This window comes from Alkalihalobacillus bogoriensis ATCC BAA-922, assembly GCF_000621445.1.
GTDB classification, from domain to species: Bacteria; Bacillota; Bacilli; order Bacillales; family Bacillaceae_F; genus Bacillus_AO; species Bacillus_AO bogoriense.
In genome coordinates, this window is the sequence record NZ_JHYI01000006.1 from 1 (window position 1) to 455,713 (window position 455,713).

Sequence of the window (455,713 nt, forward strand, 5' to 3'; positions counted from 1 at the left end):
TGTAGATCGGTAAAAATCTTTGTCCACTCCCCAATCCCTCTCAATCCCTTCTCCCCCAAGCCTTCCCCCCACTTTTACCACACTCTTACAGGTAAAAATGTTTGTCCAGAATAGAAAAGATAAGGGGACAGGAATTAGGGTTTTGAGCGATGAAAAAAGGTAAAAATGTTTGTCCGTAGTAGAGGTAAGGATTAAGGAATTAGGGTAAATGGCTGAATGAAAAAAAGAGCCAATGTCAGTGTTATCAACACTTTCAAAGACTCCTTCATGCTTTTTCTCTACCCCTTATCCCTTTCACCTTAAAAATACTTTGGACAGAGTTTTTTACCCTTGGACAAGGTTTTTTACCTGCGGACAGAGTTTTTTTGGGGGGTTCAATTTAAATCAAAATGCTTCCCGTTTACTTCATACACTACCCATTCTGCGACATTTGTTGCATAATCAGCTATCCGTTCAATATATCTACCTAAAAATGCAAGTTGTGTTGTTTGTTCGGCTCGTAATTCTTCTGTTCCTAAGTTCATAATGTCACGTATATATTGACCGTACATTTGATCAACTTTGTCGTCTAACATCGCAATTCGCTGTGCCACTAATATATCACTAGTCATATAAGCGTTTAAAGACGTTTCTAACATATTGCAAGCAATATCAGCCATCTCTAATAAAATGTCTCTTTGGCCTGGTAAATAATTTGTATCAATTCGTTTTGAAACTTTAGCCATATCAACGGCTAAGTCACCAATCCGTTCTAAATCACTTGATATTTTTAAGGCAACGATTAATTTCCTTAAGTCTCCAGCCACAGGTTGCTGCTTGGCTATCATTAACACAACCTCATCATTGATCGCTAACTCCATTTGATTAATCTCTATATCACCCTGTATGACTTTTTCTATTTTCATAGCGTTTCCTTGTTGGAACGCTTCTATAGCAAGAGATAGAGACTGTTTAACTTGCTGACCCATCTTTTGTATTTCTTGCTTAACCTCAACTAGTTGGTGAGTGAAATTTCCTCTAATTTCCATTCGCATAATCCTTCTCTCTACCCAAAACGGCCTGTTACATAATCTTCAGTTCTTTTGTCTGCTGGATTAGAAAAGATGACATCCGTTTTATCATATTCTACCGTTTCTCCATTTAAGAAGAAGGCCGTCTTATCAGAGATTCGAGCGGCTTGTTGCATATTATGAGTGACAATAATGATTGAATAATCATTTCTTAATTGCTGGATTAATTCCTCAACTTTTAACGTTGATTTAGGATCTAACGCAGAAGTAGGTTCATCCATTAAAATGACGTCTGGTTCAATGGCAAGACAACGAGCAATACATAATCTTTGTTGTTGACCACCTGAAAGTCCATAAGCATTTTCGTTTAAACGGTCTTTTACTTCATCCCAAATATAAGCACCACGTAAGCTTTTTTCTACAATTTGATTGAGGATTTTTTTGTTTCGAATTCCATGAATTCTTGGTCCGTATGCAATATTATCATAAATAGATTTAGGGAATGGGTTTGGCTTTTGAAACACCATACCGACTTTCGTTCTTAAATCTTCGACTTGATATGATTTTCCTAAAATGTTTTCACCACGATAAGAAATATTACCGGAAATTTTAACATTTGGAATAAGCTCAACCATGCGGTTTAACGTTTTTATATAAGTAGATTTTCCACAACCTGAAGGACCAATAATTGCAGTTACTTCATTTTCATAGACCGATAGATTAATATTTTTTAAGGCCTGATCTTTGCCATACCATAAGTTTAACCCTTTTGTATCATATACAACCTTGCCTTCTGTTTGAACAGATTCCACCGTGTCTACCTTTTCATTCTTATTTTCATTCACTGAAACTAATGCCATTGTTGTTTCCTCCCCTTTAAAAATAAATTAATATCTTCGTTGAAACTTGTTTCTGATAATAATTGCAACTGAGTTCATTAAAAATAAAACAATTAATAAAACAACAATCGTTGCAGCTGCTAAATTCGCATATTCCGCTACTAACACTGAATCTATTGTCCAGTAGTAAATTTGCATTGGTAATATTGTAAATCTGTCCATAATCCCCCCAGGAAAAGGAACAAGTAAAGCTGGTATTCCAATAACAACAAGCGGAGCTGTTTCACCTATTGCACGAGATAAAGATAAAATGAGCCCTGTTAAAATACCTGGTAAAGCTGCAGGTAATACAACATTTTTTATCGTTTGCCATTTTGTTGCTCCCATAGCGTAAGACGCTTCACTTAAGTGTTGTGGAACCGAACGAAGAGCTTCTTGGCTGGCAACAACCACGATAGGAAGAACTAATAAAGACATTGTAAGTCCACCAGCAAGAACAATGTTACCTAAATCCATTGCTCGAACAAAGATAGTAAGACCTAAAATTCCAAAAACGATGGAAGGTACTCCCGCTAAATTTCGAATATTCGTTTGAATAAAAGAATGAATTTTTCCCCTTTTTGCATAAGCTTCTAAATAAATCGCTGTACCAACACCGATTAGCATCGTTACAGGAGCAACAACGGCCATTAACCAAAGAGTTCCAAGAATAGCTCCCATAATACCCGCTCTATCAGCATTGGTTGAAAGTCTACCAGTCAGAAAATCATAGTCAATCCATCCTATACTTTGAGAAAAAACTCTTGCTATTAATACTGCCAATACAATTACGCCAAATGTAGTCGATAGGAAAAATATTGTTTTTGCAATATTATTTCGTAGTAATCGTGTATTCATTTTTTTCTGGACTTGCACACTGTCTACATATTTCATTTTAATATTCCTCCCTAAATCTACGAGAAATATATTGAGCTAGTAAATTCATGACGAGAGTAAAAACAAATAATGTCATAGCAACAGCATATAAGCTGTAATATATAGTCGAACCAGCAGGAGCATCTCCCCCGGTGACTTCAACAATATATGCAGTCATCGTTTGCATAGATTGTGTAATATCAAAAGTAAAGTTTTTCGTACTACCACTAGCAATTGTTACGATCATTGTTTCACCAATTGCCCGTGATATTCCAAGTACAAAAGAAGCAATAATTCCAGACATAGCAGCAGGTATAATAACCTTTCCTGTTACCTCTAGTTTTGTTGAGCCTAAAGCTAACGCTCCTTCTCGCATTGAATTCGGTACCGAACTCATTGCATCTTCAGATAAAGACGCTACCATAGGAATAATCATAATACCCATTACAATTCCCGGGCTTAATATATTTGTAGCCTCTAACCCTGGGATAAACTGTCGTAATAATGGTGTTACAAATGTGAATGCAAAAAAACCATAAACAATCGTTGGGATTCCTGCTAGCACTTCTAAAATCGGCTTTAATAAACGTCGAACTTTGTCTGATGCGTATTCACTAAGAAATATCGCAGTCATTAATCCTATCGGAATCGCAACTACCATTGCAATTAATGATGATAGTATCGTTCCCATTAGTAACGGTAACACTCCAAACTGCGGCTCTTGACTTAAAGGTTTTAATACTGTACCCGTATAGAAGTCTAAAATCGGCACTCTTTGAAAAAATTCAATTGTTTCAGTAAATAATGTATATAAAATTCCGACTGTAGTTAAAACAGATATTGTTGCGATAAACAATAATACTTTTGGGATAATTTTTTCGATAATTGCGTTAATGCTTCTGGAACTTTTATTTTTCGAAACCATTTCGCGAACGTTTAACGTATTCCCCTTATTTTCAATGCCCTTTTCCATAAAATGGACCCCTTTCAGACCTTGTAACATTTTTCAATTAAATAAGTGAAAATGAACAGAAGATGAGAACTTAACGGAACAGCTCTCATCTTCACATTTATTTGTTTTACTTTAATCCTTCTAAAAATTGAACATTTTCTTGAATTTCTGCATCTGGTAATGGAGCAAATCCAGTTTCACCAGCAAAAGTATTTACATTGTTAACCGCATATAATGCAAAATCTAAAACTTGAGGCTTTTCTTTTGCCATACCAACATTTAAATATGTGAATACTGGACGAGTAAATGGAGCGTAATCAGCATCTTCACCAATTGTTTCTAATGTTGGCTCAACTGCACCTTCACCGAAATCTACATGAACAGCTTGTAATTTATCTGTGTTGTTAACATAGTAACCAAATCCGAAAAATGCGATTCCATTTTTATCTTCTGAAACTAAGTTTACTAGAGTGGAATATTCTTGTTGAAGATTTACTGTATCAACTAAATCTTCTTTTTCTAGAATCTTTTCATAGAAAAATTCGTATGTTCCATGGTTTTCATTTGGTCCCATTGGTTTGATTTCCTCGTCTGGAAACTCCGGACGAATATCAGACCATTTTGTAACTCCACCATCATGTTTGAAAATACTAATTAATTCTTCTTTTGTTAATTCAGTAGCCCAATCATTTTCTTTGTTAATAACAAAAGTTAAACCATCTAAAGCTACTTTAATTTCTTTAACGTCTAAACCAAGCGCATCTACTTCCGCTTGTTCTTCTTCCTTTATAGTACGAGAAGCATTGTTAAAATCTGTTCCGTTTTCAACTAGGAATTTACCGAAACCAGCACTTGTACCTGCACGACTTACTTCTACTGATACATTTTGTTGTTCTGTAGCCATGTACTCGTCAGCAATTGCTGCCATTAATGGGAATACAGTTCCCGAACCATCGATTACAACACTACCTTCTAAATCCCCTGTTGCTTCTTCAGCAGGCTCTTCTTCTGTTGCATCATCCGTTTTTTCTGTTTGTTCAGTGTCAGTGTCACCAGTTGTGTCACTATTTACTGGCTCATCTCCAGAACCACACGCTGCTAAAAATGCCATCAATGCTGCCATTACTAATAACAATAAAAGCTTCTTCACTTAATTGTCCTCCCTTTTCTACGAGAAAAATGATATTGTGTAGAGTGGTTTTTTGTCAGTTATTGTCCCTCTCACAATTGCTAGTATAGTAGGCGAATATTAAGGTGGTGTGTTGCGTTTGTAAATATTTTGTAAACAAGTCTTTAATAACATTAAGAGTGTAACAGTTCAACGTAATAATTGAACCCTTTTTGTAATCGCTTTCTACAAATAAAACCTTTATACTACGAGATTTGAACATTTATTATTTCTTTTTCCGATTGTAAATATATTGAATTTATACATTTATTTCTCACTAAAAAAAATAAAGTATATCTATCAATTAACGGACGTATTAAAAGTAATCATATGGGGGTTAACTCTTTAGAGGGGAGGGCTCCAACTTTGGACAACTGTCCATTACTCGTTGCTAGAAGTGATGATAAAAGTAGAAACAGCTGTCCAAACGAAAGAGTGATTTTCGATTTGTTATATTAAGTAAAGGACCAACCTTTAGATGCTAACTCAACTTGTCCATCATAACTTTCTTTCACTTCAGTAAGTAACGAAGCTCGCTCACCAAAATGTGGTAAATGGGTAAGCAATACATGTTTTGCTCTTGCTGTTTTTGCAAGTATGCCAACATCTTGACTATTCATGTGTCCACCAACTGTTTCTTGATTTTTATAAAAACTACACTCAGTAATTAACAAATCACACTCTTGTGCAAATGAAGCGAGCCCGGAGAAATAACTTGTATCTGCTGTATACACGAATTCTTTTTTCCCGTTCGTAATCCTCATCGCATAACAAGGAGCCGGATGGTTTGTCTTCAAAAAGGAGATGGAAAACGGACCTATTTGTAAAGGTGTGTTTGATTCGTAAGCGATTGCTTTGACATATGGTTCATACGCTAATGTATCAAAACGTTTATCGTCCTTATGACCATAAATGAACAGCGGTATAGAAGCTCGACCAAGCTTTGTTTCAATTAACCTTGCATAATGCAGAACACCGATGTCGGCAATATGGTCTTGGTGGTAATGAGAAACAACGACAGCATTTAACTTTTGAAGAGGACAATATCGTTGAAGATGACTTAATACACCACTGCCACAATCAAGCAAAAGAGAAAAGTCATCTTGTTGAATTAAATAACCTGATGTTGCTCCCTCTCGTTCCGGATAACCATGCCAGCAACCAATCACGGTAAGTTTCATATATGTACCTTCTTTCTTCTTGAAATCATGCTGCACAAGTTACATGACAAGCGAGAGTAGATGCCGTAACGGACATCTGTTCCGCTATTCTATCATTTTTCATATAAAATCCAATTCGTTCGGACATCTGTTCCATTATATCAGCGAAAAGAAAGGATATTTTTGAAAAGATGGCAAAATAGAGGAACATATGTCCGAACACCTTTGAAAAAAGCTCGTTTTCACGTAAATAACGGAACAGGTATCCGCTAAGCTCGAGACAAACTCCACTTTCCGCATTTCGCGCCTTTTAAACATAAAAAATACCCTTGCCCAATGGACAAGAGTATTATTTCTTATTGTGCAGCAGGATATACACTTACTTGTTTGCGGTCGCGACCAACGCGTTCAAACTTAACAACGCCGTCTACTTTCGCAAATAAAGTGTCATCTCCACCTTTACCTACGTTCACTCCAGGATAAATACGAGTACCACGTTGACGAACAAGGATTGAACCACCTGTTACCGTTTGGCCATCCGCACGTTTTGTACCAAGACGTTTCGAAATCGAATCACGTCCGTTTTTCGTACTACCTACCCCTTTTTTCGAAGCGAAAAATTGAAGGTTCATTTTTAGCATGAGATTCACCTCCTATAATTCTGTAATTGTAATATGTTCACCATATTCTTCTTCCATCGATCGAAGAGCAACAACCATACCTTCTAGTAAAAGTTGTACTTTCTCATACGTCTTCTCATGTAACTGAGTGGGGACGATACAGCGGAGAAAGCCACCATCATCTTTCATCTCGACTTCAAGCTCTGTGTTCAATAAGGTAGCAATCGCATTGACTGCTCCAAATGTAACCGCAGAAGCTCCAGCACAAACGATGTCAGATCCATAAGGTCCAGCATTTGCATGCCCTTCCATTGAAAAAGAAGCAATTTCTTTTGTATCAAGTCGTTTTACTTGAACAATAATCATCGTGATTAGCCGTTAATCTTCTCGATAACAACTTTAGTATAAGGTTGACGATGACCTTGCTTACGACGGTAGTTTTTCTTTGCTTTCATTTTGTAAACGATGATTTTTTTCGCACGACCTTGTTTTTCAACTTTCGCCGTTACTGTTGCTCCTTCAACATATGGAGCTCCAACTTTCACATCGTTTCCACCAACTAGAAGAACTTTATCGAAGTTCACTTGGTCGCCTTCATTTGCATCCAATTTTTCGATGTAGATTTCTTGTCCTTCTTCAACTTTAACTTGTTTCCCACCAGTTTCAATAATTGCGTACATTCTCTGCACCTCCTCAGTATACTCAGACTCGCCAAATGCTAGGTAAGACAAACGTCTTTTTAAACCCGCTTTGTGCGGTTGTAGTTCTTTGGGAGATATCCAAACAACTAACAAAAGACATCATACCATATTTTTAAAATCCCTGTCAATGCTTATTGTACATGAGGTTGAGCGCTTTTTCTTTTACTTCTTCATTCGTCCCCATATGCCGAATCGCAAAATCATGTTCTCCCATTTTATCATTTGGCACTAAATGAATCTGATACCCTAATGACTGCTCTAGCCAAAGAAGATGCTCATTTTTTTCTCCACGAATGACGCGATCCACTTGTGGTGGTAATTCCACTAACATCGCTTCCTCATCCATGTTCCGATATTCAAACAATGTCCGCTCAATACGATAAGCCTGGGCTTCATTGGATAAAACCGTCCCCTTCCCTGCACAAGTAGGACATGGCTTTGATAAGCTATCATGCAAGTTTTGTCTGATTTTTTTCCTTGTCATTTCTACTAACCCAAGACCTGTTAGCCCCATCACATTTGTTTTCGTTCGATCTTGCTGTAACGCTTTTGTAAACGCATGTAACACCTGTCTCTTATCATCCTCATCACGCATATCGATAAAATCAATGATGATAATACCAGAAATATCTCGAAGTCGCAGTTGCCGCGCAATTTCTTTTGCTGCTTCGATATTTGTCCGTCTTACCGTATCTTGCAAATTGCTTTTGCCCGTAAACTTACCTGTATTCACATCAATGACCGTTAATGCTTCTGTTTGGTCAATCATAATATAAGCTCCATTTTTTAACCATACTTGACGACGCAATGCTTTTTCTAGCTCTTTTTCAATCCCATATTTTGAGAAAATATTTTCTTTTTCCCGGTAATAAACCAATTCTGTTTCGAGATGACGGTAAGGTTCTAGCAATTCTTTTAATCGTTCATAATCTTTTTTACTATCAATGATAATTTCTGAAACATCGTCAAAGGAAAAGTCTCTTACAATACGCTCGAGTAATCCAGTATCTTGATGAATTAATGCTGGTGGTGGAAGCGTCTTTCCTTCTTTCCAAATGTCTAGCCAAAACTTCCGTAAAAATTGAAGGTCTTCATTAATCGTTTCTTCATTAAGACCTTCACAAACGGTGCGAATAATCATTCCTTCTTGGCCTTCTAAGAGAGAGTCACCTATTTTCCGGAGACGCTCCCGTTCTTCTTCTGATTTCATCCTTCTTGACACGCCTACATATCCACCTTGTGGCATATACACAATATATCGACCTGGAAAAGAAACCACTCCAGTTAATCTCGGGCCTTTCGTACCAAAACCTTCCTTTGTGACTTGAACAAGTAATTCTTCCCCTTTAGAAACAAACTCAGAAATACTTTTCTTTTTTTTCACTTCTTCTTCCTCTTCTGATAAATGGAAAGAAAGAAGGTCATCCCGGTAAAGAAACCCATTTTTATCACGCCCTATATTAACAAATGCAGCCTGCATACCAGGCAATACATTGACAACTCTTCCTTTATACACATTCGCTACTACACGATCTTCAACTGACCGTTCAATTAATAGTTCCACGACCCGATCATGTTCCAAAATCGCTGCTCTTCGTTCAGTAGTCGCCATATTAAAAACTATTCTTTTCAAAATCTTATCTCACCGCTTTCAACACTCTATTCCTCCATCATACCATGAACTTGTCTTTATTTTACGCAAAACATGGTGATACCAAACGATTTTCTTTTGACTTTATCCGACTTTTTTCCTTTTTTTAACCAAATTCCGACAAAATAAATTGATAATTTCTCAACAAAACGTTAATATTATCTTAACGAAACTTAATACTTTGGGGGTATTTATGAGCACAGAGCCATGTGTTTACGTTATTGAAGAAGAACCTGCCCATTCAATGCTATTATCCTATCATATAGAAAAACTAGGATTTACAGTGAAGCAGTTTGAATCGGCTACTGCGTTTTTTAGTTCTTCGCCATCAGCTGTTCATTATGTGATTGCTAGTGATAATCTTTCTGATATGGACAATCTTACTTTTTGTACAAAAATAAAAGATACATACCAGAAAGCGCAATTATTAATTACGACCACAAGCACAAAAGGGAAAACCTGTACAAGCTGCCAAGATATTAATCATATTTATAAGCCTTTTTCTATCCAAACATTATATGAAGTTATTAGTAACACATTTAAAATCCCCGTTACGAAATAAAAACGTTGCCTACACAAGTAAGCAACGTTTCTTTTATCCAAATTTAATAATGTCTTTTAATGAATGGTGAAGCTTATTTTCATGAAAATAAGCTTGTAATACTTCGGATTCTTTAATGACTTTCCGCTCATCATTTTCCCCTTTTATGACTATAAAATGGTCGTGGCCTCTTCGAAACATCTTTACGACATCTCGAACCGATACAGAGTATGGGACGGAAAGATGTTGCTGTCTCGCACCTGTTATTTTTCCATTTAATCGGTCAAGCAAAAACCTCATAAAAACAAAATGCCGTTGTTTCCACTCTAAATAATTCGAAATACATAAGAAAGATAAGACAACCCATAAATTTAAATGAAACGGGACATTGACATAGCTAATAATCGCAACGACACAAAGAATAAATACAGAGCTATATATAGCTAGTTTTTGCGCTTGTTCAAAAGGAAAATAATAGGAAATAACTAAATTTAATAATCGACCACCATCTAGTGGCCAAATCGGCAATAAATTAAAACAAGCAATCATCACATTATGCGTGACGAACATCTCGTGATCCCCGACTGTCCAAAAATCAAATTGAACAAGAAAAAAAGAAACTGCGATTAACCATACATGCTGAAGCGGACCCGCAATTATAACAAAAAACTCTTCTTTAAAAGGACGATTACTACTCTCATTCATTTCTGCTACTCCACCAAATGGTAACAGTTCAATTTTTTGAATTTTCCATTTAAAATAGTGAGCCGTGCCGGCATGTCCTAACTCATGAATAAGGACAATAAGAAATACCATGAGAACTTCACGAAAATACCCCGTTATAATTCCGATTCCTAGAACAAACCAGAAAAATGGACTTATCTTTATTTTTTTTACTAGCCCAATCACATCAGTCAAACGATATCACGTCAATGGGGTCAATATACTTATCTCCTTGCTTTAAGGCAAAATAATAAATTCCTTTTTCTGCTTGTTCATTGCTCGATACCTTCCCAATTTCACTTCCTGATGTCACCGTATCATATAATTGGACATCGACATCACTTAACATTCCGTACCATGATTCTCCTTCATCATCGTAATGCCTAATCCCAATTGTTTTTCCTAAGTTGTCTTCTTCACCAACAAAAATGACGACACCTGACTTAACAGCTTCTACCTTTTTATCTTTCCCTGTTTCGACTAAAATGCCTCGTCCATTTTGTTGAAAGCTTTCGGTCACAACACCCGAAGCAGGGACTGCATAGGCTAATTGGGGTGTTTCTTCAACATCATGTAAGGCCATATCGTTTTCATACGGCAGTAGTGCAAGCGGTCTGCCAAACTGATTTTCATACCAATTGGCAATTGCTGAAAATTGAAGTTCTTGTTCATACGAATTTTGTATAAAGGTTCTTGCTCCATCTAATGCTTGAGACTGGTTGCTAAATAAAATAGCAGTTCCTAAAAATAATAGAACAGCAATCATCGAGCGCAGCATAAACCATTCTTTATTAAATAATCTTTCTTGTTTATCCTCTTGCTTTTCCTGATACACATAAAAATCCGGTTCATCCCGTGCTTCATCATGCCTGTCATAGATTAATGGTGCTGAACGTTCTTTTCGTTTAACATTACCATGAGCATCTCTTCTCCTATTTTCTATTTTCCTTCTTACTTTTTCCAATCGTTTATCCATCTCTTCCCCCATCCTTTTACAAAAAGTCACGTTTGTTGATTAATAGATCATATGACTTGTCCTCTTATGTTATGCCATATTAAGATAGAGAAAAGTAAAGGAGGAGAAAAAATGAATGAAAGCGTAACAGGAATTGTATTAGCTGGAGGGCGTTCTACAAGATTCGGACAGCCCAAAGCGCTTGAATTATATAAAGGGAAACCTTTTTATCAATATTCTATCGACGCCATCTCTCCTTTTTGTTCAAACATTGTCATTATCGCGCACCCTGAAATTAAAGAAAAAATAGAAACTTCTGCTTCTAATTTTGTCATATGTGATGATAAACAGTATCAAGGAAACGGTCCCTTAGCAGGAATATGGACAGGCATGCAAAAAAAGAGCGCCTGGTACATGGTCGCTCCTTGTGACACCCCTTTGCTTGATTCTACGATTTATAAAACACTTTGTTCTATCGTTGCCAGTAACGAAGAACTTGATGCGATCATACCGGTAATTAAAGAAATAAGACAACCACTCATCGGCATGTATAATCGACGTTGCCTCCCTTTTATCGAACAATTATTACAACAACAAATATATAAAGTCGGAGCTTTATTACAACGAGTGTCTGTCCTTACAGTTTCTGAGGAGGCATTTTTAGAAGATGATGCATTTATGAACATCAATACGAAAGCTCAATTTGAACGATTATTGAACAAAAGAAACGAGTGAATGAATTGGGCTCCATTATTTCCAATGTGGCGGGCGAGATAAGGAACTTGGGAGCTTTGTTTCGCGATCACCTATCGCTGCATTCACTTGGACTTGTGTTAAAAACAAACTTCCCCTTAAATCAGCTCCACAAATATTAGTATCGCGAAAATCAGCTCCAATTAAATCAGCTTCGCGTAAATTCGCTTTTTGTAAATTGGCTGCTATAAAAAGTGCACCACGTAAATTGAGACCTTGTAAATTCGCTTTTTGTAAGTTGGCCCCTATGAAATCTCGCCGTTTTTCAATACGAGACATGTTTTTTGGGGAAACTTGTTTTCTTGCTTTTTCACGAATTAGAACACTCGCTTCAAGTAGCAATGGATTTACCTTTTTTCTATGGGCACTAATATCAAAATCTAGTAACTGCAATCCTGGTAGATTGCTAATTTGTTCTGTCTTTTCAAGCATAGTTTTTAGCTGTGAAAAAAGTAAATAGGCTTCTTTATGAGCTAGCGCTTCTTGTAAGTAGGCGAGCATTTCATGAAGTTGATGCATAATCGGAAAGACTTGAAACATTTCTTTTGCAATAGCCGGGTTATCTTGCCATGTTATATTTGCATATGTTTGTTGTGATACTTTTTGCCCTGCACCAAAACATTCAAACACCGTACAGCCTTTAAATTGTTTCTCTCTTAAAGTAGAATGAATGTCACAGCGATAATCAGTTTGTAAATGAGAACAAGGAACTCCACTGTCTTTATCAATGGGAAAATCGGCTGATTTCGCATATGGTAAAGCAACACAGCATAGGCCAAAGCATTGTTCACAATCAGCTTGTAACGGATTTGCGAAGCGTGTTGACATTTGATCAATCCTTTGTACATTTTTTTATGTAATCCATACTCTTACGGACATCTGTTCCGTTATTCATGTTAAAAATAGCTGTTTTCAAAAGCTTTCGGACATTCGTTCCGTTATTTGCAAATATAAGGTGAAATTTTTAAGATGGAGGTAGAAATAACGGAACAGATGTCCGTTCAGGTGAAAAAACAACGGAAATTACTATGCATAGCGGAACCTATGTCCGTTGCAGTTTTCCCAAGCTTTTTTAAGTGATGCATTAACCGATTACACTCAGATTCATTTACTGATTTATTCGTTTCTTAAATTGTTTTTTCCAGCTTTCAGACAATTCGTTGACTTCAATAATTTCCTTTATCGCCTCTTTATTCGGATGAGCACCATACATAAGTTCATTAGCTTGTTCAAGTGTTGGATATGTTAGGTTTGTTTCCACCCGCTCAAAAGAATGATTTATTGTGAATGTTCCTTCTTGTAACACGCGAAAATAAAATCCTGTATATCCTGTTTCACGAACCCATACAGGCATTTTTGGTTGTTCATGTTTTAACCCTAATTTAAAACATGGCTGTCGTGGTTGACTAACTTGGAGGAGAACATCATTTACTTTAAAAATGTCTCCGATGCGAATTTCTTTTTCAGTTGTCCCTTGTAATGTGATATTTTCACCAAAGGCAGAAAATGATAATGACTTGTCCAACTTTTCTTCCCAAAAGGAGTAATGCTCAAAAAAATAAGCACATATCGCCTTATCTGGTCCCCCATGGTTCTTCAAATCGGCTTGGGCATCCCCTTCAATTCCTAACAACGAGACATTCGCACTCGAAATCGTTGATTTTTCGATGGCAGAAGAGGCTACTTTATCGTTTTGTTTTAACGACTTAACATCCCCGATTGCAATCGCTTTTATCGCTACATTCATTTCGTTCACCTCTTCTTCTCTTTTTTCATTTTTCAAACAGAAAAAAGAGTACACTTTTGTAAAGTATACCCTTTTTTCTGTGTAAATTCTATCCAGTTAGCACTTTATACTTTTTCTCTTCTTCCTTTTGTTGCTGATGAACAGGACGTATGGCAACTGCACTTACTTTAAATTCAGGCATACGACAGACAGGATCTAAAGCAGGGCTTGTGACACGGTTAATCGATTGAATGTCTCCCCAATGAAATGGCACGAAAATCGTATCTTCTCGTATCCCTTCAGAATAACGACTTTTCACAATCGCTGTTCCACGTACTGACTCGATTCGGATTAGCTTTCCTTCTTCAATTCCATATTTCTTCGCTGTATTCGGATGGATTTCTACAAACGCATCAAGACTCCGCTGGAGGAGATCTTGACTTCTTCTCGTTTGAACACCTGTCAAATAATGCTCCATAACCCGTCCAGTTGTTAATACTAACGGATATTTTTTTGAAGGGGCTTCTTTTGGATATTGGAACTCTAGATTTGTGAATGAGGCTAAGGAATCTGTTGTCATAAACGAAGATTCAAATAAACGTTTTGTTCCATTGTCCTCTTCTTTTGGACATGGCCAAAACACACCTTTTTCTTCTTTAATTCGCTCATAGGTGATGCCGTAATAATCGGCGACACCGCCTTTACTTGCTAGACGAAGTTCATTAAAAATATCTTCTGCAGACTTATAAGAAAACCATTTTTCTTTTCCTAATGCCCTCCCGAGTTCACATAAAATAGTCCAATCATGTTTAACGTCTTGTGGTGCTTTTCGTTCGGCTTCACGGAAAACAACACGTCCTTCTAAATTTGTCATCGTACCTTCATCTTCTAAATAAGATGTGCACGGTAAAATAATATCAGCCATTTTTGCTGTTTCAGAAATAAACATATCTACGACAACTAAAAAGTCTAACTTCTCCAGTGCCTTTTGGACAAATAAGCTGTTTGGAGTAGAAACGATCGGATTGGATGCCATAACAAATAACGCTTTAATTTCTTCTTCATCAATCTTCTCCATCATTTCATACGCAGAAACGCCTTTACGTGGTAATTCAGATTCATCAACTTCCCATACTGAAGCAATATATTTACGATGTTCATCGTTTTCAATCGAACGATATCCTGGAAGCTGGTCTGCTTTTTGTCCGTGCTCTCTTCCACCTTGCCCGTTTCCTTGCCCTGTAATCGCACCATAACCACAGGCATGCTTTCCAATTTTCCCTGTCACTAACACAAGGTTTAAAAATTGTCGCACATTTTGGTGGCCGCTTGCATGTTGCTCCACACCTCGTGCGGTAAAGACCATCCCAGTTTCTGCTTTTCCATACTCTCTTGCAGCTTTTTCGATATCAGCTTGGGATATGCCAGTTTCTTTTTCAATCATAGCTAACGATACGGTTTTGATTTGCTCTTTCACTTCAGCAAATCCTTTTGTTCGTTCCTGAACAAATGAATGATCAACAAAATCTTCCTCAATAATCACTTTTAACATTCCAATGACGACATTGGCATCCATCCCTGGTTTCACTTTCAAATGCAAATCAGCTAGTTTCGTCGTCGCTGTTTCGCGAGGATCAATGGCGATAATGAAAGCACCATTCTTTTTCGCCTTTCGGAAATACGGCATCATCGTCGGCTGACATTCAGCTATATTCGTTCCTGCTAAAATAATACATTTAGCGTCAGCAATTTCCGATAACCCATTTGTTATCCCACGATCTATTCCAAACACAGCCACTTGTGCAGAAGCCGCAGCACTCATGCAAAACCGACCATTATAATCAATATATTTTGTCCCTAGTCCAACTCTAGCAAATTTTCCTAATAAGTAGGCTTCTTCATTTGTTAAAGAGCCACCACCATAAACCCCAATCGAATCCTTTCCATATTCCTCTTGCAAGTCTCGCCACTTTTCCGCTATGACTTCTAACGCAAGCTCCCACGAAACACTAACAAACTCTCCATCAATATTCACAACAGGTGTTTTTAATCGTTCCCCATTAATAACATGCTGATGAGCAAAGAGACCTTTCATACATAATCTTCCTTCTGAAGTGGGGTCTTGTTTATTCGGCTTTGCCTTAAAACGATTACGTTTCACGATTCGTTCTTCAATGAGTTCCATTGAGCATTGCATACTACAATAAGGACAGCGTGCCTGTAAAATCGCTTCTGAGCTTTCTTTCATTTGCTTTTCTCTGAAATATTTAATGAGATCGCTCATCAAGAAACCTCCTTTCCTATTCTGTGTTTCTTGCTCGTTCGTAGGAAGAGACAAGGTAAGCTGTTCTTACCTTGTCTTATCTTCTTATATTGTAATAAATACATCCTCGGCTTCGACAGTTACTTGATATGTCTTCACACAGCCGTCATCAGGTTTTTGGACTTCACCACTATCTAAATCGATTTTCCAATCATGAAGTGGACAAAACACATGCTCTCCACTGACAATCCCTTGAGATAACGGGCCATTTTTGTGTGGACAACGATTTTCTACTGCACGCATTTTCCCATTAGATAAACGGAAAATCGCAATATGATGTTCGCCAATTATAACTTCTTTCCCAACCTTTACTGGATAATCTGTCACTTTCCCAATGTTCACTTTTTTAGCTTCTTTCGTTGTGTTCATACACATAACCCCCTTAAATTAAGATTGAACGACTTTCACTTTGTTGTTTGAGAACAATGTTTGTTTTAAATCTTCACTGCCGATAATCTCTTCCCATGGGTCATGAAGAACAGATAAAGCTGTATCCATACGATCACTTAATGCTTTTCGATTCTCTTCATCTTCAATAATTTCTTTTCTAATTAGCTCAAGTCCATATCGCTCAACCCAAGGAGCTGTACGTTCTAAATATCTTGCCGTTTCACGATATAGTTGTAAATAAGCAGCTGTAATTTCTAATACTTCTTCAGACGTTTTTACTTTACAAAGCAAGTCGGCTTTTCTAAGCTCTGTACCACCGTTTCCACCAACGTAAATTTCCCATGCCCCTTCAACACCTACAATCCCTAAATCTTTAATTCCTGACTCAGCGCAGTTTCGTGGGCATGCAGACACTGCCATTTTTACTTTATGAGGCGTTGGTAGTCGTTCAAACTTCTTCTCGAGGGCAATTCCCATTCCAATTGAATCTTGTGTTCCAAATCGACAGAAATTTTCTCCTACACATGTTTTCACTGTTCGAAGTGATTTTCCATAAGCATAACCAGAAGGCATATCAAGTTCTTTCCACACTTGCGGTAAATCTTCTTTTTTCACACCGAACAAGTCAATTCGTTGACCACCCGTAATTTTCATAAGAGGGACATCATATTTATCGGCAACATCGGCAATTCTTCGTAGTTCAGAAGAGTTCGTTACCCCTCCATACATCCTTGGTACAACCGAATACGTTCCATCCTTTTGGATATTGGCATGCATTCTTTCGTTAACAAAACGAGATTCTCTTTCATCTTCATGAATCGTCGGGTGTACCATTCCTAAATAGTAGTTGATCGCTGGACGACATTTCGAACATCCTTCATCTGTTTTCCAACCTAATACATTCATCACTTCTTTTGAATGTGTTAATCCTTTTGCTCGAATTTCATCTACGACTTCTTCATGCGTTAACGTTGTACAACTACAAAGAGTTTGTTTTTGGTTTGCTCCGTCAAACTCATCACCTAATGTTAGTTCAAGTAATTCGGCAATCATCGGTTTACATGTTCCACAAGAACGACCGGCATTTGTACATCCACTGACTTCTTCAACCGAGCACATGCCATCGACTTTAATTGAATTGACAATTTCTCCTTTTGATACCCCATTACAGCCACAGACCGTATCACTATCCGCCATTGAAGCAACGATGCTTTCACCTGATGTGGAACCATCTTGTAAAATCGAAATTGGAGCCATATCGGATACATCTGCTCCATCTTGGATCATATTAAATAATTTAGGACCTTCTTTTGTGTCTCCAAATAACACGGCACCCACTACTTTATTATCGCGGATCATTACTTTTTTATAGATTCCTTCAAATTCATCATACACTCGAACACTTCTTGTTGAGCCATCATCCATAAATTCACCAGCAGAAAAGACATTAACGCCAGAAACCTTTAATTTTGTTGATAATACAGATCCTTCATAACCAACACCAGCATCTTCACCACATATTCGTTTTGCTAGTACTTTCCCTTGTTCCCAAAGAGGAGCAACTAGTCCATAGACGATTTCACGGTGTTCTGCACATTCTCCTACAGCAAATACGCCGTCAGCACTCGTTTCCATAAAATCATTAACAACAATCCCTCGGTTCACTTCGATGTCACTTGCCTTAGCGACATCTACATTAGGTTTAATACCGACTGCCATGACAACTAAGTCTGCTGTCGTTTCGGTTCCATCTTTAAAGCGAATTTTTTTCACTCGTTTACGCCCGACAATCTCAGACGTTAGCTTTGGCATTAAAAAGTTCATCCCTTGTTTTTCAAGCTCAATTCGAAGTAGGCGACCTGCATCTTGATCAAGCTGACGTTCCATTAAATAGTCTTGAATGTGGACAACATCTACTTTCATTCCTAAATTAATCAATCCACGTGCCGCTTCCAATCCTAGTAATCCACCACCAATGACAACTGCTTTTTTATAGTTTTCTGCGGCTTCAATCATCATTTCACAGTCTTTAATATTACGGAAAGCGATAACTCCTTCTAAATCAGCACCTGGTAAAGGAAGCATAAATGGATGAGAACCCGTAGCAATAATCGCATAATCATAACTTACTTCTCTTCCTTTATCTGTAACTATTGTTTTCTTTTCTTTGTCTAGTTTCATGACTGTTTCGCTTGTATAAAGCGTAATATTGTTTTCCTCATACCATTCAAGACTATTTAATTCAATATCTTTAATCGTTGTATCCCCTTGTAAAACCGTTGATAGCGCAATACGATTATAGTTTACATGGGGTTCACTCCCAAAAATTGTAATTTCAAATTTATCTTTCCCACCAACTTTTATTATTTCCTCTATCGCTCGGACACCTGCCATACCATTCCCAATTAAAACTAGTTTTTGTTTCGCCATTATCGTTTCCCCCCATTTCAAATCGTACAGCCATTTTTTGCAACGTCATATTTTGTTACATTGCTTCACTATGACTCATTTTCTGAAATTCCTTTTGAACTCCTAATTCCCTTTGCGTTTCTAGTTCTTATTTTTGCATAGATAAATTCAGAATTGTTAAACAATGAAAGAAGATCTAACACTGTTTTTTAAGGAGAAGGCTTTGTTTTTTAATAATGAGGCTTGTTGACCTACTTTTGAAGAGAGTGCAGCAAAGGGTTATCGTTTCGGACATTTTTTCCGCTATACCATAAAAAACACCACTATTTAAAATGCTAGCGGACCTCAGTTCCGCTATTGGAGCATTTGAGCCAAACAAAGTCTCTGTTTTTGTCATGTAACGGAACAGATGTCCGAAAGCCTATGAAAAACGTTACTTTTTCATACAATAGGGGATCATCTGTCCTTATTGAACAGCTCATCTCACCTACTAACGAAAAAAAGCCATCGATTTTTTCTCGACAGCCTTTTCGTATGCACAGATTAGTTTCGGTCTTTTCGAATTTCTCTAATAACATGAGCAAGTTCAGGGATAATAATTTTTGTCATTGCTAAGCGGACTGCTCCACTAGATCCTGGCATTGAAAATACAGCTGTATTTCCCCTTACACCTGCCACCGCTCGGCTCAAAATCGACGCTGTTCCGATATCTTCAGTGTAACTTAAATAACGAAATAGCTCACCAAAACCTGGGATGACTTTATCAAGACTAGCAAAAACCGCCTCATACGTTGTGTCTCGCAACGCTAAACCTGTTCCCCCATTAATTAGAACAGCATCAATGTCCTCACGTTCACTTGCGCTCATGATCCATCGCTGCACTTCACTATACTCGTCTTTCACAATCGCATACTCTACAACTTCATAATTTGTTTTTTCAAGCAATTCATGTATAAGTTGGCCACTTTTATCCGTTTCTGTTGTCCTCGTATCTGATACTGTTACTACGAGACAGCGAACAACAGTCGGTGCTTCCTTCCGGTGTTCCTCAACTGACATACACTCCACCCCCCACGATAAGTTTGTCCCTATTTTAACATAGGAGTAGACATGTTAAAATAATAGCATGACAGATTGAGGAGGCTTTTTAATGGCAGATTTCACCCATTTTAATGAAGAAGGTCGAGCCAAAATGGTCGACATTTCTCCAAAACAAATTACCGTTCGAACAGCTATAGCGCATTCAAGTGTGCAAGTGAATGATGAAATATACGAGAAAATCAAAACCGGGCAAATGGGAAAAGGAGATGTATTAGCTGTTGCACAAGTTGCAGGAATTATGGCAGCAAAAAATACAGCCAACTGGATTCCAATGTGCCATCCCTTATCGTTACAAGGCGTAAATGTTTCTTTTTCTTGGGGGGAAACTGAACAAAAAATATTACATATTACTGTAGAAGTGAAAACAGAAGGGAAAACAGGAGTTGAAATGGAAGCTTTAACAGCAGCTTCTGCCACAGCGTTAACTGTATATGATATGTGTAAAGCGGTTGATAAAGGTATGATAATAGGGCCGACCTATTTACAAGAAAAAACAGGTGGCAAAAATGGTGATTTTTCACGTCGGATTAAAGAATAAGCTTTCAACCAAAGTTTTCATGCTTTCTTATACGTAAGAAAAACGCGGAGAGTCTTTTCTTTCAAGCGAAGTGAGGAGCCCTGCCCGCTTTTTGAAAGTGAACCCCAAGTGCTCTTCCTGGGGTGAAACGCGCAGGTGCGGAGCTTCGCTCTTCTTGAAATAGCTTTCAAAACTTCAATGCTACACCAAAATTTTTATACCTTCTTATCTTTTAAACAAAAACAAGCACCCATCACATAGGCAGAGTGACGGATGCTTGTTTTTTTATGAACGTATTCCAAAAAACTTTTTTACTTTCGAGAACATACCTTTTTGCCCATCAATGGCCATTAATGGCACAGTTTCGCCAAGAATTCTTCTAGCGATGTTACGATAGGCGATTGCAGCTTTACTCGTTGGAAATAACGCCACTGGTTCACCATTGTTAGAATGCTTAATGACATCATCATCATCAACAACAATTCCAAGTAGCTCAATCGCAAGGATGGAAACAATTTCATCAACGTCTAACATATCACCATTTTTCATCATGTGATTGCGAATTCGATTAACAACTAGTTTCGGAGATTCAATATCTTCTTTTTCTAGCAATCCTATAATCCGGTCTGCATCCCTTACAGCAGAGATTTCTGGTGTTGTTACAACGATAGCACGATCGGCCCCGGCAACTGCATTTTTGAAGCCTTGTTCAATTCCAGCAGGGCAATCAATAATAATGTAGTCATAGTCTTGCTTTAGTTCTTCAACGATTTTTTTCATTTGGTGTGGTTGAACAGATGATTTATCTTTTGTTTGTGCCGCTGGTAATAAAGTTAAACATTCAAAACGCTTGTCCTTAATTAATGCTTGCTGTAGACGACACCGTTCTTCCACCACATCGACTAAATCATAAATAATGCGGTTTTCCAATCCCATCACAACATCTAAATTGCGCAAACCAATATCTGTATCAATTAAGCAAACTTTTTTACCTGAAAGGGCAAGAGATGTCCCTATGTTTGCTGAGGTTGTTGTTTTTCCAACTCCCCCTTTACCTGAAGTTATGACGATAGCCTCTCCCACGCTCATTTCCCCTTTCCTTTCATACATAAAATGAACTAATTCAATTCAATAAAATTGGTTAACTTAGGACGAAGATGGTAAAGCAATTGAATTTTATCTACTAGGACTTTGTTTTCTGTTTCATGTATGTACGCACATTCCATTTCACTCGCCACTTGCTCTGTCCGATTCGGCTGTTCGGCAAGTTCATCTGCAATAATCAAATGGGATGGTTCCATTCGCGAAGCACATATAATCGCTTCTCGATTTCCCTCGCAACCAGCATGAGCGGCTCCCCTTAATGCTCCCATTATAAATACATTGCCTGTTGCCATCACTTTCCCACCAGGATTGACATCACCAATGAGTAATAAATCTCCTTTAATTTCGAGAACTTGTCCTGAGCGGATGACTTTTGCAACAGTAACAATTTGCTTCTCACGACGAATTTTTTCAGCCTCTTCTTTTGTAATAATATTTGAATCAATTTTCTCAATTCGCAATTGATTGTCTCTGACAATGACGTCACGTAATTGAGTTTCCTGTTCTTTTGTAAGAAAACGATTGCCGACAATAACATTAACAAATGCTTGGCGTCCCTCATCGTTTTGCTGATAATGTTTTGAAGATAGCTTTTCTTTTAACTCTACTATCAAGTCTGAGAAAGAACAACCATCATCAAGTAAAAAATTTAATCCTTCTTTTGTACCTTTTATTGTAACATGATGTTTTTTTTGCGACATTGATTCCGTTCACCTCAAGAGTGGTTGTACAATGATCCATTGTAATACATTCAACAAAACTATTGCCAATCCTTTTTTTCAGTCACTAGAACAAAGAATTTTTTCTTCTTTTTGTATTCGTTATTTTTCTAGCTGCTTCTCGAACTCTTCAACATACCGGTTTAATTTTTGTAATGGGACAATGATAATTATACTGATCACAATATTAAAAATAAAAGTAGGGAGAAAGCGCTCATAAAAAAATTGGTCAGGGCTAATGTACGCCACACCAAGCATCGTATACATCCCATATAAATAATATTCTTGGATCGATACCGCCACCATGATAATACAAGCTAAAAGAAAAAAGCTTTGTTGCACTAGTTTATAAGGTAATGAGCATATGTAGCCAATAAGTCCCATTGAAAACATATAAACCCCTAGAATTTCAGTATAAACGATATCATATAATAAGCCAAAAATTAGGCCGTAACATACTCCAGAAACTCTTCCACGAAATGCCCCGATAATGACAGTACTTATTAACACTAGCCTTGGAATCAGAACAAAAGAAGCTCCGTACCTTTCAGGTGAAAACACTTGAAACACAGTACCCTCTAATATAAAAAACAAAAAAACAAGAGCTGGGAGAATAAAACGAATCACATCTCATCCTCCTCTTCAAGCTCTTCATCGAGTAATGAACTCAATCTTTCAATAACAAACACATAATCTAAATTGTAAAAATCGGCGGCAGGTTCAATTAACGCATTTAATGTTAGTCCATACTCATCAGGTTCGACAGACACGACATGTCCGATCGGTAATCCACTAGGAAAAATTCCACCTTTTCCTGATGTTGTTACAAGCTGGTCCACTTCGACCTCTTTATCCATGGCGAGCTTTCTCATCAAAAGTAACCCAGTTTCTTGGTCATACCCTTCTATAAATCCTAACACTTGTTCATCTGCATGGATCATAGCTGATACTCGATTTGTCCGGTCATAATCAGTAATTAATTGAACTCTAGATGTAAACGGCCCAACTCGTATCACTTTTCCAATAAAGCCTTCTGATGTCATAACGGCCATATTTAACTCGATTCCATCATTTGAGCCTTTATTAATGGATATATACTCATTCCATCGATCTGGTGTTCGTTGAATAACTAAGGCTGTTCGTCTTTGATAATCGGACAAACTTTCATCAATGTCCAACATTTTTCGCAACGTTTCATTTTCTGCTTTGAGAATATTTCGTTCTCCCGCGACTTGGGCGTATTCTTCTAATCTTGCTTTTAATACTTGATTTTCTTCATAGATTACTTTCATTTCGTTGACATTTTCAAAGAAACCCGCTACGTAATGAGCGGGTTTAGAAAATAGGCTTTGCACCCAACCGACTGAATCCCTGAGAAATTGCTCTGGCCTTGTTAGGCTATCACGATCACTCATGGAATATCCAATTAATGCCACCAAAACGATTATACTAACTAACAATACAATTAGCCTCTTGTTAAAATATTGGGGCATACTCTACACCTACTTACGACTTCCGATTTGATCGAACAGTAATCCCTGCTTTAGAACGGAATAAGTGAAGATTCTCAAGCGCACGCCCTGTACCTAATGCAACACAATCTAGAGGATTTTCTGCAACAAGCACAGGCATGTTCGTTTCATCACTTAAAACCATATCTAAATTTCGCAGCAATGCGCCACCACCAGTTAATACGATCCCTCGATCCATAATGTCTGCAGCAAGCTCTGGTGGCGATTTTTCTAATGTATTTTTCACGGCTTCAATAATCGTGTACACCGTGTCAGCTAAAGCTTTTGAAATTTCTTCTGCCGTAACAGAAATCGTTTTAGGCAAGCCAGTAACAAGGTCACGTCCACGGATTTCCATGTCATCCACACCTTCAGGCGCACCGGCTGATCCAATTTCTAATTTTAATGCTTCTGCCGTTCTTTCCCCGATCATTAAGTTGTATGTTTTTTTAATATAGGAAATGATGGCATCGTCCATTTCATCACCGGCGACACGAATCGACTGACTTGTTACTATTCCACCTAATGAAATAATGGCTACTTCTGTTGTTCCTCCACCGATATCAACAACCATACTTCCCGTAGGCTCCCACACTGGTAAATCCGCACCTATTGCAGCCGCAAATGGCTCTTCAATTGTATAGGCTTCACGGGCTCCCGCTTGTTTTGTTGCATCTTCTACTGCCCGTTTTTCAACTGCAGTAATACCTGACGGAACACAAACCATCACATTCGGTTTTCTCGTAAAAACCGAACGATTTCGAAGTGATTGCTTAATAAAATATTTTAACATCGTTGCAGTTGTGTCGAAATCTGCGATAACACCATCTTTCATCGGACGAACTGCGACAATATTCCCCGGTGTTCGACCAATCATATTTTTCGCATCATTTCCTACTGCTTCAATTGATCCTGTATCTGTACGTAGCGCCACAACGGACGGCTCCCGAACTATAACCCCTTTTCCTTTAACATAAACAAGGGTATTTGCTGTACCTAAGTCAATTCCTAAATCTTTTGAAAAACCACCAAACATCTATATGTATCTCCCTTCGTGTATACGAAAACTCATAAATGTAATTATACTGAATTTCGTATAAAAAAAATAGCCTCAATATTCCCCTACGATAATTTTACATTTTTCTTCATTTGCAGTCTCTCTTTAGCATACACCAAAATTAGGAATTCATAAGTCTTTTTTCATAAAATATAACCTTTTTCTTTTAAGCTCACAAATTTCCTGTCACCGATGATAATGTGATCCATTAACTCAATGCCGAGTAATTTCCCACACTCGTTTAATCGTTTCGTCACTTCTATATCTTCTCTACTAGGTCCTGGGTCCCCAGAGGGATGGTTATGAAGGCAAATAATCGAGGCGGCCGAACGGCGAAATGCTTCTTTATATACTTCCCTTGGATGAACAAGAGATGCATTTAAACTCCCTATAAACACCGTTTGACGATGGATGACATGGTTCTTCGTGTTTAAATATAAACAAACGAAATGTTCTTGCGTTAAGCTACGCATATCTTCCATGACGTACCGGGCAACATCTTCAGGAGAACGGATGATTACTCGTTCTTCGGTTTGCAAATTGCTTATCCGTCTGCCGAGCTCTAATGCAGCACATATTTCAACCGCTTTGGCCATTCCAATTCCACGAATTTGAACGAGTTCTTGAATTGTGGCTTCCTTTAATAAAGCTAACCCATCAAATGCTTGGAGCACTCGCTGAGCTAACTGCAATACGGATTCTTGTTTTGTTCCACTTCGTAACATAATCGCCAATAACTCTTGATTGGATAAAAACCTGGCACCATCGTGTATGAGTCGTTCACGAGGGCGTTCACTAACAGGGACATCACGAATCATAAGCGACTCCTCTTTCACTTTTTTATTTTCCTCCTTACCACAAATATTAGTGAGGGGCTTGACTGATACCAAAATTTTGTAATGTGCGAACAACTTTTGCAATGGGTAATCCAACAACGGAAAAATAGTCGCCTTTGATTTTTTTCACTAGCGTTGCACCACTACCTTGAATGCCATACGCCCCAGCTTTATCAAAAGGTTCACTCGTTGCAATATATGCTTCAATTTCCTCATCTGTTAGTTCCCAAAACTGAACGAGAGTCTCTTCAAAAAACATCTCTTCTTTTGACCCACTAATAATAGTAACGCCAGTAAGCACAGCATGTTCTTTTCCAGATAAAGCAGATAGCATCATTCTCGCGTCTTCTTTAGATTGTGGTTTGCCAAGAATTTGTTGATTTGCAACTACAATTGTATCCGCTCCTAATACAACCGCTTCTTGGTTTCTCGAGAACACATCAGCCGCTTTTTGATAGGCTAACTCAACAACCACCTCACTTGGGGTTAACGAATCTTTCACAATTTCTTCAATTTGACTAGGTTTTGTTTCAAACGGGATGTTGACTTGTTGAAGTAATTCTTTTCGACGTGGAGAATTTGAGGCTAAAATTAATGAACACATAAGGGAGACCTCCTACAATAAAATGCGTTTTGCTTTTATTGTACAAGGTTACTTTCAGAATACCAAGTTGGTTTCTATATGACAATCTAAATTCCAATGTTTTACAAATTATTAATAATAAGAAAAACGCGGGAGCGTCTTTTCGTTTCAAGCGACGTGCGGAGCCCTGCCCTCTTCTAGAATAAGCTTTCAAAGCTTTACTGCTACACCAAAATTTTCATCTAAAAAAAAACGGAAAAGGGACCGTCCTTTTCCGTTCTAATTTATTTCAACGTGTCTATAAAACTATCATAAGCTAATGTAGCATCTAATAATGATTGTTGAATATGCCAAAACTTGTTTTCCTCAAAGTCCTCATCAATGGATTGAAGTGTTTCAACTCCTTCTGTTATTGCAGAAACATACCGTTCTGCTTCTGCTTTGGACTCCTCACTTAAACCGTCTAATGCTTGTCCTTTAGAGTCTGTCCACTTTTGATGCTCAGAGACTACAATTTCTAAACTTTTATCCGTAATAATTTCCTTATCTCCTGCCAAACTACGGATCGATACAAGCATCAACTCATTATAAATCGCCATACCGTCTTGAAAAAACACTCCTGTGTCTTCATTGCCAGCGTCCACTTTTCCACCTAATACCGCAAACGGCTTGACATACGTATCTTGTCCTTCTTGTTGATACAGCTGACTTAGGCCATTGGCATATTCTTTATCTTGAGCTACACCGATAAACATATAATGCGGATCTGATGATTCAATTAAGACTGCTGCATGGCCTCTGTCTTTTAATCGGTCAACGATTTCTTCACCTTTTTCTATCGTTGAAAACGCACCACCTTGAACAATTTCAACGGTCAAATCAGGAAGGTTTTTCCCTTCTGCTACTACTTCGGCGACGGTTGGTACAGCCTGTCCATTCGGATCACCAGTTGCTTCAGATTCTCCGGTGAAAATAGTAAGTATAACTAATCCAAAACTAACACCAACAACAACCGCCGAAATGCCGGCTAACACGATTGATAATGGAAATGACTTTAGTGAAAATTGAAATGGCTTTTTCGGTTTTTTCTTTTTACGTTTAAACGGAAGTTTCGGACTGTACTCATTGTTTCCATCATCCCAAAATGGCTGATCCCGCTTTTTCCTTTCGGTTTGCCGCTCACGAAAATCAATAATATCAGGGGATGCACTTTCTTCTTTTTTCGAGTTATCTGCCGCCGCTACTGGTTTGGGTTCGGGTTCTTGTTGAATAGGTGGAATAGGTGTTGTTTTTTTCTCTTCATAATGTTGTTTCTTCCCATTTAATTTCACTGATATTTGTCGTTTTTCCCCATCCACGTCACTTACCCCTTTCTTCATTTTCATCTTGTTACTCTATTCTATTAACAGTTTGTATTTACTAGAACTAGTTTTTCTATTTTTATTTTCTCTCTTTTCTAGCATATTCATATCTAGTAAAAAAAGAAATGATCCATATGTACCATAAAAAAACCTTATGGATGAATCGATCCATAAGGAGAGGCTTCTTTTGGCAACGGATGAATTTGGTCATTCTCAATTTTATATGGACTCCAATCAACAGACACTTGCTCTTCTTCTAATTGAATGTGTAATAACCCTGTTTCTGCTGTTGGTCCACTTACATAGCTCGGGAAGAGAAAGTTTCCTATAGAATAAGCAATTGGTTTGTCATTATAAATTTCAATAGGCTGTAACACATGCGGGTGAGCACCGATAATTGCATCTGCTCCTGCATCAATCATCGATTTTCCATAATGAACTTGATATGATTCTGGAGTTTGCTTTCGTTCAACTCCCCAATGAATATAAACAAGGACATAATCAGCTTTTTTCTTTTCTTCTTCAATAATCGAAATCATTCGTTCGATTTGATACCCACTTGCAATTCCTGGTTTGTCTTCTTGCGCATACCATGTTTCTGATGGAAGCACTCTTGAAAAACCTAAGAACGATACTGTTTTTCCTTTTAAATCAACCGTATGTGCACTATACGCTTCTTCTTTATTTCGCCCTGCACCAACATAGGGAAGTTCATATTTCTCTAATGTGTTTATCGTATCAAGTATCCCTTCTTCTTTATAATCCATTGTATGGTTGTTCGCTAAAGACACTAGCGAGAAACCCGCTTCTTTTATTCCTTCCACATAATGAGGCGGCATTTTAAAATGAAAAGACTTTGGGTATGACTCTGTTCGTTCTGTTATCGCAGTCTCTAGATTAACAACTGCAAAATCAGATTGTTGAATCTCTTCTTTCACATACACAAAAGGATGATGTACACCATATGTTGCCACCGTATCCGCAATCGAGCCACTCATCATCAAATCCCCAGCAAACGTAATGGTAATTGGTCCCGGCTCATATACATACGCTTTGCTTAGAGTAGTGATTGTTTTTTCCTCATGAAAGCTTTTTTCATATGCTAGTGAAGAATAAGAATGCTGTTGTATATATGTGGTGACATAAAAAAAGAAAAAACAAAGACAACTACACATCATAATACCAACTGCCCACTGATATACTTTCATATTTGTCATATATCAACCTTCTATTCATCAATTTATTCTATCTTATGAAAGAGGGTGCTTGTCCTATTCTAAGTATTGGACAAGAATATCGAAAATGATGTTCGAAACGGGGGGTGAGCTTTTCTATTTTATCGGCCTGTTACGTTGTAATAGATACTACCGATCGGTTCTATGATGTTTTGGGCGTATGAAGTTTGTTAAGGGACATTTTTCTTTTGGGGTGCTCTTTTTTGTTCAATAGAGCTCTTCTATTGGACACTTCTCTTCGGTTTTCCTCTCGTTTTGTCCTTCATCGACCTTATGAAGGACACTTCCTCTCTGTTTTCACCTCGTTTTGTCCTTCATCAACCTTATGAAGGACACTTCCTCTCTATTTTCACCTCGTTTTGTCCTTCATCAACCTTATGAAGGACACTTCCTCTCTATTTTCACCTCGTTTTGTCCTTCATCAACCTTATGAAGGACACTTCCTCTCTGTTTTCTCCTCGTTTTGTCCTTCATCAACCTTATGAAGGACACTTCCTCTCTATTTTCTCCTCGTTTTGTCCTTCATCCACCTTATGAAGGACACTTCCGCTCTATTTTCACCTTGTTTTGTCCTTCATCACCTCAACAACTTTGCCAAACTGTCTTTCTCAAAAGCAAAAAAGCATACCCGTTAAACTAGGTATGCTCGTTGTTTTATTTATCTTGATAATAAAAAGTTGTCACCTGCATTGTAAAAGAAATCGTTTCATCTGGGTCATCAGTAAACAATAGATCTGCTTCAGTTGGTGTTGTAAATTGCAAGGAATCGACTCTTGTAATTCGTTCGCGCTTTTCAATTTCTTTTAAAAACATCCGATAGCTTTCATAATTAGGTGAGACGACTTGCATTGATATCGTTAATAGTTGTAACCCATTTGGTAACTGCTCTTGTTCAAGTTGAGCTTCTTCAACAACAACTTCCGCTTCGCCTGCTTCAGCTACTTCTTCTACAGCTACTGGTTCCACTACTTGCTCGCTAGTCTCCACCCCTGACTCAGCCGCTCCAGAAATAAATTCTTCATCTGTTAATTCACCATCATAACTAGTAAACGAAATATCCTGAATTTTACTTTCACTTACTAGCTCAACTTCTTGCAACGTTAATAAATATTGATCAATCAACCGTTCCTTTGGTACTTTACGCTCAAGCATCACCGTGTTTTCCTCTTCTTGGTTTGCGAGTTCTGCCAGTTGAACAGTAATTCCATCGATTAACATTTGTTCTGTCGTAACCATTGTTTCTTCTGCTTTTAACTGCTCTTGCACAGGCTTTTGAAAAAGAAAAAACGCCAGAACAAGCAGCAAAAATAAACTAGCAATGATTACAATAAACACGGTTCGTTTTTCTTGAATATACTCATTCATTGTTCTTTTCCTCCTTTACTAACGCCTCACGGTCGACTGTTAATGTGTACGTGACAGTATAGCGAGGAACGCTTTCAAAAGGCTTTTCTTCTTGATTAATCGTATGGTCAAACGTTGTTACTGTGTTTACACGAACATCTTCTAGAAACGGAGACCGATTTAATTTCACAATATAAGCTGCAATCTCTTCCATCGTTTCTACTTGTGTTTGGATTGTCGTCGTTCCATTTGAGTAGCTATATTGATTTAAATAGCCTGTTTCCGGTAAATCATCAACAAGTTGGTCAATTAATAATGATGTTGGTACAGGTAAGCGTTCGGCAAAAGCAACAATCGATTCTAGCGATTCTGTTTGCTCAGCTTGAACGACTTGTAGCTCTTGTTCTAATAATTGCCGGTTTTGCACGAGTACTTCTTTTTGTTCAATCGTTTTTTCTAAAGTGGACGTCGACTTCATATAATTTACAGCAAATACAATCGCAACAATAAGCCAAATAAGAAAAAAGCCATAAATTAAAATGAGGAAAAGCTGTGTTTTTCGTTCTCGTTTCGGCAGTAGATTCACATCGACTAACACTTACTCCACCTCTTTCAGTGACAGTCCAAACACTGGAATGTATTTTCGGTCAATGCGATGACTCCACTCTATTGGTATTTTCGCATCTAACACTTTCAATGGGATATCGAGATTATTACTAAATCTCAAAGCGATTTCATCTAAATACGGATGGTCTCCTAATACAACAAGTTGAGAAATCGATTTTTCCCCTTTATGCATCGAATAGCGATAAAAATTCATAATTCTTTCAATATCCGCAACTAAATCTTGAATATCTGTCCATAATTGTTCTTCATTACCGACAAATGTCCATTTCATTTCATCAACATTATCAAGTGCAAAAGACCAGTCTTTTTCACTTACATTTAACGATTGATGCCGAATAAATTCCGGTAAATGATTAGAAAAAATAGCAATGTTCATTTTCGTTAAATTAAATTCTAAAAACATGACTGATTTTTCAACCATGGCAGGGTAAAGCTGATGGTAAAAGCGATACACTCCAAGTGGTGAAACATCAGCGGCTATCGGTTGTAGACCCACACCTTCAAAAATTTCAGCAAACTTCACAAGCTCATCCTCAGGAGCGGCAAACAGCAACCCTTTTCTTTTGTTTTCTTCCCCATCATACAGATGAATATCAAAAACTGGGTTTTGGAACGGAAAGTGAAGACTTTGTCCAATTTCCATTAAAAAATGACCGAGAATTTCATCTTCAGGTACATTTGGAGGAATGTCGACCTTTTTTAAAATAACGGTGGAATCAGGTACGTAAAATTTCACGGTTTTCCCTTTTATATTCCACTCTGTCACGAGATGCTGCATAAATTCAAAAAAGCCGATTTCATCAACCATTTTTCCATCTTGAATAATACCCGCTGGAATGTATTTTTCACTAATCCGTTTCACAGAGGAAAAGTCCGTTCCTTGCATTTCGACCATGCGCACAACATAATCATGTAGCACGATGCTTATTGATTTTTTATTTCCTTGAAATAGGGAAAGAACCACAGTTTTTCCTCCTCAATCTAGTCATAATTACAGTTAAAACATACCAATATACATATTCCAAATGACATCACCATAAAAATACGTGATAAGCGCCCCTGCACTTATTGCAGGTCCAAATGGAATAGGTTGCTTTCGTTTGACTTTTTTTAATACGACTAAGACGATACCAACAAAAGCCCCAATAAAGGTTGCAAAGAAAAAGGTTAACAAGACACCTTTTAATCCAAGAAATAAGCCTAACACCGCAAACAGTTTAATGTCACCGCCACCCATGCCACCTTTACTAATGATGGCGATAAAGAGAAGTAACACAAACCCGACGATACTTCCTGCAATCGGATCCCACCACGGATCCATTGGTATAAAAAAGCGAACCGGGATAATGACACAAGCAAAAAACAACAATACTTTATTCGGAATAAGCATCGCATGCACATCGGAAATGACGATAATGACAAGCAATGAAAGTAAGAGAAATGCAATAAGCAATTCTTTTGACCATCCCACCATCAATGGTGAAATCGTGAAAAGACATGCCGTCACCAATTCAAACAATGGGTATCTCATCGAAACTTTTGTTCCACAGCCTTTACAACGCCCTTTTTGCATGACATACGACAACACTGGAATTAATTCAAATGCAGACAATGTTCGTTTACAATTTCCACAATGAGATCGCGGTGTCACAATCGAACGTCCTTCCGCCGTACGAATCCCAACGACATTATAAAAAGACCCTAAGACTAACCCAACAACAAATAAATAAATATGCAAAAATAATTCCATCAAAAACCCATCCTTTTTCTCTTAAGAGATATTAGTCAGAATGGAGCGTTCCATCCAAATATTGAAGAATTCTCGGTTCCGTTGCTTCTTTTTCTGAACTCGAATGTAAAAAATCTGCTAGACTACCAATGTTGTGAACATTCCGATTCAAACGTAAATTTGAAACAACACCTTCTTCAAAATCAAAAAATACAAGACTATCCTCTGTCGTCACGGTTGCTTTATCACGAAAATCAACGTGACTCACATGTCGTTGCAATTGATTGATAGATATTTGGCCAAGCTCATTCTCTTCATCATAATATAAGTGTGACTCCTCTTCTGCAAGAAGGATTTTAGCCCCAGAAAGCACACGGGACGCATCCGCCACAATCGCCCGGTCATTTGTTTTTTGAATGACACTTAGAATAGAAGGAATGGCTATTGCTAGAATGATGGCGAGAACAACGATGACTGCGAGTAATTCAATTAAGGTGAAGCCAGATTGTTTTTTTGGATAGGATAAATTGGGATTGATGGGAGTTCGCCTCCATGTAAATATTTCCTAGCACCTACTAGCATCAAGGGATACTAATAGGTACTAGATTTTTTAAAGATTAGTTTCCGTTATTATTATTTGTAGTGTTACCTGTATCTTTTTTATCCAATTCATTTTGGATATCTTCTTCCGTTACTTCTGTTGCCAAGTTATTTTTTAATAATTTATTAACACTATGACCAATAATTGAGTAAACACCCGTAGAAGAAACCTTTACCTTACCAGTATCTCCATCCCATTCAGCATTATCAAGGTAATTTTTTAGATGCCCTTTTGGTATTTCACCACTAGTTGGAACACCATTAGCAGCTACATACAACTTCGCCGCTGCAATAACTTGGGCAGCATCTGAAACAGTTGCTCTATCATCCGTCTTACTAATCAAACTCCCAATCGCCGGAACCGCGATTGCTAAAATAATAGCTAAAATAACGATAACTGCTAATAATTCGATTAATGTTAAACCACGTTGGTCTTTGACCATTTTGATTGCTTTTACCATGAGTAAAAACCTCCTAAGTAATTTTAAATTTTGTTTTGACTTTATTGACATCTACTACTTACACGACAGCTTCCTTCTACTCCAGGCCACCGCCTCCTTTAAAGAAATAGAATATGGTTTTATAAAAATTGGTCAAACAAGCTGAACATTGGGATAAAGACCGCTAAGACGATAAACCCGACGACACCTGCAAGCACAACTACCATTATTGGTTCAATTAATGACTTCAGTGTATCCACACTTCTGTCGACTTCTTCTTCATAAAAGTCCGCTACTTTTGATAGCATTAAATCGAGTGAGCCGGTTTCTTCCCCGATCGCAATCATTTGTGTGACTAGCGGTGGGAAAATCCAGCTTTCTTTTAATGGGGCGGTTAATGAATTTCCTTGTTCTAAACTATCACGAGCTTGTAACACGACTTTTCCCATAACAGGATTGTTCACGACGCGTTCTACAATCGTCAACGATTGTAAAATCGGGACTGAGCTTGAAAATAAAGACGCCAGTGTCCGTGTCATTCTTGCAATCACTGCTTTTTGTAATAGTTTTCCGAAGATTGGTAAACGGAAAGTTATCGTGCTTACCGTGTATTGGAACGCTTTGCTTCTTTTCTTCGCAACGATAAAAGCTGTTACGACAATCAGTAAAATAAGTAATACGAGCCACCAATAGCTAGAAATGATTTCACTTGTGGCGATTACAGCGACCGTAATCCACGGCAACTCGGCTCCTAAATCAGCAAACATATCAATAAATCTTGGGATGACAAACGTCATTAAAAACACAACGACCGCTACGGTTATAACTGATAGCACAATCGGATAACTTAACGCCGATTGAATTTTGCTTTTAATCGTATGTTGCTTTTCAAAATAGGTCGCTAGCCGTTCTAGTGTTTCATCTAAATTACCCGTTGCTTCTCCAGCTCGAATCATGTTTACAAAAATCGGCGGGAAAATTTTCGGGTGTTTATCAACGGCATCAGAGAAAGCTGTTCCTTCTCTTAATTCTGAATCTACCGTAAACAACACTTTTTTTAGCCCTTTGCTTTCGGTTTGCTCTGCTAATATTTTCGTGGCATCGACAATAGTAATGCCTGAACGAATTAATGTTGCGAACTGGCGACAATACACAACGAAATCATAGTGTTTTACTTGTTTTCCGATTTGGATGTCTTTTTGAAGGACGCTTTGTTTTACTTCGTGAAGCTCAAACGCCATAATGCCTTGTTCGCGTAAGACAGCAATCGCTTGGTTTTTCGATTTTGCTTCGACTCGGCCTTGTTTTCGTTCGCCTTTTCTTGATTTTCCACTGTATTTAAATGTTGGCATTACCACTCACCTGCTTCTAGATACGGTTTGACGATGTCCATATCGATTTCGCCTTGTTGATATAATTGCTTCATCGACATTTCAAGCGTATGCATGCCTTGTGCTTTGCTCGTTTGCATAATGCTTTTGATTTGATGATTTTTTTCACTTCGGATTAAATTCGCAACAGAAGGCTGATTAATTAAAATTTCTGTCGCAGCTACTCGTCCTTTTCCTGACCGCGTTGGAAATAATCGCTGTGAAATGATACCGACTAACACAGATGCTAATTGAATCCGAATTTGCGGTTGTTGATGCGGAGGAAACACATCAATAATCCGGTCAATTGTTTGTGGTGCACTGCTCGTATGAAGGGTTGCTAACACGAGATGACCTGTTTCCGCTGCAGTGATTGCCGTAGAAATCGTTTCTAGGTCGCGCATTTCTCCAACTAATATAATGTCAGGGTCTTGTCGTAACGCTGCACGCAATCCGGTTGAAAAGCTTTGTGTATCAAATCCAATTTCTCGTTGATTAATAATCGAGCGGCTATGCTTATGCAAATACTCAATCGGGTCTTCTAATGTCACAATATGTTTTGAATCTCGTTGATTCACATAATCTATCATCGCTGCTAGAGTCGTAGATTTCCCTGAGCCTGTTGGTCCAGTTACTAAAATTAACCCTTGTGGTTTCTCTACTAAATCTTTTAATAAAGACGGCATTTGCAATTGTTCTAAGCTTGGAATTGTCGATGGAATGACACGAGCGACAATGCCAATATGACTGCGCTGATGATAGACATTTAAACGAAACCTAGACACATTTGGAATGCCATATGAAAAGTCTAACTCGCCTTTTTCTATAAAAAGATTCCACTGACTTTCAGGGATTAATGTTTTCGCCATCGCATGAACATGTTCAGGACGGAGCGCTTCACTCCCATATTGCTTTAATGATCCATGAAGACGAACAATCGGTGGTGCCCCTATCGTTACATGTAAGTCAGACGCATTTGCTTCACACGCCATCGTAAGAAGTTCATTGATATCGTAGCTCACCTGTTCGTCCTCCTTTTCACTATTCTGATAAGGCGACACGCAACACTTCTTCTGTTGTCGTTAAGCCTTCTTTTACTTTTTGTAATCCATCATCCAATAAAAACATCGTTCCGGCTTGCTTTGCATATTCACGCATTTGCGCTGTACTGCTCCTGGCCATAATCATCGCTCTCATTTCATCATCAATGAGCAATACTTCATGAATGGCCAATCGTCCACGATATCCTGACATATTACAACTTGAACAGCCTTTGCCTCGTTTTATCGTTTCAATATCGATAATGCGGTTTGCAAATATTTCTTTTTCTCGTTCTGTTGCTTCCATCGTTTCCGCACAATCACGGCAAACTTTACGAACAAGACGTTGGGCTACTACACCAGCTAAAGAAGAGGAAATTAAAAACGGTTCAACTCCCATATCATCTAATCGGGTAATACTTGCAATAGAGCTATTCGTATGAAGTGTACTAAGCACAAGATGTCCAGTTAACGAGGCACGAATGGCAATTTGGGCCGTTTCTAAATCACGAATTTCCCCGACCATGACGATGTCTGGGTCTTGTCGCAAAATCGAACGTAATCCTTTTGCAAATGTCATTCCAACATTTTCATTCACTTGCACTTGGTTGATGCCTTCAAGTTGATACTCAACCGGGTCTTCTACTGTAATGATGTTTACATCTTCTGAGTTTAGTTTTTGAAGAGCCGCATATAATGTCGATGATTTCCCTGAACCTGTTGGACCAGTAATCAATACGATCCCGTTTGGTTTTTCAATCATTTGTGCAAACTTTTCTTTGTTTTCTTGACTAAAACCAATTTTTTCAATATCACTAATCGCATTGGATAAATCAAGAATTCGCATAACAATTTTCTCACCATAAATCGATGGAAGTGTTGAAAGTCGAATATCAATCGGTTTAAAATGAACATTTATTTTCATACGACCATCTTGAGGAATACGATTTTCTGTAATATTTAAATTCCCCATAATTTTAATGCGTGCTGTGATGACGTTTTGTAAATGCTTTGGAATCGTTCGTTCTGTTTTTAACATGCCATCGACACGATAGCGAACGCGAAAATCTCGTTCTTGTGGGTCGATATGAATATCACTTACACGCTGTGCAACCGCATTGGCAATAATTTGATTCACTAGTTTTACAATCGGAGCATCTTCATCCGTCATTTTCGCTTCATTAATATCTTCATCTTTTGGCAGGTCACTCATAACTTCTTCCATCGAATCTTGTAAATCATAAAATTTACTAATTGTTCGGAATAAATCATCTTTTGTTGCGATCCCTGCTTCGATTTGAAAGCCTGTCGCCATCCGTAATTCTTCAATCGCAAAATAGTCCATAGGGTCAGCCATCGCCACAAATAATTTCCCGTGTTCCTTTTTTAAAGGCATGACATTAAAGCGTTTTGCTAACTCTTTCGGAATCAATGAAAGAATGGATGAGTCGATTGGATACGAATATAACTTAATATGAGGAATACCAAGCTGATACTCTAGAACTTCAATAAGTTGAAGTTCTGTAATATAACCTTCTCGTAATAAGGCATCCCCTAGCTTTTCTTCTCTCGACTTTTCTTGCAATGTTTTTACTAGTTGCTCTTCAGTAATTAAGTTCGACTCTACTAATAAATCACCAAGTCGTTTTCGTATCATGCGTTCCCCTCCTTTCACCATTAATAATCCGTAATCACTTCTTCTCCTTTAATTGGAAAATCAGCATCTTCTTCTTTTTCACTATCATCACGATCTGTTTGGTCTTCGGAATCTGAATCAGTGTCGGTCTCATTTTCTTGCTCGAGCTCTTGACTTGTTGGTACTGTCACTTCAAGAACTTTTGGAGAAATCGCGACAATTTTTGGAGTAGGTCTGTAAAAGTTTTGTGCGAGTCTCACTTTATCGACTTGCCCACCACTTTGGTTTTTCATCACACGGTACACATCCACTCGCAATCCATCTTTGCCATTTTTCTCAAGTCTTTCTTCGTTTGGACGTAGGCCGGAATCATAGCGATAAATCGTTCTTGGTTCGATTTCTGTTTCATTTTCCATATCAAATGAGTAGTAAAATGTCGGACTATAACCGAGTAAAGAAAAATGTAGCTTATCATCTTCACGCTCAATATGAATCGTAAACGATACCTCTTCACTGTTATGGATCACTAAGTCTTTTTCTCGTTTCTTTACTTCCGCTTCAAGTCCTGGTTGAATGAAATCAGGAATTTCTTCCATTTGATGTCGTTCATTAATTTCTAAATTTGATTGGATAGCTAAGGCGTACACACCTGATGCAACAATCGATATCGCTTCACTTGAAATGATTGTATCTGCATTTGCATCAGAAGCTTTAAGAAATGAGAAAGTCGACTGTCCTTCGATTACATATCCGTCTAAGTTGGCAATGACATTTGCTGCGGATGAAAGTGTTCCTTGAGCAATGTCTTCAATTGAGAATGTCGCAATCGTCACTTGTTCTTCTGCCATTCCTTCATGGTAGACCGCTTGTACCGCGTTTTCCTCTAACTGTATCGCTTGTGATAGTATCTGTTGAATCGTTTCTTCTTTCTTTATCGTAGACGACCAATGAATTGTTGCTTCATCCACATTTTTCATTTGCACTTCTAACGGAATATGAACGGGTTCCACTTGTTTTGAAAAATGAAACCACGATGTTTTCGTTTGTTCGTTTAGCATTTTGATAGATGTCTTTGGCTGAAAGTGAAAATTCTCACGTTGAAACTCATAAAATCCACCTGTACTCGTTTCAATAATAAGGGCTTCTCCTTCACTCCACTCCTTTATTTCGGCTTCAAGTTTTTCAAGCGCCTCTTCTTCGCTTAATCCACCAACTTGAATACCACCAATCGTCGAACCTTCAGGAATAGAGGCTTGTGCACTTCCAAATAGCGGAGCAACACTTACAGATAAACCGACTAAAATAATCGCTTGAATTAAAAATAAAAGATACACTTTTTTTAATGTGTTGTTCCGTTTTGTTTGATTCACTACAAGGTCCCCTCACTTCCAGCAATTTTCACATTTTAATATCTTGTAATTCTATTTTCGGCTTTGCTTCTACTTGATTGTCATCTTCTATATTTACGATTTCGAATGATGAAATCATCTTCTCGTTTTCTTCAAATTCTTCTTTTACGAACCATTTCAAAACAAAATATGTAGCAAGTATCATAAGTAAAAAGACTAGCAAGGCAAATTTCCCTCCGATTAACTGATAGGTAATTAGCGCTATACTAGCAATCATAATCGCAAAAACACAACTCGTATACTGTTGTTTTTTTGTTACATTCTCAATTTTTGTAAATATATTTATTGCGACTAAGGCGAGAACGAGTACTACTACTATCAACGTCATTAGTCTCACCTCCGACTTCACATTTATTAGTTCTAAATATCCATTATCCGACGTAAATAAACAATTTTTTTAGGGTTTTTTACTTAATTATATAAAAAAGTATAAAACATATGATAAAATATTACTAGATATTTTTTACAGATTATACTTATTTTTTTATTTCATTTCACTATATTTTTCAGAATCGCAAATTGTTTTTTTCGAAAATACCGATACAATAATAAGTAGATTAGTAATGTTCCATATTTCCTAATAAAAAGTAAACCGTTGTAAAAAGGGAGCCGATCGCTCATGATAAAAAAACTTCTGACAAAACAAGAAACCGGGTTTACATTACTAGAAGTCGTAGCTGCGTTAACGATTGTTACGATTATTTTAATTCCTTTGATTGGGTATTTTGCCCAGGCCAGTTTTGCGACAAAGGAAAATCAAAGTCGGACCGTTGCTTCCTATGCAGCAAGAAATGCTCTTGTTTATGTTGAAAAATTACCATTTTCTGATTCGAATCCTGAATCAATTACTCAATTTCTTGCAGATAAGACAACGCTCAGCGCGAATGATTGCTCAGAATTAAGCTTGTTTTTTTCAGACATTACAGAAGGCGAATGTGAAAATATATTTCAGCCGACATTAAACAATGTTCCTTATTATGTAAACATTACCTTTACCGAAGAAGAGTCTAGTCTTGACCCTTACCTCATCCCGCTTAAGATTGAAGTTTATCGACATGCAGATTTAGGAGGAAAAGCCATTGCGACGATTAATGGACATATTATCCATGAAGACTTACGTTATAAATAACGAACGTGGATTGACTCTTATAGAGCTATTAGCTGGACTAGTCGTTTCAACGGTCATCTTAGGGCTCATCTACGGTGTAACTTTGATGGGAATGAATCAATTTAATTTAACTAGTAAAGAGCTTCAATACCGAAGCGAGGCTGATTATTTAATTAAAATGGTCTTAAATGAAATGTACGAATTTTCTCCAGACCGTGTCACAGATGATGATAATACACTCATTCTCGCAAAGGAAAAAGCCATCTCCATCGCCGATGATGGCATCATTGAAGAAAAAGAAGCAGAGCTTGAAGAAAAGTCAATCCGACTAGAAGCTGGTCAGTTATATGTTGGTGATACCCCACTATTAACTGGAAATGTCCGGCTGGAAGAAGGGTCTAGCTTAACCGTGACATGTAATGAAGAAAGCTGTGAATCAGGAATCATTGATATTGTTTTTATCCTTTCCGACCCAAACGCTCAATATGAAATAACCCCATTAAAAGTGGAAAGCTCATTTGGGTTTTAGGAGGCCAATTTATGAAAAACGAACGAGGTTCTGCCTTACTTACCGTCCTATTGATGTCCGTTATTCTACTCACCTTAGGACTTGCAATCATTGCTTATAGTATAGGCGATGCTAAAATGACAACAATTAGTCAACAAGATTTATCGAATATCCATGAAGCGAAGATGGCGATTGAAGAAGCAACCGCTATTATTCAAACGGAAATTGTTGATGAAGTTGGAACCCGCTATTATACACCGAGTGAATTTGAAACGACTGTTGTCGGTGATTTCAAAAAGGAATATACGTTTGATGAGGAAGGTTTGGAATTTAGCATTGACCATTTTCCAACAACTCGGAATTTCTTTATCGTTGACACAACAGCCGATTCTATTGACCGAATGAAAGATTTAAGTCGAAGGTTTGATATTATCGCAAGAGGGATGGATGAAAACGGTCTGTATCGGTATTTTAAACAAACAGTCTATGTATCTGCTATCCCAAGCTTTTTATATTTTGGTGTCGGTTCGAATGAAACAGTAACCTTAAATGGAAGTCCATTTATTCAAGGTGATATGTATGTAGGCAATGAACTGACAATGACTGCTACAGCTGAATATAAGCTTGCGACAGAAACTGGCGTGATTTCAAAAACGTTTAATACAAACTATCCATATTTTTCAAATAATGACACACTATCCAATGTGTATAAACAGTCATCATCTACGGTAATTCCTGAGTATGTGAATGTAGCTGATGGTCAGCCAAATCTAGTGTTAACATATCCAAGACCTTTTATTGACGTTGATTTACGAAAAACATTCGTCGATAAAGTCAATGCCCTGATTGATACGACAATTGAGCCTGAAACGGACATTCCGCTCGTCATCCAGCAGCTTAAGATGGATTTTACTGTAAGTGAAATCCAAGACGCATCTGCGATGACAAATGAAAATCAATCGTATTTATTCACATCAGACGGAAGTGGAGATCAAACGTTTTTTATCGACCAAAATGTAATACTTGGTGATGACCAATGGTTAATCGTTGATGGAAATTTATTTATTTATACGTATCGAGATATAGAATTTAAAGGAAATGTTTTAGTGACAGGGGATATTTATATTGTTGGTGCTCGATTTGAGGATGAACTGGAATTACATGAGCAACCTTCTTTTTTCTTTGACTCAACGATGATCGGTCTTGGAAAAGCACTCATATTGGATGCACAAATCAACCCAAGTACTGAAAGCAACACTTTTATCATGATGACCGAAGGCGAAGATACTCATTTTACTAGACCTGAAAATGTAGAAACGATTTCATCTGGAATTGAACTCGCACGAATTAATGAATTCAAGGAAGATCCACTTGAAATTAATGCCTTTCTTTATACGAGTCAAGACGCGACACTATATGGAGTAGGGTCAAATATTAAAATAACAGGTGGCATCTTTTCCAAGAAAGATTTAACGATTAATGCGGTTAGAGGTTCTGTTGTTGACGATGCAACGTCAGTAAATGGGATTCGTTTTTCTTCTCCGCAAGAAACAAGTGTGTACCCAAACGAATCAAGGTTCCAAGTGTATCACAACCGAGAAGTACTTACATTGCTACAAAAGCAAGAAGGTTCTTATTTAGGGTTACCACGAACTGATCGACTAACACTCTTAATCGACAGGTTAGAAGTGATACGATAATAGGATTAAAGAAAAATCACAGACAATCTCACATGCTAAAGTACACAACTTCCATTCCTAAAACGATTATTAATCCCAGTGAAAGAGGCACGAAGAATATTCTTCGTGCCTTTAATAAACATATTTGTATAAACGAAAAAAAGTCAACTTCCTATCTTCAATAACCATTCACGCAATTTAGCTTTTGGATAATATACCTTATTGTTTATTATAATGTGTGGAATATTTGGGTGTTCACGAATCAAATCTTTTGCATCTTCCATAGAAATTCCTATGAAATGATGAACTTCATTTTCTTTAATTAATTCGTGGTCATCACTTTCATCTAACGACTCTAAAATATTTTTTGAATTTGGATTTTTGAAATTTTTTAATCCATCCCCAATTAAATATCCTGCAATAGCAATTCCCAATGCTAACCATATATAGTCCACCAAAATTCCCCCCAATCCTTTTTAACTTACTACTCGACTTCCATAAGAGATGATTAGTTTGAGCTTCTTCAACAATCGTAACTGTTTGTTGAAGTGAACCTATTACAAACTTTCACCGTTGATATTGTAAATCATAAATATACATTCTAAAAAATAGTTTCCGTAATCAAACTTCATCCAGAGGAATTAAAGAGCCATTCTCATTTTTGATTTGAGAATGGATTTTGTAATAATTCATTGAAGTGAAGCACCGCTTAGTTAAATTTCAACTTTCTTTTATAGTAGAAGACAAAACTAATCGCTATAACAATAATTGCAGTTCCCCCTATAGTATAAACCCCATCCCAATCATGAGACTTTCCAAATAACACCCATACTTGATAAGGTATAAAAATTAATGCAACAATGGTTGGAATTCCACATAGAAGTAAAGTAATATTTTGTTTAATTTCTAATGTAGTTGTTTTACTTTTTCTTTTTTCAATCATTGTCATCTGTCTTAATGAAAATAATAAAACAAATATAGCTGTGATTAGCAAAATATAATTCATTATAAAGACCTCCTCATATCATTTAATTTACCACAAAAATCCATCGGCTTGTTAAAACAATTCAACCGCTTACGATGTGCTCTGACATTGTTAAATACTAGAGCACCTGTTACTTGAATAAAGATTGTACATTCTAATCGTCAAAAGTACTATTATAAGGCTCTGCATACAAATCAATATCAAAATTCGCTTTTATCTTTTTGATCTTTTCACATAAATCCCATAAGTTATCAACAATCCTGATTTCAACACTTCTTTTTTATTAGTTCCCTAAATAAATCTTCTATCACTACCCTCAAACAATTCATTTATGCCAATTCTTTACCAGAAATTCTTCAACAAATTTCTCTATATCTCTGTGATCCATTGAGCGAAGAATTAGACTATCAATATATAATAATTCATTTACAAACTTCTCCGTTTAGCGACACAAGGGCTTATTCTTTATATTGCTCCCATATATAATTACCTGTTTTCGTTTCAATGTCAGAAAGTTCTTTATACCACAGCACTTCATCTTCACCTTCTAAATCTAATACAACCTGTTCTAAAACTGTTCGAATAAACGTAATGTTTTTATTAATTTCTTCCTTAAAAACCTCGTAATCTTTTCCTTCAACTAGATTTTTTTCTAACTCCCGATACTGTCTTATTATATTTTTTATCTGCTCATCGATAATTTGAACATTTGCACTCATACCCCTATAGCCATTTGCGATTTCATTTAAATTACCAATATATCTTTCTAAAAGAACATCGCCATTTTCTTCCTTTTGTAACGTTTCAATCCAAACATCAACATCACCTTCATTTAAATAAAAAAGTGTCAATGAGACAGTATCTTGGTAGGCTGCACCTTTGCTTACTTTGAAATTATTATTTTCTTTATAGAGGTTAAAATTAAAGTACATTGATAAAGCCAAGACAATAACAATCCCATAAACAGTTATCTTTTGTTTTTTCACCTTATTTCTCTCCATTCGTCCTCCTAGGAAAATACTACATTAAAATTGAAAATAGCTTGTTCCACATTACTGCCTATAACGAAAGAAGCGACTGTTCTTTCTCAGCATTCGCACTCCGTTTATACAATAGTTGTAGCATCGTTAATCACATTTTCTTTCTTCGTTTGGTTATAAGAGTTATCATCAAGCCAGTTAATCCCGCAACAAAGAAAGGTGGGGTACTTCAAGCTAGATAACCCAATTGTCCTGTAAACAATGATATGATTGGCTTAATTTAATTATAGTTGTTTAAGCATTCTTCTCTGTTTCTTAAATAACCGTTGTTATAATTTCAACATTAATTTCCTTTTTTTGTAGTACCAAAAATGCGTTCCTACTTTATTGCAGAAACGCACGCATTACTTGAAAAACAAAACATCAATTTTCTTTTTTCACGAAATGCAGAAACCACCTTATAATTCCAATCACTAAAATGAGAATCCCATTAGCCAATGTTATAAATCCTAAAAATGCTCCAGCAAAGCCTGCGCCTTCTCCTGTTCCTCCAGCACTGAAATGAAGAAATGCAGCGCCACTTGCAAAACCAATAATTGGAGCCAATACCATCATAATAACGCCTGATACCATAAGATTTAATTTTTCTTTTAAAAACAACACGATGAAAACAATATTAAGCGATATTAAAATTAAGCTAAATAATGCCACTATCAAATCTTCCATAATGTCCCCCTTTATCAGTTAAATTTTACCATAAAGAACAAAAAATATATATTTAATAAACATGCTCATTAGCAGAAAAAGCAATGGCAGTTATACGCTCACATCCCATAGTTAAGTAATTTGGCTTTAATATTTTATTGTAATTGCTAATGTCCCCCATTCTTTTTCTTGTTCTGGTGTGTATATCTCGTATGTTTCATCCAATATTTGTTGCATTGTCCAACCGTCACAATCAAAATACTGGAAAGGAATATCCTCATACATCGCTTGAAACGTATTGTATATTTTTAAGTCTGTAACTTTTACTTGTAATGTTTCATCTTGTTCAGGCACCTTAATGAATTCAATCGTATCGCCAACTTTGATCATTCTTCTTTTTTCATCATTTAACCGTACTTCAACCTTTTTCTGACCTTCTTTAATTGATTTGAAATATTCTCCATACAATCCCATTTGATGTATCACTGTGATTCACCTCTGCTTCACATTCTTCTATACCTTATTGTGTTAAACTCCTTTTATAAGAAGTAAATAGCCCTGTTCAGTATTTGCTTCCAATTACTTGAAATGCATTTCTTCACATAATTATTATATTCGCTTGAATTATAATAGGAATACTACACTATACTCATTCTTGTTTATTGTCTTACCCTCACTCTGTTATTATTTTTCTTACTTCTCTAGTTAATGCCGCACCTCCACCATCATCATTAGAAAGTGCTATAAAGATATTAGATATAGTCATCGTTAGGATAAATATCTAATCTATTACTAACACCAGGGAAGCCTCCATCGTGGCCAAATATCGGGTGCCCATTTATACTTTCAACAAAAAATCCGTATCCATAACCCAGAGTGAAGTTCTCATTAGTATCGATATTTTCCTTTTCCGTTGTTATTGTTGCTGTCAGATCTGCACTAATTAATTTACTATTTAATACCCCTACAGAAAACTTCCACAAATCATTGATGGTTGAATATCCACCACCTGCCGCTGAACCTTTTGTACATATAGAAAGATTATTAGTTTTTTCCTCTTGAAATGCCCCATCAAAATTAAAATTTGTATATCCTATTCCTAATTCTTCGGTATCCCAACTTGTTTCAAAAAAAACAGTATCATTCATATCTAGCGGTTTAAAAATGTATCTAGTAACAAATTCAAAGTAATCTTTTTAGAAACACTTTCGATTACTAACCCTAATAAAATAAAACCACCATTACTGTATTGAAATCGTGTTCCTGGTTCAAAATGGAGCTTATCTTCAATAAATAGTGCTAGATAGTCAACAAGATTCTTTATTTCAGTCCTATTTTCTAGAAATTTATCATTAAAGAAATCTCCCACACCTGAAGAATGCGTTAATAAATGGTGAAGCGTAATTTTATCATGGGGAAATTCAGGAATAAATTTTTTCACTGTATCTGAAAGTGATAATTGACCTTGTTCTTCAAGTATTGCGATAGCAAGACTTGTAAACATTTTATTCATCGATGCTAAATTGAATTTTGGTATCGATAGAATTTAATATATTTTTATCAGTATTTGCTAATCCGTACGCTTGAGAATATAGTACCTTCTCTTTGGTACCTATTAACACCGCTCCTGAAAACCTACCCCGTTTTGCTAGATTTACCACTTGCTGGTTCACCTGACTAATTAGTTCATGGTTATTTTTTCTTAATACATTCAATAAATCTCCTCATTTCTTCTTTTCTTTCCTTTCCTTATTATTAATTCTATAATACCAATGAAAAACCCCTGAGTTATCTGCATTAGGAGGATTTTCACACACTATAATCTCTTAAATCTATTACCTTGCTCATTGAACAAAAGAAAGATGGTAAACTTTGTTTAGCTATAGCATTCATCTATTTAAAGGGTAACCTTTCACAAACCTTCGTTTTTTAAGACAGGTCTCATTAATTGCCCAGACTAGACCAATACTATGATTTACATCTATTCTTTTAGGTAGCCTTGACTCAATACAGAAATATCACTTTCTTCACTCACATGAAATAACCTCATAATATCTCCTTATATTTCGAATTACTCATTTGAGTTCTAGCTAGGGATTCAAAATTCCTTTTTGAGCAAATCTGCGCAATAATTGAAAAGCGACAGCTCTTTTTCCGCTGTCGCTCGCTGTTAGTTCATTATGTAAAATAACTTAATAACTGTCTTACTAGTAGAAAAGCTCCCGTTAACCATCCATATAGATTTACACATTAATTGCACATAATATAAATGATGCAACAATAAGTAATTATTTTTTGTTTTTTAGCTCTAAAAGCATAGGAGATATATTTAATAAAATCGATATAATCGTCAAAACCCATAACGCTGTTTCCATCGTAGGCACTACATCTACTAAAGCAGACCAGTCTTCCACCTTTACCCAATTGGACACCATACTGTATTCTGCAACAAGTGTTAGTGCTGTAAATGATAATCCCATTGCCATTGCTAATTTATAATCTTTGCCTGTTCCATACATATAAAGATTTATAAAAGTTGCTACTATAGCAATTAGTCCTAATATTAACCACATAACTATACCTCCACTATTTTTTTATTTAAGATAAACATAAACATTTATCTACAAATATATATTAAAATTTCCTGTTATCTTATTTTTAAATCTGGACCGTTTGTTGAATAATGTTATTGTAGCAATGTAGACAAGATTTTCTTATGATTGTTTCAAAGTCTTATCAAATCAAAACTGTTTGTACTAATTAAACTCTTTATGTTCTTCATTTTACTCCATGCCAAGTCATATTGACATTTATCAATAATCTCTTTTGTTAAAGCCTCACCAATTTCATCTGCCTTTTAAATTACTTATCTCACACCCTGTAAAATCGTGTTTTCTATATTTATTCTATTTTCATAAACCCATAGAAACATTTCTTTATTAACTTCATAAATTTCTTTATTGTTGGAAAAATAAGACATAAAAACAGTTTGGATACACAGCATTATATACCATAGAGATTTAATTTCACTAAATGATAAAGGATTGTATAGATTATATCCAGTTACTAAATCACCAACGAAATTAATCCATTTTCCCCTTAAATTCTCCTTTGAGAAAACTTCACTTAACACACTCGTTGAACAATAACAGATATCAAATGTATTAACATTTATCTCAGCAATATCGAAATCAATTACACCACTTAATAAGCCACCTTTAAAAACTATATTATGAATGTGGCTATCCCTATGTATTAGCTGTTTTGGTAAAGATTCAACTACTTTTTTAATGTCATCTTCTAACTGTTGATATACCTTTAACAGTTTTTTAGAATTATCGACTTTTTTAATTTCGTTTACTGCATACCCGTAAACCATATGGTATACGTCTTTTTGTGGAAACTCAATAGCAAAGTTTATTGAGTTCATTGCTTTGTTTAAAGTAGCAATCGTTTCACCCAGAAGTTTTGGTATCATAGAATTTTGTAGAGTTTCGGTAGCACTAAAGGTTTCACCATAAATATAATTGTAAATACAGTAGTTGGCATTTTTATAATTAACCATTAAATCACCAAACTTAGTGTACAATGGAATTTGAGTTGGGAATTTATTTTTTCCAAGATGTTTTAGCAATTTTAATTCCTTTTCAAATTGTTCGAGGCTTCCCTTCTTCTTCAAAACATATTTTTCATTAGCAGCTGAAATAATTAAGGTTGCCCGTTCCGAAAGTGCTTTAAAATCCCTAACATTAATTTCTCAATTCAAAGAAATATTTCTAATATCTAAAAACTCCATTATTGTTCCTCCAGCTCTACTATAGGTAATATTATTTTGTTTTCCTATCTAACATCCTCCATATTTAAAAACTCCAGTCAAACTCTATTGCCCATTAGTTGAAAAGCGACAGCTTTGTTTCGCTATCGTCCCCGTTAGTGTTCATAAACTAAATGTTTATTATCTCAATTTAAAATAAATTATTTCAGGGTCTCCTTCATCTAAGTTTTCAACAACTCCACTTTGTTTGAAACCATTTGCTATAAATACTTTTTGCATATCCTTGTTTGATTGATTAGTTGATGAAAATACTTTTTCGGTAGGCGATATATTAACAAAATAATCCATCAAAGATGTTGCATATCCTTTACGTCTTGCTTTTGGTGATACTATTATCAATGATATAAAACTGTTATTAAAGAAATTGGTATCGAATATTAAAAATCCAACAATCTTACTTTCACAAATAACAACTATGCATCTGTCATCTTCAACCGCTTTTTTTATGTGCTCCCGTCTGCTATCGTTTCCTGTAACTTCTCTATCAACTGCAATAATATTTTCGACATCTTCTAATTTTGCTTTTATCACATTTTTTAATTCCAAATTCAAATTCCTCCCGATACAACCTATAAATTAAGTATTTGCTTCTTTAGTTTAACGTTCTTTTCCAGTTAGCAGCCATAAAAAAGAGCTATAGCAATGCAATCCTATTTTTCTAATGCCTCTTTTAGTTGAAGAACAACTATGGGTTATTACTTTTCTAAAAAGGTAACGTCATCTTTTGGCTAACGCTTTTCATTCCTTGACTCTCATAAAAAGAAATGGCATTTTGATTAAACTCCCATACGTTTAAATCCAATGATGATGCCCCTTTGTTCTTAGACCATTTAACACATTCATCGAATAACACTCTACCTATTCCTTTTCTTTGATTACTATATTTAACTCCAAAATCATTCATATAAGCATATTTTCTTGGTGTCATAGATTCGAAAGGAGGAGCCTCTTTTATTTCCATTACAGCGAATCCAACTACTTCTCCATTTTCTCTTGCCACTAATATTTCATAATCGGAGTCTTCCAATAACTCTTGAAAATAGGATTCTGGCATTACATGGTCTATTTTTTTAAATATATATGGTAATGCTTCAGCATGTTCATCTTGTCCTTCCTTAACAATGGAATTAACGGCATAAAAATCACTCGTGTTAGCAGTTTCAATTATTAAATTCATTTTTATTCCCCCTCCATATTTACAATATATTATAACATTTTATGGAAGTAATCTGCTCGTTAGCGGAAAAAAACATTCTTGTTGCTGTTGCAGAAACGCTCCCATTAGTAAAACAACAAATTTGCCTTTCTTTATTAAAATAAAATCATTAAATCCATTAGAAAAAATAAAACAAACTATTTTTTTCTACCATATAACTTTTCCCATTCTAATCAAGTCATAATATTGTCTTCAGGTTTTGGTGAATCATTTAACATGGCAATAAACTCAATTGAATGACCATCAGGGTCTTTGAAGTAAATTGAAACAGCAGGCATAAAAGGGAATACTAATAAATTTTCAGAACTTTCTCCCAAAAAGTTGGTTGTTTCAATTCCTAAACCAAATAAATACTCTCTTGCTGAAGCTATTCTTCTAAATCAACTCTAAAGGCAAAATGTTGCCTTTGGATTAGAGAACTTGGTAGTTTTCTCTGATACCGAGCATAGACTCTCCAGGCTTACCAACCCAATAGAATGTTGACTTTCTATTTTCGTCCTCATATAAAGGGATAATATTTAGAAGTTTTTCATAAAAACCTGCCGATTGTTGGTAGTTGCTAACATTAATTTGCGTTTCAAATATACCTTTGATCATAGAAGAATAATCCACCTTTTTTAACTATTATAATTATTAAACCATTATTAAATGGTACGAAACTGCCCCATTACTTCAATAAGAAAAGTGAAACCCTTGTTTAAGTATCGTCCCCTTTAATTTAAGTGTAGACATTCACAATATTTATATTTTAGCACTATCTATTACCCAAAAAAGGACTGCTTATCGCAGCCCATTTATAGAAATTTTAAGTTATTAAGTGCTCTATTTTAGTTCGAACATTGTTTAATACTTCTGTGTTCACTTTGCCAAATCTTTTTCGGATAATTCCTTTTGAAAGTGTATAAACTTTTGTCTGCTCTCACTGCCGATGTAACTTTAAGAGCACCCTCGTCTAAATCTTTTTGTTTTATCACGACGGAATAATCAAGTTTTTTTAATTGTGATGTAATAGCAACAACAAGAATATCCTCAGTCATCTGATTATAATCATCATTTGAAATAATGAGAACAGGGCGTTGTTTTCTATTTGACAAGTCACTAAACGGTACTGGAATTAAAACAATGTCACCTTGTTTATGAATCATTCCAAACCTCATCAACCTCATCATCTATATCATTAACCCAAAAATCAATGCTACTTTCGCTCGCTTTTGTTAAATCTTCTGATAAACTTTTCTCTTTTTTTGTCTTTAAATATTCAGCAAAGTCTAATATTTTATCGACTTCTTTCTCTGGAATTTCATCAATAATTTTTAGTAATCGTTCTTTAGCATTATTCATGATGTTCATCACCTCTTCCATGAATATTTTATCTATTTATACCATTATCAAACACTTCAAACCATTGGTGTAAGTAAAGCCACCCATTAGCTCAATAACTGGTTGCTAACATTTTTAATCCATTTACCTTTATCGTCTGCCAGTAAAGTGTTCCAACCTAAGTTCCGTGCTTCAATCAAATTTTTCTTTTGGTCGTCAACGAATAATACATTTTCATTTCCGTTTAAATGGGAATTTACTTTTAAGTATATATCAACTTGTGGTTTACAAAATCCTACTTCACCAGAAATAGTTATACTTTTTATGTATTCTTCAACGGGTGTGATTAAATGTTTCACCCATTCAATACGATGATTACTTAACAAGTGAATATTAGCATACTTACTCCATAAAGGGATTTCCTCAAGAGCAGGCAAAGGTTTAATCACTGTTAGTAATTTAGTTACAGCATACTCTTTATCTATGGTTGGGAACCTCTCTATCAACTTATCCAAAAATTCTTCATCTGTAATTTTTCCTGTCCATAATTGTTCTCGGACTTCCTTTCTAAACTTGATAAGGTCATCATATGTAACTTCAAATCTTAAAGATAAGTTAGTTGCAATCACTCCTGCAATATCTAAAACTAAGTCAGTTTTTTTGCTCATCTATTTCAACCTCCAGAATAAACTAACCTTCTTGTTCAAGTATCCTGCTTCGTTAGCGCAATAAGACAAGCGATACCTTCTTAAAGTATAGCCATCCTTTAGCTGAACATCCAAGGGACATTCATTTGTATTTCAAACTGTATTGTTGGCATTGAAAACTCTTCTGGAACTAACGTTAAATCTTCAGTGAAACTTACATCAACACCATAATGTTCAACAAAGTTAGGGGTTGAAACCTCACTACCTTTCTTCGTAGGTATCCATTTAGGTCCATCAATTATTCTGCCGACAATATGATAAAATGCACCGTATAAATGTGTCCCATCTTTATTCAACATATATTCAGAAACCTCACCTTCTTTGCGAGGGTCAATACCAAGTGAATTAAAAAGGTCTTTAATCTTTGAAGGGAACCTTTCACAAGCTAAAACGTAATTAGCACAATAATCACAATCACAGTCTTCGGTGATTAAATGATATTTGTCGTAAAATTCTTTGGTTTTATCAACATCAACTTCGATAGTCCAAGGACCTATTTTTGTTTGTTTCATATAATTCACCCTTAATCAATGCTTTTCTAACCAATCTTTCTTGTTAGTCATAACTGCCCAATAGTGAAAAAAGAGTTTTTACTCGTTCCAGAAACGCCTCCCGTTACTTTAATTAAATGCTTTCTAAATAGAAATTTCACCTGTTATCCAATCTTTAATAAAAACTTCTAATGAAGGAGCAACCCACATTCTGCTATCATCTTCATGGTTCCAAACATAAATATCATCCGTTTGAATACTGCCATTTAATATTCTATAACCGAATAAGTCGCCATTTCCTGCATCTGAAAAAAATAATAAATGTTCAAATGGCATATAGATGTCTTTGTAATCATCAAAATTTCTAAAAAATAAATTGTCCGTTACGATTTGGGAAGTTGACCATATTAAAGGACAGTCAAAACTATCAAAAACTCCATTTGTTTCACCGAATAGTTCAAATAACTTTTTAGGTAATTCCACATTTAATTCCTTTTTAATTTGATTTACTTCAATATTAGTCGCTGGTGGTTTGAAAGAATATTCTTTTGATACTGAACTTATATAATCTTTCCACATCAATGTAACACCATCCTTAAAAAGCATATATGAGAAATAATTCACCGGTTCTCACAAACAATCCTTCTTCCTAATAACTGCCCTGTTACTTTAAGTACATCACTTCACAAAGTCTCCTCACACCATCCACTGATTTTATCATAACTATCCAATTGTTTTCTTACCAACAGTCGAATTCACATGCCAAATCACAGAAGAAAATATCTATTTCCACCTTAATGATTCGATGCGTGAATGTCTATGTAGTAATAAAACACTCAAGTAACAACAAAAAAACACATATGATTCTGATGTAAAATCACATGTGTTTTTACTTATGAATGGTTTATTTTCATCAGCATAAAGTATTTACTTCTTTTTGTTATTAGCCAATTTTTCAACAATATCTTCATGTCCATCTAATTTTGCTAGCTCTTCAGCTGTATATCCGTCATCTGTTTCAATTGAAGCATCAGCCCCTGCTTTTAATAATATGTTTACTATTTTTGTATAGCCGTTCTCACTCGCAATCATTAAAGCCGTTTTTCCATATTCATCGGTTGCATTGACGGATGCATTATCATCGTACCCAAGGAGCAATGAAACGATTTCTGGATAATTATAAAGTGATGCGACCATGAGTGGAGTAAGACCGTTTTCATCTGGGTGAAGCTCTGCTCCTCGATCAAGAAAAAGTTCTATTAAATCCATTTGCCCGTCTACAATCACTTGATGAAGGGGACTCCAGCCCGAATCATTTTTCACATCCACAGATGCACCGTAATCTAAGAGCAAGATTGCCATGTCTTTAAATCCTTGTGAAAGGGCCAATATTATTGGTGTTGAACCTGTTGCATTCGGTTGGTCGATATCATACTGCTCATGCTCCATAAGATAAGTTACGATGTCTTGACTATCCCAAAAAGCAGCAAGATGAAGAAGTTCCCCATTTTCATAAAACTCTTGTGATGTGTTGGCTCCTAATTCAATTAACAGCATCGCTGTATCATGATGTTCTGCCTCAATCGTAAATAACAACGGTGTTAAGCCTAAATCATTCCTTTGATTTAGGTCCGCTCCTTTTTCAACCCAGTCGACTACCTCGTCATTATGACCGGCTAACAAGGCAGCGAAAAATGCGGTATTTTCTTCTTCTGTAAGTGTAGGAGTTTGATTTACATTCGATGAAAAACACCCGCTCATGAAAATGGCAGTGAAAACTAATAGTAAATACCGCTTCATAGAAACCTCCATTCGTTTATAAAAGCGTTTTCTAGAGCACTTTTGTTATGTTACGTGTTATCTGTAATAGATGCTGAGATTTCTAACGGACATACGTTCCGCTATTTTAATAAAAAGCTCCATTTATCAAATGCTTATGGTCATTCGTTCCGTTATACTTGAAAAACTGCTTCGTTTTAAAGCTATTTTTGCCTAGTTAACGGAACAGATGTCCGTAAACAATGCGAAAAAGCATATTTTTCACAAAATAGCGGAATAGATGTCCGTTACACGTAAACATACGACATCTATTCCGCCCCTCTATTACCAGCGCCCACCTGGTCGGTTACCACCGACTGGTGGTGTGACAGATGAGCCTCCTACTTCGATTACAAATGTTGCTTCTTTATATATACCATTGACAATCGCGGTTACTTTTATTTCAGCGATTCCATTTTCCTTAGCCACCACACGAGCATCTGTATCTGTCCAAGGTTGGACACTGACAATGTCAGGGTGACTTGAAGTCCATGTCACATTTTGAACAGAATCATTATATTGTGATGGACTAATCAAAAGCGAAATCGTTTCAGACTGCCCAATTCTCATGCCTGATGGTCCTTCTACTGCAAAACCAATTTCCTTAACCGCAACTTGATGTGTTGTTGATTCAAACGGGATTCCATTAATCGTACCTGTCACAGTAATGACGACCGAACCTGGTGCTTTCGCTTGAATTGAGCCTGTTTGACTATCTGTTTTTCCAACGGTCAGACTTGCAGGTGAGCTACTTGTCCATGTCACATCATAAGTACCTGAATAAGGAGACTGAATCGAAATTGGATGTGAATCTCCTTCATACATCTCAGTTGGTCCAGATAATGACACTTGAAGTGGTTGGACATGAATTGCGCATGGCTCTGAATATAAATAGTCACTTGTTGGGTCAACATTGTCTACATCGTTTACCCTCACTTGAATTGTTGCATGACCAGGATATTTCGCCTTTACTTTCCCTGTCGCATCGACATCTAGAATGTCACGGTTACTTGAAATCCACTGTGCCGATTGAACGGCTTGTGGATGTTTTAATGCTTGCTCTGGATACACAGCGAACTGTAACAATGCTTCTTCACCATATTGTAATGGGTTCGGGCAACTTGTCACTTCTACTCGTTGCACCGCATAACGACTATCTAAAACAACTTCATTAAATGTAAATGATTTTTGCTCAAGACTCGGTGTAATGACATTTAATTTTCCATCACTTAAAAGATAACGACCTTGGTCTATCGGTTTTATTTCTACATCAAAGCCTATATTCACCATATCTTTTTGTTGTGGGAAAGGGATATCTTCAAAATAAATCGTTAATTTATTGTTTTTCACGTCCCAGCTGCGAATTGGTGCCTCACTTATTACGTTCATAACTTCAATACCTGGTGATAATGTTTCTGTATACGTGACTTGGCGAAGCGGTGGATACGATACAGATGAAGGTACACCACCATATTCAGCATACACTGTCCCATCTCGATAAGTGAGTTTCACAGTCGCAAATCCTATTATCGTATGGTCAGTGCTTGAGCCACCAAATTCGAATGTATCAACGACAGGAACATTCACATACTGCGGGCCTTTATCTCGGAGCCAATCGGAAATCATTCGATCAACGTTTGAATTATTACCCGTTTCTGGACCAACTTGATCCCCCACGGCGTAACTTAAATCTCCTTGACCATCTATAGCTTGTTGCACAGCTTGCCTCAATGCACTGTTTCCACTTCCATCTAAACGAAGATATCCCCATTTCCCTGCATTTTCACGACTTAAAATATCGATGGGTTGTTGGGATGTTGGAATATCTCGTGTAACACCAATCGGAAATACATGATTTAATACTCCATGCTGCTCATCGAAATGATCCCAAATTAAAAATTTATGCAAATCAACTTGATGATGTAATGTTGTTGTTTCATTTACAAGCACATTTTCTTTCGATAAGTAACGGTTCACAACCGCTTCTGTTTCATCAACAAAGATAGAAAACTGCTCGACCACTTTTGCCCCAGATTCATCTGTTGCTTCAATTCGAATACGATTTTCCCCGATTCGAAGGTCATCCGTTGAAAGTGTTGTTCTAACAAGGGCTGGGTTGGATAACTTATCGTTAGCAAATACTCTTTGGTTATTAACAAACACTTCTGTTTTTAACGAATGGTCAGTTAAGTCATAGTCATACACTTCATATACAAGGTTCACGAGTTGACCTTTGTAATAGGTTGCATTTGGTTTTGGTGCCAACACATTTAACATCGGTGCATGGTTTGAACCGATAAAAGCTCGGTACATCGTGTTTACAAATAATTTTTGTTCTTGATCTGGGAATCCCGTATTTGTATGCCCTGTTCCAGAGTACGTTACGTTTCCTTTTGAATACGTGTAATAATGATTCCAGCTATCATAAATATCACGATTACTACCTATAATGTTATACCAAGGAATCACGTTCCTATCTTCTAAATCGAGTGTGTAGTATTGGTTATGTGTCGTCGCAATTTCAATTGAATCCCCTAGCTCAAAAGGATACGTTGTTAATAGTCCAGTATTGATTCTTTTTGTACTTCTTGATGGATTGACAGCATTTAACCCCATATTGGTTCGTGGGAACACTTGACCTGTGTCTTCCATAAAACGACCCCAATTGCTTTCTGTCGGTAATCTGTAAATCGTATCATGGGTAAACATAACACTTTGACCGGTAGCTATAAATGTCTTTACTGAATTAGCAGGTGCGTCATTTAAATTCGCTCGGACGTTATACTCATCCACAAATCCGAAAATTAACATATCATAGACACCATTTAATTGGCGATGGTATTGATTATTAAACTGTGTCATTGTAATAATATCGATATCGATTTGATAGTCTTCACTCGATAAATATTGTTGGTTCATGTTATTTGACTTATTTAGTGCACTCTCTAAATTTACTGTAGTCGGAAGAACTTGTAGTACTCTCACCTTCATTTTTTCATCCCGAAACTTAAATGCCCCCGTATCATAGGATTTCAAGTTTGTTGAAGCATCGATTACCTCAAACTTCCAATAACGCAAACCAGAAAACCCTTTTGGTAGTTTATAATGAATAGTAGCTTTTCCATCGACAATTTTTGCTGTGCCCACTAATTCTTTTTCCTCATAGTAATGATTAAAATCGGCATCAATATAAAGGTTCGCTATTCCATTTTGAACCGTATTCACTTCAAAAGAAACTACATCCCCTGCCCGATAAACAGAAGACGAATTCCCGCTATATACAGTTGGTTTTGTTATGATATTCATAGCTGGTTTCTTTGGGTTGTTTTGAAAAAAGTTGCTAATGACTGTACTTGCTTGAGAATTTTGAGTAATAACTCGTAAATTTGAACTATACTTTTTTTCATTATTCCACCTTGTTAAAGTTGTCCCTAATTTTCCTCTTTGAGATAGTACTGTATTATGAACAACGACGAGTTGACCTTGTTTCAAAAAATCATTCTCAATTTCAGTAAGCTTTAAATTCGTTATATCATTCATCACATTAGTTGTGTCATGTGCTGCAATTCTTTGCTCATTTGTTGTTAATGTTCCAATTGTCGTAGGGCTATAAGTGCCATTTGCAATAAAAACCATGTCATATTTACCATCTAATTCATATCTGAGAGAAACAAATTCCTTCATTCTAACAGTATGAATATTATAGAAATTACTATTTAGCCGGCTTTGTAACACCGAACTACCAGTATCGGTAATTTCCAACACTTCAATCTTCGATGTAGGCGAATTAGCATCTGCTTTGTCGATGAATGGTTGTGGTATCACGAGCGAAAAAATAAGAATAAATACAATAAGTCCATGTAATCCTTTTAACGTCTTCATCCTTTTTATCCTCCTTCATCAATTAATCTATCACTTGCCCTCGTTGTGACTATTGAATCAATTTCGTATGTAAACTCTTGATTTATCTGCAAAACAAGAACTTTATAACTACTTCAAATGTAGCACTAATGGATGATAAATGTAAACAAAAAATGACAAAAAAAAGAAGCAAATAGAGGAAATTCCCCATTGCTTCTATTCGGGTTGATGAAGAAGGTATTTTCTGACTTCACCGATAAAATATAATGAACCTGTAATTAATAAAATATCATCACTTGTAATAGACTCTCTCATTTGTTGGATCGCTAGCTTCCAGTTCGGTTCAAACTGTTTATTGTCAAAAGTAGAGTTGGTATACAATTGCTCTGCGGATTGTGCTCTTGGAAAATCAAATGTTGTAAAGATAATGGAGTACACGATGTCATATAACGGATGGAGCAATTGATTCACATCTTTTTCTACTGTTGCCGCAAACAGCAAACAGATTTTTTTTCCTCCATAAAACCGTTGTAATGTATCTTTTAGTACTTCGATTCCTTCTGGGTTGTGTGCACCATCGAGAATAACAGTTGGCTCAGCTTCGATTTGCTCAAAACGACCTGGCCAACTTGTTTTTTCAATTCCCATTCGAATTTGTTCATCTGTTAACTCAAATCCGTATTTTGTTTTTAACAACGCTAAAGCCATCATCGCTAATGCTACATTTTTTACTTGATGTTTCCCTTTAAGCGATAATGTAATGTGATCCACTGACCATAATGAGGAACGAAAATTAATTTGCTCTTTTCCATCAATCACACCGTTATCATATGTGAAATCTTCTTCTAGTTGATAAAAGTCAGCTTCCATTTCCACAGCTTGTTGTTGAAACACCGTGACAACTTCCTCATCTTCTGCTGTTGTAATTACAGGAACTTCTTTTTTTATAATTCCAGCTTTTTCTTTAGCAATTTCTTGTTTTGTTTCTCCTAATATATGAACATGGTCAAACCCCACATTCGTTAATAATGACATCATTGGTGTAAGAACATTTGTTGAATCTAATCGGCCACCTAACCCAACTTCCATTACAACAATATCAGGTTTGACCATAGAAAAATAAACAAATGCCATCACTGTAATGACTTCAAACTCTGTCGGGGACCCATAATGTGTATTTGCCAATTCATCGACAAGTGGCTTTATGTCATTTGCGATAGCGACGACATCAGCATCTGGAATCGGTACACCATTAATCATAATCCGTTCATTAAATTGTTCAATATAAGGAGAAGTAAATGTCCCCACATTATAATTTGCTTCGACAAGAGTATGTCGCAAAAAGGATACCGTAGATCCTTTCCCATTTGTTCCTCCGACATGAATAAACTGGCTCTTCTTATGGGGGTAACCGAGTTTTGCTAGCATCCATTCCATTCTTTCTAAACCCGGTTTAATACCAAACGCGAGTAAACTTTCCACCCATTGAACTGCCTCTTCCATCGTTTTCACTTTACTACTCCTTTTTCATCAAATATGGAAAGGATGCCCACATGATCTTTCCTATGGGCATCCTCCTTATTTTACTGTTTTAATTCTGCAATACGAGCTTTTACTGTCTCTCTTTTTTCAATATAGTCTTTTTCCTTCGCACGTTCTTCCACAATCACTTGTTCAGGAGCTTTAGCAATAAACCCTTGATTACTTAATTTTTTCTGAACTCTTTCAACTTCTTTATCAAGTTTTGCCACTTCTTTTTCAAGTCGGGCTATTTCCGCATCTAAATCTAGTAGTCCTGCTAGCGGAAGGAATAACTCGACTCCAGTTAACACATTCGACATCGATTTTTCTGGAGTTGATAAATCTGTTGCCATTTTTAATTCACTAGGGTTACAAAATCTTTCAATATATTGCTGCCCACGTTTTAATTGTGTGTAAACTTCTTCATCTTTTGGTTTGATATGAAGTTCAATCTGCTTACTCATCGGAACATTTAATTCTGAACGAGTATTTCTAACAGAACGAATAATATCTTTTAACAGTGTAAAATCTTTTACAGCATCTTCAAATACTAATTCAACCTTTTTCGTTGGCCATGCAGCTACAGTAATTGAATCGCCTTCATGCGGCAAATGTTGCCATATTTCCTCGGTAATAAACGGCATAATTGGATGTAATAGTCGAAGAGTGTGGTCTAATACATAAGCAAGAACTGATCTTGTCGTCTTTTTCGCTTCTTCATCATCACCGGTTAACGGCAGTTTCGCCATTTCAATATACCAATCACAGAAATCATCCCATATAAAGTTATATAAGATCCGTCCTACTTCACCAAACTCATACGCGTCAATTAATCTCGTTACATCGTCAATTGTTTCTTGAAGACGCGTCAATATCCATTTGTCGGCAATTGTCTTTTCTCCTGATATATCAATTTCATCATATGTTAATCCATCCATATTCATCAGGGCAAACCTGGACGCATTCCAAATTTTATTTGCAAAGTTCCACGTTGATTCGACTTTTTCCCAATAAAAACGAAGATCATTTCCTGGGGAACTCCCTGTTGATAAGAAGAATCGCAGTGCATCTGCTCCATATTTGTCGATAACATCCATCGGGTCAACACCATTTCCAAGCGACTTACTCATTTTTCTTCCTTGGGAATCTCTAACTAACCCATGAATGAGCACATCTTTAAATGGACGTTCATCTGTGAATTCTAATCCTTGGAATATCATTCGGGCTACCCAAAAATAAATAATGTCATATCCTGTTACTAACACATCTGTGGAATAATATCGTTTGAAATCTGGTGCTTCTTTATCGGGCCAACCCATTGTTGAAAACGGCCACAATGCTGAGCTGAACCACGTATCTAATACATCTTCATCTTGTTCCCAATTTTCAATATCACTAGGAGCTTCATGCCCTACATAAACTTCTCCTGTTTCTTTATGATACCAAGCAGGAATTCGGTGTCCCCACCATAATTGTCTTGAAATACACCAGTCTCTGATGTTTTCAATCCAGTGCAGATATGTTTTTTCAAATCGGTCTGGTACAAAGTTTACTTTGTCATTTGACTTTTGCAATTCAATCGCTTGTTTTGCTAAAGGTTCCATTTTTACAAACCATTGCGTCGACAAGTATGGTTCTACCACTGCGCCACTACGCTCTGAATGCCCAACGGAATGCATATGGTCTTCAATATGAAAAAGAATATCTGCTTCTTGCAAATCTTTCACAATTTGTTTTCGGCATTCAAAACGATCAAGACCTTTGTATTTTCCAGCATTTTCATTCATTTTCCCATCTTCTGACATGACGAGAATTCTTTCTAAATTATGACGGTTTCCAATTTCAAAGTCATTTGGATCATGAGCTGGTGTTATTTTAACCGCACCTGAACCAAATTCCATATCGACATAATCATCTGCGACAATCGGAATTTCTCGATTAACAATCGGTAGTTTTACCATTTTGCCTATTAAATGTTTGTATCTTTCATCTTCTGGGTGTACGGCAACCGCTGTATCCCCTAGCATTGTTTCTGGTCGAGTTGTGGCAACTTCAATATGACCTGAACCGTCTGCTAGTGGGTATTTCATATGATAAAAATGACCTTGTACGTCTTTATATATCACTTCGATATCAGACAACGCTGTTTTCGTTTGTGGGTCCCAGTTAATAATATATTCTCCACGATAGATTAAGCCTTTTTCATATAAACGAACAAACACTTCTCGTACAGCCTTCGATAAACCTTCATCTAATGTAAATCGTTCTCGTGAGTAATCAAGGGCAAGACCGAGCTTTGACCATTGAGAGCGTATAAAGGAAGCATACTCTTCTTTCCATTCCCAAGATTTTTCGAGGAATTTTTCCCGTCCTAAATCATAACGAGATAATCCTTCTTCTTTTAGTTTCCCTTCCACTTTTGCTTGAGTCGCAATTCCAGCGTGGTCCATCCCAGGAAGCCAAAGTGCATCATAGCCTTGCATTCGTTTTGTTCGAATTAATATATCTTGTAATGTTGTATCCCATGCATGACCTAAATGCAATTTCCCTGTCACATTTGGTGGGGGGATAACAATGGTATACGGCTTTTTACTCTCGTCACCTGTTGCCTCAAAAAACTTCCCTTCGACCCAATACGGATACCATTTCGCTTCTGTTTCTTGCGGATTATATTTTGTTGGCATTGAAAGATCTTGATTTGCCATGTGTGTTCCTCCTTTGTTTTCTAAAAAAATATAAAAAACTCCCTTCGCCTCAAAGGACGAAGAGAGTATCTCTCGCGGTACCACCTTTGTTTGCAAGCAAAATACACTTGCACACCTCAGTAAATGTAACGGTTCTCACCGGCTTACTTTACTCATTCGCTTGAACGTTCAAGTAAGCTGCTCATTGGGCGACCTTCAATTCGTACATCCTGAAAAATCTTTCAGCTCTGATTTTTCTCTCTAAAAGGCATCCGAATTTACTCTTCCCTGTCATTGCAGTTTAGAATTTTATTATCTTGCTATATTCTACCTTTTTTTGATTTCATTCGTCAATATAAGCATAGCCATTTTTTTCTTTTCTATTCAACTTGCCTCTCTCTACTCACATTCAAGCTTAAAAAGCATATCGTAATAGTAACATACTATGGAGAGGAGCTATGAAAATGCCAAGACGTAAATTTCGTCCACCATTATGGCTCGTCCGTTTTCGGCAAGTGATTTACCAATGTATTTTTTATATCGTTTGTTTTCAATTTATTCGAACGCTTTTACTTCCTACAACGTTTGATGTTATTTTATTAACAATACTTGTGATTGTTTACGGATTGTTTCTTTTAGGGGTTATTTAAGAAAAACGCGGGAGCGTCTTTTCGTTTCAAGTGAAGTGTATGATGAACAACCAACACATGCCATGTTTCATTTTCGCGGCCACAGGAGCGCTTATTCACGCAAAAGCAACTCTATTCCTAGCGATATATTATGATTAACTGCTCCTGTGTCCGCCAACGTTCCAAAACGCTAGTAATGTTCACAGATAACGGTTTTCATGGCCGCTTACTTATCATAAACAACAAAATTGCTATCGCGATAAATCCGACCCAAGTGTTGAATAATTCACTTAGGTCTTTTCTTGCTTGTCTCATAGTACTCCAAGTCCCTCATTCATTCTAAGAATTTATTAAAACAATGCTATACACAAGTCGACTATTTTATAGTTTCCTAAACAATAAGAAAAACGCGGGAGCGTCTTTTCGTTTCAAGCGAAGTGCGGAGCCCTGCCCGCTTTTGATAGTGAACCCCAAGTGTTTTTCTTGGGGTGAAACGCGCAGGTGCGCAGCCTTCGCTCTTCTTGAATAAGCCTTCAAAACTTTTATACTCTTATCTTGTAAGAAAAACTGAGTGAGGAACCCCACCTCACTCAGTCCTTTTTTGTTTCCTGCAAATTGAAAAAACCTGTACTCTACTCCATGTACCCCATTATAATACTCAGGATACATTTCTCCTCCCAAGTTTCATAGAAAAACATTGGTGGTGTCATCGGACCGCCACCATCCATTAAATCTTTCATCACACACTAAACAAACAAGCTGATAGAAGCCTTCTATTAGACACTTCTTTCCGTTTTTGCACTCGTTTTGTCCAATAGAACCTTCCTATTAGACATTTCTCTCCGTTTTTACTCTTGTTTTGTCCAATAGAGCATTCCTATTAGACACTTCTTTCCGATTTTACTTTTGTTTTGTCCAATAGAGCATTCCTATTAGACACTTCTTTCCGATTTTACTTTTGTTTTGTCCAATAGAACCCTAAAACACAATTCAAACGCCCTCCGTTAAAGAAAAACGCGGGAGCGTCTTTTCGTTTAAAGCTCACCCGATTATGGGCGAGCTACTATATGTTTATGTTTGTTTTACTTCGGGAGGAAATAATATCGTTTTCAGCTGATGTACCTTTCTCATCGTAAACAAGCGTTTTTCTAACCGGCGAACATGATTTAATTCACTTAATGAAGCTCGGTTGTTCATATACGTGTCGATTGAAAATAAAACCGGCTCTGGAAAATGCAAATAACCAAGCAATAATTGCTTTTCTTCTTCAAACAGTGGTAAATGCGCTTCATATGTTGCTAACCAATGCTTCAACTCATTATCATTCCATAAAGCATAGGCAAAAGAATGACGACAAAATAAAGCAAGATCTCGAGCTGGTGTGTCAAGTGATGCGCGTTCAAAATTAAAAAGAAGCGGTTCGCCGTAGGCCGTAAAGTGAACATGTTTCCTTGACAATTTCCCATGACAAAGGACCGTTCTATATTTCTCTTTTTCCTTTACCCCATCAAACCATTTTCCTGCACACCGTTTCGCTTCGTCCATCATGAGTAATAGTTGATGTGCATGTGTCATGAAGGTGAGTTCAAATGGTGACATGTACACTTTTTGCTCAGCTAAATCAATAAACCGTTCAAGTTCTAGTCTTCGCAACTCCCATCTTTTCACTAATGTTTGGTAAGATTCTTCCATCGCATCTTGTTCATATGTTTGTGATTTAGATGTTAAGTGATGGATTATCCCCATTTGATTCATGATCTTCTGCTCTCTTGATTCTCTATCTTCGTATGGTTCGTTTTCAATCCAAGGCATTACATAATACGTATGTTGCTCTGTTGATAATGTTAATTCGCCGTACTTCGTTGGAATGATAGGAATAACAGATTGGTATTGGAGCCTTGCAAGTCTCCGAATATGGTGCGAAAATGTTTGTGCTTCTTCCCATAACATCACTGATTCTTTCAGTGCATAAGTGCCTTGCTGTGAATAGATTTTAAAAACTCTACCCTTTCTTTCGATTTGTTGAGGATAAAGATCATAATGAAATAATATCGGTGCTAACTTATCCCAATCTTCTCTGGTTGTCATCATTTCCCTCCTTTTCTGTTCTTTTGTTCGACCATTCTACTAGTACTTGGACAAGTTGTTGTTTTTCATTCCATGTCTGTTTCATATCGTCTACACGCTTGTACCATTTTTCCGTATCTTCTATATTAGTGACACATTCTATATATTCGGTCGGATATAATAATTCTGCAATGAGAAATGAAAGTTGTCTTGATTTGATAAGTTCAAACCTTTCTGAAATCCCATCTAATAATAAAAACAATGAAGACTCAGCTTCCTTTCTCCACCACTCTAAAACAAACATACTAAAGGAACGATAGCCTATTTCTGGATTTTTTGCAGTTCCTTCAAAAAAAAGGACTGAAGCATCTTCTTTTAATTGTGTAAGAGAATGAATAGGATCGCAAATGGGCAACACGACATGATTGTTTTTCTCAATAATGTCACTCGCTTTATCTGCTCGTCCTCTAGCTTCTTTATAACATGTGGAAATGAGCTTTTTTTCACTTTCTGCTATTAAGTGTAGCTGCTGTTGAATTTGTTCAATCGAGGGAAAGAAATACTCGTGTTCAACAAAGCTAAGCTTTCTTTTGTCTTGCTCGAGTCCATACTGAAACATATGCCCGAAAAGATTTCCCCATTTTTGTTCTGCTTGTCTGATTGGAGAGAGGGTGGCCACCTCATCATGAAGTGTAAGCCACCCTTTTTCATAGGGAACTTCCATATTATTGTTTATTGTACGTATCATGCGATCTGTCATGATAAACGGGGGACGACTACATTCCTCTCGCCAAGAAATATGCCATTGAAGCAATCGTTCATCTTCCCATATCCGTACATTTTTTATACCTTTATTTGTTTGAATTCTATCTTTTCCAACTTGTTTAACTGTCGTATAACCATATTCTTGTTTTATTTTTTCAAGAAGTTCCATCTATCTTCCCTACTCCTACTATTCTTTTTTTGCTCTAACAATTGGAATATATAAAATTTGTCCTTGTTCAATTTGTTCACTTTCTAGTTTATTAATTCGAACAAGTTGACTCGCTTGAACTTCATAACGCTCTGCAATCATATCCAATGATTCATTTTCTTGAATGATACACATTCTTAGCTTAGAAAATTCTTCTTCTCCATTTGTGAGCATTTTTGTTAAATATAATGCATTTTCATTTTTCATAGATGGACGGTCACTTTCTTCTCCATCTTCTTCACGGTCCGGTTCTAACTCTTCTTCGGGCTCACTTGCAGAAAATGCAATCTCAGGCATTTGATTGTTGGCGATTCCTTTTAACGTCGATAAGCCTGAACCTGTATCTTTTTCATCACGACTTACTTCTTCCACTTCTTCTTCAACAAGAGGTTCTTCATAACTTTGTAAAACAGGCTCCTCTTCTTTTGTTCTTTCAGCACGAGGGGCAGCAACAACTTGTGGAACAGGCTCTTCTTCTAATTTAGGTTCTGTCACCATTGGAGCGATCGGTTTATCTACGGTCTTTTCGATCGTTGTTCCACTCTCCTCTCCTTCAAAACGAGGACTTCCGCCTGCCGCAACAGCTTGTAACGTCTTTTCTTCTTGTTTTTGTTCTACTTTTGCTTGAATGTTCGTTTGTACTGTTGGTTCAGGTCTAGCCTCGATTACGGGCTCCGGCTTGGATTCAACTGATTCTTCTATCGGTTCACGGTCAATCTCTTCAGTCACTTCTGTCTTTACTACTGTTTCTTCAATTTGTTCAGCCACTTCTTTTTGTTCAACTGTGGAAGGGGCTTCTATTTCTCCTGGTTCCATCTTCACTGTATTTTCTTCTTTCATAACAGGCTCTGCTTGTTTCTTTGCTTCGAAACGAAACGGTTGAAACACATCAGGTTGTACCGGTGGGATTGGGGGAACTTGAGATTGAGCTAGTTCTTGTTGCTCTTGTTGTTCGTTTGTACGTTCTTGTGTTGTTGTCGACATACCGCTTATCGTGACATCAGCAGTCAACTGAATGCAACTTCTTTCAGGTAAATCATAATCAAATGTCTCCACTTCAACATACACATCTTCTAAGTTATTAATGCGGTTCAATGGAATCGTCACATCAATCGGAAAATAATGTTTAATTTCACCAATTCCTTCATCTGATAATGAAATTTCTTCAATTGAACGAAAATGTAAATCATCACGTGAATCCTCACGCTCTTGATTTGCCATCTCTTGTTCTGTTTTCGGGCGGTACTCGCCTTTTAATTGAAGGCCACCACGGATAAAAACATGGTCAGCACTTTCTTCAATTGTAATTTCTGGGTCTAATGACATTGATAATACTTCTGAAATTTCTTGACCTTTATTGAGCCACACTGACTCCTCAATCGAAAATGATAATTTAGATGGATGATCTTGGGTCACAATGCGTTCCTCCTTCGAAATCTATTATCTACACTTTTTGTTACGGTCATGGTCTGTACAGTAAAACCTATGACAAGGCTTTACGATTTATGTATAAAACTTGTAAATTACAGGAGAGAAGGTGTTCCCCCCACTACTACATCTTTATGGAGGGTGGGAAATGAATATGTCTTTTTTTATATATTTTTTCGTTACTAGAATGTCACTTCCGACCCGCATTACTCGTTAGGACATATTTGCAGAAGTATAGAAATCATTTTTTTAGGTCAGAGCAGCCCTTATTTGTGAACATGATACGGGTTTCTGTTTTTTAGTGGCCACAGGAGCCCTTATTCACGCAAAAGCAACTCTATTCCTAGCGATATATTATGATTAACTGCTCCTGTGTCCGCCAACGTTCCAAAACGCTAGCCATGTTCACAGATAACTGTTTTCATGGCCGCTTATTTACCATAAACAAACTAAAGAAGGCTACCGAGAGATTTCTCGACAGCCTTCCTCCAATACACTTATTATTTTTTCTTAATCTCTGCCACTTCTGTATTAGCTGCAGCAAAACTTAAATCTTTTACTACCAATTGTTCAGTATCATCTAAGTTCGTAAAAACAATTGGAGTAATAATAGATGTTGCATTGTTTTGGATAAACTCTAAGTCAAATCGTAGTAAAGATTGACCTTTTGTAATCGTTGCACCTTGTTCAACTAATGTTTCAAAGCCTTCTCCTTTTAAGTTGACCGTATCAATTCCAACATGAATTAATATTTCTTTTCCAGTATCAGTTTCAATACCAAGTGCATGTTTTGTTGGGAAGATGTTGACAATTTTACCGTCAACAGGTGAAACAACTAAACCATCCTTTGGTTCAATCGCAAATCCATCTCCCATCATTTTGCTTGAAAACACTTGGTCAGGAACTGCTGAAATAGGAAGAAGTTTTCCTTCTAATGGTGCATGAATGGAAACCGTACCTGTACTAGAAGAAACTTCTTTTGTTTTTTCTGCTTTTTTCTCCACAGGCGGAGGTGTGTTTCCTTTTATAATCGCTTGAATTTGTGTTTTTAATTGGTCAGAGCGAGGTCCAAATATTGCTTGGATATTATTCCCCATTTCTAACACACCACTTGCTCCAAGCTTTTTCAGCTTGTCTTTATTTACATCGCCAGGATGACGCACAGACACACGTAATCGAGTGATACAAGCATCTAGATTTGTTAAGTTTTCTTTTCCACCTAACGCTTGTAAAATTTCATATGGTAATTCATTTGTTGTGCCATCGCTTACTTCATCACTTTCATCTTCTGCATCTTCACGACCAGGTGTTTTCAAATTCCACTTTCGAATCGCAAATCGGAATCCAAAATAATAAATAACCGCAAAGACGAGCCCGACCGGTATAATGAGCCAGGAGTTTGTCGATAAATTCCAATAAAGGACATAATCTATAAACCCACCAGAGAATGTAAACCCTGCCTTAACTCCTAATAAATCCATCACAACAAACGATAGTCCAGCAAATACGCAGTGAATTAAAAATAACACAGGAGCAACAAACAAAAAGGCAAATTCAATCGGCTCTGTAATCCCCGTTAAAAAGCTTGTTAGTGCAGCTGATGCCATAATTCCACCAACCATTTTTTTACGCTCAGGTTTTGCCTCATGATAAATCGCTAATGCAGCAGCTGGAAGACCAAATAACATGAACGGGAATAACCCCGCCATAAATGTACCTGCTGTTGGGTCTCCTGCAAAGAAACGTGTCATATCCCCTCTTACACCTTCAAAGTTACCAAATTCAAACCAAAATGGCTGATAGAAAATATGGTGAAGACCAAATGGAATTAATGCACGTTGGGTAAAACCAAAAATAAACGCGGCAACCGTTGTTCCTGTTTCAGTTGCTAAATGGGAAAACCAATCAATCACACCTTGAATCGGTGGCCAAATATAAACAAATGCAATTCCTAGTAATACCGCTGTTGCCGCTGTAATAATCGGAACAAATCGTTTTCCAGCAAAGAAGCCCAAAAATTGGGGCAGCTCAATATTATAAAACCGCTTATATAATGCAGCAGCGACAAGCCCCATAATAATTCCACCAAACACTCCTGTTTGGAGCGTTTCAATTCCTAAAATATTGACAGTTTCTGCTCCTTGATAACCTGCCATAATCCCTAGTGTCGTATTCATGACAAGGAAGCCAATTACAGCCGCTAACCCTGCGACACCGTCTCCATCAGCAAGTCCAATCGCGACACCGATAGCAAATAATAGTGGTAAGTTATCAAAAACAACCCCACCTGCTTGTGCCATAATCGGAATATTTAAGACATTTTCATGTCCTAGTCCTAATAACAAACCAGCTGCAGGTAGTACCGAAACTGGAGTCATTAGCGCCCGACCGACACGTTGTAACACACCAAACGCTTTTTTAAACATATAGATTTCCTCCTTTTTTGTTGTGGAAATAAAAACAATAAAAAAGACATGAGTGGATACGAAAAGTATGCATCAAAAACAAAAGGATTATGCCCTTTCGTTTATGAGACGTACTTTTTTTCCTCTCATGCCTGCTTTACCAGTAACACGTAAAAAAATGTACTTTATTTTATTGTTTTGATAATCGTTGCAAATGCATTGTTAAATAAACCGCTTCTGCTTCTGGAATCGTTTTCTTAATGGCTTTTTGCATGATTTTGATTAGTTTCCACGAAAGATTATAACAAATCGGATATTGTTCTTGCAATACTTTTGCTAAGGCGTTTTGATTTTCGTCATAACTTCCTTTTTCCACCCGATCAATTGCATCATGCAAATGTCGCACAAGTCGTAGATAATGAATGTCTTTACGGTCAATTTGTAACGATAAAGAAAGCTCAATCACTTCAATGAGAGTCGCAATAAGTTGAGTATGACGGTTTACTTCAGATAATGGCCTTCTTGTTAGAGCACTATGAATATGAAGGGCAATAAAACCAATTTCTCCTTCTGGAATGACAATACTCAATTTTTCGTTTAACCACTCTACGATTTCGGTTGCTAGTGCATACTCTTTTGGATACGCTAATTCCGTTTCAATTAAAAACGGATTGCTAATCCCAAGCCCTTGTTTCACCCTTTTTATCGCAAAATATAAATGGTCGGTTAAAGCAACATGGATATGTTCATGAACTTGTACCTGAAACCGCTTTTGAATTAATGTTGTCAGTTCATTCATCAAGCCAACAAAAGATTCATCAACATACGTTAATAGCTCTTTATATTGCTCTTGTTCTTTCTTATCTTTTAATACAAAAAACTTTTCTGCAACGTCGGATTCCACTTGCTCCCCTTGCTTTTTATTAAACCCAATCCCTTTCCCAATTAAAACAACTTCCTCATATTCAGGATGTTGGGCAATGACAACATTATTATTCAATGCTTTTTTGACTTTCATGACATTCCGTTCCTCCTGCTAATCAAACCGCTTTCATCTTTTGCAAGTTTTCTTCCTTGTTCCTTTAGACAATTTTTGAAAATGCTATTTTTGCTGCAGCAATTGTGGCATCAATATCTGCTTCCGTATGTTTTGTTGATAAAAACATACCTTCAAATTGAGATGGTGGAAGTGAAATTCCTTGTGCAAGCATTTCTTTAAAGTAAGCCGCAAATAAATCAAGATTTGATGTTGAAGCTTCAGCAAAATTTGTGACTTTTTTATCAGTAAAGAAAAAGCCTACCATTGAACCCGCTAGATTAGTCGTATGTGGAATCTCAAATTCTTTTGCTGCTTCTGATAACCCACTCGCTAATTTTTCTCCTAACTGACGAAACACTGTATAATCTTGTTCTGTCAGTTGAACCAGTGTTTCATATCCTGCCGTCATCGCTAATGGATTTCCTGACAGCGTACCCGCTTGATAGATTGGTCCACTTGGTGCAATTTGTTCCATGATTTCACGTTTTCCACCATAAGCACCAACAGGTAAGCCTCCGCCAATTACTTTTCCTAAACAAGTTAAATCGGGTGTGACACCAAAATGACCTTGTGCACAATGGTAATCGACACGAAACCCGGTCATAACTTCATCAAATATTAATAAGCTTCCATGTTTAGTTGTGATGTCTCGCAATTGTTGTAAAAAACCAGGTAATGGTGGCACAACGCCCATATTCCCAGCAACTGGCTCAACGATAACTCCTGCAATATCATCCCCGAATTTATCAAATGCAAGTTCAATACTTTCGATATCATTATAAGGGACAGTTAACGTGTTTTGAGCGACTGATTCTGGAACGCCTGGACTATCTGGTAAACCTAATGTAGCTACACCTGATCCCGCTTTAATAAGAAGTGAATCGCCATGACCATGGTAACAACCTTCAAACTTCACAATTTTATTTCTTCCTGTATATCCTCTCGCTAATCGGAGTGCACTCATCGTTGCTTCCGTACCCGAATTGACCATACGAACAACTTCAATGGACGGAACTCTGTCGATGACGAGCTCTGCTAATTTCGTTTCAAGCTCATTCGGCGCACCAAAGCTTGTCCCTAATTCTACGGTTTTCTTTAGTTCTTCAACAACGCGGTCATCGGCATGTCCTAAAATGAGCGGACCCCATGATAAAACATAATCAATATATTCATTGCCATCAATGTCATAAATTCTTGAGCCTTTTCCACGCTCCATAAAGATAGGGTCCATTTTCACTGATTTAAACGCACGAACAGGACTATTTACACCACCTGGCATGACCGGTTTTGCTTTTGCAAATGCTTGCTTTGAACGTTCCATCTTCATTTTACTTCACCTCACTATGATTGTTAGAGCTAAGCCAACGTGCCACATCTTTTGCAAAATACGTTAATATTAAATCAGCACCTGCACGCTTCATACTTGTCAACGTTTCAAGAACAACCTGTTTTTCATCAATCCATCCATTTTGGCTAGCCGCTTTAATCATCGAGTATTCACCACTCACATTATAAGCAACGACCGGATAACCAGAAAAGTCCTTCACTTCACGAATGATATCTAAATAAGAAAGGGCTGGTTTTACAATGAGGAAATCTGCGCCTTCTGCAATGTCAGACTCTGCTTCTCTTATTGCTTCTAACCGGTTGGCAGGATCCATTTGATATGTTTTTCTATCACCGAATTTCGGTGAACTATGCGCAGCATCACGAAAAGGACCATAATAACTAGAAGAATATTTCACCGCATAGGACATAATCGGAACATCGACAAATCCCGCTTCATCCAACCCATGACGAATCGCGGCTACAAACCCATCCATCATATTCGAAGGCGCAATAATATCAGCCCCTGCTTTGGCTTGAGAAACAGCGGTTTTCGCTAATAAATCAAGAGTTGGATCATTTAAAACTTTGCCTTCTTCAATGACACCACAATGCCCATGGTCGGTAAATTGACATAAACAAGTGTCTGCAATAACTGTTAATTCCGGGTAAAATTCTTTAATTAAACGAATGGCTTCTTGCACAATACCGTGGTCATGGTACGCAGATGTCCCTACTTCGTCTTTATGATGCGGCACTCCGAATACAATGACTGCTTTAATTCCTAAATCAACCACTTCTGCCATTTCGGCTTTTACATAATCTAGAGAGAGTTGAAAAACACCTGGCATAGATGGAATTTCATTTTTCGTTTGTTCTCCTTCAATGACAAAAAAAGGGTAAATTAAATCATCTGTATGTAATGTTGTTTCTCTTACCATTGCTCGAATCGATGATGACTGTCGCAATCGACGGTGACGTGTAAAATATACATCTTTCATTTTTTTTCCTCCTCATAATACTGAAGTAGTGATTGCACTACCCCATCAATCGTATATGGTTTTGCGATTAGTGGATTTTCGATGCCATATTTTTGTAATGTTTTTGCTGTAATCGGACCAATACAGCAAAACAAAAGATGGTCTACCTTCACTTGTTTATCGTGAAGGAGGGTAAAGAAATTTGTCACTGTTGATGAGCTTGTGAATGTCATCACATCTACAGTGTTAAGGATACGAAGCAATTCAGGTTTTGCCTCATGATTTATCGTTGTTGAGTACACAACAATATCATCAACAGTACAGCCATACTTACGTAGCGATGTTGGAACAATGTCTCGCGCTAAGTTTCCTTTTGGAAATAAAATACGGTGTTCCTTTTTTAACAACGGTATTAACTGAGTGACAAATGCTTCTGCAACAAACTCATCAGGCATAAAAGAAGGCTCAATAGCAAACTGCTGTACCGCTTCTTTCGTTTTTTCACCGACAACGGCTATTTTACCTTTGAATTTTAAATTTCTGTGACCCGTATGTACGTAAACCGCGTCCATAAAGAAAACAACGGCATTTACACTTGTGAATACGATCCAATCATAGAAGTCAAGATGTTGAACCGCCGTCAGAACGGGGTTCATGTCATCTGCTTCTTTTATTTTTATAAGTGGAACTTCAATAGCGATTCCACCATATTGTTTAATTTTTTCTGAAAAAACAGGAGCTTGGTCTTTTGACCTTGTCACCACTATTCGTTTATTGGAAAGTGGTAAATCTCCCATTATTGGTCAAGCTCCCGTTTCACTTTATCAAGGATTTCTTTTGCACCTGCTTGTAATAAAGCGTCAGCCATCGCTTCTCCTAATGCTACAGGGTTATCTCCTGTCATTGTTTCTTTTAAAATCACTTTCCCATCTGGAGAACCGACTAATGAAGTTAATTGAATTTGATTGTCTTCACTAATTGTACCGTAGCCAGCTATCGGAACTTGGCAGCCGCCTTCCATTCTGTGTAAAAATGTGCGTTCAGCTAAGACCGCTCTTGCTGTTTCTTCGTCATTTAAATGTTGCAGCAAGTCAACTACTTCTTGATCGTCAGCACGACATTCAATTCCAAGAGCTCCTTGACCAACTGCCGGGACACAATCAGTTGGGTCAATATATTCGGTTACCGTTTCATCAGACCAGCCCATTCGTTCTAAACCAGCTGCAGCTAAAATAATCGCATCAAAGCCTTCTTCCTTTAACTTGCGAAGTCTTGTTTCAATATTACCTCGAATCCACTGCACCTTTAAATCAGGACGCATTGCAAGCAACTGAGCTGAGCGTCGCAAACTACTCGTTCCGACAACTGAGCCTTCAGGTAATTCGGCTAGTGGGATATGCCCATTAGAAATAAATGCATCTCTAGGGTCTACACGTTTCGTGACAGCACCTAACGTAAACCCCTCTTGTAGTTTTGAGGGAACATCTTTCATACTATGAACCGCAATATCAATTTCTTTATCTTGCATTGCTTGTTCGATTTCTTTTACAAATAAGCCTTTCCCTCCCACTTTTGATAAGGTAACGTCTAGTATTTTATCTCCCTTCGTTACGATTTTTTTAATTTCAAATTCGTACGGAAGCCCTGTTTGCTTTAACTGATCAATGACCCATTCTGTTTGTGTTAAGGCTAAACTACTTTTTCTTGAACCGATAACTATTTTTCGCATGAGAATCCTCCAATTTTTCCGTTTCCTTCACCAATTATAATGCAAATAAGCGATAGTTCAAAACAGAAGGCTTTTGTTACCATCATGTCCTATCGCTTATCATTAATACCACAAATGAAAATTAGAAAAATTACTTGATAAGAAGTAATTAATAAGCACTAGCAAAAACGCAGCAATATTTAAAAGAGCAATCGAATAGCCGCGATTTAGTTTTACGACACGTTGATATAAATAAACCCCATAAATAAACAAAACGATTAAAGAGCTAATGACTTTTGCATCTGTAAATGGCAATTCTCCTAGTTTTATGGAAGCCCATACAAACCCTAAAATAATGCCAATGACGAGAATCGGAAATCCGATCATCGTTGTGACAAATGCCAATTTATCTAGCTTCGATAAGCTTCCAAACCGAAGAAGTCGTTTTCCCCACCTTTTTTGTTTCAGCATATGATGCTGCATGACGTAAAGAAGGGAGAATGCAAAAGCAACCGTAAACAAAACATAGGATAAAAGAATAAAGATAACGTGGATAATTAACAACTCAGAAATGAGAAGTTGTTCTAATTGTTCAGGCACATCTCCTGTTGGTGTAAACATCGAAAACGACATCATAATAAAACCAACGATATTTGTAAATAAAACGAGAAAATCGACTCGAAAATACCAATTAATAAATAACGAAAGCGTAACCAATACCCAACCATAAAAAAATAACCCCTCGAATGGTGTAATTATCGGGAGACGGTTAAGTTCAATCATTCTAGCCATAAATATAACGGTTTGAAAGACCCAAACAATAGAAAGCAACCAGAAAGCCATACGATTGACCTTCCGGTTGTTTTGTATAAAATCAATGAAATACCCTAACAAACTCATACAATATAGGATAATTGTAATTAAATAAATGGTGTTAAACACATGTAATGACTCCTCTCTTAGGAGCGGACTACTGCATTTTCTTGTTTTGCAAAAGATGCAAAATCCCTCTTACTCTTTTCCCATTCTAATTCAGCTTGCCTTGCTCGTTCTTTCTCACTTTCTTTTTGTTGCTGTAAAATAATTTCATCTTCTAACGCAAACATTTTTGTAAACAATTCTAATGATCGATCAGCATCTTCTTCAGCTGCTAGTTCCTTCACTCGTGTAATCGGGTCACGCAATAATTGATTGACAATGCTTTTTGTATGTTTGCTTAAAACTTTCTTTTCTCGTTCTGTGAGATTTGGCAGTTTACGTTGAATGCTTTCCATTGTTTCAGCTTGAATCGCTAATGCTTTTGTACGTAATGCAGAAATAATCGGAACAACACCAAGTGTATTTAACCAATTTTTAAACTCATCGATTTCTGCTTCTACCATTAGTTCGATTTTTTCGGCTTCTACTTGTCGTTCTGCTAAATTCGCTTGAACGATATTTTCTAAATCATCTATATCATATAAATAAATATCATCAAATTCCGCTAGAGCTGGGTCTAAATCACGCGGAACAGCAATGTCCACCATAAAGAGTGGTCGACCTTTTCTTTTCTTCATTGCTGTTTTTGCCGTCTCTTTAGAAATTACATAATCACGTGAACCTGTTGAACTAATTAAAACATCAGCTTCTACTAATGTTTCAGTTAGCTGTTCCATTGGGCGTGCTTGGCCAAGAAAACGTTCTGCTAATTGAGCTGCTTTTTCTTCCGTACGGTTAATCACTGTTATTTTACTAGCTCCATTTGCATGTAGATGTTTAGCTGTTAATTCACTCATTTTACCAGCACCTAGTACAACAACATGCTTGTTCGAAAAATCACCAAATATATTTTTACCTAACTCCACAGCCGCATAACTTACTGATACTGCATTGTTGCCAATTTCAGTTTCAGAATGCGCACGTTTCGCTAGTGTTACCGCTTGTTTAAACAGTTGATTAAAAATCGTACCTGTTGCTTGATTTTGTTGGGCTAATAAGAAGCTATCTTTAATTTGCCCTAATATTTGTGTTTCACCTAAAATCATCGAATCTAATCCACATGCAACACGGAATAAATGTTCGATCGCATGATGGTCTTCTTGTATCGTTAAGAACGGTGTAAACTCTTGGCGATCGAGTTGAAACCATTCAGATAAGAACAATTTAGTAAAATAGCGTCCAGTATGAAGCTGATCAGCAACCACATAAATTTCGGTGCGATTACAGGTGGACACAATTGTACACTCAAGTATGCTTTTCATACTGCGAAGTTGCTGTAGCGCCTGTGGAAGTTCATTCTCTTGAAACGTAAACTTTTCACGAATTTCTACAGGGGCAGATTTATAGTTTAATCCCACGACTATGATGTGCATTTGAATGTTTCACCCCCACTGTTTTAGGTCAGCTTTACTTTCAGCTTTTTAATTTCTTTACATAATCTTTCACTATTATATCACGGTTTTATTTGAACACAAAAAAAAAGTGTGAACAGTTCTTGAATCCATATGATATTATATTTAATAGTTGATTTTTACCACCATAAAATTTCGTTTATGGATAGAGTTTCCCATCGCTCGGAAAAATATGAAAGGAGAAGGGAATAAAATGAAACGACAAAGTGTTTTTCCAGGAATTTTATTTATTGGAGTCGGATTGTTTTTTCTCCTACACCAATTTAACATCCCATATGTTGACCAATTAGTCAGGTGGCCTTCGATTCTTGTCATACTCGGCTTTGCTTTCTTACTGCAATCGTATATGAATAAAGATTATGGTTCTTTATTCCCCGGCACACTATTACTTTTACTGGGCATACATTTTCATATGCTTTTCTTTTTATCAACATGGCCTTCCCATTGGTCAATGTATACTTGTATCGTTGGTTTATCCTTTTTACATGTATATGCAAAAACAAAAAAGGATGGTTTATTGCCAGGTATCATTTTACTCGTAATTTCTGCTTTAGGTTTTTTCTCTGGCGGTGTCGTTACGTGGTTCCAATCTATTACAGATATGTTGGAAAGATTTTGGCCACTTTTCCTTATCGCACTTGGAATATATTTATTGTTTAAGCGAAAATAAAGTCTTTATGTGTATTCCCTATTTAGAATAATTCTAAACATGACTTTTGTCAATATCTAATAGACATCTCTTCACTGGCGTTGTAAATATATCCACAGGTTAAATCTTACCGATCTTTTAGTTAGCACAAATAACATATCCGTTCCATTGCGCTACAGCCACTCGCGCTCGCTAAGGAGGTGGCGAGCCTCCTTAGCTAACGCCTGTGGGGTCTCGCCAATCCTCTCTTTCCCCCAGGAGTCGAGTGACTTTCGCTCCATTTCACTAGGTTTAATCACCATATTTCTAAGCAATTAATTTCAAATAAAAAAAGTCGAAGTTTGAAGAACACACTAGACAAATAAAAAAATTCTCCTACTGTAAAAGCAAAGCCAAACTTATCCGTGACCTTTACAATAAGGAGAATTTTATGGATAACAATATTTTATCAAATTAATCTACCCTAGTACTTTACGATTCCTTCGGACCTATTCTAAAGGTACTTAGGCTGATTTTTATAAAAACAAAACAAACCTCACAAGGATGTAAAAAAAGCTTAAATACTACCGATTCAACTTTTCGGCTCATTTTTGCGGTCAGAGCAGCCGTTATTTGTGAACATGATACGGGTTTCCGTTTTTTAGTGGCCACAGGAGCACTTATTCACACAAAAGCAACTCTATTCCTAGAATATATTATGATTAACTGCTCCTGTGTCCACCAACGTTCCCAAACGCTAGCATTGTTCACAGATAACGGTTTTCATGACCGCTTACTTCCCATAAACAAAAAAAAGCTAGACCGTTTATAGTCTAGCTTTCTTCATCTATTGGTGACACATCTAATTCTACTTTCCGCTTTGAATAATCAAGGATGGCACCCCATACTTGATCTTTTCCATAACCTGTTTCCGAAGAAAAAACATGAATCGGATCATCTGGATGTTTTCCGAGAACATTACTGATAATTTTTTTGTGTTTATCCCATTTTCCTTTTGGGATTTTATCACATTTTGTAGCAACAAGGATAACTGGAATTTGAAAATGCTTTAACCATGTATACATATCCTGATCATCCCGAGATGGTTCATGGCGGATATCAATGATTTGGACAACTGCCTTTAATTGTTCACGCTGTTGTATGTAGGTTTCAATCATTTTTCCCCATGCGTCTTTTTCTTTTTTTGGTACTTTGGCAAAACCGTAACCGGGTACATCAACAAGAAAAAGCTGTTCATTTACTAAATAAAAATTTAATGTTTGCGTTTTCCCTGGTCGTTGCGATGTCCTCGCTAAACTTTTCCGATTCAACATTTTATTAATAAAGGAAGATTTCCCTACATTCGATCGCCCGGATAAGGCAATCTCAGGTAGGAAAAGCTTCGGATATTGGTCAGGTTTAACACCTACTGTCGCTAATTCTGCTTTTGTTACTTTCATTTTTTCTCTCCCAATGCATGCTTTAATACTTCATCTAAATGAGACACCCAAATAAATGTTAATCCTTCACGAACACTTTCTGGAATATCCTCTAAATCTTTTTCATTATCTTTAGGAGCTATAATGGTCGTTAACCCCGCGCGATGGGCACTCATCGACTTTTCTTTTAAGCCACCAATCGGAAGCACTCGACCTCGCAACGTAATTTCTCCGGTCATACCGACTTCTTTTTTAACTGGTTTTCCTGTTAACGCAGAGATTAAAGCTGTTGCCATCGTTATCCCAGCGGATGGACCGTCTTTAGGCGTTGCTCCTTCAGGGACGTGAATATGGATATCACTTTTTTCATGGAAATCACTATCGATATGGAGTTCATTTGCACGAGAACGAATATAACTAAATGCCGCTTGAGCTGATTCTTTCATGACATCTCCAAGTTTCCCTGTTAAAATCAACTTTCCTTTGCCAGGTACAACAGAAACTTCAATTGCTAACGTATCTCCGCCAGCTGTTGTATATGCTAAGCCTGTTGCCGTTCCAACTTGGTCCTCAATTTCAGCTTGTCCATAGCGGAATTTTGCCTTGCCTAACATGACTTCCACCATTTTCGGAGTCACAACCACTCGTTTCTTTTCGCCAGAAACAATCATTTTCGCTGCTTTTCGGCATATCGTTGCCATTTGTCGCTCTAGGTTCCGAACGCCGGCTTCTCTTGTATAATGGCGAATAACAGTTAAAATCGCTTCATCTTTTACTTGAAGAGTTCCTCTTGTCAACCCATGGTTTTTTGCTTGTTTCGGTAAAAGATAGCCTTTTGCGATATGCTGTTTTTCAATTTCCGTGTAACCAGCAATCGAGATAATCTCCATACGGTCAAGTAATGGACCAGGAATCGTCCCAATATTATTGGCTGTCGTTACGAACATAACCTTTGATAAATCATATGGCTCTTCAATATAATGATCACTGAATGTATTGTTTTGTTCAGGGTCTAATACTTCTAGCAATGCTGCTGCTGGGTCTCCACGAAAATCATTGGCCATTTTATCAATTTCATCTAATAAAAAGACAGGATTGATTGTTTCTGCTTTTTTCATACCTTGCATAATTCGTCCTGGCATCGCTCCAACGTACGTACGACGGTGTCCACGAATTTCTGCTTCATCTCGAACACCACCGAGAGAAATTCGAACAAATTTACGGTTTAAGGAACGCGCAATTGAACGCGCAAGCGATGTTTTCCCTACTCCAGGAGGACCAGCTAAACACAGAATAGGTCCTTTTAGCTCTTTTGTTAATTGTTGCACGGCTAAATATTCTAACACCCGTTCTTTGACTTTTTCTAACCCGTAATGATCTTTATTTAAAATATCTTCCGCATTATGAATATCTAAAAGGTCTTCAGTTTCTTTATTCCATGGCAAGTTCAGTAACCATTCAACATAATTACGAATGACTGAGCTTTCAGCAGAACTTGATGGCATTTTTTCATAGCGTTCTAACTCTTTAAACGCTTTTTCTCGAATGTTTTCAGGCATATTTGCTTCTTCAATTTTTTCTCTTAGTGAAGCAATTTCACCTGATTTCCCTTCTTTATCACCAAGTTCCTTTTGGATGGCTTTCATTTGCTCACGCAAATAATATTCTTTTTGAGTTTTTTCCATTGATTTTTTGACGCGTTGACCGATTTTCTTTTCAAGACCTAATACTTCTTTTTCATTATTTAAAACGTCAATAATGGAAAGAAGGCGGTCTTTAATTGATAGTGTTTCAAGTAGCTTTTGTTTTTCCGCGATTTTCAATGGCAAATGTGTAGAAATCACATCTGCCAAACGACCAGCCTCCGCAATATCTGTCACGGTGGCTAATGTCTCTGCTGAAATCTTCTTTGATAATTTAATGTATTGTTCAAATTGTAAAAGCGTATTACGCATCAATGCTTTTCTTTCTGCGTCTGTATCAATTTCTTCATCAGATAGTGGTGTAATTTCCACCTGAAACATCTCATCATTGTCGAGAAACGATTCGATACGAGCTCTTTGCAAACCTTCTACTAATACGCGAATTGTACCATTCGGTAACTTTAACATTTGCTTTACTTTCGCTAATGTTCCTATTTTATAAATTTCATCTTCTGCTGGTTCATCGATTGAGATTTCCTTTTGTGTAGCTAATAAAATTTCATGGTCATCCACCATTACAGCTTCTAGTGCTTGAACAGACTTTGCTCGTCCAACATCTAGGTGTAATACCATTGTCGGAAAAACTAATAATCCTCGTAATGGTAATAACGGGATAACTCTTTTATCTTTATTGACCATGAGACAGCACCTCCCCAACAACTCCACTTTTCCTAAGTAGAGCCATTTCAATTAGAGTAATCGTTATTGCTTTGTATCTTGTACATTTTATCCTATAGACTTTCCTTTGTCTAATGATTAAATTGGTGTGGCTGAACCCTCAATTTGTTGATTGGCCGGGATAACATCCTCTCGTTCTACATCAACAAACGTTAAATCAAAAACTTCTTCTAGTGTTTCAACAGCAATGATTTCAATTCCTTTCATTTCTTGCAAAATCGCTTGCTCGTTTTCTTTCGGAATAATAACTTTTGTTGCTCCGGCATCACGCGCCGCTTCGATTTTGGCTACGACCCCACCGATTGGCTTAACCATGCCATGAATGCTTAATTCACCAGTCATCGCAACTTTATTATCTACTCTTACATTTTTTAACGCGGAATAAATTCCCGTTGCAATGGCAATCCCAGCAGATGGACCATCAACAGGTGTTCCTCCTGGAAAATTGATATGAATATCAAAATTCGCTGTTGGTAGTCCTAAGTTTCTCAACACCGTGACAACATTTTCAACAGACCCTTTCGCCATACTTTTTCTTCGGATTGAACGTGATTGGTTTCCAGTGCTTTCTTCTTCTGCAATTCCCGTAATATTCACTTTCCCTTTTCCTTCAGCAACTGGAATCACATTCACTTCAATTTCCATTAAAGCTCCCATATTAGGACCATACACCGCTAGGCCATTTACTAAACCTATTTTGGGCACAGGATGAATTTTTCGCTCAGGTCGCGGTGATAATTGACTCGAATGAATAACCCACTCTACATCGGCATTTGTAATTTCAATTCTGTCTTCACTTGTTGCTACACCAGCAGCAATTTGAACAGTGTTTACTGCCTCTCTCCCGTTTGTTGCATATTTTGATATGCGCTCTAGCGCCCCTTCTTCTACTGTGAAAGCCATTTTTTCAACCGCTTTTTTTGCAATGATAATAATTTCTTCTTGTGTAAGCGAACGGAAATAGACTTCTAAACACCGTGAACGAATGGCCGGTGGAATTTCTTCCGGTCTTCTTGTTGTTGCCCCAATTAGGCGAAAATCAGCAGGAAGTCCGTTTCGAAAAATTTCATGTATATGTCTTGGGATTTGCGGATTATCTTCATTATAATAAGCACTTTCAAGAAAAACTTTTCGGTCTTCTAACACTTTCAATAGTTTGTTCAATTGAATTGAATGTAACTCACCAATTTCATCTATAAATAGTACTCCACCGTGAGCTTTTGTTACTGCCCCTTGTTTCGGTTGAGGAATCCCAGCTTGTCCCATCGCTCCTGCACCTTGATAAATTGGGTCGTGTACAGATCCAATAAGCGGGTCAGCGATTCCTCTTTCATCAAATCGTGCGGTTGCCCCGTCTAGTTCAACAAATGCTGCATCATGTCTAAATGGGGTACGATGGTTTTTCTTCGCTTCTTCTAACACGAGTCGAGCAGCAGCTGTTTTCCCAACCCCTGGTGGTCCATAAATAATGACATGCTGAGGATTAGGTCCGCATAATGCAGCACGCAATGTCCGAATTCCTTCCTGTTGACCTATGATTTCTTCAAAACTTGAAGGTCTCACTTTTTCAGATAAAGGTTCACTTAATCGAACAGCTTTCATTTTTCGCAATTGTTCCATTTCTTTTCGTGATTCTTTGTCAACCGATACTTTTTGTGACCGTTGGCTTTTTAATAAGTTCCAAAAATAGATACCGATAATGGTCCCGAAAACTAATTGAATTAATAACGCAATTCCAGTCCAATTCATAGATGCTCCCCCTTAGACGTATGGTTGTCATTTTCTTATAGTATCTCCGAGAACAACTACAGTAAACAAAAAATCCCTAACCAACATCATGTCAGTTAGGGAGAATTTGGTTATGCACTTTCTTTTGGTTCTTTCTTTTCTAATTTTATTTCCGTTCCATCTTCTGTTGTTAATATTGGCGCTTCACCGCTAGTTACACTTTCCGCTGTAATTGTACATTTTACAACGTCTTCTCTTGAAGGAAGGTCAAACATAACATCTAACATAATTCCTTCAATAATAGAGCGTAACCCACGAGCACCAGTTTTTCGTTCGATTGCTTTTTTCGAAATTTCTAAAAGGGCATCATCTGTAAAGTCTAATTCCACTTCATCCAGTTCTAATAAACGTTTATATTGTTTCACTAACGCATTTTTAGGTTTTGTTAAAATTTCGACTAACGCCGCTTCATCAAGAGGTTCTAATGAAGAAATAACCGGAAGACGACCGATGAATTCTGGAATAAGACCAAAGCGTAATAAATCTTCTGGTAAAACTTTTGATAAGTATTCCCCTGGTTTTAAATCTTCCTGTTTCGCATCGGAACCAAATCCAATTACTTTTTTCCCTAATCGGCGTTTAATGATTTGCTCAATTCCATCAAATGCTCCACCACAAATAAATAGAATGTTTGTTGTATCAATTTGAATAAATTCTTGATGTGGGTGTTTTCTTCCCCCTTGAGGAGGTACACTTGCTGTCGTTCCTTCAAGAATTTTTAATAAGGCTTGCTGAACACCTTCACCTGAAACATCTCTTGTGATTGAAGGGTTTTCAGATTTTCTAGCCACTTTATCAATTTCGTCAATATAAATAATACCCTTTTCTGCTTTTTCTACATCATAGTCAGCAGCTTGAATTAATTTTAATAAAATATTTTCTACATCTTCTCCAACGTAACCCGCTTCAGTTAAAGATGTTGCATCAGCAATTGCAAAAGGTACATTTAAAATTCGAGCTAATGTTTGAGCTAATAATGTTTTTCCGCTTCCCGTTGGACCAATGAGCGCAATATTACTTTTCGCAAGCTCAACCTCTTCATTTTTGTTTAATGAATTGATTCGTTTATAGTGGTTATACACAGCAACAGCTAACGATTTCTTCGCTGTTTCTTGGCCGATGACGTAATCATCTAAAATCTCTCGAATTTCATTCGGTTTGGGAATCTCTTGAAACTCTACTTCTTCTTCCGTTCCTAATTCTTCCTCAACGATTTCAGTGCACAGCTCAATACATTCGTCACATATATAAACACCAGGTCCTGCAACCAGTTTTCTTACTTGGTCTTGTGTTTTTCCACAAAAAGAACATTTCAACTGTCCTTTTTCATCGTTAAATTTAAACATCGTATCACCCCTAACAAGATTGTACCATGGTGGTAAGTGCATTAGAAATATTTAACCTTACAAAATGGTTACGATAGAAGCCTAAAGTTATGTATTGCATTGTATCATACATTGGAAATAGTGTGGTAATGGAAAGACTTTTTCTTTATGTTTTTTTATTTGCTAGCCAAAAAATAACGGAAGTATTCATTATGTATTTCAGATTATCTCTAATGGACCATGGATTGCCCTTATTCATACTGTATTCAATAAGTGGCTAAAAAACTCCTCTATCTTTTTCAATCGGCTTCTATATTTTTTACCTAGCAAAACAGGTGCTTTTATTCATATTGTTCATCTACAGTTAAATTCATACCTTATTTCTTAAATTCTTTTATCGAGAGGGTTATAAAACAAGGCACGAACTAAATCGCGCCTTGTTATCATTTCATCTTATGAAACTGTTTTGCTATTCTCTACAAGAAAATCAACAGCTTTTTGGATTTTCAAATCACCTTTAATTCCTTCAAGGCCACCTTGGGCTTGTAACAATTGTTTAATTTCATCGGCAGGACGGTTGTACATTTCTGCCATTTTCTCAATTTCTTTCTCCACGTCTTCATCAGAAATGTCAAAGTTTTCAGCTTCTGCAATCGCTTCTAGTGTTAAGTTCACACGAACACGTTTTTCTGCATCTACTTTAAATTGCTCTTTCATTCCTTCTTCATCTGTGCCAGAGAATTGGTAGTACATATCAAGATTCATTCCTTGATATTGTAGACGTTGCCCAAATTCTTGTAACATGCGGTCTACTTCTGTCGTTACCATTGCTTCTGGAATGTCAATTGTTGCATTTTCAGCTGCTTTTTCAACTAGTGTATCGCGTTTTTTGTGATCTGCTTGGTGCTCTTTATCTTTTGTCAATTTATCTTTTAATTCTTGTTTCAACTGATCAAGAGTTTCTACATTTTCATTCACATCTTTAGCAAATTCATCATTTAATTCAGGAAGCTGTTTACGCTTAATTTCATGAATTTTCACTTTAAATGTTGCTGGTTTTCCAGCTAAATCTTCTGAATGGTACTCTTCAGGGAACGTTACTTCAACATCTTTTTCTTCACCGGCTTTTAAACCAACTAATTGCTCTTCAAAACCAGGGATAAATTGACCTGAACCAATTTCTAATGAATAGTTTTCAGCTGTTCCACCTTCGAACGCTTCACCATCCACATAGCCTGCAAAGTCAAATACGGCTGTATCACCGTTTTCAATCGAACTATCTTCGACAACAACTAACTCTGCTTGTTTTTCTTGAAGTTGCTTCAATTCATTTTCCACATCTTCATCCGTTACTGTAGTATCTTCTTCTTCGACTTCTAACCCTTTATATTCGCCAAGTTGTACTTCTGGTTTCACTACAACTGTCGCTTTATAAATTAAGTTTGAGCCTTTTTCCATTTGTTCAATATCAATGTCTGGACGGTCCACTGGTTCAATTCCTGTTTCTTCAATTGCTTGAGCGTATGAACCTGGTAATAAAATATCCAATGCATCTTGATATAATGATTCTACACCAAAACGTTGCTCAAATAATCCACGAGGAATTTTTCCTTTACGGAATCCTGGTACATTAACTTTTGTGCTTACTTTTTTAAATGCTTGATCTAACGCCGCATTTACTTTATCAGCGTCTACTTCAACTGTAAGTACACCTTGATTTCCTTCTAACTTTTCAAATTTGGCAGTCATTAATTCTTTCCCTCCAACTTTCAATTACATTTTTCCAAAACGAGCCCTATGATTGACAACCCTTTTATTATACCATAATAGCCGATCAGATCAATTAATAAAACTTTTTGTCTAAATATGTACGTTATGTATTAACATTTACTTTGTTATACTTCTATCCCTTGAAATACTGTTTCTTCTACTTCTCGAATTTCATTTGCCTTTTGTAAAATGTCATAAACCGAGTGTTGATATTTAAAGGCAATTTCATTTTCATCGAAATCAAATCCTTGACTTTCCAATCCAACAACATAAATTGCAGCAACCCATAATTCTTTATCTTCTGGAAGTGGAATAAGTGGAAATAAAGCAAATATATATTGCCACCATATATGGAGAACCGTTTCCAACAATGTTGGATTTTCTTGCTCTAACTCTTGCTCAATCATAGCTTGTACTTCTTTTCCAAACGACTGTTCCGTTACTTCTTTTACTTGAGTTGGGACAACCGTGACTGTGTGATCAAACTTTTTCATTTCAATCGGCTCAGATACTTGTAATTGTCCTAAAGTTTGGAGCACAATCGTTTTTAACATAGGGTCTCGATCATCTAACAAATACTTCTTAAATTCTGAAATAACAATTGGGTGCTCGTGTTTACTGAGCAACTGAATGGCTCTTAACTGATTCTCCTTGTTCGGGTGATGAAGTAATGTCATTAATTCCACAGGTGGCTCTTCGTCAACTTTTGTTGGCGTATGATATTCTGGTTCTTCCCCATTCATTTGGCGGCTAAAGTGCAGGAGTTGATAAAAAGACTCAGCTAAGTGTGGCGGCAGGTTAGCTTCAGATAAAACCCCTTCAAGCATCGTAACTACATTTTTATATTGTCCTAATTGTACTAATAACGATACATGAACTTGTAAAATATCATAATAGTTTCCGATATCTTCGTTTAACATTTGTTTGCTTTTATCTGCAGCTTCTTTTAAGTGACCTAGCTCGATTAGAGACAGGACAACACCAAAGCGACCTTGAGCATGATCTTCTTCTAATTCAAGTGCTTGCTCAAAAAACGATAGGGCGTCTTTAAACTTTTTCTCCTTTAATGCAGTCATACCTTTATCAACAAGCTTTGTGACAAGACCTGGAAAAAGAACGACATTATCTTTCTGATGATTGTTTTCTTTACTCATAGAAACGCTCCGCTCTATTCCTTAAGTTTTATCGAAAGGACTACTTGACATTATCTTTTGATAAGTGTATCAGTTACATTTTGAAATTACAATCATTGTATGTATATGAAGAAAAGCTATACATTGTTTTCGTTTTTTTCTTTCCTTAGCTGATTTCAAAACACAAACAAAACAAACAAAGTATAAAGAAATCCCCATTATGATCGGAGTCATAACGGGGAAGCCTGTATTAAGCCTGGGCATTTTCATACTCTTTAATTTTATCTTCATACCGCAACGTTAATCCGATTTCATCCCATCCGTTAATCAACATTTCTTTCCAATATGGATCGATGTCAAAATTAGCTTCAAATGAAATCGTATCTGTAATTTTTTGATTTGGTAAATCAATCGTTAATTCATACCCTGCTGCATTGGCATTTTCAAGTAATTCATTTACTTTGTTTTCATCAAGACGGATTGGTAAAATCCCATTCTTCACACAGTTATTATAAAAAATATCTGCAAAAGATGGTGCAATAATAACTTGAAATCCGTAATCTTTCAATGCCCATGGCGCATGTTCTCTTGATGAACCACAGCCGAAATTATGACCAGCTACAAGTATTGTTACTCCTTCGTTTTGTGGTTGGTTCAATTCAAACTCTGGGTTATCTGAGCCATCATCATTAAACCTCCAGTCAAAAAACAAAAACTGTCCAAATCCTGTTCTTTCAACACGTTTTAAAAACTGTTTTGGAATAATTTGGTCTGTATCGACATTTACGCGATTCATCGCTGCTGCTTTCCCTGTGTGTACAACTATTGGTTCCATCTTTTCCACCTCAACTTTACTTGTTCTTTTTCATTATACTGTTGATTTATCAAACGTTCTTACATCGACAAATTTACCTGCTACCGCAGCTGCTACTGCCATTGCTGGACTGACGAGATGTGTTCTTGACCCTTTGCCTTGGCGTCCCTCGAAATTTCGGTTTGACGTTGAGGCACAACGCTCTCCTTCTGGGATAAAGTCAGGATTCATACTTAAACACATACTACAACCAGATTCACGCCATTCAAAGCCGGCTTCGATAAAAATTTTATCTAATCCTTCTTCTTCTGCCCGTTGTTTTACTTTTTGTGAACCTGGAACAACGATAGCTCTAACTTTTTCTGACACTTTACGACCTTTAGCAACAGCAGCTGCAGCACGAAGATCGCTAATACGAGAGTTCGTACAAGAACCGATAAACACATGCTGAACTTCAACATCTGTCATTTTTGTTCCAGGTGTTAAATCCATATATTCAAGCGCTTGCTCGATTGCGCGACGCTCTGATTGTGTTTTTGCATCCTGTGGATTAGGAACCGTATCGTGAATACGAATCCCTTGGGATGGGTTTGTTCCCCATGTCACCATAGGTTGAATTTCAGAAGTATCAATAACAACAACTTTGTCATATTCAGCGCCTTCATCTGTAACTAGGGCTTTCCACTCTTCTACCTTTTTCTCAAACTCTTCTCCGCTCGGCACATATTCTCTGCCTTCTAAATAATCAAATGTCACTTGGTCTGGACTAATTAATCCCGCTTTCGCCCCTGCTTCAATGGACATATTACAAATCGTCATTCTTTCTTCCATTGTCATGCCACGAATCGCTTCACCTGTAAATTCAATAACAGAACCTGTTCCAAAATCAACACCGAATTTTGAAATAATCGCTAAAATAACATCTTTTGCTGTAATTCCTGTCCCAAGGCGCCCTGTCACACGAACTTCTAATGTTTTCGGTTTGCTTTGCCAAAGTGTTTGAGTCGCTAATACGTGTTCAACCTCACTTGTACCGATACCAAACGCAAGTGCACCAAATGCACCATGTGTAGAAGTATGACTATCTCCACATACGATCGTTTTTCCTGGCTGTGTTAAACCTAATTCTGGTCCAATAACATGGACAATACCATTATCAGGGCTATCTAAGTCAGCTACTTTAATTCCAAACTCATCACAGTTGTTTTTTAATGTTTCCATTTGTTTTTTTGCAATTTCATCAGTAATGCTTAGACGGTTTACAGTTGGTACATTATGGTCCATCGTGGCAAACGTTAAATCTGGACGACGAACTTTACGATTACTCAAACGTAACCCTTCAAACGCTTGTGGTGACGTTACTTCGTGAACCATTTGTAAATCAATATATAAAAGAGTTGGTTTCCCCTCTTCTGCTAGCACAGTATGTTTTTCCCAAATTTTTTCAATGATCGTTTTTGGTGCCATTTCCTTTCCCCACTTTCTCCTCGGATATTCACTTTCCTCTTTAGTTTTTCACAGTCACAATGGCGTCAATGGCGCCAACAACCTTTTCCGTCATCTCTGTTGTCGATAAGATTTGGTCACCTGACTTACTGATGTCACCTGTTCGATGACCTGCATTTAAAACTTGACTAATCGCTTCCTCAATCACTTCTGCTTCTTTTACCATTCCAAATGAATATTTTAACATCATCGCAACAGAAGCAATCGTTGCGAGAGGGTTGGCTTTGTTTTGGCCCGCAATATCAGGAGCTGAACCATGAATTGGTTCATATAAACCTGGTCCCCCACTTCCGATACTAGCCGATGGCAACATTCCAAGTGAGCCTGTGAGCATTGACGCTTCATCACTTAAAATATCCCCAAACATATTTTCAGTCACAACAACATCAAATTGTTTTGGATTGCGAATTAGCTGCATGGCGGCATTATCGACAAGCATATGTTCTAGTTCAATATCTGGATATTGTGTTCCGACTTCTTCTGCAACCTCTCTCCATAAGCGACTAGACTCTAGTACATTCGCTTTATCGACCGATGTTACTTTTTGTCTTCTCACTTTCGCAAGTTCAAATGCTTGCTTAACAATGCGTTCAATTTCACTTCGTTTATATAAGAGCGTATCAACTGCTGCTTCTTCTCCGTCTTTTTGGCAACGTTCACTCGGATCTCCAAAGTACAATCCACCTGTTAGTTCCCGAACAATCATTAAATCTACACCATTAATGACTTCTTGTTTTAGAGTAGAAGAATCTGTTAAACTTTCATGTGCGGTAACAGGGCGTAAATTTGCAAATAAATTCAATTGTTTGCGTATACCAAGCAAGCCTTTTTCTGGTCTCAAATGTCCCGGTAATGTATCCCATTTCGGGCCGCCTACTGCTCCTAATAGAACACCATCACTTTCCTTACATGCTGTCACTGTCGCTTCAGGCAACGGTGTGTTTTCCTCATCAATGGCTACTCCGCCAAGCTTAGCGTACGTATACGTAAACTGGTGATCGAAGTGTTTTGCAATAGTATCTAGCACTTCAACTGCTGATTGAACGACTTCTGGTCCAATGCCATCACCAGGTAATACTGTGATTTTCTTGTTCATTCTGCGACTTCCTTCCTATAAAAATTAAAGATGTGCTTCTTGTTTATATTTGTTTTCTTTTTGAAGGCGATTTAATATGCGGTTAACAGCATTCACATATGCTTTCGCTGATGCTTCAAGCACATCATGTGCAGTCCCTCGCCCAGACGATTCTGTATTTTCAAAACGAATATTCACATAAACTTCTGCTAGTGCATCACGCCCACCATTAATCGATTGAATTCGATAGTTTAATAACTTGACTGGCGCATCGATAATTCTTTCTAATGTGTTATAAATCGCTTCAACACTACCAGAGCCTGTAGCTGCTTCTTGAACGATGAGGCCATCTGGTTTTTTCATCGTAATTGTTGCAGTTGGAATATTGTTTGTTCCGTAATTCACTTGAAGACTATCAACAGCATAATATTGAATCGCTGACCCAATTTTTTCCTCTGTCATTAAGGCAAAGATATCATCTTCTGTAATTTCCTTTTTCTTATCCGCTAATTCTTTGAACGCTTTAAACACTTTGTTTAATTGGTCTTCTGAGGCTGTATAACCTAATTCTTTAATTTTTTCTTTAAACGCATGACGACCTGAATGTTTTCCTAACACCATGCGGTTTGATGAAACACCAACAAGTTCAGGAGTAATAATTTCATAGGTGGATTTTTCTTTAAGCACACCGTCTTGATGAATGCCTGATTCATGGGCAAACGCATTGTTCCCAACGACTGCTTTATTGTTCGGAACAGCCATCCCTGTTAACTTACTAACGAGAGAACTTGTGCGCTTAATTTCCTTAAGCACAATGCCTGTATCAGCTCCAAACACATCTTTTCGAATATGAAGACCGACAGCAATTTCTTCTAAAGAAGCATTTCCAGCTCTCTCCCCTATCCCATTAATCGTACATTCGACTTGTTCTGCACCCGCTTCTATTGCAGCAAGCGAGTTCGCAACCGCTAAGCCTAAATCATCATGACAATGAGCTGATAGTTTGGCTTTATCAATATTCGGAACATTCTGACGTAAATATCTAAAAATATGTCCAATTTCATGTGGTGTAATGTATCCAACAGTATCTGGGATGTTAATGACAGACGCACCAGCATCAATGACCTTTTCAATGATTCGAACGAGAAAATCTAAATCCGAGCGACAGGCATCTTCAGCAGACCACTGCACTTTCGGGAATCGTTTTGCAGCATATCGAACAGATTCAACGGCTCTTTCCACCACTTGATCCGGTGACATTCTTAATTTATGTGTCATATGGATCGGTGATGTTGCAATAAAAACATGAATTCTTGGTTCGGTCCCTTCTTTTAACGCTTCCCATGCTGCATCAATATCACTTTGAACACTTCGTGATAACCCTAACACTGAACTTCCTTTAATTACATTTGAAATCGCCTTTACCGACTTTAAATCACCTGGGGAGGCAGCGGGAAAGCCTGCCTCGATAATATCTACCCCAAGTCGTTCTAATTGCTTTGCAATTTCCATTTTCTCTTCGAAATTCAAGTTCACACCTGCTGATTGCTCACCATCACGCAAGGTTGTGTCGAATACGTCAATTTTTCGCACTACCTACAACTCCTTTTTTGGACTTGACGAAAGGCATCATTTCGCGTAGCTCACGTCCTACCACTTCAATTGGATGTTGTTTTTCTCTCGCATTAATTGCAGTAAATTCAGGACGGTTCGCTTGATTCTCAAGAATCCAGCCTTTCGCAAATTTTCCTGTTTGGATATCATTTAAGATTTTTCTCATCGCATTTTTCGTATCTTCTGTTACAATTTGAGGTCCTGCCACGAAGTCACCCCATTGAGCTGTATCAGAAATCGAATAACGCATTGTTTCAAGTCCACCTTCATACATTAGGTCTACAATTAGTTTTAATTCATGTAAGCATTCAAAGTAAGCTACTTCTGGTTGATAGCCTGCTTCTACTAATGTTTCAAATCCTGCTTTTACTAATGCTGCTGTTCCACCACAAAGTACAGCTTGCTCTCCGAATAAATCTGTTTCTGTTTCTTCTTGGAATGTCGTTTCTAATACACCTGCACGAGCAGAACCATTTTGTTTCGAATAAGCTAATGCAATGTCTTTTGCTTTCCCAGTTGCATCTTGATATACCGCAAATAATCCAGGAACCCCAGCACCATCTTCATACGTACGACGAACTAAATGTCCAGGTCCTTTTGGAGCTGCTAAAAATACATCAACATCACTTGGAGGAACAATTTGGTTAAAATGAACGTTAAAACCATGTGCAAACGCAAGAGCTTTACCCGCTGTTAATTCTGGTTTAATTGATTCATTGTATACTTTCGGTTGATTTTCATCTGGTAATAAAATCATGATGATATCAGCTGCTGCTGCTGCTTGACGAACTTCCATTACTTCAAAACCATCATTTGCTGCTTGGTCCCATGATTTCCCTTGGCGTAAACCAACGATGACTTCCGTTCCACTATCACGTAAATTTTGTGCGTGAGCATGACCCTGTGACCCATATCCGATAATTGCTACTTTCTTTCCTTGTAATACGCCTTCGTTAATGTCTCCGTTATAATATACTTTTGCCATCATAAATCTCTCCCTTATTTTTTTAATAGAATTTTATATTAACTATTAGTTAATTAACGTAATTCGGTTTGCATCAATAATTGACTTTTTTGTCCCGCGCTTAAAGGCGGTAATTCCTGTACGAGCAATTTCTTGAATACCATATGGTCTAACTAAATCAATTAACGCTTCAACTTTATCGTGTTCGCCTGTCACTTGAATCGTCATGTTTTCACGACCTACATCAATGATGGAAGCCCGAAACGGATTAACAAGTGCAGCTAGCTCACTTCGTTGAGCTGGAGTGACACTAATTTTTACTAATGCTAATTCTCTAGCGACAATCGGCTCATCTGTAATATCTTTTACTTTTAATACATCAACTTGTTTATTTAATTGCTTTAATACTTGTTCAATATTTCGCTCGCTATCGACGACAACGACAAATGTCATTCGCGAAATTGATGGATTTTCTGTAATTCCTACTGTAATACTCTCAATATTGAAATTTCTTCTCGCAAATAGCCCCGTAATGCGGTTTAATACGCCAGATTGATTATTCACTAGCGCCGTTATTGTCCGTTTCATGGCTTAATTCCCTCCATTTCATGATGTCCTTTTCCAGGAGATATCATTGGATAGACGTTTTCGACTTGAGTGACACGAAAATCTAATAACACTGGACCATTAAATGCCATTGCTTCTTCAAGTGCAGGAACGACATCTTCAACATTGGAAATTTTCATCGCTTTAATATCATAAGCTTCAGCTAATTTCACAAAATTCGGCTGAGTTTTAAAAACAGAGTTCGAATAGCGTTCTTCATAGAATAATTGCTGCCACTGCCGAACCATGCCTAGTGCTTCATTATTCACAATAATCACTTTTACTGGTATATTTAAATCTTGTAAAATCGAGAGCTCTTGTAATGTCATTTGAAAACCAGCGTCTCCTAAAATCGCAATGACAGGAGAATTCGGTTCAGCAAATTGTGCCCCTATAGCTGCCGGAAAACCAAAACCCATTGTTCCAAGACCGCCTGATGTGACCCACCGGTTCGGCTTGTTAAACTTATAGTATTGTGCCGCCCACATTTGATGTTGACCAACATCTGTTGTTACAATCGCTTCCCCTTTTGTTACCTTGTAAATAGCCTCCATTAGATGCTGTGGCTTTATCGTTTCCCCATCTTGTTTATACCAAAGCGGATATTCACCTTTTAATCGTTGTAAGTCGGCTTTCCAAACCGAACATTCACTTAGCTTTCCGTGTTCTTCTAGCAACATTGATAATGCTTGTTTCGCATCTCCTACAACAGGGATATGGGTATCGACGTTTTTGCCAATTTCAGCAGGGTCAATATCAATATGAGCGACTTTTGCATGTGGAGCAAAGTGAGCTAAATTGCCAGTTAATCGGTCATCGAAACGAGCACCGATATTAATTAATAAATCTGTTTCATGTAACGCCATATTCGCTGTATATGTTCCGTGCATTCCAGCCATGCCTAAGTTCAGTTCATGTTCCCCAGGAAAACCACCTAAACCAAGAAGTGTTGTAGCTACTGGCAATTGTTGCTGTTCCACAAAAGCAAGTAATTCATTAGATGCTTTTGCATGAAGAACTCCTGCTCCGGCTAAAATAACTGGTTTCTTCGCCGCTGTAATCGCTTCTGACAGTTTTCGAATTTGATGTTTGTTTGGAATAATGGTTGGTTGATATCCTGGTAAGTCTACTTCTTTATCGTAGTTAAAAATACCGGTATCGACTGATACATCTTTTGGTAAATCAATTAATACTGGTCCTGGTCTTCCTGTTGTTGCGATATGAAAAGCCTCTTTCACAATTCGAGGTAAGTCTTCTACTTTTCGAACTTGAAAGCTATGTTTTGTAATCGGCATTGTTATTCCAATCATGTCTGCTTCTTGAAATCCATCCGTCCCAATAAGTGTAGTTGCTATTTGTCCTGAAATAACAACAAGAGGAAGAGAATCCATCATTGCATCAGCAATACCTGTTACAACATTCGTAGCACCAGGTCCTGATGTGACAACACAGACGCCTGGCTTTCCTGATACTCTTGCATAGCCTTCAGCTGCATGAACAGCACCTTGTTCATGTCGAGCTAAAATATGACGAATCCCTGTTTTATAAATTTCATCATACGTTGGTAAAATCGCTCCTCCCGGGTATCCGAAAATGACTTCGACACCCTCTTCGGCTAATGCTTTAATTAACATACTAGACCCTGAAACTTTTAGTTCTTCTTGCTTCACTTCAACACTTTGTTTTTGCCTCAACTTGGTACTCATTTTTTCTTCCTCCTTTTTAAACAAATTGGGTACATTCCCATTCAATATTGCTGTATATCCCTTCAGAAGTTTGGGATGTTTTCTGACAAAAAAAGCAATAAAAAAATCTTCCCACCCCTACACGAAGACTTATAGTGTCTTTTTGCAAGGGGTGAAAAGATTTCTTTCCACGGTACCACCCTTTTTCTTGACATTCTTTCAAATGTCAACTCATGAACGACATTGTCGTCCTCTTTTAATAACGAGTGTAGTGAGCACCCGACCAACCTTACTAGAATTCGTTCAGATTGGCACTCAGAGGGGAGTTCATCATAAGAAGCAAGACCGCATTTCAGCAACAGCGGCTCTCTGTACAAGCTTACCAAATGACTACTTTTCCTCTTCACCGTTTTTTATATACAGTTATTAGACTTTCATAATCCCACCCGTATTCGCGGATGTTACTAATTTTGAATATCTTGCTAAATAGCCTTTTTTCACCTTAGGTTCAGGTTGAACGAAATGTTTTCTTCGTTTCTCTAATTCTTCGTCTGAGACATCAAGATTCATTGTACGATTCGGTAAATCAATAATAATTTTATCGCCATTTTCAACAAAGGCAATTGGTCCACCTTCAGCTGCTTCTGGCGAGATATGACCAATTGAAATTCCTCGAGATGCACCTGAGAAACGACCATCTGTAATTAATGCCACTTTTGTTCCTAACCCTCTTCCCATAATGGAAGAAGTAGGGGCTAACATTTCTGGCATCCCTGGTCCACCTTTTGGACCTTCATAGCGGATAACAACGACATGACCTTCTTTTACATCTCCGTTATCAATGCCTTGAATCGCTTCATCTTGAGATTCAAAGACGATAGCTTCACCTTCGAATACTTTGATGGACGGGTCAACCGCTCCCACTTTAATAACAGCTCCGTCTGGGGCTATGTTACCGAATAAGATTGATAATCCCCCCACTGGGCTATACGGATTATCTTTTCTGCGGATAACATCATCATTTAATATTTCAGCATCTTTGACATTTTCATATAATGACTTTCCAGTAATCGTAATGCGTTCTGGATGAATCGCACCTTCTATACTGCAAAGCTCTTTAATAATGGCACTTACTCCACCAGCGTGATGAACATCATCCATTGAATAATCTGAAGCTGGACTGATTTTGCTTAAATATGGAATTCGTTCAGCTACTTCATTAATTCGATTTAAGTCATATTCGATTTCAGCTTCATTTGCAATCGCTAGTGTATGCAATACAGTGTTAGTGGAACCACCCATTGCCATATCAAGTGCAAAGGCATCATCAATTGTATCTCTTGTTACAATGTCACGTGGACGTATATCTTTTTCAATTAAATTCATTAAGTGTTTAGCTGCATCGTAAATTAATTTATGACGGTCTGTTGACGTCGCTACTAATGTACCATTTCCTGGTAGTGCTAATCCTAGCATTTCCATTAAGGAGTTCATAGAATTTGCAGTGAACATCCCTGAACAGGAACCACATGTTGGACAGGCACTTTGCTCAATTTCTAAGAGCTCTTCTCTTGTCATATTTCCTGACGAAAATGCACCTACGCCTTCAAATACTGACACTAGCGAAAGAGGTTTGCCATCTTTTGTTCTTCCTGCTTCCATTGGACCTCCAGATACGAAAACAGAAGGGACGTTTGTTCGAACTGATGCCATTAACATTCCCGGCGTAATCTTATCACAGTTTGGAATAAAAAATACTCCATCAAACCAATGTGCATTAATTACAGTTTCAGCTGCATCACAAATGATTTCTCGGCTTGGTAATGAATATCTCATTCCAATATGACCCATGGCGATTCCATCATCGACACCAATTGTATTAAACTCAAATGGAATCCCGCCTGCTTCACGAATGGCTTGTTTTGCCACTTCCGCAAATTTATTTAAGTGCATATGGCCTGGAATAATATCGATGTACGAATTACAGACGCCAATAAATGGCTTATCCATATCCTCATCTTTCACTCCAGCTGCACGTAGCAAACTGCGGTGAGGAGCTCTGTCTATCCCTTTTTTTATCATGTCACTTCTCATAATCTTCTCCCCCAAAACCATTCATTGTATTTCTAGATATTGCTTAAAAGTAAATGGACCTTCCCCAAGATTCATCTACTTTGCTTATTTCGTAATGTATTAGAATTTTTCGACAATTCAGACTAATGAAGATTAGTTATTTCTTAATTTTGTCTTAGGCTGACATTGTGAAAAGAAATGATGAAAAGTTTTGTTGTTTGAGCATTATAATACGCCCTTTAACGTTGATGGTCAACCACTTTTTCTAAAATTTTTAGACTATTTTGATTAGTGAAATTTATTGTACGCGCTTACATAAAGACGGCATAAGGGATATTCGAAATTCACAAAAACTAAACTTTTCAAAAAAAGTTTTCTATATTCGTAATAGTTTTCTTATCTGTTGTAAAAAATAGGATGGGTGATAAAAGATGATACTAGAATGGAAAAAAATAAAAACAAAGCATATTCGATTTAGAATTCCTTATTTCGCACTAAAAAAACGTGAGAAGCCACTACTCGTTCCGGTTTCTCTTGAACCTCACAAATGTAAAAATGCCGAAGAAAAAACATTGTTTCATGCATTACTAGCAAGCAATTATTATCCTACACCTTATTACAAACTAGGTCGAATTAAAGTAACGATGGCTTTAGTGCCTTTTCGAATTGCTTTACTTGAGCGTTCAAAAGCAAACAAAGTAAAGATGGAAAAGGGACTAGCGAAAAAAGGTTGGACGGTCATTTATTATGACGCGGAAGAACAACAATCAAATTTTGAAAATGTATTAAACCAAATTCAACAGGTCACGACTGCATATTCTCATTCGGTGTGAACTGTGAAGGTGGGAAAGCTTAAGGGTATGAGAACGAGTAACTGACATCTATTCCGCTATTTCACTAAATACAAGCGATTTTCGATCGCGTTCGGACATCTATTCCGTTACTTGCTTAACATTAGGCCAACTCGACCTAATTTTGATTGATGTTACGGAACCAATGTCCGATAGCAAATCAAAAGGCTTAGTAAATACTAAAATAGCGGAACAAATGTCCGTATGAACCAAACATATTAAAAAAAGCTTACTGCTAGAGCAGTAAGCTTTATTATATGTATTCTTAATGGCGTCCCAGGAGAGATTCGAACTCCCGACCGACGGCTTAGAAGGCCGTTGCTCTATCCAGCTGAGCTACTGGGACATAATTGGAGCGGGTGATGGGAATCGAACCCACGACATCAGCTTGGAAGGCTGAGGTTTTACCACTAAACTACACCCGCGCGTTCCTTAAATAACGGACATTTATTACTATATAACATTTAAGGAACAAAGTCAAGAGATTCTCTTAAGAAAGTGAATATTGTTTGCTTAACTCTGGAATAACTGTTCCTGCTCGATTATAAAACATAACTCGAACAATTTTATCATCATTTATTTCACACAGGCAATACGTTTGCTCACGACGATTTCGAGGTAAACGCAAGCTTCCTGGGTTAATGTACACAACTCCGTTTTCACTAAAAGAAGTCGCAATATGTGAATGTCCAAAGCAAGCTATCGACGCACCCACTTCCTCAGCACGATAGCTAATTGGTACATGTGTCATTTTGACATTATATAAATGCCCATGTGTAACATAAAACGTCACTCCATCGATCGTTGTCACGATTTCTTCCTCGAACTGTGAATGACTCACATCACAGTTCCCTTCCACAATAACAACATCTTTTAGGATCGCCTCATCAAAGTGTAGCTCCGAATCCCCACAATGAATGATGAGATCGACTTCCTCTTTGTGTCGATTCAATACTTCAGCAAGCTCTTCTTTCCAACCATGGCTATCACTTACGATTAATGCTTTCATCGCTCTTTAGCCTCCATTTAGTTCATCCAATGTTTCAATCTTTCCTGTAATTGCAGTAATGCTTTTTTGCGGTGACTGATTTCATTTTTTTCTTCCATTGTCAGTTCAGCCATTGTTTTGCCTTTACTAGGAATCAACAAAAGGGGGTCATACCCAAACCCGTTGCTTCCTTTTGGTTCCGTTGTAATTACTCCTTCACAAGTCCCTTCAAACACTTCTTCTTTTCCATCAGGATAAGCTAGAACTAAAGCGCAGTGAAAACGTGCGGTTCTCTCCTCTTCTTTCACATGCTTCAAATCATGGATTAATTTTTCATTATTTTTGGCATCGTTTTTTTCCACTCCGGCATAACGTGCTGAATGGACACCTGGTTGCCCTGAAAGCGCATCAACACATAAACCAGAATCATCGGCGATAACTGGTTTTTGAAAATGCCTCGCCACCGTCATAGCTTTTAAAAATGCATTCTCAGCAAATGTTAGACCCGTTTCCTCAACATCAGGGATATCGGGATAATCTAATAAAGACGTTACAGAAAACCCTAACGGAGTGAGCATCGATTCAAACTCCTTTAGTTTCCCTTTGTTTTTTGTTGCAATAATAAGCTCTTTCATTTTTGTTCGTCCTTTTTTGCTTTACTTTCAATGCGATTAATCACTTTTTCGTTTAAAGCCTGCTTTTGAATATCAATTAATTCATAGATTCCTTGTTCTGCTAAATCTAATAGAGCGTTCAATTGACTTCGTGAAAACGTGGCCTCCTCACCTGTTCCTTGTAGCTCAACGAATTCACCGTTTCCTGTCATCACAATATTCATATCTACTTCTGCCTTTGCATCCTCTATATAACATAAGTCTAGAATCTCTCCTTCATTACTGTCAACCCCAACAGAAACAGCCGCTAAAAAGTCTTGGACTGGCCATTCTTTTATCATCGACTTTTCAACATAAGATTCTAGTGCTAGCACCATCGCTACATATGCCCCTGTAATGGAAGCGGTTCTTGTTCCACCATCTGCTTGAATCACATCACAATCAATCCAGATCGTACGCTCACCTAGTTTACTTAAGTCAATAACAGACCGGAGCGCTCGTCCTATTAATCGTTGAATTTCCATTGTACGACCAGTTACTTTACCTTTTGATGACTCACGGATATTTCTTTGCTCTGTTGCACGTGGTAACATCGAATATTCCGCTGCTATCCAACCCTTTCCTTGACCTCTCATAAAAGGTGGAACTCTGTCTTCAATACTCGCTGTACAGATAACTTTTGTTTTTCCTACTGAAATTAACACAGAGCCTTCTGGATGAATTAAATAATCTTTTATTAGTTCAACAGGTCTTAGTTCATTTTTTGCACGGTTATCTACTCTCATTGATGGCCTCCTAATTACATTCAGTAATGCGTAAGTATCTTTATTTTTTTGTCATGGAAAAAAGGCAGCGATCTTTGCTGCCTTTCATAGTATATCAAACTTTAGATACTTTTCCTAAAAATTGCTTAAAATTTACCAGCCTCTAATAATTGTTGTCGGCTAACAGGTTCAGCTAACATATCACCAGAAGTCGTTAATATTTCACTGTTTCCATTCACTTGAATCGAAACTTTCTCTACTCCATTTTGTTCTGTTAAAGATAAGACAAGCATATTTAACACATCATCAGAGATTGCTGTTCCTTCAAGTTGATTTAATAATGCTTCATTGAAGTTTAGTGTGACGACACCATTTTCATACAAAGGACTGTCTAACAACTCCACCTCTTGGCGAAAATCTGTAAGTAAACTTGAATTCATGGATGGTCCTTCTAGCAATTCAGAAACGACATGTTCAATTGGGTCTGCCTCATTCTTCTCTACTCTTCTTGTCACTGGGACATAGTAGGTGTTGTCCCCATTTTCGGCAAGAAAGTAAAGGGTAACCCCCTTACTGTTAACGACATCAAACACATCATTTGTTTCTAGATTGATGCCATTAGCACGACTAAACCCTTCCATGCCAATTGGTGTTTGATTGACAGGCATCGTTTCTTGGTCATAACCATTAATTCTAATTTTCACACTGTTTACATTTTCAAACTGTGTTACTGTCCATGTTATCGCTTGGAGAATTTTCAACTCTTCTTCTGGTTTGTAGTTTTTAAATTCCTCTGAAAAATCAGCATAAGCAATACCATCTTCTAAATGAACATCAACTTCAGTTCCTGCCGGCAAAACGGCACGGAAGCCATTCGGTAAATGATTTGTTACTGGGCCACCTTCTACTAAGTATTCAAGTGATTGACGAAGAACACCTTCTTGTTTTGGAATTTCAATGGTTTGTGGAACAATGAGACCATTTTGGTCAAAAAGGAATAACTCTCTTTCGATTGTCTCTGTTACTCCTTCATCTTCACTTACCTCTTCCCCTTCTGTTGCCTCCACTTCCACATCTAAAGAATCCCCTTCATCAATGTAATTGATTTGAGGAGTGTCCATCTCCATTGAAGCTTCCTCGTTTCCTGTTGAACAACCTGCCATAACTAGGGTGAAGACGATTAAGGCCGGTACACCTGTTTTCACATATTTGCGCATTCTATTCCCTCCTAAGGTAGTTTGTACTAGTATGTATACGAGCTTTTCTTTCGAAATAGACCAGTCTTTCATTCTTTTTTTGGACAAATAAAGAAAAACGCGGGAGCGTCTTTTCATTCAAGTGAAGTGTATGATGAACAACCAACACATCCCATGTTTCATTTTCGCGGTCAGAGCAGCCGTTATTTGTGAACATGATACGGGTTTCCGTTTTTTTTGCGGCCACAGGAGCGTTTAATCACGCAAAAGCAACTCTATTCCTAGCGATATATTATGATTAACTGCTCCTGTGTCCGCCAACGTTCCAAAACGCTAGTAATGTTCACAGATAACGGTTTTCATGGCCGCTTACTTATCATAAACAACAAAATTGCTAACGCGATAAATCCGACCCAAGTGTTGAATGATTCACTTGGGTCTTTTCTTGCTTGTCTCATAGTACTCCAAGTCCCTCATTCTAAGAATTTATTAAAGCAATGTTATACACAAGTCAACTATTTTATAGTTTCCTAAACAGTAAGAAAAAAGAGGCGTCTTTTCGTTTCAAACTAAGTGAGCCCCGCTCTTCTTGAATAAGCTGTCAAAGCTTCACTGCTATAGCTAAATTTTTATGCTTTTCATAACTTCCAAAACAAAAAAGTGTGAGAAAGGAATATACCCTTTTTCTCACACCTTTATTTTTATGGAAGTATAATCGTTTCCACGTTGTCTATTTCAATTTCATGCCATTTATTCGCAATGTCTTTAAATACTGTACTGTTTCCAGTCGTAAAATATTTGTGTTTGACTTTCCTTTCTTTTGTATACAATAAATCTTTATGATACAAAAGTGCACTCACTTCACGAGCAGTCTCATCCCCAGAACTAATTAATTTAATTTCATTTCCAACGACTTCTTGAATGACATCACGTAATAATGGGTAATGGGTACAACCAAGAATTAATGTATCATAATCTTTATTTAATAATGGTTGTAATGATTGGACAACAACATCAAAAGCTTCTTCTCCATCAAATACGCCTCGTTCTACTAAGGGAACAAACCGTGGACAAGATAAGCTATCTACTTTCACATTGCTATTAATGCTTTTTAATGCTTTCACATAAGCACTACTGTTAATTGTACCTGTTGTTCCTATAACCGCAACATGGTCTTTTTTTGTTAGCTTCAATGCTGCAATCGCTCCTGGATGAACAACCCCTACAACAGGGATCGGCAATTCACGCTTCACTTCATCCAACACAACAGCCGCTGCTGTGTTACACGCGATTACCAACATCTTAATTCCTTCTTCTAACAACTTATTAATCATTTGCCACGTGTATTCTCTTACTTCTTCACTTGGTCTTGGTCCATATGGACATCTTTTCGAATCCCCTATATAAATGATTTCTTCTTTAGGTAATTGCCTCATAATTTCAGAGGCAACTGTCAGACCGCCTAAACCAGAATCTATAACACCGATTGGTCTATCCAATATTTCTCCCTCAATTTCTATCTTTGCTGTTATCTGTTGATCTTTCCATTTCGTTATAGAGCAAATCTAAATTTTTTTCAAGTATTTCTACTTCTTCTACAGAAAAATTAACTAATACACCATGCAAATATTCTTGTCTTTTTTTTATTACTTCTTCAATAATGGTTTTCCCTTTATCTAAAAGGTGAATCCGGACTACTCTACGATCCTGTAAATCTTTCACTCGCTCAACCAATTCGTTTTTTTCCATTCGGTCAATAAGATCTGTTGTTGTACTACATGCTAAATACATCTTATTTGATAATTCCCCAATGGTCATATCACCTTGTTCATTTAACCATTGCAAGGCAACAAATTGCGGTGGCGTTATCGGGAACTGTGTTAAAATTTCACGACCTTGTTGCTTAATCATTTGTGCAATCATCCGTAATGCTCTTTCTATCTGCTCTACGTGTAAGTTTGAATCCAATTCATTTCCCTCCCGCTTTTCCCATATATGAGGTTGTTTCTCGATAATAAGCTTTCATTCTATTTTCTCTATTTTTACGCGTAATTGCAAGCCAAATTAAAAAGAGTTATCAAATGATAACTCTTTTTGTCGATTTAGTGTCATTTTTCAAAAAAACTTTCCACGAACTAGGGATTCAACTTCAGCAGACGTTGCCTTTTGAAGCATTTCTTTCGCAAAGCCCTCTAGTTCTTGTTTAGAAAGTTTTGCCAGTAAACTACGAGCAGGTAAAATGGAGGATGCACTCATACTAAACTCGTCTAATCCTAATCCTAATAGAATTGGAATCGCAACCTCATCACCAGCCATTTCACCACACATACCAACCCATTTGCCTTGGCGATGTGCCGCTTCTATGACCATGTTTACTAAGCGTAAGATGGCAGGGTGATAAGGCTGGTACAAATATGAAACACGTTCATTCATACGATCAGCCGCCATCGTATATTGAATTAAATCATTTGTTCCTATACTAAAGAAATCAACTTCAGGTGCATACAAATCCGCACAAACGGCAGTTGAAGGAATTTCAACCATAATTCCAACTTCAATCTCGTCAGATACTGATACATTTTCAGCCACGAGCTTTTGCTTTTCTTCCGCTAAAATTGCTTTTGCTTGTTGAAGCTCTTCTAGTGTTGCAATCATTGGAAACATTATTTTCAAGTTTCCAAAAGCACTTGCACGCAAAAGTGCCCGAAGTTGAGTACGGAACATGTCTTGCATTTCTAAGCATAATCGAACTGCCCGGAAACCTAAGAAAGGATTCATTTCTTTTGGTAAATCTAAGTAAGGAAGCTCTTTATCTCCACCTATATCAAGTGTTCGAATAACAACTGGCTTTCCTGCCATTTTTTCAACAACTGTTTTATAGGCTTGAAATTGTTCTTCTTCCGTTGGGAGCTCATTTCTGCCCATATATAAAAACTCTGTTCGATATAAGCCAATTCCTTCTGCTCCATTGTTATGAACGCCTGCAATATCATCAGGTGTTCCAATATTGGCCGCTAACTCTACATGATGCCCGTCAACAGTGAGTGTTTTTTTATTCACTAATTTGGCCCATTCTTCTTTTTGTTTATTAAACTGGGCAAGTTTCTGTTCATACGATGATAATTGCTCTGTTGTTGGATTCACAATAACTTGTCCATCTAACCCATCAACAATGACCATCATTCCATTTTCAATTCCATCTGTAATTGATTTTGTTCCAACTACTGCTGGAATTTCCATTGATCGTGCCATAATTGCAGAGTGAGATGTTCGACCGCCGATATCTGTCGCAAACCCTTTAATATACTCGGGATTTAGTTGAGCCGTGTCTGACGGTGTTAAATCTTCTGCTATAATCACTGTTTTTTCTTGAATAAGAGCTAATGATGTCGTTTGAATTCCTAATAGGTGGCCTAATACACGTTTTGTCACATCACGAATATCCGCAGCACGCTCTTTCATATATTCATTATCCATGTTTTCAAACATGGAAATGAACATGTTAGCTATTTCTTGAAGTGCGCTTTCGGCATTCACTTTTGTTGATTTTATTTTATCTTTGACAGCGTCAACTAACTCAGGATCACTAAGAACTAGGAGGTGAGCAGCAAAAATCGCCGCTTTATCCTCCCCTAGATCTTGTTCTGCTTTATCCCGAATGACCGCTAGCTCTTCTTTTGCTTTTTCTAATGCATTTGTAAAACGGTGTACTTCTTCTTCTACATTATCAACCGTTTTCATTTCAATGGTGTAATCAGGTTCTTCAAGGACAAATGCTTTTGCAATGGCAATCCCTGATGAAGCTGGAATGCCTTTAAGTTCTTTTTGCATTATTCTCCTAAACCTTCTTTAATTACAGCTTCTAATGCAGCCATAGCTTCATCTGCATCTGAACCTTCCGTTTTAATTGTTACTTCAGCGCCTTGCCCTACACCTAAAGACATTACACCCATAATTGATTTTAAATTAACTTCTTTTCCTTTGTACTCTAATGTTACCTCTGAAGAAAATTGACTTGCTTTGTTTACTAATTGTGTTGCAGGTCTTGCATGGATCCCAGTATCACTTGTAATTTTGAATGTTTTTTCAGCCATCATTCATTCCCTCACTTTTCTTTTTATTATATTTTGGAACAATTGCATATCCCTAAAATGCAAATCATTTCTCCTTTACTATATACGATCGACAACAGAAATATTTAAAAAGGAGAATGTAGTTATCAAAAAAAGACATGAATAAAGAAGTATATTGATTATAAGACTGTACAGATAGATTACCCAACAGACTAACCAATTAAACGACTTTACTCATGCCTGATCGTATCAGTAACACGTAATGTCTATATTCGATTTGCAAAAGCGTGATGTAAATATAATGTTAAATCACTTAACATCATTGGTGTAACATTTTGATGCAAAGAGATATGTAAATGTTCAGCTACTAAACATGTAGTATTATAGCATACTGGATAATTTTCTTTCAATACTTTTTCAAGAATGACATCATTTGTTTGATCTTTCGTTTGTTGACACCTTTGTATAACCTGTTGTAAATAGAGGACAACTGACCGAAATTGGTCTGTTCGTTTTTCAAGTTTTATCTGCAATCCTTTTTCAATCTTCGTCATTAATTCCTGTATTAATTGCGGAGAGTTCGCAACGGTATTCGTTTCTTTCGTAATGGCTCGATGAATATGATTGGCAACAAAGCCAATTTCATCTTTCGGTAACTGGACTTTGAAAGTATCGTTGATATATAAAATCACCTTTTTAGCCATTTCATATTCGTCTGGATACATTAACTTTGTTTCTGTCATGACCGGATTAAATATAAGAATGCCTTGGTCAACTCGCCAAAGTGCAAATGAAAGATGGTCAAATAGTTGGGACTGAGCTTCCTTTGAGATTGTACTGCCACATTTTACTTCAATTTTTGAAATAATATCACCCATGACCACCGCTAGCTTTCCTTCGACCTTATCATTTTGATAGCCTTTGGCGGTTGTTCTTTCGAATAGTTTATCAACGTGCTTCTCTGAGATAACATCGTTCGGTTGCTTTCCAAAGCCAACTCCACGACCGAGTAAAATGACTTCATCCTCTTCTTTCGTAAACGCTAGTACAACATTATTATTCACTATTTTTTTGACCGTATATTCTTTCATGACCGAATCCCCTCCTTACCATTAGAAAACGTTTTCACCGTATTGTTCTTATTTTCGTTTTTTCTTTTGCATTCGTCAAGGAAAAATCAAAACCGGCTTATTAAAAAGCCGGTTTTTTTCTAAATCTCAATTTCACCCACACGTATGAGCTCTATGACAGCTTGCGATCGCCCCTTAACCCCAAGCTTTTGCATCGTGTTTGAAATGTGATTTCGAACAGTTTTTTCACTGATGAAGAGTTCTTGTGCTATTTCCTTAGTTGTCTTATCTTGAACGAGTAGCTCAAATACTTCACGTTCCCTTTTTGTAAGTAAAGGTTTTGGTCCGTATTCTGCTCCTTTCAATGAATTCACCCCTTCTTCCATGGGCTGGCAGCATGAAGGACTTCCTTGTGAGTAAAATTAAACCCTAGCTACGAAAATCTTCTGCCAGAAGGTATTTAGTCAAGATAGTATATGTACACTGTGTTTCGCTTGTGAATTGATTAAGCAGAATATTCGTTAGCCTATTGTTTATTTTAAAAATTGTGACTTCGTTTCCTCAGTCCAAGGAACTGATTTACCAGTCTGTTTTGATACTTGAACAATTAATCCTCGACCGGTCAAACAAATTTCATCTTTTTCATTTTTCACCATGTAATGCACGTCGATGGAGGTTGTTCCTATATGATGGACTTTAACAAAAACACGTAATTGGCTTCCAAAAAAAATCTGTCTAATATAGTTACATTGTAAATCTGCAGTAACGACAATCGTTTCACTTTCTTTACTCATCCATTCCTGCATTAAGCCTAATTCCTGAAAATAATTAATACGTGCTTCTTCAAAATAAGCAAAGACTTTTGTGTTGTTGACATGACCAAATGCATCTGTTTCTGAGAAACGTACATGAATTGGGCTAGAAAATTCAAACTCCTCTGCCCAGTCTGCGATATTTTCGATATATGGTATTTTCACGATGTATCCTCCTATTAACTTTTTTGATTAAAAGAGAAAAGTGCCTTAAAAGGCACACGACCTTTTAAGGCACCTTATGAACATTTACGCACCAAAGAAGTTTTTAAATGATTGGAACGTAGTAGCACGGTTTAAGGCAGCAATTGATGTTGTTAATGGAATTCCTTTTGGACAAGACTGAACACAGTTTTGTGAATTTCCACAATTTGCAAGACCACCATCACCCATAATTGTTTCTAACCGTTCTTCTTTATTCATTTCACCAGTAGGGTGAGCATTAAATAAACGGACTTGTGATAATGGAGCAGGTCCAATAAAATCTGATTTACTGTTTACATTTGGACACGCTTCTAAACAAACACCGCAAGTCATACATTTTGAAAGTTCATATGCCCATTGACGTTTCGTTTCAGCCATACGTGGTCCAGGACCTAAATCATATGTTCCATCAATTGGAATCCATGCTTTAACTTTCTTTAATGAATCGAACATACGACTACGATCAACCATTAAATCACGCACAACTGGAAATGTTTTCATCGGCTCTAGTTTAATTGGTTGCTCTAATTGGTCAACTAAAGCGGTACACGACTGACGAGGTTTGCCGTTAATGACCATGGAACAAGCACCACATACTTCTTCTAAACAGTTCATATCCCAAGTAATTGGGGTAGACTGTTCTCCTTTTGCATTAACTGGGTTCCGACGAATTTCCATTAAAGCTGAAATTACATTCATATTTGGTCGATATGGAACTTTAAACTCTTCTGTATACGGACTGCTGTTTGTATCATCTTGACGTGTGATATGAAATACGATTTCTTTTTTTTCACTCATGATTTAACAGCTCCTTGCTTTTTTTGTGAGTAGTCACGTTTACGAGGTTTAATTAAGGATACGTCTACTTCCTCATATTCAAATTCTGGAGCTTTTGTCGTTGGATTAAATTTCGCTTTTGTTGTTTTCAAGAACTCTTCATCATTACGTTCTGGAAACTCTGGCTTATAATGTGCCCCACGACTTTCATTACGATGGTATGCACCTAAAGTAATGACTCGAGCAAGGTTTAACATTCCTTTTAATTGACGTGTAAATGATGCACCTTGATTGCTCCATTTTGATGTGTCTACGATATTAATATTTTCATAACGCTCTAATAGCTCTTGAATTTTTTCATCTGTTGCTATTAATTTTTTGTTTTCACGTACTACTGTAACGTTATCTGTCATCCATTCTCCAAGCTCTTTATGGAGAACATAGGCATTTTCCTTCCCGTCCATGCCAAGGATGGAATCATATTTTTCCTGTTCTACTTTTACTTGTCCTTCAAAGACAGAACTAGCAACAGCATCTGTTGACTTCTCTAAACCATTAATATAAGAAACGGCATTAGGGCCAGCGACCATTCCACCAAAGATAGCAGAAAGAAGTGAGTTTGCTCCTAAGCGATTTGCCCCATGCTGTGAATAATCACACTCACCAGCAGCAAATAAACCAGGAATATTCGTCATTTGGTTATAATCAATCCACATACCACCCATTGAATAATGGACAGCTGGGAATATTTTCATTGGAAGCTTACGAGGGTCATCACCCATAAATTTCTCATAAATCTCAATGATTCCACCAAGCTTAATGTCAAGCTCTTTTGGATCTTTATGAGAAAGGTCAAGATAAACCATGTTTTCCCCGTTAATTCCTAATTTTTGTTCTACACAAACATCAAATATTTCACGTGTAGCAATATCACGCGGAACTAAGTTTCCATAAGCTGGGTATTTCTCTTCGAGGAAATACCATGGCTTTCCGTCTTTATATGTCCAAACACGTCCACCTTCACCACGTGCAGATTCACTCATTAGACGAAGCTTGTCATCTCCAGGAATGGCTGTCGGGTGAATTTGGATGAACTCACCGTTTGCATAATAAACACCTTGCTCATAAAGGCTTGCTGCTGCATAACCTGTGTTAATAACAGAGTTCGTTGATTTACCAAAGATAATACCAGGCCCACCTGTTGCCATAATGACAGCATCAGCTGCAAAGTGTTGTATTTCCATTGTACGTAAATCTTGCGCAACAATCCCTCTACAGGTTCCTTCATCATCAACGATCGCAGATAAAAATTCCCAGCCTTCATACTTCGTAACTAAACCAGACACTTCATGACGACGTACTTGCTCATCTAGGGCATAAAGCAATTGTTGACCTGTTGTTGCACCTGAAAACGCAGTACGGTGATGTTGTGTTCCACCGAAACGACGGAAATCTAGTAGTCCTTCTGGTGTACGGTTAAACATAACACCCATACGGTCCATTAAATGAATGATCCCTGGTGCTGCTTCACACATCGCTTTAACTGGAGGTTGGTTTGCTAAGAAGTCTCCTCCATATACTGTATCATCAAAGTGTTCCCATGGGGAATCTCCTTCACCTTTTGTATTAACTGCTCCATTAATACCACCTTGCGCACAGACAGAGTGTGAGCGTTTGACCGGAACTAATGAAAAAAGTTCGACTGGTACGCCAGCTTCTGCTGCTTTAATCGTAGCCATTAAACCCGCTAGACCACCACCGACAACGATGATTTTTCCTTTACTCATTCTGACTCACCCCTTATAAATTTGCTAGTTCTGGACTAATAAATGCTAGAATTGCACGAATACCTACATATGTTAATGCGATAAATATACCAACTGTTACATAAGTGGAAATTAATTGTGAGCGCGGTGTTACTGTAATTCCCCATGAAACAGCAAAAGACCATAATCCATTTGCAAAGTGGAACGTTGTTGAAACAACACCGATAATATAAAACCATAGCATAAATGGACTGCTTAGGATATCAGCCATCATATTGTAATTGACTTCAGCTCCAAGTGCCGCTTGAAAACGAGTTTCATATACATGCCATACAACGAAAATTAACGTAACAACCCCTGTTACACGTTGTAACATGAACATCCAGTTACGGAAAAATCCGTAATGACTAACATTATTTCGCGCTTGGAATGCAATATATAATCCATAAATTGCATGATATAAAAGCGGAATAAAAATAATAAAAATTTCTAGAAAATAACGAAATGGTAGATTTTCCATGAAGTGTGACGCTTGATTAAACGCCGTTGCTCCTCTAGTTGCAAAATGGTTTACAACTAAGTGCTGCACCAAAAAGATACCTACAGGAATTACTCCTAATAGCGAGTGTAGCTTTCGGTTCATAAACTCTCGATTACCAGCCATAACATGTCCCCCCACGTTTTTTTTAATTCACCATCTTTAGCATCTTGTCGATTCTTTCTCTACTACTCCTTATAAGGCTTAACCTCCTTACTAGGTTCAAGTGACTAACGTTTCCTTGAATTGTGAAACTTTTAGTAAGTTTCTGTGAAAAATTCCGACAAATTTATTTTACTCCCATACGTAGGCATCGTCAAGAAAACGTATACAGAGTCTTTAGATCCCTTATGTTAACTCCTATCGGCAAATTTGCCGATAGCACTATTATACCGTACTCTTTCAAAACCCGCTTAATTCAAATATTACCAAAAGGCAAAGGAGCATTAACCGATAATAATTCTTTCTGTTGGATATTTAAAGTGACTTTTTGTTTCCTTTTTTCGAATCGAGAATAAAAAGGCGACAAGCCCTACACGTCCAATAAACATAAGAACCATTAAAATAAACTGACTTGGCAATGATAAATCCGGAGTTATCCCCATTGATAATCCACATGTTCCGAACGCAGACGCTGTTTCAAATATGATTGCCATTAGCGAAATCCCGTTTCCACTTTCAAATGCCGATATTAAGATGACAGCAGAAAACAGTAAAACAATAAAAACCGATAAGACAATAAAAGACTTTTGACTATCTTCTGGATGAATTTCTCGACCAAACACTTTTACATCTGTTTTCCCTAATGCAAAGCTTCGGATTGTTAAGAACATAACTGCTAATGTTGTCGTTCGGATTCCTCCTCCTACTGATGATGGACTTGCGCCAATAATCATAAGTCCTGAAATAAATAATAGCGTAGCACGATTTAATTCAGAAACATCCATTATCGCTAAACCACCACTTCGAGCCGTAGCAGAATTAAAAACAGAATGAGATAATTGTTGATGCCAAACAAGACCTTCATAATAATGACCATATTCTAATACCCAAATTCCGATAATGCCACCAACAAAAACAAAGAAATACGTTGCTGTTGATATTTTCGTAAATAAACTAAATTGAAAATTAGGATTTGCTTTTGAAAAATATTCTTTTACTTCCATAATTACTGGAAAGCCAATCGCACCTGCAATGATTAATAAAATGACGACGAGTTGAACATAGTAATCATTAGCAAAAGGTATTAATGATTGTCCGGTGACATCAAATCCTGCATTTGTGAAGGCACTAAGTGCTGCAAACGCACCTTGATAATAAGCTTCTCCAATAGTATCAAAATACCGTAAATAATATGTACCTAAAATCAATGCCCCAACAAGTTCAATAACAAGGGCAACTTGGAGGATGCCTCGCATTAAATTTACGAGACCTGAAAAGGTATTTTGGTTTTGATCCACCATGATAAGCATACGTTGTGATAATACGATTTTTTTTCCAAACAACATCCATACAAAAGTACCGAGTGTCATAATCCCTATGCCGCCGAGTTGAATCGCCAAAGCTAAAAAGAAAATACCGACATAGCTATACGTTTCAGGAACATTTACAACGGTTAATCCTGTAACACTTACAGCACTAACAGATGTAAATAAGGCTTCTGAATAGGAGAGGGATACATGTTCGTGTGTAGAAATCGGTAAATATAATAAAACACTAAACACGATCATAGCAATAATATAACCGAACAAAATCATTCGAAATGGCGTTAAAAATTGATTCAATGCTAATTTCATCCAAAATACCTCCGCAATTATACGCGCATAAGTATACCACTTTTAAAATAATAAATGAAGTCATAGAAGAATTTAGGAAATCCGAGTATAATGTATAAGAATAGGGGGGAAATTCCATACATGGATAAAAAAGAAGAGCAATTGTTTCATAGTGAAGAACACGTTCCACTTTTCGGCTATCATTTAATTCGAAATGTTCTGCTCCATGAATTATTAGGGAAAGAACACGATAGTATTTTATATTGGACAGGTAAATCAATCGCGCGTAGTTATCCACTTATGACGAAAGAAGAAATTATTGAATTTTTTTATCAAGCAGGATGGGGAGATTTATCAATAAAAAAAGAAGGAAAAGATGAAGTTTTATTTCACCTTACACCTTCCTTTCATAAAAAACAGTTAACCATTTCTTACCAGCTAGAAAGTGGCTTTTTGGCAGAACAAATTCAAAAGCAAACTGGTTTTATTAGTGAAGCCATTCTCACTGAAAAAAAAGACCATATTATATTCTCAGTAAAGTTCGATCGAAAAGACGCGGTCTAGATAAAACTGGACGGACAAATAAACAGGCTAGTAAGATGTCATTCTTACTAGCCTCATTTTTTTATTCATTTTCTTCGTCATCTAATTGAAAAGCACGATGAAGCGCTTCTACTGCCGGTACCATATTTTCTTCATCCACTAAGGCAGATACTTTAATTTCTGACGTGCTAACCATTTTAATCGTTACATCATTCTCTGCTAAAATGGCAAACATCTTCGCGGCCACACCAGGATTTGAAATCATACCAGAGCCAATAATGGACACTTTCGCTAAATCTCCTTCATGACGAATTGCTTCATAACCTAATGTTTCTTTATGAGCTTTTAACACGGCTAGTGCATCTTCTAATGAAGAACGACTTGTTGAAAATGAAATATCTACTGTTTTTGAACCAGTTTCATTTTGTATGATAATATCGACATTAATACTATTTTTCGATAAAAGAGAAAACAGCCCTGAAAGTGTTCCGATTTGATTCGGTAGTTGTGACACGGTAATTTTTGTGACATCATTTTCAAAAGCAATTCCCCTGACAATTAAATTTTGTTCCATCGATACATCCTCCTCTATTAATGTGCCCGTCTCTTCTGTCATACTTGATGCTACTTCTAATGTAACATTATAATTTTTAGCAAATTCAACCGCTCTTGGATGCAATACGCCTGCACCTAAATTCGCCATTTCTAACATTTCATCGTAGGAAATAGAATGCAACTTCCGTGCCCCATTTACATATCGTGGGTCTGTTGTAAAAACACCTGGAACGTCAGTATATATAAAACATTTTTTTGCTGATAAGGCAGCAGCCAAAGCAACAGCCGTTGTGTCTGAACCACCCCGACCTAATGTTGTAATTTCACCCATCTCTGTTATCCCTTGAAATCCAGCAACAATGACAACCTTTCCTTCATTTAAATAGGTGACTATCTTTTCTTTCTGAATATCTTTTATCCTTGCATTGCCATGGTCTGCTTCGGTGATGATTCCTGCTTGCCACCCTGTTAAAGAAACCGCCTCTACTCCAAGTTCACCAATGGCCATTGTAAGTAAAGAGATTGTGATTTGTTCTCCTGTTGTGAGCAACATATCTAATTCTCGTTTTGCTGGTTTATTTGAAATCTCATTCGCCATATTAACGAGTGTATCGGTTGATTTCCCCATTGCCGAAACAACGACAACAACTTTGTTACCATTTTCAACTGCTTGAACAACCCTGTTTGCTGCATTTTTAATTTTTTCAATTGAACCTACAGAGGTTCCACCATACTTTTGGACAATAATTCCCACAATTTCTCCTCCTCGTTGTCACTTACCAAAGGCAAAAAAAAGCAACAGTAAGGATCATTACTCCTCACTGTTGCTGTCATACCGAACGGTACCACACCTTTAATTCCCTTGCGGTTCGTGAGATAGTACTCCACACACGGTTTACATGTGTGACAGCCTTGTATTTCTTCAATACAAGTCCAGCGATAAAACGTTGAGGCTTTTATCACTTCGGCGAATTCCCCTTTTTGCAAATATCGTAGGAATCTCATCTTCCTCCTTTTGCATACTAATGGTTTTCGCTCCTCTACCAATCACTTCATATTGAAGTGCGGTTATATAATTATCGTTATCATATCAAATAAATAAAAAGGATGCAATGGATTATGCGTCTTCTAATGCTTGTTTAATGTTATGTGCTATCTTTTCAGGAATTGATAACGCCGTAATTTCTTCGATTGTCGCTTCTCTTATTTTCTTTACAGAACCAAAATGTTTTAAAAGCTGGCGTTTTCTTTTTTCTCCTACTCCTTCTATTCCATCCAACTTTGATGAAATCATCGACTTTCCACGAGATTGACGATGAAAGCTAATCGCAAATCGATGCACTTCATCTTGAATTCGTTGCAGTAAATAAAACTCATGACTATCCCTTTTTAACGGGATAATTTGAGGTGGGTCTCCCATTAGTAACTGAGAGGTTTTGTGCTTTTCATCTTTCGCAAGTCCACAAACGGGGATCGCTAATCCTAATTCATCTTCTATTACGCTCTGCGCTGCTGAAATTTGACCTTTTCCACCATCGATAACAATTAGGTCTGGGAATGGTCCATTTTCTCTGAGAAGGCGAATATAGCGTCTACGGATGACTTCTCTCATTGAACCGTAGTCATCTGGACCGATGACATCTTTGATTTTATACTTTCGATAATCCTTTTTGCTTGGTTTCCCATCCACAAAACTAATCATCGCTGATACAGGGTCTGTTCCTTGTATGTTCGAGTTATCAAATGCTTCAATTCGATAAGGAGGGTGAATTCCTAATGCTTTTCCTAAGTTGTCGACAGCATGGACAGTGCGCCGTTCGTCGCGTTCAATTAAACTAAATTTTTCTTGTAACGCAATTTCTGCGTTTTTCTTTGCTAAATCGACTAATTCCTTCTTTTGCCCTCTCATCGGCTTCACTACTTTTACATCAAGCAGCTTTTCAACAACTTCTGCATCTATGTCTTCCGGGAGTAAAATTTCCGCCGGTTTAATATGGTCCTTTTTCAAGTAAAACTGGCCTATAAACGTTAGCACATCATCTTGAGCATCTTTATAAAAAGGAAAAATAGATACATCTCGTTCAATTAACTTTCCTTGACGAATAAAAAAGACTTGGATACACATCCATCCTTTATCATAGGCATATGCAAACACATCACGGTCTTTCTTTTCTGCAATCGTCATTTTTTGCTTTTCCATTATCGTTTCCATTTGTATAATGATGTCACGCAATTCTTTCGCTCGCTCAAAGTTTAATTCTTCCGCTGCTTTTGTCATTTTTTCTGTTAAGCTTTGTTTGATTTCTTCATGACCTGACTTTAAAAACTTCGATATTTCACTGACAAGCTCTTTATTCTCTTCTTGTGTTACCTCATACACACAAGGGGCTAAGCATTGACCAATGTGATAATACAAACAAACCCGATCAGGTAATGTCCGACATTTACGAAGCGGGTATAATCGATCTAATAACTTCTTCGTTTCGTTTGCCGCTCCTGCATTTGGATAGGGACCAAAATATTTCCCTCCGTCTTTTTTTACTTTTCTAGTAATAATTAGTCTCGGGTGTTGTTCATTTGTTAGTTTTAAATAAGGATACGATTTATCATCCTTTAACATGACATTGTATTTAGGGTCATGCTTTTTGATTAAATTGATTTCTAATAATAGCGCTTCTATATTTGAAGACGTTACAATATATTCAAAGTCGACAATTTCACTAACTAGCCGTTGTGTTTTCCCATCATGACTTCCAGTGAAATAAGATCGAACTCGATTTTTCAAAACTTTTGCTTTTCCTACATATATAATCGTGCCTTGTTTGTCTTTCATTAAATAACAACCAGGCTGGTCTGGAAGGACAGCCAGTTTCTCTTTTAATTGTTCCATCTCCCTACCTCCCCTCTTCTATTGTTGTAGAAGATTCGCTTTTTTGCAAATGGTAATTTATATGTATAGAAGTTCTTGGTGAATACGTTTGGAAAAAGGATGGCAAACAAAAAACCTGTTTCAATGGAAACAGGCTTTACGTTGCTTCTTATAGGTGTTTGTTGATTAAATCAACAAGAGCTTCTTTTGGTTGGAATCCAACAACTTGGTCTACTTTTTCACCATTTTTGAATACCATTAGTGTTGGGATGCTCATAACGCCAAATTTGCTTGCTGTTTCTTGGTTCTCATCCACATCAAGCTTTACAATTTTCATTTTATCTCCCATTTCACCGTCTAGTTCTTCAAGAACTGGTGCAATCATTTTACAAGGTCCGCACCAAGGTGCCCAAAAGTCTGCTAAAACAACACCTTCTCCTGTTTCTGTTCCGAATGTTTGGTCATTTACGTTTACAATTGCCATAATTTATTTCCTCCTTAATTATACTCTTAGTCATCTTTTTGATTCACTTGGAATTATACCATTTGCTTCCTTTGGATGCCATTATCTTGCTCAAATCATTCTTATCCTACCCAATATTACAAACTTTTTATGTATTTAGAGAAGCTGACATCCGTATCGGACAAACATTCCGCTATTTTACCGTTTTCTCTTATTTTGGCTGTTCGTTTGGACATCTGTTCCGCTATTTGCCTTGTTTGATAAGAGTTCAGCCATGTTTGGAGCGATTAGCGGAACAGATGTCCGTTAACATTTGTATACTCGCTCTTTTGATGAAAATAGCGGAATAAATGTCCTATACAAAACACGAGGGTGTACGTTAGCTCTTACCAGAGTTAACGATTCGCTCCGCTCGCTGCGCGCTCAGTTGAGAAGAACGCTCAACTGAGCTTTAAAACAGGCAGCGGCTCCGCTCACATGCCGAGGGTGTACGTTAACTCTTACCAGAGTTAACGTACACCCTCTATTTTATGATGCTACTACTTTTTTTAATTCTTCTGTTAAGATTGGTAGTACTTCGAATAGGTCGCCTACGATTCCGTAGTCGGCTACTTCGAAAATTGGAGCTTCTGGGTCTTTGTTGATAGCAACGATACATTTTGAGTTAGACATACCAGCTAAATGTTGGATAGCTCCTGATAAACCGATAGCAAAATATAAGTCTGGTGTTACAACCTTTCCTGTTTGCCCGATTTGAAGAGAGTAATCACAATATTCTGCATCACACGCACCACGTGAAGCTCCTACTGCTGCACCTAATACTCCTGCTAATTCTTCTAAAGGTTCAAAACCTTCTTTACTTTTCACACCACGTCCACCTGCTACGATAATTTTCGCTTCTGATAAATCAACACCGCTTGTCGATTTACGAACGATTTCTTTAATCGTTGTGCGCAAGTCTTTAATGTCGACTGATAAGCTGCTCACATCACCAGAGCGTGACTCGTCTTTTGCTAATGGCTCGATGTTATTCGGACGAATCGTCGCAAATACTAAACCTTCTTCAATTGTTTTCTTTTCAAAAGCTTTACCAGAGTAAATCGGACGAGTAAAGACAACATTGTCTCCATCAACTTCAACTGCAATCGCATCCGAAATTAAACCTGCGTTTAGTTTCATAGCGATACGAGGAGCTAAATCTTTCCCTGCCGCTGTATGCCCTAATACTAAACCTTCTGGCTGTTCTGTATCTACCACTTGTAATAATGCTTGTTGGTATGCATCTGTTGTATATTCTTTTAAATCACTGTGCTCAACTTTAATCACACGGTCAGCACCATAGTGAACAAGTGCCTCTGCCACATTGCTTACCTCACTTCCAAAAACAGCAGCTACAACTTCTCCACCTTCAGCAATGATTTTTCCAGCAGCAATTGCTTCAAATGATACGTTTCTTAATTCTCCATCACGGACTTCAGCTAATACTAATACTTTTTTTGACATCGTTTAGTCCCTCCTTATATGACTTTTGCTTCAGATTTTAATAGCGATACAAGTTCTTTTACTTGGTCATTTAATTCACCTTCAAGCACTTTCCCTGCTTGTTTTTGAGGTGGAAGGAAAATTTCAATTGTTTTTGTTTTTGCTTCTACATCATCTTCATCGATATCTAAATCATCTAAATCTAGAGTTTCAAGCGGCTTTTTCTTCGCTTTCATAATCCCTGGTAATGATGGATAACGAGGCTCATTTAAACCTTGTTGTGCTGTAACAAGAATCGGAAGTGAAACCTCAACCGTTTCTTGGTCTCCTTCTACATCACGAACAATTGTTGCTGTCGTTCCGTCAATCTCAAGGTTTGTAATCGTTGTCACTTGAGCAATGTCTAACAACTCAGCTACACGAGGACCAACTTGACCAGACCCGCCATCAACGGCAACGTTTCCACCTAAAATAATGTCAAACTCTTGACCTTTTAAGTATGTTGCTAGTAATGTTGCTGTTGTGAATTGGTCTAACTCATCTACATCTTCACTATCAATTAATACCGCTTTATCTGCGCCCATGGCTAAAGCCGTACGCAATTCTTTTTCAGCTTCTTCTTCTCCAACTGTAACTACAGTGACTTCTCCTCCGTGAGCATCACGTAATGTAATGGCTTCTTCAATCGCGTACTCATCGTACGGGTTAATGATGAATTCTGCACCGCTTTCATCAATTTGACCATTGCTAACTGCAATTTTTTCTTCAGTATCAAAAGTACGCTTCATAATAACAAAAATATTCATTCTAAGTCCCTCCCTATAGTCGTTCCATTATTTATTTTTAAATTCAGGTTTTCTTTTTTCAATGAAAGCTTGAATGCCTTCTTTTCCATCATAGGAATCAAACGCTTTACCAAATAATTCAGCTTCTTTTTCAACCCCAGTTGCAAAGTTTTCATCTGCTACATATGAAAACGATTCCAATAATAGTTTCATAGAAACTGCACTTTTTTGTGCAATTTTATGAGCTAACTGATTAGCAGCGTCCATAAGCGACTGTTCATCATCATAAACAGAGTTTACTAGTCCATAAGATAAAGCTTCTTCTCCCGTAATTGGGTCACTTGTTAACAGCATTTCTAGCGCTTTTGCTTTCCCGACGATACGAGGTAAACGTTGTGTGCCTGCATACCCAGGAATAAGCCCAAGTTGTAGCTCTGGAAGTCCAAGTTTTACATCTTTTGTTGCTAGACGAATATGGCATGCCATAACAAGCTCTAACCCTCCACCTAATGCTGCACCATGAACAGCAACAATAATAGGTTTTGGAAATTCTTCAATTCGATTAAACAATTGTTGTCCTGATTTAGCTAGCTCGGCAAATTCACTGCCCGATGGAACCGACGTAAATTCTTTAATGTCTGCTCCTGCTGCAAAGAAACGTCCTTGTCCATGTAATAGGATAACCTTTGCATCTTTATGTTGTTCGACTTCATCAAGGACATTCGCTAACTCGCTAAGCACTTCTGATGATAGTGCATTTGCAGGTGGGCGATTGAATGTAATGGTTGCAACAGCATTGTTATAACTAACAATAAAATGTCCCACAGATTCTTTTTCACTCCTCTATCGTACTATCATTTATCATTTGCAATCCAGCAAGCAACATATTTTGCACTGGCTTTGCTAAAGATACTAAGTCATATTTACATTCTTTCATAACCCAGTTTGTTACGACCTCATCTAATGTTCCAAATATCATTTGACGAGCGAGACGAGTGTCTAATTCTGCTTGAAATACACCTGCTGATTTTCCTTCTGATAAGACAATGTCCATAAGTTCTAAATACCCTTTTAATACTTCATTAATTCGTAGACGGAGCTGAGGATTTGATTGTCTTAGCTCTAATTGGGTCACAATGGCTAGTGGATGATCCGCCGCTAATTGTTTAAAATGCATTTGAATGAGAATAAACAATTTTTCTTTCGCTGACGTTTCATTTTCAATTTGTTCTCTCGTTTTATCTACAAATCGACCCATCTTTTCTTCGAATAAAGAAACTAATATATCTTCTTTATTTTTAAAGTATAAGTAAATCGTTCCATCTGCGACACCAGCATCTTTTGCAATTTTTGAAACTTGTGCTTGATGATAGCCATGTTTAGCAATGACCCGAACTGCCGCTTCGATAATTTGATCATATTTAGGTCCTCGTTTCTTTCCCATAAGACTCTTCCTTCCGTGTACGAAAATGAATGACCGTTCATTCATAGTTCATATTTTATTGTATGTGTGCGTGTTTGTCAATGACCGTTCTACAATTCTTTTTTTAATTTTATCACTGCTCTTTATCATACTAAAAGAAAGAAATCATGCCTAACTTTTAGTATTCCAAATAAGAAAGAAGATGCTCCAAAAGGCAAATTCGTTCATCTTTTGGAACACCCTAATCAGCAATGTAGAACGTCACGCCATGTTCTTGGAATGCCTCTTACTTCGCGAAACTAAACCTTGCTAACTTGTCTTTTTATTTTCTCGTTGCTTTTTTTCTTCTTCTTCAATCAACACACGTTTTAAAATTTTCCCAACCATCGTTTTTGGCAACTCATCACGGAATTCATACAATCTTGGAACTTTATAGGCGGCTAAATTTTTACGACAGTATTCATTTAAATCTTTTTCCGTTAATGAAGCGCCTTCTTTTTTTACGACAAAAGCCTTTACTGTTTCGCCACGATATGGGTCAGGTATGCCGATAACAACAGCTTCTAATACAGATTCATGCTCATATAAAACCTCTTCAATTTCACGAGGGTAAATATTAAACCCTCCAGCAATAATCATATCTTTTTTGCGGTCAACAATATAGAAATAGCCCTGCTCATCCATATACCCCATATCACCAGTTAACAACCACTCTTCATAAAACGTAGCTGCTGTATCTTCAGGTCGATTCCAATACCCCTTCATCACTTGTGGTCCACGAATTGCTAGTTCACCAACTTCACCTGGTTTTGCTACTTCACCAGGTTCTGTAAAAATAACCGCTTCTGTATCTGGCCATGGTAATCCAATACTTCCTTGCTGACGATGTCCCCAAATTAAGTTACAATGCGTTACCGGTGATGCCTCCGTTAACCCATATCCTTCAACTAGTTTACCTCCTGTTAATTCTTCAAACTTCGATTGAACTTCTACAGGTAAAGCAGCTGACCCACTAATACATGTTTTAATCGAAGATAAATCATACTTTTGAATATCAGGATGATTAATAAGTCCAATATACATCGTTGGTGCACCTGGGAAAATCGTAATTTTATGTTTATCAATGATTTGTAAAATTTCTAGCGGATTAAACTTTGCAACAATAAACATTTTAGATCCATTCATAATGGACAAGTTCATAGATACCGTCATTCCATACACATGGAAAAAAGGTAACGCCGCTAATGTTCGTTCTTCCTCACCCTTCATTTGATACATCCAATGCGCACATTGAGTCGTATTAGAAATCAAGTTAGAATGCGTTAACATAACTCCTTTTGCAGGTCCTGTTGTTCCTCCCGTATATTGCAACAAAGCAATATCTTCTTTCGGGTCAATATCGATGTTTAATTCTTCTTCTTTTCCATTTTTCAAAAAGCTTGTAAAGCGATGCGTATTTTGGTCATAGGTTACATCTGGTGTAATCCCTGTGTTTTTCTTTTGAATAAATGGATAAATTAAATTTTTCGGGAAAGGCAAATAATCTTTGATAGCGGTTACAATGATATGTTGAAGGTTTGTATTTTTCTTTACGTTTAATACTCGTTTATATAGCAAGTCTAAACAGAGAATATACTTTGCCCCTGAATCCGCTAACTGATGTTCTAGTTCTCTTTCCACATAAAGTGGATTTGTTTGAACAACGATACCACCAGCCATTAAAATGCCATAATACGCGATAACACCTTGTGGACAGTTTGGTAACATAATCGAAACAGTGTCACCTTTTTGAAGCCCTAAATCCTTTAATGCGTTGGCAAATTTAGTGACTGAACGATAAAGTTCCGCATAAGTCAATTCTTTCCCATTAAAATGGAGCGCATCATGGTTAGGGTAAGCGCTTACCGTTTTCTTTAAAATACCATGTAACGTTGTATCAGCATATTGAATTGTATGAGGGATTTCCTTTGGATATTGGTTAAACCACTGCTTGTCAGTTGAAATTGTCAATCATAACTCCTCCTCAAAGTCGATCCCTACCATTTCTACAAACTACAAACTACAAACTCTCTCTCTACACTCTATTGTAATGAATGTTCATTCATTTTTAAACTATTTTTTTATTTTTCTAAAAAAAATATCATTATCCATTATAATTTGTGTAAAAAAAATCAAAAAGCGCAACCATTCTCTCCATTAAATCAAAAAGACATTCTTGTGTTTCATCCATAATCTCAACAAGAGTTCCTGCTTTTTTTATTATCGAAAATGCCGTTACAAGTCCTAACTCTTCAAGCTCTAATTGCGATAAATATAATTGCCCACATATCGCAACAACCGGAATGTCCTTTTTTGCTGCTTCTTTACATACTCCTTTTATTACTTTGCCTTGAAATGTTTGTTTATCAATCGCTCCTTCTCCTGTAATAATAAAAGAAGCTCCTTCAATTAACTCAGAATAATTCACTTCTTCCATTACAAGCTCAATGCCGGACACAATCTTTGCCTTTAAAAAGGCATAAAAAGCAGCCGCTACTCCCCCCGCCGCACCTAACCCTGCTGTATTGGTTACGTTAATGGTTGTATGTTGTTCAATAACCGAAGCAAAATGGAGGACACCACGCTCTAATTCCTTTATCATTGATGATGTTGCTCCTTTTTGAGCACCGAATACTCTTGTTGCTCCATTTACTCCACATAAAGGATTCTTCACATCACTAGCGACAAGAAACTGACAGTCTTTTAATCGTTTATCTACTTTTGTTTCATCAATCATTTCTATCTGTTCCAAATGCTTACCACCAAGCGGGACCTGTTCGCCTTTGCTATCGTAAAATTGATAGCCTAGCGCTTGCAAAAAACCAACACCTACGTCATTTGTTCCACTTCCTCCTAACCCGATGATAAAGCGACGAAACCCTTTATCTAATGCTGCTTTTATTAATTCTCCCGTCCCGTGCGTGTTCGTGTAAAACGGATTTCTCTCTTTTTCTGCAAGTAGTGGTAACCCTGAAGCTGCTGCTACTTCAATAACCGCCGTTTTTTTATCTCCTAACACCCCAAATGAAGCTGTTATGTTCCGGTTTAGTGGATCCTGAACATTTACCTTTTCATAATAACCTCCTGTTGCAAAAACTAGAGTTTCCATTGTCCCCTCCCCGCCATCAGCAAGTGGAAGTGAGAGAATATTTGCATGTGGCCATTTCTGTTTAAGGACAGTTTCAATCATAGAACATAACTCACTTGCCTTTAGTGACCCTTTAAAAGAATCAGGAGAAATGACTATTTTCATGTACTCGTAGCTCCATTCTTAAAGTCTGGATTTAGGATATAATCGCAATCTTCACCCAACAAAACCTTCTTTATATTTTCAGCGGCTAATTTGGCCATCCGCATTCTCGTTTGAATACTTGCACTGCCAATATGAGGAAGGGTGACTACATTTGGAAGTTGTAACAATCGGTCGTCTTTTGAAATCGGTTCACTTGCAAAGACATCCAATCCCGCTCCCCAGATTTTTTTTGTTTGAATCGCTTCTACTAACGCCTGTTCATTTACAATTCCACCTCTAGCAGTATTAATAAGAATCGCGTTTTTTTTCATAAGATTAAACTGTTCGGTTGAAATTAAGTTTTCTGTTTCTTTCGTATACGGTGTCATGACACATATGAAATCTGATTGCTGTAACAAGTCTTCTAATCGTTTATATGTAATGTCTAATTGCTCCTCTACTTCCGGCTTTTGTGTCCGACTAGTATACATGACGTTCATTCCAAAACCTTTTGCCCGTTTTACAACAGCCGTTCCAATTCTGCCTAATCCAATTAATCCTAGTGTTGCCCCCCATATATCTTGGCCTGTTAAAAGCATAGGTGACCATGTTTCCCATTTTCCTGAACGTAAGTATTGTTCTGCTTCTGGTATTCTTCTTGCTGTAGCCATAAGTAATGCAAACGTTAAATCTGCTGTTGTTTCCGTTAGAACTCCAGGAGTATTTGTGACAGCAATTCCGTATTTTGTGGCAGTTTCTACATCAATATTGTTAAAACCAACAGCCATATTACTAATGACTTTTAATGATTTTGCATGTTCTATCAACTTTGCATCGATTTCTTCTGTTAATAAACAAAATAAACCGTCACACTGTGTTATTTTTTCTTTTAATATATTTTTAGGTATTGGGATATGTTCTTCGTGCCACATGTCCACAGTAAAATCTTGCTCGAGTAAACTTTTAATTTCACCGGGGATTTTCCTTGTGATATATATCCTTTTTTTCATTACAACCACTCCTTCTTTTCTATTATAATAAAATGCCTTAACGGTTTCATATGAAATCCATTAAGGCATTTTTGATCTATTTTGTTTTACTTCCCCAACTTTACGATGTTTTTTCGTCTTTTTCTGCTTCTTCTAATTTCTTTAGTTCTTCTTCGACTAAGACACGTCGTAATATTTTTCCGACTAATGTTTTCGGCAACTCTTCCCTGAACTCATATAATTTCGGTGTCTTAAATGCTGCTAGATTTTTACGACAATATTGATCAAGCTCTTCTTCCGTTACGGAATGCCCATCTTTTAAAACAACAAATGCTTTCACTGTTTCTCCGCGATAAGGGTCAGGCACTCCTATGACAACTGCTTCTTGAATACTTTCATGTTCATATAATACTTCTTCGATTTCTCTTGGATAAATATTAAAGCCACCAGCGATAATCATGTCTTTTTTCCGATCAACGATATAAAAGTATCCGTCTTCATCCATATAGCCCATATCACCCGTTAAAAACCAATCATCTTTAAACGTTGCTGCTGTTGCTTCAGGACGGTTCCAATAGCCTTTCATGACTTGTGGACCGCGAACCATCACTTCCCCAACTTCTTTCGGTTTAGCGAATTCCCCTGTTTCAGCTGATAAAATCGCGACATCTGTATCAGGCCATGGAATTCCAATGCTGCCTTCTTTACGTTTTCCCCAAATCGGGGTTGATACAGCAACAGGAGATGTCTCCGTTAATCCATACCCTTCCACTAGTTTTCCACCCGTTAATTGTTCAAATTTTTGTTGAACTTCTAGCGGTAACGGAGCAGCTCCACTTAAGCATGTTTCAATGGAGGATAAGTCATATTCCTTAATCGTTGGTTCATTAATGAGAGATACATACATCGTAGGAGCTCCTGGGAACACGGTCACTTTATGTTTTTGGATTGCCTTTAAAACATCTTTCGGGTCAAATTTCGGTAATATAATCATTTTCGAGCGAAACATAATCGCTGAATTCATAATCACAGTCATCCCGTAGACGTGGAAAAAAGGAAGAACGGCTAAAAATACTTCTTCACCTTTTTTGCTTTTGTACATCCAATGTAAACATTGTGTCGTATTCACAACAAGGTTTTGATGAGTGAGCATAACACCTTTAGCTGGCCCTGTCGTTCCACCTGTATATTGAAGTAAAGCTAGGTCTTCAGAGGGTGTCATCTCCACTGATGGTTCCCTCACACTTCCTTGCTTTAAAAAGTCCATCAAGTTTAATGTTTGATTATCGTATTGAACATCGACTTTGATTCCCATTTTTTTCTTTTGGATAAAAGGATAAATTAAGTTCTTAGGAAAAGGTAAATAATCTTTAATTCCAGTTACAATGACATATTCTAGTGGTGTATTTTCTCTTACTTTTGCCACTCTAGAATATACTAAATCCAAACAAACAATAACTTTTGCTCCCGAGTCATTTAGTTGATGTTCAATTTCTCTTTCTACATAAAGAGGGTTTGTTTGTACAACTATTGCACCAATCATTAATGCTCCGTAATAACAAATGACAGATTGCGGTGTATTTGCTAACATAATTGCAACTTTATCACCTTTTTTTACACCGAGTGACGATAATTGATTTGCAAATTGTTTCGATTGTGTGTACACCTCGTGAAATGTTAACTCTTTGCCCAAAAAGTGAAGGAGTTTTTTATCTGGTGTTTCTTCAGCTGCTTCCTTCAAGTAAGAGAATAGTGTTCTGTCTTCATAAGCAATTGTTTCAGGTATCTCCTCTGGATAATGATTTAGCCACGGTTTTTCTTGTACCATTGTCACTGGCAGTACCTCCCTTTTTTTATAATACTCTCCCTTCAATTTCTCCTCTCTTTTATCTATTCTATTGTAAACGCTTACTTTTTTAAATACATTTTTAAAAATTTTATGAATATTCCTGATATTTTATTCCTAAAGGGGGATATTGGTGCACCTTTTATACCATATTCACTCACTACCGATGGAAAAAAATCGTTGAAGTATAATACGAAAAACGCGGAGCGTCTTTTCTTTCAAGCGAAGTGCGGAGCCCTGTCCGTTTTTTAAAGTGAACCCCAAGTGCTCTTCTTGGGGTGAAACGCGCAGGTGCGGAGCCTTCGCTCTTCTTGAAATAGCTTTCAAAGCTTCACTGCTACACCAAAATTTTTATACTCTTATCTTTTAAGAAAAACTGAATGAGGAAACCCACCTCACTCAGTCTTTTTTTGTTTTCTGCAAATCTGAATGCCTGTACACTACTCCATGTACGCCTTTATCATACTCAGGATACATTTCTCCTCCACAAGTTTCACAGGAAAACATTGGTGGTGTCATCGATCGCCACCATCCATTAAATCAATAGGTATCTTTTCCTTTTCATGACACACTAAACAAACATAGCTGATAGATGCATTCTATTGGACACTTCTCTCCAGGGGACCCATCTCATTTGTATGAAGGACACTTTTGCTTCGTTTTTTCCTTGTTTTGTCCTTCATCACCTTTATGAAGGACACTTTTGCTTCGCTTTCTTCTTGTTTTGTCCTTCATCGCCTTTATGAAGGACACTTTTGCTTCGCTTTCTCATCGTTTTGTCCTTCATCGCCTTTATGAAGGACACTTTCGCTTCGTTTTCTCCTTGTTTTGTCCTTCATCACCTTTATGAAGGACACTTTTGCTTCGTTTTCTCCTTGTTTTGTCCTTCATCGCCTTTAATGAAGGACATTTAACGAAGTTTGACGTGTTCGTTTCATAATAATTATAAAAAGCTTAAAGAAAAACGCGAGAGCGTCTTTTCTTTCAAGCGAAGTACGGAGTCCTGCCCGCCTTTGACAGTGAACCCCAAGTGCTCTTCTTGGGATGAAACGCGCAGGTGCGCAGCCTTCACTCTTCTAGAATAAGCTTTCAAAAGCTTTAGATATGTTAAAAAAGCTGAGACAAAAATAAAACCCTTTTTTTGTCCCAGCCAGTATTAAATATAAATGATGATAAAGATTATGCCTGCTAATAAAAACAATCCGCAACAAATATACATTACTTTCCATAGTGTTTCCACCGTATTCTCCCCTTATGTCGCAATAATACTAGCTCCAATGACAAAAGCCAATCCAATCGAAATGACCATTGAAATAAAGCCAACCGCATAATTTCCGTTTTTTATTTCTTCATCCACATTAAAGCTTGGCGTTAAAAATTCAAACATAAAATAACTTAACAGGAGAAGAAAAAATCCAAAGACACCCCACACTAACATCCCAAGAAGAGACGCATGTTGACTTATCGTGTAGTGAAAAATAATCGATATCCCAATAATCTTGCCACCAGTCGCCATAGCAACAGCTAGATTTCCTTTTTTAATTTCCACCCAATTGCTATATTTTGTGACAAGCTCAAAAATCGCCAAAAATACGATTATTCCTAATACAGCCACACTAAAATAACTTGCTGTTTGTACAAACGTATTCTCAAAAAAATGGTCCATAGGCGGCCTCCCTTATTTAAACTCAACAACCGTATTCCCTAATCCACCTTCATTTGCAGCTGCATCTTTTGCATGTTTAACATGTGGGTGCTTTTTCACTAATTCCTTTACTCCTTTTCGCAGAGCACCTGTCCCTTTTCCGTGAATAATTGATACACTATGGTATCCAGCTAATAACGCATCATCTAAATATTTTTCTACCTTTAGCATCGCATCTTCATACCGCTGTCCCCGAAGGTCTAGTTCAGGTTTTACATGAACATCATTTCCTCTTATCGTTGCTAATGGTTTAGGTTCTTTTTTCTTGACTGGCTCTAGTGGCTGGATATCATCCTTGGCCACTTTCATTTTCATAATTCCAATTTGTACTTGGAATTCGCGTTCATTAATTTTATCGACGATAATTCCTTTTTGTCCAAAACTAAGTACTTTTACTTCATCCCCAGGTCGAACTTCTACTTCTACTTTTTTTGGTTTCCGCTGTTTTTTACCTTGCTGTAATGAAGGTGTTGCTTCTTCCAAACGCTTTTTCGCTTCAATTAGTTTATGCTCTTTTATAGCATGGCTTTCTTTTTGTAATGTCCTTAACTCTTTTATAATTTGTTCTGCTTCTTGTTTTGCTTTTTTTACAGCTTCTTCTGCTTGGTTTTCTGCTTCTTCAAGTACTTTCGCTTTTTCCTGTTCTAATCCTTCCAGTTGCCCGATTAAATCTGCTCGTAGTTTTTCAGCTTCAGAACGAATCTGACGTGCTTCTTCTAATTCGGCATCTGATGATTTTTTACTTTCCTCAAGTGAAGCAATCATGTTTTCGACTTGATTCGTTTCTTTTGTAATTTGACTTTTTGCCAATTCAATAATTGATTCTTCTAATCCAAGTCTTCTTGAAATCGCAAAAGCATTGCTTCGTCCAGGAACCCCAATTAACAAACGATACGTTGGACGCAATGTTTCCACATTAAATTCCACGCTCGCATTCATGGCCCCTTCACGATTATAAGCGTACCCTTTTAATTCACTATAGTGTGTTGTGGCCACTACGCGAGCACCACGCCGATACACATCATCAAGAATCGCAATCGCTAACGCTGCTCCTTCTGTCGGGTCTGTTCCAGCACCTAATTCATCAAATAAAACTAAACTTTCATGGTCAACATGTTTTAAAATTTCAACAATATTAACCATATGGGAGGAAAATGTACTTAAGCTTTGTTCAATCGACTGCTCATCTCCAATATCAGCAAATACCGTTTTAAACACGGCCATTTCAGATCCTTCATCGGCTGGAATGTGCAAACCAGACTGAGCCATCAATGTAAGCAAACCGATTGTTTTTAATGTGACGGTTTTCCCCCTGTATTAGGCCCGGTAATTATTAAAGACGAATACGATTGACCAAGGTCAACATCAATCGGTACAACTTCATCGGTTGGAATAAGCGGGTGTCTAGCTTTAAACAAAGAGATTGAAAATCGATCATTTAATTTCGGTTGAACGGCTTTTATTTTTTGACTATATCTCGCTTTTGTAAAAATAAAATCTAGTTCACCTAACGCATCGACATTTACGAGTAACTCAGCAACAAATTCTGCGACCTTGCCTGTTAGCTCATGTAATATTCTTTCTATTTCCTTCGCCTCACTCATTTTTGCTGCACGTAGTTGGTTATTCATTGTCACGACAGCTTGAGGTTCAATAAATAAAGTTGCCCCTGATGCGGATTGGTCATGAACAATCCCTCCGAATGAGCCTCGATATTCTTGTTTAACAGGAACGACAAAACGGTCATTTCGAATCGTGACGATCGCATCTGAGAGCATTTTTTGTGAGCTTTGTGAACGTGTAATACTTTCTAACTTCGAACGAATCCCTGACTCTAAGCTCCGAATTTGTTGGCGAAAACCTCGGAGTTGTGCACTTGCCGAGTCAAGAACTTCACCGTTATCACTAATACATTGTTTAATTTCACGCTCCATATCAGTTAACGGGATGATTACTCGAACAATTCCCCCTAATAACGGCAATTCCACTTCATCTTCAATCATTTCTTCAATAAACTTTTTTAGTCTTCTAGCCCCGTAAGAGGTACTTGCAATTTCAAGTAGTTCAGCTGCATTTAAACTCGCACCAATCTCTGCTCGTTTAACGCTAGCACGAATATCAAAAATGCCACCTAATGGGATTTGCCCTTTTAACCTGAGCACTTTTGTCGCTTCATACGTTTGCTCAAGCCATATCGAAATTTCGTCTTTATCCGTTGAAGGAGTTAATTCTTTAATTTTTACTCGTCCTAGCGAAGAAGAAACATGCTCATAAAGCTGTTCCTTCATTTTTTCATACTCGAGTACTCGTAATACTTTTGCCAGCATAACTTTCACTCCTTTATACCGTTACCGTTTTGTTTTGTTCTGTAAAAAGGTAACGAGTTGCTGCAGTGACCATGTATTCACGATATCATCTTTAGTTAATAACGCTTTTTTTGCGACACCAACACCAATATGCATATCATTTAGCGTGTCAAGATGGTGTGCATCTGTATTTATTGCAATCTTTACATTTTCTTTTTGGGCTTTTATTAGCCATTCTGTTGATAAGTCTAAACGGTATGGACTTGCGTTTAGCTCTAATATCGTATCCGTTTCTTTCGCTAGTTCAATTAGCATCTGTAAATCAACATCGTAGCCTTTTCTCTTTCCAATAATTCGACCTGTTGGATGGGCAATCATATCAACATGGTTATTGTGGACCGCTTCGGTCAAACGTTTCATAATCGTGTCTCTATCTTGTGAAAACGAAGAGTGAATGGAGGCAATTACAAAATCAATGGATTCAAGAAGCTCATCATTAAAGTCCAATGTCGCATCAGGCAAGATATCCATTTCTATTCCCGTAAAGATTTTAAAATCAGGAAACGCTTCATTCAACTTTGAAATTTCTTCCATTTGTTTTTTCAAACGATCTTCCGTTAGCCCATTTGCGACTTTTAGAAACTTTGAATGATCTGTAATTGCTATATAGGAATAGCCTCGTTTCATTGCGGCCATCGCCATTTCCTCAATGGAATAAGCACCGTCACTCCAAGTTGTATGCATATGTAAATCGCCTTTTATATCTTTTAATTCAACTAATGAATGGTCTTTTTGAAATAAGTCAATTTCTCCTTGTGCTTCTCTTGCTTCAGGTGGAATATAGTGTAATCCAAAATGCTGAAAGAAACTTTCTTCTGATTCAAACGTTTTGACATCCCCTGTTTCTAGATGTTCGACACCATATTCACTTATTTTCTCACCACGTTCTTTCGCCAATTGCCTCATTGACACATTATGGTCTTTTGAGCCGGTAAAATGATGTAATGTTGTTGCGAATTGTTCCTTTGTCACTAATCTAAAGTCTACAGATACCGGATACTCATATTCAAGTTCAACCGAAACTTTTGTTTTCCCATTGGCAATAATATTACTGACATTCTTTAACTGAATGAGCTTTTCACGGACTAAATCAATTTGTTCAGTCGCAATAATAAAGTCCAAGTCTTTGACCGTTTCACTCATTCGCCGTAAACTACCTGCTCTTGAGTATGATTTAATTTCTCGAATTTCTTCTAACTGTCGATCAACTTCATCAGCTATTGGCAACACAAACCAAATCGGAAAACGATCTGGACGCTTTTCCACTTCTTCAATAGCAGTCAAAATCTTTTCTTCTGTTTTCTTTCCAAAGCCCGGCAAACCTTGGACTTTTTTATCTTCACAAGCGGCTTTTAAACTAGCTAAATCAACAACTTGTAACTCTTGATATAGCTTCCCGATTTTTTTTCCACCGAGACCTGGCAGCTTCAACAACACAATTAGCCCTTCTGGAATTTCATTTGCTAATTCCTTTAATAAGCTTGATTGTCCTGTTTGCTTTAGTTCTAAGATGACTTCAGCTGTTCCTTTGCCAATTCCTTTTAATGATGCGGGATCATCAAGCTCTTCTAAGGTTCTTTCATCAGTTTCAAGTGCTTGTGCTGCTTTTCGATACGCCGATACTTTAAATGTATTTTCGCCTTTAATTTCCATATATATAGCAATCGTTTCCAATGTTTTAATGACATCTTTTTTGTTCATTATTACCCCACCTTTTTTTGCACTACTTCAATCATACCGATTATTGTGACTGAAAATCAAATACAACCTGTGCATAGCAAAAAACTTCTCAGCAAGAGAAGTTTTCATTATATTTGGTTATTTACCCAAATGTCTTTAATCCATTCTGATAAAAATGGTGTATGATTTACGATGAATTGCGCAAGAGAGGATTGGTGTAGAAAACTTTGTACGATTTCAATTGGCAACAATGCAGCTACATTTAATACGACAAACATTATTAAATAAGCTTCCAAAAAGCCTAAAACTCCACCTAACCAGCCATTAACAGTTCGTAAAATTGGTAGGTGTGAAACAAAGTCTAACATTGATCCGATAATTTGCATAATAATTTTCGTTCCAAAAAACAAAATGGCAAAAGCAATACCTGAATAATATACACTTTCAAAATTAAACATTTCAATAAACATTGAAATTGGACTTTCTGAAGACAATTGTGGATAAGGAATCCAAAGTCGAATATACGTTGCTAACTCACGATGATACATATAGGCAACGATAAGAGAGATGATAAATCCCGTTAAATGAATTAATTGAAGAATAAACCCTCTTCGTAACCCGATAAAAAAACTGCTTAAAAGTATAATAAATAAAATGATACTAACCATCGTTTTCCTCTTTCTCCCGATTCTCTAATTGCTGGAGCTTGTCTACTATTTTAATATACTCATCAACAACATTCACAGCAGTTAGAACGGCTAATCGTGTTGTATCTAAATATGGATTCATTTTTTTTATTTCTCTCATTTTATTATCGACAACGGCAGCGACATCTGCAACATGACTCGACTGCTCATAACTAACGACTGTATATTGTTGACCATATATCGTTACAGTTGTGCGCTTTTTTTCTTTTTCATCTTCCACCAAAAAGCCTCCTAACATCCAAGGAAATCCTAAAGTATATCATACCATGAAGCGTTCTCTATGAAAATATTTCATAACGGATTTATTTTATCTTACTTGTTTTCCAAAATATATAAAAGACAATCTATTTACTATCATACTATATTTTTTCCTAAATACACCATTTTTTTATGTTAGATGACGAGAAGTTCTAATAAAAAATGAATGATTTACCGCTGTGAAAATCGTTATACAATCATCGAGATTGTTAGCCCAGACTCTTCATTTTTGCGGTCAGAGCAGCCGTTATTTGTGAACATGATACGGATTTCCGTTTTTTAACGGCCACAGGAGCACTTATTCACGCAAAAGCATCTCTATTCCTAGCGATATATTATGATTAACTGCTCCTGTGTCCGCCAACGTTCCAAAACGCTAGCAATGTTCACAGATAACGGTTTTCATGGCCGCTTACTTCCCATAACTACCGAAATCGCTAACACGATAAACCCGACCAAAGTGTTGAATGATTCACTTGGGAATTTTCTTGCTTCACATCTAAAGGTATCTTTTCATAACACACTAAACAAACATAGCTGATAGAAGCCTTCTATTGGACACTTCTCTCTAGGTGACCCATCTCATTTGTATGAAGGACACTTTCCATTCGTTTTCTCCTCGTTTTGTCCTTCATTTCTTGAATAAGCTTTCAAAGGTTCACTGCTAGACCAAAACTTTTCTTATTGATTAAAACAAAAAGGATACACCAAAAGTTTCTTCTTTTGGCGTATCCACTATTTTCATTCAATTAGGACCGTAATGTCGCACCAAGCTCTTGCTCAAGCGCGGTTAATACATTTTGGTGGACCGTAGTCACTTCCTCTTCTGTTAACGTCCGTTCTGGGTCTAAGTATGTTAATGAAAAGGCAAGTGATTTTTTCCCTTCTTCTAAATGCTCACCTTGATATAAATCAAATAACCGGACATGGTCGAGTAGAGACGTTCCTGTTTTTTCAATTACTTGTCTTACTTTATCCGCTTCTAAGCTTTCGTCTACTACAAGGGCAATATCTCTTGTCATAGATGGGTATCTAGGAATCGTCGTGTAGCGAAGCTCCTTTGTTTCATATGTTAGCAGAGCTTCTAAATGAAGTTGAAATACATAGGTCGGCGAGAGATCCAAACTTTTTTGCATTTGCGGATGTAGTTGACCAATGACCCCAACTGGCTTTTCATTTAAATAAACAAACGCAGTTCTTCCTGGATGCAACCCAGCTTGCTCTCCTTTTGAAAACGAAATATAAGGGGCAATACCAAGTTCCTTACACAAGCCTTCAACAACCCCTTTTACAACAAAGAAATCAACAGCTTTTTTCTCACCTTGCCACGAATGATTATGCCATAAACCAGTAAAAGCAGCTGCAACCATTTCTTGCTCAACTGGCTGCTTTGTGACGACATTTTCGTCTGACAAGAAAATGGAACCAACTTCATAAAGAAAGACATCTTCTACTTTACGATTTTTGTTATAAGTGATGACATCAAGCAAATGTGGAAGTAGTGTTGTTCTCATTGTACTTCTATCTTCACTCATTGGCATCGCCAATTGAACAGGTGTAACATCACTCATCTCTCCATCAAGACCTTTTGCTTTAGATGGACTTGTTAACGAATACGTAATCGTTTGATTGAGCCCACATGACTCCAAAAACCGTCGGACGATCCGACGTTTCTTTTGATAATCAGAAAGTGTACCCGGTGTAGTTAGCCCCTTAGGTAACGTTGTCGGAATATAATCATAACCATAAATTCTAGCCACTTCTTCCATCAAATCTTCTTGAATGGAAATATCTTGTCTTCTCGTAGGTGCCGTAACAATGAATTGCTTGTCTTTTTGTGTATAAGAAAAGCGTAATCTTTCCAATATCGCGGCAACTTCTTCTGAAGTAATCGCCGTCCCTAACCGTTCATTAATTTGGTCTACCGATATGTCAATTTCTGTTTCTTGAATTTGTAGATGATTGACTTCGACAATTCCATCCAAAACTTCTCCACCAGCAACTTGAACGATTAATTCACATGCTCGCTCTGCTGCCTTCTCTACACGCTGTGGATCGACTCCTTTCTCATAACGAACACTTGCTTCACTTCGGATCCCTAAATCTTTTGATCCTTTACGAACAGTCGTATTTTTAAAATAAGCCGCTTCTAGTAAAATTGTCGTTGTATCTGATTGAACTTCTGAAAACGCGCCTCCCATCACACCTGCTACAGCAACAGGATCTTCTCCATTTGTAATGACAAGATGGTCCGGGGATAGTGTTCTTTGTTCATCATCTAATGTCACAATTTGCTCATTCTTATTGGCGCGTCGCACTAAAATTTCTTTTGAGCCTAGTCGGTCATAATCAAACGCGTGAAGAGGTTGGCCGTACTCAAGCAATACAAAGTTTGTAACATCAACAACATTGCTAATTGGACGTATCCCCGATGCGACTAAGCGATTTTGAAGCCATAACGGGGAAGGTCCAATTTTCACCCCTTTAATTATTTTAGCCCCATAATATGGATTATCTTCTTTTGCCTCGACTTGCACTTTAATATAATCGGCTGCTTTTTCCGTGCTTGGTGTATATTGAGGATCTTTAAATGTCACATCACGATCCAATAATGCCGCTACTTCATAAGCAACACCAATCATACTTAAACAATCCGCACGGTTTGGTGTTAAGTCTAGCTCTAGTACCTCATCATATAAATTCAACTGTGACAGTGCATCTTCCCCTACCGTTACATCATTTGGAAAAACAAAGATCCCTTCTGAATATTCTTTTTGAACAAGCTTTCCCTCAATCCCAAGCTCTTGTAATGAACAAATCATTCCTTGTGATACTTCACCGCGAAGTTTTGCTTTTTTAATTTTAAAATTGTCAGGTAAAACGGCTCCTACTTTAGCAACAGCCACTTTTTGTCCTGAACCGACATTTCGGGCACCACATACAATTTGTACATGCTCTTCTTCTCCAATGTCAACTTGACAAACATTTAATTTATCTGCGTTCGGATGCTGTTTACAGTCCAACACATGCCCAATTACCACACCTGAAATTCCTTTGTTTAATTTATGAATAATATCCACTTCTACTCCGCCACGCGTTAATCGTTCTGCGATTTCTTGCGGTGTAATGTTTGTTAAGTCGATATACTCCTGTAACCATCGATAGGATACTAACATCTTTTCTCCTCCTTTAACCTCTCGTAAATTGCGTCAAAAATCGCAAGTCATTTGTATAGAAATGGCGAATATCATCAATATCATGCTTTAACATCGCTAATCGTTCCACACCCATACCAAATGCAAAACCACTATAACGTTTTGAATCAAAACCACCCATTTCAAGAACATTCGGATGGACCATTCCTGCACCTAGCACTTCAATCCAACCCGTATGTTTACAGACGCGACAGCCTTTTCCGTTACACATTCCACAAGAGACGTCCACTTCAACAGAAGGTTCTGTAAACGGGAAAAAGCTTGGACGCAATCGAATGTTTCTTTCTTCTCCAAAGAATTTTTTCGCAAATGTTTCAAGAACTCCTTTTAAGTCACTCATGCGGACATTTTCATCTATGTACAACCCTTCGATTTGCATAAATTGATGAGAATGCGTAGCATCATCATCATCTCGTCGAAATACTTTTCCTGGACAAATAATTTTGACCGGCCCTTTGCCTTTATATTTTTCCATTGTTCTTGCTTGCACTGGAGATGTATGTGTACGAAGCAATAATTCATTTGTAATATAAAATGAATCTTGCATATCTCTAGCAGGATGATCTTTAGGTAAGTTTAACGCTTCGAAATTATAATAATCCGTTTCTACTTCAGGACCTTCTGCAATTTCAAAACCTAATCCGATAAAGACATCTTCTACATGTTCCACAACGGCTGTTAACGGATGTCGTGTTCCAGCTTGTACAGGCCTTCCTGGTAATGTGACATCAATACTTTCTTCCGCTAATTTCTTTTCAATTTCAGCTTTTTGCAACTGCGCTTCTTTTTCTTCAAGCTTTTCCGTTATAGCAGCTCGAACATCATTAGCCATTTGTCCAATAAGTGGGCGCTCTTCAGCTGATAACTTTCCCATTCCCCGCAATACTTCTGTAATCGGTCCTTTTTTTCCTAAATAGGCTACACGGACTTCTTGTAGAGCTTTACTATCTGTAGCTTGTTCTACTTTTACAAGCGCCTCAACTTGTAATTGTTCTAACCGTTCTTTCATTTGTTCTTCCTCCTTTAACTGTTTTCCACAAAAAAGAGCCATCGTCCAATAGTAAGGGACGATGGCTCGTGGTACCACCCTTATTAACGACAACGAATGTCGTTCACTTCATTGGATAACGGCTGTGCCGGTGTATCTATCGTAAGATGATAACAAGCTCCAGAGTGAATTCGACTATCTCTTTCCATAGAAATGCTTTCAGTCTAAGGCATTTCATCCCTGAATGGCGAACATAGTGTACTACTCTCTTTCCACGCTTTTTAGCGGATATTCATTTCTTTTATTATAATGAATTCATATTTTTGATGCAACACGTCGATTCATAATATTAATTTTTTCGTAAGTGATACAATAAAACGCCCGTTGCAACACTTACATTTAATGATTCAGCTCGTCCAAAAATCGGGATATATAAGTTTTGATCGGTTTGCTCTAACACCTTTTTACTGACGCCTTCTCCTTCATTTCCGACAATTAACGCAAACTCATCAACAGGTGGAATTTCGGAGTAAACAGAAGCATGTTCTAATGCTGTTCCATACACAGGAATCCCTTCTTGTTTACATGTTAAAACTGTTTCATAAAGGTCTTGTTTATAAATCGGAACATGAAAAAGAGACCCTTGCGTTGCACGAATGACTTTACTATTGTACATATCAGCCGTTCCTTCTCCTAAAATGACCGCCGTTACACCGACAGCATCGGCTGTACGGATTAATGTCCCTACGTTACCTGGGTCTTGAACACCATCAATTAGGAGAAACATTCCTCGAGTAAACTTCTTCTTGTTATCTATTTGTTTACAAATAGCAGCAATTCCTTGAGGTGTCTCTGTTTCTGACAACTCTTTCATCACTTGACTTGTCACATACGTCATAGAAAGATTATCAATATCCCATTCACTTGGAAAGGAAAATGTCTCTTCAACGACTAATTCTTCAATTTCTATCGTTGAGCGAAGCGCTTCTTCGACTAAATGAACGCCTTCGATGAAAAATTGTCCACTTTGGGTTCGTCCTTTTTTTGTGTGCAGTTTTTTCCAGTTTTTAATTTTTGTATTTTTAACAGATTCAATTCGATTCATAAGAACTCCTTTTTCTTTGCTTTTCTAAAATTATACCCACAAACTGGTACATAATCCAATTCCAATCCTCACATACTACAATTAGGTTCGCCATGTAAATGACAAGGAGGAAATAATACAATGAGTTTTAATTTACGTAGTGCCATTTTAGCAAATGTAAGTGGAAATAGTGAAAGTGAGATTGAAGCAACTATTACTGAGGCGATTCAAAGTGGAGAAGAAAAAATGCTTCCTGGTTTAGGAGTTTTGTTTGAAGTGTATTGGAGCAATGCATCGACAGACCAAAAAAATGAAGTCATCTCCCAAATTACATCAGGCTTACAGCGGTAATATCGTACTCTCTAATTAAAAAGTGCTCTATCGGCCAACATGTTGTTGACCCGATAGAGCACTTTTTGAAAAGAAAAGGCGCTCCGCGTTTTTCTTAATTAATCAAATGTAATTGTCTTTACCGTATCTGCATCTAATTTTTTTATCACTTCCACAATTAACTTCACAGCATTTTCAAAATCATCTCGATGTAAAATTGCAGCATGAGTATGAATGTATCTCGTCGCAATTGTAATCGATAATGATGGAACGCCATTTGCTGTTAAATGAATCGCACCTGAATCTGTTCCTCCACCAGCAACATAGTCAAATTGGTAAGGAATATTGTTTTCCTCGGCTGTATTCGTTACAAACTCACGTAACCCTTTATGAGATACCATTGAAGCATCATACATTAATACTTGTGGCCCTTTACCCATTTTTGCAAGTGCTTCTTTTTCTGTTACACCTGGTGTATCGCCGGCAATTCCAACATCGACTCCAAATCCGATATCTGGTTGAATGAGGTGTGCGGCTGTACGAGCACCTCGTAGTCCTACTTCTTCTTGCACTGTACCTACACCATAGACGGTGTTTGGATGGTCTTGCCCTTTAAGTTGACGTAATACTTCAATCGCAATCGCACAACCAATACGGTTGTCCCAAGCTTTCGCCATCAAATATTTTTCATTTTTCATGACAGTGAAATCACAAACCGGAACAATCGAATCTCCTGGACGAACCCCAAATTCCATCGCTTCTTCTTTACTTGAAGCACCAATGTCAATAAACATATCTTTTTTATCGACTGATTTTTTGCGAACTTCTGGCGTTAAAATATGTGGCGGTTTTGAACCAATGACACCAGGAATGTTACCGTCTTTCGTCATGACGGTAACACGTTGAGCAAGCATCACTTGCTCCCACCAACCACCAACAGTTTGAAACTTAAGAAAGCCATTATCATCGATGTGAGTCACCATAAATCCAATTTCATCTAAATGACCCGCAACCATAATTTTTGGTCCTTCTGGATTCCCGACCTTTTCTGCAATTAAGCTTCCAAGTCCATCCGTATACACCTTGTCCGCTAACGGCTCAATGTACTTTTTCATAACATCTCGTGGTTCTTTTTCATTTCCTGGAATACCATTAGCATCCGTTAAATCTTTTAGCATTTGCAATGTTTCGTCTAATTTTGTCATATGTATTGACCTCCTTTTATGATGTAAGGATTCATCATTGTGCATATCTACATCTAGTATATACGAAAAGTATTTCGATACTCAAACAAAATGATCCTTAATATCCCTCATCCTGACGTTGGTGATTCACTTCATTTTTTTGTAAATACGCTTTTTCAATATTTTTTTCAGAGAAGCCTAATGCTTGTCCTAACTGTAAATACGTTTGAAACAGTTGTTTATATGTTTCTTGACTTTGGCTTTGATTAAATTTTGTAATATCATCAAATACTTGTTGAAACAAGGTGACAATTTGTGTTTTTGTTGCCTCCATTTGAACATTCACTGATGTATAGCCACAATCTAATCCAATTGATAAGATAAAATGAATACCATCAACATATTCTTCTAATATGACATCTTGTGGGGCGGGGGGTTTTACACTCCAATACTTAAAGCATCTCGTTTCATTCGCCAATTCTCCAAGCTCCACTTGGAGTGCGAGCATCTTTTCTGCAACGACATTTTGACCTGTTAAATGATGCTCTTTCATAATTCGGTCATCTAATTGTTTTTGCAAAGAAAATAATGATTGTAAGTTCAACTGACTCTCTCCTTTATTCTTTTTTATCATTTCATTACTTTCCATTCGCTTTTCCTCGTCATTCATTATATAATTTTTTTGAAACCTATTCATAGAGCTTTTCGTATATATCATATCGCAAGAACTAGAGCTGTCGACTTAAAGGAGGAGCTACTAATGGTTATACTTTTTCGGTTATTCATCGTTGTTGCCGTTATCATTTTAATGTATAGTGTCATTAAATATTTTGTAGACCCTAAACGTAAATTAGAACTAGCTCATGAGAAAAAGCAATTTTACTTTCATGATGATAAAACAAATGTACGCAAAAACTTTTTGCTCACATATAAAGGTGTTTTGTTTGAGGGAGAGAAATATTTAGGTACGACAGAAATGGCGTTTGAAATTGTCTCGATTGTCATTTGGCCGAAACAATCTGAACGTCTTCAAGGATTGGATCGTGAAGATTTTCATGTCATAGAACAAGAAATTTATATTCATTATCCAAATGCTACAATTGAATGGAAAAGTCCCGTTAAAGAATTCCTTCGTAATGAAAAATAAAGAAAAAAACAGAGCCGTGTAGTAGCTTACCGGCTCTGTTTTACTGTGATGATTTTGCCATCACACGTTCACTCCACTTTCCAATCACATCTCTTCGTCCAATTAAATAAAAAATAAGTCCTAACACAACTAATATACTAACGGCTACAATCGGAGGTAGCTCTCGAATCACATGACCAAACGCTGTAAATGTAAAGGCAGCGGGAATACAAGTATAAAATGAAAGTTTCATATATTCTTGTTTTGACTTTGTCGTCTCTATCAAATATAAAGAAGTTAAATGAAAATGAATAAATGGCATTAAACGAATAATCATTAACTGGCTTAGGTGTAGAGAATTTGTATGCTCCCCTAGCCACCTTGTTTTCACTTTCCTTAAGCCTTCTAATAGCTTTGGGAAAGCGTGGACAACAAAATAAAATGTGAAGCTAACAGCTGTCATTCCAATAACCGAATAAATCGTACCGGGAATGATACCGAATAAATAGCCGCCTACTAAACATACTAGCAAAACAGGAATAAATAAAACTTGGCGAAATACATGAAATAAAATAAAAAAGACTGGGGCTAACCAACCACTATTTTCGATTGAAAGTAAGACTTGTTCCAATGTTATATTCATTTCACACCCCCCTTTCTCTCATAGTATGAATGGAATAGAAGAGGTATGTTAGGTTCGTACCTATTTTTATAAATAAAATAACACAACGCCTAACAAAATTTGTCCCATTAAAATAAGTGGAACACCGCCTCGAAATAACATATGTTTCGTTTTATGACGCCATTGCTTCATCCCGAACCAAATTCCAATTGAACCACCAAGTATGGCCGTTACAATCAATGTTTTTTCAGGAATACGGTATTCTTGCCGTTTTGCCTTTTTCTTATCCAATGCCATCAAATAAAATCCAAGTACATTTATAATAACAAGATAGAGGATGACCATCACATACACCCTTTTATAAAATTTCAAAAAAACGAGCATGGTCTATAATAGGCCATGCTCCCGATTTTTATGCATTTAAGCTTGATTTTGCTTTTGCTGCTAAGTCAGCAAATGCTTTTTCGTCATTAACAGCTAAGTCAGCAAGAATTTTACGGTTAACGTTAATTCCAGCTACTTTCAGTCCGTGCATCATACGGCTGTATGAAAGTCCGTTTGTACGTGCCGCTGCATTAATACGTGTAATCCAAAGCTTTCTGAAATCGCGTTTTTTCTGACGACGATCACGGTAAGCATAAAGTAATGATTTCATTACTTGGTTTTGAGCTGTTTTAAATAAACGGTGTTTTGAACCGTGATACCCTTTAGCTAACTTTAATACTTTATTACGACGACGACGAGCAACATATCCGCCCTTAACTCTTGGCATCGTATTTCCCTCCTTCAAACACTTCTGTTTTCAATTATTTTTTGTACGTTAACATTGCTCTGATACGTTTGAAATCACCAGAGTGAACCATACCAGCTTTACGTAATTTACGTTTTTGTTTTTGAGATTTATTAGCAAATAAGTGACTTGTAAAAGCATGAGATCTTTTTAATTTTCCAGAACCAGTCTTTTTAAAGCGCTTTGCCGCACCTCTATGTGTTTTCATTTTAGGCATATTCATTTCCTCCTTAAATCATACTCCTACCCGATTACTTTTCAGTTTTGGGGGCTAGGATTAAAAACATGCTTCGGCCTTCCATTTTTGGCTTCGATTCAACAACCGCAATATCTTCACATTCAGTTGCTAAACGCTCCAACACTACTTTCCCAATTTCAGAGTGAGTAATGGCACGTCCTCGGAAACGGATTGCCGCTTTTACTTTATCGCCTTTTGAAAGAAATTTTCTTGCATTACGAAGTTTCGTATTGAAATCATGGTCTTCAATCGTTGGGCTGAAGCGAACTTCTTTAACGGCTGTAACCTTTTGATTTTTACGAGCTTCTTTATCTTTCTTTTGTTGTTCATATCTGAACTTTCCATAGTCCATGATTCGACAAACTGGCGGTTTAGCTGTCGGTGCAACCATAACCAAATCAAGATTTGCATTTTGAGCCATTTCTAACGCTTCTTGTTTTGTCTTTACTCCAATCTGATCACCATTAGCACCAATGAGACGAACTTCACGAGCGCGAATGCTCTCGTTTACCATCATGTCCTTACTAATATTGAGCCACCTCCAAAGGTTTTTAAAGACGGATTCAAAGCATATAAAGCGCAAACTACCGTTACTACGTTGTTTAACGTCACGAATTTTATTGTTATCTTAAAAATTCCAATAAAAAAAGTGTTGGCATATAAAACGCCCACACTGATCCTACTCATAAGACAAATCGTGAACCTGTTAACAGCCGTTTTGCGTCAACCAGGTGAGAAGCGGGCGCTTCTTCTTGCTTTGTGTCCATATTTAATTACTCATATACTGTATCACAAACAATAGAGTGTGTCAAACTAACAACTTTATTAGTTTAACGAAAAATTATTAAAATGGCAATCCTTTTTTTAAACTTTTCGTTCTGTTTTACTTTAGATGAAAACAGAACGAAAAGAATCTGCATAAATTATTTATTTTCCTTTGTTTTCAATTTGCTCAGTTAGCTGTGAAATAAACTGTGTTAACGGAATTGATTCTGATTTTTGTTCACCGTACTTACGAACATTTACCGCTTCATTTTCGATTTCTTTATCTCCTAATACGAGCATGTAAGGAATTTTTTGCATTTGAGCTTCTCTAATTTTATAGCCGATTTTTTCATCTCGTTCATCAATTTCTAGACGAACACCCGCTTGTTGTAACGCTTCACTTACTTTTTTCGCATATTCTAAATGCACTTCTGGCGAAACAGGGATGACTTGAACTTGAATGGGAGCAAGCCAAGCTGGAAATGCTCCTTTATATTCTTCAATTAAAAAGGCAACAAACCGTTCCATAGTAGAAACCACACCACGATGAATGACAACTGGCCGATGTTGTTTACCATCTTCCCCTACATATGTTAAATCAAAGCGTTCTGGTAATAAAAAGTCAAGTTGAACTGTCGATAATGTTTCATCTTTTCCTAACGCTGTACGAACTTGAACATCGAGTTTCGGACCATAGAAAGCCGCTTCTCCTTCAGCTTCATAATAGTCAACGGCTAAATCGTCCATTGCTTCTTTTAACATCGTTTGTGCTTTTTCCCACATCGCATCATCATTAAAATATTTTTCAGTATCTTCTGGGTCACGATATGATAAGCGGAACGAATAGTTTTCAATTCCAAAGTCACCATACACTTCTTGAATTAACCGAACAACACGGATAAATTCTTCTTTAATTTGGTCAGGACGACAGAAAATATGGGCGTCGTTTAATGTCATACCACGAACACGCTGTAACCCTGTTAAAGCTCCACTCATTTCATAACGGTGCATCGTTCCAAGCTCTGCAATCCGGAGAGGTAATTTACGGTAACTATGAATATCATGCTTGTACACCATCATATGATGTGGACAATTCATTGGTCGAAGAACAAGCTGTTCATTGTCCATTTCCATAACTGGAAACATCCCGTCTTGATAATGCTCCCAATGACCTGATGTTTTATAAAGCTCTGAGCTTCCTAATACAGGTGTATACACATGCTTATAGCCAAGGCGTTCTTCTTTATCAACAATGTAACGCTCAATAATACGACGGATTGACGCTCCTTTTGGTAGCCATAATGGTAGGCCTTGTCCCACTTTTTGTGAGTTTGTAAACAAACTTAGTTCCTTACCTAACTTACGGTGGTCACGCTCTTTTGCTTCTTCTAGTAAACGTAAATGTTCATCTAGTTCTGCTTTTTTAAAGAAAGCTGTACCATAAATGCGTTGTAACATTTGATTATTGCTATCTCCACGCCAGTATGCACCTGCAATACTTAGTAATTTAAATTCTTTTAATTTTCCTGTGGAAGGGACATGGACCCCACGGCATAAATCAAAGAAGTCACCTTGTTCGTATATCGTTACGGTCTCTCCAGCTGGAATCGCTTCAATTAATTCTAATTTTAGCTCATCACCAATTTCTTTGTATCGTGCGATTGCTTCTTCACGACTGACTTCTTTACGAACAATTTCAATGTTTTCACCAATGATTTTTTTCATTTCTTTTTCAATACGCGAAAAATCATCGGCTGTAATGGCCACTTCTGAATCAATATCATAGTAAAATCCATTTTCAATAACAGGACCAACACCTAACTTCACATTGCCATATAAACGTTTTACGGCTTGAGCAAGCAAATGGGCCGTGCTATGTCGAAGAATTTCTAAGCTTTCTTCAGAGTCTTGCGTTACAATTTCTATTTTACCGTTTTCTAAAAGTGGTGTGCGTAAATCAACCAATTGCCCATCGATTTTCCCTGCTAGCGCTTTTTTTCGTAGTCCAGGGGATATTGCCCCGGCAACGTCCTCCGTTGTTACTCCTTGTTCAAATTCTTTTATCGCCCCATCTGGAAACGTTAATTTTATTGTTGCTTCTGCCATCTCATTCAGCTCCTTTTTCATAATAAAAAACACCCATCCCAAAAAAGGGACGAGTGTTGGTCTCGTGGTTCCACCCTTGTTCTATACACCATTACTGTATATAGCACTTTACATCAGAATAACGGTCTGGGTCCGTTAGCGAATAGTAAAACAAACTTGTTCGTTCCTCGCTAAAGTTCAGAGGTGGTCAATCCTTTTTCGTGTTAGGAAGCTCCCAGCTAACCTTCCCTCTCTGAAAACCGTAAAAAAGACCGTTGTCCTCATCTTGACTTTTCGCATTTAATGTTTATGTAAGTTATTATATGAACAAGAAACAAGAAAATCAAGAGAAGAATGAATTTTTTTACTGAAATGCTTTAGGTACAGTAAACCACTGTCTTGAATGGATACTAACTCGTTCTTGAAAAATCGTTTGTATTGTTAGTACGACATCATTATCAATTTCGTCGGTGTAAATATGTACTTGCTCAGGTGACATACTTACGAGCGGGGAAACAACCATGTCATCAATATCAATTTCTCCTTCATAGACAAGGTCATTCTCTAACAAACGTTTCTTTTCTCTTCTGGTGATTTTTTGAAACTGTTCATTATAAAACAAAAACTTCTGATCATGAACTAAATGAATAATTTTTCTCTTAGGCTTAACGGATTGTAAATAATAGCGAAGACCTTCAACAATGTTTTGGTATTCCTGCTCCAATAAATATTCATCAATCGCCACTTCTACACAATCAATGAGCATTTCACCATATTCTTTTAAACGAAATGTTAGAAACGGCTCATAATAAAAAATCGTATCTCGGTCAAACCCTCGTGAGAATGCCTTATATAACAGGGCGTCCCGATTAAAAAACTTAGAAACTGATGGAATATCTTCTCTATCACCTTCTAATATTTCTTTTGCAATCATCGAGATTTGCTTTTGTTCTTCATGATCACTGAAGTAAAAAAGCGTTTCAATGATTTCACATAACCACTCTTCTTCTTTCGTGTCAATAACATGGTTTGTAAAAATCGAAACGAGTAGTGGATGAAAGGAATCATAAAAACTACTACTCGTATCATTGTACTCGATCAAGATTTTCGATAATCCCTCACACGAAATGGTCCCGACCCCTCCTAACTGCTCAAATAATTCCATGTGTCTTTTTAATTTTGAATAGATGATTTGACAATCATCCTGGGATTCAAAGTGGATTGAAATCACAATATCTCCTCCTAACCAATCAAAAATTCTATTTATGAGTAACTTCTCGTTATGTGTGCGCGAAGAATGGCTCTATTTCATTCCTATGACAAGCTTGAAAAAAAATGAATACAAAATCTGTCCACTCGTCTTTTTTCTTCTAACAATAGAAGGGTGCTTCTTAAAAATGAATCGTTATACATGATGATTGTGTAAAAACAAAGAAAAAACGCCTACCGATTCCGATAAGCGCTTGAATGGGACTTACCCACATTATATGAATCTTTTTATCTCCTATGACACTCTTTTACTATCAACAAACAAGAAAATATAATATGCTAAAGATAGAAACAAAAAAAAGTGAGTGATGAGATGGAGTATTATATTCAAACTTTGTTATTAAACGTCTTATTTTTATGTTTCTTTTTACTATTCGTTCCACTGCTTTTAGAAAGCTGCTCCATAAAAAAAATAACAAAATATAAAAAGAGCATCTTTGCCCTTTCGGCTTGTTTTGCAATTATAAGCTGCATTGCTGTTCCAATCTCCATTGATGATGGATTTATTTTTGACTTGAGACTTGTAGCCACCATTGTCGGAAGTTTATACGGTGGGGTTCCTGTCGCTGTTTTTTTATGGGCTATTAATATCCTTTTTCGCATGATAACTGGTGGACATGGTGCATATTCTACTATAATTGTATCTACCATTTTGATGATTATATCGATCGGTTTACATAAACGCTTTCTTTCCGGTTCGAAATTAAAAAAAATGACGATGACCGGATTATTAGCTATCGGAACTAGTATTCTCGTCTTCCTTGTCCTTACTCAACTAAACAATCTTGTCATCCAACCAAATGTTTTTATCACTTATTCATTACTCCAATTCATTTCTGCTATCATCATTGTTTACATATTAGAATTCATCCATGAAGCTACATTATTAAAGAAACAACTGTATAAAGCTGAAAAAATGGAAGTGGTTAGTCATCTTGCTTCTTCGATATCCCATGAAGTCAGAAATCCGTTAACTGTCGTTAAAGGATTTCTCCAAGTGTTACTTCAAACTGATTTACCAAAAGAAAAACAACACCAATTTCTCACATTATCTATAAGTGAAATTGACCGTGCTAATGACATTATTCGTGATTATTTAACTTTTGCCAAACCTGCTCCTGAGAATATTGAGATTTTTGATGTAAAAGAAGAGCTTTTTCGTATAACAGAATTAATTCGACCTTTAGCCAATATGAATTCTGTTTCAATTCGCCAACAACTTCATTCCGGATTAATTAAAGGAGAAACTCAACTATTCCAACAATGTCTCGTCAATATTCTGAAAAATTGTGTTGAAGCGATGCCTGACAATGGGGTTTTAACAATCGAAACGTATAGTACTAGTTCTACCATTACAATAAAAATTGCAGACACTGGTGCTGGTATGACAGAGGAACAACTAACAAGATTAGGAGAGCCATATTTTACGACAAAGGGGAGAAATGGTACAGGGCTTGGAATGATGACAGCCATAAGTATCATTCATACCATGGACGGAAGCATCCAAGTAGATAGTAAAATCAATAAAGGAACAACATTTTATCTTCAATTTCCAATAAGCAAATAACGAGGGTACATACTCAAACTTTAAAAAGCCTGCCGATTGTAAAAGTCGACAGGCTGAAGTTCTCTAAAAAAGCTTTCTAATTAATTTTGCATTACAAAATCTTTATCTGATGTTTCTTCGTCATGATAAACTTTAATAATATCGTATTTCGTCGTACGTTGCGCTGGGATTTTCCCTGCTTCACGAATTAATTGTAAAATTTGATTTGTGTTCACTTTATGTGTTGTTCCTGCAGCAGAAACGACATTTTCTTCCATCATTGTACTTCCAAAATCATTACAACCGTAAGAAAGTGATAGTTTACCTACTTCTGGTCCCATCGTAACCCATGAAGATTGGAAATTAGGAATATTGTCAAGGAAAATCCGGGAAATTGCAACATTTTTTAAGTATTCACGTGGAGGTGTTTTCTCTCCAGGAAGATTCGTATTTTCAGGTTGGAATGTCCATGAAATAAAGGCTAAGAAACACTCGGTTTCATCTTGTGCGTCTCTTACTCTCTCTAGATGAAGGGCTCGCTCTTCAAATGTTTCTCCTAAACCAATAACCATTGTAGCCGTTCCGTGCATACCGACTTTTTTAACCATTTTCATGCAATCGATCCACTCGCGCCAAGACGATTTAATTCGGCTTACACGCTTTCTCGTTTTGTCCGTTAAAATTTCAGCTCCTCCACCAGGAACAGAGTCAAGACCCGCCTCTTTTAATTCAGTTAACACTTCTTCAAGAGAAAGACCTGATACTTCTACCATTTTCCATATTTCTGCTGGAGAAAATGAATGCATTGTAATGTCATAACGCTTTTTTATATTTTTTAGCAAATCAGTATAATAGCTAAGTGGTAAATCGGGATTTGTACCACCTTGCATTAAAATTTCCGTTCCACCGACAGCTAATGTTTCTTCAATTTTATTAAAAATAACATCATCACTTAAAACATACCCTTCTTTATGGCCTGGCGGACGATAAAAGGCACAAAAACGACAATACGTGTCACAAAAATTCGTATAATTGACATTACGTCCAATTACAAAGGTCGTAACTGGATCTGGATGCCACTTTTTCATTATCGTATTTGCGGCTTCTCCCATTTTTTCGACTTCATCACTTTTATAAAGTGCGACTGCATCTTCAATCGATATACGTTCACCGCTTATAGCTCGTTCAAGAATATGATCTATGCTCATGTTATAACCTCCATCTTGTTACTAGTTTAATACTATCATACATGAAATCACTTGGCTAATTTCCAAGTATTATCCGCGGCGATTTACCCCGTCAATAAAGATAGGCACTGTATAGTGACGAATTCGCTCCATAATCCGTTTTGCTTTTAATTCCTCGTACCCACCTTTGTCTGAGTACGTCATATGTTCCTCTAGTTCATCTAGCGAATAATTAGAAGTATATAAGGTTGGTAGTTTCTCAAGCATTCGATGTTGAAGCACAACACCTAATACTTCATCTCGAATCCAGGCAGACATCGTTTCAGCACCTACATCATCTAACATTAATACTTGTGCTCTTTTTACACGATCAAGCTTTTCATTAAACGACCCATCTGATAAGGAGTGTCGCATTTCTCGGAAAAAATCGGGTGTGTATACTAACATCGTTTCAATCCGTCTTTCCTTTAATTCATTAGCAATAGCTCCCATAATATACGTTTTTCCAACACCAAATTTCCCATACAAATAAAGCCCTCTTGAGCTTTCTCCTGGAATCACGGTCGTTGCAAATTCATAAGCTGCTTGACTAGCCTCTAGACGAGAAGGGTTATCTGGATCAAAGGTATCGAATTTTGCATTCATAATTTCTTTTGGAATATATAAGCTTTTAATTAGTGATTGAAGTTTCCTTTCTTCATCCACCCTTAGTTTTAAATCACACGGGGCATATTCAAGATCGATGTAACTTTTCCTTATAATCAACTCCGGCTTAAATCCTTTAATTAAATTCGGACATTTTTCTAGACCGGGACAATGATGACATTGCTCAAGCTCTTTACTATATTGATGGAGGGAAGAAATACTCCTTTCAATCATATCAGTCGTAATATCTGGTTTTGAAGAAAGGAATGTCTGTATATGAGGGTTACGCAAAACTTCAGCTTTCATTTCTTCATATTGTTGTTTCATTTTGTCATTACTTAACATTTGTAATGCTGATTGGATTGACTCCACTTATTATCCCTCCTCATTATTCATTCATTATCTTTCTTTCGATTTTTTATCATCATTTCAAACTGCTTTTTCTTCCGTTCAAATTCTTCGTCCGTTTGCTCAGTCATTACCGTTTTTTCAACTTTCCCTTGTTTTTCTTCTACTAACCATTTTGGAAGTTTATCTTTTCTAATCGATTGTTTTGGTTTCGTTTTAGAAACCGGTGCTTTTTTTGCTTGCTGTTGAAATTCTGCTGCTTTTTTATGTTCATCTTTTGCTAGTTGCATTGCTTCAATCACTGTTTTTATTTTCTTTCGACTCCAATGGCCGGCTATTTTATCGACAAAAGCTTTCGACAACTTCATATCGTTTCGAAATAACGTGTAATCTAGCAATACATTTGCTACACCAGGGGTAAGTTGATAGTCTAATATCAAACTTTCTACAATTTTCGCATCAGCATCAGCAACTTTTGCTCCTTCTCCCCGACTTTCTAACAAGGCAATTGGTGATGTCGTTTCATACAACTTCACCATTCTTTCTTCTTCTGTCGATGGTTCTTTGTCCTTCATCGTTTGTAACGGAATCGGTTGTGTTCTTAATCCTAATGATGGGGGTTCTGAGCCATGTTCAAGTTTATACCAATCTTGCACTTTTTTTCTTAACATTTGCAAGTCAATCTCATCATCATGTATAACTGCTCTTTGAATAACACGACTCATTTCAAGTGGTTGAATACGATATACAAAAGCTAGTTTGACAATTGTCTCTCTTACGTCTTTAGTTAATAACTCTTTTGGTGCAATGATATTAGACAAATCCGCTTCTAGCAATTCAAAATCAAATTTAGACTCCATAAAGACAAGTGGATCATTTTTATCGCGTTGAATGAGGTCTTTTTCTTGCTCTATCTCCATAACATCTGATACTTCTGATTGATAATGTCTCACAATTTCAGAATGATGTAATGATGAAAATACTTCGTCAAAAGCCCTTGTAACTTCATGATAATCATCTTTGTTTATCGAATCAATTATAAATCTTTCCCGAACTTGCCGATATTTAGTTTTCCCAATGCGATTATATAAGAACACGCTTAACACATCATTTTGAAAAAATTGAAAAGGTGACATTGGCGGATGTAACTCATATATATACATTGAACTTTCTTCTTCTTTTTTCTTATAAGTTTTTAACAAGCCAATCCCTTCTAACTTCTTTCGTTGTTCATATATGTGCTGTAGAGGAACATCCATAACTGTCATTAAGTAACGATGGCTGTTTTCACCACTTATATAACGGTCAGTTTCTAAGTCACCCCATAACGTCATATACAAACTGTAGGCCATCGTTCCAATTAAGGGTTGATATAATAAAGTTAATACTTTTTGATCAAGTTCATGTAAATGATCGACTGTTCTAACGGTATACCGATCGATCGGTAGTAACTCAGTCCAATGCCAACTCATAGGAATCACCTTTTTTATCTAAATTTCTCTCTGATTCATAAGAAAAACGCGGGAGCGTCTTTTCTTTCAAACGAAGTGCGGAGCCCTGCCCGCTTTTGACAGTGAACCCCAAGTGCTCTTCTTGGGGTGAAACGCGCAGGTGCGCAGCCTTCGCTCTTCTTGAATAAGCTTTCAGAGCTTCACTGCTAGACCAAAACTTTTATACTCCCTCATATATTTAAAAAAGAGCTTTCAACACGACGTGTCTTAAGCTCATTTTCCAGTTTCTTTTTCTCGGTTCATAAATTGTTGCAACTCATTAATAAATACATTTATATCTTTAAATTGTTTATAAACTGAGGCGAATCGAACATAGGCTACGTCATCAACATCAGCTAATCGTTCCATGACTAATTCACCAACATCTTTACTATATACTTCATTTGTGCCTTTGCTTCGTAATTGACTTTCAACATCATTAACTACGCCTTCTAGCGTGTCTAATGATATCGAACGTTTTTCACAAGCACGGATGAGTCCTCGCACTATTTTTTCCCGACTAAATTCTTGCCGTGTTCCATCTTTTTTCACAACAATAAGAGGAACTTCTTCCACCGTTTCAAACGTAGTAAATCGAAAATTACAAGATTCACATTCTCTTCTTCTACGAATGGAGCGGCTTTCATGGCTAGGCCTTGAATCAAGAACCCTAGTTCCATTGAAATGGCATGCTGGACAACGCATAGTATCAACTCCACTTTCACAAAACGACATGTCTTCTATCTATAATAAAGAAAATTGTCCAAGAAGACAAGATGCGATTACAGCAATTGTTCTCCTAAACCTGAACCAATATATTGTAATTTTTTGTCTAATTCTTTATAAAGCGTTCGGATTACTTTTCGTGAATAGCCAAAATCAGTAAATAATACCGTTTCAGTACCAACCGAAAAATCTACAGCTGTTTTAAACGGCTTCACTTGGATTACTGTGACCGTAACAAAGGCTTTACGAGGTTTTAACATTTGAACATAAATTTCGCCACGTTCACTGTCTGCTTTTTTTATTTTATATCCGTCAAGCTGTTCAAACATTTCCGTTATTTCTTTAACTCCTCTGTCCTTTGTTGTCTTATAATATCTTGTTTTGAACTGTTCATCATAATGCTTTTCTGTCGTTTCTGAGTGGACACTAAATATATTTTTTATTGTTTCTTTAAATCCCATAATTATCCTCACCTATTCTTTTTGTTTCTTTCATCTTAATAGAAAATTGGGTTATGGGCAAATCGTTCTCTTTTTTTCCATAAAAAAAGAGGTGCATCAAATACACCTCTTGCTTTTTTTCTTAATAATTCAACGCTTGAACTTTTCGATTGTCAACTTTAACTGGACCCATACCTCTAGGAACTTCAATTACTTCACTCGTTTTCGCTTCTAGAGCTTTTGAAATGTATCCAGACGCTACATTTGGATCGATACGGTCTCCGCAAGTGTATACATCTATACTTGCATAACCATGTTCTGGAAAACTGTGAATCGTTAAATGTGATTCCGAAATAATAACGACTCCGCTTACTCCTTGTGGAGCAAATTTGTGAAACGCAACTTCCCTTACTTCTGCACCTGCTTCTAATGCAGCATCAACAAACACTCGTTCAATGAAATTCATGTCATTCAACTTGTCTACGTCGCAACCCCATAACTCTGCAATTACGTGACGACCCATAGTATCCATGTTGAATCCCCCTTTGTACTGAATTCATGCCTTCTCAAGCATGTAGGAACGTTATAATACCACGGGGGAAAGTTAGTCCGAAGAGGTCCTAACCCTTTAAGTAGCCAACGTTTCCTGTTTTTGCTTTAATTGAAGTTCACGAAAACTAGTATACTTGTTTTGATTTTGTTTTGCAATATTATTTTTAAACAATACCAAAACGAATACTTTCCCCCAATGTTTCCAATGTTTTCGTGAGATAGGGATTCACAGCCTATAAGTTATTGTGCACGTTTGATTTTGCTTTATGCGGGTCTAAGAAATTTCCTCATACACTCTTAATTGTTGAGCAACCATAGCAACAACATCAACAACACGACATGAATATCCCCATTCATTGTCATACCATGCAATGACCTTCACTTGTCTTTTCCCAATCATCATTGTCGATAAACCATCAATAATAGCTGAATTTTCATTCCCATTATAATCGATAGATACTAACGGTTCATCAGAATAACCTACAATCCCTTTTAGGTTTCCTTCTGCTGCCTTTTTTAGTGCAGTATTCACTTCTTCGACTGTCGCTTCTTTTTGTAATGTAAAGACACAATCGACTAATGAAACATTAGGTGTCGGAACGCGAAGTGCCATTCCATTTATTTTCCCTTCTAAATGCGGCAATACTTTTGCAATTGCCTTTGCAGCTCCCGTTGTTGTTGGAATAATTGATTGTGCACAAGCTCTTGCTCTTCGTAAATCTTTATGAGGATTATCAATATTTTTTTGGTCATTCGTATAAGAATGAACTGTTGTCATTAATCCCGCTTCAATTCCAAACTGATTATCTATGACTTTTGTTACTGGTGCTAAACAATTTGTCGTACATGATGCATTAGAAACAATATGGTGCTCATGAGTGTTATATTCAGATTCATTTACACCGTAAACAATCGTTTTGTCTTCATTTTTACCAGGTGCTGTTATCACTACTTTTTTTGCTCCTGCTTCTAGATGATAGCCAGCTTCTTCTTTTGAATTAAATTTTCCAGTTGCTTCAATGACGATATCTACTTCTAATTGTCGCCAAGGCAATAGCTTAGGATCTCTTGACTGAACTAATGAAATGACTTGACCATTGACAATCAGTTGTTTATTTGTCCAAGAAACGGTTCCTTGAAATGGGCCATGAATCGAATCATATTTAAGCATATGTGCTAATGTTTCTGCTGGATAAGACGCATTGATGGCCACAACAGAAAAAGCATCATTAACAATAGCTTTTCTAAATACCATTCTTCCGATTCGTCCAAACCCATTTATTGCAACTTTTGCCGTCATAAAGATAACCCCTCCTTGATTATGCTATACTATATTATCATTTATATTAAAAAGTATAACACATTGTTCTAGATGTGAGCTATTTTATTTTAAAAAAATAAAAAAACTTGGATATCCTTCGTATCCAAGTTTTTTTATCGCTAACAAACTATTTTGAACCGAAAAGCGATCCGATTCCTATTTGATGTTCCATTTTTTTAAAATTTGCAAAAGCTGTTGCTCGGTTTGCACGATTTCACCATTGTTATTAATCACTTCATCAGCTAATGCCACCTTTTCTTTTAAGGGCATTTGTGATTGAATTCTACTTACTGCTTCTTTTTCTGAACATTGGTCTCGGGCAACAAGTCGTGTAAGTTGTATATCTTCGTCCACATACACAAGAATGACTTTATCAACCATATGTGTTAATTTACTTTCAAACAGAAGGGGAATATCATAAGCAATATGCTCTACCCCTTCATTAAGTAATTTCGTTTTCCGGTCCGCCATTGTTTTTCGAACAGCAGGATGAACGATGGAATTTAATACAGCTCTTTCTTTTTCATCATTAAAAATAATCTCACCTAAACGTTTTCGGTTAATCGTGTTATCGGCAAGAAGAACCTCTTCACCAAAGTGCTCGACAATTTGCTGATATGCTTCTTGACCTGGTATGACAACTTCTCTTGCAATCATATCCGCATCGATAACAGGAATGTTATATTGTTTCAATATTGCGGTTACTGTTGATTTACCACTAGCAATTCCACCGGTTAATCCGATTATCATCTTTTTCTCCTTTATGAAAAGATATTCCATACACCAAGTAAAATGAGCAATAGTCCTGGGACATAAGAAAACTTTTGAACCCAGTATGAATCTGCGAAGCGATAGCCACTTTTCATTCCAAATGTGACGAATAAAGCGCTCATGCACGCTACACTAATCGCCATCACGATAGGTGAATAGCCAATTAACGCTGCACCAATTCCGGCACCAAATGCATCTAGAGATAATGCTATCCCTAATAAAAATGCTTCTCTTCCCGTAATTGTCCCTGATTTATCAAAATCAGCTTCCATAGGTTTTCGTAGAATTCGTATGACTAATCCAAGCATTTTAATTTCAAAAGCAACTATCACTTTTGTTTCTTGGTTCTCTTGTACTTCAACAGGTTCAGGTTCTTGTTCATTAGCAGGTTTTTTTAGTCCTTGGTAAACAGCCCACGTCCCAATTAGAATTAAGATGAGCCCGCCAATCATTTCAGCAATACTCGGGGACATGTACGTTTGTATGAAAGTACCAAACCCCATCGCAATTAAGATAGAGACCGCTGAACAAATCGCGATTAATAAAAGTGATTTAATTGGGAGTCGCATTTTTCGTAGACCGTATGTTAAACCTACACCAAAACTATCTAAACTCACTGCTAAAGCTAATACAAGTAAAGAGAGAAGTTCGACCATTGTAAAAGCTCCTTCCACCTAACTAAAAACTGATAAGATAGTATATGGCCAGAGCTAATCCAATGTACTTCATTTTTGGCAACGATGGCAATAATGCGTTCCTCTTCCTCCAACAACGATTTTTGTAATTGACGTTCCACAAACACGGCAAGGTTCATTTTCCCTTCCATAAACAAGCAAATATTGTTGGAAAAACCCCATATCTCCTTGACCATTTACATAAGACTTAATCGAGCTTCCTCCTTGGTCAACAGCTTCTTGTAACGTATGAATAATTTCTTGATGTAGCTTTTCGGCTTGCTTCTTCGTAATATCCTTTGCAAGTGTTTCTGGATATATATTTGCTCGAAATAAAGCTTCGTCTACGTAAATATTTCCTAAACCGACGACTGTTTTTTGATCCAATAGTACTACTTTCACTTTTCGATTCGTATGTTTAAAGGAAGATAGCAATAATTCCGGTGTGAATTCAGAGGAAAACGGTTCTACCCCTAGTTGAGAAAGAGGCATCACTTTTTCTTCTTCACCTTTCACAAATAAATGCATCGTTCCAAATTTACGAACGTCTTGGTAACGCAATTCAGTTTTGTCTGTAAAGGTAAAAATAACATGAACATGTTTGTTTATATCGTCTGTTTTCTGAAATAAACCATATCTACCTTCCATTCTTAAATGTGAAACAAGAACATAGTCGGTGAAAACAAACTTTAAAAATTTCCCTCGCCGATCAATTTTTTCAATCGTTTGTCCTTGTAATAAAAATTCAAACTGTTTTATATCATCTGGTTTTTTTATTATTTTAGGCCAACGAATGTCCACGGAATCAATTGTCTTGCCTATGACTAATTGTTGTAACGTTCGTTTTACTGTTTCTACTTCAGGTAATTCTGGCATTGGAATTCTCCTTATTTTGCATCATACCAAGTATTTCCATACTCAAGTTCTACTTTCAAAGGAACTTCTAACGGTAATGCTTGTTCCATGACTTCAGGAACGATTTTTTTCATCATTTCTAGTTCATCTTTTGGCACTTCAAAAATTAATTCATCGTGTACTTGTAACAATAATCGACTTTGAAGCTTTTCCTTTTCAAGCCTTGTTGCCATGTCGACCATCGCTTTTTTAATAATGTCAGCCGCTGTTCCTTGAATCGGTGTATTCATCGCTGTACGCTCGGCAAAACTTCGTAAATTAAAATTGCGACTCGTAATATCTGGTACATACCGACGACGATGAAGCAATGTTGTGACAAACCCTTTTTCTCTTGCATGTTCTACAATATTATCCATATATTCTTTTACTTTCGGATATGTTTCAAAATATCGGTTTATAAATTCAGCTGCTTCTTTTCTCGTTATGTTTAAATTTTGCGATAATCCATAATCGCTTATTCCATATACAATACCAAAATTTACTGCTTTTGCTCCACGTCTCATGTCAGAAGTCACATCATCTTCCTTAACATGAAACACATCCATAGCCGTTTTCGTATGAATATCCATATTTTCATTAAAAGCGGAAATTAATTTATCATCTTTTGCAATATGGGCCAGAACTCTTAATTCAATTTGAGAATAGTCGGCTGCTAATATGAGCCAATCATTTTCGGAAGGTACAAACGCTTTTCTTATTTTCCGCCCTTCTTCAAGACGAATCGGAATGTTTTGTAAATTAGGCTCTGTTGAGCTTAATCGTCCTGTTTGAGTAAGTGCTTGGTTAAAAATCGTATGAATTTTGTTCGTATCTTTATGAATGACTTTTGTTAAACCTTCGATATAAGTCGATTGAAGCTTTCCAAGTTGACGATAATGAAGAATTTGTTCCACTATTTCATGTTTATCTTTTAGCTTTTCAAGAACATCAGCTGAAGTAGAATAACCTGTTTTTGTTTTTTTTAAAGCAGGGAGTCCTAGTTTTTCAAATAAAATTTCACCTAACTGTTTTGGTGAATTAATATTAAATGACTGACCAGCTAACTCATGAATCGAATGTTCAAGCTTTGCTAACTTTTCAGCTAATTCCTCACCCATTTTATCGAGGACAGCTGTGTCGACTTTCACTCCTGTTGCTTCCATCTTCCCAAGAATGACAGAAAGCGGCATTTCAAGCTCTTTGCACAATTCATATTGCTCATTTTCCTGTAATTCTTTTTCTAATGTTTCTTTTAACTCATACATCGTTTGCGCTTTTCGTATTAAATGTTTTTCAAGTGTATCTTTTTCAGGTACTTTTCGTTTTGCTCCTTTCCCATACACAGCTTCATCATAATCAACAAGCTGGTTGCCTTGTCGCTTACTAATATCCGCTAGTTCATGAGAAGAAACAGAAGGGTCTAATATATAGGAAGCAATTAAAAAGTCAAAATCAATGCCGTTTAATTCAATGCCTTGCCAGCCTAAGGCAACGGTTGCTTTCTTAGCGTCAAATACCCATTTCTTATTATCACTTTTTGCCCACGCATAAAATGCTTCTGATTGAAGTGCTTTTTCCGTTAAATAAAACTTACCCTTTTCGTTTGCTATCGCTACTCCAACAATGTCAGCTTGATGGTAGTTTTCCTCTAATACTTCAATGACTACTGCTGCTGGGCTGCTTAGTTGGTCTGTTATTTCAGAAATAACGTCATACTCGACTTCTTCTTTCGTCATCGTAGATTGTTGTTCTTCTCCACCAACACGTTCTAATAAAGAGTTAAACTCCAATTCTTTAAAAAGCGTAATAATCTCTTGTTTGTCTGGATTTTCAAACGTCATCTCGGAAAACTCAATATTGACGGGAACATCTCGGAAAATTGTTGCTAATTCTTTACTCATCAATGCTTGTTCTTGATTTTCCTCTAATCGTTCTTTCATTTTTTTGCCTGATATTTTATCAATTGATTGTAATACTTCTTCAACAGTATGATATTCTTTCAATAATTTTAATGCTGTCTTTTCCCCAATCCCTGGTACTCCTGGGATATTATCTGAACTATCCCCCATCAATCCTTTCATATCAATGATTTGTTCAGGTGATATTCCGTATTTCTCATAGAGCACTTTTTCATCGTATGTTTCTACATTTGTTATTCCTTTACGCGTTAAAGAAACTGTGACATGTTTTGAAACAAGTTGTAGTAAATCTTTATCTCCTGAAAATACTTTTACATCCCAATTTTCCTGCTCCGCTCGTTTTGAAATCGTGCCAATAATATCGTCTGCTTCATAGTTTTCCAATTCAAAACGAGAAATGTTAAATGCATCTAATACTTTACGAATATACGGGAATTGCTCTGACAGCTCGTGGGGTGTTTTTTGACGACCGCTTTTATATTCTCCATATGTATTATGACGAAACGTTGTTTTCCCTGCATCAAATGCAACCAGCATATGTGTCGGCTTTTCTTCTTCAATGATTTTTAACAACATTGTTGTAAAGCCATACACAGCATTTGTATACACACCTTTCTCATTGTTTAACAAAGGCAACGCAAAAAATGCTCGGTAAGCAATACTATTTCCATCTACTAATATGAGTTTATTCAACATAAACCCCCCGCTTTCTTCTTCATTCTCGAGTAGCTTCATTTTATCATATCAAGGAGCGAATGAAAAAAAAGAGGACGACTCAATTTTCTCATTGAGTCATCCTACTTTTAATACCTTCGATTCGATTTTTCTCATTCTTACTCGAGTCCACCCATTAACAGCCGTGCATATGGAGAATTCGCTGGTAAAACAATGACAGTTTCATCATCGATTGTTGTTTCATAAGACTGTAATGTTCGATATAAATTATAAAATTCAACATCTTGGCTAAATGCTTCATTATATAGCTTAGCAGCTTCAGCTTCACCTTCTGCTTCGATTTCAGCTGCATCTGCTGTCGCTTTTGCAATCATCTCTTGAACTTCTTTATCTGTATTTGCACGAATCCGATTGGCATCAGCATCCCCTTGTGATAAATATTCTTGTGCTGTTGAATTCCGTTCAGAAATCATTCGTCGATACACCGCTTGTTCGTTTTCCTCAGGTAAATCCGTTCGTTTCATTCGAATATCTGTAACCGAAATCCCGTATTGATCCCGTTCAAGCAAATCATTAACACTATCACGCACACGTTCATTAAAGCTCCCACGCGTTGAACTCTCATCATTAATAATTTCATCGTAATTTAATTGTCCTAACTCTGCACGAATAACAGAGAAAATAAAATTAGCCATTATCGACTCCGCATTTTCAACTGAACGTGCATTCGAGATCATTAATTGTGGATTATCGACTTTCCAAACGGCATAATTATCGACTAGCATTCTCTTTTTATCTTTTGTATTAATTTCAGCAGGAGTGACGTCATAAATCATTTGATACTTTGGTAATGTCGTAACCGTTTGAATAAACGGAATTTTATAACTTAAGCCTGGCTCTGTTTCCACTCTTACCACTTCACCAAACTGTCGAACAATCTTATATTCTCCTTGTTGAACAATAAAAAGATTGCTTACAATTGTCGCGATAATAACAATAATAATCGCGATAGTAATTCCTATTTTCGAATACTTTTTCCACTCGTCACCTGGTCGACGTTCATTAATATCTACAATATTATCACTCATTCGAAGTTCCTCCTTCCTGTACCGGCTGCGTTTGTCGCTCAAGAGGTCGAATAGGTAAATAATTCACCGTATCATTATTGCTATCCAAGATATAAATCTCTGTTCCCGGTAACACCGTTTCTAATGTTTCTAAAATAAGGCGACTTCTTGTCACATCAGGATTGTTTCTATACTCATTGTAAAGAGCATTAAATCTAGCTACATCCCCTCTTGCTCTTTCAATTCGCTCTGACTTTGTTCCTTCCGCGCGAGAAATGAGGGCATCTTTTTCCCCTTCTGCTTCATTAATTAATTGATTTCGGTATTTTTCCGCTTCATTGACTTTTGTTAATCGTTCTTCACGTGCATCTGTTACTTCTGTAAATGCTCGCCTTACTTCTTCATTCGGTAGTTCAACATCTTGCAGTTTTACATCCATAACAGAAATCCCAATCTCATAATGTTCCATCAGTTCAACTAAATAATCTCTTACACTTGCCTCTATTTCAGGTCGTTGGTCTGTTAACACATTATCAATTTGAGAGCTTCCAATCACACCACGCAAAGAGGCTGATGTCGCATTATACAAAATTTCCTCAGGCTTATCAGCATTAAATAAGTATTGTTCTGGGTTTGTAATTCTCCATTGAACAATTAAATCTGCCAATAGTATATTTTCATCGCCAGTAATCATCTTTGCTTCATCCGTATATTCCAGATTACCGTCATCACCTTCACGATAACCTACACGCAAAGCAAATGTTTGTCTTGGTAAAACCTCAACTTTTTGAATTGGCCACGGCATTTTAAAGTGTAATCCTGGTTCTGTCACCGTATCTTCTACTTTACCAAATGTAATCAGTGCTGCTTGCTCTGTTTCATCGACTATGTACCAACCTGTTACTAAAAACAAGGCCAATATCGCAATAACAACTAACGATACAAACCCGATGATTAATTGTTTAATTGTAACCATATCTTCCCCCTTAATTCTTCTTTGTCATCTACTCTTTCATACGAAAAGAGTATGAAAAGGTTTCACTATTATTATAATATACTAGTGTAAAAGATTATAGAATTGTCTACTTCCAATTCATTCTATTTCTATCGAATATAAATCATATTTTTCATAAAAAAAAGGACGAAAGCTAAAGGGGGTGCTTTCGTCCAACAAGGGGATGTAAAACAACTTTCGTAAACACTCTGTAGGGATGAGAATAAACAGGGTGTTTACTGGCATTGATGAAACCGTTCTTTGTCATTATAATCGCTTAGAGTAAAGGAGAGATAAAGCTAGTATTAATTATTTGTAAAGAGTTTTTACTCCATTTCCGTAGAATGTTTATTTAACCGAATGAAAAATGTCGTCCCTTTTCCAACCGTACTTTCCACATGGATCTTTCCATGATGTGCTTCAACAAGATGTTTTACAATCGCTAAGCCTAATCCAGTACCGCCTGAATTCCGGCTTCTCGCTTTATCGACACGGTAAAACCGTTCAAATATACGAGGTAATTCCTTCTCACTTATCCCAATACCTGAGTCTTTAATTTTGATTTCAATACATTCTTGTCCATATGGAACAGCTTCTACATATAAAAAACCTCCCGCTGGAGTGTACGTTAATCCATTCGTAATTAAGTTAATAATGATTTGTCGTATGCGCGTTGGATCTCCATCAATACATAAATCACCGTCAACTCGGTATTCAAGCATAATTTCCTTTTCTTCCGCTTTTCCTTTTAACAGCAATACAACATCTTCAATAATTTCAGCGACATTCACCTTTTGCCAGTTTAATTTGAAATATTGTTGCTCAATTCTAGATAACTCTAATAAATCATGAATCAAACTTTGAAGGCGTTCGCTTTCTTTCCAAATAATTGTTAAAAACTTTTCTCGCAACTCTTTTTCTTCCATTGCACCGTCTAACAATGTTTCAGAAAATCCCTTAATCGAAGTGACCGGTGTTTTTAACTCATGAGATACATTTGCGACAAAGTCTTTTCTTACTTGCTCTAATTTCTTTAACTCTGTAATGTCATGAAAAACGAGAGCGATCCCTTTTAGTTTTCCTTCTTCACTCATAATCGGTGCCCCGTATACATCAAAGTGGCGAACTTCTAAATAAAAGGCTAATTTCACTTGTTTTCGCTGCCGTTTTTCTGTTATGAAAATATCTTGAACAATTTTAATAATTTCTTTATGAACGATCACTTCATGGTACATACGGTTTAACCATTGATCCGTATTTTCTTGAAAAATGTCACGACATGATTTATTAATTAACGTAATGTCACCACGGGTGCTTATAAAGATTAGGCCACTCCCCATGTTTTCAATTAATGTTTCCATTCGTTCTTGCTGTATTTGATGTCGTCTCGTTACTTGGTCTAAATTATACGCTAACACGTTAATCGATCGACTTAATTGACCGACTTCATCTTCCCTACCTTCTACGGTTCTTGCTTTAAAATCACCATCAGTTAAGGCATTAGCCACCCTTGTTGCTTCTTCAATAGGTCCAATCATTTGGTTTGTAATCCGATAAGTAACAGAAACGATAACCAAAAATGCCATGGATATACTCACAACTAAAACAGACCATAAGTTTTTTGTAACATCACTTAGCGCTTTAATCGGAACACCTAGTCGAACAAATCCAATTAATTCTGTATCTACATACAACGGCATCGCATAATACAATAAATCAGCTTCCACCGTGTCACTATACCGAATTTCATGTCCCCCTCCATCTTGGAGAGCTTCTTGAATTTCTGGTCGCAACAAATGATTGTCCATTGTTATTGGATTAGCATGTGATTCGGCAATAACGGTACCGTCTGTTTTTATTAATGTGACTCGTGCTTCTAACTTTTCACTTACATCAAATGCTAATTGCTGAATGTCTTCACCTCGCTCAAACTCCAGATTCGCTACAGTATAGGCAAGCATTTCTGTCTCTTTTTCCATTCGGTCTGTTAAATGATCAAAATAAAAACTATTAAATAATTGTCCAATTACAAAACCTAACCCGATTAACACTAAAAGAGTGACTGACAAAATATAAATCGTTAACCGGGAGCGAAACTTAAACTTGGCCATTTAATTGGGGCTCCTCAAGTTTATACCCTAACCCACGAATAGTTTTAATATAAATAGGTTTTTTTGTATTTGGTTCAATCTTCTCACGCAAATGGCTAATATGAACATCTACAATTCTCGTATCGCCCACAAATTCATAATTCCAGACTGCATTTAACAATTGGTCTCTCGTTAAGACTCTTCCTTTATGGTTAGCTAAATATAATAATAATTCAAATTCTTTTGGTGTAAGGTCCATTGGAATTTTATTATAAAGCACCTCATAATTGTCAGGGAAAATTTCCACTTCTCCGATTTGAATAATCGTATCGTCAGACTGATTTCCTTCTTGAATTGTTTGCACTTGACCGACACGACGCAAAATTGCTCTTACTCTAGCTACTACTTCTCTTGGACTGAATGGTTTTGTCATATAATCATCTGCTCCAAGTTCCAACCCTAACACTTTGTCAAACTCATCATCTTTTGCTGTAAGCATAAGAATAGGGGTCATAATTTTATTTAAGCGCATTTGCTTACATACATCTAACCCATCGATTTCTGGAATCATTAAATCGAGTACAACTAAATCAAATTGCTGATTTTTTGCTAGCTGAAGAGCCGTATTTCCATCCATTGCAGTTACTACATGAAACCCTGCTTGTTCTAAATTAAACTGTAATAAAGTAACGATTGATTCTTCATCATCAACGACTAAAATTCTCTGTGACATGTTTGTCCTCCATACGTAAAGGAATTTATAATATTAATTTAGATTATAGCAAAGTAATGTAAAGGTAATGTAAATTTTACAATATATCCTGCACAAATTACAATTTCTCTTATAGGATCGCTCATCTCGAATCTAAAGAATATTAAAAAAAGCAAGATGAGAATCCCCATCTTACTTTTTCTTCGTTTATTCTTTTGGTAAGGCAGTCATCACATTTCTTACAGACTCGACAGATTTATCGAGGGCCGCCTTCTCCTCTTCTGTTAAATCCAACTCAACGACTTTTTCAATGCCATCTCCACCTAGTATTGTAGGGACACCAAGATAGATGTCATCGTATCCATATTCTCCCTCAAGGTATGCAATCGTTGGGATGACTCGTTTTTTATCTTTTAAAATCGCTTCAACCATTTGCGTTAATGCAGCCGCAGGAGCGTAATAGGCACTTCCGTTTCCTAGTAGCCCAACGATTTCTCCACCGCCTTTACGAGTCCGTTCTACAATCGCATCTATCCGATCTTGTGGTATTAATTTTTCTAAAGGAACTCCACCCGCAAAAGAATAGCGAATTAAAGGTACCATATCATCACCATGACCACCTAATACAAATCCCGTAATATCCTCTACTGACAAATTTAACTCTTGTGCGACAAATGTTCGAAACCGAGCTGTATCTAGAACTCCAGATTGTCCAATGACTCTGTTTTTCGAAAATCCTGATTCTTTAAAAACAGTATATGTCATCGCATCAGCGGGATTCGTGAGAACAATAATGTAACAGTGTGGAGAATGTTTGACGACTTCATTCGTAACTGCTTTCATAATTTTTGCATTTGTACTTACTAAATCATCACGACTCATTCCTGGTTTTCTCGCAATGCCAGCAGTGATAACGACAACATCAGAATTAGCTGTATCTTCATATTGACTTGTCCCAATAATATGTGAATCCACGCCTTGAACTGGTGTCGATTCTAGCATGTCCAACGCTTTCCCTTTTGTTGGACCTTCCATTTGTGGGATATCGACTAATACAACATCACCAAGTTCTTTTTGGGCAACCATCAGGGCCGTAGTAGCTCCTGTAAAACCGCCACCAATCACTGATATTTTTCTTCTTCTTATTGCCATTTCTTCTCACTCCTTGTCTTTTTGATGAGCTAAGTACATGAAAAGAAGAAAAAGAGGCTTAGAACAACAGTATTTTATTTAACGAGAAAGAGCTAATGCATGAAAGGTCATGCATTGTTTCTTTCTCAGTAAAACACTTTAGTATGTTCAAGCCTCATTTTTCTCATGTAAATCGGATTATAGGTTGTTGATTAATTCATTTGCAAATTCAGAACATTTTACTTCTGTTGCTCCATCCATTAGACGTGCAAAGTCATAAGTAACAACTTTACTTGCAATTGTTTTTTCCATAGAAGCCATAATTAAATCAGCTGCTTCTGTCCATCCTAAATGACGAAGCATTAATTCTCCAGATAATAAAACAGAAGATGGGTTTACTTTATCCAATCCTGCATATTTTGGAGCTGTACCATGTGTTGCTTCAAAAATAGCATGGCCAGTATCATAGTTAATGTTTGCTCCAGGAGCAATTCCAATTCCACCCACTTGGGCAGCAAGAGCATCAGAAATATAGTCACCGTTTAAGTTCATTGTTGCAACAACATCAAACTCAGCTGGACGTGTTAAGATTTGTTGTAAGAAAATATCAGCAATCGCATCTTTAACGATAATTTTACCAGCAGCTTCAGCATCAGCTTGTGCTTGGTTTGCTGCATCTTTTCCGTCACGCTCTGCAATCGCATCATATTGAGCCCATGTAAATACTTTTTCACCAAATTCGCGCTCAGCAAGCTCATAACCCCAGTTTTTGAACGCTCCTTCAGTAAATTTCATAATGTTTCCTTTATGAACAAGCGTTACACTTTTACGGCCTTCTGTAATCGCATAATTGATGGCAGCACGAACTAAACGCTCAGTACCTTCTTGAGAAACCGGCTTGATTCCTAATCCAGAAGTTTCAGGGAAACGGATGTTTTTTACGCCCATTTCGTTTTGAAGGAAATCGATAAGTTTTTTCACTTCATCGCTTCCTTTTTGATATTCAATCCCAGCATAAATATCTTCAGTGTTTTCACGAAAAATCACCATGTCTGTATCTTCTGGACGTTTTACTGGTGATGGTACACCTTGGAAATAACGAACAGGACGTAAGCACGTAAACAAATCTAATTCTTGACGAAGCGCAACATTAAGTGAACGAATTCCTCCACCGATTGGCGTTGTAAGTGGTCCTTTAATCGCAATTATGTATTCGCGAACCGCATCTAATGTTTCTTCTGGTAACCAACTACCAGTTTGGTTAAATGCCTTTTCCCCAGCTAAAATTTCTTTCCACTCAATTTTCTTTTCGCCATTATACGCTTTTTCAACAGCTGCATCTAGTACTCTTGAAGCGGCAGCCCAAATATCTGGTCCAATCCCATCTCCTTCAATATAAGGAATAACTGGATTATTCGGTACATCTAGTACTCCGTTGTTAACTTTAATTGCATTTCCCATTTGCATTTCCTCCCTCTACTATTAAACAATTCACTATCTCCAATAGGAAAACTCAATTATCCTATTGACATAACTATATACTTGGAGGTTAATGTCCTCCAAGTAATATGGATTAACGATTTTCAATTGAAATATATGATTGCTTTTCAGGACCAACATATTCTGCACGCGGACGGATAAGTCGGTTATTGCTATATTGCTCTAAAATATGGGCTAACCAACCTGACGTACGACTCACTGCAAAAATTGGTGTGAATAAATCATGTTTGATCCCAAGACTATGGTAAACGCTAGCTGAATAAAAATCAACATTTGGAAGTAAACCTTTTTCGCCCGTTACGATTTCTTCAATTTTTACAGACATTTCATACCATTTAGGTTCACCTGTAATTTGCGTTAATTTTTGTGACATTTCACGTAAATGCTTTGCTCTTGGGTCGCCATCTTTGTACACGCGGTGACCAAATCCCATAATCTTTTCTTTATTATCTAGAGCTTTGCGAATGTATGGTTCAACATTTTCTACTTCCCCAATTTCAGAAAGCATTTTCATTACAGCTTCATTGGCTCCACCATGTAATGGTCCTTTAAGAGCACCAATCGCTGCTGTAAGTCCAGAATACATATCTGAAAGGGTCGCCACACAGACTCGAGCTGTAAATGTAGAAGCATTTAACTCGTGGTCAGCATGTAACACTAGTGCTTTATTAAACGCATTAACCGCAATTTCAGAAGGTTCTTCACCTGTTAACATATATAGGAAGTTAGCAGCAAATCCTAAGTCTTCTCTCGGAGCTACAGGTTCCTTTCCTTCACGAATACGTGAAAACGCTGTTACAATTGTTGGAATTTTTGCTTGTAAACGAATTGCTTTTTTACGGTTTACTTCTTCATCCATCGTATCAGCATCTTCATCATATAAAGCTAAACTTGAAACTGCTGTACGTAATGCTGCCATTGGATGAACGTTTCCATTTGGATAATTTTTCATATAATCTGTGATTTCTTTTGGTAGACTTGCATTTTCAGCAATTTCCTTTGTTAACGTTGCAAGTTCTTCAGCGTTTGGTAAGCGACCATTCCAAAGAAGGTAAATAACCTCTTCAAAACTAGCATTGTCCGCTAAATCGTCAATGTTATATCCTTGGTATGTTAATACACTGTCAATAATTGAGCTAACGCTCGACGTTGTTGCAACAACACCTTCTAATCCACGAGTAGTACTCATCTCAACCTCTCCTTTATCCTGTTTTAGCATAAGCATAATCAATTCGGAAACGTAAATGCTTACATTTCCATCTGGAATAGATACTTAAATCTACTATTATGTAGAAAGGAAGTTTACAATCAACTTCATTATAAACATAATTTAATCTTTTGTGAACGTTTAATGTCTGAGAACAAGTTGGCGTTAAAATGTTTAACTAATCAGACTTTTCTGACTAGTGGCACTTGCTATACTCCCATTAAGCTTGTTGCTAGATTGAAGAGAAAAATTCAACAACCTTAATAGCAAAATAGGCAATGCCTGCTCCTATTAGTGGTCCTACTGCTACACCTTGAAATAAAGCTACAGCAAGAATCGTCCCTATCACAAGGGCTGTGGTGATGTGAGGATCTGTTTTTAATAAATCAATTCCATTAGCTGCAATTAAGGCAACGGCGATTCCAGATATCATCGCAATCCAAGCATATGTAGACCGAAATGCCTCTGTTAGCTGTTTAAACCCAATTTCACCAGTAACAATTGGAATTAACACGGCGATCATAATCATAGTAACCCCCCAATTAATTCCTTTTTGCTGGATATAGGGGAATAACATTGTTCCTAACCCACTGTATTGAATAACAAGCAACACAATGACCGCAACAGTTAATGAATTATTTCTACCAATAATCCCAATAGCTAATAAGAGTAACATAAACAAGGTTGACTGAGACATAAAGTTAACGTGCATCCTTCCACATAGTCTATCTCCAACATTTTACCACATTTATTTTAAACTCGCTATCCTTCATCTTTTCATTAGTCCTCAACTCCTTTTCATGTTTTCCAAAGATCCTCATATATATGTAGTACAAGCGTTATAAGTTTGGGAGGTATGTATGGATAAAAAGTTTTTCGGTATGGGGTTAAGATTATCTATAGTACTTCTTAGTATAAGTATAGTTGTAATTAGCCTTTTTTATATTACAACGATAACCTACCCCTTTTTGTTTGGCTTTATTCTCGCGTTTTTTATGAATCCCATTGTTTCATTTTTTCAATATCGCCTTAAAATGAAACGAACGATCGCTGTTCTGCTCACCTTATTTTTGCTTATCGGTACGGTTTCAGGTTTATTAACTTTGTTTATTACTGAAATCATTTCAGGCTCAAATTATTTAGCTACTGTTGTTCCTTTACATATTAAAACGTTAATCACATACTTCGAAACATTTTTTATTACTACGATTCTGCCTTTTTATGAATCAATAATTCGTATGTTTAATACGTTGGACCACGAACAACAATCAACAATTATGAACTATATTCAATCTTTCACATCACAAATCGGAACAACGATGAGTGTAGCAGTACAAAAGCTTTTTAATGGTTTGTCTGATTTATTACTGTCTTTACCGAACCTCGCTACGGTGTTCATTTTTACGATTATGTCAACTTTTTTCATTAGTAAAGACTGGCTTAGATTAACCGAATTTTTTAAAAAAGTTGTCCCTCAAAAAGTTGTGAATAGTACAACCAAAGTATTACTTGGATTAAAACAAGCTTTTTTTGGTTATTTACTTGCTCAGTTAACACTAATTTCAATGACTTGTGCGATCGTTTTAACCGGATTACTTTTTATTAAAGTAGATTACCCTATTACAGTCGCAATCGTTATTGCGATCGTCGATTTAATCCCTTATTTAGGGACAGGGCTCATTTTTATTCCATGGATTATTTACTCTTTTGTGTCTGGTGATTTATCATTAACGATTGGATTGTCGATTCTTTATGGAATTGTTGTCGTCCAACGCCAGCTTATGGAACCGAAAGTTCTTTCATCAAGTATTGGACTTGATCCACTTGCTACGCTTATTTCTTTATTTGTTGGCTTCCAGCTTTTCGGTTTACTTGGTTTAATGATTGGTCCTGCATTACTTATCTTGCTTAAAACACTGTACCATGCTCATGTTTTTCATGACCTTCGAGATTTTGTTGTTGGAAAAAAATAAATCATCCCCCTTTCAACGAAAAAGGGGGATGATTCTCGAACATTGGTTCACTAGCGTTGTAGCATTTTTAGTGTATGTCCGTTAGTCTTATTTTCTTGAAATAATGACAAAGCTTCCGTTTTGAATGAGTTTTTGAAATGCTTTGACCATCAACGCTTTGACTGTACCACGCGTTTTAGGAATAAGCAAATAAAACCCAATAAAATCTGTTATAAAACCTGGTGTTAATAAAAGAACACCACCAACTAAAATACATAATCCATCTAAAATAATTCCACTTGGTACTTCTCGGTTTTGCATTTGTAATTGAGCCACACGTAACGTATGCAAACCTTCTTTTTTTGCTAACCATGCTCCAATAACACCTGTCAAAATGACTAACCCTACGGTCACCCAAAACCCAAGATAGTTGCCTGAAAGAATGAGCACAGCAATTTCAGCAGCCGGTATGATAATTAATAAGAGAACTAGTATTCGATACATAACACATTCTCCTTAGTAAAAAAAGAAGGGAAGCTCCCTTCTTTTTTTTATTCTGTTATTTATTATAATACACGAGCTTGACCTCTGTAAATATCGCCACGTGTGCTATCAACAGTGATCTCTTCGCCATCTTTAAATAAAGATGTTGCATTTTCAACACCAACAATGACTGGAATTCCAAGGTTCAGACCAACAACTGCAGCATGAGACGTTAAACCACCTTCTTCTGTAATGACAGCAGCTGCTTTTTCAAAGGCTGGAATCATATCTTTATCCGTGCCATTTGTCACAAGGATCGCTCCTTCTACCATGTTGTTAAGAGCATCTTGGTAGTTTGTCGCCACTACCACTTTACCTGTAGCTGCTCTAAGACCCACACCTTGCCCTTTTGCAACAACTTCACCGATAACATGTACTTTTAATAAGTTCGTTGTTCCTGATTCACCAACAGGTACCCCCGCTGTAATAACAACAAGATCTCCATGATTCACTTTACCTGAAGCTAATGATGCTCTCACTGCGATATCTAACATTTCATCCGTCGTTTCAGCCTCATGGCCTAATTGTGGATAAACACCCCAAACAAGCGATAATCTTCTCATAACATCTTCATTACTAGTTACAGCAATGATTGGTGCTTTCGGACGATATTTAGCTGTTGCACGTGCTGTAAATCCACTTTCTGTTGCCGTAAGGATTGCAGAAGCTTCTAAATTAAATGCTGTATGTGCTACAGATTGACTAATTGCACTTGTAATCGTAGGTTTGCTCATTTTCACTTGCTTTGAAAGCAATTCTTGATAATTTAATGCTTCTTCGGTACGACTAGCAATATTATGCATTGTTTGAACAGACTCTACCGGATAGTCTCCTGCCGCTGTTTCACCAGATAACATAATTGCATCTGTTCCATCAAAGATCGCATTAGCAACATCACTCGCTTCAGCGCGAGTTGGTCTAGGATTACGCTGCATCGAGTCAAGCATTTGCGTTGCTGTAATAACTGGCTTTGCTGCAGCATTACATTTTTTAATTAAATCTTTTTGAACGAGTGGTACTTCTTCAGCAGGAATTTCTACTCCTAAGTCACCACGCGCCACCATTAAACCATCAGACACTTCAAGAATTTCATCGATATTATCCACACCTTCTTGATTTTCGATTTTAGGAATAATATCAATGTTTGTTGCATTATGACGCTCTAAAAGTTCGCGAATTTCAAGAACATCTGTTGCACGTCTTACAAATGATGCCGCAATAAAATCAACGCCTTGCTCAATACCGAATCGGATATCAGCAGCATCTTTCTCTGTAATACCTGGGAGGTTTACACTTACGTTAGGAACGTTAACCCCTTTTTTATTTTTAAGCGTTCCGCTGTTTAATACTTTTGTTTTAATTTCTGTTTGGCCAACTTCTGTTACTTCAAGACCAATTAATCCATCATCTAACAAGATTTTAGAACCTGGCTTAACATCTTGAACTAAACCAGGATATGTAATTGAGATTTTATCTTTGTTCCCAACAACTTCAGTCATCGAAACGACTAATTCTTGACCTTGAACGAGCTCAGCAACGCCACCTTCTAACGTTTGCGTACGAATCTCAGGGCCTTTTGTATCAAGTAAAATCGCGACCGTCTTCCCCGTTCTTTTTGAAGCTTCACGAATGTTTTTAATTCTAGCCCCATGTTCCTCAAAATCACCATGGGAAAAGTTTAATCGTGCTACATTCATCCCTGCTTCTATTAACTGTACTAATGTTTCTAATTTTTCACTTGCTGGACCAATCGTACAAACAATTTTTGTCTTTCTCATAACTTGCTTCCATCTCCTTATCGCTCCACTAAGATTTTCTTGATTTTATATTGATAACTCTTGTGATAACTTGTACATTTCTAAATCAATTGAATGTGGTACCTTTAAAATTTCTGTAATGTCATGATAAACTAGTTCGTTTTTTTGAATTCCTACTGTTACACCTGCTTTACCTTCAAGTAATAACTCCACAGCTTTTGCACCTAAACGACTAGCTAGCACACGGTCTGCTCCTGTTGGTGAACCCCCTCGTTGAATATGTCCAAGTACAGTTACTCTTGTCTCAAGGTTTGTTGCTTCTTGAATTTGTTTTCCAAATTCAATCCCACTCCCAACACCTTCAGCAACAACAATAATACTATGTTTTTTGCCACGTTTATGACCTCGTTGCAAACGGTCAATGACTTGTTGAATATCGTGGTCCGCTTCTGGAATGATAATCGTTTCTGCTCCATCAGCAAGACCTGACCATAATGCTAGATCTCCTGCATCTCGCCCCATCACTTCAATGACATATGTACGTTCATGTGATGTTGCCGTATCACGGATTTTATCAATGGCATCAATGACTGTATTTAACGCCGTATCAAAACCAATTGTAAAGTCTGTACCCGGAATATCATTATCAATCGTCCCTGGAACACCAATTGTCGGATAGCCATGCTCCGTTAATTTTTGCGCACCACGGTACGACCCGTCACCACCAATAACAACAAGACCCTCAATGCCAAATTTCTTTAACTGTTCAATGCCTTTTTTCTGACCTTCTAACGTTTTAAACTCTTCACAGCGAGCTGAGTATAAGATTGTTCCACCACGTTGAATAATATCGCCAACAGAACCAATTTCAAGTTTTTTAATATTACCTGCAATTAACCCAGCGTAACCATTGTAAATTCCATATACTTCCACATCATGATAAATGGCTTTTCTCACAACTGCTCGAATGGCAGCATTCATCCCTGGCGCATCTCCACCACTTGTTAATACCCCAATTTTTTTCATAATGCTCCTCCTTATCTCGTGCTTGTATTTTCAAAATACCACTTTCATTAGACGAAAACAATAGTCATTCCGCCAAAATAGAAAGTGCTTTCTTTACAAAAAGAAAGCACTTTCCCTTATTTTATACCAATGGTATCGTTTACAACCGAAAATTGTCCAATTTGTTTATATTTTATGTAACGCTCTTCAACAAGCTCTTCTTGTGACATTTTTTTCAAGCTTTGTAACGACTGTTCAATAACAGCATCAATAGCCTCTGCTTGTTGTTGAATACTACGATGTGCACCGCCTTGAACTTCAGGAATAATTTCATCTATAATCCCCATTTCTTTCAAGTCAGGAGCCGTAATTTTCATTGTTTCTGCTGCACGTTGAGCTTGACCAGCATCTTTCCATAGTAAGGCAGCAGCGCCTTCTGGGGAAATAACAGAAAACCATGTATTTTCTAACATATGAATATGGTTTCCAACACCAATCGCTAGAGCACCGCCACTAGCACCTTCTCCAATAATAATACAAATAATTGGAACTTTGAGTCCTGCCATTACGAGTAAATTTTTAGCAATCGCTTCACTTTGTCCACGTTCTTCAGCAGACATCCCCGGGTAAGCGCCTTTCGTATCAATAAAACAAATAATTGGGCGATTAAACTTTTCAGCCTGTCTCATCAGGCGAAGAGCTTTTCTATATCCTTCAGGGTGGGGCATACCAAAATTACGACGGATATTTTCTTTTGTGTCTCGTCCTCTTTGATGTCCTATAACAGTTACAGGAGTCCCTTTATAATAGGCAACACCACCAACGACCGCCTCATCATCACCATATAAACGGTCACCATGCATCTCGATAAAATCGCTAAATAATATATCAATATATTCTAATGTAGTAGGACGCTCACTATGACGCGCAATTTGAACTCGCTCCCACGGTGTCAGTTTCCCATATATATCTTGCTCTAAATTTTGAAGTCTTGTTTCAAGCTTTGCTATTTCATCACTTAAATCAATGTCTTTTTCTTTTGTAAAAGACTTTAATTCATTTATTTTTTCTTTTAATTCTACTATCGGCTTTTCAAACGATAAATCAGTAGCCACCTTTACACCTCCTCTACTTTTTATGCATATCTAATAGTGTTGTTAATGTTTCTTTTAAATCATGACGATGAACGACTCGGTCAAGTTGTCCATGTTTTAACAAAAATTCTGCCGTTTGAAAGTCATCTGGTAGTTCTTGACGAATCGTTTGTTCAATAATACGTCTTCCAGCAAATCCAATTAACGCTCCAGGTTCAGCAAAATTATAGTCTCCTAACGAGGCAAAACTCGCTGAAACTCCTCCTGTTGTTGGATGTGTCATGACCGAAATAAATAAGCCCCCTTGTTCATCAAGCTTACTTAAAGCAGCACTTGTTTTGGCCATTTGCATTAAACTCAAAACACCTTCTTGCATCCTTGCCCCACCTGAAGCAGAAAAAAGAATAAAAGGAATTTCTTTTTCGATAGAACGTTCAATCGCTCTTGCAATTTTTTCGCCAACAACCGAACCCATACTTCCCATTCGAAACCTTGAATCCATTACTGCAATAACAAGTGGCAAACCTGACATTTTTCCTTCGCCAGTCACTACAGCTTCATTTAACCCTGTTTTTTTTCTATCTTGTTCAAGCTTATCCTGATACGTTGGAAATTGAAGTGGATCCTCAGAAATTAAATTTCCATTTATTTCAACAAATGTTTCTTCATCAAGTAAGCTTTCTATTCTTTCATATGCTGACATTCTGTGGTGATAACCACAAGAATCACAGACTAAACAATTTTTCTTTAATTCTTTTGTATACATTATCGTGCGACATGATGGGCATTTGGTCATTAGTCCTTCAGGAACTTCTTGTTTCGCACGCTCTGATGGTATCGTAGCATACTTTTTCTTTTTCGAAAAAAAGTCTCTTAACACGATTACACCTCTTTTTATAATAGACGTCTTTCTATCAAAATTTACCTAATCATACCATATTCATTGTTTTAGCTGCAATGAATGTAAAGCACTAGAATACATGGGAGTATCGTTAAAATCCACTGTTTTTCAAGTGCTGCGATAGTGCATGAATCGCTTTTTCTTCATCTTTGTCTCTTAACGCTTCATAGATTTGTGTATGTTCTTCTATTGATGCAGAAGGTCTTCCTTCACGTAATAACGAGTCATGAAGAGCGACTTTATTATATTCTACTAGTGGAACCCATATGTTTAATAACAAGCGATTATGACAAGCTTCTACAATCGTCTTGTGAAACTTATAGTCATCTTCTACTGGTATTGTTCCATCATTCCATTGTTCTTTTGAATGTTCGATTAATTGTTGTAATGTTGCTAATTGTTGTTCTGTTATACGTTGGCAAGCTAGACGTAAAGCTTCAATTTCAACGATTTTTCTAGTTTCAGATAAGTCTGCACGAGCGGCCTCATCTCGCAATATAAAAGATAATATAATTTCAACTAACCGATGGCTATTGCGTTGCTTGATAAACGTTCCTTCTCCTCTTTTTGTTTCAATTAAATCTAAGAGCTCTAAGGAACGAAGTGCTTCTCTTACCGAAGAACGCCCCACCTGAAGGCGATCGCTTAGCTCTCGTTCAGATGGGAGTTTGTCTCCTGCTTTTAACTTATCTTCATTCATAATCTGTTGAATTTGTTTTAATATTTCAAGATAAACTTTTGACTCTGGCATTTGTTCACCTTTTCTCATCTAACATAAAGATGGACTACTCTATAACAGCTAATTTTCTCGTTGTTTCTGCTACTTGTTCAGGATCAACTTGACGACGTGCTACGCCTGTTTCCATTGCGGTCTTTGCAACAGCTGCTGCAACAGCAGGAGCTACACGAGGGTCAAATGGAGCGGGTATGACATAATCGGATGTAAGCTCATCTTCAGAGATTAAATCTGCAATCGCATAAACAGCAGCCACTTTCATTTCTTCGTTAATATGAGTCGCTCTCACATCTAATGCACCACGGAAAATTCCTGGGAATGCTAGTACATTATTTACTTGGTTTGGAAAATCAGAGCGCCCTGTTCCAATGACTTTGGCCCCTGCTTCTTTTGCATCCTCTGGCATAATCTCTGGAACAGGATTTGCCATCGCAAATATAATAGGGTCTTCATTCATGCTTTCGACCATTTCTTTTGTTAATGATCCAGCAACTGAAACCCCGATAAAGACATCGGTTCCTTTGATAACATCAGCTAGACTGCCTTCTTTGCGGTCACGATTTGTAAATTTAGCGACTTCATCTTTCACACTGTTCATACCAAATGTTCTACCATCATAAATCGCGCCTTTAGAATCACACATAATAATATCTCTTACACCCATTCGTTCAAGCAACTTAATAATGGCAATCCCAGCTGCACCTGCCCCATTGGCAACAACTTTAATTTCAGATAATGATTTCCCTGAAAGTTTTAATGCATTAATTAAGCCAGCTAACGTAACAATGGCTGTTCCATGTTGGTCATCATGGAAAATAGGAATATTTGTTTCTTTTTTCAATCTTTCTTCAATGACAAAACAATTTGGAGCTGCAATATCTTCTAAATTAATTCCGCCAAATGTTGGTTCTAACAATTTTACAGTTTCAACAATTTTGTCTACATCATTAGTCCGTAAGCAAATTGGAAACGCATCTACCCCTGCAAATGATTTAAATAACACAGCTTTTCCTTCCATAACGGGAAGAGCCGCCTCTGGTCCTATGTTTCCTAATCCTAGAACAGCAGTCCCATCCGATACAACAGCAACCATGTTGCCTTTCATCGTGTATTCAAATACGTTTTCTACATTATCAAAAATTTCCTTACAAGGTTCTGCTACTCCAGGTGAATAAGCAAGACTTAAATCTCTCGCATTACGAACAGGGACTTTTGATTTTGATTCAAGCTTTCCACGATTAACCCTATGCATATGTAATGCTTCTTCTCTAGTTGTTGCCATATTAAAACAACTCCCTTCCCTATAATACCTTTTACTGGTCAGACCACTTAGAAAAACTGTTTCTATTATAACAAAACATTTTAAGTTGTACATCAACTATTCTTTTTTCACAACGACATTTCCTTCTCCAAGTATTCGTTTAAGTGAAGATAAACATTCGTTTTCTAGTTGAACAAAGAAGTGTTTGGACAATTTCTTATATTGTTGTTCACGCTCATAATATAAAATGACTTCAGCCTGTCCTGGAAAAGTGGTTATCACTTCTTTCACAGCTTTAAGAACTTTATTCGATTCATACTGTGCGGGAATTTTTAAAAATAATGTTTCTTTTGCTTTTGGTGGTAATTTTTCTATTAAGCATAGCTTTTCGGCAATAAAGCTTCGTTTTCCGTTTCTCGCTTCTGCTCTTCCTTCAAAAAAGACTAGCTGTCCTTCTAGCAATTGTTGCTTATATTGTTCATAGACTTTTGGGAACACGGTAATATCGATTTCCCCAGTTTCATCACTCACCTTTAAAAAAAGCATGTCCTCGCCTTTTTTTGTTCTCACTTTTCTTACTAGCTCAATTAAGCCAGCAATTCTTTGCTTCTTTGAAATCGGTTCAAGGAAAGCTAGCTCTTGTATATTGTAATCTTGCAAAATAGTATGGAATGCTGTTATAGGATGGCCTGAAAGATAAAAACCAACAACTTCTTTTTCAAACCGTAACTTTTCCTTATCTGTAAATGGTGGTACATCATCATATGGTTTTTTTCCTTCATCTATGCTAAAAAGTTGTCCAACTCCTTCAGACATCTTTTTTAGCTCATCACAATACGTTAGCACATCATCTAATGAAGCTAATAATTGCGCTCGATGATACCCACACTCGTCAAAACAGCCTGAAATAATAAGAACTTCGATCGTTTTTTTCGTGACTATTTTTAAATCGACCCGACTACAAAAATCGTACAAGTCTTTATACGAACTTTTTTGCCTTTTCTGTATGATTTCATACGCCGCTTTTATCCCTACATGCTTAATCGCTTGAAATCCGAATCGAATTGAACCATTCTCCAGTCCAAAATGGACTGAGCTGTTGTTAATGGATGGTGGGAGCACTTTAATGTTTACTCGTTTTGCCTCTCGTATATATTGAAATAATTTCTGGTCATGATAACTGACACTCGTCAATAGTGCCGCATAAAAAGCTTGAGGATAGTGAGCTTTTAGGTACGCTAATTGATAAGCAATGACACTATAAGCAACGGCATGACTACGATTAAAACCATAATTTGAAAAGCGGACAATTTGGTCATACACTTGATTTGCACTTGTTTCACTATATCCATTTTGGATGGCCCCAGCGATAAATTTTGCTCTTTGATGCTCTAAATCTTCTCGTTTCTTTTTGCTAACAGCTCTTCGTAATAGGTCTGCTTCTCCTAAAGAAAAACCTGCCATTCTTGAAGCGATTTTCATAATTTGTTCTTGATAAATCATAACTCCATATGTTTTTTCTAGAATTGGTTGCAAATGTGGATGAATATCATTGGGTTGTTTTTTTCCATGTTTTCTCTCAATATAATCATCAATAAACTGCATCGGGCCTGGTCTGTACAATGCATTTACCGCCACAATATCTTCAAATTCGGTCGGCCCTAACTTCTTTAGAACTTGGCGCATTCCTTCCGATTCAAGTTGAAAAACACCTGTTGTATCTCCACGACTTAAAAGTTGATAGGTCTTTGCGTCCGACATATCGATTTTGTTTACATCAACATCGACTTTTTCAAATGAGGAAATAAGTGAAACAATTTCTTCAATTAGCGTTAAATTCCGTAATCCAAGAAAGTCCATTTTTAACAAGCCGATTTCTTCTAGAATCGCCATCGGATATTGAGTGAGTGCCATATCTTCTTGCCCGGGCTGTAATCCGACCAATTGTAATAGCGGCTTTTCACTTATAACAATTCCAGCTGCATGAGTCGAAGTGTGCCTTGGGAGCCCTTCTACTTTTTTTGCAGTTTCATATAATGACTTTGCTTGTTCCGATTGTTCAATGAAAGCTTTCATTTCTTTACTTTCTTGTAGTGCTTGTTGTAACGTCACACCTGGAGCACTTGGTATTTGCTTTGCTAACTTATCAATTATTGATTGCTCGATCATTAACGCTTTTCCTACATCGCGAATGGCGGCTTTCGCAGCTAACGTTCCAAAGGTAATGATTTGTGCGACATTGTTTTTGCTATATTTCGTTTTCACATAATCAATCACTTCATCACGACGTTGGTCAGAGAAATCAATATCAATATCTGGCATCGAAATCCGTTCTGGATTTAAAAAACGTTCAAATAATAAGTCATAACGGATTGGGTCTACCTTTGTAATATTTAATAAATATGCGACTAATGATCCAGCTGCTGAACCACGACCAGGTCCTGTCATAATCCCTTTTTCGCTAGCAAACTTCATAAAGTCCCAAACAATTAAAAAATAATCACTAAAGTTCATTGACGCAATAACCTCAAGCTCATACTCTAGCCGTTGATACGCTTTGTTGTCTTTTGGATATCGAACTTGTACTTCTTTTCTACATAATTTCTGCAAATACTCATGGGCTGTCATATCCTTGTCTGGCAGGGGATATTTGGGCAATAATCGTTGATGAAACTCCAATTCAACACAGCACGTGTTAGCAATGTCAATCGTTTGTTGTAACGCCTCTGGAACAGCTTTAAAAAGGGTAGTCATTTCACTTGGAGCTTTTAAAAAATATTGAAGTGTTTTTTCTTCTTTCCTTTTGCTATCGACTGGCTCACCTAATCGAATGGCTTGCACCGTATCATAAGCAATTGCATCTTCCTTTTCAAGAAAATGAACGTGATTTGTCGCGACAACACGAATGTGATGCTTTTTCGATTGTGTATACAACTCTTCCACCATTTGAATATCTCGTTTTTCATGAAGTTGTAATTCAATAAATAAATTCTCAGAGCCAACTTGATGAATAAATTGGTGTATGACATTCGTTCCTTCATCATATTGTTTTTGAAAAATAGCTTTCGAAAGTTCTCCCCCTTCAAATGGGAGAATGACGATCAAACCTTCTTTAAACGCCCACAACGTTTCTTTGTTAATAGCAGGAGAACGAAATGGTCCCATTTGTGCTTCGGTTGATAAGGCTAACAAATGTTCATACCCCTGTCTATTTTTCGCTAACACAATAACCTTTGATGTTACAGCCCCATTATCTTTTTTATCGACTACATCAAGTTCAAGGCCTAAAATTGGTTTAACCCCATGTTCAAGACAAAGTTTGTAAAATGGAATAAGTCCATATACAACGTTTTTATCGGTTAATGCTAACGCTGAAATTCCTTTCTCTTTCGCTGATAATACCAAATCTTTTAATCGGCAAACGCCACTTAATAGGCTATATTCACTATGGATATGTAAATGAGCAAAAGCCATAGCTACACCTCTTTCCTTTTTCCGTTCTCAATCCTTTCCTTATAGTATGGATAACGATTCTAAAAAAAACAAGCATATTCCATCTAAGACGAGCTATATATGATAATAGGGGAAACAAGAGAAAGAGAAAAGGAGGAGCCAATGGACCGCACATTATTAGCTACTCTCATTATTGACTTTTTTGTCGCGTTTGGAGTGATTATCGGGGGGGCGATTATCGGAGGAATGGCCGCATTTTTAACGGGAGATCCCCCTTTAAAAACGATACATGATCTCGCTGGCAGTTTAAAGATTTGGGCCCTTGTTGCTGCAATCGGAGGAACGTTTGATGCCTTTACTAGCTTAGAACGAGGACTCTTTCAAGGTACCCATGATGACATCATAAAAACATTATTAATGATTCTTGCCGCCTTAAGTGGGGCACATAGTGGGACAACGATTATTCAATGGATTACACAGGAGCATTTAGGTCCATGAGAATCCCTCCTTATTATAAGCGGCCTGGCTGGCAACGCTTTTTTGCTGGAATCATTATCGGCATGCTGATCGGTTGGGGTTTTTTCGTTTATCATTTTGGAACGATTCACGACCGCTTAATTATTAAGTTAAAAACCCAAGAAATAACGATACAAAATTTAAATGAGGACCTTGAAGAACTGCGAAGTACGGAAAAAAGATTAAATGAAGAAAATCAAAAGAAACTAACCATTCAAGAAATTGAAGTTGACTTTACAAACGATAAGGATTTACGACTAAATGAATTAACGATTTATGAATTAAAAAGCAGTGTCATTAATGAACTAAAAGGATTAAAAGGAAAAGACATTGCCTCTGTAGCTGAAACGAACGATTTAATGCTTAAAACGATCGAAAACAAAACATTTGAAATTGGGGAAACAAAGTATCGGTTAAAACGAGAACAAGTGTATTTATTTACGACTCTTACGTTATATTTAAAAATAGAAATCGTTACAGGTTAATGATTGATTTATTAAAGAAAAACGCAGAAGCGTCTTTTCTTCCAAGCGAAGTGCGGAGCCCTGCCCGCTTTTAACAGTGAACCACAAGTGCTTTTCTTGGGGTGAAACGCGCAGGTGCGCAGCCTTCGCTCTACTTGAATAGCTTTCAAAGCTTCACTGCTACACCAAAATTTTTATGCTTTCTTATATGTCTAGAAAAAAAATTCTTCGAAAGAATAAGATATTTATCACATTACAGCCTCAGAATCCGGGCTAGGTGCACGCTTTTTTAGTAAGAAACCAAACAAAAAAACGCCTTTGAGTCAAGTGCGTTTTTTCTACGGTCTGTGGTGTAACCTACTGGTTACACCTTTTCATTATAAACTTTACATAATGCTTCTAAGTCCGCTAGTATAGTTTTTGTTTCATCCCAAGATTTGGCCTTTGCTCCTGAGGCAAGCGGATGACCTCCTCCGCCATATTGTTGTGCTAACGTATGAATATGTGGTCCTTTTGAACGGAGCCTTACTCTTATTTTTCCATCTTCATCCTCGACAAAAAACACCCAAGCGACTAATCCTTCAACATCAGAAAAGGTATTTACTAATAGTGAAGATTGTTTTGATGTGACTTTAAATTTCATCATTACTTCCTGAGTTAATGTCATTACACCTAACCCTTGTTTCGTTAACTCAAAATGTTGTAGCACATACCCTTCTAACCTCGATAATGCAACATCCTTTTTGTATAGTGCCGAATAAAAGTCATTATGGTCAATCCCTACTTCTAGGAGTAATGCAGTATAATAGTGAGTCATTGGTTTTGTATTTGGATAGCGAAATCTACCTGTATCTCCTACAATACCAGCATATAATAAGCGTGCAGCACTTTGTTGTAACCGATACCCTCGTTTTTTCCCTTCCTCATATAGCGCAATAACCATCTCACTTGTAGAAGACGCTGATGTATCCACCCACATGAGGTCTCCATACGGTTCTTCATTCGGATGGTGGTCAATCTTAATCATGTAATCCCCATCCGTATACCGGGAATCACTAATTCTTTCCGTGTTGCCTGTATCACAAACGATAACGAGTGCCCCTTCATACACACTGTCGGATATGAAGTCCATTTCTGCTAAAAACGTTAATGAGGGGTCTTCATCTCCAACGATAAACACTTTTTTTTGATTATATGTATCTTGAATCAGGGCAGCAAGACCTGCCTGTGACCCGATCGCATCTGGGTCTGGTCGTTCATGACGATGTATGATAATCGTTTCATATTCCTCAATTTTGTCTAAAATGTGCCTAATCATTACTTTTCTCCTTTTGTTTCTTCGTCTTTACTGGATTTTCATAATTGTTCACGTTACAATAACGAAAGACAAATAGGTTGTCCACGTGAGGAGGAATCTTTGTGGTTCAAACATTTTTTATATTAATTATATTTTCTATTGTCTTTTTCCTTTATTTTAAAGTGAAATATTGGCGTACACATCAACCGATAATGAAAAAATGGACTCAAACAAAAGCAAATATGGCCCTTGGATCATTTTTACTTTTCTTTGGCTTAAATTCCTTATTATTTCCAAGAAGTACTCTTGAAATTGTCATTGGTGTCATTTTTTCTTTGTTAGGTTCTGCTAATGTTTATTTTGGTTATAAAGCCTATAAACATTATATGCCCTATGCTTTACAAGAAGCAGAAACGAAACAAAAATAAATCGAACGCATAATTTTACCCGCTATGAGCAAAATATAGCGGGTTCTTATGTGTACTTAACGGTCTAACAGCTGAGCCATCATTAATGCTTTACAAACAATATCACCTTCATGGTAAATTTCAACATCAATTTTTCCATGTTTTCTCCCAATTTCTAATACTTTTGGCTGGATATTAATTTTACTTTCAATTTGTACTGGCTTAATAAAGTAAAGCGTAATATTTTCAACAACTAAGTCGCCCCGCTTATATTTTTTCAGCACACGACTTCCTGATTCTGTAACTAACGTTGTCACAACACCGTAGGAAAGTGTTCCAAGTTGATTTGTCATTTGTGGTGTTACTTCACATTGGAACAAATGCTCAGTAGTAGTAGAGTAATCTTCAAAGCGACTCGCTATGATATCTTCAATCGTTTCTCCAACATGTGGTTGTTTTTGTACCATTTGAAGCGCTTTTAATACATCTTGCCTACTTATAATACCAATTAACTTTCGTTGGTTGTCCACAACAGGCAATAATTCTATTCCTTCCCATACCATAATGTGAGCAACGGAAGCTACTGAGGTTCTTTCATTTACGGTAATCGGGTTTCTAGTCATTACTTTCTCAATCGGTGTTTGTTTATTTGCTCCCAATACATCTTTGGCTGTAACCATCCCTTGTATTTTTAAATTCTCATCAATAACAGGGTAACGATTATGGCCGGTTTTTTGATTTAATTCATGCCATTTTTCAACGGCATTGGCTGTTGTCATATAATAGGTATCTTGAAGTGGAATTAATATATCGTTAACAAGAACGATTTCTTTTTTTATCAACTGGTCATAAATCGCACGGTTAATCATCGTTGCAACAGTAAAAGTATCATAACTAGTCGAAATAATTGGAAGTTCTAGCTCATCCGCTAAATTAATAACTTCTTCACTCGTATCAAATCCCCCTGTAATCAAGACAGCTGCGCCTGCCTCTAAAGCAAGCTTATGTACCTGATAACGATTTCCTACGATTAAAAGATTACCCGACTCGACATATCTCATCATCGCATCTAGTTTCATTGCGCCAATGACAAAACGGTTTAATGTTTTGTATAATCCTTGTCTACCACCTAATACCGTACCATCAACAATATTAATTACTTCTGCAAATGTTAATTTTTCGATATTCTCTTTTTTCTTTTTCTCAATACGAATCGTCCCAACTCGTTCAATCGTACTGACATATCCTTGATTTTCTGCTTCCTTTATGGCACGATATGCCGTACCTTCACTAACATTTAACGCTTTTGCAATTTGTCTCACTGAAATTTTATGTCCAATTTCTAAATCATTAATATATTGTAGTATTTGTTCATGTTTTGTTGCCAATTCTCTCACCACACCTTCTTCAACTGTACCTATGGAAAATATTACATCTGTACTATTTTAATTATACAGTTAGAGAATTGACTCATCAAGACTATCTCCCGTATCTTCTTCGATTTCTTACCGTTTCTACTTTAATGTGTCGTTCTTTTGTTTCTACTTGTCCTTTATTGTTCGTATATAACAGACCAACTAAGTTACCTGCAATGACAATAACAGCAAAAAACAACCAGCTTAAAGCAAAAATTCCTGCTAATCCATCTACTCCAACAGGTAAACGTGGTAACGCAAAGGCTACAAGACCAAAGGCAACTAACAAACTTAGAAAAAATCGTTGTTTCATTTTCACTTTCCATCACTCCTTTTCCCATTGTTACTATGATATGTTGTCCAACTAAAAAAAGAAGCATAATCTCCTTATTTAGAAGAATATGCTTTAACATTTTTACAGTTCGATTTGCTCACCAGCTTTTAAGACAACCCCTTGATTCGCATTTAATAACCGAACAAATTCATTTGGGTCTTGTTCAATAACTGGGAAAGTGTTGTAGTGAATCGGAACCACTTGTTTTGCTTGAAGCCATTTCGCAGCAAGCGCCGCATCTTCTGGCCCCATTGTGAAATTATCACCAATAGGAAGAAAAGCTAAATCAATTGGATGGCGTTCACCTATTAGTTTCATATCTGAAAATAACGCAGTGTCTCCGGCATGGAAAATCGTTTTTCCTTCATTTGAAAATAAAATCCCACTTGGCATTCCCGTATATATAATTTGTTGTTCATCTTCAACCGTATAAGATGAACCGTGAAAAGCTTGAGTTAGTTTCACTGTCCCAAACTCAAATGTGTGTGCCCCACCAATATGCATAGGGTGAACATTTACGCCTTGCCAGCCTAAATAAGTCGCTAGTTCAAATGGAGCAACAACAAGAGCCTGATTTCGTTTTGCAAGGTTAACCGTATCTCCAACATGGTCATTATGACCGTGTGTAAGTAGGATTACATCGACTTGTAACTCATCCACCTTCAAATCGGTAGCACCATTGCCAGAAATAAACGGGTCAATAATAATATTCGTGTTTGCTGTTTTTACTTGGACAACTGAATGACCATGATACGATACTTTCATGATATCTACTCCTTTTTATATTTGAGGATTCATTATTACATTACAATGTTTGTTACTATTTTCCTTCTTCTTTTTCCTCGTTTATTGGAAAAAGGGAAGCCTTTTTAATTCCAGCTGTTTCTGTTACATAAGAAGCTTCTAACACAGCTGTCGGATCAACTGACAACACAACTTCCTTTAGTTTTGGATACATGAAACGATTCGTAATACAATAAATAATTAAGCGCTCATCTCCTGTGTACCCACCTTGTCCATATAAATATGTAATTTGAACGTCAGATTCACGTACAAGCAATTCCCCGATTTCATGTGGCTTATCAGAAATAATCATAACCGATTTCCCTTGATTTAAACCGTCTAATACAAAATCTATCATTTTTGATACGATATAAAAGACTGCAATAGAAAACATCGCTTGCTCTAATGAAAATACAAATGCTGCTCCAGTTAAAATAAGAGCATTAATAGCTAATAAAAATGTACTAATAGGAATATGAAATCTTTTTTGAGCCCATATTGCAATCATTTCTGTACCATCGACGGCTCCACCTGATTTCACGACAAGTCCGACACCCGTTCCTAATAATAACCCCCCGTAAAGGACAATTAATACTTCGGAAGTTGTGATAGCAGCCATTGGTGCTAACCACAATAATCCACCTGTTGTGACGAGATTAGCATAAATCGTACGGTACACAAAACGTTTCCCCATCACATTCCACGAAAACAATAATGTCGGCAAATTAAGCGATAAATAAGCAACCCATATTGGAATTCCCCAGACCGAATGGACCATAATCGATATGGCCGTTACCCCACCATCCACTAATCCATTTGGTGCAAGAATTAATTCTAAGCCTACAGCTACTAAAAGAGACCCTATTGTTAACATAAAGTACTCCATTATTTTTTTCATGCCCATACCCCTCTCTCTCCTATTTTAGCATATGCTTGGCATGACCTAAAAATCATAGCAACGGACTTTTCATCATGAGGCATGAAAAAAAGGGTAGGACATCCATGTTTATTTCATGAGATAAAATATCCCGTGCAAACACTTTCGGTATGTCCTAACCCTCTTCAGTTAGTCCTTATTTATTTAATAATGTTTCGATACTTTTATATTCATGTCCTTGTGCAGTAGCAACAGCTTCGTACGTGATAAACCCTTCTAGTGTATTTACTCCTTTTCGTAGCGCTTCATTATCATGAGTGGCCTTGACATATCCTTTATTCGCAATTTGAACGGCATAAGGAATTGTGACATTAGTTAAAGCGATCGTTGACGTTCTAGGAACAGCTCCAGGCATATTTGCAACAGCATAATGAAGAACACCGTGTTTTTCATACGTTGGATTGTCATGAGTCGTAATTCGATCTGTTGTTGCAAATATCCCACCTTGGTCAACAGCAACATCGACAATGACAGATCCTGCTTCCATTGATTTAATCATCTCTTCACTAACAAGATGAGGTGCTTTGGCTCCTGGAATTAATACTGCCCCAATGACTAAATCCGACTCTCTTACAGCATCAGCAATTGTATATGGATTTGATATAATCGTATGGATATCATGACCAAATATATCATCTAATTGTCGTAACCGCTCTGGGCTTAAATCAACAATCGTAACTTCAGCCCCTAGTCCAATCGCAATTTTCGCTGCATTTAATCCAACAACACCGCCACCAATAATCGTGACTTTCCCCCGTTTTACACCTGGGACCCCTGAAAGTAAAATCCCTTTCCCCCGTTTTGTTTTTTCTAAAAATTGAGCTCCTATTTGCGAAGCCATCCTCCCTGCTACTTCACTCATTGGGGTGAGAAGTGGTAATGACCCGTTCGATAATTGCACGGTTTCATAGGCAATCCCAATCACCTTTTTATCCAAAAGTGCTTTTGTTAATGTTGGTTCTGGAGCTAAATGTAAATAAGTAAACAAAATAAGCCCTTCGCGAAAATGCGAATATTCTTCTTGGATAGGCTCTTTTACTTTCATGACCATTTCGCTATTCCATGCTTCTTCAGCCGATTCAACTATAGTTGCTCCTGCTCCAATATAATCTTCATCTAAAAAACCAGAACCAAGACCTGCTCCTTTTTGAATGAAAACTTCATGCCCTTGGTTAACGAGTGTGACGACACCAGCCGGCGTCATCGCAACTCGGTTTTCATTATTTTTAATTTCGGTCGGTATTCCTATTTTCATTATTTACGTCCTCTCTTCATTCTGTTCCCAAACCCATGTAAATAACTCACCCTTTTCATTCATAAGACGAATATCCATTCTTGTTACTTGTGAAAATCCGTGTTGTTTTAAACGGTTGAGTAGTTCATCCCGATCAGAATCTTCTTTAAGTTTCAATGCAGATATTATCTTTTCAACTTCTACTTTCGCTTTTTCTCCACGAATGACAGTTTCGCCTTCCTCATATTCATATTTATTAGGGTTATCATATTCCCACTCATATACGGTATCCTGTTCCACAACTGTAATTCGGACAGAATTGTTCATCATGATTGCCTGTGCCTGTAATGGAAAAGACAGTAGTAAGCTAAGTAAAGCAATAACAAGTAAACGTTTGCATGATTGATTCATTTTCATCACCTCTTTCTTACGATGTACGGATAATGGAAAATTATACAAACTTTTTTTGCGTAACGTTTGTTTTTTTAAAATTTCTTTTATATGCTAAACAATATAGCAGATTGAAAGGAGTTTACTCGGTGGATATGAAAACAATATTGCTTGATATGGATTCTGTTATTTGTGATTTAATGACAGAATGGCATAAACGATACAATGAGGATTATCATGATAATTTATCAGTGGACAAACTAAAATGCTGGAACTCCGAAAACTATGTAAAAAAAGAATGCGGGACAAAAATATATGATTATTTAGATGAACCTGGTTTGTTTTTAAATCTAAAACCCCTTGATCATGCGATTCCTGTCATAGAAAGACTTCACCAGAAATTTCAAATTTTCATATGTACGTCAAGCCGTACATATGCTTATACAGAAAAAGAAAAATGGGTGGAGAAGCATCTACCTTTTATCGGGAAAGAGCATATCATTTTTGCTCATAAAAAAGAAATGATTCGTGGGGACTTGTTATTTGATGATGCACCTCATCATTTAAAGGCATTTACTAAAACAAATCGCATCGCTGTTGCGATGGATTACCCTTATAACCGTTCAATTGATGTGGAAAGAGTTCATAATTGGATAGAGTTTGAACAATTCGTGTTAAAGAAATGGGGCCATGAACATGAAAGTCGTTGACGTTGTAATTATAGGTGGTGGTCCAGCTGGAATATCAGCCGCTATATGGTGTAAGCGATTAGATGTACCCCATCTACTAGTAGAATCTCATTCGACATTAGGAGGACAATTATTTGCCATTCATAACAAGATCATTGACTATCCTGGATTGGTAATGAATAGTGGGAAAGAACTCCAAGTTTTATTCAACTCTCATATTGAGGAATTAAACTGTTCATTTCAATTAGAAACATCTGTCCAATCCATCGATCCAAAAAAACAAGTTGTTACAGTACAATCAATAAGCGGAACCGAATTCATTCAATATCGATATTTAATTGTCGCTACTGGTTCCAAACAAAGAAAACTTAACGTTCCTGGTGAAAATGAAATGATAAAACGAGGCGAAGTGTTTTCAGCAACAAAAGATAAAGGAAAGTTCAAAAACAAGTCGGTCATTTTTGTCGGTGGTGGTGATCGTGCCTTTGAAGGAGCATTTTTGCTTGCTGAGTGTGGAGCCCGAGTTACCTTACTGCATCGTTCAACAGAGTTCCGTGCAAGAAAACAATATCAAGATCGAGTGCTTTCTCATCCCAATATAACGTTTATAACAAATGCATTGGTCACCGAAATCAAAGGTACAACAAAAGTCGAGCAACTCGTTTATGAAAAAGAAGGTCAAACAAATGCGGTTGACACTGATGCTATTTTCATTCGGATTGGAGTAGAACCAAATAGCTCACTTGTTTCTTCTTTCATTAACACGGACAAAGATGGCTATATCCTTGTTAATAAAGTTGGGGAAACGTCTAACCCTTCTATCTTTGCGGTTGGAGATGTTTGCAACCTCCCGAATTACACGAGCATTGCCGCTTCTGTCGGACAAGGAATGATTTCTGCAAAACAGATTAGTGAACAATTAAAAATCAATCATAATCAACTTTATTTTTAGAAAAAAGAAGTCCTTATTCCATTTTTGTCATAAGGACTTCTTTGTAGGTTCTTACTCTTCTATGTCACTTGCAGTTACCATTTTTGAATCTTCATGTGTTCCTGTTCGATATGAATCCATTAGTTGCTCCCGTACCATCATCTCACCTTCTGTTTCATACACAGTACCCGTTAACTTATGCTCTTTCACCTACACTCACCTCCTCTATGTACATCTCTGTTCTCGGGTTTATTATTTACAATTGTCACGAAAATATCATTTCTCTAATACGAAACACTCTGTTTAATAAAGTTATGAAAAGGTATAGTTAAGAAAAGGAGGATTGATTGATATGAACAAACGATATGAGCGAATATTAGTAGCAGTGGATGGTTCGAAGGCAGCCGAGGCCGCTTTTGAAAAAGCAGTGGAAATCGCCAAGCGGAATGAAAGTGAACTTTATATTTGCCACATCATCGACACCCGTTCTTTATCGACTGTTGAACAATATGACCAAACGATTTTTACTCATGCAAAGCAAAAAGGAGAAGAATTATTATCCTCTTATCAAAACCTGGCACTTGAAAAAGGGGTTGCTTCTTCTACGGTATTAGAACTCGGATCTCCTAAAGTGAAAATTTCTAAGGATGTTGCTCATTCCTATCAAATCGACCTCATTGTGACAGGTGCTACAGGCCTAAACGCCCTTGAACGCTTTTTAATGGGAAGTGTATCGGAAGCCATTACTCGCCACGCGAATTGTGATGTATTAATTGTCCGTAACCAATAATATATAAAGGGTGGGGTGGAACATATGTCCTAAAGAGTTGAATACAATTCTAAGCTAAGAAAAACGCGGAGCGTCTTTTCTTTCAAGCGAAGTGCGGAGCCCTGCCCGTTTTTAAAGTGAACCCCAAGTGCTCTTTTTGGGGTGAAACGCGCAGGTGCGCAGCCTTCGCTCTTCTAGAATAGGCGTTCTAAGCTTCACTGCTACCCCAAAATTTTTATGCTTTCTTATCTTTTAAAGAAAAACTGAGTGAGGAGACCCACCTCACTCAGTCCTTTTTTGTTTCCTGCAAATCTGAAAGCATGTAATCAATTCCATGTACCCGTTTATAATACTCAGGGTACATTTCTCCTCCACAAGTTTCACAGGAAAACATTGGTGGTGTCATCGGATCGCCACCATCCATTAAATCAAAATCTCTTACCACATCAAAAGGTATCTTTTCCTTTTCATGACACACTAAACAAACATAGCTGATAGAAGCCTTCTATTAGACACTTCTTTCCGATTTTGCTCTCGTTTTGTCCAATAGAACCTTTCTATTGGACACTTCTCTACGATTTTGTTCTCGTTTTGTCTAATAGAACCTTCCTATTAGACACTTCTTTCTGATTTTACTCTTGTTTTGTCCAATAGAACCGAACCCTATAACACACAATTCAAACACCCTCCGTAAGAAAAACGCGGAGCGTCTTTTCTTTCAAGCGAAGTGCGGAGCCTGCGCTCTTCTTGAATAAGCTTTCAATGCTTCGTTGCAAGACCAAAATTTTTATACTTTCTTATCTTTAAAAAAAAGATGCCAAAAGGCATCTTTTTTTAAAGTAGTGTTTCCGCTTTTTCTAGCGCCAATCTTACTTGGTCAAACCCCGTTCCACCTGCTGAGTTTCTTCTTGCTACAACAGTTTTAGGATCAAGAACTTCAAATATATCTTCTTCAAACAATTCACTTGCTTCTTTATATTGTGAGAAAGGCAAGCCTAATAAGAAAACGCCTTGTTGTATACATTGTAATACTAATTTTCCAACGACTTCGTGCGCTTCTCGAAACGGCATTCCTTTACTTGCTAAGTAATCCGCCAATTCTGTGGCATTTGAAAAATCAGAATGAACGGCTTGCTTCATCACATCTGTATTGACTGTCATCGATTCAATCATACCAGTAAATATTTTTAACGAGCCTTTTACCGTTGTTACCGCATCAAACATACCTTCTTTGTCTTCTTGCATATCCTTGTTATACGCTAACGGTAATCCTTTTAATATTGTTAATAATGAAAACAAGCTTCCATATACTCGGCCCGTTTTCCCTCGAATCAACTCTGCCATGTCTGGGTTTTTCTTTTGTGGCATAATACTACTGCCCGTCGCAAATGTATCATCTAATTCGATGAAACGGAACTCTTGTGATGACCATAAAATAATCTCTTCACACAATCTAGATAAATGCATCATTAGAGTGGCAGACGTACTTAAAAACTCTAAAATAAAATCTCGATCACTAACCGCATCTAAACTATTTTCATATATTCTGTCAAATCCAAGTAATTCAGCTGAATAATGCCGGTCTATCGGAAAAGTTGTTCCAGCAAGTGCTCCTGCCCCTAAAGGAGAAATATTTACACGTTTCAAGCCATCTTGATAGCGAGAAAAGTCACGTTCTAACATCCAAAAGTAAGCAAGCAAATGATGGGCAAAAGAAACTGGCTGTGCCCGCTGCAAATGCGTATACCCCGGAACAATTGTTTCGACATGAGCTTTTGCTTGAGTGACTAATGCTGTTTGCAACTGTTTAATCTCTTTTGAAATTTCATCAATTTGTTTTCGTAAATATAAATGCATATCTGTTGCTACTTGGTCATTACGACTTCGACCAGTATGGAGCTTTCCTCCAACTGGACCGATTTCATCAATTAAAAATTTTTCAATATTTAAATGAATATCTTCATTTTGAACAGAGTATTCTAGCTCCCCGTTTTTGGCTTTTTTCAATAATGTTTGAAGACCGTTTTGAATTTGCAAAGCTTCCTCTTCTGAGACGATGCCACATTTAGCTAGCATTTTAACATGGGCTATGCTTCCTTCAATATCTTCTTCTACTAAAAGTTGATCAAAACCGATGGAGGCGCCGAATTCATCGACCCACTCCTCCGCTGTTTTCGTGAAGCGACCACCCCAAAGCTTACTCACAGTTTGACCTCCTTTTTATTGATCATGCTGTGAACCTTCGTTGGTAGTCCCCAAAGCTTAATAAATCCAACTGCTGCATTATGATCAAACTCATCTTCTGTTGAGTATGTCGCTAATTTTTCATCATATAACGAGTTTTCTGACTTTCTACCTTCAACGATTGCATGACCTTTAAATAATTTCACACGTACTACACCCGTTACATTTTTCTGTGTTTCTTGTAAAAATGCTTGAAGAGCTGGAGTTAATGGTGAGAACCATAAACCGTTATAAATTAATTCCGTTAATTTTTGACTAACGATTGGCTTAAAATGAGCCACATCTTTTGTTAATGTGATATCTTCTAATTCTTTATGTGCTGTTAATAATGTGATAGCACCAGGACATTCGTATACTTCACGTGACTTAATCCCAACAAGGCGATTTTCGACATGATCAATTCGGCCGATTCCATGTTTGCCTGCTAATTCATTTAATTTCAAAATCAAGTCGTGAAGCTCATAAGCAACACCATCAAGGGCAACAGGTACCCCTTCGACAAATGAGATCTCAATGATATCCGCTTCATCGGGAGCATTTTCTAACGATACTGTCATTTCATATGCCCCTTCTGGAGGAGTTGCCCACGGGTCTTCTAGTATTCCACATTCATTTGCACGGCCCCATAGGTTTGCATCAACAGAATATGGATTATCTAAATCAATAGGAATTGGAACATTGTTTTTTTCCGCATACGCGATTTCTTCATCACGCGACCAACCCCATTCACGAACAGGTGCAAGAACTTCTAAGTTTGGATTTAAAGCTTGAATCGATACTTCAAATCGAACTTGGTCATTTCCTTTCCCTGTACAACCGTGGGCGACTGCATCTGCTCCTGTTTGTTCTGCAATTTCAACTAATTTCTTTGAAATTAGTGGGCGTGATAAGGCAGAAACTAAAGGATATTTTTGTTCATACATTGCATGGCTTTGTAGGGCTGGGAGCACAAAATCATATGCAAATTCTTTTTTTGCATCGATTGTATAAGACTCAATCGCACCGACTTTTAATGCTTTTTCTTTAACAAAATCTAAATCTTTTCCTTCTCCTACATCTAATCCAACTGCAATAACATCCCAACCTTGGTCACCTAACCATTTAATTGCAACAGATGTGTCTAATCCACCAGAATATGCTAATACGACTTTTTTCTTGCTCATCTCTCTATTCCCTCCAGTAAATAAATGAATATAAATACTATGAATATCATTTTTATACAATGTTACTCGTAGAAAAAGGAGGTCTCTTTCTCCCCCTAGTGATAATGTATAAATTTGAATTTACACTAATTAATATACAATACTTTATCAACATTCCTTTCATTTGGCAATAGATATTTCAAAAAAATATTTGATTTTCTTTGTTAGCATATGTACCTATTTTAATGTTGTTACAGTCCATTTATGGGATTTTTTTCTATCCTTCACCACTCAAAAATGTGGAAAATAAAGCGTGAACGGTTTTCATTTCACAAAAACTCTAGTAATATAGAGAGGAAGCAGGAGGTGTTGACATGCATTATGAGTTTTTATTGAATGAAAGACTTGGAATACCTTTACCCCATCTTTATAAAGAATGGGATGAATACAAAGTGGAAACACAATCAGAGATCTTACTTACTTGGGAAAAAATTCGTGGTAGAATTCCTGATCGTATTGAGGAAATCGAAGTTACAATTAATAGGAAGCAAGAACAGTTAAATAATGAAGCTAACTTTCAACGTTCATGTGAATTAAATGCTGAAATATCCGAACTTGCTTCTGTTATTAATGATTTATGGATATGGTATCGAGCAAACCAAAACATTAGTTCTGCAAAAGTCCACCAATAATCGTATATATATAATTTATTTGGGAGACTAACCATAAGTCTCCTTTTTTATTGTTTTTTTCTATCACGCTCAAGCAATTGTCGTTTTTGATAAAACTTTTGAGCTACCTCTGTTATTTTTCGAGAAAATGAGTAATTCACAGTTGCCCCTACCGCCATTCCAAAGAGAGGAATACCTTGAATAAGCTTTTTTCGTAACAACATAATGACACTTGCCTTCACAACTTGGCTTACCGGTTGTTGAATCCATGAAATATCAGTGATCTCTTCATTTCCCTCATAAAACAATTCATCTGTAGATCCATTCCCCATTTCAGCCCATAACTCATCCCATGCTCTTGCTTGCATCTCTTTTGGTAATGTAGCCATGTGAAATAATTTTAAAGCCGCAATCATTTCAAAAGGTTTTTTCACATTATACCCATATGACAAAGCAATAAGTTGGATCGCTCGCATATTAATGATAAGCATAGCTGGTACATCTAGACCTAATAAAATAATGCCGCCAAATCCAGAAACACCACCTTGTCCAAAAGAAACAAGACGTTGTTTGGCCATTTGCTGTTCAGCAATGTAATTCATTTGTTCAAGCGATAATGATTGGATATCTTCAATAGTTTCAATTGATGGATTAAATACTTTTGCTTGAGTTATAAGACGTTGATTTGCCTCTTCTTGATATTGAGAATGCTGAATCATCGCCTGTAAATGGAAAAGAAAGCTGTCAATCGTTGCTAACATTTTTTGTTGTCTTTTCGTTCCTAATTGATCCATTCCTGTTTTCAACCATTTTTGGTATGTATATTTAATATCACTTGTTTCATACTTAAAATACATCTCTTCCCACTCTTGAATTTCTAAAAATAATTTCTCTTCTCTTTCCGTTAACATAAAAGAATAGCCTCCATATTCTTTGGTTTACTTATATCTATTCCTTTCTTCACCGTTGTGTAAACTCCTGCATCAGATTCTTTTTGATATTAAAGATAGATAAGAAAAACAACTCAATGTTATCACCGAGTTGTTTTTTCTTCATTTATGTTAATCGCACCGTATCTCTAGCTATCATAACTTCTTCGTTTGTTGGAATGATTAGTACTTTGACAGGCGAATGTGGATAGTTAATAAAAGCTTCTTTCCCTCTCACTTTATTTAACTGCGGATCCCAATATACTCCCATGAATTCGAGTCCTTTTAACACTCTTTCACGAATAACATCACTATTTTCACCAATACCAGCTGTAAAAATAATCGCATCAATCCCATTCATTCTTGCAGCATATGAACCAACATATTTATGAATTCTTGATGTAAATACTTCTAATGCGAGCTCTGCTCGTTCGTTTCCTTTACTTGCTTCTTGCTCAATGTCTCGTAAATCACTGGAAAATCCTGATACTCCTAACATTCCACTATCTTTATTTAATATATCTAATACTTCTTGAGCTGTCTTCCCTGTTTTCTCCATAATATAAGGAATTAGTGCAGGGTCAATGTTTCCTGAGCGCGTACCCATTGTAACTCCGGCCAGTGGAGTGAATCCCATTGACGTATCTAATGATTTTCCACCATCAATCGCCGCTATACTTGCTCCATTTCCTAAATGGCAAGAGATTAATCGTAAATGTTCAATAGGACGGTCTAACATTTCAGCTGCTCGTAGAGACACGTATTTATGAGATGTCCCATGAAACCCGTATTTTCGAATCCCGAATTTTTTATAATACTCGTACGGCAAACTATAAAGAAAAGACTTTTCAGGCATCGATTGGTGAAATGCCGTGTCAAATACAGCAACAGCAGGAACATGGGGGAGTACTTCCTGAAACGCCTTAATGCCAACGATGTTAGCCGGATTATGCAATGGGGCCAACTCTGATACTTCTTCAATACCAGCTAACACTTCTTTTGTAATGAGGACCGAATCATTGAATTTTTCTCCGCCATGAACAACTCGGTGACCGATACCATCTATTTCATCTAATGAATCAATAATTTGCAGACCTGTTAACTTTTCCAATAATATTTTAACAGCAACAGAGTGATCGGGTATATGTAGTGTTTCCTTTTGTTTATCTCCTTCTACTTCAATTGTAAACACACTATCATCAAGGCCGATTCTTTCTACAATTCCTTTTGTTACTATTGTTTCTTCCGGCATCGTCAATAGCTGAAACTTCAAGGATGAACTCCCTGCATTAATTGCCATTATATTCGCCATACTTACAGCTCCTTTTTCTTTCCATCAATTCGTCCTTCTTATTTAAGCACTCTAAACAATGATTTTCAAGGTCTTTCACCATTTGTTCCTAAAGTTTATAAATTCAGACTTGTATGCGCTTTTCTTCATGTTTAATGTAACCGAATACAATGTATTTTATAAATTTAAATATAGTTAACGCGCAGATGCGCAGCCTTCGCTCTTTTAGAATTAGCTTTCAACGCTTCACTACTACACCAAAATTTCCCTTTCTTATATGCTAAAGAAAAACCATCCTTTATCAGAATGGTTTTGTTGTTTTCTATCTATACTTGAAGCTGTTCCTGAAACCATCGATCAATTTGGCGAATCATATCTGAAATCGCTTCTTTTTTCGAAAAGGAAGGCAGTTCTGCTAACAAAGCCTGCTTTGGTCCTTTTACATTTTCTCCTTTTTTCTGCAATAATAAGATACTCTTTTTAAACTGCGAATTCGTAAACATAGAGGCTGGTAACTGTAATAGCCCAAGAATATGACCGTTCTCCTTTAAATACTGATGTAACTGTTGTGCTTGTTCACTTTCAAATAAAAAATTAGGTACGATAAAAAATAAAAAACCACCTTGCTTCACGACGTTAAAAGAACGTTCAATCATTAAATGATGGATAAGTGATTTTCCTTGTTCCCCTTTTAATTGATAATCGACACTAATTTCATCTCGTGGATAAAAACCAACGGGCAAATCTGACGTGACGATATCAATCGGTGGAAGTGGATAAGGTCTAATACTATCTTCATGAAAAAGCTGGATTTCTGTTTGTTGCAAATTGGCACTTGTAAAGGCAAGCTGTACTAAAGTTTCATCGACTTCAAACCCATAAGTCTTTATTGTTGAAGGGGAATGATTCATGATGGCATTTACAAGATTAGCCGTACCCACTGCCGGATCGTATAAACTAAAAGACTTTTCATTTCCTTGTACTTTATTTACTAAGTAACTCATAAACAAAGCTACAGCATCAGGTGTAAGAGCATGATGAGCTTGTACTCCTTCTTTCATCCCTTTTAGAACAGCAAGCTGGTACGCCTTTCTTACCGTTTCTTTTGAGAGTGAATCTGGTTGTATTTGCGATACAACTTGTTGTAGCTGCTTTTTTATAGAGTCTGGCATGTCTTGCGGGATATCTTGTTCAAATAAAAAATCACCAGCAAGTGCAAGCCCTTCTAAATAAGTGATTTCTTTTTCTTCTTTTATAAGTTGAGCACTCATATCTAATGATTGAAATAATGTTTCTATATCTATCTTTTCTTGTGTCATCCGCTTTCTCCTCCCTATTTACTATAATTATTAAACAGTATAGCCATTTGTTCAATAATTGAATGCTGTTTATCCTATATCTCATTTTTGCGGTCAGAGTAGCCGTTATTTGTGAACATTATACAGGTTTCCGTTTTTTAGCGGCCACAGGAGCGCTTAATAACGTTAAAGCCACTCTATTCCTAGCGATAGATTATGATTAACTGCTCCTGTGGTCACCAACGTTCCAAAACGCTAGCCATGTTCACAGATAACGGTTTTCATGGCCGTTTACTTACGATAAACAACAAAATCGCTTGTCTCATATTACCTCTAATTCATTCTAACAATATACAAGCACAATGTTATCCACAGGTCGACTACTTTAGTTTCCTAAACAATGAAAAAACCTTTGATCAACAATATGACCAAAGGTTCCTCAATCATAAATTAGTTTGCAGCTTTAGCAGCTTCGATAGCAGCTTCATAGTTCGGATGGTCTGTTGCCTCTGCTACATACTCTACATAAGTTACTTTGTTATTTGAATCGATAACAAATACGGAGCGTGTTAATAAACGTAGTTCTTCAATCGCCACACCATAAGCTTTACCAAAAGACAAGTCACGGTGATCAGAAACCGTTTGTACATTTTCAATTCCTGCAGCTGCACACCAACGTTTTTGAGCAAATGGTAAATCAACGCTAACCGTTAACACTTTAACTCCTTCTAGAGATGCTGCTTCTTCGTTAAATTTACGTGTTTGTTGGTCACAAACTCCTGTATCAATTGATGGAACAACACTAATCAAACGAACTTGTCCATTTGAATCCCCAAGAGTCACAGGTGATAAATCATTAGCTAATACTGTGAAATCAGGTGCTGTGTCACCTACTTTTACTTCATTACCTAACAGTGTAATCGGATTTCCTTTAAACGTAACTGATGCCATTTTATTTCCTCCTTTAATTTCTTACATATGTATAGTGTTATCATATTGGTTTTTGCTGTTATTTTCAACCAATATGTTTTAGAACAAGGAAGAATAGTTCAAAGGCAATAAGAAAAACGCGGGAGCGTCTTTTCTTTCAAGCGAAGTGCGGAGCCCTGCCCGCTTTTGACAGTGAACCCCAAGTGCTCTTCTTGGGGTGAAACGTGCAGGTGCGTAGCCTTCGCTCTTCTAAGACTAAGCTTTCAAAGCTTCACTGCTATACGAAAATTTTTATTTCTTTTAAGAAAAAAAAACTCGTACGATGAGCTTACACTCAAAGACGAGCTTTTCTTTGTGACTCTATACCGTCTTCTCTTATAGAGGAGGGTGGATATTATCGTCGGATGTGGAACCTTGGTTATTCATTGACGTAGATGTCATCATTGATTGTCCACTTGAATCGTTGTTACCAACCATCTGTTGAATTTTATCAACAACTTGTGGAGCAAAGTCTAATAATTTTTCATATAAATGCGTATTGCTATCTAAATGTACCATTTTCACTCCAGAAGTACTTACAATGAGGAAAGCAATTGGCGTAATAGAAACACCACCACCACTACCTCCACCAAATGGATGTTCTGGGTCAGTTGTTTGTGTTGTTCCTACTTTATTATCAACAACAAATTCACTTCCCCCAGCTGCGAACCCAAAGCCAACTTTAGAAATAGGCATGATAACACTACCGTCTGGAGTTTCTACAGGATCACCAACAATTGTGTTAACATCCACCATTTCCTTTAAATTTTCCATTGCTGTTTTCATAAGTCCTTGAATTGGATGTTCTGCCATTATAAAATCCTCCTTTTAACCACTAACTTTTTCATCAACTTTTTTGAAAAGGACCGGTCTCCTTTTCCAGTGTCGTACGATCAAAAGTCCTGCGATTATAGCATACCCTACTCGAAATGAAAGCATACATGAAATATCTGTTCGAGTTGTCGTTGTTTGAAAATGCGGGGTTACTGTTACGTTTGGATTAACCATAAGTCGCATGTAATTTGAGATAGCACCAACGACACTTCCTTTTACACTCCAAGCCATACCTGTCAAAAAACCAGTTACTGATGCATCATGCGCGCCAATATGACTATGCCATGTGAATTGACTAATTTTAATATGCCTCAAAAACTTCCTAACAATACGGTGTAATCCAACAATATGTTCAAGGAAGTCTTTAAACTGCTGGAACTTATTCCATATTTCTTCAGCCGTTATTTTAAGTTTTTCTTCCGTATCTACATTTCCTATATGTTGTTCTTCCTCTACAATTAATGATGCAGAATCTTTATCAATTTTAATAAGTGGCATTTTCATTGTATAGGAAAATATTTTCCAAGCTCGCACCCGAACGGTTAGTTCATCATCATGTCCATGGTGAGAATATAGGATATGTATTCGGAGTTTTGTTATGATTAGGATTAAAAAAATGAGCAATAAAATCAAAAGAGTACCATACAGCCAATTCATATAGACCACCTACCGTTCTGTTTTAACATTGATCCAGTATTAGCTAAAACATAGAAAAATAAACCTGTTTGCAAAAAGCAAACAGGTTTATTTTATCTTTTTTCTAAAATGACCACTGTATCAGCGAAATGGTCATGTACTCCTTGTTTTTTAGGGGAGAACGCCACAAACAAATATAAAAATTGTAATATAAAAAACGCTTGGTGAATATATCTTCCAATTATCTCACGAAAAATAACAGTCTGCCAAGTCAATGGCTCATTATGTTCACTCATGACTTTTACACCTAGAATCATTTTTCCAATCGTTTGTTGAAAAAATTTAGTCATCAATGTGAAATAAACAAATGAAACAACTGTTGTCATCATTCCTAATACAGTAAAAATCCAAATTTTTTCATGGATAAGTCCTGTAAGGCGGAGAAGTGGATAAACCAATATTCCATTTAAACTAAAGACAACGATCCCATCGATAAAAAAGGCCCAAAATCGTAGCCAAAATCCCGCATACACTGGCTTTTCTTCATTTGATAGTGCCGCTTCTTCAAGTGTTGGAAATGATTGATCATTTGTCGTTTCCATTACGATCACCTCTAGTTTCTATACAAATACTTCAATGTTGGTGAGTTACTTTGGTTTAACAGTTCTTTAATTCCTAATAAATCATGATCCGTTTGAAACATTTTCTGAGCGCTTAATGCAAAAAACTGATTTAGCCCAAAGGACGGTTCATAACGAACAACATCGATATTCCCTTTGCCAATATGGTCCATTAAAAGTTGTATTGCCTCATCTTTTGATCCTAGCTCATCAACTAAATCTAATTGAACACCTTGATTCCCACTATAAATGCGGCCGTCGGCTAGTTTTCTTACTTCACTCTCAGCCATGTTTCGACCTTCTGCAATGACACGAACAAATTCGTTATACGATTCATCAAGCATCTCTTGTAAAATTTCGTGTTCCGCCTCAGTCATTTCACGGAGAGGAGACATAATATCTTTGAATTCACCACTTTTAATTACATTTGCTTCAATTCCCAATTGCTCAGCCAGACCCGCAATATTGACCGATTCTAAAATAACACCTAAAGATCCTGTTATCGTAGATGGATGAGCAATAATCTTATCAGCAGGGGCCGCTATGTAATACCCTCCTGACGCTGCCATACTTCCCATTGAGACAAATATAGGCTTTTCTGTTTCCTCTTGAATTTTTGTAATTCTGTCGTGAATTTCTGCACTCTCGACAACACCACCACCAGGGGTATCCACTCGTAATAAAATCCCGTCAATAGAAGGATCTTCCCCTGCTTGTTCTAACATTGATAAAAATTGACGGTGATGATACGTTCCTGTTGAAAATAAAGGAACCGCATCTCCGGTATCTTGAATAACACCGTTCACGTCTAACACAACAATTTTCCCTCTACCATTTCCTCTTTCAACCACATGCTCTAACCACTCATTCTCTGCTGCTTCAAACATCTCTGTAAAGTTTGAAGATAAGGCATAAGAAAAGAAGTTAAAAACCGTTGAGATAAAAAAGATTCCTACCGCAATTGATATTGCAATCCAACGTTTCCCACTCATAGTGACATTCCTCCTTACAAAGTTAAATTTTAACATAATCGCAATCACTTGAAAACGTAAAAGGGACAAACTTATGGTAAGCTTAATATAGATTCTGGTAACAGAATGGACTGTTCAAAAAAGAGACATGATAATGATTAAAAGGATTAATAGGAGGTAAGTTGAATTGCCAACACGCAAAAATTTATTTTTCTTCGCCAAAAACACACCAGAGTATAATGAAAAAATAAAGGAATTTCAATCGATTGCTGAAAAAAGTGGTTTTACGATTGTCGAAGATGTTAACGAAGCAAACATCATTGCAAGCCTAGGCGGCGATAATGCATTTTTACAAGCACTTCGCAAAACGAATTTTAAAGAAGATTGTGTCTATATTGGAGTCAGTACGGATAAACCTGGCTTTTACACCGATTTTACAATGAACGACATGACGACGATGATAGAAGCTATAAAAAATGAAGAAGTAGAAGTCCGTCGTTATCCGACAATTGAAGTAACGATTGATGATGATAGTCCATTTTATTGCATTAATGAATGTTCGATTCGGTCTAATGTTATCAAAACATTTGTCATTGACGTATACATAGACGACTTACAATTTGAAACATTCCGTGGAGATGGCATGATTATTTCAACACCTACCGGGAGTACAGCGTACAATAAATCAGTGAATGGTGCTGTTGTCGACCCACTACTACCATCTATGCAAGTGAGTGAAATAGCTTCATTAAACAATAATGACTTTAGAACATTAGGAACGTCATTTCTATTAAGTTCAGAACGGACACTTTTATTAAAAGTTGTCCAAGACGGAAATGACCATCCGATTATCGGATTAGATAACGAAGCATTAAGCATTAGACATTCACAGGAAATCAATATCCGATTATCTGGAAAATATATTAAAGTTCTAAAATTAAAAAATAATTCTTTTTGGCAAAAGGTTCAACGAAAATTTTTATAAAAAGCTTGTCGACTCCCTAACTGAGGGGGCGACAAGCTTTTTTTCTTTACCGTTACATTACAAGATTCCATCGTTTCTTTCTAGAGCATACATGCCTAATCCCTTTGCAGGGACCGACTAACCTTCATACATAATCTCGTTATCAACGACTGTTTTCACTACCTTTGCATCAAGCAATTCATCGTCATGCAGTGTAAACAAGTCTCGGTCAAACATGGTAAAATCAGCCACATATCCCGGAAGAAGTTTCCCCATTGTATTTTCTTTCCCAATTGCGTAGGCGCTGCCACCTGTAAATAAAGATATCGCCTCAAACAAAGTCAGTTTCTCATTTGTATTATATCCATCATGATGATCACCTGGCTTCTTACGGGTTACAGCAGCATGAATTCCTAATAATGGGTCCACAGGTTCAATTGGCGCATCTGACCCTCCGGCACAAGCTAACCCTTCATCTAATAATGTTTTCCATGCAAATGAAAGCGGTAATCGTTCCTCACCAAGACGCTCCTCGACCCATGGGAAATCTGAAGCGACAAACCGTGGCTGAATATCAATAATAACAGGGAGTTTCTTAAGTCTTTCAAGCAAATCTTTTCTTCCAACTTGTAAATGAATGATACGATCACGCAATCCATTTTCTACAAGAGGATATGTTTCAATCGCACAAACCGCCATTTCTAATGATAAATCCCCTATCGTATGAATCGCTACTGCCATTTGGTGTTCCCGAGCTGTTTTCACAAGCTGATTTAATTGCTCTTGTGTATGAATCGCCACTCCCGATGTTTCTGGCGCATCATTATATGGCTTACTTAACAATGCCGTTCTTCCCCCAAGAGCACCATCGGCAAAGATTTTCATCGCTCCTGTTTCAATAAAGGGCGAAAGTTGCGTTCGGCATAATTCTTGCTTACACATGTCTAGAGCTACTTCATGGTGAACAAGTAGATGGGCGCGGAACTTCGTCTTCTTTCCATCGATGACAGATTGAAATGTATTCAAAACACGCTCATAGCTACCATAGTAATTTAAATCTTCCGTATGCCCACCAACTAAGCCCCGTTGTAACATATCATCAACAGAGCTTCGCAAAGCTTGTCGTAAATATTCATCACTTACTTTAGGTACAACCGCCTTTACTAACTCCTGCGCTTCATCTAGCAAGTAACCTGTTGGTTCACCCATATCATCTTTCACGATAATCCCTCCAGGAGGGTCAGGGGTTTCGCTTGTTATATTTGCTAAGGATAACGCTTGACTATTAACTAATACAGCATGCCGACAAACCCTTGTTAACATCATTGGTTTGTTTGGTGAAATTTCATCTAACTCTGTGCGATGAAAAATTTTTCGGTCAGAAAAATTGTTTTCATTCCACCCTTCCCCAATAATCCATTCGTCAGATTGAGAGTGACTCACTTTTTGTTGTAATTGTTCTTTCATTTCAAGTGAACTCATAACAGAAGATAAATCAAGACGAATGATTTTTTCACCATGCCCAATCATATGTAAATGACTATCGACAAAGCCAGGGAATACAGTAGCTCCTTTTACATCGATACTCTCCGTAATTTCATTTTTATATTGCTGCTCTAGTTCACTTTGTTCACCAATCGCTTCAATAATCCCATTTTTCACAAAAACAGCAGTAATTGCTTCTCCTAGTTTTGCCATCGTATAAAAATTCCCATTGTACCATAATGTGCCCACGCTAAATTCCCTCTTTCTCTATCAACTTTCCTTTATCGTGACAAAAGTTTTTTTATTTTGCAACTGTTTTATTCTTTTGTTATTCTTGCGGACATACGTTCCGTTAAACAAGAAAAAATGGACTGGTTTTATTGTTACTTTGCTCAAATAGCGGAACGTAAGTCCGTTAAGATTTAAAATAGCTTAATTTCCTAAATATCAGAATACATGTCCGTTAAGGAGCGAGGCACATAAAAAAGAAAGGATAATGGAATAAACCATTACCCTTTCAGCCATTATATTTAATGTTCATTATTGTTGTTGAAAACCACCCATTTGTTGTTCAGCCATTTGGACTAAACGTTTAGTGATTTCTCCACCTACAGAACCGTTTGCACGAGATGTTGCATCAGCTCCAAGTTGAACACCAAACTCTTGAGCGATTTCATATTTCATTTGGTCTAAAGCTTGTTGTACTCCAGGTACTAATAGTTGGTTTGAGTTGCTGTTGTTGTTTGCCATGTCTCTCACCTCCTTTGTTACCTATAGACTGTGTCGATAGGACAAGTTTCATGCAAAAAAAAGAATGGTAATTGTTTCTTCTTACCTATAACCCTTGTCCTATAAGGGCATAAAGAGGAAAGAATAAGCTTTCCATACTTCACTGCTATACCAAAATTTTTTACTCAAGCAACCCAAAAGGAAATTACGCCTTTTGGGTCTGGGCTCCGCTCGCTGCGCGTTGAACCGAAAAACGCGGTTCAACTTAATACCTTGCAGCGGCTCCCGCCCTGAAAAACAAGCAACCCAAAAGGAAATTACCCCTTTTGGGTCTGGGCTCCGCTCGCTGCGCGTTGAACCGAAAAACGCGGTTCAACTTAATACCTTGCAGCGGCTCCCGCCCTGAAAAACAAGTAACCCAAAAGGAAATTGCCCCTTTTGGGTTACTTGTTTAAAATAATTCTTCGATTTCTTTGTTTTCTTGTTGGGGTTGGGCTGTGACTTTTATCATTTCTGTATTGGCTACAGCTTCTGTTATATAGGATTGGTAATCAAAGTTTGCTTCGAATTTTTGGGCTTGTTCTCGTTTTGGTCTTGTTTTTGATTGTGGAGGGAGAAAAATTGTACAGCAATCTTCAAATGGCAAAATTGATGTTTCGTATGTGCCTATTTTTTGAGCGATGCTAATAACTTCAAGTTTATCCATTGTGACTAACGGACGGATAACTGGTAATGTTGTTACTTCGTTAATCGTGTTCATACTATGCAATGTTTGACTTGCTACTTGTCCTAAACTTTCTCCTGTCGCGATTGCCAAAGCATTTTGCTCATTAGCAATTTGCTCTGTTATTCTTAGCATCATTCTTCTCATAATTGTCATTGCATAATTACTTGGAACTTTTTCATGGATGGCTTTTTGTAAATCCGTAAACGGAACGAGATGTAAATGAATCGTTCCCCCATACTTTGTTAATATTTTTGTTAAATCTTTTACTTTTTGCTTTGCTCGCTCATTCGTAAATGGTGGACTATGAAAATGGACGGCATGAAGTTTTACGCCACGCTTCATTGCTAAATAAGCGGCTACAGGACTGTCAATCCCACCAGACAGCATAAGAGCCACTTTCCCTCCCGTTCCAACCGGAAGGCCGCCTGGTCCTTCAATCGCACCACAAGTAATATAAGTAGCCGTTTCTCTTACTTCCACTTTTACTTCCACTTCCGGATGATGCACATCTACCGTTATGTTTGAAGTGTTTTTTAGTAAATAACCCCCAACTAAATGGTTTAGCTTTTGTGAATCGACAGGGAAATTTTTAAAAGGGCGTCTTGCTGTTACTTTAAATGTTGAAACGGATCCCCTATCGTGTAATGCCCGCAGTGCCCCTTCTTGAATCGCTTCAAGTGTATTTTCCACTTTAACCGCTAAGCTGAAAGATTGAATGCCAAACACATGCTGAAGTCGGTCAACAATGGGCTCTACTTGCTCTCCATGTAATTCGATAATCATTCGACCAAACGTACGTTCAATTTTCAGCATCGGAAATGGTTTTAATACTTGCTTAATATTATCTCGTAAAACTTTTTCAAAATGGGTTCGGTTTTTTCCTTTTAACGATAACTCACCATACCGAATTAATATATGATCATAATTCATAACATCTACCTCATCACTTCTAATAATTCAGGAATTAATTTTTCTAATTCTGTTAAAAAAACATTCACTTCTTCCTCTGTGTTTTCAAAAGAGAAGCTAACGCGTATACCACTTTCTGCAATTTCTTGACTTAACCCCATTTCTAATAGGATACGACTTGGACTCGCCAATTTTGAAGAACATGCTGATTTTGTTGATACATAAATCTGCTTTTCCGATAAGGATTGGATCAATACTTCAGGTTTGATACCTGGTACAGAGAAATTCACAATATGAGGTGCACTCTTTTCTTCACTATTATTAATATGGACACCTTTAATCGCCATTAGTCTTTGCACAACGATATCTTTTAGCTTAATAAGAGATGAGATTCCTTCAACCTTCTTTTCCATTGATAATCGCAATGCTTTTGCTAATGCAGCGGCTCCAGCAATATTTTCTGTTCCAGCCCGAAATTTCCCTTCTTGGACACCTCCAGAAAATAGAGGGGATAAAGCAACGCCTTTGCGAACATATAAAACACCCGTTCCATTTGGGGCATGAAATTTATGACCAGAAACTGTGAGTAAATCAACTCCCGCTTCTTTTATCGAAAGCGGTACTTTCGTTATACCTTGAACATGGTCAACGTGAAAAAACACTTTTGGGTATTGTTTGAGTACTGCTCCAATTGCTTCGATTGGTTGAATTGCCCCTGTTTCATTATTAACATGAATAAGTGAGACAAGAATCGTGTCTTGGCGAATCGCTGCTTTTACTTGTTCAGGAGAAACCATCCCATTTTTATTGACTGGAAGATACGTAATGTCATATCCAATCTTTTCTAACGATTGGAATGTCTCATACACAGACGCATGTTCAATTGTCGAAGTAATAATATGTTTCCCTCGATTTAAATGTTCAAGCGCAATTCCTTTAATGGCCAAATTATTCCCTTCTGTCCCTCCAGAAGTAAAGATAATTTCTTTGGACTCGACTTGAAATAAAGAAGCCACAACTTCTCTTGATTTCGTTAAAATTTGTTCCGCTTCTAATCCTAACCGATGCAGGGAGGAAGGATTGCCAAAATATTTTTCGGAAACTTTGCTATATGTGTCAAGTGCTTCACTATATGGTTTTGTCGTCGCACTATTATCAAAGTAAATCATAACTTTCCCCTTCTCCTTTTACAGTACCACATTTACCTACATCATGTAATGTTAGCATAAATTACGAAAGGCAACAAAGAAATATTCCCACAAAAAAGCTAAAAAATGACATAGAGTCACCTTTTAGCTTTGAATTAATACTTTTTCTTCTTTGTCTAGAAAGTGTTGCACTTTTTCCATTACATTTGGTTCAAAACGCATAATTGCTTCCTTTGCGATTTCAATCGCCTCTTCATAATAATAACTCCGAAATGCATCTTCCGCTTCGATTAACTGTGCCTTGAGGACCTCAGATTTACTTCTATACCGGTTTCCATACTGAATGAGACGTTCAGCAAGATAAGCATTATTGATTGTTTCTTTCACCATTTCATTCAAATGTGAAATTTGCTCGGTAACTTCTGCTACTTTAACATTTACAACATGCATTTCAATCGGGATTTCTTCTACTTTCAATAAAGCAGCATACAAGTTTTTTTCAGAAGTTTGGAGTTCTTCAAGCAATTGAAGGGGTAAGCCTGGGACATTGCTTTTTTGAATCAGTCTTTTTCCTTCTAATATTTTCTGCTTTAGTTCTCTAAGTGCTTGTTTTGCTTTTAATTCATCTTTTCTAAGTGTAGTTAAATGAAGTTGACTTTCATCAATACTTTCATTTAGTTGTATTAGTTTTTGTTCTGTTTCTTTTAGTTGTAGTAAAAGCACAGAAAACGGCTTTAGTAACAAGGACTCCTCAACCGTTTGTATGTTCGTGACTACATTTCCTAAGCGCTCAGACAGTTCTTCATGTGTTTTTGCTTCTGCTGCTTCGATTCGATAACTTTGTTTTACAACAGCTAGTTCTTCATCATGAACGGCTAGTTTTTCTTTTGTTTCCAAAACCAATTGACTAACGCTAGTCAACTTTGTTTCCACTTGTTGTTTCGCTTGTACTTCCGCTTCCATTTTTTCATAAATACTTTCCACTGACTTATTAATTTCTTCTACTTCGTTTGGTATTTCTTCTACTTGTAACTGTTGAATTTTCAATAGTTGTTCCTGACATTTTACTGTCATTTCTTCAATTTGAGCTTCGAATCCAAATTCCTCTAATGGATAACCCGATTGTTCCATCTCTATAATTCCATTTCTTAATTCTTCTAAATCAGTTGGAATCGTTTGAGTTAGTTCCTCTAAATATTTTGGAATGTCAACTAACATCTTGTGAACAAATTCTAATTCTACTTTTGTATCTTGTAAAATTTGTCTTGCATTAATGTAATTGCCTTGTTTAGTAGCTTCATCAAATGCCTCTAATGATTGTTCCAACTTATCTACTCGTTCTTGAAGAATGTCTGTCGCTTGTCCAAACGAGCTACGATGGATCGAAAAATAACGTTTCACATCAATAAATTGTTCTTTCGTCTCTGTGATCTCACTTCGATTTTGCTCTTCACTCGTAATTAACAATTGTATATCTTTCATCATCAATTCTAATTGAGTTTCAATATCTGTTAAATCTTGACGAAGTTGTTGTAAAATGAACTTCGCTTTTTTAAAACGATACTTGTTTGCATGCTCTTCAGCATCGAACAAGCCTTCTTCAATATCAGGAAGGACATTGCCTACAACATGGTCCCAATCATTGCGCCATTGCTCAAACTTTTCCTCTGTTTCCCCTGACATAATTAAACCTTTAACTTTGGAAATTTCCTCTGTAACTGGTTTATTTAATATTTTTATTTTCCACGCTTCAATGCGGTCTACTTCTGCATATATTTTTCTCCTTGAAAGTGCACCATACACAACAAATATAATGATGACAGCAATAACACTATATATAATATACGAATAATTCATTTGAGGTCTCTCCCCTTCTAGCATCCGTGCTCAGGTTTCAATATGTATGTTCATCGGTTTTTCCGATGTAGTTTTTTGTCGAATAAACCCTAGAATACTACTAACCCTTTAAAAATTTGACCTATTTTGTTACTATAATACCACGTAATCATGATTTATGAATCACTTTTTTTACAAAACATGTCGATATTTATGATAGAGGTGTTTTTTTCATGCATATTTATGATGGTCACATTCATTCTCCATTTTGTCCACACGGATCAAAAGACCCCTTTGAAGAGTACATCGAAGCAGCAATCGCTTTAAACTTAAGAGGGATTACATTTACAGAACACGCACCATTACCAGATTCATTTGTCGATCCGACACCATTACAAGATAGCGCGATGGCAAAAGCCGATTTACCGTTGTATATTACACAATTGCAAACATTAAAAGAAAAGTACAAAGGAGAAATCCATATAAACATCGGACTAGAAGTAGATTACATCGAAGGGTTTGAAAAGGAAACTGCCCATCTTCTTAATAAGTATGGACCATTTCTTGATGATTGCATTTTATCTGTCCACTTTTTAAAGACAAATGACAAATACCATTGTGTAGATTATAGCCCTGAGGCGTTTTCTACGATTATTTCAGAAGTAGGAAACGTGGATAAAGTGTATGAACTTTATTTCAATACGGTTTTAGCATCAGTTCATGCTGACCTTGGAATTTACAAACCTAATCGTATTGGACATCTCTCACTTGTTCATAAGTTCCAAAAAAAATTCCAACCGACAACCTCTCATCGAAAACAAATGTTAATCGTTTTAGATGCCATCAAACAAGCAACTATGTCACTTGACATCAATAGCGCAGGATTAGGTAAACCTTTATGCCAAGAACAATACCCACCTCACGATATTGTAGAGGAAGCAATAAAACGCCAAATTCCCCTTGTTTATGGCTCTGATGCACACCAAGCAAAAGCATTGGCACAAGCGCCAATGCTCTGTTATCCTTTCGAATCTTTAGCTTGACGCTGTCGAATCTTTAGCTTGACGCTAAAGATTCTTCTTTTGTTTGTCGTTCGCATAAGTATTGGTCAATCCATGTTGTTAAATATTCAATATAATGTAAAATAAAATATTCCTCATGTGGGATTAAATGATGGACTTCTCGAATATATTGAGGATGTAAAAAAGGCAATGTCACCATTCCTCGTATTTGGATAATAATAAAATCAATTGGCTGTTTTTTAAATTCTAGTCGGTCCATCCCTTTTTTTAAAATTTCATAATAAACATGTTTTTCTTTCATAAGATACGTACTCATCACTTCTCTAACTAACATTGTATCTAATGTAATTTCACGATGAACAAATCGAGCAATATCATGTTTACTTTGTTGATAATACAAGGCTTGTCGTAATGTTTCAATGAGAAGATCACGAGCACTTCCGTTCGTATTTTCATGTTCAATTGCTTTTAAATAATTTTCAAAAAAGGATGTCATTAAATACTCCAGTAACCCTTTTTTTCCACCAAAATAATAGGAGACAAGTGCGGGATTCACATCGGCACGTTCACAAATATTACGAATGGAAGTGCCACTATATCCTTGGACATTAAATAGTGATATCGCCGCTTCAATAACTTTTTGTTTCGTGCCATCTTTATCAGATTTCATGGAAATCCCCCCTTTAATATTAACCGGTATTCGTATTTCTTCTCTCAACTTAAAAACTACTTCTTTGCGAAAGTAGGTTTTCCTTTACAAACTGTTCGACAAACGAATAAAATATTTCTACAGGTTTTGCAGCTATTGTTAAAATAAATAAAGCAAAAAAGGAGAATGTTGATGTTTAACGTCGAATTATATAAAGGTCCAATCGAAGAGCAATACACACTTGTAACAAAACAACTTAAATCGTTAATTGAAGATGAACATGACCAAATTGCAAATTTAGCAAATGCTTCTGCTTTACTACACCATTTCCTAAAAGACATAAATTGGGTTGGGTTTTATTTATACAAAGAAGGAGAGTTAGTCCTCGGTCCATTTAACGGACTTCCCGCTTGTGTACGAATTCCTTTGAATCGTGGGGTTTGTGGTACAGCAGCAGCAAAACGAGAAACACTTCGAGTGGCAGATGTACATGAGTTTCCTGGTCACATTGCTTGCGATGCGGCTTCGAATTCGGAAATTGTCATTCCATTACTGAAAGATAACGAGTTAATTGGCGTATTAGATATTGATAGCCCCATAAAAAATCGTTTTTCAGAGGTAGATGAAAAATACTTAGAAGCTTTTGTTCAAGAGCTTTGCACCCATTTGTAACATATGAAAAAAAGGTGCTCATAGTATGAATACACCTTTTTAACTTGTCATCTACGAAAAGATAAAGTTGGATTCCATCCCACTTTATCTTTTTATTTTCTTATGACAACTTTATTTTTCCCGTTCATTTTCGCTTCATATAACGCTTCATCAGCAAGCTTAACTAATGAATTTAAAGAAGGTTCGCCTTCTTGTTTCCAATAAGATATCCCACATGAGACTGTAACCCTTGGACTTGTTTCACGACTAACAGCTTGTACAATACGTTCTCCCGCCATTTCAGCTGCATCTGGTTGAACATTTGGCAAGTAGACCGCGAGCTCCTCACCACCCCAGCGAGCTGCTATATCATCTTCTCTTATATTCTTTTTCATTACATTGGCTACTTGTATAATAATATCATCGCCAACTTGATGACCAAAGGTGTCATTAATCCGTTTAAAATTATCGATATCTAGTAACACAAAGCAGCCATTTGCATCTCGATTCATAGATTCTTGAACTTTTTCATCTAGATAACTTCTAGAATATAATTTCGTTAAATAATCAGTTACAACTAATTTTTCTAATTCTTCACGTAGCATCGAATTCGTAAAAGCTAAAGTAGAATGATGGATTAAAGATTGAAGCAACTTAAAGTTTTCAAACGTAAAATGGTAAGGTTTACGATGTAGTACAAGCACCATACCTTTTAGTTCACCACTTTGAATCATTGGTACGGCAAGCATTGACCGAAACATACTAAGAGAATATTGGTCATCCGCCTCCATATCACCTATAAATAATGCATCCTTTTCGCGCTTCACTTTTTCACTAATTCGCATCATCTCTGCTTGAGAACTCTCATCGAAATAATAAGAAGTACTTCCTTCTAATACGGCAAGTTCTCCATTTGGATGGAACATAATAAACCCAACTTCTTCTGCTAAAAATGATGACAATATTTGGTTTGTCATAAAATTGATAGTCTCTGTTAAGCGCAAATTTGAATTCAATTGATGAGACGTTTGATTTATTAATTGCAAATCATTAATTAAATTGCGCGACTGTTGATAAAGCTCCGCATTTTCTAGCGCATTTCCGCCAACATCTGCAAGCATTTCAACAAAATCCACTTCATGATACGGAAGAATAAACGACGCATTTGTCGTAATTTCCATAACTCCATATACCCCTTGCTTTCCTCTAAGCGGAGCATAAACGACACCATTGTTATCATCAATTTGAATTTTACCTGTTAAAAATGCATTTTCAACCATACCTGAAGATATTCCTACTCCATACTGGATTTGCTTGACAGGTAAGTTTTGTTTTACTTCCCATTCTCGTGATAACAACAATGTTACATCAAAATTAGGATACATTTCTCCAAGAGCATATATAATTTCTTCTAATATTTCGCTGACATCCATAGAAGAATGAAATTTTTTCGTTACACTCAAAAGCAATTGGCGACGTTTTTGTTCTATTTCTTTTATTTCATTTAGCCATGCATGATGAAGTAATACTGCTACATCATGTATAAAGGCAATAAAATTAGTAATATGCTCTTGCGGTGGTGAATGGTCATGAAAACATAACAAAATAAGTCCATAAAGCTCACCTTGATGATGTAAAGGAATACACACAAAAGAAGCAAATTGATGTTCGGCTTCAAACACATCTTCATGACGATATGTTTTTTCAGTTACGATCTGATATTGTTCTATTTTCTCTTTTTTAATAACATACGTGTGATCTGTTGAACGATATTCTTTTGTTGATGAAAAGATAGGGACAAATAGTTTATCATTTTCTAGTTGATAAAAGAGAAGCTCCCATTTTTGATCACCAAATAAACCTTCTGCCGCTTGTTTTATTGATTGTTGTAGTCTAGAAAACTCCATTGTAAAATTCGCTCGTTGTAATAATGAAACAACATGTTTATATTGTTGAATTTCTTTACTCTCTTCGTGATTATGGCTTATTTCTTTGGCAGCTAGCTGAACAGATTGTTTAATCCCAGTCAATAATAAACGTAATTCTCTTTCCGTTACCTTGCATTTATTTGCTAAAACCCCCACATAGAGGTTTTCCCTAGCTATAGAAACTGATACAACTGTTACAATATCCTCTTTATCATAATAAATCGGATGTTGTTTCTCTATGACTGTCGGTAACATTATTGATAATTGATGATGAGTCGCAGCTTGATGGAAACCTATTTCTTTTTTTGATAGGATTTTCCCCTCTTCATTGCATACAAATATCAAAATCGGAGTATTCAACTCTTCTCTTATACCCGATTCTTCTTGCAGGGCAACATGAAGCAACTTTGAAAAATCTATTTTATTTTCAGTTATTATACGGTCCTTCATGTTATCCACCACCATGTATAACCTCATCTTCGTTTTATATGTATACTCGAATTAATTACTCGAACGTTACTTTACTACATGTACGTACAAATAAGATTGTTTTAACTTTGGGAATACTTGCCTCATAATTATACTTGAATCCCATTCGATTTACTACAATGAACTTTAAACAATCTGACAAGGTATTCTCTTGACATTCTAGACTTAAAATTATATAATTGCCTTTGTGTAAAAAGACAGCCACTGCAAAGCTTGGTTTTGTTCTCTTTTTCATTTTGTTCCTCATTTTTCATCATAAATCTGAGGTGTATCGCGTAACTTCCTGCTGTCGAAGCGAAGGTACAAGAATGCAAAATGACTTTATCAAGAGATTGCATTACGGTTGTTATTTTGCTCAAAACAAAATAACAAAGGAGGAGTCATTCATGGCTCGATATACTGGTCCATCATGGAAATTATCACGTCGCTTAGGAATTTCTTTAAGCGGAACAGGAAAAGAATTAGAAAAGCGTCCATACGCTCCAGGACAACATGGTCCTAACCAACGTAAAAAAATCTCTGAGTACGGTACTCAATTACAAGAAAAGCAAAAGCTTCGTCATATGTTCGGAGTAAACGAGCGTCAATTCCGTCGTATCTTTAATGATGCTGGAAAAATGCCAGGGATTCATGGGGAAAACTTCATGATTCTATTAGAATCTCGTCTTGATAACCTTGTTTACCGTTTAGGTTTAGCTCGCACTCGTCGTGCTGCTCGTCAGTTAGTAAACCATGGACATATTACAGTTGATGGAGGACGTGTAGATATTCCGTCTTACCGCGTAAAACCAGGACAAACAATTTCTGTTCGTGAGAAGTCAAGAAACCTTGATATCGTTAAAGAAGCAGTTGAATCAAACGATTTCGTACCAGGTTATCTTACTTTTAACGCAGATTCTCTTGAAGGAACATACACTCGTTTCCCAGAGCGTTCTGAGTTACCAGCTGAAATTACTGAAGCATTAATCGTCGAGTTCTACTCACGTTAATCTAAAGAAAAACCTCTTTGCTCAATGCAAAGAGGTTTTTTTAAAAGATAAAAAAATTTGGGTGTAGCAGTGAAGCTTTGTAAGCTTATTCTTAAAAGAAAAGACGCTCCCGCGGTTTTCTTACCATTTAATTAAAAAGTACTTTTTCTTTCCGCGTCGGATAATTGTAAATTGGTTGTCGATTTTATCTTCTGCTGACACGACTTTTTCTAAGTCTGTACAACGGTCCCCATTTATATAGACGGCACCATTTTGAATATCTTCACGCCCCTGGCGCTTCGATGGAGAAATTTTCGCTGCGATTAATAAATCTAACAAAGAGATTTCCTCATCACCACATTCGTACGATGGTACATCTTTAAATCCTTGTTGTATCTCCTCAGCAGATAAAGAAGAAATCGCTCCACTAAACAACGCTTCTGAAATCCGAATCGCTTGGTGTAACGCTTCCTCTCCATGAACAATTTTTGTTACCTCCTCTGCTAGCTTTTTATGGGCTACACGTTTTTCAGGTGCAGTTTCCATTTCTTTCTCTAGTTCTTCAATTTCTTCTTTCGATAAGAAAGTAAAGTATTTAATAAATTTAATGACATCACGGTCATCCGTATTAATTAAAAACTGATAAAACTCATAAGGTGTTGTTTTTGCTGCATCTAACCAAATGGCACCACCTTCTGTTTTTCCAAACTTTGTTCCGTCACTTTTAGTGACAAGTGGAATAGTAAAACCGAATGCTTTCGCTTTTTCATCTTCTGTTGCTCTTCTAATCAATTCTAATCCAGCCGTGATGTTTCCCCATTGGTCACTTCCCCCAATTTGAAGGCGACAATTTTCTTTTTCATATAATGTTAAGAAATCATAAGACTGTAAAATCATATAACTAAATTCCGTAAAGGAAATACCTGATTGAATTCTAGATTCAACAGAGTCTTTTGCAAGCATGTAGTTTAGTCCGAAATGTTTTCCAACATCTCGTAAAAATGGAATCACACTTAGAGAGCCGATCCATTCAAAATTATTTACCGTTTTCGCCGCATTTTCTCCTTCAAAGTCAAGAAACTGCTCGAGCTGTCCTTTAATGCGATCGCTCCATTGTTGAACAATATCGGTTGTATTCAATGTTCTTTCTGCTTTTTTTCCACTTGGATCTCCGATTAAACCTGTTGCCCCACCTACTAAAGCAAGTGGTTTATGGCCTGCCATCTGGAACCTGCGCAATGTTAAAATTGTTAGAAGATGACCGATGTGAAGACTATCTCCTGTTGGGTCAAAACCACAATATAATGTAATATTTCCTTTTTCTAATTGCTCAGTTAAGCCTTGTTCATCTGTTACTTGATTTACTAATCCACGATATTGTAAATCTTCCAATAATGTCATAAGTTTCTTTCCTCCTAAATATATTTGTGTACAAATAAAAAAACGCCATTCAAATAGGGACGAGATTTACACTCGCGGTACCACCCTAATTGAAGACGTTTATCTTCCACTCATACTGATAACGGTTATCCCGCCTTTGATCACCAAAGGAAGCTCCAGGTTGTATTTCACACTACATATTTGTACTAGTTCTCACCACCACTAGCTCTCTTAAAAACAAACGATGTAGGCTACTAATTCCCTTCAACACTTTTTCATTTATTATTTGTAATGATATTTTAATCATAAATTTATATTTCTGTCAATCAAAGTAAAGGCCTCCAAAAACCGTATCAGAATCCGTCAGAATATGCTATAATATGTCTGAACTTTCAGGGAGGTATTTTATGAAAGAATTTATTAAAAACGTTAATGAAAAGCTAAAGAACTGGGTTAACGTGTTACGAGAAAAGCACATACTTAGGGGAATTGGCGTCACATATCAGGTAACATGGAATTTATTGTTGATTTTTATCATTTTTGGTGTACTATCGATGTTTTTTGTCGGTGGTGTAGGCGCTGGGTATTTTGCCTCTCTTGTTAAAGATGAACCACTTCGTACGTATGAAGACATGAAAAAAGATATTTATAATTACGAAGAGGTCAGTGAAGTGTACTTTGCAAATGATGTTATCGTTGGCGAATTACCAACAGAATTAGAACGCCGTGAGATTTCGATTGAGGACGTCTCAGAGCATTTAATTCACGCGATTGTTGCGACTGAGGATGAATATTTTTATGAGCATGAAGGAATCGTTCCAAAAGCAATCATGCGTGCAACATTTCAAGAATTTGCAAATTCATCTGTTCAAACAGGGGGAAGTACTCTAACACAGCAGCTCGTCAAAAATCAAATCTTAACGAGTGAAGTATCGTTTGACCGGAAAGCAACAGAAATTTTGCTTGCGATGCGGTTAGAACAATTTTTTGAAAAAGATGAAATATTAGAAGCTTACTTAAATGTCGTTCCTTTTGGACGAAATGCAAATGGAAGAAATATTGCTGGTGTTCAAGCTGCAGCTCAAGGGATATTTGGCATCGATGCAAAAGATTTAAATGTCCCGCAAGCCGCTTATATTGCCGGTCTTCCACAAAGTCCATTTGGCTATACTCCTTTTACAAGTACAGGAGAAGTAAAAGACGATCTTGATGCGGGTATGAACCGCATGAAAACCGTTTTGCGCCGCATGCATGAAGGTGGCTATATTACTGAGAACGAATATGAAACAGCGTTAAATTACGATATTCGTGCTAATCTAGCAAAACGAACTCCAACGATTTTAGACGAATACCCATTTATCCAAGAAGAAGCAGAAAAGCGTGCCCAAGATATTTTAATGGATATGATGATAGAAGAAGCTGGAATTGATTTAGATGAACTTGATCATGAGGAAAGATTAGAAGTTCAAAACAGGTATAGAGAAATTGCCAAACGTGATTTACGACGAAAAGGCTATCGTATTCATACTACGATAAATAAAGAAATATACGATTCGATGCAAGAAGCAATTAAAGATGAGCGTTTCTTCGGTCCAAATAAAGACGGTGAACAAGAAGAAATCGGCTCTATGTTAATTGAAAATAATACGGGAAAGATTTTAGGGTTTGTTGGTGGACGTGACTTCGAAAAAAGTAGTTATAACCATGCCACACAAGCAAAACGGTCAAATGGTTCAACGATGAAACCAATTCTCGCGTATGGACCAGCAATGGATGTTGGTGCCGTTCAACCAGGTCATATTATTCCGGATGTTCCTACAAACTATAAATCTGATGGTAAACCCGTAAACAATGTCAATTTCCGTCATCGTGGGTTAATTACTGTTCGAGAAGCTTTACAAACTTCACAGAATACAACGGCTATACGGAGCTTTTGGAGAACTCCTCACGACAAAGCGCGTGAATCCTTACTTAAAATGGGTTTCACACTAAATCCGGGTGAACCATATGAAGCAGCAAACCTAGGGGCAATGGAAAATAACCCAACTGTTGAAGTGAACACAAATGCTTATGCGACTTTTGCTAACGGTGGACAATACGTGAAATCGTATATGATTGAACGGATTGAAACAAAAGATGGTGAAGTTATTTTTGAACATGAATCAGAAGCTGTTGAAGTGTTTTCACCACAAACCGCCTATTTAATGATTGATATGATGCGTGATGTGTTACGTGGTGGTACGGCAAGTTATTTACCTGGACGATTGAAATTTAATGCAGACTGGGCTGGTAAAACAGGAACATCTAACTGGCATCATGATATTTGGTTTGTAGGCACAAATCCAAATGTAACATTAAGTGTTTGGATTGGGTATGATACACCAAAACCTGTAGAAACTCGTCAAGTTGCAGGTTTATCTTACAGCCAACGAACACAACAAATGTGGGCAAATATTGCAAATGCTGCCTATGATGCAAGTCCAGAAACAATGGCACCTTCTGAGCGATTTGAGTCACCTGGTGGAATTGTCCGTGTTGAAATTTGCGGGATTTCTGGGATGCTACCATCAAAACTATGTCGTGATGCAGGTCTTGTGAAGAGCGATTTATTTAACGCCAAATTCGTTCCGACAAAAGTCGATGACAGTTTACAAGAAGCTAAATACGTGTTGTTAAACAATGAACCATATCTTGCGTTAGACTCCACTCCGTCCGAATTTACGTATGATGGTGTCATGATTAAAGAAGATTATTTTAAAGACATTAATATTAAGGAATACATTCCTGAAAATTGGGATAATATCGTTCCTGATCGAAATGCCGAAGAAAACGGTAAAGTTCCAGGTGAAGTAGGCGGTGTTGCGATTCGCGGTGACACATTAACGTGGAGTGAACATGGCGAGCGTGATATTGTTGGTTATCGTATTTATCGTGCGGCAAACGGAACAGATAATTTCCAGCATGTTGCCAATGTAAAAGGAAGAAATACAACATCACATAAAGTCGGTGGTGGAAAATACGCATATTATGTCATTGCTGTTGATGTCGCCGGACAAGAATCAACGTCAATGAACATCGTGACACAGGATGGTTGGTCTGCAGAACCTGATGAGCCAACCGAAGATGAAAAGCCGAAAAAGGATGACAAGAAAGATAAAGAAAAAGAAGACAAACCAAAACCTGAGCCTAAGCCAAAGCCTGACCCGAAACCTGAGCCAAAACCTGAGCCGAATCCTGGTAACCCAGGCCGTGACGATGATGACGACGATACTGAAGATTCATAATGTAGGGTATTCTGAAGCTCCCCTGTTAGGGGAGCTTTTTTGTTCGGACATCCGTTCCGCCATTCGTTCTAAAAGTGGTTGTTTTTGAATTCTTCCGGACATCAGTTCCATTACATTGCGAAAGAGACACCAAAATCAACGTGTTTTTCAAAAATAACGGAACCAATGTCCATAAACACAGGAAACAGGAGAAAAAGTAATATTAGCGGAACATTTGTCCGTAACAACTTTCACTTCTACACTTGCCACATTCTTTAACTAAAGGCGGAGAAAATAAGCAAACCAAATGCACGTTAATCCGTGCTATTGGTTTGCTTATTTTTTAAGAAATCTTTTAATAAAAAAAGAGTGGTCCATTCCACCGCACTTGGTGAAAGCCACTCTTTTTTATTCAACCTTAATCTTCCATTGTTGATAAATCTCCTGTTGGTAAGTCAAGTTCCCATGCTTTTAAGACACGACGCATGATTTTTCCACTTCTTGTTTTCGGAAGTTTTTCACGGAATTCAATTTCTCTTGGTGCGGAATGAGCAGCTAAGCCTTTTTTCACAAACAATTGAATTTCTTCAATTAATTCTTCACTTGGTTCATGGCCTTCACGAAGCGCAATAAACGCTTTTATAATTTCACCACGAACTGGATCAGGCTTACCGATAACACCAGCTTCAGCGACAGCTGGATGTTCGATTAATTTACTTTCCACTTCAAATGGACCTACTCGTTCACCAGATGTCATAATTACATCATCGATACGACCTTGGAACCAAAAATATCCTTCTTCATCCATATAAGCCGAGTCACCAGACACATACCAACCATCTATTTCAAAATAACTATTGTACTTTTCTTCGTTATTCCAAATTGTTCGCATCATGGAAGGCCAGCCTTTTTTAATGGCCAGATTCCCCATCCGATTAGGTGGAAGCTCGTTTCCTTTATCGTCAATAATTGCTGCTTTCACTCCTGGTAACGGTTTTCCCATTGAGCCCGGTTTAATTTCCATACACGGATAATTACAAATTGTTTGAGCTCCTGTTTCCGTCATCCACCACGTATCATGGATTCGTAATGAGAACACTTTCATTCCCCAACGGACAACCTCTGGATTTAACGGCTCACCAACGCTTAAAATATGACGGAGCGTTGATAAGTCATATTGTTTAATTAATTCATCTCCGGCACTCATTAACATCCGGAACGCAGTAGGTGCACTATACCAAACTGTAATTTTATATTTTTCAATTGTCGAATACCAATCTTGAGGACTGAACCTTCCTCCACGCACAACATTTGTGGCCCCAGCTAACCATGGACCAAAAATACCATATGATGTACCTGTTACCCAACCTGGATCAGCTGTGCACCAATATACATCACTTTCTTGGAGATCTAAAACCCATTTTGCGGTTTGATAATGTTGAATCATCGCATTATGAACATGTAAAACCCCTTTTGGTTTTCCAGTTGATCCTGACGTATAGTGGAGAATTAATCCATCTTCACGGTTCACCCAAGTAATAGTTAATTCAGGACTTGCTTGCTGAACCTGCTTTCCAAAATCAATATAAGTTTCATCTTCCGTTACATCATCACCTAAAATTAATACTTTTTCAAGATTAGGCAAGTCATCCACAGGAACACGCTCTAATAATTGTGGTGTTGTGACAAGAACTTTCGCTTCACTATCTTCTAACCGGTCTCTAACTGCACCTTCCATAAATGCTTCAAACAAAGGTCCGACAATCGCACCTAACTTGATGGCTCCTAAAATGGCAAAATACAACTCCGGTGAGCGTGGCATAAAGATAAATACACGGTCCCCTTTGTTCACACCAACATTTTTGAGTACATTCCCAGCTCGGTTAGACATTTCTTTCATTTGAGTAAACGTATATTGTTCATCACGATTTGCATCACTATAATATAATGCAATTTTACTTTTACTTTCCGACTCAGCATGACGGTCGATCGCTTCATAAGCAAGGTTCACATTTCCTGTTTGCCCCCAAGAAAACTCTTTTTCAACCTCTGACCAATCAAACGATTTACATGCCTCTTCATAGCTTTTTAAATTATAATTCCCATCTAACGGTGGAAGCGCTTGCAATTTCATTACACATCTTCCTCTCTACTATGTATTCGTCTCGAATTATATTATAATATATTTGCAATTTTTCATCAATTCTTAAAGTTTCCCTTTCAAAATGAAATTGATCCATTTAACTTAACGCATTTTAACTATTTTGTGTCATTTCCATTTTTAAACTATCTCTTTTATTGTTACACTGTATAATAAAAGTACGAAAACTTTTCATTCAAACAGCAGTGTTTCGCTCGTTTATTATAGAAGGTGGTTATGTTGGTGAACCATATTAAAACATATTTTAAAAGGGAAATACCTTTTGAGGATCGTTACCTAATCCTTGAAGGTCCAATTTCAAAAGAAGACTTGATTCAACTTGATTTTCATTCAGGTTTAGTTGCTTTTCGGCCGCCTGCCAAACAAAAAGACGCATTAATTGGCATTGCGGATCTCCCAGAAGGAAGAATAAATATTGCTCGGGACGGCAATACGATTATCGGTTATGTTACGTTTGTTTATCCAGATCCAATGGAACGTTGGTCAGAAGGACAAATGAAAAACTTAATTGAATTAGGCGCCATAGAAGTGGCACCTGAATATCGTGGAGTGAAAGTAGGAAAAAACTTACTTGAGCTTTCTGTCCTTGATGATGCAATGGAAGATTATATTATTATTACAACGGAATATTATTGGCATTGGGATTTAAAAGGTAGTGGACTTTCCGTTTGGGAATACCGTAAAGTCATGGAAAAAATGATGAACGCTGGTGGACTCGAATGGTATGCTACAGATGACCCTGAAATTTGCTCGCACCCTGCCAATTGTTTAATGGCGAGAATCGGAAAAAGAGTTGATCAAACCTCTATTCAACAATTCGACCAATTGCGATTTAAAAACCGCTTTATGTATTAAGGAGGCCCATTATGATTATTGAAGATATTATGATAAAAGATGTGCACACTCTACAAGAAACAGCTACGATTGAAGAGGCCATTCAAACGCTAGCTAAATTTAAAATTCGTCATGTTCCAATCATAAATGAGGAAAGAGAAGTTGTAGGAATTATTTCTGATCGTGATATCCGTGATGTAAGTCCTTCGATTTTCCATTCGGATGAACATAAAGAAGATTTTCAGCTTCCTATCCGAGAAATAATGAAACGCAACGTCTTAACGGCGCATCCGCTAGACTTTGTAGAAGAAATATCCTCTGTATTTTTTCAAAATCAAATTGGTTGCCTCCCTATTGTTGAAGAAGATCGTTTAGTAGGGATTATAACAGAGTCGCTTGTCCTCCATACGATTGTTAAATTAATGGGGGCACACCAGCCTAGCTCTCAAATTGAAGTTAAAGTTGAAAATATTACCGGTATGTTAGCTGAAATTGCAGCCATTTTCAAACGAAAGAATGTGAACATTACAAGTGTATTAGTGTACCCTTCAAAAGATAAACGCTATAAAATTTTAGTTTTCCGAGTTCAAACAATGGATCCTCGTCCAATCATTGCTGAAATTGAAAACGAAGGCTATCAAGTGTTATGGCCTAATTTTCCGGGAGCAACCTTATGAAACTGGATTCAGCCTTTATTTACTCTAAAGAACAATTAAAATACCAGTTTCATAAAGACCACCCCTTTAATCATTTACGCTTAACACTCACCTACGATTTGCTCGAAAAAATGAAAGCGATTACCGACTCTGATATCGTTGCTCCGAGGATGGCAACAGATGAAGAAATTGCGCTTATTCATGATGAAGCTTTTATTGATGCCGTGAAATTAGCTGGTGAAGGGAAACTAAGCATTGGGGTTGCTAATAATTATGGGTTAGGCACTGAAGATACACCGATGTTCGCTCATATGCATGAAGCCGCTGCGCTTCTAGTTGGCGGGACTTTAACCGCTGTAGATTTAGTGATGGAAAACAAAGCTAACCACGCTATTAATTTAGGTGGTGGCCTCCACCATGGCTTCCGTGGAAAGGCATCAGGCTTTTGTATTTACAATGATAGTTCTATTGCCATTGAATATATGAGAAAGAATTATAATGCCCGCGTCTTGTATGTTGATACCGATGCACATCATGGCGATGGAGTACAGTGGGCTTTTTATGATGATAATGATATATGTACACTGTCGATTCATGAAACAGGTCGTTACTTATTCCCTGGTACAGGGCATGTTAATGAAAAAGGACATGGACAAGGATATGGTTACTCGATTAATATCCCGCTAGATGCTTTTACTGAAGATGAATCTTTTCTAGAAGCTTATGAAACATCATTACGAGAAGTCGTTGAATTTTTCAAACCTGATGTTATTTTGACGCAAAATGGAGCAGATAGTCATCATTATGACCCACTAACACATTTATCTGCCTCCATAAACATTTATAAAGAAATTCCTCGTCTCGCACATCAACTTGCACATGAATATTGTAATGGTAAATGGATTGCTGTCGGAGGAGGCGGTTACGATATATGGAGAGTCGTGCCAAGAGCATGGTCTTATATTTGGTTAGAAATGACAAATCAAATCGATTTAGCAACTGGTGACTTACCTGAGGAATGGATAAATATGTGGAAAGCTGAGGCGAGTCAACCATTACTATCGACTTGGGCTGACCCTAACCCCCTATACCCTGCTATACCTCGAAAAGCAGAAATAACAGAAAAAAATAAAAAAACAGTGGCAAAGGCACTATCCCATATTCGCTTGGAAATGGAACGAACATCAAAAAACAATAAATGATTTAAGACTTTGATGAATACAAAAATGGTAGGTGTCGAGACCGACTCAGTTCGGCTAACGGACATTCGTTCCGCTATTTTAAGAAATTAACCCATTTACCGGTTGCTTACGGACACTCATTCCGTTACTTTCATAAAATTGAAGGTTTTTGTCACTAGATTCTTTAACTAACGGAACACATGTCCGAACCTAAAGATAAAAGCCACGTTTTATAATAAATAGCGGAACACATGTCCGTAACGCTATCCCATAAGAAAGCCACTAATATAGTGGTTTTCACTTATTCCGCTTTCTTAGACAATATATGTTTTATCATGTTATATGATTGCTCTGATGCTAGTATTGTGAATTCTTCAAAGCTCATTTGTGCTTCTCCGTTTGCTTTATCTGAAATCGAACGAATAATAATAAAGGGAACATCATTTACCGTTGCCACTTGAGCAACTGCCGCCCCTTCCATCTCTACACAAACAGCATTAAATTGCTGATAAATTTCGTTTACTTTTCTTTCGTCTGCTATGAACTGGTCTCCACTCGCAATCCGTCCTTGTACCACTTTACGATTCATAATCTTTGACGCCTCACTTGCCAGAGCAATAAGATGCGAGGCTGCTTCAAAATCACTTGAACGATGAAACATCGGTATTTCGCCTTTTTTAAACCCTAGTGGACTTGCATCTATATCATGTTGAATTGCACTAGTGGAGATAACAATATCACCAATTTGTAAAGATGGATCCAGTGCCCCTGCGACTCCTGTAAATAAAATTTCCTGAACAGAAAATTTATCAATTAAGAGTTGCGTTGTAATACTAGCGTTCACTTTTCCCACACCTGATTTACAAACAACCACATGCTTCCCTAATAAACGACCTTCATAAAAAGTAATAAAGGCAAACACTTCTTCTTTCTCAATCGACATCTCTTCTTTTAAAAGTGCAATTTCTTCATCCATTGCGCCAATAATTCCAATCGTCATCGTTATCTTCCCTCCTAAATGGAAAACCCTAGAAGAGAATCTTCTAGAGTTTCATCCTATTTTCTATTACGAAGTGATTAAGCTCCCGCGTTCATCGTTTCTTCAGCTTCTTCTGCTTTCTTTTTGCTTTGCGGGATAAACGCGCTTAATTTTTCTTCAAGGATTTTCGGGTTTTGTCCTGATTGAACACCGATAACACCCTCAACGACAATTTGCTTAATAAACACTTCTTGGTCAGTTTTATTTTCTAGTTTTGCTGCCATTGGTAAAAATACAAGATTCGCTAATACTGTTCCATATAATGTTGTTAATAACGCTATCGCCATACTAGGTCCTAGAGTAGAAGGGTCATTTAAGTTTTGTAGCATAATGACAAGTCCGATTAATGTTCCAATCATTCCCCAAGCAGGAGCATATTCTCCCATTTTTAAAACGATTGCTCGTCCTTTTCGATGTCTTTCTTCCATAGCAAGAACTTCAGCCATCATAATGTCTTTAATTACATCAGGTTCAATTCCATCAACTGCTAACAATACTCCTTTTTTAATAAACGGGTCATCTACTTCTTCAACACCAGCTTCAAGTGCAAGCAACCCTTCTCGACGAGCTCGTCCTGAAAGCTCGACAAATGTATTTATCAAATCACCAATATCTTGTGGATTTTGATTAAAAGCTTCTTTAAATACACGCGGAAGTGTTTTTACATCGGCCCATGAAAAGTTAATTAATGTCGCAGCAACGGTTCCACCAAATACAATAAGAATCGATGCTACTTGGATAAAATAAATGACCCCTGAAATACCAGAGTTAGATAATACAGCTAACATTAATACAATAAAACCTAATACTATTCCTACTAAAGTCAGACTATCGAACTTTTTCATTTCTCTCTCCCTACCTTGTATTCGCTATACGTTACGCATTAGATGTCGAATTGCGAAGCTCAATACGGTGTGGTAGTACGACAATATGGTCACTAACTTCCTCTTTGTTCATATATTTTGTTAATAAACGCATAGAAACAGCACCAATATCATACATCGGCTGAACGACAGTAGATAATGTCGGCCTCACCATCGTCGCCAAACGCGTATTATCGAATCCAATCACTTCAAAATCATTAGGAACATGGAAACCTTTATCTTGTGCTCCATGAATGATTCCTAATGCCATCTCATCTGTTGCTGCAAAGATAGCGGTTGGTTTATTTTCCATTTCAATAAAGCTTTCCATCGCTTCAATTCCAGAATCATACGTGTAATCACCAATTTTGACAAAATTTTCATCAAATGGTAATCCTGCTGATTCAATGGCTTCACGATAGCCAGCAAATTTCTGGTATCCGTTTACTGGGTCTTCTAACGAACCAGACAACATTCCAATTTTCGTATGTCCTTTATTAATCAAATGTGTCACCGCATCATAAACCGCTCGTTTATAATCGATAACAACAGATGGAACATCCTGATCCTTATCCAATGTTGCAGCTAATACAACAGGGACAGGTGAGCGTTTGAGTTGCTCTGCTAGCTCTTCTCGAATTTGCGCTCCCATAAAGATAATTCCGTCTACTTGCTTTTCCAACAATGTATTTAATAAATGAATTTCTTTTTCTTTGTTTTGGTCAGAGTTACAAAGAATAATATTATATTTATACATTGTGGCAATATCCTCGATACCACGAGCTAGTTCAGCAAAAAAGATGCTTGATATGTCTGGAATGATGACACCAACAGTTGTTGTTTTTTTACTGGCTAGTCCTCTTGCAACTGCATTTGGTCGATAACCTAAACGCTCAATCGCATCAACGACCTTTTTTCTTGTGGCTGGCTTTACATTCGGATTTCCATTCACTACACGTGACACAGTTGCCATGGAAACTCCTGCTTCTCTCGCTACATCATAAATTGTTGTATTCAAGATGATCCTCCTCTATCTTATAAAATACATGACTTTAGTTAGAAAATGATTGTACAGTTATCATACGATACATTTTCAAGGAGGGCAATCTCTTACGTTACTTATATCGACAGTTTTCATAATTATTTTCATACTTTGTTAAAAACTTATTTGGAAATGTTGTTGAAACTTGTTAAAATTTGCCCTTCCTTGACGTAAGAAAAACGCGGAGCGTCTTTTCGTTTCAAGCGAAGTGGGGAGCCCTGCCCGCTTTTAACAGTGAACCCCAAGTGCTTTTCTTGGGGTGAAACGCGCAGGTTCGCAGCCTTCGCTCTTCTAGAATAAGCTTTCAAAGCTTCATTGCTATACCAAAATTTTTATCTTATCTTTTAAAAAAAGCCTAAAGCTGAGTGTTCAACTTTAGGCTTTCCATATTTAGCTTTTATAATTTATACAATCCTGACTCACGTAATTGCGATATAAACTCATTGAATTCATTAATATTCATTTGTTGCGCTGAATCTGATAAAGCAACAGCTGGGTCTGGGTGGACTTCTGCCATAACAACATCAGCACCGATGGCCAACGCAGCTTTTGCAGTAGGAAGTAATAAATCTTTACGTCCTGTTGAGTGTGTTACATCCACCATTACCGGTAAATGTGTTTCTTTCTTTAAAATCGGAACAGCTGAAATATCAAGTGTATTTCTCGTTGCTTTTTCATATGTTCGAATTCCACGCTCACATAGCATAATATTTGAATTGCCTTTTGAAATAATATATTCTGCTGCATTGATGAATTCCTCAATCGTCGCTGATAATCCTCGTTTTAATAAGACAGGCTTATCGACTGAACCAGCCACTTTTAATAATTCGAAATTATGCATGTTTCTTGCCCCAATTTGAATAACATCGACATAATCTAACGCTAATTCAATATCTTCAGGTTTTACAATTTCACTAATGACAGCCATATCATACTCTTTTGCGACTTGCTTTAATATTTTTAAGCCTTCTAGCCCAAGCCCCTGGAAGTCATATGGGGATGTTCTTGGTTTAAATGCGCCTCCACGTAGTAGTCTTACCCCTTGTTCTTTCATCGCTTTTGCAACAGCAGCGACTTGTTCATAGCTTTCAACTGCACATGGCCCCATAACTAGACGTTGGACTCCATCCCCAACAGTTTCTCCTTTTAAGTCAACAACCGTATCCTCAGCTTGATTTTTACGAGAAACGAGTAATACTTTTTTATTATCATCTTCTTGTAATTTCAAGCTAGCTTTGAAAATTTGTTTAAATAAATGTTGAATGGCAGGGGTTTCGAATGGTCCTTTATTGTGTTTTGCAATTAAATCTAACATATCTCTTTCACGGACTGGGTCAAAGCGATTAACACCTTGTTTGCCCTTCACTTTACCAATTTCTTGTACAATACTCGCTCGCTCATTAATTAACTCTAATAACTGTAAATTAACCTCGTCTAATTTCGTTCGTAACGCTTCTAACTCATTACTCATGTTCTCCACTCTCCTCTTTTTTTCTTTATTTGAGTTTTGCAAAAATTTCTCAAAATAAAATTTTTATGATACATTCTAGTGATTAGGGATTATTATAAACGATAAAAGCTTGAATGTCACGACTTTTTTCTTTATTGCCTAAACGCTTTTAAGCGCTAAAGTGTTTTGCTACATAAAGACTATGATTCCGAACATTTTTATATTACAATTTTATTATATTTATTAATTTTTGCAAAGAAGGTGTTATAGATGAAAGACAATGTGACAACACCAATTTTTTCATTAGATATAGGAACTCGTTCGATTGTTGGTTTACTGTTGCAACAATCTGACAATGATATGTATGAAATTTTAGATATTGAAATCCTTGAACACAACGAACGTTCTATGCTTGATGGACAAATTCATAATGTATTATCGGTTGCCGAAACGATCATTAAAATTAAAGATAAATTAGAAGCAAGACATGGTAAATTAAAAAAAGTTTGTGTTGCTGCTGCTGGACGGTCTTTAAAAACAAAAAGAGCAAAAGTAGACTTGTCTCTTTCAGGACAAGTCTTAGTCAACCGGGATGATATTCTTCATCTTGAATTGAGTGCTGTTCAACAAGCTCAATTTGAACTTGCCCAAGAGTTTGATGAGCAAAAAAGTTTTAACTATTTTTGTGTCGGCTATTCAGTATTAGATTACCGGCTAGATGGAGAACGAATTGGAAGTTTAGTTGACCAAACAGGAACAACAGCTACTGTCGAAGTAATTGCTACGTTTCTTCCTAAAGTTGTCGTTGAATCATTAATTGCTGCTCTTAGTCGCGCTAACTTAGAACTTGAAGCTCTTACGCTTGAACCAATCGCTGCGATTAATGTGCTCATTCCCCCGTCAATGCGTAGATTAAATGTTGCATTAGTTGACATTGGAGCGGGAACATCAGACATTGCAATTACAGATGAGGGAACAATTGTTGCCTATGGAATGGTTCCTGTAGCTGGAGATGAAGTAACCGAAGCTTTAAGTGATCATTATTTGCTCGACTTTCCTGATGCTGAAGTCGTAAAACGTCAGTTATCAGAACAAGATGTCGTAACAATCACCGATATTTTAGGATTTGAAACCGAATATAAAAAAGAAGATATGGTCACGGCTATTGAATCTACCATTAATGAATTAGCTACTGCCATTACAACAGAAATTATCGAACTAAATCAAAAACCTCCTAAGGCCGTTATGCTTGTTGGTGGAGGAAGCATGACTCCAAACCTAGGGAAATTACTTGCTGAGAAATTACAATTACCTGAAAATCGAGTTGCGATTCGAGGCATTGATGCGATTAAGACGCTTAAACCAACGGATAAGGTGGAAGCTGGACCAGAGCTTGTCACCCCGATTGGTATTGCTATCGCTTCCAAAGAAAGTCCAATCGAGTATATTAGTATTACTGTTAATGATATGCCTGTTCGTCTTTTTGACATTAAACAGCTTACAGTTGGGGACGGCTTACTCGCTGCAGGAATTGAACTATCCAAATTATATGGCAAACCTGGTCTTGCTCTTATGTTAAAAGTGAACGGTAGACTGATTTCTATTCCTGGAGAACATGGTACTCCACCGTTGTTAACGAAAAACGGTGAACACGTAACATTGCAATCTCCACTTTGTGCCAATGATTCTATTTTCGTGGAAAAAGGACAAAATGGAGCCGATGCAACAGCTACGATTTTAGACTTAATTGATAGTCCAACAATGACGATTTATGTAAACAAAAAACAAATTGATGTACCAGCACTTGTTTATATTAATAACAAACTTGCTTCCCTTGAGACGGTTGTAGCTGAAAGAGATGATATTGTAGTCAAATTTCCAGAGACAATCGAAGATGTTTTTAATTTGGTCATGCCAGAAGAACGTAAAGAAAATTTTTCAGACTTTACTGTAACTGTGAATCATGAAAGTGTTCTTTTACCATCTCAGCAAAACATTTTATTAAAAAATGATAAAAAAGCGGATTTAACAACGTCAATCGAACCTGGGGACTCGATTATAAATGAAAAACAAAATGAATCGATTCCGACAATGCAAGATGTGTTTGAGGCTTTATCGGTTCAACCTAATTCTTCAATATCTGTTTTTTTTAATGATTCTTTAGTTACTATTACAAAACCTAAATACCAATTAAAACGAAATGAAGTCATATTACGTGAGATGGACCCGATATACAATCACGATGAGCTTCATTTGGAAACTTTAGAAGATGAACCGTTTATCTTTCAAGATGTATTCCGCCATGTTGATTTTACAATCGATGTGAATTTAAATAAACGTTTAATTATATTGAAAAACGGAAAAGAATCCACCTTTATTGAACCGATTACAACGGGTGATAAGCTCGAAGTCAAACTAGTTTCAACTATATAAGAAAACGCCAGAGCGTCTTTTCTTTCAAGCGTAGTGCGGCTCCTTCGCTCTTCTAGAAAAAGCTTTCAAAGCTCCACTGCTAGACCAAAATTTTTATATTTTCTTATCTTATAATAAAAAAAGCGAACACTCTATTTGGAGTGTTCGCTTTCTTTTTATGCATTCCATTGTTGTTCAAGTACTGATAATGTAATTTTCCAATGAGATTGGTTCCATACAATCTCATTTCCTTTAAACAATAGCGCCTGTGGTGATTCATGTTTAACACCATATTGCTCTGCCACTGCATTCGATAATGGCCGAGCCTCTTGCACATTTAAATAATACAATGGTAATGTGTCATTAGCCGTTGCAAAAGCATTAAATTCTTCAAATGCAGCTTCACTAATCGGACAAGTTGTACTGTTTTTAAATAATATAAACTTTTCATGTTCTTTTTTCACTTGGTCAAACTCTTCTTGGCTAGATATTTTAACAATACTCATCGAAATCTCCTTTATTTGTCTTGTAGCACTTTATCTCTTTTTTCAGTTTCTTCTTTTATCGTATTTTGAATACTTTCCACTTCATTTTGTACAGTTTGTGCTACTTCCTCTTTACTGTCAGTTACTTCAGAAACGAGATCATCTTTATACCCGACAGCTTGTTTTCTTACTTTTTTAATATCGTCAGTCACTTGACCTTTTACTTCTTTTACCTTGTCATATACTTGATTTGACTGCTCGGAAATTACTTTTGCTACATTATTAGACTTTTCTTTTGCAAGAGACGCATATTCATTTCCTTTTTGATAAGCGGTTGACGTTAGTTCTGATGTTTTTTCTTTTGCATATTGTGCTTGCTCTGTAATATCCTGACGCAATTCTTTCCCTGATTTAGGAGCAAGTAATAAAGCTGCAGATGCTCCAACAATTCCTCCAATTAATGAACCAATTAAAAAGTCTTTCGTATTCATATCTCCCATTATTCTTTCTCCTCCTTCATAGAATATGTAACTTCTGTTTCTACTTTTCCTTTTCTTGCCTTCCATTTACTATATAAATCAATGGCAACATTGCCCCATTGCACAACTTGAGCGATATTATCAGACTGTTTTTCTGTTTGTTGTACAACCGTATTTGAAACCCGACGTAAAGATTGGTTCACTTGTTGTACTGATTCACCTACATCACGTACAGAATCAAAAACGAAATGTAATGCTTCTGATTTTGCTTGAATATCATCAGCTAATTCGTTTGTTCTATGTAAGAGCTGTTCTGTTTCTTTTGTTATACCTTGAAGCTGTTGTTCTAAACTGGCCATCGTTGTTGCTGTATGTTCAAGTGTTTTTGTCGCCGCTTTTAATGTTCTTGCAATATAAATGACTAATACAACAAAAGCAATTGCAATAATTGCGACACTTATTTCAATTAGATACACTGACTGTCCACCTCCTCTATACTGCTATGTACCCATATTCTATCCTTTTTAAACAAGGAAGCTTGTATTTCCATTCTAGATAACATTTCAAACTCCTGCAACAACTTCTATGTATACGACTATTATAATGTCATGAAATAGTATAGAATAAAAAGGAAATGTTGTGAGGAGGTAACAACTATGAGAGATCCAAGAATTGAAACGTTAGCTCGTAATTTAATTCAATACTCAGTAAAACTTCAAAAAGGTGAGAAAGTGTTAATTGAAAATTTCGGACTAGAGCGTGAACTCGTAACAGCTTTAGTGAAAGAAGCTCATCAAGTTGGTGGGATTCCATTCGTGTCCATTAAAGACCACCAAGTAGATCGAGCATTACTGCTAGAGGCATCGGAAGAGCAATTGAAAAAAACAGCCGAGTTTGAAGCTACGGTCATGAAAGAAATGGATGCATATATCGGTCTTCGAGCAGGAAATAATATTTCGGAATTAAGTGATGTTCCAGGCGATAAAATGGCGTTACATAGCAAAACCGTTGGAACGATTGTTCACCGTGAAATTCGTGTACCAAAAACAAAATGGTGTGTGTTACGTTACCCTACATCATCCATGGCTCAATTAGCAGATATGAGTACAGAAGCATTTGAGGACTTTTACTTCAATGTTTGTAATTTAGACTACGGAAAAATGGACAAAGCGATGGATTCTCTTGTTGCGTTAATGAATAAAACCGACAAAGTCCGGATCGTTGCGCCAAACACAGACCTTACTTTTTCCATTAAAGATATCCCTGCAATTAAATGTGCAGGTGAATATAATATTCCTGATGGCGAAGTATACACTGCCCCGATTAAAGATTCAGTAAATGGAACAATAACGTATAATACTCAGTCCCCATACCAGGGATTTGTTTACGAGAATATTTCATTTACGTTTAAAGATGGAAAAATTGTGGATGCCACAGCAAATGATACAGACCGTATTAATCATATTTTAGATACAGACGAAGGTGCTAGATATATCGGAGAGTTTGCTATCGGTGTAAATCCATTTATTCTTCATCCAATGAAAGATACTTTATTTGATGAAAAAATAGATGGTAGTATTCATTTCACACCTGGTCAAACATATGATAATGCTTCAAACGGCAACAATTCTGCCATCCATTGGGACATCGTTTTAATCCAAAGAGAAGAATACGGTGGCGGCGAACTTTATTTTGACGATGTCTTAATTCGAAAAGACGGTCGCTTTGTTATTGATGAACTGCAATGTTTAAACCCTGAAAACTTAAAGTAAAGAAAAACATGAGAGCGTTTTTTCTTTCAAGTATAGAATAAGCTTTTAAAACTTCATTGCTATACCATAATTTTTATGCTTTTTATATGTGAAGAAAGGGGTCGTGCATTTTCGCACAACCCCTTTCTTTTTTTATTGTTTTCTTCTTCAGTTTATTAAACATACTTTTCCATAAACCAATAATAAGTCTTGGAAAATATAATACGAGTTCGGCTCCCCAGCCAAGTATTGTACTAATCGCCATGTCTTTGTCTTTCTTTTTAGTCTGATTCATAACCTACGATGTAATGACTTGTTGATAGGCATTTTGGAATTTCTGAACATCGCCAGCCCCCATAAATAAAATAACACCATTCGTATGAGCCGTTAATGTTGAGACCGTTTCTTCTGTTATTAAATCAGCACCCTCAATTAAAGAACGAAGGTCCTCAATGGAAAGACTATCATTGTTTTCTCTTGCCGAACCAAAGATTTCGCATAAATACACTTTGTCTGCTTGCCCTAACTTTTCTGCAAACTCATGTAAAAATGTTTTTGTTCTCGTAAATGTATGTGGCTGAAAAACAGCGACAACTTCACGGTCAGGGTATTTTTGTTTTGTCGCCTCTATCGTCGCGAAAATTTCAGTAGGATGGTGCGCATAATCATCAATTAAAATTTGTGATCCTATTTTTGTTTCACTAAAACGACGTTTCACACCACCAAAACTCGCTAAGCTTTCTTTTAATATATCAGCAGACACATTTTCATAATGGCATAACGCAATTACAGAAAGGGCATTTAATACATTATGTTTTCCATAGCCTGGAATCGAAAATGTCCCGTAAAAATGATGACGTACAAATACATCAAAGGACAACCCTGTGCTTGTAACGGTTAAATTTCTAGCTTGAAAATCATTATGTTCTCCAAAACCATAAAAAACAACAGGAACATTGGCATGGATCCCTTGTAAATATTGGTCGTCACCACAAGCAATAATTCCCTTTTTCACTTGCTTTGCCATTTCTTGAAATGCCGAAAAAACATCTTCTACATCTTTAAAATAATCAGGATGATCAAAATCGATATTTGTCATAATACAGTAATCAGGATGATAATTTAAAAAATGACGACGATATTCACATGCTTCAAAGACAAAATATTTACTATCCTCTTGTCCTTTTCCTGTTCCATCTCCAATTAAAAAGGAAGTAGGATGAGCGGAACCAAGTACATGAGAGAGTAAGCCAGTTGTCGATGTTTTCCCATGAGAACCTGTGACAGCAATGCTCGTAAAGTTTTTAATGAATTCTCCTAAAAACGTTGGGTAAGGATAAACCTCAATCCCTAATTCTGCCGCTCTTTTTATTTCATCATGGTCACTTTTATATGCAGCGGAAGCAACTATTGTTTGCCCTTGTTCAATATTTTTTTCATGAAAAGGTAGAATGTCTATTCCTTTTTCTTCTAGAGGTTTTTGAGTAAAAAATCTTTTTTCTACATCAGAACCTTGGACCGTTTCATTCATGTCGTGCAGGATTTGAGCAAGTGCACTCATTCCTGAACCTTTAATTCCTATAAAGTGGTAAACAGTCATAGACTGGACCTCCATACTAATCTTGATATAGTCTAACATGATACTCATTTTATGTAATGACTACAGTATTGTTTTCATACATTTTTTTATTATAGCAGAAATTAGAAAAGAGAAAAACAACCGATTTTTGATTCGGTTATCCCATCCACCAGTATATGCACATTTAAACAAGAAAAGACCTATGTTTTTTCAAGGACATTAAAGTTCCCTAATAAACATAGGCCATGATTCCTTTTCAATTATTCCACTAATTCTAAGCGAGGGTTATCATTATAACGACGTCCAGCCTTTGCTTGTGGCTCTCCGTTTAGTAAAACATTATCACCTGTAAACCCAATATTAATTTTTAATAAACTGCTGCCCACACCATAAATATCAACCGGAACATTTTCTTCTTCATATTCTTTAATTCGTTCTGCTGTAAATCCGCCTGTTGCAATAATTTTCACATGTGTAAACCCTTCTTTATTGAGTGCATTACGCAAGGCAAAAATAAGCTGTGGATTGACACCACGCGGATCAAAGGCACCCATAATCTCTGGATTTCGACAAAAGTATTGGTCCACCATCGTTCGTGATGTATCAACACGAACACCCTTTAACTCTTCACCGAAAGCACGTGCGACTTTTAAGGCATCTGTAACAACGTCATTATTATAATCAACAAGAGCCATTAAATCATCTTCAGGAAATGTTTCTTTATATGCTTGTGTTGCAGCAACAACATCCCCTTCAAACAGTTGAATAAGCGCATGGGGCATCGTTCCCATTCCTTTTTTCCCCCACCATTCGTTCATCGCATGTGTTGCTTGCGCTTGCGACCCACCAATAAAGGCAGCATATCCATCTCCAGATTGCTGAGTAAAATGGTCATCACGGTCCCCCATAAAAATAACGGGTTTTTGAAATCCAGACTTTCTTGCCGCTTTGACTACTTTATACACATTCGTAGCGACAGACGTTCGTCTCGCAAAAATTCCATCGATGACTCCTTCTAAAAAACCAAAGTTCTGATAGGGGCCAGTAACAGTTAGGACTGTTTCAAATGGTTTAATTTTATCACCATCTTTAAGTGAACGAATCTCTAACGTTTCAGGATCTTTGGCGAACGTTTTGATTAACGCAATCACTTCGTCAGTCCCACACAATATGGCATTTGTTTTTTGGAAAAACTGCATCGTTACTATATTTTCTTGACGATACTTTTCTACAATTTTCCTTGTTTTTAAAAAGTAAACGGCTGAAAACCAACCTTCTGACACACGTTCATCAAATTTAAACGTTTTGTTTGTCAAACGTTTAATTTTCCCTTGCAATTTCAGTTCGATTTCCTTCATCCCTATGCTCCTTGCCTATCCATTATCGCCTATGCGTATATGAGCTACGACTATGGCTTTTCTATTTTCTACTTCTATCTTATAAAATCAAGCTTAAGAAAACAAGCAGTCCTACTTTACATCAGCTTCATGAAATCTGTCTTCAAAATCTTGTATGGATACGAGTACGTTTCTTGGTTTGCTTCCCATCGCTTCTGAAACAATTCCTTGTGCCTCCATCATATCAATTAATCGAGCCGCGCGATTGTATCCTATACGAAACCGTCTTTGTAAACTAGAGGCTGATGCCCCTTCTTGTTCAATAGCAAAATAACAAGCTTCTTCAAACAATTCATCTTCTTGTTCTACACCTTCTTGTACTTTTACGAGATGTTCATTTTCTAGTATATAGTCTGGTGGCATTTGTTCTTTAACAAAAGAAAGGACTTGTTCAATTTCATCATCAGATACAAATGTCCCTTGCACTCGAATTGGTTTGGACGTTCCATTTTCATGGAATAACATATCCCCTTTTCCTAACAACCGTTCTGCTCCTGACATGTCAATGATCGTTCTAGAGTCAACTTGTGATGAAACAGAAAATGCAATTCGTGTTGGAACATTGGCTTTAATTAATCCTGTGATAACGTCAACTGATGGTCTTTGTGTTGCTAATAACAAATGAATTCCACATGCTCTCGCTTTTTGGGCAATTCGACAAATCGCATCCTCCACATCTTGTGGCGACACCATCATCAAATCCGCCAATTCATCGATCACTACAACGATATACGGCAAAGCCGGTGTATCTCCTTCTGAATATAAATCGTTATACCGACTAATATCACGAGCACCGCGCTGGGAGAAAAGCTCATACCTTCTTTCCATTTCAAGTACGACCCATTTCAATGCTGCTGTTGCTTGTTTTGCATCGGTAATAACCGGTGTAACAAGATGTGGTAATTCATTATAAGGAGCTAACTCTACCATTTTAGGGTCGATTAGTAATAGTTTCACTTCACTTGGTGTCGCTTTATAAAGCAAGCTGATTAAAATCGAATTGATACAAACACTCTTCCCTGAACCTGTTGCCCCCGCAACTAGCCCATGCGGCATTTTGTTCAAATCTGTAATAACAGGCTGACCAGAAATGTCGAGTCCTAGTGCTACTGTTAAAGGAGAACGTTTTTCTTGAAATTCTCTCCTTCTTATTATTTCACGTAAAAACACCGGTTTACTTACCATGTTGGGAACTTCAATTCCTATCGCATTTTTTCCAGGGATCGGTGCTTCCATACGAATATCTTTTGCAGCTAATGATAGTTTAATATCATCAGTTAAACCTGTAATCTTACTCACTTTCACACCCGGTGCCGGTTGAATCTCAAATCTAGTTACAGAAGGCCCTTTTGTCACATGAACGACCTTGGCATTTACATTAAAGTGTTGTAAAGTCACTTCTAATAATTTCGATTGTTCATGTAGCCACTCTTGACCTTCATCTTCAAAACGAGGCGGAATCGCTAATAGCTGAATCGTCGGAAACTCATAGTTGTTTTTTTTCTGATTCACCTTTTGTTTGTCAGAAGGTAACATTAATACATTAAATGGTACCGAGCTTTTTTTCGGTTGTGTCACTGTTGCTAGTTGTGGTTTGTCCTCTGTTTGTGAACGTTTCTTTGGAATATAAGGTTTTTCTTGAACCGTTAATTCTTCCATTTCTTCTTTTTCGATTATTCTTATTTCCTCATCTTCGCTCTCTTCTACTACTAGCTTACTTTCTTCTGCTTCTTTCCAACTTTCTTGCAATAATTCCTCGGAAAAAGCTTGCACTTTTTCTTTTGTTGTTTCCGGAACTTCTACTGTAGAAGAAGAAATGTCTTCATGATAAGCAGAAAAAGGCTTGTCCTCTTCAACCACCGATGTTTCAAGATGGATTTCAGGAAACTGTATTGATTCTTGTTTTAAATAAGGAATACTTTCTTTTTCACGTTGTTTATAACCATAAACAGGCGAAGGAATGTCTCTTGCTTTAAATTGTGTTCCAGTAAACTTTTCTCTTTGTTTGCCTGTTCCGTGTGTTTCTTCATTCACCGTTGATCTTTCTTGTTGTCTACTCGTGCGACTTTTTTTCGGTTTGGCAGTTGAAACTTCTCTTTTTTGTTCTCCATCTTCAATGAGAGGAAATCGGAATTTCCCTTGCTTAGGGTAATGTGTAATCATTTTCGGTGTCGTGTTACGTCCATCAGCTTCTAGTCGACCTTTGAACGTTTTCGGATTACCGTCTTCAAAAGAGCTTTCATCTTTTTGAAACATTAGCTCTTGTATTTTTTTAAACCAATTTTGGATGGCCATATGTAATCACTCTTTCAAATTCCTCTTTTTAAAGACTCGCATACTTTTTACGAGAGCAGCCTTTTTTAAAAAAAGGTTGTTCCAAAAGGTAGCTAACCTTTATGGGACAACCTCGATGCTGAGTCTTAATTGTATTTATTGTACCATATAATTCCTCTTATATCAGTCTTTCTTTGGTTTTCTTTGCGCTAATATAAAGGTAGGTTCTAATTCACCATTTTCATATAAAAATGGTAACGCTGTAATCGGATTATTTCCTTGGTTAAAAAATTGAAACGTCATTTGACCAAGAACATCATAGCCGGTATCGTTGACCAAATCAGCAATGATACATACATCTTGATGTGGAACGGCAACCGCCATCTTTCCTTTCATATCAAGTTGCATTTTTGCAAGAAACGCTTCGTTTAAAATCCGACTTGCATCATATCCATCTTTTGTACTCACAAAATAAAATGAGTTTCCTGCAACAATATCTTCTTTAAGTTCAATAGGTAATGATCTCATATTAAATTGGGCCATTTCCATAATATCGTTTTTTGTTATATTTGCGTTGTTAATCATCTCTTCATCAAGTAAAACATAGGAATGACCAAGATCAACTGAGTAATAAATTCTTGTTTCACTAGTATGCTCTGCAAAAATAAGCTGTTTTCCATCTTTCGTTGTTTCCGGAAAAGAGGTCGAACGGATAACTGGGAAAATCTGCTTTTCTTTCCCTGCAAGTGTTATGTCTTGCCCCATTGCCTCTAATGCATGATTTACATAACGGATCGCTTCCTCTAGCGCTGCCTCTTTTTTCGTCTCATATTTAGCCAATAACGGTCTTAATGCAAGTGAAACACCTTTTTTATTTTTCTGATTCTCAATACGGAGTACTTGTTCTTTTCTATCATATGATACAGACCGGTCTGATCTTTCTAATTTTTCGGTTACCAATTGTTTTAATTTCGCGATTTCCAACTTACACGCCTCCTATCATTATTATTGTAACATCCCAGAGCAGAAAATAGAAAAGCTTGAACTCACCATAAAAAGAAAAGCCGTTACTTTAGTATCAAACGATACTAAAGCAACGACCAAAACTTCGTTTATTCAGAGACCGAAGATAAAAACTGTTCGATTTCCTCTTGTGTTTTTCGGTCTTTACTCACAAAGCGAGCGATTTCCTCACCATCTCGATAAACAAGAAAGCTTGGAATCCCAAACACATCTAATTGAGCGCATAAATCGATAAACTCATCTCGATTCGCATAGAAAAACGTCATGTTTGAAAATTTAGCTTCCACCTCAGGCAAAAATGGTTCAATGACTCGACAATCCGGACACCAATCAGCAGAGAACATAACAACTGAAATTCCCTTTTTAATTTCTTCATGATACATCTCTAACCTTTGTAACTCTTTCATTTTTCCACCTCATTATTGTTCGATTTTCATATCACCTAGCTTAATCCATCCTAACTTACGGAACCATTCCGATAGTACAAAACTAATCATCGCAGGTCCAATAAAGTGAAGGAGAAAAACACCCCAGAAGACATTCCAAGAAAAACCCATATGTGTGAATGTCATGATTTGGCCAACAAATCCACTCGTTCCCATTCCAGCACCAGCAGGATTATTTGTCATCACAAATACCGTCGTTGCTATAGGTGCTAAGATGGCTCCGGCTATCGTAGGCGGAAGTAAAATTCTTGGATTTTTTACGATATTCGGCACTTGCAACATCGATGTCCCAATTCCAATAGCTATTAATCCAGACCATTTATTTTCACGATAACTACTTACTGCAAATCCAATCATTTGAGAGGCACACCCGACTGTGGCAGCTCCTGCCGCAACCCCTTCTAACTCAAGCATAATCGCAATCGCTGCACTTGAAATCGGAGCCGTTAACGCTAATCCCATAAGGACGGCTACAATAATTCCCATAACAAAAGGCTGCTGCTCTGTCGCCCACATAATAATATTACCAAACGATGTCATCCCCGATTGGATCCATGGTCCTATAAACGTTGCCACAAAGAAACCAGAAAAAATCGTAACAAATGGGGTCACAATAATATCAACTTTTGTTTCCTTTGAAACTAATTTCCCTAATTCTGCTGAAATGACTGCACTAATAAAAGCGCCTGCCGGTCCACCTAATTCTGCCCCAGCTGCTCCACTTACGACTGCAGCAAAAACAACAAGTCTTGGTGCTTTTAAACCATAAGCAACCGCAACACCAATTGCTGGACCCATCAATCCCATTGCTAACGTCCCCATATTTTGAAGAAAATCGGCTATACCGGGAAGATGAGTTCCAAGCTGCGGGATTTGTCCTATCGTTCGAATAATTAAACCAATAATTAACGAAGAAAACAGCCCTAAAGCCATATAGCTTAGAGCAGTTATAAAATACGTACGCCAGTGGAATTCAATTCCTTTTTTTGCTAAAAAATCGTTCAATTGCTTTTCCTCCTACGACAGGACTTATTTATACTCGATTGTATGAAGAATTTCCAACATTGCTGTTGTACTTTCTTCAAGGTTTCTGTCTGTAGTTATTGTAGTCAATTTCGCTCCACCGATACCAATAATCGCTTTAAATTGTTTGTCTTCTTCTTGCGTTACTAATAGATAAGCAAATTTCCCCTTGTCTTCAATCGTTTCAAATAAAAGGGCTTCCTCTTCGTGCTGTTGGTCTCTTACAAAATTCAATTGACTATCATCTGCCTCAGCTGGATTAAAAAAAAGTAAATACAATTGTTCCCCATCTTTTAAAAGAACATTATATTCTGTTTCTTCTTGAACTTCCATATTAGCAGGTAGTGAAAACTTAATTTGCTCTAGCTCCACTTGTTCTCCATCATATTGTTGAACAAAGCTTTCTTCAAATATTGTGTTAGAGGAGTCGAGTAACTCTTCTGTTGTCGCCTGACAACCTATTAAAAGAAATATAGATAACATTATCAACCCGATTTTTTTTGGAAACAAAGTAAACGCTCCTCTCATAATAAAAAAATCATTACCTTTTCCCTATTTTTCATCATACATTGAAACACTTTCCCTTGACAAGAAAAATAAGATTCTTTGTCGAGTGTGTTGAGTTTTTATTCATAGGCTATCCATGATACACTTTTTAAAAAGAACGTATTCAAGGAGGATGCAAGATGGAATTATATGTTTATTTAGCAGGACAAATTCATGATAACTGGAGACAACAAATAAAGGAACTCGCCCACAAAAGAAATCTACCCCTTCACTTTACAGGACCAATGGAAAACCATGATCGTTCTGACGATATCGGGGAAGAAATATTAGGACAGCAGCCTACACCTATTTTGAAAGATGAGGCCGCTTCAGCCATTAATAACTTACGAACTCAAGTTTTACTACAAAAAGCCGATGTTGTCATTGCGCTTTTTGGTGATAAGTATAAACAATGGAATAGTGCCATGGATGCCGCTACTGCTATCGCGCTCCAAAAACCACTCATCTTAATTCGACCAGAGCATCTTCATCATCCATTAAAAGAACTTGCCAATAAAGCACAAGTTGTCGTTGAAACACCAGAACAAGCGCTCCAAGCACTTTCTTATATATTTGAAACGGAGTAACGTGACTTTTTATAGTTTTAAGGACATATATTCCGCTATTTTAGCTAAAAAGCACATTTGTTAGTATGTTTCGGACATCTATTCCGTTAACTTTTAATAATCAATGCTTATATCCTAAAAATCGATACATTAACGGAACTGATGTCCGATAGCATTTCAAATATTACTCATTTTAACAAAATAGCGGAACAAATGTCCGTTACTGTTCTCACAGAAAAAGATGACCATCAATGTAAGGATGGTCATCTTTTTTATATGTTTACACGCCTTTATTAATAAACTCTACCGCATTTTTATCTGTTGTTAACACTAGTTTTGTTAATAGTTCTTTTGCTGCGGCGTAATCATCGACATGAATAATAGAAGCATGGGTATGAATATAACGCGAGCAAACCCCAACAACAATCGATGGAACACCATTATTACTAATGTGAACGCGACCAGCGTCTGTTCCACCTTGAGAAATAAAATATTGATACGGGATGTTATTTGACTCTGCTGTATCTAACACAAATTCTTTCATTCCTTGATGTGTAATCATGGAACGGTCATAAATACGAAGCAATGCCCCTTGGCCCAATTTTCCAAATGCGTCTTTTCCACCTGTTGCATCATTTGCAGGGCTTGCATCTAATGCATAAAATATATCAGGTTTAATCATTTGAGCAGCAGTTGCCGCTCCTCGTAACCCCACTTCTTCTTGAACCGTCGCACCAGAATATAATACATTCGGGATTTCTTTTCCTTGTAACTCTTTTAAAAGTTCAATGGAAAGACCAACACCATAGCGATTATCCCATGACTTCGCTAAAATTTTCTTGTCATTTGCCATCGGTGTAAATGGACAAATTGGTACGATTTGTTGACCAGGCTTAACCCCGATTTTTTCAGCATCTGCTTTATCATCTGCCCCGATATCAATGTACATTTCTTTTATGTTCATCGGTTTGGCGCGTTGTGATTCTTGTAATAAATGTGGTGGCGTTGAGCCGATAACTCCAATTACTGGACCATTGTCTGTTATAATTTGCACCCGTTGTGCTAAAAGAACTTGGCTCCACCAACCCCCTAAAGTTTGAAAGCTAATTAAACCTTTTTTATTAATATTCGTAACCATAAATCCAACTTCATCCATATGTCCTGCAACCATAACCGTTGGACCAGCTTCATTTCCTTTTTTTACACCGAAAATACTTCCTAATCGGTCTTGAACGACTTCATCTGCGTATTTTGTTAACTCGCCACGAACAAAACGGCGGACCTCATGTTCAAATCCTGGAGCCCCTGGTAATTCCGTTAATGTTTTAAAAAGGTCTAACGTCTCTTTATTCATCCAATTACTCCTTTCGTGTCTCGAAGAATTTTATGTATACCCCCATTTTACCGAAACGCTGGCTTGATTTCCACAACTTTCTCTTGCTCTTATTCTAGCTATCCTATTTTTATTAAAGAAAAACGCGGAGTGTCTTTTCTTTCAAGCGAAGTGCGGATCCCTGCCCGCTTTTAACAGTGAACCCCAAGTGCTTTTCTTGGGGTGAAACGCGCAGGTGCGCAGCCTTCGCTCTTCCAGAATAAGCTTTCAAAGCTTCATTGCTATACTAATATTTTTATCTTTCTTATCTTTTAAAAAAAGTGCGATAAAATGAAACAAATACAGTCTAATATAGAAAGAGAGAAAGGGGACTAATTACTTGGAGAAAAAAGATGTGATTACAACATGGTTTTATGAATTTAGTGACGATCTCTACCACTATTTCCTTTATCGGGTCGGTATAGCCGAAGCAGAAGATTTAGTACAAGAAGTTTTTATTCGTGCGATGAATGGCTTTGAAGGCTACAAAGAGGAGGCTTCACCAAAAACATGGCTCTATACGATTGGAAGAAATGTCGCCACAGATGCAATAAAGAAAAAACAAAAATTCCCTTTTTCCTTTCTACATAAAGAGGTTGAAACACCGAGCCAATCTCTCGAGGAAGATTTTCTTATATATGAAGAAAAAATAACAATATATCGAGCGATTCAAACTTTAAAACCGAGCTATCGCGATGTTGTCATTTTACGTGGGATAAAAGAAATATCAGTACAAGAAACAGCAACTATTTTAGGATGGACGGAAAATAAAGTTCGCTCTACCTATTATCGGGCTAAATTATCTTTACAAACAAAACTTGGAGGAGAATTCAATGAATAATGATTTAGAGAAGAAATTATCGTCTTTACCGAAACCTCCTCTTGCCGAACATTCAAAGCAATCCATTGTTGAAACAATACAAATAATGGACACGAATACTGAACGAAAACCAACTGGGAGAAGAACCCGAATCACACTCGGCATAACTGGCTTCCTGTCCTTCGCCATTTTCTTATTCATCGTTTTACCATATAGTCATCAAGACAATACAGTTGGGTTCGTGCATGAGGAACAGCTAAGGGAATGGAAAGAACTAGAGAAGTTTGAAAGACCCATTCAATTTCCAACCTATATGCCCTATGAAGTAGAGAGTATACATTATGAAGAAATGGACGTCGGACCGTTACAACGTTCAGAGGATGATACAACAATCATTGTATATTATGTTCTTAAGGATTATCCCGGTGATGTTATTTCAGTAGAACAGCAACCAGCAACGACTGTCCAATTAGAAAACTACAGTCACTATAAAGAAGAAAAATTAATAGAAATGGAAAACGATGTTCATGCGCTTTATTTGTTTAACGGTGCCATGCAAATGTTAAGCTGGGAAGATGACGGAATCTTATTTGACTTATATTATATCGGTGCTAGAGAACCCGGGAAACGTGAACAGGTGGAGGAAGTTCCGATAGAACATCTTATTCAAATCGCCGAATCGTTTCAACCCTATCATTCTCAAGCAAAAAGACGATAATATTATCGTCCTTTTGGTGGTTTATTTAGTAATTTTATAACCGTTTTAGCAAATGAATCGGTATCCTGGTGTCTATTTACATCGTCCAGAAATGGAAAGTCATCTTTCCTGACGCTTATTTTAGCTAAAGGCTTTACAGCTTGCTCACATACCCATTCATCTCGAATTCCACCTTGCTGAAAGGGCTCCTTCGGTAAAATATAAATGGTACCGTCGCTATAGCATTGTTTTTCATCTGTTGTCTGAATGGAAAAATAATAGAATCGTCTCCACCCTTTTTTCGTAGGAACGGACAAACAAATATTCTGAAGTGATGGAACGACCGACCGGTTGACACTCGCAAAAAACAAAGGCCATATTCCATCAGAGCTGGCAAACACAGCTTTAATTGGCTTCATATTAAAGAGCGAGGACGCTCTCGGTTCAAAGCTTTGGATATCCGGTAAATTAGAGCCATGTAAAACAACTTGCTTATATTCGGTAAGATACCGTAAGAAGTAATGGAGCGGATATGGATGTTCGTATAAATATAGCTCACCATTTCCGCTTTTAATATAACAATCGTACAGACGTTCAAATTGAACAACCACCTCTTCAGGAAGGTCCAATTCGTGAACTTTCTCAAACCCCAAAAAAGAATAAAACAATAATTTCAGTTTATTCATCATATGTTTTATCTGCTCCAACTCACAATTTAGTGATTTTGTAAATGAGTAAACACCTCTTCACGGTACACGGGGTCGGTTAATAATTTTAATTCAAACTCGTTTAATTGTCTCATCAAGCTTTCCGTTTCCTTTGGTGTTACGTTATGAAAAAAGATGGCAAGTTCATACCGATTCCCTTCCTTGTCTTCTGCATATAAAGCATCTGTCAGTATATACTGAGTCGATCCGCCTTTTTTTCCTGCCCGCTGTAACCATTTTTGATTTTCAGGATTATCCATAATCATCCCTAGAGCGTATTCTACTTCTTCTTGAACAATGGGTGGAAAATGATGATGGTTGATTTGATTCATCATGTTTGCATACTCATATGTAGTTGATTTCGTAAAAATTTTTGAATAGAGTTGGTCAAACTCTTTGTCCCACCAGCTTAAAATATCTGCGTTTTGTATATATGTATCGTCCTCTGTTATTTTTTGATGAATGACCTTAGAAATTCGGGCAATGTCTTCATCGCTCATCTTGTTTATTTCTTTTACGATGTCTTCTTTTGCTTGTTTGACAGTTTTATCTTTTTTTAGTTCATACGGTATATACATGGCAGAGACATAAAAGAACAACGGTGAATGTGATTGTACACCTAAGTTATCTAACCTTGCTTCGATATTTTCTACTCCTACTTTTGCCATCATATATTCGGTATTTGCATTTGAACTAAAACCAATCATTCCTCTTACAATATCTCTTATCGTAACCATACCATCATTTACAATCTCTTGTTCTTCAATATAAGCTAACCATGCTTCATGTGCTCCCCCATCTAACCGTTCAACATAGTAACGCTCAAGCTCAGTTAATTCCACTTTCTCCTCTTTATTAATCTTGCCCTCTTCGACTTGAAAAGCATATTCTAATGCGACAACTATTTTTACTGTGCTTGCTAATGGCATATACTCATTTGGTCTAACTGCTACTTTAGTTTCGCCATTTTCAATAAATACAAAAGAAGATTTCTCCTCTTCCTCTTGTAAGAAGGTTACTATATCCATTTGATTCTTCATTATTGTGCTTACACTTACAAACACAATAATAATAAGTACAAGACTAATTGCAATTATAACTCCATATTTAACCATAATCTCCCTCCCTATGTAAGTATACGAAAAAAATAAACATCGGTTTCACCGCTATCGTCCATATATTCCACTATTTATAGATAGATGCATATTTTCCTATGTTCTATTGGCACCTGACAAATAGCCTCGTTGACTTCAAAAAAGACTGTCGATGTTTCTTCGACAGTCTGAAGTCTAATTCCACTCAATAGGAATCATATATGGAATCGGATCTTTTGCTCCTGCTTCTTTAAACCCTTTAATTCTCAGCTTACAACTATCACATTCACCACAAGCCTTGGTGCCTCCGTTATAACATGATGTTGTTATTTCGTATGGTACGCCTAATCGAAGTCCTTCTTCAATTGTTTCCTTTTTTGTTAAGTGAATTAACGGCGTTTCAATCGACAAAGGTGTTTCGCTAGTCACCCCTAGCTTCGTCGCTAAATTTACAGTTTCTGTCATACTTTGAATAAATTCTGGTCGACAATCTGGGTAACCACTATAATCAACTGCAGATACACCAATATAGATTGCGGTCGCCCCAATCACTTCTGCGTATGCACTTGCTAACGCTAAAAATATCATATTTCTAGCTGGAACGTATGTTGACGGTATGTCATCTGTTGCTTCTGTCGGGACATCGATTGTATCGTCCGTTAATGCACTTCCACCAATTTGCTGTAAAAAACTAAGGTCTACAATACGATGGTCTTTTACTTCATAGGAAGACGCTACTTTTTTTGCTTGTTCCACTTCAATATTATGACGTTGACCATAATGGAAAGTAATCGGGTACAGCTCATAGCCTTTTTCTTTTGCCATTCCCATACATGTCGTACTATCTAATCCACCACTTAACACGACAACAGCTTTTTTCATCGATTATACCCCCCTTAATTCAGGATCCCAAATAATTTTATGCAACTGAAGGCTTACTTTCACATCAGATAACTTCGCATCTAGCACTTTTTCTACTAATATTTTTGGTGGCATTGTCTCCCAAACAGGGCTAAACAGCACTTGTCCTTTTTTATGATACGAAGAGATAATCTCTTTAGCTCTAGTAAAATCATCATCATTGGCAATAACAAATTTAATTTCATCTTTTTCGGAGAAGTAGTTGAAGTTCTCTAGTTCCATTTTACTCTCTTCACCAGATCCTTGTAATTTATAATCCATCACAAACCGAACTTTACTCCAATGTTCATTCTGTTTCCTATAATTCGCATATGGTTGCAAATGAATGGCACCATTTGTTTCAACATGAATGTCAACAATCGTATCTAGTTGCGCCATCGCTTCAAGAAGAGCAAATGACTTCTTCCCATGTAGTAGCGGCTCTCCCCCTGTAAAACAAATTCGCTTACTATGAAACTGAGAGATTCGATTTATAATGTCACCGATCGTTGCTTGAAACTCAGGTTTGGCAGGAGCATAACTATACGTTGTATCACACCACGTGCAACGTAAATTACAGCCAAACACTCGGACAAACACCGTTGGAAATCCAGCTGCACTTCCTTCTCCTTCCACCGTTTCAAAGATTTCAACCATTGGAAGTTCCCAATCCCAATATTCTTCTTTTGACGGTACTTCTTCAATCATTGTCACTCATCCATTCTCTCGTCACCATTGCATAGCTTGTCGGTGTCTCATATAGCGTTAGTGACTCTAATCGCGTACCCTTTTCCTTTACTCCCTCTAGCTGTAATTTTGTATCGAGCTGTTCCCAAATCCATACAATCATATTTTCTGCGGTTGTATTCATATTTGGTAAAACTTCATTTAAATATCTGTGATCAAGCTTATTTTTAATTTCCTCATTAAAAATTCTTTTAATATCACCGAAGTCTACAACAATCCCAATGTCATTTACAAAGCCACTCATTGTAATCACAAGCTTGTACGTGTGTCCATGTAAACTTTTGCATTTCCCTTCATAACAGTGCAAATGATGGGCAGCATCAAACGTAAATTCTTTTGTTACAGCCACGCGTTTATGGTGGTACTTTAGCTCATGCCGCTGAATATCTACGTCTATCGTTTCTACTTTTTTCGGAATCATATATTCCATTTTTATCACTCTCCCTAGTTTTGTTTTTCGAGGGGAGGGAATTTCGAACCCTCGACAACTTTCCTATCATATCATTTATATGCAAAATGAAAAAGAGCCATGTTTTGAAATCGATATAGATTTGGTTATACTAGTGGTAGACGCAACTTAATCAAATGAAAGGCGGAATGTAAAGTGGGAATGAAACGATTTGTATTAGGCGTAGGTATTGGGGTGGCAGCCGCTATTTACATAACAAGAAAAAGCAATTCGAACCAAATTCAGCCTGAAAAAGCGTTAAAGCTTGTTAAACAAAACTTAGCTGAAAAATATAATATTTCTGGCGCATGGATTCACATGATTCCAGAAGCACTTGAAAAAGATAATCTTGCCTATACAGTCTATCGCGGTGGCATTACAACAATGACGACCAACGATGACTCCATTCAATACGAGTTTACTGTTGATGCCAAAACCGGTGATGTATTAGAGCTCGTAACAAATTAAGACTAGGTGATTTAAACAACTGAATACAAAATAACTCCGAGACAACCCGAGTTATTGGATTGCACTCCACTATCGGACATCTATTCCTCTATTTAAATAAAACTTACTATTTTCCATAGCTTTACGGACACTGGTTCCGCTAAACTAGAAAACAAGCGTATTTTCGTTGCTTTTTTATTCCATTAGCGGAACAGATGTCCGAACGATTACCAAAGCAACGCCCTTTCCACAGTGGAGGGTGTTTTTTTTTGACATATACGAAAGTATAAAAATTTTTGTGTAGCAGTGAAGCTTTGAAAGGTTGTTCTAGAAAAGGGACATATGAATTTTGATTCTATTTAAATTTATATTAATTCCCCGATAAACCAAATTTCACCTCCATACTGATATCCATCTTCATCAGTAATTACTTCTTTAAAACCTAATATTTGCAAATCGGGAGGAACAGATAATCCCCATTCCGTTTGAATGTTTCTATCACCAGATAGATGAAGCCACTTTTGATATTCGTCTTTCCTATTAAAAAAATCTTTAAAATGCGAGTCACCTTTAAATACTATAATTTGTGACCCCCATAAAGCTGGTACATCCACTGCAACTACAACTCTATAATTCTCTTTGTCATTTGGCTTCAAACCAATTAGATGTTCAGCTCTATACAATAGTATTTGAATGCAAAGTCGTTTAATTTGTTTTGGTGTTTTGTCGGAACTTAAAAAGTTTTGAGCAACTGGTAGATGCAGATGCCAATAACCATTGTGAAATTCTGTTGGAAATTCCAACGTATTTTCTTCAATACGCTTAATCATATTATTAAATTTACGTTTAACTCCACGAACTTTTTTCTCCCCCATATTATTTCTCCTCATGTTTATTTACCATAACTAGATGTGTGCTTAGTTTTTCAATCTCTTTAATCATTTCTTTTTAACCGTTCATATCACTCACAATCATACTTTTTCCTGCATTATAGAACGGTCGTTTGCTAAATTCAAATATCAACAGAGCCTATTTGTAAAAAAAACTACACTTTACCCTTTACAACTTGGAAAGTTTAGTTTATATTATAGTCAACGTTGATTATACATTATTGATTATGAAGAGGTGGCACATGAAAACTCGCTTAATGGTACTAGGATTCTTACTATACAAATCAATGTCTGGCTATGAAATGCAACAGCATCTTCAGCAATCACAGACAGATACATGGGCTGGCGTTTTGCCCGGGTCGATTTATCACGCTTTAAAAAAAATGGAAAAGGAACAGCTTGTGGCAATTGAATCTGTCGAACAAACAGGTAATCGTTCAAAAGCGATTTATCAAATTACGGAAAAAGGAAAAGAAGAATTCAAACATTTATTAATTAGTGGTTTAACGGAAAGCTCAGCTTCTTTACCAACCACTTTTTATACAGCCCTATCATTCATCCCCTATGCATCAAATGACTTAATCATTGAAGCGTTAAATAAACAAGAAACATTATTACAACAAGAATATGAACAGATGAAAATAGGGAAAAAAATCAAAGAGGAGGCGATTGAAGTTCCAGAACATACCCTACTTTTATTTGAAAATATGTTTTTGCATTATGAAATTCAATTATCATTTGTAAAAAAACTTAAAGAGAGTTTGACTACTAAAAATAAATGAGGTGAAGGCGTTGTCTCAAACATTAATTGAATGTCAGAACATTACTAAGTCTTATGAAAAAACCGAAGTATTACAACAAATTAATTTGTCCATTGAAGAAGGAGAAATGATTGCTGTAATCGGACCAAATGGTGCAGGGAAAACGACGTTTATTGAAACATTATTAGGAATTCGGCGATATGACTCTGGGTCGATCCATTATTGGACTCCCTCTTATCTAAAACATATCGGAGTCCAGCTTCAAACAACGCCGTTTTTTCCAGGATTAAACGTAATCGAAAATATTAAAATGTTTGCCGCATTTTATTATGTCAAGATGTCAAAGCAAGAAATTCAGGCATTACTTCAATTATGTGGATTACAACAAGTTGAAAAAAAAGAAGCTAGTAAACTATCGGGGGGACAACAGAAACGATTAGCAATCGCGATTGCCCTTGTTCATAATCCGAAGCTTGTCTTTTTAGATGAACCAACGGCTGCACTAGATCCTCGCTCTAGAAAAGACATCCATGACATGATTAAAGCACTAAAAGAACAAAGTAAGACGGTTGTATTTACTTCACATGATATGGACGAAGTAACGAAACTTGCAAATCGGGTTATTTTTATTCAATCTGGTCAAATTGTCGCTCATGGTTCACCAGAGCAATTATGTCAATCATATGAAGCAAACACATTAGATGAAGTGTATTTCTATTTAACAAGGAGTGACCTTCAATGACATTTCAAATTATCAAAACATTAGCTATCAGTTCATTGCGAGACCGAATTACATTGTTTTATACGGTGGCCTTTCCTTTAGTACTACTCTTTAGTCTTTCTATCTTTTTTAATGAGCCTTCATATCGTCCTGTTGTGCTAACAGGTGTTGTAGCGATTAGTACACTTTTTTGGAGTATCCAAGGTGTCGCGTTTCAAGTGTTACAACAACGAACAACAGGTGTTTATAAATTATTGCAAGTAACTCCTTTTAAAACAATCGCATTTGTTGCCCATTTAACTTTAGCACGCACGTTCATTTCTTTACTTGTCACGTTTTTCATTTTCTTTGTTGGGTTATTTTACTTTAACCTTTCTATTACAGTAGGCGCTTTTTTAAATTTAACTGCATTGCTTATTTTTGCGACAATATGCTTTACGGTTCTCGGTTTTTTAATTGCTAATCTTTCTATGAATGAAGCGCAAGTAAGTATGGTGTCATCTCTAGTGTGCTTTCCGATGATTTTTACAAGTGAAGCCTTTTATTCTTTAGAAAATGCACCAGCATGGTTTGCCCTAATCGGGAAGTTATTTCCGTTCCACTATTTTATTCAAGGTCTTCAAGCCCTCGTTCATAACGAAAGCTCCTATTTCTCTCTTTTTATATTAGGTCTATACCTTATCGCTTTTTTACTAATAACGACGGTTTCGTTCCGCTCAGATCAACAAGGGTCTCTATTTTCAATCCGTAATAATGGATAATTTTTTTTTGTACCGTTAGTCAACATTGACTATACACCGTTGATTATAAACTATAAAGAAAAAACGCGGAAGCGTCTTTTCATTTCAAGCGAAGTGCGGAGCCCTGCCCGCTTTTAACAGTGAACCCCAAGTTCTCTTCTTGGGGTAAAACGCGCAGGTGCGCAGCCTTCGCTCTTCTAGAATAAGCTTTCAAAGCTTCACTGCTATACCAAAATTTTTTCTTATCTTTATAAAAAAGGTTCGCTAAAGGATTTCCCTTGGCGAACCTTCTGTTTACTTACGAAACTTTTTTCTTTAATATTCCTAGCATAAGGGCTGACACAAAGGCTCCAATGAGAATAGCTAAGGTATATAATATCCAACTTCCTTCTAGTGTCCAAAAGACAAGTGCTCCTCCATGTGGTGCTGGTAAGCCAATATTAAATAGCATCGATAGTCCCCCTGCAATAGCAGAACCTACAACAATAGAAGGAATAACTCGAGCTGGGTCTGCAGCTGCAAATGGAATCGCACCTTCTGTAATAAACGACGCGCCCATAATAATGTTTGTTTTTCCAGCATCGCGTTCTTGTTTCGTGAATTTGCGTTTAAACATAAATGTAGCTAGGGCAATGCCTAAAGGAGGAACCATACCACCAGCCATAATAGCTGCATGTGGTCCGAAGTTTCCGGCATCAATCATTGCAATTCCAAATGTAAAAGCAGCTTTATTTATCGGTCCACCCATATCAAGCGCCATCATCGCACCTAAAATAATTCCTAAGAAAATCGCATTTGTCGTACCCATTCCTCCTAACCAGCCTTCAAGCATTCTATTAAAGCTGCTTAATGGTCCAACAATTCCTAACATGACAATCCCCGTAAATAATATCGACAATACAGGATAGAGTAAAATCGTTTTTATTCCTTCAATGGAACGTGGTAAGTTTTTTAATAAATATTGTAAGAAAACAACTAAATATCCCGCTAAGAAACCGGCGATTAATCCACCTAAGAAACCACCGCCACCGGTTGCCGCTATTAAACCACCGACCATACCTGGTGCAAACCCTGGACGATCAGCAATACTCATAGCAATAAACGCAGCTAACACAGGTACCATTAAATGAAACGCATTTCCGCCACCAATCGTCATGAGCATTTCTGCAATTGGATGATAACTTGGGTGATTTGGGTCAGCAGAATGAATGCCAAACAAAAATGACATGGCAATTAAAATCCCACCACCAACAACAAATGGCAACATGTTAGAAACACCATTCATTAAATGCTTATAAAAGCTTCCTTTTGAACTCCCACTATTTTCTGTTGACTTTCCACTTCCTTTAAATAACGGGACGTTCCCACTTATCGCTTCCTCTAGTAATTGTTGTGGCTTCCGAATTCCGTCGGTAACCCCTGTTTGAATGACCGGTTTACCAGAAAAACGGTTCATTTCTACTTTCGTATCAGCGGCGACAATAATCGCATCGGCCTCTGCAATTTCTGCTTCGGTTAAGCGATTTTTCACCCCACCTGAACCATTTGTCTCAACCTTAATTTCAATGCCTAACTCTTTTGCTTTTGCTTTCAGCGCATCGGCCGCCATATACGTATGAGCAATTCCAGTCGGACACCCTGTAACCGCTAACACTTTTTTGCTCCCTTTCGCTTGAACAGTATTTGTTTCTTCTGCTATTTTTTCAGCTTCTTTTTCATTAATTGCATTTATAATGTCAGCTTCAGATTTTGCTTCTAACAACGTTTGACGAAAATCTGTATCCATTAACAACGTAGATAGCCTTGATAACGTTTCTAAATGCTCGTTATTTGCGCCTTCGCTAGCTGCAATCATAAAGACAAGATGACTTGGTTTCCCATCAAGAGAATCATAGTCGACTCCTGCTGTTGAACGACCAAAGGCAATCGCTGGCGTTCTCACCGCTGCTGTTTTCGCATGTGGAATCGCGATTCCTTCGCCAATTCCTGTTGTCGTTTGAAGCTCTCTTGCTAAAATTGCTTCTTTAAAAAGATTTTTGTCGGATAGTTTTCTAGCACTATCTAATTTGTTGACAAGCTCCTCAATGACTCCTTGTTTTGTTGTTGCCGATAATTCCAAGACAATCGTATCTCTTTTTAATAAATCTGAAATTTTCATTTTTACTCCCCCTTTATCGACTTACAATTTCGATTTCTTTTTTTAGCTTTTCAATTTCTTCTTTAGTACAAAATCCTTCTGAAAATGCGCTAGCACTTCCAGCTGCTACCCCATTACGAAACGCTTCTTTCACATCTTTTGTTTTTGTATATGTTTCTAAAAAACCTGCTACAACAGAATCACCTGCTCCAACAGAATTTCTTACAATCCCCCGAGGAACATTTGCAATATAACAGCTCGTTTGACTCATAAATAATGCACCTTTACTTGCAAACGAAACAATGATATTTTCAATTCCTTTATCTAATAGTGTTTTTCCAAAAGGAATGGCCTCTTTTACTGAACTAATTGTTACTCCAAATAATTCACCGAGTTCATGATGGTTTGGTTTTATTAAAAATGGCTGTTCCTCTAGCCCATGGATAAAAGCTTCCCCACTAGCATCAAGTACAATTTTTGCTTTTCTTTCTTTCCCTTTTTGACTAATCGTTTGATAAATGTTTAATGGTAGTGAAGCAGGTACACTTCCTCCTAACACGATGATATCCTGTTCACTTACCTTTGAAATTTTCGATACAAGCTCTTCATGTTTGCTTCTTTCGATAAAAGGACTAGAACCGTTAATTTCTGTTTCTTGAATGCCTTTTAATTTTATATTAATTCTTGTATCTTCTTGAATTTCAATGAAGTCCGTTTTGATTTGCTCTTCTTGTAATTTTTGTTTAATAAACTCCCCCGTAAATCCACCAAGAAAACCAGTCGCCGTTGTATTCACCCCTAATTGTTTTAACACCCTTGAAACATTGATCCCTTTTCCACCAGGGTTTTTCATTTCTTTTTTTGACCGGTTGAGCTCTCCTAAATGAATATCAGAGAAAACGATATAATCAATGGATGGATTTAACGTAACCGTGTAGATCATATAGGGACCACCTCCACTTCTGTTTTTCTTCTCATATCTTTGATGACGGATTCAGATGTGTTGGAACTTGTAATCACAACCATACTTTCAATATTGGCAAACTTTGAAAAATACGTTTCTCCAAACTTAGAGTGATCAACAACAACAAACGCTTTATGAGAACATTCAATCGCTTTTTCTTTCACAAATGCTTCTTGTGGGTCAGGTGTCGTTAACCCGAATTTACTATGAATTCCGTTTGTCCCAATAAATACTTTATCGAAACGAAAGTTTTCTAGTCCTTGAATCGCCCCTCGTCCAATGGATGCCTTTGTTCCCGCTTTAACAGCTCCACCGATTATATGAGTTTCAATTCCATGTTCTATTAAACTAAAAATATGATTTAGTCCATTTGTCACAACAACACAGTTTTTCTCCTGCAAAAAAGGAATCATCTCTGCCATTGTTGTGCCGGCATCTAAATAAATACAATCTCGGTCGTCCACCAAACTTGCTGCATATTTTGCAATCGCTTTCTTTTCGTCTTTGTTTTGGGTATCTTTTTCAGCAATTGTCGGTTCATCTAAACGTTTTGATAACGATGATGCCCCCCCGTGAATGCGCTTTAATTTATTCAGCTCTTCAAGTTCTGTTAAATCACGGCGAATCGTCGACTCTGAAGCATTTGTTGCATCAACTAATTCTTGTATTTTTACGATTTGCTTTTCTTTTACTAATTCTAAAATAATTTGTTGTCTCTCAAACGTTAACATGTACTTTCACCTCGTTTACAAATTCATTATAACATGAAATCAATCATAATCAATCAAAAATAATCACTTTAATTCATTTTTCTTCAAAAACAATCAATAACAATCATCTCAGCGAAAAATATCCGTGTTCTTAGACACACTTTTTCGCTTCAGACGTATATTCCGTTTTTTTATGAAAACGACGCTTTTTTTTATTTAAGATGTACTTATTTAATAAAATGGCGATGAAACGAGCTTGCTTTTTATAGTTAACCGAACGTAGGTCCTTTAACCTCTGACACTGCTACTTATTAAAATAAGAATGGTTAACTCCTTTTAAATAGTAAAGCCGTATGAAATCAAGTTGATTTCATACGGCTTTACTATTTAACTTATTTTCGGAAGCTTTCCTATCGTTCTCGCTTTACACAATCCTTCAATTCCCCAGTTTGACTCCACTTAATCGCGCGGTACTTGGCGTCGTGATAAAATAAAAACCAATTTTCTTTTTCAATTCCTGGCATAAGCCATTTTTCTTTTTGAGAGATTGATGTCATCGGATAATCATCATACGCCAACACCCATAATACATGATTATGGGCATGTGTCGGCATTAAATCGGCTAAATGTAATAATGTTTGTCCACCATGCTCAATTTTTATAATCGCATGACCATCACTATGTCCTCCCGTATGATACATTGTAATTCCGGGTACAATTTCTTTTTCTGATGTAAACGTTTTCACTTGGTCGTAAATTGGTTTCCAGTTTTGCTCCCAATATGTATTTTTCGAACGAATATTTGGGTTTCGCATTTCGTTCCATTCAATTTCTGTTGTATATATTATTGCATTTTTAAAAACCGGCTCAAGCTTTCCATCTACCTCTTTTGCTAAACCACTCACATGGTCAAAATGCAAATGTGTCATCAAAATGATATCGATATCATCAACGGTTAAACCTAGCTTTTTTAAATCTTCTTCAAGAAAAGACTCTTCTGTAATCCCATAATTACGTAATTGCTTTTCACTAAAGCGGTTATTGCCAATGCCGGATTCAATGAGAATATTTTTTTCACCTGTTTGAATAAGAATCGGGTCTGTCCTAAGTTCAATTTGGTTTTTGTCATTTACTTCATATTTTTTACTCCATAACGGCCTTGGGACAACCCCAAACATCGCGCCTCCATCTAAATACGTGACACCGCCACGTAACCATGAAATTGCCCAATCAGCTACCTGTAATTGTTCCAACTTTCATCCCTCCTCTACCTTTCATCATACCATAAAATAGAAAAAACTCTTGCAAAAAAAAAGCAAGAGTTACCGAAAAACAGCTTCACACCGATAAATCGGCATTCCTTTTTCACTAAACTTTTGTTCATACTCTGTCATTACATTTCCTTCAAAATTACTTTTATGGAGATGCAAACTAACATTTTGCACTTTCATTCCATATGATGAAAAGCTTTCAATAGAGTATTCAAACAATCCTTGATTGTCCGTTTTTAAATGAACTTCTCCACCTGACTTCATGACCGTTTCATACTGACAAAGAAAGCCTTTATAAGTTAACCTACGTTTTTCATGTCTATTTTTCGGCCACGGATCGGTAAAGTTAATATACACTCTTTCAATCTCACCTTCGTCAAAAAACTCAAGTAATTCGACCACATCTTCATTTAGGAGTTTAACATTGGTACATTCCGATTCCACAACCCGCTCCATTGCGGTTAACAAAACACTTGTATACTTTTCAATCCCGATATAATTTATATCCTGATGTTGTTTGCCCATTCCAGTCACAAAGCGCCCTTTACCAGTTCCCACTTCAATGTGAATAGGGTTTTTATTTCCAAATACTTCGTTCCATTTTCCACGACATTCTTTTGGATTCGGAATGACGATATGAGGATATTTTGCTATGGCTTCTTTTGCCCATGGTTTATTTCTTAATCTCATGAAGACACTTCCTTGTTCATGTTTTCTCTTTTATTTTGCTTGTCCTATCAATATTCGATAAAATATTGCTGTAACGTTAAAAAGAGGATGTGTAATTATGCTTAATCAACCACAATTTGTGTTTAGCTTTACAATACCCTATTATAGCTCTGTCGATGGGGAAAGTATAGAGCTATTTGTTTCTGAAAAAACGTATGAATTCTATTTATTTGCTCAACAACATTACCCACTAACTGTGATTCATGGAGATTTACATCCACATGGCCCATCTTACGGAGAAGCTACTGATGTATTATTCGACAAAGAAAAAGCATTACTAATTATTGGTTCCAAAGATATAAAGGAATATTCAAACGAAATTATTGATATTAGTGTCGCCTATCATCTACAGAGAATCCTTCATTTCGAAAAAGCAACATTTGTTTATTATACATATTCTGAACAAACACCAGGAAATATTCAACAATTCATTGATGATATTCAACACATATTAGAAAGTATCCCTATTTATAAGTTTTTAATAAAAAAAGGCTATCGAATCGCAGAACGTGAGCAACAGATTTTACAGGACGGATTAAAATCTAAGCATTTACTTGCCCACTGGAAGAGTATTCACCCACTCGAAAATGAAAAAACTGAATTTTTATTTAGTAAACTTGTCTTTACTAACTATGTTTGTAATGATGTTTTTATAATGTATAAAAAAGAATTGAACCCCATTTACCCAAGACTTTTTAGTGAATTTGATCAATTCCAAAAGCAAATTCGAAAATACAATTTTTCAACCAAAAGCGGTCAACAAAAAGCATTGCAACGTATATTTCGTTATTTAAAATACGAGTCCTATCTTACTCCAATTACAATCAATGACATACCTAAATGGCAACTGAACAATGCACAAATGAAATAAAAATGTGTAACCTTGTCCAGTATCGGGTATAGACAAATACACGATATCATCGAACAAGGAGGCTGATGAATCATGAAGAAATTTGTGGATACGGAAAAAATAATAACCATTTTACAAGAGCAAATAAAAACAGGTGATGGAACTCCTCTTCAATTTGCGACATTAAAAACAGAAATAAAAAGAATACGATTCACTCATGATATTGACCCTAATTTCAAAGGGACCTTTGATGAACTCGAAACTTATATAACAACGAACTCTGATGCAAATTCCACTCAAGAACATATTAAATTAAACGAGATGAATATTAAAAGGTGGATGGACGAACTACACCTACTTATGCATGGTAAAGCTGTAACCATTGATTATAATCAACGAAAAGGCAGGGAAATTTAAGGATAATTTTTCTTTGCTAAACACATCCTACTATTTGAAAGGGAGTGTTTAGCTATGCCAATAAACGAAAAACATAAACTAAGCTTACTCGTTGATATTTTGAAAAATCAAGTTGAACAACAATATATGACGACAGATGAGTATGACCAGATTTCCCGTTTAACTTCTTCATTGCTACACGAAGGAAATCTTGACCAGACTTTAAAACAAACATTTACAAGCATTCAAGAACAACACTACGGTAATGCCCATCATTTTAACCAAAATGATGTCGAACATTGGGTCGAAACGATTCAACAGTACCAGAGTAACGACAATAATTCATAAAATTCCCTAGGAAATAATGACGAATAGACTCAAATTCACAATGACTTTTTCTGCAAACAATGTAACCTAAGCTATCTCTTAATGAACAAATAAAGCATCAAAAAACGTATTGGTTACCATGCCAATACGTTTTTTACAATTACTCGGGTCCTTGATTCTTTATTAAATTTTGAACAAATGCTTTCCACCGGGTCACTTCTTCAGGTTTTCCTCTTTTACCATGCCAAATCACTTCTAACACAAGCTGTGAGACGACATACCAATGCATTCTCATTTGAAGGTTTGTTGTTAGTTCAATACCATACTGTTTGAGCCAATGCTCCCACTCATCTTCGGGTATATATAAATATAACATTAATCCTAAATCTAAGGCAGGGTCTGCCACTGTAGCTCCGTCCCAATCAATGAGAAACAAGTCACCATCTTCACTCATCATCCAATTATTATGGTTTACATCACAATGACAAACAACATATTCGTCGTGTTTGACTTGTTCTTGTCTACGATATAAGAAAATTAACGCTTCCTCTAAAATATCATCTTCGAAATAATCGTTCGATAAATGGTGTTTTATTTCTTCAATAATAGAATGAGGGGTTAAAGGTTCATTTCCGATCCTTTTAAACATATGTAAAAGCTCGCTAGAACGATGAATTTTCCCTAGTAATTGAGCTACACGGCCTTGATTCATTTCAAATGCTTTTAACTCATTGCCACTCACCCATTTTTGAGCCGTAATGACATCCCCGTTCTCTAATCGTTTTGTCCACAAAAGTTTCGGAACAATCCCTTCAGCAGATAAAACAGCCAAAAATGGCGAAGAATTTCGTTTTAGAAATAATTTTTCTTCTCCTTGCTGGGCAACATACGCTTCTCCTGTTGCACCTCCAGCAGGGGAAACCTGCCATCCTTCTCCTAGGTTTAAATTCACCTAACTCACCCTCAATTTCATTTTTCTATACGAGTCTACAATATATTATTATACCGCAATCATCATTGTCCTGATATGAAAATTTCGAACCCATTAAAGAAGCAGAGTCGTATCAGACTCTGCCATTTATTGAAACATCATCATCGTCGTTAACGGCTTTACATGAATTTTCTCGTCTTCTACAATATACAATGGTAACAAACTAACGGTTTCTTCGTCAATGACAATATGCCACTGTCCAAGATATGGTAGTGAAACTTCGATAGTTGACCAACTACCATTATGGATGACAACAATGTTATTCCAACTATCAATTTCATATAAATCATTCATGAGATAAGCAACGACATGGTCTGGAGCTGGTAATGGTTGAATATGCTTTTTAATTTCAGCTGTTGTTTTTAATCGAAAAGCTGGATGTGCCTTTCGAAGGGCAATTAAATTTTTTACATACGTCACATCTTTTTTAAATTGTTCTTTTCTATCCCAATCTAGCTGATTGATGGAATCTGGTGAGTTATAGCTGTTTTCTACGCCTTGTTTTGTTCGAAAAAACTCTTGACCTGCATGTAGGAAAGGGACACCTTGAGCGAGTAACACAAGTGCCGTACCTAACCGATGCATCTTCCTTCTTACATTTTCTTCTTCTGTTTCATTTGTAAACGATAATTTATCCCAAACGGTGTAATTATCATGACATTCCATATAATTAATTGACTGAGCTGGGTTCGTAAATAATCCTTCATTTTGAAACCCGGTACTTCCACAAAGTCCCTCCAGTATCTCACCGACGGTTTCTTTATTTCCGTTAATAAACCCTCGATCACTTTTGTGAAAAGAACTTCCTCTAATAACATCACGAAAACGGTCATTAAAAAATGAAATCGTTGGTACTTCTTTAGCATTTTTGATTGTCGCTTTTTTCTCAAAAGGCAATGGAGTTGGCAAATCCCAACCTTCACCTAAAAGAAGTAAATCGGGACGAATATCTTTCAGCTCGTTTTCAATTATACGGACTGTCTCCAAATCAAATATACCCATCAAATCAAAGCGAAATCCGTCTATCTTATATTCTCTAACCCAATATTTCAAGCAATCTAAGATAAATTTTCGGACCATTTTTCGTTCTGATGCAATGTCGTTTCCTACACCTGTTCCATTTGCCATTTCACCGTTTTCTTCATAGCGAAAGTAATAGCCTGGTACAATTTTTTCAAAATCTGATGATTCCCAAATATAGACATGGTTAAACACGACATCTAATATGACTTTTATTCCGTGTTCATGTAATGTCACTATCATTTGTTTTAATTCTTTTATTCTAACTCTTCCATCCAATGGATTTGTAGAGTAACTTCCTTCCACTGCAAAATAATGGATTGGGTCATATCCCCAATTATAGTGCTGATTAGGATTCATTTCATCAACACTTCCAAAATCATGTAGAGGTAATAATTCGACATGTGTTACTCCAAGTTCGACTAAATAGTCGAGTCCTGTTTTCGTTCCTTTTTTTCCCTTTGTCTTTGTTTCAGTGAACCCTAAAAACTTACCTTTATGTTTAATTCCACTATGAGAATGAATGGAAAAGTCCCTAATATGGACTTCATAAATAATCGCGTCTTGCTTTTCCACAACAGGTAACAAGTAGTCCGTTACTTGATACTTCTCCATGTCTACTATTACACCTTTTTCTCCATTTACCGTTACAGCCTGAACATATGGGTCGACAGCTTCATTCCATACATGTTGAGTATAAAGTTGATATGTAAAACACCAATTTTCCCAATCACCGGGTATTGTTGTTGTCCAAACCCCTTTTGCTTTCCGTGTAAATGGAAAACGTAAACCTTTATTATCAGTAGCCTTTTCAAATAATGTGACTTGAACCTCTGTTGCTGTTGGTGCCCATACTGTAAACGATGTAGACGTTTTCGTATAGCATACACCTAAGTCATCTCCATCATAATAATATAGGTTGTCAAAATCTCTCGTTCGAACAACTTCACCAATAATGACAGGAAGTTGCTCGTGATTGTAATGCAATATATAATTGTATCCCATCTCGATATTATTCATTGTTTGTATCGATAACTGAACAACTCGATTCTTTAAGCTAAAATGAACGTGTTGGATCGGAACAGTATCACCGTCTTCTCTCTTTAATTCTATACTGATTTCTTGCTGATAGGAATCAATCGGAACACTCGCTTTTATCTCGTTCAGTTTTATCATTTCTGCACAAGGTTTTATCGTCTCCATTACTTCCTCCCGTAACTAGAAATTATCCTTCTTTAAAAATCTTTGCAATACAAACATGAATCGTCTATTATTACTAAATATAGAAATCAAGCGCAATTGATATGATGGAGGATTAATGACATGTTACATACAAACGAGAATCGAGCAACTTTACTGCTCTCTTGCCCTGACCGTCCGGGAATTGTTGCAGCCGTTTCGAATTTTCTATATTCGAACAATGCAAATATTGTTCAATCAGACCAATACTCAACAGACCCAGAAAACGGGATGTTTTACATGAGAGTTGAATTTGATTTACCGAATTTCGACCATTCATTTTTAACGATAAAAAAGGAATTTGAGCCCATTGCACAAACATATGAGATTGACTGGCGCTTAGCGAGTGCCAAACGAATGAAACGCATGGCCATCTTTGTTTCCAAAGAAGATCATTGTCTTCTAGAGTTGTTGTGGAAATGGCGTGCTGGCGAACTTTTTGTGGATATTCCACTTGTGATAAGTAATCACTCCGACTTACAGCAAACCGTTGAATCGTACGGTATCCCTTTCTATTATATTCCTGTTTCAAAAGAAACAAAACAAGAAGCTGAAGCGAAACAAATTGAACTTATCCAAGATCACAACATCGACTTTATTGTACTTGCACGTTATATGCAAATTTTATCATCTGATTTTGTTCAGCAATTTCCAAAACAAATTATTAATATTCATCATTCATTTTTGCCAGCCTTTATCGGTGCAAACCCTTATGCAAAAGCATTTAGTCGCGGCGTTAAGCTAATCGGAGCAACCGCTCATTATGTCACAGATGATTTAGACGAAGGTCCCATTATTGAACAAGATGTATTGCGGGTCAATCACCGCTATACCGTTGAACAGCTAAGAGTGGCAGGGAGAAATGTGGAAAGACTCACATTATCAAGAGCTGTTGCCTGGCATATTGAAGACAGATTAATCGTGTTCGGAAACAAAACGATTGTTTTTTAAAACGTAAAGAAAAACGCGGGATCGTCTTTTCATTTCAAGCGAAGTGCGCAGCCTTCGCTCTTCTAGAATAAGCTTTCAAAGCTTCATTGCTAAACCAAAATTTTTATGCTTTCTTATCATTGTAAAAAGACTAGCCAGGAGCTAGTCTTTTTTAAGATAGAGTCGTGATTTCGTAACGGCCATCTATTCCCACTACTTCAAGAAATTGATACCCTTTTTCATGTTTTACGGTCATCAATTCCGTTATTACACGAAAACAGCAGCAAAAACCTTCTTTTTTATTCATTTACCAGAACTTATGTCCGATAGACCTCACCAAACCGTACTTTTTTGAAAATAGCGGAACCTATGTCCGCAACAACAAAACGAATCGTTAGTTCTATTTCCATTCCCGAATAATTGCATTAATGTCTTCAAATTCTTTTAGAGTCATGGCTGATTGAATGTTAATATTGTCCGAGCCTTCATTAGGAATGCGTAATTGACTAATTTTTCGTTTTTCTTTCCAGAGCGTAACCGCTTCAATTAAACCTTCTTTTGCCTGTTTGTAAGTATCGCCATAACTTACGCAGCCGGGTAACTCTTTTATTTCAATCGAATATTCAATCCCGCCTTGCCAATCCATTTCTTGTCTTACTAGCCATGTATATTGCTTCTGATTCTGCATTGTTGTCTGATTCTCCCGCTGCATGATAGTCACCTTCCATTACAAATCCCTCCAATAATTGGAGGGATTATGATGTTTTATCCTTTTTTATTCGTCCTCTATCACTTCTTGCCGTTTGTAGGCGGTTGTATGGCAATAGTGCAACAGTGCTTTCGTTACTTTTATTTGGGTACTTTTAATCGGTGTTGGTTGCCTCACAATTTTTTCGAACCATTGTGCATATACCCTCCTATCAACAATTTCAAAAGGCATATTTGCACTTGAATAATCAACGATATGATTTGGAGCAAGCACGATTTTTTTTATTGGGAAGTTCACATCTTCCGTAGCTAATATGTCGACTAGGATACCCGCCATCCGATTTAACGCAAGATAAGGACTGAGCACTTTTTTTTCCTTCCCACTTCGATACTCCGTCCAAAACCGTTCTGAACTTCCTTCAAATAAGCTATTATCTTGTCCTTCCAATACAACGATACAATAAATCGTAGTGGGACCAATCAAGACAATATCAAAATCAATCGGCGCCTGTTTGATTAAAAAAATCGGCCGATACATTAAAAAATAATTATCCGGAATATTTAATGTTAATGTTCGCAAAAGTTCATCATACTTATACTTTGGATTCATTCTAGACTGTTCCATCAAAGATGTACTTGCCCACCTTAACTGCGACAAAAACAACTCATTTCTAAACATAGCTTTAAGATCTTCAATCGTTCTCACCCGTTCCCGTAACGGCGGTTCAACTGAAGTTTCTTCTATAATTGAGAACTCTTGTTTTGTTGTACGAAAGCTAGTTAATTTTTGAATGGCCTTTTTCCATTTCGACTGTTCCTGTTCCTCGGCAACGAAAGGCTCTACCTCAGCATTTAAAGGACTCTCGCCTAACTCCCATTCCAATTTCAAATTATGCCATCGCTCTTTTTTTAACCTAGTAAATTGACTAGGGTAACGATGAATGTCAAATTGATACCTGGAAATATAATCTTCCAATTTTATTAAATGAGCCACAAACGTTGTACCTCCATTGTTGTCATTCCTTTACTTATTATACCTTAATATAAGAAAAATACGAACACAGGAATAATAACAGAAACAATAACTGCACTTACAGTCATCGCAATCGTACTAATAGCACCTTCTTGTTCACTAAGCTCCATCGCTTTCGCAGTTCCAATCGCATGTGACGCCGTTCCCATTCCAACCCCTCGTCCTACAACATCGTTTACCTTGCACCACCGTAGGAGTAGCGGACCACCGACAGCCCCACTAATCCCTGCAAACATTACAAAAATAGCTGTAAGCGGACTTGCGCCACCGATCGTTTGCGCTATATCCATCGCAACTGGAGTCGTCACAGACTTTGGTAATAAAGAAAACATAACTTCCTTCTCGATATTGAGCCAGTACGCAAACTGGAAACCGGTGTACACTCCGACAATCGATCCTACTCCAACTCCTACACATACCGGAACAATGTATTTTGTAAATAACGCTCTTTGTTTATACAATGGATATCCTAATGCGACAACTGCTGGGCCAAGTAAATGCTCGATCCATTTGCCACCTTGTTGATATGTTTCATAAGGAATTTCAAAGAATACTAGAATGAATACGATGAACAGCGTCCCTGTTAAAATCGGCAAGGTAAGTGGACTCGGATATTTTTTATATAACACTTTCCCTAGTATATAAACAGCTAGCGTCATCATAATAAACAAGAAACTGACAAATACGTTACCCATCAGACTGCTCCTTTTTTTGGACAAGCCATTTTGTTGTCAGACCTGCAACTACTATGACTATAACCGTACTAAAAATGGCTATGAAAACTAAAAATATGCCCGTGCCAGAAAATAAATGGACAAAACCGATAACTCCTGCTGTGACTGGTAAAAAAAGGAGCGGCATATGCCGCAACAATAATGACGTCCCTTCTTCAATCCAGTTCGGTTGAATGACTTTAAAAAATAAAAGCAGAAAAAAAAGTAACATCCCAACAATACTTCCAGGAATCGGTAAATCAAGTCGTGTTTGGATTTGTACCCCGATAAAAAATAAACTATATAAAATCATAATATGGACCATTATCCGGATGATGGACATTGAGCCATTCCCCCTAGTTCTGAAAAGGAAATTGTAGAATCGCTTCATATTTTGGTGATCGCTGTAAATGAGTTTGGTATAATACCAATTCATTTACTTGCCACGTGTTTACTTTATCTGTTAATGGCGTTAAAGGCAAATCAAAAGGTTGTTGTCCACTCCATTGCCTAGCAATTGTTATATGAGGTTTGTATGCTCGAGTTTCGATTGTAAATCCCACCTCATAACATATTCTCGCCACCATGTGCTGAAGCTCGTGCAATGGGCTCGATTGCTCTACACCGCCCCAGAGAATTCGGGGCCTTTCTGGCTTTCCAAAAACACCTAATGATGAAAGAGTAAGTTCAAATGGTTTGACATGAACTATTTTTTCTTTTAATCGATTATCTAGAGCTTGACGCTGTTCCTTTGTTGCATTACCCAAAAACACTAACGTAATATGATAATCTTCTTTATGGACCCACCTCTTGAATGTCCAATTCGAATGATGTTGTTCTCTCCAACGATGGATAATCTCTTTTATTTCTTTACTTATGGGAATAGCAAGAAAAAAATGTGTGTTTTCCATATTCAATTCCTTTCTAACTAAATTTTTTTATACGTCAAAGTAATCAGTGACTTTATTGTACCTAGTTATAACAAAAAGATTCTCACTCATTCATTGTAAAAGATATCGTCCACAATAGGAATGCTGTTCATAGTTATGGTAAACTAAAAATATGTTTGTTTTAAAAAAAGGAAGTGAAACTGATGAGAGTCGTTCAAAATATGGCGGAATTAATTGGACAAACGCCACTCGTAAAGTTAAATAGAATTGATGATAAAAAGGGAGCAACTGTCTATTTAAAGCTTGAATTTTTTAATCCAAGCAAAAGTGTGAAAGACCGTGCCGCTTACCATATGATAACCGAAGCAGAAAAACAGGGGTTATTAAAACCTGGTGCAACCATTATTGAACCTACAAGTGGAAATACTGGCATTGGGTTAGCGATGAATGCGGCAGCAAAAGGCTATAAAGCGATTCTTGTTATGCCGGATACAATGACACAAGAACGAATTAATATTCTTAAAGCCTATGGAGCAGAAGTTGTGTTAACGGACGGCGATTTAAAAATGCCTGGAGCTATTGATAAAGCGCATCAACTTGTAAAGACAATTCCAAATTCATTTATGCCGATGCAATTTGAAAATAGTGCAAATCCCGATGCTCACCGTCATACAACTGCTGTTGAAATTAAAGAAGCGTTGGACAGTATTGGGAAACCATTATCTGCTTTTGTCGCAGCTTCTGGGACTGGTGGTACGATTACAGGAACGGGAGAAGAGTTAAAAAAGTTTTATCCAAAGGCAACCGTTCATGTTGTCGAGCCTGCTGGTTCTCCTGTTTTATCTGGAGGAAAACCTGGCCCACATAAACTCGTTGGCACAAGCCCTGGATTTATTCCTGATATTTTAAATGAAGATGTGTATGATGAGATTTTTAAAATAAAAGATGAAGAGGCGTATGAGACAACAATCGCATTATCACAACAAGAAGGCATTCTCGTCGGACCCTCTTCTGGTGCAGCGTGTTATGCTGCATTACAAGTCGCAAAGCGGTTAACTCCAGAAGATGTCGTCGTTGCGATTGTTTGTGATACTGGTGAACGCTATTTATCTACGGACTTATTCGATTTTGAAAATAAGTAATAACAGCACTTAAAAAGGAGTTCCTTAGTAACCAGACTAAAGGGACTCCTTTTTTTATCGTAAGAGAATATTATTCTTTTGCTAATTCATAGATCGCTTCTGCGTATAAAGCGGTCGCTTTTAACAAGTCTTCAATGGATATATATTCATCCTTTTGGTGGGCAACATCTTTCCGACCTGGAAATAAAGGTCCAAATGCAACCCCTTCTTTTAAAGACCTTGCATACGTGCCTCCCCCTATTGATAATAACGTCGCTTTTTCGCCCATTTGCTTTTCGTACACTCGTTGTAATGTTTGAATTAGTGGCGAATCTTCTTTCACATAGTGAGGAGTAGAATGACTTAAGATGGTTAAGCGCATATTATATTCGTTCATCTTTTGCTGTAATTGCTTTTCAATAATCTCAAACGTATGTGTAACAGGATAACGAATCGTACAGCTAATTTTTCCCCCTTCATCTGAAGAAAAAGAAAACACACCCGGATTTATCGTTAAGTCTCCACTTACTTTATCAGACCAAGTAATTCCTAATGCTTGACCTCTTGATTCATCAACTAAATAAGAAGTAATAAACTGTAAAAATGGATGAGGTTGTGAAAAGAAAGAATGTAAAAACTCACCAACATATGTTCCTGCATTTATTCCGTTTTTCGGCTCCATGCCATGTGCAGAAACGCCATAAACTCGAATATGTAATGCGTCACCGTCTTTTTCCATGTGTCCTTCTAGATTACGCTTTTTAAGATACAGTTGAAATTGTTGTTCTATTTTTGCTTGAAGCTTTTGGTTTTTACACATTAATGTTGCTTCACAAAAATCAGGTACCATATTTACACGATGACCTGCTCGAAAAGTTAGGAGGGTAAGCTCTTCCTCGATTTTTTCATTTGCAGGAATTCCAAACTCAATATCGGCAATACCTTTCTCTGCATGTATAATTGGAAAATCCGCATCAGGAGCAAACCCTGTTGTCGGCATTTCATCATGCTCAAAATAATGATCCACACAACGCCATTCACTTTCTTCATCTGTTCCAATAATCATGCGTACTCGTTTTGATAAGGGAAGCTCTAATTCTTTCACGATTTTCATGGCAAAATAAGCGGCCATTGTCGGTCCTTTATCATCAATCGCCCCTCTTGCATATACATTTCCATTTCTTATTTCAGCAGCAAACGGTGGACTTGTCCAGCCATCTCCAGGTGGGACAACATCAATATGACAAAGTACGCCGACTAAGTCTTTTCCTTGCCCAAATTCTATTGTTCCAGCATATCCATCAAGATTTTTTATGGTAAATTGATCCTCTTTACCTTTCGTTAACAAATAATTCAAAGCATTCATAATCCCTTTACCAAAAGGTTGTCCCTCTGTCGCTGTTTCTTCATCAAGGACGCTGTTTATCTGCAAAAAGGCTTGAGTTGATCGGATGATTTCGTCTCTTCTTTTTTCCACTTCATTTGTAAAATTTATTGAGCTCACGTCACTTTCCTCCTACTTTTGTTGTTCACTGTTTGTACGAACACTTTGCTAATTGCACATAATTATTGTACAATATCCGTAAAGGTGGGAAACACAATAATTTAAGCCATACACATGGTTGCCCAATTTGCCTACCCATATCTAATTAAATCCATTTTCTCACATTTGTCCTGGCAACAAAAGCAGCTTATGCAGTGAGCAAGAAATAATTCACTGTACATTCGACCAAGCAACCTAAATTAGGATTGGCACGAATGATCGTTACCCCCTTTTAATACAATGGATGTAAAGGACTATCATCTATTAAATAAGGAGTGGTTTTTTGAAAACTTCAACTGATCGTATGATGACACGAATTAAATCGATTTACCTCTATATAAAACAAAGGGGGACCGTCTCAACGAATGAATTAGTTGAAGAGTTTGGGATTACTCAAAGAACAATCCAGCGGGACTTAAACGTCTTAGAGTATAATGATTTAGTCTTTAGTCCGAGCCGTGGGAAATGGACAGTGACAAAGAAGAAAACAAAAGTCTCATAAAACTACATGATAAAGAAGGATTAGCCACAGTATCGGTCACTGTGGCTTTTCCTTTTTTTAAGACGAATGGCTTCTTAACAGTTCCACTTCATCTTCGGTTAATTCCCGATACTCTCCTAACGCTAACTCTTCGTCAAGTTGTAACGGTCCAATCGATATCCTCTTTAGTTCTGTTACCCTTTTACCTACTGCAATAAACATTCTTTTTACTTGATGAAACTTCCCTTCTGAAATCGTTAACGAAATCGTTGAGATCTCACCTTGTTTATCTATTATTAATTCAGCTGGTTTCGTAACGTAACCATCATCTAACTCGACTCCTTGCTTGAATTGAGAAATATCTTCTTCAGACACTCTTCCTCTCACCGTAGCTATGTATGTCTTTGGTACATGTTTTTTAGGAGCCATTAATTCATGCGCTAATTTTCCGTCATTTGTTAAAAGTACAAATCCCTCTGTATCTTTATCTAAACGCCCGACTGGAAACGGGTCAAACATGGCATGCTCGTAAGCAAGAAGATCAACGACAGTTTCATGTTCAGTATCTTCCGTTGCAGAAATAACCCCTTTTGGTTTATTTAACATTAAATAAATAAACTCTTTATACTCCACTATTTCACCATGAACAACAACTTCATTTTTTTCTGGGTCTACTTGTGTTTTTGGATCTTTTGCTGGTTTTCCATCAACAAGAACTGTTCCTGTTTTTAATATTTTTTTTACTTCCTTACGAGTACCATACCCCATATTGGCTAATAGTTTATCAATTCTCATCACGCACCTCTTTTTCCACTTCACTTGCAATTTTATTACCAAAATGACCTAATGTATTGTTTATATAACTTTGAATGACACCACGGCTCGTAATTTCAAGTGAATGTTGAAGTATCTCATCGTTTTCTTTTTCGTTTTGTAATTCTTTTTTTACGGTAACAGCAAAGCGAATCGCCAATTCCGTCACTTTTTTATTTATATAGTATACTTCTTCTTCCGCCGCTTTAATGAGTTTCATATCTCTTAAAAACCATTGTTTGACTTGTTTGAACTCCTCTTTATCATCTTCTTCAAGCGCTAGCATCGCTTTATTGTCTTTGATACTTTGGTCGGCATGACCGACAAACTTACAAGGAACGATTCTGCCATACGTAATAAGTTTCTGTACATCTTCTTTCATCATCGCCGTAGCAAAATAATAAAATACGCAATCCTCTGAAAAGAGATGACCATACGTTTCAAAAAAAGGAGCATACTCCTCAGCAGGTAGTGTCAGCCATACATGTGTCGCCTTTGGAAACTCTTTTGCCGAAACTTCAAAGAGCACTTTAGAATGGCTAACTGCTTTTTTCAGCTTCTCCTTATTTCTAGAATACAATCCAACATGAACATCGGGCTGTTTAAATTGTAACAGACATGTCGCTAATTTTCCGTAGCCAATTAGTATAACCATCCGTATCTCCTCCATAATATTAGGTTAAAAAAAGGCCGCCCCAGTAGGTGATGATTCCCCTTTGGGACAACCTTCATAAAATGAAGCGTCGTCGATTTCTATTTTTTCTCTAAGTGCCTTTTTCCCTAATCTTCCTCGGTCTCAAACATGTAATAGCGCGTTCTCATATTCACATTTAATACAATTCCAATCGCCAGCATATTTGTCATAATCGCACTTCCCCCATAACTAATAAACGGAAGAGCCAAACCAGTAATCGGCATTAAACCAATCGTCATGGCGATATTTTGAAAGATTTGAAATACTAATAATCCAACAACACCTGAAACTAAATACGTCCCAAATAAATTGTTACAACTAAAGGCGATAATGATCATCCGATAAAACATAAAGAAATATATGACGAGCAACACAGTGGCTCCGATAAACCCAAACTCTTCTCCAATGACTGTAAAAATGAAGTCAGTATGAATTTCGGGTACTCTTCCACTTTGAGATTGTAACCCTTCCATAAATCCTGAACCATATAACTGTCCTGAGCCAATTCCTCGTAAAGCTTCTGTTAACTGGTAACCATAGCTTGCTTCATGGCTTCTAGGGTCTAGCCATCCATATATCCGTTCCATTTGGTGAGATTCAATCACTTTTGAGAAAATAGAAAAGTAATTATTGTGTAACCAAACTAAAAATCCTAACCCTGCCACTACTAACGATCCTAATAACCCTAACATTCTCCAAGTTACACCAGACATAAGTACCATTGTCGCCATAATACTTCCGATAACGAGAGCCGTTCCTAAGTCTGGCTGAATAAGAATTAAGAAAAAAGGGGGCAAGCCTACTGCCATTATTTTTCCTACTAACACAACATCAGAAGATAAACTTTTTGCTCGACCTTCTTTTGTAATGCGATAAAGTAAATGCGATAACGCGATTATAACAAAAATTTTCACAAACTCTGACGGCTGAAATTCGAAAAAACCGAGGTCAATCCAACGTCTTGATCCGTTTTTTACAACCCCTCCAAAATGAACCCATAGCAATAAGATAATTCCTAATACATACAATGGGATTGAAAAACTTCGTAACAATTCATAATCAATGGTCATAACCGCTACCATAATAATTAACCCGGCAATAAACCAAATGACTTGGCGCTCCACAAAATAAGTCGGGTCATTTGCATAATACTGACCCGAACCACTATACACAGCAATTAAACTAATACACATTAATAAGAACAGTAAAAACAATAATGTATAATCAATTTGTTGCCAATACGATTTACGTTCTTCCATTATGTCCTGTCCTCCATCTATATCAAACATCGTTACTTCATCTTTATGCTGAAAGCTCGACATCTTCCTTCATTCTTTTAACTTTTCGATTATGTCTAGAAATGTTAGCTAAAATAGCAATTGAAACTAATGACACTAAGAGAGACGATCCACCGTTACTAATAAAAGGTAATGGGATCCCCGTAATTGGTAACAGCCCCGCCACAGCGCCAACATTAAAAACAATTTGAACTGCAATTTGAAACACAATTCCGTATGCTAATAAACTTCCAAACGGACTTTTACATTGTGCCCCAATTAAAACACCTTTTACAAGAATAATAAAATAACAAATAAAGATAAAGACTACTCCAATCAACCCTAATTCTTCCGATATGATAGCAAGAATAAAATCTGTGTGGGCCTCAGGTAAATATCCGAGTTTTTGTACACTTTGGCCTAACCCTACTCCCGATAATCCACCATGTGTAATCGCAACATACGATTGAATCAAGTGATATCCAGAGTCGACCGGGTCTGCAAACGGATCGCGGAATCCAACTAACCGTTTTAATCGATACGGTTCAAAAACCGCAAGCACCGTAAATAAAGACGCTCCAATTGTCGCAAGTCCTATTAAATGAGTAAACTTCGCACCAGAAAAAAAGACAATTAAGCCAGTAACAAATAAAATTGATGTTGCTGTTCCTAAATCTGGCTGCCCCATAATTAACCCTAAAATCACACAAACGACGATAAGTGGAGGCAATAAACCTTTCACAAACTGATTAATATATGCTTGCTTCGAAGAATATACTTGCGCTAAATAAATAATAATACCAATTTTAACAAACTCTGAAGGTTGCATTCGTAGTGGTCCAACTTGCAACCACCGTTGGGCACCATTTACAGAAATACCAGAAGTCAATACTAATATTAGTAAAACAATAGAGAAACCAACAATATAGGGTGAGAGTTTACGGTACGATAAATAAGGAAAATGCATAAAAAACGCAAATGCCACCGTAGCTAAACCAAACCACATCAATTGCCGTTTAAAAAAATAATAATAATCTCCTTGCTCATATAATGCTATAACATAGCTTGAACTAAACACCATAATTAAGCCAAATACAGCTAACAAAAATGTCGTTATAATTAAAAGCCAGTCATTATCCTTTGAAAATGAATAATTCATCCTGTCCCCCGATTTCGCCCCGAAAAAAACGAGTTGGCGCTTTTTACATTGCTTGTACAATTATATCACTCCAACAATAAGAGAGAAAGAGGGATTACCTGTCAACCATTGTCTAAAACTATGTAAAAGAACCAAAGGTCGGGGTTTGACCTTTGGTTCTTTTCCTTTTCCGCGCAGAGCTTGCCCCTTTTTTAGTCCAAACTGCCCTTTGTTTGGACGCAGGGGCTTGCGCTGTGCGGACCAGTCGGGGTTTGACCTTTGGTTCTTTTCCTTTTCCGCGCAGAACTTCCCCCTTTTTTAGTCCAAACTGCCCTTTGTTTGGACGCAGGGGCTTGCGCTGTGCGGACCAGTCGGGGGTTTGACCTTTGGTTCTTTTCCTTTTCCGTTCGGACATTTATTCCGCTATTTCATAAAAAACATGCCTTTTTTTAAAGCTATCGGACATACGTTCCGCTATTTGGCCAAATCAGCTTCAAAAACCTCCCGTTTTCCTGATTTAACGGAACATATCTATGTCCGATAAGATCCGAAAAACGTGAATCATGGTTAAAATAACGGATCGTATGTCCGATATAATTTCAAGTAAAAACCAGTACTATATTCTCGACCGATCCCTAGGTTACCCTTTGATTCTTTATTTCTTTCTCTTCAAAAAGCGGAATCGATTGCCTAATATTTGCCCTGCTAAATGGGAGCGAATGGATAACAACATATAAACAGCACCACCTATTAGAACACAAGCGGCAAGGACGATAACGGTATTACTCCAAACGTCTAATGGGAACCACCTTGTTAATATTCTTTGGCAAAGGAGTACAACGGCACCCATAATTGCTACAAAGATGCTAATTAGTAATAGTCGCTTTAATATAAAACGATAATCATAGTTGGCAAACTTTCCAATCGCCCACACATTGACAGAAATTAATATTCCGTACCCTATATATGTAGCCACGACAGCCCCCGTTGGACCCATTGAATAAATAAGCCAATAGTTTAAAATTAATTTTGCCAAAAGCGCAGCAACCAAACCAATCACAGCAAATTTTTGTCGGTTCATTCCTTGTAAAATAGCTGAGGTGACCGATGCTAACGCAAAAAATAAGGCAATAGGAGCATAAACTTGTAAAATCTCCCCACCCATTTGGATTTCGGAAATACCATAAAGCGCGCCAAACGCAGGGAAAGCTAATAAAGATAATCCAGCTGCTGCAGGCAATGTAAGAAATAATATAATTTGATATGTTTGCGTAATTTGTTGTTGTAATTCTTTTTGATTACCTGAAGTGAAAGACTTTGTAATTGTCGGGACAAGTGTAATTGAAAATGCTGTCGCTAAGGCGACTGGAATTAAAATAACTTTATGAGCTGTTTGAGAAACAATCGCAAAAGCTGTCTCTGCTTCGTTTTGAGATACTCCGGATGCAATTAGCGCATTATTAAATGTAAATAAATCAATCGACTGAAACAACGGAATCGCTAACGCTACAAATGAAAGAGGGAGCGCATAAGAAATAAGCTCCTTGTACATTGTTTTTAGTGGAATATCATGATTAACAGTGCTTTCTTGTAGCTGTTCGTTTAACATTTTACGTCTTTTAAACCAATAATAAAGAAGTACACTTAAACCACCTAACGCCCCAACAAATGCGCCAAATGTCGCAAAGCCAACAGCAATGGCAATATTGCCATCATACACGCCGACAATAAAGTAAGTGACACTTAAAATAAAAGCGATACGAACGATTTGTTCAACAACTTGGGATACAGCAGTTGGTCCCATCGATTGAAACCCCTGAAAATATCCCCGAATAATCGACATATACGGAACGATAATAAGAGCAACACTGACCATCCGAATCGTAAACACCATGTCTTCCATCGAATTACCTTTTAGTGTTTGTGGATCACTTATAATCAAATTGGCAATAACCGGTGCCATAAAAAACAAAGCTAAAAACGCAATACAACCACTCACTGACATCACAATCGATGCAGACTGAAACAGTTTTCTACCAGTATGATAATCACCTAAAGCATTATACTTTGAAACAAACTTTGAAACAGCTAGTGGAACACCCATTGTTGACATCGTAAGAAGCACAGTATAGGGTAAATAACCATATGTATATAAAGCAAGTCCCGTTTGACCTACAATTGCGGTAAACGGAATGATATATAATAACCCTAGAAACTTAGATAAGAACGTAGCCGCCGTTAAAAGTTTGGTGCCACGAATAAGTTTTGAATCGGACATCATTTCCTCCTAGTTATGTAAAAATGAACCTATTTACTTATCAATGAGAAGTTTTAAATAATATTCTCGTGTTCTCGGTCCATCAAATTCACAAAAGTATATCCCTTGCCATCTTCCTAATAATAGCCGTCCATCTTTAATGATAACGGTTTGAGATGAGCCAACCGTACTCGCTTTTAAATGAGAAGCAGAGTTTCCTTCAAAGTGTCGGTATTTCGGATGTTCCCAAGGGTATACCTCATCTAATCTCATTAACATATCCTTTACAACATCTGGATCTGCATTTTCATTTATTGTGATTCCCGCTGTTGTATGAGGACAATAAATCGTTATCATTCCATTTTTGACATTTTTCTCTAAAATATAATCCTGCACTTTAGAAGTAATGTCAATCATTTCGTCTCTTTGATTTGTCGATAATGTTTTTATCACAACCATGATTCTTTCCTCCTCTATCTCACACGATTTTCAAAACAAAAAAATAACTGCCCAACGACTGGGCAAAATAAAATAATCAGGATCGAATGGATTACAAATTCGAATTCACTTCACGATAAGTATAAATATTTTCTATAATGATTACCAATATAATTACCAAATTTCGTATTTTTCTATTTTACATCATTCCACTCGTTTTTTGTAATAAATTAAAATAATTGATAAAGTGAAAGAAGATAGTATCGAATAGTAAAGAGAAGGTGGAACAATGAATTTTGATGTTATTGTAATCGGCGGTGGACCGTCTGGATTAATGGCTTCCATTGCAGCAGCCGAACAAGGGGCTAATGTCTTATTGCTAGACAAAGGAGACAAACTTGGTCGAAAGCTTGCTATTTCTGGGGGCGGACGCTGTAACGTGACAAATCGGATGGAAATTAATGAACTAATTGCCCATATTCCTGGTAACGGTCGTTTTATGCATAGTCCGTTTTCTGTGTTTAATAATGAAGACATCATAAAGTTTTTTGAAGGGTTAGGTATTCGCTTAAAGGAAGAAGACCGTGGTCGAATGTTTCCTGTTTCTGATAAAGCGACAACTGTCGTAGAAACACTATTGCGACGTGTCCATCAATTAGGTGTCACTATTCAAACAAATACCGCAGTAAAAGAGGTCCAATATGACTCAGAAAAAGTCATCGGAGTAACATTACAATCAAATAAACAAATTCAAGCTAAAAATGTCATTATTGCAACAGGTGGAAAAAGTGTTCCGCACACAGGCTCTACCGGAGATGCGTACCCATGGGCGGAAAAAGCCGGCCATGCGATTACAGAACTTTATCCAACAGAGGTCCCTATTACATCAAATGAGCCTTTTATAAAACAAAAAAAACTACAAGGTCTTTCCTTACGTAATATTGAGCTTTCTGTCATTAGTCCAAAAGAAAAAACAATTATTACACACGATGGCGATATGATTTTTACTCATTTCGGTATTTCTGGACCAGCCGTACTTCGTTGTAGTCAGTATGTCGTCAAAGCTTTAAAAAAATGGAACACAAATAAAATCACCATGAAAATCGATCATTTTCCCTCGCAATCAAGTGAAGACGTTTTTCAAGAAGTAAGAAAGGTATTAACAGCCGAACCGAAAAAAACATTTAAAAATGTGATGAAAGGGTTTGTTCCTGAACGACTATTGCTCTTTCTCATCGAAGAGTTAAACATTGATGCCAATAAGCCGGCTTCTGAAATATCAAATGAACTTGTTCGGGGATTTGTAAACAAAGTGAAAGACTTTCGGTTTACTGTCAATGGAACATTATCGCTTGAGAAAGCATTTGTAACAGGTGGTGGTGTCTCTGTGAAGGAAATTCATCCAAAAACAATGGAATCTAAAAAGAAGCACGGGTTGTTTTTTTGCGGAGAAGTGTTAGATATTCATGGGTACACTGGGGGCTATAATATTACAGTCGCTTTTTCCACAGGATATACTGCGGGAAGAGCAGCTGGGGAAAAAAGCAAACATGTGTACGAGTTATAAACAGGTTTATGCACAGCCTGTGGACAACTATGTTCACAGGCTTTCGACTTATTCTTAACATTTAATTAACGTTTCGACAACATTTTCACAACACTGTGAATAACCTAAATAGTTATACACAAACTTATACACAAAATCAGTGGTTTTCCACAGTCATTTTTCACAGCTTTGTTAATATTTTTTAAATTTTTAGACAGATTTTATTTATACTTGTGGATATGTGGATGTTTGGCGTCGTTATCAACGTCGATTTTTCTCACGTAACAAAGAACATCATCGTATAATTTCATGTGATAATACATTCCTAATTCAAACCCTTGATTTATCACTTCCTCGCTTTCTTCTTTATAAAAGCCAGCTACCACTTCATAAATTTCATTTGCGTGTTCAACGTCTAATGTTTCATGCTCTAAAAAATGGGCAAGTTCTGCTTGGTTGTTACGGTATCGTGTTTTTGCCATCATCGCGACAAGAGGAGAAACACGAGCTACGATTTCTTCTATAACACCTAAGGCCGCTACACCTTCTTTCCAATCATAATGCAAACACAAGTCCAAAATGGCACGATTATACGCAATTACACCGACGGTTGGTCTTGACTTCTTTATCTCTTCATCCGTTACTGCCATCCCCTTTAAAAATTGTTTATAGGTTTCAGAATGGACATGATGCTTGTTCATCCGTCCATGTTCTTCAAATAAATTTTCAACAAGAGACATTCGGTCTGAAAAATGAGGGATGTTACTAATGGATGCTGCTAGAAACCGCGGAAAAGCAAGAACAACATGATAAAGCTGCAGGGCGACTTCCTTTACTTGTTGTTCTGAAAGTTCATTTGCTTGAATGACGGTAAACAAAGGATGCTCTTCTACGACAGCCTCTTGAAAAATTTGGGTTGTTTTTTCTTTTACTCGCTCCATTTCTTTCTCTCCTTTTTTATATGTAAATTAATTCATTACTAACTGAAACATTGGGGACATCCCCATAGCCAATCATCTGAGACTGTAAGGAAACATTAAACTTACTAGAGCGAATTTGGTTGGCCTGTTGTTTTTTTATCCCATAAAATAAATAAGTATAATGATGTCTGTAATGCTCTTTCACATATTGTATAAATGCTTCTCTATTCTCTTCCTTATTTGAAACATAATAAGCTAAATAACAATGTTGCAAAGGTTCATCCTTTTTTGGGAGCCTCGGACAACCAGCCATTTCGACAATCGGGTTGATAAGCCGGTAAGAAATCGGTAGTTGCTTTGTTGCGCGCAATTGCCGCTCTCTACTTTGATCCACTAGTTTACAAATCGATATAAGTTTGCCGTTAGTATCGTAATTTCCAAGAAACAAACCGTTTTTTCTCGTAAAGGCTTTATACTCCATTCGGGAAAATAGGGGGGCAGTAACGTGATAAAACGACCAAGCGGTTTGCTCATCAATGACGTTTACACGAATATCTCTTTTTTGTTTCCCAATAAATAAAGGAACACCGACATGCACCATTTCTCCTATCACCATTCCTTTTGGGAAAAAACCTCTCCCATCGACAACTGTTCGTGAACTCGAATGAGTGGAGAGAATAGTAGAAAACATCCAATCTACATCGGAGTAAGTCTTTTTCACTTCATGAATAAGATGGACAAATGCTCGACTATGTCGGTAGTTCGGATGGACTTTTACATCATGTAAATAATATATGGGCTTAATGCCGGCTTGCATTTTTCTAAATTGCTTTGTTACCCCAATACACGCAATTAACTCCCCTTTCCGTTTTACCCCGTAATAGTGATATTCTCCTAACTCGCTTGATAATGAGTGAAAATCAGTGCCACGATCTACATAAAATAATGAGCTTCCTGTATCACATTGACGAGATAACGAAAGCAATTGCTCATTCTCTTCTTCTGTTATTTTCATCGTATCGTACATCATGAAATCATCCCTACCGTTACATGTTCATAGGCGAGAGAGCGCTCCATCGTTTGACATAAGTTTGATAGTTCTTCCTCGATGAAAAATCTCTTTTCAAAAAATCGAGGCAAAGTTGGACATGACAGCATATTTCGAAACAGAACAATCGCCTGATGATGTTTTGCTAGTAACAACCGCTCACAAACGATGTTTCTCTCTTCTTCTCCCATCCAATCAAATACATTCGATAAGTAAAACGCATCGATGTTTTGCTCTTGCTCTAGCACTCTATCAAGAGACCCATGGATAATCGTTAGTTTGTCAAGATTTGCTTTAATCCTCTCATATCCTTGTAAGCTCATATAATATGGCAGCCCTTCGTTCATGTTTATGTAACGGCCGAATAATAATTGGGAAAGAAAGTAATTTTTTTTGATTAAGTCTGTTTGTAAATATGTTTCAAATAGCTGTAAAAAATGGGCCCCATAATCGGTTGTGTTCCGCTCTGAAAACATCGTATCTGGATAAAAAACGAGATGGGACGTACGACTTAGTAAGAGCTCCACTGCCTTTTCGAAAACATCAGACTTTATTTCTCGTTTATAATAAATCCACTGTTCTGCTATTGTTGACGTTTTGAATAACTCTTGCCATTTCTTTTCATGAACAATATGTTCACATATATTTCCACCGATAAAACGGTAAAATCGTTCTGTCACCCCGCAATGATTTATCCCCTTGTTAATGAATGAAAGGTGATTATCCCAATATAATTTTGATTGGTCTGATAAATCTTCTTTTAGCCTGTCATATGTTTTGAGCCGTTCCAAACACTCTCCTTCTCCAATAAAAGCGATGTATTGTGACTGGTCAAGTGTTGCTATCGCTGTTTTTTTCAGCTCAATTAATGCACATTGAGCAGGATTCATATCGACCGCAATCACTGAAGTGACATCTTCGTCTAATATCGAAAAGGCACTACATCCTCCTGACCCAATCATCATGATTTTCTTCGGTTTATACTTTTTTGTTATTCGTCTTTCCACTTCACTATCTTCCCGTATTTGGGCAAAATAAATGTCACTCATGCTAAACCCTCCTTAATCGCACGAAAGAACCTTTGTTTTGATTGGTGCCATTCGGTTAACTGCTCTTTCCCCTTCCTATACTGTTCAATGAGTCTTTGTCTTGCTTCACATTCACTTGGGATATTTAAATAAAGAACGATATTATCTCCGTCTTTAAGCATTATTCCTCTTTGTTCTAACCAGCGATTAATCTCTTGATTTCTTTTTGTAGCTTGATATAGCGTTGTTTTACTTTTGCTAGTCATGTTGTCATAACAGATATTTTCAATATGGTTGATGTTTCTCTTAAATACAGCTAATGCTTCTTGTACTGATTGTGGAGGACGTTCTTCTCCATGCCATTGTGGATATAAATAGTGGTCAAATAAAGTCTTCATCACAATAACTACCTGTGGATTTTGAATTTCCGCTGCTAGATGAATGGTTTTATCTGCTTGAAAAAAAGATGTGAATTGCTCATCCAAAAGTTGCAAATAAGCAGAACTCTTTGAAAATAACGGTCCAAAATAAATATATTCCTCATTTTCATAGGAGACTTGATGCACAAATAAAACGGTTGTTAGTTGGTTTTGTCTTGTCATAAGCCATACGTTATCATAGCCTTGCCATTTTGCCTCCACATACTGTTCATTCACATGCGGGTGTTGCATCATGAGACAAGCAATCTCCGTTTTTTCTTCGTTTGATAACAATGGAATCGGAACATGTTTCGTAAACACCAAATCACCCTTTTTGTATCATATAATTCTTATAGTGTAATTATACACCTTTAAATAAAATTTACCAGCTTTATTTTTTTCGGTTACTTCCCATTCGGACATACGTTCCGTTATATTTAAGAAAAACGTGGGAGCGTCTTTTCGTCTTCTAGAATAAACTTTCAAAGCTTCACTGCTACACCAAAATTTTTATACTCCCTCATTTGTCTCATTTTTGCGGTCAGAGAAGCCGTTATTTGTGAACATGATACGGGTTTCCGTTTTTTAGCGGCCACAGGAGCACTTATTCACGCAAAAGCCACTCTATTCCTAGCGATATATTATGATTAACTGCTCCTGTGGCCACTAACGTTCCAAAAGCTAGCCATGTTCACAGATAACGGTTTTCATGGCCGCTTACCTACCATAAACAACAAAATCGCTAAGGCGATAAACCCGCCCCACGTGTTGAATGATTCACTTGGGTCTTTTCTTCCTTGTCTCATAGTACTCCAAACCCCTAATTCATTCTAAGAATTTATTAGAGCAATGTTATACATAAGTCGAATACTTTACAGTTTCCTAAACAATAAGAAAAACGCGGGAGTTTCTTTTCATTTCATTGAAGTGTGGAGCCCTGCCTGCTTTTGACAGTGAACCCCAAGTGCTCTTCTTGGGGTGAACGCGCAGGTGCGCAGCCTTCGCTCTTCGAGAATAAGCTTTCAAAGCTTCACTACTGCTACACCAAAATTTTTATACTCCCTTATCTAACAAAAAAAAACGCGTTCCCGTCCTCCATGAAGGGTAAATAGCGGAGCCTACGTCCGAATGCTCCCACACCCCTATGAAAAAAAGCCGAAAATCAAAATGATTTTCGGCTCTCCTCACTGTTTATTTAATTGGCAACGATATTCACAAGTTTTCCTGGTACTGCAATAACTTTGCGAATTGTTTTTCCTGCTAACTCTTCTTTCATCTTTTCATCTTGTAACGCAATTTCTTCCATTTGCTCTTTCGTTGCATCTTTAGCGATGACAAGTTTCGCACGCACTTTTCCATTGATTTGGCAAACGATTTCGATTTCATCCTCGACTAAATAAGCTTCTTCATATGTTGGCCATGGCTCATAAGCGATCGTGGTTTCTCCGCCCAGTAATGACCATAATTCCTCACTCATATGTGGAGCGACCGGGGAAAGAAGTTTTACAAATCCTTTAATAAGAGAAAGCGGAAGCACCTCTTGCTTATAGGCTTCATTAATGAACACCATCATTTGTGAAATACCGACGTTAAAGCGATAGCCTTCAAAGTCCTCTGTCACTTTTTTCACGGTTTGGTGATACACTCTTGTTAACTCAGCGCTTCCTTCAACATCTTGAACTTTCTCTTGTACTGTTCCCGTTGATTCGTTTACAATCAAACGCCATACTCTATCTAAAAATCTTCTCGCTCCATCTAAACCATTTTCAGACCAAGCAATGGAAGCATCAAGAGGACCCATAAACATTTCATATAAGCGAAGTGTATCTGCCCCATGTGAGTCAATAATGTCATCCGGATTGACAACATTTCCTTTTGATTTACTCATTTTTTCGTTATTTTCGCCTAATATCATCCCTTGGTTATACAAACGCTGGAACGGTTCTTTCGTAGGAACGACACCTAAATCATAAAGAACTTTGTGCCAGAAACGAGCGTACAATAAGTGAAGAACGGCATGCTCAGCCCCCCCAATATAAATATCAACCGGGAGCCAGCGCTTAATTTTTTCCGGATCCGCTAGTTGCTCGTCATTTGTTGGGTCAATATAACGCAAATAATACCAGCAGCTTCCTGCCCATTGTGGCATCGTATTTGTTTCACGACGGCCTTTTTTCCCTGTTTCTTTATCGACTACTTCTAGCCACTCAGTCGCATTCGCTAATGGTGATTCTCCTGTACCAGACGGTTTAATTTCATCCATTTCAGGAAGCAATAGCGGTAATTCTTCTTCTGGCACCGGCTTCATTGTTCCATCTTCAAAATGAATAATTGGAATCGGTTCTCCCCAATAACGTTGACGGCTAAACACCCAATCTCGTAATCGATACGTCACTTTTTTCGAGCCTTTATTTTCCGCCTCAAGCCATTCAATCATTTTCGAAATCGCTTCTTGTTTTGATAGACCATTTAAAAATTCTGAATTAATAAGGGTCCCATCTTGTGTATAGGCTTCTGTTTCAACATCCCCACCTGAAACAACTTCTTTTATCGGCAAATCAAATGTTTTTGCAAATTCATAATCTCGTTCGTCATGAGCAGGTACGGCCATAATCGCACCTGTTCCATAACTCACTAACACATAATCAGCAATCCAAATCGGTAGTTTTTCACCGTTGACCGGATTAATTGCATACGCTCCTGTAAAGACCCCTGTTTTTTCTTTTGAAAGCTCGGTTCTCTCTAAATCACTTTTTAGCGAGACCGCTTTCTTATACGATGCGACCGCTTCTTTTTGCTCTGCCGTTGTTATGACATCAACAAGCTTATGCTCAGGGGCAAGAACCATGTAGGTTGCACCAAATAATGTATCGGGACGAGTCGTAAAGACCGTTACACTTTCTGAATGACTTTCAAGTGAAAATGTCACTTCAGCTCCTTCAGAGCGTCCAATCCAATTTCGTTGCATATCTTTAATGCTTTCAGGCCAATCTAATTCTTCTAAGTCTTCTAATAGGCGATCAGCATAGTCTGTAATTTTAAGCACCCATTGTTTCATCGGACGTCGTTCAACCGGATGTCCTCCTCGCTCACTTTTCCCATCAATGACTTCTTCATTCGCAAGAACAGCACGAAGCGCAGGGCACCAGTTAACAGACACTTCATCAATATACGCTAACCCCTTTTTATATAATTGGATGAAAATCCACTGTGTCCATTTATAATAATTCGGGTCTGTTGTGTTTACTTCACGATCCCAATCATAAGAAAACCCTAATGATTTAATTTGCCTTCTAAAGTTATCAATATTGGCTTTTGTAAACTCACGTGGATGTTTCCCCGTATCAAGTGCGTATTGTTCTGCGGGTAATCCGAAAGCATCCCATCCCATTGGATGAAGAACATTGTATCCTTGCATCCTTTTCATTCTCGATAAAATATCGGTTGCTGTATAACCTTCCGGGTGACCGACATGCAAACCTGAACCTGATGGATATGGAAACATATCAAGCGCATAAAATTTCGGTTTACTCTCGTCATCTACCGTTTTAAAAGTTTTTTCTGTTTCCCATAAGTTTTGCCACTTTTTTTCAATTTCTGTATGTGAATACGACATTTTGTCATTCCTCCTATATTTCAAATATGTACAACTGACATTTAAAAAAATATATAAAAAACCTCCCACCCCTAGCGTTTTCGTTAGGGACGAGAGGTTGATCAACAATGTTATTCCCGCGGTACCACCCAAATTAGTATAACGACCTTGCCGCTACACTCACTCTTACACCTTAACGCGGCAAACGGCAACGGTTACTTTTTTCACCATCACAACTTTAAGGCGAGTTCATAGTGTTTCCTCATTGACTTTCACCAACCGTCAACTCTCTAAAAAGGGAACAAACTATTACTACTCCTCTTCATCGTTTTTTTCATATTTACGTGTTTTCAAAAGTCTCAATACATGTTATTTTAAGAATTTGTCGATTTGATGTCAAGACTCTTCTAGCATTCTTGCCAAAATCTTTTTCAAACATACAAGGAAATCAGCCCTTCGCTACGGGTTATGAAGGAAAAGAAATCGAATTTGTTTGTTCTGCTTTTTTCAACCGTTTTAGTTGAATATCATAACAAGCTGTCGAAATAAACGCAAACGAAAATAACACAATTAAAACATAAAATAAAATCGTCATACTATACAAATCGGCCAAGACCCCGCCCAAAAATGGACCTATCATCCGTCCACCCGTTGCTACACTATTGACAATCCCTTGATAATACCCCGCTTTTCCTTTTGGTGCAAGCTTATGGGCAATCGTTGGTATCGCGGGCCAAACAAACATTTCTCCAATGGTTAAAACAACCATGGCGACAATAAACATTGTAAATTGCTCGGCTTGCGATAAAATAAAAAAGGAAATCATAAAGATAAATAGTCCCGTATAAATTTGGGCTTTTAGCGTGTGAACCCAACGTTTTATAAAAAAAGAAAGTAGCGGTTGAGCGAGAACAATCATCGACCCATTAATCGTCCATAAAATACTATATTGACTTAAACTAATCCCAAGCTGTTGTGTATGAACCGAAATCGTTGACTGCCATTGTACATAAGCAACCCAACATATTAAATATCCACTCAATAAAATTAAAAGCGCATATAACCCTGTCCGTTGTGTTTTTTTCTTTTTTTGTTCGAAGATGTTCGTTGAAATTGGCTTTTCTGTTTTCACTTGCAAGTGCCTATACCCAAAAATCGCAAGCAATAAAAAAAGGACATACACTAGACCATTAGCAAAAAATACAAAATCAAACCGAACTGAGGCCACAACCCCTGCCAATGCTGTTCCTAGTGCAACACCAACATTTTGGGCCACATACATGGCATTAAATGCTTTTCTTTCTCCTTCAGGCCAGACTGTTCCCGCAAATGCATATAAAGCAGGAAATGTCATACCCGCACCTAAACCTAGAAACATAAGCAATGCAACATAATAATAAAAGCTATGAAAAAACACTAACACAAAGGCGCTTCCCATTGTAATACTAATCCCAAATAAGAGTGTTTTATAGCCTCCTATTCGGTCAAATAAATGGCCTCCTATTAAATTTCCGATTACACCTGCACCCGCGTTCAACATTAAGACAAGACCAGCAACCGATAATGATTGGCCTAACTCTTGGTGCATGTAAATTGTGTTTAACGGCCAAATAAAAGAAGCACCTGTTACATTGACAACCATTCCAATGACTAACAACCACAGTGCTTTTGGCACAAATGACCTCTCCCTTATTTTTTCTCTTCTTTTTCTCTTATTTCGATTCTCTAAGTAAAATAGTATGCAATTCACCTTGAAATAGCAATCTTTTTTTACTAGTGTTTCCATTCGTGATCCTTACGCTTTTATGATATAGTAAACACCGAGCTTTCCTATTCTTCATTCGTTAAGAAAGGTGATGTAAAGTGAATCAAAACCAACCTGTCCCACTCCGTTTCGGGGACAAGCGTTATCATACATGGAATTACCATTTACGTAATGAATTTGGTGAAAAAGTTTTTAAAGTGCCACTAGATGGTGGCTTTGATTGTCCAAATCGAGATGGAGCGGTTGCTAGTGGTGGCTGTACGTTTTGCAGTGAACGAGGGTCTGGTGATTTTGCAGGGGACCGGAAAGACGATGTCATTACTCAATTTCATACAATTAAAGATAAAATGCATCAAAAATGGAAAACAGGAAAGTACATCGGTTACTTTCAAGCGTATAGCAACACTTATGCTCCTGTAGAAGAACTGAAAGAAATGTTTGAAGCCATTTTAGAACAAGAAGGTGTCGTCGGTTTATCGATTGCGACACGACCCGACTGTTTACCTGATGATGTCGTCGAATACTTAGCCGATTTAAATAAACGAACGTATTTATGGGTCGAACTTGGACTTCAAACGGTCCATGAACGAACAGCCCTACTTATTAACCGTGCGCATGACTATCAATGTTATATCGATGGAGTAAATAAATTAAGAAAACACAATATCCGAATTTGCTCCCATATCATTAATGGGCTTCCACTCGAATCAACGGATATGATGTTACAAACTGCAAAGGAAGTCGCAAAACTCGATGTGCAAGGCATTAAAATTCACCTCCTTCATTTAATGAAGCGTACTCCAATGGTCAAGCAATATGAAAAGGGCTTAGTGGAATTTATGGATTTTCAAGAATACGTTAACCTTGTCGTAGACCAAATTGAAATTTTACCGCCTCAAATGATCATTCATCGCTTAACTGGAGATGGACCGGCTGATCTAATGATTGGTCCGATGTGGAGTTTAAAAAAATGGGAAGTATTAAATGCAATCGAGGCTGAATTAGAACGACGGGATTCTTGGCAAGGAAAGTTTTATAAAAAAGAGACGGTGGAGCTTCCATGAATGTGTTAGGCATCTTGCCGTTTGCTCGATTTTTACTTCAATCTTGTTTATCAGAAGGAGACATTGCCGTCGATTGTACAGTTGGCAATGGACATGATACTGTTTTCCTCTCAACTCTTGTAGGACAAACAGGAGAAATATATGGATTTGACATACAACAAGCAGCCATAAGGCAAACAAAAGAGCGGTTGAACAAAGAAAACATAAACACACCTGTTCATCTTTTTTGTCAAGGGCACGAAAAACTTAAAGACTTTATTCCTTCTTCGCTTCACGGGAAAGTAAAAGGGGCGATCTTTAATCTTGGTTATTTGCCAGGCGGCGACAAAACTATTGTCACTACCGGAGTGACGACGATTCAAGCGATTCAAGCATTGCTTGATATTATGGCACCTGGTGGCATTATCGTAACCGTCATTTATCACGGTCATCAACAAGGACAAGAAGAAAAAAATGATGTCGTCTCGTTTGTAAAACGGCTTCCACAAGAACAAGCACATGTTCTCCACTATGAATTTATTAACCAAAAAAACAATCCACCATTTATCGTGGCCATTGAAAAAAGAAAGGGATAGAAACAAGAAGTTTCTATCCCTTTCTTCGATAAATCCAGCCATTTACGTAAAAGAAAAAGGTCGACATTCCGCCTAAACGGATAAATTGTTTCGCCGTTTTTTTCACTGACTTTTGTGTTTGAACTTTTTCATCGGCTAAATAAATAGCAAGTAGTCCTTTATTTATTAAGTGATGAAACTTTGAATCCGGAAGTCTTTTAATGCTTTCATTTGCCTGGTCAACAAAGATACGAAAGCGATCAATTAATTTTTTTTCGGACTCATAATAAAAACAAAAATTCAAGTCCCCTCCTTGTTTATCTTCTTCTTGGTCGACAAAATAATCCAGTAAGATATGTAACCCTTGTACCCAAGGAAAATAGCCTTCTTTAATTTTCTTTATGTCATCGTTCGTCAGGAATTCATTTTGCGCATATGCAACTAAGCAAAAAATTCCTAATGTCGAGCCAGTACATGCAGAAAACTCATACCAACTCATCTGTGGGAATGCTTGACTGTGTTTGGCAAACCAATTTTCTAACAATCGAACTCGCTCTTCCTGTTTTACATGCTTGTAAACTTGTAAGTCACAATAGTAATCACATAACTCGGAAATAACGGGAAAAATTTTAGGAAAAGATGGTAATGTGCTTGCTACTTCTTGACACGTTTCAACCAGCGCTTGCAAATAGCCTCCATCATCTTGATCCTGACGATACCGATAATAATTAACTGTTGGTGTACCAGGACGTAGGGCATGTTGCATTGATTCATGTAACGCACGGAAATCATTGGGGTCAAAGGACGTGCTTCGGTCACAAAGATTATCTAAATAATCACTTATCGTTTGATAAGCAACAATAAATCGTATAACGTCTTCCTTTCGTTCTTGTCCGAGCAACCCATAAATTCCGCCACCTTCACAATGAAACGTTTTTGTTTGAATACTCATTAATGCTTGTGTCCTAAGTTCTTCATTTGGAATGTCGGTTGCTTTCTGCTTCCAACCTTGTAAATAATGATGTACACTTGGTATGACATCTTTATATATACTATACATTAATGTCCATGGTTGTGTTGGCACCGTCACTAAAGCAACCTCCTTTACGATTTATAGATGTAAATTAACAAATTGACTTGCATAAAGAAAGACATCCCCACGTTCTGGCTCGTTAAACACTTCGTGATATAATCCTTCCCACTCTTTGTACGTTTTTTCTTGAATAGATATAGAATCAAACCATTTCTGTACTGCATATTTACTTACAATATAGTCTTCCCCAGCTTGTAAAACTAATAACGGAATATTTGGAAATGACTCTGCTTCCTCCATACTTTTTCGAATGGCTTTTTGTAGTTCCTGATACCATCGTAAAGATACTTTTGTAACGCGTAGTTCATCTTTCACATACGCTTCCCGTATTTCTTCATTTCTCGTTCCATAACGACTATCACCACCGGACTTTGCTAGCATTTGTGGTGTGATTCGATGAAACGTTTTTGCTAATAACTGCTTTGATTTCGAAGGTGGATTGGCCAGTCCTAAGCAAGGCGAAGATAAAATAATACCTTGTACATGAATTCTCGTTGACAAGACAGTTCGAATCGTAACGAGTCCACCCATACTATGTCCCAATAAAAAAATCGGAACATCATATTTCATACTTTCATTGTACCAAGAAACAACAGTGTCTACGTATTGCGAAAAAGATTGGATATGTCCACGCTTTCCTCTTGTTTTTCCTTGACCAGGAAGATCACCCATAATAACATTACAACCTAATTCATTCCACTTCTTTGCCAACCACTTATATCGACCATGATGCTCACCTGCTCCATGAACAATCACAATGACAGCACGTGGTTGTTCAACTTCCCACTTCCACATCGTACTTCCCCCTAACTCCATTCTCTCCTATTCTTTTTCCCTCTCTTTTGCTACACTTAACATAGAATTTGTCAGAAAGGGTGTTGGTCGTTGATCTATCCATATAAAAATCATGTTCCTCTCATTGCAGACTCTGCCTTTATCGCTGATTATGTGACGATAACAGGCGATGTTACAATCGGTAAACATTCAAGTATTTGGTTTAATACAAGTATACGAGGTGATGTGTCTCCAACGAAAATCGGAGACCGTGTTAATATTCAGGATAATTGTGTTCTTCACCAAAGTCCTGCTTATCCTCTTATTATAGAAGATGATGTTACCGTTGGACATCAAGTAATCTTACATAGCTGCACATTAAAAAAGAACGCCCTTATTGGTATGGGTTCCATTATACTAGACGGAGCAGAAATTGGGGAAGGGGCTTTTATCGGTGCGGGGAGTCTTGTTCCACAAGGAAAAACGATTCCTCCACATTCACTTGCTTTTGGTCGCCCTGCTAAAGTTGTCCGTCAACTAAATGAAGAAGATAAAATAGATATGGCCCGGATTCGTCGAGAATATGTGGAAAAAGGTCAGTACTACAAAAGCTTGCAAACAAAATAATGAATGTTAAGCTGTCGTGATTAGCTCGACAGCTTTTTTGCGCATCAAAATGTTATACCCCGATCTCTCACCTCTAGTTTAGACCTAAAAATGTTGTCTAATCACGTAAATTTTTCGAGAATTCTTTTAAGACTTCTTTACTTTTCATTTTCACAATTTTCACAATGCCTTGATATTCTCAAAACATTTGCATGTTACGATTAACATAGAAAAAGGAGATAATTTCACAAAGAAACGGGGGATATTGGTGGAACGTTCAAAAGCATGGTTGTACAAAACAGATTGTCATTTGTTTTATCTATGTAATGAAAAAATTCGCTCTTATTTGCTCTTTAAAATGATGGGGACTATTACTCACCTTGGGGGAGCAACAGCAACAATTCTCTCCGTCGTTATTTTAAGCCTAATTAATAATCCAATCATTCGTCCATTGGCAATTGCTTCTGCAGTATCACTTGTCTTTAGTCATATTATTGTTTCTATTATAAAAAAAGGGATTCCCCGATTACGTCCATATATTGTTCTTCCTAATGCAAATGTTGTTGACAACCCATTTAAAGACCACTCTTTTCCATCTGGACACACAACAGCAATTTTTTCGGTCACAACGCCATTTATGCTCATTCTCCCATTCACAATCGTAATATTATTACCTTTGGCTATCCTTGTTGGACTGTCCCGCATCGTTTTAGGTCTTCATTATCCGTCTGACGTTATAGCAGGAGCTTTGTTAGGAACAAGCAGTGCACTTGGAATCGTTTATTTATGTCAAACAGTATTTAACCTGTTTTAGGAGGGTTGAGCAAATGAAAATAGCGCTTTTTACTGATACGTACGCTCCCCAAGTAAATGGAGTTTCAAAAACATTACAGCGACTCGTGAACCATTTTGAACATAGAAATGTCGCTTACCAACTTTTCGTACCCGAATGTATCGAAAAAACAGATTTGTTTAGCACAAACATCCAAACATTTTTCAGCTTACCATTTTTCTTATATCCAGAGTGCCGTATGGCGGTCCCTAATCCATTTATTATTCGCCAGCAAATGAACGAATTTAAACCCGATTTAATTCACATTACAACTCCATTTAACATTGGGTTAAGCGGATTACACTACGGCAAAAAATTAAACATCCCTATGGTTGGCTCTTACCACACTCACTTTGACCACTACTTAAAATATTACAAACTTTCATTAATGTCCGAATGGCTTTGGAAATATTTACGCTGGTTTTACTCTCACTTTTCCAAAACCTTTGTACCCTCTCACGAAACAAAAACTCACTTATTACAAAAAGGATTTTCTAATCTTGATTTATGGACACGAGGTGTAGACTGTAATCAATTTCAACCTCAGCAAAAAGACAACTCCATTTATGAGCGTTTCAAAATCAAGGACAAATTTATTTTATTATATGTTGGGCGTATGGCACCTGAAAAAGATTTAGATACAATGCGAGAGATCATGGTAAAAATTCCTACACCACTCAAAGATAAAATTCATTGGATTTATGTTGGTGACGGTCCAATGTTACCTGAGATGAAACAAGAATTCAGTGAAAACGTCACATATACTGGCTATCTTAAAGGAAAGGATCTCGCCTCGATTTATGCAGTTGCAGATTTGTTTGTGTTCCCGTCTACTACTGAAACATTTGGCAATGTTGTGTTAGAATCTTTAGCTTCAGGTACTCCAGCCATCGTAGCAAATGCTGGCGGGGTAAGAGAAATTGTTCAACATCATAAAACTGGAATGGTTTGTGAGGCAAAAAATGCATCCTCGTTTATTTCTGCAATCGAGCAACTCCTTGCTAATCAAGGCAAGCGCCTTCAAATGAGTTACGAAGCGAGAGCCTATGCCAAAACACAATCTTGGGAAAGTATCTTTGATAATCTTCTTCAACAATATGAGCTTGTCTATTACAACTCAAAATCACAAGTTCAATTCGCATAACATTAAGAAAAACGCGGGAGCGTCTTTTCTTTTCAAGCGAAGTGCGGAGCCCTGCCCGCTTTTGACAGTGAACCCCAAGTGCTCTTCTTGGGGTGAAACGCGCAGGTGCGCAGCCTTCGCTCTTCTAGAGTAAACTTTCAAAGCTTCATTGCTATACTAAATTTTTGTACTTTCTTATCTTTTAAGAAAAACGCGGGAGCGTCTTTTCTAGAATAGCTTTCAAAGCTCCACTGCTTTCTTATATGTTTTAAAAAAAGGATGTTCCAAAAGGATAACAACCTTCTGGAACATCCTATTAATATTGCATCAATAGTGAACCCCAAACAAGGCCACCTCCAAATGCCGTATGCATGACAAGATCTCCTCGTTTTATCCTTCCTTCTTTTACTGCAAGGTCAAAAGCTAAAGGAATAGTTGCAGATGAATTATTTCCATAATATTTAATATTCGAAATGACTTTTTCTAGTGGAAACTCAAGTTGATTTGCAACCGCCTCTATAATACGCTGGTTAGCTTGATGAGGAATAATCCAGTCTATTTCATCTTGTTCATATCCTGTTACTGTTAATGTATCTTTCACTGTTTTTGACATCGCTTGAACCGCAAGCTTAAAGATTTTTCTCCCATCCATTGCAATGCCTTTTTCATAGCTTTCAGAGTAGGGGTGTTTGCTTCCACCGTGTGGAACATATAATGCTTCTACATGTTCACCATTTGAATGGATGGCAGAATAAATAACTCCTTTATGTTCAGCTTTTTCTTCCGACCTACTAAGGACAAATGCACCTGCTCCATCACTAAACAAAATACAAGTAGAACGGTCTGTATAATTCGTTAGCTTCGATAAAGTATCTGCCCCTACTACGAGAACATGTCGATGTTTTCCCGCTTTGATGTACATCTCAGCAATTTGTAATGCTGTAATAAAACCAACACAAGTCGCATTTACATCAAATGAACCGACTTCACGACACCCTAGTCGCTCTTGCAATTGACAAGCAACCGCAGGAAATGGATAGTCTGGGGTAACCGTTCCAACAATAATTAAATCAATGTCTTCAGCTTGAAGATTAGCATCAGCAATCGCTCGCTTTGCCGCTTCAAACGCTAAATCCGACGTCGTTTCATCTGCTTCTGTTATCCTCCGTTCTGAAATGCCTGTTCTTGTTACAATCCACTCATCATTAGTTTCCACCATTTGTTCTAAATCAAAATTAGTTAACCTCTTGTGTGGAGCAAAGGAACCTGTACCGGACACAACTGCTTTATACAATGTCGTCACCCCTATTTTTATTACCTGGTCTTAGTAACAGATTATAACATAAAATCTTTAAACTCACTATAGTTATAATGACCGAAAATTCCAAAGAAATTGGTTTGTTTTTTATAAATTATTTGTTTAAGGGTTCATCATTTTTTTACCAAACCTTTAGTAACTCTTTTTGCTTTGTTTTAGAAGTCTTCTATTAGACAGTTTTCTTCGGTTTTGCTCTTATTTTGTCCAATCCCTTCTATTGGACACTTCTCTTCGGTTTTGTACGCTTTTTGTCTTTTAGAAACAAAAAGCCCCATTCTTATATATAAGAATGAGACTTTTTTATAACAGTTTATAGCGCTAATTGACTTAATAATTCCGCTTTATCCGTTCTTTCCCAAGGAAGATCAATGTCATTTCTTCCAAAATGTCCATACGCAGCCGTTTGTTTATAAATCGGTCTACGTAAATCTAGCATGTTAATAATACCAGCTGGACGAAGATCAAAATTATCTCTCACAAGAGAAACTAACGTATCTTCACTTACTTTCCCTGTACCAAACGTGTCAATCGCAATCGATACCGGTTGCGCTACTCCAATAGCATATGCTAATTGAACTTCACATCTATCAGCTAAACCAGCGGCTACAATGTTCTTAGCAACATATCGTGCAGCATATGCTGCAGAACGGTCTACTTTAGTCGGATCTTTACCAGAGAATGCTCCCCCACCGTGACGAGCATAGCCACCATAAGTATCAACGATAATTTTTCTGCCTGTTAATCCTGCGTCACCTTGTGGTCCACCAATTACAAAACGCCCTGTTGGATTGATGAAATATTTCGTTTCCTCATCAATTAAATGCTCAGGTACAACATAAGAAATCACGTGTTCTTTTAAATTTCTTTGAATTTGTTCAAGCGTTACTTCAGGGTGATGTTGAGTAGAAATAACGATCGTATCAATCCGAACCGGAGTATTGTTTTCATCGTATTCTACAGTAACTTGCACTTTTCCATCCGGACGTAAATAAGGTAAAATTTCTTCTTTTCGCACTTCAGTTAAACGACGGGCTAACTTATGTGCTAAAGAAATCGGTAACGGCATAAGTTCGTCCGTTTCATTGTCAGCATAACCAAACATTAACCCTTGGTCTCCTGCTCCAATTGCTTCAATTTCTGCATCAGTCATGGACCCTTCTCTTGCTTCTAAAGCTTGGTTCACACCTTGAGCGATATCTGGTGATTGCTCATCAATCGATGTTAATACTGCACAAGTTTCATAATCAAAGCCGTACTTTGCTCTTGTGTACCCAATCGATTTAATTGTTTCTCGAACAATTTTTGGAATGTCGACATATGTACTTGTTGTAATTTCTCCAGCAACAAGTACTAATCCAGTTGTAACAGATGTTTCACAAGCCACACGAGCATTTGGGTCATTTGTTAAAATTGCATCTAAAATTGCATCGGAAATTTGGTCACAAATTTTATCTGGGTGTCCTTCCGTAACTGATTCAGATGTAAACAAACGACGTCTTTTCTTTTCTCCCATAAAACAGTATCCTCCTTTGCACATCGAAAGTCGAAACGTTCCTTCTTAGGATGCACTAAAATTTGATACGGCACTCATTCCCACTTTTGTGAGCTTAAAACGTGTCAGTGTATAACCATAAAACCCTTTTCCTATGAGGAAAAGGGTTGAAATCATCACCTTTCGCCTCTTATCTTTCAAGGCAAATGCCTTGCAGGTTAGCACCTTTACACAACTGAAGCAACAGAAGTGTTGGTTGCTGGGTTTCTTCGGGCCTGTCCCTCCACCAACTCGGGATAAGAGTTCCGTTCGCGACATATCATATCGTAGTTAGTGAAAGATGTCAACCTTTACCGATTGACATCCTCAAAAACATACCATTTCTATTAATACGGTGTGTCGAAATCATTTCTTCTTCTTTGTTCTTCTTCCTGACGAACTTCTTCTCTAATTCTCATTCGTAACAGCTCATCTTGGTTATCTCTTGGTTTTACTTGACTATAAACACCACTTGCTGTTAACCCTATGACGAGTGCGACAAGTAATTCATTTCCCCATTCACGAGGTATAAACCATAGTATTGAAGAAATACCAATGGCAAGTAATGCCCGATATTTCTTATCAATGGAAAATGCGTTACCAATTACAGTAACTAATGCAGCAACAACAGCAGCCACTGTTGCTAAATCCAACATTGTCACACCTTCCATTCAATCCCCTCCTTCAACACTATCTTATGCATGATCTTATCATTTAGGAACTTTAACTTCATTTTTCCTATTGTCATGCACATATAAAAAGAAAAACAATAATATAGTATGGACTATTCATTTTAATGTGTTATACTAATTACAAAATTAAAACCTTTTTGGGGGGTTCTTGTATGATTCAATCTGCAATAAAGACAAATAAACGATTTAATAATGCATTATATGATTTACCAATCTCTGCTTTGGTTGAAAAAGCACTTTTTCGAAATGAAGGTTCATTAACTTCAACAGGCGCCCTCCGTGTAGATACAGGTAAATACACTGGACGTTCGCCAAAAGATAAATTTATTGTGACCGAAAAAGAAACGAAAGACCATATTGAATGGGGTTCTGTGAACCAACCAATGGAAAAAGATACATTTCAAGCTCTATTCGAAAAAGTAATGGATCATCTAAACAAACAAGAAGAAATCTTCATATCAACTGGATATGCTGGAGCCGATTCTAAATATCAACTTCCGATCTCTGTCATTACCGAGTTTGCATGGCACAATTTATTTGCGCGGCAGCTTTTTATTCGTCACTCTTCAAATCCGAAAGCGAATGAACCGTTTACTGTTATCTGTGCACCGACATTTAAAGCATCTCCATCCATTGACGGAACAAATTCTGAAGCCTTCATTATTATATCTTTTGAAGAAAAAATTGTATTAATCGGCGGGACTGAATATGCAGGGGAAATGAAAAAGTCGATTTTTTCTGTAATGAATTATCTACTACCGAAACAGCATGTTTTATCAATGCACTGTTCAGCCAATGTTAGCACAGAAGGAGATGTCGCTTTATTTTTCGGATTATCTGGTACTGGGAAAACGACGTTATCAGCAGATCCTACACGACAATTAATCGGTGATGACGAACATGGCTGGTCTGCGAATGGTGTATTTAACATTGAAGGTGGATGTTATGCAAAGTGCAGCAATCTTTCCTATGAAAAAGAACCACAAATTTGGAATGCAATCCGATTCGGTTCGGTTTTAGAAAATGTTATCGTCCACCCTAGAACAGGAGAACCTGATTATGATGATACTTCGTTAACGGAAAATACAAGAGCTGCCTATCCACTAGAGTCTATTCCAAATGCTCTCGTTCCGAGTATTGCAGGACACCCAACAACCATTATTTTTTTAACGGCTGATGCGTTCGGGGTATTACCGCCTATCAGTAAACTAACGAAAGAACAAGCGATGTACCATTTCTTATCTGGTTATACGAGTAAGCTAGCAGGGACAGAAAGAGGAGTCACTTCACCCGAAGCAACATTTTCAACATGTTTTGGGGCACCTTTTTTACCATTACCAGCAAAGGATTACGCAGAAATGTTAGGGAAAAAAATTGCCGAGCATAATGTTCAAGTTTTTCTTGTCAATACAGGCTGGACTGGCGGACCTTATGGTACAGGTGAACGAATTCGCTTACAATATACTCGAGCAATGATCCAAGCAGCTTTACATGGTGAATTTAACTCGACAGAAACAACAGTCGAACCATATTTCAACCTCCATGTTCCTACTCATTGTCCAGGAGTACCAGATGCTATTTTACAACCAATGTCGACTTGGAGTGATAAAGAAGCATATCATAAAAAAGCTAAGGAACTAACGTATAAATTTAAAGACAACTTTAAGAAATTTAACCAAGTAAGTGAATCAATAAAAAAAGCAGGACCACAATAAGAAAAACGCGGGAGCGTCTTTTCTTTCAAGCGAAGTGCGGAGCCCTGCCCGCTTTTAAAAGTGAACCCAAAGTGCTTTTATTGGGTGAAACGCGCAGGTGCGCAGCCTTCGCTCTCCTTGAATAAGCTTTCAAAGCTTCACTGCTACACCAAAATTTTTATACTCCCTCATTTTAAGAAAAACTGAGTGAGGAAACCCACCTCACTCAGTCCTTTTTTTCCTGCAAATCTGAAAGCCTGTACTCTACTCCATGTACCCCTTTATCATACTCAGGATACATTTCTCCTCTACAAGTTTCACAGGAAAGCATTGGTGGTGTCATCGGATTGCCACCATCCATTAAATCAAAAGGTATCTTTCCCTTTTCATGACACACTAATCAAACATAGCTGATAGAAGCCTTCTATTGGACACTTCTCTCCAGGGGACCCATCCCATTTGTATGAAGGACACTTTCGCTTCGTTTTCTCCTTCTTTTGTCCTTCATCACCTTTATGAAGGACACTTTTGCTTCGCTTGCTCCTCATTTTGTCCTTCATCGCCTTTATGAAGGACACTTTCGCTTCGTTTTCTCCTTCGTTTGTCCTTCATCGCCTTTATGAAGGACACTTTCGCTTCGTTTTCTCCTTGTTTTGTCCTTCATCGCTTTTATGAAGGACACTTTTGCTTCGTTTTCTCCTTGTTTTGTCCTTCACCACTGTATTAATAACAACGGCTATATTTGCATTTAAAGAAGTTTGACGTGTTCGTTTCATAATAATTATAAAAAGCTAAGAAAAACGCGGAGCGTCTTTTCTTTCAAGCGAAGTGCGGAGCCCTGCCCGCTTTTGAAAGTGAATCCTAAGTGCTCTTCTCGGGGTGAAACGCGCAGGTGCGGAGCACTCGCTCTTCTAGACTAAGCTTTCAAAACTTCACTGCTATACCAAAATTTTTATCTTTTAAAAAAGACACTAAAAAGGTGGCTGTTTCCACTTTTAGTGTCTTCTTTCTATAGTCGGTTGTTGTTTCATCCAACTTCCAATATCTCGTATTAACTTTCGATTATCCGGTTCGGGGAAATAATGAGTAAATAAAGGAAAATACCACGTTTCCACTTGTTTCCTTTTCTCTGTTAATGCTTGTTCCAATCGATAAGCATGTTCTATGGACACATGCTCATCAAGCAATCCATGGATAATACATACGGGTGCCTTTATATTTTCTATTGTCCTTAATGGAGTTCGCCAATCATATCTTTCAGGGTATTTTGTTGGTGTTCCAATTACACGCTTCATCATTTTCCGCAAATCTACTCTTTCTTCATACGTTAACCTCATATCGGTTACACCATTCCAACACACAACAGAGGTTGCTTCTTGTAACGCCATGGCAGTGAATAACGCCATGACACCGCCTCTTGAAAATCCGATAATATGAAGACCTTTCGTTCTTTCATGTTGCAATAATAGGCGACCGCCATTAATCGCATCCTCTCGGTCATATCCAGCAAAATCCTCTTGTCCTTCTCCACCAAGATTACCACGATAAAAAGGAGCAAACACAATAAAACCAGAGGCTGCATATTGAATTATCCTCGCTTTACGAACCATACCGACACGTTTAATGCCTCCACGTAAATATAAAAGACCAGGTAGAACCTCATTTGTCTGTGGTTCTGCCAGATATCCTTTCACTTGTAAACCACTACTTATATAAGTAACCATAAATAAATCGATAGCAGCATGTGGAGAGGGAATTCGTTGTTTTTTTATGAGAGTCCCATCATTCACGTTAACTCTTCCTTACCCTTAACTAAAGACGCAATTTTATCTTTCGTTTTTTGCCATACCTTATCTTTCATAATGAAACTAAATTGGTCCTGTTCTTTAATATTATTTGGTATTTCGTCAAGCAAGATTGGGCCGTTTGTTTCATAATACGTATCTTTTTTTTCAATCGATTCGATCATAGCAAAGTATATCGATTTTATAATGGTCCTTTCTTTTTCAGAAACCGTATATTGTCCAATGTATTGGATCGACTTAATTTTGGCACCCGTTTCTTCCCATACTTCTCTAGTCGCTGCTTCTTTCGGTTGCTCCCCTTTTTCTATTTTCCCACCTGGAAACTCTAAGCCTCTAGTTGCATGATTTGTTAAAAGCCATTGATTGTTATAGCGACAAATGACCCAAACATGACCAGGTTGTTTTGCCAACGCTTCCGATTCAAAGGTTAACGTTACATTGTGATTATATTCATCATAAAAATGGTCCATTTCCTACACCCTTATTTCGCTTTTCTTTTATTTTAGCACCCCAACTGTAAATGTCTAATTATTCCCCTTCTTGTGGTTTAATTGCAAACAAAGCAATCATAACCGCAATTAAACATACAATAGTATTTGAAATAAATAATAAAGCATGGGAGGCCTTCATTAATAAAGCAAATACAGGTGGACCTAATGCAACACCTAAAAACCTCATACTACTATAGATTGATGTAATAGTCCCTCTTTGCGCTTTTTTAATTCCCTCTGTTACGAGAGCATCAAGACTTGGTAAAGCAATCCCAATGCCAATACCGCTCGCAAACAAGGCTGTAAGTAAAATATAAATATCCTTTGAAAACGAAATCGAGAAAACCGATATCGTTAATAAGCTCAAGCCAAAAACTGTCATCCATTTCATCTTTGTTTTTTCTTCCCCAATTCCTTTTCCTGTTATATAAGAGGATAAACAAAGTGCCGCAAGAGGGATCGCTAAAATAATCCCTTTCTTAATCCCATCAATCCCATGCTCATCTTCAAGCATAGTGGATAAATAAAAGAGCACCCCAAAAATAACAAACATACAGATGCAGCCAATAATAAAAATAGCGTATAACCAACGGCCTTCATTTTTAAAAATCTTTTTAATCGAATGCAAAAATTCCTTAAATGCAACAGGCTTCTTTTTTGCCTTTGGTGTTTTGACAAGAAAAATCATCATAATTAATGAAATCAAACAAAATACAGGAAAAGCAAAAAAGGGCATATACCATATAATCGTTGCCAACGCTGCACCTAATATCGGACTAAGCACTTTTCCAAATGTATTTGATGTTTCGACAACACCTAACCCTTTACTCACTTCACTTTCGTTTTGAAAAACATCTCCTACTAACGGAAGAACAATTGGAAATGCTCCAGCTGCTCCTACTCCTTGTAAAAAGCGACCGACAATAATTAAGAAATAAGGGGATTCCGCTTGCCAAGAAGCAAAACCCGCAATTAAGCCACCAATACCGGCAATAATAAGACTGGGAAGGATGATAGCTTTTCGTCCAAACCGGTCTGAGAGATATCCAGCAATCGGAATTAAAATAATCGCTACAACGGAATAAACAGTAATAATCATACTAACTTGTAGCGATGAAATGTTTAATTCTTTTTCAATTGCAGGTAACACTGGAATTAACATTGAATTACCGAGCGTCATAACTAATGGAATTGAAGCAATAGAGATTAAATCCCATGTTTTTTTCTCTTCCATCACGATTCCCTCACTTTCATGTAACAATCTTAGTATAGATAATCCTAAGGTTTCTATACGATTGAGATACCATCCAGTAAAGGTTAAAAAAGGATGGTTACTCGGTCTTTCTTGACCGTGTCCACCACCCTTCAATCCATTTATTGTGTTGACCCTGTTATTTTCCCTTGGGATTCAACTTGCTTATAAATATTATCAACGATGCGCTGCATTGCTTCGCCCCGTTCACCTTTTCTCTTTTTGAATTCATTTAATAATGCTGTTCCAGAAATTCCCTCTTCTACAATCCCTTGAAGAATCAACTCAATAATTTCATCGCGGTTTATTGCCATATGACCTTCAAGTAAAAAACTCTTTTTCGTTGATAATGTCGTTATTTTTTTTACATCAACGACCATTGTCGCAGGGTAATTATTTTTACTCGTAATTACCACTTCGATAAGAAGGGTTTGTCCTTCTACTGGAGAAAAGTCATCTGTCTCTTCAAATATAGCATCGACAAGCCACTTTTTGTCACCATCTTCCACATCAATGATAAGACCATTTTCAATTGGAATATTTTTTTGAGTGACCCCGTTTTCGTGACCTTCAAATACACGTAATGAAAAAAGCCTGTACGTTTTCACACACATCGCCTCCTGTCTTTCTCTCCATAGCTTTCCCTTTTTTTATTCACTTTACCATTTATGAACTTTTCATCCGCTTATACATATCTTCTAGGCGGCGTTCATGGATCCAATGAACAAATTCTTTTTCCTTTTCAGTTAGGTCACGATGTAATTTACTTTGGAACTCAACTAATAATTCTTCAATAAAATGACTATTTGTCATGGCAACTTTCAACTCCATCTTTTTCCTTACTTAATACAATTATATACAAGAGCTTAATATCCTTTGTTTTTTAGAACTTTTCGTCGTAAGCTTTTTTCAAGCGCTCTAATCCTTCGACTAATGTTTGTTTTGGGCAAGCAATGTTCACTCTTTCAAAGGCTTCTCCTTCTTTTCCAAATACGATACCATGACTTAATGCAAGTTTTCCGCTATCACGCAGCCACTTTTTTCTCTCCATAGAAGATAACTGCAAGTCTGTACAATCTAACCACATTAAATACGTTCCTTCTGGTTCAACAACTTTTATTTTTGGCATGAATTCTTTTACATATTGCTTAACCGTTGTGACATTATTTTCAAGGTATTGCAGTAACTCTTCTAACCAAGGCTCCCCGTTTCGATACGCCGCTTCCATAGCTACAGAGCTAAAATTATTCGTCATGTTCAAAAATTCGTTTCCTAACTGTTGTTCTAACTTCCGTTTATATGATTGGTTTTTAATCACTACGTAAGATGCTTGGATTCCTGCTAAATTAAAGGTTTTACTAGGAGCCAAACATGTAAATGTTCGATTTGCAATTTCCTCAGATAATGTCGCCATCGATGTATGAGTGTGACCAGAAAAAATTAAATCGGCATGTATTTCATCAGAGACAATGAGCAAATTATATTTTATACAAAGATCAGCAAGCCGAGTTAATTCCTCCTTAGACCAGACTCTACCTACTGGATTATGAGGACTGCATAATATAATCATTTTTGTTTGGTCATCAATGATGGATTCTAAATGGTCCAAGTCCATTTTATAACGCTGTCCATCATAAATTAGCGGGTTTTCAATTAATTGTCGATTACCATTTGTAACAACTTTAAAAAATGGGTAATATACAGGAGGTTGAATAACAACTTTTTCGTTAGTTTTTGTAAAGGCTTGAATAATCTGATAAATAGCCGGAACAACTCCTGATGTGTATACAATTTCATTGGGTTGTACCGGAAATGAATATCGCCTTGAAAGCCAATTTATAATCGCTTCATCCAATGATGCTTGTTTATGAGGATAGCCGAATATGCCATGGTCCACTCTTTTTCTGAGCGCTTCAAGAACCGCTTCTGGAGCTTTAAAATCCATATCCGCAACCCATAGTGGTAATAACCCTTCCCCACCATATAATTTATCAACACCGTCCCATTTCATGGAATCCGTTCCAACTCGGTTTATCATATTATCAAAATCAACCATCATTTCACCGTCCTTTTTATTGCTCCGATGTTTTTATGTAAGAATAACGAACAGATCCACCTTTTTGTGCTTGTCCAACAAATTGTTCTCTATCTTCTTGCTCAACTAACACAGCTCGAAAAGGTAAAAAATGCTCTTTTGTAATTTCGACTTCAGGTAATTCACCGTTTCGAAGTTGGTTTAATAGTGCTTGTGCTTCTTGCTCATTCACTTTTGACCCTGCCTTCCCTTTTTCTTCTACTATACCTTTTTTTTCTACTTATGACAGTAATTTCGCTCATGAAAATAGATTTTCATGAGCGAATGTTTTATTTTTTCCCTAGTCGTCGAGCATCGCGGCTAACTTCATCTTGAATATCCGCTTCTACCATTTTTTTTGCGATATCTTTATTCGATTCCTGATGTGGCCTTGGTAGATTTAAGTTTCTGCTTGCTTGCTCATTCCAATCACCCATGAATACACCTCCTATTCTTTACAAACATAAATCATAACGTATTGTTCACATTCCTCATCATCAATATCCACAAAATAATCACAACCTAAATAACGATAAAAATAAAAATTCGGCTTCACTAACCGGTCCGTACAGTTTCGATATTGTAAACCACCAGCTTTCCGAATTAATTCAATAAACGGAATAGGATCTTCAAGCTCATAAGATTTCAAAACCTTTCCATTGGAATCATTCAAAATCTTCACTTCCATTTCACGTTCCCCCTAATCTACTTATCTTATAACTACTCTATGAAAACAAAAAAAAATCATACCATTTTCAAAAAAATATAGAAAAATAGGTTTACCCACTCTATTTTTTGACCATGCTATTTCTAGATAAGTATTATTCTTGTCTATCCCCCTTTTCTTTTTATAAAAGAGACACAACCAAAAGGTGTAGTTTCCTTTTGGTTGTGTCTCTTCTTTTTTTATGAGTGAAGCCAAGGACGGGTTTTAGCCACAAGTTGTTTTTCTTGTGGCTGGCCTCGCGCGGAACACATTAACCAAAAGGCGTAATTTCCTTTTGGTTGTGTCTCTTCTTTTTTTATGGGTGTAGCCAGATAGAGCTTATAAATTCCCCGATACTCCAACTTTCCGATCGCTTCGGACATATGTTCCGTTATTTTACGTTTTGGAGCGCTTTTTCCAACTCGTTCGGACATACGTTCCGCTATTAAGCAAAACAGCCTCTTTTCTTCTAATTATAGTAAAATAACGGAACTGATGTCCGAACGGATAAGGAAACCGTTAGTTTTTCAAGGAATAACGGAATGTATGTCCGTAATAAAATAAGAAAAACGAGGGAGGGTCTTTTCATTTCAAGCGAAGTGCGGAGCCTTCGCTCTTCTAGAATAACCTTTCAAAGCTTCACTGCTATACCAAAATTTTAATGCTTCTTATATGTTAATAAAGCCACTAAAAAGAGTCCTTTCTTTTTAGTGGCCACTATTATTGTTTTTTAAGCTTTTTTTCTTCGATAGACTAGTATAGCAAAACCAATGAGTAACATGGAAAGTCCTACAACCATCCAATTCATTACATTTGTTGCCGTTTTCGGGAGCTTATTATTATCTTTATCTGACTTAGGTGCTTCTCCTGAACTATCGCCATTGTCAGAGTCATCTCCTACACCTGGACTTCCTCCATTGTCTGTGTCATCCCCAGTACCTGGATTTTCTCCATTATCCGTGTCATCCCCAGTACCTGGACTTCCTCCATTATCCGTGTCATCCCCAGTACCTGGACTTCCTCCATTATCTGTGTCATCCCCTACACCTGGACTTCCTCCATTATCCGTGTCATCCCCAGTACCTGGATTTTCTCCATTATCCGTATCTTCACCGTCTCCAGGATTGGGTTCATTTGTCACTTCAAAAGCAGCAAAAATACTAAAATGATTCGTTGCTCCGGTAATGTAGCCTTCCTCGTAAGAGCCGCCATCAAATATCTCTTCCCATTGTTGATCATCTTCATTGAAGTATAAGATTTGAGCTTCACTTACATCTTCAGTGACTTTAAAAGAAAGTGTAACTTCATTTCCTTCTTCAAACGATGAAATTGGCTCTTCTCCTTGTGTTAATGAGAATTTGAAAATATCGCTAACTGCCAATTCTCCATTGACACCTTCACTTAAGAGCTGTTCCATTGTAAATTCAACTGCTCCACTAGAATGTGTAAAGTTTCCAATTGGAATTGTCACTTCAACAACATGGCTATTATCTTCTTCCTTCATAAAACGAATATTAGTTTGTTTCTCTAGTAAAGCGTTAATAATTTCTTGACTTAGAATAACTTTATTCACATTATTCATTAAAATATCAACCGTCTCGTTTTGAATAATGCTTTCTACTGGGATATCAACATGTCCATCTTCAGACGGGACAAAAGGTCCCTTTGGTTGTTCTCCTGGTGAATCAGTATCTTCAATTACTTGAACGAGCCTTACATTATCAAGAACCATTGAATATGGTGTTGTTAACTCTCGGTCTGAGCCTTTTCTTCCTAGCCCAAACATAATTTGGCGAACACCATCCGAACTCACCTCTACGATAGTCTCAAATGTTTGCATTTCATTTGTAACCGTAAATGTTTGAATGGGTGAACCCGCTAATTCAACCGACACCTCTCGCTCTTTTTCAGAACTCATGTCAAATTGAATTTTATACATACCAGCTGTCACGTTCGGGTTTTGCAAGAGTTGAATATGCCACCATTCCCAACCTACTTGCTTCACATCGACGTTTAATTTCCCCTGTTCAACCGAGAAATCTGCAAGACCAGCCCATTGCTCATGCATCCCCATATTAAAAATATTCCAGCCTGGAACAATTTGATCAGGCGCCACGCCAAAGTTGACTGTTGTATCAAATCCGCCATCGATGATTAAGTTCTCGCCAACTTCTTTCCAACGTTTTTCACTCGGTTCTTCTGGTTCAGAAGGAGTTGATGGAGATTCATCATCTGGTTCTGTCACACCTGTCAGTGCTTCTTTTGCTCCCTTTCTTTCTAGACGCACATTATCAAAGAAGACGTCATGAGCATTTAGACTTCCTTGACCAGCCACATTTCCAAGTAAAAATTGTAAGCTTACGCTATCATCTACAGGCATTTCAAACTCATAACTATAGGTTTGCCATGAAGGTGTAAGATCAACAATCGTCTCATAATAACGATGATAAGAAGGAGCCCCATTATCGATGACAACCTCAAGTTTACGATTCACCGAAGAGGAAGCATCAAAATGTATAACATAGTCCTTTCCTGCTAGTAAAGACAATTCTGGTTGAAATAATTGTACATCCCAAGGATGAATTCCAACATTTGCTACGCTTACTTTCGCTTGTTCATTACTAACCTCTACTGTCGCACTTGAGCTATTCCCTTGGTCATGTTCACCTTGTACGTGTTTTTTCCACGGCTCGATCCCTTCAGAAAAGTCACCATTTTTTAATGGGAATGCTTTTTCTCTTTCACCTTTCACTTCTAAACGAACATTATCAATGATCACTTCATGATCGTGTCCAATCGCTGAACTCCCTGTTAATCGTCCAAGTAAAAACTTAAGACCAGTCGTTTGTTCTTGTGTCATTTCAAATTCAAACTGATACGTTTGAACATCTGTTGTAAGAGCTATTTTTTGATTAAAAAATCTTGTATAGCTTGCATTCTCAACGACTACTTCCATGTCACGAGCAACAGACGAAAGAGCATCAAATTGCACGACATAGGTATTTCCTGGCTTTAGCTTTATATTTTCTTGCATGAGCATGACATGCCATGGTTCATATCCTTCGTTTTGAATCGATACTTTCGCTGCTTCCTCTTCAATAAAAACAGACGCTGTTGACGTTCCACCTTCGTGGTCACCTTGGACATGACCAGTCCAATAGTTTATTCCGGAAGCAAAATCACCATTTTTTAATGGAAATATATCATCTAAAGATAGTTTCGTATTGTTATTCGTTAAACGTACCATTTTAATATTGTCTAAAAACACATCATGGTTGTTACCACCAAGATAAAAAACAAGCTGTCCTTCAACATCAGTGACATGGGGCATTGTAAAAGTAAAACTTTTCTCTTCCATTTCTGTAGAAAGATTGATAGTCTGTGAACTTGAATAGTTTACTTCACCATCTTGACTTAATAACGCTACTTCAATCTCTCTATCACCGCTTGCTCTCGCATCAAATGTAATTTTATACTCATCATTTTCAAGTAAATTCATTCCTTTTTGAACAACTTGAACAGCAGAAGTTGACGAGCCACCGTCTGTAATCGCAACATGTAACTCCCTTTTCTCCTCGCTAACGGAAGCTCTCGCATTTCCATCGTTAGTAATAAAGTTCCAAAATGTCATACGGTCGATATTTCCTTGGTCAAATGTACCATTGTACACGTGATTCCCATTGTTTAAAGGTGATTTGGGACCATTCTCATTATATGGATCAACCGCTTCAACTTCTTCTAGTACAACATTCCCAATCCACACCGGATTCGTATTTAACCCAAGATTAAATTCCAATCTCGCTAAAGCATCTGAGTCATGTTGCATTTGAAATACTAAATCATAAGATTGGACTTCATTTGTTAATGCAAAGTTTGGACTTGGTGAATAGCCCGTATATCCTCGTTCGGGTCCTGCTCCCAACTTAACATTCATCGTTCGGTTTTGATTTGATTTCGCATCAAAGCTTAACTTATACCATCTTCCTTTTCCAAGTGTAATATTTTGAATTAATTGCACCGCATATGATTGACTTCCACCATTTATAACATTAACTTTGGCAAAACGTGTACCAGCCACATCTTCAACAGACGCTTGAGCACTTCCGTTAAAATCACTCATAAAAACTAAATTCCAATGGTCCTGATCCCATTGACTATTCATTTCCGTATTGTTACGAATTGTTGTAAATCCATTTTCAAACGTTGGATCATACACATAGTTTCCATTTCTAGGTTGTTTCGTATCACTTGGTAAGTCTTCTACTTCAAAGGCTGGAGGGACAGGTTCCCGATATTCTCTTCCTGTTAGCTCATAGGCTCTGACATATTCGACCTCCACCTGACCAGGGAATGGTGTTGTTGCATCTGGGTTTCCTCCATACCATCCACCAATGGCTAAATTTAAAATAAGATGAAACTCTTGATCAAACGGTGCAGGGTATGCAAAAGGTGCAGGATTTCCAGCACTTGTCGAACTCCAATTATTTAATGTTTGATATAAATTTCCATTCACATACCACCGAATTTCCCCCGGTTCCCATTCTACTGAGTATACGTTAAAGTCTGTAATATCTTGACCTTCCGGAAAATAATAATCTTTCGCTGTATACGTATTATTTGGCCATTGACCACCGTAATGAATTGCTCCACCGATATGGTCTAATCTACCACCAGCGGCTTCCATAATATCAATTTCTCCAGATGCTGCCCAACCACCATAAACATCATGCTCCGGCATCATCCAAAATGCCGGCCAATATCCTTGACCTGCTGGTAGCTTCATTTTCGCTTCAAACTTTCCATATTTTTGACTAAATTTCCCTTGAGTGTGAATTTTCCCTGAAGTGTACTGATAAGTCCCTCTATTATCAGACACTTGTTCTTTCCGTCCTTCTAATATTAAACGTCCATCTTCCACTTTTACATTGTTCTCATGATAATATTGAAGCTCTTCATTTCCCCATCCTGGTACATATGTTCCATCTGGTTGAACAAAGCCATTTCCTGTGTCAATTGTCCATTTTGAAAGGTCTAACTCCTCTCCTTCGAAATTATCCTCCCATGTTAAGCTCCATTCTCCATCCACGAAGCCTGAATCATCATTTTGTTCATGTTCTTCATCTTCGTCTCTTCCTTCATTTTCACCTTGCTCGTTATCGCGAGGTTCTTCATGAATCGGTTCTTCTACCTCATGATCCTCTCTTGGCTGTTCCTGATCTTCTGAGGGAGATAAAGTCGTAATCGTATAAGGTAACATCACTTTTGAAGACTCATTATCGTTACCCATTTTCAAAAGGGCATCCCCATCACCAAAGCGAATCCAGACATCGACTTGAATTCTTCCATTTTCTAATGGCGAAAGTGCGTCTCCTTCAATTTCTAATAGGTTTCTCGTAAATTGTTCATATTCATCATAGACAGCGTTCGTTGCCATAACATCATTTGGTGCTGTTTGCTCTATGCGGTCCCACTGCCCATCCCCATTAAAATCATAGGACACACTGACATCAAGACCCAACCCCGACGTTAAACCTGTTATAGACAACTCAGAAATTGCGTGTTCTAAGTCGTTTTGGACACCATATACCCCTTCAAGTAAGTAAGAAATTTTCTCTTGCGATTTGGGAATTATCTCTTCTACATCTTCTGTGCCTTTATCTGCAGAAAGCAACTTCCTATCATCATGGCGCACTAAATAAAATAGATTTGTAGTTTCATTTTCATCTATGGTTCGTTCGGCAGCATTTGTTAACATACTACTAAAATTAGAACTGATTAATAAAAAGATAAGGAATAAACTAAACCACTTTTTACACATAATTTCCCCTCCATAATATAATGGTAGTCTCCAAGATTTACTACAACTTCATCATTGTAAACCCTTTCAAATTAAAACTGTATAGTGTCTTTACACCAACACTTCATTTAATTTACAATTCCTCCTTTCATTAAAGTGTAAAGCGCTTTCGATTTTCTTTCTTTTGGGGACGCCTTTTTTCAGGCATCCCCCCATTTTCTAAAGTTATTCAAGATAGACTTTCATCTGTTTCACTTCTCCACTCCGTACCGATGCCGCTAACTGTCCTTTTATCGTTTTCTCTTCAACGACTCCTACCTCACCACTGTGAAAGACTAATTCATATTTATACGGGACGACAGCCTCTTTACCAAAAGTCGCATTTCTTTTTGGATTAATATAGGTTACTTGACATTGTCCTAAAAAAGTAAATGTGACTTCTCCCTTTTCTGTAAACATCCAATCTGGTAATGTCGGTGTAAGGGTTAACGTCAACGTTTCATTTTCATAAATAAAAGGGGTCTTCCCTGCCATCATGACAAACCACATATTCAAGAATTCAATCGTCGACCCACTTAATCGAGAGACAAAACCTCTCCCGTGTAAAGAAGGATCCGGGTTTGCACTACTTGCAATAAATGATGAGTTTTCTAAAATACTTCTTCCATACATTTCTGGGTCCAAAAACGGTATCATAGCCTTTTGCATATCTTCAAAAAACTGTTCCGCTAAACCGGCTTTTAACACTTCTAGTAAATACTTATATTCCATGTGTAAAAAAATCGATTCATTTTCAAGCCAACCCGGAGTAAAAGAGTTAGCTCTTCCTAACTCATCTGGCTCATGTTGTATAGACATTGATGTTTTGTACATCCCTAATTTTTTATCGTAAATGTCAGAAGCTCTTACTTTATCATAAATTTCTTTTGCTTCCTGTTTCGATTTTGTCACTTTTAACCATTTAACAATACCTTCTAAGAACGGGACAACCGGAATAGGCTTCCACTTTATTTCATCCAAAGCGAGCGTAGAAATCGAAGACTGAATTGGTTCAAAATAAAAATAAGTAGCAGGTAAATCCGAACTATAACTATGAACACGTTCAATTCCGGTTTCCACACGGTCTTTAAATAGAACTAACATTACTTTTACCTCTTCAAAGGAAAGCGTAATTTCATCGCCAAGGACACCGTATCTTACTGACTCACGATACCTCTCTCGTAATGATGTCACTTTGTTCCAATACGCATGCTCACTTTCATCAGAAGCTTCATCAACTTTTTTTATTGCACATAGTACTCCTTTTAAAAACTCGTAAGTTTCCATCGGTAAGTGAACTTCATAATTTCCATTTACCTTTAATAAAAGGTCGATTAGACGATTAATTTCCATTAGCTCTGATGTACTAGACCCTAACATCCCTGGTAATCCATTTAAAGAATCATTCCATCCGGGCTTATCGGCTTCCATTTCAACCCCTAAACCATATGGAGCCAAAGTCGCTGTTTTGATTAAGGTGAGCAAAAATAACTTTGAATACAAATTTGTTTGATACTTTTCACCTTGTCCATATTTTGTTTTCACCCATAATGCACCATCATTTGAGGACGCTTGTAAAAGTTTTTGTTTGTCTTTAGCTATCGCCTCATATTGACGAAGCTTTTCATTCGTGATTTGATATTTATTTTCTCGTTTCTTCACAAAAGCTGGACTATCAAAAAACAAATAAGACCGTTCAAAAAATAAATCTTTCACTTTATCCGGATATATCGTTAAATAACTTTCAATTAAATCTAAGTTATACGTCCAATGATCGATCCAATAACCTTCACCAAATTCTGCCTGATACTGTTCTTCCGAATTAAGGAGGACATCGACTAAAAATTGTTCGAAGTTTGTTTTTAATTCAATGCTATGATCGGAAATAAAGTGCTTTAACTCCCCCGGTGTAAAACTCGCTTGAAAGAAAGCTTCTACTTTCTCAACATCAGTATCAGAAAAATAAGTTGAATAAGAGAAGGACTCTTTCAGCTTGTAACGAACTCCTTTTACGCCAAGTGGGTTATACCCATCTAATTGAATGAAACTCATAAATTGTTTAATGTTAGCATCACTCACTTTTGGTTCAAAAAAGATATCACATCGTCGGTTTTGATTGATGTCGCGGTAGTTTCCGTTTCCTTGAGAGTAAAACGTTGGACTAATAGAGAAAAAGTTATAATCTCTTTCTAAGTCGCCATGTTTTCTTGAATACAGATAAAAAACTTTCTTTTTCTCTCCTTTTTCAAATACAACCGGGAACCCGCCTCGCAGTCCATTATCTAAAAAACTTTGTCGACAATACGCATCAAAAACAGGCTGTGCCGTTACTGTTTCAATTGGATTTACAATCTCCTCAGTCATGCTCCTTGCCTTTTCTTGCATTTCTTTTAAATAAGGCTGTGTCATCACTTCTTTAACATAAGATTGAACGATCTGTAATGACGAGGCATGTCCGATAGTCGTATACATTTCGATTTCCTCTTGGGCCTCTAGTTCAAAGGCAAAAGGCGAAAAGCCGCAAGATACTTTATTTGTTGTGACTTGATTTTGTTCAAGTAATTGTGAGATAGAATGGTTAGCAAACTTTTTAGGAAATTGCATGGAAGTATCTGAACCAAAAATAACATCTCTATCAACAATAGGTGTACTATATTTCAACTTTTCTCCTTGAACCATCATACTTATATAAAAGTTTCCTTCATTGATTTGCTTTACTTCTGCTGAATCTTCCATACTCCCACGTAACGTATAAAAAGGAATGCCTTGTTCTAAGTTTTTCACATCAAACCAGCTTTTTAATGTATGACCGAGCTCTTTATAAGCTGCATTAGACACTCCACTAGGTAATATCGTCGGTATTCCATCTAATAGTTCAAATGAACGTCTTGTTCGTCCCCCATTTTTCAATTTCACATGACGGACGAGGGCTGCTACTTTGGAGTGAGGCAAAATGAAATATTCGATTTCTAAAGTGAATCCATACTTGTCATTATCGTAAATGAGTTTTAATGTATTTTCGTTAATGACCATCTTTTCCTTCCCATACTGATCGGAAGCAGAAAAAGGTTCAATTATCGTCATATCGTCGTCATGCTGAATTTTGATAAACGTTCGAAACCCATGAAGAAACACATTTTGATAGGCTTTATCGGCTGGATAAAATTCTGATATAGCCTTATTTTTATCTTGAATACCAAAGCTTGCGATCCCTTGACCGCGGCTAACGTAAAATACCCACATTGGAATCCCGTCAACACCCGCGATACCAGGTAAAAAGCTCGAAAAAGGCGGAAGTTCTTGATATTGATTAATTTCAAACGAACGATCATTATTAAGTGAATACATCATTACCCCTCCATTAATGAATCACATATGTCACAATTGAATGCGCTGTCACTATGACTTCTGCTGATTCCTCGTCGATGGAAAACATTAGCTTTTCGTTTTTATCGGTTTCATTTAATACAACGACGACAATTTCATCTTGTTGTTTAAATGCTATTATCGATATATTGGGAACATTTGAATCAACCTCAATTCTGACTGCTCCTCGTTTAATAAAACGACTAAAGTGCCCAATAGCATAATAAGAACTGTTATAATAAACAACATCTTTTTTTGTGTCGACAATAATCGGTGCATCACAATAATTCCCCACATGATTAGGGCCACCTTTTTCATCTAACACAATATTCCAATCAATGAACCCTTCGAGCCAATGATTCATATCTCCAATAATATTACGGGCATATCTTTCTCCTGTATGCCACTCTCCTATTTTCACACCACCTTCAATGCAACCTTCTGTAAATAAAAGATGTTTATCAGGAAAAGCTTCATGCACTTTTGATAGGTTCTCAAACTCCTCTGATACATACCAATGATTTCCAATACCCCAAACATATTTGGCTGCTTCTGGATCCTCTAATACGGTTGTCGCTCTTTCTACAATGACATCACGATTATGATCCCAAATGACAATCTGTTTATCACTTAAATCGTGCTTGTGTAGGGTAGGCCCTAAAAAGTCTTTTACAAAGTCACGTTCTTCTTCTGCTGTATAAATACACGAATCCCATACTTGTACAGCTTCAGGTTCATTTTGAACAGACACTCCCCAAATCGGCACTCCTGCTTTTTCCATTTCTTTAATATACTTCACATAATAATTCGCCCAAACTTGGCGATATTCAGGGATTAGTTTCCCACCATTGTTCATTTCTCCATTCGTTTTCATCCATGCGGGCGGACTCCAAGGAGAAGCTAAAATGGTTAATGGTTCGTTAGCTATAGCCATAGCCTCTTTAATCAAAGGAATGACATATTTCCATTCTCGTTCAATTGAAAATGACGCCAGTTCTTTATCCCCTTCATCCACATATGTATAATTTTCCAATGCAAAGTCGCAACTATGAATATGAGTTCGACCTAATGTGTAGCCTAAGCCAATGTTTTTATCAAAATATGCGTCAAGCACTTCTTGCCTGTGCCGGGGTGAAATTTGAGCTAAGCTATACGCGGCTGCTTCGGTAAAAGCTCCTCCAAATCCCATCCATTGTTGAAATGTACGGTCAGGATTCAAAGACACAACATGTTTGTCATCTACCGATTGATTTACAAACGTAATCATCGCTTTTTCTTCCCACTTCTTTTTTTGGTTTTTATTCGACTCCACTATTCTCATCTTCCTTGGCATTGGAATCACCTCATATTAGATTCATTTGTAACTAGCATGTTCTTTCTTTATTCCACTATTCTTATTAAAACGTTGTTGTCGCATCGTTTGTTGCTTTAAAGTTGAGTGAACTATATATTTTCCATTAAAAGTAAAAAACTTTGATTTAAATTTAACTTTCCCGAAAGCGCTTTTACCTTATTTATTAATTTATAAAGCGCATACAATTTTTTAATAATCTGAAGCGCTTTCGGAAATATGAGCGAAAAAGCCTCTACTTTTTCGCTTCCCCACAAGAATCTCTTTTCACTAACTCTACGGGAATGGTCATCGCCACTGTTAATTTTGATTTTTCATTGATTTGCTGTAATAACAAATCCGCAGCTTGGGTTCCGATCATGTCTGTATTTTGTTTTATCGTTGTTAATGATGGTGACGTATATTTCGCAACGTCAATATCATCAAATCCAATTATTGAAATATCCTCAGGTATTTTTAATCCCATGTCGTTGGCAACTTTTATTGCCCCTAATGCCATGGAGTCACCCGCTACATAAACTGCTGTAGGCATATCTTCCAATGAAAGTAATGCTTTCATTGCAATTTCTCCACCTTCGAAACCAAAATAACCACCGTTTACAATGTATTCATCTGTGATGTCGAGATGATGCTTTTGACAAGCTTCTAAAAAGCCCTTTAACCGTTCTTCACCAGCAAATGTTTTCTTATGTCCTGCAATATGAGCAATTTTTCGGTGCCCTAACGAGTGTAAGTAATCTACTGCCAATTCACTTCCATGACGATTATCACTAAACACAACACTCGCTTCACGGCTATGCATATCAATAAAAACAGTAGGAATATCAGATTCCAATAAACTTTGCACTTCTGAATCAAAATTTAATGGAGAAACGATCACTACTCCATCAACCCCACGATAGCGAAAATGTTCTAAATAACTTTTTTTCTCATTGCCAATATTTCGTGAGACAAACAATAAATCATAACTACTTTGTTCCACTCGTTTTCGAAAACTTTCAATAACACCACTAAAAAGTGGATGCTTCATTCCAATATTTAACGCTTCTACAAAAACAACACCAATCGTCCAAGATTTCTTTGTTGTTAATGAACGAGCATTCGCATTAGGTAAGTAACCTAATTCATTCACTGTATCTAGAATTTTTTTTCGTGTTTTTTCATTGACATCTGTATAATTATTTAATACTTTTGAAACAGTAGCTATAGAAAAGCCTGTTTTTTGGGCTATGTCATAAATCGTTGGCATCTTTTAACTCCTCACTTGTACCGAAAGCGCTTTCGACTTTATTTTAAGTTGTGCTACTTGTCCTGTCAATATTAAATCCATCGAAAGGAGGAAATTATTTATGAACATAAATCGAATTCGAAGAACATTATATAAGATAAGCCGTCTTCTAGGTGATGTAAACGCTGTTAAAAGAGGAAAAGTCGGGAAAAGAATGGGAAGAAGAGTAGTTGGAAGAGCAACAGGAAAAGCAATCAGAAAAATGTTTAAATGATTCTGATTGCTTTTCTTTAATTCTTCAATTGAATAAACACCACTTTCAAATAATTTCCTTCTTTAAACTGAGGGTGTGTTTTGAAATCTTTTGGAAGCGAGTATTGGTCAACAATGGAATATTTCCTTTTTTGGTTTTGGCATGCTTCGTTGATAAATCCCTTAAATTTCTCCATCCCAAAACCACTATAATTCGTAGAAGCCACAACCATCCCATTCTCGTTTGTAATTGCTAGTACTTCTTCTAACAAAGCTGTATAATCCGTTGCCACACTAAATCTTCTTTGTTTTGAACGTGCAAAACTAGGGGGATCAAGGACAATGAGATCAAACTTCTTTTCTTTGCGTTTAGCATATTTAAAATAAGCAAAAACATCTTCTACAATAATGTCATGCTCCTCATAATCAATATCATTTACGCTAAATTGCTCGATCGTTTTAGGTAAGCTTCTTTTCGCTAGGTCAACACTTGTTGTCTTCCTCGCACCGCCTATTGCAGCTGCTACAGAAAATACACCTGTGTAAGAAAACGTGTTTAATACCTCTTTATCTTTCGCATACGTTTTTCGAATTTGAAAACGGACATCTCGTTGATCTAAAAATACTCCTACCATCGCTCCATCATTTAAATCAACTGCGATATTCACTCCATTTTCTTTCACGATTAATGGAAACTGAGCTGGTGTCCCATCAACAAAATCATCTCCATCGATATAGTGCCCACCAGTATTAAAGCGTTTTTTTTCATAAATCCCTTTACAATTAACTTGCTGGAGTATGGCCTCTACAATTTCTTTTTGAAATGCATAAATGCCTTCACTATACCAATGGATGACATAATATCCATCATAAAAATCAATGATAAGGCCACCAATCCCATCCCCTTCACCATTAAAAATTCGGTAGGCATTCGTCTCCTCATCAATAAACATCGATTTTCTTTTCACAAAAGCCTGTTCCAACTTTCTTTTAAAAAACACATTATTAATAGCTTCTTCTGGATTTTTTGTTATGATCCAACCAAAGCCTTTGTTTTGCTTTCCGACATACCCTTTCCCTATAAACGAATGCTGCGCGTCCACTAAGGTGACAATCATACCTTCTTTCATCTCTTGGCCCTTACTATCAATAGCTTCTTTCATAATAAGCGGAAAGCCACTTTTATACTTTTTTATAAATCTTGGTTTCACTTTAACCGTAATTTCGTTTTTCATCGTTTTCTCCTTTTATCCGATTTGAACTATGATAAAGGTAAGGTCATATTTTACCATTTCTAAGAATAAAAAACTAGGACAAGGATTATTATTAGAAAAAAGGAAAAACACTATATTCACAGTGATAACCTATTTTTCATGTTTTCTTCACTTTTTATTGAGCGTTATCTTGGTATAATAGAAACATGACTATAACAAGGAGGGATACCGATGAGTACTCCTGAAGATCGTTTTCGTGTCGTTGCTTTTTTTGAAGCTATTTCCTATTTACTATTACTAGGTGTCGCCATGCCATTAAAATATGGATTTGATTATCCAATGGCTGTAACTGTTGTCGGTGCCATCCACGGCGGGCTTTTTGTGTTGTATATGCTAGTTGTCGTTTATATGATTTTTGCAGCAGGATGGCGTTTTCAAAAAGTCTTTCTTGCAGGAATAGCTTCGATTATTCCATTTGGTCCGTTTATTTTCGATAAACGCCTAGTTGGTGATACAAAAGCCACTTCTACTATAGCTGAGCAAAAGTAACTCTCTTAAGAAGATGGATAAAGAAAAACGCGGGTGCGGAGATCTCGCTCTTTTAGAATAAGCTTTCAAAACTTCACGCTACACCAAATTTTTCTAACTTTCTTATATGTTTAAAAAAGAACGACAAAGAAACCTAGCTGTTCGCTAGGTTTCTTTTGATTTATCTTTACTAACTTCTTATCCGTGCGAAAACAGAAAAATAACCAAAATAAAATAGCGCCGTTAGTCCTAATAATAATGCACTTATTGTTATTGTAACCTCTGTATTTTTTCCTAAAGCTAAAAGGCTACCTACAAGGGGACCAACCATCACACCTATGCCTTGTAACGAAGATACTAACCCCCAACTCGCTTCTTTAATATAACTGGGAATAAAATCCGCGAGAAATGAATTCCAGGCTGGAAGTAACATTGCATAAAAAATACCAATTACAATAACACAAATCGTCGTAAATAAAAGTGTATCACTTGTTGTTAATAAATATAAAAACAAAGCAAATACACTAAAACCAATGATGATTGGAATTCTAATGTTTACAATATCTACCCATTTTCCCATAGGGATTAAAAAAACAATCGCACACAGCCCACCAACCACCAACATAACCACATATTGCGGCTCAGTTAAATGTAGTTCTTCAATAGCAAAAGAAGGCAATATAGGAATTAGCATTCCCATAGCCATTCCTTGCAATAAAACACCTGGAATAACAATCTTACTTTTTTTCACAAATTGAATGAGCCCTTGCCACTCTGTTTTCATATTCATTTGTTTAATTTCTACCTTTTTTGTGTCACTTCTACTATAAATGAACCAAGCTAGAAGAAGCAAAAAAGGTACAAAAAATCCTAACATGTCGACCTGCAACGTGCTAATGACATTCATCGATATTGTTCCTGTAGCAATACCAAAAAGCCAACCAAAATAAACGAAGCCCATGTTTTTGCCGCGATTTTTCCCACTTGCTTTTGTTAATACAACTAGCCATAGCGGACATATACCTAAACCTAGAACAATGGCTGCAAAAATCATAAGTCCATTTGAAGGTGTTAAGAAAAATAACGATACGGAAACAACCATAAGAAAAAAGCAACTATGCATTACTAATTTAACACCTAGTCTTTTCATAAAAAATCCAATCCCGATATTTGTGACAGCATCGCTCACGAAATGCAATGTAATCGCAAGACCTATAAACGTAAGAGAAATCAATTGACTAGAAGCTAGGCTAGGTAAATAACTAATAATAATTGCTCCACGTACAAATTCTAATAATGTTAACACAAAAACTAGCAATAAAAACGGTTTATCTTTAACTAATGGTTTCAGCATATGTTTGATCTATTACTAATGGTGTCGTTTGAACAGAAGGAGAAGAAAGCATTTCAACAATATCATCACAAATCATGTTGGCCGCACTTCCTTTATATAACTGTTCCATTCTTTGTTTCATTTCTTTTCTTTTTGAATCATTCATCACTATTTCATTTATTTCATTTATTAATTCTGTTTTTGAATCGACAACTTCAGCAATACCTTTCTTTTTAAAATAAAGGGCATTTTCAGTTTCTTGACCAGGTACACATCCAAATAAAATTAATGGCACATGAACAGCTAATGCTTCACTTAATGTTATTCCACCTGGCTTTGTTACTAACACGGTAGCAACACTCATCCAATTATCAATTTCATTCGAATAACCAATTATTTTTACATCATTATCCGAACAAAAGGAGGAATCTAATGATTGTTTTAATCTTTTGTTATTCCCACAAATGACAACAACCTGACAGTCATTGGAGTTTCGAATTTCTTGTACAACTTCGTCTATATCTTGCAATACACCAAAAGCTCCTGCAATAATTAAAATAATCGGTTTGGTTTTAGATAAATGGAATGTCTTCAAAAATGATTCTTGCATGATTTTTTGTTCAAAAGAAGGTTGAATCGGGATACCGGTAACTTTCACTTTTTGTGGTAAAATCCCACTCTTTTTTAACCTCTCGACAATTTCATTTGTGGAAACATAATACGTATCGACTTCTTCATGAATCCAATGTTTATGAACGCAATAATCGGTGACAACTGTGACAATGGGAATAAGAGTACCTTTTCTTTTTCGATATTCGGGGACAACAAGCATCGGAAAGGTGTTCACGATAATATCTGGGTTTTCTCGTTGAACAATTTCATCAAGCTTTTCCATACCTAGACGACGAGTTACTTTCGTAATGTAACTGTTCTTTTTCTTGTCAGTTCCATAATAAATACCACCATAAATTCGTTGACCATAAGTAAAGCTTTTAATATATAAATATCTCGTAACCTTTGTAATTAATGGGTGTGCTTCAAAAAACAAATCAGAAGTTACAATGTTTGTAATCCCTTTTTCTCTGAATGTTTTTTCAAGTGTTTTTGTTACTTGTAAATGCCCATTTCCGTAACTTCCAGTTAATATCAACACTTTTGGACCGGCCATTTGTATTCATCCACCCTCATCACTGTTATGAAGTGTTTTCTTGTTGCACTCCTCTCTTTATAATAATCAATAGAGTTGAACGAAATATGAACAAATTGTTAAGAAGTGGTGAAGAAACAGTGTAAAAAAATGGTGGAATATAGAAAACATTGGATGTTCATGTAGAGACTTATTCGTGTGAACCAATAATTTAAAAGAAAAGCCTGTCTATATCGACAGGCTAGGACTCACTGTTCCTATTAGAAATAAACGAATCAAATTCATCGATCGGTAATGGCGGGCTTAAATAATATCCTTGAAACTCTTCACATCCTATATCTTTTAAAAACTCAATTTGTTGAGGTTTTTCTACCCCTTCAGCAATCACTTTTAAATTTAACCCTTTAGCCATGACAGTTATAAGCTTTACAATCGCAGCATCCTTATCACTAAATTCTGCGGAATGTATAAACGAACGGTCAATTTTTAATTTATCAATTTGAAATTGACTTAAGTAACGAAGTGATGAATATCCCGTTCCAAAATCATCAATGGAAATTTGAATCCCCATCTGTTTTAACTGCGCTAATTTCATCATAATATTTTCTGTATTGTCCATTGCTAAACTTTCTGTTATTTCTAATTCTAAATATTTTGGGCTTACACCCGTTTCCTCAATGACCTTTGCTATGGATTCAACAAAATCAGGCTGTTGAAACTGATTGGATGAAATATTAATGGCAATTTTTGTTGGGGCTATCCCATTTTCTTGCCATGTTTTAATTTGCTTACAAACCGTTTTAAGTACCCAATCGCTTATCACAGAAATCATACCTGTTTCTTCAGCTAAAGGAATAAATGTAAAAGGCGAAATCATCCCTTTTTTCGGGTGTTTCCATCTAATTAATGCTTCCGCACCGATAATTTCACCCGTTTTAATCGATGTTTGTGGTTGGTAATGTAAAACAAATTCATTTTTCATAATCGCCTTTCTTAGCGAAAGTTCTAAATCAAGCCGGGTTTTATTTTTCATATCATCATGGTAAAACTGAAAATGATTTTTTCCTTTTTCTTTCACTTTATACATGGCTGTATCCGCGTGCATTAGTAACGTTTCACAGTCCGAACCATTATCAGGACTTATCGAGATCCCTATACTTGGAGTAATATGTAGTTCGCGGTCGTATATAAAAAATGGTTTTGAAATTTGTTCTAATATCGTTAATGCGGTGTTTTTAACGTCATCTATCTCAACGTTTTCTAATACAATAGCAAATTCATCCCCACCAATTCGATAAATCGCAGTTTCTGTTAATACATTTTTTAACCGGTCACTTACATCTTTTAAAAGTAGATCGCCAACAGAGTGTCCTAATGTATCGTTAATCACTTTAAATCGGTCTAAGTCCAATATCATCACAGCTAGTTTCCCGTCGACAGCTTTAATTGCTTTTGCTACATTATCTTCAAATAGTCTCCGGTTTGGGAGTTTCGTAAGCATGTCATAGTAAGCCATAAATTCTACACTTTTTAACGTTTTTTCTAATTGTTCTGTTCTTTGTTTTACTTTTAATTCTAATTGTTCATTTAATAGATTTAATTTGCTAAATAACTTTTCATTTTCCACCACTGTAATAACTTGCCTTACAATAATGAGAATAATACTAACGAATAAACCAAAAACGATACTATCTATTCCACCTGTATAATAAACAACATAAGCAAATAAACCAATCACACCGACATAGGGAATACTTTGCTTATACATTTGCTTCTTTAAAGAACTATCTGTTAACGGTTTTCTTTCCTCTATCTTTTGTCTAAAGCACACCCCTGCTAGCCCGATGAGTAATATGGATAACACCCATAAAGGTTCTGCCATACTACCATACTGGTAAATACCTGATAGTTTTTCATAAGAATATATTGTATCCGCAATAATTTTCATAAGCATACCTAACGTTAAAACAACCGTTGTCTTTGTTCGAAATACTACTGTTGAAAATGATAAACTTAAAACACCAAACAAGATGCCTAAATCTATAATTGGAAATACGAGCTCAATTGGAAAAGCAAGACTTGTATTATAGTCCATGAGCGGTTGAATAACAAATGTCCAACTAATTGTAGTGGCAATAACCATAACAATTAATGAATCGAATAATACCCTATACATTCGAAATAAATTTCTTTTATAATACACAATAATAATTAGAGCAACTAAATAACAAAGTGTATGGGCGATCCATAGAAACTGAGCTGGGTTATAAGAGAAAATGGTATATGAAGAATTGTCAAATAGCCCCCACGCTACAATCCCTAAAAAATACAAGAGGCTTGAGAGGGCTAAAAGAAGCCAGCAATATTTTAATAGACTAACCGTATGCAAATATGTGGCATATAGCCACCAAAATGAAAGGATAGACGCAATAAGATGAAAACTAAATCCGCCCCACAACAAAAGAGAAGGTGATTGCACTGTCATCAAATTCCACACGATATACAGAAGAATTAAGATAAAAACTACGATAAAAGAGTATCCGGAATTAAGTCGATTCGTCATCTGCATTAGTAACCTTCCCTATAGTCAGCCTGTCATTATTCGTTTTTCATATATTTCTCTTTGATTATTTTACATGATTTTGTCGAAAAATGCCAATATTTTTTGGTTGACTCTACTGTTATCGCAGAATGATTGCACTCAACTACGTTCGTTCAAAACTAGGGAAGCAGCCCCAACAATCCCCGCATCTTGTTGCAATCCGGCCGGAACAATTTTTGTTTTCCGGCCAAATGGACTTAACGCATATTTGGAAACATATTGTTGAACAGCTGAAAATAACGGTTCACCTACTAATGACACTCCTCCACCAATGACAATCTTTTCCGGTTCAAACATATTGATAAGGGTCACAAGACCGATCCCAATATACTCAAATGTTTCCTGAATTAAAGCTGTCATTTCTTCATGTCCTTCATCATATAAAGCGAAAACTTCTTTTGCATCAAGGTCTCGTCCTAATCGTTCTGTTGCCCTCCTTGCAATGGCAGTTCCTGAAGCTAACGATTCAAAGCAACCTTTTTGCCCACACACACAAGTTCCTTTCGACTGATCCAATACAATATGACCGACATCCCCTGCATTTCCAAATGCTCCACTAATCAATTGACCATTTGCATATAACCCTGCACCGATTCCCGTACTAATGGTGACAAAGATATAGTTCGAGTGCCCTTGAGCAGCCCCAAATCGCCCTTCTGCTAATGTAGCTGCTGTCGCATCATTTTCAAAATGAATCGGAACATTCCATGCTTTTTCGAAAAAAGCAGCCACTTCAATATTACGCCATTTCGGTAAATTCGGAGGACAAGCGATAATCCCTTTCTTTTTATTAATAGGTCCTGGTGCACCAATACCCACACCCAATATCGCTTGCCACGAAGTTTGTTCGGACTCCATTAATTTCTCTGTTTGTTGTTTGATTTCTACTAAGACATCATTCGGGTCTTTTGTTTTATCAGTTGCGATTTTTACTTTAGCTTTTATTTCCCCTTGTAAATCAACGATGCCAATAGCAATTTTTGTGCCGCCAATATCAATTCCAATTGCAAACATTCTACATCCCCCCACCTTTACTTACTGAACAAAAGGCTACTCCATTGTTGCAAGGTCATAAATCGAACGTGTTTTTAATTGACTCTTAAACATATTAAGATCCATGACTTGATTCATCTTTTCTTTTAACACAACAATTTCTTTCGTTTCACTAGCAGATAAGTCAAAGTAATTATCACTGAATATACAATCTGCTTCATGTAAATCTAACTCAATATATTTAGCAAATGTCTCTGTTTGCATCGTTATCACAAACGCATATTCTGTTTCAGTTATATTCACCTTAATTTCTGGATTTATAAATTGAAAATGTTTAACTTTTGTAAATAAAATAGTCGAGTGTCCTTGCACTTTTCCGTCATACATTAATTTATATTCTAAATAATGATTCTGCTTCATTTCATCTAAAGAAAGCTGATGAAAAGTCATCGACTCACATGGCTTTGCAAACAAAGGGGGAACTGTTGCTGTAACTGTTCCTTGCTCGACAATCGTTGAATCATTTCTTCTCAAGCACCAATGAATTGTACAATGAACTTCCTCTGTTCTATCGTTTGTCACGTAAAAGCTCATAGTATTTGCTTCATCTAAAACAGATAATAACACTGGCGCATAAAACTTTTTCGCAAAATAATGTAATGCTTTCCAGCGTCCGTTATAATCAATACTGGACCAAGACGCCACTGGCCAACAATCATTTAGTTGCCAATAGATAGATCCCATACATCGACCGCGGTGTCTTCTCCAATGTTCAACCCCATATTTAATGGCTTCTGCTTGTAGAATTTGTGAAGCATACAATAAAGAAGAAAAGTCTTTTGGATACAAAAAGTTTTCCGACAAATAAAACAAAATCTTCCCGTTTGCTGATCCATTTTTTTGATGATTTTCCATAACATAAGAAAAAATATTACGGTCAGAAGGCTCTGTAAACGACTTCACAGTTTTTAAAGAAGGGAAAGATTGAAAACCGAATTCCGAGCAAAACCGGAAATGAAATTTTCGATATTCCGTAAAAGGTTTTAATCCATGCCATACATCCCAATAATGGACATCACCTTCATTTTGACTATTCGGCTTTACAAAACCTCCTCCTGATGATGGCGAAGAAGCCCAATAAAATGTTTGCGGGTCTAATTTTTTCATTAAATCAGGGAAAATCATTTCAAACTGCTTTATATAATCCACCCTCAGCTTTGGTGGTTTAGGGAAATCCCACCCTACCCACGCTTCTTCCATTTCATTGTTCCCACACCATATTCCGAGACAAGCATGATGCCGTATTCTTTTAACATTATCTTCTACTTCTGCAATAATCGTTTCTGTAAATTCATCCGTTAATTCATAAACAGCACAAGCAAACATGAAATCCTGCCAAACAATGAGTCCGTATTGGTCACATAATGTGTAGAATTCATCGTTAGGATAATAACCTCCACCCCATACGCGAATCGTATTGAAGTTGGCATCAACACAATCTTTTATAAGTTGTTCCGTTTTCCCTTTAGAACCTCTTGAAATTAAGTTATCTTCGGGTATATAGTTTGCACCCATTGAAAAAATCGAAATTCCGTTAACTTCGAATTCAAATGTTTCCCCCCACTGGTCAGGTTCTTGTTTTACTTTGATCGTTCGTAATCCAATCGTGTACGTTTTATTATCGATTTTTTTCTCATTTTCGTAAAGCGCGATCACAACTTTATACAACGGTTGTAGACCGTATCCATTTGGCCACCATAGCTTTGGGTCGTTTATTACCGTCTCGAGTTGTTCTACTTGTTCAATCGGAGCTGTCTCGTTGCTAATAACATCGCCGTTCGGACCAATAATTTCGACACTTACTGTAACAGTTGAAGGGCGATACGTTGTAATATTTATTTTCGTCTGTAATGTTACTTGGCCGGAAGAGTGGTGTTGAGTCATATAGACATCGTCAATTTTTCCTGTTTCATAACCTCGTAAAGAAATTGACCGCCAAATCCCGCTATCTGGAATTTTCGGTCCCCAATCCCACCCAAACATATAATGAGCTTTTCGTAGATGAGGGAACCCTTCTATTGCGTCAGGTACACCCCATAAATAGCTTTCTGATTGTTTTTCTTTTATGTATTGCACTGGAGAGGCAAAGTAAATATGGATTTCATTTATTCCCACTTGCAAATACTTCTTAACATCAAACTCATATATGCGATGCATATTATTCGTCGTTGCAACACCTTTTCCATTTATCGATATGGTTGCTAATGTGTCTAATCCCTCACAGCATAATGTAATTTCATCTTGCTGTAAAAAACCTTTATCAATGTCAATTTTTCTAACGTATTCATAATCTTTTTGAGCTATTTCATACACAAACTTCTCGTTATCACGGTAAAAGGGATCTTCCATTTTTCCATGTTTCAACAGTTCAGAAAAAACTGAACCAGGGACAATTGCTTCTAACCACTCATCTGAATCCGCTTGTTTCATCTTCCATTGTCCATTTAAATCGATGGTACGCATGAAAAACACTCCTCTAATACTATTATATTTAGTAGGTTCCCCAAAAGTTTTTGTTATTATTGTTATCATTTTTGTTATTTTAACTAACTAAATAATAACATCGTTACTCTCTATTTGACAATGTAAAACATTCATCTCTTCCGTAATAATTAAGAAAAACGCGAAGCGTCTTTTCTTTCAAGCGAAGTGCGGTCCCTGCCCGCTTTTCTTGAATAAGCTTTCAAAACTTCACTGCTAGATCACTATCTTATCTATTAAAAAAAACGCGGGAGCGTCTTTTCGTTTCTTTCTTATCATTTAAAAAAGCCACCGAAAGCTTCTTTTATCGGTGGCCGTCCTATAAATAATGATGCTTCTATTTCGGAGCGCTAATGGATGATCTTATCATTAACTCTCCTTGAATGACAATTTTTTCAGCGGGATATGGCAAATGATTTTTACGCCAAATCAATTTTGATACGGCCCGCTTCCCTAATAACTCCCTTAACAGATGTACTGTTGCTAATGGCGGATTTGTATATAAGCTGATATCCAAATTATCAAATCCTGTCACCGAGCAATCTTCTGGTACTTGAAATGAGAATTGTTGCAATGTTTTCATCACTTTACTTGCAATATCATCATTTGCACAAACAAATGCCGTTGGAAAAATGCCATCACCAGCTTTTCTTTCTTGTACCCACTTTTCAAAATTGTTAGAAAGGGAATTGTCATAAGGAATCTCAATTTTTACATCTTCACTGTTTTGAGTTAAATTTGCTTTTTCCATTGCTGAACGAAACCCTAGCCAACGGTCATAAAAACTTTTAGAAAATGATGTATCACCGACAAATACCAATTTTTCATGGCCCAGTGTCAGAAGATGCGCTGTCATTTTATAAATCCCATCATAATTATCTGTAAAAACGGCATCCGCCTTAATCAAAGGTTCTTCATGGTCAATAAGGACAATCGGTACATTATATTGCTGAAAATCCACTAGTTTTTCTGAGGAAATTTTACCGACACCTATTATGCCAAGTAAACCTTTCGTTTGAATCATTCCTTCAATTTTCTGGTCTTGATTTATAATAACGAGCCCACATTGCCTCTCGGAAACTTCTTGTGATAACCCTTCAATGATACTTCCCCAATACTGCGATTCATGTTGATAGCCACGCTCAGGAATCACAACAATAACAAAAGCCGAGTGGTCATTTCCATTCTCATCCTGTGTTTGTTGTTCAGCTTGTTTAAAATACCCTAATTGCTGGGCGACAAATAAAATCTTTTGCCTCGTTTTTTCGCTCACTCCCGATTTTCCATTTAATGTCTTTGAGACGACATACTTTGAGACTCCCGCTGTATTTGCAATTTGCTGCATTGTAATTTTTTTACGAGACATTACAAAACACCTCTGTCCTTTATACCTACTTGTTTTTTTTGTTAGTATAGCAGTTACGTTAGAAGGATAACAACAAAAAAAAGTATCCATTTTTCACAGAGCGGATACTTTTTCAGCTTACTTTGTCAATATCGAGATCATACATATATCATCACTTATTGTTTCACTAGCTTGTGCTTGCTCTAAGAAGAAACCTAATGCATTTACATTGACTAACTGTTCATACTTTTCTTTTATTTCTATTACTGTATTTTTATTTTCTTCATACAACATATCTAATAAACCATCAGTATATAAAAATATTTCACCTTTTTTCCCAAATGGAACCGTCCTCGTTTGATTCGGTATCGTTGATTGAATACCTAAGGGTACGGTTCCTCTTTCAAGAAAAATAGCTCCACACTCATCTTTTAAAATACCAGGAGGATGTCCTGCATTTAAAAAATCAACCTGCTGTAACGGCATATTCACAACTAAATAAATCCCTGTAACAAATGAGGAAAATGTAGATTCCTCATCAAACAAGTTAAGAATAAGACGGTTTATTTGATTCATCACGGCATAAGGTTCCCCTACTTCCTTGATAATTGACTCTAATGCGGGACGAATCGCCATCCCAATTAAAGCAGAAGATACCCCATGCCCCATTACATCTAATAAAATCACACCATATTTACCTTTTTCAATTTCATACCAAGCACATAAATCACCAGAAAGATGGGCAGATGCTTTATAGACATAGTCTACTTTTATTTCTTCTGTATCCAAAGGTTTATTCATCACAGATTGTTGAACTCGTTGAGCCAAATCTAATTCTTTTTTTGTTTTTTCTTCATATGTTGCTAATTTGTCAAACGCCTCTTCTAACTCAATCGAATTTGCGATTAAATTAGCATAACGTTGTAGTATTGGAATGTCTTGCTCTGATAAGGCGTTTGGACTAGGGTCTAATGCACAAAGCGTACCAAATGCTGTTCCGTCTTCAATTGTAATAGGAACCCCTAAGTAAGAACCAATCGAAAAATCAGACGTTACTTTCATCGATTTCACTAACAGCGATTTCGACGAGTCTTTAATTAACAAAGGTTTCATACTCGAGACAACCATACTACAATACGACATTTCAATCGAAGAATGAAAAGGATGAGGAATGGTACATCCTCCTTCTTCATTAATTACATCTAATATAACAAATCGCTCATTTTTTGTACTAGCAACAAAAAATGACCTTGCCGAAAGTGTTTCTTTCATTAGTTCGAGAACCATTTTCGCTGTTTCTTTTAATTTTGATTTTGGATGTCTCATTAGGTAAAACCTTTCTTTAAAAAGAATGACATATCAGGCTATCGATAGTAGTATGTTTTATTATACTAAAAATGAGAATGAGCTTAAATGGTTTCTTCAGGTTTCTATGAAAAAAGAAGTGTATTCAGTGGCCTCCTTGAATCACTTCTTTTTTATATTTCAAAAGGATGTTACTCAAGCGATTTAAATAGTTCATGACTTGGCAATGGCTTACTAAACAAGTATCCCTGCATACAAGTACAACCCATTTGTTCAAGCGTCTGTTTTTGAGCCTCTTCTTCAACACCTTCAGCAATTAAGTCTAATTGTAAATTAGTCGCTAATGTAATGATGGAATCGACAATCGCTTTGCTCGCTTTATCTTGTTGTAACTCTCTAACAAATTCTCGGGGAATTTTTAAAGTATGAATTGGGAGCTTCCCTAAATAGGATAAGGATGAATATCCTGTTCCAAAGTCATCTATCGAAACTTTAATCCCCATTTCTTGTATAGCCTGTAATTTTGCTATTGTCTTTTCAACATTCGTCATCGCTACAGCTTCTGTTATTTCTAACTCTAAATACATCGGATTAAATTCTGTTTCATCTAGTATTGTTGAAATCATCTTAACTAATTGACTTGACTTAAACTGCAGCGGCGATAAATTCACCGAAACTTTCAACTGGCAACCTAAGTCATGCCAACGTTTTCCTTGTTCACAAGCTTCACGCATCACTCGTTCACCAATCGGAATGATTAATCCGGTTTCTTCGGCAATTCCGATAAAATGGGCTGGTCCAAGTAAACCTAATGTTGGATGATTCCATCGAATTAACGCTTCTACCCCATACATTTTGTTTCTTTTCGTATCAATTTGTGGTTGATAGTGTAAGAGAAACTCTTTATTTCGTAATGCTTTGTGCAAGTCACTTTCAATGACAAATTTATGGGTCGGTTGGATTTCCATTGTTTTATCATAGATTTTATATTGACTTTTCCCTTCACTTTTCGCTTCATACATTGCGATATCTGCTTTTTTCAATAAGCTAACTGAAGTATTATGCTCACCATGATGGTGAACAACAACTCCAATACTTGGGGTAGCAAAAATTTCATGCTTTCGGATAATATACGGCTTACTTAACACATTAATAATCCTTTTAACCAATTGTTCAATGACAGCTTTATCTTGAAACTGACAAATTAATAGGGCAAATTCATCTCCACCATGCCGAGCAAGAGTATAGTCTTCCTTACAAACTCGTTGAATTCGTTTTGTCATCTCAACAAGAAGTTCATCCCCTGCATCATGACCGAGTGTATCATTAATGATTTTGAACCGGTCAACATCCATATATAACACAGCTAGTTTTTCACCAACTAGGTATTCTTTTTCCAATTCCAAATTTACGCTCTGTTCAAACGAAAAGCGGTTTGGTAGTCCAGTAAGTACATCATGGTAAGCAAGAAAATTTAATTCTTCTTCTGTACGCTTAAAATCTGTTATATTTTTCCCAATTCCAAATACGCCGACTACCTCTTCATCGATAATAATGGGAACAAGTGTAATGTTTACATGATGCACATTTCCAAAATAATCTTTTATCGGTACTTCATAATATTGTGGTTTCCCTTCAAGTACTTTTTTAAAATAATAGGAAGCATTCTCCAGTTCACTTTCAGCAACAATTGTTCCTATCGATTGTCCGGCTAATTTATTTATCGAATAACCCGTCAGTTTTGCGCATGCTTCGTTAGCACTTAAAAATCTCCCTTTTACATCTAACGAAAAAACCGGGTCTGGATGATATTCAAATAACGAACGATAGTGCTGGGCACTAAGGGATAACTCTTTGTTCTGTTCGTTAAACTTCCTTAAAAAATGTTTATTTTCAACTAATATTAGAAATTGCCGAATAATCACTAACATTATTGCTATATAAGAACCTACTGTTAAAGATGTTACTCGTGTATTTTGATTCACGATAACGACCATTAATAACAAAACAATACTTACTAGGGGAGCAATTATTTGAACTTTTGTAAAGGAGTGTGTCACACTCTTCTTTTCTGAAACGCCTTCTACTAATTGCTGATGAAAAAAACTAGCATAACCTACTAATAGCAATGATAATGTAAACAACGGATCAAAAAAACTGCCTGTTTCATAGTTTCCTGTTAGCTGTAAATACATATAACTAGTATCAGCTACAACTTGTATCGCTATCCCGATAAATAGAATAACAAGAACAATTTGAATTTTAGTTTTTTGAGAATACAGAAAAAGAATAAGAATACTAAAAAATAAAAGAAGGTCTCCGATAGGATAACCTATAGACACGAATAAAAACATGCCAGTTAAATCAGGGTCTTGAATTAATTCCCTAATAAACACATGATAACTAAACGTTGCCGCCACAACCATAATAATCAAAACTTCAAATACGTACCGGACATTAAGAAACACTTTGTTATCGAAGCATACAAGATATGAAAATGCCAGTAAATAAAAGAAGATTTGTAGCTTATAAAACAAATCTGGTAAGCCAGGAAACGGAACTTCCACTTGTAAATAGCTTTCATAATACATCCAAAATAGTTCTGCTATAAAATAGTGAAAACAGCCGATAGCCAAAAACAACCAAAATAACCGTTGTTTTGATTTCTCTCTTTTTGATGCCAGCCATAACCATATCGCAGCTATAAGTGGAGCGATTGTCGAAAAAAGATTACGAGAAAATACGGTGCTCCAATTTTCAACATCACCGAAAACAAGGAGCAAATAATATAGTACAATATATGTAAAGATAGCACCTAGTATATATTTATTTTTACTCTTGTTCATTCGTATGACCTGCCCTCTATTCCTTATAGGTATTTAGACCTTGTCTCCATGTGATTTTCATTCACTTTTAGTTTATATATAAAATATTATTCGGTATATTATTACAATAAACGACAAGCACTCCTTTATTTTACCATAATTATTTACCGTGTATATTGAAATTTTTAATTACCAAACAATAACAATAAAAGTTCCCCTTTTTTCTTATAGTAAAAAAGAAATGGTTAGAAAGGATCGATTTCAGAGTCCCATAACTATTTGAAACAAAAGACTATATCTCAATTCTATTTAATGAATGCAGGTTACTGTCTTTTCACATTATAGTAAATCTTTTTACACCATAACCATCTATAAATTCTATAAGAATATAAAAAGCCAAGTCACCCTTTTTCAAAAGGACTTGGCTATATTCTAATACATTTCAGATATTGTTTTTGCTTGCATATGAAGGACTAAGTAATCTGGTCCACCTGCTTTTGAGTCAGTTCCGGACATTTTAAAGCCACCAAATGGATGATAACCAACGATCGCTCCTGTACAATTGCGGTTAAAATATAAGTTACCAACGTGAAAATCTTCTTTCGCTTGTTCAATATGAGCTCGATTTTTTGTAATCACCGCACCTGTTAACCCATACTCCGTATTATTGGCAATTTCTAGTGCATGCTCAAAACTTGTTGCTTTACAAAAAGCAACGACAGGTCCGAATATTTCTTCTTGCATAATTCTTGAGGTTGGATCTGCATCAGCAAATACAGTCGGTTGAATAAAGTAACCTTTGCTACTATCGCCAGTTCCACCTGCCACAAGACGTGCTTCTTCTTTGCCAATATCAATATAGTTCATAATTTTCGTAAATGCCGCTTCATCAACAACAGGACCCATATACATGTCACCTGTAGTCGGTTCCCCTACCGTTAACTCCTTCGTTAACGCAATGACTTTTTCTAATACTTCGTCATACACATCTTCGTGAACAACTGCCCGCGATCCCGCTGAACACTTTTGACCGGAAAAGCCAAACGCCGACGTTACAATAGACTGTGCAGCCAAATCAAGATCTGCTTCATTATCTACGACAACGGTATCCTTTCCTCCCATTTCAACAATGACACGTTTTAAATGTTGTTGGCCTGGGTGAACAACGGCAGCTCTTTCGTACAATCTTACACCGACATCACGCGAACCAGTAAACGTAATTAAACTCGTATTCGGATGATCAACGAGGAAATCGCCCACTTCTGCACCACTACCTGGGATATAGTTCACGACTCCAGCAGGTAACCCTGCTTCTTCAAGAACCTCCACAAACTTCGCACAAACAACTGGAGTCGTACTTGCTGATTTTAACAACACTGTATTTCCTGTTACGATCGGAGCTACAGTTGTACCCGCCATAATAGCTAAAGCAAAATTCCAAGGTGAAATGGTGACACACACTCCAGTAGGGGTGTAATAATAGCGGTTATGTTCACCGATGCGACTATTTACTTGTTTACCCGACTGTAATACAATCATTTGTCTAGCGTAATATTCGAGAAAGTCAATCGCTTCGGCTGTATCCGCATCTGCTTCTTTCCAAGGCTTCCCCGCTTCCTTTACAAGCCATGCTGAAAACTCATGTTTGCGGCGGCGAATAATGGCAGCTGCTCGAACAAGAATATTCGCTCTTTCTTCTGCCGTGACTTTTCTCCACGACTGAAACGCTTTTTCTGCTGTTTTGATCGCTTTTTCTGCAATTTCCTTATTGGCTTTAGAAACCGTGCCAATCATTTCATTTTTATTCGATGGATTAATGGATGTAATCTTCTCTTTTGTCCTAATTCGTTCCCCGCCGACAATCAGAGGATATTCTTTCCCTAATTGTTTTTCCACTTGTTGAAGCGCTTCTTTAAAGGCAAGTATGTTTTCCTCTATTGTAAAATCTGTGAATGGTTCATGTTTATACACTGGCAGCATCGTTTCTCCTCCTTATATTTATTTTTATTAGTCACACCCAACAGGTTGTGCATCTTCTTTTAAAACCGCTAATGTATAATCAGAAATAATCGAATCTCCTTCATGTACATTTACTTTTGAAATGACACCACTCGCTCCTATTTTTACTTCATAGGACGTTCCATTTTTCGTGCGGATGAGAAATAACGGTTCCCACTCATACACAAAAGATCCTTCTTTCACTAATATTTTTTCTACTGTTCCATTTGCAAGACTAGCCACCGTACGAAAACAATCCATTTCTTTCCTCCTCTTTTTACTAGAAAATGAACGATGCTGTTTTCTCTTGTCGGTTTCTTGTTGTAATCCCTCTTATTTTTCAAGAACTTTTGTTATTTTTTCAATTGCCCACTCTAGATCATTTTCTTTAATAACTAAAGGTGGGGCAAATCGGATAACATTTTCATGTGTTTCTTTACATAACAATCCTTCTTCTTTTAATTGTTCACAATATTTTCTAGCAGGTACAGTTAATTCAACACCAATAAATAAACCGCGACCACGAACTTCTTTAATGATTGGATTGTTTATTTGTTTTAACTTCTCTTTTAAATAACTTCCTAAATTAAACGATCGTTTAACAAGGTCTTCCTCTTCAATGACATCAAGTGCAGCAATCGCAACGGCACATGCTAACGGATTTCCACCAAATGTTGATCCGTGTGAACCAGGCTCAAATACACCAAGAATAGAACGGTCCGCACAAACAACGGAAATGGGGAAGACTCCACCACCGAGTGCTTTTCCTAATATATACATATCAGGCTCAACGCCATCCCAATCTGATGCAAACAATTTCCCTGAACGACCTAACCCAGACTGAATTTCATCTGCTATAAATAGTACATTTTCTTGTTTACATACCTCATAAGCTTCTTTTAAAAACCCTTCAGGTGGAATAATAATACCTGCTTCCCCTTGAATAGGCTCAATTAAAAACGCAGCTGTATTTGGAGTTATTGCCTTTTTCAATGATTCAATATCACCGTAAGGAATAACTACTATCCCGGGAAGCATCGGCCCAAATCCTCTTTTATATTCTTCATTTGAAGAAAGGGATACAGCTGTCATCGTTCTCCCGTGGAAATTATCTTCACACACGATGATTTGCGCTTCATTATCAGGGACTCCCTTACAATCGTATGCCCATCTTCTGGCTGCTTTGACTGCAGTTTCCACTGCTTCTGCACCCGTATTCATCGGGAGTATCATGTTTTTCTTCGTTAAAGTAGATACTTTCTCATAAAACGGGGCTAATTTATCATTATGAAAAGCGCGTGATGTTAATGTAATTTTTTCGGCTTGATTTTTTAACGCCTCTATAATTTTTGGGTGACAATGCCCTTGATTCACCGCAGAATAAGCACTTAACATATCTAAATATTTATTTCCTTCTGGATCAGTTACCCATGCTCCTTTTGCTTCTGAAATTACTATTGGGAGTGGATGATAATTATTTGCACCGTATGTTTCCGTTTGTTTAATAATTGATGTTGATGATGTCATTTTAATTCCTCCTCCATACTCGTGGCGATTTCTTGATTTACTTATAGTTAATGCAAAAACTATGCCAACATGCTATTTCCCTGTTTTTTTCACAGCCGATTTATGTTACGCAAGTTTTTTTTTCGAATCCATTGATAATTTTTCCTAAAAACCGAAAAATATTTTTTCGTTTTACAAGTTAGTGCGTTAATAATAGAAAAATATATTTGCTCTCATAACTTGTTCCTATTACACTAGTAACTAAGATAAAGGGGGAGTAAGTTGTGATTGAAGAAAAAATGGCCAATGAGCATCTTCATCATATTTATAATACGATTGTAAACGAAGTTGATGTCGGGATTCACGTCATTAACGCTAAAGGAGAAACCGTCATTTATAATAGCAAAATGATGGATATTGAATCTCTCTCAAAAGAGGATGTTTTACATAAGCACTTCCTAGATGTGTTTACATTTGAAGAAGGAGAAACAAGTACATTATTAGATGTATTACGAGAAAAACGCCCACGAAAAAATGTTAAGCAAACGTATTTCAACCATAGAGGTAAAGAAATTACAACGGTGAACCATACTTTCCCTATTTTCTATGAAGATCAGTTAATTGGGGCGATAGAAATAGCAAAAGATGTTACAAACCTAGAGAGATTAATACGGAAAAACATCAAACAAAAAGGTAATACGACATTCACCTTTGATAGTATTATAGGAAAAAGCCCCTCTATACGAGAAGTAATTGAACATACAAAACGAGCTACAAGAACTCCTTCCTCTGTCTTAATTATTGGTGAAACAGGGACAGGGAAAGAGCTATTTGCCCAAAGCATTCATAATGGAAGTGAACGTTCTTCTGCTCCATTTATTTCTCAAAACTGTGCCGCTATCCCTGATACGCTTATTGAAAGTATTTTATTTGGGACAAAAAAAGGCGCGTTTACTGGTGCGTTAGAACGACCTGGCTTGTTTGAGGAAGCAAGTGGTGGCACGTTATTTCTAGATGAAATTAATTCATTAAGTCCAATGTTACAAGCGAAACTATTACGCGCTATCCAAGAGAAGGTTATCCGTCGTGTCGGAGATACAATAGACCGGAAAGTAGACGTTCGGATTTTATCAACGATTAATGAAGATCCAATTGAAGCTATTGCAAACGGTCGATTGCGAAAAGATTTATATTACCGGTTAAGTGTAGTCTCTATTTTTATTCCGCCTTTACGAGAGCGTAAAGAAGATATCCCTTTGCTCGCCTCTCATTTTATTGAAAAATATAATCATCTTTTCCAAATGAATGTCGACAAACTTCATCCAGAAGTGATGCAGTTGTTTACAGAATACGATTGGCCTGGGAATGTACGAGAACTCGAACATGTCATTGAAGGAGCTATGAATCTCGTCATTGACGATACAACAATAAATTTGGCCCATTTACCCGTTCATTTTCGGAATAAATCCATTCCAAAAGAAGCCACATCTTCAGTACATTCTTCTATTGATGTTAATGAGGAGCTAACAACAAGATATCAGTTAAAAGACTATCTTCATGAAGCAGAAACGTATTTTATTAAAAAAGCACTTGCTCGCCATAAATATCATGTTACAAACACAGCAAAAGAGCTCGGGTTAAGTCGCCAAGCTCTTCAATATCGAATGAAACGCCTTCACATTCGAGCAAAATAATACAAATTTACAACAAGGTATTGCTTAACAAACGTCAGTTCAATGGCGTTGAAAATATATCCACATGATAATCTTATCCAGCTTTTAGTTTGCTCAAATAACATATTTGTTCCATTGCGCTACAGCCACTCTCTTTCCCGCAGGAGTCGAGTGGCTTTCGTCCATTTCACTAGGTGGAATCATTATATTATCTAAGCTATAAATTTTAAATAAAGGATAACGAATAAATGTCCGATACGTTTCTAACTAAGAAACGCGGAGCGTCTTTTCGTTTCAAGCGAAGCGCGGAGCCCTGCCCGCTTTTGACAATGAACCCCAAGTGCTCTTCTTGAATAAGCTTTCAAAGCTTCGCTGCTAGACCAAAAATTTTATCTTTCTTATCTTTCAAAAAAGAGTGTCACAAAAAGAAAGCATTCTCTTTGTGACACTCCTACCTTTACATCAGCCAAAAAATAAGATGAGCCATTCCTACGATAATCGGCAATGTAATAAGTGTTCGTTGCAAAAAGATAATGACTAAATCGAGAAAACGGACTGGGATTTTTGACGCAAGGAGAAGTCCCCCGACTTCTGACATATAAATCAATTGTGTAATCGATACACAAGCAATAACAAATCGAGTGAACTCACTTTCAATGCCACTCCCAATGATGGCAGGTAAAAGCATATCCGCAAATCCGATCACCATTGTTTGTGCAGCTTCTGCTGCATGTGGTACTTGCATCCATTCAAGCAATGGGATAAACGGGAGTCCTAAATAATGGAATAGCGGTGTATTTTCAGCAAATATTAACGCAACTGTACCAACAGCCATGACAATTGGAATAACACCGAGCCACATATCAAGAACGTTTTGGAACCCACCTTTTATCGTTTTGCCTATCCCCTCATTGTTTTGCGCACGATAGGCGGCTTTGTTGAAGCCTACTTTTAAAAGGGATTCCCCGTTTTTTGCATTATCTTCTTGAGGTCGATCTTTGTTTTCAACAATATACTCATTCGGTTTTCGCGATAACGGCGGAATTCTCGGGCAAATAACCGCAGCTACAAACCCAGCTACTACAACTGTAAAGTAAAAAGGTAAAAACATCGACGTCAACTCTAAGTATTCTAAAATGACGATACTAAATGTTATCGACACTACAGAAAACGTTGTTCCGATAACAGCCGCTTCACGTTTTGTGTAAAATCCTTCTTCATATTGCTTATTCGTTAATAATATTCCGACCGTTCCGTCACCCATCCATGATGCCATACAATCAACTGAAGAACGTCCAGGCAACGTAAATAACGGACGCATCACTTTATTTAATAACGTTCCAAACAGTTCAAGTAAACCGAAATTTAACAAAAGAGGTAAAAACAAACCAGCAAATAAGAAAATTGTGAACAGTACAGGAATAAGATCATTCATTACAATTGCACCAGTATATTCAGACCAAACCGCTTCTGGTCCCCACTCAAATACAGTCATCGTTGCAAAAATAAACCCTAATACCCGAGTGACAACCCATGCTGGGTGGACGATAAATAGTCCTTTTAAAAACGGACGATTCATAAGAGACTCTGGTTTTAATGCCGTTCCAATTATACTCATGACGGATACAAAAAATAACATAACCGTAACAATATACGGAGTACTCTCTCCGAGTAACGCTTTCAATTCATTAGCTAAAATAGCAACTGGAATCGTAATACTGTCATCATACTGAATCGGAATCATAAACAAGAAAATCCCAATCAATGATGGAAGAATGAACCACACATATGCTTTTCCACTAATAGCAACTGGTTGTTTCTCTTTTCCTTTCCCCTCTGCCATAAACGTTCCCCCTTTATTCATTTCTTCTACTACTATATGTGGTTATAGTAGTTTTTTTCCTAGTAATGATGTAATTAATGCAACAGCGACATTTGCCGTTTGATTGCGATTATCTAAGATTGGGTTTACTTCAACAAATTCAGCTGATGTGATAATTTCAGACTCTGCTAGCATTTCAAGTGCTAAATGACTTTCACGATATGTAATCCCACCTAATACCGGTGTTCCTACTCCAGGCGCATCCGTTGGGTCAATTCCATCAAGATCAAGACTTAAATGGACCCCATCAGTCCGACTTGATAAATACTCAATTGTTTCTTCCATGACTCTTGTCATACCCATACGATCAATCTCATGCATCGTGTATACTTTAATGCCTTTTTCTTTAATTAACTCTCTTTCACCTTCATCAATGGAACGAGCACCAACAATGACAATATTTTCAGGCTTTATTTTCGGTAAAAATCCACCAATATTCGTTAATTCCGGATGTCCAATTCCGAGGTTAACAGCTAATGGCATCCCATGAATATTACCTGAAGGAGATGTTTCCGCACAGTTTAGATCAACATGGGCATCATACCAAATCACCCCTAAATTCTCATGACGCTTGCATAGGCCAGCAATGGAACCAATGCTAATACTATGGTCGCCACCTAAAATTAGCGGGAAATTTCCATTGTCCTCAATTTTTTCAACTTCTTGTTGAAGCACATTACTTGCATGAATAACCTCTTTTAAATTTCGTAAGTTGCCTTCTTCTGTATCACTTCTCGACCGATTAATGCTAATGTCACCAAAATCTTTCACTTCATATCCTAATGCCTCCACTTCTTCAATGAGGCCCGCATATCTCATTGCACTTGGTCCCATATCCACTCCACGTCGCTTTTGTCCCAAATCCATCGGTACACCAATAATGGACACTTGTTTAAAATTTTTCATGATGAAATCCCTCTCTTTTTTCTTCTTATTTATATCTTTTATCTTATGCAAATTTCATGCCACTTTACTAATGTGCAATGCACTGCTTATATACATCACTCGTATATTATTTCGCTATGAAATTATATACGATCTTGCATATTTTTGCTATGTATATGGATAATTTTATTGCGAAAAGACAAATATTTTTGCATTATACCAACAACAATTCTATTCCTCCTTTTGTAAGAAGTATAGTCGTTCATGAATATTTTGAACCTTTTACATAACATTGATTTTCAATTTTTTTACATAAATTACAGCCAAAAACGTTTATCGACAAAACTTTTTATATAAAAGTATAATATTTTTGTGTTAGGATGAAAGTATCATGTTGAAAAATGTCGAATTTACGGTAGAGGAGGAGTTTATTATGAACCTTGTTTCAAAAATCCAAACAAGTTTACGATTAAAAATGCTATTTGTTTTTGTTCCAATTATTTTAATTTCTACTATAGCATTATCAACTTTAAGTTATATTGATTCAAAAAACGAGATTGCTTCCATTACAGAAATACGTGTTCTTAATGAGTTACATTACATCGAAGAACAGATGAGTCATGAATTCACTGCCCATACACGTTTGATTGAATCTATTGAAGCTATATACAGCACAACATATGATTCCTTGCAAAAAGAAGATGTTAAGAATCTCCTAGAAAATAGCGTTGTTATAAATGAACATACATTTGGTATAGGTATATGGCTAGAACCTAATACGATTGGCAACGAGCAATTTTTCGGTCCTTACGTTTACAAAGAAGGTCAGCAAGTCGTGTACACAGAAGATTACGAAGATCCGTCTTACAATTTTCACAACACCGATTGGTATGAATTAGGGAAGCAGTCTTCTGAGTACGAAATCTCCTGGACAGAGCCTTATTTTGATGAATCTCTTAATATTACATTAATTACAGCTACATTTCCTATCTATGCGGATTCAACATTTTTAGGTGTGATAACAGCAGATTATGACCTCTCCACCATTCAAGAGCTCGTCGCTAGTCAAACATTTGAAACATCCGGATATTTCTTTTTAGTTAACTCGGATGGGGAATTTCTTGCTCATCAAGATCAACAAAAAGTAATGAATGGGAATTTAGCGGACGATGAATTTTACTTTCCATTATCTCAAACAATGGGGAATAATAAAGAAGGAAAAGCTGTTCTTACTATTGATAATGGAACATGGGAAAGTTTTTACTCTACTGTTCCTACAACTAATTGGAAACTTATAGGGCTTGCTCCGGCGAGTGAATTATATGCATCAGTAACTAGATTATTATATAAAGCATTGACAATTACAACCATTGTTAGTGGACTTCTACTTTTAACTATCGTGTTATTTAGTGCACGGATGACAAAACAAATCGGGCAAATCGTTGAAGGCATCCAACGTTTATCTAATGGTGATTTAACTAGTACTGTGGATGTTAAGACAAAGGATGAAATTGGACAAATTGGGAGACATTACAATGAAGCTGTTCTTAATTTACGGCAAACGATTTATACTATTACCCAAACTTCTAATCACGTTGCTTCAAGTGCAAATGAACTTTCTGTTAGCTCAGAAGAGACAAGTAAATCGATTGTAGAAGTTTCAGCTTCCATTGAAGAAGTGGCAAGTAACACGACTGAACAAAGAAAATCAAGTACAGTATTAAACGAAATGACAGTCACCATTACAGAAGGCATTGATATGATTTCAGCTAATGTGAAAGACGTAAAAGATAATGCCGTTCATACATCAAACCTTTCTTCAAAAGGAAATTTGTATGTTACTGACGTCATGAATCAAATGCACACTATCCATGAGCAAGTCGAGCAGTCGTCTACAACAGTCGATAATCTTAACGATAAGTCTAGAAAAATCGAAGACATTATATCACTGATTACATCAATTGCAGAAAAAACTAACCTACTAGCTTTAAATGCAGCGATTGAAGCAGCTCGAGCTGGAGAAAATGGAAAAGGTTTTGTTATCGTTGCTGAGGAAGTTCGTAAATTAGCAGAGCAATCCAGCCATGCGACATTCCAAATTAAATCATTAATCATTGATATACAAGAAGATATTAATCATGTCGTTAATGCTATGAATGAGAGTACGACAACGACAAAACATGGACTAGAACTAGCTCAAAAAACCGGACAGTCATTTAAGGACATTTTTCTCTCCATTGAAGACGTAACAAAAAAAGCTGAAGAAACCGACCAATTTATTAATTCTATACTGACTGATGCAGCTAAGATGGAAACAATTGTTGAAGGTGTCAAAACGATAGCCCTTACAAATGATGACCATGCACAGAGTGTATCTGCCGCTACGGAAGAACAGTCTGCAATCATGCAAGAAGTAACTGCAACGAGTGAAGAATTAGCAAAAGTCGCCCTTGAATTACAAGGTGAAATTGAGAAATTCAAAATATAATTTCCCCATATGCAAAAAACTTGTTTCATTTAGAATGAAGTTGTATGATAATATTAATATATATATTAATATTACAGTGAAGTATGGGGGATACCTATGAAGTTAGATATATCCAACAACTCTCTTCCCGTTTACGAGGCATTGGCAAGTAATGTCCGATTGGCTATTATAAATTGTTTGTCTGAAAAATCGATGAATATTAGAGAGTTGGCAGAAGCAGTCAGTTTAAGTAGTGCGATTATGACCATGCACATAAAAAAGTTAGAAAAAGCAGGAATCATTCGGACTGAGATGATTCCGGGAAAAGCTGGTGTACAAAAACTATGTATCTTAAATGTAGAAAACATCACCATTGTTTTTCCATCCCAACAATCAGCATCACAAGACTACCATGAAACAGAGCTTTCAGTTGGCCATTATACAGATTTTGATGTTGAGCCAACCTGTGGTTTAGCGACAAAAGACCATATTATTGGAGAGTTTGACGAACCTCGCTATTTTCTTGACCCAGAACGTGTCAATGCAAAAATTTTGTGGTTTAGTAAAGGTTTTATTGAATATAAAGTACCTAATTTTTTATTAACAACAGAAAACCCAACAGAATTAGAAATCTCCTTAGAACTTTCGTCTGAGGCTCCTTTTATTCGTGAAAATTGGCCATCTGACATTAGCTTTTCTTTAAATGGTGTTGACCTCGGAAAATGGACCAGTCCAGGAGACTTTGGTGACAGACTTGGAAAATATACACCTGAATGGTGGCCACGTGTTGTTAACCAGTATGGATTATTAAAATATTTGAAAATTAATTCCTCTGGCACATTTATTGACGGTAAACAAATTTCAAAGGTGACGATTGATGACTTAAATATTCGCAGTAAACAGTGGACGTTTAAGCTTGCCGTCGATGAAAATTCAGAAAACGTTGGTGGTGTTACTATTTTCGGAAAAAACTTTGGTAATTACAACCAAGATATCATTTTCCGCCTCTATTATACAAAAACAGTCTAATTCGACAAATGGCCACTGAGAAGGAAATGTTCCTTTTTCAGTGGCCTCTTTTCTTTCTCATTTTTGCGGTCAGAGCAGCCGTTATTTGTGAACATGATACGGGTTTCTGTTTTTTAGCGGCCACAGGAGCACTTATTAACGCAAAAGCAAGTCTATTCCTAGCGATATATTATGATTAACGGCTCCTGTGTCCTACAACGTTCCAAAACACTAGCAATGTACACAGATAACGGTTTTCATGGCCGCTTAACTACCATATACAATAAGAAAAACGCGGAGCGTCTTTTCGTTTCAAGCGAAGTGCGGAGCCCTGCCCGCTTTTGACAGTGAACCACAAGTGCTCTTCTTGGGGTGAAACGCGCAGGTGCGCAGCCTTCGCTCTTCTTGAAAATGCTTTCAAAGCTTCACTGCTACACCAAATTTTTTTTACTTTCTTATCTTTTAAAATAGCTGTCGATTCACTCTCGACAGCTTTAAACTGAGTATTCCTATTGTTGCATTGCTAAGCGAATTACATTCCATGAAGCCTTTCGAATCCGGGCTGTAATCACACCATCCTGCAATAAAGATTGTCCGTTATGTTGCGGCTTTACTTCTTCATGTTCTGCCGTATTGACAGCTTTCATATTATCATGTTCAAGCACGATATGCTCGACGATCCGATAGTTTTCAAAACTTCGAACATCAACAGTTAAATCTAGGTCGTCTTCAAGATGACGATTAACTGCAAAAATAGTGACTTCTTTTGCTTCCTCATTATAAACAACAGCAGAATCCAAATAAGGGACATCTGTATAATCTTTTGTATCATAGCACGGTGATGATACTACAGGCTGAAGTGACACACCACGACCAAATGTAGATACATGTGCATATGGATAAAAAATCGTTTGTTTCCAGGCACGACCATTGTTTTCTGTCATAATTGGAGCTATGACATTGACAAGTTGCGCCATACACGCCATTTTCACACGATCAGCATGGCGTAAGAATGTTAATAACATCGTTCCGACTAGTAAGGCATCTTCAAAATTATACACATCTTCCAGTTGTGGAGGCGCAATGGACCAAGGTTCAATTTTTTGGTCACTTTCATTCGAATGATACCAAACATTCCATTCATCAAAGCTTAAATTGATTTTTTTCTTGCTTCGTTTTTTCGCTTGAATATAATCACATGTCGAAATAATCGTTTTTATAAAATGCTCCATATCAAGAGAATGAGCTAAATAGTTTGCTGTATCATTATCTCGATTTCCATAATATTGATGAAGAGAAATATAATCCACTGCATCATACGTATGCTCTAACGTTGTGGCTTCCCATTGTGGGAAAGTAGGCATTGCTGTATTCGAACTACCACAAGCAACAAGTTCAATCGTTGGGTCGACAAGGCGCATTGCTTTTGCTGTTTCTACAGCTAATCGGCCATATTCCTCAGCTGTTTTATGTCCAATTTGCCAAGGTCCATCCATCTCATTGCCTAGACACCATGTTTTTATTTTATGCGGCTCTTTAAAACCATGTTTTTGTCTTAAGTCGCTCCAATATGTTCCACTAGGATGATTACAATACTCTATAAAATTTCTCGCATCATCAATGCCTCTTGTCCCTAGGTTTACAGCCATCATCACTTCAGCATTGACTGCTTTTGCCCATGAAACAAACTCATTTGTGCCAATTTCATTTGTTTCAATCGTTCTCCATGCTAACTCTAAACGGCGTGGACGGGCCTCTTTTGGCCCTACACCATCCTCCCAATTATACGCCGATACCATATTCCCCCCTGGATAGCGAATAATAGGCACGTTCAACTCTTGTACTAGTTCAATTACATCTTGACGAAACCCTTGTTCATCAGCTAATGGATGATTCGGTTCATATATTCCCCCGTATACTGCACGGCCAAGATGTTCAATAAACGAACCATAAATTCTTTCATCAATTTGTGAAATTGTAAAGTCTTTATCAATGACCATTTTAGCTTTTTTTACATTTGTCATCGTCATCATCCTTCCAACTATAGCAACCTGTTTGTTCTACTAATTTCGAACTGGAAGACTATCCGCTAGTGGCACACCAAAAACTGGTAAACCATCTTCTCCCCATGTGAACACTTGTGCTCTTGTATGTCGGTTTGGATCATACAATGGGTCACCTTCAATTTCTTTATAGTTTCTAGCATGATACACAATAACATCTTCTGTACCATCTTCAGAAACTGTGAAACTATTATGCCCTGGACCATATTGACTTGTTTCTTCATTTGTTTGGAAAACAGGCTTTTCTGTTTTCTTCCATGAAGCTGGATCAAGTAGATTGCTATTTTCATCAGCATATAAAAGTCCCATGCAATAATTAAAGTCTGTCGCACTTGCAGAAAAAGCAATAATGACTTTCCCGTTTCTCACTAACACAGCAGGTCCTTCATTGACAAGGAACCCAATTTTTTCCCAGTCATATTCTGGTGTTGATATCATAACAGGTTCAGTAGAAATAGTCCAAGGATTCTCCATTTCTGCTATATAAAGATTAGAGTTCCCTACAATGTCTGGGTCTTTTTGAGGCCAAACTAAATATCGTACACCATTATGCTCAAACGTTGTTGCATCTAGGGCAAATGATTCCCACTTTGTTTTTATTTGGCCTTTTTCTACCCATTCACCTTCTAACGGATTCTCTGCATCTGTTTCTAGCACAAACATACGATGATCAAAAAGACCTTCATTTGTTTCAGCTGTTCTCGCTGCAGCGAAATAAATATACCATTTCCCATCAATATAATGAATTTCAGGAGCCCAAATATTGGCACTCATCGGACCTACATCGTATTTTCTCCACACAACGACTGGTTCAGCTTCTCTCAGACCTTGAATCGTTTTAGACCTTCTTATTTCAAGACGATCATACTCAGGAACGGAAGCTGTGAAATAATAATATCCATCAGAATGTTTGTATACCCATGGATCAGCTCTTTGCTCTATAACTGGATTCGCATATTGTTGTTTTGTCATGACTCATCTCTCCTATTAACAAAATGTATTTATTATTTAATTTACATAATTATTAATTAATAGTCCAAAAAAAACCCTACTCCATACTAACTTTTTACTTTTCTATTCCATGCTACGGCTTTTACACACTTTTTATGCTAATCGGTAAAAAGAATATAAAAGCCGGTATACTTTATCCCTTAATTCCAGTAACAGCAACTGACTCGATAATTTGTCGTTGGAAAATGAAAAATACGATAATAATTGGTAACATTGCCACTACAGAAGCTGCCATAATAAGCGGGAAATCATTTTGAATCGCATAATAAGCATTAAAGTTTGCAATCATTAATTGAATCGTCATTTTTTCACGAGAGAAAATGTAAATGAGCGGTCCTAAATAATCATTCCACACACCCATAAACCATAAAATAACTTGAGCAGCAATTGCTGGTTGAATAATTGGTAAGATAATTTTCCAATATGTCCCAAACCATGAGCTTCCGTCAATTTTCGCTGCATCAATTAATTCATTTGAAATCCCATTTAAATACTGTCGTAAGAAAAATAACATAAACACGTTTCCTAACATCGCTGGAACAATTAGCGGTAAAAATGTATCAATCCATTCAATTTGTGAAAACACAAGGAATTGTGGAATCATAATAACTGGAAATGGAATCATCATTGTCGCTAATAATGTTAAAAAGATTGTTTGTTTATAAGCAAAATTCATTTTCGCAAACGCAAAAGCCGCTAGACTTGTCGTAAAAGTACCAATAACAATAACCGGAACGGCAATCGTCAAACTATTTAAAAATCCAAGATGTAATGGCGCTTTTTCCCAAATCTCAACGTACTTTGACCAAACAATTGGATCTGGAATCCATTTTGGCGGCATAATTAATGTATCCCGGTTTGTTTTTAATGAAGTTGATATCATCCAAATCAAAGGCAATATCATGAATACTGCGCCCGTACTTAAAAAGATATGAGCAAGTAGATTTTTTAATCGTTTTCCAGCTGTTTGCGAGATTGTCATCGACCGAACTTCTTTATTTTCATTTAACTTTGGATTAGACATGTCTACTCACCCTCCTATTCATGTACCCATCTAGATGATAATTTAAATTGAATAAACGTTACTAAAAACATAATAAATCCTAAGACCCAAGCTAACGCACTCGCATAACCCATTTCATAGTAAACAAATGCTTTTTGCCATAAATAGAATACAATCGAAGCCGCAGCATAGTTCGCTCCACCGTCTGGAACCATAATTTGAATTTCAACAAAAATTTGTAATGAATTAATAATTCCTGTTACGACTAAGAAGAACGTAATCGGTGTAATAAGCGGTACTGTGACATATCGGAATTTATGAATAAAGTTTGCTCCGTCAATTTCAGCAGCTTCGTAAAGAGCTTTCGGAACACTTTGAAGGGCAGCTAAATAAAAGATAATCGTAACCCCGATACCTTTCCAAATTCCCATAATGATAATCGCAGGTTTAATAAACTTTTCATTTCCAATCCAGTTCGGTCCGTCAATACCAAAGAACCCAAGGAAGTAATTCATTAAACCATAATCCGTATTATAAATCCATTGCCATAAAATTGTAATCGCTACAATGGAAGAAATCGCTGGTAAATAATAAATCATTCGGTAAATCGAAGTTCCTCTAATACCTTGATTCATCCAAATTGCAATAATTAATGAAAGAAAGAGACCAATTGGAACACCTAATAAATACACGCCTGTATTCCATAATGATTGATAAAAACGTGAATCATTAAAAATAGAAACATAATTACTTAAGCCGACAAAATTAGCTGATTGTAAAATATTCCAATCCGTTAAACTAATATACATCGAATACAACATTGGTCCTGATGTAAATATGACAAATTGGATAACCATCGGTAAGATGAATAAATAAGCTATTCGGCTCTCTTTTTTCGTTTGTGAATTCATCTTCTCACCACCTCTTTTGATTATCGAACGTATAATCGGTAATAGGGTAGAAAACAGGTAACCCTGCTTTCATACCCTCTACCAGTTAATCGATATTATTGATTTGCTTTTGCTCTTTCAGCTTTTTGAATAGAAGCATCAAGCAATTCTTGAAGTTTCGGTTTCACTTCATGTACATATTCCTCAGCTGTTTTTCTTCCTTCATAAACATCCACAACAGTTTGACTAAAGTAATCGAACCATTCACCGTCATACGTTAACTCATGAGGAAGTGGTTGAGATGAATTTTTAATAACGTCTAGGAATACATGTTTACTTTCTGGAGCAAAATCAAGCTCTAAATATTCATTTTCAGCCATATCAATTAAGTTAGGAACTTGTGCACCACGCTCCATTAAATTACGTTGTGCATCTTCATCGACCGTTAAATAAGCTGCTAAATCAAAAGCTTCTTGAGGATGCTTTGTTGAAGCCGATACAGCAAATCCTAATGAACCTAACCATGTTTTTGATTCACGTGTATGAGGGCTTGCAGGCCAAGGCATTAAATCATATTCAAAATCTAACTCCCAGAATGCCGCTTGGTCCCAAGGTCCCATAGGGAACATCGCAACTTCTCCATTTAACCATCTAGAATAACTGTTTGTTGATTGTTCTGCTTCTTGTGAAGGTACTGCATTGTGAACTAAACGTAAATCAGCAACATATTGAAGTGCTTCGATAAATTTAGGGTCATCAATTGTAATTTCTGTTGCATCTTCATTTAACCAGTGTGCTCCATTTGAATAAACTGCTGGCTCAATCCACCAGAATCCAGCACCATATTGTTTCACTTTTCTTGAATCAAACCCAGCATCATTTGGAGTATTACCATTTTGGTCAACTGTTAATTGTTTTGCTACTTCGATATACTCATCCCAAGTATAAGGGTCTGTACTACTAGGATATTCTAATCCAGCAGCATCAAATAAATCTTTGTTGTATGCATATGCAAACGGACCTACATCTTTTGGAAGTGCATAAATTTTTTCATCAACTGTATATCTAGAAATTCCACTTTCCCACATATTATCTAAATCTAACACATTTGATTCATTGGCTAAGTCTGTGATATCAAGAACTCGTCCTGTATCAACGTAAAAGTTTACATCTCCACCACCAACATAGAAAATATCAGGTGTACGATTCCCAGCCATTAACGTTTGTAATCTTGTTGAATAGTCATCTCCAGGTGTTACAACAAACTCTACATTTACATGAGGATTTTCCTCTTCGAAATCTGCAATAATTGTTTTATAAATTTCTTCTTCATGCGGTTGCGCCCAAATATTAACCGTTAAATCTACTTTATCCTTTTTCGACGAATCTCCTTCGCCATCAGTACTAGAGTTATTTGAGCAACCGATTAAAGCTATACTACTTAATAATAACACTACCAACATTGCAATCATTTTTTTCTTCATAATTTACACCCCTTTTTGTAATTTTCCTTGTAAACGCTTTATTTACTGAGTGACCTTGTTAACGTCCGGGTCATCACCTCCTATAAAAATTAACTATTTAAAATATTCTTTACATTTTAATATTGCAAAAGCATACATCCGTTATAAAATATGATACTACTAATCTACCATGTTCAATACTAAATCGTGATCTTTTTATAGTAAAATGAACTTGAAAGGGATTTCATTTTAGCACAGATATTTCTTTCCGTTTGTTGGGTACGCTTACAATCGTCATTATATAAACTTGTCCATGCACTGTTCAGCCCAATTTATGGTGGGCTTATTAAAAAGCAACATATCGGTCCCATGATAGCAATCGTGAAAATTGAAATGTATTATTGTTTTTCAATAATAAATACTTTTATTAATTATTATTATATTTATTAATATTTCTGTTGTCAATTCATTTTTAATATTTTTATTACTATTATTCATGCTATTTCACAAACTCGTTACATTTTATTGTAAACGGAAACATAGTTGTTGTAACAACATTAAATCCAATTTCATTTATTACTCTATTTTCTTGATTTTCACTATGACTATATGTTTAATTAAATAGTTGGTTTTGAGTCAACTACTAATAAGGGAAATGTTATGTTAATAAAAATATTAATATTAAAAATAGCCATTTTATGACTGAGGAAGTAAAGGGAGAGGGAAGGACAGTACAGATAGTAATATAGTTACACAATTAATAATGTGATTAAATTTGAACTATAACCCTTTTTTATTGTACAGTCACAAATTCCCCTTTATTTAATTGTTATAGTGCGGTGGAACATCCTAAAAGTGCACACCCAAAATTGCGTTTTTGTAAATGGATTTAACCTGGAGATATATTTGCAACGCCACTGACATAGGTCTGTTATTTTACAAATACAACATACTCAAACCTATGGCTATCACTTATCATTTCACCACGAAATACGAACAGGCTGTCGATTGTTTATCGACAGCCTGTTTTTTCTATATAAATTGTCAATTCCAAAATTAGATTACACACCAGAATACGCCAAAAATCCCCCATCAATTGGAACTGTAATACCCGATATAAAGCCTGACATATTTTCATCACATAGCCATAACAACGCTCCGAGCAAGTCTTCTGGCTTGCCAAACCTTTGCATTGGGGTATGTTTTAGAATTTTATATGCTCTTTCAGTTAGTGAGCCATCTTCATTCGTCAACAACCTTTTATTTTGGTCAGTAAGAAAAAAACCAGGAGCAATTGCATTCACTCTAATACCAACATCAGCCATATGAACAGCTAACCATTTTGTAAAATTATCAATCCCCGCTTTAGCTGCACTATATGCAGGTACTTTTGTCATCGGTGAAGGAGCACTCATTGATGATAGATTAATTATCGTTGCTCCATCACGATGTATCATTTGTTTAGTAAACACTTGTGTCGGAATAATCGTGCCAATCATATTTAGATTGAAAACAAATTGAAATCCATCCTTAGTTAAATCAAAAAACGTCTTCACTTCAGCATGTTGAAGGTCATCGACTTTGAATGTCTCATTCGTAGTTGTTCCATCTGGATGATTTCCACCTGCACCATTAATTAAAATATCACAACTACCAAACTTGGCTGTAATTAACTGCTCTGCTTCTTTTACACTATTTACATCTAATACGTCACAAGACACAGCGTATGCGCTTCCCCCATTTTCCTGAATTTCCTTTTCCACTTCTTGACCTTTTTCTAATTGTCGATTTAATATGGCTACTTTCACACCTTGCCTTCCAAGTTCCTTCGCCATAGCACCACATAATACTCCACTTCCTCCCGTAATAACGGCCACTTTTCCTTTAAGGTTTTTGTTTATAGTTAACATGGTATTCCCTCCTCTTTTTGTCTTTCAAGCAGGTCCCATATTCCCCATAAGTACATTATTCCTAACCCACGGTCATATAAACCGTAACCTGGTCGACAACTCTCCCCCCAAATATGACGGCCATGATCTGGTCTAGCATACCCTTTAAAACCTATATCATGGTATGCCTTCATCACTTTAATAAGATCTACTGTTCCGTCTTTTGAGCGATGAGAAGTTTCAACAAAATCTCCGTTCTCGTATGCCTTTATATTTCGGATATGTGCAAAATGGATACGGTCTGCAAACTCCTTTACCATCTCTGCTACATCAAGTTTCGGATTTGCTCCTAATGAACCACTACATAGAGTGAGTCCATTATTCGGATGATCAACAAGTTTTAAAAACCGTTGAATATTTTCTTTGTTGGTTATAATTCTTGGCAACCCAAACACAGAGAACGGGGGATCGTCTGGATGAATCGCCATCTTTATTCCATTCTTTTCAGCTACAGGAATAATACACTTTAAGAAATATTCTAAATTCGCCCATAAGTCTTCTTCTGTTACACATTTGTATTGTTCAAACAAACGTGTTAAAGATTGTAATCGACGAGGTTCCCATCCTGGCATAGTACGAGAAGAGTTTTTTGCAATCGTGTTGACGAGGACCCTTGGGTCAATATGTTTTATTTTTTCACTTTCAAAAAATAACGCTGTCGAACCATCATCTAGCTCTTTATATAAATCTGTCCGTGTCCAATCAAACACCGGCATAAAATTATAGCAGATGACTTTCACACCAACAGTTGCTAGTTTTTTTAAAGTATTTTTGTAGTTTTCAATATAGTTCTCTCTTGTCCGAAGGCCTAATTTAATATCCTCATGTACATTCAAGCTTTCAACAACATCAATATGGAATCCATGTGTATCTGCTTGTTGTTTTACTTGCACGATTCGTTCTATCGGCCATTCTTCACCAGCAGGAATATCATGAAGCGCCCAAACAATTCCTTCTACTCCAGGAATTTGCTTCACATATTCTAGCGGAATAGAATCATTCCCTTCTCCGAACCAGCGAAATACCATTCTCATTAAATCGCTCCCCCTTCCCACTTCCATCTTATTTATTTATGTCTACACCAGCACTTCAACTTTATTATCGTAGTTTAAGAGGATAACAACATCACCATTTATGAATACGAGGGGATTAGGGAATCATCCAAACCAATATATGAATCACTTTCATCATGAATCGGCATACATTCTATCATTGATAATTCATTTTTCGTTAGTGTAATCGTAATCGTTAGTTTATCGTCCTCACTTATTTTCTGAGCCGTTCTAATAAGAGGCACCGAAGCATGCTTGAACGTTTCAACCATCTGTTTACTCGGAAACCGCGGGCGACCAAATTCCTTCCAAACTTTCCATGGGTTTGCATAATTCTCATCGACGGTTTGTCGCTTTATAAACACCTTTCCAGTAACAATTGGGATTTCAATTGTCACTTCTTTTTGAAAGCCATCGCCCTTTTCCATAACTAGATTCCAAATAACAAGTGCAATTGAACCGTCCTTTCTCCTTGTCACTACCGTTTCTTCATCTCGGTACAATTGCTCTTCCCCAAGCAGGCTAAAAAAAGCGAAGAGGTGAAACGTCGGCTTCGGTACTTCATTGAGCCCAATTAAGCCAAACCCTCCGTGGAACTGCGCTTTAGGAACATCACGTTCCTCAAAGATATCGCTAAATGTCCAATATGAAAACGAATCAACATAATCACCGCCTTCACTAAGTATCCGAGCAAGATAAGTTGCATTAAGTGGTGTATCATGTACCGGATTAATGGGACTGTAAGAAGTGTTATATTCTGTAATATGAAAAGGTAAATGAGGAAAAGGTGAAGCATCAATGATTTCTCTGACCTTTTTAAATTCATTTAGCATTTTTTCATTCTCTGCAAGTTCTTGATAGTAATAATCTGGTGTCACTTTGTTTGGTGACTTCGAGGTATAAGCATGACGGGATACAAAATCTACGGGGACATTTTTCTCATGACAGAACTGTAAAAACTCCACGATCCACTCATCTGACCCACCACATATAGCTGGTCCTCCGACTTGAATATTAGGATGAACTTGCTTAATCGCCTTTGTTGTTACTTCATACAGCTTGAAGTATTCCTTTTTGTTGGCATCTTTCCAAAAATTTACGAGATTTGGCTCATTCCATATTTCAAAAGGCCACGTAAGTACTTCCTCAATTCCATATCTAGTAACAAAATGTGTGATAATAGCAGTAATCAACTCACTCCATTTTTTGTAATCATTGGGTGGTGAAATGTTTCCCTGCCACGTAAAAACAGTTTCTTCACTCGATGCTAGCCGTTTAGGCATAAAACCTATTTCCACAAACGGTTTGATTCCAAGCTGTAAATAAGAGTCAAAAATTCGGTTAATGTATGTGAAGTTGTAGAAGGAACGTATTTCACCGTTCACCTCTATCTCTCTATATATGCCGACATCATCATGTAACAGTCCGTGACCTCTAATATATTGAAACCCAATTTTCTCTTGTACTAACTTTAGGTGGTCCAAGTAATCTTTTTGTAACGCTAAACCTAAACGTCCGGTTCCCACACAAAACTTCCAATTTTTCTTAAAGGTTGATTTCCTTGTTCCGACTATAATATTTTTCATAAAGCCTCCATCCCCATTCTTCATTACTCTTTTTCAGCCCCTAAAACAATCCCTTTCACAAAATATTTTTGAATAAATGGATAAACGATTAACATTGGTAATGCCGCTATAAAAATTTGTGCAGATTGGACTGTTCTTTGAGATAAGTTCCGCAATGTTTCCGCATCGGTAATTTGGCTAAAATCCTGTTGAACAATAATCGTTTGTAAGAAAGTTTGTAGCGGGTAATTTCTAGCATCGTTATTGTAAATTAAGCCATCAAACCATGAGTTCCAATGGAACACCATTGTAAATAAGGAAACCGTTGCAATCGCTGGCACCGCAATAGGTAAATAAATTTTAAGGAAAATTTGAAAATGATTAGCTCCATCGATTGTAGCGGATTCTTCCAATGACTTTGGTACAGATGTTCGGAAAAAATTTAATAATAATATTAAATTAAAGGCGTTTATCGCTGTAGGTAAAACTAGGGCCCAAATCGAGTTTGTTAAACCAAGACCTGTAACTACCATATAAGTTGGAACTAAACCGCCATTAAAAATCATCGTAATGATAAAGAACCAAACATAAATTTTCCGACCTTTAAATTCATGGTCATATTTAGCAAGAGCATAAGCTGCACATAACAGTGCTCCCATTGATATTACTGTTCCAATTACAACACGAAGGATAGAAATCAAAAACGAACGAATAAAATTATCATTCCCAATTGTTCGTTGATACGCATCGAGTGTAAAATCGATCGGCCAAAATGTAACGATGTTTGCTGCTGCTGCTCCACTTCCACTTAGTGACACCGCCAAAATATGCACAAGAGGTAAAATACAAAGTATAGCCATTAAGATGAGAAAGCTATAATTAAATAAAGTGAAAACCATATAGCTTTTCGTTTTATAGACACGCATTTCGTCTCCTCCTTCCTAGAAAATTCTCCAGTTTGCGTATTTATAGGCAAAGCGATAGCCGATAATGATAAGAACTAAGCTGATAACAGATTTAAACAATCCAACAGCTGTACCATAACTAAAGTCACCACTTACTAACGAAACCCGATAAACATACGTATCAATAATGTCTCCCGTTTGATAGACGAGTGGATTGTAAAGATTAAAAATTTGGTCAAAGCCTGCATTTAATATATTTCCGAGTGATAATGTACCAACTACAATAATGATCGGTAGCATGGCTGGAATTGTAATATAAAGAGTTTGCTTCCAACGGTTCGCGCCATCAACAACAGCTGCCTCATATAAACTAGGATTTACAGCCGTAATTGCTGCTAGAAATACAATTGTATTAAACCCGGTTTCTTTCCATAAATCACTTATAATCACAGTAGTTCGAAACCAGTCATTGCTTCCTAAGAAAAAAATCGGATCAAAACCGAAGAATCCAATGACTTGATTGACAAGACCTCCATCCGGAGAAAGTAAATCTAGTAAAATACCGCCTAAAATAACCCATGATAAAAAATACGGCAAATATATAATCGTTTGAACCGTTCGTTTAATGACCATCTTGTACATCTCATTTAATAGTAAGGCTACCGTAATGGGAACAATTAACCCAAAAATAATCTTTAAAACCGAAATGACAATCGTATTCCAGATTACTTGTCTTGCATAATCGTATTCAAACATCGTACGAAAGTGTTCAAGTCCGACCCATTGTGAACCTGTAATACCTAACCACGGTTTAAAATCTTGAAATGCCATAATAATCCCAAACATCGGGCCGTATTGAAAAATAAGCCCTAACACTAATGCAGGTATTACTAGTACATGAAGCTGCCATGTTCTTTTCAAATCCCACTTTTGCTTTTGCTTTTTTATTTTTAATTGCTTCGTAACGCTATTAGTCCGATTGTGGACGACTTGCTGACTCTCCATGCCTTCCCCTCCAATCCATAAACAAAATACCTAGTTAAGAAAAACGCGGAGCGTCTTTTCTTTCAAGTGAAGTGCGGAGCCTTCGCTCTTCTTGAAATAGCTTTCAAAGCTTCACTGCTACACCAAAATTTTTATGCTTTCTAAGCTTTTAAAGAAAGCGCGAATGTATAAATCGGAATATTCCGAAAACAATTCGCGCCTTTTTAGTTTACATATCCTTCAATTAGTTTCGAACGGAGTCATACCACTCGTTTACTTCTTGTGTGATCGTTTCTCCACCAGAAGCTAGCCATTCCTCAACAAATTGGTCAAATGTACTTATTGGCTTGTTTCCATAAATAATATCAACAAATGTTTCATCTTCTAATCTTTCCAAATGCTCTGATCTAGAGCTCATTGTATCTGTCGGTGGTCCAGAAAATTCGTTTACAATTCGAATATCATTTTGCTTATTTACGATGGCAGCCGCTTCAATATAATCAGGGTGACGTCCAGCCAAGTTCGCTTCATACCCATTGACAGGGTCTCTACCGGTTTCATGAAACTCTTCTAATAGCCCATACATTTCATATGGAATAGTCGGGATATTAGTTGGCAAGAAATATCGGCCTGGATCAACATGGTCTTCACCTGTTATTTCTTCAAATTCAGCAATATTATAGATGGGCTCACCATCTTTCATTACATAATCGTATCCTTCAAACAATCCATAAGGGAAATGGTCGGATTCTCCTAATGGATAACCTAATATCGTATCCCAATACTCAAAGAATTTATCAAAATATTCAAACTCACTGTTAAACAAGAAAGATCCTACTATTAAACCTTCGCCACGGCGGCCTGCATCACCATTAGGTCCTGTAACATGTGGAAATGGTTTGACAACAGCATCCGGAATTACTTGTTCAATCTCACCAATTGGATAGCCATGTGCCCATGGTGGTGCTGCCATTATTCCAGATCTACCTGAAATAAAGCTTTCTTGTGCATCGCCTGCACTTAAAATGGCAAAATCTGTGGCTAAGTACCCCTTTTCATACCATTCATTAATTTTAGCAAGTCCATCTTTCACATTAGGTTGGATTGAGCCATATACAAGAGAACCATCTTCTCCTTGGCTCCAGTTCCCAGGGACATAATCTCCAAATGCGCCGAATACCCAAGCTGAATCCGCAATATTTCCTCCACGGAATCCTTGATCTCCGGCAGCAAAGGTAATCCCTATCGTATCATCTCTTCCTGTTTCGTTCGGGTCTTCATGAACGAATACTTCCATAATGTGCTCTAGTTCTTCTAGTGTTTCAGGAGCTTCTAAATCAAATTTGTCTAGCCAGTCTTGGCGAATCCAAAGTAGTGTGTCTGATCCATTACCTCCAGAGTATCGTGGAACCCCAAAAATCTCACCATTTTCATTTGTTGACGGATAAAAGGCCTCGGGGAACCTTTCAAACAACTCTTTTATCCTCGGAGTAGCATGCTCCTCAATGACATCATCAATTGACCGTACAAGTCCTGATTCTATTAAATCTGCCTTAATGCTATTATTTGAGACGAGAAAAACATCTGGCAGTTTCTCACGGGACGACATCATTAAACGCAATTGAGTATTGAATTGTTCATCATTCGGTTGCGTCCACTCTGTAACAAATTTTATTCCTAGTTCTTCTTCTGCCCATCTTGTTACAACATTATCATGAACATTTTCCCCATCTTTAAAAACGGTTCCATCATCGAGTACACGTGCAGTTGTAATCGTAACAGGACCGTCTTCCTCTGAAACTTGATCTGAGTCAGCTTCTTCATTTGAACAAGCTGCCAGAATACCAACACTTACTACTAGAGACAAAAGCAAAGATAATGATTTTTTCATTTGTTCTCCCCCTAAATTTAAGTATAATTTCACACTTTTTATAAAAGCTAGTTCAGAGTTTGGCATCCCCCCAATCAAAAATCAAAACTTTTTACTATGTTTTTTCGCAACGTGTGGAACCCTTCTCCTTTTTAGAAAACGGTTACATTATTTAAATCAACTACTCTGTCCTTCTATCTATACATAAATTATACGAATGGACGAAACTAAAGAAAACTAAGTAAAATATAGTTCATACTTAGAGAAGTATAGATGTTTTACATTCATGAAACACTCTTGACAGATACAATCTAGCGAATGAGCAAAAACTAAAAAAAGGCCACTGTAAAAGGCGAATTACCTTCTCAATGACCTTACAATTTCACAAATTTTTATTCATAGCTTATTTCTGACCCTTTTCGTTTCACTTCCAAATGCTTAAACCCATAAAACGCAACTCCCATTAAAATGAACCCTACTGTACTTGCACCAAACAACGGGATTAATCCAGGGATAAACATAAATAAATAATAGGCAGACAATAACATAATCACCATTACCATAACGACCAATGGACTTAATAAACTTATAAGAAAAGCTTGCCTGATGTACTGATAAAACGGTAAATCATAGTGGACATAAACAGGAATTATAAAAAATAACATTAGAATATAAGCACATGTTGCCATCACCAAAAAAAGAAAGAAAATACTATGCAGGACTCCAGTAAACTGCACTAGCAGTTGAAAATTTATAAATAATATATAAGCACTAACAAATAATAACAACGCTAGAGCATTCGCTTTAACAAACTCTTTTTTGTAAGTGGTCCTAAAAAGCTTACCTATTGGAATCTCTTTATCCCCTTTTAACCATTTACGAATGACGGTGAGCATCGCAACCGACGCTGGCATAATCCCCCAAAAAACGAGTCCAACTACAGTAAAGAAAATCCACAACAAATTAAGATAAGCGAATCGTGTCACCCATTCACTTATTTGATAAAAGCTTCCCATTACCCCTTGTCTTTCCATTTTTTATCCTCCATTTTTATTCACCGTCTTAAAAAAGAGCAAATTTAGAACGCTTCTTGAATCATTCCAAATTGCTCTTTATTATCTCAATAAATCTTTCTTTGTTTTTCATCTTTGATTCCTGATTTGCGGAAAAAATACGTGTTAATAATGTCTCGCCACTCTTTCGCATGCTCAATTTGTTCTTCAAGACGCTGTAAAACATTATCGTATCGTTCACTATCAATCTTAGTCATTAGCGAAACCCATTGCTCTTTTAAATGGATTGCTTGTTCAACCCCTTCAAAGTGGGTATCATAAATGTGTTGAATGACTGATTTACCTGATTGTAACTTGTGCGTATAAGGAACATGATGAAAAAATAATAAAAGATCATCTGGACATGTATCAAGAGATTCGTATAAATCTCTATTCTCTTTAAAATATTGTTCAGTGTAACCTGTCCCTGTTTTTACAGTTCGGTCCACACCGATCCCATAACAATCTGCATAATGATAAGTCCCCCATACCGAATATTCGTACCCATCCACATTTGGCCCATAATGATGATCTGGATTGACCATCCAACCGACCCCTAATGGAGATGTATAGCTTTCATATATGGGCCACGATTCAAAAAGGATTGTCGTCACTTTCTGAATAACTTCTGAATCGTTACCAAATGTTACACGTACCCATTCGTTTGTAATTTCCTCTACAGATAGGTCTGGATTCCATACTAATCGTCCATACCCAAATAAATTTGCTTGTGCAAGTTGATGTCCAGTCCAGTTTGAATCATCACCAATATTGGAAACAGCTGTAATTCCACTTAATTCATTATTGAACGTTGACCCAGCAACAATTCGCTTAATTGGCGAACCTTCTCCTTTTGCAAAAGTCTCAAACTCCAGTATTTCTTTCCACTGTGGAAGCAAATAACAAACATGTCTTTGTTGTCCTGTATACTCTTGTGTAATTTGAAGCTCTAGCATTTGGTTTGTATCACTCATTGCACCAAATAAAGGGGAAACTGCTTCACGAACTTGAAAATCCATCGGTCCATTTTTAATTTGAAGCAATACATTTTTATGGAACTGACCATCTAGTGGTTTAAAATGATCATACGCAGCTTTCGCTCGATCTGTTTTACGATCACGCCAGTCTTGCATGCAGTTATAGACGAAGCATCGCCAAATAACAATACCTTGAAAAGGCGCAAACGCTTCAGCTAACATATTTGCCCCATCAGCATGATTGCGCTCATAAGTAAAAGGACCTGGTCGATGTTCCGAATCTGCTTTTACGACAACCCCGCCAAAATCAGGTATATACCGATAGATTTCTACTGCTTTTTCTTTCCACCATGCTCGTACTTCACTATCTAACGGGTCGGCTGTTAAAAGTCCACCTAATTCGATTGGACTCGCATAATTAATACTTAAAAATGTCTTGATTCCATATTGCCTAAATATAGTAGCCATTTCTGCAACTTCCGGTAGCCATTTCTCTGTAATCAACTTTGTTTCCACTTTATGAACATTTACATTGTTAATGGATATTCCGTTAATTCCAATGGACGAAAGCAGTCTTGCATAATCTTTTATTCTTTCTTTCTCTTTCGTAATCGTATTATTCTCATAGAATATAGAACTACCAGCATATCCTCTCTCAATACTACCATCCATATTGTCCCACTGATTCATCATCCGTAAACGATTTTTCGGATTTTCAATTTGGTCTAAATCGTTTAAATTTGTTCTTGTTTGAATAAACCGTAATAAATGAAAACTGCCATACAGTACTCCTTTATCCGTTTTTCCAGCAATAATGATAGAAGACGTCCCGTTGTAATCTTTTGTTTGAATGATATAACCATCGTCATGAAGTGAAAAGGCAAATGTTTTATCTAGTCGATCAATGGTCGTTAATACAACCGTAGGCATTTTTGGATGTTCTGTATACACAGTCGGTTTCTGACCGTTCAAACCTGAAAATGCTCCAACAAGCTCCCTCTTTGCGGATTCAATAATTGGTGATGTTTCTAAGAGCGTAATTGAAGATAGCCATTTTTTATTTTCCGATAGCCATGTTTGGTCCTGTATTCTATCATACCTTAACCAAGCTTTATACCCTTCTGTTCTTTTTAAATGCTGTACAGTCACAATTTCCCCTCCCTTTAGGCTAATTCCTGTCCTTGCTCCATTCGATCCGTTGTGAAATAAACTCGTTCATGACTTTTTCATAGGCTTCAATATTTAACTGTTCATATTCATTCACGTATTCTTCCCACTTTCCTTCAAATTCGCTAGGCTTACATAATACTAATTGCGGATACCACAATCTTTGTAGCCGTTGCGCTTGTTCTTTAAAAATCGCAGCATCAGAACCTGGTTCAATGTGCGCACTCCATGCCGGAAACCATGGTCGTTCTTTCGGTTCAGCAAAAAGATCAGAAAATACGTCAAGATTATAAGCCTCTAGTAGAACTTGTTCTTCTTTTGTGTAATTTACTATGGCTACTTCTGGCTGACGCCTCGCTTCCCAAGCATTTCCATCAGGAAACAGTCCCGCTCCACGAGGCCAATACCATTCAAATATGGAAATCCCGAATTGCTCTTTAAACTCTTCTTGACTTATTTTCATCATTTGCTCCTTCGTTCGATAATAACGACCGTCTTCATTCACTTCATATGTTTCTCCTTCAATTCCCCATGAAATTAGCTTTTGATTTTCCTCTTCCATTAAATAATCCCAAAATTGCATTATGCGCACCGGGTCGTCTGCACTTTTTGTAATTCCTATTCCACGGTTAGAATTAAAGGAAGGCGGGTCCACATACTGATCCTTGATACCTTCGTCAAAAACAATTGGCAAGGCCATATATTCTCTGTCATCATCCCCTTTTGCACTTAAATAGTTAAATGCTTGCCCGACCTGCCAGCGATAATCAAAAAAGCCGAGCACTCTCCCTGAAGAAATTGTATCTAAATACTCTTCATACGTTGTTACAAATGCTTTATCATCAAACAATCCTTTATCATTTATTTCATTAAGCTTTTTTAAATATCGTTTCGTCATCTCTTTATTTCCATATACACTTGCTTTAAAAGTCTCCATATTCACGATGACATCTCCATCATTCGGATATCCTGCAAGATGAGCGGGTGGATTTGTCATCGCAAAAAAACGCCAATCATTCGTTAAAGCAGTAAAACCAATTGTTTTCTCACCGTTTATTTCTGGATATTTCGACACATAGGACTCAATTAAATGAAAATATTCATCAAGCGTTATTACTTCAGGATATCCAAATTCCTTTAATATGCCTCTTTGAATCCAAAAAGCACCTTGGTCAATATCCGGGTTGGCCAAAAAGCCATGACTTGCTCCAAAAGGGATAAAATAAATATTTCCATCTTCATGTGTCATCAAGTCCAAGTATGGTTCATACACTTTTTTTAGATTTGGAGCATGCTCTTCCATTAAGTCATTTAACGGGATAAATGCATCTGCTTCCATTATTTTGTCTATCGCCACATCTGGACTCATCATGTCAGGGTATTGACCACTGGCAATCATAACACCAATTGTTGTATCAAGATCATTTGATGGATATTCGACTTTAATATTGACTCCTGTATCCTCTTCAAACCGTTTTCCTAACGTTGTCATATTTGAATAGATATTTTGGCCATTTGTGACCGCATTAAAGTACGTAAACGTGACAGGTGTCCACTGTGGCTGTTCATCTGTAGCTTCTAGGTCAGATGATTCTTTATTTTGACAACCGACTACAAGCAATAAGCATACATATACAATACTTAATTTTAAACGACCGATTTTCATTTTACTTAACCCCTACCCAATCTTGTAACCTCAACCTGTAAGTGCTTACATTATACCTTCGTTTTTACTGAACTGTGACCCTAAAAACTAAAGTATTTTCTTTCAAAACCTTAGCCTTTATGTTTCATTCCTATTCCGAAAATAAATTTCGACCTTTGTTCCTTTATCTAATGAACTTAACATGTTAAAACCAAATCTTTCCCCATATAATAGTTGTAATCGGTAATATACATTTTTTACTCCGATGTTATCTGTCATCTCTTCTTTCCTTTTCAACGAATCTACTAAATGTTCAAGTTGACCGCTTTCCATCCCAACCCCATCATCTTCAATTGTACATACTATCCCATGTTTCTTCTTTTTAATTACAATCTGAATTGTACCCTTTTCTCTTTTAGGCTCAATTCCATGAATACTAGCATTTTCAACAAACGGAATGATCGACATATATGGAATTTGCCAATCTTTACATTCATCATCAATCGAGATTTGATAGGATAATTTTTCTCCAAAACGATACTGTTGAATTTCCAGAAAACTCTTCACAATTATTAATTCTTCGTTTACTGTCACCCAATCTTTCCCGTTGGAAATAGAGTTACGGAGTAGTTTAGCCATATTCTGAATAATATTCGCTGTCTCTTCTTCCTGTTTTAATAAGCTCCTCATTCTTATTGTTTCTAAAGCATTAAATAGGAAATGCGGATTGATTTGACTTTGTAACGCACTAAGCTGTGCTTGTTTTCTCTTTAGTTCAAGGTCCTTCTTTTGAATATTTGCGATATATACATCGTTAATAAGGTCATTGATTTTTTTTGACATTCTATTAAATTCCGTTGTTAATTGACCTATTTCATCTTGATATTCAACACCTGGAATTAGCTCAAAATTTTGATTTTTCATCCGTTTCATATGACGCAATATCCGTAATATACGAGTATGCAACGAACTTGAGATCCACATAATAATAAAAGAAGGAACAAAAAAGTTAATCGCTACTAAATATAAAATGAACTTACGAGAATGTTGAACTTCTTCTATTATCGCTTTCTCTGAAACAATCCCTACTAGTTTCCAATTAGATAAATAGTTCAAATCAAATTCTCGCTCAAATATGATTGTCTCCTTATTTCGGTCATTGTTGTAAAGCAAATGATGTAACTGCTTATATGTGCTACTTTGGTTCGTACTGTATTCAATTTGTTGTCTATCACTTAGTAAGTAAAGCTCCCCCTGAAACGTTGCATTTTCCATTGCATGTTGAATCATCTCAAAGTTCAAATCAATTTTCACATATTTTTCTCTTTCATTTTGTTGAAAGTAATTTAACTCTCTAACGACACTAAACGTATTTGTAGTACCATCCCTTTTTAACGTAGGATATGGTTCGTTTACTGAGAACAATTCTTTGAAAAAGGGCCTTGTTTCTTCATCCTTTATAATTTCTTCAATGCCACCAGCAAACAACATCGTCTCATTATCCGTGTAAAATGTGATTTGTTGAATTGAAGAATAAACCGGACTGTATTTATTAAAGTTTCTAAAAATCGTTTCGTAATCGTTTATATATTCAATTGGTGATTCATATTCCTTTTCAAGAAACTGGTGGAGGATACTATCCGTATAAATTGTTGTGGAAACACCAATAGCCTCGTCAACTGTATGAATAAAATCAGCTTCGATTTGCTGAAATGCCAATGTTAGATCATGCATTTTTTGTTTTTTTACATGATTGATTGTGACATGATAAAAAACAATATTTGTTAGTAGAATAGGTATGAAAACGCATAGGAAATAAATAAGCAGTAGCTTATGTTTGAGTAGGACATTATGGAAACTATATATTTTCATTAATATAAACCCCACTATTTGTTAAGTGATTTACGATATTCGGTAGGAGTTACTTTCTCTAATTTTTCAAATTGAGTCACAAAATAGTCTGCACTTTTAAATCCTACTTTTTCAGCAATTTCATATACTCGTAAATTAGTTTGTCTTAATAATTTTTTAGATTCCTGAATCCGCAGACTTAAAAGATAGTCTTTAAAATATACACCGTACGTCTTTTTAAAAAGTTGCCCCATATAAACAGGGTTCATATAAAACGTAGTGGCAATGCTTTTCAAACTAATACTTTTGTGAAAGTTTCGATCAATATAGCTTTTTATTTTGTTTATCTCGCTTTTCCCATTTTCCTTTCTTAATTCTCCTATATATGTAGTCACTTCAAATACAAAATGAGAAAAGACCTCTTTTATTTGTAGTAAAGTAAAAGAACAATAATTTACATTTTCAAGGGATTCCATTGTTTGTAAATCTTCACTCGTTCCGCCCATCCCTCTAATCGTTTTTATTGCTTTGTTTTTGCAGCGAATTAGAGCAACTCTCACCGCTTCTGGTGAATAAAGATTTGTTTCAAATTCATGAAAGATGTTATTTATTTTTTCTCGAATTAAAAGATTATTGTTTTCTTCAATACATTCTAAAAGTGCGTTCATGAAATGGTCCTCCATTTCAATACTAGTTACCCGTCTATCTTTTACTTTCTCATAAAATATCGGTTCATTTGTTGGTGACACATATTTGTATTGCAAACTTCTTAAAGCTGATTCATACGAGCTCGAAAATTGGTTTATATGGTCAACTACAACGCCAACATATACTGTAATACATTTCTGAACTTGAAGTTGTATTTTTTCTTGTATTTTTTTTGCCAGCGTCGTTATGCTGTGACCACCATAATCCGTAAGAATGAACCCGATCCGATTTCCTTCATGTTCTTTCATACAAACAGTCCCTTTCGTTATAATCGTTGAAACCGTTAGTCTAAGTAAACTTTTCTTTAATTCATTGCTTGACCGTTCCATTGGGTTATATGCCATGTCATTTATTTCAACAATCATATAAGCAAATTTTGTAGCGCAACGTAAGTATGTTACATTTGCTTGTTCCAAATGGAGTTGACATACAGTTCCTGACAACAAATGTCCCCATAATGTCTCTAACACTACTTCTTGCTCGTATTCTTTCACTTTCCTTTCTTCCTCAAGAGCGAGTGACAATTTCTTCAATGTCGTTTCTAGCTCCGTTTTATCGATTGGCTTTAAAAGAAAATCATGTACGCCATACCGAACTGCTTTTTGTGCATAAGAAAACTCATTGTGACCACTTAATATGATGAATTTTGTTACTGTTTCTTGTTGCTTCACGAGATCAATTAATTCCAAGCCATCTAGTACAGGCATACGAATATCGGTTATAACTAAGTCTGGTTTTACCTTCTTAATGACGTTAAGCGCATCTTCTCCATCAGTTGCTTCTGCACAAATTTGAAAACCGCATTCTTCCCAATTCACAAGTGTTATAATCCCTTTTCTTACAAAGTACTCATCATCTACTATTACAACTTGATTTAACATGTTTTCATTCCCCCTTATCTTTTAAGAAAATGAAAAAAACAAAGCTTGCAATCGCTTACAAAAATCCACTTTGTTCAGACATCCCACAAACTAAGTGTAGCAAATATACCTTTTTATTTCCAGAAAATTTCGATTACAATAATACCGTTAGAATGTTGTTGTCTTAAACCTTATCAATCTAAACTTATACTTAATATAAATGTTAATCTATTGTATTTCATGTTATGATATAGAATGAAAGTCATAGAATAAGATTTCAAAGTTCCACTGCTACACCAAAATTTTTATACTTTCTTATTGTAAAAAAAGGGGGAAACATTGTGGAAACAGGCACAGGATGGTCTAGCAAACTACTCGTCGTTTTTTCTTGGTTTGTAAGATTTACGTATATAAACCTTCTATGGATTTTATTTTCAGTATTAGGAGGAGTAATTTTCGGCTTCATGCCAGCAACAGCTGCAATGTTTGCAGTCATGCGCAAGTGGTTATTAGGAGAACGGGATAAACCATTATTTCCTCAGTTTTTCTCTTATTATAAAAAAGACTTTCTAAAACTAAATGGATTAGGACTCATTTTACTTCTGATAGCACTTATCTTATACGTAAACTTTAGTTTTCTTATCACATTGGATACTACTCTTAGCTTCATTCTTTTAATAGGCATTGTCATACTATCGTTTTTATATATTGTTGTTGTCATTCATTTCTTTCCTATTTTTGTTCATTTTCAATTGCCTCTTTTTCACTATTTAAAGATGGCTCTGACAATAGGATTATTTCAACCTTTCCGCACCATAGCTTACGTGCTTACTACGTTTATTCTTATTTATTTATTGTTATCATTTCCGGGGGCATTGCCGTTTCTATCTGGGAGTATCCTCGCTTTTATTGTCATGTCGTCATCATTAACATCATTCAAAAAAATGGAACAACAGTTTGAAGCCTATAACGAAAACAAAAGCGACTCAGAATAACATGAGTCGCTTTTATTTTATTTGGCGTTTATAGCTATCGGACTTGTATTCCGCTATTTAACAGAAAGCACCACTTTTTCATTTTTTATCGGACATCTGTTCCGTTATTAGCCCTAAAAACGGCAAAGTTTCCTCTCATTTTGCTGATTTAGCGGAACAGTTGACCGTTAACTTTCAAAAAACGTTACTTATTCTTACAATAGCGGATCGTGTGTCCCCTTGCACCGGGAAGCCTATGCCAACACATTGAATCCTCTCCCTTTCTGACATATTATCCGCTATCAGACTAAAATTAAATGTCCAATACATAACAAACAATGAAACGAACACCTTATTATTCTACCTTTTTCCCCCAAATTGCTGTTCCTGTATCATCAAGTCCTGTGAATACAATCGTTTCATTCCAATTTTCCCAATCCCACGCCGGTAACACAATCGCAGATGTTGTCATAAATTCACCATTTCCGATTGATTCGTAAATCGTTATCGTGTTATCTCCAGAAAGCTCCCAATAATCTTCCCCGTCCGTATCATTTACTTTACCATTTTTATGAAGTGTTAATGCTCTTGAACTTCTCATATCATCAAACAGTCGGTCAACTACAATCTTCTCCCATTCCCCCACAACGTCTTTCTCAGATATTGGCTGCTCAACTTCCCCAGCATATCTTTGTGGTGAAACTACTGGCCAGCCATCTTCTGTCCAAACCATTTTTCTTACATGAAGATGAGACCAAAATATATCATGACCTGCTCTTGCATTATGAATAAGGAAATAATCGTCTCCATCTTTTAACAAACCATTATGACCCGTTCCTTGCCATCCCGAATCATTGTCAAACATATACGGACCAACGATTTTCGTACCGACATCAGGTGAACCCGTATTCGTCTGAATATCCACTAAATCATTGCCATTATAATCGGTGTAAGGTCCTGTAATATCAGTTGATCTTCCGACTCTAACATTATACGTATCTTCTAACCAGCCATATGAAACTGTTAAATAAAACATATCGGTATCTTCATTAAAGATAATAGCTGGTCCTTCTAACGCTTGATGATCTTGACTTCCACGGTTGGCAATCAGTGTCCCTTCATCACCAGGTTGTTTTAACTTCCCAGTATTGCGGTCTAGTTCTGTAATAAAAATGCCACCTTGGTACGAACCAAAAACCATCCAAGGATTTTCGTCACGATCAAATATAATTCCTGGGTCAATCGCGTTGACTTTATAATCATCACTTATTGTTGTTTTAAACACTTCTCCTTCATCTTGCCAAGGGCCTTCAATTGATTCACTTGTCGCTAAACCAATATAGGAGTTTTTCGTTCCAAACTCGGAAACAGAATAATATAAATAGAAAGTTCCGTCCATTTCAACTACGTCTGGAGCCCAAAATATTGATGCTCCATTCGTCCATTCTCGTGCCTCTTCTGGAACACTCTCAAATACTCTACCGATAAATTCCCAATGAATTAAATCTGTGGACTTCCGTACCATAATTCCTGGCGTTGGTTCACCAGCGACTTTATAGTCCGTTGAAAACACATAATACGTATCGTCCACTTTAATAATCTCTCCATCATGTGTATTATTTGTCGTCCATTTATTTTCGTTATGAATAATGTTCGCATTCACTTTTTCTTTTAATGCTTCATCTGGAGGTTCTGGGTATTCTATTGAACTTGCTGATTGTCCTCCTAGAACTATTCCCCCAATGACACCTAGCAATAATACGCTAAAACCAATTAGAAGCCACACTTTGCTTTTTTTCATTGCTTCTCCCCCTCGTGTTTTCTACTTTCTTTTTGTACAACTCGATCCCCTATTTCTTTTCTTTACTCTTTCTTTTATAATTAATATATATATAAATATTAATTATTTATATTAACAATGATAGAATTTACTTTTTACCATGTCAACCATTTATCTAGGAAACAATGAATCGGAGGAGGTAAAAAAAATGAAACATAAGCAGTTTGCACCAACACCGCCAATGGGGTGGAACAGTTGGGATTGCTATGGAGCAAGCGTGACAGAGGAAGAAGTGATTGGGAACGCAGAATATTTAAAAACTCACTTATTACCGTTTGGATGGGAATATGTCGTTGTTGATATTCAATGGTATGAACCTACCGCTCGTTCATCTATTTATAATGCCTTTGCACCGCTAGAAATGGACGAATATTCTAGATTACAGCCTGCTGTTAATCGATTCCCTTCCTCACATTCTGGAAAAGGCTTTAAACCATTAGCAGATAAAATTCACGCTCTTGGGTTAAAATTTGGCATTCATATTATGCGTGGAATCCCAAGACAAGCTGTTCATGAAAACAGAGCAATTTTAGGTACTACAATAACAGCACGCGATATCGCCCACCCGAACTCAATTTGCCCTTGGAATACGGATATGTACGGTATAGATGTTACAAAAGAAGGTGCACAAGCGTACTATAATTCTTTATTTAATCTTTATGCGGAGTGGGAAGTTGATTTTGTGAAAGTCGATGATATCGCAGCATCAAAACTTTACGATACACATCTAGAGGAAATCAAACTTATTCGCAATGCGATTGACCAATGTGGCAGAGATATCGTTTTAAGCCTTTCTCCTGGTCCTGCTCCTATACAGTATGCAAAGGAATTAGGAGACAATGCAAATATGTGGCGAATGACGGATGACTTCTGGGACCAATGGCCACTATTACTTAACATGTTTGATCGATGTGAAGAATGGGAAAAATTTGTTTCGCCTGGAAATTGGCCTGATTGTGATATGCTTCCACTTGGCCATATCGGAATTCGATCCGTTGATGGCGGCGGTGCTGACAGATGGACACGGTTTACCAAAGCAGAACAACGAACAATGATGACATTATGGTCGATTTTTCGCTCTCCACTTATGTTTGGTGGCGAACTTCGTGACAATGACGACTGGACCCTTTCATTGTTGACAAATAAAGAAGTGCTCTCCTTACATAAAGCAAGTCACAGCAATCGTTTGCTTTATAAAAACGGAAACAAACGGATTTGGACAGCCAATGACTATGATGGGCATACATATGTGGCATTGTTTAATATCGGGGAACAAACCGAGACTTTATCCTTTTCTTTACAACAAGTAGGCTATACCTCTCCTAAACTTGTGCGAAATGTTTGGGAACAACAAGATTTAGGTGAAATGACTGATTTCTTTTCTTATTCATTACAAGCTCACGAATCTCTATTGATAAAGCTTTACTAATAACAAATCCCGATGATTTAAAATCATCGGGATTTTGTTGATTGACGCACGATGAGTTCTGGTTCATAAAGAATAGACTCAACAGGTGTTCGATTTTTATCTTTTTTACGGTTACCTAATTTTTCATCAAGAATCGTAGTCATCATACTTGCAGCACTTTCACCCATTTCCATTTGCGGGTGTTTAATCGATGTCAATTTCACCTCAGATGCTGTCGCTAAAAAAGAATCATCATAACCAACAATAGACATATCATCAGGGACACGAATCGAATGCTCTCTTAACACATCTAATACTTTCAATGCTAATTCATCATTATAACAAACAAGCGCGGTTGGAAGACTTTCCTTTTCTTTTACTAGTTTTCTCAATTCAGTAAGTGGTTTATCATTTTTTTCTTCACTATAATAATGAATGATGTTTTTCGGATCAATTGGCACGCCGTATTCACGGTGGGCTTTCACATAGCCTTTCATGCGTTTTATTCCTTGAATATCATCTGTTTTAAAGAAACCTACAATTTTTGTATGGCCTAATTTTAGTAAATGCTCAGTTTGAAGATATCCACCTTTTTCGTCATTCATAATGAGGCGTAGCGGTTCAAGCTCATCATAATAGGCATTAATCATGATATATGGGATATGTAAACGTTCTAAATTAAAAAAATAATTAATATTCGGATTTGAAAACGCGCTTTTCGTTGGTTCAATAATAACCCCACTAATGTTTTGCGAAATAATCGTTTCCAACACTTTTCTTTCATTCAAATAATCATTATTTGTGCTATACAAACTAATTTGATATTCTCGGTCACGTAAAAACGATTCTGCTCCTCTAATGATCGATGGAAATATATAATCAGAAATATAAGTCGTGACAATGGCAATTGTCGGATGGCTAGTACTCACTTCCGCTGTTCGCTCTGCACAAAACGTTCCGGCTCCTTGTTCACGATATAACCATCCTTCATTGACTAATTCCCCAATGGCGATACGAATCGTATGTCGGCTTACATTAAACTGCTTCATGAGTTCATTTTCTGAATTTATTTTTTGATTTGGCAAATAGGTTCCGTCTAATATTTTTGATTTTATATCTTGTTTTACTTTATTGTATTTTGTTTCCAACTCGTTCACCTCTATCCATACAGCGCTACTAAAACTAGGCTTTCCCTTTCCTTATTACGAACAAAAAAGGAGAGGGAAAGCCTAGCTACAATGTAACATTCATTTACATTATTAGCTTAGCTATTACGCCTAATGGCTCGTTTTATTTCGTATGAAACGCATACACGGTTTTGCGTTCATAAGTTTTCCCTTTTTCTAATACAATTGACGGGAGTGATGGATGATGGATCGCATCTGGTGCTCCTTGTGTTTCTAAACAAAGACCAAGATATTTTCTTGCCTGCACTCCACGAATTGTAAAGTCGTCACTTATTTGACTTCCTGTATATAACACGACAAATGGTTCATCCGTTGTCATTGTTAATACTCTACCACTCTGCTCTTCAACAAGTTGAATTTCTGCTTTTTTTGTTTTAGATAATTGAAATGGATGATCATAGCCTTTTCCAGCTAGGAGATGCTGTTCACTTTCAGAACGAACACCCGTTTCAATTTTTCTTCCTGAACGGAAATCAAATGTTGTTCCATCGACAGGTGCAATCTTTCCTGTTGGCAACAGTTCATTTGTTAATTCTAAATAATAATCGCTATCCATTGTTAACTCGTGCTGAAGGATATCCTGTTTTGCATTTCCACTTAAATTAAAATAACTATGATTCGTCAAATTGATAATTGTATCTTCGTCCGTTACTGCATGATACGAAATGATGAGTTCATTATCATTCGTTAATGAATAGGTTACCTTTACTGTTACAGTTCCAGGATACCCTTCTTCTCCAGCCGGACTTGTATATGTAAATTGTACGGTTGGGTATTGTTCATTTTCAAGCACACTTCCATCCCAAATGAGCTTATCCCATTTGCCCCCACCATGTAAATGATTGTTCCCATCATTTTTTGGTAAGTGATAGGTGTTTCCATTTAATTCGAATGCTGCTTCTTTGATTCTTCCTGCTACTCGACCAACAATCGATCCGAAATACGGTGAATGCTGTACATATTCATCAATCGAATCAAACCCTAATACAACCTCTTCGACATTTCCGTCTTTATCAGGGGTTTTAACACTTGTAATAATGCAACCATAATCAATACAAGTGACTTCCATATTGTTATTTTTCAATATATACGCTGTTACTTTTTGACCATTAAGCTGACCAAACTCTTTTTTAATAACTTGTACCATAATCTTCATCTCCTACCATAAGCGATATATACATAGTATAGTTTGTTTTTGCTTGATTACAAACATTAGTTTGTTATTATTTCGATTCCTTTGTCTTCTAATTTCATTTTAAACATCGGATCAATTTTCGAAGTTGTCACTACTACGTCTACTTCCTCTAGTTGTATAGACGTCACTAATGATTTCCTTCCATGTTTTGTATGGTCCATTAAGACAATGACTTTATCCGCGTTTTGAACCATCAATTTTTTTAATTCTGCCTCCTGTATGCTAAAGTCCGTCACTCCATGGTCCAGTGAAATGCCATGTGCAGAAATAAAAAGAAGCTCCGCATGGAGTTGTGCTAAAATCGTTTTTCCTAATAAACCTTCCATTTCAACACTATTAGGTCTCACCATCCCACCAATCACAATGACATTAATATTCGGATTACTCGCTAACAATTGAGCGGTAGCTAAACCATTCGTAATGACTGTTAAATGACTTACATGGAGAAGTAATTTAGCTAACTCATATCCTGTCGAGCTTGCGTCGATAATAATGCAATTGGCTCCTTTTAATTGAGAAAAAGCCATTTTCGCTATTTGTTGTTTCTCTTCTAATTGTTCTTCCGTCCGATTTTGAAATGAAAATGCTTCCTCATATTGTGGTGGAAGGACAGCTCCTCCGTGTGTCCGTACAAGAAATCCTTCTTTTTCTAACACTTTCAAATCATTTCTAATTGTTCCTTCAGAACTACGCAGTTCAACGGCGATTTCTTTTACGATAATTTGCTTTCTTTCTCTAAGTAGTTGAACAATCTGTTTTCTTCGATTCGGTCCTAACATCCTTTTATCTCCTACTTTTTCACTTTACTTTTCCACTTTATCACAACAACAAACAATAATAAATAACAATAAATGATAATGTTATTTTCATTTTTATTGTTATTTTCATGATAAGATAAAAGTAGTTTTTTATCCTACTCATTTTAGGAGGTTTTTATATGAGCTCATTTTCAACAAATGAATTATCTGTACAAGATTGTTCTTGTGGGCTTCCTCATTATCCTGTTCAGATGGAAGCCCTCTCGCTCTCTTATGACGCTTTTCATTTGTGTGCAGCCTTTCTTGAGGAAAAATCATTTCATCATATTTTCCTTGTTTGTGACCACAACACATATGACATTGCTGGACAAGAATTACATACATTACTTTCAAGGAATCCGACATTCAACGTGACAATATGTACGATTCAACCAAACGAACTTGGAGATGTCGCTGCTGATGCAACTTCAATGACAGACGTTTTTATTGAAGCAGACAAAAAGACAGACGTATTTCTTGCCGTTGGCTCTGGAACCATTCATGATATTACAAGGGTTATCAGTTATAAAATGGATAAACCGTTTATTTCTATTCCAACTGCCCCTTCTGTTGATGGCTTTAATTCGATGGGGGCTCCTTTAATAAAACGAGGAGAAAAGAAAACTTATCAAACTCACGGACCAATCGCTTTATTTGGACATATGTCTGTTTTGATGAATAGCCCGACTGATCTCATTTGTGCTGGATATGGTGACATGCTCGCAAAATTAACGTCTTTAGTCGATTGGAAATTCGGTCATCTTATTGCAGACGAACCATATTGTCCTACTGTAGCTACAATGACTAAAGAAGCACTTGAAGGTTGTCTTGCTAATACTAAGGAGATTGCAAACCGAACAGAAAAAGGGATTCGAACGTTAATGGAGGCTTTGCTTCAATCAGGAAGTGCAATGTTACTGTTCGGACAATCTCATCCAGCGTCTGGTGCCGAACACCATCTTTCTCATTACTGGGAAATGGAATTTATAAAACAGAATAAACGCCAAGTATTACATGGAGCAAAAGTAGCCGTGTCTACACAAATCATTTTAGACCTTTATCAAACAAGCATGCTCAAGTTTTTGAAAAACGATCTCCATTTATCTTATGGCATAAACTCTAATATTTACGAGAAACTATCAACACATAAAGAAGAAATCATCCAATTGCTAGAATCCTTGCCACCTGTGGAATCGATCCAAGAGAATTTACAACTTATCGGAAATAAAGCTACCCTTCAATCCCTTGGTATTGATGAGGCACTTCTTCAAACAAGCCTAAAAGAAGCCCATCATATTCGAAAGCGCTATACGATCCTGAAGTTTTTAAATGATATGGAAAGTGAGGAACGTTCCCTTGAACAAAGCGATTCTTTTTGATGTTGATGACACAATGTATGATCAGCAACAACCATTTGCTGATGCCCTTTTTTCAGTTGGGATGACATCTGTTCCACTATCTTTAATACAACCCCTTTATATTCGCTCACGCTATTATAGTGACTTGTTATGGGATGACTATGGAAAAGGAAGATTGACACTAGAAGAGTTGAGAATCGAACGAGTGCGACGAGCGTTTGAAGACTTTCAATTAGGAATGACAAAAGAACAAGCTCTGCTTTTTCAACAACATTATGAAAGAAACCAAGCAAATATCGAACCGTTTCCTGAACTCCGACCGCTTCTTTCTGCCCTCCAATCATTAAACTATGAAGTTGGCGTGCTCACAAATGGTCCAGGTCCACATCAATTTGCGAAAATAGAAACATTAGGAATACTTCCTTATGTAAAGCGAGAGTTCATTTTTATCTCTGATGAAGTTGGAGTCGCAAAGCCAAATAAACAAATCTTTTTACATGCAGCGCAAACATTAAAGATAGACCATGAAGACCTCGTATATGTTGGCGATAATTGGACAAATGACATTGTTCCCTCTTCTCAATTAGGCTGGAAAGCCCTTTGGTATAACCACCGTGGGCATCAAAGAGGAACAGACGACAAACCGTATGCTGAAATTAACAAACTAGACTTAGTTCTTGACGTTCTTTCAAACAACTAACAGGTCCCTACTCGTATCGGACATGTGTTCCGCTATTTTACTAGGAAGTCTCATTTTTTAAATGTTAACGGACATCTGTTCCGCTATATGCAAATATTGAGGTGTGTTCGTCGTTGGTTTGGACGAATAACCGAACCTCTGTCCGAACGAAATGTAAAAAGCCTATTCTTTCGATGATTAACGGAACTGATGTCCGTTTGACCTATCCCAAAAACACCACCGGCTAGAAAAAACAAGCTGTCGAATTCAATCTCGACAGCTTGTTTTCCATTTATTATTTAACAAACAGCTCTACAATTTCATCCATTCCGTTTGCTCTTTCAATTGGATCCCAGAATCCCCAGTTGTTTTGCAATGTGTAAACATTGTCATTTTTTACAGCGGTCAAGTTATTCCAAACTTCACTGTCCATGACAGAACTGAAATAATCCGTATCTCTAAAGTAAGAAATATCAAGCATATAATCTGGGTCAAACACCGTAAGTCCTTCTAATGAAATATTTTCACCAAATCCTTCAGGTATTCCATCGTATGGGTTTAACTTTAAGTCATCATATAACAAGTTGTTCATCGCATGGTCTGTACGTCCAAACACACGGATATCCTCTTTATTAATCGATAATGCCATAACTGTCTTTTCTCCAAGCGCTTCTTGAAGCTTTTGGCTTGCTTCCGCTGCTTTCTCATCTAACTCTTCAATTACTTTTTGGCCTTCTTCTAGTTTTCCAACTGCTTCTGTTGTTTTTAAGTGATCTTCTTTCCAGTCTCCACCAACTTCAATCATAATCGTTGGAGCAATCTTAGATAGTTCATCATACACTTGGTCAAATCGGTCACTTACAATTAACAAATCTGGTTCTAACTCAAGAAGTTTCTCTAAGTTTACTTCATTATCAAACGGAATTGGTTCTACTCCTTCAAGCTTGTCCGCTAAATGAGGCGCAAATTCATCATCAAATGTCATAGCGGCAATTGGTTTTACCCCAACTGATAACAACGAACCTTCCCATGATACGTGAGAGATAACAATCACTCGCTCAGGATTAGCTGGTACAGCCGTCTCACCCTTCATATGTTCGACTACACGCTCAGTTTCTTCTACTTCTTCCTCTGGTTGCTCTTCTGGCTCCTCTTGAGGTGTTTCTTCTGCCGCGACTGGTTCTTTTTCTTCTGTTTCACCAGTATTTGCAGAATTTGAGCACGCACTACTTACGAGGACGATACTCAATAATAACAATAGTAATACAAGAACCTTTTTCATTTATGACCCTCCACTTAAAATAATAAGACAATGAATATGATAATCATTATCATTGTCTTATTATAAAAAATAGCCTCTTTAATTACTATAGACTCTATTGTCTGAATTACATGGACACCATTGTCTCTTTGAAATAATCAACAAATTCAGAGATGCATTTATTTCTTCCAATTGGTCCCCAAGGATCCCATTCTTCACTTTTTGGCCAATATACTTGTTGTTCTTTTACAGCTTTTATTTGTTGCCAAAGCGGTTGTTTTTTTACCATGTTTACGTCTTGTTGACTACTCCATATGATTAAAATTCGGTCTGGGTTTATCATCACTAATTGTTCTAATGCGTGACTAATATAGCTCTGATGCGATAATCCATTAGCTGGTAGAAAACCAAGCTTATGATAAAACAATTCGGTTAGGGCATGGCCATCAATACCGTATAAACGGACATCACCTGCAATAATTCGAATCACTGCCCATGTTCCTTTTCTTGTTACATCTTTTAATGAATCTTTTGCTTGTTTTTCTAACGTATCCATTTTTGTCATAATTGCTTCGGCTTCATTTTCCTTGTTCACGAGCTTAGCGATTTTTGTTTGATAATCCGTCCACGAAGAAAACCAATCCAAAAATACATGGTCACTATCGGCTTGATTCCATTGTATCACTCGTTTTTGGTGGTGTTGTAAGTTCATATGGATAATCATATTCGGCTCTGTTTTTATTACATCTTCTAAAATAAGTTCTCGTTCTAGATTTAACGGTGCTGTTCCTTTTAATTGCTGATGCAAATAAGTCGGAAAACCAGAAACCGTTTGATAGTAACTAGGAAAACTCGGTGCGGCAACAGGGATAATCCCTAAAGCTAATAAATGATCCTGAAGAAACAAATGACTGACAACGGCAATACGTTTTTGATTTCTTTTTTTATAGATCGTCGGAGATACGCCTTCAATTTTTTTAAAGACACGACTAAAATAAAGCTCGTCCTGAAATCCAACACTTTGAGCAATATCTTTTAATGATGTTGACTGTTTTTCTAATCGTTCTTTTGCATGCTTTACTCTTATATTCGCTAGCAATAAACTAGGACTATAGCCTGTTCTTTTTTTTATTGAGCGACAATATGAACTCGGTGTTAAGCCTGCCATTGCAGGTAGTTCATTTACTTTAATGTCATTCATATAGTTTGCTTCCATATAATCAATTGTCACTTGAAGCGTTTTCGTCATGATATTCGCTTCTGTTTCCCCTTCACTTACGATTCTGTACATCAATTCAAAAAACAATGATTGTTCTTTAAAATAAGTAGAAGGGTACCGTATCTCCGATTGTATTTTAGTTAATTGTTCACATAAAGAAACAACCGTCGCCAAATAATTCACTTTAACAATCCTTGCTTTGCTTATTCCTTTTTCCACCTGTTCTGCTCGGGAAATCGTATCAAACTCTAGTATGTAAAGATGGAGAGTATCGACACAACTAATCTCTATCGTTTCATTTGGAGATAAAAACAAACCATCCCCTGTTTTTACCTCCAATGTTTTTGTCCCCCGTTGAACGATTCCCTTTCCACTTGAAAATAAAGCAAAACTACAATGTGCAAACTGAATTGTTTCATCTGCTAATGCGAGACAATTAAACTCTTTTATCGTTATAAATCGATAAAATAGATTTTCAAAGTCTCCCATATATCTCCCACCTTATTTAATGTTTTTCAGAATCCATAATCGTTAGTTTTTCCTCAATACTCGTTCTTTGTTTTGGTCTAGGCACTTCGTCAAAATAGCCTATATGCAATGTTCCGATGATTTTTTCACCAGGGAGTACACCAATCGCTTCGTGAAATTTCGGGTCAAAATTGTATTGATTTGTTTTCCAAACAACCCCAATCTCCTGTTCCCATGCTAATAGTTGAAAGTTTTGAATAAAGGCTGATGTTGCCGAAAAGTCTTCTTCCCACTTTTTTTGCCTTGGGTCTTGTTTCATGACAACGACAAGGTGCATAGGGATATTTGTGTAATAGTCATACATTTTACTTCCCTTTTTTTCTCGTTCTTCCGGTGAATATGTTTCTTCAATAATCGCTTTTGCAAAAGTACGAACTCCTTTATCGACGAATAGAATAACCCGCCATGGTTCTCTCATCCCATGGGTTGGTGCAAAAGCAGCTAATTGTAACAGTTGTTTCACGAGCTCAAGAGGGACTCGATCACGTTTAAATTCACGGATCGTTCTTCTTCCTTTCACAACTTCGGCTACTGGTGATAATTGTTCGATTTCCATAAGATCCTCCTTACGCATAAGCAGCGGCTAATGTCTCTTTACTATTTTCATTTGTTTTTTGCTCAATTAAATTGTATGTCAAACAAACTGGTTTTCCTGTTCTTGGGTCCTTTACAATTTCCGCATCAATCGTAAATACTTCTTTTAATACCTCTGCTGTCATTACCTCTTCTGGTGACCCTTCTTTCATTATCTTCCCTTTATTTAATGCGACCATATAGTGTGCAAACCTAGCAGCATGATTTAAATCATGTATAACCATAACAACGGTACGGTTTTGTTGTTGATTTAATCGCTCTAATAATTGAAGAACTTCAAGCTGATGTGCTAAATCTAAATATGTCGTAGGCTCATCTAATAATAATAGTTCTGTTTCTTGGGCTAACGCCATCGCAATCCATACCCGTTGTCGTTGTCCACCAGAAAGGGCTTCTATCGGTCGATCTGAAAACTCAATCATCCCTGTTTCGTGAAGCGCCCATTCAATAATATCCTTGTCTTCTTTATTCAATCGGCCAAATCCTCGCTGGTGAGGGAAACGACCATACGCGACAAGTTCAGAAACCGTTAAGCCACTAGGAGCTTCAGGTGTTTGTGGAAGGATCGCCATCTTTTGTGCAATTTCTTTTGTCGGTGTTTTATGAATGGCTTTCCCATCTAAATAAACAGCGCCTCTTTTCGGTTCTAAAATACGGGACATTGTTTTTAAAATCGTAGACTTTCCACAACCATTCGGACCAATAATCGTTGTCACTTGACCTTTTGGTATAGTTAGATTTAAGTCTTTTACAATCTCGATTTCACCGTAAGAAATTCCTAATTGCTCTGTCATTAACATTCCCATACCTCAATCTCCCTTAGCATTAATTTGTTTTCATCAGTAAATAAATAAAATACGGTGCTCCTATAGCGGAAACAACAAGCCCAACTGGAATTTCAGATGGGGCTAAAAGATTTCGCCCGATTGTATCAGCAACTAATAGTAACAAAGCCCCCATTAAAGCTGAGGCCGGAAGTAATACCTCATGTTTTGGTCCTACTAGTCTCCTTGCTAAATGTGGAGCGACTAAACCAAGAAAAGCAATTCCCCCACCTGCTGCGACACATGACCCGGCTAACGCCACACTAATAAACAATAGCTTTCTTCGTTCTTTTTCTACAGCGGCACCTAATCCAATCGCAACTGAATCTCCTAAATTTAATATATTTAAATAACGTGCTTTAAACATCGCAAATGGAATAAAAATAAGGATCCATGGCAATATCGCAAGGACAAATTTCCAGTTCGTACCCCAAATACTTCCTGATAACCATACTGTCGCTTGCATAAAATCTCTTGGGTTCATTTTTAACTGAAAGACAATTAAAGCAGCCCCAAACGCCGCATTTACTCCAATTCCAACTAAAATTAACCGGATTGGTGTCACGCCTTTTTTCCAAGCTAACACATAAATTAGAAAAGCAGCTAAACATCCACCAACTAATGCTGAAAAAGGCATCACAAAGATAGATGAAAGTCCTAGCGCCGTATGTGTACCTTGAAAGAAAAATATAAATAAAACAACCGCAAGTCCTGCACCGGCGTTAATTCCTAATATCCCTGGATCGGCTAACCCATTTTGAGATACCCCTTGTAAAATCGCACCTGAAACAGCTAACCCTGCTCCTATCAATAACGCAATGACCATACGCGGGAGACGAAACTCCATCAAAACTAGTGCATCTCTTTCTGTTCCATTACCAAACAATGTTTTTATGACATCGAATGGAGCTATTCGAATTACACCAAGATTTAAACTAATAAAAAATGTAACGACTATGAGAAGCGCAATGACAGTCATTATGAATAACGGTTTTTTTTGTTTCATTAAAATCCTCTCCCTTCTCGGCGTGCGAGATAAAGGAAAAAGGGAACACCAATCAGAGCAGTAATTGCCCCGACCGGTGTTTCAAAAGGAGGGTTCACCAACCGCGCTCCGATATCCGCTAAAACGAGTAAGAGCGCTCCTAGTAAAGCAGAGCAAGGAATGATCCACCGATAGTCGACACCGACTAAAAAACGCGTAATATGAGGAATAACTAGACCAATAAATCCTATTGTTCCGGCTATTGATACAGCTGCTCCTGTTAAAAGTAGCACAACAATCGTCCCGACAATTTTTACCACGACTGTCCGTTGTCCTAATCCTTTTGCCACATCTTCTCCTAGACTTAATACGGTAATAGAAGGTGATATAGCAAACGCTAGCAATAACCCGATAACGGCAACAGGAATGATAATATGAATGCTAAACCATTGAGTTCCCACTACCCCACCTGCATACCAAAAACTAATATCTTGCGCGACATGAAAATGGATCGCAATGGCTGTTGAAAAAGATGTAAGCATCGCCGCAACAGCAGTTCCAGCTAACGCCATTTTCACAGGGGTTAAGCCCCCTTTTGAAAACATCCCAATTAGAAAAACAAGGGAGGCACCTATTCCAGCTCCAGCAAAAGACCAAATCATTAAACCAACAGATGAGGTACTTGGGTAAAAAGCAAATGCAATCGCAATCATAAAAGCGGAACCTGCTGTAATTCCCATAATGGATGGTTCTGCTAATGGATTTCTCGTCATCCCTTGCATAATTGCACCAGACACTGCTAAAAATGCACCTACAAAAGCAGCAGCAAGAGCACGGGGAATTCTGAGTTCTTGTATAATTTGATGGGACATTAATTCGGGATTGAAATGAAAAATACCGTCCCACACAGTTTTTAAATCGATATCTGCTGCTCCTAAAGAAATTGAAGTCGCAATTCCAAATAAAAGCGCCACACATCCTACAACTAAGATCAAGGATGCGACTAGAGGACGAGATTTTAATTTTCTTTCACGCAACTGTTCTTTTTGTTTATATTTCGTCATTCAACGTTCAATCCTTTTGTTGTAATAGAAGAAAAGTGCGGAGCGGCTTTTCGTTTCAAGCGAAGTGCGGAGCCCTGCCGCTTTTGACAGTGAACTCCAAGTGCTCTTCTTGGGGTGAAACGCGCAGGTGCGCAGCCTTCGCTCTTCTAGAATAAGCTTTCAAAGCCTCACTGCTATACCAAAATTTATATACTATCTTACCTTCAAAAACTGATAATGATTATCATTTGTAATTATACCGAGTTGATTACTCTCGGTCAATTGATTTTATCCAAAATAAAACAAACAAAAAGTTTCTGCTATGAATGGCGACCATAGCAGAAACCTACTCGTTTTTATTCCTCTGTTTTTGGTAATACAAGCACTTCGACACGACGGTTTTTCTCTCTACCTTCTGGAGTATCATTTGTAGCAATAGGTTGATACTCTCCATATCCAGCTATACTTAATTGCTTCGGTTTAATGTTGTCATTTTCTAGAAAGATATTCATCACATTTAAAGCACGAACAGCACTTAAATCCCAATTTGATTGAAACGAAGCATTATTAATTGGGACGTTATCCGTATGCCCTGATATACGAATATGCAACGGTGGGTCTTGTGCTAAAATATCAGCTAACGAAACCACCACTTTTTTCGCCGTCGGTTTTAAAACGGCTACACCTGGAGCAAACATAATTTCATCATGAATGATAATCATTAATCCATCCGGTGTGATTTCTGTTGAAAGCTGCTCATTTAAATTTTCTTCGTTAATATAGGAATCGAGTCTTTCTTTCAGCAACTCTAAGTCATCCCAAACTGTAGCTGTATTTTGGACTTCTTGTTCTTGTTCTTCTTCAGTCTGTTGCTCTGGAGCTGTCCCCTCACCGCCACCAAGGCCTTCTTCAAAGTCACCTAAACCTTCCATACTCCCTGTTCCACCTAGTGCATCTGACAAAACGACTTTTATTTCCTCATATTTTTGAGCATCTACTTGGCTAATCGCAAACAAAATAACAAAAAGAGCTAATAATAACGTCAACATGTCAGCGTAAGGGATAAGCCATGACTCATCTACATGTTCCTCATCATGTCCTTTCTTATGTTTGGAAGCCATCTATGCTTCACTTCCTTGCAATAATTTTTCTTGTGCACCTTCTTCTAAATACATGCTTAACGTTTCTTCGATTTGTCTTGGTGACACTCCATCAATAATTAAAATTGCTCCTTCAATAATCAAATACTTTTCAAATGCCTCACGTTTTGATTTTTGCTTTAACTTATTTGCAAATGGATGCCAAAGCACGTAACCACAAAAGATCCCAAACAATGTCGCCACGAATGCCGCTGCAATCGCATGTCCTAATGCTTCCGTATCGTCCATATTCCCTAGGGCAGCAATTAACCCTAATACCGCTCCTAGTACCCCCAATGTCGGTGCATATGTCCCTGCTTGTGTAAAAATTTGTGCTCCTGAACTATGACGTTGCCGCATCGACTCAATTTTCTCACTTAACGCATTGCGGATAAAATCAGGGTCCATCCCATCAGAAATCATGCGAATCGCTTGTTTCATAAACGAATTTTCAATTTCTTTCACTTTTGATTCAAGTGCTAGCATTCCTTCTTGACGGGAAACCGTTCCTAACTCAACTAATTGTTGAATTAAGTCTTGTGGTGTTGCTTGCTTTTTTTCAGTAAATAATATTTTAAATAGTTTAGGTACTTTTTTTATTTCAGACATTGGAAAAGCAATTAATAAAGAAGCTACAGTTCCAACACCAATAATCATAATGGCTGCTGGATTCACTAACACCATTAAACTAGTTCCTTTAAAAACCATTCCTAATACGATTGCTAATACCCCTAATATAATTCCGATAATTGACGATTTATCCATGACTGTTCTCCTTCTCTCCTTCTACACTATAAAACTTCATCATTTAGTTTCTATTTAAAACTTTAAACAATGATCAAGAAGATACAAATTAATTTTCATTATGAAATATAATCTTTTTTTACTACTTATTCATTATACATATTACTAGTTTCTAATTCAATTCTAATTATTATAGGTTACTAAAATTACAATAAATACCTAATAATACTATTTTTCTATAAATATTGTAAGTCTTTTAGACTATTCACTTTTATAGTTTTATAGTAAAATGATTAATACTAAATATACATAGGGAGCAGTAATAATGCAATCACATTTTTTTATGAGCTTTATTCCCTTTCTTTTTTTATTTGCGATGGCAGCTGAAGTGTTCCTTCGCTCTCCATACAACTCGTTTCACCGTTTAACCTCTTTGTTATTGTTACTTTTTAGCTTTATTTTCCTAGCAGACTATCATATCGCACTGCTTTCTATAGAGGATGCAGAAGTATTTATCGTCTATTTTAAATATATTCCAGCTTTTTTAGCTATGATATTATCTATTTACTTTTTTAAAAAAGTTAGTAAAATTTCACTACATTGGTTGTTTCACTTTGTCTTTTTAGCGCCTTTACTTGGAATCTTTTTAATGCTACTCTTTCCAACTGAATATACCGTCAATATTCACGAAAATAATAATGGCTTTCGAACAGAGTTATCAAGCCCAGCTTTGTTAATTATCATTCTCATAACAGGTATTAATACACTCGCATGGAATATGGTTTTGTTAGTGTTAGGAGTAAAAAAGTCAAAAGCACAACATTACAGTTTTACTTTTCAAAAAAGGCTTGCCGTCATTTATAAGGGGACACTTCTAACAACTATTTATTTATTGATAACGGGCCTTATTATTTATATCGGAGTACAATTAGGAGTTTCTCTACTTTCCCTTTCTAGCTATAGTTCGATTATTTGGGCCATAACGATTCGCTATGCGATGGTAAAATTTGATTTTCTCACTACAGCTTCACAACGGTTTGAACTGCTTTTTCAAATGAGTTCAGATGGAATCGTATTTATAAATAAAAGGGGAAAGATAGAAGAAGCAAACTCAGCTTTTTTGAACATGGTAGGTAGAGAGAAAGTGGACATCCTTCAACAACCTTTTTCTACTCTTTTAAAACCAGAGGGAAGAAAATTATTGTCTCAATTTCTTAACAACGCTTTTTTTCAAAATTTGCCATTCCAAGTTCCATTTACAATTAACAATAAAGATGGCCTAGATATCATCGTTCAAGCAAGTTCAAGTTATATTGATTTTGATGGTGAAAGCTATATTTATTTAGTATTACGAGATATAACTAGCCAAACACTTTATGAAAACCAATTGAAAAAGCAAGCATACGAGGATCCGCTAACGGGTCTAGGAAACCGTGCTTTGTTCCATAAACAAATAAACACCTATTTACAAGACAAACCTCAACCTAATCAAATAATCGCAATCGTTTTACTTGATTTAGATAAGTTTAAATGGATCAATGACACTTATGGTCATGCAGCTGGGGATGCGGCACTTAAGCATGTTTCTTTCCAATTGAAAAAGAATATTCCAGATGATGCTATACCAATCCGAATGGGAGGAGATGAATTTGCCATAATCCTACGTGAAAAAAATAGGGTAATGATAGAAACAACCATTCAAACTGTCCTATCAAGTATAAAGCAACCATTCTATTACCAGGACACTGCTATATCTATCAATGGGAGTGCAGGTATTAGTCTTGCTTTCCAAGATGGGGACGATGTTGATTCGCTATTAAATCTAGCTGATAAAGCAATGTATCATGCTAAAAAAAACGTCAATGAAATGTATTGTTTTTCAATAGACATTGACATGTCATGACAAACCGCCGTAACCATATGACCGAAAAAACTGTATTCCTTAGCGAATACAGTTTTTCTTGACTCAAATTATGATATAATCCACTGTAACAACGTTGTTTATTTTAATAGTAGGAGGAATCGGTTCTTATGTCCGTTACGATTAAAGATATAGCAAAAGCTGCTGGTGTGAGTTACTCTACTGTGTCAAAAGCGCTTCTTGATAGCCCACTCGTAAAACCAAAAACAAAAGCAAAAATCAAAAAAATCGCGACAGAACTTGGCTATCAACCAAATGTAGCCGCACGAAGTTTAGTATCTAAAAAATCAAACACAATTGGAATTGTTTGGCCAACAGTTGAAAGAGTCGCCCATTCAGCTTTAATTACCGCTATAAATCAAAAACTAGAAGAACATGCCTATACAACGTTAATTTCAATAAACCCACTGAAAGATGCGATTAAAACATTTAGTCGCTTTCAAGTCGATGGAATATTAGTCTTTGATGAGACAAGTTATATTGATTCCATTGAAACAAACGTCCCTGTAATAACATATGGAATTGCAGGATCGACAAAACAATATCCGACCGTTGATGTGAATCGAAAAGCTGCGATAAAAGCTGCCGTGTCTTATTTACGTAATATTGGCCATAAAAAAATAGCTTACATTGGAAATTTAACTTCAGAAGATTTATTTCAAGAAGAAAAAGTAGCAGGGTTTAAAGAAGCAATATCAGAAGCTAATCTTGACAATTATGAATATTCACTTCTACCAATTACAGGTCTGGACCAATACGACGGGTATTTAGCAGCCAAAACAATTATTAATGCTGACCGTCCTACCGCTTTTATTAGTGGAAGCCAAGATTTAGCTAGAGGGGTTTTTCGTGCGGTTCATGAAATGGATTTGCATATTGCAGATGACATTTCTATCATTAGTTATGATAATATTCCTCAAAAAGAAGATTTAGATGTTCCATTATCAATTGTAGGTGTTCCACTCGATACAATCGCATCGACTTTATGCGATTTACTTATTGAGGTTGCTAACGGGAATCCCATTGCTCCATCGACAATTTTAACACCCGAAATACATATTACAACTTCATGTCAACCATTACCATAAGAAAAACGCGGAGCGTCTTTTCTTTCAAGGCTTCACTGCTAAAACAAGATTTGCCTTTCTTATAAGAAGATAAAAAAACAATTGTTAGTTATCCGTTAACAATTGTTTTGCCCTGCCATAGGAATTCTTTTACAGATTTCTGCATTAATGCCCTGACTTTGTAGTTTTTTTATAATTTGTGAAATGGACGTTTGTGGTTTCTCATTTTCATTTGTTTTCGTACGGTTCGAATATAGTGCCTTTAAATTCATTATATTTTTCACCTCTCAACTAACTAATTCTCGTTCCCATAGAAAATTCCTGCCTCTATTTGCTCATCCTTATTTAATCTTCTTGTTATTTTACAAGGAAAATATGAAGGGAATGTGAATTTCAGGATCTTTTTCACTTTCGAAAAGGAATATAACCATTGGAAAGGATTAAAAGTAATGACGACAAGACGATATTTATCTCTTATTCAACAATCTGTACAAAAAGACGGTGTCACCTTCAAAGAAATCGTTCCAGATTACCTTTATGTTGCTCAAAAAGACAATGATTCTTTTTTAATGCATGATGTAGAAATTGGATTAAATAACAGTGCGTCAATGAAAATTGCACAAAGTAAATCAGCAACCTATTCCGTTTTAGCTGCACATAAGGTTCCTGCTATTGAACATGTATTTTTGCGAAACACACTTTCTCGCTTTGCAACGGATGACCCTATTCATCAAGGTCGTCAATGGTATTCTAAGTGGAATCAAAAAGTCGTTGTCAAACCTGATACCGGGGCTCAAGGAAACCATGTTTATAAAATTGACGTGCCTGAAGAACTAGACCAAAAAATAAATACTATTTTCTCTTTGGAATATAATGTAGCGATTAGCCCGTTTTATGAAGCTACATATGAATACCGTATCATTACTCTTTTTCAACAGCCAAAACTCTTTATTGGAAAACAAAGGACAACAACTTGGAAACATAATTTAATCGGCGGCGCCAAACCTGTAGCGATAGCAAAGCCTTTACAAGCTGATTTAGCGGTTCTGGCCAAAAAAGCCTCGACCGCTTTACAATTAGATTTTTGTTCGATTGACATCTTACATACTAATAATGGTTTACGTGTCATTGAAGTAAACGACCAAGTAATGATGGATGAGTATGTGAAAGCGAATCCGTCTGTTGAAAACGAAGTGGCTCATGTTTATCGTGAGGCGATTTTACATCGTTTTCACCATTATCGACCAATATCAAGTAATGACTGACCAAGAAGTCGTTTTGCATTTCCGATAAACGTTTGGGTTCCTACAACAAGAACAATATCGGTTTGCTCCTTTGTTGTAACGAAAGTAAGCGCCTCTTCTAATGAAGAACATTCTATACTATTAGATAAAACAGCCTTCGCATCTTGAATCGCCTCTGTCGGGAATTCAAGATGACTTTTGTCAGGTGTTGTCACAATGAGCATTTTCGAAAAGCGAGAAACGACTTCCATTACTCCTTTATAATCTTTATCTTTTGGAACACTAACGATGGAAATCACGTCGAGGTCTTTTTTTTCCTTCAGTACATCCATTACATCTTGTAAATATATCGCTGCTTCACGATGAATTGCTCCATCCAACAAAATAACAGGATTTTGGCCAACAACTTCACATCGACCTGGCCAAATGATGTTGGAAAAACACTCGTGAACTGTGGAAAGGTCCAATTTCTTTTTTACGATATCTTCACATAACGCCACAGCCAATGCCGCATTTCTAGCATGGTATTCTCCTAATAATGGAACTGTAATATTAGTGTACCGTCTCGCTTTTGTGTTGACATCAAACATGGTTCCTTCTGGTGAAAGGGAAATATTGTCCACACTAAAATGAGTCCCACTGTATGTTACATGTTCTCTTGTCATAACCTCTTTTATTTGCCGAAGCACATCTTTTCGTTGGTTGTTCACATAAACAAACTTTGTCTCTTCTTTAACAATACCGAGCTTATGTCTAACAATATTGGGAAGGGTTGGACCGAGCTGTTTCATATGTTCTTCCATAATCGGGGTAATAACGGCCCATTCGTTTGAAAGGACGTTTGTATCATCAAAAGCACCCCCTCTGCCACATTCGATGACATTATAATCGGTTTGCTTCTCTTTAAAGTGTAAGAGTGCTATCGCCAATGTAATCCCAACTGGTCCTTGATATTCCGAAGGTGGCAATGATTGTTCAATCTTTTCGACACTCGCTTTTATTTTTAGAGCATACTTGATGAAATCCGTCTCGTCTATTGCTTTACCATCAATTCGAATCCGCTCTTTGAAGTCAACTAAATGCGGTGATGTAAACAACCCTACTTTATAGCCATGATAACTTAATAAAGAGGAAATAAATCGAGAAGTTGACCCTTTCCCTTTACTCCCTGTCACCAAAATAATGTTTTGACCTTGATCAGGTGCACCGATTTCATCAAGCAATGTTCGAGTAAACTGTGGTTTCCTTACGAATTCATCTTCTTCATGAATAAGATGCGGACGTGCTCGTAAATATGAATGATAGATGAAATCTTCTACTTCTTGTTGAGTTTTCATACCGTACTGTCTCCCATTCCAATATCAGTACGTCTATTATACGAAACAACGTTAAGAAAGTGTAGAAGTCTGACCCTAACACGAAGGAAATCATTGTGTACCGTGGCTACTACACCATAATGTAAAACTGCTGAACTTACATCGCTGAGCATTTAATTCATTAAATTGAAACTTTCTTCGTATTTAAAACACGGATACCTGCAATAATAGCTCGACAAATTAAAAACTTCAAAGCCATTCCGATAAACGAGTGGTACCACTTCCACCCTTTTTTCCATGTGATTAAATCGGTCCTTTTTTCTGCAATCATTTCAATTACTAGTTGGGGTACAATCACAACTAAAAGCTTTACTAGTATTCCGAATGGCTTGCTATTTAAAGTCCATTGATTAAAGTACAATAAAGCTAACGGATAATGAATAGTATCAAAAGGCAAATGGATTGAAAACTTCGATGATAGAGGTCTTACTTTATATTTTAAATACCCTTTCGACACAAAATAACGATCAATAATCGTATTTCCCGCACAGCCTACTAGAAACACGATCATCCAATCTTTAAACGAACGTTTAAAAATAGCAAAAGGCAATAACAAAATTGAGATTCCTGTTGTAACGATTAAAAAGTTTCGCTCAAACCTTTGTTTCTGTTTCATACGAAAGACACCTCCTCTTTCTATTCTCTTCTTGTTCAAATTTATTATTTATTTTTTTCAACTTGTCCAATTGTTTGTCCATTTTCAATATTAAACAATCGACTTTTCGGTTCAAACATCGTTTGTACCGGCCATAATCCATGGTGTCCGGAAAATAAATAACTTACAATGCATGCAACAAAGAAATATTCTACACCTTGTCCATCAAACATTTCTAAGGCTAACAAAAACGCTGCAATTGGTGTGTTCGTTCCTGCGCAAAAGGCAGCGATCATTCCTAAAGCGGCTAAAAAAGATAATGGTAAATTGAGGAACGGATAAAGTGCATTTCCAAATGTTGCACCCATGAAAAATAGTGGAATCGCTTCTCCACCAACAAATCCAGTACCAAGTGTAATGGCTGTAAAGAGTAGTTTTGCCAGAAAAGCAAACGGTGGAACTTCTTCAGTAAAGGATTGTTCAAGCATATCTAATCCTCGGCCATTATAATCCGTTGTCCCAAGTATCAAAGTTAAAACTACAATGACCACCCCCCCAGCAAATGCTCGTTTCATATGATTTTTTTGAAATATTTTTTCCGTCCATTTCTGTATCCAATGCCGCAATTGACAATATGCAAGGCTTATAAGTGAAAACAAAACTGATAATACAATAACCTTTACTACAGTTGTAACCGACATTTGGGGAATAGTTTGTAATAGAAACTTTTCATGCTCAACATTCCATGCTTTCTCTGTTATATAATGTCCGATAAAACTAGCCGTAACACACGGTACAACGGCTTCAAATTTCAACTTCCCTAGCGCAACCATTTCCATCCCAAAAACGGCTCCTGTAATCGGTGTTCCAAATGCCGCACCAAACCCTGCACTAATACCACTCATTAAAATCAACTTCGTGTCAATCGGTGGAACTTTAAAAAAACGATTGACTGCTTCAGCTACACTTCCGCCCATTTGAACAGCGGCTCCTTCCCGTCCAGTAGAGCCTCCAAATAAAACAGTAATAAATGTCCCAATATAAACAATGAACCCCATTCTTCTCATAATTGTTTTCTTTCCGTGAACAGCTTCTATGACTAAATTATTCAGATCCGCCGCATCATTCATTTTATTGTTTGCATAAACTTTCCCATAGTTCATGTACATATATCCAATGATAAGACCTCCTAGCGGCAGGAAATAAATAACCCATTTACTTCCATCTCGTACTTCCCCTAAAAAATCATTCATCTCTAACAATAATGCTGTTGTCGATCCCACAATAGCACCGATAATTGCTCCAAGAAAAACCCATTTTCCAAAAACTATTGCAAATCTTTGATATTTTCTTCTTCCGTTCATGTTTTCCCTCATTTCAATTGTTTCGGAGGTGAGATAGGATGAGCTTTATTTTTTACTTCTGTAAAAACATTATCTCTTTCTTTTTTCTTCGTAAATGAGTAATCGAGTGGCACAGAGCTTGATGCTTGAATCATAGATTTAAGCATTTCGATATCTTCTTTTGTTGCGTATTGCTTTGCTGGTTTTAACATATATCCTAATTGCCCATTTGATTCGATTGTTGCCCATTGAAGGTCGCTTACATGCTGGACCCCTTGCTGTCGTAATCGCACTTCAAGCATATCTACCGTTAAACGTAGCTGCCGTAAATTTTCTTCGTGAAGGATTCCGTCCTCGACAACAATAACTGATTTACCATAAAGAAAACTTTCAAGCTTATCAAATTTAAGCACTAAATACTCAATCAAAAGGAGAGTGAGAACAAGTAACAAAGTAATGAGTAATGTAATCCAAATATTCCTGTCCCCGACCGGTTGAATAATCAAAGAACCGACAGCGACCATCATCACCGTCTGAGCGACAGTTAATTGTGAAATTGATTTCCGACCGGCAAGCCGTAATATTAATACACCGCCGATAACGATAACAACCGCTTTCCACACGAAATGTAAATCCACCGCGATCTCCCCTTACAAAAACGCTTATTTATAGCATTTAAAAAGCCGTAGCAAAATATTCATATACGTGATAATCAAAAATGTGAGCAGTTCGTCTTGTTGATAGACATGTTTCCTTATATAGTGAATCATGACAACCTATTCATTGTTAATTTGCCTTCTCCATGCTTAACGGACTTCTGTTCCGTAAACAGCACTAAAATGGCGTGTTATCAAGCGAGGATCAGTCCGTTAACATTTCAACATCCACTCTTTTTTACAACATAGCGGAACAAATGTCCGATAGTTTTTCCTCCCCCCTCTCATTTATCAATTTCACCTTAAGAAACTCTCTCCACTTAACAAATTCAATTCGAAAGGAACGTGAATGATGTGGTAAAGTTTGAAGTTTTATTAGAACAGTGGCATCAAGAAAACATTCTTAACGAAAAAAAACAACGTCGTCGAGAGTATTTAGAAAAAGGGCTTGGTCATGGGACAATTGAATTTCTCCGTACCATTTGGTTTCCGACTTTCGGAAATCTCAATCATCTTTATCCAGAGTGGGAGGTGCGTGATTATAATAACAATTATCGCTATTTAGACTTAGCATATTTGCCTGGAAGCGGTGCAAAAGGTTGTATTGAAATCCAAGGCTACGGCCCCCATGCTCGGGATATTAATGTGACCCGCTTTAAAGATTTATGCTGGCGTCATTCTTTACTGGCATTGGAAGGATGGACGATTTTACCGATTGCTTATTTATCCATCAAGGAAGAACCTGAACTATGCCGACAACTTATGTTAGCTTTTGTTGGAAAATTCATATCCATTCAAGTACCCTCGACTTTTTCATCGCAAGAAGCAGAAATTATCCGCTATGCTAGACGAATCCCTAGGCCCTTTAGCCCTATAGAAATAGCCAACCATTTAAATATTAGCGATCGCCATGCTAGAAGAATATTGCAACACCTTCTTAATGAAAACATCATTACTGTTGCCAGTGGCAACAAACGGCTTCGAACGTACCGACTTGCATTGTAGGAAAATAGAAAAGAAGCCGGCATAATCTCTTGCCAGGCTTCTTTCCTTTCATTCGTTTTGGACATTTGTTCCGCTATTTTAAGGTTTTACCCTGTTTTCAGATTCCGTTCGGACTTCTGTTCCGTTATTTGCTTTACCAGAGCAAGTTTACATCTCGAAATCACCCTCTTAACGGAACTGATGTCCGATAACATTCCAAAACCCACTCTTTTTCACGAAATAAAGGATTATATGTCCGATTGTTTCGAGTTACGCCCTACTAATCTTTAAAAGTCTATTTTCATTAACCATTTCGTTAATGTAGCCTCTCTCTCTTTAAGATTTTCGACTCGATCGCCATCTTTTGTAAAACGCGTCTCCCCAACAATGTCTCCATCTAGCATAAACAAAACCCTATTTGCTTTAGCCGCTACTTTCACATCATGAGTGACAAGGAGAACCGCCGTCCCTAACTGACTGGCATTAACTAACAAGTCTATAACTTCATTTGTCGATTTTGAATGTAATGCTCCCGTCGGTTCGTCCGCAAATACAATGGCTGGGTTATTAATTAATGCACGACAAATCGCTACTCTTTGCAACTGACCTCCCGAGGCTTCCGTCATATCATGATTGGCAAGATGAGAAACCCCCATCTTTTCCATGAGCTCCATTGCCCTTTTATTAATGGTTGTTCTACTTTCGTTTTTAGCCAAATATCCTGGCAGCACAATATTATCCATAAGTGATAAGTTTTTCAAAAGATGGATATGTTGAAAAACAAACCCCATTTTATGCAGCCGCAATTGTGAGAGCTTTTTTTCCGAAAGAGTAGAAAGTTCCTGTTCCATCAATGTCACTGAGCCTTCAGTTATGACATCCATTCCGCTTATATTATACAGTAACGTTGATTTACCACAGCCAGATGGCCCCATCACAGCCACACATTCTGCCTCTTTGATTTCAATATTTACTCGATTTAAAATTGTAGTATCCCCGCTGCGTTTCGTAACTTCTTCCGCTCGTAAAATGGTTTTCATCCTTTTACCTCCCCTTCTATTTTTTTGTTGCTCGGATCGTTTGTATACTTATAACGGTAGCTGTGATAACAGTTGCCAGCAGTATAAATGGTCCTAAGACATAGGTTTGGAATGGGTTAATGATAAATTCAATTTTTGCTGCACCCATAAATGACAATATACTACTTACTAAAAATGGACCGAATGTATTCGATGCGACTATACCAACTAAGAGACTTAAAACGAAAATTGTCATAATTCGTGTAACATATTGCACTTGGATTTGATATTTAGAAAAACCGATGCTTCTCATAATATCAATTTGTGAAGCTTCTTTTGCGAGCAGCATTTTCATAAACAACAAAGTAATGACAAAGGTTAGACATGTCGCCACAACAATGAATATCATGGTCATTGTTCTTAGTTGTGCAATAACTTCTCCCAATGTTTCGTGCAAATACTCTTCAATACTCGTGACTTTTATTGGGTAAAACAAGCGACTATACTCGGCACGTTTTTGTGAAATATGAACGCCATCTTTAACATTGATATTGATAACAGACCAAATGACTTCCTCAAGACGAACCGGTAACATCGCTTTAGCTGTCCGGCCTCCATGAGTTATATCTTGGTAAATCCCACTAACAGTCAAATGCAGTTCTCCTCCAGCTGTTTCAATGATAACGTTGTCTCCTACTTTCTTTTCTAGCTCTTTTCCAAGTAAATAAGATAAACCAATTTCGTTCTCTATAGTTGGAGCATCTCCTTCCATATACTGGAGTGGAAACATCGAAAAGTCCCCTGACTCAATATTGATATTTTCAAACACACCATCATTATTTTTCACTTTGAATTGACTTGTCAGCATAGGAGAAAACTGAGAAATATCATTATCCATTTCTAAGTTTTCGATGATATCTTGAAAGCGTTCATTCATATCTTCTGAATACTGGATGTCAATGCGAACATCACTTTTTCCGATTCCCATATAACTTGTAACTGTTGGTGCTTGCATCAAATTTAAGACATGGACCGGAATTAAAATCATCATTGTACTTAAAACAAAAACAAAGGCTAAGAGAACATACAGCGTTGCTCGGCTTACAACCGCTTTAATTCCGATAAAAACATTCACATCAATAAATCTATTATTTCTAAGTGAAAAGATAGATTTACGCTTTCCTTTCACACTTCCACCTAGTGTTCCAACATGAAGTGCATCGATGGCAGATATTTTTTTGAATTTGCCAACCATAAGACGGCAAAATAGGACAACGACAAGAAAGAGGAATAAACAGGAAAGAAAAGCTATACTTTCAATGATGACTCGGTTTGTAGGCTCCCCAACAGAACTTGCTATCATTTGGATGAGAAACGGACGCAAGACGATAGATACACTAAAGCCAATGACAGAAGCAACACCGGCAATTAAAACATATTTATACAAATAAAGTTTGTGAATATCACTCTGCTTGATTCCTATCGCTTTTAAAACTCCTATTTCTTTATAGCTTTCTTCTATCGTTGCGACAATAACAAGTCGTGTACAAAGAAGAGCAATGACAATGACTAGAAAACTAACAACAATAAGAAGCATGGCGACCATACCATCAGATACGGTATAAAGTAACATAATAGAATGAATATCGACAGCTGGCCCTGTTTGCGGTAATGGAGAAGATTGGTACATACTGTGGAAATCAGCGATTCGACTTTTATCATGCAATGAAAATTCAATTAAATATTCAATTTCACCAATTGTATTTCGTAATTCTTCAAAATCATCATCATGTACTAAAAAACGTTTGGAATGGATAATCGCTGGGTTCATAAGTGAATCTTTAATGAAATAGCCGATCGTGAACTGCTTTGTTATTTTTCCGTCTCGAATTATAACTGTATCCCCGATTTGTACTTGGTTTTTTTCTTTGTAAAAAATCGGTACGCCAATCTCACCTTTTTCGATTTCAACCATTTCATTGTCCACATTTACGAGAAAGTCAAAGTCTTGATTTTGCTTCACGATACTAACGTCCATCACACTATTACTTTCTGGGGTATGGCTATTTCCTAAAAATAATGCAGACCCATTAATATTGACCATTTCTACGGTTTGTTGTTCTTGAACAAGTGGATTGGCAATACTCCATTCATCAATCATAGCCTGGTTTACTTCTCCAACATGCATTTGAACAAAATCCGGTGCTTTCGCTTTTGTCACTAATTGTTCGTTCGATTGGCTTACATTCAATACGATACCAACACCACTTGACATAAGAATGGCGGACAACAGGATGAAAGTAAACAAAGAGATATGAATGACTTTATTTTGTGTTATATCTTTTTTTATTAGCTTTTGCAGCATATTCGCACCTCAGCTTATTGGTTTCCGAAACTATTGTTGAAATATATCTTTGTTTCCACCAGTACGGTGAATGTTAGTAAAATCTACTTTTGTAAAGGCTAACGTAGCAAGAATAAAAAATGTAATCCCAAAGATGACAATAAACAGGATGCTCATTTGTGGAGTAATGATAAAATGATTGATTTGAAAAGCAAGTTGTTCTGCTACTAACTCTTCTGTCGTTAGAGAAAATTTCTCCAAACTTAACGTTCGAAAAAAAGCAGCCGCATACGTCATTGGGTTAAATAAAGCAACGACTTGTAATGCATTTGGTAGAAGACTAAGTGGAATATAAACACCACACAAAAAGGTAATGGGCGTAGTAATCGCTACTGTGGCTATTTGGAAGGTCTGTGCATTCTTTACTGAAGTGGCGACGAATAGTCCGAAGGCTGAAAAAACAAGACCAGTGAAAATCATAAACACAACTGTAAAAATGGGAGTAAGGATAGAATGATAGGTTAATCCTATGAAATAACCAAAAACTAAGATGATGATTCCTTGAAATGTGGCAATCGTAGTAGATGACAAGATTTGACCAATTGCAATATATCCTCTCTTGACTGGACTAACTAGCACTTCTTTCATATAACCAGAAACAATGTCATCGATCGTAGTAGTAGAGACGTTTAACGATGTTTGAAAAACAACAATCATGATAATCCCAGTTAAAACATAATACATTGGGTTTTCAATAAACACACTTTGAAAGATTGTACTTAATAAATACATATAGAAAAACGGCATAATGACGATAAGGACAAGTTGTACTCGATTGCGAAAAAACAATTTCACATGACGAAGCCATATGGCATAAATGACCCTCATTTCATGACCCCTTCCCGCATTTCTCTTCCTGTTAATTCCAGAAATACATCTTGTAGTGTTCCTTTTTTAATTTCAATACTTTGGATAAGCTCTCTATGTTTTGCAATAATATCGAGCAAGACTGCCAAAACTGCTATCTCAATGTAGAAAATTTGCTCTTCTTTTTTATAAGGGAGGTCGTTTGATTGTAACAGTGCTTGTAAGCTTTCTGGCTGAGAGGATATAATTTTCGCCCTGTCTTTTGTATATTGTTTCTTTAAGTGTTCTGGTGTATCAAATGCAATAATTTTACCTTTGTCTATTATCGCTACTTTATCGGAAATTTCTGCTTCCTCCATATAATGAGTTGTAAGAAAAATCGTCATGTTTCTTTCTTTTTGAAGTTTACAAATATAGTCCCAAATATGAGCTCTTGTTTGTGGGTCAAGACCTGTGGTCGGCTCATCTAAAAATAACACTTTTGGAAAATGAAGAAGACTCCTCGCCAATTCTACCCTTCGTTTCATCCCACCTGACAAGCTACTTACGATGGCTTTTCTCCAATCTAGTAAATCAACAATGGAAAGGACAAACGTTATCCGTTCGTGAATCAGTTCTTTTTTAATCCCGTAAAAATAACAGTGCATTTTCAAATTTTCTTCGACTGTCATTTTTACATCTAACGTCGCATCCTGAAACACAACACCGATTGTTTTACGCACTGCATCTTTTTTTACACTAATGTCCATGTTATCAATTAGTAAAGTCCCTGATGTTTTATCAACAATGGTACAAAGTGTATTTATTGTTGTGCTTTTTCCTGCTCCATTTGGCCCTAAAAAAGCAAATATACTTCCTCTTTCCACAGTAAAAGAAACATGATTCACAGCGTTAAAGTTTCCGTATGATTTAACAAAATCTTCAACGACTATAATGTTGTCCATTCCAGTTCACCCCTTCGCTGTAAAAAGTCGTAGAATTTGAGAAACTTGCTCTAATGCTACTGTCATATTTTTCGATTTAGATAATTCTTCACTTACCACTTCTTCCATCTCTGTTATCACTTTAATGCAATCTTCAATGTGCACACCCGATCGTTCAGATACTTTTATTGCGATTTCCGTTTTATTCATTCGAATCACCTACTTCAGTATGAGATTGAGCAAGAACGTCTAACACATAGTGAAAGCTCCCTTTTTGAGCCCCTAACGTCGTTTCTAAAATATGAATAAACGCGACCGCCTTTTCTGCTAGTTCATTTGGTTCCCACTGGAAAATACCTTCATCAAATAAAAATTGGGACGACACTAATAAAAATTCTACGGTTTCTTTAGGATACGGAGTTTGAAATGTTCCTTCTTTAATACCTTGTTCTATAACATCCGTCAGTTTTGGCGTCAGACAATGAATCGTTTCAACTAAACTTTTCTGATGCATCTCGGCATTATTGACATTATGCAATTGCTCGATCATCTCTGCCTTCCTTCCTGTATCTGGCTTTTGCGCCATTAAAATGCTCATTATTTTTTCATGCGCTCCCATACTCGGTTCTTCTGCAATGGCTTTTGCCATTTCGACTCCGGCATTTATAAATCTCATGACAATGGCATCCATAATTTCTTCCTTTGATTTGAAGTAATAATATAACGTACCTTTCGCTATCCCTACCGCATCAAGTATGTCTTTAATTGTCGTTTCCGAATATCCCTTTGTTGTAAAAAGAATTTCAGCTTCATCTAATATTTCATTTCTTCTTTCTTCTGGGTTTTTAACAATACGCATTTTCATACCTCCGTTTATAGACCGACTGTCGGTCTATAAAAATAATAACAATATTTCCTTTTTTAGTCAAATGTATTTTTGAGCTGTAACTTTCCTATTGCTGCTCGTCGGGATTCACTTTATACATACAAAAAACCTCAGGAGACAAATTAAATCGTCATGCCGAGGTTTTTTATCATTTATTCTTTTGCTCTTGGTGCACTATGAAATGTGATCGTTTTATGTGTTCCGTCACAAAACGGCATCTTACTCGATTGACCACAGCGACAAAGAGAAAAACTCTTTCCTACTTTAAATGGATTGCCCTCACCATCAACGAGTTCGACATCACCATTCACTCGGATTGAGCCATTATCATTAATTTTGATGACCACTTTTTCTTCTGCCAAGGAATTCACCTACCTTCTATATTTACGTTTAAACAAAATCAATCATCTTTATTCATAAACTATGCGCTAGCCTTGTACAGTGTCCAATCGTATCTGCCTCAAACGCAGGATGAGAGTGTTAATACGCCTTCCATATTGAAAGCAGTTCCAATCTTTTCACACGACTTTTCATTCAAAACGTTTTATAATAATGGTCTAATGTTAATTTTACTGGAGGTTTAAAATACAATGAACAAAAAACTTGTGGCACTAAGAGAAGTCTCAAGAGAAGAGTTTATGGAATTAGCGCAAAGCGGAACTCGGGAGTTATTTGACTTAGGACAATTTAAAGTCCTAGATGCGTGGAAAGGCGAGGAACAACGTCAGTTTGTCTATGATATGGGCCCACACCGTTGTTTTGAAATCGATAAGAATACAGGCTATGATTTAGTCACCGCTTTTTATTGTGGAGGGAATAAACAAGAGCTTAACGAAACTTTACAACATATTGTTTCTTCTGTTTAAAAAAGAACTTCAAGCTGTCGATCATGTATCGGCAGCTTGAAGTTCTTACGGACTTCTGTTCCGCTATTTCTAGAAAAAGTCACGTTTGTCAGTTGCTAACGGACATTGGTTCCGCTAAATCGGTAAAAATGAGGTTTTCCGTCCTTAAATTGGTCAATTAACGGAACAGGTGCCCGATACAAATTGAGAAACGGGGGTTTTTCACGAAATAGCGGAATAAATGTCCGTTACGGAAATGACAAGAAAAGAACCTACTATTTTTTATCGTTTCATAGCCTTTCCCACAATACTCTGTTTATAAATCACCAATTAATAATTCTGCATCATATCTTGACTAAAAAAGCCATCCATATCAACCAATCCGTCGAATGACCAAGTTAGTCCTTGATCATTTGAAATCATTTTAGCAACAACCGTGCCACCTAAATAATCTCCTTCTTGTCCTTGATTTACTAAAAGGACACCGTAATCTCCGTTAAAAATAGGGACATCATAAACAGTGAATACTTCTTTAAATTCTTCCGGGATACTAACGTCGGCCTCGTGCCAACTTTCTCCTCCATTATCTGTTCGATAAAGCACATAACCAAAAGAAAGATAACCTAACTCGTTATTGATAAAATTCCCGTTCGTAACGAGAGATGTTCCACTAGTAGGTGTGACTTTATACCAAGAATATCCGCCGTCATTTGTTTTAAATATAATGTGTCCTTCCACTGTCATTGTACGGTAACCTGTGGCAATTAAATACCCGTCGTCTTCAGAGGTGAACCCAAGCAAACGCAATCGTACCCCTGGTATTTCCCTTGTTATAAAAATATCCTCCCATGTCGCCCCCTGATTTCTTGTTAGTAATAATCGTAGCTCTTGATCTCCACCGATTACAAATGCTGTTCTCTCTGGACTTATGACATAACTACCCTCTATTAAAACATGTTGTGTCCCGTTATAGTCTCCTTCAAACAATCTTGAAATTTCAACAGGTACATCTAACCAATCTCCACCGTCATTATATGTAACTTTTAATGTGTCTTCTACAATTTCATAACGAAACAAATCTTCTTTCTGATTTAACCCTACTTCAGTCTCATATTCTATTTTATCTTGAACAGAAGGAAGACCAATGAATTTATTCGTGTCCCATTCAATTTTTTCTAATGTATATGTGTCATCTTGATTCTTAGAAATGAACAATTTCCAAACTAGATCAAGTACGGTTCGGTTCTCTTCAATATTACCCCAATTTGTCTGTTCGATGTCTTCTCCTAATAACACGTGGAAAATAGCAGCAACGACAAACTCATCCTCTTCATTTCCTTCTAGAAACTGAAATCTTGGATTATAAGCTTTCGTTAGTAACCTGTCCTCTTCTAACTTATTTACAAAACTTGACCATATGTGAGAATAGACTAAATTTGAATTAAATAACCCTTCATCTAATCGCATTGTCATCGGTAAATACTCAAAAACTATATCTTTTTCTAATGTTTCTACTTGTTTATGATTAACACTATCTTCATTTCCTTCAGAAACTTCTACTTCTTTGTGAGACTCGATTACAAAAATAACAAAAAGTAAAATGACGACAACTAACATTTTAAAAAGTATATCTATTTTTTTCGGGAGCTTCTTCATACGTTTCTCCTTTATAATCCGATTCTCACTTTAATCATAAACGTTTCAGTTAAATTTTGGAAGGCAAACTTCACTTATAAAAGAAATTTCAATAGAAAGCTAACCTTCTCCGCTCCATACTCAATTAAAAAGCGCCTGCCCCCAATGTATTCACGAAATAGGGTCAGACGCATCTATTTATACTTGTTTTTTTATTAACTTCTTTAATCCTTGAAATAACTGGCCGTTAGCTGTATCCAAAATAAAATGAACAACAGGAAATGACATTTGATCTGGTGCGAGCAATGGCATTTTTTTCAGAGGAAGATCGGATGATGTATCCATTAGCATTTTAAACTCAGGATTTTTGTAATCGACTTCGCCACCGGTTTGCATCGCAATTCTCTTTTCTATCCCTTTGAAGATTAACCTACATACTAAACTTGTTTCTTTCATCTCATTTATCGAATTTGATAAATCGTATGTTCCTTTTGTTTTCGGTACATATTCTGGATATGGCTCATGTATCGTTAAGAAATCCTCTTTTGTTGGTTCTCCTTGTAACGTATAGTACCAGTCACTGCAGTCACTTCGCACCGGGTTAACTCCGTCTACCTTTATGTTTTCTTCTAATCGAATATCTTCACAATTCGCTCCAAGCTGAAGGAGGTACGATCCACTTTCTACAACCCAGTCTGATTGTCTTTCATCATAAATAGCAAAGCTCCTCGTATCTAATTGTATGGCAATCTCTTTACTTTCCCCAGGTTCAAGATAAAGCTTAGCAAAACCTTTCAATTCTCGTTTCGGCCGATAAACACCCACTGTTTGTGGAGAAACATATAACTGAACAACTTCATGGCCTGCCCGTTGTCCTGTATTTTCTATAGTAGCTGTTACCGTCATTTCTCCCTTGTTACTTCTTTGTATTTTCATTTCGGAATAGTCAAAAGATGTATAGGACAATCCATACCCAAACGGATATCTCACCTTTTTGTTAGCCGATGTGAAATACCGATAGCCACAATACATGCTTTCCAAATAAGGCGTTTGTCTTGGATTTTTTTGATAATAGGTACTATTAACGACGTCATCATATGTTAATGGGTACGTTTCCGTCAATTTACCACTCGGATTGACAGCACCGAATAGCAAATCAGCTGCCGCCTGTCCCCCAGCTTGGCCGGAAAGTTGCATATGAAGAATGGCCTTCCCTTTCTTTTCCCATGGCATTTCAATCGCACTGCCCCCGACAACAACAATAACGATATTCGTGTGCACTTCAGAAAGCGCATGTAATAATTGAATTTGATTTTGTGGAATTTGCATATGTGTTCTGTCAAAGCCTTCACTTTCAAATATATCTGTAAGTCCTATACATAGGATGACAACATCTACTTTTTCCGCAAGGGTCACAGCCTTATCTTGAAGAGCTTCCTCGACATGATCCTCTATCGTGTATCCTTCTGCAAAAGAGACATCCTTTGTATAAGTTTTAACTCCATCAAGTAAGCTGACAAGTTTTGTTGGAGTGACTTGGGATGATCCACTTCCTTGGTATCTCGGGGATTCCGCTAATTTTCCAATGATCGCTACTTTCGCTTCTTTTTCTAACGGGAGAATGTCATTGTTTTTTAGCAACACACCAGAGGCTTGCGCAATTTGTCTTGCCAATTCATGATTGTCCTCAAACACATTTTCTGTTACAGCCCCACTCTTTTGCCTTGTCGTTCGTTCAATCAACGTGAGGAGTCGGTCCACACAGTTATCAATGTCAGACTCATCAAGGCTACCGTTTTCAACAGCTACCTTTACTTTTTTGTCAAAACTGCCTTTGCTACTCGGCATCTCTAAATCAAGACCGGCTTTGAACGCATCAATCCGATCATTCATAGCGCCCCAATCCGTCATCACAGCTCCATCAAAGCCCCATTCTTCTCGTAAAATAGTATGGAGTAATCTTTTGTTATCACTGCAATATGTACCTTCTATTTTGTTATAGGCACACATGAGTGTTGTCGGTTTTGCTTCCTTCACCGCGATTTCAAAAGCTGGCAAATAATATTCTCGCATCGCACGTTCATCAACAATGACATCCGTTGTCATTCGCTTTAGCTCTTGGTTATTTAAGGCAAAATGTTTTAACGATACACCTGTCCCTGTACTTTGGCAGCCATGAATCCAAGCGGCAGATAGTTTTCCAGAAAGAAAAGGGTCTTCACTGAAATATTCAAAATTACGACCACAAAGTGGATTTCTTTTCATATTCGTTCCAGGTCCTAACACAATATTCACACCTAGCTTAACCGCTTCTTTTCCGATCGCTTCCCCCATCTTTGTAATAAGCTCCACGTCCCATGTAGCACTCACTGCACTTGCTGTTGGGAAACATGTTGTTGCTACACTGGAATTCAGTCCGAGGTGATCCCCTTCCCCTTCTTGTTTGCGGAGTCCATGAGGCCCATCACTTAAAAACAATGATGGTATGCTTAATTCTCTGAACTCTTTAGTTTCCCAGAAAGATTGACCAGAGCATAAAGCAATTTTTTGTTCCAACGTCATGTTTGAAATCGTCTCTTGATGCTTCATAATTCCCTCCACTAATCGTTTCCTTTAAAATTCCCACTTATTGCAAAGATGAAACACACATTATGTTCGTAATATTTTCTCCATCGCCTTTCCTTTCGCCAGCTCATCAATTAACTTATCTAGATAGCGAATTTCTCGCATTGTTGGCTCTTCAACGTTTTCTACACGGACACCACAGACGACACCTTTGATTAACGTTCGCGAAGGATTCAGTCGGGGGGCTTCTTCAAAAAAAGTCTCAAAATTTGTTTGTTTTTCCAATTGTGCTTCAAATTGCTCTTGACTATACCCCGTCAACCAACAGATGATTTCATCTACTTCAGTTTTCGTCCGACCTTTTTTCTCTGCCTTTGCTACATAATGGGGATAGACGTTTGCAAAACTCATTGTATAAATTTTATGCTTCGCCATGATTGAGCCCTTCCTTCTCTAGTTTCCTTTATTATAGTTCGAGAAATTGGCGTGTTCAAACAAGTTACTGTCAATACACTTTTTGTTGTACCATTAGAGTGTTAGTTTAGCTATTTTCCTTTATTTATTTTAGGATAAACAAAATATCTTCGTTGTTCATTTGTTGTTCATATTCCTCTGTTATTCTCTTTATGAAATAGATGGAAGGGAGTAATAGACGATGAAACTGTTCGAAATTTGTTTGTTTATTGTGACTGGGTTGATGGTGTATGGATATGTGTTTCGTTTATGGACGAATAACAAAAAGAGTGTAGCTTTAGTTGTACTTGGAGTTGTCTTATTCATTCTCCATGTAATGGTAGAAGGCCTTAGATTTCAGCTTATCCCGCTTTATGTAGTATTTGTATTAATTGGCGGCGGAGTTGTTATTAGTATGATGAAAAACAAGAAATCATTAGATTTCAAGCCGAGTTTATGGAAAAGAATATCCGTTGGGGGTATAGGTACGTTACTTTTAACTGCTACATTATTCGTTACCCTTTATTTTTTCCCAATTATAAAAATTCCTGCACCAACAGGACCTTATGCCGTGGGGGTAACCAATTATCATTGGGTAGATTCAAATCGAGAGGAACCTTACGCAGATCCTCCCGTTGACCACCGAGAGCTGATGGTTCGGGTATGGTATCCAGCTGAGTTGGATAAGGACGCTAGAAAAGCTCCCTATGCTTTAGATTCAGAGGACACAAAAAGAGTAGGTGAAAATCTTTCTATAGATTTACGAATGACCCTCTACTCTTGGCTTCAAGCGGAAAATCATTCGTATTCAGATGCGCCCCTCTCAAAAGAAAAAGAACAATTTCCTGTGTTAGTATTTTCACCAGGATTTGGCTTTTCTCCCTATATGTATACAAGTATAATAGAAGAATTGGCTAGTCAAGGTTATATTGTATTCGGTATCGAACATCCCTACCATTCGGAAATCCCTACAGTCTTTCCAGGAGGACGAGTGGCTAAAGGAGATATGAGCTTGCCAGAAGAGAATGAGCTTATCGACGAGGAAATAATAATATGGGTAGAAGATGCTTTATTTGCGATTGAAAAAATTACAGAAATCAATGAAAACGACCCACACGGACTGCTGACAGGAAGCCTAGATTTATCACGTATGGGCATGTTTGGTCATTCTTTCGGAGGTGCTACAACAGCTCAGGTCATGAATCTTGAGCCAAAAATCATCGCAGGAGCCAACATGGATGGCTTCTTCTTTGGACCACTAATCGAGGAAGGCCTTGCTCATCCTCTTATGCTCCTAGCTGGTTCTGAGGAAATGATCCTTCTTGATAAGGAAGGCGGGGATCCTGTACCAAAAGCTGAATATCCAGAGTGGGCTATTGAATTTGCTGCAGACGAAAGAAAGCGAAGGGAAAGTGCACTAAAAAATAAAGGAGTCACAGTTGTTTTTGAAGAAGCTGATCACCTTAGCTTTTCAGACGCTATGTTGTACTCTCAATTTCTTGATTTAGCTGAATACGACCCAATTTTATTAGCAAAAATTAATCAAGCTTTGCAACACTTCTTTGATGAGCAGTTAAAAGAAAAGAGTCATTAGTTCAAAAAAATGATATAGGGGAATTCTTTATGAGTAGATTGCTTGTTGTTGATGATGACCCACATATTAGAGAGTTAGTAAAGCTAGCGCTTCGTGTAGATGGTTATGACCTCACCGAAGCAGAAAGTGGAACGGAAGCTCTCCTCATTATAAACCGTGAGCGCATCGATGCTGCTATTGTGGATATTATGCTCCCAGGGGTGGATGGATTGCATGTTTGCCGTGAAATAAAGCAATACTATGACATCCCAGTCCTTATGCTGACGGCGAAGGGAACAAATGGAGATAAGATAAAAGGCTTTCAGTCAGGTACAGACGATTATTTAGTAAAGCCATTTGACCCAGTAGAATTAAAATATAGAATCAAGGCATTATTACGGAGGTTTCGAATGGAAAATGGTTATTCTGTACAAATTGGAAATGTATATATGAATAGAGAGCGTGTTGTTCGGGTTGGTGAAAAGTCTATAAGACTACCACCTAAGGAGTTCGATTTACTGTTTAAACTAGCAGCCCATCCTAATCGTGGTTTAACGCGTGAGCAATTAATTGAACATGTGTGGGGAATTGATTTTGAAGGAGATGAGCGGACTGTCGACGTTCATGTAAAGCGGTTGAGAGAACGCTTTTCAAAGCTGACCGACAACTTTGAAATTGTGACTGTTCGAGGGCTAGGTTATCGGTTGGAGACTAAACATGTTTAAAACATTATATGTACGAGCTGTTTGTATCTATTTAGGAGTGTTGATATTTAGTGTAGTTTTTAGTGTAGTTGTGACTTTCTTTATCTTTTATGAAAAAGTAAGTCAGGACCAAGAACAAATTTTCCATGAAAAAGCCGAGTTAATCTTCGAGTTATATGAACAAACTCAGCCAAACGATTTTCAAACTTTTATGGAAAATTTATCAAAGGCTTCTTCTTTGTCAATACAATTGGTAGAACCAGAGACGAATCATATTCAAACCTTTAACCTAACAGAAGAAACAAAATTAAATCAAGGTGATTTGGCTATGACAGCTTATACAGTCCCTTGGAATCTTGAAGGGACTGTCTATCACATGACAATAACCGATGACTATCCAGAAGGCGATCTTCTAGAGTTACTAACTCTTCTGAGCCTTATCTTAATAACTGGAATAATGTTAGTACTCGTAGCCACTCGTTATTTAGTAAGACCTGTGAACGCAGTGACAAGAGTAGCAAAGGAAATATCGATGGGAAACTTCAATGTTCGCTTACCAACAACACGTAAAGATGAATTGGGTAGTTTGTCTGAAAATATTAATCAGATGGCTAATGAATTAGGTCATTTAGAACAAGAAAGACAAGAGTTTGTAGCGAACGTATCACATGAGTTTCAATCGCCATTAACCTCAATAAGAGGATTTTCTTCTATGCTTCTAAAAGGCGACATCATTGAAGAGGATAGACAAAGAGCACTAACGATTATTCAGAGTGAAAGTGATAGACTTTCTAGGTTGAGTGATCATTTATTAAAATTGACTGTGCTTGATTCTGATAGACACAACTATTCGCCTATTGAGTATGATATATCAGAGCAAATCCGCCGGACTGTATTTGCGTTAGAACCTCAGTGGGCAAAAAAAAATCTTCAAGTTGAAATGAATGCAGACAAAACATTGCTACTTGCACAAGAAGATTTGATGAGCCAAGTTTGGATCAACCTCATGTCGAATGCAATTAAATTTACTCCTCAAGGTGGAAAAATTAGTATCCTTGTAAGCTCGTTACAAGAGTATATCGAAGTACGGTTTAAAGATAATGGAATACCGATACCACCGGAAGAAAAAGACCGTATTTTTAGTAGGTTTCATAAAGTAGATCGTATGAGGGATAGGAAAATCGGTGGAAATGGTTTAGGGTTAGCTATTGTAAAAAAGATAATCGAAATTCACCATGGAAGGGTATATGTTGATCAAAAAAATAAAACGGAGAAATCATTTGTTGTTTTGTTACCCAATAATACTAGTACAAGGAGCCGTATCTAAGAGAAGGTATTGGATGTAGCCCTGTTCATTACATTTTTAAAGCAGTTAGAAAATAACTAAAAAAAACAGTAGGTGGGCTAGTCCCTTCTACTGCTTTTTTTTATAAAACTTACATTACCATATTCTTTCCCTACACCAATTTAGTCTTTAATTCAGGGACAATATATGTTCTCTGAATTGTATAGGTTGTTCGTCTACGTTATCTTAGAGTCGCTTATCAAACTTCCTGTTTTATCGGCTTTAGAAAATGATCTAAAACTAAAGAAATGATAATACTGATTAATGAAGCTGTAAATAATAGTTGACCTAAGCCAATAAAAATAAATGACTGTTCTCCCAATATCAATGACATGCCTATCAAACCTATTACAAGACCTAAACCAAGTGAAACAGTAAGAAATTTTAGGTGGAAATGTGATTTGTTACTCTTATATTGAACTAGTTGAATTCCTGTAGATATAATTACAAAAAATAAGATTACATAGAAAAGTGGCATAAATTATCCCTCCTAATACGTCTCTTATATAAGGATTGTAAACTAAACTACAAAAAATTACCAGATAAGAACGAATAATTTAATTGATTCTTTACAATCACTCGGAATATAATTTATTTAACGCCTCTGTAGCTCTAGAAGGGAAGAGCGCCGGAAAACAATTGTAGCACCGGGTCGCAAGGTAAGGGTTTCAGAAGCACCGAAAAGCATACTAGCTGAGACAGGTGGAACTCCTGTCGGTGAAATTCCGTAGGGAAGCGTGTTCCCCCTAACCTATGCTTACGAAAGGAGTACGGGTTCGAATCCCGTCAGAGGCATTGTAGTGTTTTTTCGTATAGATGTTTGAAGGTATACTGAGGAAAGATTCAAAAAAAAAGTCTCTTTAGATGCCGAGAAACTTTGTCGTAACTGATTAAAGGCAGCACGATAAATATTATCTCCTCGGCACTCTGTTCCAACGAGGTCTTTATGGACCTACAAATAAAAGTAGAGATAGCTAATTTTTATTTAAAGGATTAATCTTTGAGTAAATCTTTAATATCACTTAACAGTATCTCAATCCCAATCTCCTTGCCGAACTTTAGCGTGTTTTTAGTAGTAAATTCCCCAAATTGCTTAACTCCAACGGCAATTGCAACCAATAAATCCTCTTTTAAAAACACATCAGATTCACTTAATATATTTTCATAATCATCCGTTAGAACAAACTGATACCCCTTCTTTTCTTTACTAATCGTTAAATTATCCATAATTCCTATTAATTCAATATTATAACTGGTGTCTTTTGCATTTTTATGGAGGATTCTTAGAAAGCTCGACCATGCAGAGACTACATCATCTGTTTCCGTATCAACCGGAGCAAGCTCCAAGGGAGGACCTAATTTTATATCTTTCCGTTCAAATAGTACCTCTCCATTAATTTTTATTTCTAAGTAACCAGGTAAATAATCTTCCTCATACTCTAGCAACTTTACTGCAGCCATTTCAGCTAAAGGGTGGTCGATCGGCAAATAGGATTCCTCTACCTTCGATAAATATCCCCATTCAGGAATGTGGTTTGAAACAAATGTTTTGATTTCTAATGTATTTTTCAATCTTATCGCCTCAATTCAAAAAGTGTCCTTGTGTAACAGTCACTTTATATTTTTATCCGTTCACTTGTACCAGTAACTTTCGACACTTTTTATTATAAAAATTCTATTAACGAGAACGTCCTTCCTCTAACGATACTGCAAAATGAGTTGCATTTTCGCTTTAGATAAAACTACTTTTCTGCTCAATTTTTATTGTAGCCTTTCTAACCACTAATCAAAAACGACACACCTTCTCATCATGGTGAGAAACCGCGTCGTTATAAACAATATGTATGGTGGAGCATAGCGGGATCGAACCGCTGACCTCTATGCTGCCAGTCAACCTAAGAAAATAAAGTATGGGAAAACGGCTTAAAATAGGGATTTTTAAGGTTAACCTTACGAAAAGAGGCCATTTTAGAATCAAATGTGAACTTTTGTGAAGTTTTTGGGTGAATGCACGTGGTCAGTTCACATAAATAAACGTATTAAACTAACAGGCATACATCTCAATAATTCTAATGAATTACTTTATTTCCTCCTTTTTCTCACGGGAAAACGATCGACATTCCTGGTATCCTTAACTTTATCTTTGTCTAAGCATTTTGCTGGGAATTCTGAAACCATGCCAATTTGAGGAATATCATTCTTTATTGAACAGTATCCTAGTACTGAGCAGTAAATGGAAAAAGAGTGGATTAAGGTAACTGGAACTGATACAGAACAACAATAGTGTAACTATTATAGCAAGTAAAGTAACAGGACTTTCCCTACTAATCCATATTAATTCATTCTAAATAGCACTGATAAGATTTTAGCACTTTCATAATGGAATTCCAAATAATTCATTCTAGTCATTACAACATGTCCCTTCAGCCACTATGTGACCAGATTTGCTTATTTTAGTTTGAATATATTTCTCATTAAATTCGGAAACATCCCCCCACAATGGTTTTCTTTCTGATACTGTAAGCCCAGCACTTTTTAAAGCTTCCAACTTTTTAGGGTTATTTGTCATTAACGTAACTGGTTTTGAACGAAGTGCCTTTAGAACTTGAATGGCATCTGAATAGTTTCTAGAATCATCCACAAAGCCAAGAGCTTCATTAGCTTCCACGGTATCAAGCCCGTTCTCTTGTAAAATATAGGCCATAGCTTTACTAAATAGACCAATCCCTCTTCCTTCATGATTTGCTAAGTAAAATAAAGCACCTGTTCCATGTTCAACAATATTCTTCAGTTTTAATTGAAAGCCACAATCGCAGCGTTTACTACCGAATATGTCACCGGTATGACAGATAGAATGCATTCTAATGATTGCTTCATCTGCATTTGCAAGATTTCCATATACTAAAACACTCGATTGCTGTAATTCAGCTAAATTTGCAGACGCTAGCTTAGTAATAATTCCTTCGTAATCTGCGGTTACTTCGTCACAATTTAACCAGCAATACCATTGAAATACGACTGTTTCTCTATCCAAACTAACAGGAAGTCGAATCGGACCTACTAGATAAATTGACCCTTTATCTGTTTCAATTAGCTGAATTTTATCTTCTAGGACAGAAATAACTTTAGAATCATAAGTTGTTTGCATATTAATGCTTCTCCTTTGTGATTAGATTATTTAAGGATGAGTCAGGGTTTTTTAATATTATTTTTACAACCTTCCCTTAAAGTGACCATTTTAAGTGCTTTCCAATCCACTTTTTAAAAACTAGTGTTTTCTCTCACCTATCAATTATATTGCCATTGTTTGCTGCATAACGGTTCATTCTTAAATAAAAAACCTATATCTTAATTACACAGTAATTTTAAATACAGGTTTTTTATTCACTTATCCACGCAAGTGTATTCACCATTTAATAGCTTCGGAAGAAACCATTAATCATTATGTCTTTTCATATAAATAAAATCGAAAACACCCATATCAGTTTTTGATTTTAATTTTAATTGTATTTTCAGAAGGATCTTCAACAGTAATTTCTTGATTGTCCTCACTAAAATTGAATCCTAGCCTGCCTAGATTCTCTTTTGCACGGTCATACTCTTCTTCCGTAAAATGGAGAGTAAAATGAGTTAAACCTAATGCATTTTCCGGAGATGCAGGTAACCCTTTTCCTGACCAAGTGTTCATCCCTATATGATGGTGGTATGCATCTTTGGATACAAAAAGCATATGGGAATCCTTGGCCACAATATCTAGTCCAAGTCCTTCTACATAAAAGGTTTCGGACTCTTCTATATCTGATACCTGTAAATGCATGTGACCAATTCTTGTTCCGCTAGGTAATCCACTCCATGTACTTCCCTTTATTTCAGCGAATAAATCATCAACGTCTAATGGCGCAGTACCTCCGACATAACCACCTTTACCGTCTCTTTCCCACTGTTCAGAATCTCTATCCACATATATTTCTATTCCATTACTATCAGGATCTGCTAGGTAAACTGCTTCGCTATATTGATGGTCTGAAGCACCCTGTATTGGATATCCAGCTTCCAGTAAATGTACTATGGATAAAGCTAAATCTTCTCTAGTAGGCACGACAATTGCAAAGTGATACAAACCGGTTGATTTTAATGGTCGCTCAACAAATGATTCCTCTTCTTTTAATAAAAGGTGCGGTACCATTCCATCTGTTGTAAGTTTTGCTGTTTTTTCATCTCTTTCTAGTACTTGAAACCCGATTAATTCCTGATAGAAAGTTAAAGAACGGTCTAAGTCAGAGACTTGCAGCTCCACATATCCAATTCTAGGTTCCATGATTCCTGAATAAGTTTCCATAGTCATTTCTTCATTGTGTCCTTCCTTATTTAGAAATAAAAAAAGTACCACTATAATAGTAAAAATGATTATTATTGAAATAAATCTCATATTTTTCATCTTTTTCACCCGATAGGCCTGAGCCCTTTTATTATTTGTTTCTTGCCTTTGAAATATAATAATCTAAAGAATAGAGCTTACTTCCGTTTAATAAGAAATACGCAGATACTGCCAGTAACACAAGATCATACGCGTAACCTCCAATAAAACCTGTAGCTAATTGTACTGTCACAATAGCCCCTAAAAGCACTAAGACAAAAAGTCCCCCTATGATACGTGTGGCCAAACCTAGAAGCATCGCAATTCCACCAACTAACTCAATACTTGCTACGATATAAGCCAAGAATCCAGGCAATCCAATGCTATCAAACCACCCAGCAATATTTCCAATACCATCTTGAAATTTACTTGCACCGTGTCCGATAAAAATAACCCCCAAAACCACTCGTAGTAATAGTGCACCAATATCTTGTTTATTTATCATTATAATTCCTCCTAAAGTAATAGAAAATTATTTCAAACCAATATCTTATTCGTATCCGTTAATGCTCCCCCTCTCATTTCAATGTTCTAAACAGTTGGCGCCTTAATCTATGTGAAAGGAAGCATAATAAGAATAAAATATTCATATTCAAAAACCAAAGCACAAAAATAAAAGCAACTCATTTGTTTCACGATAAGAATATTAGTTTTCTATATAGTAACAATAGACTTGTAGACTGTCAATGTTTTTGCTATTATTAACATAAGTTTCCTAAAAGAAAACATATAGAGGTGAATAGGTTGGATATAGGGTCCAAAATTCGTTCAATTAGAAACAGAAAAAAAATTACGATCGCACAAATGTGTGAAGGAACCGGGCTATCGAAGGGCTTTATAAGTAACGTCGAAAACAACAATACGTCACCTTCCATTAACACTTTAAATACAATAGCAGAGTTTCTGAAGGTGCCACTGCCCTACCTATTATTAGAAAAAAAACAGCACATGCGTGTCGTTCGAAAAGATGATAGAAGAAGCTCGTCGTTAAAAAATTTACACATTGAACATATCACGTCAAAAGGTCCTTTACGAATGATGATCGTTGAATCTCCACCTGGATTTGCCATCGGGGAAGATGAACCCCATGCACATGAAGGAGAGGAAGTTCATTTAGTACTAGAGGGGAAAGTACTTGCTGAACAAGGAGAAGACTCAATTATCGCAGAAGAAGGCGACTCTTTTAGTTGGAATGCAAGTGTTCCACATATGGTAAAAAACGTTGGAGACAAAAAATCAGTCATTCTAATAGCCATTTATTCAGATACAAAAGTAGATGATCTCTAATAAGGCGCGGTAGTATGATAAGGACAAAAAGGTCGTTGAGGGTGAGACAAAAGATTTCTAATGGTCAGAATTCTGAATTCACACCCTTGCCTTTCTCCCCTAGAAGTCACTGTACTTCCCAAGCTACCATCCTCATTTCTTTATACTTTAGTTGTCTCCTTACCAAACTTCCGCACCCCATTTAACCCTTATGACACTTTCTAGATTGCTTGGTTATCCACTTGGATACTTTTTTGTTTATTGGGTTTTCCTTTGACAACAACATAAACAACATAAATAACTAGCACCATACCATATACAATTGAAGCAGTAAGATATACAGTTTGATAAGATGTGACTGTGGCTACTAAACCTAGGATAAAGGAGCCACCTCCAATTCCTAAATCAAAGAAGTTGAAGAAGGTAGCCATAGCATCCTCATGTTCATGTTCCTCTACTAAGTTCATGCACCACGTTTGAACAGCTGGAAAAATGGCACCAAAACCAAATCCATAAAAGGTAGCTGCGATTAAAAACATGCTATCACTGACTGCTACATACAGAATAACCAATCCTATAATGGACAAAACAGAGCCTGGAATTAAGATAATCGACGGCCCGTACTTATCAAATAACTTTCCTGATAGTAAACGAATGATAAAACTTGCTGCGGCAATCAATAAGAAAAACAGTCCTACTTGGGTAAAATCCTTCTCTATTGCGTATAAAGAAAAGAAAGACATAATTCCTCCTGCGGCAATTCCAATTAAAAGGATGAGCAACGCAGGAAACAGAACTCGTTTCTCCAATAGTTTAAATTTCCCACTCACTTGTTTATCTAACTCTTTTCCTTTAGGTGCTCTTTTTATAAAAATAGCCATGATAACAGCTAGGAAGAGAACGCCCATTCCTCCAAAGAATAATCGTTGAAAATCATATAATTCTAGTGTCATAATCCCAATCATTGGACCTACAGAGATGGCTACTGTTTCTCCAACACCAAAATAGCCAATTCCCTCGCCTCGACGATCTTTAGGAATGATTTCAGCAGCAAGTGTTGCAAAGTAAGTGGTTGCTAAACCGAATCCAGCCCCATGGATCAAACGAATAAATAATAACGTCGATATGTTACTAGAGAGATAATAGGCACCTGTAGAAAGAGCAATAATGACAATACCTAAAATTAAAAGAATTTTTTTATCAAACTTCGTTGCAAGCATTCCCGCAAATGGGCGAATGAGAATAGCTGATAACATAAAAATACCTGTTACTAAACCAACCTGACTTGCTCCCCCACCTAAAGTTGTGACAAATAAGGGAAGAGTCGGTAATAGCATTTCAAAAATCATAAAAACTAAGGCATTGGATATCACTACGAAAATAAACGAAAGCGACCAAACCTTATTGTCTATAGTTGTCATTCCAATCTCTCCTTTTTGTGTTAGTCATATGTCCTTTACGAGCAACAGAACAAATAATAAACCTTCCTGTAAGGGGAAGGTCAATAGCTAACTTGAATTTGTATTTCTGTCAGGTAATCTTTTTTGCTTTTTGAAATGTAATGGTCAATGATAGTTCTTTCGATGGCATCCCCTATTATTTGAAGATCGTTCTCTTTAATATAATCTAGTAAAACTTTATAATACTGAGATGAGTTATTATGATCTCCCCTGTAAAAAATGCTAGCATACGTCCCTTTTTGAAAGGTGGTTACTAATGGGCTTTGGATATCTTCTTCCTCTGTTAAGATGAAAATAGAGTTATATTTATCAAACTTATTATTTTTAATATCATTTACATCTATTGTAAGGCCGACACCACCAATAAAAATCGAGGAATTCATGTTTGCCAAATTCTCTAATTGCCTCAATGAAACCTCCATCTCGGGTTCTGAATGGATTTTTTCCACCAACCTCACTATTTGCCTCTCGTTTATTTCTACTATTTTCACTTTTTCTAATTCCTTTATTTCTTGAGCAAATTTAATATCGTTAATACGATTTTGAAATCTACGGTTAACTTGTTCTAATTCGTTTATTTTTTGCTCTGTTAATTTTTTTTGCTTCTCCAATAGATCTAAGAAACCTCCAATATCCCTATGGTCTAGATGACCCTTGATTTCCTTCAAAGAAAATCCTAATTTCTTTAAATACTGAATCGTATTTAGTTGTTCAAACTGTTCGGTTGAATAATATCTATATCCATTACTAGTATCAACTTGTCTTGGCTCTAGTAATCCAATCTGATCATAATATCTCAGTGTTTTCATAGTCATATTATGAAGTTTTGCCATTTCTCCTATTGTGAACAGATTTTTCATTAAAGCATCCTTTCCTCTATTTTTTTTATAACACTATCATACCCAGTTTGCACTTTAAAATCAGTTATGAAACCAAAAGAAAAGACATTAACATCGTAATTTCATACTGAAATCACTTTTGCTAATGTCTTTCCTATGATTAATTGTGCTTAGGAATTTCAATTTCATCTAATACAGCAATTGCGTAACTTGATAGGCAGCTTTTGAAACATCTCCTTATCGAAGCTTTTGGTCCAAAAACTAAAGGAACACAAACTGGCTCAGGAAAAAATGAAAAAACGTTTTGGTGAATATTTTCACCAAGAATTGGATCTCGTTTTCTCCAAAAGCGATGGCGCATATCATAATCGATCGAACGTTAGACGACAGTTATACAATCTCATGAAAAAAGTCAAGGTCCGACGCATTACGTTTCTTGATCTGAGCCATACGCAGTCCAGTATGCTATTCGGACGGGCCAATCCTAGCATTGTGCAGAAACGGTTAGGACATAACGACATCCAAACTACCTATCGATACTATGGCCATTTATGGGCAAACGTAGACAAAGAAGCCGTTGATTCGTTAGAAGGGGAAATGGAGAAGACAAGAATGAAAACCGAATAAGTGTGAATTTCTGTGAACGTGGAGCAAAAATAAAAAACGACACACCTTCTCACTATCGTGAGAAACCGCGTCGTTATTACAATATGTATGGTGGAGCATAGCGGGATCGAACCGCTGACCTCTACGCTGCCAGCGTAGCGCTCTCCCAGCTGAGCTAATGCCCCGTGACTTGCGTCAATATTTCAATTATACGGACGAATTAAGATAACGTCAAGGCAAAAACAATATCTAATAAAAACCAAGCAACTCCTGCGACAATCGCTATAAACAAAGCACCATATATATTTTCTTTTTTAAATTGCTTATATTTAGAGTAATCAAAAATGACCCATCCAATAAAAATCGCTAAAGCAAAAAAAATCGCATTCATTTCGCTCGCCCTTCCGCCCGTTAGTTACTATTATTTTAACAAACAAAGAGGAGGCAAACAAGAAGAAGACCGAGTGCACCACTCGGTCTAATACAAAATAGTTGCTTCTAATTCTCGGACAACATTTGAAGCGATATCGACATATTTTTTTTGAAGGGACGCATCTTCATCTTGCGGCTCAGAAAATTGATTTACTAATGGATTAGGGTCTTTTACCATATCATCAAGCCCTCTTTGATATTTATGCGCAAGAACAAATGGTTGACCTAAACGAACCCGGACCCCTTTTTGTTCAAGCTCCCCATCGACTGCTTGAAAAGGAAGTCGAAAAAAGATATAACTGCCATTGTCATCAATTTTATAATCAAAATATCCATGGTCATAATCCCAGTTTCCACCGATAACATATCCTAATGGTTTTAATTTTTTTTCTAAATCATATAAGAGAAATTCTCGATTTACGACTTGTGATTGTAGTTGAATCATCCCGCTCATCCTTTCACCCATTCTCCTATATAGAATTCCCGATAAATGAAAAAACATGCCCAACGATTTACGCTAGGCATGTTTTTCAATTATTTTAAACGAGCTTCTAATTCCGCTTTTTCTTGTTCAAATCCAGGCTTACCAAGTAAAGCAAACATATTTTTCTTATATGCTTCAACTCCTGGTTGGTCAAACGGATTCACTCCAAGTAAATACCCACTCATCCCACATGCTTTTTCAAAGAAATAAACGAGATATCCGAATGTATATTCATTTAGCTCAGGCACGTTTACGATTAAGTTTGGTACGTCACCGTCTGTATGAGCTAACATTGTTCCTTCAAATGCTTTTTTATTGACGAAGTCCATTGTTTTTCCAGCTAAATAATTGAGCCCATCTAAATCAGAAGCGGCTTCTTCAATGACGATTTCTTCTTTTACATTTTCGACATTGATAATCGTTTCAAAAAGGTCACGTCGGCCATCTTGGACATATTGCCCCATCGAATGTAAGTCAGTTGAAAAATCAACAGCTCCAGGGAAAATTCCTTTTTGATCTTTTCCTTCACTTTCTCCGAATAATTGTTTCCACCATTCAGAAAAGAAATGAAGCTGTGGCTCATAGTTCACCATAAGTTCAATTGTTTTCCCTTTATTATATAAAGCATTTCGTACAGCCGCATATTGATATGCTTCGTTATCAGCAAGGCTTGGATTGTTTAAATCTTTGCTTGCATCTTGTGCACCTTTCATCATTTTTTCAATGTCTAAGCCAGCCACCGCAATTGGCAACAGTCCTACGGCAGTAAGCACAGAGAAACGACCACCGACATCATCAGGAATGACAAAAGACTCATAGCCTTCTTCATTAGCAAGCGTTTTTAATGCGCCTCTTTCTTTATCCGTTGTCGCAAAAATTCGTTTTCTCGCTTCTTCTTGTCCATATTTCTTTTCTAAAAATTCGCGGAAAATACGGAATGCAATTGCAGGTTCTGTCGTTGTTCCTGATTTAGAAATAACATTCACAGATACATCTTTTCCTTCAAGTAATGACAGTAAATGTTTTACATATGTAGATGAAATATTGTTCCCAACAAAGAAAATTTGCGGTGTTTTACGCTCTTCTTTTGGAAGTGTGTTATAAAACGAATGTTGTAATGCTTCGATTGCCGCACGAGCCCCTAAATATGAACCTCCGATACCGACAACAAGTAACACATCAGAATCCGCTTTAATTTTCTCAGCTGCTTTTTGAATGCGAGCAAATTCCTCTTTGTCATAATTGTTCGGTAGCTCGATCCATCCTAGAAAATCACTTCCCGCTCCTGTCCCATTGTGCAAAGCCTCATGTGCTGCTGTCACAGCGGGTTGAAGATAGTCAATTTCATGTTGTTCAAAAAATGGTAAAGCTTTTTTGTAATCAAAACGTACTTTGGTCATTTCGACCCCTCCTCTATACTAAGTACCCTATTCAACTTTATAAAATTGCTTCGGACAATTCAAGCAAAGTTTGCAAAATAAACGTGTCAATTTTACGAAAGCATGTTTATTTTGCCAAACTACCTTTGATTTTAAACAGACTTTATATTGTTACGGACATCTATTCCGCTATGTCTGAAAAATCACGGGATTAGATTATGAGGATCGTTCGGACATCTGTTCCGCTATTTACCTTTTTTCAGGGTTTTTCTCCATTATTTTCGGACAATAACGGAACGTATGTCCGAACGACTCGATAAAAAGCTAGTTTTTCACTAAGTAGCGGAACAGATGTCCGTTAGCCGTAATTGCCCGACCGAGCAATGAAAAAAAGAGGAAGACTTACTCTTCCCCTTATAGTGCATGAGTTAAAATTTGTTTCACATCTTCTTTTTCTAACCATTTAAAATTACCAAACGGACCAGATGCTGTTGCTATTTGAGCTAATCGATCCAATTGCGAATCGTCAATGGAATAATCAGCAAGGCGTGCAGGGGCTCCTAAACCAACCCAAAACTGTGATAGTTTTTCGATGCCTTCTAAGGCGATTTGTTCATCTGATTTCCCTTCTTGGTCAACGCCAAATACACGTGTCGCTAATTGAACGTGACGCTCCATATTTCGCTCATGTAAAGAATAACGAAGCCAGTGAGGGAAGATTATCGCCAAGCCACCTGCATGAGGAATATCGTACACTGCAGATACAGCATGTTCAATTCGATGGGAACCCCAATCTCCTCTTGCTCCCATTTGAATAACACCATTTAACGCCATTGTCCCACAATACATAATCGTTTCTCGGTGTTCATAGTTTTGTAAATTCTCTAACAGCTTCGGCGCTGTTTCCACTACGGTTATTAATATCGATTCACACATTTTATCTTGTAGTGGTGTATTTGTATCATGATGAAAATAAGATTCAAGTACATGACTCATCATGTCGACAACACCGTAGACGGTTTGATCTTCTGGAACCGTCATTGTATAAGTTGGGTCTAGGATTGAAAATGCAGGATATGAATAAGGACTTGACCATCCTAACTTTTCATTTGTCTCCCATTTTGTAATGACAGAGTTGGCGTTCATTTCAGAGCCTGTCGCGGCTAACGTTAAGATCGTACCGATCGGTAATGCTCCTGTGGCTGTTGCTTTTTTTGAAATAATGTCCCAAACGTCACCATCATATTTAGCTCCAACGGCAACTGCCTTTGCTGCATCAATGACACTCCCGCCTCCAACAGCTAATACAAGATCAATGTTTTCTGTTTTACAAATGTCAACGCCTTTATGTACAGTTGTTAATCTTGGGTTTGGTTCGACACCCGCTAATTCGAAAACACGAGTGTTACTTTTCGCTAACTCATTGATAACCTCGTCATATAAACCGTTTTTCTTAATACTACCTCCGCCATAAACGAGCAAAATATTGTTACCATAACGGGAAACTTCTTCACTTAGCTCTTGGATTTGGTCTTTACCAAATCGTAATCTTGTTGGATTTTGAAATACAAATGAATTCATTTCATTCACTTCCTTTCTTTGTTTTTATTATGTCCTATCTGAAAAAACAATGTAAAGAAACTTGACTCCGAAAGCCAATTGTTTAACTTTGGTAATTAGAATTATGCATATTTTATCCGATTTCATCCATTCTAAGAGAAGAAGCACATCATGTGCTAATCCTTTAGCTAACGGAGGTGAATGTTGTGAGCGGCATTCAACGAACAGCTTTAGTACTTGCCATCATTGGCGCAATTAACTGGGGACTTATCGGATTTTTCCGATTTGACCTTGTAGCTGCGATTTTCGGCGGACAAGCAGCTGGATTCTCTAGATTTATTTATGCCCTTGTCGGACTAGCTGGACTATATTGTATTTCTATTCTTTTTAAGCCCGATGAAGAGCTTGAAAGAAGTCCAGAAACACAGCGCTAACCCTTATATCAATAAAAAAAGAGAGACCTTATTGGGTCTCTTCTTTTTCTTTATTTTTTCGCACGCTTGTTTAAATCAGCGTGAATTTCATTTGATTGCTTTAACCAGTCTTTCAACTTGTCTTCAAGTGTATTAAACCCTTGAGTTTGAGCTTTTGGCTTATTGTCAAAGCTTTTCTTTGGTGCCGCCGGACGTTTTGGACGTTCCTGACGTTCTGGAGCCGGTTCAGTTGCACGAATGGAAAGGGATACTTTCCCGCTCGCCTCATCAACTGACATGATTTTAACCTTTACTTCATCTCCTACTTTTAAGACGTCATTAATATCTTTTACATATCCGTGTGCTACTTCAGAAATGTGCACAAGCCCTTGTTTATTCTCATCTAGTGCAACAAATGCACCAAATGGCTTAAGGCCCGTTACTTTTCCTTCAACGATGCTGCCAACCTCTAAATTTGCTACCATCAAAACATCTCCTAACATTTTTTTAACTTACATAGTCTATCACATTTAGACCAATAAAGCAAAAAGCAAGCCCCATTCCTAAGCGCTTATGTCATGCCTTTGCATGCAGTTTCCCTTGCTTATAGATTAGTTCCTCAAGCTTTATCCCTAATGCTTTTTCAAATTTTTCAATTATAAACATTTGACGCTTTTCCACAAGGGACAAAACAACACCTGATTTTCCCATTCGTCCTGTTCTCCCTGCTCTGTGAACATACGCTTGGTCGTCAACTGGTAATTGTAGATTGATAATATGTGTGACATCATCTACATCTAATCCACGCGCTGCAACATCTGAGGCAACGAGAACATGGATTTCACCGTCATGAAATGCCTTCAATGCTTTTGCTCGCTCTTCTTTATTCCGATCAGATGCAAGCGCTTTGACCGTTACCCCTTTATATTTCAGTTTATCAGCGGTTTCATTGACTTTATCAAGATGATTGACGAATACAATCCCCTTTTTAATCGGGATATTAATGATAAACTTCCGTGCCAAATCAATTTTATCTCGTTCCTCACAAACAACATACGTATGCTGAACATCCTTTGTAATAACCATACCCTCTCCAGCCGATAAATAAACCGGAGTTGGCACTTCGTCAGCAATTTTCTTTTGCACGTCATCAGCCATTGTAGCCGAAACAAAAATATACTGACTTTCATTTGAGACTCGCTTTAAAAGCTGAACGACCGTATCCCAATGTGGTTTTTCTTGGGCAAGACGGTCTGCTTCATCAACAGCAACAAACTTTACTTGATGTAATTTTAATTTTTTCTTTTCAACAAGCTCCAACACTCTTCCAGGTGTCCCTACCGCAATTTGTGGTTTTTGCTTTTTTAGTTTTTCCATTTGACGATTTATATTCGCACTTCCAATAAATGCATCGACAATCAAAGCTGTATCCTTTGTCAATTCTTTTATAACTTGATGTATTTGCATCGCTAATTCATGAGTTGGCGCCAAAATTAACACTTGCATCTCTTTACTAGCTTCATTTATTTTCGATAACATCGGCAAAGCAAAGGCCAATGTTTTTCCCGTTCCGGTTTGTGATTTGGCAATAACATTTTGCCCGTCCATGACTTCAGTAATGACTTGATGCTGTATTTCTGTTGGTGTCGTTATATTCTGGCTCTTTAAAGCCTCTTCTAGAAATGGCGCTAGTCCATAATTTGAAAAATTCGTTTCCATCCGTTTTTCGCTCCTCTAAATAGTTACTATGTATACCATACTTTTTTATAGGATGAATTACAACTTTGAAAATCATTCAACTTTTATGTTTAAACGAGTGACATTTTGGCAATAACTGTACTACCATATAGTATTCCCCCTTTTTGAAGACAGAGCTTTCATTGCTCTGTCTTTTTTTCTTTCAAAGCTTCAATGCTATACCAATATTTTTTTACTTCTTATATGAAAAAAAAAAGACGGACATAACGTCCGACTTTTATTTTTTATGCTTTTCTAGAAAACGGGCCATTCTTTTAATCGCTTCTTCTAAATTATCCATGGATGTCGCATAAGAGCAGCGAATATGCCCTTCTCCTCCTGCTCCAAATACACTTCCAGGTACGACCGCTACACGTTCTTCCATTAAGAGCTTTTCTGCAAACTCATTTGAAGTGAACCCGGTATTCTCAATCGATGGAAAAGCATAAAACGCCCCACCTGGAGTATGGCATGGCAATCCAATTTCTGCAAAAGATTTCACAACAAAATTTCTTCGTTGGCGATAACTTTGTACCATACGCCCGACGTCTTCCATCCCATTTTGAAGTGCCTCTAGTGCACCATATTGTGCAAGTGTCGATGCACACATCAAGGTGTATTGATGGATTTTAAGCATCGCACCAATAATATCAGGCGGTCCACATGCAAACCCTAATCTCCATCCTGTCATCGCAAATGCTTTTGAAAACCCTTGAATCACAACTGTCCGATCTCGCATCTCCGAAAACCTTGAAAAGCAATAATGCTCACTGTCGTAAGATAATTCTGCATAAATTTCATCAGATAAAACAAGCAAATCATGGCGTTCAATGACCGTTGCAATTTCGCGTAATTCCGCTTCAGTCATAACCGCTCCTGTCGGGTTATTCGGAAAACATAACATGACCGCTTTTGTTTTTGGTGTAATCGCCTTTTCTAATTGAGACGCTGTCAATTTAAATGAATGTTCTTTACTTGTTCCAATAGAAACAGGGACACCACCAGCCAATGAAACAATCGGAGCATAAGAGACAAAGGTTGGTTCAACAACGATCACTTCATCGCCAGGATTAATGACTGAACGAAGCGCTAAATCAATTGCCTCACTTGCCCCTACTGTAACTAGAATTTCATTTTCTGGTTCGTATCGGACTGAAAACTGTTTTTTCATATACTTTGCGATTTCACTTCGAAGTTCAAACAAACCCGCATTCGCTGTATAGGCCGTAAATCCGCGTTCCATCGAAGAAATACTAGCTTCTCTCACGTTCCACGGTGTTACAAAATCGGGTTCACCTACACCAAGAGAGATGATATTGTCCATGGTTGATGCTAAATCAAAGAAACGACGAATACCAGACGGTTGAATCGATTGAACCGTCTTTGATAACCGATTTTCTGTTTTTGTTGAATATGTCATGGAGTCACCACAATCCTTTTATCCTCATCTTCTCCATCTTCAAAAATAACACCATCATGCTTATATTTTTTCAACTGAAAATGTGTCGTTGTCGAGATAACTGAATCTAATGTCGATAATTTACTTGAAACGAATCGTGCTATTTCAGACATTGTTTTTCCCTCAATAACAACTTGTAAATCATAAGCACCTGACATTAAATAAAGTGCTTTCACTTCTGGAAACCGATAAATTCGTTCTGCCACTTCATCAAAGCCGACACCTCGCTGTGGTGTTACTTTTACATCAATCATTGCCGTGACATTCTCATTATCATTCACTTTACTCCAATCAATGACAGCTGAATAGCTAAGAATGACTTTTGTCTCTTCTAAATGGCGAATGATTCCTGCAACTTCCTCTTCTGTGGAATCCACCATCTTTGCTAAAGTCGGAATGGAGATGCGCCCATTTTCCTCTATTATCGTTAATACTTCTATTTCTTTATAATCCATGATGATGTCCCCTTTCAAGACCCCTCACAGGTGTATGTATTGTTTTTGTTCCGTCTATAATATCATATTAAACTGTAAAATTGATAAATACTTTTTAAAAATTCTGAACTAGTTTTTTACACTTTATTCTTCACTATTATGCAATGTTTCATCCGAATGATACCTTTATCTTATTTAACAAAAAGGAGCAAATGACAATGCCTTCACAATATGCCTTGCTACTAATTGACTTAATCAATGACTTTGAATTTGAACATGGTGATGCTCTCCTTTCTTATGCCCTACCTGCTGCTAAGCAAATTAAAAAGCTTAAGCAAACATGTAAGGAGCAAAACATTCCCGTTATCTACGTCAATGATAATTACGGACAATGGCAATCTGATTTTCGCCATTTAGTCGACCATTGCCAAAATCACAAAGTCCGCGGTCAACCAATTGCGAAGCTTCTAACACCAGAACAGGACGATTTTTTTATTCTGAAGCCAAAATTTTCTGGATTCTTTTCAACCCCGCTCGAAATCTTACTACAGCATTTAGGAGTCGACCACTTAATCATTACAGGAGTAGCCGGTAATATGTGCGTACTATTTACGGCTAACGATGCCTATATGAGGAACTATGAAATCCACGTTCCAAGTGACTGTGTCGCTTCAAATGATAAAATCGCCAACGAATCTGCTCTTGACTATATGCAACAAGTGTTAAAAGCAAAAATTAGCCCATCAGAACACCTTATCGCTGAGATTTCTAAAAGAGGAAGCCGTTAATTTTTTTAACGGTCATTTGTTCCGCTACTTGAAGAAAAAATACTGTTTTCCAAGTGCTAACGGACACCTGGTCTCTTATTGTATGAAAACGGTGATTTTTCAATGGATTTTTTGCTAAATAGCGGAAAAGGTGTCCGATAAAAACGAAAATCGACTATAATTCATGAAATAGCGGAATACATGTCCGTACGAAAAAAACGCCCTATGTATGGGCGTTTTCTAGTTAGAATACTTCTTTCAAAAATTGTTTATCGTGAGTTAACCAATGTTCCATTAGCTTTTTCGCTGTATCTAAGTCATGGAGTTTCGCTTGTCCACATTGTTTTTCGTTGGCAGCAGGTACTTCCGTTAACTCAATCGAGTACTTCATTGTTTTATCCAAAACATCAATAATCTCATCAACTTCCGGGCTTCCACTAACAATTAAGTAAAATCCCGTTTGACAGCCCATTGGTGATAAATCAATAATATCAAAATGGTCATAGTCCTCTGCAAAACGACGAATATTTAAAGCGAGTAAATGCTCTAATGTATGAATCGCATCTGGTTTCATCGCCTGCTTATTTGGTTGGAAGAAACGAATATCAAATTTATTAACAAGTCCATCAGTCCCAACATTATGAGTACCACAATGGCGTACAAATGGTGCTTTCACTATCGTATGATCAAGTTCAAAACTTTCTACAGAAGGCATATTTATCACTCCTTTTCAATTTAAGTTCAGTATACTTGATATTACAGATACCGTCTATTAAGATTGTCCTTTTGTTGTCTTTTCTTTCTTTCGATTAATATCCTGTGTATTTATCGAATGACGGTTTGCAAAGGATTCTAACTCGTCCATAAATGAATCGGGCTTAAACTTTGTAATTCTCCAACGAAGTCCTTTTTTTAATTTAATTAACACCGTCGAGCTGTTTCCAAACGAGATGAAATACATTTCTTTTATATTAGTTGGCTCTAGCTCTCTCGTAATGACGGTTTTACCAAACACTTTCATAAATAATGTTAGTTTCTTCTCTTCAACAACAAGTTCATATGACAAAAACAACGCGATGACTACGACGACGAGAAAGACATATGGAAAAACCGCTATACGGTGTTCTAGAAAAAGTAAATTCACTATCGCAAACATCATTAGGATAAGCCAAAATGTTTGTGATTCTTTTGCGTGAAACGTTTGTTTCATGTTCCTTTCCTCCCTTTTTTATTCTCTGTCTTTTATCGTACCATGTTCAGTTAATAAAAAACTAGTAATGTGATAAGGAACTCGATGTTTAATTCTAATAAGATGTGGAATCTTATAGTTATAATAAAAACAACATTTCATTCACGGTAAAGGAGACCTTTATGGTAAATCGCTCGCTCCATTTTGGTAAAGAATTATATGAACAATTAAAAAAAGACCCGATTATGGATTGGGCTGCACAGCTTGCTTTTTTCTTCATGCTATCGATTTTTCCACTACTCATTTTTATATTAGCCTTACTTCCATACTTACCAATCGACAGTGCTCAGCTATACTCATTTGTAACCGATTATGCGCCGCCTGATTTAGCAGATATTTTTAAAACTACAATTCTCGAAGTCGTTGGCGAACCTCAAGGTGGTTTATTATCATTCGGGATATTGGCAACGATTTGGTCGGCGTCTAATGCGATGAATGCTTTAATTCGAGCCCTAAATAGCGCACATAATATTGATGAAACAAGATCGTTTTTTAAAGTTCGGGCCATGTCCATTTTAATGACTCTTGCAATGGTTACCGTTTTTTTCGTCACTCTTTTATTGCCTGTTTTCGGACATGTTATATTAGAAACGATGAACGAACTGCTTCACATCCCAGACACTGTATTTTCTTTTTGGAATCGCCTTCGTTGGGTCATCGGTGTTATAGTTATGATTACGGTCTTAATGCTCATCTATAAAATTGCACCAAATAAGCATATTCCATTTAAAATCGTCATTATCGGCGCAGTTACGGCTACAATTAGTTGGCAATTAATATCACTAGGCTTTTCAGCGTACGTTTCAAACTTCGGAAATTATTCAGCAACTTATGGCAGTCTAGGTGGGGTTATCATCTTAATGTTTTGGTTTTATTTAAGTGGGATGATTTTAGTCGTAGGTGGAGAAATCAATGCCACGGTCTACAATATAAAACATTCAAAAAGACCTGTTTAATACTCTTTATTCGAATCGGACATGTATTCCACTATGTTTTGAAAAATGAGTGTTTATCAAACTTAATGGACATCTATTCCGCTATTTTTCGAAATACCGGCCTCAAACTCCATGTTTTAATGAACTAACAGAACAGATGTCCGATAGCAACTAAAAAACACTATTTTCGCTCAAAATTGCGGAACCAATGTCCGTTAGAATTAAATGGACTAAAAAAAAGCGCGACAAGGCGCTTTTTTTATTTTCCTACTGCCGGTTGTAAGGGGCTAATCTTTTTTTCTTCAGGGACATCATCATTTAAATGATAAAAGATTTTGGCATTCCAAGCGATCGTTGTGGCTACTAATACAATGAGGCCGAGCACCGTAAATAACGCTGTTAAGCTCCACACTTCTGCAAATATACCACCTAAAGCGGCCCCAACTGGAATACCCGCTTGAGCTAATAACGTACGGACGGTAAACACACGACCGCGCACCTCATCTGGGACACGTTTTTGATAAAACGTCGTATTGTTAATTGTAAAGACCATCGCGAAAAAGCCGGTACATACTGTTAAAGCAACAGCGACCCAAAAGTTTGATGTCCAGCCTAGTAAGCCTAAGAAAACACCATTTACCGTTAAACTGCCTAACATCACTCTCCGAAGGTTTTTCGGTTGTTTCACTATTCCTGTCACAAACGACCCTAACAGCATTCCGACTGGGAACGCCGACATATAAAGACCATATTGCGTTTCGTTCCCATTTAAGTTTTCTAACACATACGGCAAAAACATCGGTTGAGCTGCGCCTGAGCTGAAATTGGTTACCATTAACAATATTCCTATCCAAAACAAAACAGGAAACGAACGATAAAAACGAATACCTTCCTTAAATTGCACGATCCACGGATCCTTTTTTGTATTTTTAATTTGGCCTTCGTTTGGAATAAACAATAAAACAAATCCTGATACACCAAGAGCACTAACTAAAATAATCAAAACCGTACTCGCACCAAAACTAGCCATTAACACACCGCCAAGGGCAGGACCAACTAGCATCATCATTTGCATTGTGCCTTCAAGCAGAGAGTTCCCTTTCATCAATCTATCTTTCGGTAAAATTTGAGCAACATAAGCCATACTTGAAGGGCGAAACAGTGGTTCAGCAATTCCCATAATCAATGTAACAAAGTAAAGATGCCATACTTCAAGCATTCCAAGTGGTAATAAAATCAATGGAATTAAAAATACTACCGCACGACTCCATTCCGAAAAAATCATTACATATTTTCGATTGATTCTATCTAAGTACGGCCCTGAAAAAAGACCTGTCAATAAGCTCGGAACCATAAACGTGATCCACGTCATCCCCATCGCCATTTTCGATCCAGTAAGCTCATACATTAGCCAAGAGATAATAAAAACGGCGAACGTACTTCCTAATGCAGCAGCTGCTTGAGCGATCCAAATCGCGACAAATGCTTTCATTTTATACAATGGTACCATATTGTATCCTCCACTTTATTATTTATATAGAAACGAAGTAAGCTGTTCTTCCAACTTAGCGATTCCATCCTGTCGTAACCGATATTTGGTTTGTTCATTTGTGCGGACAAGAGTAAGTAACCCTGATGCCCGTAATGTAATTAAATGATGGTGCACGGTACTTTTGGCCAATTTTATATGTTTTTTTATGTCGGTAAAAGTCCGTTCTTCTTCAGCTATAAATTGCAAAATAAGAAGTCGATTTTCATCGGCCAACGCTCTCGTTTTTCGGAGTAGCTTTGCGGATGGCCCGGCATTTGCGTTGATATTAACATCGACTGGATATAAATAATACGTAAAATCACGAAACTGATTAAATAACACAACTGGCGCATAATGATATTGTGGTATGAGGACGACTTTTTGAATTTCTGTTGCCTCTCTTATATCAATTCCGTTTGTAAAAGTCTCAATTAACATATACGGATCTTCTGTTCCGATTTTTTTCTGCCCTAATATAGCACTTTCTTTTAAGGCCGTATCGATATTAGGATTAACGGTAGAATAATAGAGTCGATTCCATTCTTCTAGTAAAGGAATAATTTGTTTAATATACTCGATTTTCTCTTCTTTCCCACATGCTTCATATGCAACAACAAGTAATTTCTCCTCTGGAACGTCCTTTAACCAATCTAACACTTCTTGAATCGACATTTTTTCAATTTCAGGAGAAATGGATAGAAATGCTGTTAACGCCGTAAGCTTTAACTTAATATCTTTTCTATGAATCGCCATAATGAATTCTCCATCAACAAGAGAAGATACTTCTTTCGCCCAAGCAACACCCTTGTCAATTTTTTTATGAGATGGCTTATCTGCAAATGCGTCGAAACTCATCATAAGTTCACTAATCGGGTGATAAAAAAACTGAATGTCCATTGTTCGACTCCTATCGAATTAGTTTATAGTTCGATTATAATCGAACTATAATACGTAATCAAGAGACCTTTTCATATTTTTCCAATAAAAAAAGCACGAAAAAGGTTGTTTCCTTCCTCGTGCTCCATTTCGTTATTCAATTCCAGCAAATCGACGTTTATACATTAACGAAAAGTAATACCGTGTCACAACAAACATAAGGAACATAAATAGTATAAGAATCCCTATGTTTTGCCACATAAACGCGAAGTCCCCACTTGAGATAATCGCTTTATAACCCCAAACGGTATATGTCATCGGTAACCAATGATGAAACCATTGCAATGCATTTGGAATTAACTCGAGTGGAAATGTTCCAGCACTTGTCGTTAATTGAAGAATTAGAATGACGATCGCGATAAAACGACCAGGGTCTTTAAACAGAGTAACTAAACATTGAATAATGCCCATAAACGTAATGCTTGTCATAATAGAAAAGAGATAGAAATACCCAATACTTTGTACTTCGAGTTGCAGTCCATATAAAAGAATGGAAACTGCAATAACAGCTTGAATACAGCCGACTAGGACGAGCACTACAAGTTTCCCATAAAACCAAGAACGTGCTGATTTCGGATTGACTGGTGGCTCTCGTAAAGGAAATACAATGGATATTAATAGTGAACCGACAAATAATCCGAGTGATAAAAAGTATGGTGCAAAGCCTGTTCCATAATTCGGTACTTCTTTTCCTTTCTTTTCATCAACGACAATCGGTTCGGCAAATTGTGTATACAACTGCTCATTTCCTTCTGTTTTTGCTGCTTCTTGTGCGGCATCTTCTAGCTTTGTTGCTAGCTCACTTGTTCCGTCTATCAGTGGGTTCATTCCTTCTACTAGTTGATTCGAACCAGTAGAAAGCTTATTTGCTCCTGTAGCAAGTTCATTAGCCCCTGCAGAAAGCTGACTGAACCCTTTTTCAAAAGACTGACTTCCTTTTACTAATTGTTGTTCTCCATCATGGAGTTTTTCAACGTTTTCAATGACAGCTCCCCAACCTGTTTGAAGTGTTTTCGTTCCTTCTTGTACTTCTTCCATTCCTGCAGCTATAGCTTGACTTCCGTCAGTTGCTTTTTTCATATTTTCAGATAATGTTTGTGTGCCTGCCAATAGTTCTTTTTGTTTCTCAACAATTTGCTGGTGTGCTTCGTTGATTTGCTGCTGTCCTGCTTTTACTTGCTCTAAAGAAGAAGCTAACCCTTTTGACAACATAACCGTTTGTTCATACAGAGCCGGATCTGCGTTTCCTTTAGACTCAGCAATTTGATTGACTAGTGTAGCAAGCTGCTGAGAAGCTTGTGTCGCTCCCTCTAAGCCTTCTTCTACAGATTGTAAATGTGTTGCTAAAGTCTCTACTCCATCAACCATTTTTTCTTGACCTGTAGCAAGTTGAGCAGAACCACCATGCAACTCACCTAATCCTTTTGAAAGAGTATTGACGTGTGTTTGCAATTCAGTTGTTCCATTTGCCAATGCCTCTACATTAGGCACGCTTTTTTTGAGCTCTTCTAAAAGCTTGGCTGTTCCCTTTTCTAGGTTATCAAGTCCATTATGAAGCTCCCCATACCCTTGTTGAGCTTTTGTAAATCCGGAAGAAAACTGTAACGTCGATGATGATAATGTATCGAGGTGACGATTCATTTCTGATACACCATCGTGGACGTCATTTGTTCCACTCGCAATTTTGCTAGCACCCTCACTTGCCTCGTCCAATCCGTCCGCTACTATTTTCACCTTATCAAACATAACCTCTGCATATTGTTTCGTAATTTCCGCTGAAACAGCAGCTTTTAATCGGTCTATGGCGGTCTCTCCAATTTGCGCAGATAAAAAATTGACACTTTCATTCGCTGTAAATTCCAATTGAGCTTGAGTTGGGTTGTCTAGGGTTAAAGCATTAGTTGTAAATGTCTCTGGTATCGTTACAGTCATATAATAGTATCGTTCATCCATACCTTTTTCAGCTTGTGCTGCAGAGACAAATTCCCAATGAAAGTCTTCACTTTCTTTTAATTTTCCGACTATATCTTCTCCAATCATCACCCTTTCCCCATTCATGATTTTTCCATTATCCTCATTCACAACGGCAACAGGAAGTTCAGAAAGTTTTTCATACGGATCCCAGAATGCCCATAAAAACATGGCACTGTACAATACGGGAATAAAGATGACGGCAATTATTGGGATAAGCAATTTCTTGTTTGTTACAACTGCTTTAAGCTCTTCCTTTATCATGTTCTCCACTCCTGTTTTAAACGATTGACCAAAATGGTTTTACAGTCATTTTTCTTCGTGAAAAAACAATAACATATCTACTGTGTGAATGCAATAAATATATTTCCGCCCTTTTTTATTATGAGAACAAGAAAAAAACCTCCAAAAAATTGGAGGTTCATAAATATTGATTAGTTTTTTGGCATGTAAATCGGTGATCCTGGACCAAGGTCAATCCCAAGCCACATCCAAGCTACTAACATAATCACCCAAATAATTGTAAAGGCAATAGAATATGGAATCATCGTTGAAATTAAAGTTCCAATCCCTACCTTTTTATCATACTTTTGAGCAAAAGCGATAACAATTGCAAAGTAAGGCATTAATGGTGAAATAACATTTGTAGTCGAGTCCGCTATTCTATATGCCAACTGAGTAAGCTCAGGGGAATAGCCTAATTGCATCATCATCGGTACAAATACAGGCGCCATAATCGCCCATTTTGCTGATGCACTTCCAATAAATAAATTAATAAACCCAGCAACAACAATAAACGTTAATATTAAAGGAATACCGGTGAATCCAGTATTTTCTAAAAATTCAGCTCCTGATACAGCCATAATAATCCCTAAATTTGTATGTGTGAAATACGCTACGAATTGACCTGCAGCAAATGCAAGGACAATGTATGCCCCCATCGTTGCCATCGTATCAGACAATTGGTCTGCCACGTCTTTATCGTTTTTAATTGATTTTGTAATGCGACCATACACAAAACCTGGAACAAAAAATAAGATTAAGATGACAGGTACAAGAGATGAGAAAAACGGTGATTGAATAATTGCTCCGTCTTCACCACGTAATGGGCCCCACTCAGGGACGATTAATAACGATAAAATCGCAATCGTTCCGAGAAATGCAAATAAAGCTCCTAATAATCCTTTTTTCTCAATTGCAGATACACCATCAACAGATTCAGTGACGCCACCTTCATATTTACCTAAACGTGGCTCAACGATTTTCTCTGTCACTAATGTTCCAACAATCGTAAGAACAAACACACTGGCAATCATAAAGAAATAGTTCATCGCAAAGTTCATGCCTTCAGCATAAACTGGGTCATAGACTGCAGCGGCTTCTTGTGTTAATGACCCTAATAGAGGATCTAGAGATGTTAATAACAAGTTTGCACTAAAACCAGCGGAAACCCCAGCAAAAGCAGCTGCTAGACCCGCTAGCGGATGACGTCCTAATCCCGCAAACAAGACGGCTCCAAGCGGTGTTAACACAACATAACCAGCATCAGCAGCCATACTTGACATAATTCCACCAAAGACTAATGCTGCTGTAATGAGTTGATTTGGCACAGATGTCACTAGTGCTCTAAGTCCTGCACTAATTAAACCTGATCGCTCAGCAATCCCAATGCCTAGCATTGTCACTAACACTGTTCCTAATGGAGCAAACCCAGTAAAGTTAGCAACCATACTCGTAAAAATATACTTAATTCCTTCTGCACTTAATAAATTGTTAACTTCAAGGATTTCGCCTTCATTTGTTGGATGTTCTACTGAAATTCCAGATAATAAAGCTGAAAATAAAATAACTAAAAGAGCGAAAATGGCAAATAACGTGACCGGATGTGGAAGTTTATTCCCAACTCTTTCTACTACGTCCAACGATTGAACGACAAATCCCCTTTTATTTTTCTCTTTCATGTAAAGCCTCCTTATTTTCTTAATTTTCTCTCTATATTTTCTATTTCCTATACTATTATAGAAACAATCCCGAATTTTAGCATTAAATTTATATAATACTTTAGAATTTTACACATTTCGAAATATTGACACTTGTTTTTCCCTCTCTCATCTAGTAATAGGCATTAAAAATAGATGATTTTAAAAAAAGATACTATTTCATGTATAAAATCACAAAAATCCGCCCAACCTGTTATCAGCTTAGGCTTTACTAAAATCATAGATTCCGTGGGAGGGATTAAGCAATGAATAAAACAGAACTTGTCAATGCCGTTGCTGAACATTCTGAAATGACAAAAAAAGATGCAACAACAGCTGTTAATTCAGTTTTTGAAGTAATTACAGAAACACTAGCAAAAGGTGAAAGTATTCAGTTAATCGGGTTTGGAAATTTCGAAGTACGTGAGCGTGCCGCACGAAAAGGACGCAACCCTCAAACTGGTGAGGAAATTGACATTGCTGCTAGCAAAACACCTGCATTTAAACCAGGAAAAGCATTAAAAGACGCTGTAAAATAAAAGACATCCCCAAAGATTCGCCTTTGGGGATTCTTTTATTTTGTATAATACATGACTGCAATGGCACCAGGACCTGTATGTGTACTAATGACAGGTGTAGTATCAACAATATTCGTTCTATCACATGGATTTACTTCACGTAAAGCATCTAGCACTTTATCCGCTAGTTCACGTGCTGCAGCATGTGCAATCCCGATTCCAGCAACTACTTTTCCTTTTGTTTCTTCTTCATACTGCTGAACTATATACTTAATAAATTGAGAATGTGTTCTCACTTTATTCACGGGAGTATACACACCGTCAGCTAAAGAAGCCACAGGTTTAATTTTTAATAAAGAGCCAATTAACGCTTTTCCTCTTCCAATACGGCCACCTTTTGTTAAATACTCTAACGTATCGACCATAATATAAAGGGATGTATTTTTTCTCACTTCATGTAAGTATTCGACGATTTCCTCTTTTGAGTTCCCTTGTTGTACCATTTTTGCCGCTTCTTCAACTTGGAAACTTAGGGCTTGCGAAATAAATTGAGAGTCAATTACCGTCACATTTGCCTTTGTTAATTCTGAAGCACTTTTTGCTGAACTATACGTCCCACTCATTCCAGATGTCATATGAATCGAGATAATATCATAGCCATCAGCATCAAGCTTATCGTATAATTCGACAAACGTACCGACTGCTGGTTGTGATGTTTTCGGTATATCAGTCGTATTAGGTAACCTTTCAATAAATTCCTTCGATGTAATGTCAACTCCATCTAAATAAGATTCACCATCAATTGTGACAGATAGAGGGACAACCTCGATATCGTATTCCTTAATCTTTTCTTTCGGCATATCTACTGTTGAATCGGTAACAATACGGATTTGCTTCATATTAGCTCCTTTACAAAACGATATTACAAATACACTTCCCTTTTTATTATATAGTAAACATGGACACTTTATCCAATATTACTTGAAAAATTCATGACTATGGAGGAAGAACACTGATTCAATTACTTCCCTTGTAAAAAGAGAAACATTAGAATTTATCCTTCCACTTTGTATTCTTCCAACAAATAGTTATCTCCTTGCTTTATAAAAATAAAAGAGATCGATAACTTGTCAGAAGGAGGATATCCGAATCGTTTGTATTGTTCCTTCGACAACGTCGTTTCTTCATAAAAGTAAATCGGTAAGTCTGTTCCTTCGAGTACAACATATTCGCCATCCCTTGTAATTGAAACGTCCTGTGTAGTAACGATTTGTAATCCAGGATTTAAAATTGTTTGTCGAACAGACTCATAATAGCGACTTGGATTTTCTGGAGTAGCTGTATACAGGCTTTCTTCTTCTATGTATGTTTGGTATTTATCCCGATAAACGAGTTTCCCTTCTTCTTCAATAAAAAACCGATCGACGAGTTGTTCCATTCCATCTTCGGTTACTTTTCCACCTAATAATGCATAGACATCCTCTATCGTTTGGATGTTTTCATTGTAATACACACTTCCATTATAAACATGATTCTCAAACAACTTTTGAGCCGTTGTAATCACATCATAATAGTGATTTAGCACTTGTTGTTCATCAATTTTTCCAGTTTGGCAAGCTGATAACACAGCAATTAAAATAAAAAAACAAATATACAGCACTCCAAATTTTTGTTTCATCGTTTTCACTCCATTTTGCATTCCTACTCTCTATATTAGACGTTTGACTGAGCAAAATAGTTTCAAAATATGAGACTTTTTTGAACTTTTAGGGAAGTGAATGAAAAAGAATACGCGACCTTCATCTCTCAATGGCAAAAAAAGAGAAGTGATTGTCCTTTATTAGTGTTCTTTTGGACACTTATTATTGAGTTTGCTCTTGTTTTGTCCAATAGAGCTCTTCTATTAGACACTTCTCTTTGATTTTGCTCTGCTTTTGTCCAATAGTACCTTTCTATTGGACAAAACTCCTTCATAAAACCTTCGTCGCTCCTCTCGTTGCTTGTCCCATTCAGAAACCTACTGAATGGGACATAAGAACAGGCAACGGCTACGCTCCTCAATGGAAAAAAACCTAAAAGGTCTAAGTACGACCTTCGTCGCTCCTCTCGTTGCTTGTCCCATTCAGAAACCTACTGAATGGGACATAAGAACAGGCAACGGCTACGCTCCTCAATGGAAAAAAACCTAAAAGGTCTAAGTACGACCTTTTAGGTTTTTCTATTATTCTGCGGCTTCGATTTCTTCTTTTAGCATGTCGTAAATCATTTTTCCTTCTTCGCCAACGATATCATCTAAGAAATATTGGTGAACGTCCATAGCAAGTGCTCTGAACTCATCGCGTTCTGCTTCTGTTAATTCAATTACTTCTGTTGGATGTGTATCATTGTTAATGATGTTATCAAGCAAAGCTTCGTTTTGTTCTTTTTGTAATTCATATGCACGAACTTGCATTTCTTCTACTGTTTCGTCAACAATTGCACGAATGTCTTCTGGTAATCCGTTATAGAAATCAGGATTTACTGTTGTCATCGCTACATAAATATTGTGACGAGAAATCGTCATATGATCTTGTACTTCATGGAAAGAAGCATCTTCAATAAAGAAAATTGGGTTTTCTTGTCCATCAACTACGCCACGCTCTAATGATGTATAAAGCTCACCCCAGCTCATTGGCGTTGGGTCTGCACCGTAAGCACGATACGATTCCATAATTAACGGTGATTCTTGTGTTCTCATTTTAAAACCATTAAAATCAGCTGGCGTGCGAAGCTCACGATTCCCAGTCCACTGCATTGCACCTTCATGCCAAAATGCTAAAGGTTTAATGTTATGTCCTTCATAAATACTAGCTAAATGAGTGTTTAATGCTTCACTAGTATTTAAAATTTCCTGGTTTAACTCTAAATCATCTGTAAACAAAAATTGAAGAGCAAAAATTTGACCTTCTGTTACCATTGTTCCTGTAAAGCCTGGTGAAACAATCGCAAATTCAACTAAACCATTTTGAAGCTGCTCCACTTGGTCAACTTCACTTCCTAACCCACCAAACTCATACGGGTCCATCGTAATTCTTCCATCTGACTTCTCATTAATTAACTCAGCAAACTCTTTGGCATATTCATATTGAACTTGCCCTTCCATTTCTTCAGTCACAAATCTCCAGTGATATGTTTCATCTGAAACAGCATCATCTCCACCACTACTATCATCCTGTGAGCCACTTTCTTCCGGAGTTTCTCCGTCAACGGAACCATCCGTTTGCTCACCACTTCCACAAGCCATTAGGATCATACTAAAAGCGGCGATTAACATGAACATTAAAAACGTTTTGTTTTTGAAAAACATCAAATACCCCCATTGTACAATTTTTTATATGAAATCCACCTTTTATCCAGTAAAGAAACGATAGAAAAGTGAAATTTCTTCAAATAATATCACCAATATTGCACAAACAACTAAAATAACAATATACGGTGGTGTTCCTCTAATAACATCAAGATAAGACTTATTAAACACCGCACTTGCGGTAAATATATCAACCCCGAATGGTGGTGTAGCAGAACCTAGTGCAGCTTGGAACGTGATTACTACCCCTAAATGAATGGGGTCAATACCAGCTTGCATCGCTACTGGGTAAAAAATCGGTGTCAAAATTAATATAACAACAATCGGATCAACAAACATACAACCAATAAAGAAAAATATGGCTACGATAAATAAGATTTGAGTTGCTGTAGGATCAAAGGATAGTACGGCTTCAGCAACAGTTTGAGGGATTCTCGCATAAGAAATAACCCACGAAAACGCCTGGCCACCAGCAACTAAAATAAATACAGCCGAAGTTACTAATCCAGTTGACAACGCAATTTTTGGTAACTCGGTTATTTTAATAGAACGATAGATAAACACTTCTAATATAATGGCATATAATACAGATATACCGGCTGCTTCTGTCGGACTAAAGATTCCATAAAAGATACCCCCAACAATAATAACCGGAAACCCTAATGGAAGTAGGGCTTTTCTCAAAAACGTTGCTCTATCTTTCCAACCGACTCTATCAGCAAGTGGAATGTTTTTTACTTTTGCATAAAACCAACTGAATATTGCAAACATTAGGAATACTAATATACCTGGTCCAATGCCTGCCATAAACAATTCACTAACAGATGCACCTGGTGCAGCAAGTGCGTAAATAATCATTCCTATACTCGGTGGTATAAGCAATGCTACATCACTCGCATTGATGATTAAGGCGATTGCACTTGAATCTTTATACCCGACCTTTAACATTCGCTCACGCATCGGTTTCCCAACAGCGACAACTGTCGCTTGTGTTGAACCTGAAATTGCTCCAAACAACGTACAAGTAGCTGCGGTAGTAATCGCGTAGCCCCCACGCATATGTCCCACGAAAGAACCTACAAAATCTAGTAGCCGTTTCGATGTTTTTCCAGTAGCCATAATATCAGCCGCAAAGATAAACAGCGGAACCGCTAATAGCACATAGGGTGAAATCCCCTGGAGCATTTGTTGAACCATAAAGATTGGGTCAACATTTGGGAAGAATATGATGACAACGATGAGTGGTGCAGCGATTAGAGGAATCATCATTGGGAAGCCTAGCAAAAGCAATACGATCATAAGAATTAATAATGTCGCAATCATAAGCTATTCCTCTCTATACTTTAGTTTTCATTTCACTAGATTACGAGTAATCTTTTTTCTCTGTGGCTAAATAGACATCTTTTTCTTTTATATTTATCCACATATTACGTAAATATTGAATCCCACCTAGTACTAGCCCGATTGGTACGAATAATAAAAATAAATACACCGGTACTTGTAGTGCAGCTGTTGTTCTTCCTGAGCCACGTACATTGTCCAAATATCCGTATGCATAATAGGCTAATACAAAAAGAATAATGGCCGTAACAAAAGGTATGAAAATAGCCATCGCCTTTCGAATACGGAATGGAGCCATATCGAAAAATGCAGACATACTAATATGTCGACCTTTTCTTGCAGCATAACTAATTCCCATAAATGTAGCTAGCACTACTGAAAATTCACTAATTTCATATGCGAACGGCCAGCTTGAACCCGTTATAGCACGAGATAATACATTTCCAACAACCATAATGGAAATGATGATGATGGAGTAGCTTAAGATAATCTCTTCGAATTTCATAAGGTAACGGTCCAGCGTATGGATAACATTCAATGACTAAGCCTCCTTCTTGGTAGTTTTGACGTGAAATATGGTGCCTTTTAAACACTACTTACTAAATATGGTACTGAAATTAGGTAAAGATTACAAACTCCTTATACAAGCGTATGAGCGTATATCTCAGAATATGACAGGCTGAAAGAAATTAACATTACGAATATTGCCATATCCTCCTCTGTTCTAATGTATTTTTCCATATCCTCCAAAAAAGGATGAACAAGTGCCTTGAAGCCATCTTGTTCATCCTTAAAATCGTTCTTTATCATTCGTTTTGTGTCATTGACAAAATTGTTGCCGCTAATGTACGAACTAGCTTTCCTGTTCCACCTTGTTCTTCACTATCGCTTCCACCAGCTTTACGCCACCCTGTCGCTTCTAGGTTAAAATGTACCCACGGCGTTTGTTCCGCAAACTCTTGTAAAAATAAGCCTGTCGTTAATGAAATTGCTTTCGCACCATTTCCGTTTGTTACATCTGCAAGATGACTTGTTTTCAGGAGTTTTCGATACGGTTTATAATTTGGCAATGCCCATAATGTTTCACCTGCGTTTTCAGCACTTTGTTCCAGTCGTTTTTGCAAATTTTGATCATTTACAAACATAGGTATAATCTCATCACCTAACATTTCCCCTATCTCATCCTGACCACTCCCTATCGAACAAACCTGAGCAGCCCCTTTCAACTTCGCAAACGTAATCGCATCTGCTAAAAGTAACTTTTCTTTTTCATCTTTATTTGTAATTTCAATTGTTTTTCCTTGATAAGAACAGACAATCTCTCCTTCAATTAAACTCTTCGTTTCTGATAATACCGGCATGATTAAAGAAACATTTACTTTAGGTTTCAAGGTTGAAAGAATGCATAACACCGCTATACATATGGCAGCTCCCACTTTACGTAAAGGCTGTCCTAATTCGATTACTCCACAACCAATAAGACCAATATGAGGTGATGGATGCTCACAGCCAGTATATGAAATACACAGCAATTGACCCGAGTTATTAGCAACAGATACAAGTCCTCCCATCCCAAGCTCCTCGATATCCGTTTGATTTAGCACATCGACTTCAAACTCGGACTGTTTCTTCCAAACCTCGACTTTATGAATTATGTCACTGACACGATGTAATGAAGCAGGAATGTTCATAAAATGCCTTGCTTCATTAACGCCGACACCGATAGCTTCTCCTCGTTTCAACTGTTTTGCCATTTCACTTTTATTTAAATCCGTCAAAATGTAAATATGGCTAAGATTTTTGTCCACTTTATTCGTCTTTTCTTTATAATCATGTATTTTAAACCGAGAAGTCACAATGACTTCAGCCAGTTGAGACACTTCATTTTCACAAAGAAGAAACGTATCCAAATAAATCACAAAATCACAATACATTAAGTTATGATGGTCTTTAAAAAAAGTAGAAATCACTGTTCGTATGCTTGGAATCGTCTGTTCATTTTTCTTCTTTCCTAACCCAATAAAATAATACATTCTTCCTTCTTCTGACAGAACCGAAGTCATTGCACCGTATGTTGATGGAATTTGCTTCTTTTTTATTAATCGTTTGAATCCTTCGTTTTCACTCCATTGTTCCAAAAAAGACAATGAGGTCGGTTGGGTTTCATATAATCCGATGATATGATGTTCAATATGTTCAATACTTTTTTTGTTTTGACTGACAGTAAACATTGTAATCCCTCAACTTCCTTCTTCCTCATGAAGATACAAAGCCAAACTTGGTAATTTCGGTAATTGTTCTACATCTTCAAATGGTACACGCTCGACATCCTGTGGTATAATAGACAAGCACGTTTTTATAAAGTCATTAATTTCTTCAAGATCCACTCCCCAGAATTTTGGCCGATACGACTGAATATAATGATGAGCTGCTTGCATCATAAGCCTGGCACCTCTTAAATTTCCATACTCATAATGATAGATAGCAACAGTCATTTGTAATAATCCTTTTAAAAAATAATTGTCTTTTTCAGTCATCCAAATTTCTTCAAGTAAATCATGGCATGTATAATAATCGCCTTCATTAAACTTGATAAAAAACTCATAGTATTCACTTGGATATGGTGGTTCACACATAGTTTTCCTCCTTTTAGTAAAGGAATTTTCTTTAAACACTCATCATTCCATCTTAATTTTATTCTTATGAAAAAACGGGTAAGGATACATAATGGTTTTCACGCATGCAAGATGGAAGATCGCATAAACTAAGTATACTTTATTTCGCATTTTATCTTCTACCAAGAAAGGACGAGCATCATTCTTATGGATTTATTTGATAATTTCCCGCTATGGGCCGCTTTATTTTCAATCGGATTTGCACAATTCATTAAAGTACCACTCGCATTTTTAGCGACTCGAAGGTTAGACTGGACACTCTTAACAAGTACAGGTGGAATGCCAAGTTCACATTCAGCAGCGGTGACGGCACTTTCTACCGCGATTGCATTAGAGGAAGGGTTAGGCTCCCCCCTATTTGCAATATCCACGATTTTTGGCATTATTGTCATGTTTGATGCGACTGGCATTCGTCGACATGCTGGTTATCATGCAACAGTATTAAATCAACTTGTCGGTGATTTTAATAAGTTAGTGGAAGAAGTAAAAACATGGCCGAAAAAAGAAGAAATGGAAAAGCGTGAAGAACTAAAGGAATTACTTGGACATCAGCCAATTGAGGTGTTTTTTGGTGGGTTATTAGGGATTATTTTATCTTTAACTATTTACGCAATTCTAACGTAACAGGGGGGGATTGATTTGAGGATTATTTCAATTTGCCCTAGTAACACCGAGTTAATAGGTTATTTAGGCTTGACAGAAAAGCTCGTTGCTGTCGATGATTATTCTGATTGGCCAAGTGAAGTGAATCAGCTTCCTCGTCTCGGACCTGACCTTCACATTGACATGGACCGGTTACAATCGTTTGAGCCAGACCTTGTGTTAGCATCGTTAAGTGTACCTGGAATGGAACGAAATATTGAAGAATTACAAAAAAGAAACATTCCACACCTTGTATTAAACCCAAACACATTAGATGAAATTGCGGACGATTTACTCCTTGTCGGTCAGTACACAAAGTGTGAGCTTCGCGCTCAACAACTCTTCAAACGCTTTAAACAAATCATTCTTGACTATAAAACCCTTGCTAAAGACGTAAAAAAAACGACTGTATATTGGGAATGGTGGCCAAAGCCTGTTTTTACACCAGGAAAACAAAACTGGCTTACTGAAATTAGTCAATTAGCCGGTGGCGTGAATATTTTTGAAAGCGAAAATATCGCCAGCGTACAAACAAACTGGGACGACGTGTACAAACGAAACCCCGAGCATATTTGTCTCGTTTGGGTTGGTGTGCAAACGAATAAGGTAAATCTAGATGTTGTTTACAAACGACCGAAATGGATGACACTTCAAGCAATCGAAAAGAAAAACATTTACATATTAGAAGAACCGTTTTTTTGCAGACCATCTCCACGCTTACTAATTGGATTAAAGAAAGTCGCAGCTATTCTACACCCAAATAGATTTCCTCCGTTTGATGGAACTGATCCGTTATTACACAAAAACACGCTTGAATAATATCTAAGTCACTGAAAATAAATTTTTCAGTGACTTAGAAAATTCATGCATATTTTTTATTAAAACGACATTTGTTCACGAAAGACTTGAACAGCTTCATTTTCATTTAATTTGACTAAATCCTCTTCTGTTAAACTTCCATTGCCCTTTTTCACTAAGTATACTTCCACTTCACGTTTACCCCAATTCTCAAAAACGTCCGCTACAGTTTCATAATACAAATCAATTTTATTACCTTTAATTGCAGACCCAGTATCCGCCACTACACCATACCCATATCCAGGAATATACAGTATTGATCCGATCGGATATTTTGTAATATCAGCCGCAATTGTAGAGTATAAATCACGTTTTACTTTCACACCAGAAAATGTAATCCCATATGCCGGGTGGTCAGGTGTTTTCCCAGTCGACTCAATGCCAGCTGTGTATCCGGTAGCGACCACAGTACTAGATGGATACTGACTCCAATCTATCGCCTCATCTAACGAAACTGGTTCGGATTCGACCACTTCATGAGAAATCGATGTTTCTTGGCTTTCAGCAAATGAAAGTTCTTTCCGATGCATACTCACCTCTTTTTTTTCAATATGTTCAACAGTTGACGGTTCAATTGGTCTCATTAAATTATGTTGTTCATTTGGCATCCATTTTGATAATTCAGCAGCACTCACTCCTGATAACGTTGAAAAAGTAGTAAACAATGCGACAAAAAATAATCCTGTCATTAATATTCTGCGAAATAGTTTTTTCGCGATTTCCATTTTCTTCACTCCTCTCACAGAAATAATCCTGTCCAAAAATGGCAAAGATTATTCATAAAGAGGAGTTAAAATTTTCTGTTTATTTAAAAATTAAAAAAACACTACTGAAAATTAGTAGTGTTCTTTGTTGCTAACAGACATCCATTCCGCTATTTGATTAAATCATTATAGTTTTCACACTCTATCGGACATCTGTTCCGTTATCTTTAGAAAACACGTTACTTTCACCGCATTTTAGTTGAAGTAACGGAACTGATGACCGTAACGATACTTAAAAAAGGCGTTTATGACGAAATAGCGGATAACATGTCCGTAACACTTTTTCGAGACCGAGTCTCTCGTCTTGTTAAAACATTTGGTACCCACGATTTCTTAACATTTTAATAACAATCCCTGATAAAATAGCTCCAATCAATCCACTTGTTAATACAACTAAATCAACAAGTTGTAACGCTACTAAATCATGCCCTAACGCTTGGAAAGAAGAAATTGGGGCTGTGAAATATTCAAAAAACCTAACATTATCAACAATTAAAATGACGATGATTGGATAAACAATGGCCATAACCCAAGTAGCCCTTAAAATCATGTTTAATAAAAAGCCGATTCCAAAAAATAATATTAAAAACAGCATAATTGATATAATTAACTGTGGCAAACTCATCATGGTTGCTCCACCCCCGTATCATTGAATAGTTTACTCAATCCTAGCGGAAGCGTCAACAATGAGGTGTAAGAATAAGACAATGTTCGTGAACGTTTTGTGAAAACTACGAAGGATGGGTGTCTTACTTCACATTGCTTTTGCCGCTACCGAGACAAGATAAGCATGTTTCTGTCCCGCCAACAACTAAATGATAATAACCAACCCCAAAACAATATGGACACTGTCCTTTTCGAATTTCTAATCTTCGGTATATCATTTTATCCTACCACTCCTTTTATCTGAACTTTCTGATAATATACCAAGGATTTACGTTTTTGAAAAGAAAAACTTTCTAGTTAAGAAAAACGCGAGAGCGTCTTTTCTTTCAAGCGAAGTGCGGAGCCTTCGCTCTTCTTGAAAAAGCTTTCAAAGCTTCACTGCTACACCAAAATTTTTATCTTTCTTATCTTTTAAGAAAAAAAGAACCGAGAGGCAATTCTCTCGGTTCTTTTTCATATTATAGTGGGCTTTTTCCTTTTTTCAAGACAAGACCAGGTCCACCAATGATATACAATGAACGGTTATCAATCATTTTTTTCATAAAGCTTGCGCTCGTACCATAAAGCTTTTTCCCGAATACAAGGCCAATCGCTTCACTTCCACCAAGAGACGCAACTGTTCCTTTAATTTCAGGTTTGAATGTTTTCGTTTCTTCCCCTTTAATTAAAGCTTTTAAATTATAAGCACATACTTCCCCTTGTTGAAGGGCAATTTGTGCTGTAGGAGGATATGGTCTGTTAATTTCTTCATTGATAATTAACGCACAGTCACCAATAATAAATACATCATCATGTCCAGGTGCACGTAAATCAGGTTCTACTTTCACACGTCCACGCATTGCTTCAAACCCTGATTTTTCAATAATCGAACTACCACGAACTCCTGTTGCCCAAACAACTGTCTCTGCTTTAATTTCATCGCCTGTTGCGAGAACGACTCCACCTTTAACCACTTCTTTAATGGGACAGCTAATTTTAAATTCAACCCCACGACTTTCAAGTAAATTCATCGCATACTCAACTAGCTCTGGATCGAATCCTGGCAATGCTGATGGTGCTGCTTCAATGACATACATTTTTACTTTTTCTTTTGGCACATCATATTTTGCACATAGGTCTGGAACACGTTCACTTAATTCACCAATAAATTCAATACCTGTAAATCCTGCACCAGCTACAACAAATGTTAATAACTCATCGCGTTTTTCATCTTCACTATTATATTTAGAGAACATATAATCAATATGAGTTCGAACTTGACGAGCGCCATTCACTGTCCATTTACTAAATGCATGTTCGAATACACCTGGAACTCCGAAAGTTTCTGGCTCAGACCCTAAAGCCACAACTAAATAATCATACTCAAGTTCTCCATTGTTTAATACGACCTTTTTGTCTTCCGTTTTCACTTCTACAACAACGTCTTTAATAAATTGAACACGGTTTGTGTCGAGTACGCTTTTAATTTCGACACGTGCTTTTTCCGGATCCATTGTTCCAGCTGCTGGTTCGTGTAACCATGTTGTTTGATAATGGTAATCATGTTTGTTTACAAGTGTAATTTCTGCTTCGTTGTAACCAAGCTCTTTTTTAAGTTTTGCTGCTGTAATTAATCCTGCATAACCCGCTCCTAAAATGACAATTCTAGGCTTATTCAATCGAATCACTTCCATCTTTTAATATTTTCTTTGTGAGATAATTTGACAAATTTGTTCACAATTAGTTTGTGATTTATTTCACGTACTTGAATAAATTAGTGCCTATGATAATAAAAATGAAACAATGTCGCAAAATATTCACAATCCGCTTTTATTATATTAGTCTTTTTACATTTTTTTTTCAATACTTTTAACATTAATTTTCTCTAAATACGGACGATTATCCGAAAAATAAATTGGAATGTAAGGAATCTTATGATGCAAAACAAGAAAAATCATTGGTTGATACTGCTTTCATTTCCAATGCTTTACGACTATAATAGAAGAGGATTATCAGAACTTTGTCGGAGGTGCAAAAATGACTGAACAAAATGTGTATGATATTACGATTATTGGTGGCGGTCCAACAGGATTATTTACCGCCTTTTACGGTGGCATGAGACAAGCAAAAGTAAAAATCATTGAAAGCATGCCACAGCTTGGCGGTCAGCTTTCTGCTTTATATCCAGAGAAATACATATATGACGTAGCAGGCTTTCCTAAAATTCGAGCACAAGAACTAGTCGATAACTTAAAGGAACAAATGGATAAATTTAATCCAACGATCGTGCTAGAGCAATCCGTGCAAAAAGTTGAAAAGCGTGACGATAACGTTTTTGAATTAAAAACAGACAAGGAAGTCCATTATTCCAAATCTGTTATTATTACAGCTGGTGCTGGCGCTTTCCAACCACGCCGTTTAGAAGTTGATGGCGCTAGTCAATATGAAGGAAAAAACCTTCATTACTTTGTTAGCGATTTAAGTGTATTTGCCGGTCAAAAAGTGTTAGTTTGTGGCGGTGGTGATTCTGCTTTAGACTGGTCTTTAATGTTAGAGCCAATTGCAGAGAAAGTGACCCTTATTCACCGACGTGATAAATTTAGAGCGCATGAACATAGTGTTGAGTTATTGCACCAATCAAAGGTAAATGTTCAAACTCCTTACGCGATCAAAGAATTAATTGGTGATGGTGAAAAAATTAATAAAGTCGTTCTTGAAGAAATTAAAGGTGATAAAGAAGAAACATTAGATGTTGACGCTGTTATCGTTAACTTTGGTTTCGTTTCTTCGTTAGGTCCAATTAAAGAATGGGGACTTGATATCCAACGGAACTCCATTATTGTTAATTCAAAAATGGAAACAAATATCCCAGGCATTTATGCAGCTGGTGATGTAGCCACTTACGAAGGAAAAGTAAAATTGATTGCAACTGGTTTTGGTGAAGCACCAACAGCGGTGAACAATGCGAAATCGTATATGGATCCTGATGCAAAACTCCAACCAGGGCATAGTTCAAGTATGTTTTAAAAAAACAAGTGGGACATGTCCCACTTGTTTACTAAGCTGTCGAAAATTTCGGCAGCTTTTTTGTTTTATTCATTTCCAGATATGAGATAAATTTAAAAATATACAAAAGACAAGTAGGACTATTCCCACTTGCCTTTATAATTAGCAGTCTTCAGGTGTGCCCGCATTCGTGGCCGTTCGGAATGATGTTCCACATCCACATGAGGCAATTGCATTTGGATTGTCGATTGTAAATCCTCCACCCATCATGTTTTCCTTATAATCAATGACAACGCCGTTTAATATTGGAGCACTTTCAGTATCAACAACAACATTTAACCCATGTATCGAAAACTGTTTGTCATCATCATTGGCTTCTGCATCAAACCCCATCCCATACGAAAGACCACTACAGCCTCCGCCTTTAACACCAACACGAAGCATGACATCGTCTTCTTCTTCAGCCATCATCACTTTAATTCGCTCGGCAGCCGCTTCTGTGATTGTTATCATTACACATTCTCCTTTCTTTGTGTAATTGCATTGTTTATATTATTATTGTACTGGTTCAAAAAAAATATCTCAAGAAAATAAGCTACCCAATTTATACGTCATCGTCCTTATTGGCTAGCTACTTTTTTGGGTAACATATCATTATGTTTTTTGTCTAATTCTTGACTGTATTTTAATACAAGTGGGTGATTCATGCCATTTACTAGTGCTGTTTCAATCATTTTTTCTCTTAATTGCTCAATTTGCTTTAAACAATCTTCACAGTATGAACGGTTGACCACTATTATCACCCCTTAACTAATATAAGTGTTTATAAATTCTAATATACCCAATACTCTACCATATTTAAACCTTTTTTGGTAATCGGAACTTCTCTCTTTCATTTATTTGTAACAATTGATAGTATAGTAGAAGAATGTAATAATCTTTTGTAAATATAAATAAAGGAAATAGAGAAGTGATTTTTCCCTTAAAGAAAAACTACTTGTTTGTCAAGGATTTTACCATATTTCCTTTAAAAATGGAATATTATTTATGAAAAAGTAAACGAAAACATATATTTTTTTTACAAGGGAGGAAAATCATGTCATCTTTAATTCTTGACCAAAGGATGAATGCAATAACAGAGAAAATTAACCATAGTGAACGGCTTTCCATTGAAGATGGTCTTTATTTGTATAATAACGCTGATTTATTGGCAGTGGCCCAACTAGCTAACCAAGTTAACACGAAGAAAAACCAAGATCATGTTTATTTTATTCAAAATATGTACATTAACCCTACAAATGTATGTGAAGCGAATTGTGGATTTTGCGGATTTAAACGAAAGCCTGGTGAAGATGGAGCTTACACGATGAACGAAGAACAGCTCCTTGCTTATGTTGAAGAACGCTGGAGTGAAAACATTCGTGAATTTCACATTGTAGGTGGACATAATCATGAAGTTCCATTTGACTATTATTTAAATACCATTCGCACTTTAAAAAAGCATTATCCTACATGTACGATAAAAGCATATACTGGTGCTGAAATTGAGTTTTTTGCTCGTATTTCTGGGCTTTCTATGAAAGAAGTGCTTGAGGAACTTATTAAAGCAGGCTTAGATACGATGCCTGGTGGCGGTGCAGAAATTTTAACAGAACGATATCGCCTGAAAATGAGTCCTGATAAAGCATCAACAGACCAATGGTTAGAAGCACATGAAATTGCTCATGGACTAGGCTTACGAACGCATGCTACAATGCTATATGGCTCAATTGAAACTTTAGAAGAACGTTTAATCCATATGGACAGACTTCGCCAATTGCAAGATCGGACAAACGGGTTTATGGTATTTATCCCACTTGCGATGCAACCGAGAAGCATTAATGCCGGCTGGAAACGCCGTACAACAGCTTATGACGACATGAGAACATTAGCGATCAGTCGTTTAATGCTTGATAACTTCGACCACATTAAAGCATATTGGATTAACATCGGTGTTCAACTGACACAAATGGCGCTTACTTTTGGTTCAAGTGATATTCATGGAACTTTAATTGAAGAACGAATCTCTCACTCTGTTGGGGCATTAACAACTCAAGGAATTACGAGAGATGAATTAATTCACCTTATCAAAACAGCAGGAAAAACACCTGTTGAGCGTGATACATTCTATAACGTCATTAAAACATATTAATATAAGAAAAACGCGGAGCGTCTTTTCTTATAGAATAAACTTTCAAATCTTCACTGCTAGACCATACTTTCATATCTTTTAAAAAAAGTGACTCCATTGATGAGTCACTTTTTCTATAATCACCATTCTGGCGGACATACGTTCGTCTATATTGCCCAAATGGAAGGTTTATCAAAAGCTATCGGACATTGGTTCATTGGCCTTGCAAATATATCCACAATTGATGAAGAATATTAATCCAGATTCACTTTGATTTAAAAATATAGAAAATATGTATAAATTTCACATCAAACTTTATGAGAAATGAGAAAAAAAGTTGAAGGGGCAGTATTTAAGCCACTCGTTATCCAAAATTTTTAAGTTTTATCGGTTTTTATACTTTACGGTTTTTGAACGTTTTTCTCCCACTGGTTTCACAACTGCAACACTACCAAGAACCATCTATGATATGCAACTTTCCGAAGCCTTTAAACGAACTATTTGGTGTGGTAACTTCTTTTACTTTTT

General features: G+C 36.9%; 414 protein-coding genes, 3 tRNA genes, 3 pseudogenes, 2 riboswitches and 8 other annotated features. Of the genes and pseudogenes, 79 read left to right on the plus strand and 341 right to left on the minus strand.

Annotated elements, in window-relative coordinates; translation table 11 throughout:
- Positions 1–374 precede the first annotated feature (374 nt).
- From phoU to T323_RS25500, 10 genes are all read right to left on the minus strand, one after another.
- Positions 375–1,028: a phosphate signaling complex protein PhoU gene (gene phoU / locus T323_RS0100005; protein ID WP_026671445.1), complete on the minus strand. Its 654-nt coding sequence runs from the start codon at positions 1,026–1,028 to the stop codon at positions 375–377.
- Positions 1,029–1,045: 17 nt separating this feature from the next.
- Positions 1,046–1,870: a phosphate ABC transporter ATP-binding protein PstB gene (gene pstB, locus T323_RS0100010; protein ID WP_026671446.1), complete on the minus strand. Its 825-nt coding sequence runs from the start codon at positions 1,868–1,870 to the stop codon at positions 1,046–1,048.
- Between the two features lie 27 nt (positions 1,871–1,897).
- The gene (gene pstA / locus T323_RS0100015; RefSeq protein ID WP_026671447.1) at positions 1,898–2,782 is read right to left on the minus strand and encodes a phosphate ABC transporter permease PstA; all 885 of its coding nucleotides are present in this window, start codon (positions 2,780–2,782) and stop codon (positions 1,898–1,900) included.
- Between the two features lies 1 nt (position 2,783).
- Positions 2,784–3,737 carry a phosphate ABC transporter permease subunit PstC gene (pstC, locus tag T323_RS0100020; protein ID WP_026671448.1) on the minus strand — a complete coding sequence of 318 codons (954 nt, stop codon included), beginning with the start codon at positions 3,735–3,737 and terminating at the stop codon, positions 2,784–2,786.
- 106 nt (positions 3,738–3,843) lie between these two features.
- Entirely contained in the window at positions 3,844–4,866 is a 1,023-nt protein-coding gene (locus T323_RS0100025) for a PstS family phosphate ABC transporter substrate-binding protein (protein WP_026671449.1), read from the minus strand.
- A 473-nt stretch (positions 4,867–5,339) separates the two neighbouring features.
- Entirely contained in the window at positions 5,340–6,065 is a 726-nt protein-coding gene (locus T323_RS0100030; RefSeq protein WP_026671450.1) for an MBL fold metallo-hydrolase, read from the minus strand.
- 335 nt (positions 6,066–6,400) lie between these two features.
- Complete coding sequence (rpmA, locus tag T323_RS0100040) at positions 6,401–6,685, minus strand: 50S ribosomal protein L27 (RefSeq protein WP_026671451.1); 285 nt, start codon at positions 6,683–6,685, stop codon at positions 6,401–6,403.
- A 12-nt stretch (positions 6,686–6,697) separates the two neighbouring features.
- Entirely contained in the window at positions 6,698–7,030 is a 333-nt protein-coding gene (locus tag T323_RS0100045; RefSeq protein WP_026671452.1) for a ribosomal-processing cysteine protease Prp, read from the minus strand.
- 5 nt (positions 7,031–7,035) lie between these two features.
- Positions 7,036–7,344: a 50S ribosomal protein L21 gene (gene rplU / locus T323_RS0100050; protein WP_026671453.1), complete on the minus strand. Its 309-nt coding sequence runs from the start codon at positions 7,342–7,344 to the stop codon at positions 7,036–7,038.
- A gap of 14 nt (positions 7,345–7,358) precedes the next feature.
- Positions 7,359–7,434, minus strand: a sequence feature (ribosomal protein L21 leader region).
- A gap of 55 nt (positions 7,435–7,489) precedes the next feature.
- Positions 7,490–8,998: an Rne/Rng family ribonuclease gene (locus T323_RS25500; protein ID WP_035177133.1), complete on the minus strand. Its 1,509-nt coding sequence runs from the start codon at positions 8,996–8,998 to the stop codon at positions 7,490–7,492.
- Between the two features lie 211 nt (positions 8,999–9,209).
- Here T323_RS25500 and T323_RS0100060 point away from each other — a divergent pair, with 211 nt between their 5' ends.
- Positions 9,210–9,578 (plus strand): response regulator transcription factor FixJ, encoded by a 369-nt coding sequence (locus tag T323_RS0100060; RefSeq protein WP_026671454.1) that lies wholly within the window; start codon positions 9,210–9,212, stop codon positions 9,576–9,578.
- 33 nt (positions 9,579–9,611) lie between these two features.
- Here T323_RS0100060 and T323_RS0100065 read toward each other — a convergent pair whose 3' ends face one another.
- Together T323_RS0100065 and T323_RS0100070 are read right to left on the minus strand one after the other, a co-directional pair.
- Positions 9,612–10,466: a M50 family metallopeptidase gene (locus tag T323_RS0100065; protein WP_245613668.1), complete on the minus strand. Its 855-nt coding sequence runs from the start codon at positions 10,464–10,466 to the stop codon at positions 9,612–9,614.
- Position 10,467: 1 nt separating this feature from the next.
- The gene (locus T323_RS0100070) at positions 10,468–11,256 is read right to left on the minus strand and encodes a M23 family metallopeptidase (RefSeq protein WP_026671456.1); all 789 of its coding nucleotides are present in this window, start codon (positions 11,254–11,256) and stop codon (positions 10,468–10,470) included.
- A gap of 111 nt (positions 11,257–11,367) precedes the next feature.
- On the opposite strand from T323_RS0100070, the gene mobA reads away from it, so the two are divergent.
- Positions 11,368–11,970, plus strand: coding sequence for a molybdenum cofactor guanylyltransferase (gene mobA, locus T323_RS0100075; RefSeq protein WP_026671457.1), 603 nt, complete (start codon positions 11,368–11,370; stop codon positions 11,968–11,970).
- 15 nt (positions 11,971–11,985) lie between these two features.
- Here the strand turns inward: mobA and T323_RS0100080 are convergent, their stop codons facing one another.
- From T323_RS0100080 to T323_RS0100110, 6 genes are all read right to left on the minus strand, one after another.
- Positions 11,986–12,816: a pentapeptide repeat-containing protein gene (locus T323_RS0100080; RefSeq protein WP_026671458.1), complete on the minus strand. Its 831-nt coding sequence runs from the start codon at positions 12,814–12,816 to the stop codon at positions 11,986–11,988.
- A gap of 280 nt (positions 12,817–13,096) precedes the next feature.
- Positions 13,097–13,735, minus strand: a complete 639-nt coding sequence (locus T323_RS0100090; RefSeq protein ID WP_026671459.1) for an MOSC domain-containing protein — start codon at positions 13,733–13,735, stop codon at positions 13,097–13,099.
- 88 nt (positions 13,736–13,823) lie between these two features.
- A complete protein-coding gene (gene nasC / locus T323_RS0100095; protein WP_051556263.1) occupies positions 13,824–15,998 on the minus strand; it encodes an assimilatory nitrate reductase catalytic subunit NasC in 2,175 nt (724 codons plus the stop codon).
- Between the two features lie 84 nt (positions 15,999–16,082).
- Entirely contained in the window at positions 16,083–16,406 is a 324-nt protein-coding gene (gene nirD / locus T323_RS0100100; RefSeq protein WP_026671461.1) for a nitrite reductase small subunit NirD, read from the minus strand.
- Positions 16,407–16,424: 18 nt separating this feature from the next.
- Complete coding sequence (gene nirB / locus T323_RS0100105) at positions 16,425–18,857, minus strand: nitrite reductase large subunit NirB (RefSeq protein ID WP_026671462.1); 2,433 nt, start codon at positions 18,855–18,857, stop codon at positions 16,425–16,427.
- A gap of 522 nt (positions 18,858–19,379) precedes the next feature.
- Complete coding sequence (locus T323_RS0100110) at positions 19,380–19,895, minus strand: MogA/MoaB family molybdenum cofactor biosynthesis protein (RefSeq protein ID WP_026671463.1); 516 nt, start codon at positions 19,893–19,895, stop codon at positions 19,380–19,382.
- Between the two features lie 91 nt (positions 19,896–19,986).
- Here T323_RS0100110 and moaC point away from each other — a divergent pair, with 91 nt between their 5' ends.
- Positions 19,987–20,475 (plus strand): cyclic pyranopterin monophosphate synthase MoaC, encoded by a 489-nt coding sequence (moaC, locus tag T323_RS0100115; protein WP_026671464.1) that lies wholly within the window; start codon positions 19,987–19,989, stop codon positions 20,473–20,475.
- Positions 20,476–20,739: 264 nt separating this feature from the next.
- Here moaC and minD read toward each other — a convergent pair whose 3' ends face one another.
- The 21 genes and pseudogenes from minD to T323_RS0100215 form a co-directional block, all read right to left on the minus strand.
- A complete protein-coding gene (gene minD / locus T323_RS0100120; RefSeq protein ID WP_026671465.1) occupies positions 20,740–21,537 on the minus strand; it encodes a septum site-determining protein MinD in 798 nt (265 codons plus the stop codon).
- Positions 21,538–21,572: 35 nt separating this feature from the next.
- Positions 21,573–22,259, minus strand: coding sequence for a septum site-determining protein MinC (gene minC / locus T323_RS0100125; protein WP_026671466.1), 687 nt, complete (start codon positions 22,257–22,259; stop codon positions 21,573–21,575).
- Positions 22,260–22,379: 120 nt separating this feature from the next.
- Positions 22,380–22,904: a rod shape-determining protein MreD gene (gene mreD, locus T323_RS0100130; protein ID WP_026671467.1), complete on the minus strand. Its 525-nt coding sequence runs from the start codon at positions 22,902–22,904 to the stop codon at positions 22,380–22,382.
- Positions 22,901–23,770: a rod shape-determining protein MreC gene (gene mreC / locus T323_RS0100135; protein WP_026671468.1), complete on the minus strand. Its 870-nt coding sequence runs from the start codon at positions 23,768–23,770 to the stop codon at positions 22,901–22,903. Before mreC ends, mreD begins: the two co-directional genes overlap by 4 nt.
- Before the next feature lie 13 nt (positions 23,771–23,783).
- Positions 23,784–24,824: a rod shape-determining protein gene (locus T323_RS0100140; protein WP_026671469.1), complete on the minus strand. Its 1,041-nt coding sequence runs from the start codon at positions 24,822–24,824 to the stop codon at positions 23,784–23,786.
- Positions 24,825–24,988: 164 nt separating this feature from the next.
- Positions 24,989–25,681, minus strand: a complete 693-nt coding sequence (radC, locus tag T323_RS0100145) for a RadC family protein (RefSeq protein WP_026671470.1) — start codon at positions 25,679–25,681, stop codon at positions 24,989–24,991.
- A gap of 28 nt (positions 25,682–25,709) precedes the next feature.
- On the minus strand, positions 25,710–26,285 hold the full coding sequence (locus T323_RS0100150; protein ID WP_026671471.1) for a Maf family protein: 576 nt from the start codon (positions 26,283–26,285) through the stop codon (positions 25,710–25,712).
- Between the two features lie 263 nt (positions 26,286–26,548).
- Positions 26,549–27,649 carry a hypothetical protein gene (locus T323_RS0100155; RefSeq protein ID WP_156942354.1) on the minus strand — a complete coding sequence of 367 codons (1,101 nt, stop codon included), beginning with the start codon at positions 27,647–27,649 and terminating at the stop codon, positions 26,549–26,551.
- A gap of 128 nt (positions 27,650–27,777) precedes the next feature.
- Positions 27,778–28,842, minus strand: coding sequence for a CapA family protein (locus T323_RS25505; RefSeq protein WP_051556265.1), 1,065 nt, complete (start codon positions 28,840–28,842; stop codon positions 27,778–27,780).
- 672 nt (positions 28,843–29,514) lie between these two features.
- A complete protein-coding gene (locus tag T323_RS27700; RefSeq protein ID WP_026671473.1) occupies positions 29,515–30,225 on the minus strand; it encodes a hypothetical protein in 711 nt (236 codons plus the stop codon).
- On the minus strand, positions 30,218–30,802 hold the full coding sequence (locus T323_RS0100170) for a PilN domain-containing protein (protein WP_026671474.1): 585 nt from the start codon (positions 30,800–30,802) through the stop codon (positions 30,218–30,220). Before T323_RS0100170 ends, T323_RS27700 begins: the two co-directional genes overlap by 8 nt.
- Positions 30,803–31,795 carry a type IV pilus biogenesis protein PilM gene (gene pilM / locus T323_RS0100175; protein ID WP_026671475.1) on the minus strand — a complete coding sequence of 331 codons (993 nt, stop codon included), beginning with the start codon at positions 31,793–31,795 and terminating at the stop codon, positions 30,803–30,805.
- 33 nt (positions 31,796–31,828) lie between these two features.
- Positions 31,829–32,581, minus strand: a complete 753-nt coding sequence (locus T323_RS0100180; protein ID WP_026671476.1) for a prepilin peptidase — start codon at positions 32,579–32,581, stop codon at positions 31,829–31,831.
- Positions 32,582–32,612: 31 nt separating this feature from the next.
- A complete protein-coding gene (locus tag T323_RS0100185; RefSeq protein ID WP_026671477.1) occupies positions 32,613–32,933 on the minus strand; it encodes a hypothetical protein in 321 nt (106 codons plus the stop codon).
- A 96-nt stretch (positions 32,934–33,029) separates the two neighbouring features.
- A pseudogene (locus tag T323_RS29470) lies at positions 33,030–33,122 on the minus strand (type II secretion system protein); the annotation flags it as partial.
- Positions 33,123–33,177: 55 nt separating this feature from the next.
- Positions 33,178–33,621, minus strand: a complete 444-nt coding sequence (locus tag T323_RS25515; protein WP_051556267.1) for a prepilin-type N-terminal cleavage/methylation domain-containing protein — start codon at positions 33,619–33,621, stop codon at positions 33,178–33,180.
- 119 nt (positions 33,622–33,740) lie between these two features.
- Positions 33,741–34,952: a type II secretion system F family protein gene (locus tag T323_RS0100195; protein ID WP_026671478.1), complete on the minus strand. Its 1,212-nt coding sequence runs from the start codon at positions 34,950–34,952 to the stop codon at positions 33,741–33,743.
- The gene (locus T323_RS0100200; protein ID WP_444541708.1) at positions 34,952–36,031 is read right to left on the minus strand and encodes a type IV pilus twitching motility protein PilT; all 1,080 of its coding nucleotides are present in this window, start codon (positions 36,029–36,031) and stop codon (positions 34,952–34,954) included. The genes T323_RS0100195 and T323_RS0100200 overlap by 1 nt, the downstream gene beginning before the upstream one ends.
- A complete protein-coding gene (locus T323_RS0100205; RefSeq protein ID WP_026671480.1) occupies positions 36,012–37,667 on the minus strand; it encodes a GspE/PulE family protein in 1,656 nt (551 codons plus the stop codon). The genes T323_RS0100200 and T323_RS0100205 overlap by 20 nt, the downstream gene beginning before the upstream one ends.
- Before the next feature lie 20 nt (positions 37,668–37,687).
- Positions 37,688–39,016, minus strand: a complete 1,329-nt coding sequence (locus T323_RS0100210) for a VanW family protein (RefSeq protein ID WP_026671481.1) — start codon at positions 39,014–39,016, stop codon at positions 37,688–37,690.
- A 28-nt stretch (positions 39,017–39,044) separates the two neighbouring features.
- Positions 39,045–39,383: a hypothetical protein gene (locus T323_RS0100215; protein WP_026671482.1), complete on the minus strand. Its 339-nt coding sequence runs from the start codon at positions 39,381–39,383 to the stop codon at positions 39,045–39,047.
- Between the two features lie 291 nt (positions 39,384–39,674).
- On the opposite strand from T323_RS0100215, the gene T323_RS27705 reads away from it, so the two are divergent.
- Genes T323_RS27705 through T323_RS0100230 form a run of 3 tightly spaced genes read left to right on the plus strand, consistent with a single transcriptional unit; the run spans position 39,675 to position 42,371 of the window.
- Positions 39,675–40,184, plus strand: a complete 510-nt coding sequence (locus tag T323_RS27705) for a type IV pilus modification PilV family protein (protein ID WP_026671483.1) — start codon at positions 39,675–39,677, stop codon at positions 40,182–40,184.
- Positions 40,135–40,692 (plus strand): type IV pilus modification PilV family protein, encoded by a 558-nt coding sequence (locus tag T323_RS27710; RefSeq protein ID WP_156942355.1) that lies wholly within the window; start codon positions 40,135–40,137, stop codon positions 40,690–40,692. The genes T323_RS27705 and T323_RS27710 overlap by 50 nt, the downstream gene beginning before the upstream one ends.
- Positions 40,693–40,703: 11 nt before the next feature.
- Positions 40,704–42,371, plus strand: coding sequence for a hypothetical protein (locus tag T323_RS0100230; protein ID WP_026671485.1), 1,668 nt, complete (start codon positions 40,704–40,706; stop codon positions 42,369–42,371).
- A gap of 143 nt (positions 42,372–42,514) precedes the next feature.
- On the opposite strand, the gene T323_RS0100235 is transcribed toward T323_RS0100230, so the two are convergent.
- From T323_RS0100235 to T323_RS0100345, 20 genes and pseudogenes are all read right to left on the minus strand, one after another.
- Positions 42,515–42,805 (minus strand): hypothetical protein, encoded by a 291-nt coding sequence (locus T323_RS0100235; RefSeq protein ID WP_026671486.1) that lies wholly within the window; start codon positions 42,803–42,805, stop codon positions 42,515–42,517.
- 254 nt (positions 42,806–43,059) lie between these two features.
- Positions 43,060–43,356, minus strand: coding sequence for a hypothetical protein (locus T323_RS0100240; protein WP_026671487.1), 297 nt, complete (start codon positions 43,354–43,356; stop codon positions 43,060–43,062).
- A gap of 437 nt (positions 43,357–43,793) precedes the next feature.
- Positions 43,794–44,336, minus strand: a complete 543-nt coding sequence (locus T323_RS0100245; protein WP_026671488.1) for a hypothetical protein — start codon at positions 44,334–44,336, stop codon at positions 43,794–43,796.
- A gap of 402 nt (positions 44,337–44,738) precedes the next feature.
- Complete coding sequence (locus tag T323_RS0100250; protein WP_026671489.1) at positions 44,739–45,041, minus strand: hypothetical protein; 303 nt, start codon at positions 45,039–45,041, stop codon at positions 44,739–44,741.
- A gap of 126 nt (positions 45,042–45,167) precedes the next feature.
- Positions 45,168–45,506, minus strand: a complete 339-nt coding sequence (locus tag T323_RS0100255) for an ASCH domain-containing protein (RefSeq protein WP_026671490.1) — start codon at positions 45,504–45,506, stop codon at positions 45,168–45,170.
- Positions 45,507–45,772: 266 nt separating this feature from the next.
- Positions 45,773–46,533: pseudogene (locus T323_RS29655) on the minus strand (serine hydrolase domain-containing protein).
- A gap of 775 nt (positions 46,534–47,308) precedes the next feature.
- On the minus strand, positions 47,309–47,593 hold the full coding sequence (locus tag T323_RS0100280) for a hypothetical protein (RefSeq protein WP_026671494.1): 285 nt from the start codon (positions 47,591–47,593) through the stop codon (positions 47,309–47,311).
- Positions 47,594–47,886: 293 nt separating this feature from the next.
- Complete coding sequence (locus T323_RS25530) at positions 47,887–48,774, minus strand: phosphotransferase (protein ID WP_084309013.1); 888 nt, start codon at positions 48,772–48,774, stop codon at positions 47,887–47,889.
- Positions 48,775–48,975: 201 nt separating this feature from the next.
- A complete protein-coding gene (locus T323_RS0100290; RefSeq protein WP_035177141.1) occupies positions 48,976–49,401 on the minus strand; it encodes a GNAT family N-acetyltransferase in 426 nt (141 codons plus the stop codon).
- Between the two features lie 157 nt (positions 49,402–49,558).
- Positions 49,559–50,032, minus strand: coding sequence for a GNAT family N-acetyltransferase (locus T323_RS0100295; RefSeq protein ID WP_026671496.1), 474 nt, complete (start codon positions 50,030–50,032; stop codon positions 49,559–49,561).
- Positions 50,033–50,482: 450 nt separating this feature from the next.
- Positions 50,483–50,668: a VOC family protein gene (locus tag T323_RS28235; protein WP_084309015.1), complete on the minus strand. Its 186-nt coding sequence runs from the start codon at positions 50,666–50,668 to the stop codon at positions 50,483–50,485.
- 230 nt (positions 50,669–50,898) lie between these two features.
- Positions 50,899–51,216: a type II toxin-antitoxin system PemK/MazF family toxin gene (locus T323_RS25540; RefSeq protein ID WP_218971025.1), complete on the minus strand. Its 318-nt coding sequence runs from the start codon at positions 51,214–51,216 to the stop codon at positions 50,899–50,901.
- Positions 51,206–51,412, minus strand: a complete 207-nt coding sequence (locus tag T323_RS0100310; RefSeq protein ID WP_026671497.1) for a DUF2281 domain-containing protein — start codon at positions 51,410–51,412, stop codon at positions 51,206–51,208. The genes T323_RS25540 and T323_RS0100310 overlap by 11 nt, the downstream gene beginning before the upstream one ends.
- Before the next feature lie 86 nt (positions 51,413–51,498).
- Positions 51,499–52,059, minus strand: a complete 561-nt coding sequence (locus tag T323_RS0100315; protein WP_026671498.1) for an HAD family hydrolase — start codon at positions 52,057–52,059, stop codon at positions 51,499–51,501.
- Between the two features lie 98 nt (positions 52,060–52,157).
- Positions 52,158–52,610 carry a hypothetical protein gene (locus T323_RS27715; RefSeq protein WP_051556271.1) on the minus strand — a complete coding sequence of 151 codons (453 nt, stop codon included), beginning with the start codon at positions 52,608–52,610 and terminating at the stop codon, positions 52,158–52,160.
- A 123-nt stretch (positions 52,611–52,733) separates the two neighbouring features.
- Positions 52,734–53,168: an SMI1/KNR4 family protein gene (locus tag T323_RS0100325; protein WP_026671499.1), complete on the minus strand. Its 435-nt coding sequence runs from the start codon at positions 53,166–53,168 to the stop codon at positions 52,734–52,736.
- Positions 53,169–53,516: 348 nt separating this feature from the next.
- Positions 53,517–54,389 (minus strand): ankyrin repeat domain-containing protein, encoded by an 873-nt coding sequence (locus T323_RS0100330; protein ID WP_026671500.1) that lies wholly within the window; start codon positions 54,387–54,389, stop codon positions 53,517–53,519.
- A 303-nt stretch (positions 54,390–54,692) separates the two neighbouring features.
- Positions 54,693–58,289: an Ig-like domain-containing protein gene (locus tag T323_RS27720; RefSeq protein ID WP_026671501.1), complete on the minus strand. Its 3,597-nt coding sequence runs from the start codon at positions 58,287–58,289 to the stop codon at positions 54,693–54,695.
- A 195-nt stretch (positions 58,290–58,484) separates the two neighbouring features.
- The gene (locus tag T323_RS0100340) at positions 58,485–59,771 is read right to left on the minus strand and encodes a bifunctional folylpolyglutamate synthase/dihydrofolate synthase (RefSeq protein WP_035177311.1); all 1,287 of its coding nucleotides are present in this window, start codon (positions 59,769–59,771) and stop codon (positions 58,485–58,487) included.
- 80 nt (positions 59,772–59,851) lie between these two features.
- Complete coding sequence (locus T323_RS0100345) at positions 59,852–62,494, minus strand: valine--tRNA ligase (protein WP_026671503.1); 2,643 nt, start codon at positions 62,492–62,494, stop codon at positions 59,852–59,854.
- Between the two features lie 49 nt (positions 62,495–62,543).
- Positions 62,544–62,777 (minus strand) — a binding site (T-box leader).
- A gap of 160 nt (positions 62,778–62,937) precedes the next feature.
- Here T323_RS0100345 and T323_RS0100350 point away from each other — a divergent pair.
- Complete coding sequence (locus T323_RS0100350) at positions 62,938–63,123, plus strand: YszA family small membrane protein (protein WP_026671504.1); 186 nt, start codon at positions 62,938–62,940, stop codon at positions 63,121–63,123.
- Between the two features lie 360 nt (positions 63,124–63,483).
- On the opposite strand, the gene T323_RS0100355 is transcribed toward T323_RS0100350, so the two are convergent.
- The 12 genes from T323_RS0100355 to hemA form a co-directional block, all read right to left on the minus strand.
- Complete coding sequence (locus tag T323_RS0100355) at positions 63,484–63,771, minus strand: hypothetical protein (RefSeq protein WP_026671505.1); 288 nt, start codon at positions 63,769–63,771, stop codon at positions 63,484–63,486.
- A gap of 402 nt (positions 63,772–64,173) precedes the next feature.
- On the minus strand, positions 64,174–65,190 hold the full coding sequence (gene ysxE / locus T323_RS0100360; protein WP_051556273.1) for a spore coat protein YsxE: 1,017 nt from the start codon (positions 65,188–65,190) through the stop codon (positions 64,174–64,176).
- Complete coding sequence (locus T323_RS0100365; protein WP_026671507.1) at positions 65,165–66,103, minus strand: hypothetical protein; 939 nt, start codon at positions 66,101–66,103, stop codon at positions 65,165–65,167. Before T323_RS0100365 ends, ysxE begins: the two co-directional genes overlap by 26 nt.
- 18 nt (positions 66,104–66,121) lie before the next feature.
- Entirely contained in the window at positions 66,122–67,558 is a 1,437-nt protein-coding gene (spoVID, locus tag T323_RS0100370; protein ID WP_026671508.1) for a stage VI sporulation protein D, read from the minus strand.
- 512 nt (positions 67,559–68,070) lie between these two features.
- Positions 68,071–69,996 (minus strand): glucose-specific PTS transporter subunit IIBC, encoded by a 1,926-nt coding sequence (ptsG, locus tag T323_RS0100375; protein WP_026671509.1) that lies wholly within the window; start codon positions 69,994–69,996, stop codon positions 68,071–68,073.
- Between the two features lie 169 nt (positions 69,997–70,165).
- Positions 70,166–70,993 (minus strand): glucose PTS transporter transcription antiterminator GlcT, encoded by an 828-nt coding sequence (glcT, locus tag T323_RS0100380; protein ID WP_026671510.1) that lies wholly within the window; start codon positions 70,991–70,993, stop codon positions 70,166–70,168.
- 64 nt (positions 70,994–71,057) lie between these two features.
- Complete coding sequence (gene hemL, locus T323_RS0100385; RefSeq protein ID WP_373279312.1) at positions 71,058–72,335, minus strand: glutamate-1-semialdehyde 2,1-aminomutase; 1,278 nt, start codon at positions 72,333–72,335, stop codon at positions 71,058–71,060.
- Positions 72,336–72,342: 7 nt separating this feature from the next.
- Positions 72,343–73,341, minus strand: a complete 999-nt coding sequence (gene hemB, locus T323_RS0100390; protein ID WP_026671512.1) for a porphobilinogen synthase — start codon at positions 73,339–73,341, stop codon at positions 72,343–72,345.
- Positions 73,338–74,117: a uroporphyrinogen-III synthase gene (locus T323_RS0100395; protein WP_035177147.1), complete on the minus strand. Its 780-nt coding sequence runs from the start codon at positions 74,115–74,117 to the stop codon at positions 73,338–73,340. Before T323_RS0100395 ends, hemB begins: the two co-directional genes overlap by 4 nt.
- Positions 74,117–75,049, minus strand: coding sequence for a hydroxymethylbilane synthase (gene hemC, locus T323_RS0100400; protein WP_026671514.1), 933 nt, complete (start codon positions 75,047–75,049; stop codon positions 74,117–74,119). The genes T323_RS0100395 and hemC overlap by 1 nt, the downstream gene beginning before the upstream one ends.
- A gap of 102 nt (positions 75,050–75,151) precedes the next feature.
- A complete protein-coding gene (locus tag T323_RS0100405) occupies positions 75,152–75,928 on the minus strand; it encodes a cytochrome C assembly family protein (protein WP_051556301.1) in 777 nt (258 codons plus the stop codon).
- A gap of 59 nt (positions 75,929–75,987) precedes the next feature.
- Positions 75,988–77,379, minus strand: a complete 1,392-nt coding sequence (gene hemA, locus T323_RS0100410; RefSeq protein WP_026671516.1) for a glutamyl-tRNA reductase — start codon at positions 77,377–77,379, stop codon at positions 75,988–75,990.
- A 232-nt stretch (positions 77,380–77,611) separates the two neighbouring features.
- Between hemA and T323_RS0100415 the strand changes: the two genes are divergently transcribed.
- The gene (locus T323_RS0100415) at positions 77,612–78,088 is read left to right on the plus strand and encodes a LiaI-LiaF-like domain-containing protein (RefSeq protein WP_026671517.1); all 477 of its coding nucleotides are present in this window, start codon (positions 77,612–77,614) and stop codon (positions 78,086–78,088) included.
- A 791-nt stretch (positions 78,089–78,879) separates the two neighbouring features.
- Here the strand turns inward: T323_RS0100415 and yihA are convergent.
- The 14 genes from yihA to ilvD all read right to left on the minus strand — a co-directional run bounded on the left by yihA (position 78,880) and on the right by ilvD (position 98,240).
- The gene (gene yihA / locus T323_RS25555; RefSeq protein ID WP_051556275.1) at positions 78,880–79,506 is read right to left on the minus strand and encodes a ribosome biogenesis GTP-binding protein YihA/YsxC; all 627 of its coding nucleotides are present in this window, start codon (positions 79,504–79,506) and stop codon (positions 78,880–78,882) included.
- Positions 79,503–81,827: an endopeptidase La gene (gene lon / locus T323_RS0100425; RefSeq protein WP_026671518.1), complete on the minus strand. Its 2,325-nt coding sequence runs from the start codon at positions 81,825–81,827 to the stop codon at positions 79,503–79,505. Before lon ends, yihA begins: the two co-directional genes overlap by 4 nt.
- 117 nt (positions 81,828–81,944) lie before the next feature.
- The gene (gene lonB, locus T323_RS0100430) at positions 81,945–83,615 is read right to left on the minus strand and encodes an ATP-dependent protease LonB (protein WP_026671519.1); all 1,671 of its coding nucleotides are present in this window, start codon (positions 83,613–83,615) and stop codon (positions 81,945–81,947) included.
- A gap of 110 nt (positions 83,616–83,725) precedes the next feature.
- A complete protein-coding gene (clpX, locus tag T323_RS0100435; RefSeq protein WP_026671520.1) occupies positions 83,726–85,000 on the minus strand; it encodes an ATP-dependent protease ATP-binding subunit ClpX in 1,275 nt (424 codons plus the stop codon).
- A gap of 432 nt (positions 85,001–85,432) precedes the next feature.
- A complete protein-coding gene (gene tig, locus T323_RS0100440; RefSeq protein ID WP_026671521.1) occupies positions 85,433–86,728 on the minus strand; it encodes a trigger factor in 1,296 nt (431 codons plus the stop codon).
- 146 nt (positions 86,729–86,874) lie between these two features.
- Positions 86,875–87,903 carry a tetratricopeptide repeat protein gene (locus tag T323_RS0100445; RefSeq protein WP_035177151.1) on the minus strand — a complete coding sequence of 343 codons (1,029 nt, stop codon included), beginning with the start codon at positions 87,901–87,903 and terminating at the stop codon, positions 86,875–86,877.
- 229 nt (positions 87,904–88,132) lie between these two features.
- The gene (gene leuD, locus T323_RS0100450; RefSeq protein WP_026671523.1) at positions 88,133–88,717 is read right to left on the minus strand and encodes a 3-isopropylmalate dehydratase small subunit; all 585 of its coding nucleotides are present in this window, start codon (positions 88,715–88,717) and stop codon (positions 88,133–88,135) included.
- Positions 88,718–88,750: 33 nt separating this feature from the next.
- Positions 88,751–90,163, minus strand: coding sequence for a 3-isopropylmalate dehydratase large subunit (gene leuC, locus T323_RS0100455; protein ID WP_026671524.1), 1,413 nt, complete (start codon positions 90,161–90,163; stop codon positions 88,751–88,753).
- Positions 90,164–90,203: 40 nt separating this feature from the next.
- The gene (gene leuB, locus T323_RS0100460) at positions 90,204–91,298 is read right to left on the minus strand and encodes a 3-isopropylmalate dehydrogenase (RefSeq protein WP_026671525.1); all 1,095 of its coding nucleotides are present in this window, start codon (positions 91,296–91,298) and stop codon (positions 90,204–90,206) included.
- Between the two features lie 24 nt (positions 91,299–91,322).
- Complete coding sequence (locus T323_RS0100465; RefSeq protein ID WP_026671526.1) at positions 91,323–92,870, minus strand: 2-isopropylmalate synthase; 1,548 nt, start codon at positions 92,868–92,870, stop codon at positions 91,323–91,325.
- Positions 92,857–93,876 (minus strand): ketol-acid reductoisomerase, encoded by a 1,020-nt coding sequence (gene ilvC / locus T323_RS0100470; protein WP_026671527.1) that lies wholly within the window; start codon positions 93,874–93,876, stop codon positions 92,857–92,859. Before ilvC ends, T323_RS0100465 begins: the two co-directional genes overlap by 14 nt.
- 45 nt (positions 93,877–93,921) lie before the next feature.
- Positions 93,922–94,443: an acetolactate synthase small subunit gene (ilvN, locus tag T323_RS0100475; protein WP_026671528.1), complete on the minus strand. Its 522-nt coding sequence runs from the start codon at positions 94,441–94,443 to the stop codon at positions 93,922–93,924.
- Positions 94,440–96,167: an acetolactate synthase large subunit gene (gene ilvB / locus T323_RS0100480; RefSeq protein WP_026671529.1), complete on the minus strand. Its 1,728-nt coding sequence runs from the start codon at positions 96,165–96,167 to the stop codon at positions 94,440–94,442. The genes ilvN and ilvB overlap by 4 nt, the downstream gene beginning before the upstream one ends.
- 144 nt (positions 96,168–96,311) lie before the next feature.
- Positions 96,312–96,562: a binding site (T-box leader), on the minus strand.
- A 10-nt stretch (positions 96,563–96,572) separates the two neighbouring features.
- Positions 96,573–98,240: a dihydroxy-acid dehydratase gene (gene ilvD, locus T323_RS0100485; protein WP_026671530.1), complete on the minus strand. Its 1,668-nt coding sequence runs from the start codon at positions 98,238–98,240 to the stop codon at positions 96,573–96,575.
- Positions 98,241–98,650: 410 nt separating this feature from the next.
- Between ilvD and T323_RS0100490 the strand changes: the two genes are divergently transcribed.
- A complete protein-coding gene (locus T323_RS0100490) occupies positions 98,651–99,052 on the plus strand; it encodes a hypothetical protein (RefSeq protein ID WP_026671531.1) in 402 nt (133 codons plus the stop codon).
- Between the two features lie 287 nt (positions 99,053–99,339).
- Here T323_RS0100490 and T323_RS0100495 read toward each other — a convergent pair.
- From T323_RS0100495 to T323_RS0100575, 17 genes are all read right to left on the minus strand, one after another.
- Positions 99,340–99,416, minus strand: a tRNA-Arg gene (locus T323_RS0100495).
- Between the two features lie 5 nt (positions 99,417–99,421).
- Positions 99,422–99,495: transfer RNA gene (locus T323_RS0100500), tRNA-Gly, on the minus strand.
- Between the two features lie 65 nt (positions 99,496–99,560).
- On the minus strand, positions 99,561–100,079 hold the full coding sequence (locus tag T323_RS0100505) for a metallophosphoesterase family protein (RefSeq protein ID WP_026671532.1): 519 nt from the start codon (positions 100,077–100,079) through the stop codon (positions 99,561–99,563).
- A 17-nt stretch (positions 100,080–100,096) separates the two neighbouring features.
- Positions 100,097–100,693: an XTP/dITP diphosphatase gene (locus T323_RS0100510; protein WP_026671533.1), complete on the minus strand. Its 597-nt coding sequence runs from the start codon at positions 100,691–100,693 to the stop codon at positions 100,097–100,099.
- Positions 100,690–101,457: a ribonuclease PH gene (gene rph / locus T323_RS0100515; protein WP_026671534.1), complete on the minus strand. Its 768-nt coding sequence runs from the start codon at positions 101,455–101,457 to the stop codon at positions 100,690–100,692. Before rph ends, T323_RS0100510 begins: the two co-directional genes overlap by 4 nt.
- 125 nt (positions 101,458–101,582) lie before the next feature.
- Positions 101,583–102,653 carry a GerMN domain-containing protein gene (locus T323_RS0100520; RefSeq protein WP_026671535.1) on the minus strand — a complete coding sequence of 357 codons (1,071 nt, stop codon included), beginning with the start codon at positions 102,651–102,653 and terminating at the stop codon, positions 101,583–101,585.
- Positions 102,654–103,333: 680 nt separating this feature from the next.
- Positions 103,334–104,131: a glutamate racemase gene (gene racE, locus T323_RS0100525; RefSeq protein WP_026671536.1), complete on the minus strand. Its 798-nt coding sequence runs from the start codon at positions 104,129–104,131 to the stop codon at positions 103,334–103,336.
- 10 nt (positions 104,132–104,141) lie between these two features.
- A complete protein-coding gene (locus T323_RS0100530) occupies positions 104,142–104,555 on the minus strand; it encodes a MarR family winged helix-turn-helix transcriptional regulator (protein ID WP_051556302.1) in 414 nt (137 codons plus the stop codon).
- Between the two features lie 192 nt (positions 104,556–104,747).
- Positions 104,748–106,463: a phosphoenolpyruvate--protein phosphotransferase gene (gene ptsP, locus T323_RS0100535; RefSeq protein WP_026671538.1), complete on the minus strand. Its 1,716-nt coding sequence runs from the start codon at positions 106,461–106,463 to the stop codon at positions 104,748–104,750.
- The gene (locus T323_RS0100540) at positions 106,463–106,726 is read right to left on the minus strand and encodes a phosphocarrier protein HPr (RefSeq protein WP_026671539.1); all 264 of its coding nucleotides are present in this window, start codon (positions 106,724–106,726) and stop codon (positions 106,463–106,465) included. Before T323_RS0100540 ends, ptsP begins: the two co-directional genes overlap by 1 nt.
- 245 nt (positions 106,727–106,971) lie before the next feature.
- Complete coding sequence (locus tag T323_RS0100545; protein ID WP_026671540.1) at positions 106,972–107,796, minus strand: PRD domain-containing protein; 825 nt, start codon at positions 107,794–107,796, stop codon at positions 106,972–106,974.
- A 119-nt stretch (positions 107,797–107,915) separates the two neighbouring features.
- A complete protein-coding gene (locus T323_RS0100550) occupies positions 107,916–108,140 on the minus strand; it encodes a helix-turn-helix domain-containing protein (protein WP_026671541.1) in 225 nt (74 codons plus the stop codon).
- Positions 108,141–108,308: 168 nt separating this feature from the next.
- Positions 108,309–108,755: an acyl-CoA thioesterase gene (locus T323_RS0100555; protein WP_026671542.1), complete on the minus strand. Its 447-nt coding sequence runs from the start codon at positions 108,753–108,755 to the stop codon at positions 108,309–108,311.
- 81 nt (positions 108,756–108,836) lie between these two features.
- Complete coding sequence (gene sdhB / locus T323_RS0100560; protein WP_026671543.1) at positions 108,837–109,589, minus strand: succinate dehydrogenase iron-sulfur subunit; 753 nt, start codon at positions 109,587–109,589, stop codon at positions 108,837–108,839.
- Positions 109,586–111,355 carry a succinate dehydrogenase flavoprotein subunit gene (gene sdhA / locus T323_RS0100565; protein WP_026671544.1) on the minus strand — a complete coding sequence of 590 codons (1,770 nt, stop codon included), beginning with the start codon at positions 111,353–111,355 and terminating at the stop codon, positions 109,586–109,588. Before sdhA ends, sdhB begins: the two co-directional genes overlap by 4 nt.
- A gap of 13 nt (positions 111,356–111,368) precedes the next feature.
- Positions 111,369–111,998 (minus strand): succinate dehydrogenase cytochrome b558 subunit, encoded by a 630-nt coding sequence (locus T323_RS0100570; RefSeq protein ID WP_026671545.1) that lies wholly within the window; start codon positions 111,996–111,998, stop codon positions 111,369–111,371.
- 320 nt (positions 111,999–112,318) lie between these two features.
- The gene (locus T323_RS0100575; protein ID WP_026671546.1) at positions 112,319–113,668 is read right to left on the minus strand and encodes a TrkH family potassium uptake protein; all 1,350 of its coding nucleotides are present in this window, start codon (positions 113,666–113,668) and stop codon (positions 112,319–112,321) included.
- 120 nt (positions 113,669–113,788) lie between these two features.
- On the opposite strand from T323_RS0100575, the gene T323_RS0100580 reads away from it, so the two are divergent.
- A complete protein-coding gene (locus T323_RS0100580; protein ID WP_026671547.1) occupies positions 113,789–114,211 on the plus strand; it encodes a YslB family protein in 423 nt (140 codons plus the stop codon).
- A gap of 61 nt (positions 114,212–114,272) precedes the next feature.
- Here T323_RS0100580 and T323_RS0100585 read toward each other — a convergent pair whose 3' ends face one another.
- The 19 genes and pseudogenes from T323_RS0100585 to T323_RS0100690 all read right to left on the minus strand — a co-directional run bounded on the left by T323_RS0100585 (position 114,273) and on the right by T323_RS0100690 (position 139,897).
- On the minus strand, positions 114,273–115,499 hold the full coding sequence (locus tag T323_RS0100585) for an aspartate kinase (protein ID WP_026671548.1): 1,227 nt from the start codon (positions 115,497–115,499) through the stop codon (positions 114,273–114,275).
- Between the two features lie 115 nt (positions 115,500–115,614).
- Positions 115,615–115,796: riboswitch (Lysine riboswitch) on the minus strand.
- A gap of 66 nt (positions 115,797–115,862) precedes the next feature.
- Entirely contained in the window at positions 115,863–117,635 is a 1,773-nt protein-coding gene (uvrC, locus tag T323_RS0100595; RefSeq protein ID WP_026671550.1) for an excinuclease ABC subunit UvrC, read from the minus strand.
- Between the two features lie 148 nt (positions 117,636–117,783).
- Positions 117,784–118,098, minus strand: coding sequence for a thioredoxin (trxA, locus tag T323_RS0100600; RefSeq protein ID WP_026671551.1), 315 nt, complete (start codon positions 118,096–118,098; stop codon positions 117,784–117,786).
- 507 nt (positions 118,099–118,605) lie between these two features.
- Positions 118,606–119,580 (minus strand): electron transfer flavoprotein subunit alpha/FixB family protein, encoded by a 975-nt coding sequence (locus T323_RS0100605; RefSeq protein WP_026671552.1) that lies wholly within the window; start codon positions 119,578–119,580, stop codon positions 118,606–118,608.
- Positions 119,581–119,594: 14 nt separating this feature from the next.
- Positions 119,595–120,365, minus strand: coding sequence for an electron transfer flavoprotein subunit beta/FixA family protein (locus T323_RS0100610; protein ID WP_026671553.1), 771 nt, complete (start codon positions 120,363–120,365; stop codon positions 119,595–119,597).
- Positions 120,366–120,392: 27 nt separating this feature from the next.
- Positions 120,393–121,169, minus strand: coding sequence for an enoyl-CoA hydratase (locus T323_RS0100615; protein WP_035177157.1), 777 nt, complete (start codon positions 121,167–121,169; stop codon positions 120,393–120,395).
- 10 nt (positions 121,170–121,179) lie between these two features.
- The gene (gene fadR, locus T323_RS0100620; protein WP_035177160.1) at positions 121,180–121,788 is read right to left on the minus strand and encodes a fatty acid metabolism transcriptional regulator FadR; all 609 of its coding nucleotides are present in this window, start codon (positions 121,786–121,788) and stop codon (positions 121,180–121,182) included.
- A gap of 288 nt (positions 121,789–122,076) precedes the next feature.
- A complete protein-coding gene (locus T323_RS0100625) occupies positions 122,077–123,777 on the minus strand; it encodes a long-chain-fatty-acid--CoA ligase (RefSeq protein ID WP_026671556.1) in 1,701 nt (566 codons plus the stop codon).
- 133 nt (positions 123,778–123,910) lie between these two features.
- Positions 123,911–125,059, minus strand: coding sequence for a glycerate kinase (locus T323_RS0100630; protein ID WP_026671557.1), 1,149 nt, complete (start codon positions 125,057–125,059; stop codon positions 123,911–123,913).
- Positions 125,056–126,048 (minus strand): 2-hydroxyacid dehydrogenase, encoded by a 993-nt coding sequence (locus tag T323_RS0100635; RefSeq protein WP_026671558.1) that lies wholly within the window; start codon positions 126,046–126,048, stop codon positions 125,056–125,058. The genes T323_RS0100630 and T323_RS0100635 overlap by 4 nt, the downstream gene beginning before the upstream one ends.
- A 100-nt stretch (positions 126,049–126,148) precedes the next feature.
- Entirely contained in the window at positions 126,149–127,855 is a 1,707-nt protein-coding gene (locus T323_RS0100640; RefSeq protein ID WP_035177322.1) for a long-chain-fatty-acid--CoA ligase, read from the minus strand.
- Positions 127,856–129,125: 1,270 nt separating this feature from the next.
- Positions 129,126–129,539, minus strand: a complete 414-nt coding sequence (locus T323_RS0100655; protein WP_026671560.1) for a DUF350 domain-containing protein — start codon at positions 129,537–129,539, stop codon at positions 129,126–129,128.
- 12 nt (positions 129,540–129,551) lie between these two features.
- A pseudogene (locus tag T323_RS25560) lies at positions 129,552–131,905 on the minus strand (endonuclease MutS2).
- A 21-nt stretch (positions 131,906–131,926) separates the two neighbouring features.
- Complete coding sequence (polX, locus tag T323_RS0100665; RefSeq protein WP_026671561.1) at positions 131,927–133,645, minus strand: DNA polymerase/3'-5' exonuclease PolX; 1,719 nt, start codon at positions 133,643–133,645, stop codon at positions 131,927–131,929.
- Between the two features lie 107 nt (positions 133,646–133,752).
- Positions 133,753–134,292 (minus strand): CvpA family protein, encoded by a 540-nt coding sequence (locus T323_RS0100670; RefSeq protein WP_026671562.1) that lies wholly within the window; start codon positions 134,290–134,292, stop codon positions 133,753–133,755.
- Positions 134,285–134,551 (minus strand): cell division protein ZapA, encoded by a 267-nt coding sequence (gene zapA / locus T323_RS0100675; RefSeq protein WP_026671563.1) that lies wholly within the window; start codon positions 134,549–134,551, stop codon positions 134,285–134,287. The genes T323_RS0100670 and zapA overlap by 8 nt, the downstream gene beginning before the upstream one ends.
- Before the next feature lie 787 nt (positions 134,552–135,338).
- A complete protein-coding gene (gene pheT, locus T323_RS0100680; protein ID WP_026671564.1) occupies positions 135,339–137,765 on the minus strand; it encodes a phenylalanine--tRNA ligase subunit beta in 2,427 nt (808 codons plus the stop codon).
- 13 nt (positions 137,766–137,778) lie between these two features.
- Entirely contained in the window at positions 137,779–138,813 is a 1,035-nt protein-coding gene (gene pheS, locus T323_RS0100685) for a phenylalanine--tRNA ligase subunit alpha (protein WP_026671565.1), read from the minus strand.
- A 51-nt stretch (positions 138,814–138,864) separates the two neighbouring features.
- Positions 138,865–139,076 (minus strand) — a binding site (T-box leader).
- 65 nt (positions 139,077–139,141) lie between these two features.
- Positions 139,142–139,897, minus strand: coding sequence for a TrmH family RNA methyltransferase (locus tag T323_RS0100690; RefSeq protein WP_026671566.1), 756 nt, complete (start codon positions 139,895–139,897; stop codon positions 139,142–139,144).
- Positions 139,898–140,017: 120 nt separating this feature from the next.
- Between T323_RS0100690 and sspI the strand changes: the two genes are divergently transcribed.
- Entirely contained in the window at positions 140,018–140,227 is a 210-nt protein-coding gene (sspI, locus tag T323_RS0100695) for a small acid-soluble spore protein SspI (protein ID WP_026671567.1), read from the plus strand.
- 98 nt (positions 140,228–140,325) lie between these two features.
- Here sspI and T323_RS0100700 read toward each other — a convergent pair whose 3' ends face one another.
- Both T323_RS0100700 and T323_RS0100705 read right to left on the minus strand, forming a co-directional pair.
- Positions 140,326–141,411: a M42 family metallopeptidase gene (locus T323_RS0100700; protein ID WP_026671568.1), complete on the minus strand. Its 1,086-nt coding sequence runs from the start codon at positions 141,409–141,411 to the stop codon at positions 140,326–140,328.
- Between the two features lie 97 nt (positions 141,412–141,508).
- Entirely contained in the window at positions 141,509–142,039 is a 531-nt protein-coding gene (locus T323_RS0100705) for a dUTP diphosphatase (RefSeq protein WP_245613665.1), read from the minus strand.
- A gap of 111 nt (positions 142,040–142,150) precedes the next feature.
- Between T323_RS0100705 and T323_RS0100710 the strand changes: the two genes are divergently transcribed.
- Complete coding sequence (locus T323_RS0100710; protein ID WP_026671570.1) at positions 142,151–142,537, plus strand: hypothetical protein; 387 nt, start codon at positions 142,151–142,153, stop codon at positions 142,535–142,537.
- A 40-nt stretch (positions 142,538–142,577) separates the two neighbouring features.
- On the opposite strand, the gene T323_RS0100715 is transcribed toward T323_RS0100710, so the two are convergent.
- The 7 genes from T323_RS0100715 to ytxC form a co-directional block, all read right to left on the minus strand.
- On the minus strand, positions 142,578–143,159 hold the full coding sequence (locus T323_RS0100715; protein ID WP_026671571.1) for a TVP38/TMEM64 family protein: 582 nt from the start codon (positions 143,157–143,159) through the stop codon (positions 142,578–142,580).
- 66 nt (positions 143,160–143,225) lie between these two features.
- Entirely contained in the window at positions 143,226–143,483 is a 258-nt protein-coding gene (locus tag T323_RS0100720; protein WP_035177168.1) for a DUF1294 domain-containing protein, read from the minus strand.
- A gap of 67 nt (positions 143,484–143,550) precedes the next feature.
- The gene (gene rplT / locus T323_RS0100725; protein ID WP_026671573.1) at positions 143,551–143,910 is read right to left on the minus strand and encodes a 50S ribosomal protein L20; all 360 of its coding nucleotides are present in this window, start codon (positions 143,908–143,910) and stop codon (positions 143,551–143,553) included.
- A gap of 34 nt (positions 143,911–143,944) precedes the next feature.
- Positions 143,945–144,145 carry a 50S ribosomal protein L35 gene (gene rpmI, locus T323_RS0100730; protein WP_026671574.1) on the minus strand — a complete coding sequence of 67 codons (201 nt, stop codon included), beginning with the start codon at positions 144,143–144,145 and terminating at the stop codon, positions 143,945–143,947.
- Between the two features lie 34 nt (positions 144,146–144,179).
- Positions 144,180–144,683: a translation initiation factor IF-3 gene (gene infC, locus T323_RS0100735; protein ID WP_026671575.1), complete on the minus strand. Its 504-nt coding sequence runs from the start codon at positions 144,681–144,683 to the stop codon at positions 144,180–144,182.
- 120 nt (positions 144,684–144,803) lie between these two features.
- Positions 144,804–144,926, minus strand: a sequence feature (ribosomal protein L20 leader region).
- A 167-nt stretch (positions 144,927–145,093) separates the two neighbouring features.
- Positions 145,094–147,058, minus strand: coding sequence for a threonine--tRNA ligase (gene thrS, locus T323_RS0100740; RefSeq protein ID WP_373279309.1), 1,965 nt, complete (start codon positions 147,056–147,058; stop codon positions 145,094–145,096).
- A gap of 21 nt (positions 147,059–147,079) precedes the next feature.
- Positions 147,080–147,313 (minus strand) — a binding site (T-box leader).
- A 67-nt stretch (positions 147,314–147,380) separates the two neighbouring features.
- Positions 147,381–148,247 (minus strand): putative sporulation protein YtxC, encoded by an 867-nt coding sequence (gene ytxC / locus T323_RS0100745; RefSeq protein WP_026671577.1) that lies wholly within the window; start codon positions 148,245–148,247, stop codon positions 147,381–147,383.
- A gap of 351 nt (positions 148,248–148,598) precedes the next feature.
- Here ytxC and T323_RS25565 point away from each other — a divergent pair, with 351 nt between their 5' ends.
- Complete coding sequence (locus tag T323_RS25565; RefSeq protein ID WP_051556280.1) at positions 148,599–149,852, plus strand: ATP-binding protein; 1,254 nt, start codon at positions 148,599–148,601, stop codon at positions 149,850–149,852.
- An 80-nt stretch (positions 149,853–149,932) separates the two neighbouring features.
- Here T323_RS25565 and mqnC read toward each other — a convergent pair whose 3' ends face one another.
- The 19 genes from mqnC to T323_RS0100850 form a co-directional block, all read right to left on the minus strand.
- Entirely contained in the window at positions 149,933–151,039 is a 1,107-nt protein-coding gene (mqnC, locus tag T323_RS0100755) for a cyclic dehypoxanthinyl futalosine synthase (RefSeq protein ID WP_026671578.1), read from the minus strand.
- A 69-nt stretch (positions 151,040–151,108) separates the two neighbouring features.
- On the minus strand, positions 151,109–152,035 hold the full coding sequence (gene dnaI, locus T323_RS0100760) for a primosomal protein DnaI (RefSeq protein ID WP_026671579.1): 927 nt from the start codon (positions 152,033–152,035) through the stop codon (positions 151,109–151,111).
- 20 nt (positions 152,036–152,055) lie between these two features.
- The gene (locus tag T323_RS0100765; protein WP_026671580.1) at positions 152,056–153,483 is read right to left on the minus strand and encodes a replication initiation and membrane attachment family protein; all 1,428 of its coding nucleotides are present in this window, start codon (positions 153,481–153,483) and stop codon (positions 152,056–152,058) included.
- 252 nt (positions 153,484–153,735) lie between these two features.
- Positions 153,736–154,206, minus strand: a complete 471-nt coding sequence (gene nrdR, locus T323_RS0100770; protein WP_026671581.1) for a transcriptional regulator NrdR — start codon at positions 154,204–154,206, stop codon at positions 153,736–153,738.
- A 77-nt stretch (positions 154,207–154,283) separates the two neighbouring features.
- Positions 154,284–154,688 (minus strand): hypothetical protein, encoded by a 405-nt coding sequence (locus T323_RS0100775; RefSeq protein ID WP_026671582.1) that lies wholly within the window; start codon positions 154,686–154,688, stop codon positions 154,284–154,286.
- Between the two features lie 121 nt (positions 154,689–154,809).
- Positions 154,810–155,199 carry an adenosylmethionine decarboxylase gene (gene speD / locus T323_RS0100785; protein ID WP_026671583.1) on the minus strand — a complete coding sequence of 130 codons (390 nt, stop codon included), beginning with the start codon at positions 155,197–155,199 and terminating at the stop codon, positions 154,810–154,812.
- Between the two features lie 294 nt (positions 155,200–155,493).
- Positions 155,494–156,519: a glyceraldehyde-3-phosphate dehydrogenase gene (locus T323_RS0100790; RefSeq protein WP_026671584.1), complete on the minus strand. Its 1,026-nt coding sequence runs from the start codon at positions 156,517–156,519 to the stop codon at positions 155,494–155,496.
- A 177-nt stretch (positions 156,520–156,696) separates the two neighbouring features.
- Positions 156,697–157,290, minus strand: a complete 594-nt coding sequence (gene coaE / locus T323_RS0100795; protein ID WP_026671585.1) for a dephospho-CoA kinase — start codon at positions 157,288–157,290, stop codon at positions 156,697–156,699.
- A gap of 11 nt (positions 157,291–157,301) precedes the next feature.
- A complete protein-coding gene (ytaF, locus tag T323_RS0100800) occupies positions 157,302–157,967 on the minus strand; it encodes a sporulation membrane protein YtaF (protein ID WP_026671586.1) in 666 nt (221 codons plus the stop codon).
- Positions 157,968–158,036: 69 nt separating this feature from the next.
- The gene (gene mutM / locus T323_RS0100805; protein WP_026671587.1) at positions 158,037–158,861 is read right to left on the minus strand and encodes a DNA-formamidopyrimidine glycosylase; all 825 of its coding nucleotides are present in this window, start codon (positions 158,859–158,861) and stop codon (positions 158,037–158,039) included.
- Positions 158,862–158,872: 11 nt separating this feature from the next.
- Positions 158,873–161,494, minus strand: a complete 2,622-nt coding sequence (polA, locus tag T323_RS0100810) for a DNA polymerase I (RefSeq protein WP_035177172.1) — start codon at positions 161,492–161,494, stop codon at positions 158,873–158,875.
- Positions 161,495–161,631: 137 nt separating this feature from the next.
- Positions 161,632–162,561: a protease modulator HflC gene (gene hflC / locus T323_RS0100815; RefSeq protein WP_026671589.1), complete on the minus strand. Its 930-nt coding sequence runs from the start codon at positions 162,559–162,561 to the stop codon at positions 161,632–161,634.
- Positions 162,554–163,516 carry an FtsH protease activity modulator HflK gene (hflK, locus tag T323_RS0100820; RefSeq protein WP_026671590.1) on the minus strand — a complete coding sequence of 321 codons (963 nt, stop codon included), beginning with the start codon at positions 163,514–163,516 and terminating at the stop codon, positions 162,554–162,556. Before hflK ends, hflC begins: the two co-directional genes overlap by 8 nt.
- Before the next feature lie 344 nt (positions 163,517–163,860).
- The gene (gene pnpS / locus T323_RS0100825; RefSeq protein ID WP_026671591.1) at positions 163,861–165,645 is read right to left on the minus strand and encodes a two-component system histidine kinase PnpS; all 1,785 of its coding nucleotides are present in this window, start codon (positions 165,643–165,645) and stop codon (positions 163,861–163,863) included.
- A complete protein-coding gene (locus tag T323_RS0100830) occupies positions 165,632–166,357 on the minus strand; it encodes a response regulator transcription factor (protein WP_026671592.1) in 726 nt (241 codons plus the stop codon). Before T323_RS0100830 ends, pnpS begins: the two co-directional genes overlap by 14 nt.
- A gap of 186 nt (positions 166,358–166,543) precedes the next feature.
- Complete coding sequence (gene mdh / locus T323_RS0100835; protein ID WP_026671593.1) at positions 166,544–167,488, minus strand: malate dehydrogenase; 945 nt, start codon at positions 167,486–167,488, stop codon at positions 166,544–166,546.
- A 177-nt stretch (positions 167,489–167,665) separates the two neighbouring features.
- Positions 167,666–168,934, minus strand: a complete 1,269-nt coding sequence (icd, locus tag T323_RS0100840; protein ID WP_026671594.1) for an NADP-dependent isocitrate dehydrogenase — start codon at positions 168,932–168,934, stop codon at positions 167,666–167,668.
- Between the two features lie 106 nt (positions 168,935–169,040).
- Positions 169,041–170,156, minus strand: coding sequence for a citrate synthase (citZ, locus tag T323_RS0100845; RefSeq protein ID WP_026671595.1), 1,116 nt, complete (start codon positions 170,154–170,156; stop codon positions 169,041–169,043).
- 250 nt (positions 170,157–170,406) lie between these two features.
- Complete coding sequence (locus T323_RS0100850; RefSeq protein ID WP_026671596.1) at positions 170,407–170,871, minus strand: DUF441 domain-containing protein; 465 nt, start codon at positions 170,869–170,871, stop codon at positions 170,407–170,409.
- A gap of 163 nt (positions 170,872–171,034) precedes the next feature.
- Between T323_RS0100850 and ytvI the strand changes: the two genes are divergently transcribed.
- The gene (ytvI, locus tag T323_RS0100855) at positions 171,035–172,147 is read left to right on the plus strand and encodes a sporulation integral membrane protein YtvI (RefSeq protein WP_026671597.1); all 1,113 of its coding nucleotides are present in this window, start codon (positions 171,035–171,037) and stop codon (positions 172,145–172,147) included.
- Between the two features lie 87 nt (positions 172,148–172,234).
- On the opposite strand, the gene T323_RS0100860 is transcribed toward ytvI, so the two are convergent.
- From T323_RS0100860 to T323_RS0100895, 8 genes are all read right to left on the minus strand, one after another.
- Complete coding sequence (locus tag T323_RS0100860; protein ID WP_026671598.1) at positions 172,235–172,630, minus strand: FxsA family protein; 396 nt, start codon at positions 172,628–172,630, stop codon at positions 172,235–172,237.
- A 62-nt stretch (positions 172,631–172,692) separates the two neighbouring features.
- Positions 172,693–174,447 (minus strand): pyruvate kinase, encoded by a 1,755-nt coding sequence (pyk, locus tag T323_RS0100865; RefSeq protein ID WP_026671599.1) that lies wholly within the window; start codon positions 174,445–174,447, stop codon positions 172,693–172,695.
- A gap of 45 nt (positions 174,448–174,492) precedes the next feature.
- Positions 174,493–175,452, minus strand: coding sequence for a 6-phosphofructokinase (pfkA, locus tag T323_RS0100870; RefSeq protein ID WP_026671600.1), 960 nt, complete (start codon positions 175,450–175,452; stop codon positions 174,493–174,495).
- Between the two features lie 116 nt (positions 175,453–175,568).
- Entirely contained in the window at positions 175,569–176,546 is a 978-nt protein-coding gene (gene accA / locus T323_RS0100875) for an acetyl-CoA carboxylase carboxyl transferase subunit alpha (protein ID WP_026671601.1), read from the minus strand.
- Between the two features lie 13 nt (positions 176,547–176,559).
- Positions 176,560–177,405, minus strand: a complete 846-nt coding sequence (gene accD, locus T323_RS0100880) for an acetyl-CoA carboxylase, carboxyltransferase subunit beta (RefSeq protein ID WP_026671602.1) — start codon at positions 177,403–177,405, stop codon at positions 176,560–176,562.
- A 112-nt stretch (positions 177,406–177,517) separates the two neighbouring features.
- A complete protein-coding gene (locus T323_RS0100885) occupies positions 177,518–178,177 on the minus strand; it encodes a FadR/GntR family transcriptional regulator (protein ID WP_026671603.1) in 660 nt (219 codons plus the stop codon).
- Between the two features lie 34 nt (positions 178,178–178,211).
- On the minus strand, positions 178,212–179,444 hold the full coding sequence (gene ystJ / locus T323_RS0100890; protein WP_026671604.1) for an NADP-dependent malic enzyme: 1,233 nt from the start codon (positions 179,442–179,444) through the stop codon (positions 178,212–178,214).
- A 96-nt stretch (positions 179,445–179,540) separates the two neighbouring features.
- The gene (locus T323_RS0100895; RefSeq protein ID WP_026671605.1) at positions 179,541–182,897 is read right to left on the minus strand and encodes a DNA polymerase III subunit alpha; all 3,357 of its coding nucleotides are present in this window, start codon (positions 182,895–182,897) and stop codon (positions 179,541–179,543) included.
- A 141-nt stretch (positions 182,898–183,038) separates the two neighbouring features.
- On the opposite strand from T323_RS0100895, the gene ytrH reads away from it, so the two are divergent.
- The gene (gene ytrH / locus T323_RS0100900) at positions 183,039–183,374 is read left to right on the plus strand and encodes a sporulation membrane protein YtrH (RefSeq protein ID WP_026671606.1); all 336 of its coding nucleotides are present in this window, start codon (positions 183,039–183,041) and stop codon (positions 183,372–183,374) included.
- Positions 183,371–183,877: a sporulation membrane protein YtrI gene (gene ytrI, locus T323_RS0100905; RefSeq protein ID WP_026671607.1), complete on the plus strand. Its 507-nt coding sequence runs from the start codon at positions 183,371–183,373 to the stop codon at positions 183,875–183,877. The genes ytrH and ytrI overlap by 4 nt, the downstream gene beginning before the upstream one ends.
- Positions 183,878–184,220: 343 nt before the next feature.
- Here the strand turns inward: ytrI and T323_RS0100910 are convergent, their stop codons facing one another.
- Positions 184,221–185,174, minus strand: coding sequence for a DHH family phosphoesterase (locus T323_RS0100910; RefSeq protein WP_026671608.1), 954 nt, complete (start codon positions 185,172–185,174; stop codon positions 184,221–184,223).
- Between the two features lie 101 nt (positions 185,175–185,275).
- Between T323_RS0100910 and T323_RS0100915 the strand changes: the two genes are divergently transcribed.
- Positions 185,276–185,581, plus strand: a complete 306-nt coding sequence (locus T323_RS0100915) for a YtpI family protein (RefSeq protein ID WP_026671609.1) — start codon at positions 185,276–185,278, stop codon at positions 185,579–185,581.
- A gap of 56 nt (positions 185,582–185,637) precedes the next feature.
- On the opposite strand, the gene T323_RS0100920 is transcribed toward T323_RS0100915, so the two are convergent.
- From T323_RS0100920 to T323_RS0100945, 6 genes are all read right to left on the minus strand, one after another.
- Positions 185,638–186,948, minus strand: a complete 1,311-nt coding sequence (locus T323_RS0100920; RefSeq protein WP_026671610.1) for a CBS domain-containing protein — start codon at positions 186,946–186,948, stop codon at positions 185,638–185,640.
- Positions 186,949–187,039: 91 nt separating this feature from the next.
- Positions 187,040–187,288, minus strand: a complete 249-nt coding sequence (locus tag T323_RS0100925; RefSeq protein WP_026671611.1) for a hypothetical protein — start codon at positions 187,286–187,288, stop codon at positions 187,040–187,042.
- 102 nt (positions 187,289–187,390) lie between these two features.
- Positions 187,391–188,074, minus strand: a complete 684-nt coding sequence (locus tag T323_RS0100930) for a metal-dependent hydrolase (protein WP_026671612.1) — start codon at positions 188,072–188,074, stop codon at positions 187,391–187,393.
- A gap of 55 nt (positions 188,075–188,129) precedes the next feature.
- Positions 188,130–188,990, minus strand: coding sequence for a YitT family protein (locus T323_RS0100935; RefSeq protein ID WP_026671613.1), 861 nt, complete (start codon positions 188,988–188,990; stop codon positions 188,130–188,132).
- A gap of 175 nt (positions 188,991–189,165) precedes the next feature.
- On the minus strand, positions 189,166–190,284 hold the full coding sequence (gene ald / locus T323_RS0100940) for an alanine dehydrogenase (protein ID WP_026671614.1): 1,119 nt from the start codon (positions 190,282–190,284) through the stop codon (positions 189,166–189,168).
- A gap of 3 nt (positions 190,285–190,287) precedes the next feature.
- Entirely contained in the window at positions 190,288–190,674 is a 387-nt protein-coding gene (locus T323_RS0100945; protein WP_026671615.1) for a hypothetical protein, read from the minus strand.
- Positions 190,675–190,808: 134 nt separating this feature from the next.
- On the opposite strand from T323_RS0100945, the gene T323_RS0100950 reads away from it, so the two are divergent.
- Both T323_RS0100950 and T323_RS0100955 read left to right on the plus strand, forming a co-directional pair.
- The gene (locus T323_RS0100950; RefSeq protein WP_026671616.1) at positions 190,809–191,363 is read left to right on the plus strand and encodes a 5' nucleotidase, NT5C type; all 555 of its coding nucleotides are present in this window, start codon (positions 190,809–190,811) and stop codon (positions 191,361–191,363) included.
- Entirely contained in the window at positions 191,350–192,294 is a 945-nt protein-coding gene (locus T323_RS0100955) for an NAD(P)/FAD-dependent oxidoreductase (RefSeq protein WP_026671617.1), read from the plus strand. The genes T323_RS0100950 and T323_RS0100955 overlap by 14 nt, the downstream gene beginning before the upstream one ends.
- 51 nt (positions 192,295–192,345) lie before the next feature.
- On the opposite strand, the gene T323_RS28640 is transcribed toward T323_RS0100955, so the two are convergent.
- Entirely contained in the window at positions 192,346–192,483 is a 138-nt protein-coding gene (locus T323_RS28640; protein ID WP_156942357.1) for a hypothetical protein, read from the minus strand.
- Positions 192,484–192,625: 142 nt separating this feature from the next.
- Here T323_RS28640 and T323_RS0100965 point away from each other — a divergent pair, with 142 nt between their 5' ends.
- Positions 192,626–193,063, plus strand: coding sequence for a universal stress protein (locus tag T323_RS0100965; protein ID WP_026671618.1), 438 nt, complete (start codon positions 192,626–192,628; stop codon positions 193,061–193,063).
- 265 nt (positions 193,064–193,328) lie between these two features.
- On the opposite strand, the gene T323_RS25570 is transcribed toward T323_RS0100965, so the two are convergent.
- The 3 genes from T323_RS25570 to T323_RS0100980 form a co-directional block, all read right to left on the minus strand.
- Positions 193,329–193,487: a hypothetical protein gene (locus T323_RS25570; RefSeq protein WP_218971026.1), complete on the minus strand. Its 159-nt coding sequence runs from the start codon at positions 193,485–193,487 to the stop codon at positions 193,329–193,331.
- Positions 193,488–193,876: 389 nt separating this feature from the next.
- Entirely contained in the window at positions 193,877–195,247 is a 1,371-nt protein-coding gene (gene argH, locus T323_RS0100975; protein WP_026671619.1) for an argininosuccinate lyase, read from the minus strand.
- On the minus strand, positions 195,244–196,449 hold the full coding sequence (locus T323_RS0100980) for an argininosuccinate synthase (RefSeq protein WP_026671620.1): 1,206 nt from the start codon (positions 196,447–196,449) through the stop codon (positions 195,244–195,246). Before T323_RS0100980 ends, argH begins: the two co-directional genes overlap by 4 nt.
- Before the next feature lie 353 nt (positions 196,450–196,802).
- On the opposite strand from T323_RS0100980, the gene T323_RS0100985 reads away from it, so the two are divergent.
- Positions 196,803–197,120 (plus strand): hypothetical protein, encoded by a 318-nt coding sequence (locus tag T323_RS0100985; protein WP_026671621.1) that lies wholly within the window; start codon positions 196,803–196,805, stop codon positions 197,118–197,120.
- Positions 197,121–197,167: 47 nt separating this feature from the next.
- On the opposite strand, the gene T323_RS0100990 is transcribed toward T323_RS0100985, so the two are convergent.
- The 8 genes from T323_RS0100990 to sppA all read right to left on the minus strand — a co-directional run bounded on the left by T323_RS0100990 (position 197,168) and on the right by sppA (position 204,668).
- Complete coding sequence (locus T323_RS0100990; RefSeq protein WP_026671622.1) at positions 197,168–198,010, minus strand: EcsC family protein; 843 nt, start codon at positions 198,008–198,010, stop codon at positions 197,168–197,170.
- A 145-nt stretch (positions 198,011–198,155) separates the two neighbouring features.
- Entirely contained in the window at positions 198,156–199,340 is a 1,185-nt protein-coding gene (locus T323_RS0100995) for an acetate kinase (RefSeq protein WP_026671623.1), read from the minus strand.
- Between the two features lie 305 nt (positions 199,341–199,645).
- Positions 199,646–200,638, minus strand: a complete 993-nt coding sequence (locus T323_RS0101000; protein ID WP_026671624.1) for a class I SAM-dependent methyltransferase — start codon at positions 200,636–200,638, stop codon at positions 199,646–199,648.
- Between the two features lie 429 nt (positions 200,639–201,067).
- Complete coding sequence (gene tpx / locus T323_RS0101005) at positions 201,068–201,568, minus strand: thiol peroxidase (protein ID WP_026671625.1); 501 nt, start codon at positions 201,566–201,568, stop codon at positions 201,068–201,070.
- Between the two features lie 354 nt (positions 201,569–201,922).
- A complete protein-coding gene (ytfJ, locus tag T323_RS0101010; RefSeq protein ID WP_026671626.1) occupies positions 201,923–202,399 on the minus strand; it encodes a GerW family sporulation protein in 477 nt (158 codons plus the stop codon).
- 15 nt (positions 202,400–202,414) lie between these two features.
- The gene (locus tag T323_RS0101015; RefSeq protein ID WP_026671627.1) at positions 202,415–203,077 is read right to left on the minus strand and encodes a DUF2953 domain-containing protein; all 663 of its coding nucleotides are present in this window, start codon (positions 203,075–203,077) and stop codon (positions 202,415–202,417) included.
- 92 nt (positions 203,078–203,169) lie between these two features.
- Positions 203,170–203,658, minus strand: a complete 489-nt coding sequence (locus T323_RS25575; RefSeq protein WP_035177185.1) for an RDD family protein — start codon at positions 203,656–203,658, stop codon at positions 203,170–203,172.
- 11 nt (positions 203,659–203,669) lie between these two features.
- A complete protein-coding gene (gene sppA, locus T323_RS0101025; RefSeq protein ID WP_026671628.1) occupies positions 203,670–204,668 on the minus strand; it encodes a signal peptide peptidase SppA in 999 nt (332 codons plus the stop codon).
- A 166-nt stretch (positions 204,669–204,834) separates the two neighbouring features.
- Here sppA and T323_RS0101030 point away from each other — a divergent pair, with 166 nt between their 5' ends.
- A complete protein-coding gene (locus tag T323_RS0101030) occupies positions 204,835–205,632 on the plus strand; it encodes an NAD kinase (protein ID WP_026671629.1) in 798 nt (265 codons plus the stop codon).
- Positions 205,633–205,749: 117 nt separating this feature from the next.
- Here the strand turns inward: T323_RS0101030 and T323_RS0101035 are convergent, their stop codons facing one another.
- The 5 genes from T323_RS0101035 to ezrA form a co-directional block, all read right to left on the minus strand.
- The gene (locus T323_RS0101035; RefSeq protein WP_026671630.1) at positions 205,750–207,345 is read right to left on the minus strand and encodes an amidohydrolase; all 1,596 of its coding nucleotides are present in this window, start codon (positions 207,343–207,345) and stop codon (positions 205,750–205,752) included.
- Positions 207,346–207,636: 291 nt separating this feature from the next.
- The gene (locus tag T323_RS0101040; RefSeq protein ID WP_026671631.1) at positions 207,637–207,846 is read right to left on the minus strand and encodes an alpha/beta-type small acid-soluble spore protein; all 210 of its coding nucleotides are present in this window, start codon (positions 207,844–207,846) and stop codon (positions 207,637–207,639) included.
- Positions 207,847–208,276: 430 nt separating this feature from the next.
- On the minus strand, positions 208,277–209,482 hold the full coding sequence (thiI, locus tag T323_RS0101045) for a tRNA uracil 4-sulfurtransferase ThiI (protein ID WP_026671632.1): 1,206 nt from the start codon (positions 209,480–209,482) through the stop codon (positions 208,277–208,279).
- A gap of 5 nt (positions 209,483–209,487) precedes the next feature.
- Positions 209,488–210,630: a cysteine desulfurase family protein gene (locus tag T323_RS0101050; protein WP_026671633.1), complete on the minus strand. Its 1,143-nt coding sequence runs from the start codon at positions 210,628–210,630 to the stop codon at positions 209,488–209,490.
- A gap of 123 nt (positions 210,631–210,753) precedes the next feature.
- Positions 210,754–212,466 carry a septation ring formation regulator EzrA gene (ezrA, locus tag T323_RS0101055; RefSeq protein ID WP_026671634.1) on the minus strand — a complete coding sequence of 571 codons (1,713 nt, stop codon included), beginning with the start codon at positions 212,464–212,466 and terminating at the stop codon, positions 210,754–210,756.
- Between the two features lie 212 nt (positions 212,467–212,678).
- Between ezrA and hisJ the strand changes: the two genes are divergently transcribed.
- A complete protein-coding gene (gene hisJ / locus T323_RS25580) occupies positions 212,679–213,488 on the plus strand; it encodes a histidinol-phosphatase HisJ (protein WP_051556283.1) in 810 nt (269 codons plus the stop codon).
- Positions 213,489–213,501: 13 nt separating this feature from the next.
- Here hisJ and refZ read toward each other — a convergent pair whose 3' ends face one another.
- Positions 213,502–214,137: a forespore capture DNA-binding protein RefZ gene (refZ, locus tag T323_RS25585; RefSeq protein ID WP_035177188.1), complete on the minus strand. Its 636-nt coding sequence runs from the start codon at positions 214,135–214,137 to the stop codon at positions 213,502–213,504.
- Between the two features lie 171 nt (positions 214,138–214,308).
- On the opposite strand from refZ, the gene msrC reads away from it, so the two are divergent.
- A complete protein-coding gene (gene msrC, locus T323_RS0101070) occupies positions 214,309–214,788 on the plus strand; it encodes a free L-methionine (R)-S-oxide reductase MsrC (RefSeq protein WP_026671635.1) in 480 nt (159 codons plus the stop codon).
- 92 nt (positions 214,789–214,880) lie between these two features.
- On the opposite strand, the gene T323_RS29345 is transcribed toward msrC, so the two are convergent.
- Positions 214,881–217,145 (minus strand): diguanylate cyclase domain-containing protein, encoded by a 2,265-nt coding sequence (locus T323_RS29345; protein WP_245613666.1) that lies wholly within the window; start codon positions 217,143–217,145, stop codon positions 214,881–214,883.
- 425 nt (positions 217,146–217,570) lie between these two features.
- On the opposite strand from T323_RS29345, the gene rpsD reads away from it, so the two are divergent.
- Positions 217,571–218,173: a 30S ribosomal protein S4 gene (gene rpsD, locus T323_RS0101085; RefSeq protein WP_026671638.1), complete on the plus strand. Its 603-nt coding sequence runs from the start codon at positions 217,571–217,573 to the stop codon at positions 218,171–218,173.
- 120 nt (positions 218,174–218,293) lie between these two features.
- Here rpsD and tyrS read toward each other — a convergent pair whose 3' ends face one another.
- Positions 218,294–219,553: a tyrosine--tRNA ligase gene (tyrS, locus tag T323_RS0101090; RefSeq protein ID WP_026671639.1), complete on the minus strand. Its 1,260-nt coding sequence runs from the start codon at positions 219,551–219,553 to the stop codon at positions 218,294–218,296.
- Positions 219,554–219,605: 52 nt separating this feature from the next.
- Positions 219,606–219,809 (minus strand) — a binding site (T-box leader).
- A 130-nt stretch (positions 219,810–219,939) separates the two neighbouring features.
- Between tyrS and T323_RS0101095 the strand changes: the two genes are divergently transcribed.
- Positions 219,940–222,816 carry a transglycosylase domain-containing protein gene (locus T323_RS0101095; RefSeq protein ID WP_035177194.1) on the plus strand — a complete coding sequence of 959 codons (2,877 nt, stop codon included), beginning with the start codon at positions 219,940–219,942 and terminating at the stop codon, positions 222,814–222,816.
- Between the two features lie 397 nt (positions 222,817–223,213).
- Here the strand turns inward: T323_RS0101095 and acsA are convergent, their stop codons facing one another.
- Positions 223,214–224,929, minus strand: a complete 1,716-nt coding sequence (gene acsA, locus T323_RS0101100) for an acetate--CoA ligase (RefSeq protein ID WP_026671641.1) — start codon at positions 224,927–224,929, stop codon at positions 223,214–223,216.
- Between the two features lie 249 nt (positions 224,930–225,178).
- Between acsA and T323_RS0101105 the strand changes: the two genes are divergently transcribed.
- From T323_RS0101105 to T323_RS0101115, 3 genes are read left to right on the plus strand one after another with little or no spacing between them, the layout of a single operon-like run.
- Positions 225,179–225,811 carry a GNAT family N-acetyltransferase gene (locus T323_RS0101105; RefSeq protein ID WP_026671642.1) on the plus strand — a complete coding sequence of 211 codons (633 nt, stop codon included), beginning with the start codon at positions 225,179–225,181 and terminating at the stop codon, positions 225,809–225,811.
- An 11-nt stretch (positions 225,812–225,822) separates the two neighbouring features.
- Positions 225,823–226,467 (plus strand): acetoin utilization AcuB family protein, encoded by a 645-nt coding sequence (locus tag T323_RS0101110; RefSeq protein ID WP_026671643.1) that lies wholly within the window; start codon positions 225,823–225,825, stop codon positions 226,465–226,467.
- Entirely contained in the window at positions 226,464–227,648 is a 1,185-nt protein-coding gene (locus tag T323_RS0101115; RefSeq protein ID WP_026671644.1) for an acetoin utilization protein AcuC, read from the plus strand. Before T323_RS0101110 ends, T323_RS0101115 begins: the two co-directional genes overlap by 4 nt.
- 280 nt (positions 227,649–227,928) lie before the next feature.
- On the opposite strand, the gene T323_RS0101120 is transcribed toward T323_RS0101115, so the two are convergent.
- The 4 genes from T323_RS0101120 to T323_RS0101135 all read right to left on the minus strand — a co-directional run bounded on the left by T323_RS0101120 (position 227,929) and on the right by T323_RS0101135 (position 232,042).
- Positions 227,929–228,627, minus strand: coding sequence for a 5'-methylthioadenosine/adenosylhomocysteine nucleosidase (locus T323_RS0101120; RefSeq protein WP_026671645.1), 699 nt, complete (start codon positions 228,625–228,627; stop codon positions 227,929–227,931).
- Positions 228,628–228,704: 77 nt separating this feature from the next.
- The gene (motP, locus tag T323_RS0101125) at positions 228,705–229,511 is read right to left on the minus strand and encodes a flagellar motor protein MotP (RefSeq protein WP_026671646.1); all 807 of its coding nucleotides are present in this window, start codon (positions 229,509–229,511) and stop codon (positions 228,705–228,707) included.
- Positions 229,512–229,542: 31 nt separating this feature from the next.
- Complete coding sequence (ccpA, locus tag T323_RS0101130) at positions 229,543–230,547, minus strand: catabolite control protein A (RefSeq protein WP_026671647.1); 1,005 nt, start codon at positions 230,545–230,547, stop codon at positions 229,543–229,545.
- Between the two features lie 421 nt (positions 230,548–230,968).
- Positions 230,969–232,042, minus strand: a complete 1,074-nt coding sequence (locus T323_RS0101135; RefSeq protein ID WP_026671648.1) for a bifunctional 3-deoxy-7-phosphoheptulonate synthase/chorismate mutase — start codon at positions 232,040–232,042, stop codon at positions 230,969–230,971.
- A 249-nt stretch (positions 232,043–232,291) separates the two neighbouring features.
- On the opposite strand from T323_RS0101135, the gene T323_RS0101140 reads away from it, so the two are divergent.
- Complete coding sequence (locus T323_RS0101140) at positions 232,292–234,454, plus strand: cell division protein FtsA (RefSeq protein ID WP_026671649.1); 2,163 nt, start codon at positions 232,292–232,294, stop codon at positions 234,452–234,454.
- Positions 234,455–234,609: 155 nt separating this feature from the next.
- On the opposite strand, the gene ytxJ is transcribed toward T323_RS0101140, so the two are convergent.
- The 3 genes from ytxJ to T323_RS0101155 are packed head-to-tail and all read right to left on the minus strand — an operon-like array spanning position 234,610 to position 235,873.
- Entirely contained in the window at positions 234,610–234,939 is a 330-nt protein-coding gene (gene ytxJ, locus T323_RS0101145) for a bacillithiol system redox-active protein YtxJ (RefSeq protein ID WP_026671650.1), read from the minus strand.
- An 11-nt stretch (positions 234,940–234,950) separates the two neighbouring features.
- Positions 234,951–235,418 carry a YtxH domain-containing protein gene (locus tag T323_RS0101150; RefSeq protein ID WP_026671651.1) on the minus strand — a complete coding sequence of 156 codons (468 nt, stop codon included), beginning with the start codon at positions 235,416–235,418 and terminating at the stop codon, positions 234,951–234,953.
- On the minus strand, positions 235,418–235,873 hold the full coding sequence (locus T323_RS0101155) for a DUF948 domain-containing protein (protein WP_026671652.1): 456 nt from the start codon (positions 235,871–235,873) through the stop codon (positions 235,418–235,420). Before T323_RS0101155 ends, T323_RS0101150 begins: the two co-directional genes overlap by 1 nt.
- A 180-nt stretch (positions 235,874–236,053) precedes the next feature.
- Here T323_RS0101155 and T323_RS0101165 point away from each other — a divergent pair, with 180 nt between their 5' ends.
- The gene (locus tag T323_RS0101165) at positions 236,054–237,169 is read left to right on the plus strand and encodes an aminopeptidase (RefSeq protein ID WP_026671653.1); all 1,116 of its coding nucleotides are present in this window, start codon (positions 236,054–236,056) and stop codon (positions 237,167–237,169) included.
- Positions 237,170–237,446: 277 nt separating this feature from the next.
- Here T323_RS0101165 and murC read toward each other — a convergent pair whose 3' ends face one another.
- From murC to T323_RS0101205, 7 genes are all read right to left on the minus strand, one after another.
- Complete coding sequence (murC, locus tag T323_RS0101175; RefSeq protein ID WP_026671654.1) at positions 237,447–238,748, minus strand: UDP-N-acetylmuramate--L-alanine ligase; 1,302 nt, start codon at positions 238,746–238,748, stop codon at positions 237,447–237,449.
- Between the two features lie 239 nt (positions 238,749–238,987).
- A complete protein-coding gene (locus T323_RS0101180) occupies positions 238,988–240,085 on the minus strand; it encodes a nicotinate phosphoribosyltransferase (RefSeq protein WP_026671655.1) in 1,098 nt (365 codons plus the stop codon).
- Between the two features lie 111 nt (positions 240,086–240,196).
- Positions 240,197–242,419, minus strand: coding sequence for a DNA translocase FtsK (locus T323_RS25595; protein WP_035177200.1), 2,223 nt, complete (start codon positions 242,417–242,419; stop codon positions 240,197–240,199).
- 162 nt (positions 242,420–242,581) lie between these two features.
- On the minus strand, positions 242,582–243,382 hold the full coding sequence (locus T323_RS0101190; protein ID WP_026671656.1) for a DUF1444 family protein: 801 nt from the start codon (positions 243,380–243,382) through the stop codon (positions 242,582–242,584).
- A 128-nt stretch (positions 243,383–243,510) separates the two neighbouring features.
- Entirely contained in the window at positions 243,511–243,828 is a 318-nt protein-coding gene (locus T323_RS0101195) for a thioredoxin family protein (RefSeq protein ID WP_026671657.1), read from the minus strand.
- Positions 243,829–243,840: 12 nt separating this feature from the next.
- Positions 243,841–244,872, minus strand: coding sequence for a PTS sugar transporter subunit IIC (locus tag T323_RS0101200; RefSeq protein ID WP_026671658.1), 1,032 nt, complete (start codon positions 244,870–244,872; stop codon positions 243,841–243,843).
- 24 nt (positions 244,873–244,896) lie between these two features.
- Positions 244,897–245,400: a hypothetical protein gene (locus T323_RS0101205; protein WP_026671659.1), complete on the minus strand. Its 504-nt coding sequence runs from the start codon at positions 245,398–245,400 to the stop codon at positions 244,897–244,899.
- Positions 245,401–245,576: 176 nt separating this feature from the next.
- Here T323_RS0101205 and T323_RS0101210 point away from each other — a divergent pair, with 176 nt between their 5' ends.
- On the plus strand, positions 245,577–246,023 hold the full coding sequence (locus T323_RS0101210; protein ID WP_026671660.1) for a YtoQ family protein: 447 nt from the start codon (positions 245,577–245,579) through the stop codon (positions 246,021–246,023).
- A gap of 259 nt (positions 246,024–246,282) precedes the next feature.
- On the opposite strand, the gene T323_RS0101215 is transcribed toward T323_RS0101210, so the two are convergent.
- On the minus strand, positions 246,283–247,356 hold the full coding sequence (locus T323_RS0101215; protein WP_026671661.1) for a M42 family metallopeptidase: 1,074 nt from the start codon (positions 247,354–247,356) through the stop codon (positions 246,283–246,285).
- Between the two features lie 358 nt (positions 247,357–247,714).
- On the opposite strand from T323_RS0101215, the gene T323_RS0101220 reads away from it, so the two are divergent.
- Entirely contained in the window at positions 247,715–248,215 is a 501-nt protein-coding gene (locus tag T323_RS0101220; RefSeq protein ID WP_026671662.1) for an RNA polymerase sigma factor, read from the plus strand.
- Positions 248,208–248,912, plus strand: a complete 705-nt coding sequence (locus T323_RS0101225) for a hypothetical protein (protein ID WP_026671663.1) — start codon at positions 248,208–248,210, stop codon at positions 248,910–248,912. The genes T323_RS0101220 and T323_RS0101225 overlap by 8 nt, the downstream gene beginning before the upstream one ends.
- A gap of 2 nt (positions 248,913–248,914) precedes the next feature.
- Here the strand turns inward: T323_RS0101225 and T323_RS25600 are convergent, their stop codons facing one another.
- The 5 genes from T323_RS25600 to queD all read right to left on the minus strand — a co-directional run bounded on the left by T323_RS25600 (position 248,915) and on the right by queD (position 252,769).
- On the minus strand, positions 248,915–249,580 hold the full coding sequence (locus tag T323_RS25600; protein WP_051556284.1) for a hypothetical protein: 666 nt from the start codon (positions 249,578–249,580) through the stop codon (positions 248,915–248,917).
- 26 nt (positions 249,581–249,606) lie between these two features.
- On the minus strand, positions 249,607–250,713 hold the full coding sequence (locus tag T323_RS25605) for a serine hydrolase (RefSeq protein ID WP_051556285.1): 1,107 nt from the start codon (positions 250,711–250,713) through the stop codon (positions 249,607–249,609).
- A gap of 174 nt (positions 250,714–250,887) precedes the next feature.
- A complete protein-coding gene (queC, locus tag T323_RS29275) occupies positions 250,888–251,574 on the minus strand; it encodes a 7-cyano-7-deazaguanine synthase QueC (protein WP_026671664.1) in 687 nt (228 codons plus the stop codon).
- 3 nt (positions 251,575–251,577) lie between these two features.
- On the minus strand, positions 251,578–252,300 hold the full coding sequence (locus T323_RS29280; protein ID WP_026671665.1) for a 7-carboxy-7-deazaguanine synthase QueE: 723 nt from the start codon (positions 252,298–252,300) through the stop codon (positions 251,578–251,580).
- A complete protein-coding gene (gene queD, locus T323_RS0101250) occupies positions 252,293–252,769 on the minus strand; it encodes a 6-carboxytetrahydropterin synthase QueD (protein WP_026671666.1) in 477 nt (158 codons plus the stop codon). The genes T323_RS29280 and queD overlap by 8 nt, the downstream gene beginning before the upstream one ends.
- Before the next feature lie 180 nt (positions 252,770–252,949).
- On the opposite strand from queD, the gene T323_RS0101255 reads away from it, so the two are divergent.
- Complete coding sequence (locus T323_RS0101255) at positions 252,950–253,255, plus strand: PepSY domain-containing protein (protein WP_035177346.1); 306 nt, start codon at positions 252,950–252,952, stop codon at positions 253,253–253,255.
- A 344-nt stretch (positions 253,256–253,599) separates the two neighbouring features.
- Here T323_RS0101255 and T323_RS0101260 read toward each other — a convergent pair whose 3' ends face one another.
- A complete protein-coding gene (locus tag T323_RS0101260; RefSeq protein ID WP_026671668.1) occupies positions 253,600–254,109 on the minus strand; it encodes a DUF3916 domain-containing protein in 510 nt (169 codons plus the stop codon).
- A 257-nt stretch (positions 254,110–254,366) separates the two neighbouring features.
- Between T323_RS0101260 and T323_RS0101265 the strand changes: the two genes are divergently transcribed.
- Genes T323_RS0101265 through T323_RS25610 form a run of 3 tightly spaced genes read left to right on the plus strand, consistent with a single transcriptional unit; the run spans position 254,367 to position 256,367 of the window.
- Positions 254,367–254,906: a PadR family transcriptional regulator gene (locus T323_RS0101265; protein ID WP_035177204.1), complete on the plus strand. Its 540-nt coding sequence runs from the start codon at positions 254,367–254,369 to the stop codon at positions 254,904–254,906.
- A gap of 10 nt (positions 254,907–254,916) precedes the next feature.
- Positions 254,917–255,627 (plus strand): ABC transporter ATP-binding protein, encoded by a 711-nt coding sequence (locus tag T323_RS0101270; RefSeq protein WP_035177205.1) that lies wholly within the window; start codon positions 254,917–254,919, stop codon positions 255,625–255,627.
- The gene (locus T323_RS25610) at positions 255,624–256,367 is read left to right on the plus strand and encodes an ABC transporter permease (protein WP_051556286.1); all 744 of its coding nucleotides are present in this window, start codon (positions 255,624–255,626) and stop codon (positions 256,365–256,367) included. The genes T323_RS0101270 and T323_RS25610 overlap by 4 nt, the downstream gene beginning before the upstream one ends.
- A 277-nt stretch (positions 256,368–256,644) precedes the next feature.
- Here the strand turns inward: T323_RS25610 and T323_RS0101280 are convergent, their stop codons facing one another.
- From T323_RS0101280 to trmB, 5 genes are all read right to left on the minus strand, one after another.
- Positions 256,645–258,504 (minus strand): PTS fructose transporter subunit IIABC, encoded by a 1,860-nt coding sequence (locus tag T323_RS0101280; protein WP_026671671.1) that lies wholly within the window; start codon positions 258,502–258,504, stop codon positions 256,645–256,647.
- A gap of 13 nt (positions 258,505–258,517) precedes the next feature.
- The gene (gene pfkB / locus T323_RS0101285) at positions 258,518–259,426 is read right to left on the minus strand and encodes a 1-phosphofructokinase (protein WP_026671672.1); all 909 of its coding nucleotides are present in this window, start codon (positions 259,424–259,426) and stop codon (positions 258,518–258,520) included.
- On the minus strand, positions 259,423–260,178 hold the full coding sequence (locus T323_RS0101290) for a DeoR/GlpR family DNA-binding transcription regulator (protein WP_026671673.1): 756 nt from the start codon (positions 260,176–260,178) through the stop codon (positions 259,423–259,425). The genes pfkB and T323_RS0101290 overlap by 4 nt, the downstream gene beginning before the upstream one ends.
- A 389-nt stretch (positions 260,179–260,567) precedes the next feature.
- On the minus strand, positions 260,568–261,410 hold the full coding sequence (locus T323_RS0101295; protein WP_026671674.1) for a YtnP family quorum-quenching lactonase: 843 nt from the start codon (positions 261,408–261,410) through the stop codon (positions 260,568–260,570).
- A 69-nt stretch (positions 261,411–261,479) separates the two neighbouring features.
- The gene (gene trmB / locus T323_RS0101300) at positions 261,480–262,118 is read right to left on the minus strand and encodes a tRNA (guanosine(46)-N7)-methyltransferase TrmB (protein ID WP_026671675.1); all 639 of its coding nucleotides are present in this window, start codon (positions 262,116–262,118) and stop codon (positions 261,480–261,482) included.
- A 97-nt stretch (positions 262,119–262,215) separates the two neighbouring features.
- Here trmB and T323_RS0101305 point away from each other — a divergent pair, with 97 nt between their 5' ends.
- The 3 genes from T323_RS0101305 to T323_RS0101315 all read left to right on the plus strand — a co-directional run bounded on the left by T323_RS0101305 (position 262,216) and on the right by T323_RS0101315 (position 263,751).
- A complete protein-coding gene (locus tag T323_RS0101305; protein ID WP_026671676.1) occupies positions 262,216–263,028 on the plus strand; it encodes a hypothetical protein in 813 nt (270 codons plus the stop codon).
- 72 nt (positions 263,029–263,100) lie between these two features.
- Positions 263,101–263,424, plus strand: coding sequence for a hypothetical protein (locus T323_RS0101310; RefSeq protein ID WP_026671677.1), 324 nt, complete (start codon positions 263,101–263,103; stop codon positions 263,422–263,424).
- Positions 263,425–263,478: 54 nt separating this feature from the next.
- Positions 263,479–263,751 (plus strand): YtzH-like family protein, encoded by a 273-nt coding sequence (locus tag T323_RS0101315; RefSeq protein WP_026671678.1) that lies wholly within the window; start codon positions 263,479–263,481, stop codon positions 263,749–263,751.
- Between the two features lie 139 nt (positions 263,752–263,890).
- Here T323_RS0101315 and T323_RS0101320 read toward each other — a convergent pair whose 3' ends face one another.
- The gene (locus T323_RS0101320; RefSeq protein WP_026671679.1) at positions 263,891–264,682 is read right to left on the minus strand and encodes a phosphotransferase family protein; all 792 of its coding nucleotides are present in this window, start codon (positions 264,680–264,682) and stop codon (positions 263,891–263,893) included.
- A gap of 126 nt (positions 264,683–264,808) precedes the next feature.
- Entirely contained in the window at positions 264,809–266,944 is a 2,136-nt protein-coding gene (gene pulA, locus T323_RS25615) for a type I pullulanase (RefSeq protein WP_051556287.1), read from the minus strand.
- Positions 266,945–267,064: 120 nt separating this feature from the next.
- Here pulA and purU point away from each other — a divergent pair, with 120 nt between their 5' ends.
- The gene (purU, locus tag T323_RS0101330; RefSeq protein WP_156942359.1) at positions 267,065–267,931 is read left to right on the plus strand and encodes a formyltetrahydrofolate deformylase; all 867 of its coding nucleotides are present in this window, start codon (positions 267,065–267,067) and stop codon (positions 267,929–267,931) included.
- 379 nt (positions 267,932–268,310) lie between these two features.
- On the opposite strand, the gene T323_RS0101335 is transcribed toward purU, so the two are convergent.
- The 5 genes from T323_RS0101335 to thpR form a co-directional block, all read right to left on the minus strand.
- Positions 268,311–268,598: a type II toxin-antitoxin system HicB family antitoxin gene (locus tag T323_RS0101335; protein ID WP_026671681.1), complete on the minus strand. Its 288-nt coding sequence runs from the start codon at positions 268,596–268,598 to the stop codon at positions 268,311–268,313.
- 87 nt (positions 268,599–268,685) lie between these two features.
- The gene (locus tag T323_RS0101340; protein WP_026671682.1) at positions 268,686–269,612 is read right to left on the minus strand and encodes a hypothetical protein; all 927 of its coding nucleotides are present in this window, start codon (positions 269,610–269,612) and stop codon (positions 268,686–268,688) included.
- Positions 269,613–269,656: 44 nt separating this feature from the next.
- Positions 269,657–270,346: an LrgB family protein gene (locus tag T323_RS0101345; RefSeq protein WP_026671683.1), complete on the minus strand. Its 690-nt coding sequence runs from the start codon at positions 270,344–270,346 to the stop codon at positions 269,657–269,659.
- Positions 270,339–270,707 carry a CidA/LrgA family protein gene (locus tag T323_RS0101350; RefSeq protein ID WP_035177210.1) on the minus strand — a complete coding sequence of 123 codons (369 nt, stop codon included), beginning with the start codon at positions 270,705–270,707 and terminating at the stop codon, positions 270,339–270,341. The genes T323_RS0101345 and T323_RS0101350 overlap by 8 nt, the downstream gene beginning before the upstream one ends.
- Before the next feature lie 13 nt (positions 270,708–270,720).
- Positions 270,721–271,275 (minus strand): RNA 2',3'-cyclic phosphodiesterase, encoded by a 555-nt coding sequence (gene thpR, locus T323_RS0101355; protein ID WP_026671685.1) that lies wholly within the window; start codon positions 271,273–271,275, stop codon positions 270,721–270,723.
- 182 nt (positions 271,276–271,457) lie between these two features.
- On the opposite strand from thpR, the gene cysK reads away from it, so the two are divergent.
- Complete coding sequence (cysK, locus tag T323_RS0101360; protein ID WP_026671686.1) at positions 271,458–272,396, plus strand: cysteine synthase A; 939 nt, start codon at positions 271,458–271,460, stop codon at positions 272,394–272,396.
- A gap of 70 nt (positions 272,397–272,466) precedes the next feature.
- On the opposite strand, the gene pepV is transcribed toward cysK, so the two are convergent.
- Positions 272,467–273,879 carry a dipeptidase PepV gene (pepV, locus tag T323_RS0101365; RefSeq protein WP_026671687.1) on the minus strand — a complete coding sequence of 471 codons (1,413 nt, stop codon included), beginning with the start codon at positions 273,877–273,879 and terminating at the stop codon, positions 272,467–272,469.
- 322 nt (positions 273,880–274,201) lie between these two features.
- Between pepV and T323_RS0101370 the strand changes: the two genes are divergently transcribed.
- Positions 274,202–274,420, plus strand: a complete 219-nt coding sequence (locus T323_RS0101370) for a DeoR family transcriptional regulator (RefSeq protein WP_026671688.1) — start codon at positions 274,202–274,204, stop codon at positions 274,418–274,420.
- 57 nt (positions 274,421–274,477) lie between these two features.
- Here T323_RS0101370 and T323_RS0101375 read toward each other — a convergent pair whose 3' ends face one another.
- The 6 genes from T323_RS0101375 to T323_RS0101405 all read right to left on the minus strand — a co-directional run bounded on the left by T323_RS0101375 (position 274,478) and on the right by T323_RS0101405 (position 281,037).
- Positions 274,478–275,194: a pseudouridine synthase gene (locus T323_RS0101375; protein WP_026671689.1), complete on the minus strand. Its 717-nt coding sequence runs from the start codon at positions 275,192–275,194 to the stop codon at positions 274,478–274,480.
- The gene (locus T323_RS0101380; RefSeq protein ID WP_026671690.1) at positions 275,184–275,867 is read right to left on the minus strand and encodes a hypothetical protein; all 684 of its coding nucleotides are present in this window, start codon (positions 275,865–275,867) and stop codon (positions 275,184–275,186) included. The genes T323_RS0101375 and T323_RS0101380 overlap by 11 nt, the downstream gene beginning before the upstream one ends.
- A 125-nt stretch (positions 275,868–275,992) precedes the next feature.
- Entirely contained in the window at positions 275,993–277,165 is a 1,173-nt protein-coding gene (gene rodA / locus T323_RS0101385) for a rod shape-determining protein RodA (protein ID WP_026671691.1), read from the minus strand.
- 43 nt (positions 277,166–277,208) lie between these two features.
- Positions 277,209–278,342, minus strand: coding sequence for a putative lipid II flippase FtsW (gene ftsW, locus T323_RS0101390; protein WP_026671692.1), 1,134 nt, complete (start codon positions 278,340–278,342; stop codon positions 277,209–277,211).
- Positions 278,343–278,976: 634 nt separating this feature from the next.
- Positions 278,977–280,599 carry a putative polysaccharide biosynthesis protein gene (locus T323_RS0101400; protein WP_026671694.1) on the minus strand — a complete coding sequence of 541 codons (1,623 nt, stop codon included), beginning with the start codon at positions 280,597–280,599 and terminating at the stop codon, positions 278,977–278,979.
- 33 nt (positions 280,600–280,632) lie between these two features.
- Positions 280,633–281,037, minus strand: a complete 405-nt coding sequence (locus tag T323_RS0101405) for a secondary thiamine-phosphate synthase enzyme YjbQ (protein ID WP_026671695.1) — start codon at positions 281,035–281,037, stop codon at positions 280,633–280,635.
- A gap of 268 nt (positions 281,038–281,305) precedes the next feature.
- On the opposite strand from T323_RS0101405, the gene T323_RS0101410 reads away from it, so the two are divergent.
- Positions 281,306–282,583, plus strand: a complete 1,278-nt coding sequence (locus tag T323_RS0101410; RefSeq protein WP_026671696.1) for a BaiN/RdsA family NAD(P)/FAD-dependent oxidoreductase — start codon at positions 281,306–281,308, stop codon at positions 282,581–282,583.
- Positions 282,584–282,783: 200 nt separating this feature from the next.
- On the opposite strand, the gene T323_RS0101415 is transcribed toward T323_RS0101410, so the two are convergent.
- From T323_RS0101415 to T323_RS0101445, 6 genes are all read right to left on the minus strand, one after another.
- Positions 282,784–283,503 carry an iron-containing redox enzyme family protein gene (locus T323_RS0101415; RefSeq protein WP_026671697.1) on the minus strand — a complete coding sequence of 240 codons (720 nt, stop codon included), beginning with the start codon at positions 283,501–283,503 and terminating at the stop codon, positions 282,784–282,786.
- 16 nt (positions 283,504–283,519) lie between these two features.
- On the minus strand, positions 283,520–284,509 hold the full coding sequence (locus T323_RS0101420; RefSeq protein ID WP_026671698.1) for a hypothetical protein: 990 nt from the start codon (positions 284,507–284,509) through the stop codon (positions 283,520–283,522).
- Positions 284,509–285,579, minus strand: coding sequence for a DUF3419 family protein (locus T323_RS0101425; RefSeq protein WP_026671699.1), 1,071 nt, complete (start codon positions 285,577–285,579; stop codon positions 284,509–284,511). The genes T323_RS0101420 and T323_RS0101425 overlap by 1 nt, the downstream gene beginning before the upstream one ends.
- Positions 285,576–286,298, minus strand: a complete 723-nt coding sequence (locus tag T323_RS0101430) for a hypothetical protein (RefSeq protein WP_026671700.1) — start codon at positions 286,296–286,298, stop codon at positions 285,576–285,578. The genes T323_RS0101425 and T323_RS0101430 overlap by 4 nt, the downstream gene beginning before the upstream one ends.
- Before the next feature lie 874 nt (positions 286,299–287,172).
- Complete coding sequence (gene leuS / locus T323_RS0101440; RefSeq protein WP_026671701.1) at positions 287,173–289,593, minus strand: leucine--tRNA ligase; 2,421 nt, start codon at positions 289,591–289,593, stop codon at positions 287,173–287,175.
- A gap of 82 nt (positions 289,594–289,675) precedes the next feature.
- Positions 289,676–289,907: a binding site (T-box leader), on the minus strand.
- Between the two features lie 131 nt (positions 289,908–290,038).
- Complete coding sequence (locus T323_RS0101445) at positions 290,039–291,247, minus strand: MDR family MFS transporter (RefSeq protein WP_026671702.1); 1,209 nt, start codon at positions 291,245–291,247, stop codon at positions 290,039–290,041.
- Between the two features lie 188 nt (positions 291,248–291,435).
- Between T323_RS0101445 and mnmL the strand changes: the two genes are divergently transcribed.
- Both mnmL and mnmM read left to right on the plus strand, forming a co-directional pair.
- The gene (gene mnmL / locus T323_RS0101450; protein WP_026671703.1) at positions 291,436–292,401 is read left to right on the plus strand and encodes a tRNA modification radical SAM protein MnmL/YtqA; all 966 of its coding nucleotides are present in this window, start codon (positions 291,436–291,438) and stop codon (positions 292,399–292,401) included.
- The gene (gene mnmM, locus T323_RS0101455) at positions 292,398–292,976 is read left to right on the plus strand and encodes a tRNA 5-(aminomethyl)-2-thiouridylate-methyltransferase MnmM (RefSeq protein WP_026671704.1); all 579 of its coding nucleotides are present in this window, start codon (positions 292,398–292,400) and stop codon (positions 292,974–292,976) included. The genes mnmL and mnmM overlap by 4 nt, the downstream gene beginning before the upstream one ends.
- A gap of 13 nt (positions 292,977–292,989) precedes the next feature.
- Here the strand turns inward: mnmM and tbcS are convergent, their stop codons facing one another.
- Positions 292,990–294,045, minus strand: a complete 1,056-nt coding sequence (gene tbcS / locus T323_RS0101460) for a tetraprenyl-beta-curcumene synthase (RefSeq protein ID WP_026671705.1) — start codon at positions 294,043–294,045, stop codon at positions 292,990–292,992.
- Between the two features lie 21 nt (positions 294,046–294,066).
- Positions 294,067–294,843 (minus strand): alpha/beta hydrolase, encoded by a 777-nt coding sequence (locus tag T323_RS0101465; RefSeq protein ID WP_026671706.1) that lies wholly within the window; start codon positions 294,841–294,843, stop codon positions 294,067–294,069.
- A 90-nt stretch (positions 294,844–294,933) separates the two neighbouring features.
- On the opposite strand from T323_RS0101465, the gene T323_RS0101470 reads away from it, so the two are divergent.
- The 3 genes from T323_RS0101470 to T323_RS0101480 all read left to right on the plus strand — a co-directional run bounded on the left by T323_RS0101470 (position 294,934) and on the right by T323_RS0101480 (position 297,404).
- Positions 294,934–295,449, plus strand: coding sequence for a gamma carbonic anhydrase (locus T323_RS0101470; protein ID WP_026671707.1), 516 nt, complete (start codon positions 294,934–294,936; stop codon positions 295,447–295,449).
- A 247-nt stretch (positions 295,450–295,696) separates the two neighbouring features.
- Positions 295,697–296,242, plus strand: a complete 546-nt coding sequence (locus tag T323_RS25620) for a phosphatase PAP2 family protein (protein ID WP_035177219.1) — start codon at positions 295,697–295,699, stop codon at positions 296,240–296,242.
- 13 nt (positions 296,243–296,255) lie between these two features.
- Complete coding sequence (locus tag T323_RS0101480; protein ID WP_026671708.1) at positions 296,256–297,404, plus strand: glycosyltransferase family 4 protein; 1,149 nt, start codon at positions 296,256–296,258, stop codon at positions 297,402–297,404.
- A gap of 295 nt (positions 297,405–297,699) precedes the next feature.
- Here T323_RS0101480 and T323_RS0101490 read toward each other — a convergent pair whose 3' ends face one another.
- The 3 genes from T323_RS0101490 to T323_RS25625 all read right to left on the minus strand — a co-directional run bounded on the left by T323_RS0101490 (position 297,700) and on the right by T323_RS25625 (position 300,903).
- Positions 297,700–298,686 carry a beta-ketoacyl-ACP synthase III gene (locus T323_RS0101490; protein ID WP_373279310.1) on the minus strand — a complete coding sequence of 329 codons (987 nt, stop codon included), beginning with the start codon at positions 298,684–298,686 and terminating at the stop codon, positions 297,700–297,702.
- A 325-nt stretch (positions 298,687–299,011) separates the two neighbouring features.
- Positions 299,012–300,214, minus strand: coding sequence for a methionine adenosyltransferase (gene metK, locus T323_RS0101495; RefSeq protein ID WP_026671711.1), 1,203 nt, complete (start codon positions 300,212–300,214; stop codon positions 299,012–299,014).
- A gap of 166 nt (positions 300,215–300,380) precedes the next feature.
- A riboswitch (SAM riboswitch) is annotated at positions 300,381–300,496 on the minus strand.
- Positions 300,497–300,579: 83 nt separating this feature from the next.
- Positions 300,580–300,903: a hypothetical protein gene (locus T323_RS25625; protein WP_051556289.1), complete on the minus strand. Its 324-nt coding sequence runs from the start codon at positions 300,901–300,903 to the stop codon at positions 300,580–300,582.
- 173 nt (positions 300,904–301,076) lie between these two features.
- On the opposite strand from T323_RS25625, the gene pckA reads away from it, so the two are divergent.
- Entirely contained in the window at positions 301,077–302,639 is a 1,563-nt protein-coding gene (gene pckA, locus T323_RS0101505) for a phosphoenolpyruvate carboxykinase (ATP) (RefSeq protein WP_051556290.1), read from the plus strand.
- 974 nt (positions 302,640–303,613) lie between these two features.
- Here the strand turns inward: pckA and T323_RS0101520 are convergent.
- From T323_RS0101520 to T323_RS0101585, 13 genes are all read right to left on the minus strand, one after another.
- On the minus strand, positions 303,614–304,408 hold the full coding sequence (locus tag T323_RS0101520; protein ID WP_026671714.1) for an alpha/beta hydrolase family protein: 795 nt from the start codon (positions 304,406–304,408) through the stop codon (positions 303,614–303,616).
- Positions 304,405–304,893, minus strand: coding sequence for an RNA deprotection pyrophosphohydrolase (ytkD, locus tag T323_RS0101525; RefSeq protein WP_026671715.1), 489 nt, complete (start codon positions 304,891–304,893; stop codon positions 304,405–304,407). Before ytkD ends, T323_RS0101520 begins: the two co-directional genes overlap by 4 nt.
- 58 nt (positions 304,894–304,951) lie before the next feature.
- A complete protein-coding gene (bcbE, locus tag T323_RS0101530) occupies positions 304,952–306,148 on the minus strand; it encodes a bacillibactin exporter BcbE (protein WP_026671716.1) in 1,197 nt (398 codons plus the stop codon).
- 140 nt (positions 306,149–306,288) lie between these two features.
- Complete coding sequence (locus T323_RS0101535) at positions 306,289–306,774, minus strand: YwpF family protein (RefSeq protein ID WP_026671717.1); 486 nt, start codon at positions 306,772–306,774, stop codon at positions 306,289–306,291.
- A gap of 58 nt (positions 306,775–306,832) precedes the next feature.
- Positions 306,833–306,997, minus strand: coding sequence for a hypothetical protein (locus T323_RS28650; RefSeq protein WP_156942361.1), 165 nt, complete (start codon positions 306,995–306,997; stop codon positions 306,833–306,835).
- 52 nt (positions 306,998–307,049) lie between these two features.
- Positions 307,050–308,222: a MalY/PatB family protein gene (locus tag T323_RS0101545; RefSeq protein ID WP_156942362.1), complete on the minus strand. Its 1,173-nt coding sequence runs from the start codon at positions 308,220–308,222 to the stop codon at positions 307,050–307,052.
- Positions 308,223–308,238: 16 nt separating this feature from the next.
- Entirely contained in the window at positions 308,239–308,433 is a 195-nt protein-coding gene (gene ykzS, locus T323_RS0101550; RefSeq protein ID WP_026671719.1) for a protein YkzS, read from the minus strand.
- Between the two features lie 97 nt (positions 308,434–308,530).
- Positions 308,531–308,677, minus strand: coding sequence for a hypothetical protein (locus T323_RS28655; RefSeq protein ID WP_156942363.1), 147 nt, complete (start codon positions 308,675–308,677; stop codon positions 308,531–308,533).
- An 11-nt stretch (positions 308,678–308,688) separates the two neighbouring features.
- A complete protein-coding gene (locus T323_RS0101560) occupies positions 308,689–308,928 on the minus strand; it encodes a hypothetical protein (protein ID WP_026671720.1) in 240 nt (79 codons plus the stop codon).
- 748 nt (positions 308,929–309,676) lie between these two features.
- On the minus strand, positions 309,677–314,764 hold the full coding sequence (locus T323_RS27725; protein ID WP_051556291.1) for a carbohydrate binding domain-containing protein: 5,088 nt from the start codon (positions 314,762–314,764) through the stop codon (positions 309,677–309,679).
- Positions 314,765–314,968: 204 nt separating this feature from the next.
- On the minus strand, positions 314,969–318,130 hold the full coding sequence (locus T323_RS0101575) for a hypothetical protein (RefSeq protein WP_026671722.1): 3,162 nt from the start codon (positions 318,128–318,130) through the stop codon (positions 314,969–314,971).
- 13 nt (positions 318,131–318,143) lie between these two features.
- Positions 318,144–319,481, minus strand: a complete 1,338-nt coding sequence (locus tag T323_RS0101580) for a glycoside hydrolase family 30 protein (RefSeq protein ID WP_026671723.1) — start codon at positions 319,479–319,481, stop codon at positions 318,144–318,146.
- A gap of 253 nt (positions 319,482–319,734) precedes the next feature.
- Entirely contained in the window at positions 319,735–320,748 is a 1,014-nt protein-coding gene (locus T323_RS0101585) for a LacI family DNA-binding transcriptional regulator (protein WP_026671724.1), read from the minus strand.
- Positions 320,749–320,848: 100 nt separating this feature from the next.
- Here T323_RS0101585 and T323_RS29080 point away from each other — a divergent pair, with 100 nt between their 5' ends.
- The gene (locus T323_RS29080; RefSeq protein ID WP_035177224.1) at positions 320,849–321,001 is read left to right on the plus strand and encodes a hypothetical protein; all 153 of its coding nucleotides are present in this window, start codon (positions 320,849–320,851) and stop codon (positions 320,999–321,001) included.
- Positions 321,002–321,017: 16 nt separating this feature from the next.
- Here T323_RS29080 and T323_RS0101595 read toward each other — a convergent pair whose 3' ends face one another.
- Entirely contained in the window at positions 321,018–322,214 is a 1,197-nt protein-coding gene (locus T323_RS0101595) for a class I SAM-dependent rRNA methyltransferase (RefSeq protein ID WP_026671725.1), read from the minus strand.
- A gap of 210 nt (positions 322,215–322,424) precedes the next feature.
- On the opposite strand from T323_RS0101595, the gene T323_RS0101600 reads away from it, so the two are divergent.
- Positions 322,425–322,742, plus strand: a complete 318-nt coding sequence (locus T323_RS0101600; RefSeq protein ID WP_180320830.1) for a DUF3817 domain-containing protein — start codon at positions 322,425–322,427, stop codon at positions 322,740–322,742.
- Between the two features lie 169 nt (positions 322,743–322,911).
- On the opposite strand, the gene T323_RS25645 is transcribed toward T323_RS0101600, so the two are convergent.
- The 11 genes from T323_RS25645 to T323_RS0101660 form a co-directional block, all read right to left on the minus strand.
- Positions 322,912–324,075, minus strand: a complete 1,164-nt coding sequence (locus T323_RS25645; protein ID WP_051556292.1) for an MFS transporter — start codon at positions 324,073–324,075, stop codon at positions 322,912–322,914.
- The gene (locus tag T323_RS0101610; RefSeq protein WP_035177227.1) at positions 324,056–325,222 is read right to left on the minus strand and encodes an MGDG synthase family glycosyltransferase; all 1,167 of its coding nucleotides are present in this window, start codon (positions 325,220–325,222) and stop codon (positions 324,056–324,058) included. Before T323_RS0101610 ends, T323_RS25645 begins: the two co-directional genes overlap by 20 nt.
- A gap of 220 nt (positions 325,223–325,442) precedes the next feature.
- Entirely contained in the window at positions 325,443–327,770 is a 2,328-nt protein-coding gene (locus tag T323_RS0101615) for a putative bifunctional diguanylate cyclase/phosphodiesterase (RefSeq protein WP_026671728.1), read from the minus strand.
- 132 nt (positions 327,771–327,902) lie between these two features.
- Positions 327,903–328,817 carry an ROK family protein gene (locus T323_RS0101620; protein ID WP_026671729.1) on the minus strand — a complete coding sequence of 305 codons (915 nt, stop codon included), beginning with the start codon at positions 328,815–328,817 and terminating at the stop codon, positions 327,903–327,905.
- 36 nt (positions 328,818–328,853) lie between these two features.
- On the minus strand, positions 328,854–331,319 hold the full coding sequence (locus tag T323_RS0101625; RefSeq protein ID WP_026671730.1) for a beta-mannosidase: 2,466 nt from the start codon (positions 331,317–331,319) through the stop codon (positions 328,854–328,856).
- A gap of 355 nt (positions 331,320–331,674) precedes the next feature.
- The gene (locus tag T323_RS0101630; RefSeq protein ID WP_026671731.1) at positions 331,675–332,703 is read right to left on the minus strand and encodes a LacI family DNA-binding transcriptional regulator; all 1,029 of its coding nucleotides are present in this window, start codon (positions 332,701–332,703) and stop codon (positions 331,675–331,677) included.
- A gap of 117 nt (positions 332,704–332,820) precedes the next feature.
- Positions 332,821–334,008: a GAF domain-containing SpoIIE family protein phosphatase gene (locus T323_RS0101635; protein ID WP_026671732.1), complete on the minus strand. Its 1,188-nt coding sequence runs from the start codon at positions 334,006–334,008 to the stop codon at positions 332,821–332,823.
- A 170-nt stretch (positions 334,009–334,178) separates the two neighbouring features.
- The gene (locus tag T323_RS25650) at positions 334,179–336,833 is read right to left on the minus strand and encodes an EAL domain-containing protein (RefSeq protein WP_051556293.1); all 2,655 of its coding nucleotides are present in this window, start codon (positions 336,831–336,833) and stop codon (positions 334,179–334,181) included.
- A gap of 411 nt (positions 336,834–337,244) precedes the next feature.
- Positions 337,245–338,792, minus strand: coding sequence for an L-glutamate gamma-semialdehyde dehydrogenase (pruA, locus tag T323_RS0101650; protein ID WP_026671733.1), 1,548 nt, complete (start codon positions 338,790–338,792; stop codon positions 337,245–337,247).
- 27 nt (positions 338,793–338,819) lie between these two features.
- Positions 338,820–339,071 carry a biotin/lipoyl attachment domain-containing protein gene (locus T323_RS0101655; protein ID WP_051556294.1) on the minus strand — a complete coding sequence of 84 codons (252 nt, stop codon included), beginning with the start codon at positions 339,069–339,071 and terminating at the stop codon, positions 338,820–338,822.
- Positions 339,072–339,143: 72 nt separating this feature from the next.
- Complete coding sequence (locus T323_RS0101660; protein ID WP_026671735.1) at positions 339,144–340,337, minus strand: ornithine--oxo-acid transaminase; 1,194 nt, start codon at positions 340,335–340,337, stop codon at positions 339,144–339,146.
- 278 nt (positions 340,338–340,615) lie between these two features.
- Here T323_RS0101660 and T323_RS0101665 point away from each other — a divergent pair, with 278 nt between their 5' ends.
- On the plus strand, positions 340,616–342,010 hold the full coding sequence (locus tag T323_RS0101665) for a sigma-54 interaction domain-containing protein (RefSeq protein WP_035177370.1): 1,395 nt from the start codon (positions 340,616–340,618) through the stop codon (positions 342,008–342,010).
- A 436-nt stretch (positions 342,011–342,446) separates the two neighbouring features.
- On the opposite strand, the gene T323_RS0101670 is transcribed toward T323_RS0101665, so the two are convergent.
- Both T323_RS0101670 and rocF read right to left on the minus strand, forming a co-directional pair.
- Complete coding sequence (locus tag T323_RS0101670) at positions 342,447–343,733, minus strand: YjiH family protein (RefSeq protein WP_373279313.1); 1,287 nt, start codon at positions 343,731–343,733, stop codon at positions 342,447–342,449.
- A 141-nt stretch (positions 343,734–343,874) separates the two neighbouring features.
- Positions 343,875–344,777: an arginase gene (gene rocF, locus T323_RS0101675; protein WP_026671738.1), complete on the minus strand. Its 903-nt coding sequence runs from the start codon at positions 344,775–344,777 to the stop codon at positions 343,875–343,877.
- Between the two features lie 370 nt (positions 344,778–345,147).
- Here rocF and T323_RS0101680 point away from each other — a divergent pair, with 370 nt between their 5' ends.
- On the plus strand, positions 345,148–347,244 hold the full coding sequence (locus T323_RS0101680) for a methyl-accepting chemotaxis protein (protein WP_026671739.1): 2,097 nt from the start codon (positions 345,148–345,150) through the stop codon (positions 347,242–347,244).
- A gap of 96 nt (positions 347,245–347,340) precedes the next feature.
- Positions 347,341–348,252 (plus strand): ArsR/SmtB family transcription factor, encoded by a 912-nt coding sequence (locus tag T323_RS0101685; RefSeq protein ID WP_026671740.1) that lies wholly within the window; start codon positions 347,341–347,343, stop codon positions 348,250–348,252.
- Positions 348,253–348,740: 488 nt separating this feature from the next.
- On the opposite strand, the gene arfA is transcribed toward T323_RS0101685, so the two are convergent.
- From arfA to T323_RS0101765, 16 genes are all read right to left on the minus strand, one after another.
- Positions 348,741–350,255, minus strand: a complete 1,515-nt coding sequence (gene arfA / locus T323_RS0101690; RefSeq protein ID WP_026671741.1) for an arabinosylfuranosidase ArfA — start codon at positions 350,253–350,255, stop codon at positions 348,741–348,743.
- Between the two features lie 39 nt (positions 350,256–350,294).
- The gene (locus T323_RS0101695) at positions 350,295–351,266 is read right to left on the minus strand and encodes a glycoside hydrolase family 43 protein (RefSeq protein WP_026671742.1); all 972 of its coding nucleotides are present in this window, start codon (positions 351,264–351,266) and stop codon (positions 350,295–350,297) included.
- A gap of 172 nt (positions 351,267–351,438) precedes the next feature.
- Positions 351,439–352,281 carry a carbohydrate ABC transporter permease gene (locus T323_RS0101700; protein ID WP_026671743.1) on the minus strand — a complete coding sequence of 281 codons (843 nt, stop codon included), beginning with the start codon at positions 352,279–352,281 and terminating at the stop codon, positions 351,439–351,441.
- 62 nt (positions 352,282–352,343) lie between these two features.
- Positions 352,344–353,219, minus strand: a complete 876-nt coding sequence (locus T323_RS0101705; protein ID WP_035177235.1) for a carbohydrate ABC transporter permease — start codon at positions 353,217–353,219, stop codon at positions 352,344–352,346.
- A 95-nt stretch (positions 353,220–353,314) separates the two neighbouring features.
- On the minus strand, positions 353,315–354,682 hold the full coding sequence (locus T323_RS0101710) for an ABC transporter substrate-binding protein (protein WP_051556296.1): 1,368 nt from the start codon (positions 354,680–354,682) through the stop codon (positions 353,315–353,317).
- A 1,040-nt stretch (positions 354,683–355,722) separates the two neighbouring features.
- Positions 355,723–356,571: an SDR family oxidoreductase gene (locus tag T323_RS0101715; protein WP_026671746.1), complete on the minus strand. Its 849-nt coding sequence runs from the start codon at positions 356,569–356,571 to the stop codon at positions 355,723–355,725.
- Positions 356,565–357,644 carry a mannonate dehydratase gene (gene uxuA / locus T323_RS0101720; protein WP_026671747.1) on the minus strand — a complete coding sequence of 360 codons (1,080 nt, stop codon included), beginning with the start codon at positions 357,642–357,644 and terminating at the stop codon, positions 356,565–356,567. Before uxuA ends, T323_RS0101715 begins: the two co-directional genes overlap by 7 nt.
- A gap of 98 nt (positions 357,645–357,742) precedes the next feature.
- Positions 357,743–359,248 (minus strand): GH39 family glycosyl hydrolase, encoded by a 1,506-nt coding sequence (locus tag T323_RS0101725; RefSeq protein WP_026671748.1) that lies wholly within the window; start codon positions 359,246–359,248, stop codon positions 357,743–357,745.
- 23 nt (positions 359,249–359,271) lie between these two features.
- A complete protein-coding gene (locus T323_RS0101730) occupies positions 359,272–360,153 on the minus strand; it encodes a carbohydrate ABC transporter permease (RefSeq protein WP_026671749.1) in 882 nt (293 codons plus the stop codon).
- A 15-nt stretch (positions 360,154–360,168) separates the two neighbouring features.
- Positions 360,169–361,137, minus strand: coding sequence for an ABC transporter permease (locus T323_RS0101735; protein ID WP_026671750.1), 969 nt, complete (start codon positions 361,135–361,137; stop codon positions 360,169–360,171).
- A 223-nt stretch (positions 361,138–361,360) separates the two neighbouring features.
- Entirely contained in the window at positions 361,361–363,007 is a 1,647-nt protein-coding gene (locus T323_RS0101740; protein WP_026671751.1) for a type 2 periplasmic-binding domain-containing protein, read from the minus strand.
- A 371-nt stretch (positions 363,008–363,378) separates the two neighbouring features.
- Positions 363,379–364,020, minus strand: a complete 642-nt coding sequence (locus T323_RS0101745; protein ID WP_026671752.1) for a YesL family protein — start codon at positions 364,018–364,020, stop codon at positions 363,379–363,381.
- Positions 364,021–364,106: 86 nt separating this feature from the next.
- Positions 364,107–366,167, minus strand: a complete 2,061-nt coding sequence (locus T323_RS0101750; protein ID WP_026671753.1) for an alpha-glucuronidase family glycosyl hydrolase — start codon at positions 366,165–366,167, stop codon at positions 364,107–364,109.
- Positions 366,168–366,183: 16 nt separating this feature from the next.
- The gene (locus T323_RS0101755) at positions 366,184–367,848 is read right to left on the minus strand and encodes an ABC transporter substrate-binding protein (RefSeq protein WP_026671754.1); all 1,665 of its coding nucleotides are present in this window, start codon (positions 367,846–367,848) and stop codon (positions 366,184–366,186) included.
- A gap of 117 nt (positions 367,849–367,965) precedes the next feature.
- A complete protein-coding gene (locus T323_RS0101760; RefSeq protein WP_035177242.1) occupies positions 367,966–369,699 on the minus strand; it encodes a sensor histidine kinase in 1,734 nt (577 codons plus the stop codon).
- Positions 369,700–369,713: 14 nt separating this feature from the next.
- Entirely contained in the window at positions 369,714–371,267 is a 1,554-nt protein-coding gene (locus T323_RS0101765) for a response regulator transcription factor (protein WP_035177244.1), read from the minus strand.
- 320 nt (positions 371,268–371,587) lie between these two features.
- Between T323_RS0101765 and T323_RS25655 the strand changes: the two genes are divergently transcribed.
- Positions 371,588–372,241, plus strand: a complete 654-nt coding sequence (locus tag T323_RS25655) for a YesL family protein (protein WP_051556297.1) — start codon at positions 371,588–371,590, stop codon at positions 372,239–372,241.
- A gap of 334 nt (positions 372,242–372,575) precedes the next feature.
- On the opposite strand, the gene T323_RS0101775 is transcribed toward T323_RS25655, so the two are convergent.
- Positions 372,576–374,021: an arabinan endo-1,5-alpha-L-arabinosidase gene (locus T323_RS0101775; protein ID WP_035177248.1), complete on the minus strand. Its 1,446-nt coding sequence runs from the start codon at positions 374,019–374,021 to the stop codon at positions 372,576–372,578.
- Between the two features lie 187 nt (positions 374,022–374,208).
- Between T323_RS0101775 and T323_RS0101780 the strand changes: the two genes are divergently transcribed.
- Positions 374,209–375,489 carry a glycoside hydrolase family 27 protein gene (locus T323_RS0101780; RefSeq protein WP_026671758.1) on the plus strand — a complete coding sequence of 427 codons (1,281 nt, stop codon included), beginning with the start codon at positions 374,209–374,211 and terminating at the stop codon, positions 375,487–375,489.
- Between the two features lie 23 nt (positions 375,490–375,512).
- Here the strand turns inward: T323_RS0101780 and T323_RS0101785 are convergent, their stop codons facing one another.
- The 3 genes from T323_RS0101785 to T323_RS0101795 form a co-directional block, all read right to left on the minus strand.
- A complete protein-coding gene (locus T323_RS0101785) occupies positions 375,513–376,616 on the minus strand; it encodes a GntR family transcriptional regulator (RefSeq protein ID WP_026671759.1) in 1,104 nt (367 codons plus the stop codon).
- A 142-nt stretch (positions 376,617–376,758) separates the two neighbouring features.
- Positions 376,759–377,802, minus strand: coding sequence for an aldose epimerase family protein (locus T323_RS0101790; RefSeq protein ID WP_026671760.1), 1,044 nt, complete (start codon positions 377,800–377,802; stop codon positions 376,759–376,761).
- Positions 377,803–377,867: 65 nt separating this feature from the next.
- Positions 377,868–378,629: a DeoR/GlpR family DNA-binding transcription regulator gene (locus T323_RS0101795; protein ID WP_026671761.1), complete on the minus strand. Its 762-nt coding sequence runs from the start codon at positions 378,627–378,629 to the stop codon at positions 377,868–377,870.
- 158 nt (positions 378,630–378,787) lie between these two features.
- Here T323_RS0101795 and T323_RS25660 point away from each other — a divergent pair, with 158 nt between their 5' ends.
- A complete protein-coding gene (locus T323_RS25660; protein WP_035177251.1) occupies positions 378,788–380,026 on the plus strand; it encodes a sn-glycerol-1-phosphate dehydrogenase in 1,239 nt (412 codons plus the stop codon).
- Complete coding sequence (locus tag T323_RS25665) at positions 380,004–380,705, plus strand: HAD family hydrolase (RefSeq protein WP_051556298.1); 702 nt, start codon at positions 380,004–380,006, stop codon at positions 380,703–380,705. Before T323_RS25660 ends, T323_RS25665 begins: the two co-directional genes overlap by 23 nt.
- Positions 380,706–380,979: 274 nt before the next feature.
- Here T323_RS25665 and T323_RS0101810 read toward each other — a convergent pair whose 3' ends face one another.
- The 8 genes from T323_RS0101810 to motA form a co-directional block, all read right to left on the minus strand.
- Complete coding sequence (locus T323_RS0101810) at positions 380,980–381,966, minus strand: ABC transporter substrate-binding protein (RefSeq protein ID WP_026671762.1); 987 nt, start codon at positions 381,964–381,966, stop codon at positions 380,980–380,982.
- A gap of 106 nt (positions 381,967–382,072) precedes the next feature.
- Positions 382,073–383,653: a helix-turn-helix domain-containing protein gene (locus T323_RS25670; protein WP_051556299.1), complete on the minus strand. Its 1,581-nt coding sequence runs from the start codon at positions 383,651–383,653 to the stop codon at positions 382,073–382,075.
- A gap of 16 nt (positions 383,654–383,669) precedes the next feature.
- Positions 383,670–384,248 (minus strand): nitroreductase family protein, encoded by a 579-nt coding sequence (locus tag T323_RS0101820; RefSeq protein ID WP_026671763.1) that lies wholly within the window; start codon positions 384,246–384,248, stop codon positions 383,670–383,672.
- Positions 384,249–384,258: 10 nt separating this feature from the next.
- A complete protein-coding gene (locus T323_RS0101825) occupies positions 384,259–385,092 on the minus strand; it encodes an ABC transporter ATP-binding protein (protein WP_026671764.1) in 834 nt (277 codons plus the stop codon).
- A 19-nt stretch (positions 385,093–385,111) separates the two neighbouring features.
- The gene (locus T323_RS0101830; RefSeq protein WP_026671765.1) at positions 385,112–386,122 is read right to left on the minus strand and encodes a FecCD family ABC transporter permease; all 1,011 of its coding nucleotides are present in this window, start codon (positions 386,120–386,122) and stop codon (positions 385,112–385,114) included.
- On the minus strand, positions 386,116–387,159 hold the full coding sequence (locus tag T323_RS0101835) for a FecCD family ABC transporter permease (RefSeq protein ID WP_026671766.1): 1,044 nt from the start codon (positions 387,157–387,159) through the stop codon (positions 386,116–386,118). The genes T323_RS0101830 and T323_RS0101835 overlap by 7 nt, the downstream gene beginning before the upstream one ends.
- A gap of 335 nt (positions 387,160–387,494) precedes the next feature.
- Positions 387,495–388,259, minus strand: coding sequence for an OmpA family protein (locus T323_RS0101840; RefSeq protein WP_026671767.1), 765 nt, complete (start codon positions 388,257–388,259; stop codon positions 387,495–387,497).
- Positions 388,260–389,042 carry a flagellar motor stator protein MotA gene (gene motA / locus T323_RS0101845; RefSeq protein ID WP_026671768.1) on the minus strand — a complete coding sequence of 261 codons (783 nt, stop codon included), beginning with the start codon at positions 389,040–389,042 and terminating at the stop codon, positions 388,260–388,262. It lies immediately after the preceding gene.
- 304 nt (positions 389,043–389,346) lie between these two features.
- Between motA and T323_RS0101850 the strand changes: the two genes are divergently transcribed.
- A complete protein-coding gene (locus T323_RS0101850; protein WP_026671769.1) occupies positions 389,347–390,924 on the plus strand; it encodes a sensor domain-containing diguanylate cyclase in 1,578 nt (525 codons plus the stop codon).
- A 128-nt stretch (positions 390,925–391,052) separates the two neighbouring features.
- Positions 391,053–392,030 carry a LacI family DNA-binding transcriptional regulator gene (locus tag T323_RS0101855; RefSeq protein WP_026671770.1) on the plus strand — a complete coding sequence of 326 codons (978 nt, stop codon included), beginning with the start codon at positions 391,053–391,055 and terminating at the stop codon, positions 392,028–392,030.
- Between the two features lie 95 nt (positions 392,031–392,125).
- On the opposite strand, the gene T323_RS28660 is transcribed toward T323_RS0101855, so the two are convergent.
- Positions 392,126–392,281, minus strand: coding sequence for a hypothetical protein (locus tag T323_RS28660; RefSeq protein WP_156942364.1), 156 nt, complete (start codon positions 392,279–392,281; stop codon positions 392,126–392,128).
- A 177-nt stretch (positions 392,282–392,458) separates the two neighbouring features.
- On the opposite strand from T323_RS28660, the gene T323_RS0101865 reads away from it, so the two are divergent.
- Positions 392,459–393,274, plus strand: a complete 816-nt coding sequence (locus T323_RS0101865) for an ATP-grasp domain-containing protein (protein ID WP_026671771.1) — start codon at positions 392,459–392,461, stop codon at positions 393,272–393,274.
- On the opposite strand, the gene T323_RS27730 is transcribed toward T323_RS0101865, so the two are convergent.
- From T323_RS27730 to T323_RS0101885, 4 genes are all read right to left on the minus strand, one after another.
- Complete coding sequence (locus T323_RS27730; protein ID WP_026671772.1) at positions 393,247–394,590, minus strand: bifunctional folylpolyglutamate synthase/dihydrofolate synthase; 1,344 nt, start codon at positions 394,588–394,590, stop codon at positions 393,247–393,249. The two genes, T323_RS0101865 and T323_RS27730, sit on opposite strands and share 28 nt — an antisense overlap.
- A 160-nt stretch (positions 394,591–394,750) precedes the next feature.
- A complete protein-coding gene (locus T323_RS0101875; RefSeq protein ID WP_026671773.1) occupies positions 394,751–395,245 on the minus strand; it encodes a CBO0543 family protein in 495 nt (164 codons plus the stop codon).
- A gap of 44 nt (positions 395,246–395,289) precedes the next feature.
- Positions 395,290–396,588 (minus strand): voltage-gated chloride channel family protein, encoded by a 1,299-nt coding sequence (locus T323_RS0101880; protein ID WP_035177258.1) that lies wholly within the window; start codon positions 396,586–396,588, stop codon positions 395,290–395,292.
- An 8-nt stretch (positions 396,589–396,596) separates the two neighbouring features.
- Positions 396,597–397,205, minus strand: a complete 609-nt coding sequence (locus tag T323_RS0101885; protein WP_026671775.1) for a DUF421 domain-containing protein — start codon at positions 397,203–397,205, stop codon at positions 396,597–396,599.
- 372 nt (positions 397,206–397,577) lie between these two features.
- Between T323_RS0101885 and T323_RS0101890 the strand changes: the two genes are divergently transcribed.
- A complete protein-coding gene (locus T323_RS0101890; RefSeq protein WP_026671776.1) occupies positions 397,578–398,228 on the plus strand; it encodes a transcriptional regulator in 651 nt (216 codons plus the stop codon).
- Positions 398,229–398,494: 266 nt separating this feature from the next.
- Here the strand turns inward: T323_RS0101890 and T323_RS0101895 are convergent, their stop codons facing one another.
- The 7 genes from T323_RS0101895 to T323_RS0101925 all read right to left on the minus strand — a co-directional run bounded on the left by T323_RS0101895 (position 398,495) and on the right by T323_RS0101925 (position 404,608).
- Positions 398,495–399,247: an ABC transporter ATP-binding protein gene (locus tag T323_RS0101895; protein WP_026671777.1), complete on the minus strand. Its 753-nt coding sequence runs from the start codon at positions 399,245–399,247 to the stop codon at positions 398,495–398,497.
- A gap of 16 nt (positions 399,248–399,263) precedes the next feature.
- Positions 399,264–401,591 carry an ABC transporter permease gene (locus T323_RS0101900; RefSeq protein ID WP_026671778.1) on the minus strand — a complete coding sequence of 776 codons (2,328 nt, stop codon included), beginning with the start codon at positions 401,589–401,591 and terminating at the stop codon, positions 399,264–399,266.
- Positions 401,592–401,621: 30 nt separating this feature from the next.
- Positions 401,622–402,458, minus strand: a complete 837-nt coding sequence (locus T323_RS0101905; protein WP_026671779.1) for an ABC transporter permease — start codon at positions 402,456–402,458, stop codon at positions 401,622–401,624.
- The gene (locus tag T323_RS0101910) at positions 402,455–403,381 is read right to left on the minus strand and encodes an ATP-binding cassette domain-containing protein (protein ID WP_026671780.1); all 927 of its coding nucleotides are present in this window, start codon (positions 403,379–403,381) and stop codon (positions 402,455–402,457) included. The genes T323_RS0101905 and T323_RS0101910 overlap by 4 nt, the downstream gene beginning before the upstream one ends.
- Positions 403,382–403,387: 6 nt before the next feature.
- A complete protein-coding gene (locus T323_RS0101915) occupies positions 403,388–403,570 on the minus strand; it encodes a hypothetical protein (protein WP_026671781.1) in 183 nt (60 codons plus the stop codon).
- Positions 403,563–404,219 (minus strand): TetR/AcrR family transcriptional regulator, encoded by a 657-nt coding sequence (locus T323_RS0101920; RefSeq protein ID WP_026671782.1) that lies wholly within the window; start codon positions 404,217–404,219, stop codon positions 403,563–403,565. Before T323_RS0101920 ends, T323_RS0101915 begins: the two co-directional genes overlap by 8 nt.
- A 179-nt stretch (positions 404,220–404,398) precedes the next feature.
- Positions 404,399–404,608 carry a CDGSH iron-sulfur domain-containing protein gene (locus tag T323_RS0101925; RefSeq protein ID WP_026671783.1) on the minus strand — a complete coding sequence of 70 codons (210 nt, stop codon included), beginning with the start codon at positions 404,606–404,608 and terminating at the stop codon, positions 404,399–404,401.
- Between the two features lie 228 nt (positions 404,609–404,836).
- On the opposite strand from T323_RS0101925, the gene T323_RS0101930 reads away from it, so the two are divergent.
- Positions 404,837–405,112: a hypothetical protein gene (locus T323_RS0101930; RefSeq protein WP_026671784.1), complete on the plus strand. Its 276-nt coding sequence runs from the start codon at positions 404,837–404,839 to the stop codon at positions 405,110–405,112.
- A 309-nt stretch (positions 405,113–405,421) separates the two neighbouring features.
- Here the strand turns inward: T323_RS0101930 and T323_RS0101935 are convergent, their stop codons facing one another.
- The 3 genes from T323_RS0101935 to T323_RS0101945 form a co-directional block, all read right to left on the minus strand.
- A complete protein-coding gene (locus T323_RS0101935) occupies positions 405,422–406,747 on the minus strand; it encodes a WD40/YVTN/BNR-like repeat-containing protein (protein WP_026671785.1) in 1,326 nt (441 codons plus the stop codon).
- Positions 406,748–406,924: 177 nt separating this feature from the next.
- Positions 406,925–409,315 (minus strand): glycoside hydrolase family 3 C-terminal domain-containing protein, encoded by a 2,391-nt coding sequence (locus T323_RS0101940; protein WP_026671786.1) that lies wholly within the window; start codon positions 409,313–409,315, stop codon positions 406,925–406,927.
- A 60-nt stretch (positions 409,316–409,375) separates the two neighbouring features.
- The gene (locus T323_RS0101945) at positions 409,376–409,726 is read right to left on the minus strand and encodes a DUF2200 domain-containing protein (RefSeq protein ID WP_026671787.1); all 351 of its coding nucleotides are present in this window, start codon (positions 409,724–409,726) and stop codon (positions 409,376–409,378) included.
- A 220-nt stretch (positions 409,727–409,946) separates the two neighbouring features.
- On the opposite strand from T323_RS0101945, the gene T323_RS0101950 reads away from it, so the two are divergent.
- Genes T323_RS0101950 through T323_RS0101960 form a run of 3 tightly spaced genes read left to right on the plus strand, consistent with a single transcriptional unit; the run spans position 409,947 to position 413,348 of the window.
- Positions 409,947–411,338 (plus strand): alpha/beta hydrolase family protein, encoded by a 1,392-nt coding sequence (locus tag T323_RS0101950; protein ID WP_026671788.1) that lies wholly within the window; start codon positions 409,947–409,949, stop codon positions 411,336–411,338.
- Between the two features lie 29 nt (positions 411,339–411,367).
- Positions 411,368–412,042 carry a response regulator transcription factor gene (locus tag T323_RS0101955; RefSeq protein ID WP_026671789.1) on the plus strand — a complete coding sequence of 225 codons (675 nt, stop codon included), beginning with the start codon at positions 411,368–411,370 and terminating at the stop codon, positions 412,040–412,042.
- Positions 412,035–413,348, plus strand: a complete 1,314-nt coding sequence (locus T323_RS0101960; protein ID WP_026671790.1) for a sensor histidine kinase — start codon at positions 412,035–412,037, stop codon at positions 413,346–413,348. The genes T323_RS0101955 and T323_RS0101960 overlap by 8 nt, the downstream gene beginning before the upstream one ends.
- 217 nt (positions 413,349–413,565) lie before the next feature.
- Here T323_RS0101960 and T323_RS29485 read toward each other — a convergent pair whose 3' ends face one another.
- From T323_RS29485 to T323_RS0101985, 5 genes are all read right to left on the minus strand, one after another.
- Positions 413,566–413,700, minus strand: a complete 135-nt coding sequence (locus tag T323_RS29485; RefSeq protein ID WP_281175694.1) for a hypothetical protein — start codon at positions 413,698–413,700, stop codon at positions 413,566–413,568.
- Between the two features lie 659 nt (positions 413,701–414,359).
- On the minus strand, positions 414,360–414,938 hold the full coding sequence (locus tag T323_RS0101970) for a hypothetical protein (protein WP_026671792.1): 579 nt from the start codon (positions 414,936–414,938) through the stop codon (positions 414,360–414,362).
- Between the two features lie 829 nt (positions 414,939–415,767).
- On the minus strand, positions 415,768–416,514 hold the full coding sequence (locus tag T323_RS0101975) for a GTP cyclohydrolase II (protein ID WP_035177263.1): 747 nt from the start codon (positions 416,512–416,514) through the stop codon (positions 415,768–415,770).
- A gap of 333 nt (positions 416,515–416,847) precedes the next feature.
- Positions 416,848–417,705, minus strand: a complete 858-nt coding sequence (locus tag T323_RS0101980; RefSeq protein WP_051556306.1) for a VOC family protein — start codon at positions 417,703–417,705, stop codon at positions 416,848–416,850.
- Positions 417,706–417,835: 130 nt separating this feature from the next.
- Positions 417,836–418,228, minus strand: a complete 393-nt coding sequence (locus T323_RS0101985; RefSeq protein WP_026671795.1) for a DoxX family protein — start codon at positions 418,226–418,228, stop codon at positions 417,836–417,838.
- 299 nt (positions 418,229–418,527) lie between these two features.
- On the opposite strand from T323_RS0101985, the gene T323_RS0101990 reads away from it, so the two are divergent.
- Complete coding sequence (locus T323_RS0101990; RefSeq protein WP_026671796.1) at positions 418,528–419,070, plus strand: helix-turn-helix domain-containing protein; 543 nt, start codon at positions 418,528–418,530, stop codon at positions 419,068–419,070.
- Positions 419,071–419,270: 200 nt separating this feature from the next.
- Here the strand turns inward: T323_RS0101990 and T323_RS0101995 are convergent, their stop codons facing one another.
- Both T323_RS0101995 and T323_RS0102000 read right to left on the minus strand, forming a co-directional pair.
- Positions 419,271–420,470: an MFS transporter gene (locus T323_RS0101995; protein ID WP_026671797.1), complete on the minus strand. Its 1,200-nt coding sequence runs from the start codon at positions 420,468–420,470 to the stop codon at positions 419,271–419,273.
- 80 nt (positions 420,471–420,550) lie between these two features.
- Positions 420,551–421,369, minus strand: coding sequence for a MerR family transcriptional regulator (locus T323_RS0102000; protein WP_026671798.1), 819 nt, complete (start codon positions 421,367–421,369; stop codon positions 420,551–420,553).
- Between the two features lie 228 nt (positions 421,370–421,597).
- On the opposite strand from T323_RS0102000, the gene T323_RS29705 reads away from it, so the two are divergent.
- Positions 421,598–421,975, plus strand: coding sequence for a tyrosine-type recombinase/integrase (locus T323_RS29705; protein ID WP_373279311.1), 378 nt, complete (start codon positions 421,598–421,600; stop codon positions 421,973–421,975).
- An 88-nt stretch (positions 421,976–422,063) separates the two neighbouring features.
- Here T323_RS29705 and T323_RS0102010 read toward each other — a convergent pair.
- From T323_RS0102010 to T323_RS0102030, 5 genes are all read right to left on the minus strand, one after another.
- Positions 422,064–422,139 (minus strand) — tRNA-Ala (locus T323_RS0102010).
- Between the two features lie 35 nt (positions 422,140–422,174).
- A complete protein-coding gene (locus tag T323_RS29085) occupies positions 422,175–422,345 on the minus strand; it encodes a hypothetical protein (protein ID WP_169737862.1) in 171 nt (56 codons plus the stop codon).
- 87 nt (positions 422,346–422,432) lie between these two features.
- Positions 422,433–422,831, minus strand: coding sequence for a YugN-like family protein (locus tag T323_RS0102020; protein ID WP_026671800.1), 399 nt, complete (start codon positions 422,829–422,831; stop codon positions 422,433–422,435).
- An 89-nt stretch (positions 422,832–422,920) separates the two neighbouring features.
- The gene (locus T323_RS0102025) at positions 422,921–424,270 is read right to left on the minus strand and encodes a glucose-6-phosphate isomerase (protein ID WP_026671801.1); all 1,350 of its coding nucleotides are present in this window, start codon (positions 424,268–424,270) and stop codon (positions 422,921–422,923) included.
- 393 nt (positions 424,271–424,663) lie between these two features.
- On the minus strand, positions 424,664–425,830 hold the full coding sequence (locus T323_RS0102030) for an iron-containing alcohol dehydrogenase (RefSeq protein WP_026671802.1): 1,167 nt from the start codon (positions 425,828–425,830) through the stop codon (positions 424,664–424,666).
- Between the two features lie 185 nt (positions 425,831–426,015).
- On the opposite strand from T323_RS0102030, the gene T323_RS0102035 reads away from it, so the two are divergent.
- Positions 426,016–426,243, plus strand: coding sequence for a DUF378 domain-containing protein (locus T323_RS0102035; protein WP_026671803.1), 228 nt, complete (start codon positions 426,016–426,018; stop codon positions 426,241–426,243).
- Between the two features lie 50 nt (positions 426,244–426,293).
- On the opposite strand, the gene yugI is transcribed toward T323_RS0102035, so the two are convergent.
- The 4 genes from yugI to T323_RS0102055 all read right to left on the minus strand — a co-directional run bounded on the left by yugI (position 426,294) and on the right by T323_RS0102055 (position 429,873).
- Entirely contained in the window at positions 426,294–426,707 is a 414-nt protein-coding gene (yugI, locus tag T323_RS0102040) for a S1 domain-containing post-transcriptional regulator GSP13 (RefSeq protein ID WP_026671804.1), read from the minus strand.
- Positions 426,708–426,798: 91 nt separating this feature from the next.
- Positions 426,799–427,941 (minus strand): DEAD/DEAH box helicase, encoded by a 1,143-nt coding sequence (locus T323_RS0102045; RefSeq protein WP_026671805.1) that lies wholly within the window; start codon positions 427,939–427,941, stop codon positions 426,799–426,801.
- A gap of 256 nt (positions 427,942–428,197) precedes the next feature.
- On the minus strand, positions 428,198–429,379 hold the full coding sequence (locus tag T323_RS0102050) for an aminotransferase (RefSeq protein ID WP_026671806.1): 1,182 nt from the start codon (positions 429,377–429,379) through the stop codon (positions 428,198–428,200).
- Positions 429,376–429,873, minus strand: coding sequence for an Lrp/AsnC family transcriptional regulator (locus tag T323_RS0102055; protein WP_035177267.1), 498 nt, complete (start codon positions 429,871–429,873; stop codon positions 429,376–429,378). Before T323_RS0102055 ends, T323_RS0102050 begins: the two co-directional genes overlap by 4 nt.
- Before the next feature lie 197 nt (positions 429,874–430,070).
- On the opposite strand from T323_RS0102055, the gene T323_RS25680 reads away from it, so the two are divergent.
- A complete protein-coding gene (locus T323_RS25680) occupies positions 430,071–430,640 on the plus strand; it encodes a cysteine hydrolase family protein (RefSeq protein WP_218971027.1) in 570 nt (189 codons plus the stop codon).
- A gap of 223 nt (positions 430,641–430,863) precedes the next feature.
- Here T323_RS25680 and T323_RS0102065 read toward each other — a convergent pair whose 3' ends face one another.
- The gene (locus T323_RS0102065; protein ID WP_026671808.1) at positions 430,864–431,334 is read right to left on the minus strand and encodes an S-ribosylhomocysteine lyase; all 471 of its coding nucleotides are present in this window, start codon (positions 431,332–431,334) and stop codon (positions 430,864–430,866) included.
- Between the two features lie 57 nt (positions 431,335–431,391).
- The gene (locus T323_RS0102070; protein ID WP_026671809.1) at positions 431,392–431,829 is read right to left on the minus strand and encodes a hypothetical protein; all 438 of its coding nucleotides are present in this window, start codon (positions 431,827–431,829) and stop codon (positions 431,392–431,394) included.
- Positions 431,830–431,990: 161 nt separating this feature from the next.
- Here T323_RS0102070 and T323_RS0102075 point away from each other — a divergent pair, with 161 nt between their 5' ends.
- A complete protein-coding gene (locus T323_RS0102075) occupies positions 431,991–432,824 on the plus strand; it encodes a YihY/virulence factor BrkB family protein (protein WP_026671810.1) in 834 nt (277 codons plus the stop codon).
- Positions 432,825–433,062: 238 nt separating this feature from the next.
- Here the strand turns inward: T323_RS0102075 and T323_RS0102080 are convergent, their stop codons facing one another.
- The 4 genes from T323_RS0102080 to T323_RS0102095 all read right to left on the minus strand — a co-directional run bounded on the left by T323_RS0102080 (position 433,063) and on the right by T323_RS0102095 (position 439,202).
- Entirely contained in the window at positions 433,063–434,313 is a 1,251-nt protein-coding gene (locus T323_RS0102080; protein WP_026671811.1) for an MFS transporter, read from the minus strand.
- Positions 434,314–434,331: 18 nt separating this feature from the next.
- Complete coding sequence (locus T323_RS0102085; RefSeq protein ID WP_026671812.1) at positions 434,332–435,231, minus strand: ArsR/SmtB family transcription factor; 900 nt, start codon at positions 435,229–435,231, stop codon at positions 434,332–434,334.
- Positions 435,232–435,363: 132 nt separating this feature from the next.
- The gene (locus T323_RS0102090; protein WP_026671813.1) at positions 435,364–437,505 is read right to left on the minus strand and encodes a YhgE/Pip domain-containing protein; all 2,142 of its coding nucleotides are present in this window, start codon (positions 437,503–437,505) and stop codon (positions 435,364–435,366) included.
- Between the two features lie 170 nt (positions 437,506–437,675).
- Positions 437,676–439,202 (minus strand): AbgT family transporter, encoded by a 1,527-nt coding sequence (locus T323_RS0102095; RefSeq protein WP_026671814.1) that lies wholly within the window; start codon positions 439,200–439,202, stop codon positions 437,676–437,678.
- Positions 439,203–439,486: 284 nt separating this feature from the next.
- Between T323_RS0102095 and hbs the strand changes: the two genes are divergently transcribed.
- Entirely contained in the window at positions 439,487–439,759 is a 273-nt protein-coding gene (gene hbs / locus T323_RS0102100) for a non-specific DNA-binding protein Hbs (protein WP_026671815.1), read from the plus strand.
- Positions 439,760–439,794: 35 nt separating this feature from the next.
- Here hbs and fakB read toward each other — a convergent pair whose 3' ends face one another.
- The 7 genes from fakB to T323_RS0102140 all read right to left on the minus strand — a co-directional run bounded on the left by fakB (position 439,795) and on the right by T323_RS0102140 (position 447,061).
- The gene (fakB, locus tag T323_RS0102105) at positions 439,795–440,637 is read right to left on the minus strand and encodes a DegV family protein (protein WP_026671816.1); all 843 of its coding nucleotides are present in this window, start codon (positions 440,635–440,637) and stop codon (positions 439,795–439,797) included.
- Between the two features lie 155 nt (positions 440,638–440,792).
- Entirely contained in the window at positions 440,793–441,416 is a 624-nt protein-coding gene (locus tag T323_RS0102110) for a hypothetical protein (protein WP_156942365.1), read from the minus strand.
- A 543-nt stretch (positions 441,417–441,959) separates the two neighbouring features.
- The gene (locus tag T323_RS0102115) at positions 441,960–443,084 is read right to left on the minus strand and encodes a DctP family TRAP transporter solute-binding subunit (RefSeq protein WP_026671818.1); all 1,125 of its coding nucleotides are present in this window, start codon (positions 443,082–443,084) and stop codon (positions 441,960–441,962) included.
- Positions 443,085–443,126: 42 nt separating this feature from the next.
- Complete coding sequence (locus T323_RS0102120) at positions 443,127–444,407, minus strand: TRAP transporter large permease (protein ID WP_026671819.1); 1,281 nt, start codon at positions 444,405–444,407, stop codon at positions 443,127–443,129.
- Positions 444,408–444,447: 40 nt separating this feature from the next.
- Positions 444,448–444,963, minus strand: coding sequence for a TRAP transporter small permease (locus T323_RS0102125; protein WP_026671820.1), 516 nt, complete (start codon positions 444,961–444,963; stop codon positions 444,448–444,450).
- A gap of 268 nt (positions 444,964–445,231) precedes the next feature.
- Positions 445,232–446,656 carry a hypothetical protein gene (locus tag T323_RS0102135; RefSeq protein ID WP_026671821.1) on the minus strand — a complete coding sequence of 475 codons (1,425 nt, stop codon included), beginning with the start codon at positions 446,654–446,656 and terminating at the stop codon, positions 445,232–445,234.
- Between the two features lie 9 nt (positions 446,657–446,665).
- Positions 446,666–447,061 carry a DUF309 domain-containing protein gene (locus tag T323_RS0102140; RefSeq protein ID WP_026671822.1) on the minus strand — a complete coding sequence of 132 codons (396 nt, stop codon included), beginning with the start codon at positions 447,059–447,061 and terminating at the stop codon, positions 446,666–446,668.
- 186 nt (positions 447,062–447,247) lie between these two features.
- Here T323_RS0102140 and T323_RS0102145 point away from each other — a divergent pair, with 186 nt between their 5' ends.
- Together T323_RS0102145 and T323_RS0102150 are read left to right on the plus strand one after the other, a co-directional pair.
- Complete coding sequence (locus T323_RS0102145; protein ID WP_026671823.1) at positions 447,248–447,724, plus strand: divergent PAP2 family protein; 477 nt, start codon at positions 447,248–447,250, stop codon at positions 447,722–447,724.
- A 15-nt stretch (positions 447,725–447,739) separates the two neighbouring features.
- On the plus strand, positions 447,740–448,561 hold the full coding sequence (locus tag T323_RS0102150; protein WP_026671824.1) for a cobalamin-binding protein: 822 nt from the start codon (positions 447,740–447,742) through the stop codon (positions 448,559–448,561).
- A gap of 59 nt (positions 448,562–448,620) precedes the next feature.
- On the opposite strand, the gene spsC is transcribed toward T323_RS0102150, so the two are convergent.
- The 4 genes from spsC to T323_RS0102165 form a co-directional block, all read right to left on the minus strand.
- Positions 448,621–449,325 (minus strand): stationary phase survival protein SpsC, encoded by a 705-nt coding sequence (gene spsC, locus T323_RS0102155; RefSeq protein WP_026671825.1) that lies wholly within the window; start codon positions 449,323–449,325, stop codon positions 448,621–448,623.
- 346 nt (positions 449,326–449,671) lie between these two features.
- Positions 449,672–449,989, minus strand: coding sequence for a YuiB family protein (locus T323_RS0102160; protein WP_026671826.1), 318 nt, complete (start codon positions 449,987–449,989; stop codon positions 449,672–449,674).
- A gap of 124 nt (positions 449,990–450,113) precedes the next feature.
- A complete protein-coding gene (locus T323_RS29090) occupies positions 450,114–450,248 on the minus strand; it encodes a YuiA family protein (protein ID WP_169737863.1) in 135 nt (44 codons plus the stop codon).
- A gap of 240 nt (positions 450,249–450,488) precedes the next feature.
- On the minus strand, positions 450,489–451,688 hold the full coding sequence (locus T323_RS0102165) for an NAD(P)/FAD-dependent oxidoreductase (protein WP_026671827.1): 1,200 nt from the start codon (positions 451,686–451,688) through the stop codon (positions 450,489–450,491).
- 358 nt (positions 451,689–452,046) lie between these two features.
- Here T323_RS0102165 and T323_RS0102170 point away from each other — a divergent pair, with 358 nt between their 5' ends.
- On the plus strand, positions 452,047–453,036 hold the full coding sequence (locus tag T323_RS0102170) for an NAD(P)/FAD-dependent oxidoreductase (RefSeq protein WP_026671828.1): 990 nt from the start codon (positions 452,047–452,049) through the stop codon (positions 453,034–453,036).
- A gap of 141 nt (positions 453,037–453,177) precedes the next feature.
- On the opposite strand, the gene T323_RS0102175 is transcribed toward T323_RS0102170, so the two are convergent.
- Entirely contained in the window at positions 453,178–453,528 is a 351-nt protein-coding gene (locus T323_RS0102175) for a HesB/IscA family protein (protein ID WP_026671829.1), read from the minus strand.
- 107 nt (positions 453,529–453,635) lie between these two features.
- Complete coding sequence (locus T323_RS28245; RefSeq protein ID WP_243529491.1) at positions 453,636–453,809, minus strand: aspartyl-phosphate phosphatase Spo0E family protein; 174 nt, start codon at positions 453,807–453,809, stop codon at positions 453,636–453,638.
- Between the two features lie 302 nt (positions 453,810–454,111).
- On the opposite strand from T323_RS28245, the gene mqnE reads away from it, so the two are divergent.
- Both mqnE and T323_RS28665 read left to right on the plus strand, forming a co-directional pair.
- Positions 454,112–455,206 (plus strand): aminofutalosine synthase MqnE, encoded by a 1,095-nt coding sequence (gene mqnE, locus T323_RS0102185; RefSeq protein WP_026671830.1) that lies wholly within the window; start codon positions 454,112–454,114, stop codon positions 455,204–455,206.
- 99 nt (positions 455,207–455,305) lie between these two features.
- Positions 455,306–455,443 carry a hypothetical protein gene (locus T323_RS28665; protein WP_156942366.1) on the plus strand — a complete coding sequence of 46 codons (138 nt, stop codon included), beginning with the start codon at positions 455,306–455,308 and terminating at the stop codon, positions 455,441–455,443.
- Positions 455,444–455,713 lie beyond the last annotated feature (270 nt).

What these genes read in the sequence shown, in the direction of transcription:
- phoU (WP_026671445.1), bottom strand. Translation starts at nt 1,028, where the DNA reads ATGGAAATTAGAGGAAATTTCACTCACCAACTAGTTGAGGTTAAGCAA.
- pstB (WP_026671446.1), bottom strand. Translation starts at nt 1,870, where the DNA reads ATGGCATTAGTTTCAGTGAATGAAAATAAGAATGAAAAGGTAGACACG.
- pstA (WP_026671447.1), bottom strand. Translation starts at nt 2,782, where the DNA reads ATGAAATATGTAGACAGTGTGCAAGTCCAGAAAAAAATGAATACACGA.
- pstC (WP_026671448.1), bottom strand. Translation starts at nt 3,737, where the DNA reads ATGGAAAAGGGCATTGAAAATAAGGGGAATACGTTAAACGTTCGCGAA.
- T323_RS0100030 (WP_026671450.1), bottom strand. Translation starts at nt 6,065, where the DNA reads ATGAAACTTACCGTGATTGGTTGCTGGCATGGTTATCCGGAACGAGAG.
- rpmA (WP_026671451.1), bottom strand. Translation starts at nt 6,685, where the DNA reads ATGCTAAAAATGAACCTTCAATTTTTCGCTTCGAAAAAAGGGGTAGGT.
- T323_RS0100045 (WP_026671452.1), bottom strand. Translation starts at nt 7,030, where the DNA reads ATGATTATTGTTCAAGTAAAACGACTTGATACAAAAGAAATTGCTTCT.
- rplU (WP_026671453.1), bottom strand. Translation starts at nt 7,344, where the DNA reads ATGTACGCAATTATTGAAACTGGTGGGAAACAAGTTAAAGTTGAAGAA.
- T323_RS0100060 (WP_026671454.1), top strand. Translation starts at nt 9,210, where the DNA reads ATGAGCACAGAGCCATGTGTTTACGTTATTGAAGAAGAACCTGCCCAT.
- T323_RS0100070 (WP_026671456.1), bottom strand. Translation starts at nt 11,256, where the DNA reads ATGGATAAACGATTGGAAAAAGTAAGAAGGAAAATAGAAAATAGGAGA.
- mobA (WP_026671457.1), top strand. Translation starts at nt 11,368, where the DNA reads ATGAATGAAAGCGTAACAGGAATTGTATTAGCTGGAGGGCGTTCTACA.
- T323_RS0100080 (WP_026671458.1), bottom strand. Translation starts at nt 12,816, where the DNA reads ATGTCAACACGCTTCGCAAATCCGTTACAAGCTGATTGTGAACAATGC.
- T323_RS0100090 (WP_026671459.1), bottom strand. Translation starts at nt 13,735, where the DNA reads ATGAATGTAGCGATAAAAGCGATTGCAATCGGGGATGTTAAGTCGTTA.
- nasC (WP_051556263.1), bottom strand. Translation starts at nt 15,998, where the DNA reads ATGAGCGATCTCATTAAATATTTCAGAGAAAAGCAAATGAAAGAAAGC.
- nirD (WP_026671461.1), bottom strand. Translation starts at nt 16,406, where the DNA reads ATGAACACAACGAAAGAAGCTAAAAAAGTGAACATTGGGAAAGTGACA.
- nirB (WP_026671462.1), bottom strand. Translation starts at nt 18,857, where the DNA reads ATGGCGAAACAAAAACTAGTTTTAATTGGGAATGGTATGGCAGGTGTC.
- T323_RS0100110 (WP_026671463.1), bottom strand. Translation starts at nt 19,895, where the DNA reads ATGTCAGTTGAGGAACACCGGAAGGAAGCACCGACTGTTGTTCGCTGT.
- moaC (WP_026671464.1), top strand. Translation starts at nt 19,987, where the DNA reads ATGGCAGATTTCACCCATTTTAATGAAGAAGGTCGAGCCAAAATGGTC.
- minC (WP_026671466.1), bottom strand. Translation starts at nt 22,259, where the DNA reads ATGTCGCAAAAAAAACATCATGTTACAATAAAAGGTACAAAAGAAGGA.
- mreC (WP_026671468.1), bottom strand. Translation starts at nt 23,770, where the DNA reads ATGCCCCAATATTTTAACAAGAGGCTAATTGTATTGTTAGTTAGTATA.
- T323_RS0100140 (WP_026671469.1), bottom strand. Translation starts at nt 24,824, where the DNA reads ATGTTTGGTGGTTTTTCAAAAGATTTAGGAATTGACTTAGGTACAGCA.
- T323_RS0100150 (WP_026671471.1), bottom strand. Translation starts at nt 26,285, where the DNA reads ATGTGTTCATTAATTTTAGCCTCAAATTCTCCACGTCGAAAAGAATTA.
- T323_RS0100155 (WP_156942354.1), bottom strand. Translation starts at nt 27,649, where the DNA reads ATGAAAATGAAGAAAGGGGTAAGTGACGTGGATGGGGAAAAACGACAA.
- T323_RS25505 (WP_051556265.1), bottom strand. Translation starts at nt 28,842, where the DNA reads ATGACAAATATGAAAGTATATCAGTGGGCAGTTGGTATTATGATGTGT.
- T323_RS27700 (WP_026671473.1), bottom strand. Translation starts at nt 30,225, where the DNA reads ATGAATGAGTATATTCAAGAAAAACGAACCGTGTTTATTGTAATCATT.
- T323_RS0100180 (WP_026671476.1), bottom strand. Translation starts at nt 32,581, where the DNA reads ATGGAATTATTTTTGCATATTTATTTATTTGTTGTTGGGTTAGTCTTA.
- T323_RS25515 (WP_051556267.1), bottom strand. Translation starts at nt 33,621, where the DNA reads ATGGTAAAAGCAATCAAAATGGTCAAAGACCAACGTGGTTTAACATTA.
- T323_RS0100195 (WP_026671478.1), bottom strand. Translation starts at nt 34,952, where the DNA reads ATGCCAACATTTAAATACAGTGGAAAATCAAGAAAAGGCGAACGAAAA.
- T323_RS0100205 (WP_026671480.1), bottom strand. Translation starts at nt 37,667, where the DNA reads ATGATACGAAAACGACTTGGTGATTTATTAGTAGAGTCGAACTTAATT.
- T323_RS0100215 (WP_026671482.1), bottom strand. Translation starts at nt 39,383, where the DNA reads ATGACGTTGATAGTAGTAGTACTCGTTCTCGCCTTAGTCGCAATAAAT.
- T323_RS27705 (WP_026671483.1), top strand. Translation starts at nt 39,675, where the DNA reads ATGATAAAAAAACTTCTGACAAAACAAGAAACCGGGTTTACATTACTA.
- T323_RS0100230 (WP_026671485.1), top strand. Translation starts at nt 40,704, where the DNA reads ATGAAAAACGAACGAGGTTCTGCCTTACTTACCGTCCTATTGATGTCC.
- T323_RS0100240 (WP_026671487.1), bottom strand. Translation starts at nt 43,356, where the DNA reads ATGAATTATATTTTGCTAATCACAGCTATATTTGTTTTATTATTTTCA.
- T323_RS0100245 (WP_026671488.1), bottom strand. Translation starts at nt 44,336, where the DNA reads ATGGAGAGAAATAAGGTGAAAAAACAAAAGATAACTGTTTATGGGATT.
- T323_RS0100250 (WP_026671489.1), bottom strand. Translation starts at nt 45,041, where the DNA reads ATGGAAGATTTGATAGTGGCATTATTTAGCTTAATTTTAATATCGCTT.
- T323_RS0100280 (WP_026671494.1), bottom strand. Translation starts at nt 47,593, where the DNA reads ATGTGGTTAATATTAGGACTAATTGCTATAGTAGCAACTTTTATAAAT.
- T323_RS0100295 (WP_026671496.1), bottom strand. Translation starts at nt 50,032, where the DNA reads ATGAATTTAATAATTGAAACTGCTAACACGAGTGATTTTTATGCCGTT.
- T323_RS28235 (WP_084309015.1), bottom strand. Translation starts at nt 50,668, where the DNA reads ATGATCAAAGGTATATTTGAAACGCAAATTAATGTTAGCAACTACCAA.
- T323_RS25540 (WP_218971025.1), bottom strand. Translation starts at nt 51,216, where the DNA reads ATGATTCATAAACAAGGTGACATTGTTTTAATTCCAGTACCGTTTAGT.
- T323_RS0100310 (WP_026671497.1), bottom strand. Translation starts at nt 51,412, where the DNA reads ATGAATAATGCTAAAGAACGATTACTAAAAATTATTGATGAAATTCCA.
- T323_RS0100315 (WP_026671498.1), bottom strand. Translation starts at nt 52,059, where the DNA reads ATGAGCAAAAAAACTGACTTAGTTTTAGATATTGCAGGAGTGATTGCA.
- T323_RS27715 (WP_051556271.1), bottom strand. Translation starts at nt 52,610, where the DNA reads ATGAAACAAACAAAAATAGGTCCTTGGACTATCGAAGTTGATGTTGAT.
- T323_RS0100325 (WP_026671499.1), bottom strand. Translation starts at nt 53,168, where the DNA reads ATGTGGAAAGATTATATAAGTTCAGTATCAAAAGAATATTCTTTCAAA.
- T323_RS0100330 (WP_026671500.1), bottom strand. Translation starts at nt 54,389, where the DNA reads ATGAAGCGGTATTTACTATTAGTTTTCACTGCCATTTTCATGAGCGGG.
- T323_RS27720 (WP_026671501.1), bottom strand. Translation starts at nt 58,289, where the DNA reads ATGAAGACGTTAAAAGGATTACATGGACTTATTGTATTTATTCTTATT.
- T323_RS0100340 (WP_035177311.1), bottom strand. Translation starts at nt 59,771, where the DNA reads ATGGAAGAGGCAGTTCAATGGGTGGAAAGTTTACTCGCGTTTGGTATT.
- T323_RS0100345 (WP_026671503.1), bottom strand. Translation starts at nt 62,494, where the DNA reads ATGGCAAATCAAGATCTTTCAATGCCAACAAAATATAATCCGCAAGAA.
- T323_RS0100350 (WP_026671504.1), top strand. Translation starts at nt 62,938, where the DNA reads ATGCCAAGACGTAAATTTCGTCCACCATTATGGCTCGTCCGTTTTCGG.
- T323_RS0100355 (WP_026671505.1), bottom strand. Translation starts at nt 63,771, where the DNA reads ATGTATCCTGAGTATTATAATGGGGTACATGGAGTAGAGTACAGGTTT.
- ysxE (WP_051556273.1), bottom strand. Translation starts at nt 65,190, where the DNA reads ATGACAACCAGAGAAGATTGGGATAAGTTAGCACCGATATTATTTCAT.
- T323_RS0100365 (WP_026671507.1), bottom strand. Translation starts at nt 66,103, where the DNA reads ATGGAACTTCTTGAAAAAATAAAACAAGAATATGGTTATACGACAGTT.
- ptsG (WP_026671509.1), bottom strand. Translation starts at nt 69,996, where the DNA reads ATGTTTAAAAAAGCGTTTGGTGTGTTACAACGTGTCGGTCGGGCGCTA.
- glcT (WP_026671510.1), bottom strand. Translation starts at nt 70,993, where the DNA reads ATGAAAGTCAAAAAAGCATTGAATAATAATGTTGTCATTGCCCAACAT.
- hemL (WP_373279312.1), bottom strand. Translation starts at nt 72,335, where the DNA reads ATGGAACGTTCAAAGCAAGCATTTGCAAAAGCAAAACCGGTCATGCCA.
- hemB (WP_026671512.1), bottom strand. Translation starts at nt 73,341, where the DNA reads ATGAAAGATGTATATTTTACACGTCACCGTCGATTGCGACAGTCATCA.
- T323_RS0100395 (WP_035177147.1), bottom strand. Translation starts at nt 74,117, where the DNA reads ATGGGAGATTTACCACTTTCCAATAAACGAATAGTGGTGACAAGGTCA.
- hemC (WP_026671514.1), bottom strand. Translation starts at nt 75,049, where the DNA reads ATGCGAAAAATAGTTATCGGTTCAAGAAAAAGTAGTTTAGCCTTAACA.
- T323_RS0100405 (WP_051556301.1), bottom strand. Translation starts at nt 75,928, where the DNA reads ATGAGTTTGTTAGGGTATTTCATTGATTTTATACAAAACAACCGGAAG.
- hemA (WP_026671516.1), bottom strand. Translation starts at nt 77,379, where the DNA reads ATGCACATCATAGTCGTGGGATTAAACTATAAATCTGCCCCTGTAGAA.
- T323_RS0100415 (WP_026671517.1), top strand. Translation starts at nt 77,612, where the DNA reads ATGAAACGACAAAGTGTTTTTCCAGGAATTTTATTTATTGGAGTCGGA.
- yihA (WP_051556275.1), bottom strand. Translation starts at nt 79,506, where the DNA reads ATGAAAGTAACAAAAGCAGAATTAGCGACAGTAGGTGTTAAACCTGAC.
- lon (WP_026671518.1), bottom strand. Translation starts at nt 81,827, where the DNA reads ATGGTCAATAAAGATAAAAGAGTTATCCCGTTATTACCATTACGAGGA.
- lonB (WP_026671519.1), bottom strand. Translation starts at nt 83,615, where the DNA reads ATGAATTGGACTGGAATTGCGTTATTAATTCAATTAGTTTTCGGGACC.
- clpX (WP_026671520.1), bottom strand. Translation starts at nt 85,000, where the DNA reads ATGTTTAAATTTAACGATGAAAAAGGACAGTTGAAATGTTCTTTTTGT.
- tig (WP_026671521.1), bottom strand. Translation starts at nt 86,728, where the DNA reads ATGACTGCCAAATTTGAAAAGTTAGAAGGAAATCAAGGTGTACTTACA.
- T323_RS0100445 (WP_035177151.1), bottom strand. Translation starts at nt 87,903, where the DNA reads ATGAGTAAAGAAAACAATCATCAGAAAGATAATGTCGTTCTTTTTCCA.
- leuD (WP_026671523.1), bottom strand. Translation starts at nt 88,717, where the DNA reads ATGGAACCAATAGTTGTACACACAGGGAAAGCAGCAGCGATGAATCGC.
- leuC (WP_026671524.1), bottom strand. Translation starts at nt 90,163, where the DNA reads ATGGCACCAAAAACGATCATTGAAAAAATTTGGGAAAAACATACTGTG.
- leuB (WP_026671525.1), bottom strand. Translation starts at nt 91,298, where the DNA reads ATGAACAAGAAAATCACAGTATTACCTGGTGATGGCATTGGACCAGAA.
- ilvC (WP_026671527.1), bottom strand. Translation starts at nt 93,876, where the DNA reads ATGGCAAAAGTATATTATAACGGAGACATTAACGAAGGCGTATTACAA.
- ilvN (WP_026671528.1), bottom strand. Translation starts at nt 94,443, where the DNA reads ATGAAACGGACAATAACGGCGCTAGTGAATAATCAATCTGGCGTATTA.
- ilvB (WP_026671529.1), bottom strand. Translation starts at nt 96,167, where the DNA reads ATGAGTACCAAGTTGAGGCAAAAACAAAGTGTTGAAGTGAAGCAAGAA.
- ilvD (WP_026671530.1), bottom strand. Translation starts at nt 98,240, where the DNA reads ATGAGAAGTGACATGATAAAAAAAGGGATAGACAGAGCTCCTCACCGC.
- T323_RS0100490 (WP_026671531.1), top strand. Translation starts at nt 98,651, where the DNA reads ATGATACTAGAATGGAAAAAAATAAAAACAAAGCATATTCGATTTAGA.
- T323_RS0100505 (WP_026671532.1), bottom strand. Translation starts at nt 100,079, where the DNA reads ATGAAAGCATTAATCGTAAGTGATAGCCATGGTTGGAAAGAAGAGCTT.
- T323_RS0100510 (WP_026671533.1), bottom strand. Translation starts at nt 100,693, where the DNA reads ATGAAAGAGCTTATTATTGCAACAAAAAACAAAGGGAAACTAAAGGAG.
- rph (WP_026671534.1), bottom strand. Translation starts at nt 101,457, where the DNA reads ATGAGAGTAGATAACCGTGCAAAAAATGAACTAAGACCTGTTGAACTA.
- T323_RS0100520 (WP_026671535.1), bottom strand. Translation starts at nt 102,653, where the DNA reads ATGCGCAAATATGTGAAAACAGGTGTACCGGCCTTAATCGTCTTCACC.
- T323_RS0100530 (WP_051556302.1), bottom strand. Translation starts at nt 104,555, where the DNA reads ATGATTGCACAAATGATTAAGCAACAAGGTCGTGAAATTTTAACACAG.
- ptsP (WP_026671538.1), bottom strand. Translation starts at nt 106,463, where the DNA reads ATGCAAAAAGAACTTAAAGGCATTCCAGCTTCATCAGGGATTGCCATT.
- T323_RS0100540 (WP_026671539.1), bottom strand. Translation starts at nt 106,726, where the DNA reads ATGGCTGAAAAAACATTCAAAATTACAAGTGATACTGGGATCCATGCA.
- T323_RS0100545 (WP_026671540.1), bottom strand. Translation starts at nt 107,796, where the DNA reads ATGAAAGAATATACGGTCAAAAAAATAGTGAATAATAATGTTGTACTA.
- sdhB (WP_026671543.1), bottom strand. Translation starts at nt 109,589, where the DNA reads ATGAGTGAAAAAAAAGAAATCGTATTTCATATCACACGTCAAGATGAT.
- sdhA (WP_026671544.1), bottom strand. Translation starts at nt 111,355, where the DNA reads ATGAGTAAAGGAAAAATCATCGTTGTCGGTGGTGGTCTAGCGGGTTTA.
- T323_RS0100570 (WP_026671545.1), bottom strand. Translation starts at nt 111,998, where the DNA reads ATGGCTGGTAATCGAGAGTTTATGAACCGAAAGCTACACTCGCTATTA.
- T323_RS0100575 (WP_026671546.1), bottom strand. Translation starts at nt 113,668, where the DNA reads ATGAAATTAGCATTGAATCAATTTTTAACGCCATTTCGAATGATTTTG.
- T323_RS0100580 (WP_026671547.1), top strand. Translation starts at nt 113,789, where the DNA reads ATGGATAAAAAAGAAGAGCAATTGTTTCATAGTGAAGAACACGTTCCA.
- uvrC (WP_026671550.1), bottom strand. Translation starts at nt 117,635, where the DNA reads ATGGAACAATTAAAAGAGAAACTGGCTGTCCTTCCAGACCAGCCTGGT.
- trxA (WP_026671551.1), bottom strand. Translation starts at nt 118,098, where the DNA reads ATGGCAATTGTAAACGTAAATGACCAAACATTCGGAACAGAAACAGGA.
- T323_RS0100605 (WP_026671552.1), bottom strand. Translation starts at nt 119,580, where the DNA reads ATGTCAAAAAAAGTATTAGTATTAGCTGAAGTCCGTGATGGAGAATTA.
- T323_RS0100610 (WP_026671553.1), bottom strand. Translation starts at nt 120,365, where the DNA reads ATGAATATTTTTGTTATTATGAAGCGTACTTTTGATACTGAAGAAAAA.
- fadR (WP_035177160.1), bottom strand. Translation starts at nt 121,788, where the DNA reads ATGGGAAAGAAACGAGGACCTAAATATGATCAAATTATCGAAGCGGCA.
- T323_RS0100630 (WP_026671557.1), bottom strand. Translation starts at nt 125,059, where the DNA reads ATGAAAATAGTCATTTCTCCTGATTCTTTTAAAGGGTCACTAAAGGCA.
- T323_RS0100635 (WP_026671558.1), bottom strand. Translation starts at nt 126,048, where the DNA reads ATGAAAAAAAGGATATATATCACAAGGAAAATCCCCGGTGAAATTAAA.
- T323_RS0100640 (WP_035177322.1), bottom strand. Translation starts at nt 127,855, where the DNA reads ATGGTACAAGAAAAACCGTGGCTAAATCATTATCCAGAGGAGATACCT.
- T323_RS0100655 (WP_026671560.1), bottom strand. Translation starts at nt 129,539, where the DNA reads ATGGACCATTTTTTTGAGAATACGTTTGTACAAACAGCAAGTTATTTT.
- polX (WP_026671561.1), bottom strand. Translation starts at nt 133,645, where the DNA reads ATGAACAAAAAAGATGTCATTAAAACATTGGAAACGATTGCTATATAT.
- T323_RS0100670 (WP_026671562.1), bottom strand. Translation starts at nt 134,292, where the DNA reads ATGGTTAGTATCATTTTATTTATTATACTTTTAAGCAGTTTTTTTATC.
- pheT (WP_026671564.1), bottom strand. Translation starts at nt 137,765, where the DNA reads ATGTTAGTATCCTATCGATGGTTACAGGAGTATATCGACTTAACAAAC.
- pheS (WP_026671565.1), bottom strand. Translation starts at nt 138,813, where the DNA reads ATGAAAGAACGGTTAGAACAATTACAAGTTGAGGCGCTTGTAAAAGTA.
- T323_RS0100690 (WP_026671566.1), bottom strand. Translation starts at nt 139,897, where the DNA reads ATGAATCGAATTGAATCTGTTAAAAATACAAAAATTAAAAACTGGAAA.
- sspI (WP_026671567.1), top strand. Translation starts at nt 140,018, where the DNA reads ATGAGTTTTAATTTACGTAGTGCCATTTTAGCAAATGTAAGTGGAAAT.
- T323_RS0100700 (WP_026671568.1), bottom strand. Translation starts at nt 141,411, where the DNA reads ATGACAAAATTAGACGAAACATTGCAAATGCTAAAAGATTTAACGGAT.
- T323_RS0100705 (WP_245613665.1), bottom strand. Translation starts at nt 142,039, where the DNA reads ATGGAAAGTAATGAAATGATAAAAAAGAATAAAGGAGAGAGTCAGTTG.
- T323_RS0100710 (WP_026671570.1), top strand. Translation starts at nt 142,151, where the DNA reads ATGGTTATACTTTTTCGGTTATTCATCGTTGTTGCCGTTATCATTTTA.
- T323_RS0100715 (WP_026671571.1), bottom strand. Translation starts at nt 143,159, where the DNA reads ATGAATATAACATTGGAACAAGTCTTACTTTCAATCGAAAATAGTGGT.
- T323_RS0100720 (WP_035177168.1), bottom strand. Translation starts at nt 143,483, where the DNA reads ATGGTCATCCTCTATCTTGTTATTATAAATGTACTTGGATTTTATTTG.
- rplT (WP_026671573.1), bottom strand. Translation starts at nt 143,910, where the DNA reads ATGCCAAGAGTTAAGGGCGGATATGTTGCTCGTCGTCGTCGTAATAAA.
- rpmI (WP_026671574.1), bottom strand. Translation starts at nt 144,145, where the DNA reads ATGCCTAAAATGAAAACACATAGAGGTGCGGCAAAGCGCTTTAAAAAG.
- infC (WP_026671575.1), bottom strand. Translation starts at nt 144,683, where the DNA reads ATGATGGTAAACGAGAGCATTCGCGCTCGTGAAGTTCGTCTCATTGGT.
- thrS (WP_373279309.1), bottom strand. Translation starts at nt 147,058, where the DNA reads ATGAAAAAGGAGCTGAATGAGATGGCAGAAGCAACAATAAAATTAACG.
- T323_RS25565 (WP_051556280.1), top strand. Translation starts at nt 148,599, where the DNA reads ATGGAGTATTATATTCAAACTTTGTTATTAAACGTCTTATTTTTATGT.
- mqnC (WP_026671578.1), bottom strand. Translation starts at nt 151,039, where the DNA reads ATGAGCATAGATCATATTCTTGAACGAGCTATAAGCGGTGAACGTATA.
- T323_RS0100765 (WP_026671580.1), bottom strand. Translation starts at nt 153,483, where the DNA reads ATGAGTTGGCATTGGACTGAGTTACTACCGATCGATCGGTATACCGTT.
- nrdR (WP_026671581.1), bottom strand. Translation starts at nt 154,206, where the DNA reads ATGCGTTGTCCAGCATGCCATTTCAATGGAACTAGGGTTCTTGATTCA.
- T323_RS0100775 (WP_026671582.1), bottom strand. Translation starts at nt 154,688, where the DNA reads ATGGGATTTAAAGAAACAATAAAAAATATATTTAGTGTCCACTCAGAA.
- speD (WP_026671583.1), bottom strand. Translation starts at nt 155,199, where the DNA reads ATGGATACTATGGGTCGTCACGTAATTGCAGAGTTATGGGGTTGCGAC.
- T323_RS0100790 (WP_026671584.1), bottom strand. Translation starts at nt 156,519, where the DNA reads ATGACGGCAAAAGTTGCAATAAATGGGTTTGGACGAATCGGAAGAATG.
- coaE (WP_026671585.1), bottom strand. Translation starts at nt 157,290, where the DNA reads ATGATAATCGGATTAACCGGTGGAATTGCTAGTGGTAAATCAACAGTA.
- ytaF (WP_026671586.1), bottom strand. Translation starts at nt 157,967, where the DNA reads ATGGTCGAACTTCTCTCTTTACTTGTATTAGCTTTAGCAGTGAGTTTA.
- mutM (WP_026671587.1), bottom strand. Translation starts at nt 158,861, where the DNA reads ATGCCAGAATTACCTGAAGTAGAAACAGTAAAACGAACGTTACAACAA.
- polA (WP_035177172.1), bottom strand. Translation starts at nt 161,494, where the DNA reads ATGTTGAATAAACTCATATTAGTAGATGGAAATAGTATTGCTTACCGA.
- hflC (WP_026671589.1), bottom strand. Translation starts at nt 162,561, where the DNA reads ATGAGTGATAATATTGTAGATATTAATGAACGTCGACCAGGTGACGAG.
- hflK (WP_026671590.1), bottom strand. Translation starts at nt 163,516, where the DNA reads ATGGTTACAATTAAACAATTAATCATCGGGTTTGTATCGTTAGTTGTT.
- pnpS (WP_026671591.1), bottom strand. Translation starts at nt 165,645, where the DNA reads ATGGCCAAGTTTAAGTTTCGCTCCCGGTTAACGATTTATATTTTGTCA.
- T323_RS0100830 (WP_026671592.1), bottom strand. Translation starts at nt 166,357, where the DNA reads ATGTCACAGAGAATTTTAGTCGTTGATGATGAAGAATCAATCGTTACT.
- mdh (WP_026671593.1), bottom strand. Translation starts at nt 167,488, where the DNA reads ATGGCAATAAGAAGAAGAAAAATATCAGTGATTGGTGGCGGTTTTACA.
- icd (WP_026671594.1), bottom strand. Translation starts at nt 168,934, where the DNA reads ATGCAAATGGGAAATGCAATTAAAGTTAACAACGGAGTACTAGATGTA.
- citZ (WP_026671595.1), bottom strand. Translation starts at nt 170,156, where the DNA reads ATGAGTACTACTCGTGGATTAGAAGGTGTTGTTGCAACAACGTCGAGC.
- T323_RS0100850 (WP_026671596.1), bottom strand. Translation starts at nt 170,871, where the DNA reads ATGTCTCAGTCAACCTTGTTTATGTTACTCTTATTAGCTATTGGGATT.
- ytvI (WP_026671597.1), top strand. Translation starts at nt 171,035, where the DNA reads ATGGATAAAAAGTTTTTCGGTATGGGGTTAAGATTATCTATAGTACTT.
- T323_RS0100860 (WP_026671598.1), bottom strand. Translation starts at nt 172,630, where the DNA reads ATGTATCGAATACTAGTTCTCTTATTAATTATCATACCGGCTGCTGAA.
- pyk (WP_026671599.1), bottom strand. Translation starts at nt 174,447, where the DNA reads ATGAGAAAGACAAAAATTGTTTGTACGATTGGTCCAGCAAGTGAAAAA.
- pfkA (WP_026671600.1), bottom strand. Translation starts at nt 175,452, where the DNA reads ATGAAAAAAATTGGGGTATTAACAAGTGGTGGAGATGCGCCAGGGATG.
- T323_RS0100885 (WP_026671603.1), bottom strand. Translation starts at nt 178,177, where the DNA reads ATGCCAGAGTCAAAAGTTTATCTTGAAATATTAAAACAAATTCAACAG.
- ystJ (WP_026671604.1), bottom strand. Translation starts at nt 179,444, where the DNA reads ATGGCAACAACTAGAGAAGAAGCATTACATATGCATAGGGTTAATCGT.
- T323_RS0100895 (WP_026671605.1), bottom strand. Translation starts at nt 182,897, where the DNA reads ATGGCTTTTGCTCATTTACATATCCATAGTGAATATAGCCTATTAAGT.
- ytrH (WP_026671606.1), top strand. Translation starts at nt 183,039, where the DNA reads ATGGACCGCACATTATTAGCTACTCTCATTATTGACTTTTTTGTCGCG.
- ytrI (WP_026671607.1), top strand. Translation starts at nt 183,371, where the DNA reads ATGAGAATCCCTCCTTATTATAAGCGGCCTGGCTGGCAACGCTTTTTT.
- T323_RS0100910 (WP_026671608.1), bottom strand. Translation starts at nt 185,174, where the DNA reads ATGATTAGGCACATTTTAGACAAAATTGAGGAATATGAAACGATTATC.
- T323_RS0100925 (WP_026671611.1), bottom strand. Translation starts at nt 187,288, where the DNA reads ATGAAACAACGATTTTTTCTAAGTTTGTTAGTTGCCTTTGGTCTTGTA.
- T323_RS0100930 (WP_026671612.1), bottom strand. Translation starts at nt 188,074, where the DNA reads ATGAAAGTATCGTATCATGGTCATTCAGTTGTCCAAGTAAAAACAGCA.
- T323_RS0100935 (WP_026671613.1), bottom strand. Translation starts at nt 188,990, where the DNA reads ATGAAAAAAATAATGGAGTACTTTATGTTAACAATAGGGTCTCTTTTA.
- ald (WP_026671614.1), bottom strand. Translation starts at nt 190,284, where the DNA reads ATGAAAATAGGAATACCGACCGAAATTAAAAATAATGAAAACCGAGTT.
- T323_RS0100945 (WP_026671615.1), bottom strand. Translation starts at nt 190,674, where the DNA reads ATGAATCAATCATGCAAACGTTTACTTGTTATTGCTTTACTTAGCTTA.
- T323_RS0100950 (WP_026671616.1), top strand. Translation starts at nt 190,809, where the DNA reads ATGAAAACAATATTGCTTGATATGGATTCTGTTATTTGTGATTTAATG.
- T323_RS0100955 (WP_026671617.1), top strand. Translation starts at nt 191,350, where the DNA reads ATGAAAGTCGTTGACGTTGTAATTATAGGTGGTGGTCCAGCTGGAATA.
- T323_RS0100965 (WP_026671618.1), top strand. Translation starts at nt 192,626, where the DNA reads ATGAACAAACGATATGAGCGAATATTAGTAGCAGTGGATGGTTCGAAG.
- T323_RS0100980 (WP_026671620.1), bottom strand. Translation starts at nt 196,449, where the DNA reads ATGAGCAAGAAAAAAGTCGTATTAGCATATTCTGGTGGATTAGACACA.
- T323_RS0100985 (WP_026671621.1), top strand. Translation starts at nt 196,803, where the DNA reads ATGCATTATGAGTTTTTATTGAATGAAAGACTTGGAATACCTTTACCC.
- T323_RS0100990 (WP_026671622.1), bottom strand. Translation starts at nt 198,010, where the DNA reads ATGTTAACGGAAAGAGAAGAGAAATTATTTTTAGAAATTCAAGAGTGG.
- T323_RS0100995 (WP_026671623.1), bottom strand. Translation starts at nt 199,340, where the DNA reads ATGGCGAATATAATGGCAATTAATGCAGGGAGTTCATCCTTGAAGTTT.
- T323_RS0101000 (WP_026671624.1), bottom strand. Translation starts at nt 200,638, where the DNA reads ATGACACAAGAAAAGATAGATATAGAAACATTATTTCAATCATTAGAT.
- tpx (WP_026671625.1), bottom strand. Translation starts at nt 201,568, where the DNA reads ATGGCATCAGTTACGTTTAAAGGAAATCCGATTACACTGTTAGGTAAT.
- ytfJ (WP_026671626.1), bottom strand. Translation starts at nt 202,399, where the DNA reads ATGGCAGAACATCCAATTCAAGGACTTATGAAAACAGCAATGGAAAAT.
- T323_RS0101015 (WP_026671627.1), bottom strand. Translation starts at nt 203,077, where the DNA reads ATGAATTGGCTGTATGGTACTCTTTTGATTTTATTGCTCATTTTTTTA.
- T323_RS25575 (WP_035177185.1), bottom strand. Translation starts at nt 203,658, where the DNA reads ATGGAAACGACAAATGATCAATCATTTCCAACACTTGAAGAAGCGGCA.
- sppA (WP_026671628.1), bottom strand. Translation starts at nt 204,668, where the DNA reads ATGAGTGGGAAACGTTGGATTGCAATATCAATTGCGGTAGGAATCTTT.
- T323_RS0101040 (WP_026671631.1), bottom strand. Translation starts at nt 207,846, where the DNA reads ATGGCAAACAACAACAGCAACTCAAACCAACTATTAGTACCTGGAGTA.
- thiI (WP_026671632.1), bottom strand. Translation starts at nt 209,482, where the DNA reads ATGAATTATGATCATATATTAATTCGGTATGGTGAGTTATCGTTAAAA.
- T323_RS0101050 (WP_026671633.1), bottom strand. Translation starts at nt 210,630, where the DNA reads ATGATTTACTTTGATAATAGTGCGACGACAAAACCATATAGTGAAGCA.
- ezrA (WP_026671634.1), bottom strand. Translation starts at nt 212,466, where the DNA reads ATGAATTATTCGTATATTATATATAGTGTTATTGCTGTCATCATTATA.
- hisJ (WP_051556283.1), top strand. Translation starts at nt 212,679, where the DNA reads ATGCATATTTATGATGGTCACATTCATTCTCCATTTTGTCCACACGGA.
- refZ (WP_035177188.1), bottom strand. Translation starts at nt 214,137, where the DNA reads ATGAAATCTGATAAAGATGGCACGAAACAAAAAGTTATTGAAGCGGCG.
- msrC (WP_026671635.1), top strand. Translation starts at nt 214,309, where the DNA reads ATGTTTAACGTCGAATTATATAAAGGTCCAATCGAAGAGCAATACACA.
- T323_RS29345 (WP_245613666.1), bottom strand. Translation starts at nt 217,145, where the DNA reads ATGAAGGACCGTATAATAACTGAAAATAAAATAGATTTTTCAAAGTTG.
- rpsD (WP_026671638.1), top strand. Translation starts at nt 217,571, where the DNA reads ATGGCTCGATATACTGGTCCATCATGGAAATTATCACGTCGCTTAGGA.
- tyrS (WP_026671639.1), bottom strand. Translation starts at nt 219,553, where the DNA reads ATGACATTATTGGAAGATTTACAATATCGTGGATTAGTAAATCAAGTA.
- T323_RS0101095 (WP_035177194.1), top strand. Translation starts at nt 219,940, where the DNA reads ATGAAAGAATTTATTAAAAACGTTAATGAAAAGCTAAAGAACTGGGTT.
- acsA (WP_026671641.1), bottom strand. Translation starts at nt 224,929, where the DNA reads ATGAAATTGCAAGCGCTTCCACCGTTAGATGGGAATTATAATTTAAAA.
- T323_RS0101110 (WP_026671643.1), top strand. Translation starts at nt 225,823, where the DNA reads ATGATTATTGAAGATATTATGATAAAAGATGTGCACACTCTACAAGAA.
- T323_RS0101115 (WP_026671644.1), top strand. Translation starts at nt 226,464, where the DNA reads ATGAAACTGGATTCAGCCTTTATTTACTCTAAAGAACAATTAAAATAC.
- T323_RS0101120 (WP_026671645.1), bottom strand. Translation starts at nt 228,627, where the DNA reads ATGACGATTGGAATTATTGGCGCAATGGATGAAGAAATTGCACTTTTA.
- motP (WP_026671646.1), bottom strand. Translation starts at nt 229,511, where the DNA reads ATGAAAAAGTTCGATAGTCTGACTTTAGTAGGAATAGTATTAGGTTTT.
- T323_RS0101135 (WP_026671648.1), bottom strand. Translation starts at nt 232,042, where the DNA reads ATGAGTAATGAGTTAGAAGCGTTACGAACGAAATTAGACGAGGTTAAT.
- T323_RS0101140 (WP_026671649.1), top strand. Translation starts at nt 232,292, where the DNA reads ATGAAAGACAATGTGACAACACCAATTTTTTCATTAGATATAGGAACT.
- ytxJ (WP_026671650.1), bottom strand. Translation starts at nt 234,939, where the DNA reads ATGAGTATTGTTAAAATATCTAGCCAAGAAGAGTTTGACCAAGTGAAA.
- T323_RS0101150 (WP_026671651.1), bottom strand. Translation starts at nt 235,418, where the DNA reads ATGGGAGATATGAATACGAAAGACTTTTTAATTGGTTCATTAATTGGA.
- T323_RS0101165 (WP_026671653.1), top strand. Translation starts at nt 236,054, where the DNA reads ATGAGAGATCCAAGAATTGAAACGTTAGCTCGTAATTTAATTCAATAC.
- murC (WP_026671654.1), bottom strand. Translation starts at nt 238,748, where the DNA reads ATGACTGTTTACCACTTTATAGGAATTAAAGGTTCAGGAATGAGTGCA.
- T323_RS0101180 (WP_026671655.1), bottom strand. Translation starts at nt 240,085, where the DNA reads ATGAAGGAAATCGAACTGAAATTGCAAGGGAAAATTAAACGTTTGACA.
- T323_RS25595 (WP_035177200.1), bottom strand. Translation starts at nt 242,419, where the DNA reads ATGGCCATCCAAAATTGGTTTAAAAAAATACAAGAGCTAATGTTTCAA.
- T323_RS0101195 (WP_026671657.1), bottom strand. Translation starts at nt 243,828, where the DNA reads ATGAAAGAGTTACAAAGGTTAGAGATGTATCATGAAGAAATTAAAAAG.
- T323_RS0101210 (WP_026671660.1), top strand. Translation starts at nt 245,577, where the DNA reads ATGGAATTATATGTTTATTTAGCAGGACAAATTCATGATAACTGGAGA.
- T323_RS0101215 (WP_026671661.1), bottom strand. Translation starts at nt 247,356, where the DNA reads ATGAATAAAGAGACGTTAGACCTTTTTAAAACATTAACGGAATTACCA.
- T323_RS0101225 (WP_026671663.1), top strand. Translation starts at nt 248,208, where the DNA reads ATGAATAATGATTTAGAGAAGAAATTATCGTCTTTACCGAAACCTCCT.
- T323_RS25600 (WP_051556284.1), bottom strand. Translation starts at nt 249,580, where the DNA reads ATGATGAATAAACTGAAATTATTGTTTTATTCTTTTTTGGGGTTTGAG.
- T323_RS25605 (WP_051556285.1), bottom strand. Translation starts at nt 250,713, where the DNA reads ATGGTTAAATATGGAGTTATAATTGCAATTAGTCTTGTACTTATTATT.
- queC (WP_026671664.1), bottom strand. Translation starts at nt 251,574, where the DNA reads ATGAAAAAAGCTGTTGTCGTGTTAAGTGGTGGATTAGATAGTACGACA.
- T323_RS29280 (WP_026671665.1), bottom strand. Translation starts at nt 252,300, where the DNA reads ATGATTGAAGAAGTACCGTCAAAAGAAGAATATTGGGATTGGGAACTT.
- queD (WP_026671666.1), bottom strand. Translation starts at nt 252,769, where the DNA reads ATGGAATATATGATTCCGAAAAAAGTAGAAACGATAGACGTAGATATT.
- T323_RS0101255 (WP_035177346.1), top strand. Translation starts at nt 252,950, where the DNA reads ATGAAACGATTTGTATTAGGCGTAGGTATTGGGGTGGCAGCCGCTATT.
- T323_RS0101260 (WP_026671668.1), bottom strand. Translation starts at nt 254,109, where the DNA reads ATGGGGGAGAAAAAAGTTCGTGGAGTTAAACGTAAATTTAATAATATG.
- T323_RS0101265 (WP_035177204.1), top strand. Translation starts at nt 254,367, where the DNA reads ATGAAAACTCGCTTAATGGTACTAGGATTCTTACTATACAAATCAATG.
- T323_RS25610 (WP_051556286.1), top strand. Translation starts at nt 255,624, where the DNA reads ATGACATTTCAAATTATCAAAACATTAGCTATCAGTTCATTGCGAGAC.
- T323_RS0101280 (WP_026671671.1), bottom strand. Translation starts at nt 258,504, where the DNA reads ATGAAAATTTCAGATTTATTAAAAAGAGATACGATTGTCTTGGAATTA.
- pfkB (WP_026671672.1), bottom strand. Translation starts at nt 259,426, where the DNA reads ATGATCTACACGGTTACGTTAAATCCATCCATTGATTATATCGTTTTC.
- T323_RS0101290 (WP_026671673.1), bottom strand. Translation starts at nt 260,178, where the DNA reads ATGTTAACGTTTGAGAGACAACAAATTATTTTAGAATTAGTAAAAGAA.
- trmB (WP_026671675.1), bottom strand. Translation starts at nt 262,118, where the DNA reads ATGAGATTAAGAAATAAACCATGGGCAAAAGAAGCCATAGCAAAATAT.
- T323_RS0101305 (WP_026671676.1), top strand. Translation starts at nt 262,216, where the DNA reads ATGCTTAATCAACCACAATTTGTGTTTAGCTTTACAATACCCTATTAT.
- T323_RS0101310 (WP_026671677.1), top strand. Translation starts at nt 263,101, where the DNA reads ATGAAGAAATTTGTGGATACGGAAAAAATAATAACCATTTTACAAGAG.
- T323_RS0101315 (WP_026671678.1), top strand. Translation starts at nt 263,479, where the DNA reads ATGCCAATAAACGAAAAACATAAACTAAGCTTACTCGTTGATATTTTG.
- pulA (WP_051556287.1), bottom strand. Translation starts at nt 266,944, where the DNA reads ATGGAGACGATAAAACCTTGTGCAGAAATGATAAAACTGAACGAGATA.
- purU (WP_156942359.1), top strand. Translation starts at nt 267,065, where the DNA reads ATGTTACATACAAACGAGAATCGAGCAACTTTACTGCTCTCTTGCCCT.
- T323_RS0101335 (WP_026671681.1), bottom strand. Translation starts at nt 268,598, where the DNA reads ATGCAGAATCAGAAGCAATATACATGGCTAGTAAGACAAGAAATGGAT.
- T323_RS0101345 (WP_026671683.1), bottom strand. Translation starts at nt 270,346, where the DNA reads ATGGGTAACGTATTTGTCAGTTTCTTGTTTATTATGATGACGCTAGCT.
- T323_RS0101350 (WP_035177210.1), bottom strand. Translation starts at nt 270,707, where the DNA reads ATGTCCATCATCCGGATAATGGTCCATATTATGATTTTATATAGTTTA.
- thpR (WP_026671685.1), bottom strand. Translation starts at nt 271,275, where the DNA reads ATGGAAAACACACATTTTTTTCTTGCTATTCCCATAAGTAAAGAAATA.
- cysK (WP_026671686.1), top strand. Translation starts at nt 271,458, where the DNA reads ATGAGAGTCGTTCAAAATATGGCGGAATTAATTGGACAAACGCCACTC.
- T323_RS0101375 (WP_026671689.1), bottom strand. Translation starts at nt 275,194, where the DNA reads ATGAGAATTGATAAACTATTAGCCAATATGGGGTATGGTACTCGTAAG.
- T323_RS0101380 (WP_026671690.1), bottom strand. Translation starts at nt 275,867, where the DNA reads ATGGTTATACTAATTGGCTACGGAAAATTAGCGACATGTCTGTTACAA.
- rodA (WP_026671691.1), bottom strand. Translation starts at nt 277,165, where the DNA reads ATGGAAGAACGTAAATCGTATTGGCAACAAATTGATTATACATTATTG.
- ftsW (WP_026671692.1), bottom strand. Translation starts at nt 278,342, where the DNA reads ATGAATTATTCATTTTCAAAGGATAATGACTGGCTTTTAATTATAACG.
- T323_RS0101400 (WP_026671694.1), bottom strand. Translation starts at nt 280,599, where the DNA reads ATGTCCGATTCAAAACTTATTCGTGGCACCAAACTTTTAACGGCGGCT.
- T323_RS0101405 (WP_026671695.1), bottom strand. Translation starts at nt 281,037, where the DNA reads ATGGTTGTGATAAAAACATTATCGACAAATCAAAGAGACGAAATGATT.
- T323_RS0101410 (WP_026671696.1), top strand. Translation starts at nt 281,306, where the DNA reads ATGAATTTTGATGTTATTGTAATCGGCGGTGGACCGTCTGGATTAATG.
- T323_RS0101415 (WP_026671697.1), bottom strand. Translation starts at nt 283,503, where the DNA reads ATGGAGCGAGTAAAAGAAAAAACAACCCAAATTTTTCAAGAGGCTGTC.
- T323_RS0101420 (WP_026671698.1), bottom strand. Translation starts at nt 284,509, where the DNA reads ATGTACGATACGATGAAAATAACAGAAGAAGAGAATGAGCAATTGCTT.
- T323_RS0101425 (WP_026671699.1), bottom strand. Translation starts at nt 285,579, where the DNA reads ATGAGTGACATTTATTTTGCCCAAATACGGGAAGATAGTGAAGTGGAA.
- leuS (WP_026671701.1), bottom strand. Translation starts at nt 289,593, where the DNA reads ATGTCGTATTCACATACAGAAATTGAAAAAAAGTGGCAAAACTTATGG.
- mnmM (WP_026671704.1), top strand. Translation starts at nt 292,398, where the DNA reads ATGAATGTGTTAGGCATCTTGCCGTTTGCTCGATTTTTACTTCAATCT.
- T323_RS0101465 (WP_026671706.1), bottom strand. Translation starts at nt 294,843, where the DNA reads ATGTGGAAGTGGGAAGTTGAACAACCACGTGCTGTCATTGTGATTGTT.
- T323_RS0101480 (WP_026671708.1), top strand. Translation starts at nt 296,256, where the DNA reads ATGAAAATAGCGCTTTTTACTGATACGTACGCTCCCCAAGTAAATGGA.
- metK (WP_026671711.1), bottom strand. Translation starts at nt 300,214, where the DNA reads ATGGGAGAAAAGAAAAGACGTCGTTTGTTTACATCTGAATCAGTTACG.
- T323_RS25625 (WP_051556289.1), bottom strand. Translation starts at nt 300,903, where the DNA reads ATGGAAGGTGTGACAATGTTGGATTTAGCAACAGTGGCTGCTGTTGTT.
- pckA (WP_051556290.1), top strand. Translation starts at nt 301,077, where the DNA reads ATGATTCAATCTGCAATAAAGACAAATAAACGATTTAATAATGCATTA.
- ytkD (WP_026671715.1), bottom strand. Translation starts at nt 304,893, where the DNA reads ATGGACCATTTTTATGATGAATATAATCACAATGTAACGTTAACCTTT.
- bcbE (WP_026671716.1), bottom strand. Translation starts at nt 306,148, where the DNA reads ATGGAAGAGAAAAAAACATGGGATTTAATCTCTATTGCTTCAATTCCA.
- T323_RS28650 (WP_156942361.1), bottom strand. Translation starts at nt 306,997, where the DNA reads ATGGAGTTGAAAGTTGCCATGACAAATAGTCATTTTATTGAAGAATTA.
- T323_RS0101545 (WP_156942362.1), bottom strand. Translation starts at nt 308,222, where the DNA reads ATGGTTGATTTTGATAATATGATAAACCGAGTTGGAACGGATTCCATG.
- T323_RS28655 (WP_156942363.1), bottom strand. Translation starts at nt 308,677, where the DNA reads ATGGGTGATTGGAATGAGCAAGCAAGCAGAAACTTAAATCTACCAAGG.
- T323_RS0101560 (WP_026671720.1), bottom strand. Translation starts at nt 308,928, where the DNA reads ATGGAAGTGAAGATTTTGAATGATTCCAATGGAAAGGTTTTGAAATCT.
- T323_RS27725 (WP_051556291.1), bottom strand. Translation starts at nt 314,764, where the DNA reads ATGTGTAAAAAGTGGTTTAGTTTATTCCTTATCTTTTTATTAATCAGT.
- T323_RS0101575 (WP_026671722.1), bottom strand. Translation starts at nt 318,130, where the DNA reads ATGTATTCACTTAATAATGATCGTTCGTTTGAAATTAATCAATATCAA.
- T323_RS0101580 (WP_026671723.1), bottom strand. Translation starts at nt 319,481, where the DNA reads ATGCCAAGGAAGATGAGAATAGTGGAGTCGAATAAAAACCAAAAAAAG.
- T323_RS0101585 (WP_026671724.1), bottom strand. Translation starts at nt 320,748, where the DNA reads ATGCCAACGATTTATGACATAGCCCAAAAAACAGGCTTTTCTATAGCT.
- T323_RS29080 (WP_035177224.1), top strand. Translation starts at nt 320,849, where the DNA reads ATGAACATAAATCGAATTCGAAGAACATTATATAAGATAAGCCGTCTT.
- T323_RS0101595 (WP_026671725.1), bottom strand. Translation starts at nt 322,214, where the DNA reads ATGAAAAACGAAATTACGGTTAAAGTGAAACCAAGATTTATAAAAAAG.
- T323_RS0101600 (WP_180320830.1), top strand. Translation starts at nt 322,425, where the DNA reads ATGAGTACTCCTGAAGATCGTTTTCGTGTCGTTGCTTTTTTTGAAGCT.
- T323_RS25645 (WP_051556292.1), bottom strand. Translation starts at nt 324,075, where the DNA reads ATGCTGAAACCATTAGTTAAAGATAAACCGTTTTTATTGCTAGTTTTT.
- T323_RS0101610 (WP_035177227.1), bottom strand. Translation starts at nt 325,222, where the DNA reads ATGGCCGGTCCAAAAGTGTTGATATTAACTGGAAGTTACGGAAATGGG.
- T323_RS0101615 (WP_026671728.1), bottom strand. Translation starts at nt 327,770, where the DNA reads ATGCAGATGACGAATCGACTTAATTCCGGATACTCTTTTATCGTAGTT.
- T323_RS0101620 (WP_026671729.1), bottom strand. Translation starts at nt 328,817, where the DNA reads ATGTTTGCAATTGGAATTGATATTGGCGGCACAAAAATTGCTATTGGC.
- T323_RS0101625 (WP_026671730.1), bottom strand. Translation starts at nt 331,319, where the DNA reads ATGCGTACCATCGATTTAAATGGACAATGGAAGATGAAACAAGCGGAT.
- T323_RS0101630 (WP_026671731.1), bottom strand. Translation starts at nt 332,703, where the DNA reads ATGTCTCGTAAAAAAATTACAATGCAGCAAATTGCAAATACAGCGGGA.
- T323_RS0101635 (WP_026671732.1), bottom strand. Translation starts at nt 334,008, where the DNA reads ATGAGACATCCAAAATCAAAATTAAAAGAAACAGCGAAAATGGTTCTC.
- T323_RS25650 (WP_051556293.1), bottom strand. Translation starts at nt 336,833, where the DNA reads ATGAACAAGAGTAAAAATAAATATATACTAGGTGCTATCTTTACATAT.
- pruA (WP_026671733.1), bottom strand. Translation starts at nt 338,792, where the DNA reads ATGCTGCCAGTGTATAAACATGAACCATTCACAGATTTTACAATAGAG.
- T323_RS0101655 (WP_051556294.1), bottom strand. Translation starts at nt 339,071, where the DNA reads ATGGATTGTTTTCGTACGGTGGCTAGTCTTGCAAATGGAACAGTAGAA.
- T323_RS0101660 (WP_026671735.1), bottom strand. Translation starts at nt 340,337, where the DNA reads ATGACATCATCAACATCAATTATTAAACAAACGGAAACATACGGTGCA.
- T323_RS0101665 (WP_035177370.1), top strand. Translation starts at nt 340,616, where the DNA reads ATGGCCAATGAGCATCTTCATCATATTTATAATACGATTGTAAACGAA.
- T323_RS0101670 (WP_373279313.1), bottom strand. Translation starts at nt 343,733, where the DNA reads ATGATTCCGATTCAGTATGATGACAGTATTACGATTCCAGTTGCTATT.
- rocF (WP_026671738.1), bottom strand. Translation starts at nt 344,777, where the DNA reads ATGAAAAATTTTAAACAAGTGTCCATTATTGGTGTACCGATGGATTTG.
- T323_RS0101680 (WP_026671739.1), top strand. Translation starts at nt 345,148, where the DNA reads ATGTTGAAAAATGTCGAATTTACGGTAGAGGAGGAGTTTATTATGAAC.
- T323_RS0101685 (WP_026671740.1), top strand. Translation starts at nt 347,341, where the DNA reads ATGAAGTTAGATATATCCAACAACTCTCTTCCCGTTTACGAGGCATTG.
- arfA (WP_026671741.1), bottom strand. Translation starts at nt 350,255, where the DNA reads ATGACAAATGTAAAAAAAGCTAAAATGGTCATTGATAAAGACTTTACA.
- T323_RS0101695 (WP_026671742.1), bottom strand. Translation starts at nt 351,266, where the DNA reads ATGACAAAACAACAATATGCGAATCCAGTTATAGAGCAAAGAGCTGAT.
- T323_RS0101705 (WP_035177235.1), bottom strand. Translation starts at nt 353,219, where the DNA reads ATGAATTCACAAACGAAAAAAGAGAGCCGAATAGCTTATTTATTCATC.
- T323_RS0101710 (WP_051556296.1), bottom strand. Translation starts at nt 354,682, where the DNA reads ATGAAGAAAAAAATGATTGCAATGTTGGTAGTGTTATTATTAAGTAGT.
- T323_RS0101715 (WP_026671746.1), bottom strand. Translation starts at nt 356,571, where the DNA reads ATGTTAACTATAAACAAAAACCTTAAAGGAAAAGTGGCCGTTATTACG.
- uxuA (WP_026671747.1), bottom strand. Translation starts at nt 357,644, where the DNA reads ATGAGAATGGTATTTCGCTGGTTCGGAGAAGGGAATGATTCTATTCCG.
- T323_RS0101725 (WP_026671748.1), bottom strand. Translation starts at nt 359,248, where the DNA reads ATGAAAAATATTATAGTCGGAACAAGGAAATCAACCTTTAAGAAAAAT.
- T323_RS0101730 (WP_026671749.1), bottom strand. Translation starts at nt 360,153, where the DNA reads ATGCGTGTCTATAAAACGAAAAGCTATATGGTTTTCACTTTATTTAAT.
- T323_RS0101735 (WP_026671750.1), bottom strand. Translation starts at nt 361,137, where the DNA reads ATGGAGAGTCAGCAAGTCGTCCACAATCGGACTAATAGCGTTACGAAG.
- T323_RS0101740 (WP_026671751.1), bottom strand. Translation starts at nt 363,007, where the DNA reads ATGAAAAAATCATTATCTTTGCTTTTGTCTCTAGTAGTAAGTGTTGGT.
- T323_RS0101745 (WP_026671752.1), bottom strand. Translation starts at nt 364,020, where the DNA reads ATGGAAAGACAAGGGGTAATGGGAAGCTTTTATCAAATAAGTGAATGG.
- T323_RS0101755 (WP_026671754.1), bottom strand. Translation starts at nt 367,848, where the DNA reads ATGAAAATCGGTCGTTTAAAATTAAGTATTGTATATGTATGCTTATTG.
- T323_RS0101760 (WP_035177242.1), bottom strand. Translation starts at nt 369,699, where the DNA reads ATGAAAATATATAGTTTCCATAATGTCCTACTCAAACATAAGCTACTG.
- T323_RS0101765 (WP_035177244.1), bottom strand. Translation starts at nt 371,267, where the DNA reads ATGTTAAATCAAGTTGTAATAGTAGATGATGAGTACTTTGTAAGAAAA.
- T323_RS0101775 (WP_035177248.1), bottom strand. Translation starts at nt 374,021, where the DNA reads ATGAAAAAAAGCAAAGTGTGGCTTCTAATTGGTTTTAGCGTATTATTG.
- T323_RS0101780 (WP_026671758.1), top strand. Translation starts at nt 374,209, where the DNA reads ATGAAACATAAGCAGTTTGCACCAACACCGCCAATGGGGTGGAACAGT.
- T323_RS0101790 (WP_026671760.1), bottom strand. Translation starts at nt 377,802, where the DNA reads ATGGTACAAGTTATTAAAAAAGAGTTTGGTCAGCTTAATGGTCAAAAA.
- T323_RS0101795 (WP_026671761.1), bottom strand. Translation starts at nt 378,629, where the DNA reads ATGTTAGGACCGAATCGAAGAAAACAGATTGTTCAACTACTTAGAGAA.
- T323_RS25660 (WP_035177251.1), top strand. Translation starts at nt 378,788, where the DNA reads ATGAGCTCATTTTCAACAAATGAATTATCTGTACAAGATTGTTCTTGT.
- T323_RS0101810 (WP_026671762.1), bottom strand. Translation starts at nt 381,966, where the DNA reads ATGAAAAAGGTTCTTGTATTACTATTGTTATTATTGAGTATCGTCCTC.
- T323_RS25670 (WP_051556299.1), bottom strand. Translation starts at nt 383,653, where the DNA reads ATGGGAGACTTTGAAAATCTATTTTATCGATTTATAACGATAAAAGAG.
- T323_RS0101820 (WP_026671763.1), bottom strand. Translation starts at nt 384,248, where the DNA reads ATGGAAATCGAACAATTATCACCAGTAGCCGAAGTTGTGAAAGGAAGA.
- T323_RS0101825 (WP_026671764.1), bottom strand. Translation starts at nt 385,092, where the DNA reads ATGGGAATGTTAATGACAGAGCAATTAGGAATTTCTTACGGTGAAATC.
- T323_RS0101835 (WP_026671766.1), bottom strand. Translation starts at nt 387,159, where the DNA reads ATGACGAAATATAAACAAAAAGAACAGTTGCGTGAAAGAAAATTAAAA.
- T323_RS0101840 (WP_026671767.1), bottom strand. Translation starts at nt 388,259, where the DNA reads ATGGCTTCCAAACATAAGAAAGGACATGATGAGGAACATGTAGATGAG.
- motA (WP_026671768.1), bottom strand. Translation starts at nt 389,042, where the DNA reads ATGGATAAATCGTCAATTATCGGAATTATATTAGGGGTATTAGCAATC.
- T323_RS0101850 (WP_026671769.1), top strand. Translation starts at nt 389,347, where the DNA reads ATGCAATCACATTTTTTTATGAGCTTTATTCCCTTTCTTTTTTTATTT.
- T323_RS0101855 (WP_026671770.1), top strand. Translation starts at nt 391,053, where the DNA reads ATGTCCGTTACGATTAAAGATATAGCAAAAGCTGCTGGTGTGAGTTAC.
- T323_RS28660 (WP_156942364.1), bottom strand. Translation starts at nt 392,281, where the DNA reads ATGAATTTAAAGGCACTATATTCGAACCGTACGAAAACAAATGAAAAT.
- T323_RS0101865 (WP_026671771.1), top strand. Translation starts at nt 392,459, where the DNA reads ATGACGACAAGACGATATTTATCTCTTATTCAACAATCTGTACAAAAA.
- T323_RS27730 (WP_026671772.1), bottom strand. Translation starts at nt 394,590, where the DNA reads ATGAAAACTCAACAAGAAGTAGAAGATTTCATCTATCATTCATATTTA.
- T323_RS0101875 (WP_026671773.1), bottom strand. Translation starts at nt 395,245, where the DNA reads ATGAAACAGAAACAAAGGTTTGAGCGAAACTTTTTAATCGTTACAACA.
- T323_RS0101880 (WP_035177258.1), bottom strand. Translation starts at nt 396,588, where the DNA reads ATGAACGGAAGAAGAAAATATCAAAGATTTGCAATAGTTTTTGGAAAA.
- T323_RS0101895 (WP_026671777.1), bottom strand. Translation starts at nt 399,247, where the DNA reads ATGAAAACCATTTTACGAGCGGAAGAAGTTACGAAACGCAGCGGGGAT.
- T323_RS0101900 (WP_026671778.1), bottom strand. Translation starts at nt 401,591, where the DNA reads ATGCTGCAAAAGCTAATAAAAAAAGATATAACACAAAATAAAGTCATT.
- T323_RS0101905 (WP_026671779.1), bottom strand. Translation starts at nt 402,458, where the DNA reads ATGAGGGTCATTTATGCCATATGGCTTCGTCATGTGAAATTGTTTTTT.
- T323_RS0101910 (WP_026671780.1), bottom strand. Translation starts at nt 403,381, where the DNA reads ATGGACAACATTATAGTCGTTGAAGATTTTGTTAAATCATACGGAAAC.
- T323_RS0101915 (WP_026671781.1), bottom strand. Translation starts at nt 403,570, where the DNA reads ATGAATAAAACGGAAATCGCAATAAAAGTATCTGAACGATCGGGTGTG.
- T323_RS0101920 (WP_026671782.1), bottom strand. Translation starts at nt 404,219, where the DNA reads ATGCGTATTGTTAAAAACCCAGAAGAAAGAAGAAATGAAATATTAGAT.
- T323_RS0101930 (WP_026671784.1), top strand. Translation starts at nt 404,837, where the DNA reads ATGAACAAAAAACTTGTGGCACTAAGAGAAGTCTCAAGAGAAGAGTTT.
- T323_RS0101935 (WP_026671785.1), bottom strand. Translation starts at nt 406,747, where the DNA reads ATGAAGAAGCTCCCGAAAAAAATAGATATACTTTTTAAAATGTTAGTT.
- T323_RS0101940 (WP_026671786.1), bottom strand. Translation starts at nt 409,315, where the DNA reads ATGAAGCATCAAGAGACGATTTCAAACATGACGTTGGAACAAAAAATT.
- T323_RS0101945 (WP_026671787.1), bottom strand. Translation starts at nt 409,726, where the DNA reads ATGGCGAAGCATAAAATTTATACAATGAGTTTTGCAAACGTCTATCCC.
- T323_RS0101950 (WP_026671788.1), top strand. Translation starts at nt 409,947, where the DNA reads ATGAAACTGTTCGAAATTTGTTTGTTTATTGTGACTGGGTTGATGGTG.
- T323_RS0101955 (WP_026671789.1), top strand. Translation starts at nt 411,368, where the DNA reads ATGAGTAGATTGCTTGTTGTTGATGATGACCCACATATTAGAGAGTTA.
- T323_RS0101960 (WP_026671790.1), top strand. Translation starts at nt 412,035, where the DNA reads ATGTTTAAAACATTATATGTACGAGCTGTTTGTATCTATTTAGGAGTG.
- T323_RS29485 (WP_281175694.1), bottom strand. Translation starts at nt 413,700, where the DNA reads ATGTCATTGATATTGGGAGAACAGTCATTTATTTTTATTGGCTTAGGT.
- T323_RS0101975 (WP_035177263.1), bottom strand. Translation starts at nt 416,514, where the DNA reads ATGCAAACAACTTATGATTCTAAAGTTATTTCTGTCCTAGAAGATAAA.
- T323_RS0101980 (WP_051556306.1), bottom strand. Translation starts at nt 417,705, where the DNA reads ATGGAAACTTATTCAGGAATCATGGAACCTAGAATTGGATATGTGGAG.
- T323_RS0101985 (WP_026671795.1), bottom strand. Translation starts at nt 418,228, where the DNA reads ATGATAAATAAACAAGATATTGGTGCACTATTACTACGAGTGGTTTTG.
- T323_RS0101995 (WP_026671797.1), bottom strand. Translation starts at nt 420,470, where the DNA reads ATGACAACTATAGACAATAAGGTTTGGTCGCTTTCGTTTATTTTCGTA.
- T323_RS0102000 (WP_026671798.1), bottom strand. Translation starts at nt 421,369, where the DNA reads ATGAAAAATCTGTTCACAATAGGAGAAATGGCAAAACTTCATAATATG.
- T323_RS29085 (WP_169737862.1), bottom strand. Translation starts at nt 422,345, where the DNA reads ATGAATGCGATTTTTTTTGCTTTAGCGATTTTTATTGGATGGGTCATT.
- T323_RS0102020 (WP_026671800.1), bottom strand. Translation starts at nt 422,831, where the DNA reads ATGATTCAACTACAATCACAAGTCGTAAATCGAGAATTTCTCTTATAT.
- T323_RS0102025 (WP_026671801.1), bottom strand. Translation starts at nt 424,270, where the DNA reads ATGACCAAAGTACGTTTTGATTACAAAAAAGCTTTACCATTTTTTGAA.
- T323_RS0102030 (WP_026671802.1), bottom strand. Translation starts at nt 425,830, where the DNA reads ATGAATTCATTTGTATTTCAAAATCCAACAAGATTACGATTTGGTAAA.
- yugI (WP_026671804.1), bottom strand. Translation starts at nt 426,707, where the DNA reads ATGGTAGCAAATTTAGAGGTTGGCAGCATCGTTGAAGGAAAAGTAACG.
- T323_RS0102045 (WP_026671805.1), bottom strand. Translation starts at nt 427,941, where the DNA reads ATGGAAACGAATTTTTCAAATTATGGACTAGCGCCATTTCTAGAAGAG.
- T323_RS0102050 (WP_026671806.1), bottom strand. Translation starts at nt 429,379, where the DNA reads ATGACATATTCAACAAAAACAGAAAATCGGTTATCAAAGACGGTTCAA.
- T323_RS0102055 (WP_035177267.1), bottom strand. Translation starts at nt 429,873, where the DNA reads ATGGATTATAAAGAAATAGAAGTATTAACGATAATAGAGGAAAATGGG.
- T323_RS25680 (WP_218971027.1), top strand. Translation starts at nt 430,071, where the DNA reads ATGCCTTCACAATATGCCTTGCTACTAATTGACTTAATCAATGACTTT.
- T323_RS0102065 (WP_026671808.1), bottom strand. Translation starts at nt 431,334, where the DNA reads ATGCCTTCTGTAGAAAGTTTTGAACTTGATCATACGATAGTGAAAGCA.
- T323_RS0102070 (WP_026671809.1), bottom strand. Translation starts at nt 431,829, where the DNA reads ATGAAACAAACGTTTCACGCAAAAGAATCACAAACATTTTGGCTTATC.
- T323_RS0102075 (WP_026671810.1), top strand. Translation starts at nt 431,991, where the DNA reads ATGGTAAATCGCTCGCTCCATTTTGGTAAAGAATTATATGAACAATTA.
- T323_RS0102080 (WP_026671811.1), bottom strand. Translation starts at nt 434,313, where the DNA reads ATGGTACCATTGTATAAAATGAAAGCATTTGTCGCGATTTGGATCGCT.
- T323_RS0102085 (WP_026671812.1), bottom strand. Translation starts at nt 435,231, where the DNA reads ATGGACATTCAGTTTTTTTATCACCCGATTAGTGAACTTATGATGAGT.
- T323_RS0102090 (WP_026671813.1), bottom strand. Translation starts at nt 437,505, where the DNA reads ATGATAAAGGAAGAGCTTAAAGCAGTTGTAACAAACAAGAAATTGCTT.
- T323_RS0102095 (WP_026671814.1), bottom strand. Translation starts at nt 439,202, where the DNA reads ATGAAAGAGAAAAATAAAAGGGGATTTGTCGTTCAATCGTTGGACGTA.
- hbs (WP_026671815.1), top strand. Translation starts at nt 439,487, where the DNA reads ATGAATAAAACAGAACTTGTCAATGCCGTTGCTGAACATTCTGAAATG.
- fakB (WP_026671816.1), bottom strand. Translation starts at nt 440,637, where the DNA reads ATGAAGCAAATCCGTATTGTTACCGATTCAACAGTAGATATGCCGAAA.
- T323_RS0102110 (WP_156942365.1), bottom strand. Translation starts at nt 441,416, where the DNA reads ATGAAACAAAAATTTGGAGTGCTGTATATTTGTTTTTTTATTTTAATT.
- T323_RS0102115 (WP_026671818.1), bottom strand. Translation starts at nt 443,084, where the DNA reads ATGTTTTTCAAAAACAAAACGTTTTTAATGTTCATGTTAATCGCCGCT.
- T323_RS0102120 (WP_026671819.1), bottom strand. Translation starts at nt 444,407, where the DNA reads ATGATTGCGACATTATTAATTCTTATGATCGTATTGCTTTTGCTAGGC.
- T323_RS0102135 (WP_026671821.1), bottom strand. Translation starts at nt 446,656, where the DNA reads ATGTTTACTGTCAGTCAAAACAAAAAAAGTATTGAACATATTGAACAT.
- T323_RS0102140 (WP_026671822.1), bottom strand. Translation starts at nt 447,061, where the DNA reads ATGTGTGAACCACCATATCCAAGTGAATACTATGAGTTTTTTATCAAG.
- T323_RS0102145 (WP_026671823.1), top strand. Translation starts at nt 447,248, where the DNA reads ATGGATTTATTTGATAATTTCCCGCTATGGGCCGCTTTATTTTCAATC.
- spsC (WP_026671825.1), bottom strand. Translation starts at nt 449,325, where the DNA reads ATGGAAATCGCGAAAAAACTATTTCGCAGAATATTAATGACAGGATTA.
- T323_RS0102160 (WP_026671826.1), bottom strand. Translation starts at nt 449,989, where the DNA reads ATGAGTTTGCCACAGTTAATTATATCAATTATGCTGTTTTTAATATTA.
- T323_RS29090 (WP_169737863.1), bottom strand. Translation starts at nt 450,248, where the DNA reads ATGATATACCGAAGATTAGAAATTCGAAAAGGACAGTGTCCATATTGT.
- T323_RS0102170 (WP_026671828.1), top strand. Translation starts at nt 452,047, where the DNA reads ATGACTGAACAAAATGTGTATGATATTACGATTATTGGTGGCGGTCCA.
- T323_RS0102175 (WP_026671829.1), bottom strand. Translation starts at nt 453,528, where the DNA reads ATGATAACAATCACAGAAGCGGCTGCCGAGCGAATTAAAGTGATGATG.
- mqnE (WP_026671830.1), top strand. Translation starts at nt 454,112, where the DNA reads ATGTCATCTTTAATTCTTGACCAAAGGATGAATGCAATAACAGAGAAA.
- T323_RS28665 (WP_156942366.1), top strand. Translation starts at nt 455,306, where the DNA reads ATGAGTCACTTTTTCTATAATCACCATTCTGGCGGACATACGTTCGTC.